Raw genomic sequence first — 461373 nt, 5'->3', positions numbered from 1 at the left:
CGGTGACTTCGATCTATCGGTGGTCCCGGAGAGCGTCCTGCTGGGCGACGGACTGGTCCGGCATTTTTCGCTGCGTCTGCAGACTATGGCGGCCGCACGCAGCAGGCTGGCCTGGTCCGGACACTTCGATGCGCCGTTCCACGAGCCCGGCCTGTTCGATGCCACCCTGTCGCTCGATCGAGACGGCGGGCACGGTGAGGGCGTGGTGAACGTTCTCGACGCGACCGAAAAGTTCAAAACCGACCCCGTCGCCACCCGAATTCGTCCGCTGGACGATGGCGCCTGGCCCGACAAGCAGACGGAGCAGATCGAGGCGCCCGATATGCGCCTTGTCGCTGGCGAGGTCTCGCTGGCCCTGGCGCCGGGCGAGCGCAAGCTGTGCTCGCTGTTTGGCATGCGTCCCCTCGGCTGGATCGCCAACAGGCCCGAGCAGATCTTTGGACCGGGAATTTCGATCGGCATCTCTTCGAGACTTCGTGCAGAGGCGAAACTGGTGCCCGACGGCATCGTCTTCGACTTGAAGATACTCGATCCATTCCGTGGGATCGTCAGCGCCGCGGCCAAGCCGGACGACCCGCCGCATGAGCTTACCGTGCTGCTCTATCCCGCAGCGGATGAGACCAGGAACCCTCAGGGAACCGTGTTCCGTCTGCGTTTGCTGGAGGATCGATACGGAAGGTTTACCCGCTCGTTCGCGGCCTATCTGACGGCGCTTTCCGCCGCCAACGCGCCGCTGGCCATCGACATTGCATCCGGAGTTCCTCCGATCGAATGGCCAGTGACGCGGGCGAGCGATGGAAAGCTGAAGGCCGATTCGAGCGTCATGCTCATCAGGCGTGATGATGTCGGAGCGACACTGCTGACCGGCATTCCGCCACGCAGCCTGCAGCGAGGCGCGGCCGTCGTGATGCCGTATCGCACGAGACTCACCCGTCATCCCGACGGCAATTCCGTGAAGCTCGTGATCGACAGCGGATCTGTGCCGGGCGCGAACGTCACCCGTTGCGATATCGACTGGCAGAACGGGGCTCAGTACACGACCTTGAAGGGGCTCGGCATCGCGCCTCAGCCGACATCGACCCCCTCGGAGCTTCGGCCATTCGCAGCGGTCGCCGACACCGATGCCGTTCGCGAGCGACTGGTCGAGCGCTACATCGCCGGCAGACTGCGCGAGCCGGCTTCGCTCGATCCGGTCTATGCCTTCATTCCGCTCCAGCGCGGTCTGCTGCAGGCTCCGCTGCCGTGGCCATCCGAGCCGGCGCAGCCATCCGAGCCGGCGCAGCCCTTGGTGCCGGCGCCGCGCCGCGAAGCGATATCCGGCTTCATTCACGTGCGCAATGCGAACGGCTCCGCGCTGGTCGACATCACCTCAGCCGCTCACGTGAGCGTGACGGCGACGCTCAACCGGGCCGCACTCGCCTTTTCGATTGCCGTTTCCGATTTCCAGGGGACAGTGACCGGGCCGCTGCGGGTGGCCGAGACAATTCCCGTCGATGGTGAGGTTCTGCCCTCGCTCGCCAACGGACCGGCGGCGAGCAGCGCGATGGCGATCAAGGTCGGCCAGTCATCGGCCAACGGCTGGACCGTCGTGGTCGATCCGCTCGGAATGGCCGAGCCCGGTCTGCGGATCGCGGGGCTCACCGGCGACGCCAACGGCACATCGTTCGACGACGAGGGCAGGCCAATCGCCAAAGGCGCGGCGGCGATCTTCGTGGCATGGCTGGCGCATCGCGAACTCGCATTGGTCTCGGCAATGTCGATGACGCAGCTCGGTAGCGCTGCGCACAGGGTCTCCAGAACGCGCGACCTCGTTCCCCTGCAAATCGGTTTGGATCGCTCCAACAAGCCGCAGTACGACATCCACCTCGACCGGCTGGCGGAATCCTATTTGCCGCGTCTTGCCACCACGGGTCTCGGTTCGAACATGTATGGCTGGCCGCGTCCCGCACCAGACGAGCCGCTTGATGGCGAACTTGCGACCGATGAGCCAAGGAAATGGGCCCCCGGGGTACCACTGGTGCTGCTCACCCTGCCCGGGATTGAACTCGCTCCAAACCGGACCGGCAACGACGTCTTTGGATCTGTGTCCACCTCGCTGCGTTTCGATCTGCCCGTGCTTGGCGAACTGTTCGCCGATGCGGCGCTGAAACGTCCTGCCGTCTCGGATACGTCCGCCCTCGTCGCAGAGGCGGCGGCAGCTTCGACGCTCGAGCCTCAGCACGCCGACGAGAGGGCGGATCAAGCGCCCGCGCGCCCTGTGACCGCGATCGATCCGCAGGCGCTCGAAGCCGCCTGGAAAGAACAGGCCGACAAGCTGGCGCGGACGCGCACCGTGCTGGACCGCGCCACACCCTGGTCCGGCGCGACGGGGAGCGTCACGATCACCGGCCTTGTCGAACCCTACGGCTGGACGACCACATTCGGCTTCGACGTACGCGGGCACGCCACCCGCGATCTTCCCCTCGGTCTCTATACTCTCGGTGGCACGGCGTATTCCGGTAGCGCCGCATTGGCCGGATTGACCCAGAACTTCGCGATACGGGCCGGCCGGATAGCGCCCGATGATGCCTCGCATGACGTCGAGGTGGTCGGAATGGTGGCGAAAATGCGCGATGTCGGCGCTGCGCTGGTCGACATGCGCGGCCTCGGCCTCGCCAAGGCTGCGACCCGTAAAGGCGATCTAATGTGGCGCGAGGTGACGCTCGAGGGAACTGGCGGGGCCGCGCGGGCGCTGGCGAGCTTCCGCGCGCAATGTCCAGGAAATTTTGGATTGTCGTTCGAGGCGCGCGATCTGCCGATGCTCATGGCGCCTCCAGAGGCAAGCTTCAGCGCGGACCTGTCGCAGGCCGGCCATGATCCGGAGGGGCGCATTGGTGCCGACGGGCGGATGTTCATCCGGGCCAATCTTGCGGGCGCACCCGCCGAATGGCGGCTGTTTGAGACAGGCGCGGCGAGGCCGCGCTTCACGGTACCGCTTGGTCCTTTCCGCCTGCGCCCGCTTCGGCTGCTCGAGGTGACCATCTCTGCGTCCAACGGGCCGGTCTCGCTCAAGACCCTCAAGATTCTTGGCAGCGTCGAACTCGACACGATCGGTGGCGACGGCGATATGCCGTTCGACGACGATGCGCCCTATGCCAGCGGCAATCTCGTGGCGCTCAGGTTCGACGACCATGGCCTTGCCGGGATCGAACGCGTGACGATCGATCTGGATGGTCCGCGAATCCTGGTGGAGCAGACACCGGTCCGGATCGTCCTCACGGGCCGCGCGCTCGTCGCGCAAGGTGGCACGGCCCGGCAGCCGGTAGCGCTCGATTTCGTGCTTGGCGTGGCGGCCGGGGCGGTCACCTGCTCGGATGTCAATCTGAGAGTACGGTTGTTTGGACAGAACTACGAATTGCGCGATGGCCGGTTCGCGGTCGGCGCCTCGCCCGCGTTCCCGGTGACCTGGGCATTCCGGAACGAGCCGCAGCCGAACGCGCTCACCATCGACCGGATCATCTTGGGATTTGCCGCAGGTGAAGCTGTCATCGACATTGCAGCCGATATCCGGCTTGCGGCCGTCGAGGCTCGTGCCAAGGCAGGACCGGTGCTGTTGGCGCTCGCAATCTCTCTTTCGACGACGCCGCGGCCGCACCGGTGGTTCGACACCGATCTGACGGCCGATCAGCGCGTGGCGATCAACCATGACCTGGGCATGGTTTCGCTGAACGAGGCCACATGGCAATGCCCGGCGATCAACGTGCTGCGGGGGCTGACATTGCGCAGCAGCGCGGGCGCGAACGTGCCCGTCACTGGAACGGTGGCGCTTGCCGTCGCGGTTCGCGACGAAGATCGCCTCTCGGTGACGTCCAACCAGGGCTTTGCATGTCCGATCGCCGCGGGTGTGACCGTGTTCGAGACCGGTGATGCATCCGCAGGATCGCTGCGCCAGACGATGCTCCTCAAATGGGATGCCGCCATCAAGAAGCTGGTTTGCGAGGCGCGTACGCGCATAAGCCTGCCGCGGATGGATCGCCAGAGCACGATCGGCTGGCCCGTCGGCCTGCAGCGCGAGGAGCCGGCGACGGCACGTCCCCTGATCTGGACCTTCAAGATCGCTCCGGAGATCAAGTCCTGGACGCACAAGCTCGATGTCACTCTCACCGACGCAGAACTGCCGGCCTCCATCCTTGGACGCGACAGAAGCGATCCCAAATCTCCGCTGTTCCTTCGCCACGCCTGGCGGGTGCGCGCGGCAAGCGTGCATTCGTTCGTCGAGGGCGGCGCGACGAAGTGGCAGTTTCAAAGCCTCGATGAGGTAGCGTTCTTCGACCTGCGCCAGTTGGTCGTTCAGGCGCGGCGCGACGCCGACCGACCTTTGCCCGATTACGAGGTCGACGAGCCCTCCTATGCGTTCGCGCCGCGGTACCGGAACGAGGCAAAACTGCGGAACAACATCGCGGCCGCCGGTATCGTACGGCGGGGAATGGCGCGCGCGGGATTTCCGACCCGGGCCATTCAGGCAACGCTCGCGGACCTCGATCCCACCGCCGCTTCGGAACTGGTCATGACCGGGGCAACATTGGTGGACGTCTCGTTACAGGCCGGACAGGGCGTCGCACTGCCGCTGCCGTGGATCGTCGTCGAAGGATCGGTTCCCGCGCTGAACATTGCCCAGCGCCCGCAGGCTGGAGCTTCGATCTCCTGTCGGGTCTCGGCGCAGGACGCCGATCCCGCCAGAACCTATATCGCGGGCGCGGGCGAAATCTTCCCCGCCGCCGGCCGCTCGGTGATCGAAATCGCTGCGATGCTCGCGGAAAGGGCCGGAGCCGCTCCCTTGCCCTTCATCGTGGCCGACCAAGCGTTTTCGACGGATGGGGAAGACATGCCGGCCAGCATAGCGGGCCATCCGCATGCTCCCGCCGATCGCTACGATCGTCCGGTGTTCTGGCGCGCCGCTACCGCCATCGATTGGATCGCCAAGCGCCTGGTGGAGAATCGCAACCAGGAGCTTCAGGCGACCACAGTTCTGGGCAGCCCCGGCCATGTCAGTCTCGGCATGCGCCTGCGTGTCGGGCAGGGACCTGCGCTGCAGCGGCCTGCCTCATCCGATCGGCAACTCGTCGTGATCGGACGGGGCCCGCTGTTCCAGATGTCCGTGCCGGCAGCGGATATCAACCTATCGGCGGCACACACCGGCGACGTCGACCGTGTGATGGTTCACGCCTATTCAAGGACGCCGGCGCCGCTTGCCGTGGTCGCGGCCGACTATGCCGGCGTTGACGAAAAAAGCCCGCCATTGGCCAATGCGAGGATGCGCGTCGTTCCGATCAGCGCGTCCACGTCCGCGGCGGCCGCGTTGCGCAATCGCACGCAGTGGCTTTCCGCGTCTCCTTCACTCGGCTGGCCGCAAGCGCGCGACGCGATCGTTCTCGATCCATCGATCAAGCTTGGAGCCGAGCAGCCGATCCAGGACAAGGAGAAGGCCTGGAGCGGCCGGGCACGCGCTTTTGCAGTCGCGCGTCAGGCTACGAAAAGCAAAGAGGATCCGGTCTATCTCGCATTTGGCCGCAAGACGCTGTTCCGCCGACGCGACCAACGCAAGGACCCGACCCTGGCGCCACCCGATCTCGCCTTGTCATTGCTTCCGCCCCGCGCGCGTGCGCCGCGCCAGCAGGCGATCAACGGTGCGATCGTTCCGGGCGGCGATAGCACCTTGCACCTCTCGGCATATCTCCCGGGTGGCATCGAGATGATCACGACGGGTGCTCGGGCCGGTGTCGTCGGAATCGATCATCTCGGCCTGATCGTTCCGGGCGCCGATACTGCGTTCGACGAGGGCTTCGCGCGTTTTGGCCGCCCAGCGCATCGTGGCCCGTCCATCGTGCAGAATACCCGCAATCCCAGATCGTCGTTGCTGCCGCTGACGGGCACAGCCATCGAGTGGCGGCGCCGAACCTTCGTTGCGCAGAACTTCGTCGAGAATGGAGAACTGACGACGTTTCTCGCGACACCCGGCGCGATGGCGATGTTGCGCTATGCCAAAGACGACGCGTTGTACGGCGTGGCCCTGGTCATCGCGCAGAGCGAGGCCGAAATCGGCCCCGGCTGGGACGGGACGCTCGGATTGTTGGCAAGCGCGCCGAACGAGCCCAACATCGCCGACGTACTGGCGCAGCGTGGGTTCAGAGAAAAGATCCAGGCGGGCGATATCGGCACACGGATCGATGTCGTGGTCGGAACTCGCAGTTTCCCGTTTGCGCGGATCGTTCCCGACCAGCACATTATGGGCGAGTTCGTCCTCAAGCTCGCAGACGATCAGATCATTGCCGCGCAGACAGCATTGCGCGAGGCCGCACCGGATACGGCGGTACGATTATCCTTCAGGCTCTCGCCAGAAGATCCGTCTGCAACCTGGCCGGTGCAAGGTCATCAGCTGCAGGAGCAGATGCTCGTTGCAGGTAGCGGCGATGAGGACCGTCTAAGGCCCGTGGAAGCCCGCATAGTGACGTTGCCACTGTTGCTCGCCAACGGCGACGCCCCGCAGCTCAGTCTGCCGCTGCGCACGATCGCGTTCGGCGATCCCGCCTACGATCGCGAGCTCGCCTCGCCCACCAAATCCGATTCGATCCGGTCGAGCGCGAAGACGTGGATGCTGGCGACGGACCGGATGGAATACGACCTGGACTCCACCATCCATCTGGCCGCCGGCGTGATCATCGAAAAGCTCGGAGAGAGGACCAAGTTCGACGACAAGCATGCCGATCTAAAGATCTTCATTGCGGTCCAGCCGAAACTGACCCCGGGCCCTGCTGAACAGCCGCAGCGAGCGCTGCGGATCGAGGGGATCAAGGACCCGGCGAAGCTCGCCTCGAGCACGGCTGTCGCTTTCACCATTGCTTCGCTGCGTGAGGCCGGGGATAGTGAGGGGCGCAAGGCCGGTGACCCGGCCGCCCTGTCGCCAGGCGACCGGCTTGTCATCACCGTTGTGCCCGACGACGAGAACGTCGTTCCGTTGCGGGTCGAAGTGCTCCTGGTCGACACTCCGATATTCGCCGCTCCATCGAGCGTCTACGGTCTTGTATCCCTGGTTAGGCCGGATTTTCGCAACAGCTCGACCCCACCCGGCGAGTGGCTCGCGGAAACGTCGCTGTTTGCGACGGCGCCGATGCCTGACGTGATTGAATTTCCAAACCTGCTCAACGACCTTGCCCAGGGGCACGTGCGGCGCCGCGCCGTGTTCAATTGGAACTTGCTATCGGCCTCGCCCCTGGGTTGCGCGAGCCTGGCCAAGTTCGATCGAACGGGAGGGGCGCAGCTCCCCGACGATCTTGGCGGGTTCAAGCCAATCTGATTCCGATATTGCCCGTAAGCCGCTCAGCACATGGAGAGTCGAGATGAACCTGCAACTGACATTCGATGACGGTCCGCTTCCCGCGCAGACTGCATTGGTTCCGATCCTGGCCGAACTTGCGAAGCGCAAGGTCAAGGGCGGGTTTTTCGTGCTCGGAGAGGAAGTTGCGCAGAAACCGGACGCAGCCAAGAGCATCTTGGATGCCAAGCACGTCCTTGGAAATCATTCGTGGGATCACCTCAAGAACGGCACCGGCTCCTACAGCGACCAGCAGATCCTCAAGCAGTTCAAAGACACGCATCAACTTGTCCTCGACAAGGCCAATGTTGCCATGCAGCACTGGCGCGCGCCACGGAACGACGCCTTGGCGCGGCTTACAGGTATTCTGAGCGGTCCCGGCAAGCTCTATAGTTTGAGCCACTGCGACTTCAACGCGGACAGCAAGGACAGTCAGGGCGTAACGACGGCGGCGGGCATGCTGGCTGCCATCAAGGAAGACCTCAAGCACACGCCCTCAAGTCAGCCGCGGCTCCTATTTCATGTCGTCGAGACGACCGCCAGGGCGCTGCCTGACGTATTGGATGGGCTCGTTCAGGCAGGACATGGCTTCGTCGACTTTACGCAGAGCGTATGAAGTTGGACAGCCAGAACAAGCGCTTCATGTCTCCGAAAATCAAGCTGGTGCCCAAGGACGCGTAGCGGTTACCGTCTCTCACCGTGCGTTGCGGCGGGATGCGGCCGCATCGGAGCGGCCATCGTCCACGGAGCAGCCGTCGTCCGCGATGTGGAAGCGACTCGCCAAGTGCTGCAGTAATGACCAGCGTAGTCGACCTGCTGGCTCGGTCGCTGAACGTTTGGTAAACAAACTTTCTGCCCGCGTCTCTTTGCCACAACTCCGCATCCAATTCATCATCAAGGATTTGGCTTGAGACGGCAGACAGCGGCAGCCGAGTTTGTTGGAAGACGGAATTCACGAAGATCCCGCATCGATGGCTCAATTCATGCCATGGCTTACTCTCCAGCCGGGACAAGGGAGATTTCCAGCGGGTTGCAAACGACAAAGCACGCAGTTTGCGGCCGCCACCCTTCTTCACGGCGCCACGCGCCAGGCCGCCAACACGAGCCCCTTGATGCCGCATTGGGAAAGCCGAAAAAGCAAGTCAGTGATCAAAAAGAGGAACGAGAGTCAGAATCTTTAGTCATGACGTTATCGAAAAAGCAATCTCGTCAGGCTCTCCCAAGGCAAAACACGTCGGGCAAACATGGCTTCAGTCTGCGGCGTTTCACGATCATCCATTGTGATGATCGCAGCCGATATGATTCGGGGGTCCTCACCAGCAGCCTCATTGAGCCAAACAATCATTCTGCCGTTGTTTAGATGTTGATAGACAAAGCGGGCATCGTCGTTGGCGATGTTTCGATCGTAATAGCCCGGCGTCAGATATTCCTCGAGCCAGCTCAGCCATTGGGCCTTGAATCCCGCATGGGCCTCCGGCATTGGGAGTCGGTTGGACTGGGGCGTGGGGTTGCAGAGTCGATCGATGGCCGCGCGAAACTGCTGGATATTTAAGCTTTGACCGTTCGGCATCAGAGGTGCCTCACTCCACGTTGAGCTTTGAATAGCAGTTCACACGCCGCCGTGTCGTACCTAGATCATTGTATTGCCTCAATCATCATCTTCTCGCTTGCCAAGTGGGTGCTAACCCTCGTCAACGATTCACGCCAAGCACAGTCGAGCCCGACCTCAGTCGTGTGGTAGATCACCGTTTGTCAGTTCTTCCAAAGGGGATAGAAAGTCCCGAGCACGGATATGACGAAGGCGATACAAAGCAATACCTGGATCGTGGTAATCGTAGAGACATGAAATCTTCCGCCCTTGGTCGTCACCTTCAATTCGCCATCGAGCTTGTTCAAGTTGCTGATGTAGCCGTTGAAAGCTTTCCGGAAGCGAGACATCACGTTTACAAAGCAGATTGCCGCGATCACGGTGAACGCGAAGACCGCACTCGCTATAAGCGGCTTTTCGGCGATGTTCTGAACGGCGAAGTACCAAAGGCCGCCGATGACACCCGTGAAAAGAGGAGGAATCTTGTAGAGCGTATCATTCATGCCTCGAAAATGGCGTACTGCTCCTTGTAAATTTCGTTGGGCGTGATTCCGTAGCTTTGCGAAACGGGTTTGTTCTCGATCGATGTCGTCCCGGACATGGTACCCCTCACTGCAATTTTGGATTGCTTGGATTGTTGACTAGTTTCCTTGATAGATGACCTGCCGTCATTCAATCTTGAAACTGGCGCAGGCTGGAGGCGACATCGCCGTAGCGCGCCGTTAGCGATGAGTTGTTTAGCGATCCGATCACAGTTCTTATTCGGTTCTCGAGCGACAATCGCTGCTGCCGTTTTAGCGTGTCGCTTTCGTAAAGCGATCGGTGCAGAAAGAGGAGCCGGCTTTCGTCCGAAAGGATTTGATCCCGTACCTGCTGATCGCGAAGATAGACAGTCGTGACGCGGTCGAAGAGCGAAAGGGGAGCCGAGAAATCGGGACCATAGTGAAAAGCTATGGATCGCTTTGCGAGGTTCAGCGTCACAATATCGGCATCCTCGACGTCGCCGACAAGAACGCTCGCACAGCCGATCAAACCTCGCAGGACTGCCGGCAGTTCGCCTATCTGTTTGGCACTAAAGTGATAGCGTCCGTCGCCATATCCATTGAGTAAGCCCGACTCGAGCGCGGAGCGGCATGCGGCCTCCACGACCCCATTGTCCCCAAGCGAAAACAAGAAGCGGTGCGCCTCCGATTTGGCTGTCGCGAAGCTGCCAAAGAGTAACTTCACATCCCTGCGCAGTGGGAGCGGAAGGGTCTTGAAGGCTCGTGAGCCGGAGAAAGCCCCGAGCGCGAAGTGGACAAGCAATTCGTCCCGTCTCCGACCTGCGCCGACTTCCAGAAGGCTTTGATCGAATATCGAGCGGCACCAGCCAAACGCACGCTCGATTGAGACGTTCGACTTAGCCAGGTCCGAGTAGAGTTCCGGTATCTCGTCGCGTTCCGGGATCCGCCCGATATGGACCGACCTGGCCCAAAGTTGCTCCAGGATTGGTCGTAGACGTTCGGATAGGGGCTCGATTGGCCGAGTGACGCGGCCTCGCGCGGCCGGCGCCAACCGGAGAGTAATCGGAGATGGCGTGCGGCTTCGCCGACTAAATAAGAACTCCTGTTCCGCGTCAGGTTCGCGGAAGACAAACACGATTCCAGGAGCAACGGCCACAGGCTCGACGCCGAGCGAATCTCGGACGAACGCGCGGAGTTCATAAGGACTGAAATACTTCTGGAATGTGCCGCGCGACGTGAGGAACCCATCGCCGAACGGCGTCAGCCCCTGCACCGAATAGTGGCCCTCGATCATGACCGCAACGGAGAGCACTTTCCTCGTGAGTTCCCAAGCTTTCTTCAACGTCAGGACGCGCTCTTCGATATCCTCTATGACGTTGAGCACGAAGCCTAAGTTGACGAGAGCCGCGGGTCGAATCTCTGCGTCTGGGCGGAAATGCGGATCCCAGCCACCGGCCTCGATGCCGCCATGCGCAAGCACCCGGAGATCATCTCCTTGGCCGCATCCAAAATCGAATACGTCAGGGAATGTCTCAAGAAAGCCGTGCCGAGCGAACATTTGCATCGGAGATGAAAGGCCATTGCGGGGTATTGCCGTCTTGTGACGGCTGACGTGGATCGCGCACGAGGGCGGCTTGTCCGTGACGGACGGAACGATCGCGTGATTTCGAATGACGATACCCGCCTCATCCAGGCGACGCTGCCAGGCAGTACGAAATCCGATCTTGTGATTATCGAAAAACAAGTTTCGTCGATCCAACTCGGCGGTCAGAGCAGCGTAAGTGGGGCGTCGGGGATGATTCGATGGAAGCAGAAGCTCTTTCCGATGCAGGATCGGCGGATTGGCTGATGAGGAATAATCTCGGATCTTGCTCGTGCGGGAAGCACGTTCTACGAGCGCTGAACGCAGCAGTGCCGGAAAATGCTCTTTTTCGAAATCCTCGTATTCGAGTAGGGCAATGCGACCTGGTTCGATCCGAGCCACATTCCAACGGAAATTGTCTACGGTCGCAGCCGCCTCTTCGACTGCGCCCCGCGTCGATGGATCGATCTCGATAAGCGCGTCACGGTGAACGTAGAGTGCGTCCCGGACGCGCTTGCCGACCTGGAAACCGCGCTCCGGCATGGTCCACTACTCGGCGGCGAAGGTCCTCATCTGCGCAACAAAACCCCTGTTGCGCCACGCCTCCTTGATCGTCGCGGCGAATGCTTCCGTGTCGATCTGCGAGAGGAAGGGTACCTGAACATACATGTTTTCGTTCAAACCTTGAAGCTTCGCGATCATATGACCTTGACCGAGGAGCCGCTCAGCACCTTTCTCGTTCATGGCGATTTCGGATGTCTTCTGATCGTCTAAGCGCAGGATCAATCGATTTCCGAGAGCGTTGCGTAGCTGCATGCTCATAACGGTTACATCCGGGCGCTGCGCCATCAGGACCAGGTGGATGCCTGCGGCTCGCCCCATGTTGCCGAGGCGGGCGGCGGTTGTCGTCACGTTGTCCCGATAGTGATCGTCCATCATCCAATCGGAGATCTCGTCGTGGAACACGAAGATGCGAGGCATCTGCTCGGACGGTCCGGCTACGCGATTGAACTCGACGATGTTTCTGCACTTCTTCGAGGTGATGCGCCGATAACGTTCTTCCATCTCAGTGACGAGAGATCCGAAAATGCGGGAAGCCTCGTCCATTTCAACGACGATGCGCTCTTGCAGATGCGGCAAATCCTCGGCCCACATGTAGTCGGCGCCCTGCTTGGGATCGATCAAGTAGAACCTGCATGATGCAGGCGAGTCGAAAGCGCAGAGGTCGAGGATCAGATTGGCGGCAAGAATGCCTTTTCCGCTGCCGGTGGATCCGGCGATAAGCGTGTGTGGTGCGACTTGCGGCTGGCCATTGAAGGGCGCCGTCACGGGCATGTAGAGCATCTCACCGTCGTCCTCCTTCTCACCTAGCAGGAACGCCAGGTTGCTATCCGGAGCTGTGGGCGAGACCGTTCGGCGGAGCCAGGCATCCGCGAGGTGCAGCACTCTTCTGGAGGGGCGACGGAAGGCGATGAGGATCGATCCAAGCTCGGCAGTGATCCGGATAATGTCGAGACCGTGAATGGTTTTGAGGTTGGTGCGTTGCTTCTCGAGCTTGTCGATCGTCAGCGACTTGCTTCCTTTGATCCGCAGCAGGCCAGCGTTGGGGGTTAACCATTGCTTTTGAATTTCTACTGCTGCTCCCTCAGCCTGGAGCGATTGACGGAAGTCACTTACCTGCTGATCGAGCCATTCTCTGGCTTGGGCATCTTGGCTAGATGTGTTTGTCGCAACCTTTAGCGCCAGGGCTTCGACCTCAGGCAGCCATCCAGGCCTGCCCGTTCGCTTCTCGTCCACCATCGGTTGGTCGGAGGATCGTTCCTCGCTCAAACTCGCCGCTGGCGGGGAGACGATCGTTGTGGGCGGCCTCTCCTCCTCTTGCAGGACGGGCAATGCAGGCGGGTTCTGCGCATCGCTGTCGGCGCGAGAAGCTATCTGTGCCGGGGAGGTATCATCGGCACGGCAAACCGGTGTATCCGCCACTGCTGCTGGTTTGGTGATCGGGGAGGCCGGATGATCGATTGCCGGAGGGGCAGATGCACTCGCGAGATCGAGCAGCATGCTCGTGATCTGAGGTTTTCCAAAAAGCCATTGCAGTAGCGGCCGGCGCTCGGCTGGTGGCCTCTCATCGTCAATTTCAAGCCGTTGGTCCGGAGTGATCAGACCGTCGTCGTGCTGGAAGATCATCGAGTGGCCCGACAGTTCGATTCGTAACCCCGCCGGGTTGCGAACCTCCTCGATCCAGCGCTCGAAGGGGAAGCCAGCGACATGCTCGAAGGGTGTGAAGTGCTCGACGAGCATGTCAGCGAGCCGATGTCGCCAGATCTCCGGGCTCATTACCTCGTCAATATCGACGAATTTGGTCCTCAAACTGTCATAGGTGCTGATCAATTGGCGCTTCGATTTCGTCATCGCTGGAGCGAACGCGGCGGTACCTACGTACTTTGACTCGATGACGAGCATCCTCACAAAGCGCTGACCGGCTTGCGACACGAAACTGACCGCCAAGATGTCGGAGCGTTCGTTATTGAGATCGAGCCAGCGCGCTATTTCATCGACGAAGAACCAGCAAGTTTTGCACTCGTCTTGGTCAAGCAGGAGTTCCACTTGTCGGCGCGCGAGCACCAAGCCGATCAATTCGAGGGCAGAATTGGGAAGCTGGACGGCCCGCATAACGATTTCGCCAGACAGATCGGCGGACTCGCGCTGAATTAAGCGGCCAATCGCCGTCCGTCCAGCTTGGTCCGTGCCAGGCAGGACAGGCTGAAGATGATCCTGAAGGAGCTTGGCAATCTCATCGACGCCGACGGTCGTCGACACGATTACGTTGTGATCCGAGCCAGGGGCCGTGAAGTAGCGGATTATGCGCCGCTCTTGCGTCTCGCTTTGTTGCAATAGACGCCGATCGGCGATGCGGTCGAACGTGACCACCCAATTCGCCACCTGGTGCGCCTTATTGAGAAGTCCCTTCACCTCCGGTGAGGCGATGTTGATTTCCTGAAGCGGCAGCCAATGGCCGTTTGATTCGTCGCTCTTGAGAAAATCGTGTATCCGGTCGATGTAGGTCTGGGCTGCGGGAGGGCTGGACGGGGCCGTCAGATAGACCGATGACGAATCATCACCCAGCAGGAAGGGCTTGCGTCGACCGATATCCGTGGGAATGTGCTCCATCCACGTTGGCGGGTTTGCGGCATCATTCTCCGGATGACGGCGCCATGCGATGCGAGCCAGTCTTGAGATGGTGTCCTGCAGAAGTACCAGGTCGTGCGGCTTGACGTCGATCGCGCGTCCGCCTGCCGACGAGGGATTTGACGACAAAAATCCGACACGAAGCCTGGAAAGGTAGGTCCTGGTGGCTTCGGTCGTCAGTGCTCCAGCCAGTTCTCTGCCGATACGTTCGTTTTGCTCGCGATAGATCCTCCGCAGTCGGTCGGGATCATCGTGCATGATGGTTAGTTCACATCGGAAGTCGTTCTCTCCTGCGACCTTTTGTCCCAGAGCGTCAGCTAGAAGAGAAGGAAGTTCGGTCGAGTCGGCGTTGTAAATGGCGGTGCTGAAATGATCTCTCTCGTGAGGGCGTAGTTCCAGATAGCGTTCGCTTACTTCTTCGAATGCTCTAACGGCGTCTTCCGCCGAATCGTCGAGTAGTGCCGCGGCACCGCCTACTGGCGATTGTAGCAGGCCGTAGTCGCCAACCCGCTCGACTTCGATGCCTAGCGTCGGCTCACCTCCACTGTCATCGTCAATGAAGCAGATGTCGCCGTAGTAAGACTGTCCGAATCCTGAGACGCGCCTCTCCACAAAATCGGACATGCCGCTTCGGATCCGGTCGGCGACGATCGTCTGGATCGCGTTGCCGCACTGTCTTGCCTTCGCGGCCATTTCGGCCAATCGCAGCGGATGCCATGGCGTGACTATCACTGAGGCTGCATCGGCGGTGACCCGGACAGTTCCGATACTTAGGATAGCTTTCCAAAGTTCTGCTCGGCATCTTGGCGCCCGTGCTTTCGTCGCGAGTACCTGCAGTAACTCACCGTAGAGGTCAGCCTGCTTGAACAGCAAAGTAGATGATAGACCCGCGCCGTATGCAAAGTCTGTCAGAGCCGACGTGTATGCTTCTGCAAACTTGTTCCAAGCGTTCGCGACATCCTCGGCGTCCGTCGGAGTGAGAATCGTTAGATCCTTTAATCTCGAGACGGTAGCTTCCACGCACTTGTCGATCCGGGCTCCATCGCGATCCGGGTCGAAAAGAGCTCCGTCGCTTGTGTGGAATGAGCCGACAATTGTGCTCCGATTACGGAGGTCGACGACCTTCCTGCCAGTTTTGCCGCGCGCGGCTACGGCGCGCGTCTCCATGATGAATACATTACCCTTGCGCGAAGGGACATGCACGTCCAGGTCAGCGGAGAAAGCCGTAACGATCGAATGTACCGGAGGTTGCCAGACAAGCTTTCCGGCCGATGCTCGGCTGAGAGTCGACTTGGCGACTCCGCCGTCGCCGCCGATCTGGTCTCGTTCGACGAGAAAGCCCTCGAACTGAAATTCAGTGTGAGTCTTCGACGTCGACGTCACGACGTCGAGATCTTTGTCGTCCCACGGGAGAGTGAAATCCCAGCACTTGCCAAAATCGAGGTTAACACCTGAACCAAGTGCATCCTTGAGGCCTCGATATCGGTCCCGCAGATAGCGACACAAGCCTGTGTTCTGTGTTTCTGTCCAAAAACTTCTCTTTTCGCTGTTGGCCAATTTGACATGGAGGACTGGATCCTTGAGGTCATCGTCGGCCCCTTCGATCGCCACACGTTCGGCGAGCCTGAGAAGGCCCCCGAGGAGGTCTTCATCTTCGATCTCCTTGCGGAAGATGAGACGTTGCCAGCGCTTCATCAGCGACGGGTTGTCCTTGATTTGATCGCGGCGGCGGGCAAAGAAATCACGAACCTCGTCCGTGATGGCAGCTTTCGACGTCTCCGACTTAAGTGGAGTAATAAGTTCTCTTTCAGCTTCCGTAAGTTCACCCGGAAATTCGTCGTCGAAGAAGGCGAGCGTCTCGGCACCCAGCCTAGAAGGTGTTGGCTTTGTCCGACGCTCGGCGAAATACGGCTCCAGTTGCTCCCAAGGGAACTGTGCGACCGTCTCCTTCGCCGCGGACCAAACGTCCGCGCGTATGCTCCGGTCCTGCACGAGGGTTCGAACGGCGTCTCTAACCATATCTGCGTCGAGATCGGTAGGTCTTGCTGCTGCGTCCTCCTCGATGCGCTTCAACACGTTGTCACGGCCGACGTTCTTTCCGTCCGGCGTCTGGAGATCGAGGTAAGGACGGAATTCTGTCCGAGCTCGAACGAAATATCGCTTTGCTTCGTTTGCGCTGGCAACGATGCTCTTGGACTTGCCGTCCAATGGAGGCGCAACGAGCTGCAACAAGTACATGCTCTGACGTACGGCATCCGCAATAGGCAGTCCGCTTCGGCCTGCGTGAAGGTTTACTACCTCACTAACGAATGAGCCTACCATTGTCGCGGAATTGGCGACCTCCGATTTAAGCAGACCTTCGATCACATTCCGAAGTTGAGAGAGTATTTCTTCGCTGGGATTAACGGTGTGAGAGTGCAGGGCAATCGAAGCCCATGCAGCCGCTTCCGATGGCGCGAGAAGAGCCGGCTCGCCAACTACGGTGACGTGACCGAGGCTCTGCTCGACGCTCGCGAGCTCGTCCAGGGGAATTGAGATGATTGTAGCCTCGGAACCCGGACGGCGCTTGTTGCGATAGGCAACGGCATTGCTTCCAACCTCGTTCACAACGATCTCATAGGTCGAGTGCCGGCCTTTCAACAGGGTTCCGATAGCGTCAGTTTGCTCGTTCGGAAATCCGACTAGTGCCAGAAGAGATCGGACTCCATTTCCGTTGTCGGAGACCATCTCTTCAACGCGTTGAGCGGCAACCTGTGCGACGAGCGAGCAGGCATCAAGCTGCGACATGCGTGCGCTCCGTAACGTAAGGGTTGATCACGAAGGCAATGGCGTCCGACTTCCGTTCGAGCAATCCGAGCATGCGGAGTCGTTCTTCAAGCCGAGTTTGATTCCTCTCCAGATCCTGAACTGGAGCTGGCACCGTGCCATATGCAAGCGGATCCAGCGCTTCATGGCGTCCAACAACGATACGATACCGGTTAAACAGGCGGCGAAGGAATTTTTGAAATTCCATCGGCCTCGAGACGTTGGCGAGAACGAGCGCTTCGAGGAACTGATCGTTCGGGCCGTACCAAGTGCCAAAACCGCGCCGCGATGTAAGCAGACCTATGCGGCTCCCGTAAGCAGGCAGGATGGCTCCGATTGAGGACAAGGCGGAATCGACGGCGCTTTGCCGCGCCGAAGACAATTGCGTATGAATCTCGTCGATTGAGGTCTTGTAGCCGAACCGTTCCAAGATAAGGCTTTGCGCTGCGCTAATCGCAAGGTTCTTGGTGCCGACCGTCTTCCATTCATCCGAGGTTTCAAAATCGGCAAAGAACCGCTCGATGGCTCGTTCCGGCAGTTGCCTGTGCGCCATGAAGTGTTCTTTCGAGCGACGTACGATGTGTGGGCTATTTGTTCCAATCATATCGAGAAGGAAGGGGGAGTGCGCCGCTTCGCCAGCGACGTCGACCGCACGCTGCAACATGTATCTGATGAGGTGGAAACCAATCAGCCGCATCGCCGCATCGAGGCAGATTGACAAATGAAGGTCCTTCATCCCGAGCACCCTGGCCAGGTCGTGGGCCAGGTCCTCGTACACTTGCATTTTTGCGATGGGTAGATAGCCGACGCAGCGACAGTTTCCTGGCGTTCCGTCTTGCACCGAGTCTTCGTCTGCAGCCAATATGGTTGCCGCGCGGTTCAGGACGTCGTTGCTGTGGAAGAACCGGCTCTCAATCGTGTCGCCTAGCTGCTCTCGCATTGAGGAGCGGTTGACCATCAGCCAGACCAACTCGCCGGTACGACGCATGAATCGACGGTCGTACTCCAGCTGACCGTCTTTCTTCACGTCCCCATCGGCGAAGAGCATTGCTGAACCGAGAGGCAGGAGATGTCGCGAGGTAATGCGCCGGCGACTACCTGCTTCGACTTCCGCGCCTCGCAGAAGCTCGACCGCTGTCGCGAATTTCTCAAATTCGGGACCGAGAGCTCTGCGTACTTTGTTGACATAACCATCTGGAACGTGTTGCGCGACGTCCTCATTGGTCTTTCCCAACCACGCCGACCACATCGCGTCGTCGTCGGCCATCGGGCCTCGATCCTTCCTGAGCCGATCAATCTCCTCGTCTCTGAACACAAGATGACGCAACAGCATGTTCGCGCGGATTGTGTATCCAAATTCCTCATGGATCGGATCGACTGCGCGGGTGGCGGTTGAAATGTCAAAGATCGGATTCTCGGAGGCCGCAACCGGTCGCTTCCTGTGCTTGTCGGCACAAATCTGTATAAATTCGACCAACGTAAACCAAGGAAGTTGCTCTTGATGCAGTGCAAGCCCCCAAATCGCATATTCAGGCCAGTTCTTGACGTTGCGAAGGTCGAGCTGACGCGGGAGCTTAAGCGCTCTGGCGCTTAGCAAAACCTTATCCTTGTCTTGAATCGGCATATTTTAAGTTCCGATCTCGAGAATGTTTTCGTGAAGACGGCCCACGGCATCCAGATCGACCATTCGAATTACCGTTGTCTCTTGGTCCGCGTGACCGTACAGCGCGGATGCCAGCCGCACAGCGAAATGGCGAATTTCTTGATGACATTGTCTGGAGAAGCTCGACGGCAGAGATCCGCCGGCCACTCGCTTGAGATACTCGAAGAGTAGGGGTGTAATCGTTAGGCGGGGCAGCTCTCTTGAAATGCCCTTTTCGGCGGCGACAAGCGCAGGGCAAGAACGGTCCGCATCAAACTGTAGCTGGACACGAGCCCAGCTACTGGCGACGGCTCCCAAAGGTTCCCCCATCGCTAGGCGTCCACCGGTACCGTCCGCACGGCCGACGACGCCGGTCAACCAGAGCTTCTCGCCGTCGCTGGCCATCAGTCCGGTCAGTGTTCTATTGATACCGAGCACGATCTGACGCAGCGCTTCGCCTGAAGCATTTCCGGACTTCAAGGCTGTGCAGATCTGCTCGTACTCTCCAGCATGGCGGAATACCGTCAATCTCCAAGGGGATATGCCGGTTCCCGAAGAGCCCTCGTCGCCGAGTTTGAAGAATAGCCGACGGCGCTGCGTTTGTAGTGCCTCACGGAGATCCTTGGCTTCCTGTGCATCCTGACGCTCGGAGCCGCGTTTTGCATAGTGGTCGAGCGGGCCATCAAAGATGCGATCTCCATAGATCGTGTCCTTCTCGAACAACGACTTTCTTGCCGGATTGTCCGTATGTCTTGCCAACAGAAGCGCATCGATCTCGTTGTCGGTCTCCATGCCGATGCCGAGAGATGCCACCATCGCGAAGAATGGATTCTTGCGCCGCTTCTCAGGATCTCGAATGTTCACGCCGCAGGCGTTGTTGTACGGATTCGTGAATCGATAGAGTGGAGTCTTCGCCTTGATAATCGTAGCGCAGTTCAGAAGAGGCCGTCCCGGCTTCTGAGAAGATCCGAGTAGAACATTGACAATGAGCATTAGCAAATAGCGGATAGGGATGTGCTGATCGTTGGCCGCGGCGAGACGGACCAGCGTCTTTATTCGTGTGCGGAAAGACTCGCTACCATCGGAGCCGATGAGCAAAGAACGGTTGTACCTGATTGGGCAGGGGTTCACGACTTCTGCGGCGCGCGGACAACTGGAACATCCGCTTTCCCAGTCCGGATGCCCAAGTATGGTATCGAGCAATGCATCTAACGAAGCGTCATCGAGCGTGTGGCTCAAGTTGAACATGGAAAATGCGAAGTCGGGTTTGGGGGTCTCCTGACCCGTCCGCATCATCCGGATCATTTCTTGATAGATCTTGCGGCAAAGGCTTCCAGCCTCATCGTCCGATCCAGCAGCGAAGAAGGAGTCAAGGAGCTGGCCGTCGTTTGCTGCTACGAGGAAGATGGTCTCCGGCTGAGCGGATCGGATGGAATTCGCTGCGGCCCGAACCTGGGCGATTTTCTCGCCTGCCGGTAGAGCGCTCACGTCCCGAATGATCCGCAGCTTTCGGCCTGACGGCAGGTCGCGCTCTATGATTCCCCCACTGTTGGAGGCGTTCGTCCAGATCGTGGACGTTTCCGCGTCGCTGCCCACAAGTTCGAGAAGGAACTTGCGGAGGTGGAATGTTTTGCCGTCGCCGGCAGTGCCAGTAAGAAAGACGCTTCGAGGCTCGGCGCCGAGAAGCGCAGCCGAGATTTCCTTCATGCGCGGAGGAGGAATTTCGATGGGACAGCTGATGCCGAACTCTTCGACGAGGACTGGGGCGTGCTCATCGACGAGTGCGTCGGTCGCTGCGCTCGGACCGTACTGAGAAAGAAAATCGATAAATCTGGACGACATGACGGCCTCAGAGATGACAGATTGCACAGCCAGCGTGGTCAGCCTTCGGCTTCATTGGTCGACGAGGCAGCGTCTCGAGTTCGGCTAACGAGCGGCCGTCCACCCAGGTGTAATTGCGGCTGCTACTAGTCTGTTCGTATTCCTTAGCCTTCTCAAACAGGTCGGGGTGTCGTTCCTTCAAGCCCTGCCATTCACCGATTTGCTGATAGAAGCAGAAATAACAACCGGAACGGCTTCGCCATTCGTAATATTGGGGGGCGCCCAGGCCGCTGTCGTCCAGCAGCCGCTGGACATCGGCCAGCCGAAGGCCGCAATCCTTGAAGGGATAGACCGGAACGATATTGGGCTGCTCCGACAGCAGGACGGGCTTACCATTGCCCGTGTAACCAGCTCGATTTTCATCCGATCGTATCGCTATGTAAGAATAAGCCGGTTCAGAGCCGATATATTGCTCGTAGGGATGGATCTTGAGCATCCGGGTGCACCAGCGCGTCCGCGCACTCGGTAAGAAGCCGGCAAAGTGCTCGTACAAGATTACGTCGAATGCAGTTCGACCCGGCTTCTCCTTCAGTTGCAACAACGCGAGAGCCGAGATGCGTCGGATCGGTCGACCGAGCACGTGTTCCAGGCGGTCCAGATATTCGTAGGTCTCCGGAAGCTCCGCACCTGTATCGCAGAATGCGAACTCGAAATCGACCAGCGGAAAGTTCTGAGCAAGATAGATCGCCAGGGCGGTCGAGTCTTTTCCGCCAGATAGGGGAACGATGTGACGTCGGGACGTATCGAGGATGGCATCGTGAAAGCGTGTCGGTGTTATGTTCACGATCGTGCTCCAAACTTTGCGATCTGACGTGGCTCTCGATGTCCTATTCGCGCGAGCACACCTTCGAGTTCGACGATCCTGTTCCTGACAATGGGGGCGAGCCGCTCGTCAGGAATTTCCGACGCCAATGCGGTGTCTTCGATCCTTGCGCGACATTCGCGGACCAGCAGCGCGAACTGCCCGGCCGTCGAATCCTGCCATTGTTCGAAGCCACGCTGCAGGAGAATAGAGCTAACGCTGCGTGCGAGGCTCTGCGGCGTGTAGCGCCCATTCGTTGTGTCATATGCGGTGCGAAGGATGGCTCGATCCGTCATGCGGAGATCGTCCCGCTTCATAAGCATGCCCACGTCGAGACAGGAGAGCCAGGCTTGCAACGACGATAACGCATCATCGGCGGCGTTGATTCGGAAGGTCGAGCCGATGATGCGCACCGCCTCTTCTAGATATCCGTCCAATATCGAGTCGATTTCGTTGCGGACGCGCTCTATTGACTCGACCACGCCGTCAAGTCCATGATCCTTACCGAACATCCCCGGCATGATTTCAAGGAAGAGGCGGGCGGGATCCTCCTCTTGATTGATCTCGCGCAAAAACCGTTGCGTCATCGGGGACAGTCGCACCGAGTGTCGCGCACCCTCCGGTAGCGCTGCCCGCCAGCGTACGAAAGCGTCGTAAGCGAAGCGCAGCCTTTCGTCGGTCTCGGCCGGCCTCTCGTGCGTAAGCACATAGGCCAGCTCGGACAAGTATGACAGAGTCCGCTCTTGCCCGTCATGCACCTCAATCGTGTGCCGCTCAGGTTCGATGAACATCTTGCTGGCTTCGAAGCCCAGGATGTCCTGTACGTAGGATCCTTCGGACCGGAGAGAGACGACCTTCGCAAAGGCGCGGTATCCTGCCATGACGAGGATCGGGATAACGCCGAGCGGTAGGCCGATTGGTGGAGAGGAAAGTTCAGAGACAAGCTCCGATAGCGGCCGGGGGCCACCTACCGTGCTGAAATATCGCTGGACGATGGACCAGGCGCGTTGGAGACCCGGGTCACCGAGCTGACTTGGGCTGGCGAAGCCCCAGCGATCATCGAGCGGGCGATGAAGGCCAGTGCGCTCGAGGACCGTACGGTAGACCGATGCTTCGACTGACGCATCCTGCTCGGCGTAACCAAGACGCGGTTCATGTGTCCGTTCCATGGACCGCATGAGAATCCGGACCCGCGCGGTGCTCATTTGACGAGAGACGCGCTGCCTCATCAATTGGTCATTGATCATGCGCGGAGTGTCGGGATACCAGGCGTCGAGAAGATCGGACGCCGCTACCGACGCCGGCCGATCCATCGTGATCTGGATTTGGCGTCCGCCGAGATGCCAGTCGGCACCTCCTGCGCGATCGCTGGTGAGTTTATGGAGTGTCGATGCCAACTGCCGCCGCGCTAGCGCGAGCAGTTCGTCGAGCTCCGGCCTTACAAGCGGATCACGAGAGAGGAATTCCTCATCTTCCCTCAGCGCCTCTAGCGCCGCAAGCTCGAGGGCCGCCTCGGTAATTGCGAGAGGCTTACGGGGAATCACGATTAGACGGCGATATTGAGGATCCGAACTTGCCGCTGCCGATTTCGCTTCCTCGATACCGTCTGCCGCGTCGGCGAGGACGAAATCGACGGATCCCCACGCGCTGCCCCCGTTAGTCTCCATTGGCTGGCGAACCTGGGAGGGCATAACATAACGACCAGCCAGGTAACGGGAGGTCCCAAACCGTGCGTTATGCCGAGGAGCGCGCAATATCGGTGCCGGATGCCGTGCATTGAGGAAAGAGACGAGATCAAACTGATCCTCGCGGCGGGCGCATTCCTCAGCTACGCGAGCGGGGATGTCGACATCGATACCGTGCCAGAGTGATACGTCGTCATTCCTCTCCCGATAGATCAGGAGTCGCCGTTCGAGAAGCTTTTCGAGACCTGAGCTGACCTGGCTGATCGAGATGCCGCGCGATACCACGGCCGTGATCAGTGCGGCTTTCGTCAAACGGCGACGCTCCCCGCTGGCGCCAAGCTGGAAAAGACACGCGGCCGCCAGCAGCTCGCGTTCAATATCGCTTTCAGCCTTGGCCCGAGCGCTCTCGGTCTCCAACCAGCGTCGCTGCGAGCCACCAGGCCCAGTATCCGTACGCATGAATTGCGAGAAGAAGCGATAAACTTCTTCCACTCCGACGGGCTTCGACAGGTCCATCGCTTGCAGGAAAGAAAAGATGCTGCGTTCGTTCTGACCGATCCGAGCGACAACCTGCGGCAGGACCTGCAATGCACCGGCCGAGATGGGATAGGCGACCCTCAATAATTCGACGATCTCATTTGTCAGACGCGGTCCATCGAACCAATTATGCTGGACGGCGGCCCTGGACACCGATGCAAGGGTCGAGGCCGGCAGCGATGCGACGTTGCGGGCACGTCTTTGCGCGGCCGCCGCAGCCACAAGCGAATAGAGCTCCTTGCTATCCTCGACGAACCTGAGCTGCCGGAAGCGGCCCTCGATCTTTTTCCACTCGTTCCGAGAAGTCTGGTTCAGCCGGCCAGCATACGCCGACAAATTCTGATGCAGGAGAAGCGTTAGACTTGAGGTCGGCTTCTTGGCTCGAGACGTCCATTCGGCAAGGCGCTGGACCTGATCGAGGTCGCGGGCACGTCCCTCGGCCGCGAGGCCTTCCAAGTGTCTACCGAATTCGTCCCATATGATGGCGACGTGATCGGTGCGGACCTCCTCAGTTATCCAGGTCAGAAGGCGGTCGAGCTCTTTGATGCGCTTTGGGGCACCGACGGCGGTTGCCATCGCATCGACCACATCCGATGCAAAGCCGGCAAGGTTGACGATCAGTCCCTTTGATCGGGACGCAACCCGATCCTTTGCCTTCGCGTACAATTTCGGAGCTACCGGCTTCATCCGGCGGATGACCGGCTGTAAGGCATCCTTGGCGCCCGCATCGTTGCGGACCAGCAAGGCGCCTATACCGGCCGCTAAAGACTTGCCGCTGCCGTAGGCGGCGATCACAATAGAAGCATCGTTGCGAAGAACAGCATCGACGACGGCGACTGAGCGCGTTGTTGGGTGATAATGGCTCAGCCGGTCGGGGTGATCGAGGTCGGCCCGCAGATTGACCGCGCGAAAGAAACTTGGCGCCTTCATGCCGAAGCTCCGATCCGGTCGTAATGATGGGCAAGCCAGAATTCCGGTGGCTTGTGAGCGGCTCGCAGACGGCGCTCCCCACCGAGGCGGTCGAAGGTCACGCCCGATCGCGCGTATGCGCGAGCGGCTTCGGCAGCAGCTTCGTCGATCAATTCGGATGCCATTTGGAAGATGCGTCCGGGACCGTGCCGCCAAGTCGCAAGTTCGCTGATGCTGACCGCTTCCAGACCTGATGCCAGTCCTAGTTTCGAAGCGCATGCCAGCAGAATCTCGGGCGAAACGCCATCGTGAGGGGCAATCCGCTCGAAGCGACGTGTGTCGCTGTGATACGCAAGTAGTCCGAGATCAGTGAGGGGACAGATGGTGCCGTCCTCTGGATCTTGGAGCTTGCCAGGCTCGTCCGCATAGCTGGCCAGGAGACACGAGACGTCTCGCTGAACCATCTCGACGCTGGGCGGCTTCGTTGCCCGCTCGCGTAGATAGCGTTGATACGCATCCACGCAATCGAGGCGATCAAAGGTGCGCTGCGGATAGTCGTTGAAAAACCAGCCAAAGATGGAGTTGTCTCGGTTGGCCAAGGCAAGGTGTACAAACCACCACGATACCGGAAACTCGAAGAATGGATCGCGTTCGGCGATGACGCCGCCTACTCTGGAGATGGACAGTTGGCGCGGGCGCGTATGCGGGGCGACCGATGCGACGCCGGACGCTTCGAGCCAATACGAAAGCGATTTGACCATTTTGCTGCCGAGACCTAGCTCGTCGGCAGTCTCGATATCCGCCTGAAAGCCACCTGCGCTGTCCCGGACCCGGACAAGACCCTTGCTGAGCCAACCATGACGGATCGCGAAAGTTTCGTGGCGCCCAAACTCGAAGCGTTGCAAGGCAGAAGCCTTTGTTGATCTCATTGGGTGAGCCTCTTGACGACGGAGGCGATGATGTCGGCCGCTACGACGGCATCCTCTTCGGTATTGAGAACTGAGAAGGAAAAACGCAGGCTCGAAAACGCCTGGCCTTCACTGAGACCCATAGCTCGGAGTACACGAGATGGCTCGGGGCGGCCGCTCGAACACGCAGAACCTTGAGAGGCCATGACACCGGCCGCATCCAGGTGGGCAAGCAGCTGCATTCCGTCGATAGAACAGAATTGGAGGTTTGAGGTGTTCGAAACTCGCAATGCTTCTGCACCGTTGATCCGCACGCTTTGCCCCAGAGCGCAAGTGACGGCTTCTTCGAATTTCGTCCGCAACTTGAGCATATGGCCGTTGGCTTCTTCGAACGACTTGATGCGTTCGCGCGCCGCAATTCCCAAACCGACAATGCCCGAGACATTTGGTGTTCCCGAGCGAAAGCCGTGCTCTTGACCACCACCTAGGATGAAGGGGCGGAGAGATGTGTGTTCGTTGACTACTAGCGCTCCGGTGCCGTGGGGACCGTGAATTTTGTGACCTGAAAAGCTGATCGAATCCACTGACGACGACCATCCATCGGTTCGGATGCGCCCTACGGCCTGGGCGGCGTCGAGATGGATGAACGCGTCTTGCCGAACCGATCGGATGGCTTCGGCAATTTCTGCGACAGGCTGAATAACGCCAGTTTCACTGTTCGCACCCTGGAGCAGCGCGACAACCGGCCCGCCAGCTTGCGGCGCCTTTTGCTGTGCACTGTGGGGATCAATTCGCCCGCAAGAATCCACCGCGAGCCAGGAAATCCGGTCCGGACACCAGTTGAGCAAGGGTTCGATGATCGACGAATGCTCTACGGGCGCGACAAGGAACGTCACCGATGGATACTGTCGGACGAAGGAGCTTATAACTGTGTTGTTTGCTTCGGTTCCACCGGAAACGAAGAACACAGATTCGGGCATTGGGACGCCGACCAACTCAGCAACGTCGTCGCGAACTTGTTCAATCGCTCTTCGGGCCGAGGCCCCGCTCGCATGGGCGCTTGCCGGATTCCCGACAATTGATCGCATGGCGTGCGAAACTGCATCGACTACGGTTGGCAACGGGGGCGTGGTCGCATTCGCATCCAGATAGATTACGCCTGCATCCCGACGATAAGCGGATGCGTAACGGTCGGGGGTGGAGGAGGCAGTCGAACTTGTCGACCGCTCCTCCGACAGCTGGAGAACGCGGAGCATGTCAGTTCAAGCTTAGAGCGGAAGCGAACATGATCGCGAGGGGCAGTCTCGCGACGCGAAGGCGGCCATTCGCTAGGCACCGCAGAAAACGCCTTCCCTCTACGTTCATCGTTCCCGTATCAGCACGCTCTTCGCGCGCTCCCCCACTTACTGCGTGGTGCACCACCGGCTTTCTGTCGGTTGGTGTCCGCGGCGCTCTACATCTCGGGATTGTATCAAAAAAATGCTAAGCGATGTCAATAATCCTATCGGACAAGCTCACAGTTATAGGGGTACGGCACCGGGGTTCTACGGGGCTCTCAGATGATACGCGGCCCATGATCTGGGGCGCCTGCGAGCGTGGTCCTGGTGGTTCAGGCCGTCGCGGGCGGCCTAGGCGGACGTCGAGTAACGTGATCCTGTCAATCGCCCGAGACGTTCAACATGACGTTTTCGACGGCAAGTCCGTGAAGAGCTTCGCGGAAAGCGTGAGCTTGCAGAGTCGAAGGCCACACCGGTATCCTCGCCGCTGCCTGGTTTTGCAGCTCGGCGTCAGTCGCAAATGCGCGACTTCGTCGAGATTGTAGGTGAGTGACACATCTAGCCAGCGTCCGTTCCGTACAGAAATAATTTCGAGCTGGAGCAATATCGGACCTGCAATGCCGCTCCAAAATTCGCTTAGGTGTGCTACAACTTAAAGGTATATTTTGAAGGATTGCTGCCGGCTCCAAGTGTTGTCGATAGCTCGTCGCGCCGCGCGCGCACACTCAAGCGGTCGCGTGCGACAATGTCCTGCGCCGAATTTTCTGGCCTTGCTTAGCCTTTGAGACCAGGTCCGCGCAGAACCTGAGCAACGCTGCGGCTGAGCTTGAAGGAATTCGCTTGGATAAGAAGGGGTCTCATTGACGCGCTAGCAGAACTTCAAAATCAACAGAGCGGCCTGCCGAGCGGAGGGTGCGGACTTGAGCGTTTCAACTCGTCTGCGTGAATTCTCGCAGCTGTTCGTTCTTCCAGCGATCCTGATCCCCGCTTGGCTTGCGTTTGTTGCGGGTTTTTCTTTCGTTGGATTATTGCCGTTGGGGGTGTTGATCGTCTCAGCGATCTCCGTGTTTGCGGTCCGCTCGGTCTGCCGAAGGCACAGCGGCAACGCGGTTCTCGCCGAGGTCGGTTCGAAACTCACCACTTACTGCATGGTCACCGGCGCCGTTTCGACATGTTTCCTGTTGCTGCAGATCGGCTTCTTTCTTTTCCTGACGGAGTTCTCACCGCGGCTGAGCACCGTGCTTGCTTGGTACAATGGCCTCGAGGCTGGACACATCATTGAATGCGTTGAATCCTTCGCTCTGAAGGCGCGCCTTGCGATCATATTCGTTCTTGGTTTCAACCTGCTCTTCTTCCCACTTCTCTCCTCAAGGGTGGCTCGACTTTCGAAGATGGCATCGAAGGGCATAGACGTCGTCGGCGCCTTCTTCGTCGCGGTCCTGCTGTTCTCCTTCTACGGTTCTGCGCCTAGCGGCTTGAACGCCCTGCGGGTCGAACTTCGGTCGGCTCACGATGCTATCGACAATTCATACAAACGAGCCGTTGTCCGCGTGTCCATACAGTTCGCGAAGGTCATGCTGGATAGGGCGACCCAGCAGGACGACCATCTTTTCCGGACTTCGCCGCCGCCCGGGGATTGGGGTGGGCCGCGACCCGCAGGCGCTCCCGCGGGACCACGCCCGCCGGCCCCGCCTGCCGGTTCGGGTATCTGGGACGCCGAACTCAAGGCCAGGGTCCTGAATTCCGATGAGCGGCTGAACGAGCGCATAGCGGTAAGAACGGCCGCGAACGCAGCCAAGTTCGAGGGACACGTTCAGTCGGGCGACATGCTGAACGTGCCGCCGGCGGCAAGTTCGTCCAAGTTGGCCGAGCTCGGATCCGCTCTTGAGGCACCTCGGGGGGCGGCAACGCGCGGAATGGCCCCTCCAGAGGACGACCTCAAACGACCACGCGACGGCTCATCGCGGCAGCGTGCGATCCGAGAGTTGCTCTCGACTGCACTCGACGCCGCGAAGGTCCCCGAGGTCATCGAACCAGCAATATCGGAGCTAGTGAAAGAAACTGTCTCCGGCAAGGTGATCGACGAAATATTGAAGGCGATGAGCGACGATTTCCTGACTGACGGCATAAGAGCGGCCGCGGTCGAATTCGTCGACGACTTCCTCAAGGGGGTGGTGTCGTCGTCGGACGCGAGGTCCGAGCTCGGAAGAAGATCGTCGGCTTTGCTCGATACGAAATTGGGTGCGTCTTTGAAAAGTTCCCTGAGTCGGATCCAAGGATACGGATCGATGCTGTTTGACCGTTTCCAAAGTCTACGCGGAGGAAGGAGCGATCCGGTGATTTCCCCGCTGGAGGATGGCATGATCGCGGAGGCCAAGTCGAAGGCGTCCAGCCTTTCCGATGCCGGCGGAAGGAGCAGGATTGGCTCCGATCTCATCGAAAGGTCGAGGTTCGAAACCTCGAAGATCATCGATATTCTTTCGGTGCAAGCGAGGACCGACGATTTAGCCGCGAGGTCGCTGCTAAATGTCGGATCGAACATTTCGGATGTGGAATCCAAAGCCAGGCAGTTGGGCGAACTCGTAAGACTGGCGCAACACCATGGCTACAGGACGGAGGTCGGAGTTTGCATCGTGACAATCAGGGGCGTCGTCGTAGCAACGTTCATCTCAACTCGACAGGAGTGCGAGGGTGCGAGACGATAAACTCGCGCGAGACGTTCGCTCCCCTGGCGGCGTAGCTTCGACCGCACTGCCGGCGGCGTCGCCAAGGCCCCTTCCGCTTTCGCCTTGGCGGGCGGCTGGCCGATAGAACGGCGGTCAGACCGCAGAGTAGGTTGATTGTGGCTTGTGTCGCAACCAAGGGTGCCTTAACTGCAGAAGGGCTGCCTGCCCACGCGACGAAAGGCCCTCTCTATTCAGTGTTCCATTCGTAAGGGTTGAAGTCCCATCGTTAATCAATTCGCTTTCCATGCAGGATTGCCTTCGAGAGACTTTGACCTCTCAGCTCGTAAAATAGAAAATAAGAGAAGTTTCAGGGGCTTCGCATATCTATTCAAGCGCTGCTTTAGCGCTCGTCCGCCCTTCGAAAATGGCCCTTAGGCCCAACTCCAATCAATTCAGCATTGTATTCAGGCCATGACCCTAAACGAGACAGATAAGGCCATCCTTGATGCCATCGAAACCGGAGCAAACACTGCCTCCGGAATTCTCGCTGCCCTGGAGCGGAACGGAATATCGATAAGCCAGCCAACCCTCTCCAGGCGCCTATCTGCCCTTCAGGCAGATCGATATGTGCTGGTCGAGGGGAAGGGGCGAAATACCCGATACAAGGCGGACAACTACAATCAATATTTCAGCATTCCGCCGGAGCGCCGAAAGGCCGTCAGCTACGACCGGTCCATCCTTGAGAACTATGTCCCAAATCAAACGCGCTGGTTGGACCCTGAAGTCTCGCAGCAACTCTTGGCCGCTGGCGGGGGAGTGAGAGCTGATGCGAGTACCTATTCGCGCGCTATCGTGCAAAAACTCCTTGTCGATCTGTCCTACGCTTCGTCCAGCCTGGAAGGAAACACCTACTCATACTTGGATACGCAGGTGCTCATCGAGTACGGCCAAGCCGCTGAAGGAAAGGCCGCCGATGAAACTCAGATGATCCTTAATCACAAGGAGGCGATTACCTATCTCGTCGACAACATCGGTGACATTGAATTGGATGTTCGTGAAATAAGAAACGTCCATTCTTTGCTTTCTCGTGGCCTTATCGATCCGGCGGCGCGCGGAACGGTGAGAAGGCGAATCGTTGGACTGGGCAACTCCGCTTACACGCCCTTGGCGATTCCGCAAATCCTCGAGGATCAACTCACCCTCATCGTGCAGAAGCAGACTCTCATTGACGATCCCTTTGAGCGAAGCCTCTTTCTGATGGTGATGATTAGCTACCTCAAGTACTTCGAGGATGTGAACAAGCGCACCGGACGTGTCATCTGCAACGTACCGCTGCTCAAAGCAGGCTTGGCGCCCTTGTCATTTATGAATGTCGACAAAACCAAATACATTAAAGGCCTGCTCGCATTTTATGAACTGGGCCGCCACGACCTGATCGCTGAAGCGTATGCGGAGGGCTATGCCGCATCCGCGAGCCGTTACGATGCTTATGTCGGAAGAGACCGTGAAGAAGCGGAGTTGGAATTCAAGCGACGTGCCGAAATCTACGAAGCCGTCAAACAGTACGTCCTGAAATCGATCGAGCAAGGAGCCAGGCTAGACGCTCAAGAGTTTCTTTCCGCCCAGTTCGAAAAGGACGTAGGCAAGACAAAGCAGACCCTAATGCGCCGGACAAAAGACATCGTCGAAAGTCTAAACGAGGGAAATCACGTCGCCTACGGCATCGGACGGAAGACATTCGACACCTACGATAAATTAGGTGCAGCCCGGAAATCCACGCCTTAAACCCCAGGGTGACCTCTTGCAGGGCGCAAGCCGGATGTCTGAACTCCTCGATATCTGGGAATGTCATGGAGCGCGCGTTTATCCTCACGCCGGCGGTCGCTGAAATCCGCAAGACCACCCCGCGATGTCCGAAGAGACCAATCACGCGCCGGCACCACGTCTCGTTCGGCGAGCATCGAAACCTCGTCCGCGGCAATGGAATCGGCGTCCGGGCCATGCCAATGGAACGCTGCAAATATCTATATGAATTTCCGGGACTGACGCGCGGCGTTCCCGGAACGCTCTGCTATTGATGAATTACGAGGTCTCCCCTCGCATACGCGCTGTCGTAACTGCGGCGTAAGAGCGAAAGTCTGATCAAGGATCGTGCGCGCCACGTTGCTGCCTGAATACCTGGCGTGATTGGAAGGGAGACCTCGTGCCTGGCCCCGCGTCGTTCTTCGTCACTCTGATCCAGGTCACGGTTCCGAACGAGCTTACCAGCGAAGCCGAACTATTGAAGTTCCTTGCCGTATCGGCAGCCGAACTCAGGAAGATCTGGTGGTTTCGTAGCCGGATGTATCAGAAATTCGAGATTTCGAAAGGCAAAGGAAAGAAGCGCCTCATAAGCGCGCCGGACCATCGGCTGAAGATGCTGCAGACCAAGATCGCGTCCTCGCTCGCGCCGATATACAGACCGAGGAATCCCGTTCACGGCTTTGTGGACAATCGTTCGGTCAAGACGAACGCTACGGCGCATCTCCGGAGCAAGTTCATAATGAACTTGGATATCGAAGGCTTCTTTTCGGCCATTACGGAAGGACGTGTTTCCGGATTGATGAGCGCGCTCGGCATCGACGGTCGAGTCGCTGAGATATTGGCGCGGATCTGCTGCAACGAGGGTGTTCTGCCGCAAGGCGCACCTAGCAGTCCCATAATCTCCAACATGATCTGTTTCCGGATGGACAAGCAATTGCAGAGGATCGCCAAGGAGAGCCGCTGCATCTACACCCGGTATGCCGACGACGTCACGTTTTCCAGCTACCAGCCGTTGACCTTGTTGTTCGAAGGGCCTCCGCCGCCGGCCGGAAATTTCTCGCCCGATCTGCTCAAGGATGGGCTTCGCGGAGCATTCCGGTCCAACGGTTTCGCGATCAATCCACAGAAGGTCCACTACGCCGACAAGCATTCGCGGCGAACGGTGACCGGCTTGAAGATCAATGAAATCGTCAATGTCGACCGAAAATTCGTTCGAAACATCCGGGCAGCATTATTCGTGGTCGAAAAGCAGGGCGCTGCGGTCGCTCAGAAGACCCTCAAGGACAAGTATGGTCGCGAAGCGGCCCTCGCGTCGCATCTTCGCGGCCGGATATCCTGGGTAGGGCACATCAAGGGACCTTCGGATCCGATTTTCCGCAGTCTGGCCTCGCGCTACAACAAGCTCTTCCCATCCGAGAAACTCGAAATTCTGCCCACGATTTTCGAGATCAGGGAGCGTGCGGTGTGGGTGGTCGAGCATTGGGGCGATGACGCAACGGAAGGCAGCGTGCAGGGCACGGCCTTCTTCCTGAAGTCGGTGGGTCTCGTTACGGCATGGCACTGCGTTGACGGCGCGACCGATATCGCGGTCTATCACCCCAGCAAGCCTTCGAATAAATTCAAGGTAACGGTTGCCAAAAATGACGCGCATCGCGATCTTGCCGTTCTCGCGCACGAAATACCTGCCACCGAGTACTACGAGTTCGATATATCGAAGCGCACATTCAAAGCTGGCGACAACACGACGGCGCTCGGATTTCCCGGCTTTGGCCCCGGCGACAAGATCAACGTGCGATCCGGATTGATAACGTCGTTGCCCATCAAGAGCGCCGTTCCGATGATCGAGGTCGCGCAAAAGCTCTCGCAGGGCATGTCCGGCGGTCCGCTGCTCGATGAGGACGGCGCGGTCGCCGGAATCAACTACAAAGGCGGACCGAGCGAGGCCAGAGATTTTGCCGTGCACGTCAAAGCGCTGACCGACTGGCTGAGCGTAGCGTAGCTAAGCCCCTGTGGTCTGTTGCGGACCTCTGCAGCCGGTCGAAGGCGTTACGTATCGCGAACGATAGGTTGACATCGACGAGTATCACCGCGTGTCGACGGCCGCTCATGTATTCGTCTTCCGGCAAGCACATCCTTTGCCGCGCGCGCGGGGCGATGCCGAAAACCGTCGCGTCGCCTTCCATAGGGATGGGGACGATCTGTGCCGCCGCCCAACGTCGGACTATGCGATAAAGGCATATGCGGGGAGGCCTTGTCCGAAGCCGGTGAGTTCCTCTTGATCGCCATGCCGTGAAGCTGTCGTTAAACGTTACGTGCAGGCCGCCGAATGGAGCATGAGGCGCTTCCTTTGCGGAGCCATCGCTTTGCGAAATCGGTGGAGGAGCCGGCCGTGCAGATATCGGACGTGGTCGCAGATTTGCTCGGAAAGTTCTTCGCGACAATTGTTGCGGATGACGCGGACGAGCTGCGTGACATCCGGAAATCTCTTTATGAGCCGTAATTACGCGGCCTTGATTGCCTGAAGGGGTTACTCGATCGCTCGAGGGCGACGCGGCCTTTGTTCATTGCGTACTGAGATTGGATGATCAGCGGAAGTTCTGACTGGTGTCTTGAGCGCTAGATCCGGGCCGGCGGTGTACGTCGACGTGCCCGGTGATACGGGCTTGCGATGTCCCGCTTTCAGGGCCTGAATCCGCTATTCGGAAGCGCTGGGCGGTTTGGAACGATTTGAGCCACCTGGCGACGAGGGGTAATCTGGCGTGGGTATTGACTGGTGGCGCGCAACGTCTCGACTTGGGTTATTTGCTGTGGTCAGAAATGCCATCCAAGATCAGCTAGCGCAAGGAATGGCTCGAGCCGCTGACGATCCCTGCCGTCTTAAATTCTCCGGTTCGGGCACCCGAGGGGGCGCGATCATGTCGGAGCCGAAGGAGTTGCCGGCCCCCGACGGCGGCAAGCTCGGCGAACTCTGTAAGCACAGGAATTGGCGGTGAGGCGCGGGACGCATTAATTCCACGTATACGAGCCATCGATTGTGCGTATCGTACCAACCTTGTTTTTAGCCGTAGTCCAACAAATCGCTTTACGCAACTATCAGTTGTTACTATTTTGTCTTGGGCCGATTGAACGGGGGTGGGTCGCGTGTCTTCGGGGGGGACGAAGAAGGCCATCATTGTTTTTGCGGACCCGGCATACTCGCATGTGGTGGCACATACTTCCTGACTTTTGAAAACTCCTTTTCACGAGCCGTCGCGTCCTGAGCGATGGCGGAGCTATACGAACGTAAAAGACGCATGCCGATCGATGCAGAACGCAGCGCGCACGTTTATGAGGCGTGCAAGCTCACAGACAACCTTTTCGTACTCAATCCGTTTCTTCCGCAGCAGAACTTCTATTCCCAACAGCTACGAGCGCTTGCTCTGGCAGCGGAGATTTCCGATCGGCATCTCGCGCCGGGGCATCGAAGCGTGTGCATAGTCGGGGCTGGTGTGGCCGGGAGGACCATCGCTGCTGCCTTTCGCAGCCTGGGGGCCGGCGTCACTATCGTGGACAAGGAAAAGGTGGATTTCACCTCTTACCGTAATGCGATCCATCGGGAGCTCCATCCGAACATCATCTTCTGGCCGTTCCAGGAGCCGACACCCGCGACCGAACTGCCTTTCCTGAATTGGGCTCAAGCGCCGGTCACCGAAGTCGTCGACGCGATGATGAAGGAATGGGAGGAGAGCTTCGCAAAGTACGTCGCGTTCATCCACGCCGAAGTGGATGAGATCGAGCGCGCCGCGACGCCACTTACGATCAAGCTTGCCGACGCCCAGAAAACCGAGCTGAAGGCCGATGTCTGCGTGATCGCCACGGGCTTTGGGGCCGAAAGGCAGTTCGGCAATCTGCAGACCCCTGCCTACTGGTCTCCGTCATCGATCATCGAATCCGGCGACGAGGTCATGGTCAGCGGATCGGGCGACGGCGGCCTGATCGACGCGCTTTCTCCGATCCTCGGGAAGGACGTGACGAAAGCGGCGCACATTTTGGCGGCGCGATTGTCGAAGAAGCCGATGAAGACGGATGTAAAGGCGATCGAGGAAGAAAGGCGCGCACGGGTCACGGCCGGGAAAAAAGACAGCGAGGATCCTTGCCCATTCTATTCCACCGTACATCTTGAAGACGAAGATACGGAGGAGATCGAGCCTTTCATCAAAAGAGATCCGGTGCCGTCCGTCACGCTGCTGCACGAGAGCAAGAGTGCCTATTCCTTTTCGGCCGCGCCCATCAACAAGCTCCTCCTTTCCCATTTCAGCAATGGTCCGGCGCGGTGCGTGACGCATGTGAAAGGTAGCCTTAAGACCGTGGACAATCAGGCGACGATGGTCCCGGAGAACGGCGCGCCCGAATGTATCGAGCCTCCGACGACGCGGTTCGCGAAAGTTATGGTGCGTCATGGCGCCCCACCGGCCGCGAAGGAGATCCTTGATGAGCCGGACCTGGTTCGTCTTGGGGAACTTTCCTTCGAGCATCTCGATGCGGCCATACTGCCCGGATACGACTCCTCGAAATATGCGTGGACCCGTAAGGGAGTAGGGAATGCCGCCATCAGCATGAAAGTGCTGGCGGATTCCCTCGAGCGTTCACTCGATCTGTTATCCAGGGCCTACGATCTGGACTTCTCGAATATCCGCATGCTCCGAACCAACATCGAGGGCGAGCCGATCAAAGTAAATTTACCTACGGCTGATACCAGACGAGCCGAAAGGTTCGATCTATTCCCGTTGATGGTCGGACCTGTTCTGGTGGAGCTGGGCGAGCCCGACACTACGAGAGACATCGACTATGAAGACTGAGCTGAAAGGTCTCCGCGAACCGTCGAGTGTCAGCTCCAATGCCTTGCGGATAGGCACCCTGGTCAGGGTCAAGATCGACGGCAAGAAGGGCGCGAAGATGATGCTGTCGGCCCTGGTCCGAAAGGGGCCTGCCGTCTTTGCGCTGATGACGCCGCATTCCCGGGTGGGCAAGGTGGATTCTGGCCTTTGCGAACTGGTTCGCGGTCCCGGGCGGTCGAATGTCCGGGTCGGCCACTTCGTTCCGGTTGCCGACGTCCTGGGCGCCAAGTCGCCCCACGTCGGCTTCCAGGCGGTCCAGCTCGAGGCATCCCCGCTTTTCAACGATCCGGTCCAGTCGTCCGAAAAGATGGTTACCGTACGGGACTTCCGAAGCAACCTCTGGGATCGACCGAACTTCCGGGTTCGACGCGTCAACGCGGAAGAGGTTTCTCCAGCGTCCTCAGGCTCGCGTCGCAATCAGCAGTCCAGGGCCAAGAACAACAAGCTTGGTCGCTTGACCGGCGAACTGTTCAAGGTGCGGATCAAGGACGGCAAGGAAGCGGACCTTTGCCTGCCGTATTGCGGCCTAGCCACGTCGCGTGGTCGTCCATTCGCGAACAAGCAAAGCGTCGCGCTCCGGTCATATCGAAATCTGGAGCTTTGTCCGGATTCATAGTCGGACGAAACAGCCGCGAGAATCTAATCCTTCCCGTCGAGGAATTGACGAAAGAGCAGTCGCTTTCGTTCGTCACCTTCGGAGAAGACTGGCCCATGGTGCGCATCGCGGCCGAGAAGAACCGCACGAAGTGATGCGGCCGCCGGGCGCCGCGCCTTAGTAGTCGAACAGCTCCGTCCGGCTGGCCTTCGGGTCTTTGGCCGCACGTCCGGGACCAAGCTATCGCCGGCCAGGCGCCCGAGGCACCAAAGATAAACTCCCGAGTCCGGCTTCCGGCCCGAGTCACGTTTGCGGGTGCACCACGAGACTGAGCCTTTGCCGTTGCGATGGAGCGGAACGGAGTTCTAGTCTTGACGCGTTGTTTAAGCGAACCAGTAGGTGCCCGGTGCCCGTAAGCCTTGAGGCATACATCGATTGATGATGATCCACGGTTAGAATCGAATATGGAGGAGAGTGGCGACGCTGCCGATTTCTTGCGTTCTGAACGAGTGAGTGAAGAAAAAGCGCGCAAGTTGGTAAATCCCAGGTGCGAAACATCGACACCATTGATTTAGTCATCTGTGTCGAAAATCTCTTGACCGTCCAGCAGATTGAATCGATAAATCGCTCCACTACTGCAGGTTACGTTATCAATTCTCGACGCGCGTTACGATAATTTGTCAGTCGTCATTATTGCAGGCCGCCCCTAATCTCCGGCGTCATGTTTTCGATGAGAACCGGTACGAGTGTTTTTGGAATTTAGGTCGATTTTGCTCGCTCGGGCTATCCCGTTAGGCAGTGTTCGGAGGTGGCGCGATGACTGTGCGCGAGCAGCTTTTTACATTGTTGCGCAATCTTCGGTGGATTGTTGTTCTGTCGGTGGCCATTTCAGTTTTGCTTTACCTGCCGGATCAGATTCAGGAGCTCTACCGGATCGCCGCTGACGACATTGGGTGGGTTACGGTCGGGGAGTTTATCGCCCTTGGCGTGATCGCGATAACGGTTTGGGCGTCCGCGTTTCAGCTTACCACCGCGACCCTTCCTCTGATCCCGCGCGCTACGGGCCGGCTGGCTCTCTATATAAAACTTGGGCCTGTTGTGCTTGGAGCGTTGCCGATCGTCGCTGCGGCCGCAGGTCAACTCGCCTCGCGCCCGGCTGAAAAGATCGGTGAGGTCGAGGAGGTCGGGAGTATCTTCCGCATTCAGGACCAGGCGCTCGCCTTCGAGCGGAACATGCTGCTTATCCTCGCCTTCGCCATGTTGGTCCTGCTCGCCTGCTTTGTCATGTTCGCCTGGCGGATGGGATCAAGAGATCGCTCGACTGAACTCGCCAGCCGGGCCAACAACGCCTATTTCATCCGCTACAGATTTCTCGCGCTCACGATCGGCGCCATCGCCCTGTTGACGGCGGGGTTCGTATTGCTTCCCGATCGCCTTGCGCAATTCGTCGGATCATTCGGCGTGATCGCTCTCTTTACGATGTGCGTGGTGGCTCTCACCACGCACTTTGCGCTACTGACGATCAGGTTCAATTTCCCGTTCATACCGGTTGTCTTTGGCGGCTTGTTCCTGGTTGCCTCCTTGTTTGGAAGTGACGACCATGGGCTGCGCACCGTAGCCCAAGCAGCTGGCAGGTCGGAAGAGAAGGCGCGCATTTCTGCAGTCGAGGCATTTCGCGGGTGGCTTCTGCAAAAGTCGCGGGTGGCCGAGGCCAACAGGCTTGGGGAATATCCCGTATTCATTGTGGCTGCCCAGGGTGGCGGCATCTACGCAGCCAACAATGCGGCGCGCTTTCTTGCCAGAATGCAGGATCTCTGTCCGGCATTTCGGCAGCATCTGTTTGCGATAAGCGGCGTCTCCGGCGGAAGCGTCGGTTCGGCAATTTTCGCGGCTGCGCTTCATGCCGACAATGCGCCACTTGATGCGATCACTCCCGACGCAAAGACCTGCCCGAAAATCGCGGACTTTCTCGCAGGCGTCGGCCGCGCCGAGGATATCGATGCATCTGGACCGGTGGAACAACGCGTTGCCAGCGTCCTGGATACGGACTTTCTCTCGCCATTGGTTGCGGGCTTTCTATTCACCGATTTCACCCAGTTGTTTTCGCCGGTCGCGATTCCAAGTTTCGATCGCGCACGGTTTCTGGAATACGCGCTGGAGAATGCGACAGACAGAATGCTCAAGACCCTCGGGGGCATCGGCGATCAATCCAATCTGCTAAAAGCCGAGTTTCAGTCGCATTGGACGCCAGGCAACAATATGCCGGCGCTATTGTTGAATACGACAGATGCCGGTAGCGGCAAGCGGGTTGTGATCTCACCCTTCGATATCGATCCGCTACACTCCAAAGACAGAGACCTCTGTATTCTTGCGACGCTTGATCGGGCCGGAAGCGGGGTCGGTCAAACCGTCGCGAGCCATTCCCTGCGGATTCCGCTGAGCACAGCGGCGTTTACGAGCGCGCGATTTCCGTGGGTGACACCGGCAGCGACGGTTCCCTTGAGGAATGACTGCATTACCGCCAATCCGCAGGCACGCTTAGTGGACGGCGGATATGTCGAGAATTCCGGAATCGAGACCGCGCTTGATTTGATTGAGCGGCTTAACAGTATCAAGGGGACTTCTGACGCGCCAAAGTTCCGGATTTATCTGTTGTCGCTGGTGAGCGGTCAGTTCGGAGATCACGGTTCCTTCATGTTCGGTGAACTGATGGAGCCAGTGCGCGCGCTTCTGAGCACGCGCACCTCTCGAACCTATGTGGCGCTCAATCACGCGAGCAATATCGATCGCCGGCCGGAGAACGATGTAACGACCAGCGTGCAACGCTTTCCAACGTTTGGCCGCACGGACATAACAGGCTTGTTCTACAGCCTGCCGCTTGGCTGGACGCTATCTCAGAAAACTGCAGACATCATCTCGCTGAGCAGCGGCCGGTTCTGGGACTGCGTGCCGAAGGATGATTTCGATCAATCCCGCGAGAGACAAAGCAATGCCGATTGCTTGCAAGTGAAATTGTTTCATCTCTTGAACGGGTCTGTCGCGTCCGCATTTGAAACGCTCAAGGATGCAAAACTTGCCCAGGCGGCCTACGCCGACGAACTGGACAAGGAATATCGACCGACGCCAAAGATCAAACCGCAGCCGCTGCTTGCTTGTTATGAGAGCAAGTGGTTGCAGGAGCATGGCTATCAAAGATACCAGGACACAGTTGCTGCGTACGAGCACCAGCTGGCGGTGTCGATCAAGAACCATTCGCCGGCTCCGCCATCCATGCCGCCATATCGAAAGAGCTATATGGCGTATTTTCAGGCCGAGCAGGTCAAAGCCTTGTTGCAGGAATGGGACCGCGTAGAGGAGACCGACCCGCGCATCCTGGCCTACATCCTCGGGTCAATCTCGTACGACAGTGCCGATTTTACGCGCAGCAGTGAAAACTTCTCTTATAGCGCGGTCTCGCAACTCCCACGCAAATGGCGCGAGCGAATAGCCAAGAACAACGCTGATCTGGCGGCCGCGAGCAAGCCGCCGGTCGCCATGGACGCATTGCTTAACCATCCCAAGGAGCTCGCGAATTTTGTTCTCGGCTACGAGGGTAACCCGTTCGCAAACCAGCCCGGAACGGATGACGGTTGGCTGTTTCGTCCGCGAGGAATGTACCAACTGGTCGGACGCGAGCAATATCAGGAAGCCCAGAACCACATGCTCCAGGTTGGAGACTTGGCGGGACTTGATCTCCTCACACTTCCCGACGCACTGCGAGATGCCAAGATCTCAGCCAAAGTTGCCTTCGCTCATTTCCGTCTCCATCCCTACCAAGACCGAACATTGTTCGAGTTGCTTAAGGATCCTTCGAAGGACTGGATCGCCGTGCGCTCGCTGCAAACGGACATGGATCATGGCCCGGCTGACGGCGAGCGTGTCAAAGCTCGAAGCGAGATGTTCCTTGGCTGCATTGAAGAGGCGTTACATCCGACTCAGCTCAAGACCTTGCAAGGCAAACTTTACGGTAGCGATTGAGAAGGCTGATCCACTGATAGGGGGCCCTATGCGACGGAGCGAAGCTAGAAAGCTGCGCTTTCTTCATCTGACATTGGAAACGTTGAGTTTTAGAGGAGAATTGCCGAAGATGGCAAAAGGTGAAGGATGCCGGTCGAAGCTTCGTCGACTGTTTGAAGGGCTGTCTGTCGCCGGGCTGATGTTTGCCGTTGCTTCGGGAGCCGCAGCAGGCCAGGCTCAGACGGCATCGAAGCCGCTTTCAGCCAACGACGTATCTATCCTGTTTCCTGCACCCAGATCGCCGGCTGACCTTGTCAATCTGATTGCGGTATCCGATCTCACTGGTCCAACGACGCCTCCGCAGCGGCTTTTTTCCGACGAGGATTTCGCGCGCTTTGTCGCAAACGCTGAAAATCCCGAACGCCCCGGCGTGCCGGACTCCGGCACGCGCCGCATTGCGCTGCCAGCTGTCGTGAAGAAGATCGATGCCTGGTTTGTCGCCGGCATCCGGATCGATCCGGGAGCACCGGGATTATCGGCTGATGTGATCGCCCAGTTTGGCCGGCAGCCGCAAATTCGCCTGATCATTCAGCCGGTGACCAATGGACCCGACGGATTCAAGGTCCATGACACTGCCGGCCACCTGATCTTCAGCTTCAACCTTGATCCCGATCCGCCTCTCGATGGTTGTGCGCCATTCCCGCGATTTAAGCCCGACGACGAAGCCTTCAAGGCAATCGTCCGCGACGTTGCGTCCTTGCGTGACCAACTTGCGGCGGGAAAATTCGGCAATGTCAAAGTCTCGACTGCGGGTAGCATGAACGTGCATCCGGGCCTTGTCGGGGCGTCCGCGAAGCCGTTTCGAGATGCGGTTAAAACCCTGCTGGAAAAGCATCTATCCCCGCAGCGCCTCAACACCATGGCTATCATGGGCATTTCACCGCCCGAACCCTGGGTGTTCGTCTCGATGCTCAGGGTCCCGCAGGCCGGGTTGATAGCGGTGCCCGGTCCGACGCTCGATGGCCTGCATGCCGCACAGATGTTCAGCATCCTCAGTGGCACACACGTCGTCCCGCGGCCTGTCACGAACAACCAAAATCCAATGACATGTCGCCACGCGGCGCTGCAGACACCGCCCCTGCCGACCGCCGATCGTAAGGGCGTTTCGACGGCCGATTTTATCGATGCCAATGTCCCCAATAGCCGCGTACTCGAGATCGTCAATATCATCGCGGATCCGAAGAAGAGCCATTTCTTCAATACCGACTGCGTGAGCTGTCACACCGAGACGGCGCAGCCACTCGCCAGGAAAGTACAGAATTTTGCTGTGCCGGGCGTGAACCCAGCGGTGCTGCCGAAGGAAAACTGGAATGTTCGCAATTTCGGATGGTTTCCGTCGTTTTTGCATGGTGGCCCGGCGGCCGCGACCATAACCCGGCGTGCCGCAGCAGAGACGGCTGACGTGGTCGCCTTCATCAATAGCCAGTTGCTGAACAAGTAGTCAGCGCCATTTCGGCCCGCGCACTCGCGCGGCAGAAGGCGCTACTTGAGATAGAGAGATGGAGGGTACTATGGGGGCGCGTTCGTTCCGCTCTTGGGGCGCTGGGCTGGTGAGGCGGTGGCCTCATGTCATCGCTCTACTAGTTGTGATCGTGTTCGTCGCGGTGGCGGCAGTAGGCATGGCGTATTTCGTGCCGGAGAAGCTCCGCGATGCGGCTCTCAAGATCAAGAACGACGCAAATCTGGTTGCTCAGTTGCTGCCTGCTACACTGCCCGCGCCGTCGAAGATCGAAAGCGCGTATTGGCTGCCGCAGAATTGGACTTCACGGCAGCGCTACTGGTTTCACCATACATCGCAGGGCACGGCGACGATTCCGGTCCCGTATCGATGGTTCCTGGCCCTGGAACGTCCCGAGTTGTCGATCCATTACACGAGCCTAACGGACGACGACTATCTGCGACGTCTTGGTTTCATCCCAAGTCCGAGCTCAAAGGACTTTGCCCGGAAGGCACCCGCATACGGCTATCAAGATGATGCGTCGAAGGACGTGGGCTCAACTTGGACGCCAGGCACGCCCGACAATCCAGAGGGTCTGCCTGTCGGCTTTGCAATCCTGAAGGGGGGCATCGACCCGACGACGGGAGCAATCTATGAAGATCAGATCGGACTGACCTGCGCCGCTTGTCATACCGGTCATCTTGAGTACAAAAATGTCAGTATCCGCTACGATGGTGGCCCGGCGATGGTCAATCTCGGCGAGGTTGAACGGGTCATCGGGCTATCGATCGGCTACACGCTGATCTTGCCGTGGCGATTCGAACGCTTCGCCAGCCGGCTGGAAGGTATTGAAGGTCGAAGCGTCGACCGCGAGAAGCTTCGACATGATTTGGAGCTCGCACTTCAAAAGATCAAGAAGCAAAAGGCCGCAAGCGATAGCCTTTTGACCGGCCAGGGTGTTGCGAATCTCGATGAGGGCTTCGGACGACTGGACGCGTTGAACCGGATCGGTAACCAGGTTTTCTACGCCAATTTTCTGGATCCTGCGACCGGCGAACTCCCCGATCCCCTCCTCAAGGGCAATTTCGCGCGCAACGATGCCCCTGTGAGCTTTCCGCCGATCTGGGATACACCGTACTTCCTTTGGGCACAGTATGACGCCTCTGTTCTCAACGAACTTGTCCGCAATTCCGGGGAGGCGCTCGGCGTCAGCGCGAAGATCAATATGAGAGCGTCGGCTCCCGGACGGCCGCTTTTTACATCATCCGTCCATCTTTCGGATATCGCGCGTTTCGAGGAGCTTTTGCGTGGCACCGATCCCTTTTCGTCGGCCGAGGCAGGGAACAGAAAGTTCAACGGGCTTGTCGCGCCACGATGGAAGGACGCCCAGGACAGGTTCCGAGGCGACCCGGCCTGGGCCATCGACGAAAAGCTCGTTGAGAAAGGCCGTGATCTTTATCGCTCGCATTGCTTTGAGTGCCACAGGGGACCAGTCAATGATCCCGCATTCGACGCGAAGTGGCCGGAAGATTCGTTTTGGAAGGTGGAGAACCCAGACCGCTCCGCGAAGGGCGAGAAGAATTGGGTCGAGATCGGTGGACGTCACTATTTCAATGTCGTTCAGCTGCCAGTGAACGCAATCGGCACCGATCGTCAGCAATCCCATGTCCTGACGACGCGGCGCGTTCACTTACCCCAGTCGCTCGCTCTCAATCCCGTCGACGATCTGAACAATGCCTGGGGCTGCGGTCTTCCAGCCGACCGGTCGGCAGATCCGCTATTTGTGCTCGCGCTGATGGACGTGGTGGGCAAGACGATCGATCAATGGAACCTGGCGAACGACTCTTCCGAAAAAGCCAAGCAGCAGATGTGGGGGCCGCGCAAGAACTGCCAAAACCAACGGGTATATGTCGGAGCGCGGGCGAGCCGTAACGGCAAGGAGGAAGATGTCCTTGCTCTTGAACCACAATACCGGGCGCGCCCGCTTGACGGTGTCTGGGCAACGGCCCCGTATCTGCACAACGGATCCGTGCCGACGCTGAAGGACATGTTATTGCCTCAAGGCCAGCGGCCCAGCTCATTCTGCATCGGTGGCCGCAAGTTCGATCCTGTTAACGTCGGGCTTGTTACGAAACTTCGAGCCAATGACGCCTGCGCCGCCGGCCTGACGGACATCAACGTGTCGCTGCTTGGGAACAGCAACCGCGGGCATTCGTTTGAGGGCCAGGAAGCCGATATAACGAAGCTGCCGCCCGGGACCATCGGTCCGGAATTGACCGACGCCGAACGGCGGGCGCTGCTTGAGTATTTGAAGACGCTGTAGGGAATCTTTGGTCTGGAAATCAAGGCTGGTAATCAAGATGCAGAGCAGGCCGAAGTTTGGGAGGAATACTCTCGACGTAGACTCATGCATGTATGAGGATTTCACTCAGTGTCCCGCAGGGGAACTGCTGAACTTCATTCTGCGGATCAGATAACGGCGCCGGCTCCGATTGGATTGCCAGGAGAGTCGAGACCGCGCCTGGCTTGACCCTTCAATCAAAGAAGGCTGGGCTGTGGCCGCCGGGCGTAGAGCCTTGGTGCTTCTTCCGTGCTGCTAATGCGGCAAGTGCCTCAGCGGAACGCAGAATGCGCTGACATTCTGAGCCGGTCGCGCACGCCGAGCATTTGCGCATGGAGAAAGCTTTAGGGGCTCACGACGTAGAATGACTCGACGATAACGTGCCGCGAGCGGACATCTTAAATCGCGAAGACCTGCTTGGTACCAGGAAGACCTGTTAGCCTGTCGAACAACTTCTCCGAAATGCCGGAAATCCTGCTAGAGACATCAGCGGGTGATGACACGCGGAGTTATCTGCTGTATGATAGCGCAACCTTAAGTGAGTTGGAAAGCCATCTCTTTCGCGGTTCACATCGCCGGTTGACAATGTTCGTGCCGTGAAAGTCGCGCTTGCAGCGTAGTCATTGCGCCGCTCCAGTGAAGGAGGCCGTGTATGCTCGACTCCGAAACAACTGCCCGTCTCCGTCGAGTTCTGGATGAGGTTTGCAAAGGGCTGTCTCCTCACGAGACCGGCACTCGAACGCAAGTCGCTTCCAAAATTCTGGAAGCCGCCGCTCGAGGCGAGACGTCCGTCGAAGTTCTCCGGCAAGTCGGACAGAACGCGTTGATCAGCGCCCCGTCAATGTGGGTTCAGCAAGGTTCTTCCCGGTATTCGGCCGAAAGTGGGCGGCGCCGCTGAACCTGCCGGCTCCACCAAACAGGATTAAGCACGTCGATCCGGATCCATCGGCAACGTGCCTGGAAACTGGAAGCATTCAGCGAGCGCGCCGTTATGGACGCGAATCCGAAACAGCTGAGCTTGCGGCGAAATGGCGTGGCATCGCCGTAAGGGGAGTTATAACGCATGCAACATGCCGGCCTCCTGAAACGGCACCGCGTGCATCGGCAATTGGCCACGTAAACCCGCGAAAAGCGTGGACGGCTTGCGAGCAGATAGACGACCAGCTCCAATGCGAGCGAGGTGGTTTCATTATGCTCCCCATGACAAGGGCTCATCGCCTGGCGCGGTTACGAGATCAGGGGTCTGTGCGACGAAGAAGGTCGGGACAAGCACTGCGCGGTGCTTACAAGCGCCTTCGTCCGCACTTGTAAGTAGTACTTGAGAGCTTGCGTTCCGCTTTGTGACGATCCTCGTCTGTTAGAGGACTCTATTGTGCGTTACGCTTCTTGCGCCATAGTTCAGCCGCGTGGGCCGCGTTGTTGCGTTGCGGGTGCATTCTTTCCTCATCTTCTTGCAAAACATGCATCTATTTCACATGTGTGACATGCTCACGCGCGCTGCCGTTGTGGATCGAGAGAAGGCGACAGGTCGATTAAGAATAGCGGGTCCTAGCTTGTGATCCTATCTGGCTTTCTTGAGCGTCCGAACCTGCCAGCGGGGAGGACAAAAAGAGCGAAGCCAATTCGCCGTTTTCAATCCTGAGCTACTGACCTAGCGCTGCGTTGTTTTGGTCCCACTCGATATAGTCGGCGAGCTCCGGCCGCACATTCGCTCCGCATGGCGCACCCGGCGACGTCATAGCGGCAAGTGCATATGTGCGCTCGAGATCAAGTGACTACGTCTCGGTTGCACGAATTGGACGACGCTGAGTCTCGTCAGGTGCAGGACCAGTTCCGTCCCAGCTTAGCCGTGATCCGAAGCGAATACCGCGGCGCGAGCCCGGTTTGAGGCTCCAGTCCTTTGCTCTGGCACACGGTGTCCCTGCGTAGCCTTATCATTCTGGCCCCAGCGGCAATCCGCGGCTCTATTCGGATAGAGCTAAGGCGTAAGTCACAGCCGGTCCGCCCAAGTCTCGGTCGAGCAACGCAGATTGGAAATGGTGGGATTGAGCCCGTTGTTAAACCGCAATGGCAGTTGCACCATTCGAGTTTCGCATCGCGCACCTTGGGCAGAGAGCTTGACCTGACAAGCTGGTGAAAAGCGCGTGTTTTGAACCAATTCAAAGCGGCGAACAATGGCTTGTATACTCGCAAAAGATGTCCTATAGATAGAAGCAACGTTAGGTCGTAGATGTTTGGCGGGTGCAGAGCCAAATAGTTGCGGTTCGTTCATTCGTCATGCGGCGGCATGAGGATCGCTTGAGTGGGCGTATCACACCATCATCAAAGATCTTCCATGGCCACGTTTGGCGGCGAGCAAGCGTTGCTCAAGATCGATAAAGAAAGCTGGTTTCGTTTCATGGACTGGACATGGATTGGTTCTATGATCTGCGGTGTCAAGCCAGGTCGATGATTCAATCGGAAAATCGATCCGATGGCGTTTATACGTAAATGTTCTTCGATCGAAACCGCACTGGATGCCTCCGCGCGCACAGGAGTCAGACGATAAGATGATGGTGCATATCCGAAATCCTGCTTGGCTCGTTGGGCGGCGCGGATCAGGCAATTCGGATGCCCGCCATCAACAAGATGGCTCGTCACTTTGCTCGCCCGGCATCATCATCAATCGGGGGCTATGTTTACGACATCCACAGAGAGAGGCGCCGTCATGAGTAGCACAATGATTGTTGATAACGTCATTCCGCGAGCAGACATCGTCAGGCATGCGGACCGGCTTGGCGCCGAAATCAAGAACATTGCGCTATCGGACGGTTTGTCAGACGAGGTCATCACCGCCATTAAGCAGCTGCTGCTCGAGCATAAGGTCATCTTCTTCCGTAATCAGGGGCATCTCGATGACGCCGAGCAACAGCGTTTTGCTCTCCGGCTCGGCTCGCTGATACCTCATCCCAAAATGGTGGACACAAGGGGAGGCTTGACGATCCGGGAAACGCCCGCTGAACGCGCCTGCCGCCACTTCGACCAGGCGAACGATGACGATGTCTTCAATGCCGGCCACCCGAAAATCTCAGTGCTGCGAGGTGCGGCGATCCCGCCTTTTGGCGGTGACATCGCCTGGTCGAGCACTGCGGCGGCTTATCTTGACCTTCCCGAGTCCCTGCGGATGCTTGCCGATAGTCTCTGGGCTGTGCGCTGCGCAGCATTCGACTACACTATGGCGGAAGGCCGCACGCAAACCGACAACAGGACACTGGACGACGTATTCACCGGAACGATTTGCGAAACGACACATCCGATCGTTCGCGTTCATCCCGAGACCGGCGAACGCATGCTCACGCTTGGTCGTTCCGTGCAGAACTTTGTCGGCCTGCAGCGCTATTCCAGTCAAAGATTGTTCGAACTGCTGCAATCCTACCTCACTGCGCCGGAGAACACTCTGTGCTGGAACTGGAAATCAGGCGACGTTGCAATCTGGGACAATCGCGCGACTGAGCGGTATCCCATCAATGAAATCGGCAGTCCTCATTGGGCCATGGACCGGCTTACGATTGACCTGGGCTTACCGCACCTAAGAAGGCTGAAATCACGGGCCGCTGAGGCTGCCTAGCAAAGGCGGTAGGTCGGATTTCGTAAAGACCCTGGCAGTTCAAGGCCAAGTGGGGCCATCTGCTGTCGGTCAGGAGGGAACCTTTCAGGTTTGTTGCAATCCCGCCAGAATTGCGCGGCCGGCGCGGGCGATCTGGTTGCTTAGATTGCCGAGAAGGCGCGAGCAGCTCCGCCATTCTCGTGTGAGAGAACGCGGCACAGTGCGAGCCGACTGTTCCGACGCTATCTGTGCTGGGCAGTGAAAAGATGAGCGGTCGAGCATGGCTGCGGCGCGAGGTGCTTCCCAAAAGCGCCCTGAAGAACCTCATGAATGTGGGGTCCGCAAGAACAGAGCTTGGATCATCGATGAGCGCGTTTCAAAAAGTGCCCTTCGCGATCAGGGATGGCGTTCACCTCGCTTCAGCTGGCGGCGATCGTGTTTGTACGCGCGGCAACGCTTGCGCGCGCTTGTCGCATACCTTCGGCGTGCTGCGCGGTCAACTAATGGCAACCATTTAGGTCCGCCACCGCGCCGCGATCCTCGGCGCGCCGCTATCTGATCGCGCTGGAGGCGGTCAGACACCTGGACGCATTGTTCGAGATCGAGCGCGCCATCAACGGCCGCGGCGCCGAGGAGCGACCTGCCGTGCACCAGGAACAGAGCAAGCCGCTTCTCGAGGACATGCACGCCTGGTTGCTGCGTGAGCGCGAAACTCTCTCGCGCTCCTCCCAGGCGCTGGAACGACTTCGACCGCTTCCTCGACGATGGCAGGATCTGCTTGACCCAATTGTGCCGAGCGCGCATTGAGAGGCTTCGCCTTGGGACGGCGGAACGGACCTTCGCCGGCAGCCAGCGTGGCGCCGACCGTACCGCCATCATGCTGACGATGATCGCGACCTGTCGCCTCAACGACGTCGATCCGAAAGCTTGACTCGCCAACGTCCTCGCCCGTATCGCCGATCTTCCCACGTCACGTCTGCACGAACTGCTGCCCTGGGAATGGAAGCTCCTGGGCCACGCCGGCAAGCCCGCCGGTCAGCAGGCCGCCTGACCTTCACGCAACGTCATCATAGAGCTCGACGGGCCCGCGCGCACGCGTCAATCGGGCGGTCTTCATCGTATGCCTACAGGATGCTCCCGGGCTGCTCGTTCTCAACGGGGTCGACATCGGCCTGCTTCTATCATGTCGGCCTCTGGTTCGGACGCTATCCCCGTCCGTTAGAGGCGCTTCTCCGCGCGTCGCCTAAGGCGGCAAGGCGCCCGCCCCACGCTCGATGCGTTGAATCCGCCAGAAAGGACGATTTGAAGCGGGATTTGGGCGTCGCCACGAAGCTCATTGCGCAAATCAAGATAGCAGAATCGCTAGAGTTAGCCACTCGGCTAGATCAATTGGCAAGAGACAGACCATCCTATGAGCGACCGCGTGCCCGATGTCTCGGAAGGGCCTGACCGCCCCGCGGATGCCATCCTGAAACGGGCGTCCGATTCACAGCAAATGCTTCGCGGCCTTGGAACGGCAGGTCGTGGCTCTCGGTCGTTTGTCAGAAACGCAATTCTAGCGAAATGTTCTCCTCAAGACCTGGCGGCCATAGGACAGTTCCTTGAGCCGATTGTCCTGAAAGAACGGACGGTGCTGCAGGAGCCGAAAAGGCCCCTTGATCACGTCTATTTTGTCGAGTCGGGGCTCGTCTCTCTCAGAATTGTCGCGACAGGTAGCCTCCTGGAGGTGGCGGTAATAGGGTATCGTGGCGCGATCGGTGCTTCGCTTTTGATAGGCAGACAAATCTCGACGCATCAGGCTGTTGTGCTCTTTCCCGGAAGCGCGCACAGGATTCGTGTGGAGGATTTGCGCCGCGTGATGAACGATCGTCCTGAAATCCGGGAACATCTTTCCAGGTACGATCAAGCGCTCGCCCTGCATTGCGCTCAGACAGGATTATGCGGGGTTCGGCACGGCCGCGAAAGGAGGCTCGCGAGTTGGCTCTGTCTGGCTAGCGACGCCGCGGACGCTCGTGTGCTTCCAGTTACCCATGACTATCTTTCGTCGGTCCTGGGATTGCGCCGCGCCGGGGTTACTGAGACCCTAAGTCTATTCGAAGGACAAGGTTTGATTCGCAAGCGGCGCGGCGTCTTAGAGATTGATGCACGCAAGAGCCTCGAGCAAAAGACATGTGGCTGTTACAAGCTTGTTTCAGATGCTTATGCTTCCTGCGAGTCCGCGACTTCAGCGCAAGGGGCGGCCGGCTAGAAAAGTGCTCTAGACATTTTGCTTTGGCTCTTCTGTTCACTTTGGGCTTCGGCGTTCCGCTGCTGGCGAGAGTTGTTTTCGCTTCAAGCAATCGCCAAGGCCCACTCCGCTTGCGCGAGTTCTTCTTCCTTCAGATCGTCAGATGACGTGGTTCTAAGCGGACTCTTCTACTTCTTTCCACCTCGCTGGCAATCACCGGCGACCAAGTGTTTTCCAGCTCGATCCGTATCTTCCTTCCGTATCCCTCCGGCGTCGGCCGCCTTGTGTAGTTTGAGAGGCGGACCGAGGATTTGACCTTAAGTCTAGTTTTAAGGTCACGTGGCGAATGCAGCTCAATGTGTTGGGCGCAGAGCGTCGGCGGCGATGGGGTTACGACGAGAAGGTTCGCCTTGTCGAAGAGACCTTGCAGGCTGGCGAGACGGTCTACGGCGTCGCGCGCCGGCATGGGGTGGCTCACAGCCTGCTGTTCACCTGGCGTCGACAAGCGCGCCAAGGTCGACTGGGCGAAGATTCGTGAGCGTCACGAGAGGATCACTGGCGCCTGGGCTTGACTTGCGCGGAATGCTCTGGATAGCGCGGTCTGGATGATTGACGCTGCCGGCGCGCGGTGATGGGGTGATCCCGGTTCGGAGCGGGCAACGGGGATCAGAATGACCAGCGAATCGCAGCTGCGCGAGAAGCTTCGGAAGATCGAGGCGTTGTTCGCGGGTGCCGGAACTGCCGGTGAGCGCCTTGCGGCGGAAGCTGCGCTACAGCGGGTGCGTGCCCGGGTCGCGGAGCTCGCTCGCCACGATCCGCCGATCGAGCAGCAATTCTCACTTCCTGACCAATGGTCGCGGCACCTGTTTTTGGCGCTTTGCCGCCGGTACGGGCTGCGGCCGTTTCGTTATCACCGCCAACGACGCAACACGGTGGTGATCCGTGCGTCCCGAGGCTTCGTCGACAAAGTTCTGTTGCCGGAGTTCACCGAGCTGGAGAGGGCGTTGCAAGTTTATCTGCACGAGACGACGCTGCGCGTGATCCGCGAGGAGATCTATGACGACACCAGCGATGCGCAGGAAGTTCCAGAGTCCCTGCCGTCGAACTGATCAGGCGGCGAGCTTTGCCAGCGAACTGTCGCGCTCGGCCTTCCAATTCCACGGCAACAGCATGTGCAGCTGATTGATCTTTGTACGTCCGGAGACGATGCGCTCGAGAACATCGGTCAGATAGTGCCGCGGGTCGATGTCTTGCAGCTTTGCCGTGTTGATGAGCGAGGCGAGAATGGCCCATGTCTCGGCGCCGTCTTCACTGCCGGCGAACAAGTAGTTCTTCTTTCCCAGGCCTATCGGCTTGATGCTGCGCTCGACCGTATTGCTGTCTATTTCAATGCGTCCGTCGTCGATGAAGCGCGTCAGGCCGTCCCAATGGTTGAGGGTGTAGCGGATGGCTTTGCCCAGACCGGACTTCTTCGAGACTTCCAGCAGTCGCGCCTCAAGCCAGGGTTTGAAGTCCTCGATCAACGGCCTGGTGTCGCTTTGCCGCATAGCAGCCCGATGCGCCGCCGGCAGACCGCGGATGCGATCCTCAATGGCGTAGAACATCGCGATCCGTTGCAGCGCTTCCGCGGCAATCGGCGACTTCGTCGCGACGTGAACGTCCCAGAACTTCCGCCGCGCATGCGCGAAGCAGAACGCCAGCAACACCAGACGGCCGCCGTTCTTGATCAGGCCCTTATAGGCGGCATAGCCGTCGACCTGCAGGATGCCGTGGTAATCCCCGAACAGCTGCTTGGCGCGGATCGCCTTGCGATCCTCGGCAAACATGTGGACCACCGCCGGCGGCGCGGGGCCGCCCCACGGACGGTCATCGGTGGCGATCGCCCAGAACTGGCAGACTTTGGTCCTGCCACGGCCGGGATCGAGAACCGGCAGTGGCGTCTCGTCGGCAAACAGCCGCGGGTAGGACATCACTGTGTCGCGCAACAGCGTGTGAAGCGGCTTCAGCCACCAGGCGGCGCGGCCCATCCATGAGGCCAGCGTCTGCCGGTCAAGCGTGATGCCTTGCGCGGCGAACATCTGTTCCTGCCGATACAGCGGCAGCTGGTAGCCGTATTTCATCACCGCGATGTGGGCCAGCAAGGCTTCCGTCACCATCCCCCCGTCGATCGCCTGGGCCGGCGCCGGTGCCTGCAGCACACCCTGGCGGCATCCCCGGCAGCCGTAGCGCGGACGCACAATGCGCTTGACCTGGTACTGCATCGGAATGACGTCGAAGGCTTCCTTGACGGTCTCCCCGATCTTGTGCAGCCGCTCGCCGCAGCAGGGGCAGATGTGGCTCTCGATATCGATCACGACGTCGATGCGCGGCAAATGCTCCGGAAGCCTCCCCCGGTTGCGTCGCGCCGGTCGCTTGCTACGGCCTTCCGCTCCATCAGGCAGCCTGCCTCCGGTCCCGTCGTCGTTGGCGGCGGCACCTGCCGCCTGCGCCGTGATGGTGAAGAGAGACAGCTGTCCGGGATCCAGTGTCTCGGAGCGGGGACCGAAGATCGTGCGCTTGTACTGGGACAGGATCATCAGGAGCTTGTCGTTCTCCTGGACTGCAGCATCGCGTTGGGCGATCGCCACATCACGCTCGGCCGCCAGCGTGCTGCATTCCGCCGACAACACGGCAAGCCGTGACGAATCCCCTTCGCAAAACTCGCGACAAAGCTTGATCGGGCTAGGCAAGGGCTCGTCAAGATTGATGACTACCTCGGCTCGCTCAAGGGCCCCGTCAACCAGTGGGCGCGAGGTTGGGCTTTAGCGTTGGGGGTTCACAACATCTATAACGGCATCGAAGACTTGATGCTGAGCCTCGCAAACGACGTTGACGGCTATGTGCCGACTGGCGAGTCGGCTCACCAGGACCTACTGGATCAGGTGTCAGCCGGGATCGACGGCAAACGTCCTGCCTTGATTGGCTCCGAACTCTACGGCCTCCTTGTCGAGTTGAAGGGCTTCCGTCACGTCATCCGGCATCGGTATGGGTTTGATCTTGATCCGCGCAAAGTCGACGAGAACCTCGCAAGAGTGCGTACAGCCTTTCCGGCGTTCGTCAAAGCCGTGACCTGCCTTTGAGCGAATGATGACGGCTGAGAAGAAGGCGATGATGAGCCTTCTGGGTCGTCTTGCACTGTCTGAAGTTGGCTGCTGCGCAATGCAGCAGCGCTGCAGCGGCGGCCCTGCCGCAGCCGCGCTGCCAGCCAGATCCTCGGCAACTCACTGCAGCGCCGGTCGAAGTGCGTCCCCCAATCCCCCTGCAAGTCGTTGGAATCGCATGCGCTGAATTTCTCGCGTTGAGGCGAATGTTGACGGCGCCGAGCAAAGTGCGCCCTTAACGAAAGTCATGGTCCCGATTGATCTAAGCCGCAACACTTCCACTCGCGGAAATCAGCAAATCCGCCGGAATATGGAAACGTTCGCGCAGACGCTTCACCATCGTCATGCTCAATTCGCGCTTGCCGGACATGACCTCACTGACGCGACTCGCAGTGCCCAGAAGCGGCACAAGATCAGCGCGCGTCAAACCATGTTGCTCCATCAGATAGGTCAGCAAATCCGGCAACGGCGGCGCTTTGCGCGGCCAGCGCGCGCGTTCATACGCTTCGATAAGGCGAGCTTGCGCTACCATGCGCGCTCGATCGGCAGCCTCGTTCGATTGCATCAGCTTGCCGACAAGCACCTTGGCCGCCTCATGATCGGCCTGGTTCTGGATAATTATCAATGTTGCCTTCATCACACCGTCTCCGCGTCCACCTTGTCATAGTCTTCATGACTGCCGAAAAAGCGGATCATCAATACACCATCACGATACTGAACCACGGCGATCAGGCGGTAGTCATTGGCCTTGATGTTGAACACCGCACGTCCGCCTTTCAGGATGCTCGCCTTGGGATGCGATCGCTTCACCTGCTGCGGCGTCCGCCAGTCCGAAGCCTCCGCAATCGCCAGCCATGCCCTGTATTGAGCGCGCGCCGCGTCGATGCCCCGATGACCAGAGCGCTCGGAAAAATAGCGCTCAACCATGTCCGTGCCGATTACCAGCATGGAAGGATCCTACCATGATTTTCCCAAAAATGGAAGAGAGGATTTCCATTTTTGGGAAAATCACGTCACCCGCCGATAACAGGATCGTCTTGCACTCGGGCTAATTCATCTCCAGGCTCGATACTGATGACTGAACGAGGGTCTTAACGCAGTTCGAGGAACTGATCGAAGCCGTCAAGAATACCAGACCATCGGGGTACAAGGTCGTCGACAAGCATATCATCTTGGACCACTATCGTGCCGCAGCTCGTCGCGGCCTGAGCTCCCCGACTTTATTCCGGCGTAGCTACGGGTCCTTCGTGTTCCCGCACTGACCACAGCGACCCGGCGGCACATTGCCGAAGCGGGCGCTGCCGCTCGATCGCCTCCTGATCGGCAGCGCCCGTTCGACAAGTACCCGCCTAGAAGAAGATGTTCGTTGACACGGAGAAATTCAGGGCATGTCCGATCTGTGGGGTGTACGTGATGCTGGTTGGATTGTTGATGTAGGTCAGTCCTACACTTGTATAGACTCCCGGTGCGAGATGGGCGGTGTAAGTGGCCGCGATTGCCTGACTGTCCCGATGAACGAGCTTTCCTTTCGCCAGCGCGGCGTCGACCGCCAGCTTGCTCCACACCGTGTCAGTCGCGACGATGGAAATCTGGTCGGTCGGCCGCCAGTCGAAAGGTCCGTTCACATAAAAGCGTAGCTCATAGTACTGGCTGACCGTATTCAGATCAGGAGGAGCTCCCATGACCGAGAATCCGCCGTAGATGCCACGAGATGCCGAGTCCTGAACATTCGTCTGCAGGAACTGCCTGTCCGCGGCGATGTAATAGAAGGTGTTCGGATCGGTTCTCTGTTGATTTGGAAGCGCCAGACTTTTGTAGCTGCTGGTGTTGTAACCTGCCCCCGCCCTCAGCCAGGTCTGCGGCGAGCCTGGAGCGGCCTTGTTCAGATAGCCGGTTTCATCAAGGTAGAGAACGCCGGCATGCGTCGTGCTCCAGTTCAGGCCCGTGGGGTTCTCGGTGATCTGGGTAAAGAGCCCGTCCGGACTGTCGGCACGCTGGAAGGACACCTTGGTGTAAAGGTGATCATCGAAATTGTACTTCAGGTTGAGAGCCGGCGTCGGTGCCGGGGCGGCGCTCAGGCCTCCCTGGAAAAGTATGCTCGACGAGGGACCGAAAACATTTGATCCCGCATTTCCGCCAACCACCGTGCCGGCGAATTCATGTGAATTCCTGAGATAGCCGACCTTGAGTTCGAGCTTCCTGTCCCAGAAAGTCTGATAGTACGAAATCGTGTTGATGCCTAGTCGATCCGGCCCGCCAGGTTGCCATGTCCAGGATTGCTCCTCGGCCCCCACGACGATCTGGCCGTCTGGAATACCATATCGACTGAGATCATAGGTCACCCACATGTAGTTTACGGTGTTGAACGTCGGATTTTGCCCGTTGTAGAGCTGGTTCGCGATGGTGCTTCTGGCCGAATTCGGCAGAAGATTGTTTGTGTAGGTGACCTGTGACCACAACAGATAACCGATGCCGACTTCGGCCAGCGCAGATCTCACGCCACCGGCATCCTGAACCACTGTATCGGCTGGCCCGGGTATGCTGACGACCAGTCCCTTTTCGCGGAGGTTCTGGAATTTTGCGAACGGATCGGGCTTCTTTTCAATCGTGTAACTGTCCGCAACTTCATTTGCCTTGCGCCGTTGAACGCCGGTCTGCAATCGCGAGGTCGACGCGGCGCCTGCTTTCTTCCGGTGATGATCGGCTTTCGGGACCGACCCTGTTTTCGTGGGCGCTTGCTTCCCGGCCTCACCCTGAGGATCGCTTTTCTGGTCCTGAACGCTGGCTGCCTGTGCCGGCAGCGGGTTGCAGACGAGCCACGCTGCTGTCGACAGCGCGATGGCGAGGCCGCCCTGTTTCGTGACTGGTCGAAACCGGACTTTGTCTGCAGCCACGTACAGCGGCTCACTGTGATACATGTGCCGAACGTTTGCGTCCGTAGCACGGTCTTTGATGTTGACTCGCATAATAACCCCGAACAGATAGGACCCTTGGCGCGTGATCCATCGCATCCGGAGCGCTACAAATGGATGACTATAATCAACTAATTCGATGCGAACTCAGGAAGATGCGATGGTTCGGAAAGCCTGCAACAAGCGACATCAACCGGAGGGGGGAAGACCCTGTCCCGACGCAGGCAGATCTATTCCTGCGCTTTCTCCATGCAAGCCGAACTATGCAGATCGTGGCCATGAGCTTCGGTCACGCCCGGTCTGACAGGTGAAGTTGAGTCCGACGTGCAGAACAGGCGTGAGACGCGCCACTTGATCTTCGTTGAGTCTGCCTGTGTACGTTTGGTGTCTCACGGAGCCGGCGTTAGTTCATCAGCGCTTGCCCGGATCGGCACTCTTGGTCTCTCTGCAACCGGCCGGATGGAAGTGCAGCTCACAGCTGCATGTGGGCCCAGCGGCGGGCGCGAGCGACAGAAAGCCTTGCGCCTGAGAGGAGCCGGCGAGGAGCGGAACGAGCAACGCGTCACAGGTCCTGTTTGCCAGCTACGCACGCCGTAGCTCATACAATGATGCGGTACCCAAACTATTTTGCCGACACAAAGTTTTTCATCGAGGTATTACGGTCTTGACCTGCCCCTGAGTATTTCCTCCAGATGGAGTTAGAGTCCGGCCTGACAAGGACGGACGGATGAAGCGAGCAAGGTTCACGGAAGAACAGATTATCGCGGTGTTGAAGGAGCATGAGGCTGGGGCGAAGACAGCCGACCTGGCTCGCAAACACGGGGTCTGCGAGGCGACGATTTACAATTGGAAGGCCAAGTTCGGCGGCATGGACGTGTCCGAAACCAAGCGGCTGAAGGCGCTCGAGGAAGAGAACGTGAAGCTGAAAAAGCTCCTGGCCGAGCAGATGCTCGATGCGGCCGCGCTTCGCGAGCTTTTGTCAAAAAAATGGTAGGGCCGGTCGCCAAGCGCGCCGCGGTGGCACATCTGAAGGCCGTGATGGGTCTGTCGGAGCGGCAGGCCTGCGCAATCGTCGGCGCGGATCGCAGGATGATCCGCTACCGGTCTCGTCGGCCGCCAGACACGGAGCTTCGTGCCCGGCTGCGCGACCTTGCCCATGAGCGCCGACGGTTTGGCTACCGCCGGCTGTTCGTCTTGCTGAGGCGGGAGAGCGAGCGGTCAGGGATCAACCTATTCGCCGGCTCTATCGGGAAGAAGGACTTGCGGCCCGCAAGCGGCGGGCTCGCCGCAAGGCGGCAGGGTGCCGGTCGCCGATCCTGGTGGAAGCCAGGCCGAATGCGCGCTGGTCGCTGGACTTCGTCCACGACCAGTTCGCAAACGGACAACGGACGGCGCTTTCGCATCCTCAATATCGTCGACGACGTCACCAAGGAATGCCTGGGCGCCATTCCGGACACATCGATCTCGGGCCGGCGTGTGGCACGGGAACTGACGACGGTTATCGCACGGCGCGGCAAACCCGGACTGATCGTCTCCGACAACGGCACCGAGTTCACCTGCAACGCCATGCTGGCCTGGTGCGAGGAGACCGGCATCGGCTGGCACTTCATCACACCGGGCAAGCCGATGCAGAGATGCAGAACGGCTTCGTCGAGAGCTTCAACGCTCGGATGCGCGACGAGTTCTTGAACGAGACGCTGTTCTTCGATCTCGACGACGCCAGGACCAAAATCGCGGCATGGGTCACCGACCATAACGGCGAGCGCCCGCATTCGTCGCTGCAGTATCTCACCCCGGCGGCCTACGCCGCCAACCTCACCGCAACGGACGCTCGGCTGCGCAACCCCGACCAGCTTCGCCGATCGCCCGTTGCTTCGACCGCGCCGCAAGGCGTACAAAACCCCGAGGCTCTAACTGCCGCTGGATGAAAGTTCAGGCGCAGGTCAGTCTCTGGTTCGATGAAATTGGAACTGTCATTTTGGTTTTGTACTAGCAGCAATTTGCACCAGCTTTTCATCAAGCCGCGTCAGAGAAGTCTTCAATTGAAACGTTCTCCACCTTTCATCTAGCCGATCGTCGGTAAGATACTTTTCAAGTATCCACCTTGGATCTATGCCGAACTGCAAATGAGCGGCCGTTCCGTAGCATTTGGCCAGCGTCACATATCGCAGCGTCTTTAGCGTGTCCTGCGCCTCCTTTGTCCAGCCACGACTCAAGAAGTCATTCATGAGCGCGTCGAGAACGAGAACTGACGCCTTCGCGGTACTGATGGAGTGCACATCCTTGCGATGAAGGTCGTTTATGTTCGAGAGGCGGCTGCGAAAGCAGTCAATTGGGTGCATCAATTTGATTTTCAGAGACTTGTCACCATCGGACGTAGTGCCTGTCAACGTAAGGACATTTTTCTTCAACGAGGCATGATCGACGCCCTTGATCGAATGCAGGAAGTCTACATTGATTTCGCGATCACCGACTCGACCGACTACCTTCGCAGAGTTCGGTCCGTAGTCATCGGGGCCCGGAAGGTACAGCTTTGCGTCGCCGAGCTTTTCGGCGAACTCCTCTGCGGCCTTTCTAGTGGCATAAAAATCGACGTCCTCACTGGACATCGTATAGATTTTCGAAATGTCTGGGTTGTAGGCGGCGTAAAATCTTGCCCAGATGGCCATACATTGGCCGCCGACTATGACAGCGTCAGCCTCATTAACGAGGTCTAGAACCTTCGCTACTTCTTCTTCTGTAAGGTGATCTGAATGCTTACTCACACTCAGTCGTGTGACGGCCGCCAATTGCGCTAATGCTGAATCGGCTTAGATTGAGAGAGCGAAAGAAATCGTTCTTGACCGCGATGCTATGTTCCGAAGCAAGACCTTGCTCGATATAGAACTGGTCAAATTCTCGGGAAAGATTCTTTTCGATGCTACGCCCGAGAGCGTCCATAGACTCGACGCTTTGCTTCTTGGACGTCATGGATGCACCCTCGCCAGTTAGATCAAATGACCGTACTTAACCAACATATGGTGGGTCAATATGATCCCAAGGTGTACAACAAAAGATGAACAAAAATTAATCTTTGTATTTCAATGGCTTACGAGATTTGCTTTGAGTTATTTTTACCATTGTCGCCTGGAATCGCATCCATAGCCTTCTCGAAGCTCTCCCCACTTTCGTCTGTCCCGAGTTCCCGCGCGGTCCCCGTGAACCGCTCGGATTGCTCTTTGTCAGTCAGCATAGGCTGCTGCGATGGGGGCGCAGGCTCCAATGCCGCCTAAATTCTGCCGCCAGGTGGGCGGCCGCTCGCCGGGCCAGCATGATCCACGTTGTTCGTGAACGCGCGCAATCGGCGAAGACCACTTCGGCCGCCAGTACTGATTTGTGATGCCTGAACGGAATAGCAGTTCGAAAACGGGCTTTGGCCGACCTCGCCCACCGCTGTTCGTAATCGACCTTCCCGATGTGCGCAATCCGCCACGCGGTTTTGCAGCAGCGGCATCGGCCTCCTGCGTCAAGCGATTCTGACAGCCCGCACCTGGCCTGCATACTGCATCGCTCCAGATCCGGAATGCGACAACGCAAACGCAACGAGCGTCAGTAGCGGCCGGCGTAACGCGTATGTCGATTGGGGGGCAGTCCAGTGATCAGTAGCAGTCGCGACGGCTTCGATCGTTGAACCCGGGGCGGGGCGCAACAACAAGACGGAGGCACGATGCGCATCTGCGGTATCAAATTGACACATGATGGAGCAATCGCCCTCGTCGAGGACGGGCGTCTTGTCTTCTGTATTGAGCAGGAAAAGCGCGGTAACAATCCGCGCTACCTGCACATTGGCAATCTGGATGACATTGTCGTCGCCCTGGCCGCGCAGGGTCTGGGTCCGAAGGACATCGATGAGTACGTCATCGACGGTTGGCCCGGTGACCCACGGACGCGGTTCGATGTCGTCAGCAGTAACAAGCCTGTCACTCTCAAGGCGGCGCCCTATCTTGAGCCGTACGCCAGCGGTCTGCTGGCTGCGTGCGAAAGTTCGGGCCTCATGCTCGGTCGCGAAGTCCTGTCTTACAGGAGCTACCCGCATGTGACAGGGCATCTTGCGTCGGCCTACTGCACCAGCCCGTTTGCGCAGACAGGAAAACCCGCTGTCTGTCTTGTGTGGGACGGCGGTATACCTCCGCGTCTTTATCATGTAGAGCGCCACGAGGCCCGTTTTGTTGAATCGCTGTTTCCGGTGATCGGGCATGCCTATGTACTGGCTGGCCACAAGTTCGGGCCCTACAAAAGATCGAACCGCGCCGGAGGCGGAGACCGCAGCATTGCCGGCAAGGTGATGGCCTATATCGCGCTCGGGTCTTTTGATGAAGCGGTCGTGGCGGTATTTCAGGAGCTTTACGAGGAGCGTGTTGCGGCGGACGACAGGCTCGGTCGCAATTACCGCGGAGAGGTCGCAAGCATAGATTACGCGCTTGCAGCGTGGCACGACCTCCTCGAGGTCAGCATCGCAAGACTGGGGAATCACGCGCCTGAAAATGTGCTTGCGTCTTTTCATTGTTTTCTCGAGCGTATGCTCGTCCGGGAAATGACGGCTGCCTTGCAGCGCCATTCGCACCTGCCAGGGATCCGAAATCTTTGTATTGCCGGCGGTTGCGGTCTCAACATCAAATGGAATACGACGCTGCGTGCGTCAGGCCTGTTCGATGCTGTCTGGGTGCCGCCGTTTCCCAACGACAGCGGCTCGGCAATCGGTGCTGCCTGCTCCGCCCTGGCAACAGACAGGGGTTTCGTGCCGCTCGAGTGGTCCGTCTATAGCGGTCCGGCCCTGCAGCGCGCCGATGTACCAAGCGAATGGGAGGCGTCGCCCTGCAGCATGCAGGAACTTGCCACTATCCTGGCCGACAACCACCCTGTGGTCTTCCTTGACGGTCGAGCCGAGCTCGGACCGAGAGCTCTGGGGGGCAGGAGCATTCTTGCTGCCGCGACCTCAGCAGGGATGAAGAACCATCTCAACGGGATCAAATGCCGGGAGCATTTCCGACCCGTGGCGCCGATTTGCCTCGAGGATCGGGCACCGGAATTTTTCAGCCCCGGAACGCCGGACCGCTACATGCTTTTCGAGCACCAGACGCTGGCTGAACTGCGAAACAGGATTCCTGCCGTGGTGCACCTCGACGGGTCCGCGCGATTGCAGACAGTGCCCCGTGACTCCCGGCACGCGATCGCCCGGCTTCTCGTCGAGTATGAAAGGCTTACGGGACTTCCGCTGCTCTGCAATACGAGCGCCAATCACCATGGATGCGGCTTCTTTCCCGACGTTGCAGCTGCCTGCCGGTGGGGACGTGTCGGACACATATGGAGCGAGGGCCTGCTCTGGACCAGAGCTCGGGCGAGCGAAACGCGCCATTCCGGGTAGGGCGATCGCGTATTCCTCGCCCGGCGGGCTCAATCAGAACGCGTCATCAATGTTTGTGATCTCGATCGATCGCCCTGATGCTATCTGGCCAGCGCAACAATCGCGGTTTTCGAACCTGTATGGAAAGTTGCCGACGGAGCTCCGTCGGCACGTCTGCAGGACGTACACCGGAAATCAGCCAGCGCTCGCTCAAAGGCTTTTGCTTCGGGATCGGTATCCGATCAAGGTCGTGATGTGACCGCGGTCCATAAAAGAGCCCGACGGCGAGTGCGACAGCAAAAGCTGACGGACGCGCGTCAAAAACCCTTCGCGACGGGGGCCCAAAGTGCCTGGTGCACCCATTGCGGTCGAGGACAGCCAGCCAAGAAGGTCATCAATGATCCAGTGATACTGGTAGTCGTGACGAAGTTCCGTGATTTCGTTGAAATCGGAAGCGCCAAGGACTTCCCGATGCGATCCTGTCAGCCTTGGCCGTACGCCTCCGGGACCGGCGGGCAGGCTGCCGCCCCAGAAGTCGGTAATGTCGTTCACCATTGCATTGTACCATTCTCCAGGTTCGGAATGCTCCCGCACGCGATCGATGATCGCGACGCATCCATCAGGTTTCACGATTTGTGACAGCTTTGCCAGTGTCGCGGCCCGATCCATCCAGTGGAAGGAGAGGGCAATGGTTGCGAGGTCAAATGATGAGGCGGGCAATTGCAGGTTCTCGGACGTCGACACGAGGAAGTCCAGATTGTTGACTCCACGGGTGCTTGCCATTCGCCTCCCTTCCTCGACCATTTCGCTGCTTGGATCGACGGAAAACACGTTCCCTACGGATTGCGCCAGGGGAAGGCCGATCTGTCCCGTGCCGGCACCAAGATCGAGTACACGAGTACTCGTGGTGAGGCGGCAAAGCCGGATCAACGATCTGAAGACATCCTCCGGATAAGGTACGGCGTGCCGCGCGTAGTAGGGCGCAGCACCACTGAATATCTCACTCGCTGCAAACATGACTGCCTCCGGACATCTGCTCAGGTCCCCGTATACTCCGCTGCCCTCTGGGCAATCGGGCAGCAACCCGCCGGCCGTGGACCGAAATGTTAAGTGTTGCAATTTGCCATTATCGCTATCAGTCGCCGGAAGCGCGGCTTTCCGGGAAGAAGGCTCCTGTTGGTCCGGAGCCCCGACCGGACTGGCACGCGCAGGATCGCTTCTTCCGGGAGCCCCCTGCGACCTTGACGCTGCGCGCTGAAGTGGCTCCGGGCGCCAGCTAACTTCTGCAGGTTACATCCGGCGGATCGCGTGTGTGAACCGACGGTGGTCAAGGCGGTGCGGAGGTCGTGTCCTGGCTTCCTTTCGACCGATGCCATGCTTCGCCGGCTGCATCAATTGCCCAACGCGGTAGTTGACTGCAGCGTAATCCTCGTCGCTTCGGCAGACGCTACATTCGTTCGCAATCGCTACCCGGTTTCGTCAACTGCCTGCAATGGTGCAATCTTTAGCTGCGCTTTCCGCTGGGCGACACGCGATCAGGTTGTCAGGTGAACAAGTCTTCGCCTGCTCCGGTGAGCGGTGTGGCCGAAACGGATCTGCGGGCCTACCAGTGTTCAGCGGTGACGATTTCACAGTTTGTCTTTCAACTGGAGTAATCAGACCGGCAGTGGTTCGACATTTCGATGCACTTGATCGAGGACATATCCCTCCAGCATTTCTGCTCGCCTTGTCAGGGGAGCGGCTCTCGCCGACCAAAATGAATCCGGACGACCTGAGCCTGCCGGCCGGCGCGAGCCCCTGGCTCGAATGAACAGCTGACGGGCACCGCGCCGGCGGATTTTCTTCGAACTGGAGACAGGCATGCCAAACAGGGGCGACATGAAGCTGGGGCTGTTTCTCAACCAGGCGGGATATCACGAAGGCGCCTGGCGGGATCCGGACGTACCCGCAAATGGCGGAATCAATATCGATCATTATGCATCTCTGGCACGGCTCGCCGAAGATGCCGCATTTCACTTCATCTTCCTGGCCGATACGCCAAGCGTAATGGAACCAGATCCGGCGGCAATAGCTCGTGCGGGCCGGAACGACGGCTTCGAGCCAATCACACTTCTGTCGTCGCTCTCGTCAAGAACCACAAGCATCGGCCTTGTTGCGACCGCGACAACGACTTACCAGCAGCCTTATCATCTCGCACGCATGCTCGCCTCGCTCGACCACATGTCAGGCGGCCGCGCGGCATGGAACGTTGTTACCTCGGGTCATAAGTTCGAGGCCGGCAATTTCGGCCAGGAGGAGCTGCCGGATCACGACGCCCGCTATGCGCGCGCGAGAGAGTTCGTCCAGGTCGTCAGAGGACTTTGGGATACATGGGAAGATGATGCTTTCATTCGCAACAAGAAGACGGGCATTTTCGTTGATACGACCAAGCTGCACCCGTTGAATTACCGCGGGCAATTTCTGTCAGTCAGAGGTCCATTGAACGTCGCAAGGCCGCCGCAGGGGCATCCCGTGCTGGTCCAGGCCGGCGCATCGGACGCCGGTATGTCGTTCGCTGCAGAATTCGCCGAGGTCGTATTTACCGCCCAGCCGTTTCTGGAGGGTGGCAAGAGGTTCTACGCAACGATCAGAAAGAAAGCGCACGCCCTCGGGCGGGAAGAGGACGAGGTGCTGATCATGCCGGGCCTTGTCCCGATCGTCGGGAGAACGAGGCAGGAGGCCTCCGGGATCCTCCGAAGACTGCAAGATTATACGCACATCGATGCCCGGATTGGATTGGCAGATCGCGTGCTGGGCTCCGTTGCGGATCTGCGCGCGATCGATCTTGACGCCAGGGTCCCCGCGGCCCTGCCGCAGACAAATCTCGTCCAGAGTCGACAGAAACTGCTCCTCGAGGTGGCGGCAAGGCAGAACATGACCTGGCGACAGCTGATCGACTTCATATCGGACAGCAAAGGCCACCTGATGATCGTGGGGACACCGGACGAAATCGCAGATGTCATGATAGAGTTCCTTGATCAGGGTGCAGCCGATGGCTTCAACGTAATGCCGGCGACCGTTCCCGGCGGACTCAAGGACTTTATCGGGCTTGTGGTCCCCGAATTGCGCAGACGGGGACGATTCAGATCCGCGTACTGCGGACAAACCCTGAGAGAGAACATCGGTTTGAAGCGGCCGCCCAACGGGTTCTTGCGCGCAGGCGGAAGCGGACGCCCATGAAGAGGCGACTGCTATTCCAGGGCGTGGGAAGCGCGAAGGCATAAGCGCGACAGGCGGGCGTACGGGCCTGCGACGATCAGGGTCTGTATCCGAGCAATGTCGTGATGTAGCCCTGTTCTACAAAGGAGCCGGAGGGTGAACAGGACAGCAGCAGGCGGCGCATGCGCCTCGCAAACTCGTCACGACGAGGACCCAGAGTACCCGGAGCACCTGCAGACGTGGAATAAAGGTAACCCAGAAGATCATCGATGTTCCATTTGTGCTCGTAGTAGTGACGTAGTTCTGTTACTTCATTGAAGGCGGAAGCCTGGAGCATCTCAAGGTGCGACACGGTCATTTGCCGGACGGTCCCAGGACCCGCCGGAAAGCTCCCTCCCCAGAAATCTCTCATTTCGTTCCACATCGCTGTGGTCCATCCGTCGGGCTGCGAACCGCGCCGCTCGCGATCGATGATCGCAACGCACCCGTCCGGCTCCAGCATCCGGCACAGCTTTGAAAGTACCCTGTCTCGCTCCATCCAGTGAAATGAGCTCGCAATCGTCGCAATGTGAAACAAGGGCGCAGGTTCGGGAAGATCTTCAGATCGCGATACCACAAACCGGATGTTCGCAAGTCCTTTTTCCCTCGCCCTTCGCCTGCCTTCCTCGATCATTTCATCATTGGGATCGACGGACAGCACATCCGCAATCGAATGGGCAAGGGGAATGCTGATCTGTCCGGTCCCCGCACCGAGGTCGATCGCGCGGCTCCTGTCTGCGAGCCGGCAGACGCGAAGTAATGATCGGAACAGATCTTCGGGATAGCCGAGCCTGTGTCGTGTGTAGTAGCGCGCCGCTCCGCGAAACAGTTCGCTTGCTTCCGTCATGCGGCCTTCTCCTCGTCCTCATCCTGCAACAGCTGCCGTGAAGTGAGCCTGCCGGGGTGGTAATCTCCGCCCGACGGGCGCCTGTCAGTCGCGATCTCGCAAACTGTTATGGCCGGACCGCCGCACAGCGATCAATGACCGCAGGTAGCCGCAGTATCCGGCCAGGCGTCCCGGGCCGAAATGATCTTTGCCAAGATCGCCAGACCGCGTCGCAGATCGTCCTCGTTACGTGTTTCGCAGTATGACACCCGAAGTCCTTGCATCGCTCCGGTCGGTACCGGTTCAGCTGCAAACTGAAAACCTGGACGCACAAGTACACCTGCCGCCAGAGCCTCGCTCGCCAGGCTCCTGGCGTCCGGTCGGGTCGGGACCCAGACGTGAAGTCCCAGCGGCCCGCCGGCAAGATCAGGCCTTTGCAGGACGTCTGCGGCAATCCGGCGCCGTGAGGCGGCGATCTTCCGGATGCTTGTTGTTGCCTCATGTGCGGTCCTGTTCGCAACGAAGGCCTGGGCAAGTTCGGCGTGCAGTGCAGCCACAAACCACATCGACATCTTGCCGAATTTTTCCATCAATGCGGTGGCATCCCCTGCTCGCGGAGCCATCAGGAACGCCACGCGCATTCCCATCACGACCGTCTTGGCCAGCCCCATCACATACCAGGTAAGCTCCGGAGCGAGCGTTGCAATCGGAGCTCCCGCGTCCTCGACCATCAGTGCCTGTGCATCATCCTCGATGATCAGAACGTTGTATCTTCGCGCTATCGTGGCTATCTCGACGCGTCTTCCGGATGACATCACGGCCGCCGTGGGGTTCTGCACAGTAGGAATCGTGTAAAGAACCTTGGACGTGTCGATCTTGCGGCAAACATCCTCGAACGCGTCAGGTTTCAACCCTTCACGATCCATCGGTATTCCCCTGATATTGAAGCCAAGGATGCCGGACAGCGCCTGCATGTTGGGATACGTCATCTCTTCGGTGAGCAATGTGCCGCTTCTGCCCACGAGGTGGTTCAGCAGCAGGAACAGGACATTCAGGGTGCCATTGGTGACAATCATGCGGTCGATGTCCGGCGTGAATCCGAGGCGCTGGGAGATCCATTCCGCCCCGGTTCTTCGATCCTCCTCTGTTCCGCGCGGCCGGTTTGTTCTCAGAAGCCCTCCGGCGTCAGGACGGTAAACTCGTGCCTCGATGCTCTTTGCGAGCGCGGCCTCCAGGGCCGGAACGACCGGCGGTACCGCTCGTGACAAGTCGATAACGTCCTTGCGCATTGGTGCCTCCTGGCGCATGAGGGGATCCGGCTAGGCAAAAAACAGCGCACGGATCGACAGAGCGGCTGAAGCCGCGACGCTGAACAGAACAATTGCGATGTACATCGATCGGGTCGGGGCCGGAACCCGAATGGATGAAACGTGCAACGCGGCGAGTGTGGCAAAGGTGCCGGGAAGCAGCCATGAGAACAATGGCTGTTGCACAAAGGGCTCTGCCAGCACGAGGAGTGCAAGGATCGGAACGTCATAGGATAACGGCAGACCCGTAAAGCAACGATCCGTCGACAGGCCAGTGATTCCAAAGTAGCTCAGACGGAGGGCACCTGCGACGAGCAGCGTGGTGCCCACAGCGGCAGACAGCAGGGTGACGCCGTGCAACTGCAGCAACGCGATCGAGGGAAATACCGCGCCGTAAATGAGATCAGAGAAGCCGTCGAGACTCTTGCCCATCGTTGCGGCTGCTTCTGAACGGTTCCGGATCCGGCGTGCGACAATCCCGTCGAGATGGTCTGCAAGCATTGCCCAGAGTGCGACTGCAACGGCAAGTTCGATGCGGCCGTCCGTCACGAGAGACAAGGCGACCCCGGACAATATCATGCCCGATGCTGTGATCGCGTTAGCCGGATCGAGCAGATACCGGAGCATGGCACTCACTTGTCGCAATCAATCATTTCGGGGGCCGGCCTGCCGCCGTGTTATGCTCTCGTCGGCGAACAGGCTGCTTGCGATGCGAAGATCGTCGGCCGTGTCGATCTCCCACCAGCGCAGATGATCGCATCGCGCTGCCGCGAGCCGCAGGCCGCGCCGTTCGATCAGAAATGCCAGCAGTTCTTCGGTGTAAGCCTGAGTAGCTCCTGAACCGATAATGTCCTTAAGTGCAGGCACAATCGTCGTCTCCAGGGTCGATTCCGAGAGTCGAAACAGATTGAGTGTCTTGAAAAGCATCGGCCCGCCGGCCGGCAGGTCGGCGCCGGACTGTTTCATGCGAAAGCTCGAGATGAACCCGCACTCGGAGAGCAGGACTGCAGATCCTTGCATTGTTGCCAGAAATGGCGCAACGGCTGCTGCGTCAGGAGATGTGCCGCGGGCAAGACAGTGCAGCGCGTCCTCCTCGAAAAATACGTCACCCTCGAGGAGGTAGATGTCGCCGCGCAGGAGCGCGTCGCGCGCCAGCCAAAGCGAGTATGCGCTGCCCGTGCGATCGAAAACCGAAGACTCGACGTAGTCGATTTTCAGCTTGCCGAAGCGCTTGCCGCACGCATATTGAATTGCGTCCTTTCGGTAACCGATGACGATCGTCACTTCCTGCACGCCGACCGCCTCCAGACGTCGCAGGGCGTTGTGGAGTATCGGCGTTCCATTGACCTCGACCAATGGCTTTGGCCGCAGATCGGTCAGGGGTCGCAAGCGGGAACCGGCGCCGGCGGCAAGAACGACGGCATGTCTGGGAGCGGTGCTTGCCATTCGGTTCTCTTTCGTTGTCCCGGGCCACGGATCAATTCGAGTCGCAGACTTCGATGAGAGAGCCGGGCGTTGCGCCAGGCGTCTGACGCCTCGTTCAGCGCGTTGGCTGTGTTTGTTGCTGTGGCGCGAAGCGCAGCTAATCACCATTCCACTCGGGAAGGCCGTTCATCCTGGAGAGCAGCCGCTCCGGATGGACGGCGAGCCCTTCAAACGGTGAAGCGATTGAGAGAATTAGGGATGCCGGTAAGGCACGGCGGTACGACGAGACAGGCTGTCTGTCGTTCGACGTCATGCCGGTTGAAAAGAACCTTGAGTCGCTTGCTCCGGACCGGATGCCAGACGACTTCATGACAGCAATCCTTCAAAATCATTGCTGCTTTGTTCATGGCGCTCCGGGCGTCGTCGCTGAGGCAGATATCGCGCTTCCGCATCAGCGAGTTCATCGTATCTGAACAGTTCGAAGATTTCATCGAGCGTCGCAATTGCAGGCTCAATGCCGGCAGTACTCTCCTCGGCGACAATGCGACTGCAGACCTGCCGCATTGCCGCTGTTGCAGCGCGCATGGAGTGATTGGCCCAGATCACCGTGGAAATACCGGCCTTGCGATATGCCGAAACCGGCGTTCGATAGTACTTCGTTGGAACGATCACGACCGGTAACTTGTTCTGCCAGGCCTTGGTGAATGCGAAGATCTCGTCCGCGGCGGTTCTTCGCGAGTGAATAAGGATCGCGTCAGCTCCTGCCTCGGCATAGGCGTGGGCGCGGGAGATTGCATCGTCGATTTCGTGGCCGGCGATCAGCGATTCGATACGAGCCACGAGAATCAGATCGTCCGCGACCGTGTCCTTTACGGCGCGCAGGCGGCCTGAGAACTCATCGACGTCGGCAAGGGGATGCCGGTCGCCAAGGAGCGAGTTCGTCTTCGGAAAGCAGCTGTCTTCCAGTGCGACGCCGGCAGCACCACACTGGCGGAGTTTGCGGGCCAGCAAACGGGCGTTGTTGAAGTTCCCGAAGCCGCCGTCCCCGTCGACCAGAACCGGTAGCTGGCCCGAGTCCACGATTCGCTCGACGACCCCGGCGAGCTGGCTCCAGGATGCTTCACTGGCGTCGCGATATCCGAGCGAGGAGGCAATCGACAGGCCCGATGCCCAGAGGCCCTTGAAACCTGCGCGTCCGGCGATTGCGGCGGAGAGCCCATCATGCGCTTCCATGAGGAACGAAATTTCGCTGCTGCAGCAGACCTGCGCGCGCAGCATCTCGGCAAATGACCGGGTGGTGGACCGGATACGGCCGTTGGCGAGGACAGTAGGTGATAGAGCCCGCATGCCAATCCTTGTGCGCTTAGCCGGCCGATGTTCGTCAGTGAAGGTGACATGTGGCTGTCATCTGGATCAATGATCAGCGTTGGTAGTTGACCGCCTGCCCAATTCCGGCCACCGCTCGAGATCCAGGAGTTCTGGCGTGTGGTCTTCAGCTGCACGCGCGAGCCGTCAGTTCACTCGCAGCCCGCGCCCGTCGGGCTGTCGCGCAGGCGGGGCTAACTGGGCTTGTGGAGGCGCATAGCGCCGGAGCCGGGCGGGAGGGCTCCCGTTGATCGGCCTCGCGTCCAGGCAGCGACAGCGTGGTCGTCAGCGGCCGGCTTCCGCTGCCCGCTCCGCAAGTCTTCAGCCGCAATCCCTGTAGATGCGCGGGCAGGGGCGGTCGACTGGCTCCTTCACCTCGTCCCGGCGCTGGCCGGGAACGAGCCGCCCGAAGCCGATGCTTCAGCCGTGATTGCCGCATATGATGCGCTCGATGGTTTCGCTGGCGAACTCGGCGCCAAGCTGGTCAACCGGCAGGTCACTCTGGATGTCTTGTTCCGGTCGCTGCAATCGTACTACGAACGGGCAACCAGCGCTGTAGGCGCGGCGGCTGAACATGCGGCCGGGGCGATGCAAGCCGGGCCGGGCCAAGACCGCATCGGGGGAACGCGCGTCTCGGGCTGAAGCTGCTCAACCAGCAGCATGAAATATAGCGCTACACGAGCCGGTACTGGTATTTCGCTGCCTGCATGGACCGCCCGATATATGTCGCGGCAAGCTGCGGTCTTCCCGCACCCTCGAAGCCCGTGCGGCTTCGGACAGTCCGGATACGTTGCACGTATGGAGGCCGCAGTAACCGGCTGCGCCCAAAGCGCCCGTCACTTCCGGATCCGGCATGGTATAAAGCGTTGCTGGCCAACTCTGCTGCCGGAAGGGCATCCCTGTGCGGAAGAATCCAGACGATCTGTCGCGCCAAACCCGCCGGCTTGCGATCTCTGGTCGAACAACGCATCCAGCTCGCGCGCCATGCCGGCCAGGCACGGCATCGCGGTGCGTTTCCGGCCGAAGCGCCGGCGCGCTGCGCGCCTGCTGCGCCAATGCCGTTTCCTGGAGCGTTGCTTCCCCGGGCGCGCCGGTGCGTGGTCGGGTCCGGTTTTTGCTCTTTGCCGTGCCGGGCTTCGTCGTTACGGGGTTCGTCGTGCAAGTCGTGGCCGGCGCCGGATCTGCCCGGTGGCGGGTCCATCACATGTTCGGCACTTCGTCCTGGAACTACAGGATCCTCGAACACCATCTCGGCATCGAGCGGGCAGGATCCGCAACGCGGGTTGGTGGTGCTCAAAATGATCGAAGACCGTGCTGTTCCGGTCTGCGCTCTCATGCGCTCCGGTGTTTCGCTGCCCGTCTCGCCCTATGCCTGACAGGCAACATGGCGCGACAAAAAAACTTACCGACGTTTGTCATTCCGGGTATCCAGCCGACGGTGCGGGAGCAGTCCCTGGAAACGTGATCAGCGATCATGTGCGCAATCAGATTGAATATCCTCGCCGACCCGTCAGGAAAAAGACCGCATGCGGTCGGCGACATCGCCTGATCTGCGCTGCACGGACGACGTAGTGACCCACAATCGTAATAAAATCCGGAGAAGCCGGCTGCGTCGGGCGCCGATTGCCGCCCGCCGCCACGAGGCGCGAAAGCCGCACATGGTCCTTTCGGTGTGTCAGGCCGGGGATGGTGTGCCGGATCCGTCCTGACTTCCCGCGCCGGCCTGCAACAAAAGTGAGGTGTGACGGTATCTGAAGCGGAAGCCGGAGCCTTCAGATCGCAAAAGTTGATCATTCCATCGCAAAAGTGCGTGGAACGTTGAATGATTATACGACTGCAACCATAAATCGTCACAGGCCTGCAGTTTCCTTGCGCGTGCATTCACAAGATGCGGGGAAATAGTGCAAATGTCAGGTGCGGACTGGAGATCAGAGCGCGCATATCACGATATCAGGAAAGCCGAGGCGGACGACATAGCCTGGGAGTGGCTACGCCGCGATCGTGAGTATCAAGCAGACTTCAAGGCCCTCGGGAGCAAACAATCCAGCGCGACGGATCGCTTCCGACGGAAGTGGGGGCTGACGTTTCGCGGCTGATCCGGAACAGGCGTTCGACCAACAAGCTGTTTTCTGGTCGCCCGAGGCATTGTCGACCGTGCTGACGATCCGCACGGCGATCTGCCCGACTGCGTCCAGGCCGTACGAACTCGATTTCGCCGACCTGGCGGGCTGCGAGCTTCGTGAGGCGCCGGATGGATGGCACGCCATCGTGCCCCTCGGAGGCGCGAGGCATCGGCTTTGGCTGAAAGAACTTCCCGGGCGCGGATCAATGGTTGCCGTTGACTTGCCGCTCGACCGCGACTTCGATCTCCGCTTGCTGGCCGCGCACCGGTTCTGGCTGGCGCTCGAACAGCGTCCTCTTGGGCGGGCCCCTCTCGCTCAATCGACCGGGACCCGGCATCGGCATATCCTCGCTTTGCGTGCAATGGACGGGTGGCTGGAAGGCAACAGCTATCGCAAGATCGCGCAAGGCCTGTTTGGTCATCCCCGCATTCCCGATCGAGGCTGGAAAACGCACGATCTGCGCAGCCGGACCATTCGCCTTGTCCAGACTGGATTGCGTCTCATGCGAGGCGGCTATCGTGACTTGCTCCGTCGCAAGCGCCGGGACAGGGACGATACCTCCTGAGCACGCTGACAGGCTGGCTGCTCTGCGCGGCGGCGATGGCGTGGTCGGTCTTCGACCAGCGTCTGCATGGCGTGATCAATTGGCGAGCGATTATGGACGCCGATTTGACACGGTATCGTGGTTACTGGTGCAAAGTCGTCCCTTCTTTCGGGCAAAGCGGTTTTCGTAGGGCGTCTAGGATGCTGACCACAGCTCAATGAACGGGGGGCGAAGCCAGAATGAGACAGCATCGGCCGCCCGCAATGTCACGGGGCAACCAGCCAGGTTTGTCGGACAGTCGAACAACTCCGCGTGCCTGCTGTGCGAAAAGCTATGTCAAGCGAAGATCAAGGCACGTTTCGAGACCTTGCAGCCATGCTATGCTCTCGTCCCATTGAACGGTTCGCGTGTATCCGAATTCTTGCCAACTCCTTGCGCGCTGGCTCCAGTTCAATCAGCTTCAGACCGGAATGCGGCAGGCCGTGTGGGGCAATCAACCTGGAGCGCGCGCTCGGGATCGATGGATCAATCGGCCGTCTGGCGAGGTGAAATTCGGGCTGATCATTCTGAGCCGACAGGTGCGCGGAAGCAGGACTGTTCATCCGTCGCGCAGACCACCTTGTCGTTTGAAGCAGGATACAATCTGAGAGGAAGGGTCGTAGGCCGTGGCAGTTGATCGTCGAACCTTCGCTCTGGGCGGGTTTTCTGCGCTTGTGGGCGGATATGCGCTGGTTCAACAGGGCCGGACCGCGCCGGCCCGGAGCGCCGTCATCGCAGGCTATGTCGCCCCGTGGAAGGCCCGGGCAGGCGGTCCAGGCATCAGGACGATTCCGGTTCGCGAGCTGACCCACTTGATGTATGCGTTCGGTACCGTTTCGACGGAGGGACTGGCCGAACTTGCGGATCGTTGCCTTGACGCGGGAGCCTGCGATGGAATCTCGCTCTCGAGTCCGCTCGGCGGTAACTTCGCCCAACTCGCCGAATTGAAGCGGGACAATCCGCAGCTTCGGATTCTGATCTCGCTGGGCGGTTGGAATGGATCGAAGTATTTCTCGGCCGCCGCTGCCATGCCGCTCTCTCGCGAGCGGTTCGCACGATCCGTGATCGATGCGTTCTTTCGGCCCTATCCTGGAATGTTCGATGGTGTGGACATTGATTGGGAGTTTCCCGTCTCGGGAGGACGTGCGGAAAACCTGGTGCACCCTGAGGATCGTCCGAATTTCACACTCTTGATAGCGGAATTGCGCCGACAGCTTGACGAGTTTTCTGCATCGGAGCACAGGGAGTTGGAGCTTACCATCGCTGTGTCGGCCGTTCCCGACAAGATTGTCAATCTGGAGGCGGCCGCCCTGGCCCGGCTGGTCGACCGGCTTCATCTGATGGCCTATGACTATCGCGCCGGCTCGGCCTTTGCCGGCTTCAACGCTCCGCTGTTCGCCTGCGCCGGCGATCCAGATCCTGATCTCAATGTCGATGCAAGTGTGAATGCCTTGATCCGGGCCGGCGTACCGCCTGCCAAGGTAGCGCTCGGGGTAGCTTTCTATGGCCGGGCTGTTGCGGACGTTCCGCAGGAGAACGGGGGGCTGTTCCAGAAGGGCGCGGCGGCGAGCGAGGAGTGGGGAGGGAGCGACGGCATCGATTATCGGGATATCGTTGCCAGGCGACCGGAAGAGTTGGGCTTTCGCAGGTATTGGAGCGATGAGGCCCAGGTGCCTTGGCTCTATGACGCCGAACGGCGCATATGGATCAGCTACGACGATCCGCTCTCCATCGCACGAAAGACGATGTACGCGGCGGGCCGTGGACTCGCCGGGATCATGATCTGGGACCTGTTCGCTGATGACGGTTCGCTGCTCGCGGCACTCCGCGTCCTTCCCGGAGGAACGCCCGAATAGCATTGTGGTCATCGCGTCACGCTGGAGCACGTTATCGAACGAAGTCAGCCGCGGAATAAAGGGCTGTGAGATCAGGGCCACGCCGGTTGAAACCAGCAATGTCGGAATCCGGCAACAGGCGGCATCGTTTCGAGAGGCACGCTGGCGGCAATGCGCGTCGTCTTCTGCCGGGATGCGACATAGGCACAGAATTGCGGACCGGTGTGGCCCTGGGCGGCGAAGTTGTAGATCCCGGCGGGCTGCGTCAGGCGGATCAGATGACGGTACCAGTGCATTTGGCAGCTTGCTTCTCTCCCCCGAAAATCAGGAGTGCGCGGAGGCGCACTTCGCCGGCGACAGATTGGAATGAGGACTGCGAGACCGGAAAAAGACAGCTTGAATCTCACGTGGCGTGAGCCTGTAGGCTTTGAGGCTATGAGAGAAAACGACACGCGGCGCAATGAATCATCTGAAAATAACGAGCTTCACGCTTCTCTTTTTCGACGCACCACGCGTGAGGACATCGTCGCGGTGCGTCGCTCGAGTTCTCTTTGAGAGGCTGCGCCCGTCGCTCAAGCGCGTCGGAAGTCCGAGGCGTTTGTGTTTGCGGGCAACACGTTTCTGTCTTCCACTTGCTGAACTGCTCGCATGCGGCGTCCCAGGCCGGCGCACGCGCGAGTTCGAGTTGTGCCTGCATGACGAGGGGCGGAGAGTTTTCGAATGCGCGACTGCGAAGGGGGATCGGTGACTTCTTACAATTTTCTCTTCGCCTCGTGGGGCACGTTGGGAAATCTCAGTCCGCTGCTTACGGCGGCTCGCCGATTGCGCCGTCATGGTCATCATGTCCGGGTGATCGCCGATCCGGCGATGCGGACAGAAGTCGAGGCCGCTGATTTCGAATTCGTGACATGGCGTCGCGCCCCGAAGGGGCGGGCCGCGGATCCAACGGATGTCTCGGACCTGCGAGATCGCATGCGCAGGGTCGTCTTCGAGCCTTGCTCTGCATACGCGGCCGATATTCGCGACGAGGTTGGCCGCGTGCCAACAGATGCGGTCCTCGGTCTCGACCTCCTATTTGGCGCGGCGGTCGGGGCGCAGGCATGTGGCGTGCCTTTCGCGTTTCTTTCGCCTCACGTCAGCATCCGGATTCTTCCGGGAATGCCGCCTGCGACTTCCGGATTGGGGCAACCGAAAACGCCCGCAGAGCGCGCCAAAGTCCGAGCAGCCTCCGCCGCGCTCGCTGCGGCGATGAATGCGTCCCTTCCTATCCTCAATAGAGCTCGCGTCGATTTCGGCCTTCCTGTTCTTTCGGACGCTATGGACTTGTTCGACCAGGCTGATCGAGTTCTGCTGGCAATCAGCCAGGCCTTCGACTTCGAGGCAGACGCCCTTCCGGGCAGTTTCCGTTATATCGGTCCCTTGCTCGATGTACCGAGCTGGTCAAGGTCGTGGCAGGCTCCCTGGTCTACGCGACCCGATTGTCCCCGCGCGGTGATCACCGCGGACGTGGAACCGGTAGATTAAATGCTTTCAAGTGTTTCGTTGCAATTCTGTACAAAAGTACATATTTTTCATCAACTTACGGCAATTCAAGATTCATGACTCAGGGTAGATAATGTAATCAAGACAACCTTCCATTGACGCGGGGCGGCCAATTATGGTGTACTGTCCTCAGTCCCAGGACAGAGGACGGCTGGATGGACGGGATGAAGAGTCAGGATTTGGTCGTTCTTTTGAAGCTCGTCAGCCTTCAGGAAGGGGAAAACGAGCCCACGCCGGGACAGCCTCAGCCGCGCTTTCAGGGCGATGATCCGTATTCAGTTCGCAACTTGGAAGCGCTTCTGGGAATCAGCAAGACGGAAATAAACGCCTCAATCAAACGAAGCCTCTCATCGGGACTTGCGATCAAGGACCGGAATACGGGGCGGGCAAATCCCAATCGCCGCGATCTGAATAATTTTATCATCCATGGCATGAAATTCGTTTTTCCGGCAAAGCCCGGCGCCATGACGCGCGGCATACCGACGGCCTTTGCAGCACCTATGCTTAAAAGCCTCTTGGTCAGCGGAGGAGAATACATCTACGTGTGGCCGTTCGCGGACGGACACAACATCGGGCAATCGGTTACGCCATTGTTTAAGAGCGTGCCGGAAGCTGTTCAAAAAGATGATCGGCTGTACGAATATCTGTCACTCATCGATGCGATCCGGCTCGGCAATCAGAGAGAGGCAGGCCTGGCCGGGGAACGTCTTTCCGAACGCCTTCTGAAAAAATGACTACCGTCAAAGGTCAATTGCTTCAAATGCTCCAAACGGTCGCTACGGCGCTGGGCAGCGCACTTCGCGAACGGTTGGTGTTTGTGGGGGGATCCACGACTGCTCTCTTTATCACCGACGACATCACCCTTGAGGGTGTCAGAGCGACGGACGATGTCGACCTCATCGTCGATCTCGTAGGGTTTGCAGAATGGACGAAATTGCAGGACGAGTTGCGACAGAAGGGATTTGCGGAGTCGCAGGACGATACGGTCATCTGCCGGATGCGCCTTGGGGATCTCAAAGTCGATTTCATGCCCGACGACGAGGATATTCTCGGATTCAGCAACCGCTGGTATGCGAAAGGGATAGAGACGGCGGTTACGGTGCCCCTTACCGATGAGCTGAATATCAAGCGTCTCAGCCCGGAATTGTTTGTAGCCACAAAGCTGGAAGCCTATCTCGGGCGTGGTCAGAGTGATTTGCTCGCGAGCCGCGACCTCGAAGACATCCTTCTCGTCATCGACGGCCGGAAGGAGGTGGTGGCGGAAATCCAGCAAGCCGATGCCGACATACGCCAGTTCATTGCCGAAATTCGCGCCGCTACTCGAGCATCCCGACTTTGATCATTTTCTTGCCGGCAACATCCGCGGCCCGGAAGGGCGTATCGACATCGTCCGTGAGCGCTTCGTAATCGTAAGCCAATGCGCTGGTGACTGAGATGGGAATCGACGTCAGTTGGCTCAGCCAAGCCGGTACCAGGACCAAGTACAATCGAGATTGTGGAGGGGTCGGCATACGTGCCGAGGGGGCTTTATGCGTGGTTATGGATGGTTCAACAAGCGGTCACAATAGCGGAGAGTTCGCCCAGCAGATTACGCAGGAGCTGATAAATTGGTATATCGCCGCCGATGGGAAGTTGACGGCGGAAACGCTTACTGCGCGCTTGCGACAGATTCATGAGATCGTGGCCGAAGCATACCCTCAAGCTTCTGCCAGCTATATGATCGTGAATATCCGGCCCGACGCGACGCTTGCTCTGTACGCCGGCGACTGTTTGCTGGGACGGCGTAACGCGAAAAGGGGCATTGAGTGGCTGAGCCGGCCACACACGCTTGCCAGCGTAACCGGCGAAACATCCATTGCGTCAATAGCCGACCGTCCCGCGCGTCATCTCCTGACACGTAGTTTTCGCGCCAGGGAATTTTGCTTCCCGAGGCCATGATGCCCAAAGGCGAAGGCGAGTTGCTGATAGCTACCGACGGATTCTGGGCAGACCTAGGTCCCGGCGAACAAATCCGCTTCATGGATGAGCAAGACGTTCCCGTGGCAGCCGAAGGTGACGACCGAAGTCTCCTCCAATTCCGCCTCACAGGCAGCCCGCGAGATAGTGATATTCGCGGTCACCATGACAATTTTTACGTGAGAAGTACCTAAGCAGAGCATCTGACTTGCTGATTCGTGCGGAAGTTCAGGCATGACAAACAAAATAGTGCGCCGAAATCTAAAGAGCGGGCTGTTTGCTTTTATTGACCTCCTTGGCTTTTCGGCTCGCGTGGAAGCAATAATCAACGAGGAGCAGCTGCGCGCCCTCGATGACGAAGTTGTACACGTTCAAAACGAGTTCGAGCATAAATCTACTGACAGATTCATCCGGGAAGAACACAAGATCGTCGGCAAGACGGTTCTCGCGTTTTCCGATTGCCTTGTTATTTCTGTCCCTCTGCACTCCAAGGTCGCCGATTCTGAAGGGACTTTCGACCTACTAATGAGCGAGCTGACTAGCTACGCCTGGGCCCAAGGCACTTGCGTGCTTCGCGGCATCTTCCTTCGTGGAGGCGTTGACCTGGGGTTTTGGTACCGGCGAAAGGACACCCTCATTAGCCCGGCGCTGGTTCGTGCCTACCGGCTTGAGCATGCCGCGTGCGTTCCCATGATTGCCATCACGCCCGATCTCCAGACTTATCTCTCCGATCACCCGCATCGCAAATACTACAGCGATGATGTCGATCCGACCCCGAAAACGCTGATGCAGTACAGCAACCTTCCGAATGGCCAGACCCAATGGTTCATCAACTACCTTCGAATCTGCTTGGACACGATTGAGCCTACGATCAGCGGTGAGGACCGAGATCGATATCAGGCGGAAGACCAAGACGGTCGGGATCGTATGCGCACCGAAGCTTGGCAGAACGCGTGTCGAGACTGGGCGAGGCAGCACCGCAATGCAATTTTGACCGCCTATGCGTCTGCAGGGAATGACGAATCCGTGCGCGCCAAATATGCTTGGCTTTTTCGCTACCATAATGAAGAAATTGGACGCTTCTTTGGAGAAGAGGCGCAGGCGCTCTCAATAAGCCAAGATGAGTAAGCTAGATTGTGAGCCTGCCCCTGAATTAAAGTCATCGAAGGCTAACATGACATAAGCATAGCAATGCTCGGCATTCTGGCCGGTCCACGCTACCAGCTCTGCTGGTTTAGGATGTGACGATTCAAGCGGAATGGCAGCCCGTTCTGACACCTTAGAGGATATTCGATTTTCGCTCGAGATAGTCGCCGAGCGCGAACTTCTGCATCTTGGCGCTAATCAAACACCAGTCGATCTTCGTTTTCTTTCGCGAAGCCCATTTCGTAGCGACGTCGGGAATATCGTTGGCGATATTCTTGATTGCTCCGAGCACATGCTCCTAGAAGACCGTGGCGCTTGCCCTGTCGTTCACAATGGGGGAAGGCCCTAACGAGGCACTAAGGCGTTGCTCGCCAGCTTCTGTGTTGGTGATGATGCCGAAGTTGATGCCGGCCCAGTCGAGCGCCAATAGTGCATCGGCAACCACAATTGTATGGGGAAGCTTGACGATGCCGCGACGCGCGCCATCGGGGGCAATCGCATCTCGAAGGCGTCCGGCCGCATTATGATCGACGATAAGCCGGTCTGCTTCTGGCCGTGTAAGTGAGTCGTACGAGACCTGATGGACGTAGACAATGTGCCGATGTCCAGCCGCCTCGGGCACGCCAAGGAGCTCGATGAAACCTTGTAGGATCTGCGTGAAAATGGTGCCAGCGTCTATTCGGCGACGCGCGATCGCAAGTTTCGCTACGATAGTAGGGAAGATGCGCCGCCGGTTCTCCTATCTAGGACTACGACGTGATCGCGGCGGATGAGGCGTCCGCACCTCGGATTGGCCTTCACCGCCTTGACGAGTGCACGCAAGTCGTTGAACGACAGCCACTTGGCTCGGCGTTGGTCAGCTTCCCGAAAGCTAGCTCTGCCACCCTGGCGTCGTGGGGATATCACTCGGAGCTGATCTGCGACTGAATCAAACGCAAACATCGTCAAACGGAGTTTTGAGATGGTTCGAATTCATGATGCGCTCGACACGGCAACCTTGGCTTACGGCAGTACATCAGGCGCTGCGAAGCAAGATGAAACCATAAACCAGCACGCCTTTAACCAGCAGCTGCACGAGATACCGCCGGAGCTGGATGAACGAGCCGGTGCAGGTCCCGCCCATTCTATTGCCTCGGACGAGGTGGCGGATGTTGTCAACCAGCGACCCGACATGAAGCTTGTCATTATTTCGAACCGCGGCGCCGAGTTCAAGCCCGATAAACCCCACGCCGCCGGTGTCTGCTTGGCAACCAATGTCGGCAACCGGACATGGTCCTGCAGCCTTGAGCGGCTGAAACTTGCGGCTCTTTAGCCGGCACGCAGCTTGCAGTGAATCGGTCCGCAAGATAGCGCAAGCTGCGCTGTGTCATGCGTGCTTTCCGCTGCTTCTGCTCGAGGGGCGCTAGGTGTGCGAGCGTGGCCCATCGGCCTCATCGGGAGAAAGTTTATGAACACGTCACTCCTCTCCGCCGCGCTGCCTTCGATTGCCCGCGCCACGTCCACGGCGATTTCACAGGAGCGAACGACTATGACGACGAATGATCCATCGCTTTGGCTCGAGGACATCGAAGGACAAGACGCGTTGGCATGGGCTCGCGCCGAGAACGAGAAGACACTTGGGGTGCTCCAGTCAGATCCGCGGTATCAGCGATTCTACGAACAGGCGCTCTCTATCCTGCAGGCCAAGGATCGGATTGCATACGTTTCGTTGGGACGGCGCGGCTTAGAGAATTTTTGGCAAGACGAGAATCATGTGCGTGGCATATGGCGGCGCACCACTATGGAGAGCTATTGTAGCGAGGATCCACAGTGGGAGACCATCCTGGACGTGGACGCGTTGGCCGTCGCCGAGAACAGGAACTGGGTCTTTCAAGGTGGCAGCTCTCTTCGGCCTGAAGAGCGCCTCTGCCTGATTCATCTTTCCGACGGCGGCAAGGATGCCGCGTCCATACGCGAGTTCGACCGCGAGGCCAACTCCTTCGTTGCGGGCGGCTTTTATCTTCTAGAGGGCAAGCAGAACGTCAGCTGGGTCGATGGTGACACACTCCTTGTTGCACGGGACTGGGGCGAGGGGTCATTGACGCAGGCCGGCTATCCCTTTGTAGTGAAGGAGCTCAAACGCGCTCAGCCGCTCAGTAGGGCTCGCGAGATCTTTCGCGGCGAGCCTACCGACGTTCAGACGGTGCCCCTGGTACTTCGAGACAGCGAAGGTCAAGTCCATGCGACCGGCGCCATCCGTTTCATCAGCTCTGTCGAGCGTGATTATGTGGTGTTCCGCCCCGATGGGCCCATCAGGCTCAATCTCCCGAAGAAGGCCGCAATAGTCGGGCTCGCGAGCGGCCGCCTGCTTGTGGAACTTGACGAAGAATGGGAGCCCGGTGACGTCAGGTTTGGGACAGGCTCGCTGATTTCGTATGATCTGGCCGAATGGAAACAGGATCCGCTACGCGCCAAAGCCTCGCTTGTCTTCCAGCCTGGGCCCCGCCAGGCCCTGAGCGGGGTCAGTCGCACAAAGAATTTGTTGATCCTGACCATCCTTGAAAACGTTCAGAGCAAAGCGCTCGTTTACAAGTACGATCAGGGAGCCTGGTCGGTGACGCCGATCCAGCTGCCGCAACATGCAAATGTCAGCGTGTCAGCCACGTCCGACCAAGCGGACCAGGCGATGTTCGCCATCTCGAACTATCTCAGGCCAACGTCAATCTGGTATTTTGATGCCGAAACAGAAAAACTTGAGGAATTGAAGACGACACCTACTGCCTTTGATGCGTCCAATCACGTCGTAGACCAGTTCGAAGCGACTTCGCGTGATGGCACGTCAATTCCCTATTTTCTGGTGCGGCCGAAGAACGCGAGGTTTGACGGCGCGATCCCGACACTTCTTTATGGCTATGGCGGATTCCAGGCTTCGCTTCTGCCATCCTATCTCGGAGCCGTGGGGCGGCTCTGGCTCGAGCAGGGCAATGCCTATGTCGTTGCGAATCTGCGCGGTGGCGGCGAGTTTGGTCCACAATGGCATCAAGCAGCCCAGGGAGCAACGAAGCAGACGACATGGGATGATTTCATTGCCGTTGCCGAGGACCTGATTCGTCGCAAGATCACGAGCCCGCGACGGCTGGGCGTAATCGGCGGCAGCCAGGGCGGCCTACTCGTTGGCGCCGCAATCACCCAACGTCCCGAGCTCTTCAACGCGGCGATCATCCAAGTGCCGCTGTTTGACATGCTTCGATACACCAGCCTCGGCGCAGGCGCCTCCTGGATTGCCGAGTACGGTGATCCTGCCATCGCCGAGCAGCGTGCGTGGATCGAAGCCTACTCGCCCTATCAGAAGCTGGTACCGGGCAAGACCTACCCCGCTCCTTTCATTCTCACCTCCACCAAGGACGACCGCGTCCATCCGGCGCACGGCCGGAAGGCTGCTGCGAGACTAGCTGCGCTCGGTCAGCCCTACTTCTACTACGAGAACATCGACGGAGGACACAGCGCCGCGGCCAATCTGGTCGAACATGCGCGTCGACTAGCGCTTGAATATACCTATGCATCGAAGCGGCTTTGTTCTGATTAAATTCGGCGCAAGCTTCGAATCGAAGCAGGTAAATCCAGGTCATTGCATATCTCGATGTCACCACGTTCCTTGGCTGAATTGATCGAGGCGGACGGGAGGCGATAGCAGAGAGCCATCCAATCAGCGGCTAAGGTACAATGCCGGATTTTGAGAGTGATTGGAGCAGTTCCATGGGCGCGAGAGGCGTGCGAGCGCAATCCCAACTAGCAGCTCGTTTGCCAGTGTGGCGAGCCCGGCGGTATCTCCGACGGGCAAAGTATTGCATAGCCTGATTGACCCAGGACTTGTTGTTCCAAGTCGAAAGCTCGTTCCATCTTTTCGGGGAGAAAGCGCAGCAATGTCACGCCGCCAAACAGGATTTCTCATATTAGCGCACCAGGAGCCACTACATCCGAAGCGTCCGTATGCCTCGATCAAGACCAGATCGAAACTGGGGCAGGGAGCTTGGGCGGTGAACTCGCGTTGATCGGCCATGTCGAAGAGGTGTCAGTGGCCAAGCGCGTCCGGCCAGTCATCAATAGCGTCGTTGGTGCCTAAGATAAATCGGGCGCATCATAGGCCACTAACAACGACTCATCGCAGTCTGCGACGCCATGAAGTAAGTCAGATGCGCAAGCTTCCTATTCTGAAAAGCCTGCATCTGTTTGAGGCGGTCAGCGAGTTTCCAAGCTTCTCAAGGGCCGCCGAGCGGTTAAACATGACGACCGGCGCGGTAAGCTACCAGATGCGGCTTCTTGAGGATTGGTTCGGCAGAAGGCTATTCGTTCGCCATAGCTCGGGCGTGCGGCTGACATCCGACGGCGAGCAGCTCAAGCGCAGCTGTGCGAGCGCGTTCACAATGCTGGAGAAAGGATGCTACGAGCTACGAAGGAGCGATGGAGGACGTTCAGTGGTGGTGGGCTGTTCAACCACATTTTTGTCGCACGGCCTGTTGCCCCGGATCGGTCGGTTCCGCCAACTGTATCAGGATATCGATTTTGTCTTTGAAACTGACGCCGATCTGGACGCGCTGGCTGTTGGGGCCGTGGACGTATTGTTCGTTTCCGGCCTGTTGAAGCGACCGCTTCCCGTCCGTGAAGTGCACGTATCGAACGAGATGATCGGTCCTGTTTGCGCGCCTGCTATGCTCGAGACGATCAAAAGCCCGGCAGACATTCTATCGATTCCTCTCCTTCACGAGGCCGCCAGGATGGACGGCTGGAACGAATGGGCAAGCGCAGCTGCAATATGCTTGCAGGGGTCGCGCCTCGTCGTGTTCGATACATTTTCCTTGGCTGTCGAGGCAGCAAAAAGTGGGCTTGGCGCCGCAATATCTTCGCAAATTCTGGTTCGAAGCAACCTTGAGAAGGGAGAACTTGTGGCTCCGTTTGGCTTTGCGCCGGTCAATCGCTCAATCTACATGTTTGTCAATGGGCACGCGCGAAATATGGCGGCTGTTAAAGAGTTTGAACGATGGGTCCTGTCAGAAATATTCAGTCAGGATCCGCTATCGTCTTTGCAGGTTGCAACTCGAGAGATCGAGCGGGCCACTCTCAATTAGACTTAGGCCAATGCGGGCGTCAAAGCGTTGATGACCATCATGGGCAAAGCGTCACTCTTCCCGGATAAGGGGCCGGGAACCCGTGGCGCAGAGCTAAAAGATGAAGAATTGCAAATGAATCGTCGACATAGGCGAGCCCGTTCGCGTACTTCGCATTCTCCGGTGCGATGCTACTCTTCTCGAAGATGAGAACGGGGGCGGACTGATGATCCTGGCCAAGCCTCTCGATGAGTGCGGTTCGTGGCTTGGCCCAGGCAATCCGACGAACGTCCAACCTCGCAGCGCGGCTTGGAAATGCGGACAATATCCCGTCCAACAGCAAGCATTGCCAGCAATAGAATTCTCGTCCCGGCAAGGCCGGATCTGAAAAGGGGCGCTCTAAAAGAAATAGCTGATCCCATGGCATCGTATGCATCCCTGATCTAGCGAGCGACAGGACCTCAAGCGTGAGAATGTCTTGATCTGATTATGGCAAGGCTCGCGACGGCGAAAGCAACAAATGCACTCGCCGCGCATAGCAACACGATCATGCCGAAGGGGAGCCGATCACTCAAAAGCGACAGAGCAATGCCATTTCCCGCGACGCCGCCATAGGTACAACATTGAAATAACCCGGAAAGGCGGCCGGCTCGATCCGGAGCCACTGAAGAGACCATGTGGCTGTGAGCGGCAGCGGCAAATATTTGGCCAAAGCCGAGCATTGCGCTGCTTGATGCGATGACTACGGGCAGGCCAGCATCGAGCGACATGATGGCAAGGCATGCCGCAAGCAGCACTGCGGCCCCGGCGATGGTTGGCAAGGCGCCGAGCAGGTTGTAAATCGGCTTGACGGCGAGCGCTCCCAGCAAGGCCAAAACTCCATTGGTCATGACGATCGTCAATAGAACGCTTTTATCGAGAACCCCGTCAGCCGTTGCACGTATAGCAGGATAGACATTGATGATGCCGGCGCCGAGGTTGAGCAAAAATACAGCCAAGAATGCGGGATAAAGAGGTGCTAGGTCTAGGATGGTTCCGGAGGGCTGTGCCTCAAGGACTGTTGGTGTCCTTTTGAACTGCTGCTTAATACCAAGGAGCACGATCAAGGACAGGATGATCGCCGATAAGTTGAACGCCAAAACGCCAGGCAAATGCAATCGGTCGGAGAGCATGGCACCCGCAAACATTCCGAGCAGATAGGTGAGCCAGTCAATGTTGGCAATGTTGCGCAACACCGAGATCATGTCGTCTTCCGATGTGATACGACGGAAGAAAGAAACTTCTGCAGACAAGTAGACGGGCTGCACCAGGCTCAGGACGCCGATTGAGGCATAGCTCAGAAAGGAATCGGCGCCGTCGGTGCCGAAGATGGCGAGCAGCGCGAAGATGCGAATAGCATTGACGATCATCATGACGGAGATCGGATTACGTCTGTCGACCAATGGCGACAAGAAGAGGCTCCCAAGCATGATAGGCGCAAAACTGACGGCAACGCCGAGACCCGCGGCGCTCATGCCGGATTGAAGAAGGCCGATCAGGATGCCAATTCGAAACGCCCAGCCGCCGATCTGAATGATCAAATGCGACAGATAAACGAACTGCCGTGTGCTTGCACCAGTCATCTATAACCTAGCTCATCGAACACGCCATCGTGTGGATATCGCTTGATGCAGAAGCGAAGATGACGCTGGTCTCGTGCCGTGACATCGATGGGATGACAAAGAAGGGGCATAACCAACGCTCTCGCCAACCGCGCGACTGGTCAAAAGGCACCATATCTGCCTCCCTGTCTGTGGCAGGCGGTGTTTCGGGACCAAATGCTGGCCAACGCGGTTCCCCCTGCTTGGTCAGATCCTATGAATTTGCATCACTTGTCGCGCAACAGGATCCGCCAGACTCTGCCCTAAGCTTTCAGGTGCCTGCTACCATTAACCTGGAGATCCTGCCGCACGTCGTCGGCTTCGACGGCAATCAATGCTATGAGCCGCAAGCTCATGACTGTTCGGCGGAAGGCGCAGAAGCTCGGTTGCGCCGCGAAGCCAGGTCAGCTTGCAGACTTGCCTGGATGTGCTCACGAGTGAGGAGGTAGTCTGGATCTCCCCCAATCTCGACTGCGACCGTGGCGTGGTTCAGTGACATATCTGGCCGACCCTCGTTGAAGTACTCGATGGCGAGATTGTTGTGCGTGAGCGCATGCCGAGGATTGAGTTCAAGGGCTCGAAGATAGTGCGCGATGCTCTCGCTCGCCTTGCCAAGCTCGGAATAGGCAAGGCCGAGGTTGCTCTGTAAATCGGGATTCTTGGGATCGATATCGGCTGCCGCTAGATAAGACTTCAGAGCAGCTTCCGGCCTATCTTGCCGCATCAAAATATTGCCCTTCTGGAAGTGAGCTCGCCATTCGTTTGGCTTGATGACAAGCGTTCTGTCGAGATCGGCCAGGGCGCCTGCGGCATATCCCATTCTGTTGCGAAGTGCGGCCCTGTTCAGATGGGCTTCGTAATAGGGGGGACACAGCTCAATGGCGCGCGCATATGCCTGTAGAGCCTCAGCTTCCCTTCCGGGCACTTTCGAGAGCAAGTTCCCCAGGTCATTGTGATACTCGCCGTAATAGGGATCGTAGGCGATGGCCTCACGCAGCTGCTTTTCAGCTCGAGGAAGATCGTCGACGAGTTCATAGACCTGACTGGTGTTGTAGATCAGAATCGACTGGTGAAGCTTGAAACGCTCCCCGCCATAGGCCTTAAGCATCTTGCCATGGCCTTCCGCACAAAGGGTGAGGGCTTCGTCATACTTCTCCTGCTTGGCCTTGATGTAGGCATAAGCGTTCTCTGCAAACACCTTGATATAATCGTACTTGTCGTGATCCTTGAAATCCCGCTCGATGGTCTCCAGGTTTCGCAACGCGTACTCTTCGGCGACCGTCAGATTGACCGGTTGCTGATAGCGTCCATACGTCATCGATTGGGCATAGAGAACCGTTGGCGTGTATCGGCTCTTCGGGAATGCCTTGTAGAATTCATCCAGATAGGGAACCGACACCCGGCCGCAGCCGAGCGAATACAGCACAAAAGCCGCGTTGATGAAGGCAGCGTTTGCCGGAGCGTCTCCCGGGCCGAAGGTGCGGAGCGCAGGATCGGCGAAAATTTCACCGAAATAGCCAAACCAGAGATCGTACAAACCGATGCTTTGGAGGATCTGACTCGGTTCTGCAAGCAGTTCCAGACGCTTGTATTTGTCCCGTATCGATAGTGCATGAAGCATGACGAGCGGCGCCTCGCCCGCCAGATAGCGGTCCAGGCAAGCGCGGTGCAACTGCTCATGCAGATGATCTGCGGTCGTCTGCTCGAAAATTGCATAGTTTCGTTGCGCGATGAGATCAGGCGTCGTGCAGTCGGATTCAATGTACGATTTGAGAAGGCTGTGCCGTTCCCCGGAGTTGAGGCTGGCGAGATAAAGGTCCACTATCGCGACGGGGTCGAGGTAGCCGATGACCGGCAATCCGGCCGCTACGCATGTGCTTAAAGCCTCCGCAATCAGTGGATTTCCGCCACTTGCCTCATGAATCTGCCGCTGTTTCTCCGCAGCGACTTCCCGATCCAGGATCGGCCCCAGTTCCTGCAAGCTATATCTGCCGAAATGAACTTCGCTGGCGTCCTGGAAATAGAGGCGTTGTTCGTAATCGATCAGGACAAAGCGAAACAGGCGCGCATCGTGGTCCAGCCTGACGAGCAGCTTGATCAGGTTCTTGGCCGGGGCGGACAGGGCGGCCGCCCGGTCGATGACGATGATGTGACGCTCGTTGCGCTCTTGGGCGCACCGGATCAGGAATTCGGCTAACCCGACCAGGAGCTTGTTTTGATATTCATGATGATAGAAGCGTGTACGCTCCTCTTTACTTGAGGTATTGGTGAGATCCTTCGGCACGGTAAAGGCATCGCTGACCAAGAGAGGAAACAGCCGCTTCAAGGATTGCTGGGCCGTCTCAACCAGTTTTGGCCTATTCTCATCGGCCCACCGCAGTTCGGCGTCGATCAGCTCTTGCAGGCCGGCAAGATAGCCGCCGATCCGCCAGTCGCCGTCAACGACGGAAAGGTCGGAACTAGAGCTCGCGAGTGCCGATTTGATCGTCGGCACCGGTGCCATGCCAGGCTCCGTCTTCAAGATCGTGATCGGATTGATCTCGACGGATGACAATATGGACGGAGCGATGCGCTGCTGGATCAAATCAACCATCTTACTCTCCCGAAACGTCTCACAAAGGAGGGTGGTCGCAAGGACCACCCTCCGATGCCGCTATGCTCTCATCAGGTGGATGCATTCAAGGCACCCGTCGAACCAACCCTAAAGCGTACCCGTGTACGGAGTGGTGGTGCGGATGGTGGTCTTGATCTCAGCGATCTTCTTTGTCATCACGTTTCCTTTCCTTCTCTGGCACGCCAGGCCAAGCGAAGGCGCGGCCAGTCGTGCAGGAAAAGAATAATGAGTTGCTGCACCAATCCGCAGCGAGATTCCTTGACCGTTGCTGTCAAAGAAATTGAAAGCGCAGCTCAGACTGGCGCTACCATACCAAAGGACCCGATCTGGCGTTTGGATCCGCTGTAACTGGAGCTGGGCTTTGTCGCGCGTCGCCAATGCAGTTCCTTGCTCTGCGCTGACCTGGACTTGCATCGGGCACTTTCGGCGCCCAACGCAGCGAGCAAATTGGCTGGCAACGGCTCGTCATTTTAGGAAAGCGCTCCGGGAGCAAGCACGGGTTCAGCAAGTATGGCGGCGACCGGTCAAGGGACGTCCCTTGCGCCGGAGCCGGTCGAGCGCGGAATATTCGAATCCGATCCCCCTACCAGAAGGCAGAGTTTCAGCGTTAGCGGGCTTGCCAATAAGGTGCTGCGGTCGCTCTGATTTTGATTTGAGCTACCGAAGGAACCTGGCTGGTCGCATGGCAGGCTCGCGCAATGCGATCGGTCCTCATGGCCGCTATCGCGTTCCTTCTCCAGCAGACTGCCCTTGCGCCATCGATCGCCAGGATTTGTACCCAACGCGCAAATGACGAGCGACACCGATGGTTAAGCAGATACCCGCGCTGACCGGAATCCGGTTTGTCGCGGCAGCAGCAGTGGCATTGTCTCACGGTGGAAGCCTGTTCCTGGAGGGTACCAGTCTTGCACTCGATATCAGCATCGGGACGCTGGGCCTGTTCGGAATGTCCGTCTTCTTCACGTTGAGTGGCTTTGTCATTCAATATAACTATGGCAGCTCGATTGCCGGCAGCCCGCGCAAAGCGATCCCTGAATTTCTCGTGGCGCGCATAGCCCGAATCTATCCTCTGTTTGTTGTTCTCTTTCTCGTTGAGCTCTTGACCGGACCGATGGTCTGGCCATGGCTTCTCGGAACTAAGGCGGCAACCGAGGGATTTTCGTGGCACATTGTCCCGTTTCAACTCGGGATGATTCAAACCTGGTTCTTCGCAAATGTAGCCGGTGTTGCCCCCGTCTGGCAGTACGAAGAGATCGGCATCGTCTCCTGGTCAGTCAGCACCGAATGGTTTTTCTATCTCTTTTTTCCGCTCGTTTGCCCGGTACTTGCGCGGATCAGAACTGCTCCGGCGGCGATCTTATGCGCGATTGGCGCAGGCACAATCGAGCTTGGCATCGACCTTGCGGTGTACATGCTTCAGGGCCGCATCAATCTGTTTGCGCTTCATGCCTATGGGACGGGTGCGGCTCTGCCGAACTGGAAGAACACGCTCATCCTCTGGATCGTCTACTTTTCGCCCTTTTGCAGGGTATGGGAATTCGTCCTCGGCTGTTGCTTGGCGAAGCTCCATGAAGCGTGGCTGGCCCAGGATTTCAGACCATCTCGAGCTTTGCTCGATATCGCCGCAATCGTTGGTGTCGGCGCGATAGGCTGGGTGTTCTGGTTTACCGCCCACAAGCCGCCATTTGGGGCGGCCATGAGCCTGTTCGATATTGGGCGCAACAATATCGCTCTGGCGGCACCGATTGCGCTCATCCTTGTCGCGGCGGCTCAGCCCGTCAGCAGTGCAGGACGGCTGTTGTCGGCAAGGTGGCTCGTCTTCCTCGGAGAGGCCAGCTTTGCGCTTTATCTTGTACACATCATTATCTACCAGCGTTTTCCGGTGGTACGTTGGGAAACCGCAAGCCAACTGCTGGGCCATCTCGGCGCGCTCGCGCTTGCTTTCACTCTGGCCACCTGCGTCGCGATCCTGCTGCATTTTGGCTTGGAGGTACCGGCCCGAAGACGAATTCGCAGCTGCTATCAGGCGGCCTCGCCAGAACAGCGCAGGCGCCTGGTACGATTGGGAAGCATTGGCCTTGCCGCTCTCGTCGGCGCGGCCGCAACGTATGCGCTGCGTGATGCGGCCGGGGATGCCGTCACCCAATCAGGTATTTCGGTCGTTTCTGCCACGTATGGCGGCAATTGCCGCTGGATCTCGGCGCGTGGCAACGCCACGGGTGCGGTTGCAGCAGCCTGTAACGGCAAGGACGCATGCACTTTCAGTGCAGGCACGGCGCGGATCGGTGATCCTGCTCCGGGCTGTGCGAAGGAGTTTACGGCCGCCTGGTTCTGCAAGGGCGACCGCACCATTCGCTCCAGCTCGGCTGCGGATGAGCGTGCCATGATCTCCGCTCTGCAACTCTCCTGTAACGCGGTCACGCGCGATGAATGAGTCGAAGGTTCAGACGTCATTCGGATTCCGAGGCCCTGAGGCGAACTGGCTTCAGCATTAGGTCTTGCTGCCGGCTGCGCAGAGCGTTCGGGCCGCGTAGGTTATACGACAAAGAGGTCGCGGACGTGACGGGTGCAGCGAACCGGCGTCTCTTTGTCCACCTTGATGGCTGCGAGACTCTTCGCTAGATCACAACGGTTCACTTATGGAGATGCCGCCGTGGCAATGGGTATTGTGAAGTGGTTCAATTCGACCAAAGGTTATGGCTTTATTCGGCCGGAGGACGGAAGTGCCGATGTCTTCGTGCACATCAGCGCCGTCGAAAAGGCCGGTTACACCACCCTCGAAGAGGGTGCCCGGGTAAGTTACCAGCTCAAGGCAGGCCGTTCGGGCAAAATGTCAGCCGAGGATCTAAGGGTTGGCTGATCCAGTTCGCCTCCGGAAAGCGTCTGCCTGCTAGGCGGATTCTCGTACCAGCGTCTGGCGATGTCTCGTCACCGGTGCACCGGACGCTTGCCGTACGACTGTCGTTTCCAACCAAGGCTATGCCGCAATACTGCTTAAAGGCTTGATTCAAGCCGTCGATCTCCAATGCCGGGGCAGTTCCAGCTTTTTTCTTTCCTCGTGCAGATTGGGCGTGGCGGGAAATCGTCGGTAGCAATGAACGGTCCGAACCGTACGCTCGTGCCCGACAGGTCGAGAGGTGCATGTATCGCCTGAAGTCACGATGCGCCGACCGGCGCTCACGATCTAAGAGCGATGCTGTAGCGTGTGGAGGAGCTCCCATAGTGGAGTTCGTCCGTTATGGACAATGGGCGCGCGGCGCTCCGGCTGCGGGTCTGTCCTGCTACGCTGACGTACCGGCCCTCGATGAAGAGTCGTGCATTAGCTTGAGCGAGGGCGAGGTCAAATCCCAGGAGCTGGCCCCGCGGGATTAGCCAATATAGTTGAGGTTAACGGCGTCGTGCTGTTGACGATCCGCCCCTGACATTGATCCATTGCAGGGGAACTGCACACACACAGCCATCGGAGACACGGCAAGTGTCCTTCCAGCTGACCGTCCTGAAAGTATTGGCCGGCCAGCCTGGCGGGCGGGCTTCCGTTGCCGAAGTCCGACGCGCCGTGGAGATCCTGATGAACAGCGGCCGTGACTGGACCGATCGCATGAAGCGGTTGGCCGAACATGCGCCGGACCTGAATATCTTTTCGGCGAAGTATGTCTTTCGCGATGCGTTCGGCTGGGAAATTACGGAAGACGGCCGGCAATTCCTCTCTGCGCTCGAAAGGGCCGTCGCCGATCAAAGAGAGTCACCTCGATCAACGATCGACTCCTCGCGCAGCGAAGTCGCTGCGCAAGCGGTCACAGATGCGGCAAAATCACTTACTCCCCGCAGTCTTCGTCAGAGGCCGCGGCGACGCCGCAGGAAAGGTGGATTCAATCGACGTACAGCATGAAGCGGGAGCCCGACCAGGTGCGAGGCGCGCACAGCAGCTGACCTTGGCAAAAGTGCTATCGATCTCGCGCGGCATCGATCAAAACTGCGGAAAATATCTTGCAGTGTAACCTGGGTCATATGCAGCCCCACTTCTTCACGGGCATTATCCGGAAGGCAGTTTCGGTGGGGTACTATGGACGACGAGTTTTGTAGAGAGAGGGCGCGAACCGTCCGGGAACTTGCTGAGCAAGCTGACCCGTTCATCAAAAAGCGCTTGTTGCAGTTGGCCGCCAATTACGAACGGCGCGTTGGTCAGCCAGAAAGAGCAGACCGAGATCGCGCTGACCTGCTGGTATGTAGGGCGCCCATCCACCCGTCGTGATTTCAGAGATGGCGCTTACCATTACAATCATCGGGCGGCGATGCGGGGCGTCATCGCTGCCAGCCTTTGCCGTTACGCCACTGGTGAAGGGGAATGCATCGGACCTTCACATCACGTTGCCGGATATACTTAGCCCGGAAGAGAGCGTCGAAGTGGGGTATTTCGGGATCGGGCTGAAATCGGGTCGTAAGCAAGCCTACGCGCAAATCGCGATCGAGGATTATGTCGAGGAACTCAAGGCCGGACAAATCCTCGAGATAACCGATATGGACGAGCTCCGCGCGAGCCACGAAATCCGCGTCATTGCTGATGGCGGAGGGGAAGAAGCAGAAGCGCAAGCTGTATGACTGCTTCGTCTACGAACTGACGTATACGCTGCCAGCAATGGCGCCTTCGAATTCGTCGTTGCCGACGCCGGGCGAGCGGTGCTTGCAAGCCTGCGGGAAAATTCGGAGTTTGCCGGCCTTGAAGACTCCGGCGCATTGCGGGTCGCTGCATCCCACGGCGCGTCGCGGCTCGACCGCCGCACGGGCCGCGGCTACGGGATCGGTAAGTTGTTTCGCGCCCTGGCTCACGATGCCGCCGAGCTAGTTTCGCAGCGTCCCACGAACCATCACGTCGCTTCCCACATCCCGAGCGGCTTAACGCACAACTGCTGAAACGCCTTCGAGCCTAACGAATGAAGTTCGTACGTGGCCGGAGCAGCAAAAGCGGTCGGTGCACTGGGGTGAGTCATAGGGTCAGGTGCTGGCCAGCTCAGGCATTTCGAACTGCTTCGCCATGGCGGACGTCTCAGCCCAGGCGTGGCCGGGGATACGTTTTACAAGCTTCGTAAAGACCGTAACGAACGCGGCGCGCTCGGCTTCGGCATCAAAATCCTCGGCGTCGTCCGCGGCAAGTAGCGGGCGCACGTCGGCCAAAAACGATGGATCTTCCAGCTTCGCCCACATGCGCTCCTCGGCCTCGGCGCGGGAAATGGCTTGGCCGGAAGCACCTAGATATTTGCCCAACAGCTCCACGATGCGTGCGGCGTCTAGTCCGTCGAGCAACGCAACAGCTTTGGCAAGGTCGACGAGGCCCCGGCCCTTGTCACGTTGGAGAAGCGCGCGGAGCTTCGTTGCCAGGATTTCCTCCCGGCTGAATGATGCAATGTCCGCCTTGTCATTGAACCAGGGATTCTTGACCTGGAACGGAAACGACTTTGCCCCGTCATAAGCAATGCGCTCTCGTGTGGCGATCTCGACTTTGACGCGGATCGGCTGAGAGGCGTTTTCATCTTCGGGCTTGATAGTGAAAGTAAGCCGAGGCCCTATCTCTCCGAGGTCGTAATGCGCCCGCCCCATCCATGGCTCCAGGACAGCCCGGAGATGGTCCAGAATTGGGCCCACGGGGCCTTCCGTCGTGCGCGTGAGATCTATGTCTTCCGAGTACCGATAGGCGCTTGGGAAGTGCAGCTTGTTTAGAGCGGTGCCTCCGCGGAACCGCAGCTCTTTCTTCAGATAATCATCCTTGAAGATTTCAACGAGTGCCCTGGATATGATGAGGTCTTGCTCGACCTGTCGATCTTCGGGCCATGGAGCTTTTTGACTCCATGCAACGATGTTCATGGCTGGAATCATTGATCGAGCTCCGGACGGCGATGGACCAGCACGTTCCAGCGTGTGTCACGTTCCGGCGGCTTGCGGGTCTTGCTACTACGCTTGGAAGGATCGAGTTCGACCCAGGGCAGCAGTTTTTCGTTTTGCAGGTAGGCGTGAAGTGACTCGGCTGCCTGGCTGTGTTTGACGTAGTCGAGCAGGTATCCGAGGCGCTGGATAACGGACCGCTCAAAGGCGGGTGCCAATTTCTGGAGTTCGTGCGCCTTCATTTTAGCCCCGAGATCAGAAAGGACAGTGGCAATGCTGTCTATCGTTCCGGTCACATGCATATAGCGCAGCAGGTCGAGCCCAGTGAGTTCGGGCGACGATAGCTTGAAGCGGCCAGTATCGGTCTTGTGGTCAACGATCGCTCCCGAAAGAGCGCCTATTTCCTTTCGATAGAAGAAGGAAAGGATCGAGCGGCCGGCGCGGATTTTGGGCATCCGTTTGTCGGTTACGATTTGGAATTGCATGACCGCCTGGTGGGACGCGCCGTGTATCTCAGCCGCCTTGAGCAATCCGACATAATATGGGTGCCCCTCGTGTTCCATGAGATCGTCGATATACCACTGCGGCGGTGGAGCACCGCGCACCAGGTACTGTGGAGGGACGACGACGTAAAAGCCGTGCCGCGGATTAAGAAGCTGCCCTTTCTTCCGCAGGCGTTTGGCGGCGGCCAGGAAGCCCCGCGAAGTTACCTCCAGTTCGGCGATCGCTTCGTCCCGCGTAAACGAGATCCGTCCACCGGCGAGCAGATCCGTTAGATAGGAAGCGAGAGTTCGGCGGCTACGAAGCATCATGTATAAATATACCCCAGAAGGTATTTTTCAACACAAAGCTATGTTATAAAATCCATAGAAAGTGGTGTTTTTCATACATGGGACTGTACCGATTCCGGTGCCTTACAGTCGTTCCTTCGCAGGACCAAGCCTGTCCCGGCCCAACAAAAATCTCCCGTAAGGCCTGTTATCCGCGTGCCCCGAGTTGGCGGCCACCGGGAGACCGCAATGAGCATTATAACTGGTGACTTCGTTACAGTGCGCGCTTAGATTGAGCAGGAAAATATTCGTAGTTTCGGAAACGATTTGGAATGCCGCTTTCGCTAAAACCGTCCAGTGCTACCGAATGCAATTTTTCTGAATGGTCGATTAACAAGAAAAGCCGTGCCAAGCTGTTGAAGTTATCGCCTACCCGTATTTGCGACAGGAAGAAAACGCTCAGCGCGTGATCAATGCCTTGTAGCCGCGCCGACGGGCTTCAAAAGGCAAGCGCGGACGTTCTTGAGAGAGCCTCAGAAATCTGCTTCTCGAAGTTCCGACATGGTCCGGCATCGGCATGTTGAACTCCAGCGCGGGCAATCAAGCGCTAAGCGTCCCGCAGGACAGTTACGCTCATTCTGATTTCTCGTCAGCTTCTCGAAAGCCAAGCCTTGTAGCGAGAACGTGTTTATCCAGCTCCGGCATTAGCTAATCGTATCTGTCAAAGGAGATGGGATGATCGTTCAACAAGCTCAACCCATTCGAGGCCCCAGATGTCGATCGGGCGTACTATCATGGGCTGGAAGAGCAGCAGGCGGACGAAGCGGGTGCCGCGCGGCAATCAGGGTGACAGTGGAGCGTCAATCAGGATGAGAGAGCTTCGCCGGGCTCGTGACGCAGGGAGGGCGTAGCCCGACCGGAGTTACGAGCCCGGCGTCGGCGCGATCCACAGGGGACCGCGCCGACTGGTGATCGCGGCCGGCTGGTTGTGCAAGTGGTTCTTCCGCCAAGAGGAATCACTCGCTTGCCAGGCCGACACGTTACCGATCACCAGATGAGGCTCTACATGAAGTACCGTCAGACCGATACCCCGCCAGTGGCCGCCGCCAAGGCGTCGTTCAGTACCTCGACCGCGTATCGCTTTGAGAAGGATCGAAGGCTCCCATTGCAGAAGAAGGGAGCCCGCGGCCGGCGCCGACCGGACCCGTTGGCCAGTGTTTTTGAGACCGAGGTCGTGCCGATGTTGAAGGCGGCCCCCGGCGTGCGGGCTGTCGCGATCTTCGAGGAGATGTTACGCCGCCACCCTGAGCTCGGGGCTGGAATCCGCCGCACGCTGGAGCGCCGGATCCGCGCCTGGCGGGCAATCCACGGCGAGGAGCAGGAAGTCATCTTCCGTCAGACCCACGAAGTGGGTCAGGTCGGCCTGTCCGACTTCACCGACATGGGCGAGCTCGGGGTCACCATCGCGGGCGTGCCGCTCGATCATCGCCTCTATCACTTCCGGCTGGCCTATTCCGGCTTTGAGCACGCCCATGTCGTGCTCGGTGGCGAGAGCTTCGTCGCCTTGGCGGAAGGACTGCAGAATGCTCTGTGGTCGCTCGGCGGCGCGCCGCGGGAGCATCGGACCGACAGTCTGTCGGCCGCCTTCTGCAATCTGGACCGGAATGCTCAGGACGATCTGACCCGGCGGTACGAGGACCTCTGCGCCCATTACGGCATGCGGCCTTCCCGCAACAATCGCGGCATCGCCCATGAGAATGGGGCGATCGAGAGCTCGCATGGCCATCTCAAGCGGACGATCGCCGATGCGCTGCTATTGCGCGGCACTGCCGACTTCGATGATCTCGCGGCCTACCGCGGCTTCATCGACGAGATCGTCAGCCGCCGCAATGCCCGCAACGCCAAGCGCATCGACCACGAGCGCGCCACCCTGCAGGCATTGCCAGATCGCCGCACCTCGGACTACGAGGAGGTGATTGTCCGCGTGACGTCAAGCGGCGGCTTCACCTTGCGCAAGGTGTTCTACACCGTGCCGTCACGCCTGATCGGCCACCAGCTGCGGGTGCGCCTTTACGATGATCGTCTCGACACGTTCGTCGGCGGCACCCATCTCGTCACCCTGCCGCGTGGGCGGCCGCATCCCAACGGCAAGCACGACCAGGTCGTCGATTATCGGCACGTGATCCATTCCTTGCGGCGCAAGCCAATGGCGCTGCTCAATCTCGTCTACCGTGATCGGCTGTTCCCGCGCGATGCCTATCGGAAGACCTTCGATCGTTTGCGCGAACGGCTGCCGGACAAGAAAGCCTGCCGGCTCATGGTCGATCTGCTTGCGCTGGCGCACGAGCGCGGCTGCGAGGCCGAACTCGCCGGTCAGCTCGCCGCCGACCTGGACGCCGGCCAACTGCCCGATCTCGGACAGCTGCGCACGCACTTCGCGCCCGATCCTGCCCGTGTGCCGCAGGTCGTGGTGCATCTCGCGCCACTGGCCGCCTATGAGTGCCTTATCGGCACCGCCGAGATCGGAGGTGCCGCATGAACACGGCCAACACCGTCGACACCGCGCGCCTCAATCTGTTGCTCAACGAGCTGCGGCTGCCCGCCATCAAGGTGCTGTGGCCGCAATTTGCTGAGCAGTCCGACAAGGAAGGCTGGCCGGCGGCCCGCTTCCTCGCCACCATTGCCGAGCACGAGATCGCCGAACGCGGCCGCCGTCGCATCGAGCGGCACCTCGTCGACGCACGGCTGCCAGCCGGAAAGACCTTCGACAACTTCGACTTCGAGGCCGTGCCGATGATCTCCAAGGCGCAGGTCACCGCGCTCGCCGCCGGCGACGGCTGGCTGGGCAAGGGCGCCAATTTGCTGCTGTTTGGCCCGCCCGGTGGCGGAAAGAGCCATCTCGCAAGTGCTCTCGGCCTCGCTCTGATCGAGAACGGATGGCGCGTTCTCTTCACCAGAACCACCGATCTCGTGCAAAAGCTCCAGGTGGCGCGGCGCGAGCTCAACCTCGAGGCCGCCATCAACCGCCTTGATCGCTTCGATCTCCTGATCCTCGATGACCTGGCCTACGTCACCAAGGACCAGGCCGAGACCAGCGTGCTGTTCGAACTCATCAGCGCACGCTACGAGCGACGCTCGATGCTGATCACAGCCAATCAGCCATTCGGCGAATGGAACAGGGTCTTCCCGGACCCCGCTATGACCCTCGCCGCCATCGATCGGCTTGTCCACCACGCTACCATCGTCGAGATGAACGTCGAAAGCTATCGCAGGCGGACCGCGCTCGAACGAAAACGCGGACCTGGACGCCCGCCGTCACACGCGACACCCAAAACCGTCTCTGATTGACGCTCCGCGACAATCAGAGTTCAAAAAACTCTTGCGCGCGACAATCAACGCGGCAATCATCACCTCGCCGCGACACCGACTCGCCATCCTGATTGTCGTGCGCTTCCCACCCAGATTGTCGCGCTATAGAAGCGGGGTTTCCGCAGCACCTGAACGAGTTGCATCCGCACGAGCGCCCGCCCTCCAGTTCAAATAGGCTCGGCGACGCGGACGTTGTGTCGAACAGAGATGCGGATCCTTTGGGAATGCCGCATGAGGGTCGCGTCGGACAGGGCACCTCGCGGTTGCCATCGGATCCGCCAGCCTTCTCTGGACAAGGGATCAATCAACATGTGCTTTTTACGGCCACGGATCGCGGTGGCCAGCTGCCAGCCGGCAGTTTCAGTCTGCCGGATTATTGGCACGGCATGGATGCGGCTGCCGATTGGCCGACGCATAGTGTCGGTCAGGAGGAGCATTCGTGGGCGGAGGCCAGTGACGTGGCGCCGGAGTGGGCAACGACCCCAGCAAATCCTTGGCAGCAAAATCTCGGGGCAGCAATTCTCGGCCGACGGCCCCTGCGAGGTGATGGCAATACCTCAACAGGAGGCGGCCGGCTCACCCCGGCCGCAGCGCAGTGGACCGAAGCATTGCATGACACACGGGCCTCTGGCCCTGCAGGCGGTGCGGCGGACTTCGAAGGCTCCGTCCTCAGGGAATCGCGGCTCGACCAGATCTTGGACAAATGGGCCTGCGATGAGCGGCAGGCGGAAGGCGAGGATCGGCAAGAGGCGGTAAGACGAATAATAGCCTGGGGCGAAACTGGCGACGTCTATGCAGGGCTGGAGCTGCAATACTTGGGCCTGACGACATTGCCCGACACCCTTCCGCCCGGGCTCCGATCGCTCAACGTGAGCGACAACGAGCTGGTGCACTTGCCTGACATCCTCCCGTCTGGACTTCGGACGCTCGGCGCCAGCAACAACCGATTGACTCGCCTGCCCGACGCCCTCCCGACGGGACTCCAGTCACTCGTCATCGGCAGCAACCAGCTGACCAGGCTGCCCGACACCCTCCCGGAGGGTCTTTCGACACTCGCCGTCAGCAGCAACCGGCTGACCAGCCTGCCCGACACCCTGCCGGTCGGGCTCCAGGACCTCGATGTCCGCGGCAACCTGCTGACCAGCCTGCCCGACGCCTTCCCGAGCGGACTTCAGTTGCTTGCCGTCGGCGGCAACCGGCTGACCAGCCTGCCTGATACCCTCCCGCCCGACCTCCAAGAGCTCGAAGCCGATGGCAACAGGCTGGCGAGCCTGCCCGACACTCTCCCGGCCGAGCTCCAGTTGCTCTTCGCCCGCGATAACCACCTGAATAGTCTGCCCGAGACACTCCCGCCCGAGCTCCAGAGACTCCACGTCAGCGGCAACAGGCTGACGAGCCTGCCCGAGACCCTCCCGGCCGAGCTCCAGGTGCTCGAGGCACGCGACAACCGGTTGATCGGCTTGCCGGAGACCCTGCTAACCCAGCTAGGTTCTGGGTGCATGGTTTATGTGGATGACAATCCGCTGCCCGAGCAGGTGCGGACGAATTTGGCGGGAGCTCTGAATGCCCCGAACTATGCTGGCCCGCGGGTCTTCTTCTCGATGGGCGGGGGAACGGCGGTGGATCAGGAACGGCCACTAGCCGAGGCGGTAGCGGACTGGTTGAAGGGCGAGCCGGAGGCGATCGCCGCCTGGCAGAACTTCGCCGACGAGGCGGGTGCCCCGGCATACGCGCTCTTCCTCGACAAGCTGCAGAAGACTGTGAATTATGATAATCCCGAGTTCAGACAGGCGGTGGCCGAGGACCTGCGGCAGGCAGCGACCAGGCCGCCATTGCGCCAGCAGTTTTTTCAGCTGGCTTTCGGGGCGAGCGAGACCTGCCAGGATCGCATCACCCTGACCTGGAACGGCATGCAGACCGCACGTCTGAAGGCTGATGTCGAGGATGGGGCCTATGACGATCGGCTCGGTGAACTCATCCAGCAGGCGCGGGTCCTGTTCCGCCTGAACGCGCTCGATCCGATCGCCCGTCAGAAGGTCAACTCGCTCCGGTTCGTCGACGAGATCGAGGTCTATCTCGCCTATCAGGTCAAGCTACGTGATCGGCTGGACCTGCAGCTCATCGCGCCGGACATGCGGTTCTATGAAGTCTCCTACGTCACTGAGCACGATCTCACCGCAGCCGAGACGCAGGTGCGCAATCAAGAGGAGGCGGGGTTCGCCGACTATCTGGCAACTCACTGGCAACCTTGGGAGACGGTGGTGAGCCGGATCGCCCCCGAAGCCCATGCACAGATGCAGGTCCGGCTCAGGGAGGCGATGGACGAGGAGTTTCCGAGCCGCCTTGAGCAACGGCTCGCAGATCATCACCTAACCGGAGACAGCGAGGCCGAGGTGCAGTTCGGAGCCCAGATCCGCGAGGAGATCGCCCGCGAAATTAAGGGCGCGCTGATGCGCCAGGTGCTTGGGGACCGCGGGCTTGAACTGTGAGCGGCCATCCGATTGCGAGGGGCGTCGATCTTGTTTCCACCCGCCTCTCGCTACGTCATGTTGTTTTCGGATGCCGTCGCACCGACGGCGCGGCTCCCGAGAGAGACCAGTGTGGTTTCACACACCTTAAGGACGAGTGGAAGAAGATCACGGGGCCATTGGAGCGCAACAAGGAAAAGCCGCTGCGCTTCCTGCGCTATTTCATCATGGCGAATTACAAGGTGAAGAACGAGCGCCGGGACGGTGTGGTGCGCAAAGACGAGATTTACGACTGGCTGATCGACAAAAACAATGCCGAGCTGTGCGGCTACCGCAGCGATTCGTTCGGCTTCGTCCGTAAGATCATTCGCAGCGTCGAGCGCTACATTGGCTTCACCGAAGGCCGTGGTAATGACGGCGCGTCCAGCACCGCCATGGACACGCTTCAGCAGCTTTGCGGCGCGGCATTCAGCTTGCACTATGTGCTGCTGGCAGCCGCGAACTTTCCCAAAGCGCTGTTCGATCACTTCGTGCGGCAGCTTGAAAGTTTCCTATTCTATTACATCTTCACCAAGACTCCGACAAGGGATCTGGAGCGCAATTTCTCGATATGGGCGGACGAACTGCGCGAGATCGCGGAAATTGCCGATGCGAAGGCGCAAAAAGCCAAGCTCAACGAGTTCGTGGCAGAACGGCTACAAAAGAACATGGTCGGCAAGGATCCCGAGCTGGGCGATACGCTCAAACGATACACACTTGGTTCGATGCAGCAGTACCGCACGCGCTATTTGCTGGCCAAGCTGGCGCAGCATGTTGAAATTGCCTTCAAGGGCATGAGGGGGCCCGGCGGCCTTGGCGAATTCACCGCGCTCGAGATCGAGCACATTCTGCCCGACACGCCGGAGGCCGATCTCCGCCAGTCCTTCACCGCCGCCAATCCCGGCAAGCGCTACACAAAGTAAAGCTTGGGAACGTGACGCTCTTGGAAAAGCCGATCAACATCGTGGCGAGCAACGGATTCTTCGAGAAGAAGAAGCCCGAATACGCGAAGTCGGGTCATTATCTCACGCGCAGCATCGTGGCCTTGAGCCCGGTCGGGAGGAATTCGTCGATCACGCGCATCAACGAAAAGTTGCAAGCCTTTGAGAACTGTTCGGCGACCGATATCGAACAACGGCGGGACATGCTGATCGCGCTTGGCAAAGACGTATGGCGCACGTCGCCGATCGACGTCAGCTAAAAAGCGTCAGGGGCGGCTGCGAGCCGCCTAGACGCCGAGCGCTTTCTTCAGTGCGGCCGTCAGCACCGCGCGTTTTTCTTTGGGCAGCTTGTCGAGATTGAGCTGGCGCCATTTGACGGCCGGAAGATCGGGCACCCCGGGCAGCCCCAGCAGATCCCACTCCGGCGCGCCTTGTTCGAAGCTGACCAGAAATTTCCGGTGCGCGTCCGGCATGTCGGCCACGATCGCCTTGATCATCTCCTCACGCGTTGCTTCCAGTTCGGTAAGCGGGACGGGCTCTTCTGTCATCCCGACGAAACCGTGTTCATAATCCTCCTTCATAGCTCGGCGCGGCGGATCGAGGACTTCCGCCATCGGCCTGTGGTGGCTGAGCATGTACACGACGAAGGCCTTTCGCAGATCGTCGGTGATGCCCTCGTTGGCGAGCAAATCACGCACGTCGAAAAAGTCGCGCGGATGCTGGCGGTCCAGCGCGGCGACCAGCTTTCCAGCATAGAGGTCCGCGTGCGAGACAACCTGGATCTCGGCGAAGCCGAATTCGTCCTCGACGGTATCGGTCACGGATTGCTTTTTGGCGGGATAGACGCAGCCGCGAAGGACCGGCGTCACCTCGATTTTGACGGTTGCGGCGCCGAGCTGGACGAATAGCTTGTTGACGCGCCCTTCGGTCAAGCCCTCTGTGACTTGGCACCCGCCGATTTGTGCCTTGATGCGGCCGGCGATGCGCGTGAGCGCGGTCTCGATCTCCTTGAGCGATTGGTCGCGCGGCTGCACCGGCAGATAGGTGAGGTCGATATCGACCGACAGGCGGGGCAGGTCGCGAACGAAGAGATTGATCGCGGTCCCGCCCTTGAGCGCAAAGCAGTCTTCCTGCGCGACCAGGGGGACGACGCGGATCAGCAGGGTAACCTGTCTGCGGTATTGGTCGCTAAACGGCATCGAGCCCTTTCGGCACGGTGATTTGATAGGTACGGTCGAGCACGCCGCCTTTGACCAGCATGCGCTTGCCGCTTCCGAGATCGACGTGATCCTTATTTATCTTGTTTTTCCAGGCATGCGAATGGCGATCGGCAAAGAAGAAAAGCAGCCGCTTGGCTTTCACGCTTTGGCAGGCTTGTAGCAATGTCTGCATGCGCCTGGGGCTTAGGGTCGAAAGGCTCTCGACCAGTTTGTCCACGGTCTCGAAGCTCTCGTGATCGGGAAGCTCGTCGAGTACTTCGAGCAGCGCCCGCTCCGGCGATGAAACCACCAGCGGCCAGCGCCATTGCCCCCATGACTGGATGACGAAGCCCTTTTCGGCCGCTTCCTTCTCGGCCGCGGCGTTGGCGCGGTCGAGATCGCCTTTGGGCGGCAGGCCCGCTTCCGGCGAGAAGAGCGCAGCGCTGTTGTGGAAGACGAAACGGATGGAGAGGGGAAGCTTCGAGAGCCAACCGGGCGGCGCGGAAGGTCCGTAGAGATGAACCTGCTGCGTGGCGCGAGGCAGGTAATGCTCGTAGCCTTGAAGCGCGAGCGCTGTTCGGCCGCCGACGGCCAGCGGCGTGCGGTAAAGAAGCGTCTGAAGGGATATGACGGCCTGCTCCCAGCTTAGGGCGCCGCGCGGCTTTCGGTACACGCGGCCGGCCGGTCGTTCGAGGTAGCCGGCCGCGACATACTTGCTGACGAGGCTGGTGGCGTAGCCGTGCTTGCTCAGCCAGGCAGCGTCAACGAGCAGCCCCTCCGGAAGATCCCGGCGCAGCTGGTTTAATTTTCCTGGCAATTGCGTCGTCATGCTACGCAAAATAGCATACCTTCAAACCAAGCGCTAGTTTAAGTTTCGCTCGATTTAAGTAGCGGTAGTACGTAAAATTGACATCTTGTAAACCGATCGTCGGCCCGCCCGCTGGAGACAGAAAATTAGGCTACGGTCTAAGGCCGCGGGCCTTCGCCACACAGGGCGGCGACCTTCGAGCGCACACAGCGCTTCGCCGCAGAACTTCAGGCCCGCCTGGGACCGCAAGCGCGGCATCGCGGACACGAGACCGAGCTGCACGTTGTAGCGGTTCCATTGCTGGCCGCCGGGATGCAAGATGCCGCCTAGAATACGCGCGTCATCGATGCGTCCGGCCGCCGCGAGATATTCGAGCGCGCGCACCGCATTCGGCCCGAACGGCACAAGCCAAGCCTTGGGCAGCACGGCGAGTTCATCCGCTAGGGTCTCCTCGATCACGCGGCTGGCTCCGGCATAGTTACCGAACCTCTTCAGGACCGGATAGCGCAGGACGGACGTGTAATGCGCGCGGTGCGCGGCGGATCCGAAGAGATCAAGCGTGAACGTAAGTCCGAAAAGCCGATGCAAGCCGAAGTGGTCCATCAACCACGCGTCGAGGCGCATGCCCCCCTTGAACGAGGCCGCATTCTTGGCGCGCTGCGCCGCCTCATCGAGCGAGGCGCGCCGGTAAGCGCCATGCGGAAGCTGAGTAGGGCTTCCAGAGCCTGCTGCTTGCCAGGCGTGACGCCGATGATGACGATGTCGGCCTTGTCGTTGAGCCATGGAGTCCATGCGCACGCGGTAGTTCGCCCCGCGCTGGTCGAGATTGCCTTAGGCATTGGGGAACCGCCCCTGGCCAGTAAGATACGTTCGCGGATCATTTTATTAGCCAATGATACGTAAACGGATCTATGGGCCTTGGCAGAAGCGATAAGCAATGATATGTTCACGCATCATTTAGAAGAAAAAGATACGTAAACGGATCATGGAGCGGAACTCAGAAGCAACCCAACAGCTAGGACGCCTCCTCCGGGATGCAAGAAAGCAAGCGGGCCTGACTCAAGAGCAGGTGGCCGAACGCGCGGGCATTTCCCGGCCGCGTTACCGCGATATCGAGCAGGGCAACGCCGCCGCGCGGGCGACAACGCTGATTAACGTCGCGCGCGCTCTCGGCATGGAGCTAATGCTGATCCCACAGGCCATGGTAGCCGGCGTCAACGCACTCCTTCGGCCCTCCGAAGGCGAGGATCGACCAGCGTTCACCACCGATATGGATGATGATGAGCACCCGGGTCCGCGCCCCTAATACCGTTCAGTCGCTGGAGGTGTTCCTTCAAGACCTCAGGGTCGGAACGCTCGTGCGTACGCCAGGCGATTTCAACGCCTTCAGCCTTGATCCGGCCTATCGCGCCATGTCGCGGCCCCCGATATTGAGCCTCTCGTTCCGCTCCGCCGATGGTGGGCTTCGCAAGGATCCGAAGCCCGCAGCACACGTGCTGCCCGCGTTCTTCGCGAACCTGTTGCCCGAGGACAAGCTTCGCGAGGCGATGGAAAAGCACCACGCCGGAGCAGTGAGGCAAGGAAACGATTTCGACCTCCTGGCGGCGCTTGGCGAAGATCTACCAGGTGCAGTGCGCGTGGTGCCGAGCGGCGGCAGCACCACGATAGCCATTCAAGATAATCCTCGTGACATCAAAGCGCGGTTTTCCTTGGCGGGAGTTCAGATGAAGCTCTCCGTGATGAAAAATACGGGAAAGGGTGTCGGACTGACTTTGCCCATCGGCGACGAGCAAGGTCAGTACATCGCAAAATTCCCCTCGGCCAATCTTGTCGGATTGTCGGAAAACGAGTTCGCCGTTCTGGCGCTGTCCGAAATCCTCGGAATGGATGTGCCGGAACGCGAGCTTGTCGAAAAATCCGATTTCGAAGGAATTCCCGAAGAATTCAACACATTGTCGACCGGCAAGGTTTTGCTGGTGAAGCGTTTCGACCGTGGACCCAAAGGTACCCGAATTCACATCGAAGATTTCGCCCAGATTTTTGGCCGGCAGCCATCCAAAAAATACGATGACGCATCATACCACGACATAGCCTCCGCGCTGAACGTAGCGGTTTCGACCGACGCCGCGCTCGAATTCGTTCGTCGACTGGCACTTGCCGCGCTCGTCGGCAACGGCGACATGCACTTGAAGAATTGGTCGACAATATACCCAGGTGAGGGGGGCACTCCGGCCATCGCCCCCGTGTACGACGTCCTATCGACCACCGCTTATTTTCCGAAGGACGATATGGCCCTCTCTTTGGGAGGAGAGAAATCCTTCAAAGCGCTTACTCCGGACCGCTGGCGAAAGTTCGCCAATCGCGCGCGGCTACCCGAGCCTGCAGTCATCTCTGCCGTCGAGCAGGTCGTATCGTCGGTGAACGACCATTGGTGGAAACTCCCCGAACGGGATGTCGTGCCGGCCGCTGTTCTCAGTAAGATCGATGCCAAGATCGAGGAGATGAGCCCGGTTCTGGATCCCGGGCACGTTCCGAAGTCGTCCCTGGCTACCCCCTGAGCTTTTGCCGCGGTGATCGGAGGTCCACTCCTGCCAGAACTTCATGAGCTGGAGATTACGATGTGGATGTCATCGAGGTGGTCGGTCACACCGACGAGCAGCCGCTCGGTCCGCGCCAGTCCAATCTCGATTGGAATCTGGCTTCCGTCCTAAGGAGTTCAACAAATGTGGCTAGCCTCGTTCCAGCAGTAATGCCGGGTTGGGATTGGCTCGTGCGGTGTCAGTTGTGAGCGTGCTGAGGCAAAGTCCGCTTGTACAAGCTAATTCTTCACGGCCTGCCTAAATCGGTCATGATCCTCCTGTGTTTGGACGTTTCCCGTTCGGGACCCGGGCGAACCCGCACCGCTTATCCGATTGGCCTACCACAGCGTCTCCTATCTGTTTTGAGAACAAAGTCTCCTGCATACCCGCCGCGAAGTAGCCTAGCTTCTGGCCGATTCAGTCGCAGGCGGCATCGAGACCAGGAGGCTAGGCTCGAATGCTAGGGCGGTTGGCTTTCGAGAAGCTGACGAGCTCGAGGGGAAAAGTGCCCCGTCGGGGCAGTTGCGCCGGCACGCGAACAACGGTTGCGGGACAAGCATGTTCCACGAATGTTGAAGCGATTGCGATTTCGTCACCGATTGCCAACGCGCAAAAGGCCTTCTTGACCGCTAGCCCAGCTCATTCCATTTCAAACGCATTTAATCGTTGCGGTCTCCGGCCATAATCGGCATCAGGAGCCGCATCTTCAGACAATCGCCAAAAAGCTTTTCGATCCGCTTGAATCGTTCGTCGGCCAATTTCTTTGTCTCTTCCAAACTCGCTTCGGCTTTGCTCGGATAAATTACGTCTACTGGGCCGGGGCATCCGAAATGCTCGCATGAGGATCGGCACAGAGGTTAGCTATCGCGGGCGTATTTGGTCGTCCGTGAAGAATGCGGATCGGCCTGATGGGTAAGCAGAAGTTGTCTCATTAAAGTATTCGATTTTGCAGGAAAGCCGGTTGTTGGGCCGCGGTTTCTTGCGTTTTGGGATTTTACTTTCGAGCGATTCGTGATTCCCTAACGGCGGGTCATCGGCATTGGGGACGGCGATGAGCAAACCGCGGGATGATCGCCAGAAAGACCTGTTGCTTCCGGCGCTTGATCAAATCATCGACATGGGCCACCCGCTGGTGCGGTTGGCGGCGCTGATCGACTGGAAGTTTCTGGATGACCGCTTTGGTTCGGTGTGCCAAACCGGTCCGGGGCAACCAGGCCTGCCGACGCGGCTTGTCGCCGGCCTGTTCATCCTGAAGCACATGCACAATCTCTCGGATGAGGTGCTGTGCGCCCGCTGGATTGAGAACCCCTATTATCAATACTTCTGCGGCGAGTTGAGCTTCTGCCACCGGCTGCCGTTCGATCGATCGTCGATGACGCGCTGGCGCCAGCGGCTCGGCGAGGAGCAGCTCGTCGCGCTGATCCAGGAAAGTCTGTCGGTGGCACACAAGACTGGCGCCATTGGTCCTAACGACCTGGAGCGGGTAGTGGTCGATACCACGGTGCAGCCAAAGGCCGTTGCGCATCCGACCGACGCACGGCTGATGCATCGGGCCATCACCAAGCTCGTCGGGTTCGCCAAGCGCAACCGTGTGCCGCTGCGCCAGAGCTATCTGCGCCTGGCGAAGCGCGCCGCCATCATGGTCGGCCGCTATACCCACGCTCATCAGTTCAAGCGCGCCCGGCGCCAACTCAAGTTCCTGCGGACGCGGCTTGGCCGGATCATCCGCGACATCCGCCGCAAGATTGATGGCGATGCGGTGCTGGAAGCGCGCTTCGGCCCGCTGCTCGATCTGGCGCAGCGGGTGCGCAGCCAGGATCAGCATCAGCGCGGCCCCAAGGTCTATGCGTTACATGCGCCGGAGGTCGAGTGCATCGGCAAGGGAAAAGCCCGCGCGCCTTACGAGTTCGGCTGCAAGGTCAGTATCGCCACCCCCGTGACGTCCCCGAAGGGCGGACAGTTCGTGCTCCATGCCAAGGCGCTGCACGGCAATCCCTTCGACGGGCACACGCTCGGCCCCGTGGTCGCCGACATGGAGAAGCTCACCGGCGTGGAGGCTCGCCGCATCCATGTCGACAAAGGGTACCGCGGCCACAACCACCCGCACCGGCTCAGGGTCTGGATCTCAGGTCAAGTTCGCCGCGTCACGGCTTCCATCCGGCGCGAGATGAAGCGTCGTGCGGCTGTCGAGCCCGTCATCGGTCACGTCAAGGCCGAGCACCGCATGGACCGCAACTATCTCAAAGGCCGCGTCGGCGACCGTATCAACGCCGTCCTCGCAGCGGCCGGCTACAACTTCGGCCTGCTCCTGCGATGGCTCGCAGAACTCTTGCGTGCCATCATCCGGGCGCTCGCCGAAACTGTCCCGGCTCAAAACATCGCTTAAATCAGCGCTCGTCCGCGTTCTTCACGGCGGACTATTTGTTGTGGAACAGAATGTATTTTTTTCGGAGCTCTTGAAGATTGCTGATTTTTCTTTTGCAACGCGACTGAAATCAGCTTTGATCGCGCCGCTACCCCGCTCCTGGTCGGTCAATTTCTCCGCGACAATCAAATGAACTTCTCGGAGATGGCCGCAAATGTAAACGTCTGCATTCTCCGCGCTTAGCTGAAAATCCAGTGCATGATGTATCGCTGTCATCTTTGCGTCGAAAGTTCTGAAAGCCATTCGGTTGACCAAACCGGGGCTTTAAAGCGCGGAATGCGAGGGTTTCGCGTATACGTTCATTGGAACCTCTTGCTAGCGGACAGAGCTCGGCCATCTCAGCTCGGGTGCTGGCGCGCCACGTTTCCGCTTTTCAGGCCGCCATGAACATCCTCTTAGGTCGCTGATGTGTTCAGACTTCGTCAATCAATGAATAGCTCGTGCTACGCCCGCCGGGCGCGTCTTTCACCAAAACGCCCCTGGCAACGAGATCATCGATGTCCCGCAGGGCTGTATCCTGCGATGATTTGGTAAGCTGTGCCCATTTCGAAGATGTGAGCTTGCCTTCAAAGCCCTCGAACAAACGCTCAATCATCGCCCGCTGTCGGTCGTTAAATTTCTGGTTCGCTTGCTTCTTCCAGAAGTGGGCTTTCCGTAGAACCGAGGCGAGGATGGTGTCGGCGCGATCAAAAGCCCGGTCAAGACAGTCCAGAAACCACTCCAGCCATACCGTGATGTCGAGATCGCCTTTCTGCGTGGCTTCGAGGAGATCGTAATAGGCGTTCCGCTCCTGCCGGATCTGCGCTGACATGCTGTAGAAGCGCTGTGAACTGTTCTCTGATCGCGCCAGCGCCATGTCGGAAATCGCGCGGGCGATACGACCATTGCCATCTTCGAGCGGATGGATGGTAACGAACCACAGATGCGCCACGGCAGCCTTGATAACTGGATCGATGTCCTGCGTACCGTTGAACCAGCCGATGAAGGCTTTCATCTCGTCAGGAAGCAAACCAGCTTTGGGAGCTTCATAGTGAACGCGCTCGCGTCCGATTGGCCCCGAGACAACCTGCATCGGCCCCGTATCGTCCGTGCGCCAGTTCCCGACGGCGATCTTCGTCATGCCGCTGCGGCCCGTCGGAAACAAGGCGGCATGCCAGCCAAAGAGACGGTCAGAGGTGAGGGGAGCCTCATATCTGCCGGTGGCGTCCAGCATCATCTCAACGATGCCCTCGACATTGCGCTCGACGAGCGTAAAGGCGCCGATATCGACACCCAGGCGGCGCGCAAGCGATGATCGCACCTGATCGCGGCTCAGAACCTCGCCCTCGATCTCGCTCGACTTGGTGACTTCCTCGGTAAGGGCCTCAAGATTGGCTTCGGTTCGCAGCCGAAAACCGAGCTCTTCCATGCGACCGGTGATGCGACCCTGCCGGTTACGGACAGCTCCCAGCTTCTGGGCCAGCTTTGAGTTGTTCCAGGTAAATTTCGGCCAGTCTTTCAGTTCGTGGATATAAGGCGCCATCACCGCACTCATGGGGAGAATATGCATCTTATCTGCAAACGCAACAATATTCTACGCACGGGGTGCGGAGAATAAGGGTAATATTCTCCGCAATATCAATAAAATCAACGGCTTGCGCGTGAGCCTATAAGATGATCCTTGGCCAGTCATCGCTCCACAAACACTGAAATGGAACGATTTTATTCCACATTAGTGGATGGAGGTCTTATCAGGCAGTCTTAGGTTGAGTTGGGTCATTCCCGTCGTCGACGAGGCGCCGCACTAAATCCACGGGATTTTCATGAACGATGATACCTCGCGAGCGCGCTCGGGCTGTCCTGGACAAGCGTAATGCCACCAAGCTTCGGCGTGGTCCAAGAGACTTTCCCTTCTCAGGGCTTATGAATTGCGGACACTGCGGCTGTGTCTTCGTCGGTGAGCCCCACAAGGGGCGCTACATCTATTATCACTGCACCGGCTACAAGGGTAAATGCAGCGAGTCCTATGTTCGCACGGAGGTCATCGCCGCGAAATTCCCCGAACTGATGGGCCGGCTGCATTTTTCGGAGAAGGTCCATCAGTGGATCGTTGCGGGGCTTCATCAAAACCATGCTGTCGAAAGAAGAGGACGACGAGGCAGTGGCGCGACTTCAGGCCGAATACGACCGTCTGACGCAGCGCCTACGCGCCTCGTATGCCGACAAGCTCGACGGGCGGATTGACAACGCGATAACTCCGCGAGGAGTTTCTCACCCAGTACGAAATCCCCCAGGGCGAACTCGCAAAGGCGATGGGCGTGCCGCGGTTTCGCATCAACGAGATCATCAACGGCAAGCGGGGCGATCACGGTCGAGACAGCCGTTCTGTTGAGCAAGGCGCTTGGCACCTCGGCGAAGTTTTGGATCAATTTGCAGACCGCAGTCGGCCTCTTCGACGCTGAAAAGAAGCTCGCCGGCGAAGCCAATATGGTTCGTTGTCTTTTGCAGGACTCCGAGTTCATCACGGATATGTAGGCATGGCCAGATACCGCGGCACTTGGCGAGGGTGGTCGTGGAAGATGAGACCGCAGTCAACTGCCGGATGCGAAGGCTCGTATGCGCCGTGGAGATCGACGGGAGTGGTTCGGCGTTGGATCCTTGAGGCGTAACGAGACAAGAGGCGTAACGAGACAAGGGACCGCTGGAAATCCCTCAGCGGTCCGGCCTTGTCTTGAAGGGCAGGGGTGGGCCAAGCGCAAGCGCTTTCTTAACCAAGCTCTCGCTCAATTGACGTTGCCTGAGGGTTGAGCGGGTATCGGAGAGTCTTGGGCATCAAAGTATTCTTCGATCTCACCAACCGCTCTCTGCTCCCATTCGTCGGCCTGCGTCAGCAATGAGACTCGCTGGAGTGGGCGGAATGCTGCGGCTTGACGGCACAGCGAAGCTATTGCGCGGTAGCGACGCACGTTTTCCAGAATTGCCGATCCTGTCATGTTTGATTTCCCATTCAGCTTACAAACGCGAACATGAGGCGGATCGATTTTCGATTGGTTAGCGGCCGGCCCTGAAAGCATCCATGGTTGGCAAATCCTTGCGATTTCTGACTCCTCAACGCAGGACGTCTGACTTCCTAGCCGTTCAAGACGATCCACGTGAGATAAACGCGCGGTTTTCCTCGGCGGGAGTTCAGATGAAGCTCTCCGTGATGAAAAATACGGGCAGGGGTGGCGGACTCAGTTTGCCCATCGGCGACGAGCAAGGTCAGTACATCGCAAAATTCCCTTCGCCCAATCTTGTCGGATTGTCGGAAAACGAGTTCGCCGTTCTGGCGCTGTCCGAAATCCTCGGAATGGACGTGCCGGAACGCGAGCTTGCCGAAAAATCCGATTTCGAAGGAATTCCCGAGGAATTCAACACATTGTCGACCGGCAAGGTCTTGCAGGTGAAGCGTTTCGACCGTGGACCCAAAGGTACCCGAAATCACATCGAAGATTTCGCTCAGGATCTTTGGCCGGCAGCCACTCGCCGCGACAATTAGGACCCTGAGTTTAGCTCAGGTGTTTCCGCCTGACTGACGCGGAAGCCGAGACGGCCTTCAAGGCTATCCGTGGGCCGATATCGTGGGCGGCGAAGGTAAGGTTGCTGAGGTGGACGGCGGCGGCTGAAATACTCCCCAGCCTGATTGTGCAAGCGCCGTCGAGGCTGTACGCCTCCTGATGATTGATCCGGCGCATGTCGGAGCGTTCATGCGGGCCATCCCAGTAGGCGGCTCGCTATTTCGGCTACGTGAAGCCCGCCAACCTCAAGAGGATCGCATTGACCGTTGCTTTACCCGTAACCAGAACGGCAAGGGCAAGGTCGCCATCCGCGGGCGCGGCGGCAATTCGGTCCCGCCCGTGTTCGGTTCCGAGAGGCAGGCCGTCGCTTTCATCAAGGCCGGGATCGCCAAAGGCACGGTCGTCAACGCCGACGAAGGGCGCCAGGCTGAGATCGATAGGCCTCGCGATGGTCCTCGATGAAGCGGAAGATCACGTCCGGCTTCCGGCAAAAATCGCAATCAGCTTCTTAAAATGTCTCGCTCCATGCGCAGCCGTTCGTTCTCCTGGCGCAGCAGAGCGCCATTTCTGCCGTCACTTTCGGAATGAAAGCAGGTGGTCGGGATGTTGGTCGTGGAGACGATTGCGCCGAGAAGGACTGCCGCGAGCAGCCGGCTGCCTGCCGAGGGCAGTCGCAGACCTCATCGTGACTGCGTGACCAGCTCGAGCTGGAGCGCGGCCAGAGCGCTGATGTCGTGGCGGTGTTCGATGGCCTCGCCCGCAGCCTGCGCGGCCTGTACCAGGGCGGCCTCTTTGCGTTCGGTCATCAGTTTGTCGGCTTCGATTTGGGCCAGCTGCTTTTCACGCTCATCCGCTGGGAGCGCGGCGGCATCGTCGCTGTTCGTGTCGATCAGCTCGATCACCTTTTCGGTCAGAGTGTCACGAAGGGCCCAACAAAGCAGCCCAATCACATCGGGAACCTGCCCAGATGCGGTGCCCACAACCCGCGTGTTCTTATCGGGGACGACAGCAATCAGATTGTGTTCCTGGAGGGTGTAAGGCCATCCGATCTCGCTGGTGTTGTCATCAATCATGGCCGAGATAGACGGCGCCCCACGTTCCGCCAGGCGCGCGATCAGCGCCGCGGCGTCTCGCTTCTTCGCCTCACTGGGAAATGGCGCACTGCGGATCTGGTGGGCGTCGGCTTCGAGCTCGCGAATGTGCAGGCGCAGACGCTCGAGCGCGTCAATGATCCGTTCGCCTCGCTCTAGAATCTCCGACAGCGCGATTGGAGAGACGGAGGCAAGGCGCGCGCGCGACGGCAGGCCACCGTGAGCCAAAAAGGCCCGGCAGCGAGATGCCAGGATCTCGCAGTTCCGCATGCGGGCAGCAGCGGTCGCCTCTCGAGCGATGAGGCGACGCAACTTTTCAGTCAGTTCGCTGGCTTGCTTGTCGAGGTCACGGATTTGCTTGTCCTCCTTTTCTGCGCCGGGACGGTCGCCGCCGCGGGCCAATATCAGCCGTTGGCGGTGGGTCTCGACGCGATGAAGTTCGGCACGAGTTGCGCGCATCTGCTCCTCAACCGGCAACCACGTTGAGCGCGCATTCGCTGCACGATCCACGATCGCCTCAAAACGATGCCGCGCGCCCTCATCGGGCAGCAGGTCGGCGGGGTCACTATGCAAGTAACTCGGGAAGCTTATGTGGTCATTCACTTGTCGTCTCTCGCCGTTCCGTATCAGATGTCCCATTTTCGGGGCAATGACTCGCCGTGCGTGTTTCTATACCGCTTTCCCCCTCCCGATTGTCATCGGTGTGACGTCGATTTACAGATCGAACCAGCGTCAAGAAATTTGCCTCCGTTGAACACGATGATGTAGTTGCGGTCGACGCTCGGGAGGAGGGCACTCTCGCTATTGTCAAGCTCTGTCAATCAAACGATGCCAATTGACCGGCGCCGACGACGAAACGTGCTGCTGCTTGGGCCGCCCGGCTTGGCAAGAAACACCTTGCGGTCGCGCTGGGGCACTGAAGCGAGTTGATCTCCGATGGATGTACAATCGGCTTGATCTCGACGAGGGCCCGATCTGGCGGCGGGCTCGGCGACTATGGGTCCATATTGCTATGGCCCAGGTGAAGGAGGCGGCCCCGGTTAGGAATCGGTTGGTCGTCACCTCCCGATGGCATCATTCCACGCCAGTCGTCCAGCAAGCTCTTTGACCGACGAGGATAAGCATAGCCTCGGGCTTGGCTGTCCTGCGGGAGGCAACGGGATTAAGTCCAGGGGCAAGTTCATCGCGAATTTCTCACCGATGTAGTTTGAATAATGCAAGGCAAGTCAGCCACGCTCGGTGACCAAGTTCTTGCCACTGCTCGATGTGATGCATCGGCAATGACAGCCCACGCCTAGTGCGGAAGTGGTCGGCTTCACCAGCGGGCACCATATACCTTCGTATCGTTCCATGCCCCCATTAGATGCCCGACCTTTCCCTACGTTCAATGGAGCCGCCGATACGATGGTCTTATTTTCAGGATGCGCGGTAGCGCCCCGCTATCGCTGCCCTCCTTGGGCGTTCCTCCCTAGACTTGGGTCGCTTGCGGCAACGCAAGCGGCTCTTCTTTTGTAAGTGCCGTCAAGCGGTGCGGTCTCTGGTCGCTGTGTCACTGGAGTCGGACCTTTCAACAGTAAGCGGCAAGCTGAGACCGTCAGTCGGCGCGCCCAATGGCATGACTGCAGGCAAGCTCACCCTGTGGATATTCACTTCGAGGTCACTGCCCAGTTGTTGAAATTGAAGTTCATTCCTCCTGGTGAAGAAGTAATCTCGACACCGTATTGGACGCTACCAACCTTGATGTCGCCAAAGTAGCCCTTCGACTTGATCCACTCCAGGGCACTCTTGATGTCCACCGTGCCGTTGTTGGTCTTCGAGGTGGGTAGCAGTGAGATGACCTTGTGACCATTGAAGCCTTCAAACACGTTCCAAGTCGCTCCACCTATGTTGACATTTCTGTAGACTGGAATCGCGGCCCCGGAAGGGGCGTAATGATACGAAATTGGCTTAACGTTGCCGCCACCGTCGGGATTTCCGGTGTAGTTTGTCCAGAGCATTATCTCATGCTCGTTTGAGCTGTCCCAAATATCATAGGCGGTGTCCCAAGCGCCGCCGCCAGGCACTTGCTGGCTGAAGCTCGAGGTCAAACTCTTGATGGAGCTGAGCGGCTTTCCGACGTTGAAAGTCTCGTGCGGATAGCTTTTGATGCCAGGAGTGTTAGGCTGGTTCGACCACACGTCCCACTGGTTGACGGCTCTCACTGAAATCGTCTGAGGCCCAGCGCCTGTCCCCCATACGTCGTTGTTCCAAGAGTAGTCACCGCGTGAAAAGCTCCCGTATGGAGCGCTCGACCTCCAAATCGGAGCTTTCGCCGACCCTGGTGCGACAGCTGATGACGACTTGGCTTCATTCACGACCTGCCTAAATCGGTCATGATCCGCCTGCGTTTGGACGTTTCCCGTTGTGGACCCTGGCGAGCCCGCACCACTTATCCGATTGATCTCCAAAGCGTCTCCTATCTGTTTTGAGAACAAAGTTTCCTGCATACCCCGCCGAGCACGTATCCGCAGGATTCGTGGCCAGTTCAGTCGCAGGCGGCGTCGATAGCTAGGCTCGAATGCTAGGAAGGTTGGCTTTCGAGAAGCTGACGAGCTTGAGACGAAAAAGTGAACTCCGTCCCGGTTTTCCGTCTCGGATACCAGCCGCCAGGCTGAGAAAGAACGCTCCATTGGATGACCAGCCTTGTTCGAACAACGTCCAATAAGGAGTGGGAGCTCGCTTGCCGGAGTTTACAAATTTGGCGGCTGCCTCCAATTTCAATAGCGGCGACACCTCTATCGTTCGTCGGTCTTCATTCGACTGAAAGGGATTAATCGAAGTGGGGTGGCCACCATGTCTCTGCTCATCGGGAAATGCTTGACCGTCTGCCGAGGGTGACGGCGGTCGTCGCCGGCAGGATGGTGTGCCAACGCGATCGCCGTGCCCGTGCGGCATGTTCGGCCGACAAGAACAGCCGCGAGGATCAGATGGGCTGATCAGTGATATGCATGATTGAGAAATAATTGTCCGGGTGATGCTGAACATCGTCGGCATTCACATGTGAGAGCGTGATTGAATTGCCCTCTCCGAGATCAACGACCGTGGTATCAGGGCCAGCCGCCTTGATGTGACTGGCAAGATCGGCAAGCGTATGAATACCGGTGTGATTGATCCCGTCCTCGATATTCAGTCTATCCCCCACCGTGAAGTCGATCACGGAATCCTTGCCATTCCCACTCGTGAACATGAAGTTGTCGTTGCCCTGATTGCCGAACAGAACATCGTTGCCCTGACCGCCGTACAGAAAATCGTCGCCTGCACCACCATGGATTGTGTCGGCTCCCTGATTGCCTTCCAGTTCATCATCGCCCCCACCACCGGAGATCAAATCGTTCCCGCCCAGACCTTGAATAAAGTCCCCATCTGCAGTCCCAACTATGTGATCGTTGGTGTTCGCGCCGCGGAGTACAGCCATGTCATTTCCTGTGTCGTGTTGCCAGGCGAGCCGTCGCGGAAGTGATCAGGCTCGCGTTGATGGTCATACACATCGGATCTGACGGAAACCTGACTTGGCTAGGCCATTGCAACGCGTCGTCCAATGGCGAGCCGTTGTGCAAGTGGTTTCGAAAGCCCAACGGCTCACACTTTTGATCCCGCATGGACAAAATTGGTACGCGAAGTCGCGAGGTCGGTCCAGGCAAGTGTATAGGACAACACCGGTCGTAGCTGGGCAAGCGGCGAAGGCTTGATCGCGCAGGCCGGCACTATTGGCAAGCAGGCAATGACAGGAGCGCAAACTTGACCAAGTTCATGCTTGGGCGCTGTTCCCTCCACGTGGCAGACTGGACTATTGCTTGTTGCAAATTCGCGGTTCCAGTAGGCGGGGGCTTCCGCGCGGCCGATGCTTGCGCGGCGATGTCATGCGCGCCGTCGTCGAGACCGGCGGCGCTGTGGGGCAGCACCAGGTCGAGATCGGGGACGTCGACATGCGATCTCATCCCGGTCAGCGCGACCAGATCTGCGGTGATGCCGATGTTGCACGGGTCGGACCGCCGCTAAAGACGCAGGTCTGACGTCTGACGAGCCGCGCCCATGCGGCCCGGTATATCTGGCCCACGCCGCCGAATCTTCGCACATAAGCGGGGTATCGCCGTCGTCACCACCCTTGAGCACCAGTTGATCCGGCTCGCAAGGCGGCCGATCCTCTCAATGGCCAGCGGCAAGTAATGCTCGAGCCATGTGCGAAGCCGGCTTTCAATAGCGGCGACTGCAAATCGCCTTTCCACCCGTCGAGGATTGGTCGGCTCGTGTCACCCATCCCATGCGGCGCGGGCAATCGGCGCCCATGCAAGATCCCGATCGGGCCTTGAATGGCTCCGGTACCCTAACGGCCCATCACACCAAAAATCAGGGCAAGCACGTCAGTCTGCGCCTCATATCGCGCAGCGGCTGAAACAAAATATTCGTTCGACTAGGCGTCGCCTGGATCAGTGATGTCAGTTGTAACCTCGGCGTCGATACGGCGTACCAATTTGAGTGCGCTTCCCACCATCAGCGCACCGAATCCATGTAGCGGCAGCACTGGAAGCGCTGCAATTCTAGATCATCGAAGAGCGAGATGCCGTTGCTTTTATTGTTCGATTGCTTTGATGTCGTTCGTCATGCTGCGCACGTTTCAATGAGTCGCACCTAGCAGTAGGGCGCGCGTCAACTTCTCGACAGCTAAATCGGCTAGACTGAAGGGGGGAGGTACCTTGAACTGCAAAGCGACCGCAAACTGATGGCTTTGGATGGAGTGACAAATCCGTTGGATGGTCCACAGGTTTCACGGACGTGCTACGCTATGCACCCGGAGCAATCGAGCTTCGAGCAGTGCCCTGAGGGATTGCAACCGCACGTGGCGAAATGCCGCGCCGCCAGACGGCGGACGCGCTTTGCTCGATCGCCCGCGGCCATGATTATGAAAGTAGCCTCTGAGAACGAATCCAGGGGCGCCCGGTCGGTAAACTATCACAGGAGCACTACATCCTGGCGGCCGCATTCACGACGGCGCGCACCGGACATCCCTCCCAGAAAAAGCAGGTTCGCTGCTACCCTAACTTCGCCCCATCAACTTCATAGAAGATGGACGTCCGGTACCGCTCCGACCGCAACGAAGCCTGGCTGAAGGAGAAGACTGTCCGGCGGGACGATTTTCCGGTTATCGGATTTATCAAACGCCGGGTGTTGCCGCGTTGTACCTCGGAAAACAGGAGGACCAAAGAACTGAGGTCGGGACCGGTTGGTATCGGACGACGTGGAGCAGGATTCGCAAGGCGCTGGACAGTGTCATTAGCCCAAAAAGTAAATTGAGTAAGCCGCTCAAGAAACCCAAAAAACGTAGGTCGAGCCTGTTTTTACAGGTGGAAATCGAATGCCGCGGACATGACCTCCGAAGTCTTCGCGCGAGTTCGCTCAAAGGATTATCGCAGTCGTAACCTAGTGTGCTGAATGCGAAGTTCGTGCGATTTCGCGGCAGCCACTTTCACGAACTTCGCATTCATAAAGCACACTAGAATCATAAGTTTGCTAGTGTCCTTATCGAATCCGAAGTTCGCTCCGAAGGTGCGGCAAATGATGCGAACTTCGGATTCGGGACACTAGGTTGTGGAAACGATCATTGTAACTTCATACGCTCATCGCAAAGGTGAGCCTCAACGCTCCCGAGAAAATACGGAGCGCGTTATGAAGAAAACCAGAAATAGAGCAAAGCAAACCACATCGCTTCAGGACCGGCTCAATGCGTTTGCCGACGATATCTTCCACAAGGCAGCGCGGCTTCCGCCCGGCATTGAGCGCGACCAGCTGCTGAAGCGTGCGCGGACGGCGGAGATCGCAGCTGACATTGATCAATGGGTATCGTCTTCAGGCTTACAGTCGCCGACATAGGCCTTGGAGACGTCTCCTCCTCCAAGTTCTGTAAGGGCCCTTGTATCCGGCGGGGGCCCTTCGTTTTGGGAACGATCTGCGGTGTTTAGGACCATGAGTGCAACGCCCTCGTAGAAAATGCTGGGCGGCTGGGCACTTTGCACCGGTCGCCGTCGACATCTGTCTGCCTCCCCTGTGAGCTGACAAATCCACTTTCATGGTCAGTTCTCATGGTCAGTTCACGTCAGCTTTCCGTCAGCGGAACTTGGTATCGACCTCACCCCGCCGTTCGTGGCGAATGTCCGCGTCGGAGAGCCAGTTTGTGGCGGATGGGTCATGCTGTCCCACCTAGATCGGAGATGAAAGTTTATGCGCGGCATTGATGAGGGCAGCAAATCGTTCAATTCAGAGGCTGGCCGCACCGCGGGCGACAATGCCGATAGTGCTCGCGTTGAAACGGCTGCTGGCCAGGGTGAAGAGCGTCAATCATTCAACTCGGTCGTAAATCAAATTCGCTCCGAGCCTGACGATCGGCCCGCGTCCTTCTCTGGTGACGAGCGCCGTACCTGCGCTGGTCTGCCGGAGCGGCCCCTCCGTCCAACTTCAGCTGCCCATCGGATGTTGGCGCAGGCGCTGCACAGCGCGACCGGAGGCAATCAGAATCTCCGCTCTTCCTCCGGCGCCGGCGCGCTGCGTACCGGTGCAAGATCCTCGTTCGATGATCCGCAGGCGTCAACCTCGTCAGGGCGCGCGCTCCGAGAGGAAGGGCGCTGGTCCGGCAGGGGAAATGTTGCAGGAAGGTCGCGCCTTGACGATGGGCCCGCGCCGAGCGCGCGTGCTCCGGATTCCTGGAGGCCGGATCAATTCCGCGAGACCGCACAGAATGCGGGCGCAGCGTCCGCGCGTTCGGCAGACGAACCATGGCGTGCCAATCGATCAGACGAAAGCTCGCAAATCGTCTTGCGCGGGCCGTATGGGGTCGGCGATTCGGATCGAGGTGGCAGGGCGCCCGGTTGGAGCTTCAACAACAGGCCCTTTCTGGCACCTGATGGCTCGCTCGGTGAGCGATTTGATTCCCGCCATGGCACGGCAGAAGGCAACGCAGACGGCGCACGTCCGGCAGGCGAACGCTGGCGTGCTGATCGCGCGCGGGAAGGCGCGCGAGAAGGTGCCCGTGCCCCGACTGTCGAAGGCCGCTTCGCTCGCCCTGGCGAAATGCCGGCCTGGCGCATCGATGATATGCCATCACACAATATTGGTGCGGGCCCTGACCGATTTCACAGAGGCGATGGCGCAGCTCCTGATGGCGATGCTGGCCCTTCGCGTTTCTCAGGCAGGTCCTGGCACGGCGATCAAGCCGCAGGCGGCTTCCCGAGAGAGCCGCGGCATTCGCATATCGAAGCCGGTTTCGGCCAGGGCAGCGGCGCGCAAGGATGGCGCCTCGAGGAGCTGCCCGCGACGTCCGCCGATCGTCGAGGACCTGAGCGAAATCGGAAAGGTCACCGTGGCGCACCGCATCCGGATGCAAGCTCGTCGCGTTCGGACCGCGGGCCGTGGCGTGCCGATCGAGCCGCCGGAACGCCGCAAGGTGAGGGGCTTGCCTTGCAATCGCAATTTGCCTCCAATTGGCGCGGTGAAGCGCCAGGCTGGCGTCGCTTCGAGGGCACGCCCGCGGCGCCCCTTCATGCCGCACCCCCCGATCAACCTTATCGAGGCAATGTCGCACCAGGCATGAACGACGGTCTTCCGGGTCGCGGTGGAGAGCCTTGGCGGAGCGATCGAGTAGCCGGAAACTCGCGGCAAAGCGCACTCCCGCGACATGCCCGGCCGCTTCCCGGTCGGCAGGACCAGAGGGGCGGATGGCATCCTGACGCGGCGCCTGCGCATCAGAATTCGCCGCAGCCTTATGGAGCTTCCGGTGGCGCAGCTTGTCGTGAGGCTGGTGACTTGCGACCGCAAGAGCAGCCCTGGCGACAAGGCCGCGCCGATCTTGAGCAAAGAGGCCAGCTTGCACCGCATCCTCAATCGGTCGCGGGACGAGGTCGCGGACCTGGATGGCGCGGTGACAATGCCACAGGCCGGAACGTTGAGCATGTAACATCCCAAGCTCATTTTAGGAATTCGGACGACCTCAATGCCGCGCTGGCAGACATTGCGGGCGCTCGCAACATCGATGTCTTCTCGCGTGTGTTGATGCGTTATGCCAAACAGTTCCGTGGGCACGAACTCGCCGAATTCGACCAAAAGGCGGCTGCACATTTCGAGGCGCGTTTTGTCCCGCAGCTCGAAGACAACATCGGCTGCTCCTGGGCGTACGCAACGGCATGCAACGTGATCAGCCGCACAGGTGAAGCCGGGGCAAGTGCTTGCAGAGCTCTGGCGGCTCGACTCTCGCGCCTTGACAATGCCGATATGAAGCGGGTCGATCCCAGAGGCTTCTCCCTCTTTGCTTCCTCCTTTGGCCGCCACTCCCGGGCCATGGAATGCCGCGATGCGACGATCCGGATCGCCGAATTCTGCTGCGATGAGCCAGGCGTGCTTTACAAGTCAAGCAGTCAAGACCTCTCCCTGCTGATGAACGGCTTCAGCAAGTGGCCCGAACAGCGGGCCTGCCGTGAAGCGGGCCTCAAGGTGGCAAACGATGTAGAGGCCGATCTGTTGACCGATTTTGCCTTACAACATCTCTCCACCCTGGTGAACAGTTTCAGCAAGTGGCCGCAAGAGCCGGCTTGCGAGCGAGCCACAATTGCGGTTGCGAGCGAACTCGTCCGTCGCGGCGCAGCTGAGCTCTTTCGTGCCGATGAGCAGCAACTGGCGAACCTCGTCAACGGCTTTGGCAAATGGCCCCAAGACGCAAATCTTGGCGGCGCCGAAGCCTTGATTGCCGCTGAAATTGATCAACGTGCAAACGGCAGGTCGGGTCTGTCCGGTTTTAAGCCAAAGGACCTGGCAATGCTGCTGAACGGCTTCGCCAACAGGGCGGAAGACGAGGCATGTGTTCGCGCCAGCTCCGAGATCGCCCGGGCGATCGTTCGCCGCGCCGAGCGTCCAGCTCAGCTCTTTGATTTTTCGTCCCAGGATCTGTCGAACCTCGTCAGCGGGTTCGGCAAGTTGAACGGAAAACTGCCAACCGAGGACGTTGCGCGCGCGCTAGCCAGTGAGATTCTTCGCCGCGCCGACCGGCCTTCCCGTTTGTCTGAATTCAACCCACAGGACATGGCCAGCCTGGCGAACGGATTCGCGAAATGGCCGCAGATTGCGCAAGCGTTCCACGCAATAAGCGCGATCGCAGGCGAAGTCGTGGGCCGTCGCGTCCGGCTCTCGCGTTTTCAGGAACGGGAGCTCGCCCGCCTGGTGCACGCGTTCAGCAAGACCATGTCGATGGACGACGATATCAATCGGGCCGCGACGGTCGAGATCGCAAGACAGATCGTGGTCCGTGCCACGCGGGGAGAACGGCTCGCCCGCTTTAGTGAGCAGGATCTTGCAAATCTGGTGAACGGCTTCAGCAAATGGCCAACAGAAGAGGACTGCGGCCAGGCGATAGCTTCGATCGCAGCCGAAATCCGTCGCCGCGCCACAAGCATCGAGGGGCTCGCAGATTTTAGGTTCCAGCACCTGGCAAACCTGGTCAATGGCTTCAGCAAATGGCCGGAGCGGGCGGGTCAAGCCGCGTTGTCGATTGCAACGGAACTCAGCCGCCGCGCCGAGCACCGCAATGGCCTTGCAAATGCAACCCCGCAGGACTTGGCGAATATTGTGAACGGATTGAGCAAGTGGCCCGGCGAACTGAGCTCCCATCCCGTGATTGCAGCGCTTGCCAGCGAGCTCCGCGATCGCGCCGGCCGGGACAGCGGACTGTCCGATTTCACTGAGCAGCACCTGGCAAATCTGGCGAACGGCTTTTCCAAATGGCCAGAACAGGCCGCTCGTCCAGCCCTGATTTCGATCGCCACTGAACTGCTCAACTATCGCGCCAATTCGCTCGCTAGCTTCGATGGCCAGCATTTGTCAATGCTGGCGAACGGTTTGAGCAAGCTCGCAGAAGATGACGACTGCGCGCAGGCAATGGCCTTGATAGGCGGCGAAATCGCACGCCACGCTGGCCAGCGTGGGCTCGCCGAGTTTTCCCCGCAAGGACTTGCAAACCTCGTGAATGGGTTCAGCAAGTTGCCGCGCGAGAGGAATTGCAGCGAGGCCATGTTGGCAATCGCGGCCGAAATCTGCGGCCGCGCCGACCGACGAGATGGGCTGTCCGGCTTTACGCAGCAGAATTTGCGGAATCTTGCGAACGGATTCGGCAAGTTCGAGCATGAACGCTGCGGCGAGGCGACAGCTGCTATTGCGCGCGAGATGATGCATCGCGAGGCCGGACTGTCCGATTTTGAGCCGCTGGCGGTCGCGACCCTGTTGCACGATTTTGCCAAATGGCCGGAAGAGGAGGCATGCAGGCAGGCGGTGATGGAGATCGCGCGCAGTGTCGGCGCCGGAGCGCGACGATTTAATGCCTTCACCACCCCTGAGCTCGGCATGCTTGCCAATGCTCTGGCGCGCTGCACGATGGAGGCCGAAGACCGTGGAGAGAGCGATCAAGCCGCCCTTCTGAAGAACCGCCTGCACAAGCTCGCGCACCATCTGTACTATGCCAACGATCGACTGCAACAGGCTGGCGTTCTTAGCATCGCCAACATTTTCAAAGCCTTTGGCAAGGCGCGGCTGTTTGACGATTTGTCCTTGCTGGCGCCATTGGGGCTGACCAGGCTTGCGGAATTGAGCGCCGGTGACGATTTTGCCGCTGAGCATGACCTTGAGACCATGGGACACCTCAGCGTCGCTGTGCTGCCCCTGGCGCGCAGCTCGCAGAAGCAGCTGCGCTGGCACCGCAGGCAAGCGCTGACCTTGTTGAACGACATTCAGCGCATCGCGCACGACAAGATCACGGCGCATTTGGCCGCGACCGATGCGGAACGGATCCGTGGCCCATACGCGAGCCGTACCCCCGCTTTGTCGATCTACCAGGTCCTTAAGGCCCGGGTGATCCTCGAGAAACTTTATCGACGCCCCTATGTCGAAGGCGATCAATCCCAATTGCGAATCAGGCAGCAGGACATCGCGCGCGGGACCAGAGAGATCCTGCACTCTACACGCGATCTGATTGAACGCGATCTGTCCAACATGAGCTGGAACCTGATCGCGGACATCGAGGCCGACGACCCCATCGATGCGCTGGATTCGTTCTTGGAGCAAAATGTCGCGACAGTCCATGCGCAGCGTCCTGCCGCGAAATTCAACACCCACCAAGTGTTGCGCGACATGGACCACGAGCCGCGTCCCCCGGAGGGGAATGCCGGATTGATGCAGCTGCCGGTCGTGGATATGCGAGGTCAGCGGCTGACCACGGAGCCGGAAATACGATATTCGGTTTTGCATCGCCTGACTGAGGGGAAAGTACCGGTGGTTGCGGTCCAACTGCCTGGAAAGCCCAGCAGCTTCATGCTGACCCGCACGCTCAGTGTCGATGGCATCCCGTATCGTATGGATTTGTTCGGCGGCAGCAAGCTGAAGCCGCCGCGATTGACCCTGGCGCAGGTCGGTGCGCGCGCGCCTGGCGGGCGGCGGATCGAGCAGGAGGGGGGGAAGCTGCTCGCAATTCCGTATGCCGACACCGCAGCGGGTACGGACTTCGAGCAGCTATCGCGTGCCTGGGCGCCATTCAAGGAAGCTTACTTTTATACCCAGCGCAGGGGATTTGCAGGCTCACCATCCATCAAAGGCCTCGCGCCCCAGGACAGCGTGCTCGAAGGCGCTTTCAAAATCTCGCTGCTCCCGGACCGGCCTGCGGAGCGGGCTCACCCATTCGCGCTCGTTGGACCAAACGGTCCGATCGCGTTGCGACCACATGACGGCACCGGCTTCATCAAGGCCTCACTGGCTGGGAAAATGCGCGCTGTTCGCCTCGCTGGCGAACAGAATGGCCCCGATCGGGTCCCCGCCTATGCTGAAGGCAAGAGAGCATCTGTGCCTGCCTCGGCGCTGCATCATTATCCGCGCAGCGAAAAGGTGGCGGACGAGGCAAGAGATAAAGCCAGGAACTGGCTCAATAGCAGACAGAACAAGGAGCTCACGTCCGAGGAGCTCTATCGCACCGTAACGGCTGCACACATCGATGCCCCTGCCGCTATTGCCGTGCCCTCAAGCGATGGGCGTCTGCATGTGTCGACCATCAAGAGCGACACCTTGGCGGGTACGACGGGGGTGCTGATCGGGCGATCACCGTATGACAAGCCTAACCTGCGTCCATTTGCAGCTGAGCAAGTCACATCGGCTGCCGATGGAGATCCGACGGCGGCGTTCCTTGATCGGTGCATTGCCGTTCAATATAGCTTGAATGTCGCCCAGAAATCGCATGGCGAACTGGCCGCGGACGATCCGACCTTCTTTGCCAAGGGCTTGCTGATCGTGGTGCCTGACGAGATCTGGCCAGCTGACTTTGCCGACCGCGACCTCGTCATGTCTGCTGAAGACGTCAAGATCCATTCGAGCTGGACGAGCGCGAAGGACCGCACGAAGCAGGACACAGCGCTCGAAACTGTCGGCGTCCTCCAGGCAGCCGAAGTGTTCGCTCCGGGCTCGCTGGTTGCCGTTCCGCCTGTGGAGCAAAAGCGGCTCGATGGCGATTTCGACGGAGACGCCGTCATTATCGTCGGTGACCGTCCCGCGCTTTATCAGCATGTGCGGCAATTCGATCAGCAGGAGCAGGCGCAGGGCGTGCGTTCGCTCAAACCGCCGAAATCGCACACCCCCGCGATCGAGGACGATCGTTATCAATTCAGCCGCACAAGCCAGATCCTCGCCGCCACACAAGGGGTCTTGGAAACTTATACTGGCCTATTGCGAAGCTTTCTGGCGCAATCGCCTGAGGCGCGCCACTGGTTTGCCGAGCGTGCCCTGTTCGGCAGCTACGAGGGCATTCACCACCAGCTCAAGCGCGAGCTTCGTGATCTGCTGGACCAGGAGCCGGCGAGCCGGACCGATATTGAGGGCAAGCTCGACCAAGCGAGAGCGGAAATGGGGGCGGCACGACACCCGGTCGCCCGCGAAATGGCCGATCTACTCATCGCCGACCTTGAGGCGTGGACAGCGCAAGGGCAATCCGTGGGCGTTGCCACCGACGGTTCGAATGACGCAAGGCTGACGCTGAGTGCGCAGCTGTGCGAATTGTTCCCGGACCTGGCCGAGGCATATCCGGCAGCTGCTCAGCCGCGAGAGCGCATCCAGCTGCTTGTCGACAACTATCCGACGCGTATCCATCCTTTGCCGGACGGTTACGTTGCCGATGACCCTGTCAAAAGCGCGAACAACTTCCTGAGTCTTGGCGTCAAGGTTGGCACCGACGCCTATAAATCCGACACCGGCGCCCGGCTGTTCGCAGCGAAAAGCAAACGTCTGCAGGAATTGCTGCAGGCAACCCCGGCTCTGAAATCGGTGCCTTATACCAAGAGCATGGCGGCCCATCTCAACTGCGGCAGATTGGACGTCGAGGCGACTTTGGCCGATCTGAAGGACAATCCGACGCTGGCAGCCTCCGTCATGGAAGCCGCGATCAAGCTTAGTGTGGAAAGTGGTATTCTGCCCGAACCTTCCGCCCCGCGGCCGACCAACGACGACGGTGCGATGATCACGCTAAGTCGCGAGGAGGCCACCGTGCGCGCCAGGCGTGAGGCTGATCGGGCGAGAGGCGAAGATGAGACGATCAGGAAGGTGGTCGGCGATGTCGTCGCGAACTTGCAGCAACAACACGGCATTCAGGTGAATCTGCCGCACGATCAGCATCGCCTGCGGACAGAACAATCATTGAGCGACCAACTCACAGGCAAAAGCCTTCCCTCCGGGACTGCCTCACAGCTGATCAGCAACGCCGTCCGGCACGTTTTTCAAATCCCTGACGGCGCTTTTACAATGGGGTTCAGGAAGGCCGTGCTCGCCTTTGAGGAGCAGGGTTATACCGAGCTCAGCACAACCAATTGGTTCAGGACGCGAAATCCGACCTATGTCGGAATCAAAACCGTCTTTACAACACCCGAAGGTTACCGTTTCGAGGTCGAGTTCCATACACCGGCCAGCTACCAGGCCAAGCTTGCCAATCACGATACATACAAGATGCTGCAGCGAGGCAGCAGAGGGACAATGAACCAATCGAGGGCCGAGCAGCTCGTGCAGCGCGCAAGACAGATCGTCAACGAGGTGCCAGTTCCCGATCAGGCGACGAGCATCCCCAACTGGGAGGCGGAAGCGGTCGGCACGGCCGACGCCAGCGCGGTCCTCGCCTTGCGAAGTGCCAAGCCCCAGATGCCCAAGCGCTCTCCCATCGCGGGGCAAATCGTTGCAGCCTTGGGCGAGAGGCCGATCGTGCTCGTCGGCATGATGGGCGCTGGGAAATCATCAATCGGGAGCCGGCTCTCCAAGCTGCTGGGCCTCGATTTCGTCGATACCGACAAATCGATCGAGACCAGGATGGGCAAACAGATCAACGAAATCTTCAAAGACCACGGCGAGCAGTATTTCAGGGATCTGGAGGAGAGCGAGATTTTGCAATTGCTCGAGCGAGGTGCCGTGTTGCTCGCAACGGGCGGCGGCGCGTTTATGAGCGAGAGGATCCGCGATCGTATCCGCGAGAGAGGGATCTCGATCTGGATCAATACCGATCCGGAGACCATAACGAAGCGCTTGGTCAAAAACACGACGCGTCCGCTCCTGCAAACCGACAATCCGGAAGAGACGATCAAAGAGATGATGCGCGAGCGCGCACCTGTCTATCAGATGGCAGATCTGAAAATTGACCCGATTGATCGGAGGATCAACAAAAGCGCAGATGCGTTGCTGGATAAGCTCCATGCGAAGCTGAGCGGTGGCGTTGTCAGCGAACCTGGTTGAGCGGGTGGCTTATCGCGCGTGAGCCACTCACGTATAAATCGAAGGCGCACGGGAATGATGAAGGCCCGCCTAGGCGGACCTTCAGAATTTAGGCGTATACCCACCGGTTCGTATTGAGCCATCAGGGCGTCAATTGGAATGTTCCACTGCTTGCTAATGGTGCGGATCATTTCCAGCGTCAGAGGTCGAATTCGGTTCAGTATATCAGACGCGCGATTGCGCCCGACAGGATTGCCGAGTGCGGATTGAGATTTGCCCAAGACACAATCGCAAGATGGAGGACACGACCGGATCGCCGTGTGCGGTGGAAAAATGCCCGCCCTCCTATTGCTCAATGAGCGAGGAAAGAACTTTGAAATGATCGCCATCGGGCGTGCCAGAAGTGGGCTCTGCTTCGAAAGAACGGGTTACTCTGCCTGAAGATGCTGGGGTATCTGCGGCATCCTCCGGCAGAGCGAACCGGGAGAAAGCATGCTCCCTGACGCAACACGAGGCCTTGGTCGCATGTCCCCCGAAGTGAAGCCGAGATCTGACGGCCCACTCGTCGCAACGACGCCGATTCAAACGGCGTCGATGACGCCGGCACGAAGCCTAGCCTTCATCCGGTCTGAACTTGCTGAAAAACGCTTGCGCAATCGATGACCTCTCGGCGGCCCTGAAGTTGCCACGGATGGTCCATGAGTGGAAAGAAACAAGACGGGCCCAAGTCGCAAAGCAAACAAAACATACCCAACAAATACGAATCGCGGACTTTTACTGTGGCACGAAGAATGCAGACCCTCGGAATGCACAGGGCGCCCTCACGTGGCACGGCCACGATCGCAAGTTAAGGCCATGGCTGGCCACTGAAGTTGGTGATCCCCGGAACTTAGGCGGAAGACGGCGCCTGCTGGTGTAGATCCCGGCGGGCCCGTATCACGCCGCCGAAGAGCCAAGAGCGGGGCGCGCTAGGAAGGACATGAAGGGCCTCGGCAAATGAACGCAGAGACCAACTTCGCGGCGCGGCTCATTGACGCCGGACGCCGCGCAGCAATAGCACGTACATGTGGCCTGAAAGCTGACGTCTCATATTACGTCAATGAGGCGCTCAAGGAGCTTTGGCGAACCAGGTCTCCTGAAGAGGCAGAAAAGATTGCTGCGCGGTGGGTCTTGTGGGACGCAGATGGAAGGCCATGGCCGCGCATGCCCCCGCTGGAAAACGTGGTCTCGTTCCACCGCACCGCTGCGGCACCGGTCGTGAAGCCGCCGGCGACGCCATTACAGGTAATCCGGGATTGGTTCGAAAAGCAGGATGAAGAGATTCGACGCGAAATCGCTGGCATGGCGATGCTTTTGGTCTTGGAATTTCGCGGTCCTCCCGAAAATGGCAGCCAAGACCGGTGTGGGTATCTCCGGCGGTGGCTAAGCCAAGCGGGACTACCAAACCATACGGTCATTGGCCGCGCTTTGACGTTCCGCACGTGTTTTGAGTATTTCGCGGAGAGCAGGTTCACCGAGTCGGGTTGGACGCGGTCCGAGCGGGCCGCTTTTAAAATTCTTGAAGATGCCAAGCGGGACCCGAACTCCGAAACTGCGCACCTGGCTCCGATTGCCAAAAAAATGCTCGATGCCTTGCCCGCTCGAAAAAGCCGCTGGATCGAGGTGCGGAAGTCCTGGAAACAACTTGCCGGTGCCAGCCTCACACCACGAGCCCTCAGGGTTTGGAGTGCCTTGCACATGGAGAGGGTGAGGCGGGACTCCAGTCGGGAAGTGTAGCGGTACAGCCGAACGATTTTAGCGAGGCACCAAGGGCGGCCCGTGGGTAGGCGGAAGTTTATCAATCGAGAAGTACGATGTCGGTATTACTCCTGCGGTCAATCTCGGGCATGGCGCGTTCCGGTCGGATTTACCCAAGATGAATCGGGCGTATCTCATGGGTTGGACGCGACGCGGCTACGCGCTAGACACGTGGAGACGTCGCACAATCAATGCTTCACGACTTGATAAACGTAAGGCAATAGAGTGCAGAAACCTCCTGTGAAGGTTCGCGCGGCGGTAAGACACCTAACCGAAACAGTCAGCAGTGGTGCGCCGCGGGCGACCAATGGACGTAAATTCGCCGCGCAGGCCGCCAGCTGCATCCCGCAGGCGAAGTTTGCTGATCACTGAAAGATCGACCTGGTCGGGAAGCGCTCGGGAAACGAAAAGGCGTCATGCCAAGTTGCCCGGGAATCGAGATTTTGTCCTGTCGGAACGGCAGTCGTAACTATATCTTGAATCTCAATCACTCCGCGCAAGGCGGCATTCGCCGGAGCGATACTCGTATTCGCTCATCTCTAGAGGGAAAATCGGGCACGCAAATAGGCGCTCGCAGGTCTTGGCGGCCGGTTTTAGACGTGGCGCGAGATCCCTCCACTCGCAGCGAAGGTGATCTAGGACTTCCTGGCCGCCCGCGCTTAGCCTCTCGAGTTCCGCGATCAGACGCAAGCGGACTGTCGCCGCAAAAGGATTCTCCGTCTGAATCTCAGCAAACGTCTCGGGGTTGCCGCACAACATGCGCCCGACTCCCGCCAGGAGAAGGTGATAGGTAGGCGGACCGACCTCTAACGGAAATTCAGTGTTCTCGTCGCGAAGGATGCTTGCAAGCGACAGGAGCAGCGCATGCGCAGCCAGCTGACGCTGCGCAAGAAGTCGGTCGTGAGCTTCAGCATCGAGCGCGACAAGGCTTGCATTCGTGCGTCGTAAAAGCTGCAGAAAGACTTCGAGCCGCGGCCCTGATCGATACGCGATCACCGCAACCGGACGATTTGCCCAACCGAGCTCCGGGCTAAACAGGGGATTGAGGCCAAGATATTCCACCTCGCGAGGTAAGTTGGCCGCCCAGGAGGCCGGTCTCGTCTTGACCGAAAGCGTCTCGATCAACAATGCGCCGCCTTTGAGCCGCCGACAGGCGGATCCGAACGCGGCTCCTGCTACCGTGAACGGCAAAGAAAGAACGACAATATCGGACTCCGCAATAGCGGATTCGGCCTCCAGCGTCAGGTGGATCGCATCGCTCACGATCAGGTTCTGATCTATTCCAGCCACCGGCCTGTGATCCACGAAGCGTACTCGTCCGCCAGACGCTGTGAGAAGTTCGGCTAGCTTTAACCCGACGCGTCCGGCGCCAATGATCGTCGCTTGTGAACCTTGTGTCATCTGTCCCCGCCTAATCGTTATTAGAGTGGTTGCGTTGCGTCACCGGTCTCGCGCGCTCAGCCATCAATTTTGGACCACGCGCTCACTCGCAAGATCAATCACAATGCATGCCACATCTGAATTGCAGCCCAGGCGGACAGCCACCGCCTTGAGGGAACAGAAAGCAATAAATCCGGAATTGGCGTGGATTAAGATAATCAGAGCCGCTCACCATCTCTACGCCGTTGGTGTGCAGGCCGTGTAAAGGTGGTGGGCCGCCTCACCGAGTGTCGCACGCCAATTGAAGACGCGCCCTCGCACCTGCCGCTCAAGTGCATGTGGTCACAAGGTGTGATCTCTTGCGGAACGCTCATTCTTCATCGCGTGAACTCGCAAGGCCTAGGCCTTTTTTGCGTCTTATAAATGTCATCTTGCGTTGGCCTGTGAGGTGAGCTGCGGCTGGTTGGTCAGCGCTCAGCTCAGGACAACGAAGCGGCGATGATGCTCGCGGCAAAGAGACGAGGCTAATGACAAAGCATTTTCGCGAATGGACGCTGATGTCCATCGTTGCCACCATGGTTGTCTGCCCCGGCGCAAAAGCGCAAGATCGCCGCATTGTCGCAGAGCCCGTTGCACCTCATACGGTCTGCGACCGCCCGGTGCCGTCTGGCAGCAACGATACGGCTCGGCTACAGGATGCCATCGACCATTGCCCCGCCGGTGCTGCGGTCTATCTCGGACGTGGCGAGTTCCGGTCGCATCCACTCGAGATGAAATCAGGTGTCACCTTATGGATTGGACGCGGTGCAACGCTTTTGGCTATCCCGGAACCAGTTGCGTACGACAAGGGCCGCGGACAATGCGGCCGCATCGCAGGTAAGGGCGACGGTTGCCGGCCGTTCATCAGCTTCTCCAAAACGCGCGGCGGCGGCATTTATGGCGACGGCATCATCGATGGCCAGGGCGGTGCGCCGATGGTCGGCAGCGCCGAGACCTGGTGGCAGCTGGCCCGCCGCGCGCAAGCCGAGGGCGGTAGTCAGAACGCTCCGCGTTTGATTCAGATCGATCATGCGCAGGACATCACGCTTTCTGGTGTCACCTTGCGCAATGCACCCAATTTCCATGTCGCGATGAACCGGGTCGAAGGTGCCACTGTCTGGGGTCTGACGATCGATACACCGGCCGATGCCCGCAATACCGACGGCATCGACCCAGGCGCCAGCCAGGATGTGACCATCATCCACAGCTTCATCCGCACTGGAGATGATAACGTAGCGATCAAAGCCGGCGATAATGGTTCAACTCGCCATATCTCCATCACCGATAATTATTTCGGGTGGGGACATGGGATGTCGATCGGCAGCGAGGTGAACTCCGGCGCCAGCGACATACTCGTGAGCAACCTGACCTTGGACGGCACGACGTCTGGCCTGCGCATCAAGAGCGATGTCAGCCGAGGCGGCCTGGTCGAACGCGTGACTTATGAGAATGTTTGTCTGCGTGGCAACCGATGGCCGGTCGCGTTCGATACAAAGTACGATCCCCATGCCCAAGGCAGTAGGATTCCAGTCTATCGCCAGATCGTTCTGCGCCATGTGCGCGGCGACAATGGTGCGCTGCTGATGCGCGGGGTTGACGAGGGCCATGCGCTTGACGTGACGCTAGAGGATGTTCGATTTGCCGATTCCGCGACTTGGCAGCTCGAACATGCGAATGTGACAGCCGATCATTCTGACGTGTCTCCGCCGCTACCCGGGCAAGTGAGGAAACCGGTGCCGCGCGATTGGGAGGGGTGCGCCAGGGCATTCCGCGACGGTAACCAGTAAGCACAACAACTCGGTGCCGAACCTTCAGACCGGTCGCGTCTGCCTGATACGGTTTTGATTCGCTGGCCTTGCGAATGGGGACAGGCGTTACCGCGATCGGACGTTCGCCTATGGGCGCGTAAGTTCCGGTTCGGTAGGAAACGTTGTTTGACACTAGGCTGCCAGGTCGCGGGGGCACATTCCACCGATTGCATCAAGCGTGCAGCGAACCCGATAACAGGTGAGATCACATGCGGATTTTCGCGCTATTCGCTGCGGTTCTGGCCGGATGTTTCGGCATCTCGGCAGCCCGTGCTCAACCCCTTTTGGTCTCGCATGCCGAGAGGGCAGCTTATCACTCCCTGCAGGCCGCCATCGACGCATTACCGGCCCAAGGTGGGGATATTCAGATCGCGCCGGGCATCTATCGCGAGAAGGTCAAAGTCTTCAAATCCGGTGTTCATATCAAAGGCTCCGGCAGGATGCCGGGTGATACGGTCATTGTGTACGGCGACGGCGCGATCAACGTCGGAGGAACCATCCGTTCTGCTACGCTGGACGCCTCAGGCGATGACTTCCGGCTCGACAACCTGACGATCCAAAACGATTACGCGCTCAATTCGGCAAATCCAGCTTCGCAGGCCGTCGCACTGTCCGTTACCGGAGACAGAGACATTATCAGCCGCGTCCGCCTGCTCGGCGCCCAGGACACATTGTTCGCCGGTAAGGGGCAGAACGGCCGAATGTCGCGACAATACTTCTCGGATTGCTATATCGAGGGACACGTCGATTTCATATTCGGCAATGCCAAGGCCTATTTCCGACACTGTGAGTTGCACGGTATCGCCAATCAGGCGGTCGTCTATACCGCGCAGAGCAAGGCAGCGCCGGACGAGGACAGTGCCTATGTGTTCGAGCATTGCATACTGACTGCCGACTCCGCCGCGCGGGATGTTGCGCTTGGCCGGCCTTGGCGCCCCTATGCAACGGTGGTGTTCCTATCGACGAAGTTGGATGCACCGGTGGTCGCGGAGGGCTGGCGCGAATGGGCTCCGGGCAAGACCAATTCGCTGAGGACGGCCTACTATGCTGAATACAAATCCACCGGTGTCGGGGCCAATCCCGCAGGTCGCGAGCCTTATTCGCACCAATTGACCGACGGCGAAGCCGCGAAATGGTCGCTGAAAGCGTTCTTCGCAGGTGCCACAGATTGGCTATCCGCCGGACCTTCCAGATCGGAATAGAGGAACGCTTACGGGCTGTCTTCTCATTTTTAAGCGGCTCTCGGGCCAATAGTGCGCACGAGAGCGTGCTTGCGCTGGGGCGTCCCGTCGGCAGCAACTGAAATTGGGGCAGGGCACGGCCGTCGCACCTCGCCGGCTCCTTGCTGCCCCTTCAGAAGAGATCAACGCCAACGGCATTGCCCGTTGTGAATTCTTGTTCTCGTCAGCTTTTCGAAAGCTAGGTCCCATAAAAATCCAGAACCTGCCTTCGCTTCACGGCTGCCACTTAGCGGCCGTGCAAGCGTGCGGATTGCGCAGGGCCTACACCATCACGAGGAGAGCAGGATGGATCCAGTCGACCCATTCTTCGATTCAGGAGCTTGGATGGAGGCGTACGCCGCCCGACAGGGGCGAGCGGGGCAGCCAGGGGGCAACGCAAGCCAGCAAGGCGATTTTGAGCGGCGGATGGAGGATTTGCAGCTCGATTCGTCTGATGAGAGTTCCGCAAAGTCGAGTTCGCCGGACCAGGCTCCCACAGGGGCCGGGCGAGCAGTTCGACGGGACGAGCTCGGCGGTTCGATGCGGGTGCCGCCACGCTCGGATTTTAGGGACAGCGCACGGGGCGATGCGCGGCGGAGCTTAGACATTCCCCGCTTTCAGCTTGATGCTCCGGCCCAAGTGCCGCAGTCCAGTTTGCGCGATGATCTATTCAGCAGCGCGCGCTACAGCTTGCCGGACGCGGAGCCTGGGGTTCAGGCCAGGAGCGGTAAAAGCCGCGGACTGTGGTCGCGCTTCAAGTCGGGGGTCGGCAAGGCCTTTGGAGGGAGTAGCAAGTCCTCGCGGGAGACCGCGCAGTCGGATGCTTCCTCGACGAGTTTTCGCGTCGATTACGCCAGACAGCCGGGCCGGACGCGCGGGGTCGATCCGGAAGACGAGGCGCTCATCAAAGAGTTTAGACAAAGAGCAGTCCGCAACCGCACCGACGGCACCGCAGCCGGCAACCTCACCGACGGCACCATCAGAAATGCGGCAGCCGACCTGCGCATTTTGAGCGCGCGCCTGAATGACAACGATAGGCCCTCAATTGCGGATCGCATTCGCCTCGAGATGGAAAATGCGCAACTGGAAGATCCGGAGGTGGAAAACCACCAGCTCGAAGCTGAGCTCGACCAAGATGTCGACACCTATGCAGCGGACCGCGCAAGGCGTATCAAAGCTGCCTTGAAAAAGCTCCGTGAGGTCGGCGCCGGAAACACCTTGTCAGCCGATCTCCGTCGCCTGGCTCCCCATTCCGCGGACGCGACCCTCATCGGCATGTGGGCCGCGGCGGAAAAGGCGACACGCAGGGTTGAGCCGAAGACGATCGACAGGCAGGCTCGCCGAATGTCGAGGCTGAGTGAATGGCTGCAAAAGCACGATAAGCAGGCCATCGCCGGCCGGCTCTTCACCTCCGGGCTCGACCAGGATGTCGCGGAGTATAGGCAAGAAACCGAAGACGGCAAAATCAAAGCTGATTTGCTCAGGCTTGGCCGCTACCAGCAAATCCTTGAGGCGAACAGGGCCCTCGGCTTGCACCCTGCCGAGGATGCGGGGCAGCCCGTCGCCGAAGGCGCCCGACAGGCGCACTCGCCGCAGGAGGTCCCGGCAACGCCAGCCACGCCGAGTGCGGGAGCGTGGGATTGGCTTGGTGAGCAGATCCACGGACCCACCTCATCACTGGCAGTGCCGCACCACGGTTGGCAGGCCAGCTCGTCGCAGCAGCTTCCCGCAACATCGGCCAGCCCGAGCGCCGGGGCTTGGGATCGGTCCAGCGAGCAGATTCTCCAACCCGCCGCACCTGTGCAAGCGCCCTATTGGCTCCCGCAACCCAATCTGCCGCACGGGCTTCCTGCGACTCCAGCCAGCCTAAGCCAAGGGGCCTGGGATTGGCTCGGGCAACAGATGCAGGAACCCGCCTCACCATCGTCGGTGAGGCCTCGGTCATCAAACATCTACAGCGGTCTGGATCCCTTGGTTGATTTGGATCCGTCCACACCGCACGACTTGCACGACGATGCACGCTCTGCGCCCGCACCTGAATTTCGCAGAGCGCCGTCATTCGCTGGACCGTCCGGGGGCGCCCAGGAACTGCGGGATATTGGGGCCGTCGTTGGCTCGGATTGGCGTCACGGCTCCCAAGCGGCCTCGGACGTGTTGGTTGACGTCCTCGGCAACATCAATCTGCTGCCAAACCAGTTCGGGCCAAGTCAGTTTATGATCAACGGTGAGCGCTACTCGGCCACATTCGGACCAGGAGGGCGCACGGATGTCCGCCTGATCCATCATCCGCGCCCGAGCTACCTTGATGAAGCTGGGCCATCCCAGCCGCTTCATCATCCACCGCAGATCGTCCAAGCCGAGCAACCCCGTGAGGGCCTACGGGACCTTGGGTATCTGATCCGCGGCGGATGGGAGCACCGCGAGCGGTTCCTTCCGCCTTACCTTGTCCGCGTCCTGCAGGGGGAACGCATCATGCCGCAGGCTGGGCGTCCAACCTATTTCCAGATCCGCGGTGTGCCCTACAGGGGCGAGTTGGATGAAAGCGAGGGGCGCCAGCGCGTTCGCATCTATCCTGAACGTGGCTGAAGAGCGCAGGCGGACGGCAATCTCAGGCGCTCGGCGGGGCAGCTCGCGCGAGGCGTTCTACAGCCCGGCCCTTGACAGCCGATGTATCCATTCGAAGTACTGAGATGGGCACCGCCTGAGCGGTCTAGCCTCCTGTTTGTTGGCGCAGCTTGAACGCGGCCTTCTCTATCCCTCAGGCTTTCACAAATCTTCCGCCGATCATCTTGCCTTAGAAGCCGTTGCTCAGTAAGCGCAACTGTTCGAACCATTTCGACCGCCCACAGCCCGGAGTGCGGACGACGCGAGCGTCTGGTGGATGTAGGAACGCTCGCCAACAAACGTCGGTTTGCTGACGCTGGCTAATCGTGATGGCAAGGTCGAATACTTTCGGAAGGAGGCCCTGCTGCGCAACCTACATATATTTAGGCCTTCATGCTCGAGTTGGGTATTGCCGCTGTTCAAAATTCTCGTAGTGCGTTGCAAACACTTTTTCCGGACGGGACACCCAGCAAGGTGACTGCTCGGTCTGGCAGCCGATCGAAGTGAGGTAGCACCACTTTAAATCGGTAAACCGTCGTATAGCTCGTTCCCGCTTTCTTTATAACGATCGCCCACATCCATATAATTGAACATTGGCGCGCAGCCAGCTATCGGAGCGTAGAGTTGCGATGGCAATTGCCTCCACGATCATCGGTCGGATCGATTTCCATGGAGCAAAAGCTGCAGCAGTTGCTTTTCATACTAAGTGGTTGGCCGCCGGATCCCGATGTTCGGCTGCTCAGCCTATCTCTTTCTTGGACCAGGCATCCCGTGCTCCGGTATAACGCGGCATCTCATGAAACTTGGCTTTAAGAACAGTCGTCATGATGTGGTGTCTTCTCGGGCGCCGCCAGGCCACGGCCGACCTTCGCACGCCTGGTTCACCAGCACCCGATATTCCAGCTGACCTGAACGGCTAGCTTCAAAGCAGCGTTCCGGAGAGTGGCCCTGTGACATCCGGCAGGGATGTCTTTGATGTCGGCTCGGAACTCCAAATTGATGCGCATGATGGACCGACGTATAGCGCGACAATCTGGCTGGGAAGCACTTCCATCCTGATTGCCGCGCGGCACCGACGACCTGATGATGCAGCTTCCGGCCAGTACTTGGTCGCGGCAGCTACCCAACGTCAGACGGATCTCCAGCTCGTTGGATTAAGGGATGTCGAGATGATGCGAAATGTAACTGGGTCGACTTTGCCTGGTACGCCAGAGGAAAACGATCGCGATCTAGCTTTGGATTTCGACAAAGCAGTGCTCATCATTTTGGTGATCGTCGGTCACTTGATCCAATATCTCCTCTACCGAGATGAAGGATTCTGGGATTCGCCATTCTTCAAATGGATCTACATGTTCGACATGCCTCTCTTCATGGCGATAAGCGGATATCTTTCTTGCCGAGCGCTGTTGCGAAAGTCGTTGATGCAAGCCGTCGGTGATCGGGCGATGCAGCTCTTGGTGTCCATGCTGTTTTGGTGCGCTCTCCTGGAGACAGCAAAGTTAGCCGTGCTTCCCCGCGCCCCTGACGCATCAGGCAACATTTTACAGCTTCTAAACGATGTCGCCGGCACATACTGGTTCATCTGGGCCGCGCTCGTTTGTTTTCTTTTCGTCAAAATTCTTTCGATCTTCAATCGTTGGTCGCCCTGGATCCTATTCTTATCGGTCATCCAGGTCGCACTTGCACCTCTGACATTCTCCATATTTCCTCTCATAAAGTACACTTACCCGTTCTTCTGCTTGGGATTCTCATTTGCGCAGTCAAGAGACTGGTGGACGAGCATAACGGGCGCTTACAAGCCGCTCTTGATCATGTCTGCCTCAATAGCCGCACTGGTGTGCTTTCTGGCCTGGCGCAAAGACTCCTACGTCTACAACAATCTCGCCCTGGTCAAAGATATGCAGTCGGCAAAAGACGTGCTTCTGATGCTTTTTGGCTCAGCAGCGGCCTCAGCGATCATGAGTGAGCTCTTCCGGCAATGCTGGAGAGTTGGCCGCTCCAATCGAGTGGTCCGCTTTATCGCCGTGGAAATAGGACAGAGCACGCTGGTGCTGTACCTGATTCAGGGCATGGCATTTCGTCTCATGGATTCGATACCGTACGCAGAGCCGTTGGATCTCACATCCAAGTTGGCTGTGGCGGGAATTCTAGGGGCTGCGATTGTCCTCGTCGCGCTAATGGTGCGCCGAACCGTGCATGACATTCCCTATCTGTCTCAGCTCATTCTTGGAACTTCACCCCCGCGCCCTATGTCGAGCGGGGCAGCCTGCGGATAAGTAGCTGTAGCCGAAATCCGGCCAGGAGGCTCTTAGATCATGAGATAGCAGGCCCCCTGGTTCGTCTCCTCTCACAGCGTCTCGCCGGCGCGCTGGCAGAACTTTGCGCGCAATTGTTTCGAACCGAGAGTTTGGTAGCAGAATTGGTGGCATCCTCACTGATCTAGAAAAATATCAGCGTAGACACCAACAGATTGAGGGCGTGCTCTGTTTGAGGCGTGTGGATGACGCTTATCGGGTTGTGAATGTAGGACAGTCCGAGGCTTGCATATATCCCCGGAGCGAGATGCGCGGTATAGGTCCCCGTGATGGCTGTGGTATCGTGATGCGCAAGCTGCCCTTTGGCCAAGGCAGCATCCACTGCAAACCTGCTCCAGGTCGTGTTGTTGGCAACCAGAGCAATCAAATCACTGGGCCGGCTGTCAAACAGTCCCTTTGCATAAAGACGAAGCTCGTAATACTGGCCGATCCTGTTTAGGTCAGGTGAAGCTCCCATGATGGAGAATCCGCCATAGATGCCGCGAGATGGCGTCCCCTCAACGTCACTCTGCCAGAGCTGCCTGTCAGCAGCTATGTAATGAAAGTTATTCCCGCTCTCCCTTTGTTGATCCGGATCTGCCAAATTCCTGTAGCGGCTGCTGTTCAAAGCAATGCCGGCCCGCAGCCACGTGTCGGGAACGCCAGGAGCGGCCTTGCTCTTGTAGCCAAGTTCATCAATGAACAGAATGCCGGCATTGGCTGTGCTCCAGTTTAAACCCGAAGGATTTTCGGTTATCTGCGCATAGGGACCATCTGGACTGATTGACCGCTGCACGGAAACTTTGTTGTACAAGTGATCATCAAAATTGTACTTCAGGTTGGCGGCGGGCGTTGGCGCGGCGTTGGTGCTCATCCCTGCTTGGAAAAGGGCAAACATGTTTGATCCTGAAATTCCTCCGAATAATGTGCCGGTGAACTCATTCGCATTTCTGAGATAGCCAAGCTTGAGTTCGAATTTTCTGTCGAAGAACGTTTGATAGTAGGCGAATGTATTCAATCCTACTCGATCCGGTCCCGGTCGTTTCCATGTCCAGTATTGCTGCTCGGCTCCAACGACAATCTGTCCATCGGGAATACCAAACCGGCTGAGATCATAAGTGACGATCACGAAGTTCGTCGTAGCAAACGTCGGATTCTGCCCCATATAGAGTTGGTTGGCGATGCTGCTTCTGGTCGCATTCGGCAGCTGGTTGTTTGCAAAGGTGTTGTGCGTCCAGCCGATATAGCCAATGCCGACGTCTGCCAGTACGGATCTAACGCCATGCTTGTCCTGATCAATTGTATCAGCAGGGCCGGGTATGTTGAGCCAAATCCCTTTTTCTCGGAAAGCATCAAAGCGTGCGAAGGGGGCGATCGTCTTTCGCGTTTGCGTCTGAGCAACCCGACCGGCGCTGCCGGGCTTTATGAGAGGTAGGTTGGGGGCTGACGCCGACGCCGAGGCATGAAGTCGAATCGGCTGATTGACCACGCCGATCCGGAGCTTTGTAGCCATATCCGGGGGCGTTAACGTTCTTCTCTTGGTGGCTTGGTCCGCAGCGTTGCTCCTGGGGACAGGCTCGTCGGCAGTTTGTGCCGAAACGGGGGCGCCGACCAAACAAGCCGCGAGCGAAAGCGCAACGGCAAGTCGCCGTTGCGGCTCGCTTGATCGCAAACTGCAGGCAAATGCTGCGATAGCCGAAGATGTCCGAGGCGTCGTCGCCGCAACAAAGCAATCACGCACAGTCTACTTCGCATCCTTGTTTTGCGAGCCATGAATGGATTGAAAGTCGGCCTCTCTAGTCCAGAACGGACCTCCCGAGCCGTGGCGTCTGGGGACAAGAGGACGACGCCTCATGGGCAGGACGTCTATCCCAGCGAGATTCACTAGACCTGGCGACTTGGTCACCCGTAAGCGCGAGCATGATCTGGTCTGCACCTTGCGTGTGCGTCAGGCCGGATTTGCCGAGAGTGAGCAACGCTTGCTGGCTGAGCGAGAACCGTTGGCCGCGAGCGCGCGGAGCCGCAGCTGTCCAAGCCGCCAAGACATTTCGAACCTCGACCTTGCTCCACTATGAGGTAGAGGATTGCGGCCGTGCCGAGCATCTTGCTCGAAGTGCCTTTCTCGACGAAGTGGCAGCCACGGGGATGCAATGCCTGCCAAAGCGGAGCCGTGGCTTCGTGAAGCTGTCCTGGTATCGTGGTCCGCCAAGGACGAAGCGATCGTCGACGACCGCGATTTCCACAGAGCCTTGGAATTTGTTCGCGCAGCGATCGCGTCACAACGTCCACGATGGTGGCCCAGAACAGCGGGGGAAGCAGGTTTCGAGCTGCTTTAAGGGCTGTGGGCGAGAAGTTGCTAATTCCGTCCGCTGCATTGGCACGGACAAATCTGCGGTGCATTTCGAGTGCCTAGCTATGATCCCGTAACGTTCGTGGGCCACGCTTGCCATGCGTCCGTCGTCTCGATCAACCTGCCAGGATTGGTAGTTGGCCATGCTCAACACTTGCCGCTCCAATGGCATGGTGGCTCGAGCGCCAGCTGTGGCGCCTTTTTCGTAGCGCCTGGCCGCGAAGTTGCCAGCCTCGGCAGCACGGAAACCGAGAGTCCGACTTTGAAGGAAATAGCGGCCGGCTCGCATCAGGCGTCGGCAGGGTGCAGAATCTGCAACGTTATCCTGAATGATGCGAAAATGCTGCACCATGGCCGAGGAAGATGAGAACTAGTGCTACCGCCAGCCCTATAATGCAGGAGTTCCCCGTAGGGTGTTCGCTTTGCCTTGGTCAAGACGGGCCGCTTCATTGGAGCCAAGGGAGCAAATGGTCGGCGAGTTGAAGAATGTTTTTGGGGCGGCCGCGGCTCGCTGGGATGCGTGAGCATCGCGAGCTCTCGCGTCAACCAAGAAGTCTATCGAAACGGGGAAGTCGGGCAAGGAACGATGGAGATGGTTGACCAGGCGGCCGCCTCAGACTTGCGGCCGCTCTTATACTATAGCGCGACGATCTGGGTCGGAAGAGCGCGGCGATCAGGATGGCGAGTCAGTGTCGCGGCGCGATGATGATCGCCGCGATGATTGTCGCGCGCAAGAGTTTTGTTTGCTTTGATTGTCGCGGAGCGTCAATCAAGCGAGCGTTTTTTGTGTCGCGTGCTCCGGTGGCCGCCCTGGACCACGCTTTCGCTCGAGGGCAGTCCGCCTGCGATAGCTCTCGACGTTCATCTCGACGATGGTGGCGTGGTGAACAAGGCGATCGATCGCCGCGAGGGTCATAGCTGGGTCCGGAAAGACCTTGTTCCATTCTCCAAAGGGCTGATTGGCGGTGATCAGCAAAGAGCGTCGCTCGTAGCGTGCGCTGATGAGCTCGAACAGCACACTGGTCTCGGCCTGGTCCTTGGTGACATAGGCAAGATCGTCCAAGATGACGAGATCGAAGCGATCGAGGCGGTTGATGGCGCCCTCGAGGTTGAGCTCGCGGCGAGCCACCTGGAGCTTCTGCACGAGATCGGTGGTGCGGGTGAACAGGACGCGCCATCCGTTCTCGATGAGGGCCAAGCCGATTGCTGCCGCCAAGTGGCTCTTGCCTCCACCGGGCGGACCAAACAGCAGCAGATTGGCGCCCTTGCCGAGCCAGCCGTCGCCGGCGGCGAGTGCGGTCATTTGCGCCTTGGAGATCATCGGCACGGCCTCGAAGTCGAAGCTGTCAAAGGTCTTTCCGGTAGGCAGCCGCGCCTCGACGAGATGGCGCTCGATGCGGCGGCGGCCGCGCTCAGCGATCTCGTGCTCGGCAATGGTGGCGAGGAAGCGCGCCGCCGGCCAGCCTTCTTTATCGGATTGCTCGGCAAATTGCGGCCACAGCGCCTTGATGGCGGGCAGCCGCAGCTCGTTGAGCAACAGATTGAGGCGCGCGGTGTCGACTACGTTGGTTGTGCTCATGCGGCGCCTCCGATCTCGGCGGTACCGATGAGGCATTCATAGGTGGCGAGCGGTGCGAGGCGTACCACGACGTTCGGCACCTGGGCGGGATCCGGGGCGAAGTGAGTACGTAGCCGGTTGAGGTCGGGCAGCCGGCCGTCGTTCAGGTCAGCCGTGAGCTGATTGGCGAGTTCGGCCTCGCAACCGCGCTCATGGGCGAGTGCGAGGAGATCGACCATGATCCGGCAGGCCTTCTTGTCCGGTAAGCGTTTGCGCAAGACGTCGAAGGCTCGGCGGTAAGCTTCCCGGGGGAACAGCTGGTCGCGGTAGACCAGGTTGAGGAGCGCCATCGGCTTGCGCCGCAAGGAATGGATCACGTGCCGATAATCGACGACCTGATCGTGCTTGCCATTGGGATGCGGCCGCCCGCGCGGCAAGGTGAGGAGATGCGTGCCGCCGACAAACACGTCGAGGTGATCGTCATACAGGCGCACCCGCAGCCGATGGCCGATCAAGCGCGACGGCACCGTGTAGAACACCTTGCGCAAGGTGAAGCCGCCGGACGACGTCACGTGGACGATCACCTCTTCATAGTCCGACGTGCGGCGGTCCGGCAGATCCTGAAGTGCGCTACGTTCACTGTCGATCCGCTTGGCGTTGCGGGCATTGCGGCGGCTGGCGATCTCATCGATGAAGCCACGATAGGCAGCTAGATCGTCGAAGTCGGCGGTGCCACGCAGCAACAGCGCGTCGCCGATCGCTCGCTTGAGATGACCATGCGAACTCTCGATCGCCCCGTTCTCGTGGGCGATGCCACGATTGTTGCGGGAAGGCCGCATGCCGTAATGGGCACAGAGGTCTTCGTATCGCCGCGTCAGATCGTCTTTGGCGTCGCGGTCGAGATTGCAAAAGGCGGCCGACAGGCTGTCGGTGCGATGCTCCCGTGGCGCCCCACCGAGTGACCACAAGGCATTCTGCAGGCCTTCGGCCAGAGCGACGAAGCTCTCACCGCCGAGCACGACATGGGCGTGCTCAAACCCGGAATAGGCCAGCCGGAAGTGATAGAGACGATGGTCGAGCGGTACGCCCGCGATCGTGACACCCAATTCGCCCATGTCGGTGAAGTCGGACAGGCCGCGCTGACCGGGTTCGTGGGTCTGGCGGAAGATGACCTCCTGCTCCTCGCCGTGGATCGCCCGCCAGGCCCGGATCCGGCGCTCCAGCGTGCGACGGATGCCGGCGCCGAGCTCGGGATGGCGTCGGAGCAACTCCTCGAAGATCGTGACCGGCCGCACACCGGGGGCGGCCTTCAGCATCGGCGCGATCTCTGTCTCAAATACGCGGGCCAAGGGATCTGGCCGGCGACGGCCGCGGGGAGCCTTCTTCTGCGACGGAAGGCGTCGATCCTTCTCGATCCGGTAAGCGGTCGAGGTGCTGAACGAAGCCTTGGCGGCGGCCACGGGTGGGCTATCGGTCTGACGGTACTTCATGTAGAGCCTCATTTGGTGATCGGTAATGTGTCGGCCTGGCACGCGAGTGATTCCTCTTGGCGGAAGAACCACTTGCATAACCAGCCGGCCGCGATCACCAGTCGGCGCGGTCCGCTGTGGATCGCGCCGACGCCGGGCTCGTAACTCCGGTCGGGCTACGCCCTCCCTGCGTCACGAGCCCGGCGTAGCCCTCTCATCATGGTCGACGCTCCACTTCCATCCTGTTCGCCGCGCGGCACTTATACGGCTCGTCAGGGCGAATTCGCTGCGGTTTGGTGTTTCTCGTCCTCGTCGGCTTGTGTGCGGCAGCAGCCCATTTTGGCGGCAGCCTCGCGGGGTTTGTCGAGACGTCGGCAGCCGGGCACGCAGATGCGGCGGTGGGCCTGTCGGCGCAGGACAGAATATCCCTAACCGAGATACGTTGGGCGCAGGAGAAGGTGAGCGAGGATATCGCAGAGCTTAACCGGTACATCGATGCGCAGCGGAAGGACCTCAAGGGGATCTTAGATCAGATCACGGTGCTGGCTTCGCGGATTGATTCCTTGCAGAATCCAGCAGCTGTCACTTCTGCTCCCTCCGCCATTTCTTCGTCGCCCCCACAAGCTGCTTCGAGCCCGACCAAGAAGCGCGCCGAGAAGCGCGTAGAGCGGTCCAACCCACAAGGCCCCGTTTCCGTCGGAGGTGCGCCAGTGATCACAGGACAGAAGAGGGGCAGGCCTTGATATGTTAAGGCTGTTACAGGCGTGGCCGAGGCCTTTAGCCGCACTCACTGAGGTCAGCCGTACGTTTCGCAAAGTGGCTTGTTGCGATAGATAGCCGAAGCCTACGAACGCAACGTCGTCACCAAGGTCACGCTCGCCGAGGTGATCCGAATCAAGGCAGCCGACAGCATTCCGGCCGCTTGTTTGTCGTCCGTGAAGAATGCAGATCGGCCTGAGAGATAGGCAGAAGTTGTCTCGATAAAGTATTCGATTTGCAGGAAAGCGGGGTGTTGGGCCGCGGTTTCTTGCATTTTTGGATTTTGCTTTCGAGCGATTCGTGATTCCCTGACGGCTGGTCATCGGCATTGGGGACGGCGATGAGCAAACCGCGAGATGATCGCCAAAAAGACCTGTTGCTTCCGGCGCTCGATCAAATCATCGACATGGGCCACCCGCTGGTGCGGTTGGCCCGGCGCTGATCGACTGGAAGTTTCTGGATGACCGCTTTGGTTCGGTGTGCCAAACCGGCCCAGGGCAGCCTGGCCTGCCGACGCGGCTTGTCGCCGGCCTGTTCATCCTGAAGCACATGCACAATCTCTCGGATGAGGTGCTGTGCGGCCGCTGGATCGAGAACCCCTATTATCAATACTTCTGCGGCGAGTTGAGCTTCTGCCACCGGCTGCCGTTCGATCGATCGTCGATGACGCGCTGGCGCCAGCGGCTCGGCGAGGAGCAGCTCGTCGCGCTGATCCAGGAAAGTCTGTCGGTGGCACACAAGACTGGCGCCATCGGTCCCCAGGATCTGGAGCGGGTGGTGGTCGGTACCACGGTGCAGCCCAAGGCCGTTGCGCATCCGACCGACGCGCGGCTGATGCATCGGGCCATCACCAAGCTCGTCGGGCTTGCCAAGCGCAACCGTGTGCCGCTGCGCCAGAGCTATCTGCGCCTGGCGAAGCGCGCCGCCATCATGGTCGGCCGCTATACCCACGCGCATCAGTTCAAGCGCGCCCGGCGCCAACTCAGGTTCCTGCGGACGCGGCTTGGCCGGATCATCCGCGATATCCGCCGCAAGATTGATGGCGATGCGGCGCTGGAAGCGCGCTTCGGCCCGCTGCTCGATCTGGCGCAGCGGGTGCGCAGCCAGGATCAGCATCAGCGCGGCCCCAAGGTCTATGCGTTGCATGCGCCGGAGGTCGAGTGCATCGGCAAGGGCAAAGCCCGCGCGCCTTACGAGTTCGGCTGCAAGGTCAGTATCGCCACCCCCGTGACGTCCCCGAAGGGTGGACAGTTCGTGCTCCATGCCAAGGCGCTGCACGGCAATCCCTTCGACGGCCACACGCTCGGCCCCGTGGTCGCCGACATGGAGAAGTTCACCGGCGTGGAGGCTCGCCGCATCCATGTCGACAAAGGGTACCGCGGCCACAACCACCCGCACCGGCTCAGGGTCTGGATCTCAGGTCAGGTTCGCCGCGTCACGGCTTCCATCCGGCGCGAGATGAAGCGTCGTGCGGCTGTCGAGCCCGTCATCGGTCACGTCAAGGCCGAGCACCGCATGGACCGCAACTATCTCAAAGGCCGCGTCGGCGACCGTATCAACGCCGTCCTCGCAGCGGCCGGCTACAACTTCGGCCTGCTCCTGCGATGGCTCGCAGAACTCTTGCGGGCCATCATCCGGGCCTTCGCCGAAACTGTCCCGGCTCAAAACATCGCTTAAATCAGCGCTCGTCGGCGTTCTTCACGGCGGACTTGTTTCGATCATTCGTCCGCAAGCAGCGTTGATGCATCGAAACCGTGCTCGGATCCGTGGCTTAGTAGGGTGTGCGGTCGAGATGAGCGTCGAATGCCGCAGCGACAGCGCGCACGACAAAACGGTGCTCGTGCTTGACGCGGATGAAGCCGTCCTGGATCTCCACTATGCCGTCCTCGGAGAGCATTTCCAAGCGGTCGGCTGAATCGAGAAACCCAATCGGATCAACTCCATGGGCAGCACAGAGTGCCGGCACGTCGGCCTCCAGATCGCACATCAGGCGCTCGATAATCGCAGCCCGCAGCCGATCTTCCTCAGTGAGACAGCAGCCCTTCGATGTTGCCAGACGGCCAGCTCTGATATGCCGGCTATAAGTAGCGGTTTCGGCCGCGTTCTGGACGTACCCGTCACCGAGACGGCCGATGGCTGACGGACCAAGGCCGATCACGGTCTTGCAGGTATCTGCCGAATAACCCAGCGAGTTGCGGCGTAGCCGTCCAGCTTCTTGTGCCAGCGTGAGTTCGTCGTCCGGCAAGGCGAAATGGTCGAGCCCGATTTGGCGGTAGCCGGCAGACACCAGCGTGTTCGCCATGGCCGCAGCTTGCTCGACGCGGGCAACATTGTCCGGCAGTGCCGTCTCATCGATCTGGCGCTGACGTTTCATATAGGAGGGCACATGGGCATAACCGAAGACCGCAAGCCGGTCGGGTCGCATGGCCGCGGCCGTCCTTGCCGAGTTCACACAGGACTGCACCGTCTGGTGCGGCAGTCCAAAAAGCAGGTCAAAGTTGATGCGGCTTATTCCCTGCTGGCGAAGACTTTCGACAGCAGAAGCCGTCTGCGTTTCGCTCTGAATGCGGTTGACCGCCCTTTGAACCTTGGTGTCGAAGCTTTGCACACCAATGCTCGCGCGGCTGACCCCGGCTGCCCCTAAGCTTTGCGCCATCTCGGTCGTGAGCGCGCGCGGGTCGATCTCGATGGCGACGCTAGCGGACGTGCTGAAGGCAAAATAGCGGCGTAATAGCTCCATCAGAGCTAGGAAATCGACCGCCGCAATGCTGGTTGGCGTTCCGCCGCCGAAATGCACGTCGTTGACGGGCAAGGCGCGCGGCAGTCGCTCCGCAACCAAACGAATCTCTTCCCGCAGCGACGTCAAGTAATTGCGAATCGGCCGTTCGCTGCGCGTGAGGCTTGTAGGAAACCCGCAGTACCAGCAGATCGACCGGCAGAACGGAACGTGGATATAGAGCGATACGGGTTCGTCGGGCGGCAGCCGGTTCAACCAAGTCTGACAGGTCCTGGCGCCGATTGTCGTGGAGAAATCCGGTACAGTTGGGTAGATGGTGTACCAAGGCAGGCGAGCATCGCAATATTTGTTCAGGAGTGCGGTCTGCAAGGCTTGGCTTCCCATGCTTATACAGCCGCGAAGCTGGCCGATGCGCCCTCCTGTGTCTTTGAGTTATGTCAACTGGTCCGAACTAAGTCGAAATCGGAATTCCGTTCTCGATATCACGGCCTAGGGACTGACGTGGCGAGAGGTATCCAGGGCCGAAGGCTGCGCTGCGAGCGTGGATGTGATCCACCATCTCGACCCATCACCGCGAGGCAAGCGACATCCCGCGCAGGTCCGGGTGGAGCGGCTTCTCATCGCTCACCTTCCTTCGCTATAGGCGGCAGCTCTCGGATAGATGCCATGAGCAGGACGTGTCCGTTGGAGATACCATGGATAAGAAGTTGCTCATTAGATGAGGCGCGACAAGCGCGAGATCATACAACCTGACGCTACGTGAGATTCAAGGCTCTTGGAGCCACGCAGAAAGCATTTTAGACGCCACGCCCAAAAAAATGGACAGGCCTCATTTCCGCCACGCTGCTTGTCTCATTGCCGCAAGCATCGTCACGGATGTACTGATGATGTTGGGGCGGACCCGGCGCACTTCCAACCCCGGCAAAGTGCGTCGGGGCGCCTTGGCTCGGCGACGTCCCATCGCCAATACAGGCAGCTCACCAATTCACAACCAAGTGTCAGGTTTTGCTAATCCCGGATCCGAGTCCGACCAACTTCTCACGCGATCGCTATCTGACGATGCGTTTCTGTCCGCCTAGCGCTTTATGTCGCTTGCTTTTGCGCTTGCTTTTACAGTTATCAATCTTCGTAAGATTATCCAGTTCAGGTCTTCATTGGTCGCGCTTCAGCTGCGCGATCATGCGCAAACCAATTGGATACCGGCAACGAATAGAACCGCCACGAGAATGAACCTGGCAGTTGTCTGGCTCATCCATTTCAGGCCGATCATCGTGCCTGCGACGGCACCCCCCAGCGCGGCGACTGCGTAAAGCCAGAAATACGAAGACGGAAATTGACCAGCGAGAAGAGCTCCAACGAAGCCGATTGTGGAATTAGCCAGAATAAATGGGGGCGACAGCGCGGCGCTCTGCTTCGGCGACGCCCAATTCAGGGCGATGAGCGTCGGGGCGAGGAACACCCCGCCGCCGACGCCGGTCAGGCCGGAAACCAGGCCAATCGCCGCTCCAATGCCCACCGTTCCCCAGATCGGATTTTCGCAAATGCGATCGGCGGCGCCTCCACGCCGCACGATCATCACGGCTCCTGCCAGTAGAATGACGACCCCGGTCAGCGTCTTATAAATGTCTTCTCCGAGCACCATAAGGCCACCGGCAAACGCCGCCGGCATCGATGAGAGCAGAAGCGGACGCAGCATTATCCAGTCGACGACTTTGTTGCGGTTGAAGACCCATGTAGCGTAAGTCGCGACAACAATGTTGAGACCAAGCGCCGTCGGGCGCATCTCTGTCGATGGCAGAGCAGCAAAAGCCATTAGCGCCAGAAATGCAGTACCACCCGCCTGGCCAACGGTCGTATAGAGCAGTGAGATGATCGCCAGGACCAGAGAAAACATACTTCACCGGTTTTGGCGACGCGCTTCGCCTTGGTTGCGAACCGCATCAAGGATGCCCTCCCGAGGCGAGGTGCAATTGTCTTTCCCGCGGGGTTGTTGCTTTGAATTCCGAGTTTAGTCAGAATGCGCTGCCGGACCGATCCTCAACCCAAATTGCATGACGATTGCCATGTGTCGATCGTCTCCATCAATTGTCAAGTTGGGTAGTTGACTGGACTGCCCAAGACTCTTGCAGGTGGATGGACAACGCATGTCGGGTAGGCAGTACTCCCGACCTCGCCTGACGTCCACGGGCATTCCGAGCCGTTACACATGCAAGGTCGGTTGCCGGTGATCGGACCCGTGTTTGTCGTCGATCTCTGATCGGCCAGCCTCCGTGCTTTCAGGCCAGAAGTTCGCTGCGCTTGGGATATCGACGCGTTGGAGGGGCTGCCGTCGCGAAAACGGCATTCTTTTTTTGATCTGGATCAATTGGTGCCGCGGCTCGCGCAAATGGTGCTGTCGCGTTTCCTTCCGATGTCACGATTGCTTCAATACGCCATGTACTGGAACCGCCCGTTTGCCAAGCCCTTGCTTCCACGAATGATTGTGCAAACACAAAAACTGGTATGACACTTGCTGGTCCGATCCCAAGTCCTCTCCCTTCTGGAGATGCACATGCAACGTGTCCTCTGCGTCAAGGAGCTCTCGCGACATCGCGTGTCTCTCGTTGCATCGTTGGCGCCACTTCTATTCGCCCCTTCGATTTATTCGCGCCGGACCTGCACGCCCCTCAGAGACCACGCATTAATGCTAGGTCGTTACCTCTTGGGGTTTCTGCTGCATGTTGCTTATCGATCGCGTCCTCGACGCGGCGGAGGGGCCCAGGATCGGCCAAGGGCTGGCGATGCGAATTCGCAAGAGGGGGAGGAAAAATGACGCCACTATCACCTTCGCCGGCAAGCAGAGCATCGACGGTGACACCACGCAGTGGGGAGCCGGCGCCCGCCAGCGGGTCGGCGTACCCTAGCTCACCTCGTTCGGGAAGCTCAGTGCCTATAGTCTGCTCGTGCTCGACCTTGACATGCAGCGAAGCTTCATTCGCACCGGACCTGGGTTTCGCACGAGCCAATCTGACCTATGCTGACGCCGCAACCGGTCGTGCTGTTTGGTTCGTATCGCCGGCTGAACCGTTAGGACAGTCGGATTTCCTCAAATCCGCGCGCTCCGCATGTGCGTCAGAGATCGAGAGCGCGGACCAATCAAGGTGGCCGGCCCAGCGGCGATTCCTAGATTACCAGCGCGTCACAGGGGAGCCGGTTAGATCACATTGGATGGGCATCGGCGCTACGGTTGCGTCGCGTTGTTCGGCTTAAGACACAGGATAGCAGCGGCGCCTCGGTTGTTTGACGAAGACGATCACGCCGCCGCAGTGGCCGGCAGAGCCCCGAATTCGGAAATGGCGTCTGGCAGCATGCGGGCGCTCCAGACTTCTCGTAGAGCAAACCCGGGAGGTTCAGGCCGTGGAATCCAACTTGGCTCCGCCTGAAACAAGCGCAATCGAACGCAGCGACACCGACCATGATCGGCGTCCTCAGCCGCCGATCATGGATCGTTTTAGCTTCACTGAATGCGCAAAACAGACGCATTCGCTCAGAGCGCTGTTCGAGCTCCTCGTAAACTGCGCCACCGAAGAGGGGTTCGGTGAGGTTGCTTATGGCGCCCTCAACTTCGTTGAGCCACTTCGCCTGGCGGAATATCCACCCCCAACCGTGGCCGTGAAGTGGCCACCAGATTGGTGCGAGCGATACTTCAAACACAAGTATCACACCATCGATCCGGTGGTTCGGCGGACGCCGATGCTGTTGCGGCCGTTTTTGTGGGATCAACTCGCGAACCACTATGAACTTCAGCCAGACGAGAGACGCGTACTGGACGAGGCCAGGGAGGCCGGCTTGAAGCATGGTATGAGCGTGCCGTTGTTTGGGCCGCTGGGCCGTGTATCGGTGGTGTCGTTTGCATCTCCATCCGACGATGTTGATCCTCAGGACCGCATCGGCCATCTCAACGCATTGGCTTCGCTCTTTCATACCGCCCATGGCGAGATCGCACGTCCTTGCAATAATGGCGGAGAGAAGAAAGTGACCCTGTCGCAGCGGGAGATCACTTGCATGCGGTGGGTGGCGGAGGGAAAATCGTCATGGGAAATTGGGGTGATCTTGGAAATCAGCTTGAATACCGTCAATTTTCATATCAAAAACGCGATGCGAAAGTTGGGTGCGACCACCCGGATCCAGGCAGTCGCTATTGCGATTCGCCTCAATGTTTTTTGAATTGCTCACTCGAATTGGAGCTGGCGCCAACGGTTAATTGTTGCTCGCGCTTCCGTTGAGGCAAGCGATTGCAACCCCTCGTCGCGTCGGATCGGAGCTCCTCAACGAGTGTTGGAGCACGGCGATGCGTTTTATCCAGCCTATGAGCCAGCTGGGACGACTGGTGTTTGGAAAAGGCCGGCAGGGGGTGCTTGTTGGTCAAAGGAACTTGAAGAAAGAACCCCGACCGACGGTCGGGGATCTCGATTCGACGCCGCTGGCGTGGATATCACTATCTGCCAAACGCCGGGCTGAACTTGTAATTGAGCCGTGCCGAGATGAGATCGACGTCCTGGTGGACGCGATCGCCGCCGGATGTTGGGAAGAGCACGCTGCTGCCCTGCATGAACAAATGGTCATACTCAACGCCAGCCGACCAACTCGGCGTGAGGCTGACTTCGACCCCTGCGCCCAGCGCACCACCCCAACGCACATCGTCGTTCCTGGAAATCCCGGCTCCGGTAGTCACTGAATTGATGTGATAGGTGTTGCTGGTCACCGCAGCACCGCCCTTAGCGTACAACAGAACGGCATTGAACGCGTAACCGATGTGACCGGTTAGCAAGCCGAACGCATCCGTCTTGGTGCCAATGACGTCTGCCGGGAAGGCGGTGCTGACATTGGAGCCGTTGAAATCGGCCCAGTTGCCCTGACCTTCGATGCCATAGACTGTATTGAAGATCTGCCAACGATAGCCAATCTGACCACCGACGGTGGCTCCAGCCGAATTATGGCAGCCCTCGGGAGTGACGCCATTGAAATCCCAGCAATTATGGCTCGATCCCCAGCCCCCATTGATACCGATATAGTAGCCGGTCCAGTCGGTAACTGGGGGGGCAACCGGCAGCGGAGGCGCTTTGACGTTGAGGGGCTGCCCGGCGAAGTCCGCGCCAAATGCGGGAGCGGCCGCACCGAGTGCGCCGATGCATGCAGTCAGAATCAGCAAATTCTTCATTCGAGTGTTGTTCCTTTCGATGCCCCCCGGCGCTGTGCGTCTTAACAACATCGCCGCGAATTGCTGTAACTGCAGCACAACATTGTTTTGCAAGAAACGGGTCGAATCGAACGCTGCGTCAGATTGTTGGGCGCGCATTCATCGCCATGCACAGCCCGACCAAGATGCTCTTAGCCGATAGGCACGCACCATGAGCGAAGGTCAATACCGCCGATAGTAACTCTTGCACGCTTCTCAACGGTCTCTGTGCGCCCGCGGAGGAGCCAAAAAGGTCGATGCGGCTTGCCTGCTTCTAGTAGCTAATTTGCTTCGCGCTTGCGGATGCGGCAGCGCCTAACGAGGCATTACGCTGAAGTTGTCCAAGCGCGTCCCGAGTTTAGGGCATGAGTAGAATCTTCGTATGCACAGTGTCACGTTAAGGGGTAACGAGCTTATCCTGCCTCGTCGTCGCTTACTCTGACCCTTAGCTGACTTGCCCAGCGCTTGGCGCTTTGTACCCGCTGCATTAGTTCAGAAGCGGTTCGGGCAAAATAGTGGTGGAAAAATAATGCGACAACCATGTATCGAGAATGCTAATCTGCGACTTAAGATTGCGGAGAGCAGTGACATAGCTGATCGTTATTGCCGCGGAAGTGTGAGTAATCTTGCTGCCTTGGTCGAGGCTGTCAATTCTGCGCGTAATTTTCGTATCGCCTCGTTCGCCAGATGCAAGGTATTCCGTTCGCCGTTCCTTATCGAAGATTCCAGGGAAGCTCGCAATCGGCTATGAAGTACTGTCTTGTGATTATGTGCCAGCAGCGGATCCTTCTCGACAAAGCGCCACGCCTTGTCAAACGCGGCGCTCACGAGAATTTCGGGCGCCTGCATCTGCTCGGATGAGATCTGATCCATCTCAAACTCCAATCGATATCTTGAATACGAAGAGGTCGCGTTGTCGAAGCATCGAGTGCCGGTGGCCTATCAAGCAAGCAAGAGATCGGGTCCGTAGGCGCGCTCACGCATCGAGCCACTGTCGACGCTACGATCAGATTTATACAGACGCTTATTGAAGCGCGGATGACCGAACGTCGTAGTATCAAATTCAGTTCAATGATTCTGTATCACTCGAAGGCGGGCGTGCGTTATCGCGCGCTTTCATGCCGAATTGCCCAAATTGCTTGCGGTCGGTGGTGGTGGCTAATCCAAGAAACTAGAAGAGCGGGCCAGATTGGGTCGGCGCGACGGTGCTAGCGGACGAGCTGACCTTTCACCACATTCGTAACCTCGAAATACGAAGCGTTTGAACCCCAGTATTGACCGTTTTGTACGATTCACCGCCTAAGCGCGTGACGCAGTCTGGACAGTGTTTGTCGGCGTTCTAACATGATCGACGGCGCGCCCGTCTTTCTGTTGTTTGACCCGTTCGCATGGCCGCGTGGTGTGACGTTTTGCGTCAAGTGGGAGTGCAGTAGAGAAGGCGGTGACGAGATGCGGGGTAATTGCGATGATCTGGTTGGTGTTGTCCTGCAAGGAGCCGTGGAATGTAGTGCGTTGCGGGATGTAAGAGGTGCTGCCGCAACACAAGCGCCGAACCATTGAGGAAAACGTACCGAACGAGACAACCATGCCTCTGCGTCGCCACATACGTTGCTTCGCATTCATTCGCTTAGCTGCGGAATATAAGTCATTATAGATACGATGTACTTGATACAAGAAAGTCCAGCTGAGATGAGAGTCGATGATGACCTCCCCGGCGCGATGGCGTCCTTTCAAACCCCGCTGTGATGCCGGAGGTTGCAATATGACAGGGCAACGGAAGCGGCTCGCTCGCGAGACATAAGCCCATTGAATCTTGAGCCTTGCTGCGGTGCTGGGCGCGCAAAACCGCAGCGCGGCGTAAGCCCAGCTATGAATGGCGTTTCATCGCGTCCTCAACGGCCGGAGTACACCGAATCGAACGTCACTCCGCTGCACGCGACAGAATCAGTTTGGCGATCTTAATTCGGTTGGCAGGCGTACGCAGAGCCTCAGGTAAAGCTGCCACTGTTTGATCGAAAAGCCGGCCCAAGGCCTGAAGGTCTTCTGGATGATAGATGCCGCGGTCCGCCGACATTCGCGCTGTTTGCCCGTCGCTAGTGTAGCCGTTGGTCCTCGCATCGCCGAGCTGACCGAGCGCAAGCTCCGCATTTATCATTTCGTTTGTGAGTGCGTTAAGCAGCCGGACCGCTTCGAGTTCGTTGCCTTCTTCACCGATGAGGGCGGCAACGATGCCCAGTTGCAGGTCGATGCGGTGCTTCAGGTCCTGTATACGCGAATTGGAAGGATCGAGTTCCACGGTGTTTCTCCAGAGTAATTAAGAGCAGGCCTAGGCTAAGTAAAGAGGTGCGTCGTTTGTCGCGTTCGCGGGGCTGCAGGCGCGTGACGAGAACGAATTGCCGCTGCAGAAGGCTGTGCACACGCGCAGTCAGTCGCGAACAGCGCATAGAATGAGATGACCGCGGTGCAAGTTTGCAGAAAGCAGGTGAAGGCGGCCAGCGCCGAGTAGCGCTGAGGGTGTGAGCGAGTGAGAATCGCCGACCACGATGATGTGGGGGTCCGGTTCGCCTTGGCCGAGGGCCCAGTTCGCTTGTCAGAGGCCTAGCCGGCGCACGCATGGACCCCAGCCGATAAGAGTGCGTGAGAGCCAATCTCCTGGAACGCCTTTAGCATGACGACAATTAGGTCGGCGACTACGCGGTAGATGGCGCGTGGGACGTTGCGATGCGCCATCCGACTATGGGTGCGCAGCACGTGCCGCGATTTGCAGGATGGGGTAGTCTCATTGGTGATGCAGGCACGCGCGGCTGGAGATGCCCGGCGACGACGCTCAAAGCAAACTGGGTTCATTGTCACACGTGGTTCGTGAAGGGCTGCTTTCCGAAAATCGGCGATTGACTATGGGGTATTTGGTTAAGAACGGTAAAATCGAAAGTTTTGATGGGATGCATCCAGCTCGCGGATAGCGCGCGCGATCGGGGGATCCGCTCTGGAAGACGCATGAGGCCAGCAGCATATGAACAACGTTGGCTTGACATGCCGCCGCTCTCCAAATCAGTTCACGTCACCGCCGACGACGTCGGCCGAGAGGCCTGCACGATGGTCATCGGGGCGAGTCAGTCCTCATCGGTCTTTGGACCTCCTGCTGAATAAGGCAGGAGGTCCTAGATAAGCGACTTCGGGACATCCAATCATAGATGGAGGTCGCGACGCGCTGCCTCTCTGAGGTGCCAAAATCGGATAGTCATTGTCTGGCGATGATCTCGGATCTGATTGTGGTTGCGGTGTATAGAGAAGTTTCCAGCGGGAGGTTCCCGAATGCAAGCTGGCAAAGTAGGTAGTTGGCGCCCGCTTCCTCCATCTGGTTAAGAAGGAGCTGTCGGGCGGAAGCTGGTGTTCCGACGACGCACAATTCGTTCTCGAGCGCTGCATCGAAGGTCAGCGGCAGGGTAGGTGGTGTCGGAATGGCGTTCAGCTCGTATACGAATCTAAAGCTCTCGAGCCATCGCTGATAAGCGGTTTCCGCTGCTGCATGGGCGTCTCGGTCAGACTGCGCAATCACGACCATGCGGAGCAGACCAAGAAACGGCTCCCGATCGTCCGCGTCCGTCATGCCCGCCCGATGCGAGCGGAACGCATTCGTAATGTTTCGGACAGCTGAGGAGCGGCCTTGGCACGCCAGATTGGCGCCATTTTCAGCGGCCCATTCCGCCGACTCGGTCCGGCTGCTCGTGATCCAGGTCGGCGGACATGGATGCTGATGAGGCTTCATGGTCAAAGGTATCTCGCTCAGCTCAAAAAATCGTCCGTGATAGGATAGCGTATGCCCCTTAAGCGCGGCATTTAGGATTTCGCTGGCTTCCTCATAACGCTCTGGCGCCGCGTCCGCGCTGACGCCGAAATAGCCCCATTCGGTCGGCAGGGAGCCACGTCCGATACCGAGCTCGAGCCTGCCGCCGCTCAATTGGTCAAGCATGCAGATCTCTTCGAACGCGCGCAAAGGATGATAGAGGTTGAGCAACAGGACCAGCGGACCAACGCGCAGTCTCTGGGTACGCTGCGCGACGCTCGATAAAAACAGATTCGGCGACGGCCCTCTGCCATGTGGTGTGCAGTGATGCTCGGCTAGGTGATAAGCGTAAAATCCCAGAGAATCACACACTTCCGCCAACTTGAGGCGATCTTCGTATTGTCGCGCGACATCGCGACCGTCGTCGTCCAAATGGTCGAAAATGCCGCACGTTAGTCTTGGAGGAGGGCTGTTTTTCACTTGATCATCTCCGTTTGTGGAACAGAAGTCCCGGTTGCCTGATGTCGTCTGTCTCAAAGACGGCTCGTTCGCTATTTGACCGCTTTTGACTTCTCTCGTTGGGTGCAGGCACCGAGCTTGCACGATGCGATTGGGTCATGAGAATCTGCAAATGGCGGTCTGATCACTACTTTGACAGGAGCTCGCGAAGGGCCGTCACACCGAGCATGTGCTCCACCAGAAGCATCTTTAGCTTCACGTTCTCCTCTTCCAGGGCCCTCAATCGCTTGGCCGCAGGAACGTCCATGCCGCCAAACTTGGCTTTCCAATTGTAGATTGCCGCCTCAGAGATCCTGTGCCTACGAGCTAGATCGGCCGCTTTCGCGCCGGCCTCATGCTCCCTCAATATCGCGATAATGTGCTCTTCCGTGAATCTCGGTCGCTTCATCTGTCCGCCCTTCTTGGGGGAGGACTTGCACTCCGGCCAGAGCAAATTGCCAATAGGAGGTCAGCTGCCGCGCGCCAGCACGACGCTTGGGTCGGAGGGTACTCCAGAAGGGTCAAGTTCAGCGAAGTCGGCTGCAACTTCCTGCCTTTCAGGCCCGACAGGCCGAAGGTTGTTCGCGAAGGCATAACGGCGCCCAAAGATGCGCACGCCGATGGCATGGCCGATCACATTGATGTCGAGAATGTTCTGGCTCGTGTGTAGCCAGCCCATTGGCATGTCGCGGCGGCCGGCCTGACGGCGGTTCGCTCCAAGGTGGAGCTTTTCCTCGCATGTCGGCATTGCCGTGCCAGGACGGTAACGAGCCTTCCAGTAAGGCGGCGGACAGCGGGAATGGGGGCCCATTGATGGCAACGCAAGTCACGAGGAGAGCTGTTCGGTCGGAACGCCAATTGGCCGTCTTGCCGTGTGCTGTTCGCAGGACCTCGCACGGGGCGCGCCTGCTCATAGAGTGCAGCGCGCATGTGCATCTGTCGGTATGCCGGCTCGATGACGCAAATTGCTGATGCAAATTGAGTTCCATGGCTACGTTGTGGGAAGAAACCACCGGCACTTCGTGATGTCGCCGAGCCGTTGCAGACGGCATAGAGGCCTACTTGAGGAGGAGCCGGTGAACCAAAAAGAGCGACCATCGGTCTGATCAAGACATGCCTGCCAAGGTGGTCGTGCGATACTGAGGGTTTGCACAAGCACTACTTGTTTATCATCGGACGCAACTCATCCCCCAGTGGATCGACGTCAGGCAGCTCTGCCAGCGCTGCAGCGAACGCCAAAAATGCTCCGAAAACCGCGAGTATAAGAGTGCACGCCAGTAGGGCCGCACCAAGGTCGTGAGGGCGTTTCATTCTCTGTATCACTGGCTGAATTGTGGGAGGTTGCTCGTCGTCCCCGATCAGTTCTGCTTGACGGCTTCAACATGCCCGTCACGCCAGCGGTAAACGAGAAATCCAGGAGCCGCGTTGTCTCCTTTAAAATCAAACAGTATTGGGCCTATCACGGTATCGATCGGCCACGAACGAAGTGCGCTGGCCACTCGTCGAGCATCGAAAGAGCTGGCCCGCTTTACCGCCTCTGCCCATGCTTGGACTGCTGCATAGGCGTAAAGCGTGTATCCTTCGGCAGACAGATTGGCAGCGCTGAGTCTGGCCACGATGCCGGCCGCTTTGGCATTCTTGACGGGGTCGGCCATGAAGGTGAACAATGTGCCATTTCCTGCACTGCTGGTAATGGCCCAGAATTCAGAGGTCATCAGTGGATCGTTTGCCATGACGATGAGGCCGGCACCTGCTTCTGACGCCTGGCGTACGATCAGTCCAATTTCGGTATGATAGCCGCCGATATAGGCGACCCGCACGCCGTCCTTCTTCATTCTTGAGACCAGTGCTGCGTAATCCTTTTCACCGGCTATGTAGCTTTTTCGAATGACGTGCTCGCCGGATTTCTGCAGCTGTGCCGCAACCACGTCGGCAATGCCCTTACCCGCCGTGCTCTTGTCGTCGAGCACTGCGATCGTCTCGTTATGGTGATTTGCGTGAATGTACTCAGCTGCAACGAGACCCTGTTGGTCGTCACGGCCGCAAATCCGAAACACCGTCTTAAGGCCACGTTCTGTCAGTTGAGGACTTGTCGAGCCAGGTGACATTTGAATGATGCCTGCTTCATCGTAGACGTCAGAGGCCGGAATCGACGAAGAAGAACAAAAGTGACCAACGACTAGCCGGACGCGCTCGGTTGTGAGTTTATTCGCAACTGCGACGGCTTGCTTGGGGTCGCAAGCGTCATCGACGACGGTCAATATCAGCTTGGTATCGGGAAGTATGCCCGACGCGTTCAAAGCCTCGACGGCGGCCGCCGCTCCATTGCGCATTTGTGCGCCAAACGCCGCGCTGCTTCCGCTCATAGGACCAGCTACGGCAATATTGACGTCGGAGGCGCGCGTAGTCGAGCCGACGGCGCAGAAGAGCAGTGCTGCACTGGCAGCTAAAACGTAACGCCGACCCAACATTGTAGGGCTCCAATGCTCACCTGAAGTGAACCGCCAGCGCCGGCGGCTCGATTTGCTTCCAAGCCTGATGTGGTCGCTTCTGCCAAGCGAAGTCGTGCGCGTCAGCTTGGCTACGCCGCGACCATGATAGAGCCTACAATTTGACGTTACGTGCGGTTCAAGTCCCTTTGTGAGAAACTAATAAACCGTGGTCTCGGCGGAATGATCAGCGAGATCCTGCGCATCCCTGCGCCCAGGCCGTCAGTACGGCTGATCCTCCAGCCCCGCAAGGGCGAGGTCGAGATACTGCATAAGAGTAGGATCCCAACCGGCCAGACTGCGAGGGGCACTCAACCGCGCAAGGACCTTCAGGATCGTTGAAACGCGCGAATCGGCTCCGGCGATTTCGCTGATCAGCAGCCGCGCTGCAACCGCCACAGCTTTCGCTCGCTCACCGCAAGGGTGTTCGCCCCGATCCATGCAATCACGCAGTTCGTCGCGGATTCGCCTCCACCGCTCCTCGCGCTCTATAGCCAATTTGCACGTACATCGGGACGTCTGACTACGCGTCTGGACCTTAGACATCGCGTCCAAGGTTGCAGGCAGCTCATCTACACTTACCTGGATCTCACTGCCTGTCGTCATGTCGCGTAAACGATCTCGCAACAGGGTCGCTCGAGCGACTTGAAGTTCGATCCGCTCCAAATGTTTGCGCAGCAGGTCAATGAGTGAGGTAGTGCCCTCCATTGCCTTACGTATCTCGTGAAGGGAGAAGCCAAGCTCACGTAACGCGCGAATCTGATGAACTCGTTGGACGCTTTCACGATCGTACATCCGGTGACCGCCGTCTGTGCGCTCCGATGCGGCCAAGAGCCCGGTATGTTCATAATGATGCAGCGTGCGTACCGTCACTCCGGTCGCCTCTGCAAGTTCGCCAATGCGCCATCGACGCCTTCGTGGTGTAGCTTTGCTCATGTTGTTCAATTTCAAAGCCTACAACCTGACGTCACGTATGATTCAAGCTATTTCAAAGCTCTAGCTGGATCGTCTTCCATTCCAGCGTAAGAGATGGTGACTATCCTCAGAATGGTTGGCGATCAACCCTTAGGTGAAATGATGATCAACAAGTTCATCAGGCATGCCAGCCTGGACGCGCCGCTCTCTGTACTATCCAAGATGAGTTTGGCGACTGCGGTCCGATTTTCAGGCGTTCGCATCGACGGCGGTAACGCATTGATTGCGCCATCAAACAGGCTTCCTAAGACAGATAGTTCTTCCGGATCGAATACGCCGCTGTACTGTTCCAACGGTCGGCTCCTTGTTTGTCATTGCGCCAAGGCGGCGCACGTCGTCAAGACGTTTGGCCGCGATAGGGCCAAAAGAAGTCAGATCAGCGGCGCGGAGCGAGGAAGATGCATGGCGCCTTAAGGTGATGCGACAAGGCAACACAGGCGCGCGGTGTCTTGCAAAATAGCACGAGCGATTCCCGTCATCTGTACAATCGCTCGGCGGGCTGGCCGCGCGTCATGTGCGGCTCGGCGGAGGAATCGACTCCGCGCATTCGGAGCACGACTGGTTCTGAGCGCGGATGGCGCGAGCCCCGAGTTGATCTTGCTCATGCCGCTACGTGAGGCCGCGCTCAAGGGCGGGGCCTGGCCCGCGCGATGTATCGAGCGCTTGGTGCGGCGCTTCTGACGTGTGGCCCCTCTGAAACAACTCAATAGGTGACTTGAACTGCCACCTGACGTCGGGCGGCATGCCAATTTGCAAATCCCGCGGCAACGTCATGATAGCCGTCGGCAGCGAAGACGCTGGACGTGAGTTAGAGCAGGAGAAGTCTAAAGTGTGGCTGTAGAGACATGCAGCGGGATATAGGAGGCGTGCACGTCCTTGAGAGGAGTCACGATAGTCGCGAGGCAACGCTCGTCAGGCGTCCTTCAGTGTCCGCTTGCTCCGAAGCGTAGCTCATGGAGCAATCATCACTCGTAGAGGTCATGCGAGCCGCCTCCTGCAACAATATCTCTCGCATCCAGATGCTTTCCGGATCGCTGTTCTGAAGGACAGGCCATTGGACCGCTTCGGTAAATGTTGGGAACGGCCGCGGAAGCTCGGCGATCCGAAGGGGCATCGTTGTTTCGAAATGCTTAACGAGCCTTAAAGGCATGGTTCCTATCCGGCTCGTGCCCATCAGCATGGGCGGGATCATGCCGTAGCTGTGCACGAGGATGTCGATGCGTCGGTTCAGGCCGCGATCAAGTAGAAACGACTCCTCGATGGGAGGCATGCGCGCAACTCCGAGCTTAACCGCAACATGGCCCATCGTCATGTATCGATCAAATGTAAGCCGTCGCCGTAGCTCGCCGTTCGTGCCGCAGCCTACACACACGAGCCTTTCCTCGAACAGGGCTATCCGCGGGTGCGCGCTGGACATGAATGGTTCCGGGAGGATAATGAAATCAAGCTCGCCGCGCCGGAGAAGTTCATCGTGCTCATCGGCGAGCGCTACCAGTTCGAAGCTGACGGCAGGAGCTTCGCGCGCGACACGCTCGGCGACATGTCGGAAGAATACGATCGTTATAAAATCGCAAAGGCCGATCCTGAACCGCCGATTCGATTGCGCCGGGTCGAATGCGTCGCGCGCGATAATGGAGAGCTCGATGTGCATCAGAGCCTCACGAACGGGTGCCGCCAGCCCCTCCGCGCGTGACGTCGGGACAAGTTTCCGGCCTCTCATCGCAAACAGCTCATCACGGAAATAGGAACGCAGCCGGGCAACGGCTGCGCTCATGGCCGGCTGACTGAGGTTAATCTTGCGTGCAGCTGCGGTAAGGCTGCGCTCAGTCATTAGGGCGTCAAGGGCGACGAGAAGATTCAGATCAAGGCCGTTGAAACGCATATCTCATTATCCGACGCGCTCGTCTTTTACAGTGCATACCATGAGCGACAACGGCTGCATCTGAAGCGGTGTCATTGGCTCGCGCGAATCAACTCAGTTCCTCTCGTGCGATTGCGAAGAAGCTCGCGGAGCATCGCAGAATGGCACGCAGTGCGCTCGGGGACGACGACCTGCGGCTCGAGCCGTCGGGAGCGCCAACCTGATCGATCTCGTCGATTCCCGGCACTCTCGCAACTCGACTTAGTCGAGCCGCCATTGGCAAACCAGCCTTAGTGCCTATCCTGCCATAGCCAGGAGTTCACGCGATGTGACCCGTTGACGTCCGCCTGCGCAGCATTGGTCAGGAGGCAAATTACAACCTGACGCAGTGTCAGGTTCAAGCGATTTAATTCGCTTCGCCAAATACCATCGTACTCGAAAGCTCGCGTCCTTCCGCGATGGCGTCGGACCTCGCGTGCAGTACAGGCGCACTACACGGTTTGCGGGATCGTTAGGCGCACGGGCCGGCAATCGTTCACAATCCCGGGCCGGCTCGCGCGTGCGTTTTGCAGCATGGCCGTCCGGGAAGCTAAAATGACAAGGCAGACACGTCGAATGATGAGTGGGATATTTGCATCTGCCGGAGCAGCTTGTGGTGGACCTAGCAGCGCCTGCGCGTTGGTAGTTTCCGATCTGCAGATCCCATGTTGGACGCCTCCTCCAACAATATCCGCCGCATCCAAATGCTCGCCGGATCGGTATTGTGGAACGCAGGCCACTGCACGGCCTCGGTAAAAGTGGGCAGTGGGAGTGGTGGCTCGACGATCCGCAGGGGCATCCACTTTTCGAAGTGTCTGGCTAGACGTAAGGGCATTGTTCCTATGCGGCCCGTGTCGAACAATATGGGCGGAATCAGGCTAAAGCCCTGCACAACGACCTCGATGCGCCTTTTCAAGCCGTGCTCGAGCAAGAACCACTCCTCGAGGTTGGGCCTCAGCGCCCGTCCGAACTTGGCGGTGACGTGCCCCATTGAATTGTATTTCTCGAATGTAAGTGGTCGCAATAGCTGCTTGTTCGTGCGGCATCCCACGCATACGAGGGTCTCATCGAATAGCGTCGCCTTAGGATGCGCGCTCGACATGAACAATTCCGGCAAAATGAGAAAATCCACTTCGCCGCGGCGAAGCAGCTCACCGGGTTCATCGGAAAATGGCAGCAATTCGAAGCGCACCGCAGGCGCCTCCTGTGCGATACGATCAACAATTCTCCGAAAAAACACGATTGTCATGAAATCGGAGAGAATGACCCTGAAGCGTCGGCTCGACAGGGTCGGGTCGAACGCATCCCGAGAAATGATCGAGAGTTGGATGTGCAGCAGGGCCTCGCGAACCGGACCCGCAAGCGCCTCCGCGCCGGGTGTCGGGACGAGCTCGCGACCTCTCATCGTAAACAATTCATCGCGAAAGTAGCTGCGCAGCCGCGCGATCGCAGCGCTCATGGCGGGCTGGCTCAGGTTAATTTGGCGCGCCGCCGCTGTGAGGTTGCGCTCCGTCATTAGAGCATCGAGCGCAACGAGAAGGTTTAGATCAAGTCCCTTGAACCGCATGTCGTGAGTCTATCCATCGTGTGGATGTGTTCTATCGAAACAATCGATTTTACCAAACTGCGGATTGTTGGATAGCAAACATCAGTTTGGAAAATGAATTAGGTATGCCACGATGGCTATTGGTCGTACGCGGGCTCCGAGAAGAAATCCTGGACGTGCGAGGATCTGCCGAATCCGTGTGCGAAGTGGCTATCTCTGCCGCACGCGCGTTGCGCCTGTTATAGGTGCGACTCTCACGCGATGCGACGCTAGGCAGGCCTCGATAAACCTTCGTATGCGCGTTCCATCCCTTTCCATATCGGCGGTTTACCCGCGTACACTTGAGGGCGTGCTCAGCCTCACCTTAGTGTCGCGACCAAGCAGCGTGCGCAGATCGCAGATGCCGAATACTTCCGGCGACTGGCCAAATGGCGCGCCTGTCCATCGCAATACAAGGCGAGTCGAAGATGCATAAGACCGAAGTTGATCTAGTGCCCGCCGCGTGTGTCCTCGATGAGCTTTCACACACCGATGGGCAGCCCTCAGAGAGGGTAATGCCGATCGCGATCTTGGGCGCGACGGAGCTCTCCCAGGATGCAGATGGAGTCTGCACAACCCGATCGCCTCATTGGGATGTCCGGGCATATGTCGACCATGGCATTGCTGGAACGACACGTGCGAGCTGCGCCATCGTCTCGCCGCCAACGATGGCGCCACTCCGATTCAGTCAACTCTCGGGCGACCTGGCGAGAATAGTCGAGCGCGGATGCCGCATGCCAACACATTCCAGATTGATCAGCGGTTCGGCGAATAGCGAGTGTCTTACGTGACTATATCCGCTCTCATCCCTACTGGCGCAGGGAAGTCCGCCATGAATATTGCCGTGTCGCCGTCTGCGGAAGAGCCTTCCGCGCGCACTCAGGTCCAGTGGAGCCTTCGCTGGGAAAGCGAGCTGCAGCTCGCCGATCATGCCGAGCTCGCCGATTTCTTTCGTAAGAGCTATGGGCCGACTGGTGCATTCAATGCACAGCCATTCGAGGGTATTCGAAGTTGGGCCGGCGCAAGACCTGAAATGCGCGTAATCGGTTACGACGCGCACGGCGTCGCTGCTCATATTGGCTTACTGCGCCGCTTCATCAAGATTGGCGGCGTTGATCTTCTCGTGGCCGAACTGGGATTGTATGCCGTCCGTCCAGATCTTGAGGGGCTTGGAATTAGCCACTCAATGCGCGTGATGTATCCTGCGCTGCAGGAGCTTGGGGTGCCGTTCGGCTTTGGTACGGTCCGGCCCGCACTTGAGAAGCATCTGACCAGACTGGTCGGAAGGCGAGGGTTGGCAACCCTCATGCCAGGCATTCGCGTCCGCTCCACCCAGGCAGATGTCTACCCCAATTTGTCGCCGATCCGCATCGAAGACGTGCTCGTGGTGGTGTTCCCAGTTGGACGCTCAATGGGCGAGTGGCCGGCGGGAACAATTATCGATCGGAACGGGCCCGAGCTGTGAATGAACTCATCCCCCTATCTGCGGTGCGGTGCAACTACGGCGACGTTAGCGGAAGTCGTTCGGTCTACTTGACCTTCGATGATGGGCCCAATCCATTTTGCACGCCGCTCGTCCTCGATGTCCTGACGCAACATCGGGTCCCCGCGACTTTCTTCGTTATCGGCACGTACGCGGCCGACCAACCTGAACTCATTCGACGAATGATCGCCGAGGGGCACGAGGTTGCGAACCACACGATGACGCATCCCGATCTGTCCAGATGCGAAGCAGCGGAGATACATGATGAGGTGCTAACGGCGAGCAGGGCAATCCGATTGGCATGCCCACAAGCGTTGCCCCGGCACATGCGGGCACCCTACGGCATATGGACCGAAGACGTGCTTGCTACGTCGGCCAAGGCTGGCCTCGCTGCTGTGCACTGGTCGGTCGATCCGAGAGATTGGTCGCGTCCTGGGGTTGATAGCATCGTGAAGTCAGTGCTGGCGGCTGTTCGCCCGGGAGCAATTGTGCTCCTGCACGACGGATATCCGCCCGGCGAGGAGGCGTCGTGCATCGACAGTACCTCGCGTGAACAGACGGTGAGGGCGCTGGCATATCTGATTCCGGCACTGCAACTGCGCGGGTTCGAAATCCATCCGCTTCCTCAACTTCACTGAACAAAACTGGCACCCCATGGATCTGCTCGCTACAACCAGCGCTGTCGCCGTTTCGTCTTATGCGCTGCTCTCGACCATCTACAAGAGCGCGCAGGCGCTTTACGCTCAGCCGACCAATCCCTCATCGCTGCAGAACGATCTCGAGCAAGCCGGGGTGGTTCTGCCCAGCGTGGATGTAATCGTGCCCTGTTTCAATGAGGACCCAAACACACTCTCCGAATGCCTCGCGTCGATTGCAAGTCAAGACTACGCCGGAAAACTGAGAGTCATTGTGGTCGACGATGGATCCGCAAATCGCGATCTGTTGGGACCCGTACACAAAATCTATGCGAGCGATCCGAGGTTTCGCATCATCTTGATGGCCAAGAACGTCGGAAAGCGCAAGGCGCAGATTGCTGCGATACGCAGCTCTTCCGGCGATCTGGTCCTGAACGTCGACTCGGATACGATCCTTGCCGTCGACGTGGTCACGAAGCTTGTATCGAAGATGCAGGACCCCGACGTCGGCGCGGCCATGGGGCAGTTGGTAGCGAGCAATCGCAACGAGACCTGGCTGACCAAGCTGATCGATATGGAATACTGGTTGGCTTGCAACGAAGAGCGCGCGGCGCAGGCACGCTTCGGCGCCGTGATGTGCTGCTGCGGGCCGTGTGCCATGTATCGTCGCTCTGCGCTCGCCTTGCTGCTTGATCAATACGAAACGCAATTTTTTCGTGGAAAGCCAAGTGATTTCGGCGAAGATCGTCATCTAACGATCCTTATGCTCAAGGCGGGGTTTCGAACCGAGTATGTCCCCGACGCGATCGCAGCAACAGTGGTGCCGGACAGCCTTGGACCATATCTGCGACAGCAACTACGCTGGGCGCGCAGTACCTTTCGAGACACATTTCTTGCGTTGCGCTTGCTGCCCGAGTTGGATCGCTATCTGACGCTCGACGTTGTCGGACAAAATCTCGGCCCCTTGCTTCTCGCCCTCTCATCACTGGCTGCGCTCGCGCAGTTCGTCATCGGCGGGTCAGTGGCCTGGTGGACGGTGCTGACGATTGCGGCCATGACGATGGTCCGGTGCAGTGTGGCAGCGTTCCGTGCTCGCGATATGCGGTTTCTCGGCTTCTCGCTTCACACACCCATCAATATCTTTCTCTTGCTGCCGATGAAAGCCTACGCGCTTTGTACATTGAGCAATAGCGATTGGCTGTCGCGTAAAGTCATGGTGGCAAGCGACGGAGAGAATAAAGCTGTCATTCCGCATGCGGCCACCGGAATAAGCTCCGCGAGAAGTGGTGTGAGCTCTGCCGCAATTTGTAAGCCCGGGCTTTCGCACCGTGCATCGAGCGTGGCGGCGACCGAGAGTGTTTGCGGTCCCGAGCGATCGAGCGCCTACAAATAGGTTGGATGCCCCCGTGACATCGGACAAGAACTATCAGCTATTGGAGCGCGAATTGGCTGTCGATGATCCATGGCGGCTCGACAGCAATTCGTTCGAGCAGGAGCGATACGCGCAGATGCTGCGGATGTCGCGTTGCAACGGTGACGTTGTGCATGCCCTCGAGGTCGGATGTGCAGCCGGTGCGTTCACCGAAATGCTGGCGCCGCACTGCCAAAGGCTCACCGTGGTCGATGTCATGCCTCAGGCGATCGAGCGTGCGCGCCAGCGGACCAAGAGGTGGTCACATATCACATGGATAACATGCGACATTCAGCAGTTCTCGACGGCTGAGCAGTTCGATCTGATCGTCGTGGCCGAGGTTCTTTACTACCTCAAGGACATCGCCGAGATGCACACAGCCATCCTCAATCTGGTCGGTATGCTTGCACCAAATGGCGCTCTGGTGTTCGGGTCCGCGCGTGATGCTCCGTGTCGACGCTGTGGGCACGCTGCCGGTGCGGAAACAGTGATTTCTCTCTTCAATGAGAACCTATCCGAGATCGAGCGTCTTCATTGCCATACTGAGTCGGTCAATGAAGACTGTTTGCTCGTGCTGTTCCGGAAGCCGATTAACTCGTCAGAACAACCAAATTACGGTCATTAGGGCCAGGGGGTCGTATGCGCATCTGTGGCATCAAGTTAACACATGATGGGGCAATCGCTGTCGTCGAGGACGGACAGCTTGTCTTTTGCACCGAACAAGAGAAGCGCGGCAACAATCCACGGTATCAATCTGTCGATAACCTCGATGCAGTCGTGCTCGCGTTGGCTGAGCATGGCCTGGATCCACGAGATATTGATCAGTTCGTCATCGACGGCTGGGATGGAGAGATCGAGTCGCAGTTCCAGGTTCTCAGTGGGGCGGTTCCAATCGCGTTGAAGGGGGCGCCATATGTCGAGCGCCATGCCGAGGGCCTTCTAGATTCAGTCGATGGCTATGGCCTGATCCTTGGCGGCAAGGTGTTTCCCTATAAGAGTTACCCGCACGTCACCGGCCACGTCGCCTCGGCATACAGCACCAGCCCGTTTGCCAGCGCCGGAAAGCCCGCGTTCTGTCTGGTATGGGATGGCTGCATCTTTCCACGTCTCTACTATGTCGAACCTCGAGGCGCCCGACTCATTGCCAGTCTGTTTCCAATGATCGGTCATTCCTATGCTGCCGCGGGCCTTCATTTTGGCCCTTACAGGCAGCCGAATCGCACCAATTGGGACTTGGGCATCGCCGGCAAGCTGATGGCTTATATTGCGCTTGGCTCTTTCGACGAAACCATCGTGGCTGTGTTTCAGGAGCTTTACGAAAAGCGCTTCGCTGCGGATACGGAGCAGGCCCGTCGCTACCGCGCCGACATCAACAATGCTGAGGCATCGCTTGCCGCTGTACACGACTTTTTTGAGGCGAGCGCGCTGCGCTTGACGGCCAAGCGAGCCGAAGACGTCCTTGCGTCGTTTCATGTGTTCCTGGAACGTCTTCTTGTCCGGGAAATTGCGATGGTTTTGCTGCGACACTCGTCGCTTCCGGGCGCGAGAAACCTATGTGTAGCCGGGGGGTGCGGGCTCAATATCAAGTGGAACAGTGCGCTTCGGGCGACGGGACTGTTCGATGAGGTCTGGGTGCCGCCGTTTCCAAATGACAGCGGCTCGGCAATTGGCGCCGCTTGCAGCGCGATGGCGGCACAAAAGGGGTTCGGGCCACTAGAATGGTCAGTCTATAGCGGTCCGGCGCTGCAGGCCAGCGAAAGTCCGTCAGAATGGGAGCCTGCACCATGCACTCTCCGCGAGCTTGCGGCCATTCTTGCTGACAACAAACCCGTAATCTTCCTATCGGGACGCGCCGAGCTTGGGCCACGGGCGTTGGGTGGCAGAAGCATTCTTGCAGCAGCGACCTTGCCGGCAATGAAAGATCACCTCAACGACATCAAGCGCCGCGAGCATTTCCGGCCAGTAGCGCCGATTTGCCTGGAGGATCGGGCGCCGGAGATCTTCAGTCCCGGGACGCCAGATCCTTATATGCTGTTCGATCACCAGACCCGGGAGGAGTGGCGCGATAAGGTCCCCGCTATCGTCCATCTGGATGGCTCCGCGCGGTTGCAGACAGTCGCCCGCAACTCTCCACACAAAATCGCCGAGCTGCTCGTCGAGTTCGAACAGCTCACCGGCATTCCGCTGCTCTGCAATACGAGTGCCAACCTCCATGGACGAGGATTCTTCCCGGACGTGGCCGCCGCCTGCCAGTGGGGGCGCGTAGAGCATGTGTGGTGCGACGGCCTGCTCTGGACCAAAACCGTCGTAAGCAAGCCAACTTCGGCTGAACGCCTTTTGTCAGCCTAAGATGAACATGTCCACCGCAGCAATCGACCTTGCCGGCGTCAGAAAATCATTTGGCGACAAAATCATCGTCGATGAGCTGTCGTTCTCGGTTGCGCGCGGAGAATGCTTTGGTCTGCTCGGGCCAAATGGAGCCGGCAAGAGCACGATTGCGCGTATGCTGCTCGGGATGATCTCGCCGGATGCGGGCAAGATTACAATCCTCAACGAGCCTGTGCCTGCGCGCGCGCGTGTAGCACGTATGCGCGTTGGCGTTGTGCCGCAGTTCGATAACCTCGAGCTCGAATTCACCGTACGCGAAAACCTGCTGGTATTTGGCCGTTATTTCGGCTTGAGTGCTCGCAAGGTTGAGACGATCGTACCCTCGTTGCTCGAGTTTGCACGGCTGGAAAGCAAGGCGAACGTCCGCGTCGCGCATCTGTCGGGCGGCATGAAGCGTCGGCTGACACTGGCGCGGGCCCTGATCAATGATCCGCATCTGCTGGTGATGGACGAGCCCACGACCGGCCTCGATCCGCACGCGCGGCACCTGATATGGGAGCGTCTGCGCGTTCTGCTTGCGCGTGGCAAGACAATCCTGCTCACCACCCACTTCATGGAAGAAGCCGAACGCCTATGCGATCGGCTTTGCGTGCTCAAGAGTGGACGCAAGATAGCCGAAGGAAAGCCGAACGCCTTGATCGACGAGCATATCGGATGCGACGTGATCGAGATCTATGGCGGTGATCCACATGAGCTCGGTGAATGGCTCAAGCCTTATACTCGGAATATCGAAGTGAGTGGAGAGACGCTGTTTTGCTATGCGCCGTATCCGGAGCAAGTACGTGTTCAACTGCGCGGCCGAGCGGGCCTTCGCATTCTGCAGCGGCCGCCGAATCTCGAAGACGTGTTCTTGCGGCTGACCGGACGCGAGATGGAGAAGTGAGGGATGGGTGAAAGCTATGCGGCGCTAATGCCCGCTAATGCGTACAACTGGATTGCAGTATGGCGTCGAAACTTCCTGGCATGGAGGAAAGTCGCGCTTGCATCGGTTCTCGGCAACCTCGCAGATCCCATAACCAACCTGTTTGGCCTTGGCTTTGGGCTCGGGCTAATCGTGGGTCGTGTTGAAGGGACCTCCTACATCTCGTTCCTGGCAGCAGGCATGGTCGCGACCAGCGCCATGACGTCCGCGACCTTTGAAACCATGTATGCAACCTTTGCTCGGATGGATGCCAAGCGTACCTGGGAAGCAATCCTGTCCACACAACTCACGCTTGGCGACGTCGTTCTGGGCGAATTGGTGTGGGCAGCCAGTAAGTCCGTTCTGGCCGGAACCGCAATCGGAATTGTCGCTGCGACGCTGGGTTATGCGTCCTGGGCGTCCATTTTGTATGCGATGCCGACGGTGGCCTTGACCGGCCTTGTCTTTGCAAGTTTGGCGATGGTCGTCATATCTCTTGCGCCGAGCTACGACTACTTCGTGTTTTACCAGACGCTAATCCTGACACCCATGGTGTTTCTGTGTGGCGCAGTCTTTCCGATGAGCCAACTGCCGAGCTCCTTTCAGCACATCGCCGGCTTGTTGCCGCTGGCGCATTCGGTCGATCTCATCCGCCCGGCGATGCTGGACCGTGCGGCCAGCGGCGGGGCTGCCTTCCATGTCGGTGCGCTCTGCATGTACGCGGTATTACCTTTCTTTGTGTCGACGGTATTGTTTCGGCGCCGTCTGCTGCGTTGACGGAATTCGCGATGCGCTGTCTTGGTTGAGGTAGCGTGAGCTGCGACAGGGGCAGTCGCAATGGCTTTATAACAAGCCGGGCGCACGGCGCCGGATCGGTCGGACGGTGCGGGAACGCCCAGCACCCAAATAGGCTGAGCCGGCTCGGCGCCGGGCCGGACTTCGCAAAGCATTGGTTGTGCTTCCTGGCCCGCGTGGCCGAGGGAGCGTGACAGTACAGACGAACTAGTTGGGGAGGGCGGTTCGCCTTCCTGTCATGACCAAATGGAGAGCGAGATGTTGTGTCTCGGAGTGAGTGGCGGTCTGGACAGAATCTATCAAAACTCGGCCGAGCTGCCCAATACATTTCTGCACGATGGCGCTGCAGTGCTCGTGCGGGATGGCCGCGTGCTTGCTGCTGTCGAAGAAGAGCGCCTCAATCGAGTCAAGCACTCCAACAAGTTGCCAAGCAACTCGATCCGATACTGCCTTTCAGCTGCAGGAGTGGAGCTTGGCGAGATCGACCGCATCGCGTTCTACGCGACTGAATCCTACTGCAATACCATGCTGGAGCGGCTATTTCTTTCTCAGGCCGTGCCGTTAGACGCCAAACTGTTGCTACGTCAGCTGCTGGCGCGGGAGTTCCGCACCGAAGTCGATGCGTCGCGCGTGTTCTTCGTAAATCACCATGAAGCGCATGCCGCGAGCGCATTTGCCATGTCTGGATTCGAGCAAAGCCTGATCTTTACGGTCGACGGTGGCGGAGACTTTCTCTCAGGTCTGCTGGCAGTAGGGTCTGGCACCGAAATTTCGCAACTCGCAAGCTTTCCAGAACATAACTCTCTGGGGCTGTTCTATCTCGAGGCGATCCGTTATCTCGGCTACGGGTTGTTCGACGAGTACAAAGTGATGGGGCTTGCCCCCTATGGGGACCCTGCGCCCTATCGCGAGCTCTTCGCGCAGTTCTATGAATTGTTGGACAATGGCGGTTATCGGGTCCATCTGGATCGAATCGGCCCGGCCTTGATCCGCAGCATCCAGGTCCGGCGAAAGGGAATGGCATTCACACAGCAGCATCGAGACGTCAGCGCTTCGCTGCAGGAAGCGCTGGAGCGGATCATCTTTCATATCCTGCGGCATCATCGCGAAGCGACGGGCATGAAGCGCTTGTGCCTGGCGGGAGGCGTAGCCCACAATTGCACGATGAACGGTAAGCTGCTCTATTCCGGCCTTTTCGACGACATCTTCGTCCAGCCCGCGGCGCATGACGCCGGTTGCGCACTCGGCGCCGCATTGATGATGTCAAACGAGCTGGGCCGGCCCGCGCCGCGCGAGCGATTGTCGGACGTCTATTGGGGACCCGATCTCGGGACCGAGCAAGCCATAGAACACGAGCTCAATGCATGGTCCAGCCACCTCGATTTTCAACGTAGTGATGACATCGCAGCGAGTGCAGCGGACTGGATGGCAAATGGCGCTGTCATCGGCTGGGTTCAGGGCCGTTCTGAGTTCGGGCCACGTGCGCTTGGCAACCGCAGCATTCTCGCCGACCCGCGGCCAGCGGAAAACAAGAACCGGATAAACGCGATGGTCAAAAAGCGCGAGGGCTATCGTCCGTTTGCGCCGTCAGTGCTGGAGGAGGATGCAAGCGAGTTCTTTGAGCTCCCAGGCGGCAAGCGGGAGTTTCCCTTCATGAACTTCGTGGTTCGTGTGCGGGCGGCCCACCATAGCGTGCTTGGTGCGGTCACGCACGTTGATGGAACTGCTCGGCTGCAAACGGTCTCGCGCAACACAAATCCTGCCTATTGGGATGTCATTAATGCATTCAAGAAGCGAACCGGCATCCCGGTTCTTCTAAACACGTCCTTTAACAACAATGCCGAGCCGATCGTCGATTCCGTTTCAGACGCCATCGTCACCTTCTTGACGACCGACCTGGACGGACTTGTAGTTAAGCCATTCCTCGTCGAGAAGCGGCCGGCAACACTGCCGGATTGGTGTACACTGGGCGTTTCATTGCCTCCGTATGCATCCCTTCATCGTATTCGCTCTTACACAGCGGAAGATCGTCAGGAAACGGTTTCCGAGATCCGTATGGGACATTCGGGGCGCGAGAGCATGCGTATCTCGCATGAGCTCTTCGACCTGCTGATGCGGATCGAGGGGGAGGCCTCGCTCGGCTGGCTTCTCGACACAACTATGTTGGACCAGCCCCGGCGCGAAGATCTCGTCAAGGAACTTCGGCTCTTGTGGGAACAGCGGGGCGTTCGGCTGCATCCGCCACGCGCCGCTTGCGTCCGCATTAAAGCGCTGGGCGAAGCATAACCGGCGATCATATGTAAGACCAAGACTGCGCCTCCATGTACAGGAGGCTAGGCCGAGGTGGAATAGGGCACCAATAGGCATCCAGTTGAAATCGGGTATATCGGCGCAACAACTCTAGTGGAAGAAAAGAGGGAGGCGTTGAGAGAACCCACTACGAGGATAGCGCTGCTATGAAGTTCTACCGACGCAACGCGCGAGCAGCACAAGCGCCGACCATAACATCGGCCAAGACCATATGTGAGGTGTCTCCAATGACGTCTCTTGTTCAACCAGGAGTCCGGAAGGAGGCAATGCAGATGCCTGGCGGTTCGAAAAATGATCAGTTCGTTGTTTCCCGACGACGTACGGGCTTGGGCGACTGCCTGTGGTCGCTGGCTGCAGCGTGGCGTTTTGCCGAGCGGACCGGACGGAAGCTGGTCATCGATTGGCGGGGGTCCTGTTATCTCGATCAACCATTCACCAACGCCTTTCCCGTCTTCTTCGAACCGGTTCAAGATATTGCCGGCGTACAGGTGATCTGCGACGACCGGATCAACCAGCACTCATTTCCTGGACCATTTTTCCCGGCATGGTGGAATAGGCCAGCTATTGATTGCGCCTATCGCCCGGATGAGCAGATTTTCCGGGAACGCGATGAACTCGATCAGCTGTTCCAAAGCGGGCAAGATAGCGATGCAAATACAGTTGTGTGTGACGCCTGCCTGATGTGGCGCTGCGATGAGGAGGCTGAACGAGAGATCTTTCGGAGCATCAAGCCGCGATCCGAAGTGCAGGCACGGATTGATGCCATCTTCCGTGAGCACCTTGCGTCGTTCAGCGTGATCGGCATTCATGTTCGGCACGGCAACGGAGAGGATGTTATGGGGCATGCGCCCTACTGGGCTGATCCCGAGCGGGCTTTGCAACAGGTCTGTAACGCCATCGACAAGGCCAAGGCGTTACCGCATGCAAAACCGGTCAGGGCGTTCCTGTGCACAGACAGCGCGCACGTCCTTGAGAGGGTGTCAGCTATGTTTCCTGACGTTTTCACCATCCCAAAGCGCTTCCAGGCAGCTCAGGCCGGGCCGTTGCACAGCGCGGCGCTCGGAGCTGAGGGCGGCTTTTCCGCTCTCATCGAGATGTATCTTCTTGCGCGATGCGATACCGTGATCCGTTTCCCCCCGACGAGCGCTTTCACGCGCTATGCGCGCCTCTTTGCGCCGCGCGTTATAGAATTCGATTTGAACGATCCGAGCCGATTGATCTTGATTGAAGAAGCATCAAAAGAACTCGTGGCTTCATGAAAGTCGTAACCCGTCTCATCGATCTGATCGCCGCTTTTTGCATCGAGCAGCACTGCCACTACGTTTCCGGACGACAATTGATCGCCCAAACCGACGTTCCAACGGACCCTTGCCCTGGAGAACAGCAAGATGCGGCGGCCGAATGCCGTCCGCTGAAGCTCGATCTTGACAAGAGCGGCGTTACCGTACCGCCACCACGCTGACCAGATGGACATCGTCCTCGGCCTTGCCTCGCGACGACCCGCAAGTGAAAGCTTCTCGGCGGTTCGTCGCGGATCAAGTTTTCGAAGGAGGTTACGTTGGGCCGGTGAGTTCCGTTGCCGCGGCCGCCACTCGCTCGCGCGGACGGACCCTTCGGGTTCGAGCATTGAGTTGGACATTCAGTGCGCCCGCTCGTGATCGCGCAACCAATCAGCGCGGCGATGTGCTGCGATGAGCTCGGTATCAGTTGCGAGAAAACCTAACGTATGGAGTTGGTGCGTCAGGTTCTGTTTCGTACCGACACGGTTACTGGGTGTCTCCACCATCGTGACCGATCGTTGCCTCGACGAGGAGCGTTCCTTATCCGCTCGCTGCTTCGGATCTCGATCACGAGAGCGCAGTGTGGTGTCTGGTCCTAGCAGTGACCGAGTGTGCTCCAGGCATTGTGTGGGTGATGCACCATCGATGTTGCAAAGCACACGCACCATGTCGCGAATCCGCCAAGCTTTTGGCGTGCGCGACATTAGGACGCAAAACCGGAGCGTCTTTGCGTGCATCGGAGTGGCCCAAATCCTGCTACGTGTTCGCCAGCGGCGCTACAGGAGAGGAGGCGGGCGTGGGTCTCGATCTGCCAAATGACGATCTGATCGCAGGTCCGCTGCCCGAGACACATTTGGGCTGTCCCTTTCGCGCCGATGAAGCCCGCCTCCATCAGGGAGAGCAGAAGGCGATGTTGCTGACTGGGGCATCGCGCGGAATTGGGCATGCCACTGCCAAGCTGTTTTCGGAGGCAGGTTGGCGCATCATTTCTTGCGCGCGCCAGCCATTCGATGGCGCGCGGTGCCCGTGGGACTCCGGGCGCGAGGATCATGTCCAGGTCGACCTTAGCGATTATCAAATGCTGCCGCGCTTGATCGCGCAGGTCAAGGAACGCTTGGCGGGCGCACCCTTGCACGCATTAGTGAACAACGCCGGCATCTCGCCGAAGACGTCTGATGGTGACCGGCTGACCTCGTTGACGACGTCAACTGAAACCTGGATGAGAGTGTTCCATCTGAATCTCGTGGCCCCGATCCTGCTGGCGAGGGGTTTATTTGACGAGCTAAGGGCCGCGTCAGGATCGATTGTCAACGTGACGTCGATCGCTGGTTCGCGGGTGCACCCGTTTGCCGGCAGCGCCTACGCGACGTCGAAGGCCGCGCTTGCGAGTCTCACACGCGAAATGGCCCACGATTATGCGCCCTATGGCGTTCGTGTGAACGCGATCGCGCCAGGCGAGATCAGAACGGACATGTTGTCGCCCGACACGGAAGCGCGTCTCGTGCCAAACATCCCGTTGCGCAGAGTGGGAACACCCGACGAAGTGGCCAAGGTCATCTTCTTCCTATGCTCGGATGCCGCAAGCTATGTTACGGGGGCCGAGGTGCCGATCAATGGTGGGCAACATCTGTGAATCGACCAAGCCTGGCAACGCGGCTGACTTAAGCCTCAGCGTTGAAGTTCGTGTTCTACGCTGACGTCGCGCACCTATTCCGAAAAAAGATGAAATCAAACCACTGTAAGGTTACCGTCGTGCCATGAAAAGGTGTTACGCTTCTATGTCATCTCGTTAATTCGTAACGCTAGATCGAGCATGACATGCAAAACGAAGCTCGCAAATCCGAACAAGGTGCTAGGGAGGATGATCAAAATAACGGAGACCGCCTCATGCTGCATATCGCTTCCGCACGCGAGATACCTGCCTCTCATCCAGAGACGGAGCGCGAGCTCTCGGGCGAGCCGCTGCGCGAGAGCGCGCTGACCGGTATCTTCGAAATATCGAAAATACTCACCGCTCCCTGCCGGCTCGAGGTCACGCTGGCCAACGTCGTAGGCCTTCTGCAATCGTTTGTGCAGATGCGACACGGTATCGTCTCACTGTTCGACGATGACGGGATGCCGGACATTACCGTGGGTGCTGGCTGGAGCGAAGGCAGCGACGACCGCTTCCGGATGCGCCTGCCACGGAAGGCAATCGACCAGATCGTTGCGACCGACAGGCCTCTTGTCGCCGAGAACGTGGCAGCGGAGCCGGCGTTCAGCGCAGCTGACCTTGAGGTGCTCGGTGCCTCGGATAACATGCCGGTGTCGTTCATCGGAGTTCCGATCCGCATCGATCCGAAAGTCGTGGGTACACTGACGCTCGACCGTGTCTGTGACGAAAGGTCGAGTCTCCGGCTCGATTATGATGCGCGGCTGCTCACCATGATCGCCAACCTGGTGGGACAGACAGTAAGGCTTCATCGCTTGTTCGCCTGCGATCGCGAGCGGCTGATGGTGGAGAAGGACCGTCTGCAAAAGCAATTATTCGAGTTTAGGCAGCCTGTACGGGAGCGTAAGAAGGTACCTGTTCATGGGATCATCGGCGACAGTCCGGCGCTGCGCGGCTTGCTCGAAAAGATCGCGGTCGTGGCCAAATCGAACAGCACGGTTCTGCTGCGCGGCGAATCCGGTACCGGAAAGGAACTTGTAGCCAAGGCTATTCACGAATCATCGTCCCGCGCCAAGCGGCCCTTCATTAAGCTGAATTGCGCGGCACTACCTGAGACAGTGCTGGAATCCGAATTGTTCGGTCATGAGAAAGGTGCCTTTACTGGCGCCTTCAGCTCGCGCAAGGGGCGCTTCGAGCTTGCTGACAAAGGCACACTGTTCCTTGACGAGATCGGCGAGATTTCGGCCCCGTTCCAGGCGAAGTTGCTGCGTGTCCTGCAGGAGCAGGAGTTCGAGCGGGTCGGCAGCAACCAGACCATAAAGGTCGATGTTCGAGTCATAGCCGCAACCAACAAGAACCTTGAAGAGGCTGTGGCAAGGAGCGAGTTTCGCGCAGACCTCTACTATCGCATCAGCGTTGTTCCCTTGCTGCTGCCGCCGCTGCGCGAAAGACGCAGCGATATTCCGCTGCTTGCCGGTGAGTTCCTGAGGAATTTCAATAGCGTGAACGGCCGTACGCTGACCTTGGAAGCGAGCGCGATCGATGTGCTGATGAACTGCGGCTTTCCGGGAAATGTCCGCGAGCTCGAAAACTGCATCGAGCGCACAGCGACCCTGTCGGCCGGGCCATCGATCGTGAGAAATGATTTTGCATGTTGCCACGGCCAGTGCCTTTCCGCGATGCTGTGGAAAAGTACGTCCGAGGAGGCGACAGTCCAAACGGCACCGGTCGTCCCAGTGCCCGCCAAGCCGATCAGTTTGCCGTCTGAAGCGACCGCGCCGGCCCCACTTGTCGGCAGCGAACTGGCCTCACTGGCACCCCCTGGCACAGTCCTCGTAAGTGGCGCGAAGATGGCCGATCGCGAGCGGGTCATTGCAGCCATGGAAAAATCTGGTTGGGTACAGGCAAAAGCTGCACGCTTGCTCGGACTAACGCCGCGCCAGATTGGCTACGCGCTGAGGAAGTACGGAATCGAGATCAAGCGGTTCTGAACGTGCGCGGACCATGAGAGGACTGGGTTTTTGCGGGCGCATCCAATGCCACCAAAATCTGAAAAAGGGCGGCCCGCCTCGGCGGCAGGTTGACCACGCATGCGAGGAACCGCCCGTCTGCCGCCCTGGCAAGGCGACTTCGCTTGGAGCGCAGCGAGAACTGGGCTGAGCGGCGCGGTGGTGAACCCGCCGGCATGTTACGGGTTGAAACCATTTTGCCGCCCCTGACGGACGCCGTGCGTCGCCGACCAGCGGTAGACAACAGCTCCGACCTCGAACAAGTTCACCGCTCTTCCCGTCAGTTTGTCGCTGGATCATGGCGCCTAAGCCACCTTCTCTTTCCCAGAAGACTAATTGAATGGACAAACTAGCCTAGGGTGGATGAATGGAGGAGCGAACATAAGGTGGGCGGCGCAAAAGGCGGTGCGTCTGGGACGGCCGCCGACGGACTTGGCCGCCGAAGTGGACCTGCGGATCTCGACCGCGGCATGCGAGTTGTTCCTGGCTCGTGAACTCGCCGGCGTCAGCGTCGAGGAGATCGCATGCCGTACTAGCAAGGCAACGGTCTATACCCGTTTCCCGACCAAAGAGGCGCTGTTTGCCGCGATCTTCCATAGCAAGCCGCGCGGCTTCGCCTTTCGCACGTAGGACGGCGCTCCTCACCATGAGGGAGATGTCAATGGCGGAGTTGGCGAGCTCGAAGATCAGATTGTCGCTCGATCCGTCAACCAGAATCGTGTCGACATCGGGGATGCGGTGCCGTGATCGAGGAGAGTAGCCCTGAGATTACCGGCTGAAAGTGAGGCGTGTACAAGTCAATCGACCGCTCTCGCCGCGGGAGTGGGTCCTGAGACGAGGTCGCGTCCATGTGCCGCGATCTGACGTCGAGTACCGGTCAATCCTCGTCGGCGGCGATCGACTCCATCAGCGACACCAGCTGACGCTGGACGGTCTGATCCTTGATCTTACTGTAGGCGCGCAGCAACCGTAGACTGAAGGCGCTGTCCAGGAACAGGAGGCTCTCAACCTCGCGCGCCTTGTTGTCACCGCCGTAAAAGAAGGTGACGGGGACGTCGAGCGTAGTGGCGATCTGCTGAAGACGGGCAGCGCCGACACGGTTGACGCCCTTCTCGTACTTCTGGACCTGCTGGAAGCTGACGCCGAGCTTATCGCCGAGTTCGGCCTGCGAAATCTTCTGCTCCACACGCCGCAGGCGGATCCGCTTGCCCAACTCAATGTCAGGCTTGCCGGCACTGCGCTGCTGCATCTTCTTTGCTGCTGATCTATTCATTCTGGCGACCCGTCCTTACGATCGAGAGGTCCCCTGCCTTCTAGGTCAGGGATCCGTCACTCCGACAGTTACGCTTGGCAGAATATCGACCGAACCACAACTAGCGCGAGTTCAATTGTCATGGATTTTGTGAGCATGCTTACCGCCGGCGCAGCTTCATTCCCGTATTTCTACCGGAGCTCCAACATGATTGCGTACCGTGTTCATCGCGCAAGGGCGCCCAAATTCTCGATAAATTTGCAGCTCACAAGGTTGTTCTTGCGAAAGGCAACGACGATTGCCTCTTCCTCAATCGAGCGGACGGTCTTGCAACCCGTCGGTGCATCGTGCACGACGCCGCCTTACGCTGCTTGGTGATGGTCTTCTGATTAGGACCGTGCTGGCTAATTCTTTAATTCTTTGAGCGAGCTTTCGATCGCTGTATCGCCGCTCGTGGCGCGCGTGGCCGTGCGCTGTCATAGAGTGTTTGGCCACAGGTCCTCCCGCATGATGGATCAGACGTCGTTCGCCCTGTTTTCCCTCGCTTCGAGGCATCTGAGAGCCCGTTGGTATTCGAACTCGCACCACGCAAGCTCGAATGGTTCCATCAGTATCTCTATCCACGTCTCGGCAAATGCTGTCATTCCGACGAAAAATAGAATTCGCGACCTCCCGATTCGCTATCAGTTGACGAAGCCGGCGAAGACGAATGAGATGTCGCTGTGGCCAGCCGCGCATGCAGCTAAGAGGATCGTGATCAGCGGCTCAATTGAACCTTGGTAAAAATTGGGCACCTCAAGGGGGTCACTTAACGATACGAAAGTTTATGGCGGTCGTTCGCCTGGCTCGCACACTTCATCCAACGGCTGCCCGAGCAGCAAAATAATCCCCTGCGCCATCTTCCGCAGCTAGTAGCACGCATCCATTGCAAAAAACCGCGTCCGCGACGCTACGCCAGTACACCAGCGCACGTCGTCGAGTTAGCGGTGGCAGAAAGCTGACCGAGTTGCCGTGGGCGATGCAGTCAATGAGGATGTCGGCTAGACGCTCCAAACGCTTATCCACTTCGTCGGGCGCCGATGCGCCGTACCTGAATATCGTCCGTCATCTGATTTCGGACAGAGCGAGCCGATTGCCCCGGGCTGGCTCGGACGGTGGGTTAATTGCCAACACCACGGAAATAGCGAGTTTCCATCGGAGCGACATGCTCTTGAATTGCCATAAGGTGGTCACGTGCCGTGTCGCCTAACCCAACCGAAGCTGGCAAATCACCATAGAAGATTGCTCCGCCAAGGCTGCAATGCTTAGCTGCCCGCTCGAAGCGCCCGGACAAGGCACGCTCCGTATTACGAACCGAATTTTGCGCATAGCTCCGCAGCACGAAACAAATTTAACGCGGAGATGAGATTCTTGTCGCGTGGGAACAGCCTCCGAGCGGACTTGATCCGCGAGTCGTGGTCCAGTCCAGATATCGTCTGGCTCTCAAGAATAAGTGCCTCGGAGAATCTGCGAAGAGCAGGGTGATACTGGTCAAGGGCGGCCTCGCTGCGTCTATCGGCACGAGTCATCATTTTAAAGAAACTTTCGTCGTCCTCTGAGGGGGGCTGGGCGGAATCGCACTGCGAGTAGCTGGCTCGCAGCAAACGCGAAGATTGCTCAACGGCGCCTCATCGTTCGATTAGTAGAATTCGTTGACGTGAGCGATAGGATTGCTGATTTGCTTAGATCAAACGCTTGACGCCGAAAGCGGAGAACATGCCCGTAATCGGCGAAGTTCGGTGGTACTGCTTTAATGTGCACCTTTGATTCCGAGCCATAGCATTACCAGTCGCGTCATCAATGCGGCGCTGGTCTTCTTCAGACTGATGAGGACAGGTACCGGTACTGGCTGGGAGCGCCGTCGCCAAGGACGGCTCAAACGTCTATTGCCTCGCCGGCCCCTCTTGCTGCTCTTCCGAAGTGGCATGCTGCAGCTGCGACCAAACTGTTACATTGGATGGGGTCACGATTGTGCGGGTCCACCCAGCCTCACGTCCAAGATCACCTGAGCAGACATCCTACCAGAGCAAGCTTTCGAGAAGCTGACGAAGCCGCAGCGTAGCTGCTCGCGCTCGGGCGGGGCGAAGTTGGCTCCGATCTCTTCCGTCACGCTTACGTCATCGGCTTCCCTCGGGCATGGTGTCGGGCCGAGAGCGCCGAAGTGACTTTGGATCGTCGACATTCAGAAGGTGAGCCGCGCGCCGCCCTATCGGATGGTCAGCAGTGGCAGCCTTCCGGCCCGGTAGCTCTGCGGCGAGCGCCCTGGTTTATCGTCGCCATTACTTCCTACCGGAAATGATCGGATATAGCGTTTGGTTGTATTTCCGGTTTCCCTTGAGCTTGCGCATTGTCGACGAATGCAGGGGGCGCTGGGCGTCGAGTGAGCTATGAAATCTTGCGCCGATGGGAACGGAGATTCGGCAAGGCGTTCTGCGCTGCCACCAGCGCGCTCCGCTCGCGGTCACAAACGGGATCCGGATGGAGTCTGATCCGGTGGCGGAGAGCGACATCGGCTACGACGCGAGCGAATCATGAAGCGGCATTGGCCGCGCTGTCGAAGTATCCTGCGCGTGATCAAGTTCAACCCAGGCTATGCCAGTCGTGACCTGACACAGCCTTGCACGGACGAACGTGGTCTGTTCGTCGTAATCCAGGCGAGCAATGACCTTGAACTCTGGCATCGCTTGCTAGTTTAGAATCGCGGGTTTCCCAGGTACGGCCGGCGAGCGAACAACACGCCGAGGTGGTCGGAGGTGGTCATCAGACGGCAACTGCATCATCCATGCGACCTGAACAATCGCTCGTCCCGTAACGACCAAACGAGACTGCAGGATCGGAGCGGCTATCGCATCGATCAGAGCTCGAGGCCCTGCTCCCGGAGAACCTTATGCATCAGCTCGCCCTTGATCTCGCAGGCGATTTCGCTGAGGATCTGGGCTCCGACCACCCGCCGGGCATCGACATCATCCGTCAGGCCAGGCTCCGCGAGTCGTTCGTTCAAGCGCGTCGGAAACTCATCTTCCATTGCATCGGCAAGCCGGTCCCGCATCGCGGCATGATCATCGGGGGCGATCCGCTTCACCACCGTATCCCAAGGCTCCCAGCGCGTTGCCAGAAAATCCGCGAAACCCGCCGCTTCCTGTTCCCGCACCGACGTCTCAGCCCGGGCAACGTCGTCCGCCGTGACGTCAGAGAGATTCAAGAAGCGCATATCAGGGGCGATGTGGCGCAATTCCAGCCGATCCCGTAGCTGGGTCTGATAGGCAAGATAGACCTCGATCTCGTCGATATTGGCGTCCGGGTCGGCACGACGGAGCGAGCGGACCGTCTCGCGTGCGATATCGTCAAGCGCCTCCAAACGAAACATGACACGGCCGTGTTGGAGCAGTTGGTCGAGCTGACTGTCATAAAGCCCATCCTTGACATCAGCGTTCAGGCGTGCGGTCTGCATACCGTTCCAAGTCAAAGTGACGCGGTCCTCGCAGGACGCAGTCGCTCCACTGGCCAGCTCGAAATACTGCTCGCGCAGCCGCGGCCTCATCGCGGCCTGTAGCAGATTCTCGGCCACCTGGTCGCGGAACGCCTGATGACCATAGTTCACGGTGCCCGCGAGCCTTTCGAGAAAGAGTGCGAAGTCCTGCGCACCCGGCTCTTCGGCGAAGCCCTGCCAGGCGGCCACTGCGCCGGGCTCGTCCGCGAGCCAATCCGCAACAACCTCGTGCAGGAGTGGCGGCTGATGTTCCACCGGTTGTAGGGGCATCGACAGCAAGACCTGCGGGCCGGCATAATCCGGGCCGCGCGTGGCTGACGCCAAATCGGCCAGCACTGGGCCCGGTATCGGATTAGATCGCACATCGATGCTGGACGCGCTGCCGAGCTGCGTCAGCACGGTCGCGGGCAGGCCGGTGAGCTGATTGTTGCTGGCGCCGAGCATTTCAAGGCCGACCGGGAGTGTCTCTGGCAGATTGGTCAGCTGATTTTCGCTGACGTCCAGGTATCGAAGTCTGGCCGGAACGCCAGGCAAGCTTGTCAGCTGGTTGTCGCCTGCGTCCAGGTACCGCAGCCTTGCTGGAAGATCGGGCAGACTGGTCAGCTGATTTTCGCTGACGTCCAGGCGGCGGAGCCTGGCTGGAAGATCGGGCAGGCTGGTCAGCTGGTTATTGCTGGCAGACAACTCCTCGATCGTTGCCGGAAGGGCGGGCAGATCGGTCAGCTGGTTGCTATCGACAGTCAAGCTGCGGAGCCTAAATGGCAGCTCTGCCGGCAGGCTGGAAAGCTCGTTGGCCATGAGGTGGAGGTGCCGGAGCCTGCTCGGAAGGGCGGGCAGACTGGTCAGCCGGTTGTCAGAGGCGTAGAGGTCCCGGAGTCCGCCCGGAAGCCGGGCCGGCAGGCTGCTCAACTGGTTGCCGATGACATTGAGGGTCCGGAGCCTGGGCAAGAGTGAGGCTGGCAAGGCGGTCAGGGACAATGACGACAAATTCAGCTCGTCTCCGACATCACCTTCGTCCCGCCATGCCCTCGTCCGGTTGACCCCCTCTTGCCGATTCTCGTCTTCGCCCTGCCCCTCTTCCGCTGCCCAGGTCGCCAGGACGCGGTCCTGCGACGAGACGAGGTCGGCGGCGGCCGCTCCTGTCGCCCACCGCGTCAGGGCTGACGCCCACTGGGTCAGGCACGAAGGGGACTGCCCGGCGGCCCTAGACGTTGGCTCGGTGCTTTCGGATTCGAAAGGTATGCCGGCGCGAGGCTGGGCCCGTTCTGTATTCATCGAACTCCATGGCATGTCTTGTCTCAGCCGACTAGGCGGCTCAAGCTTTTTGCGCCACCTGAACAGCTAGCTCACATGAAGGCCGGCCATGCGAGCCACCTCGGAAACAGTCGCTCCCGGCTCGAGCGATGCTGCAACTAGCTTTCCTTCTCATCTCGCGACCACCGAGGCTCGACCGATGTGATCACCTCTGCCCGCGAAATCGTCATAGCCCTTCTCCCAGGATGCCCCCTAGGACCTGCAGCGCTTGCCTCCGTCAAACAAGGCGGCCGTCAACGGAGGCGTACGCTAGGAAGCTCAGCTGTCGATAAGCTGACGAGCGTCAGGTTATCCGCCATGTTCAAAGACTAGCGCGCGCCAATCGGGAGCAACTTCAAATACGGTCTGAGCAGTGGGCAAGGGGCAGGTTGCGGCGGATCGACCCGGGCCCCCAACACAATTTGTCGACCCAGAGTCGTGGGACTCAAAGCTGGGTGCGAGATTTGCCGACGCCGTTTTGGCATGAAGGGGATCAAGCAGGTCTGCCTCCCCCCGATAGCTGGAATATGGCGAATTCTCCCCGCGACCAACCTATCCGCCAGTGGAAAGCCATCCACTATCATTTGTGGAAAGCCTCGGGGATATCGATCTTCGGTGCATCACAGTATATAGCGCGACGATCTGGGTCGGAAGAGCGCGGCGATCAGGATGGCGAGTCAGTGTCGCGGCGCGATGATGATCGCCGCGATGATTGTCGCGCGCAAGAGTTTTGTTTGCTTTGATTGTCGCGGAGCGTCAATCAAGCGAGCGTTTTTTGTGTCGCGTGCTCCGGTGGCCGCCCTGGACCACGCTTTCGCTCGAGGGCAGTCCGCCTGCGATAGCTCTCGACGTTCATCTCGACGATGGTGGCGTGGTGAACAAGGCGATCGATCGCCGCGAGGGTCATAGCTGGGTCCGGAAAGACCTTGTTCCATTCTCCAAAGGGCTGATTGGCGGTGATCAGCAAAGAGCGTCGCTCGTAGCGTGCGCTGATGAGCTCGAACAGCACACTGGTCTCGGCCTGGTCCTTGGTGACATAGGCAAGATCGTCAAGGATAACGAGATCGAAGCGATCGAGGCGGTTGATGGCACCCTCGAGGTTGAGTTCGCGGCGCGCCACCTGGAGCTTCTGCACGAGATCGGTGGTGCGGGTGAAGAGGACGCGCCATCCGTTCTCGATGAGAGCCAAGCCGATTGCTGCTGCCAAGTGACTCTTGCCGCCACCGGGCGGACCAAACAGCAGCAGATTGGCGCCCTTGTTCAACCAGCCGTCGCCGGCGGCGAGCGCGGTCATTTGCGCCTTGGAGATCATCGGTACGGCTTCGAAGTCGAAGCTGTCAAAGGTCTTTCCGGTGGGCAGCCGCGCCTCGACGAGATGGCGCTCGATGCGGCGACGGCTGCGTTCAGCGATCTCGTGCTCTGCAATGGTGGCGAGGAAGCGCGCCGCCGGCCAGCCTTCCTTATCGGACTGCTCGGCAAATTGCGGCCACAGCACCTTGATGGCGGGCAGCCGCAGCTCGTTGAGCAACAGATTGAGGCGCGCGGTGTCGACTACGTTGGTTGTGCTCATGCGGCACCTCCGATCTCGGCAGTACCGATGAGGCATTCATAGGTGGCGAGCGGTGCGAGGCGCACCACGACGTTCGGCATCTGGGCGGGATCCGGGGCGAAGTGAGTACGTAGCCGGTTGAGGTCGGGCAGCCGGCCGTCGTTCAGGTCGGCCGTGAGCTGATCGGCGAGTTCGGCCTCGCAACCGCGCTCATGGGCGAGTGCGAGGAGATCGACCATGATCCGGCAGGCCTTCTTGTCCGGTAAGCGTTTGCGCAAGACGTCGAAGGCTCGGCGGTAAGCTTCCCGGGGGAACAGCTGGTCGCGGTAGACCAGGTTGAGGAGCGCCATCGGCTTGCGCCGCAAGGAATGGATCACGTGCCGATAATCGACGACCTGATCGTGCTTGCCATTGGGATGCGGCCGCCCGCGCGGCAAGGTGAGGAGATGCGTGCCGCCGACAAACACGTCGAGGTGATCGTCATACAGGCGCACCCGCAGCCGATGGCCGATCAAGCGCGACGGCACCGTGTAGAACACCTTGCGCAAGGTGAAGCCGCCGGACGATGTCACGTGGACGATCACCTCTTCATAGTCCGACGTGCGGCGGTCCGGCAGATCCTGAAGTGCGGTACGTTCGCTGTCGATCCGCTTGGCGTTGCGGGCATTGCGGCGGCTGACGATCTCATCGATGAAGCCACGATAGGCAGCGAGATCGTCGAAGTCGGCGGTGCCACGCAGCAACAGCGCGTCGCCGACCGCCCGCTTGAGATGGCCATGCGAACTCTCGATCGCCCCGTTCTCGTGGGCGATGCCACGATTGTTGCGGGAGGGGCGCATGCCGTAATGGGCACAGAGGTCTTCGTATCGCCGCGTCAGATCGTCTTTGGCGTCGCGGTCGAGATTGCAAAAGGCGGCCGACAGGCTGTCGGTGCGATGCTCCCGTGGCGCTCCACCGAGTGACCACAAGGCATTCTGCAGGCCTTCGGCCAGAGCGATGAAGCTCTCACCGCCGAGCACGACATGGGCGTGCTCAAACCCGGAATAGGCCAGCCGGAAGTGATAGAGACGATGGTCGAGCGGCACGCCCGCGATCGTGACACCCAATTCGCCCATGTCGGTGAAGTCGGACAGGCCGCGCTGACCGGGTTCGTGGGTCTGCCGGAAGATGACCTCCTGCTCCTCGCCGTGGATCGCCCGCCAGGCCCGGATCCGGCGCTCCAGCGTGCGACGGATGCCGGCGCCGAGCTCAGGATGGCGTCGGAGCAACTCCTCGAAGATCGTGACCGGCCGCACACCGGGGGCGGCCTTCAGCATCGGCACGATCTCTGTCTCAAATACGCGGGCCAAGGGATCTGGCCGGCGACGGCCGCGAGGAGCCTTCTTCTGCGACGGAAGGCGTCGATCCTGCTCGATCCGGTAAGCGGTCGAGGTGCTGAACGACGCCTTGGCGGCGGCCACGGGCGGGCTATCGGTCTGACGGTACTTCATGTAGAGCCTCATTTGGTGATCGGTAATGTGTCGGCCTGGCACGCGAGTGATTCCTCTTGGCGGAAGAACCACTTGCATAACCAGCCGGCCGCGATCACCAGTCGGCGCGGTCCGCTGTGGATCGCGCCGACGCCGGGCTCGTAACTCCGGTCGGGCTACGCCCTCCCTGCGTCACGAGCCCGGCGTAGCCCTCTCATCATGGTCGACGCTCCACTTCCATCCTGTTCGCCGCGCGGCAACAGTACATGCGCAAGTGGTCACCGCGTCGGCGTTGTCTGCCGTATCCATCGCCTTACTCCTTTCTTGCGCGGCCTTCCGTTGGTCCGCAGTCGCCGTCCATATGCATTCACTATGCTTCCATCTGCGATTCCACTCGATCGTGCCGCGGACTAGAACCGCTCAAACAGTTAATCGTGGGCGACGGCATGCTGGAAAGCAGAGCTTCATCCGAATGCTTATGACGGGCTCAGCGGTATCTGGCCGTGGCAAACGAGTGACCCCAAGGTTCTGCAGCGACACCCGTCAGCTGATCGGCCTGTAGGCCTGCTAACGGCAGAACGCTTCCCCGGGAACGGTCCTGGGTGCTCCCGCTCGAACAGGCTTTTGGCGCTGGAGAACACGGACGGGCGTCACCCTTGCCCAAACATCTCGAGCCGAACTGATCGAGCAAGGACGCAGCTTCGTGGAAATATCGTGCCTCCTCGATGCCGCCAGCGAGGAGACTCTCCGGCTTTACCAGATCGGTGTTGACGATACCGCGGCCGAAGAAGCCTTTGAGGACGCCATGAATCAGCTGCGAATGGTTACAATCGCGCCACGACCATCGAGGGGATGCGGGCGACGGCCTCAGCGGTCCTCCATTTCGAATGGGACGCAAACGTCGAGTTCACTGAAGAGGCCATCGAAGGAGCGGCCTTCGGCGTGCTTGTCGCCGGCCTGCTCGACAGCCCGCTTCCGGATCGTCTGCCCGACTGGGCCGCGGCCAGGATCTGAATCAACGAAAATTGGCCCGCCGGCCCTGAACTGGCATCGGCGGTCCGACCTCGGCATCAACTGCCCGTGAAATGTGAGGCGGTTCACACTCGATCATCGCGAGTTGGCCTAATGCACGAGCGGGTGGCAGCTCGGTGTCGGAGAATCGTGATGCCGTTTTTCAGCAGCCAAAGCTTGGCGTCGGCAGCCGCCGCTTCAGTACTCAGTATTCTCATCGTGGGAGCGGTTGCCTTTTCGGCTGTTGGTTATGTGGAGTGGTCATCGGGCGTTAATCTGACCCATTTCATGGGCCGGACTGCCGCGGATGCCTCAACGCCAGTTCTACTGCTCAAGGGGCGAACAGGTTGCGAGCAGGGCAATAGGCCGCTGCCGGCGCTTTCTCTACCGCTCGAATGACGCCGACCTAAAGCGACCGCGCCCAATCCTCCCAAGCCCCGTAGGGCCTCATCGCCTGGTGGCGACGTGCAACGGCGAATTTGTGCCCGGCTCGGGCGCTCCCGTGGTTGCCCATACCGCAATGCCGATGGCCAGCGCGAGCAGCACGGTCTTTACAGCAATCTTGTCGTCAGACATCTCGAGACGCCTCTCGCGCGTCAGCGCGGTAAATCTCAAAAATTACGCCGCCGGGCCCGAAATGGTTTGTCCCGGCGGCGCCCTGTCATTCCCAGCGCTAGGGCCCTGAAATTCCCAACGTCATTTCTTTAGCAGGTACGCCGAGGGACGACTGTTGCCTAACTCACACAAGGTCCAAAAGAGGAGCCGACGCTCAGGGTCGGCGCGCCAGCTCCTCCGAAACGTGACCGTGCTGTCTCCCCAACGGTCCCGTCCCTTAGGCCTCGAAAGGCTGCTTGGCAGGCTTGGCACCGACGACCTCGGGCGGGCGGCTGATTCCATGGCGCTGCAGGCGACGGTGCAAGGATGACCGCGTCAGATGGGGGATAACCGTAGCCACCAGTGCTCACCGAACGACCGCTGAATGCTGGTCAAACCCAGGGCATCCAGATCGAAAGCGGCTTTCTCGACGTCCTTTGGATCGACTTGCGGTAGGAGCTTGCACAGATCGTTAATGGTAAGGCTTCGCCCTGCCATGCCATCGCCACTCGCGCGTGCGAGAGCCACGGCCAAATCGAAGCGAGGACCGACCAGCGTTGTAGTTGGCGCCAGCATTTGCGCATGTCGGTCCGGCCGTTCGGAATGCTCGTTGGTGCGTTCTGAGATTGCACCTTCCCAATGAGGGCGGGCTTTCTGAGCCTGGCTAGGGATCAATTCGCCAGCCAGTTTGACCACCACGTCGCCAAGTGGGACTTCGCCGGCCACGGCCTAAAGCTTCGCACATTGTCGTCCTGATGGTTTTTCTCCTGATCGGCTTGCGATCCTCTTGATCGTAGTTCATGGCTCAATCACATGAAGTTGGTCGACGCTAGCAAAACCGCCTCAGATAGACTGAGCCAAGAGATTTCGTCACCTACCCACCGTTTGCCTCCGTCCCTCCACAACCTCACGTTGCTGGCGGATCAAAGCGCGGTATTTAGAGCATAAAGTAATATATTATGAGGCGAGGAGGCGTGCCTATGGCCACGAGTTATACCGTCGGCAAACACTACGAGAGCTTTATCAAGGATCTCGTCGATAGCGGACGCTATGCAGCCGCTAGCGAGGTAATGCGGGAGGGACTGCGCCTTGTTGAAGAACGCGAGGAGCGTCGCAAGGCGAAGCTTGAGGCATTGCGTACCGCTATCCAGGAAGGCTTGGAAAGCGGTCCGGCAGAACCGTTTGAGCCCGGCGAACTGGTTGAACAAATTAAGGCCCGCGGACGCGAACGGCTGAAAGCCGGGAAGCATGGCGGGTAATCTCACCAGGCGGCCCCAGGCCGAGACCGACCTGGAGGAGATCTGGCTCTTGATCGCATCGGACAACACTGCGGCTGCGGATCGCTTGCTCGATCGTATCGGCAATGCCTTTCAGATGCTTGCCAAGAATCCACGGCGGGCCGCCAGCGGCCCGAGCTGGGGATGAAAATTCGGAGCTTTACTGTCGGCAACTGCGTACTGTTCTACGAAGCATTTTCCAACGGTGTCGAGATCGGGTGCTGCATGGTGCTCGCGATATCACGCCGGAGGATTTCGACCGAGGACTTTGCTTTGTCAGCCATCCACAATCGCATTTACGATTTTACGATGGAATCTCGGCAGGCACTCAAGAGCGACTGAGGGCTGATCCAAGCTTGGGCTGATGGTCTTTCCCGGGAGCGGCTCCCGCCAACATCAAAGGCTGTGGGGGCGCCTGAATCAGCAGATCGAGGCTCATGGGGAGCAGTTAGGCAGGTGGCTCCCGTTGGCGCGATCGGGATCTGCATAAGCAACCTCATCGTTCGTTTGGCTGTGCTCGGTCCTTAGGATCTCCTGTGCTGCCTTGAACCCCTCAAGAGCTGCAGGAATGCCGCAATATGCCGTCGCGCGAAGCAGGCCGCCTTGATCTCGTCGATACTGGCGCCGTTCCGGAGCGCGACCGGACCTGCAGCTTGAATTGCGCAGGAGTCGCGATGTGGGCCTTGCAAGCTCACGGCTCCGCGCCGTGGTCGGACGGAACGGAATGGCGCTGTCGCAGTTGCGACGGGTGTCGATATTCGTTCGTCCAGAACACCGGGCCGGAGGGGCGATCTACCCATCTAAACCTCTGTGGCAGCTAACAGATTCCAAAATCGGGCGCTGTGGTACAACACTTGCTGTTCTCTTCGCAGCTACCGCAACCTTTGGAGCAACTCAGTGCACATTGTCGTCTGCATTAAACAGGTTCCGGACTCTGCGCAGATCCGCGTGCACCCCGTGACCAATACGATCATGCGTCAGGGTGTGCCGACGATCATTAACCCATATGACCTCTTCGCGCTCGAGGCCGCTCTCGAGCTGCGCGAGCGGTTCGGCGGCGAAATAACCGTGCTGACGATGGGGCCGCAATCGGCGGAAGATTCCTTGCGGAAAGCGCTGACCTTCGGCGCCGATCGCGCCGTACTGCTCACCGATCGCTGCTTTGCCGGCTCCGACACCTTGGCCACAACGTATGCACTGGCAACCGCCATCCGAAAAATTGGCAAGGAATATGGTCCGCCAGACCTCATCTTTACCGGCAAGCAGACCATCGACGGCGATACCGCGCAGGTTGGTCCCGGCGTCGCAAAACGGCTGGGTGTGCTGCAGCTGACCTACGTCGCCAAGGTCAAAACCCTCGACCTCGCTGCCCGTACAATTGAAGCGGAGCGACGCTCCGAAGGTGGTGTCCAGGTGCTGCACACGAGGCTGCCTTGTCTCATCACCATGCTGGAGGGGACCTGCCAGATTCGGCGCGGCGCGATGGCCGATGCCTTGCGTGCTGCGCGTGCACCAATCGTGAAATGGAGCGCGCACGATGCCGGCGTCGAGGACGTCTCCAAATGCGGCCTTAAGGGCTCGCCGACCGTCGTCAAGCGAGTCTTCGCTCCCTCTGCACGGGCTGAGAAAGCGGCGCTGGTTGAGGCTGCCGAGCAACCAGCGCAGGCGCTGATTGATGCTATTTTTAAGCATCAACCGAAGCTCGAAACTGATCTTGCGGCGCTAGCCCGCGATGCTTGACCTGGGAGTCTTGGCGACGATAAGCGTTACGGTCCTGAACGCGTCAAGGTTTGCCTCTCATCCGGTCACATCGACATTGCACGGAGACGTGTAGAGCCTGGCGCCGACCGATCAGCGGAGCTGAAGCACAATCCTCCCGTCGGCGATCACCTCTATCTGGGCCGCCGACGACTTGGTGAAAACTGTTGCCACGTGGGTCGGGCATGTCTGCCGTCAAGCTCTGTTGTCAATCAGCTAAATGATGCTTACCTGTCCGTTACGGACGGCCCGTCGCGATGCTTGAGGTGTCGCTTTCGTGCATTGTAACTAACCAGCCAGATCACCCCGACTGCGACCGGCACGCACGCCGCGGTTAGATAAGAGGGTTCTACATGGAGACCAACATCGTGCGCTCCCTTGGCAAGGTAGCCAAACAAACTGACCACGTAATATCCTATCGCCGCGACCGACAATCCCTCCACCGTGCACTGCAGCCGAAGCTGTTGTCCGGTGCGTTCATTGATAGCGTGCAATAGGTCGCGGTTCTGCTGTTCGATTTCAACGTCGACACGGGTTCGCAACAGATCGGCGGCGCGCGCCAACTTGACCGACAGAGTTACCTCACGATCCTTGGTCGTCTCGCAAGTTCGCATCGCAGGCGCCATCCGGCGCGCCAGGAACGACGACCATGTGGGATAGTCCGTGATCTCACTGCCTTCGATGATGGACAGTCGGGATTGAACTAGCTCGTAATAAGCTCTGCTGGCGCCGAAGCGAAACAGGCTTCCGGTCGCGCCTCGCTCGAAAGAGGCGGCCAACGCGGTCAGTTCGGCAAGGAGATGGTTGTTGAGCTTCAATCCCTCCGCGCCTTGCATTTCTTCGAGCACCTCGCCGAGACGTCTGTCAATGCGATCGACAAATGGACCAAGCTCAAGAGCGGCCGACAGACCAAGCAGCGCCAACGGACGATAGGTCTCAACTTCAAGCAGCCGCTGCACCAGTGCACCAAGATTGTGCGGCGTCAGCCCGAGGTCGCAGACAAGAATTTTGGTGAAACCGTTTTCGTCGACTCGAAAATCCGAGGCCATAACACTTGCTCCGCCCTTTATGCGGGCCATGGCGAGGCTGCTCTTGTCAAAAAGTTGTTCGGCGCGCCTCAATGGGGCGGCGTGCTGCTCGACATCCAGCTTGATTGCGACCAGCAATTGCCCTTCCTGCCGCAAGTTGCGCATCAAGGAGTGAACCGCACTTTGGGAGTCGCCGCTCTGTCGAGCGAACGGGCCATTCGCTATCCAGGTAAAGATTGCGAATTCGGCATGCTGCTCCCAGCGAAGCACAACGGGCCCGATGTCGATTTGGTGATGTTTCGCTGAGAGCTGCGGAGCTGGAAGGTCACGCTCTCGACAAAACGTGACGAAGGCGCGGCGATCGCTTGCGGCCGCATCGCCCTGCGAAAGAAATGCGAAGTGTGTCACCTTAAATGGAGGAATAAGCTGCATAAACGGGCGCGCATGCACTTCATTGAGCACGGCATCGCGTTGCGAATGTAGCTTGAAACTTCGAAGATCCAGTTTGTCGGGCACGTCTAAGCACCTCGTGTCAGAATTGGCGCGCATTCATCTGTCAGCACGCGAGTGGCATTGGTTTCGACTCTAAGGGTCTGTTCGCGCGATAGAGTGGTGGCGCGGGTTGATCCGAAGCCGCTCAAAGCTGCGAAACCAGCGCCAAACGTGTTGGTTGCCACCGGACGCGCACGAACATCGCTCGACATCGATGTGCTGGCGCACATAAACGCGTGATGCGCAGGCCAGAACGAAATCAAGAGCGGCGGGGCCAACGCACGCAAGAGCTACACGCTTTCGTCTCCACGAGGTTGCTAATCGTCGTCGCCGGCTCTACACCGGCTGCTGTATCGTCGATTGACGGCAAAGGCGCAAACGTAACTCTCATCTTCGGTGCTCTCTTGTCTCACATTTGCACGCGATGCAGGATATGGGCCAGCACGGAAGTAGCGGAAAGGTTGTGTTTCTCGCGTAATGTGATTGTCGAAACTGCCAGCGGAGGATCTCCGGCAAGGAAAGCGCTTGCATTCGGACAGCCATCCTCACAAGGGACTTTGGAACTGTATGGCCATCAGATGGAATCCCGGTCTCATTGCGACCGGGTAGCTTGCGCTCTTTGAGCCCGGCCTTCGTAACAACCGCGACATCAGAAGATGCTGATTTCGGAATGCTGACATGGCTGTCGTACTTGATTGAGCAGCGTCATCGAAGACTGCCGATTAGCGGTTGCGGCCTTCGGTACAGAGATATTCCCCTGCGGTGACGACTATCGCATATGGCGGAGCAGAAGCGGGATCCGACACAGGGCGGTCCTGCAGGCCGGTCAACTCCAGCCTAGAGAATTGATGGCGGTGAACGTCGCGCGTTCCATGCGTCCGATTACAAGACGCATTGCCTTGTTCAGCGGCAGCAAAGGCGGTCGAGAACTGAGCGGCCCGACGTCGCTCCTGGACATGGCAAAATCCGTGAGTCGACCTGCAGTCCGCTGACCGATGTGCGGGAGCGCATCGTGTCCGAGCAAACCACGAGGCTGCGGCGGCGCAAACTGCCCCGCCTGAATAGTGCAAGATGGTGCACCATCGGACCGCACAGGTCGCCGGATAGTACGGCGTCATAAGGCTGCATCTCGATGACGTCAGCGGCGATGCCGCTTGAAGACCATCAAGCGATCGCGTCAGGCTCGCGTCAATCGGCATCCCGCCGCCATAAGCGCTCCCATGCTCACCGGCTATTCTGCCGCGTTACCAGCGCGCGCGTGCGCCGCAACGACATCAGTAACACCCTCGAGGGGGCGCCCGATCGGTCCGGGCCGACGACGGCGCGACGTCGAGGACGATATCGATCCGAGCACACGGTGCCGGGGTTCTATACCACGATACAGCTCGGACTGTCGCGCGGGCACGGATTCCGGACGGCGACAACGTCCATCACGGCCTGCTGCTGCTACCCAACCTGCTGCACATCCGCGATGATGGAACCGTCCGCTGTCCACAAGGCGGTCTCCAGACCTGGACTTTCCAACGTTCACAGCCGACATCCAGCGCCCGCCGAGGCCTGGTGTCAATGTTGGATGGTGATTTGCCGTGTACGCGGATCACCGAGGACGTGGCACTCTAACAGCTTACTTTTAAAGTGTCAGATATGCAGTCATCGCTCGTGTCTGGCTTCCGACAATGTCGGACATGCGATACGGCTCCTAGCCCCGCGTCGATACGCTGAGCGAACTCTGGCTCTGCGCATCGATCGAGGCCGTATGACACGTCAGTGGTTAGGATCACGTGCTAGCGAGATGCTGTTTGCACGCCCAAAGCGCTCTCGGGCGATTTCCGAAGCGAAGGCTTCTCAGCTCTCGATGGCTTGGGGGTTCCCCTATAGATGGTGAGTACCGCGATGATACCGAGAGCAGCTGCAAACATCAGCCAGAATCCGGGTGAAGCCTTGTCATTAGTTCGCTCAATGAGCCAAGTAGAGGCGAGTGGCGTAAACGTACCAAACAGGGCCGCCGCGAAAGCGAAGGCCAGGGAGAAGCAGGTTGTGCGCACATGCGCAGGCACGATCTCGACGAGAGCACCCAGCATAGTCCCGCTGTAGGTGCCAAAGTAGAACGAGAACATCATCGCCACCGCAAGCAGCTTGCCGAAACTGGGGGCGCTTACCAACCAACTCAAAGCCGGATAGGCGGTCATCAACGCAAGGCCGGCAATGGCCAGCAGGACTGGCTTGCGGCCGATACGGTCGGAAACGGTACCGCCAATTGGATTCCAGATGAAGTTGGTCACCGCGACCAGGAGGGTCACCAAGAGCGCATCCTGGGTGGACAGCTTCAAGACGGTCTTGCCGAACGTCGGTGCGTAGACGGTGACGAAATAGAAAGTCGTCGTGGTCAGGATCGCCATCATCATCCCGAGAACGACCGTGTGCCAATGGACGAGCGCCGAGGCAAAGACCTCGCGCGCCGTGGGATGCTTCTTCATCGCCAAAAATTCTGGGGTCTCCTCCAGCGTCCGACGAAGGAAAAAGATAAGAGGAATGATAAGGCAACCGAGAAAAAACGGAATGCGCCAACCCCAGGAGGCGACGGCTTCGAGCGGCATCGATTCATTCAGTAGGTAGCCCACGATCGCTGCGACAAAAATCGCGACCTGCTGGCTGGACGATTGAAAAGAGGTATAGAAACCGCGATTGCCTGGGGTCGCGATCTCCGCCAAATAGACCGAAACGCCGCCAACCTCGACGCCGGCGGAGAATCCCTGCAACAGTCGTCCTGCTAGAACAATGATGGGGGCGGCAATGCCGATTGTCGCATAACTGGGACAGAAGGCGATAATCACGGTGCCGACCGCCATGATCGATAACGTGATGATCAGGCCTTGGCGACGGCCGATCCTGTCGATATAGGCTCCCAGTACGATCGCCCCCACGGGACGCATTAAGGCACCCAACCAGAACACGCCAAAGGTGTTGAGCAATGAGGCGGTTTCGTTGTCCGAGGGGAAGAAAGCTTTCCCAATGGCGCTGGCGTAAAAGCCAAATAAGAAAAAGTCGAACTGCTCGAGAAAATTGCCGCTGGTTGCACGAAGAATGGCGTTGATCCGCGATTTGACTGTCGCTTGCTGAACGAGCGTTTGTGACACAGCGAGTTTCCTTCCCGTCTGAAATGGCCGGTTGCGGAAAACCTCACGCCAGCCCAATTGCAATCAGGCCGTGATTTTCTCTTAGAGAGATTACCGACCAACCGGAAGGCGCCTGATCTTTTCGGCTTATTTTCGGCGACGCTCCATTGGTGCACAAATTTTGAATTCGTTCCTGGAGACGCAAGCGCTCCCGACATCAATCGCCAGAAGTCCCGCCTGCTCGAGACGAAATCAAGGCATGAGGTTCCGCTCGGTCACCTACGAGGTAGCTGTGCGCGCAATCTTTGGCGTTTCACTAGCTCTGTGTCCACCGCGGATGGTATCGGCTGATTCGGTAACGCGCCTTCACTGTTCGGCTTCTAACTGCGCGTAAATTCCCGCCAGATTCAAAACACTACCATTGAGTTACCGGTTCGTACTCAGACATTGACCCGCGTAGTGCAAGGTTGGCATAGCAATTGCTACAAGCGTGCAGGAACACAGGATATTGGACGAGTGCACGCAGAACGGGCGAATGGCAGCGGCGGTCCCTTTGCCTTGAGACAATCGTTCTCGGCCGGCAGCCGCAATGTCACGTAGATTGTAGCTGCAGGCCTCGAAGAGCCCGCTGGATGTGGTTCGTCTCGGCAATGCCAAATCAAGTCCGCAGGGGATGCGATGAGCAGGCAGTGAATAGCAACCGTGGATGCTTGATCCGTCCACGACAGGTCGCAGGTGAAAGCGTCGAGCTGGCCGGATGTGCCGCCTGCGCATGTCAGGCGAGGCTTCCTTGGCCTGGCGGACGCCGATATTCAGCATGAGTCAGCAAATGATGGATGGCGCGTTTGGTCATTCGCGGGATTGGATTGCTCGTGGAGGGAAATCCAACGCGAGAGGGTGGTGGCTTCAATCTACCGACATGTTCCTATCGACGCGCTCATGTACAGGACTGATCCCTGATGGCCCTGCCTGGGACCGCAAAGATGGTTGGGAGCAGTTCGCCTGTATGACGAACGCGACCGCAAACCCGTCGGACCAAGTTGGTGGCCTTCGAAAGTGCTCCTCAAACATCATTCTCTCCACGGTTAGGATTCAAATGAGGCCTTCTCAAGCGTCGCAAGTTCAACTGGATCGACCTTCGCAGATAGTCTGCGAGTACTTGACTGAGCAAGCGCGAAATCTGTTTGGCCTGCATCCGTTCGCTGCGGAGATGTCTAAACGCCAAGTTGCGAGCTTGCTGCCGGAATACTTGGCGATGTCACAGGCGTTCCCTTACCTGCAGGCAGGCTCGCAAAAGGATCTCATATTTGATGCGATGCGTCGCAACCGAGACCTTCCTAGGGATGTTGAACTAACCAGCGTGGTCGCAAATTTCATCTGTTGGGATGAGACGGGCGGTTATGGCCGGGTTCTGCGAGGCGGCAAGACGGCGCTACCCGATATTCTGGCGACTGAAGATTTCCACTCAAACCTGCTGAGAAAGGATGCATCGCGACTACTCGGTAGAACGATACAGCCGAATTATAGCGCCACAACGAAGCGGTACCTGCATTCCCTCTATGCCGGATTGTCAGCGAAAGATCCGGTCGTGCGCTGCGCCTACATGGTCGCTTTTGAGCTGCATGCTGCGGAAATGATCCAGTCACTGTGGACCACTCTGGTCAAAACCTTTGATGCGCAGTCTGACGATCTGGAGTACTTCCGCACTCATGTCGGCGGCGTGGATCCCGCCGAGAAGTATCACGGAGAAATGACAACCCGGCTCATTCGCGAAGTTGTGCCTGCTGACGGCAATCGTCGTTTTTTGGATGAATTCGATCGAGCCTATCGGCTCAGCTTACAGTGGTGCCGCGATCTGCTGCAAACTGTCTCAATTGAGGAAGATGGTCTTGCGGAGATCGAACATCACGGCGGTTGTCATTGTGGTGCCGTCAAGTTCTACGTCCGAGCGCCGCGAGAGCTCTCCGCAGTTCGATGCAACTGCTCCATCTGCCAAATGTCCGGGTTTCTGCACCTGCTTGTATCCGGCGATAAGCTCAGAATTGAGTGTGGCGAAGAGTTTCTCAATACATATCAATTTAACAAGAATATCGCTCGTCACACGTTTTGCCGGATTTGCGGCGTAAAGCCATTCTATCGACCGCGATCGAACCCCACGGGTTTCAGCGTAAACATTCGGTGCTTGGATAAGAGAACGATCGAAAACATAACAATAGAAGAGTTCGATGGCGAGCATTGGGAGGAAGCGTTCCGCCCGACGCGCGAGGATTGGGAAGCCACCAGTTAAGATCAAACTTGGAGTGAAGTCGCATGGCGCGCGCAATGAACGATAGATCTCGTCTGCTTTCAGAAGAGGCTCTCACCAAATACCGTATAGAGCTATTGGTGAAGGGTACGGTCGTAATCGCCCCTCAGACATTGTTCACCCAAGATGATTTGGCGAGGATCGATCAGCTCCAGATGGAGATTCCCGAAGAAGAGGTGCGGGTGGGAGATGCCGGCGACTCGCACAATGTCTTCGTGAAGCGGGTGAGGGTAGATCCGCCGGGCCGCCCTCCGACCAATGTGCATGGCAAAGCTCCGGGGCAGATCATCGAATTGCTTGAGAGGAAAGACCGCAGCTTTGCGCTGAAGAAGATCTTGGGGGCATCGTCAGATTACGTGATTCGCCGATGCCAAATGCATCGATTGCCTCCCGGTTCGTTCGTTGGCATCCACTTAGACGCTGAGAGCGACCCTGACTTCGAGTACTCCGTGATTGTGCAACTCGCGAGGGATTTTGAGGGGGGTGAGTTCGTGGTCTATCCGAACGCGTACGAACAGCAGGTATTTCGACCGCCGTTTGGGGCCGTGGTTGTCACCACATGTAGGATCCGACATGAGGTGAAGCCTGTGCACGCTGGCGAGCGCCGATCGCTGGTGTACTTCTGTTCAAAACGCGGCGGCGCGAATCGCCGGATCATCGAAAACACTGCTGACGGCCTGTGAGGACCGTTAGCGGAAACGGCTTTCGAACGGGTTGAGGACGCGGGCCAGCTTCTGGCAGACGCTGCCTAATTCGGAAGTTCACGGTTGGTCTACTTCGAGCGAAAAAGGCAACCACTCCCCTGACGTTCCCAGCAGCGGGTGTCAAGCACAGGTTTCGGATACGGGGGGGCTTCGAACGAATGGAGGAGTTTAAGAGGTCTGTGATTTCAGTTGGCCATTGCCAATAACCGGTGCTGCAGATCGCGGGCAGTTGACCTATCGCGCGCGATCACCAGGCACTCCACGGTGCCTGCCTCTTGATCGACGGCAAGCGGGATCACGCCCTCCTTGCGTGTGCCATCGAATAGAAATCCATACCTGACGAAGCGATCAAGCGCGGCCTGGAGAGAACATAATGGAACGTTTCTTACGGAAGAAATGACGTGGCGACTGGAATAATCGATGCCCAGCAGCCGGACGGCAATACTATGTAACACTGACCCTCCGCCCCACCGGCCGTTCGCTTCGTTAAAGAAAAGCCGGCCGTCGCTCGCGAAAATGCCATCAATGTTGATCATTCCGCGATACCCCAAGGTTCGCGCCAGCTCGACAAATCGGTAGGCGTGCGCCTGTGCAGCCAACCATTGCTCATTCGTCAGGTCGCTTGGAAGCTCGAGCCCTGTCCAGATGAGCGCTCGTTCGGATCGGTCTTCGCTGCGACGTAGACGGATGCTTCCACTGTTGATGAAAACGATGGAACCATCCTCCTCTATCTCATACTCAAGATAGAACGGAGCGCGAGCCAAGTGGTACGATTCAATGACCAATGTCTTGCAGGATGCTGTGATCATCTCAGACCAAAGTGCTTGAGGATCAAACGATGGCCAAGCAACCGTTCGGGTATCTCTCGCCCCAGGAAGTGCTCCACTTTCGTTGCCGGTCAGGATAACATTGCCGACTCCGCCCGCTCCATTATCCAACTTGACGATCACGTTGCCGGTCTCTGACCTTAAGGAGGTGACCGCCCTGAATAGTTCGTTTGGGTTTGTGGTCGCGCATCCACTGGGCAGTGGGAGCGCGACACTTGTCGCCAATTGACGGAAGTGGCTCTTGCGGTTCAAGAGATCCGGCCCTCGCTGCAAAGCGAATTCGTCCCCGCTCTGCGGGATGCCAAGCAGCTCCGCCAAGCGCGCTACGCCTTCACTAGAGTAGCAGGCAGATATTCTCCAAGTTGATTTCTGGCGAATATGGCTGTTGAGTCGCTCGACGAAAGCATTGGATAGCAGGGTGCAATCGTTGAGAATCAGCGATTCACGGGCGTCGTCAGGCACAAGCGTCGAGAGACTCGAGGCATCGAAATTGAGCGTCGCGCCGATGAAGGATAGCAGGTCTGCCGGGATTGCTACCGGAGAGACTATTAGGTCACCCTCCTGTGCAAACCAGGCAGACCGGCATGCGGAGTTGGCGGAAAGGGACAGTTGAGTTGCTGTTAGATCGCCACCGGACATTTGAGCTGTCCCGGCATTCATGATTAAGATCCGAGGCAACGACAATCTCCCAGACGCCTGGCGTGATTAAGCATAGACCACCATGCCAGCGACGATGAGTTCGCCGCGACGCATCGTATGGAGGTACCGACCGGAAGGCGGTGTTGCGCTGCCTCGATATCTCCTGTGGTGTAGTCGGGAACTACGGCCAACCAATCCGCGGTTCTCAATCGCTGTCTCCTTCCGGGCTTGACTGCGTATCGAGCTCCTTCAGCATGAAATGCTGGACCTTGCCCAACGCCGTTTTTGGCAGTTCGTGCGTAAATATGATTTCGCGCGGTACCTTAAAACGGGCGAGCTGCGATTGAACATGCGTCAGCAGCGCTTCGGCTGCGATCCGGGACCCGGGTCGCCTGACCACATAGGCGATCGGGACTTCATCCCAGCGTGGGTCCCGTCGACCGACGACGGCGCATTCGGCGACATCCGGATGGCCCATGAGCACACGTTCCACTTCCGCCGGATAGATATTCTCTCCGCCGGAGATAATCAGGTTCTTCTTGCGGTCACGGACCCAAAAATATCCGTCGGCATCGCAGCGGCCGATGTCACCAGTGCGATACCAACCATCACTAAAGGCCTCACGCGTTGCCTGTTGATCGCCCCAATATCCGCAGAAGACGTTGGGTCCACGTATTACGATCTCGCCTGGGGTCCCGGGCGGCAACTTGGTGCCCACATCATCGATGATGGCTGCTTCGCAGCAAAGGCCAGGCAGGCCGCTTGCGCCGTCAGGTGCGAGATCTGCGCCGAGCTTGGTATAGACCGCGATGGGAGAGGTCTCGGTCGCACCATAAACCTGTAAGACTGGCACTCCGCGCCTCGCAAAGCGCTCGACAAGGCGCTGAGGTACCATCGTCGATCCGGTACAGATTGCTTTGAGCGCGGATAAATCCGCGCTTGCCCATCGCGGATGGTCCGTGAGCGCTTGCATCATGGCAGGGACCAGGGCTGCAAGTGTGGGTCGGTCATGCTCGAATGCATCAAACGTTGCCTCTGGCGAAAAGCGGCTTTGGATAGTTACCGTCGCGCCATGATGCAAACCGGGCGTCGTTTGGATATTGAGGCCGCCGACGTGGAAGAGCGGCAAAACAGTCAGGGCGTGATCAGTCGAGGTTAGGTCATGCATGTGCTGACTCATAACCCCGTTCCACAGCAACGCGTCCTGACGCAGCACAGCGCCTTTAGGTCGCCCTGTCGTGCCAGAAGTATAGACGATCAGAACCGGGCAGGACAGATCCGCATCTGGAGTGGGTTCGTCACCACAGCATTCGTCCAGAACGTCGTCCAACTTGCTTCCGCCGGGCGGCGCGAAGTCCAGGCCGACGAGGCAGGTATCGGGAAGTTGCCGCGTCAGAGCCGGCAAGACGGCGTTAAATGCCTGTTCAAGCACGAGCACTTTTGCTCCGGAGTCGGAAAGAATGAAAAGCTGCTCTGCGGCCGCAAGGCGCCAATTCAATGGAACGAGGATTGCGCCGAGCCGCGCGCAGGCATAGAGCAATGTCAGATAATCAGGCCGGTTGAGGCTGAGGATCGCGATCCGGTCACCCCTCTTGATGCCGAGTTGGCGCTTGAGGGCGTAAGAGACACGCCCGATCCGTCGATTGAAGCCCGAGTAGCTCAGAGCGTGTCCCTCGAAACGGAGCGCGGCTTTGTCGGGGGCATACGCAGCGTTGCGCTCAATCAATGTGCAGAGATCCAAACTCATCCTCCGTGAGCTTCGCAAGAGACGCTGGTTCCGATGTAGTTCAGCCGGAGTTCGGATCTACTTCGCCAGACCTCGATTGAGTGCTTCGGGTACCCATTACCCAGGTTACGATCCCGCGGCCCGAGCAGGACGGAGCGGTTCTTGATGGCTGTCATGGGGAGCGAACGATCGACACTGTTCGAGGTATCAGGCACTTGATCCACTTGCTCTGTTTTGCTCGGAAGCAGTCGTGTGCATCTGCCCGTAGTGATAGGTGCACCATGACGACTGTTTCTTGCCTGGTCTTTGACATACAGGCTCGCCGCACATATATGCCGACCTTGGATCTCCATCTTTGAAGCCGACAATGGCTCGGCATTGGCCTTCAATGTGGTCGATCAGCAGGACCTTCCTGACGCCGTCCGGCTCTTTCAACTTGCTGCTCCGCGATATCGCGCCATCTCTTCCGATGCCGCGCCAGTCACGCCGAGCGACACTTGCAGCTCAAGTTTCTTGAAAAGATACGCAGTCGCATGGGCCGTCGCACACTTGCGCGAGGATAAGCTTCCACCAGCATCGGGAAAGTGGTGTGAATCGAACCAAATGCTGGCTCTCCGAGGTGAGTTCGGTGCGGTCGTCTTGCCGTTCGGTTGCAAATGCGGGAAGCGGCGGCGCCCTGCGAGGGCTCGGGATCGAGGTGTACGCCGATCCCTTCCGGCATCACCGTCTCGCTGGCGCCTCGCTTTGGGGCAGCCGCACAGTATTGGTTCTGGAATGCCGGGGCGTTCACAACTACCTGCGAGCCGCGGTACTGCGATCAAGACTCGCTGCATAGCATCTCGACCGATTTGCTGGCGGGAATGAGGATCATGACCAACACTCAGCGTATGTTCTGACGAGGTGAGACATTCGTAATCCTTCACGATTCTGACGGCAGACGAGACACGCGGCGATTTAGGGATCGTACAACTTAACGTTACGTGCGATTCAAGCTCTTTTGGGCAACCCGCGGAGCATGCCAAAGCTCTCAGGTTTGCCGGTAAGGCGCTGCCAAGCGGTGTCGTGTCGACCGCAATTCTGCGCCAGGGTCTGCGTCAGAAAGTCGCTTGAGACGAGGTTCGCAAGCGACGAGGCTGTTGTCGAAAAGCCCGCGCGTTCGCGATCGGGCATCCGTCGTCTTCGCAGCCATAGCGGATGTAACGTCCGCTGTGCCTTATTGAATGCTTCACTGCGCATCTGTCGGGCGCTGACGCGGCAAGCCCAGGGCGAGATCCGACGATTGTGTTCGACAAGCCGGCCTGATGGTAGCTGACCCCTTTGCGCCGTTCGAGCGAGCCGCGCGATTGTGCGAGCGTGCCGTCATCTGGTGCACGTCGCGGTCGTCGGCTCCACTGGAGCGAAGATCATTGCAGCGTCTGATAGAGGCGATAGAGGAGCCGGGCGCGCGGCTCGATCGACGAAATGTAGAGTTGCTCATAATGCGTATGGGCGCCCTTGCCGTCGACGCCGAGACCGTCGAGGGTTGCGGTATGCGGCGCGGTGAAATTGCCGTCAGAGCCGCCACCGCTGAATACATCGAGCAGCTTGAAGCCGAGCTCGGCAGCAAGGCTTCTGGCGTGTTCGTAAAGTGCGGCGCCGGCGTTGCGCTTTTCGTACGGTGGCCGGTTCAATCCGCCGATAACCTTCACGGTGACACCATGGGTACGTGAGGTGACGCCGAGGATCTTCGGAACCAACTCGTCGGCGTCAGCCATGGTCGGCACCCGCATATCGACTTCCGCATAGGCTTCCTCGGCGATCACGTTGGACTTGCTGCCGCCACGGACGACGCCGACATTGACGGTGACGCCACGCTTAAAATCGTTCATCGCCTCCAGTGTCTGGATCACATTGCCAAGTTCCCGGATCGCGCTGCAGCCATCTTCGGGGCGCGCACCGGCGTGGGCCGGCGTGCCCTTGACGAAGACCTCAAAGCGCGCAACGCCTTTGCGTCCGGTGACGATCTTGCCGCCCTCGCGCGCGGGTTCGGTCACCAGCACATACTTGGCCTTGCGGCCCTCGGCCTCGATCAATGCCCGCGAGGTCGGGCTACCGATTTCTTCGTCCGATACGTAAAGTTGGGTGACGCCGAGCGGAGGGCGGACATCATCGGCGCAAACCTGCCGGAACGCGTGATACGCGAGATAGGCACCACCCTTCATGTCATAAATGCCGGGGCCGAATGCCCTGTTGCCCTCGACTTTGAACGGCAGGCGCTCGATGAACCCCATCGGATGAACGTAAGCGCTCCTTTCTACGCACCTATGCAGTTGAGCGCGGGGATGGGATGAGGTGTCCACCATGAACGAGGTGGACACCATCGATGATCACTCCAGAAGAACTTTTGAGACTTGAGACGGTCGGCGTGTTGCGCAATGGGCGGCGTCGCTATGATCCGGCCAGCAAACAGCGGCTGGTCGAGGCCTGTCTGCAGCCTGGCGTGTCGCTGGCGGGGCTGGCGTTGCAACACGGCGTGAACGCGAACCTGCTGCGCAAATGGGTGGCCAAGCGACAACGTCAGAACGGGGATGGCCAGCCGGAGGCGCCGATTGCGCCAGCCTTTGTTCCGGTTCGCGCGCCGTCGCCGTCGCCAACTCGATCTGCTGGCGCGATCGCGGTTTGCGCGACGGAGCGATCCTGTGCAGGGCGGCTGACGGCATCGATGCCCAACGGCGTGACGCTTTCGCTGGAAGGCGGCGACGCGCAGTTGCTGTCGGCGGTGATTGAAGCGCTGGGGCGTTGCGATGTTCCGGCTGGCGTCTGATCTTCGGGTCTACCTTCACCGCGAACCGATTGACTTCCGGGCGGGCATCAACAGCCTGGCGATCGTGGTCGAGCAGTCGATGGGGCTGGATCCGTTCCAGCGCGCGGTGTTCGCGTTCTGCAATCGTCGCCGCGACCGGATCAAGCTGCTGATTTATGACCGGTCAGGATTTTGGATGCTGCTGAAGCGGCTGGAGGCCGACAGATTCCACTGGCCCCGAAGTCAGGAGGCGGTGCTGACGCTGACGACGGAGGAGCTGCACTGGCTGCTTGACGGCATCAACATCGCGGCGGTGCGTCGTCATCCGGTGCGGCAATATCACAGCGTGGGCTGAGCGTGTTCGATGCGGGCGGCGTCATCAGCGCTATCGGATGACGCCGGCCACCGCATGGAACTCGGTTGACGCGGCGGCATGACTTCGATTCAAGACTACGATGAGTCGCAGGCCCACGACGCACGAGCTGGAAGCCTTGATCGCGGCGCACGCGGCCGAGCTCGCGGCGCTGAAGGCGGAGAACGAGAAACTCGCGCAACGCGTCCTGCATCTTGAGGAGCAGTTGCGCCTGGAGCGCTTGCGCCGCTACGCGCCGAAGAGCGAAAAGCTCAAGGAGCGCATCTTCAACGAAGCCGAGCAGGCCGCCGCTGAAAGCCGGGACGACGACGATGTCGAGGCGGTCGCCGTGCCGGACACGGGATTGCCGGAGGCTCCAAAGCCGGCACCGAAGACACGCGGCCGCAAGCCGCTGCCTGACGATCTGCCGCGCCAACGCGTCGAACATGATCTGGGTGAGGATCAAAAGGACTGTCCGTGCTGCCGCAATCGGATGCATCGGATGGGCGAGACCGTCACCGAGCAGTTGCACGTCGAGGTGAAGGCGTCAGTGCTGCAACATGTGCGGTTCAAATATGCCTGCCGTCACTGCGAGCGCACCGCGCTGAACACCCCGATCGTGACCGCGCCGATGCCGGCGCAGCCGCTGCCGGGTAGCGTCGCCACGCCATCGACGCTGGCGCTGGTGCTCGCCAACAAATACGTCGACGGCACGCCGCTGTACCGTGTGGCGGACGCGCTGGGGCGCGCCGACGTCAGCATCAGCCGCGGGACGCTGGGCAACTGGGTGATCCGGGCGAGCGAGTTGCATCTGCATCGGGTCTATGACGCGCTACAGCAAAAGCTCAGGTCGCAGCCCCTGGTCCACGGCGACGAAACCTGGGTCCAGGTTCTGAAAGAGGACGGCCGGGATGCGCAGGCCAAATCCTTCATGTGGGCCTATCGCAGCGGCCAGGACTGCGCGCAGCCGGTCGTGCTGTTCGATTACCAGCCCGGTCGCGGCCAGGAACATCCTCAGGCCTTCCTGGCCGGCTATCGTGGCTTGTTGATGAGCGACGGCTATGACGCCTGGGGCACGCTGACAGGCGCGACCCATCTTGGCTGTATGGCGCATGCGCGCAGGAAATTTACCGATGCGCTCAAGGCCAGGAAGACGCCCGGCGGTCCGCCATTGCAGGCGCTCAAGTTCTTCGAGGCGTTGTATGAGGTCGAGAGGGTGGCGCGCCAGACGCCGCCCGACGACGAAACGCGCGCCGCATACACCTTGCGGCTGCGCCAGCAGCATAGCCTGCCGGTATTGGCCGCCTTCCGGACCTGGCTCGACGACCAGGCGCCGAAGGTCCTCCCCGAAAGCTTGACCGGCAAGGCGATCGCCTATGCGCGCAACCAATGGGATTATCTGACCCGTTACACCAGTGACGGTCTCGCCCCGATCGATAACAATGTTCTGGAGCGCGACATCAGGCCGTTTTGCACCGGACGAAAAAGTTGGCTGTTCAGCGACACCGTTGCCGGCGCCAAGGCAAGCGCCGTGATCTACAGTTTGGTGCTGACATGCCGGGCATGCGGCGTCGATCCCTATGCATGGCTACGTCACGCGCTCACCGAATTGCCCCAGCGCGCGCCAGACGCCGATATCGAAGATCTGTTGCCGTTCAACTGCACCGCTCAAAAAAACCTGCCAGCTGAGAATAGCGGCTGACGTTCGAACGCTCAGGTCAACCAAGCCGTTCCGATGACACTGCTGGGGCCCGGCGTCACGCGACGCCGCGGCCAGCCGCGCGCGTAGCCTGTGCGGTAAAATACGCGCTTACGGATGAACTGTGTCGAGATGGCTCAGCACGAGAATGCCCGGTACGCCTTGGCCCCAGGACGAGCGTGTGACCAAATGATCGCCGCAGCCGTCGCGTCCCGCAACGCGGTCGACGCTGACTGACAAGTCACGATAGCCCGACGCGACGAGATCAGCCAGTTTATTGACCTGGTCCGGCCGTTCCGTTGGTGACTCGATCTCGACCCAGCGGCGGATGCCGTCGAGAATCACCGCGGCTTCGAATGGGTTGCTGGACATAGATCTGACGCCCTTTGAGTTCGACCTTCATCGTTCGCAGAAAATCGTGATAGGATCCATTTGATCGCATCATGATCTAACGCGAAGACCTTCAGAGTCGCCAACGTTGTGGGTCAGCTGGGCCTCTGAAGTCTAAGTCTTGCCGCAGGCAATGATGCTACGCGGGTTGAAATAAACAGCTACCAAACTTGGTAGGCTCCAACATGCAAGCTCGAGAGCCGTTGCTGTCTCGTGAACTGTAGCTGTTCTGATCAATTCCTCCGATAGCTGCGCAGCTTGCATTCCCAATACTCTTCCGCGAGGATGTCTGCGCGCACTGGCCTTGAACACGTCGATGCCAAGGCCGGCGACAAGATCAGTGGCGTCTTCCGGCGCGCATGCCGACGCAAAATAGCGGCTCGGTTCGCCATCGAGCAATCTCGTGAGTTCGTGCTCGAGGTGGAACCCGGCGTCGAGCGTTTTTATACTCACTTCGCAAGATGAGTATAATCCCGGTTAACCTCGGCTTGGGGGGCGAATCAGCGCGCCCGATTCCGACCTCTTGTGCCAAGCCTGCCTCGGGCGCGTTGTTCGCATCAATAGGTCGTCCAGCTTGAGCGGGTAGCTCACCTTTTGTGCTGGCGCGGGGATCGCGGCTCGCGGGAAAATACGATAGGTGCCTTCGTGACGCAGATCATGAAAATGCAGGTCATCGATTTTTAACACGTGCAGGCGCGCGTGAACGCCGCAAAGGGAAATCGCACTCAATCAAGCAGCAGGGTTCGAAGCGCGCCCCGGAAGTTGATCAATGGATTGCCGTGGCCGACCCGGGTCGCGACAATTCGTCCGATAAAGATGGTATGTGTGCCAATCACCTTGTGGTCGTACAGGACGCATTCGAGCGCACAAAACGCGTTTGGCAATAGCGGTACATCGAAGATGCCCTGTTTCCAGGGCGCGGTATCGAAGCGATGAACACCTTTCGCACCCTCCTGACCGCCAAAACGTAGCGCAAGGTCCTCCTGGTTGCTGCGCAGAAGACTGACTCCAAATCTGCGACTGGCGAGTATCCCGTCATGCGTCTCGGAGCCGACTTTTATGCCAACGAGTAGGCACGGGGGCTCCATGCAAATGGAGGTCACCGAACTAACCGTCAGTCCACGTCGTTCGGCGGCCTTTCCGGTCGCCACGATGGCGACACCGCTCGCCAGATTTCGCATGGCCTGACGGAACTCGGTCGCTTGGACAGATGGAATATCACGAATCCTAGGAGGGGACGGGTAGCTCATGACCTGCCTCTGGAGTTTTACTCCAATTCTGGTGTCTCCGTTACGCGCGGATGACCTTGATTCCTTTGCGCCTGCTATCGGGCGCACGGTGTCGCATTGCGCAACCAATGGCTGCCCCTCTCACCGAGCATCTCAGCGCGAGGAAGTTTCCTGCTTGGGAGTGCCCTGTTGATGGACGTGTCAGCGGCGATCCTGCCCGCTGCGTCGATCGCGACGGGGAACAGTCCGGCCGGAGTTTTTTTCGCATGTAGCAGCATAGGCACGCTAATTTACTCTCAACAGAGCACGCTTTTTCGCATCGAGAAGATGCCCATCGAGCGTCGCGTGCAGCGCACCTCGTAGCTCCGGCGGAATCGAGCCGTCTGTGTCGATCAATTCCCGAAACTTTCGAATGATGTGTTCTATCGTTGCAATAGATCCGAGTGTTTCCATATCCTGTGAGGACATTTCCCGATGATCTCCTTTTGCGCAGCGCACGAGCGCTTCGTCGCGGTCCCCGACTTCAACTGTGTGCCGCAACAGGCTCTTGCCGATAAAGAAGGGGACTCTCGCGCCGTGTGGTTAAGGCGAATTGTTTGATCAGTACGCGGATAGATGGCAACAACGTCTTCGAAAGCTCGCAGAAGCAGCGCGCGTTTGCGCCTGCTGTCCCTTCGCACTTGTGAGCATTGGTCTTGATCAGAATGTTGGAACATCGACCAACTCGGCTGTCACGCATTGGAAACCGTGATCAGTCGCTTCAGTCGGGCGGCCGCGGCGCCGCGATGAAGCGAATCTCTCCCAAGTGCAACGCCTTCCTGCAGCGTCGAGGCCCGGCCGGCTACAATAAAAGCCGCCGCCGCATTCAAAAGCGCGGCGTCGCGAAATCGACTTGGTGCACCATCGAGCATGCCCTGGAGCGCGTCGGCATCGCCGCCGTCCAGCGCCTCTTTGCGGCAGCGGCGGAGACCGGCTTCTTCCGGCGTCACTTCGAAGGTGCGGATTGTACCCGCCTCTAGGGCTGCAACAAAGGTTTGGCCGGTAAGGGTAATTTCGTCGAGTCCGTCCGAGCCATGAACCACCCATACCGATTCCGCACCAAGATTCTTCAATACATACGCCAAAGGCTGGACCCATTCGCGAGAGAATACTCCGATCATCTGCCGCTTGACTCTGGCCGGATTGGACAGAGGTCCGATTAGATTGAAAATCGTGTGGGTCCCAAGTGCGGTCCGAATCTGGCCAACGCGCTGCATCGCCGGATAATGGGGCGCCGCAAACATGAAGCCGATGCCAGCTTCGTGCACGCAACGCGCAACCGCCTCAGGCTCAAGGTCGATCTTCACGCCGAGGCGCGCCAACACGTCTGCGGCACACGAACCTGAGGACACATCGCGGTTGGCGGTCTTGACAACAGGAACGCCGGCCCCGGCAACAATAAAGGAGGCGCATGTCGACACGTTAACCGACCACATGGGGCCTTCGCTCGTGCCAGTGATATCGATGGGATCGCATGCCGCCTCGACCCGCGGCATTCTATCCCGAATCGCCGAGGCTGCACCGGTAACTTCTTCGACCGTTTCGCCGCGAACCCGCATTCCCATCAACAAGCCGCCGATCTGCGATGGGGTCGCGTGTCCCGACATCATGCTGTCGAAGGCTAACGCGGTTTCCTCACGCGTCAGAGTGGCGCCGCTGGCAACTTTGCCAATGATCGATTTGAGCGCTTCCATCGAACTTTCCACGATCCCTGTCCAAAGCTGAGGCTCGTCCGTTCAACGGGGGGGGCGTTGAAGAGACGTGACATTGGTGCATCGAAGCAGCTGCCTGCCTCCTGGGCGGCTGATACTTCATTGGCCCGTGCGTATCGGTTGGTTGGGCGCGGGCCCCTGGGTGAGGCTACAACCTGACGCTACGTGAGGGTCAAGCTCTCCATCTTATGGTGCTGTCAGGACAGCTCATCGGCCGATCAGAATAGTGCAGGCGCGTGGACGCCAGCGCCAACGTAAATGTCTCGCGCCGGTGGTTGCCGCGGCTGTCTCTTGATCACGGTGTTCCGATCCGGTCCACGGAAGCGTTCGGCCTGCGCGCGCCGCGTCGTCGAGCGTTGAAGCCGGCTTCCATTACCTGTTTGGGGTCGAAGCCCGATCTTATGGCTACCAGAAGGTAGCCGGCCAGATTGCAGGTGAAGGTGCACAGAACGTCACGTACACCATGCTCTACTGCTTTCACGGATTGGCTGTCATCGAACTCTACCTGCTGACGGTTGCGCAAGGTGGTTTATCTCAAGCTGCATCTCGTGTTCGGTCCTGCGTTACAGCCGGAACACGCCATACTGCGGCGCATCGATCGGCGCATTGAGCGAAGCGCTCAATGCAATTGCGAGGGCGGTTCTGGTGTCGACAGGATCCAGGATGCCGTCGTCCCAGATTTCGGAGGTCGCATAATAGGCGCTCGATCGTTCGTGATATTCTTCAAGAATTGGCTCTCGAATGGCTGCCAGTTCCTGCTCGGAGAGGCGTCCGCCCGCGCGAGCCAACTGTCGTGCCTTGACGTGGGTGAGAACGCCTGCGGCCTGCTCAGCGCCCATCGCGGATATCTGAGAATTAGGCCAGCTGAACACAAATCGAGGATCAAACGCGCGTCCCGACATAGCGTAAGTGCCCGCGCCGTGCGAGCTATTGCAAACAATCGTAAACTTTGGAACGGACGCTCCGGACACAGCCATGATCAGCTTAGCGCCGTCCTTGGTGATCCCACGCCGCTCATATTCGCGGCCAACCATGAAGCCCGTGACATTCTGCAGGAAGAGCAGGGGCGTCCGATTCTTGTCGCATAATTGGATGAAATGAGCACCCTTCAGCGAGCTATCGCTGAACAGCACGCCATTGTTGGCAAGGATCCCGACTTGATATCCATGAAGCCGCGCAAAGCCACACACAAGTGACGTGCCATAACGCGGCTGATACTCATGAAATCGGCTGCCATCGACCAGACGAGCGATGATCTCTCGCATGTCGAACTGCGCTCGGGCATCCTTTGGAATGATACCGTAGAGTTCGCAAGCACTGTAAGCGGGCGGCTCAGGAGCCACTCGATCGATCCAAGTTTTCGCCGGTTGGCGGAACCGAGCGACGACGTCGCGGGCAATCGCAATTGCATGCATCTCAGAGCTTGCGACGTAATCACTGGTGCCCGACACGTTGGTATGCATGAGGGCGCCGCCCAAATCTTCGGCCGACACGTGTTCCCCGGTGGCAGCCTTTACGACCGGGGGGCCGCCGAGAAAAATCGCCCCCGTACCTTCGACCATAATGTTGTATTCACTAAGCGCGGGGACGTAGGCCCCTGCCGCGGTGCAGTGGCCCATGACGATGGCGACCTGCGGCACTCCCATCTTCGAGAGAATGGATTGATTCCGGAGTATTCGACCAGCGTGGTAGCGATCCGCAAAGAATTCTGCCTGCAAAGGCAGGAACCCGCCCGCGCAGTCGCACAGATGAACCACCGGCAGACGGTTTTCGATGGCGATATCCAGGGCCCGCACAATCTTCTTGACTGAGAGCGGATACCATGCACCGCTTTTCACGCTGGCATCGTCGGCATGAACAATCACCTCCCGACCCGCTACAATGCCGATGCCGACGACCTGCGCGGCGCTGGGCACCTCGCCATCATACGCCTTGTTGGCGGCCAGCGTGGAAAGCTCTAGGAACGGAGTTTCCGGGTCGAGCAAGGCTGCGAGCCGTTCGCGAACAAACAGTTTGTTCTGTCGACGCAGTCGCTCGAAATCCCGTTCTGGCCGATGGAAGCGGGCAGCGCGTTGCCGTTCCTTCAATTCGGCCGCAAGCTGTCTGTTGTGGCAATCGTTGCGGCGAAACGCTTGCGAGTTAACGTCCGCTACGGAACCGATCCGCTGCATTTCAGCGCCCTTCTTCGGAGAGCGTGACCAGCTCAGCGTCATGCTCGAAGCTTTCGCCTTCCTTGACGTGAATTCGATCGACGATGCCGTCCTGCGGTGAGCGTATGATCGTCTGCAGCTTCATGCTCTCAATCATCATCAGTGCCATTCCCGCCGAGACTGATTGGCCAGGCGAAACGGTAGTCGCAACAACTACGCCAGGCATCGGCGCACGGGCGATTAGCAGGCGTGTTTCGTCATTCGCGGAAGTGAGCGCTCGCAATGGGTCATTGTAGCGCACAATGCGGCTTCTGCCGCGTATATGCAGATGAATCAGGTCGCCATCGATAGCAAACCTGACCGGTTCGCTTTCCCCGGCAATGGTCAGGATGCCACTACTCTCACCGTGATGCGTGAACGCGACGGGGGCAATCACTTGGTCGCGCAAATGAAGCCGGTAACCCTGCTGGCTGGTTGAAAGCCATAGCCTATGGTCTACGCGGTCGACCTCGAATGAGTGATACACGTCAATTTCTCCAGCTGCCAAATGCTGCGTGAAGCTCGGGCACGGCGTCAGCGGAAGCACGCACCGGTCTCGTCAGGAGAGCGGCGGATGCCAGGAACGCAGACAATCCGGTAGCAAAATTGTCGGTTGCAAGATGCGGGTTTTCTTCAAGGTATCCCGTATGGAACTGACCGCCGAGAAATGCCTCGTCAGCTAGGATCCGGGCGAGCAAGCTGGCATTGGTCTCACACCCAAGTAGAACAAGTTCTCGAACCGCACGATGGGCTTTCATAGCAGCCTCTATGCGGCTTGGGGCATGCACGATAATCTTTGCAAGCATCGGATCGAACGCCGCCGTGATGTGCTGACCTCGCATGATGCCGCTGTCGATCCGTACGCCGTCCGGATACTCGAGAAGAAGTACTTTGCCAGTGGTTGGAACGTATCCGCGTTCGGGGGCCTCCGCGTACAGCCTGAGCTCGATCGCATGCCCGTTCGAAGCAATATCGGATTGCGCAAGCGCAAGTTCGCGGCCGGCTGCGGCATAAACCTGTTCGGCGATCAGGTCGACACCAGTGACCATCTCGGTCACTGGATGCTCGACTTGAAGGCGGGTATTCATTTCGAGAAAGTAGAAGTCGCCTTCGCTGAGGATGAACTCGACCGTTCCAGCATTTTGATATTGCGCCGCACGGGCGATGCCGACCGCGGCTTCGCAAATCCGTGTCCGCAATTGTGGTGATAACGCGGGCGAGGGCGTCTCTTCTATGATCTTCTGGAAGCGGCGCTGCACTGAACACTCGCGCTCGAAGAGATGGACTAGGTTACCGAAGGCGTCACCCAACACCTGTACTTCGATGTGCCGCGGGATTTCGAGATATCGTTCGACATAAAGTCGGCCATTTCCAAAGTAGCAACGCGCTTCACTGCGCGCCTGCTCGATGGCTGCTTCCAATGCATTTGGGTCGCGGACAATTCGCATGCCCTTGCCCCCACCGCCCCCCGTCGGCTTAACCAGCAAAGGAAATCCAACAGCTTGCGCTCTCGAAACGAATGTCGTCGGATCATCTTCTTCGATGGCGCAGGGAAGGACTGGAAAGCCGTTGCGCTGAACGAAGTTGCGGGCCCGGATCTTGTCCCCCATGAGTTCGATGGCTTCCGGAGCAGGCCCGATGAAGGTAATGCCTGCCTTGATCACCTCCCTGGCGAACTCCGCACTCTCGGAAAGCAATCCATATCCTGGATGCAGCGCCCCGGCGTTCGCCTTGCGAGCGGCAGCTATGATCTGCGCAATGTCCAAATAGCTCGCCACCGGCGTGCGGCCACTGATCGGAATTGCCAAGTCGGCCATGGAGACGGCCGGGGTCAGGGCGTCTACCTCGTGGTAGGCAATTGCAGAACGGAGTCCAAGCTTCCGCAGCGTTTTGATGATTCGTGCAGCTATCTCGCCCCTATTGGCGATTAGAACCGTATCGAAGTGTAATTTGTGCATTCGCCTATCCGGACAAGCACTGTGGGCCAGAGCTTCTGTCAGTTGTGACCGATTGGTACCACTCTCGACGGCCCGCGCTTGATCGCTTGCCTTGGTGGAAGAACAGGCTTGATCCATTTTTGAATGTGAACTGGCACGCTCACGGCCGGCGATCCCTCACTTTGAGTCACTGTTCTTCTTGCCAGTATCTCGAACGGAGATCACGTAGCGACACTGCTGGCTGAGGCTCGCTTGCTTTGATCGGAGACAAGACATAATGGCGGCACGATCAGGTATGTGGCTGCTGCACAGGCGGAACACGTCCTCCATGCAAGCCTCCTTCTCCTCCGCGGTCGGCGCTTGGTCGCGCGCATTCACCTGTCCGGGGATTGCGGCTGTCATTGCGACAGCAAGAGCGATAGCGCGGTAGTTGGCATTGAGAAGCGAAGCCAAACGGAGTCGTTGGTTTTGACTCATGATATCCTTTCAAGCCGGTGGTGCAGTGGTTGTTATTTGGCGCCAAACGCAAGATGACCTGACGACCGGAAAATGGGCCCGGGCGCGCAGTTCGCATTATCTGTCAGGAAGCGTCGAGATTGTCGAAGGTGGCCCTCACTTGTCTAGGATCGTACAATCTGACGCAACGAGCGATTCAAGCCCCTTTGTGGGCCCAATCGCCTGTAGATGTTTGGAATGTGCATATTCCGTCTTAGCGACGCCTGCGCGAGGGAGTTCGGATGGACCAGTGCACACAGTATTGCTGTGCGGCGGCTGCGAATGGTACCGTGGCGTAGCTAACGAGATGAGCCTCGCTGTTACGTAATTGTACGTAGCGCGGTTGTCGCATTTCTTTGATCTGAGAATTGCATGCTCACCGCCATGAATCCAAAAAGTAAACTCTACGAGCCCAATCACTGGCGAGGCCGTGCGGAAGCAACGCGAAAGAAGGCGGAAGCACTCGCTTACGGCAAATTAAGAGATAGGCTTCTTAAGATTGCCATCGAATACGACAAGCTGGCTCTGCGTGCCCAAGATTGGCAGGCGAGCCAAAACGAGAACGATGCGTTGTCCGACTATGAGTTGTGAGGGCTGGCCGCGCTTCGGCAAAGCGCGCGCGCACATTCCGGCTCGCAGTTTCTTTTGTGGAGCAAAGGTCGCTCAGTGCGCTCGGCGCGGCCAAGTCTATTGCAAGTCTGTATACGGGGTGAGCCGCGCCGTTCGGCGGGGCGATGGATCTCGGGGGAGAGGGACGAGGTGGCCGCGCGCAATATGGTGGTATGACGGCCTGCTCCTGTTGCGATGGGGTCGGGGCGCTGGCGAGGCTGGCGACGCGATCCCTGTCGCCATCCTTGCGCAAGCGTCACAAAGCACGTTTCCGGCCTTAGTTGCGCATCTGGGCGCGGGTAGTAGTCGATGTCAGTCGGCATGTTGGCGGGTCATGTCAGTCCGCCGATTCGCGGCGTTGTCCTGTTATCCCCGCCTGTTTCGTTTGCGTCGCGAGAGAGCCGCATGTCGTGTCTAGGTAGTCCGCCAGTTGTTGACTTGAACCAAGTCAAAGAAAGAGATCGCCACTGCCAGACTGGCGGTGGTGCGCCTGCTTCATCCTCAGCACGATTCGATCGGAACAGTCGCGGCATACGAGTGGTCGAGAAGCGCTCGTGTGCCGCACTATTTGTCAAGACATCGCCGTCGATTCTGTATCGCTCATAGGAGCGATGCGACGATCCAGCAAATGCCGGCCCAGAGCAGCGCGTTTAGGAACAACCCAAGCAGTGGCCACAGGTTCCATTTCGTTTGCGTCGGCCAAGATCCGCAATCAGCGCCGTAATGCTTGATCATGGGGTGCTTTGGTGTGCGCCAGTGCATCATTCATCCCACGATGCGCTGGCCCACGGAAGCGGGCGCGCGTTTGGGTGTCTCGTATCACTCATGAGTTTCGCGGTCTTCCTTCAAGGCTTGAGTGTCAGAATTCCGTTCGTATCGTCGCTCAGCCGAAAGCCCTGCGAATTGCCGGCCTGCTTAGCGCTGCAGCGTTCCGGGCAGCCGAAACGGCCATCGTGGATTATGGCGCGTCCTGTTCGCTTCGTTTTCTTGACCGCTGCAATCAGCATGCCACGAACGGAGATGTACCGGCGCCGCTTTGACAAAGGAAAAATGCGATTTGTCGAGTTCAGCGCCGTGGTCTAGCTGCCCTTAGTCGAATTCGCGACACCGATGTCTGAAAGCCAACGCCAGTAGGTGCGTCGTCAGCGACACAGGCGACAAGCGGTCCGAAAGATCGCCGTTGATCGCGATTGAGTCTGAGGCAGTAAGCCAAGCTAGCCTCCTTCCCTGACCGCTAGCTGACGAAGAGCTGCTGAGATGGAAGAAGAATGATGAGATGTTGGCAGCTCACTCAATGACATGTTGGCTCAGCTGCGGCTCCGATGCGAGCTAGTTCGAGTTTACGCTCTTACAGCCTGATCATGGTCACATAGATGACGCATTGGCACTGTTTCAAACCACGAGAAGCGAGTGCTGCGAGCTATCGAAGACCCACATGACGGCGCGGACCGAGGCGCCGTCCCTTTCGAATCATAGTGGCGGCAGCGCTCGCGGTTTTCGCGCCATAATGGAATCTACAAGCAGGTATCACATGCGATCAAATGGAGCCGCCGGGATGACGATCGGTCCATCGTCGATGAGTTGATGGGCCATGATCGGGCTCGACCCATTTCATATGGTCAAGCACATCACCAGCTGATCTGCACGGGCAGGGCAATGAATACTTGTTTGGACGTGCTAAGGCTCAAGAGCTGATCTGCCTGCAGGTCGGCGCTGTTCGGCGATGAGAGTCCAAGCCTGCCAGCATAGATGAGCAAGATGGCCCACGCGAGGATCGACGTGGTGACGAAGTCGTCCACCGGGTCCGCCCGTCGGGTCAACCATGGGTGTGTAACTGGCCGATTCGTATCGAGCGGATCGTGCGCGCCTTGCGATCAAGGGGGCGATGAGCGTGTCCGTCGTGTCCTCAAACACGATGTGAGCGTTCGAAAACCAAGAATTAGGAGAGCAAGTGATGATGGACATCAGCGTATTTCTCAGCAGATGGTTCGCTGAAGAGTGGTTTTGGAATGCCGGGGTGAGGACCGAGCTGGCGCCGATTGATCAGTTGCCCGACAACGTCATCTACGTCGACTTCAAAGCGATCCGCGAGGCAAAGGAGGGGACGTGCGAGCGCAGATCATAGAGAAGCTTGAGGCTGGCCGGGTAAAATACGGCCAGTTCGCCAGCGTTCCTGGATCAGGCCCTTGCGGCCTGTTTCTTGTGCAGGGTCCCTGCGGGTGTGAACTCAAGATCAGTGGATTAGTTCGTCCTAGCTGGGAGCACGTCGCTGTCTCGACGGCGCGGCGTTGTCCAAACTGGGAAGAGATGTGCTTCGTAAAAGACCTGTTTTGGGATGAAGAGGAATGCGTGATGCAATTGCATCCGCCTCTTTCGCAATATGTGAATAACAGCCGGTATTGCCTGCATCTATGGAGACCCACTGATCGAGACATCCCGACGCCACCGCCGAGCTTCGTGGGCATTGTTGGGCTAAGACCGTCCGACGCGGCAATGTTGTTTGCACGGATGAGTGCGACAGCATGACGAGTTGCATCAACAATGTCCGCGCAGAAGCGGGCGCTTGGTTAGCGCAGAAACGTCGTTCTGCGCCGCCGGAAGGCAGCGCGATTGCCGAACATGTCGGGCTTTTCTGCCAGTTGCAACGTGCCGGGGGGCAGCCGGAAATCCTGCTGCCGCACAGGTGGTCATTAAAGTGTACTGAATCGGCAAGATTTGCCTCATATGCATCACCGCAGCTACTTTCATCGTGGGCGTGTTGGGATTCGAATTAGTTTTTGGGGGTGTTCAAGCCAGTGCTTGTGGAAAGGCGCGTTGAACCTAGGGGTACGAGCAACAGCGGAAGTCGTATCGAGGGCGGGCACCACTTCAAGCGGAACCACGTGCTCTGCAGTCCCAGCCACCCGCCCGGAACAGAGCTGGCGATCAAAACGGTGTGCCTCCAATAGGGGACATGAACGATAACGATTCCAAGCTTGTCGGCTCGACAGCTCGCCGTCAGCTTGCGGCAATATCCTTCAGAGGCAGAGCATGAGCATCCCGCACTCGCTCTGAGGAAACGTGCGCTTAAGAGGCAGGTGAGCCATCATGTATAATCGAGTGAGCGGACAATCCATAGCTTCCAATCGGGCTGATCAATCGGGGCAGTCGATGGACAGTGGCAGCTTTGCGCAAGCACTTACGGAATGCGCGCAACAGGAGAGCCTGTCAGATGGTGAGTCGTTCGACCAAATGGGGGGCTGCTGCAGCAGGCCAGACGCAAACGGTTACAGTCCAGAGCCCTCCGACTCCAGCACATCCTCTCTGTCCTCCGATTCCAATCCATCCTCTCCAGCAAGGCCGATCCGTGCCCTGTTCGATTACAGGACTGCTGAATTGCCTGAGGCCAATGTTAACGGTATCTGCCTTGGGTTGGCCGCGGAGTGGCTGCTCGATCTCAATAGTAGCCCCTCATCCCGAATGAGTGCGCTGCAGCCGGGTGCTCAAAACCATGCCTCGGCGGCCGTGCGGCAGAAGCAGTATGAAGATGCCAAGACTGAGTTACGAAACGCTGGGGCAGGAGGTTCTCATGACTTTCAGGCAAGAGGCAAAATGTTGAGTGATGCGGGTTTGCATCCATCCAACGAACAGACACGATATAGGTTTGGCTCATCTTCGCGCATTAACAAGATAGTGAACGAAATCACGGCCGATCCATCGGTGTACGTGCTCAGCTTGCGTTTCGCAGCAGGTGGCAGACACTCAATCGCGACGTCGACATCGAATGGAATGACGACCCTCTTTGATCCTAATTATGGGGAGTTTACTGTTCGCTCAGATCAGATGGGTGAGGTGTTCAAAAGTCTTGCCGAGCGCTACAGGAACCCGAACCAACGTGATATATCGACCGTTGTCACGCAAAGGGTCGCCTGAGCGTTCGGGGCTTTCACCAACTCTGCCGAGATCTCCGTCTTTCCCGGCGCGGAAACGATGGAGACCTGAGAATCAGGACGTCGCGATTAGGGGTAACCGGATGTGGGCTCCGAGTCTGCCGCTTCAGCATACGGCAACGTGCTGAGATGAAGCCACGCTGACGGTGTGGAGATGTTAGAGGTTCGCTTGATGAGGGGCCGATCTCGTCGAGCGAGAACTTGTGCATTCTTTGCGTGCGGGCGTTGATAGCGGCAATGCGGGCGGAATGTGAGGAGCTTTGCGACAGCGTCATATGCTGGCGCGGGTGCGGTTGACCCGCGATCTGGATTGTCCATCAGCGCTGCATGCCAGCATTTGTCTGAGCGTGTTGAGCACCAGATTGCGAACGAACCCCGCCCTAGATCATCTGCAGTTTCATTACGTCCATGTGAAGGGGCTGGCGAGCGTCATCATCGAGAATTCGTGCTCCGGCACGCCGTGAAGCATTCGGATAGTTTTACGACCTGGAGCCGCGGACGTCTTCGGCAGCAACCGTCAGGTCGCCGTGGCCTCTGGTGTGAAGGCGCATTCCGTTTTGAGAAACCATAGATGGCCTGGCACTCCGCCTCGTGTGTCAGGTGCCGATCGACGAAAGTCAGAGACTTCTCTAACCCGTGCCGGATGCAGCTGGCACTGTCTTGCTTGCTTATCCATAGCGGCCATTTGCCAAGCGTGACCAATCTGCCTCTGTTCGCAGGCGCAGCAACCAGTGGCTGTCCCAGCCCCTTGGCGGGGCGCATCGAGGTCGGACTCTATCGTCCATCACTCGGTTTAGCGCTCGGCGGTCGACCGGCAGGAGGCTTCCCTAAACGGCTAAGTGCTGCCGGGAGAAGGCGCGCGACCTGCAGCGGCCGGCCGAAAAGGCTGACGCGCGGAACATTCAGAAGAGTCGATTTGCCAGAACGATGTCGCGGAGGATAGCGGCAAATCGAGCGGCGGTCGCTTTGCCCCGCAGTCCAATAGACAGACTGAGCGTCAGATCGGCGTCCCAGCCTCGTCAGAAGCCAAGTGTACCGTCGAGGGAAAATCGATCTGCTTCAAGCTCGGCTGATTGGTCCAGATATATCGTCGCCAAAGCTCCGTTCCGAGCATTCTCGGCGACGGGGTGGACAACATCTCAGGGTCAGTAGCGGCTAGCGGCGCTGCGCTTGTTCGGAAAGGGAGGCCTCGCGAGATGCCGCTCAGAACCGGCTTGCTGCGCCCTGGGCGTTTCGCGATGATGGCAACCCAGGCACGCATCAACATCTTTCGACGGGCCTTCTCAATCGTACAACGCCGGCTAAGCGGTGTATCCAGTGATCCTTTACAGACCAGCGCCTGGCACTCGTTCCGTTCGGAAGGTGTGGGCTGTGGCTCGTTTGCACTAGGCGCGGATCTGTAGGAACGTTAGAGATCTTCGTCAGCGAGGCGCGATGGGTGGCGTTGGATATCAGGTTTATTCGAAAAGCGGCAACGGTGCTATCCGGGTCGTCGTTTCCTCCGCAAAGCAAGCTCTCGCCAAGGCAAATGAACTCGCCGAATCTGGAAACGAGATCTTGATCAAGGACCTTGCCGGCAGGGTCCTCGACACGGCGACGATCGTTGAACTCGCCGCGTGCGAATAGATTGCTTGTCCCGGCATCGGTGGTTCGGCGGCTATGAGACAAAGCTGTTCGTTCCACCAATTCGTGGGAACGCCTGTGGACCGGAAGGATCGGAACCTCTTCGCCAACGCTTCAATCTCGGGCCGATTGGTCAATGACGGCAGCTCGGTCTGGAAATCGAGAACCGCTCAATCCGCCAGCCGGGTGGAACCAGACTGTTGACAACAGAAGCTTGCTCCGCCGTATCTCGCGAGCCGTCCGAAATTGGCGACGCCCGGGCGCACGGATTGAAGAGGTTCTTGAGCGATCGGCCTTGAGCCATCGTTCACGACGACGAGACGACCGTTTGACGGGCCCCAGCCTTCCTGTCGTCGTGCGGCGACTCAGAACGTCCAATCACGACATGGCTTTCCTGTGCAGCGGCAGAGTGAATTGAAGCGTCGCAGCCGGCTCCGACTTGCGGGCAAATGACAGACGCCCTCCGTGAGCCTCCATGATTGAACGGCAGATCCAAAGTCCCATTCCAGACCGCTTGATTTAGTGGTGAAGAAGGGATCCAAGACACGGTCCGTATCATCCTCAGCGATTCCGACGCCACAATCAGCCACACTAAGCTGCACGTATTCTGTACTGTGGCTGAATGAGCGAATGACGGGATAGATCAGATCGCGAAACGGAAGATGTGCAGCTAACGTTGCTCGATGCTGCTGCCATTTCTGGGGTTCTGCCTCGACATCGCACGCAACGTCCCAACGAGCCAGGCCAATGAGCTCGGCCGCCCAGAGGCCTGCAGCGCTCGCGTGTTCCGAAAGACGGGTGCACAGGTGATCCGGCCCGGTATCCCGAGCCAGTCCGAGGCCGTTTCGGCGTAGTAGCGAACTCGCTGCTCGCTTTCCTGCAGTGCTGCAAGAGTGTTTTCCAACCGCTGCCTGGCCGCGTATTGTTCGGTGACATCCACATCCGTTCCAATGATCTCGCTGACCTCTCGGTCGCTACCAACCACGGCATATGCAACAGAATGTATGCGCCTCAGCGCTATCGATCCCGGATCAAGGCCCCCGCCTAAACCAGGGATTGCGCGGAATGTTTAGGATGGCACCTCGGCCCGTTGTGCAGGCGTACCCCAGGTTAATTTAATGGTGAGCGATTAGCTGTGACGCGTTGATCCGCGGAAACAAGCTATGTCCGGACTGGTCGCCACCCCAAGTCGTCGGCATCACCAGCTGGCTGCAATGGTCGCAAAAAATGAAACTTATCTGCCTACGACCGCTCTCATCCGGCTTTACCGGCCCACTTGTGAGATTCGTGACCAATGTCGGAAAGTTGACGAACGGGAGGCTCTGACAAGCCCAAGAAGCACGCATTTTCAGTTGGCGCGCCGTTTGCTTCGTTCACGGCGTCAGAACTGATCGCATCCAAGCAGCGGTTGGTCAGGAGGTTACCTATGTTGCGAGCTGAGGTAGAGCGATACGTCGAGTATCCCGCGAAACAGCGTCGTCTGCTCTAAAATCTCAAACAGTACGCTGCAGGTCTTCGACGTATGGAGCCCAGTTTGAAATACGCAGCCGGACTGCGTCCATAACCCCTAAGCCGCATGCGTTTTCGCGCCCTAGCGGCGATGTCTGGCACCTGTTTGGATGTTTCCAGAAATGTGTTCATAGAAGTCACTGTGCAGCTATGAAAAAAAGTCCAACGATCTCGCGGATAAATGTAGCGAATACGCATCCCGTTGATGTGTATATATCTCCCGTCAACTTGACCGCCAATGGCAGAGCACATCTGGGGCATGCCGCTGGGCCATATCTCAGAATGGATGTTGTACAGAAGCACCTGAAGAGGGCGGGGCATCATGTCCGTTCTGGACTGACGACTGACGGTTTCGAGAACCATGTCCTGGTCCGAGCGGCTCTTGAGAACATTGACCCGTCAGCCTTGGCACATGGCTTCCATATCAGAATTGTTGAAGATCTCGCCTCCGTCGGTGTCGTTTTCGATCATTTCGATGACCCAGCGTATGGCGGCAATCTGCAGCGCTTTTCGAAGGTCGGCAACGCGCTGATGGGCGCCTTATCTGCAGCGGGCTCGCTTCGTTTCCTCGCAGGTCGCTTACCAGTGGACGATGCAGGTTCTACTGCCACGCCAGAAGAGCGTTTCTGCATTGGAGGCTGGTTTGGTGCAACCTGTCCGGTTTGCCTGGCATCTGCGGGGAGCTTCTTCTGCGAACAGTGTGGACATCATTTTGAGCCCGAGGAAGCGCTGAATCCAGTATCCAGGCGCGGGCGGATTGTCGAATGGTTGGAAAACGTTTCAGCATTCCTTTCAATTTCGGGAAAGGACCGACTTCTACGGGAGTGGGACGATACGGCCATCGAATCCAGCTTTCTGGAGATAGGGAAACGGTACGTCGCACGTAAAGGGCAGCAAATGAGGCTGACCGTACCGGGACTACACGGGCTGGCTTGGAATTCACGACATTTCAACAGCCAGCAGATATTGTTTAGCTACTCCTCCTTACTCTACGCTCATTCTCTCTATTGCGGTTACAAGGACACGGAGGGCACCCACAAGCCCAATCCTTTTGCGCGCGAGTCCAATGCGTTCCTCATTGGCGGTACCGGTATCGATAACACAATCCCGATGCTTGTCGGAGTTACGGGATGCGCTTTGGGTCAGAACTCGTTCCGCCCATTTGATCGAATTTTTTTCAATCACTTCATTCGGCTGAGCGGTTCGAAGTTCTCTACGAGTCGCGGCCACGTGATCTGGGCAGGCGAAATCGCTCGAATTCCAAATATATCGGTCGACGTCCTCAGAGTGTACCTGTCGGAAATCTGCCCGGAAGAAACCGAGACCGACTTGGTACCAGAGCGCTTGGTCGATCGCTATAACGCGGTTCTCGACAAGATATCTGCGGCAATCGATCGCTGCACGGAGTCCCTAAACTCGATGCCTTCTCTCGCTGGATGTCACGTTGATGGTGCGATGATGGTTACGTTGGATCGACTCTACGAAAAGCAGTGCGCCGCGCTTTCGCTCGACCGTCTACGGGTATCGCAATCGTCGCGGCCGCTTATCGAATGGGTTGATCATCTTGATGGCTCGCCGAACCATAAGACCGCCTACGCCTGGCTTATGGGGCTCTGCATACTGGCTTGGCCGCTGATGCCCAAGATAACAGAAGCTTTATGGCGTTGGCTCGGTCATAGCGGCCATCCCGTTGCCGCACGCGCTTCGACGCCTTCACCTCACCGAAATGGAGCGGCACCGAAGATCGATGGGCGCAGGTTGGCGGTTTCAGATATTGAACGATGCCTTCCCGGAAGGATTGCAGCGTGACAGTCGCGAACATCGTTCCTGCCGAGAAGCTGCCCAGTGCAATGCCGTTAGAAGTCTCCATTCCTTTCATGCTTGGTAGTATTAGCTTGGCCGCATCCTATGGCTCGAGCTTCTTTCTCGTGGACGCCCTGCGGTCCATTCAGCAAAGCGCCACGACCGCCGGAGCCGTTATCTCGACCGGTACGATCGCAACGATACTGTGTTCGCTAATGGTCGGCCGGATCGCAGATTCACTTGGCTTAATGCGAACTATCACCGTGGCCGCAGTGATGATGGCGGCCGCGATGATATCTTTCGCATTAGCGTCAACTTTAACGCTCTTCGCGTACGTCGGAGGACTTCTTCTCGGCATTGGGTGGTCTGGCTTCTATATGCTGGCGCCGCTTCAAGTCCTGGGTCACGTGCGGGCTGAAGCCCGTATCAAGTATTTGACCTTGCTTTCCGGGTCTCAAATGCTGGGTATCGGGCTTGCTTCTCCTCTCGCGCGCACCGTCGCGGTGACTGCGGGATCCTACATTGCGGTGTACGCCCTATTTGCGGCTGCATGTCTCGTTGGCGCGACGTTCTTGGAGTTCGCCGGTAGGGGGCTGGCGCACGCTCCTCAGACCAAACTGCCAACTGTACGTCTCAACGTGGAAGGCGTGCTAAAAGCCCTCAAATCGAACACGCGATATCCGATCATCATGATCGGCCTTGGGGCATGCGTCTTCGCCGGTCTTTTCACATTCCAAACGCTCTATGCTGCATCGCGATCGCAGTCTGCCGACACATTCTTTCTTGTTTTCACGCTGACAGCCGTCTTCATGCGGTTCGCTGTGGCGCCGATAATTGGAAAGTTTCGCCTTGAGCGCGTAGCCGCGGTTCTCAGCATATGCACTATCGGAGGGCTATTCATCCTCTTCGTGAATGTAGGCAGTACGGCGAACTACATCATCGGAACAATGATGTTCGCGCTGGGATACGGTCTCAGCTATTCGACCCTGAACAGTATGGTCGTGTACATTGCTGACACGGAAGGCACGTCGTTGGCTATTGCCTCTCAAGTCTTCACGCTCTCCTACTTCATTGGCCTATTCGGATTTCCATGCATCGCAGGGCAAATCGTGAAGGCCGGCGGCTTCGATAATCTGCTTATAACCATGATGGTGCTTATCGTCGCGAATGCAGTCCTTCTTGCAACTCAAGTTTTCTCGGGCAGCCGAGAACATTGACTGGCTCCTTGTAGGGATCATGGGATGCTGAAGCACGCCGACAGCTATAACGTCATCGCGATCGGTGCGGGGCCGGCTAATCTGAGTCTGGCAGCGCTTGCGGCTCCGATTCTGGACATTTCGTTGAACGTCCTTGAGAGCTCAGAGAAGGTAAAGTGGCATCCCGGTCTGCTTTTGGCAGGTGCCGTCATGCAAACCAGCCCGCTAAAGGACTTGGTCACACCGGCTGATCCGACGAGTGCATACAGTTTCCTCGCCTACTTGCATGATAAGAAGCGACTTTATCAAGCTATTGTTCGGGGGCTGGCGTCTGTTACTCGTAGTGAATTTGAGGACTATTTGCGCTGGGCAGCGGCGAAGCTGGCGAACATCCAATTCGGCGAGCACGTGAGCGCAGTCGAACTGCGCGGCGAGGCCTTTAATATCATAACGAATTGCCGCAAGTACCAAACCGGTACGATTGTGCTTGGCGTGGGCAGGGTACCGTCTGTTCCTGAGTGGGGCAGGAATGCGCCGCCAAACGAGGTGTTTCACGGGAGTACCCTTCTCCTGCGGCGACGTGAGCTTTCCGGCAAGCGTGTCGTGGTCGTAGGCGGCGGCCAAAGCGGGGCTGAGATATTCCTTCATCTCCTCAGTGGTGCATGCGGTCCATTGGGAACCCTGACCTGGGTGACGCGCCGCGCAAGCATATTTGCGCTCGAAGACAGTCCTTTCGTCAATGAATGGTTCTTTCCGCAACATGGTGACTGGTTCTTTGACCAGAGTGAAGCCGCCCGGAAGCAAACTCTTGAGCGACAATCGTTGGCGAGCGATGGCGTGAACTGCTCGACGCTGCGCGCTATCTACAATACGCTGTACGACCGCGAGGTTCATAGACAGTCCTACCCCGCGCACGTAAAGGTATACGTGGACACCACGGCCGAAGACTTGCGGGGCATGTCTCCCTTTCGCTTGGATTTGCGTCAGCGGAAGACAGGCACTTCTTCACAACATGTCGCAGACATTGTCGTCTTAGCCACAGGCTACCGCACCGAAATCCCATCGTTTCTTGAGCCGATCGCAGGTCGGCTCAAGGTCTTGAATGCTCCGGGTGGCTCTCAAGAAATCGTAGTCGACAAGGAGTTCTCGGCTCGTTTTGACGGTCCCGAAAAGTGCCGTTTGTACGTCCAGAATGGCGCACGCCTTCAACGTGGCATTGCCGATACAAATCTAAGCCTGGTTCCTTGGCGCGCTTCGCAAATCCTCAATTCAATCATCGGCCGCGTCGCCTACGATTGCGCGCCGGGAACCGGCGTCATCGAGTGGAGTAGCGTTGGCTTCGAGAGGGCCTGCTGACCGGCGAACAAGTCTGCCACGACAACTGGATCTTTCGGAGTTTGCCATGAAGAATGCACGGTTGATGGCCCTGGGCGACATGACGATCTATAGCCCCGGTGTCGTCTTGCAGCACGTTGAAGAAATCGGCGAATCCCGGACCCCTTGTCCCGTCGAGCTCATCGAATTTCGGCTAGATCCGTTCGCTGTGTCGACGCCTCATTCCCATTCTTCCTGCGAGATCTGGCGCATCACGAGCGGCCAAGGTCGTGTGATAACTGACGATGGAGAATTGGCCATCAAGGCCGGCGATCTGGTGTTTCTGCAGCCCCATCGAACCCATTATTTGGAGAATCGCGGCAGCGAAATTCTGGGCGCTTTGTCTATCGCCTGGGAGGGAGCTCGATGACCGACAGCATTTACGACCTGGCGGTCATGGGCGCGGGCGTCATGGGCCTGAGTGCCGCCTTCATTGCAGCGAATAGCCGGCCCCGGGATAGAATCGTGATCTTCGATCGAGAGACCGTTGGGTCTGGTGCCAGTGGGTTTGCCCCGGGAATCCAAATCAACATCGGTCGTAATGAAAAGGAAAGAAGCCTCCTCAATCGTGGTTCAAAGATTTGGCGAGAGATCTATCCCCATGGGTGGCCCAGCGGTCGAGACTGCGACGTATTGTGGTTGACGCGCGATCCGGAAGAACTCACGCGAATGAGCTGTGTGGTCGGCACCGCCCCATCGACTTCTTTTGCGCTGAGGGAGAGGCTTTTATCGCTGCCGCAATTTTTGATTCCCGGCGATATGGTCGTGGCGCTGGATCGGGGGTCTTACTGCCCAGTCAATTCCATTGTTCGGGATCTGGCCCAACGGCTCAAGGCTGTCGGAACTTCGATACGGGAGCGCACATCGATTGCACGGATACGGCAAAGACCGAGCCATATTAGTCTTCAGACATCTGATGATAGCGAACTCTCGGCGAGGCGGGCCGTTCTGGCAATCGGTCCATGGCTGCCAGAGTCACCGTTGCGCGCGCATTTAGCGGAGGGGCCGCGATTGCGAGTTAAAAAGGTCGTCGCGCTTCACTTGGCGGCGCGCCCTACAACGAACTGTCCAATGGTCGGCTTGTTCGATGACTATGCGTTCCTGATCCCTATGATCGAAGAGGGGTATTGGTTGTTCAGTTTCACCTCGCACGAATGGGATGTGAGACCTGACACCGGCGGGCTGCACGTCAGTTCGGATGATCTCGCACGCGCCAACGCAATCCTGACAAAATGGTTTTCTCCTGACATTCCCGCGATCGCATCAGCGCGTGTGTTTTGCGACTGCTATTCTGACGATGGTGTCCCGTTCTCTCGCCCAGCTCAAGATGTCGCCGGCCTGTATGTCGTTGGCGGCGGTGGAGGTAACGGGTTTCGTTTTGGGCCCGCGTGCGCGGAAGAGGCAATTCGATCACTGTATTCTCACCATTGATTGTCGTCGGCGTGGCGTGATGAGATGACATATGCCGATTGGTCTCGAAGCCTATCCCTATCATAAACCTGTAGAGTCCGTTCGCGAGACGTCGAGATCGACCATGATTGTTGATCTCAGCGCCATTGAAGCCAACTATCGGAAGTGCCAGGGGCTTGCGCCTCGCAGCGCTTGCGGCGCCGTCCTCAAGGCTGATGCCTACGGTCTTGGCGCGACACGTATAGCGCCCTTCCTGGCTTCCCTCGGCTGCGCGCATTTTTTCGTCGCTGATGTGGAGGAGGGCGTCGCCCTGCGCGATGTGCTGCCATCATCGGCAAGGATCTATATGCTCTACGGCGCTTTGCCGGGCATGGAGCTGGCGGCCGAGCAGCACAATTTGCTGCCGATCCTCAACAGCAGGGAACAATTGGAGGCCTGGCTTCGGCATTGCCGACTTCGCAATCGCGCGCTGCCCGCAGGAATTCATGTCGACACTGGCCTGTCTCGATTGGGGTTTTCCATTGATGAGTTGCGCGCAATCGCCGAAAATAGAAGCGGATTATCTGAATTGCCTGTCGTGCTGTTCATGAGTCAGCTCGCCTGTGCAGAGTGGCGAGACGAGATTTGTCTCCAACAACTGAATCGGTTTCGCAGACTTTCCCACTTATTCCCGAATGCGCATCTTTCCCTATCGAATTCGGCCGGATTGTTCGCCGGACGTGAGTTTCATTTTGACCTCGTAAGATCGGGTGGAGGAATTTTCGGCTTCTCGACGTCCGAGGATCCCGATTTCAAGCCAATGCAAGTTGTTCATCTGCGAACGCAAATTATTCAATGCCGTAAAGTCGAGCATGGGGAAGCGATCGGATACTTCAGGTCCTACACAGTAAAGAAGCGGATGCGGGTCGCGACCGCCGCGATTGGTTATGCAGATGGATTTCCGCGTACTCTGGGTAATCGAGGGCATGTCTTCATATATGGTCGTCGTGCGCCTATCGTCGGCTTCGTTTCGATGGACCTTATTACCATTGACGTAACCGACCTGCCCGAGAGTTGGACGCCGCCCGGTACAGTGGTGGACCTCATCTGCCCCGAGCAGACGGTCGGGGATATGGCATCAGCCGCGAAAATGCTGAGCGACGAATTGACTACGGCGATGGGACGACGATGCCGTAGGCTTTACGTCTCATCCGCAAGAGATGATATGAGGCACCGGTGAACTCCTCCGCGCTCCGATCCCAGCAAGTCAATCGAGCGATCTACCTAGGCGATGAAGGCGTACGTCTCATGCGTCCGAGCTACTTCACTGCCGAGGTGCGGCAATTTCATCGTCGTGAGAGACTATTTTACCTCGATCTCCTGTGCAAGACCCACTACAAGCTGATCATAGAAGTAGGTTGTAGTGGCTACCGCCTTATCGGCATTAAGAACGATGACAATGATTATCTTGGCATTGAAATAAATCCACCTCGTATGCGTCGGTTAAAAAATCGGAGAGGAGCGGTTATCCGCTGCGAAGCCAGAAAATTCTTCGAAAGAACGCGGTTAATCGACGAGATAATGCGCCGATATGATGGAAAGGTGCTCTGCATACTGCCATTTAATTTCATTGGCACGATGGATGCGCCGATGGAATTTCTGTCGCTGGTCTGTAAAGCGCCTTTTGATCTAGCTTTGTCGCTCTTTTCGACGAGCGAGACGGCAACGGTGGCTCGCCATGAATACTATGACCTTTGTGGCATCACCGTTAAGGGGGTGGCGCGCACGGATGACTATGTTCGATTAGATTGTTCCAACGGGTTCAAGGCGTTCGCTTTCGATCCGGTCTTTCTGGTGAACCACATATCGTCGTATGGCTTCCGCTTGAATGACGTAGAATGTTATGATGTCTGTAACTTCCTTCATTTCAAAAAGGGGTCTCCCGAAATGAGGGGCAGGATAATGCCAACTGAGCCCAGAAACAGATATTAGGTTATAGACGCCAGCCGGATCACTAGAAAGCAAGCAGCACGGAAAGCCACGGCTAGTTGCATAGGTCGGCACCATTAGGAACGACGAGCTTAAAACAACCCAAGCCGAGGCCTCCGACTCCCGCCGATCGAGACGGTGCCTAGTCTGAAGTGTTTTTCAGCTTCGTCCCTGTTGCCTAGATGAAGCAGAATTCGTCCCTGCCAGCCTAGGCGTTCCGAGAGCAAAGCACCCTGTTCGGCTTTCTTGAGACTGTGTCGTCCAAGTCACCAAAGGTCTGGGGCTTCGGCTTATGTTGACCTGGAGCGAGGACTTCAATGTACGATGTCTACTTGAACGAACGGAACGATCTTCTTGTCGTTCCTCGAGGCAATTCCATTCCGATCGATCTCAACAGGAACTGGCGGAAGAAACGTATCGTGCGCTCGGTCAGCGAGCAGATCCGCGAAGATGTTCGGATCTACGGCTACCATCGGCGAAAGTTGCCGTTAAGTCGTTCGATGAACAAGTTAGCTTGATCTACAAACAACGAGCGATCGGCAAGTAAAATGCGAACGGTCGTAAATTCTAGGCGTTTGATTTTCGGACCGATTGGCGCGCCGAGAGCACTGAACCTCTTTATGGGCCGGAACGCGACCGCCTACCACACGCGGGACTTGACTTCATTCCGAGCGGCTTCTGCGCCCAGTGGTTCGCACGGTATCTCCGTGTTTGGAACGTAAGCGGCAAGCTGAGGCCGTCAGGCGGCGTGGTTCCATGGCATAAGCGCGTCGAGTTCGCTGCTCGGCCAACCGTTGGCGATACGCTGAAGCGTTACGGCGAGCCAGGCGAACGGATCGATGTTGTTCATCTTCGCCGTCTGCAGCAGTGTTGCGATAGTCGCCCAGGTTTGTCCGCCGCCGTCGCTGCCAGCGAAGAGACTATTCTTTCTCGTAATTGTTTGTGGCCTGATGGCGCGTTCGACGATGTTGGAGTCGAGCTCGATGCGGCCGTCGGCCAGGAAGCGCTCGAAGATGGCGCGGCGCGAGACGGCATAGCGGATCGCCTCAGCCAGTTTTGATTTGCCGGAGATCCGCCGCAAGGTCTGCTGCCAGAGGTCGAAGAGATCTGCGACGATCGCCGCGGAGGCTTGCTGGCGCGCGGCGACGCGTGCGTCGGGGCTTTGACCGCGCACGGTCTTCTCGACCTGCCAAAGCTTCGCCATCCGCTCGACCGTCGCCGTTGCCACTTCTGAGCTCCCTGCAACATGTAACTCGTAGAACTTGCGCCGGCAGTGTGACCAGCAGCCAGCCAATGTGATGCCATCATTGCCGCGATCGGATCGCGCGAGCTTGTTATAGGCGGCATAGCCATCCACCTGCAGGATGCCGCGATAACCATTGAGGTGCCGGACCGCGCATTCGCCGGAGCGGCTGTCTTCGAAGCGATAAGCCACCATCGGGGGACCGTCGCGGCCAAACGTTCGGTCATCCCTGGCATAGGCCCACAAATAGGCCGTTTTCGTCGATCCGGAGCCCGGAGCGAGCGTCGGCAAAGTGGTTTCGTCGGCAAAGACCCGTTCGGCCTTCTTGACCTCGCTGAAGATGTAGTCGGCCAGGATCTCCAGCTCGAAGCCGAGCTTGCCCATCCATTGCGCCATCAACTGGCGGTCTAGCTCGACCTTGTCGCGGGCGTAGATCGCCTCCTGCCGGTAGAGCGGCAGGCCGTCGGCATATTTGGCGACGGCGATCTGGGCCAAAAGCGCTTCCGTCGGAATGCTGTCAACGGGCGGCGAACTTTCCGTGAGAATGGGCTTCCAAATTTCCCTAGGTGACGGCGACGACTTTGGTTTCGGGGATCAGCCGGCATCGGGATCGTCATTGGCCTTTCCAGGCGGGCGGCCGCGGCGCTTGGGCTGCGGCGGGTTTGCGAGTGGGCGCGAGCGGACGTTTTCCGGCACCAGAGCGGCGTGCTGCCGGAGCCGATAACTCGATCCCTCGATTTGGATGACAACGGCGTGGTGAAGCAGGCGATCAAGCAATGCCGTGGCAACGACAGGATCGCCAAAAACTTCGCCCCATTCGGCGAATCCGCGGTTCGAAGTCAAGATCATCGCGCCTTTCTCATAGCGCGCATTGACCAACTGGAAGAACAGGTTGCCGCCGCCGGGCACGACTGGAAGGTAACCAATTTCGTCGACGACAAGGAGGGAGGCGCGGGCAAGGAACCGTAGGCGCTCACGCAAAGAGCCTTCGCGCTCGGCTTTTGCAAGGGTGGTGACGATATCGGCGAGCGTGGCGAACGCGACGCTCTTTCCAGCCTTCACGGCCTCGACCGCGAGCGCGGTCGCGAGATGGCTCTTGCCGGTGCCGGGTGGCCCAAGCAGATGGACCACCTCTGCGCGGTCGATGAACTTCAATTCGGCAAGAGCCAGGATACGATTGCGATCGAGGGACGGCTGGAATGCGAAGTCGAAGCCGGCGAGCGTTTTGACGGTGGTCAGGCGCGACATTCTCAGCGCGGTGCTGACACGGCGATTGTCGCGCAGCGTTAGCTCCTCGATCAGCAGCTGATCAAGCGCTTCGATCCATGTGACCTCACCCTGCTCGACGCGGCGGAGCGTCGTGTCCAGTATTTCCAGGGCGCGCGGCATCTTGAGTGCGACCAGGCTTTTCTTGACGCTGTCGATCGCTGCCGGCTGCGTGTGGATGGTCATGGCCGGCCTCCCGATTGGGCGAGCCGTTTGCCGACAGTTTGGTAAAACTCCAACGACCGTCGTGGGATGTGATCGCCGGTCCGACCGACGAGGGCTTCGGAGGCGCCAGGTCGCGACCTGGACCGATTGACCACCTGGCGATGCTCGGGTGCGACACGGGTTCGTCGGCGGCCTTCCAAAACAGGATGGACGGCGACGATTTGGCCTTGATCGAGAATGCGGATTACATCGGGCAATTGCTGCACCTCGACAATGCGGCGGGTACGGTCGGGGACGCTGTAATAGTTGCCGCCGATCGACACGAGCCCGTCGTGGCTGACACGCCGTTCGAGCTTGAGCAACGCGTCGAACGGCCCTGCCGGCAACATCTGCAGCTCGGGCCTCTCGGCGGCAAACGCCTCAGCGACGACTTTCTGCGTGGTGCCGTGCACGCGCGCGTTGGCGACAGTCGCGAGCCAGTCGTCGAGTTGAGCGTTGAGATCGTCGAGATTGCGGAAGCTGCGCGCAAGGAAGAAGTCCTGCCGGATGTAGCTGAACGGACGCTCGACCTTGCCCTTGGTCTTCGCGCGATACGGTCGGCAGGCCCTCGGATGGAAGCCGTAATGTTGTGCAAGCGCCAGGAGCGACCGATTATAGACGATGTGACCATCGCGATCCTCGCCTGTGACGGCCGTCTTCATACGATCGTAAAGGATCTCGATCGGGACGCCGCCGATCGCCGCAAAAGCCTGCATGTGGCAGCGCAGCAGCGTTTGTAGGTCCTGATGCATGACGAAGCGGGCGAAGATAAAGCGCGAATGGCCGAGCACCATCGAGAACAGCCAAATGATCCGCGTCACGCCGGGCTCGTCGGTAAAGATGCTCACGAAGCGAGCAAAATCCACCTGCGCCTGCTTCCCGGCAGGCGTCTCAAATCGCACTTCAAAGGGTTTAGGTACGTGGTCAGGACGGATCGCAGCCGCGAAGCGTTTCACGGCCGTATAGGCGCCAGTGTAGCCGTGCTCCCGAAGCTCGCGTGTTAAGCGGACGGCACTCAAGTCCGGGAACGCGGCGATACGTTCACGCAGATAATCGAGATAGGGCGCCAGCTTGCTCGGCCGGCCAGCCTGCCGCGGGCCATAGGCGGGTGGCTCGAGGCCACGCGCAATGTATTTGCGGATCGTTTTCGGGTCGCGTCCCGTGCGCCGGGCGATCGCGCTGATCGACAAGCCCTGACGATGAAGGTCCAAAATCACAATGAGATCTCCAAGCTGGATCATCCGTTCCGCCCCCGAATCGCTTCGGCGACAGGATCGGATGCGGAAAGCCTGAAAGGGCCGCAGCGCTCCGGTATGTGGGGCCTGCGCGCCGCGGCCCCTTCAGGCTGGGATGCCAGCTAGGGAATTTTCGATGCCCACATTTGGGGAGTATTCACCGCCCAGTGACAAATGCCTCCTTCGATGATATGGGCCGGGGCCGGCGCCTGGATCACGCCGTCCGCGTTCTTGAACGCATACTTGGGACGGCGCGTGACGATCACACGGAACTTTACCGGCACCACATCCAGACGCTCCGACACGTCCTCGCCGATCAGCACTTTCTGCTTGCCGGCATGCTCAGCCAGCTCTTCCGGCTCAATGACAGTTTCGATCCGTTCCAGATGGGGCGCAAAGCCCTTGCGCCGACGCGGTGCACGCTTGCTATCCGCTTGCGCACGGCCCTTGCTGACCTGGGCCTTGATCGCAGCGATGCCGGTCTCGATCTCCTCGAAGACAAAGGCTTGCTGTTCGACGTCGCCATTCGCAGAGCCGAGCTTTTCCGATCGTCGGCCGAACCGGGCGCGGTCGAAGGCCTTCAGGATCTGTGTCAGTCGCTCGATGCGCGCATCGGCATCGGCGTTGCAGGCCTTGAGATCGGCGACCTCACTCTCCAGAGCATCGGCGCGGGCCGCTTTCTCGGCCATGGCAAGCACCATGGCCTTTAGCATCTCCACGTCATTTGGGAGGTTGAGATCGGGCGGCATCATTGGGCCTACCAGAGCACATTTTGCCCCTGTTCTCTTGCCCTTTCAGCTCACTGATTCACTTCGCCGCAGTGCTTTTACCCAACAATCTCCGGCGGCTTGACCGCCGCGGTCCGGACCCGCTTCCAGTCCATCCCATCGACCAGGGCCATCAACTGCGCAGCATTCAGCTGCACCCGATGATGTCCGATCCGCGGCCAGCAGAACCTCGCCTTCTCAAGCCGTTTTAAATAAAGGCACACGCCAGAGCCATCCCACCATACGATCTTTATTCGGTCGGCTCTTTTGGCGCGGAACACATAAAGCGAACCATCGAACGGATCTGAGCCGGCATCGCGTACCAGCGCAACAAGGCCATCGATACCCTTGCGGAAGTCGACTGGATGGCTAGCCAGGAACACCTTCACGCCGGAGGGGATCATGCCGAACGCACCGCCCGGATCACCCGCTGCAACTGCGCCTCGTCGACGTCCACGCCGGCGCGCACGATCACCTCGCCAATGGCAATTTCGATCACTGCGCCTGCCGCAGACACCACCACACCCTCGCAACTCGAGTGCCGCGCGGGACAATGTCGCTCTGCCCGAGCATCACGGCGCCAGGCGAACAGCTGCGACGGGTGAATGCCAATCCGGCGGGCGATCGCCGAGACACTCGCGCCAGGCTCCAGCGCCTCTGTCACAACTTGCGCCTTAAACTCGTCCGACCAGCGTCGGCGAAGCTGCCGCGGCGCTCCCTCAAGACGCTCGGCAACCGCTTCGATCATATGGAAGGTTCTAGTTCCAGAACTAGGCGCAGACATAGAAGCTCACATCGGCTCACAAACTCAGCAGCCGATAGCCGATCGCTTACCCACTCCGCCAGACGGGGTCTCTTTGCCGCTTACTTTGGAACCATGCCGCGAAGGGAGCCAATTTGGGAACAGCGGTTGCGGATTCCGGTTCAGCAGCCCCGGAAATCCATGTGGGAGCCCGATTCATTTTCAAGCCGAGCGGCGCCGGGAGAAAAGTCAGACTAGCCATCTTGGGCTGGGTCGGAGCGTCGCTGATATAAACGGCTGGATGGCTTCGGCCGTTGTGCTTCTCGGGGCCAACTGCCGATCCAACTCAGCCTGACAATGGCGGTGTGGTTGCAAGTTTGCCCGAAGTTGAAAACCCTGGCATTGCTGCCAGGGTTCTGCCTGTCGATCCTTTTGAGAGGAGGGATCAGAAGTCCATGCCGCCCATGCCTCCGCCCGGAGGCATCGCGGGACCGGGCGCGATCTTCTTCGGCAGCTCGGCAACCATCGCTTCCGTCGTGATCAGCAACGCCGCCACCGAGGAGGCGTTCTGGACCGCGATGCGCACGACCTTGGTCGGGTCAATGATGCCCTTGGAGACAAGGTTGCTGTACTCGCCAGTCTGCGCGTCGAAGCCGTAAGGGTATTGATCCTTCTCCAGGACTTTACCGACCACGACCGAGCCATCTTCACCGGCGTTGATCGCGATCTGCCGGGCCGGCCAGGACAGCGCCTTGCGCACGATCTCGACGCCGGTCTTCTGGTCGTCGTTCGTGGTGCGCAGGCCCTTGAGCTGCTCGGAGGCCCGGAGCAGGGCGACGCCGCCGCCCGGGAGAATGCCTTCCTCGACAGCCGCGCGGGTCGCGTGCATCGCGTCATCAACGCGATCCTTGCGCTCCTTCACCTCGACCTCGGTCGCGCCGCCGACGCGGATCACCGCGACGCCGCCTGCGAGCTTGGCGAGGCGCTCCTGCAGCTTCTCACGGTCGTAGTCCGAGGTGGTCTCCTCGATCTGCGCCTTGATCTGGGCTATGCGGGCGTCGATGTCGGCCTTCTTGCCACTTCCGTTGACGATCGTGGTGTTCTCCTTGTCGATCATCACCTTCTTGGCGCGACCGAGCATCTGCAGCGTGACGTTCTCGAGCTTGATGCCGAGGTCTTCCGAGATGGCCTGGCCGCCGGTCAGGATCGCGATGTCCTGCAGCATGGCCTTGCGGCGATCGCCGAAGCCCGGAGCCTTGACGGCCGCGACCTTCAGGCCGCCACGCAGGCGGTTCACGACGAGCGTGGCCAAGGCCTCGCCTTCGACGTCCTCGGCGACGATGACCAGCGGCTTGCCGGTCTGCACCACGGCCTCGAGCAGCGGCAGCAGCTCGTTCAGCGAGGAGAGCTTCTTCTCGTTGATCAGGATGTAGGCGTCCTCCATCTCAACGCGCATCTTGTCGGCGTTGGTGACGAAGTAGGGCGAGATGTAGCCGCGGTCGAACTGCATGCCCTCGACGACGTCGAGCTCGGTCTCGAGCGACTTGGCTTCCTCGACCGTGATGACGCCCTCGTTGCCGACCTTCTTCATGGCGTCGGCGAGGAACTTGCCGATCTCGGCGTCGCCGTTGGCGGAGATGGTGCCGACCTGGGCGATCTCCTCGTTCGAGGTGACCTTCTTCGAGTTCTTCTGGAGGTCCGCAACGACGGCTTCGACCGCGAGGTCGATACCGCGCTTCAGATCCATCGGGTTCATGCCGGCGGCGACCGACTTGGCGCCCTCGCGCACGATGGCAGCCGCAAGCACGGTCGCGGTGGTGGTGCCGTCACCGGCGGCGTCCGCTGCCTTGGCCGCGACCTCGCGCACCATCTGGGCACCCATGTTCTCGAACTTCTCCTCGAGCTCCACCTCCTTGGCGACGGCGACGCCGTCCTTGGTGATGCGGGGAGCGCCAAACGACTTCTCGAGCACCACGTTGCGGCCCTTCGGACCGAGGGTGACCTGCACGGCGTTGGCGAGAATGTCGACACCGCGCAACATGCGGTCTCGCGCTTCTACGCCGAACTTGACTTCCTTGGCTGACATAATCGAATTTCCTCAGTTCAGTTTCTCATCCTTCGACGCGCCCGGGCAAGGCGTTTGTCAAGGGCGGAGTGGATGTGGAGGGCTGGGACTAGGCGGCTTTTTTCTTGGAAAACACATCGGTGAGAACGCCCATAATGTCGCTCTCCTTCATGATCAACAGCTCCTGACCGTCGACCTTCACCTCGGTCCCTGACCACTTTCCGAACAGCACGCGATCGCCGACCTCTACGTCGATCGGAATCAACTTGCCGGTCTCGTCACGGCCGCCTGGGCCAACCGCGACGACTTCGCCCTGCGAGGGCTTTTCCTTGGCTGTGTCGGGAATGATGATGCCGCCAGCTGTCTTCTCTTCAGCGTCGATGCGCTTGACCACGACGCGGTCGTGAAGCGGACGGAAATTCATGTAGGCCTCCTGAGCATTTGAACGAGTTGACAATGGGCGCCTTTTGAGCAGCCTCATTGTTGCAAGAGCCAGGCCAAAGATGAGCCGAGCGATCTGCCTGCAATCGTGCTGAATCTCTCGCTTGGCCCGCTCGTGCATTCGTCGGGAAGCAAACGTTTTTGTGTACACAGCTCGCCAAGCTGTTGCCAACCTGACATTGCTTCTCGTCAAAATATGAGTTTACCGTCACGCGCATGGATCAAGGTCGTGCACGCTCGGCGCAACAAGATCAGGCCGATCACGGCCCACGAATGGGATAGCAATCAAGCGCCGACAGTCTCCTTCCCTATCTTTTTCACGGCTCTTCCTTGTCGGCCCTGCGAGCAAAGCTGCTCGTACGAACTGGCTAAAGGAAAACTATACGGCCGGGCTGTTTTGCGTCGACGGCGCTGCATAGCGCTGATGGATCAAGGCGATTGGGACCGGCATATGGATTATATACGTTGATATACGTTGTGCCGAAGCGTCTGGCGTGTGATTGCGAAGTTGATGGCGAATCCAACCGATCTCCGCGCCAATAGGAAAACAACCTGTGTCGTCTGTAGAAGTACATCAGCATATCGTTTCACTTCTTCAGAAGCCCGATCCGGTCATCTTGGATATCGGCTGCAATGACGGAACCGATACGCAACAGTTTCTTACCCTGTGCCCACAAGCTCAGCTTTACTGCTTCGAGCCGGACCCTCGGGCGATCGCGCGCTTCAAGAAGAAGTTGGGCCTTTCCCTCGATAAGGTGCAGCTGCTTGAAATCGCGATCAGTGATAGAAACGGGACGATCGATTTCCATCCAAGCAATGCAGATGGAGAAGCAAAAGAATGGGATCTCTCCGGCTCGATACGCCGACCGAAAAACCATCTTACCGAGTATGATTGGGTTCGGTTCGATCGCCCGTTCTCGGTTGAAACCCGGCGGCTGGACGATTGGTGCAGCGAGGCTAAGCTGAACACGGTTGACTTCATTTGGATGGATGTCCAAGGCGCGGAGGCCGACGTCATTGCAGGCGGCATGCAGACCTTGAGCAATACGCGCTTCGTGTACACGGAGTATAGCGACCGAGAGCTCTACGAAGGTCAGCTGTCGCTGCAGGCTATTCTTGATCTATTGCCGTCATTCGAAGTGGCGGCTCATTATCCCCGCGCTGTGGAAGGTGATGTATTGCTTAAGAATACACGCTTCTAGCGCCTATCACATCCGGCCCTGGTCGTCATTCCCCGGAAGACCTGCCTCGGATTCTCTGCGGCGCAGCGCCGCAGGACGGCCGATCACCGCGCGAATGGATGCTGCAAGCCTCACGTTCCCGTCTCGGTCGCTATGCAGGCCTTGGCGATAGCGCACTTAGGTACCTTCGATAAATACTATTATCGTTTGACGATCATTTGTTTGGCGGGGCGGCACGGCTCGCGACTCCGGGGCGAGCAGCTCGAGCTTTCTCAGATGCCTGAACCAATACTGCCAGCCGACGCTCAAAGCGCTTAATCGTCCGAACTGCTGCTGTATGCTCTGGCCCCCTCGGAAGGCGGTTCACTGCTTCGAACAAATGCCAAAGCAGCTGCATCAGTTCTCGTAGATCCTTAAGATGCGCCACTTCAATTACGCGCTTTCCACCGCTATTGTTCCGTCATGCCGAAACATTCGTCTCCAGCCCAAGTCAATCGCCAGTGGGGCGTTGGATAGCGAGTTCGTCGCCGCTCATCGGCTGCAGCTTGTATTCCGTGATACGTCGCTGGCACAAAGCATCGTCGATGAGCCTCTGCGCCTTCATGCACGAATATGCCTGCATCAGCGCATGATCCCGTAAAATCAACGCCTGCCGTGTGGGGGCGAATCCATTCATTGAACGAAGACTTGCAATGACCGTGCCATCGCTAGCTCAATGCAAGAAAGGCATGGATGTGAGGATGCTAACTCGCAATTGATCGCAATATCTGGCTGGTGGTAGACCCGAAATCCTGGTCGGCACTACGCACGTTGCTGTCCGGAGCAAGAATTGTGTCGACTTGGCCTCTGGCGAGGATCATCTTGATCGCTCGCAAAGCCACGCGCGAGAAAGTCGCCCGAACCAAAAGATAGAGCAGATAGGGCCTATGCTTGCGCCCGCCTCGGAGCAGATGGCGCTCTCGGCTCCTTAATTTAGCTCCCTTCCGGTCACCCGAATGATCGTGATCGTAACGCGAGCGGTTCTTGGTCAAGAACGCTAACCTCTCGGCCATCCTGTCAGTCGATTGAGAGCCGCGGTAGCGGACGGGCGCCGCTGATCAGATGGGCCTGCGCGGCCACCTCAGCAAGATAGTTGTCCATCGCACTTCGCGCGGTGGCTGTACCAGGGTGGCGGAAGTTCACGGAAATTCCGTCCTGCCAGCGACTGATCCATAGGTATGTCTCGCACGCATCGGAGCTACGGCTAATCAGAAATCGCGTCCGCCAATGGGGCCAGCGGTCCGATCCGGGCACCGTCCGATTGTCCATATAGGATACCATGAAACGGTCGCGCAGTGTGGTGCCGAGCAGCTCCATGGCCTTTGAAAATGGCACCTGAGCCGTTTTCTTGGCGCGTTTGAGTTCGAACCGGGCGGCGTTCAGGATTTCCGGCAACGTATCGGCCACCCGGAAGCTCACCGGGCTCATCCCGACATACCATCCAACCGAACGCATCGATCGCAGATCGTACCTGGTGTGAAAGGGTGCAACGGCGTGGAATTGTCGTTGGTTCGCCAGTGTCTTTCCTGCCAGCGCCAGACAGGCGAAAATTCCCGTCGCCGCGTTTCCGCCCTGGGACCTGCAGCCGCGATCGAATTCGCATGCGCCAGCCGCATCGAGCAGCCACATTTTTCCGCTCCGCTGCAAGGATTTCTCCGGCGTATCGAATGATAGCGGAAAGTCCGGCAATTGACCGCCGTTCGCCGCGATCAGCTCGCGCCAATGGCAGATAGCAGGATGGTCATCGGTTAGATCGGTCAATCGCTCTCGTTCGGCCTCGGCGTGATCCAGATAGCTGTGCACCGCCGCCAGCTGGGGTTCCACTCGACGGATCGCGGCTGTGTACAGTTCGTGGATCTCATACGGTACCAAGGCCATCGAGTAGGCATCGCTAACAGAGTGGTCGGAGGCGAGCAGGAGGCTCGTGGATGTCGGCCGGCTGATCGTCACGAAGACGTACGCCGGCCAGCGCAGCGGGTTGGTCTCCGCGTCAAACAGTTTTTCGAGCAGCTGAGCAGTTTCGCCGCTATCGGCGCAGTCACTCACCACGGTTTGCTCAAGCGCTGCAGCGCCTGGATCAATCGTGGCGCGACGCATTGCCGATCCATCCTTGGCCAATCGGCTGCGTAATACCTCGTGCCGATCGACCCAGCCAAGGATCGCTTTGGTCAGCGCAGCGGCATTGAGCTCGCCTGGCAACTCGAATGCTGCGCCGAGCCAGCCCGGTCGGCCATCGTCCGCAGAGCGAAGATGTTCCTCTTGCACATAGGACGGGCGGCGCGGGTCAGCCCGCCAGCTGATCGGCTCGGTGACGTTGATCCGCCAAACCATTAGCCGCCCAGGCTGCCGATCAAGATCGCCAAATTCTTTGATGTCCATGAGCCAGTCCGTCGCGGTCATAGACGCAAGCTGCGCGCCTGGCGCAGCGGCCAAATCCACACTATGGAGGCCATGCCAAGCACGCTGCTCGCGAGCAACGTGGTGCGCAGGCTCGTCGCAGCAGCGACCGCGCCGCCGGCGAGCGCCCCCAATGAGGCCAGTCCCCACACCACGCTGCGGATACTCGCATTGATCCGGCCCTGTAAGTGCGGCGGGGCCAACGCATATCGAATGGGAACCTGCTGCACGTTGTAGATCCCTTGGCCGATCCACAGCATGAATTGAGAGAGGGTCACGCATGCCACTGCGGCCCACCAGGGCTGGGTGAGCAGGGCCGCCAAGCTCATTCCGCCGGCGCTCACCGCCAAACCGATCATTAAAGTTGGGCCGAGGCCGATCGCCCGGCCCACCCGCGGTGAGCTAGCCGCACCGACCACACCGCCAAGCGCACCGATGCCGAGCGCCATGCCGACGAGCCGGCTGTCAAACCCGAGATCCTTGGTCAAATGCAGCAGAAACGCCGCAGAATACGCGTTGTGCCAAAAGATGAATGTGCCGCTCGCCAACGTGACTGCCCGCAAAACCGGATTGCCGAACAGGCTTACCAAACCCTCGGCGACTTGGCCGAGCACTGCTCTCGGCGCGGCCTCCGAGCACCCAGCGTTACGCAGGGGCACCAGAGACAGCAACGCGGCGGCAAGCAAAAATGAAATCGAGTCCGCCAGTATTGCGGTCGGGGCAGAGAATTCGTTGACGAGCCAACCGGCCAGGAACGGACCTGCTGCCATCGCGCCCGCTTGGCTGAGCTCCAATGAACTCTGTGCCCGAACCAGCTGTGAGCGATCTAGCAGGGTGGGTATGCACGCCAGATAAGCCACGTCAGCGATCACTGCGGCAACCCCAACCAGCATGCTCGTCGTGTACAACTGAACCAGTCCAAGATGTCCAAGGTTGGCGAACAAGGGAATTGTGGCCAGCGTCGCCGCCATCACCAGATTGGCGGTCAAAAGGATCCGCCGATGCGGGAGGCGGTCCACGACGACCCCGGCGAACAGACTCACCACCAGGTACGGCGCTCGACCGCAGGCCAACAGCAGCCCCGTTTGCGCCGGTCCCGCGTCCAGCAACGTGATTGCGGTTAGCGGCAGCGCCAGCAAGGTTACATTAGAGCCCAGCAGCGAAATGGTCTGGCCGACGAGCAGCGCAAGATAGCTTCGTGGCAGTCCACGAGGCGCGGCGGAACAGCGCGGGCGGCTCACGCGTCGCCAGACAGGCGGGGAGCCGACAGATACCCAAGTCGGCTCAGCTCACTTTCGGCGATCTGCTCGAATTCCTCGATCTGGGCTCGCGTCAGATCTTGGACGTAACGACCGATCCTGCCTCGGTGCAGCGGCTTCCCCGCAGCCTCGGCGGCCGGATGGCCGTGCGGTTGTTCGAACAATACGTGCTCGTATTCAGCGTAACCGGCATGAGGCCCCCACCTAGCCCACCCTGGGCTTACGCGCGATAGAGCCTGGCATGAGTTGCTCGGAGGAGGTGGATCGATGGTAAATGCCATGCTTGATGCCAGGCAGGAAGGTGACTCCTATCGTCGTGTCGAGGTGATCACCGGGGAGCGCCGGCGGCGACGATGGACGGGCGAGGAGAAGGCCCGGATCGTGGCGGAGAGTTTTGAGGAAGGCACGAACATCTCCGAGGTAGCGCGGCGCAACGGCGTTTCCCGCGGGCTGCTCACGGTGTGGCGACGCCAGATTACGGCAATGGCCGGCAAGGCGCCGAGCTTCGTGCCGATCCAGATTGGCGCCGAGAGCGGCCAGCTCGCAGCGTCGGCGCAAGCGAGGCCCTTGAAGGTGACCGCGCCGCCGACCATGGCCTGTGGGGTGGTCGAGATCGAGGTGAGTGGGGCGCGCATTCGCGTCGAGGGAGAAGTGGACACTGCGACGCTTTGCACGGTGCTGTCGGTGCTCAGAGGCGATCGATGATAGCGCTGCGGCCCGACCTCAAGGTGATGCTGGCATCCCAGCCGGTCGACTTTCGCAAGTCGGTGCACACGCTGTCGGCGCTGGTGAGCGAAGCGTTACACACGAGTCCTTATGACGGCACCGTCTTCGTTTTCCGTTCCAAACGTTCCGACAGAGTGAAGCTGCTGGCGTGGGACGGCAACGGCATGGTGCTTGTAACGAAGTGGTTGCACGAAGGGCATTTCACCTGGCCGCCGATCCGCGACGGCGCGGTGCGTTTGAGTGCGACGCAGCTCGCGATGCTGGTCGACGGGCTCGAGTGGACGCGTGTCTCACCCAAGCCTGTGAAGCAGCCGGCCGTTGTCGGCTGAGAGGCGAGGATTTCGCTGGAGCGTGTCGCGCGCGGATGTATCGTCTGGTCATGGCGATTCGCCCCGACGCTCTCCCGACCGATCCGTCAGCTCTGACCGAGATGGTGCTCGCGCTTGACGCCGAGAACGAGAAGCTGCGCGTGGCGATGCAGACGCTCAAGGAGATGATCTTCGGGAAGCGCTCGGAGCGACTTGCGGTGCTCGTGGACGAGCAACTCGCGCTTGAGCTGGGCGATCTCGAGACCGACGCCACGCCACCTGCCGCTGCCAACGACGATGCGGCAGCGGCGAAGCCGCTTGGCAAGCCGCCGCGGAAGAAGGCGCGCCGCAACATCGGCGCACTCCCAAAGCACCTGCCGCGCTGCGAGCAGGTGCTGGAGCCGGAGGCGACGGCTTGCCCGTGCTGCCAGGGTCAGCTCCACAAGATCGGCGAGGACGTCAGCGAGGTGCTGGACATCATCCCGGCGATCCTGCGGGTGCTGCGCACGATCCGTCCCAAATTTGGCTGCCGCAGCTGCACCGATGGTGTGGTCCAAGCGAAGGTGCTGCCGCGCCTGATCGAGAGCGGCATGGCCTCGACCGCACTCGTGAGCCACGTGGTGGTCTCGAAGTTCGCCTGGTATCTGCCGCTGTACCGGCAGGTGCAGATCTTGGCCGGCCAGGGCATCCAGCTCGACCGCGCGACGCTCGCCGGCTGGGTGAGGCGTGCCGCCTGGTGGCTCAAAAGCCTCTATGAGCTTCAGCTGAGGACGATCCAGAGCGCGGCGCGCGTGTTCTGCGACGAGACGCCGATGCCGGTGCTCGACCCCGGACGACATCGCACCCGCATCTGCCAGTTCTGGGCGCATGCCATGGATGACCGACCATGGGGCGGGCCCTCGCCGCCGGCGGTTGCCTACGTGTTCGCTGCCGGCCGCGGCACGGAGCAGATCGCCGGACAATTGACGGACTTTTCCGGCATTCTGCAGGTGGACGGCTATGCCGCCTACAAGGCGCTCGCCCGCGATCATGGCGGCGAGATCCAGCTCGCCTTTTGTCTCGCCCATGCCCGCCGTAAGTTCGTCGAGGTGTTCAAGACGACGCAGTCGCCGTTCGCGCGCGAGGTGATCGAACGCCTGCAGGCGGTCTATGCGATCGAAGCCGAGATCCGCGGCTCGAGCGCCGAGCAGCGGCTCGCCGTCCGTCGCGCCAGGACCGCTCCGTTGATGGAGGCGATCAAGGCACGATTGACCACAATGGTTGGCCAGCTCTTCTCGCAGTCGAAGCTGGCGGAGGCGATCAACTATGTACTCAATCACTGGGACGGGTTGACGCTGTTTCTTCGCGACGGCCGCGTCGAGGTCGATTCGAACACGGTAGAGCGTTCCATGCGCCCGATTGCCATGGGAAGACGCAACTCATTGTTCAGCGGCAGCGAAGGCGGCGCCGAGAGCTGGGCGATCCTGTCGTCGATCGTGAACACGGCAAAACTCCATGAACTCGATCCTCAGATCTATCTGACGGACGTGCTGGAGCGGATTGTCTCCGGGCGAACCAAGAGCCACCAGCTCCACGAGCTGCTCGTCTGGAACTGGAAGGCGGCCCGTGAGCGCATCGCACAGGCTGCAGCATGAGCCCACGTCGCCCTAAAGCTTCATCGTCGATGGCGGCCGCCGCCATGCCGCTTGCGGAGCTCGAGCAATGGCTCCAGGCCCGCGTCGATCAGCATCCCGCCGCCACCGGTCTCCCCATGCTCGACGGCTACGTCGCCGCGATCGTGGCCGGACCGGTGTCGATGAGCCCGCTCGATTGGATATGCCCACTGCTTGCCATCGATGCCGATGCCTTCAACCACGGCGGCACCCCGGAGTTCGCTGCGATCTCCGCCGTCGCGCTGCGTCATAACGAGATCAGCCAGATCCTTTCCACCACGCCTAACCAGTTCGCCCCGATGCACCGGCGTCAACCCAACGGCGTCGTCGATCCGCGACCATGGTGCCAGGGATTCTACGCCGCGATGCGGCTCAGGCTGTCGGCGTGGGCGCCATTGCTGGACGCCAGCAACGTCAATCACCGCCTGCTTCTGCCCATCCTGCTTCACTGTCGCGACGATCAGGCCGGTCCGCTGCTCGGACCGCCACGGACCGGCCGCGAGACCCGAGACTCTCTGCGCAACGCCCACCTCGATATTCCCGCAGCCGTCGAGGCCATGCGCCAATACTGGATGCCGATCCGCTACGCACGCGCACGCTGATCACCGCCGACGTGGGAGCTCATACCGGTTACGGTTAAGCGTCACAAAGGCCATGCGGGCAGCATTTCGAAGGCCACCAGGACTGTTGTCTCCTAAACTTCTAGCAATCATCAGACGGGGGTTAGCTGGAACAGCAAAGCTGCGCATTTATCGGAAAAAAGCCCGGCCTCATTCGAGGGCCGGGCGGAAGTCAGTCTGGGCGAACGAGGCTGCTAAGCGTCGCGCCAGCTCGCGTCGACAGAGGGAGGGCTGCCGACGGTTATTTGCGGTGATGCATTCACCGCAAATTTCTAATCACAAAAGGATTGATGTCGGTCTGGCGTTGTTTCCTTTTTTACCAAGGCGATACTCACCAATGCGCCGACAGCCCGGGATCATCTATCCTCGACGCCACTCATCTTATCGATATGTTCTTGACGATCCTCGTAAAGCAAAGTCGACCGCTTAGGTGTCGTTGTCGCGCCTCTGGCGGAGGAGCCCCGCTGGCTTGTCCGAGGCCCCTCGCGTCCTGCTTTGAGATGCTACAACGTGACGCTAGGTACGAATCAAGTTGTTTGAGCTGCGGCGCGCGCCATTAAAATCTGAACTCCGATTTCTAACAGGCAGCTAATCAATCCGCGAGCTGCCGCAACAGTGCATGCCATATTCTGCTTATGTGCCTGTGCTTGTACCACGTGAGCGCTTGGAGATTTTACCAGCGCGGTTTGTGGAGTCTCCGCACAGATCACTGCAGCGACGAAGCTTTGCGACCGCAGGTTAGGTCGCGCACGCTGTAATCACGCTCAAGTGGTTCCAGAAAGCACAGCCGAGCGAACGCGGCTGCAGGTCGAATAGCGTCGGTACGGATCGGAACTGGCGTGCGCTTGTTGATTTGCTTGTACGAAGAATACGAAGCGGCGGCCAAAGAAATTCAGCGCAGGAAGCATGAGCGCGGAATTCCCCCAGTAATTCGAACTGATCTCGCAGAAAATCAACAGCATGACCGTTCCATTCAATGAGCTCCCTACGCCTAAGCTCCGGGATCGTCCGATTCGCTTGCGCAGTCGAGAGGCCGCATGCATCGGCGACGTCTTGCTGCATGACGGGGACATGAAGACGACCATTGTCCAGCAGCCCACGAGCTCAAGCCGCGCAGATAAGAAAGGGAGGCGGCGCTTCTGCTCGATCGTGTTGGCCGTCATGCCCGCCAAGATTCTGTACGGAATGCTCGGATCTGTGACCGCAATGGCACACTGAGCCGAGGTAGCGAGATCGTCCGACCGCAGCGTACCGTGTTTAACGGCGTAAAAATACGGGACTCCAGTACAATCCAAGCGAAGGATGTGCTTGAGCCGTCGCTCGTGATCACCTACTCGAAATGAGGTCCAGCATGAGCCATGCGGCCGGGGACCGCTCCGAAGTGTCGATAGTGACAGAAAAAGAACGAGAGTTGGCGCGGTGCAGGCAGGAAATAGCGCGTCTCAAGAATCTGGTAGTGCAGCTTTCTCAGCTCGTCTTGCGGCACGTCGCGGAAAGTAGCGAGGACCGGAAGCCGCAATCCAGGTGAATCGCTTGGGCGTGTGATCATATGTGACAGAGGACGGCAACTAGACGATTTCCGCTGTGATCCGCAGCGCGGCGGCCCCAGGGGGAGGGGGAGCGGCCCCGCCTTGTTTCCCCGAGGCGGGGCCGCTCAATTTCCGGTCGAACTTTTTCGTGGAACGAAGCGCCCGAGCTAATGCGCGTCGCGTGGCCTGATAGCCGAAACTCTCCATAAGCCGAAACCGGTGACTACAGTCCGGCGAAGGGACGCCTTATTCGTGCCGCCGCTAAACGTCTGCGTTGGGCCAAGTCATCAGCTTCAATTGAGTCCGGCCCGTGAGGCGTCGAACCGGTGCAGGTTGTGCATCGATCGGAAACTAGATCCAAACTGCGCATATGCGCGGCGCTCGCTTTAGACCGATGGCGGTTTGCGGACACCGAGCTGCTCGATGACGCGCTTTGATATGTCTGCTGGATCGCCAACCCCGCTTGTGCCAATCTCGATGACCTTCTTTGCGACGATTTCGGCGATAGGGTCGTCTCGATCAACCAAGCGGAGCGAGCGCATTGTCCGAGCATACGCTGACCGCAGACATTCAATTTGTTCCGGCGGCAGCTTGCTGCCTTGGAGCAATCGATCGATCGAGATTGATCCCCGTCCTACCTCCATGGGGACGCTAACTTTGATATCTTGCACTAAGATACGTCAGAACGCGGTCGGGTTAGTCTCGCTATAGCCACCTTTGTCGTCCCACCTATAAACGACGTAGTCGAGCTGCTTGATGTCGCCCTTGGCGTCGTATTGCAGTGTGCCGATCACAGTGTCCCAAGAGCCCGCTTTAATCGTGTCCATCACCTGTTTCGGATCTACGGTGCCAACTTTCGTTGCGGCTTGCGTCCAGACCTGCACCGCAGCGTAGGTATATAGCGTGTAGCCCTCGGGGTCGATATTCTTGGCTCTGAACTTATCGACGATCGCAGCCGCCGTCGTCTTCTTGCGTGGGTCGGGCCCGAAAGTGAAGAGCGTACCTGCTCCAGCTGCGCCGGTAATCGAAGCATATTCCTTATCAGCCAACGCGTCACCCGACATCAGGACGGTCTTGAGGCCCTGATCGCGCATCTGGCGCAAGATAAGGCCCGCTTCTTGGTGATAGCCGCCGACATAGACGAGGTCGATATTGTCACGCTTCAGTCGCGAGACAATCGCATTGAAATCCTTGTCGCCCTTATTGTAGGACTCGTACATCTTTTCAATGACACCGGCCTTATTGAGTGCCTTCTTCGTCTCGTCGGCAAGTCCCTTTCCATACGTTGTCTTGTCATTCAGAATCGCGATGTTCTTGCCGTTGAATTGCTTCGCGATATACTGGGCGGCAACCTGGCCCTGCTGGTCGTCACGGCCGCAGACGCGCGCCACGTTCCATAGCTTGCGTTCGGTGAATAGCGGGTTGGTCGAAGCCGGCGTGATCTGCAGCACACCGCCATCCGCATAGGCTTCCGAGGCCGGGATCGATGACGAAGAGCAAAAGTGCCCAGCAACGAACGGGATCCTGGCGGCAGCGACCTTTTCCGCTACCGATCGCGCCTGCTTGGGATCGCAGGCATCGTCCTCGATGTCGAGGGCTAGCTTCTTGCCGAGTACGCCGCCGGAAGCGTTGATCTGCTCCACCGCCATCTCGGCGCCGTTCTTCATTTGCCGACCGAAGGCGGACTCGCCCCCGGTTATCGGTCCAGCGACGGCGATGGTGATTTCCTCAGCCAATGCCGCGGTGAATAGCACAATCGATGCTCCAAGTGCAAAGCCGATTAGCTTAAGTGATTTCATGGGGAGTCCTCACAGGGGTGAACGCGGCGGCGAGCAAGCTTGAGCAGAGCAAGGCGACCGCGCGGCGGTCAGTGGCAGGAAGCAGCCCGAGATAAAGTGACGGTCGCGCATCGAACCGTTCGATTGCGCCGCTATGTGAGAGCAGGAGTCTACCTTGACTTGATGAGACAACGGTTCGTACTGCAGGAATATACAACGGTTCGGGAGCTATCGGCAGACAGCCCATCGCTGCGCGTCCAATCTCATACCGCCCGCTAGCTCAACGAACAGGGCTATCTTAGTTGGAGACTAGCTGAATCGGGTGTTTATGAAAGAGATAGATCGGTCCGTAACGTACAGGCTCGTCGCGTCAGAAGCGTCGTCGCTTGAGCCACGCGGTCGATCGAGCCGAAACGAGAGACGGTCGTTCAGCTCGTGCGCGATCATCGTCTTTCGAGACGCAGAAACACTTGATGCTCGACGGCGTGATCGCCTTGATAACACGCGCAAGGCAACCAGCGCGGTTTCAAATGAAGGCAAAGACGAGCAGGCTCGAGCAGAGTAGTGCGAAGCTGGTCGCGGTCAGCACAAGGAGGCTACCGGAGACAAGATCATGATTGCCCATGAAGCGCACCCTCGATTGCAGCTAAGGAGAGACGCGCAGCAGCAGCTCGTCTCTTTGAGCTTCGACAGCAAATTATGCGATTCTGGTTGCGCTATTTCCGCGTCGTCCGGGTGAATGCTGCATTTTTGCGGCATTATTCAGCGGTATTCTGTTGAAGTTCGGCGTAAGAAGTGGGGCGGATGGAGGCTCGAAACGTCAGAAATAGACAGCTCTTATGCGGCGAGCGTCGAATGGTGATTTGGCGCCCGGGGCGAAGCTGAGGGCCCACCATCCAAGGAAGCGCCGCCGACGGCAGGCGAGCACAACGTATTGCTAGACTAGCTTGGTGACGCGACCATCGGGAGATGTACGGCTGGCCAACAGCAAAGCCACCGTACGCGAGTAGGCGCGTCGAACAAGAGCTTACAAAGCCCGAGCGTTTCATTGCGCTTGACGGAAATCGTCGCGCGATTATCGCTTAGTCGGCCTGACGCCTTCGTCGATTTTCGCGAGGGCAAGGCAAGGAGCGTCCAGCTAGGCGCCTTTCGTGTGATGAAGTGTTGATTGCTGCGTTCCGGCCCCTGCCAGCAGGCTGGGTCACTTGATTGGGCGGAGTGGCCGGCTACGTAATGCCTTCGTCGGGGTTGCGATCTCCCCTCGCATTTCGCCAGCTGCGTACTCGGTCGCATCGTCGTTCGAGTGTACCGAGCCGAACGGCCTTTCCAGCATACGACGGACCCGTATCGGCGCGGGGCCGACGTGGAAATGAATTGCCCGCTGCTCTAGTATACGTTCCGACCGCGTCGAGCGGTTCCGCCAACGCAAGTAGTCGAGCCAGGTCGGGCAATGATAGCGCTCGGTCCACATTTCCGGATCGGCAATGTCGCGCGCGATCGACCAGCCGTAGGCGCCGTTGCGCTGGCGAGACAATTGCACATCTTGCATAACACTATGAAACGCTCTGGCATTCTCCTGTGCAACGCGGTATTCGATCTCCACGACGAGCGGGCCGCTGCGTCCGGTCAAGGCGAGCCGTACCTCGGGGTCGGCGAGCGGCTCAGGCTCCTCACCCCGCGCTCCGATGCGGGGCATGGGCAGCCAGCGGCCGATGAGTGGTGAGGCAAGCATTAGGGCGGCCGATACCAGCAGCGCCGTTTCGACGCCGGCCGCGTCGGTCAGACGGCCCCAACCCCAGCTGCCGACGGCAATCCCGCCTGAGCTCGCCGCCTGATAGGCTGCAAGCGAGCGTCCGGCCACCCAGCGCGGCGCCGACAGCTGCACCCCAATGTTGAATACCGCCCACACCATCATCCATACGGCTCCCGCCAGGACGAGCGCCGCCGCGGTCAATACGGGCTCGTGACTGAGCGCAACCGCGGCCATCGCCGCGCCCATGGACAGCGCACAGGCGCGGATCGCGGCCTCGCCGCTCAATCGCTTGCGCAGCTCGGTGATATTCAGTGCACCGACCACCGCACCCAGGCCAAAAGCGCCAAGCATGATGCCGTAGGTCTGCGCGTCGCCATGCAAGAGATCGCGCGCCACCAGCGGCATCAGAGCGGTGATCGCACCGCCAATGATGCCGGTTACCAGGCTACGGATCAGCACAATCTTGATCGACGGCGAATTGCTGATATAGCGTACGCCAGAAACCATCGCGCGGCTCAATCTTTCAGGCGGCAGGCGTGAGGGTGCGCTGATGCGTTTCCAAAGCAACAAAGCGATAATCAGCGGCACATACAGCAACGTGTTGAGCGCGAAAGCGGCCACTGCACCCGCGGTTGCCACCACGACTCCGCCGATTGCCGGACCTATGCTCCGCGCGATATTGTAGCTGATGCCGTTCAGAGCGATCGCCGCAGGCAGCTGTGCTTCCAGGGGAACTTGTTCGCTAACCGACGATTGCCAGGCCGGTCCCATCAACGCCATGCCACTGCCGACAACGAGGCATAGCATGAGCAAGAGGTTTGGGGTGGCCAAGCCAAGCCAGGCAATCACCGTCAACCCGGTCGCTCCGGCGAGCGCCAATCCAATGGAGACCAGCGCCACGATGCGGCGGTCATACATATCCGCGATCGCCCCGGCTGGCATCGAAATCAGCATCACTGGCAGTAACAGCGCGGTCTGCACCAACGCGACTTTGTCGGCCGACGACGTCATCTGCGTCATGGCCCAGGCTGCGCCAACACCTTGAATCAGGATACCGACATTGGACAGGAGGCTCGCGAGCCAGATGCGCCTGAAGGTCGCGTGCCGCAGCGGCGCCGTGATGCCGTCGGCGCTACGTGTCTGGGCTTGAGGTGAATCGGTCATATCAGCTCGTGATAATCTACCATGATTTGATCTTGCTAGGGATCACAAGGGTGTTCCTGGCGCGATATCGCGTCAGATCCTGGCATGGTCGTGAAATGAGATGCTTCGATCGCGTTTGGTTGACAGTGATCTACTGCTTCTGTCGCCTTGCGCCTGATAGCAAAGGCAGCGGCGCAGAAAACAGGAACAGTCACCATCGCCGGTGCTGCAATCTCCTATCGCAGTAGGATCGCTTTCTAATCGTGATCGGATGACTTAAAGCCTGCCTCATACCTATTCGCTCCAGCACGCTGGTTGTATGCTCTTGTTGAGAGGTTGTGCTCGCTGGCAGATGCCCAGTTTTGTACGAGGCGGACAATGCGCGAGACCTCTAAGCGGGACACGGTCTGCATTGCGAGAAGCTGAACTAGCTCCCAGGAACCGCATCTCCATCTCGCGGGATTCTTTTGGGGCGGCGCATCAGTCAGCCTCTAAGAGAGGTCCGCCCGGATGATTTAGACGCGAAATGCCGAGTTCATTGCTGCAGCTGCATCCGCTTTTCGCGAGGGGCTGATGACCGCATTGCTGCGCTAGTGTGCCACGGCGGCATTTAGACCAGGCGCGGGATCTTAGGCTGGGTCATGATGTCAAAACCTGCTCGGGATGGTCAATTCTCGGGTGAAGGTGCACGTGAGACGCTCGGGGGATAGGAAACGAGCTGGTTCGTCCCTTGCGTACTGAGTTCGTTCGAGCGCAGCCGAAGGGAATCGAGGTATTCATTGCCGGCATGGCAGACGGACATGGCAGAGCCGCTCTAGATCATCGGGGACGACAGATGAGCAGTGGAAGAGCGATGCGCAAGCAGGAGACTGTGCGCCTCAAAGCGCATGTCGTGAAGATTTAAGATAACGTCACGTGACATAGCAATAAGGGCTGGGAGTGACCGGAATTGCTACAGCAGAATTCCAGGCCCGGAGGGCGCCAGAAATGACATTGTCATGAGATCATTCGCTTTTCAGCGGTTTTGGCCGAACAAGACTGGGGCGACCTCCATCGAGTACGGTCTGATCGCGGTGGCGGTCTCCGTTGCACTTATCCTTGCGCTCAACGGTCTTCGTGCAAACTATAACGCTGATTGCAGTGCTGTGCCTGCGCGCAGCGTTTCGACCGGCGAGTTCGACAAGATGGATCTCGCACGCGAACCCGGCACAGGCAAGCAACAGAACTTCGAAAAGGCCTCCGCTGGATCCTTGGGCCGATGATGTGAAGTCGATGGAATAAGAAACGCGACCGGTGTTATGAGCTCGATAGAAATCTCGTCCCATGCCATTGGAAGAGGCCCCTTCGCCGCCGACCCTCCAGCTCCTCGTAAGTGGCTAGTTCACAGCCTGCGCGGCCCCGCGCAACCATTCTGCAAGCCGGAGCAGTGATGTCCCGATTCGAAAAGCTTGCCATCTTTATCGACGGTCCCAACCTCCACGCTACCTGCAAGGCGCTTGGTTTCGAGATCGACTACAAGCGCCTGCTTGAGGAGTATCGGAGGGCGGGCCGGTTGCTGCGGGCATTCTACTACACGGCGACTGCCGAGGATCAGGAGTATTCGTCGATCCGTCCGCTCATCGATTGGCTCGACTATAATGGCTACACCGTCGTCACGAAGGCAACCAAGGAATTCCTTGACGCCAGCGGTCGGCGTAAAGTGAAGGGTAACATGAACATCGAGCTTGCGGTCGATGCCATGGAACTCGCGGGGCATATCGACCAGATGATCCTGTTCTCTGGTGACGGCGACCTCCGTTCCTTGGTCGAGGCCGTGCAGCGCCGCGGCGTCAGTGTCACCGTCATCTCCACCAATACGATCCAGCCGCCGATGATCGAAGACGAGCTTCGGCGGCAGGCAGACGACTTTATTGAACTAGCACAGTTGAAGCCGAAATTGGGCCGCGATCCGACCGAACGGCTCGGGCCCGCGACGGGGGCTGGCAAGCGAGAGTCAGCCAGCGCGGAATAGCGCATATGGTGATGCGGGGACGACAAGTGGCCATGATACCCGGCAGTCCCGCCGGCGCCATCCGACAGCACGACCATCACATGATGGCTTGCTCCTGCCAGGGGCGTCTCGCGCCTGTTATGGTGTTCTAGACGCCGATGCCATCCTCTCTCGCAACGGTCGGCTCCAACAGCGCTTGTTGCTTGTAACGCGGTGCGCTCTCGGCAGCGCGACGTCCGGCGTCCTCAGGTGGGTCTGACGATAGCTTCGGCCGCATCTCGCACCGGCTGACACGGTGCGCTGGACCGGTGGTTGGATTGTCGTAGTTCGCTCCCAAGCCGCATCAGGCTGCACCGCAGCCACAGCCCTTCCTGCTTCTCGTGCGTGCTACGCCGAAACAATGTTTCAGCATATGCCCGCATGCGGAATCGGTAAAGCAGTCGGTAGAAATGACTGGCCATATCCTGCTCTTGGTCCATTTCGCCAACGAGAAGCTTTTCATGCCATCATTGTCTTCAGTTAGCGCGATGTTTGAATGCAATTTTGGCCCAGCTCACGCATGAAACCGGCCTTGAAGTGCCTCTCTTGATGAATTTTCATCGCCCGGATCGTGGTTCACGAGATAAAGCCGCAGTGAGCAAATTTGATCTCCGCCATTCAAACTTGGCTATGAGTGAGTCTTGACGACGAAGATCAAGTCGATGTCGTGCAGCACTTAGCGTCATCTACGATCAAATCGCCGTGCTAGGATGCCGCGAGAATTCGTGCAAGCCGCCATAAAAGCATCTAGCAGGATGTGAAGACTTTCAACGTCTGCTAACAACCTATCCGATTCTTCGCGCTCTGTTGTGCCGAGCGCATAAGATGCGCAAAGTCGCCTGGCGTGGTTGACCCTTTCGCGGCCGTTTGCGGCTCGCTTTTCGGCAAACTCAAGCTGCGTGGGATCATGACGGAGCTTGTCCAACTCGCCGAGCAGCAACTTCGTGACCGTTTGTCGCTCATAGTTGGTGATATCCGCGCTGTAGAGCACGCTGAGATAGCGATCGATGTTGGCGCGTGCGACGTACCGGTACATGTCGCCGGTCCCCTGTGTCCGGGGCGGTCCCTAGGTAAGAGCCCATTGTACCGTCCAACGGCATCGAGCACTAGTACCCGGAATCAGAGCTGAGTGATACGGCGGCCTTTGAAACGGCGTTGCCGGACCTTTTTCTTGGTCCAGACGAAGGGCTCGGCTCTGTCGTTGTATGCGTTGACGTAGGCATCGATGTGTTCCTGAAGCTGCTTGAGGCTCGTGAAGGAGGTGCCGCTGAGCGACTGCCCCTGCAAGATGGAAAACCATACTTCGACCTGATTGAGCCATGACGCACTTGTCGGCGTGAAATGAAATTGCACGTTGGGGTGGGCCTTGAGCCAGTCCTCGTTCTTTTTATGGGTGTTGAGGTTGTCGAGGATGACGTGAAGCTTGCGGTTCGGAAAAGTCGCGGTGACGCTGTTCATGAAATCGAGAAACTCGACGCGGCGCCGGCGTTTTGAATGGGTCGCGATGATCTTTCCGGTGGCGACTTCGAGCGCCGCAAACAATGTTGTGGTGCCATGCCGCTTGTAATCGTGGCTTTGGCCGGTTAAGGCGCGGCCATTGGGCAACTTCAGATAACCCTGCGCTCGCTCCAAAGCCTGGATCGAGGGCTTCTCGTCCACGCACAGCACAATGGCCTTCGCCGGCGGCGCGACATAGAGGCCGACAACATCGGCGGCTTTGGCCGTAAAGTTCGGGTCGTTGCTCTCGCACCAGGACTTGCGAGCCACCAGGTCAATCTTGTGGCTGCGCAGGAACCGCCAGACATATTGGACATCGACATCGCCCAGCGCCTCGGCCAGCAGGGGGCCGGTCCAGCGCGCAAACCCTTGCGGTGGCGGCTTATCCAGCAGCTTCAGAATCCGCTTGTCGGTCGTCTTCGTATAAATCGGCTGCTTGCCAGGCCGCGGCTTGTCTTGCAGCCCTTCAAGGCCATGGTCGGCATAGCGATGCCGCCAAAGGCTGACAATCCGCGGCTGGACCCCAACTTCCTTGGCGATCGACCGGGTGCTGCGCCCATCCGCCGCCAACAGAACTATCCGCGCCCGCTTCAAATCGCGCTGCAACGTCACCGGTGAGCGACAGCACGCCTCAAGCACCTTGCGATCTTTCCTCGAAAGGTGGACTTCTCTTGCTTCGGGTATCATCCCGACCTTGAATCACGACTCACGTTCCAAGAAAAGTGGGTACTAGCAATTGTCACTGCTTGCGCCCGCCATTGCGGCACGGCTCGACCGTTGCGTTCGATTATCATGGCGCGGATGGTTCAGAACGTGCCCTTGTGGTGCGCGTCGACGATGATAGCGCGCACGCCCGTTTCGCACGAAACCCGTGCCGGTTTTGAGGTCGATGCACTCCCGGCACCGGCGCGCTTTCTAGCCGTGATCGGCAACCGGGAAGCGGGGCAAAAACAAACACCGCCAGACATCAGGTATCGAATTGCGCCGCTCCGTTGGGTGGCGCAGACTCTTGGCGTCGACCGTCGGGTTAACATCCGCACGTAGGCCATGCGCGGCGGCCAAGCTGGCTCATTCCTTCTTCCGCGGCTAAGCGCGTATCTGTGCGCACATCGTAGTCGGCCGCAAATCGTTTCTCCCGGAGTGGTCGTACCAGCCTGATCGCCTCCTAGCATAGGCCATGCGCTTTACGAGCTCCGACTTCCGTCTCGTTGTCGAATTCGGCATAGACCACGACGTCGATATCGTTGTCGAACTGGTCGATCTTGCGATTGCGAGCGATCTCGAGCCGACGTGCATGTGGGATTGTTGTGAAAACCGGCAGGAGCATGATGGTCCGAAGCTTGTTTGCAAGTCGGTTAGACAATTATCGTTAGGTTGTCACGCCGCAGCGCGTCATGAAGGTCCATGGTTTGAAGCGCTGGAATTGACAATGGTGTCGCGAGTGCTCCGGTACGGAACGTGCGCTCCTGATACGATCAGATCATGCTCCCTGAGCAAACGCGCTCCGATTGTCCGTTTTGTACAAAGTTTGCGCGCGCATGAGGAAGCACAATCTGCCACATAGCTAGATGAGGGCGGAATGGCCCGCACCGCCACTGGTTCACTCTCTCGGCGGACGTTGGGTGAGGGAGCCTGCTTGCAAGTCAAAGATGTACGATTAGTCGCGCCGCTGAGCGATCTTGGTGCGTTTGGTCGCGACGGCCAAAAGCGGGATTCGGCCGAGCAGGAGGCTTGTTCGCCGGAGGGCAGTCCATTACCGATGGACTTTAGGTGCCGTGCTTCTCGGCCAGCGGCGCTTCGATTTGCTTGCAAATTGTCGTGCGTCGATGACATGACTCAAGCTGAGATCCGTGCCACGAAGACTCGGTCGGTAGCGCGCTGCCGCGGGCGGTAGGAAATTCGATCAATGAATACGCCGCTTGATGGCTATGTCTCGGCCCTAAAAGCCTTGAATGAAGACGATCGGCTCCGTGGCCTGAAGCCGCGCAAAGGGACCGATTTTGCTTCAAACGACTATCTGGCGCTGGCGAGTGCGCCCCGTATGAAGAAGGCGTTGTTCACCGCGCTCGATGCCGGAACGCCGATCGGAGCCGGTGGGTCACGGCTCCTGCGCGGAAATTGTGAGGAGCACGAAGCTCTCGAAGCGGATGCGGCGCGGTTCTTCCGAACGGAGACAGCACTGTTCTTCGGCGGCGGTTACATCGCAAATTTTGCCGTTCTGACAACGCTGCCGCAGGAAGGCGATTTGCTTGTTCTCGACGCGCTCGTGCATGCTAGCATTCATGAAGGCGCACGAGCGAGCCGAGCCGAGTTCCGGATAAGCGCCCATAATGACCCCCAGTCGATCGAAGACACGATTGGCGACTGGCGCGCCAGGGGCGGAAAGGGACGCGTCTGGATCGTGGTAGAAAGCCTCTACAGTATGGACGGAGACTTCGCACCGCTTACAGATCTGGTCGCAATCGCCGAGCGCCATGAAGCGTTTCTGGTCGTGGATGAGGCACATGCCACAGGTGTTTACGGCGAGCAGGGACGGGGCCTTACTGCGCCCTATGAAGGGCGCGAAAATCTCTTAGTGATCCACACCTGCGGCAAGGCGCTGGGCGCGGCGGGTGCCCTTGTCACGGCTTCCGGCGTATTGCGCGACTTCATGGTCAATCGGTGCCGTCCATTCATTTTCGCTACCGCTCCGTCACCCCTAATGGCCGTCGCGGTGCGAGAGGCAATCTTAATCCTGCAGGAGGAACCCGACCGGCAACGGCATCTGATCGATTTGATCGACTTTGCACATCGGCAGTTCGCTGTGTGCGGTCGCGCGAGCTCTTCGAATTCACAAATCGTTCCTTATGTTGTGGGCGACAACGCCCGTGCGATGCGGCTCGCTTCTGCGCTACAGGCGCGCGGCTTTGATATCCGCGGGATACGGCCGCCAACGGTGCCTGTGGGAACGGCACGGTTGCGGATCTCGCTGACACTTAACGTCGGGCAAGATGATGTATCCGACATGATCGATGCGTTGGTCGAGGAGACCTGGGGCGACGTGCAGTGAGGCCGCGCAGGATGACCAGGCTGATGTCGGGATCGGCAAAACGGTCTTCACAGGTGCTTGCCGACGCACCCGCTTCGGAATTCAAATTGGCAAGGCGCACCCGCGCAGAGCTACTACAGCTCGTTGGACAAGTTCTCAGGACGTCCATCAATCCTTGAGTGCCAGGCTCGACGGATGTAGGCGACGCGCAGAAGAATATTCTGCGTTCCAGCCCGTGATCGCAACTGTCGCGCGCGCGAAAATTGCCGGTTTATTGCGGATCCAAAGTATGGTCTTACAGTTTCAGCGATGCTGCGTTTCCGAGATTGGCGGTCGCTTCGTTGGCTGATGCAGGAGAGACCGTCAGATGCCGTCGCGAGCAACAGTGTTCCTCACATCAGCAGGCTGGACCGCCGTCGTGATCCTAATTCTGCTGTATGTGATCTTCAGCCCGATCTGAGTCGGGGGGCTTAACGGAACGATCTCTATCGGTTCCAAAACGGATGATCGGGCGAGGATATGAAATTTGTCCGGTGTCGCCGAGCCCCGCTTCGATCCCGACATCCATCGCAGCGTATTTCTGCGGCTTCAGCCAACTGTGTTGACCAGTGCATTGACGGAAGGCATTGACCCTGTTCGGTCGCGGCATGAATTGTGTGGGTGCTGGCCGCGCGTTGCCAACACAAGTACGTAGAGTAAGAGGAGGATAAAGAGCCCGCGCATACAAAGTGGTGTCCTGTCCCGAAGCTGTATGTCAATTGTGCAGCGGATCACATCCGGTGCATCTACCGATGGACGGGTGAGTTTTGCGGAACGCAACCGAAGCCGTGCTGGGCGGTTCAAACGACTGCGAAAGTGCAGGTCAGTTCAGTAGATCGACCCTGCCGGTGTCGAGCCGGTACAGACCCCCGACGACCTCTAGTCTGTTCTGCTCAACTGCCGCGTTCAGAACCGGGCCCGCCGATTTAAGTTTCTCGACGTTATCGATTACGTTTTGCCGGGTGGCATTGGCGAACGCATCACCGGGTTGCTGGCGCGATTTCCGAACGGCAGGCGCAAGCGCAGTGACGAGGGATGGAATATGCCCCGGCGCCGGCTTGTCGTCGTTGAGCGACTTGATCGTGGCGTCTATCGCGCCACAATGATCGTGACCGAGTACTAAAATCAACGGTGTATTTAGCACAGCGACCGCGTATTCCATGCTCGCGATCGTGACATCGTTGGCAAAATTGCCGGCGAGGCGGCAGACAAACAGGTCACCAAGTCCGCTGTCAAAAGCAAGTTCAGGCGCTATGCGAGAATCGGCGCAGCTCAGAACCGCCGCATATGGATTTTGTCCATCGACTAAAACCTGACGCGCGCGCTTGAAATCGTCGCCTCGTGATGCGCCCTGGACAAATCGGTCATTACCTTCGATCAGCCGCCTGAGCGCAGCATCCGGCGAGAGCAGATTGTCCGGCTTGGGCAGCTGTTTTGCTTCCTTCGCATTAACGATGTTGTCGCCGAGCCGCATGCCAACCGCCGAAAACGCGAACAGCGACAGCAATAGCGACCGGCGCGACGGCTTGATCATCGGCGAGCAAGACATATTAGGGGAACGGTCTGCGTGCATGTGTCGCCTCATCGCGCCGCTTTACGCCATCCATTGGCTTCAGCCTCCGCTTCGCTGCAGAACCATCGATCACCCAGCTTCTTCGTCATATCGATTTGTCCGTAACCAAGTTGCCCGGGCATGTGATAAATGCGCTCGCCCCCGCGGCCCAGCGTGCCCTTTATCAGACATTCGGGTGAGGGCGGGTCGGATAGCAAAGCGGATCCGAGCAGGAGTTCCTGAGTGTCGATCGGTATCGAGCTCGCGCCGACAACGATCGTCCCCTTGTTGCGGCGACGCCAGTCCCAAGGAGCGATGAACGCCCCCGACCATAGGCCCGCATAGGCATTGCTCGCTACAACCTCATAGATAATGTAGGTGTGAGGATCGGATGATAGTGCCCAGCCCGAGCTTATCATCCATGCGTTCACGTCCTCGCCCGCGATAAAGCAGCTGCCGAGTGACCGGCCGTACTTATCCACCCCTGTGGTATGACAATCCCACGTTCGTCCATTCGAATGCCTGATAAGCTCATCGCGAGCAGCTATGCCGCAAGCCCATTTCTGGCCGTGGGCGTCGAGGCAGATCTGATCCGTCTCTGGCGCCTCGATACCCGAAAGCCGAATTTTGGTTTGCTCGATCTCAATGGTATTGCCATCGACGATGCGCGGAGGGCCGCTGAGTTTCGCTGCGCAAGCCGGAGACGTGATGATGGCGAGCAATGCGGTTATCATCGCGCGACGTTTCATCCCGACAGCCTTTCGCTCTTGGTCCGTGCGCTCAGAAACACGTGCAATCCGGCGTCGCCGCATTCGACTGCTTGATCGCACCATGTCGGTTACTTGGCCTGTGCTGCATCATTCGATGTTTGGTTGGTGGAAGCTCGATTGTGATTGCCAACCTACGGCCTGACGTAACGTGAGATTCAAGCGATTTCTTGTGTGAGTTGCGATGGGCTTCCGGCCTCGATCGTCTCTCTCAGTTGGCGCACACCGCACCGTGCTTAAGATCATCGGGCACAGCGTCGAACTCGGTGCATAAAAAAGCAACTGAGTGCTCCCGGAAAGAGAAAGCAATCAAAGTAAATGAACATGGCTTGCAACGCGTTCGCGAGCGCCATCGTACGGCGCACGATCGTTCGATGTAGATTCGTCGATGTGCCAGACATCGGGCGCGACCGTTAGAGCATGCTGTCTTTACACAGAGCGTAGCCCGAAGTTTTGAGGTAGTTGGTGCACTCTTCCTCGGAAGAGATTGAGGAGTTCACCAACCTTTCGCCAGGCGGCCTCGACATCACGAGGCGCAGCTCGCATGAGGTGTTTGAGTTTGGTGAAGACCTGCTCGATCGGATTGAGGTCAGGGCTATAGGGCGGCAGGAAGATGCGGTGGGCGCCTCTGGCGCCGATAGCTTGGCAAGTCGCTTTTCCTTTGTGGCTGCCATAGTTGTCGAGAACAAAGATCTAGCCAGGTGCGAGGGTAGGGGCCAACACGTTCTCGACGTACAGCGTGAAGAGCTCACCATTGATGGGGCCAGCGCGCTGATCCGATCGTGACGCAGCGTCGCGATGAAGGTCATGGTCTTCCAATGGCCGAAACGTGCAGATGCTTGGAGGCGCTGCCCACAAGGCCTCCAGCCGCGTAGCGGCGCCATATTGGTCTTGATCCACGTCTTGTCGATGAAAACCAGCCGCGCGACATTGATCCTGCCTTGGTGCGCTTTCCAGCAGGTCCGCTTACGGGCGACGTCTGGGCGATCCTGCTCGGCTGGCAGAAGCGTTTTTTTGAAGCTGAGCTCCTCGGCGAGAACAACAGTCCACACCGCCCGCACGCCTGTTTTGATCCCCGTGCAGTCAGCTCCCAGCTTGCGCAAGGTGAATGGCCCCGAGCGAATGCGTTCGCGCAGCCAGTAGGCGTTGGTATCCGACAGAACCCGCTTCTTATGACGGCCGATCTAACCGGGGCCAGGCCCCCGATATCCCGTCTCAGATTCTTCCAATTCGTCACGCAGGGACGGGCTGATCTGTAGCGCCTCCGCAATCGAACGAACCGTCTCGCCCGCGTCAGCCCGCGCCATGGCTCATTCGCGGATGTCTTCCGAATGGGGGCGCGTCATCCATGCTGGCCTCCGCCTCCAGCATGGAGGTCGAATCAGAAATCCCACCCGAGGGGAATCCCGATTCCAGAAAACAACAAGCTCCTAGTCAGCTTACGGTCAGTTTCGCCTGGCTACTTTGGCGCGGCCCAAAGCGCCTCAAATCAATAAGAAACCCTCTTGCCTTAGGAGTACGGATCCTCATGTACGGTCGAATTGGTGGGTATTATGAAGCAGTTACGTGGGCATCCCACGACGAACACGCGGATGACAGAGATTTCGAGGGCAGGTTCGCTAACATGCACCTGTCCGCAGCGGAGCCGACCTCCTCTTCTGCAGCGCCAACGTATTCCCTCGTGACCAAGCCTCCGATAGAGCCGATCGACAAGGATACGTTTCGCAGAGAAGCAAAGATCTTCCAAAATGATCATGAAATAATGCGCATCGCCGAGAATCCGCGGGAGTACTCGCGTTTCGTATCGACACGAGCCAAGAACGTCAGAGAGGCTGCGGAGGACTACGGCTCGACCAGAGATTCGGAGGAAGCGCGATACTACAGCTATAATCTTGGAAACAAAACTGTCGCACTGCTGCGGACGGAAGGCGGATACAGCATGAACGAATTCCACGACGACAGGTGGCGAGAACTGTTTCCCGGGCGAGAACACATCACCTCCGTCGTCGATCTTCAGCTTGCCCATCCCTTGGTGGAGAACGCAGGCGATATTCTACTCGAATATCAGCTTCGGCGAGATGCGCGAGAAGGCGAGCAACCGTTGCTTAAATGGTATCCACTTAACGAAGAATCGAAAGCTCGCGCGGCGAAGTTAGGTTTCGTAGAGGTCGACGATTGCAATATGGTACTTGATCCTACTCAGCATCCTGACAAATGGACAACGAATAGCGCAGGTGAATGGCAGCGCGCCAACAAACCTGAACGATATCTCGCTAAAGTAGACGACGGCGAGCGTCGTAATACCCATGTAGCAAGCTCCGGATACGCGTACGAGGATGACTTTATGTGACTTTAACCGTGAGCGTCACGAGAGGAGCACTGGTGCCCGGGCTTGACTTGCGCGGAATGCTCTGGATAGCCCGGTCGGGATGATTGACGCTGCCGGCGCGCGGTGATGGGGTGATCCCGGTTTGGAGCGGGTAACGGGGATCAGAATGACCAGCGAGTCGCAGCTGCGCGAGAAGCTTCGGAAGATCGAGGCGTTGTTCGCGGGTGCAGGAACTGCTGGTGAGCGCTTGGCAGCGGAAGCCGCGCTGCAGCGGGTGCGTGCCCGGGTCGAGGAGCTCGCTCGCCACGATCCACCGATCGAGCAACAATTATCACTTCCTGACCAATGGTCGCGGCAGCTGTTTCTGGCACTTTGCCGCCGATACGGGCTGCGGCCGTTTCGTTACCGCCGCCAGCGACGCAACACGGTGATGATCCGCGCGTCACGGGGCTTCGTTGACAAGGTTCTGCTGCCGGAGTTCACCGAGCTGGAGAGGGCGCTGCAAGTCTATCTGCACGAGGTGACGCTGCGCGTGATCCGCGAAGAGATTTATGACGACACCAGCGACGCGCAGGAAGTTCCCGACGCCCTCCCGTCAAATTGATCAGGCAGCGAGCTTTGTCTCCAGAGCATCGCGCTCGGCCTTCCATGTCCACGGCAGCAATGTGTGCAGCTGATTGATCTTGGTGCGTCCGGAGACGATGCGCTCGAGAACGTCGGTCAGATAATGCCGTGGGTCGATATCTTGCAGCTTTGCCGAGTTGATGAGCGACGCGAGAATGGCCCATGTCTCGGCGCCGCCTTCGCTGCCCGCGAACAAATGGTTCTTCTTTCCAAGCCCTATCGGCTTGATGGTGCGCTCGACCGTATTGTTGTCTATTTCAATGCGTCCGTCATCGATGAAGCGCGTCAGGCCTTCCCAATGGTTTAGGGTGTAGCGGATGGCCTTGCCAAGGCCAGACTTCTTCGAGACTTCCAGCAGCCGCGCCTCGAGCCAGGGCTTGAAGTCCTCGATCAGCGGTCTGGTGTCAGTTTGCCGAACCGCAGCCCGCTGCGCCGCCGGCAGACCACGGATGCGGTCTTCGACGGCATAGAACATCGCAATCCGTTGCAGCGCTTCCGCGGCAATCGGCGACTTCGTCGCGACGTGAACGTCCCAGAACTTCCGCCGCGCATGCGCAAAGCAGAATGCCAGTTGCACCAGATGGCCGCCGTTCTTGATCAGACCCTTGTAGGCGGCATAGCCGTCAACCTGCAGAATGCCCCGGTAGTCTCCGAACAGCTGTTTGGCGCGGATCGCCTTGCGATCCTCGGCGAACACGTAGACCACCGCCGGCGGTGCCGGGCCGCCCCACGGCCGGTCATCGGTGGCGATCGCCCAGAACTGGCAGATCCTGGTCCTGCCACGGCCGGGATCAAGAACCGGCAGCGGTGTCTCATCGGCAAACAGCCGCGGGAAGGAGATCACCGTGTCGCGCAACAGCGCGTGAAGCGGCCTCAGCCACCAGGCGACGCGGCCCATCCACGAAGCCAGCGTCTGACGGTCGAGCGCGATGCCCTGCGCGGCAAACATCTGTTCCTGGCGATATAACGGCAGCTGGTAACCGTATTTCATCACCGCGATGTGAGCCAGCAAGGCTTCCGTCACCATCCCGCCCTCGACCGCCTGGGCCGGCGCGGCCGCCTGCAGCACACCCTGGCGGCACCCCCGGCAGCCATAGCGTGGGCGCATGATGCGCTTGACCCGGTACTGCATCGGAACGACATCGAAGGCTTCCTTGACGGTCTCCCCGATCCTGTGCAGCCGTTCGCCACAACAAGGACAGATGTCAGTCTCGACGTCGATCACGACATCAATGCGCGGCAGATGCTCCGGAAGCCTCCCCCGGTTGCGTCGCGCCGGTTGCTTTCCACGAGCCTCGGATCTGTCGGGCAGCTTGGCCCCGGGCGCATCATCATTGCCGGCCGCAGAAGCCGCCTGCGCCGCAATGGTGAAGAGAGACTGCTGTCCGGAATCCAGTGTCTCGGAGCGGGGACCGAAGATCGTGCGCTTGTACTGCGACAGGATCACCAGGAGCTTGTCGTTCTCCTGGATCGCAGCATCGCGCTGGGCGATCGCCGCATCACGTTCGGTCGCCAGCGTGCTACATTCCGCCGACAACACCGCAAGCCGTGACGACAACGCCATCACGGTTTGCTGGAGCAATGCTGGATCAGAAGGCAAATCAATCATGCAGCGTGTTTCTACTACAGCTCTGCATGAATGACGAACTACTCTTGACGATGATCAACCAGCTCGTGTTGGTTGATCCACAACCCGCATCGGCACACGCTTCCAATCCGAACCGTCAAGCAGTACCGAGAGCTGAGCATGAGATAGCGGCATGACGCCTTCCTTGATCGGCGGCCAGGTGAACTGCCCCTCGATTCTCTTGTAGTAAAGGACAAGGCCGCTTCCGTCCCAGGTCAGAATCTTCACGCGATCTCGGCGCTTGGAGCGAAACACCCACAGCCCGCCGTCGAACGGATCGGCTCCAAACGCCTCGCTCACCAGCAGCGCCAGCGAGTCCATGCCGCGACGGAAATCGACCGGCTGCGTCGCGATCCAGATCGACAACCCAGGTCGGAGCCCGATCATCGGCCAACCGTCCCGACTGCCGCCAGCACCTCGCAGAGTGCCCGCCGGTCGACCGTTCCCACGACACGGATGCGAACCGCGCCGACCTCGATCTCAATCGCCCCCTGCTCCTCGCATACCGGCAATTTGCCGCCGCAGCCAGTAATCGTGACCGGCACAAAGCCTGGTGCCACGCCTCCATCCCTGCGCGCCGCGACCTTTGCCCGCGTTGCCTGACGACGCCAAAGAAATAACAGGCCCGGGCTGATGTCGTACCGCCGCGCCACCCCGGAAGCGCTTGCACCCGGCGCGAAACTCTCCGCAACAATCGCCGCTTTCGCATCCGTCGACCAGCGCCGTCGGCGGCCAGTCCCCGTGATGATCTCGATGCGCTGCAACGTGTTAGAGCCGTCCTCAAGGATAGCCGTATGCCTATCCTTAGCGCCATCCTTACAACTATCCTTTGACATGGTGACCTCGTGAAAAACCAATCCACGAGGTCTTCCTAGCCGACCAGATCAGCCCTCAGGGCGTGGTCACCGGATGACGCTCACCTTTAACCGGTGAGGACACGTTGACACACTTCGTCTATCTTCCCTGATTCTCGCGAACGATGGTCGTAGACTGCAGTGCGCGCCTGGGGTGCGCCTGCCTCATTTGCCGCATCCCGTGGGCTCAATCCAGCTTGAAGTGCGCTCTGGCCACACGACGAGGGCCAGAGCATGAAGCGCAATTGTTTTACGGAAGAGAAGGGGTATTCGGTGCCTACGGATTGCGCCACCGGAATTCCGCCTTCGGACTTGAGACAAGCCAGTGAAGTGCATTTCCGTGCGGCCCGCCGCGCTCATTCCGACTGAACACGAGCCAGGTTTCAACTTGCCCGGTTCCGGGGGGGGGCCATTTCCGCATCAAAGGTTTGATGCGAGATCGGTATTTGTGCGCCCTCCAATGCGCTATCTTTCAGAATACGACATGGTCGATGCGCCGGAATTGGTACGTGGTGAATCGGTGAACTTGTAGAACGCTGCCCATCCCGCCAGTTGACGGTTGGCCGGCGATCATGTCGACCGTGCTGACACTTTGATTGCCGGAAAGGCTACTGTGAGCCCGCGAACAAACACCTTCGCCTTTTCCTGGGTATCGTTGTGACGACGGACAAGCGCCCGTGCGCCCCTCGCTTGCGAATGAGGTTCCCGCGTGGCGTCAGCATGAACGTGTCCGTCGGACCGCAATGAACACATCACTCAACGCAGCGAAGCCAGGCGTCCCGCGCACCTCCACGCGGGCGCCCTGGAACTCAACCGTCACGACGGCTGCATCCCCTGATCTGGAAGGCCACGCGGCGGCCGGTAGCGCCGACTCCGACACTACCGGCACGAACGATCTGCGTGCGATCCAGCCGTCGCGGATCGGAGTTTTCCGAAAGCCGCTCGTCGGCCGCTGGCATCAGCGCCGCGAATTTGGGGCAGGGCAGGGACCTCGGGGTAATCGTGCAGACGTTGCCAGCGGTCTATCGTAAGCGACGTTCGCGTCCCATTCGCAAAGGTTTGGCGTGGGGATTGCAGTCTGTTGATCAACGTGTTTGCAAATCGTTGGCGGGGGGTATGGAGGCGGCAACGACGGAGAATTACGAGGTGCGGCCGAACGACCAGGGCAGGAGCTCGTCGATCCGGGACTGCGGGTGACCGGTTGCGATCGCTTTGAGCGTCGCTTTCATCCAGACGTAGGGCTCCACGCTGTTGATTTTGCAGGTGGCGATGAGCGAAGCTATGCGCGCCCATGAACGACCACCTTCGTCGTGACCAGCAAATAAACTATTTTTACGCGTCAGAGTCAGCGGCCTGATTTGATTTTCGACGGGATTGGTGTCCATCTCAACGCAACCATCGTCGAGAAACAAGGTGAGGCCATCCCAATGGTTCAGGAGATAGGCGATCGCCTTGCCCATCTCGCTGCCCGGCGACAGGCGAGCGGCTTGCTCGCGCAGAAACCTCTCGAGTTCAGCGACGAGCGGCCGTGATCGCTCGTTACGGGTCGTTTGCCGAGCCGGGGCGTCGGCGCCACGGATCTCCTTCTCGATCGCATAGAGTGCGGCGATGCGCGCGAGGACGGCTTCGGCGATGGGTGAGCCGGCTTTCGGAGTCGCTGCGATGATCTTGCGCCTTGAGTGGGACCAACATGCGGCCAGCCGCAGCGGCACGCCGCCTTTGCGCTTGGGCCGTGCGAGCCGATGATAGCCCTGGTATCCGTCGACCTGAAGGATGCCGTCGAAGCCCTCGAGGATGCGCTCAGCATGGTCACCACCGCGTCCTGGCGCGTAGTGGTAGACCACGATTGGTGGATCAGCGCCGCCGTGGCCGCGATCGTCGCGCAGGACAGCCCACAGATAGCCGGTCTTCGTTCGGCCCCGGCCCGGATCGAGCACAGGCGCCCTGGTCTCGTCTATGAACAAGCGGCCCGATTGCTTCATCACGACGCTCATGCGCTCGACCAGCGGCGCGAGGTGGAAGGCGACCGTTCCCATCCAGTCTGCCAGAACGGCGCGATCGATGAAGATGCCATGCCGAGCCAGAACCTGCGACTGACGATAGAGTGGCATGTGCTCGCTGAACTTGGCGACCGCCACCTGCGCCAGCAGCGCCTCGGTGGGGATGCCACCCTCCACGAGATGGGCGGGCGCCGGCGCCTGAGCAACACCGGTGCAGCCCTTTGCGCAGGCGTAGCGCGGTCGCACCGTCTCGATCACACGATACTGGGCGGCCATGACATCGAGACGGCGGGAGCGATCCTCGCCGATCTGGACCATCCGGCCGCAGCCGCAGGGACACTCGAGGTTCTCGGGTTCGATCACCTGCTCGATGCGCGGCAGGTGCGCGGGAAAGGCACGGGCAGCGCGCCTGGTCCGGCGGCTGGACGGCGCCGTGCCGGCGCGGCGCGCACGATCGTCCTGGCGTTCCTGGACTTCGGCGATGGCAATCTCGATGTCCTCGAGAACCAGTTGCATCTGATCGGGATTGAACTTCTCCGAGCGTTTACCGAAACGTGCGCGCTCGTACTCCTTCACGAGCAGTTCGAGGCGTTCGACGCTCTCTTTGGACGCAGCCAGTTCACTCTCGACATGAAGGCGCGCCGAGCATTCATCGTCTGCGCGACGACGCTCGGCTTCAATCATCGCTTCCTGCGCGCGGAAGAGCGCGCGCAAATCGGCGGGCAGCGCTGCAAGACGGGCGGGATCAATGGGGGACGGCGGCACATCCGCAAGCTATCATCCCAAAGCCCCGCGCGAAACAGGTTGTCGGGTCTGAGTCAGTTCGCCGCAGCTGGCGTCGCGACAATCCGTTCGCCCACTCGCTTCCAGTTCAGCCCTTCAAACAGCGCTTCGAACTGCACGCGCGTCAGATGCATGACGCCGTCGCTGATCTGCGGCCACTCGAAACGACCATCGCGGCCAAGGCGCTTGTAGACCAAAACGAGGCCCGTGCCGTCCCATAGCAAAATCTTCAGCCGGTCGGCGCGCTTCGAACGACAAACCACGATCAGGCCCGAATGCGGATCGAGCCCAAGCGTGTTTTGCACAAGACCGGCCAGCGCGTCGTGCCCGCACCGGAAGTCAACAGGACGCACAGCAAGCACAATCCGCAGTCCCTGCGCCGGAATGATCATGCGCCGCGCTCGATCGCAGTCACGATCTCCGCGATCCGCACCGCCGACACGTCCGCATCCAGGCGGACCGAAACCTTGCCAATCGTAATCTCGACGGGCCCCTCGCTCTTGCCTGACGCCACTGGATCGCTCAGCTCGATCGACACGAAATCCGCCGCGTCGTCCGTGACCAATGCGAGCCGGCCAGCACGCGCCAATCTGCGCCACGTCGTCAACTGCTGGGCCTTCACACCATAACGCCGTGCGACATCACATACCCGGGCGTCGGGCTTCATGCTCTCGAAAACAGCGCGCCCCTTGATCTCCGCAGACCATAACCGGCCTCCAGAACGCGTCCGGCGCGTAAGCTTCCCCACAAAGCCATCAGCTTCGGCTTCCTCCCCCGATTGTTCCATCGCCTTCAGTCTCCTCTCGGCTCTCTGACAAGCCAAGGATCGCAGAGCGAAAGCCGAAGCGAAACCAGTCAATCAAATGGGAGAAAAGCTCCGCTTACGGTCTATCCTTTATAGACCAGCTCGAGATCGGTTCGCGGAAAGTCGTCACCCTTGTGCAGCAGTGGCGCGCGATAGGTCTTGGCGCAGGCAGAGGCGAAACAGTCGCCAAGATTGAGCTGAGCCGGATGTCGCGCGTTTCCGAACCGATCGAATGCCATGGCGGCGGTCGATATCATGCCGTCGGCAATCGCGCACACGCGGATGGATCCGGCGTCGAGAACTTTCGCACTGCCGCCTCCGCTTCCGGCGCACCCCATGCGTTGACGCGCATGAGAGCACAGATCGTTCGTATACCGCGATGGTGAGGTAAACGGCGCTTTGGCGTCCGCAATTGCCATGACGACCTCAGCCGCGTCTGGCTCGCGTAGCAAGATTACGACCAGGGCTGAGGCATCGATCATCATCAGGCATCACCGGACAGATCGTCGAAAAAATGCCTTATCGGCGGTCAGGCCGGTTTTGGGAGCGCGGGTGCGATGCGGTCGAGCAGCGGTTGCACCTCCCAGAGCGGCGTCTTTAGGCGTTCACGCTGAATTTCATGTTCGCAAGCCTCGCGAATGCAATCGAGGATCGGCTTGCCTTTGAGGGTGGCAAGTTCACGAATGATCCGGTCAGTGTCGCGGTCTTTAATGTTGTAGGCCATGGGTACCTCTGCTCAGGTATATAGGTGTCCATACTTAGGTACCTTAGCAAGGGCGCGTTTCCACGCTCTAATTGATATTACAATTATATTTGTCGCAAAATGGGTCGCGAGAGAGACGAGCCACCAATTTGCAGGTCCGGTTTCATGCAGCAACGACGAGCTCTGCGGTCGGGCCTAAATCGGGATCTGGCACCGAAGGACTGCAGGCCGTGTTCGGTCCGATCTATGCGGTCAGCCCGGTCTTCAAAAGTCTTGATGCATAGGGACCAGGCGGCGCCTCCGCACGATAGCGAGTGGCTCAGCTGCGCGAACTTTGTGGTCAGACGATCGGGTACGCCGGCGAAAGGCAGAGCGATCCAGGCTTAGCGAATTTGACAACATCGAGCGCTCCGTCGGCGCGGAGAAGGCGTCCGACCTTCGGAAGGCCATCGCGATCCAGGGGCGCAGTGGGCAGCCGTGAACTGCCGAGCTCTTGTTACAGGCTTGAAGCGGACGGCCGACTCAAAGCCGAATTTGTAACGAGAGACGGCGCCCGGCGGGTGGGGAAGAGCGAAAGAAGCATGCTTCAGATCAGGATTTACGACGCGCAAACGATCCGCGTGAGGAAATCTAGATCTTCCGTCCCAATTCTGCAGTCGATCCGACGCAGCATGGCTGCAGAACTCCTCGCCGGGGGTACTCGGGAAAGGGCCCGCCGCCATGAGGTATGCCGGCGTCGCTATCACTGCCCCGTTCCCGGGTACCCTTTTAACCGGTCTCGTCGCTGCACTCGCTCCCGCGTGCCGCCTTCGGCGTCACGCTCCTGCGGGTGCCATTGTCCGTTGAAGCGATGCGCTGCGCGCACGCCTGGTCAGAGCAGGGGCCGCAAGCATCGCTAGGCCAACTCCCCCGAAGAATGGATCTAGAGCTGGCCGCGTCGCAGATTGGCGTCCGCTCGCTGCATGTGAGCGGGGAGGGCTAACCGGCTCTCGTAAGCTGGCACGTGCGCGCCTGGTCAAGGCATCGCTTGCTTCGCGGAATGGGCCGAGAGCAACGGTACTGCCCTATGACGAGCTGCGAGAGGCTGGCGGTTTGTCGCAAAAACGTTACAGGACAAGTCAGCGCTTCCGAACGCGTGTGCTTTGCTGCTACTCCGAGGCGCTCAGCGTCAAGGAGCTGCGCCGCGATCTTGCTTTGTGTGACCATTGGCCGAGGCCTTTCGCGCCCTCTCTATTGCTTCCCGTTCACTTGGCTCTATCCGATCGAACCAGGAGCCTGGAGGATAGGCCGCGATACGCTTAGCGAAGGAAGATTGCGGCTCCCAATCTTGTCCCTCGCTCTTCTCGAAAGTGATGACGCCGTTGTGGGTAAAATAATGGGGGCCTGGGATGTTACAGTTCACCAAAAGCAGAACGCGCCACAGATCGCCCTTCTCGGTCGGCTTGGCATTGGGTTTCGACACGTAATCCACTACAACGGGTTCAATGATATGGCAGCGGCCGTGCCGCAGAAGATTGCCGAGCTTGCCTTGCGCAGTCGTCACGAAGTTGAAGTTGGCCGGATCATGCAGAAAGTGAAGATTCGCGTCCCTTTCGCCATCTGTAACCTCACTGGCGATCAACGAGAGCGCCAAGGCGCGCCAGCCCAATTCAATCGGCTTTGCATATGTCGATGCAAGTTTAATCGTCCCGTCAGTCGCGATCTTCCAAGTGATAGCGTACTGTTCGTCTGATCTGTTGTCCGGGTGCCTGGTCCATGAAAAATAAACGTACTCTGTTCGGTCAATTCCTTCAGCGACTCCCCACGATCGAGGCACAAAGTGAGCCACCTTCGAGACCTTGGAAATGATTTGTTCTATAGTCTCACCATCTTGCGCTCGCCACGTTGACTTGACCCTTTCGACAAGCGTGTGGTCGTTGGCGCGAACATTGTTGCTCGTCGCCGCCAGCCCGGCCAGGCAGATCAGCGACCGAGCGATACAGAACCAAAGCACGCGCTTTCCAGACTTTTTCTTCATTGCTTCCGGCTCATCTGGTTATCATCCACACGTCAATCCAAAGCGGCACGTCTTCCTCAGCGTGCTTTGCGCAGATCGCAAGAAGTTAGCGGCAACGTGACGCAGGCGCCTGCCGATGTCCCGCGCGAGCAGGCGCCGTCCCTCGATGTCACGCGCCGCTAACTTCAGTGGTCAGCCAAAGCCTCAATTTGCAATGCTGGACCTGCCCAGGAGGAGAAGCCTGGACATGATGAGGACTTGCATTGTTCGTGCCAGGCAATAACCGGCAGTTCGCGGCAGATTTGTGCTGTCTTTGTCGACTTACCGACCTACGCACGTTCTAATGTTACCATTCAGCCTATTCGCCACGACTTCCGTGAATGATTCTTGTCACGCACTGAATCTTCGACAGCGGGCGAATGCCTCGCTGCCAGAGTCTTGACGACAATTGGGAGCAGGTATGCCGCCATCGATCCGTGTGATCCGGGGGCGTTGCCGCTACTACGAATGTCGAGGGCGCCCCAGCCTGTTGTGCTTGGCACTTTGCGGCCTACACCAACGCGGAGCCGCCCTTCAGCGGCGGGCGATTTGGAATCGATGTTAAGGAACTTCACGGATCAAGCAGGGGACGAGACGTGGCATTCTCCGCTCGCGCAACGTTAGGGGCCGTCGTCTACCTGCTCGTCATTGCAGTCAACATTCAAGGAGCTGCGCTTCCACGCAGCCGTGTCGACCGGCAAGAGGGAAGCCTCAGGTCTTGCTAGCTTCGGCTCGAACTACTCAACACTTCCGAGAGCATCTGTCTGACGGGGCGGCTCATAAAAGGCCTTGCCATCCAGCCGAACAGACCGACAGTAAAGACGGCAGCAGCAAAGACGCCGAGGGCGCTCCAAACAGCCATTTTCATTGCGAGGGTCTCTTTTGGTTGTGGTGATTCAATATGCTTGCTTTGGCCAGTATCACCAAAACGTCGGCGTGACGCCTACCAGGATTGGCTGGTCGCACATCGACACGTCCGCTGAGCACGCTGCTGGATTAAGCGAATACCTCTTGCGCGTATTCGCCACTGATCCATGGTTATTAATGGAGAAGGGAGGGCGCATCGAAGCGTGCTCGATGAATCGTTCAAAAGCCGGGCCGCATGACAAGCGTCTTGCGCGGCGCCGTGAGCTTCTTCGTGCTGGGCGCATTCGTCTCGTGCACAGATCTGACCCGCCGCCCGACGCCAATGCGTCTCCGAGATGGTCATTCCGATATCCTATGACTGGAGATGGCTTCTACGTCGCGATCAAGCGTGGCCTCGGAGGAGCATTCGCGTAAGAGAGGTCGCAGCACCAATTTGAGAGGTTGACGGCCGAGTTCTCTTGCCGATAATCCAAGTCGTCGAGGTTCTCCGGTTTCCGTTTGATCCGGAGCTAAGAGGGAAGCCGGTGCCAATGCCGGCGCTGCCCCCGCAACTGTGAGCGGTGAGCCACTGTCCAACAAAGTCACTGAAGCCCGCGCGGCTTCGGGAAGGCCGGACGGCGGCAATGACCCGCGAGCCAGGAGACCTGCCCCGACAAAATATTCATCCACGGGCGGGGTGTCCCGGTGGTGCGCCAAGCAGCCGTCGCTCGGGCGACTTCTCCTGCCTGCGTCCGCCATGGCCTTTGCCCCCAACATGGGGTTAGCGCTATGTCTCTTCTCTCCCTTCCGGTTGCCACGCTCGGAACGCCGCGCATCGGTCCAAGACGCGAGCTCAAAGTCGCACTCGAAGGCTATTGGGCCGGAAGAATTAGTGAACAGCAGTTGCTTGAGGACGCAGCCGGCCTACGTGCCGCGAACTGGGCGCGCCAGAAGTCCCTCGGTGTCACCGTGATTCCGTCGAACGACTTCTCGTTGTACGATCAGGTGCTCGACACCAGTGTCATGGTCGGCGCCATCCCGGAAGTCTACGCCTCGAAAGCCGAGCCCGTTTCCCTCAAGACGTATTTCGCCATGGCACGCGGTTCACAATACGACGGCCGGGGTGCGAGTTGCGGCCACGGATCTCGCGGCGATGGCGCACCCGCGCAGGAGATGACCAAGTGGTTCGACACCAACTACCATTACATGGTCCCGGAATTTCATCGCGGACAGACTTTCAGGCTGTCCTCTCGCAAGCCTATCGACGAGTATGAGGAAGCCAAGGCCCTTGGCTTTCAGACTCGCCCTGTCCTGATCGGCCCGGTCACATTCCTAAAGCTAGGCAAGAGTGCTGATCCTGCGTTCCAGCCACTGTCACTCCTGGATGACCTGATACAGGTCTATATCGAGGTTCTGCAGGAATTGGCCAAACGCGGGGCAAATTGGGTTCAGTTCGACGAGCCCTGCTTGGTTCTTGATCTGGATGAGGAATCAAGACAATCCTTGCTACATGCCTATGACCGGCTCGCCAAGGAAGGGCCGGCCATCAAGATCATGGTCGCCAGCTATTTCGGTGGCCTCGGCGACAATCTTCCCACCGCCTTGCGCCTACCTGTCGCCGGGCTGCACGTCGACCTGGTTCGGGCGCCAGCGTTATTGGACCAGATCATTACCGCCAAGCGAAGTGATCTCGTCGTGTCACTCGGCGCGATAGACGGCCGCAATGTGTGGCGGACGAATTTGTCGGCACTGCGCCAACGGCTCGATCCCGCTATCGCGAAGCTGGGCAAAGATCGCATACAAATCGCTCCATCCTGTTCGCTGCTTCACGTGCCGGTCGATGTTGAACTCGAGACGGAGCTCGCTTCAGACATCAAGGGTTGGCTAGCATTCTCCGTTCAGAAGATTCGCGAGCTTGCGACCTTGGCGCGCGCTCTTGCAGGCGATCAGGATGTTGCTGGCGCTCTTGCGCAGTCGGAGCGCGTCACCACCGATCGTGGGACTTCGCCAAAGATCCGAGATGCCGATGTCGCCATCCGGATGAGAGCGATCAACCAGGCCACGCGCCGGCGCGCCAGTCCATTTGCCAGCCGTGCCGAGATCCAGCGCAAGCGCTTCAAACTACCGGCGTTTCCGACAACGACGATCGGATCGTTTCCGCAGACTGCAGAGGTTCGTAATGCCCGCGCAGCGCACGCGCGAGGCACGATGAACGACGGACAATACGACGAGTTCCTCAAGGAAGAGACTGCGCGTGCCGTACGTTGGCAGGAGGACATTGGCCTCGACGTGCTTGTGCACGGCGAGTTTGAGCGCAATGACATGGTGCAGTACTTCGGCGAACAACTCGCCGGCTTCGCATTTACCAAAAATGGCTGGGTACAATCCTATGGCTCGCGCTGTGTCCGGCCGCCGATCTTGTTTGGCGATGTCTCACGGCCGAAGCCGATCACCGTGGGGTGGTGGCGGTACGCGCAATCGCTAACCAAGAAGCCGATGAAGGCGATGTTGACCGGACCAGTGACGATCTTGAACTGGTCGTTTGTTCGCGATGATATTCCCCGAGCCGAGGTCTGTCGTCAAATTGCGCTCGCGATCCGAGACGAAGTCGGCGATCTCGAAAATGCTGGTGCAGCCATGATCCAGATCGACGAGGCTGCGCTGCGCGAAGGATTGCCGCCGCGCCGATCGGAGTGGACGGCTTATCTCGAGTGGGCCGGGGATTGCTTCCGCATCTGCTCATCGGGCGTCGCCGATCAAACCCAGATCCATACCCACATGTGCTACTCGGAATTCAACGACATCATCGATGCGATTGCTGCAATGGACGCGGATGTCATCTCGATCGAGACTTCGCGGTCGAAAATGGAGCTGCTCGACGCGTTTCGGAACTACAAATATCCAAATCAAATCGGGCCGGGTGTGTACGATATCCATTCTCCGCGCGTGCCCGAGTCGAGCGAGATGAAAGAGCTCGTGGCTTTGGCTCGAAAGCGGCTGCAGGATTCGCAACTTTGGATCAATCCGGATTGCGGTCTGAAGACGCGCAAATGGGAGGAGGTTCGCCCGGCGCTGGTGAACATGGTCTCCGCCGCCCGCGAACTACGCGCTGCATCCACTCCAGCCGACCGTTGACCTGGTCTGGTCTTTCGTCGAGAAGGCCGGTCGCCTGTCAACGATTTGCGGGCTCGATAATTGTGGGAGGCATTGGTGAGCAGAAAAAGGCCCGGCCGCCTTTAGCGGCCGGGCGGAAGTGTGTCCGGGAGGAGCGACGCTGCTAGGCAACGTGCTGACTTCCATCGGCGGAAGGAGGGCGCCGATGGTTCGATTACGGCGGGGACATCCGCCGAAATCTGACCCCAGTTAAGGCGCAAGCTCAGCGTAGCTCAATCATGCCCTGGTATGCGGCCGATATAGCCTAGATTTGAAATCTACACCAAGGTTTGTCACTTATGAGTAGTTTCGCAACGCTCTGCAGGGCCGAGAAATGTGGGGCGGTCGTGCCGGGCGATCATGGACGGGCACCAAGCGCACGTTGGTACGCTTTTCTGCCGGAAACGATGGGCTCGATCAACGGGACCATACGATAACGCGCACAGCAAGGATCTTATCGTGGTGACCAATGCAATCTGCGGCTTGCTATTGATCCCGCTTCAGCTAGTCATTGGTCTAGTCAAGTTTTTATACCAACCTCTGTTGGAAATCTTGTGCGGCTCGACGAAGAGCCGGCGAACGGGATGCCGATCAGCGTGCTCTTGATCGCCGCGACTGCTCGCGATCCAGAGCATAAACCGGTTTGGTGATGTCGAACTCGGATCTGAAACGGCTCGGTTCGGCTTCGTCTGGTTTAGACCGCCAGACTATGTGTAGCCCCGCTCCGAGTAAGGTGAGCGTCGAAGATCGATGCGACGCTCCGGGCCAGGAACTCTGCGCCACCGGCTATCGAAAGCCGGCTATCATCCATCACCACGACGCCATCGGCGATAAGGCCGTCGAGGCGAGAACGATCAACGACGGCCAAGCTTGGATCCCGGCCGTAACGACGGGATGTCTCGGAAAGATCGACTGTCAAATCGCACATGATTCGTTCGATAATCTCGGCGTGGAAGCGATCGTCGTCAGTCAGTAAATAGCCCTTTGCGATGGCCAGCCGATCCTCGCTGATGCGAGCGAGGTAGTCCTTCGTCGGGACGGCGTTCGCGACAAAGCCCTGTTGCATACGGCCGATGGCGCTGGCGCCCAGACCAATCAAGGTGTCCGCGCTATCGTCAGTGTAGCCCTGGAAATTGCGCCTCAACCTGCCTTCCTGGCTCGCCAGGGCGAGATTGTCGTCCGGTAGGGCGAAGTGATCGATTCCGACGCGGACATATCCCGCATCAACCAAAGCTTCCGTGATCGTTTCGGATTGGACGTGGCGCGCAATGCTGTCGGGCAGGGTGGACGCATCGATCAGACGTTGATGCTTCTTGAAGGAAGGAATATGCGCGTAGCCAAAGGCCGAAAACCGGTCCGGATGAAGCTCGAGGCATCTGGCGACGGTATCCAGGCACGAAGCGACCGTCTGCCGGGGCAGGCCATAGAGCAGGTCGAAATTGATACGTTCGACGCCGGCACGGCGCAACCGATCGACCGAGGTCGCGGTCTGTCCGAAGCTCTGCAGACGGTTGATGCCCTGCTGAACAACTGGATCGAAGCTCTGGACACCAAGGCTCGCCCGGTTGACCCCGCAATAGCCAAGAGCCTCGGCCATCGGCTCGCTCAACATGCGTGGATCGATCTCTACGGCGATCTCGGCATCAGGCAGGACCGCGAATGAATGGCGCAACGAACCGACCAGATCAGCGAACGTTTCAGGTGTCATGATCGTCGGGGTGCCGCCCCCGAAGTGGATATGAGTGATCGGTTGCCGTCGGCCAAGGGTTTCTGCAACGAGGTAAGCTTCGGTCCGCAGTCCCGCTGCATAGAACGAGATCGGCTCCTGGCGCTTCGTGACAGAAGTGTGGCAGCCACAATACCAGCACGTGCGTCGACAAAACGGCACGTGCACGTAGATCGATGCGGATTGCTGCGCGCCCAACGACTTGAGCCACATTTGATAGTCGGATTCGCAAATCGAAGCTGAGAAATGGGGGGCCGTCGGATAGCTGGTGTAGCGCGGCAGCCGTTGCTGCCCGTAGGCTTGTGCCAAGTCCGGTCGCATTCAGAGTGCCTTTCTTCCCTGGCCAACCGATTACCGGACACGCGGCGGATAGGCTTTGCGCTGGCTCAAAATATCCGCGTTGTTGATGGCGATAGCGGCCCTAAAGCCAAGATTGGTAGGGCATGCCGGCAACGTACGCATCGCACTTTGGATCGCGATGAAGGTCCTGCCCTCTTCCGGGCAAGAAGAGGTCCAGCAGTGCCGCAACGATCGATCGCGGTCGGTCGGTGGACGTAAGGGGCACTCATATTACGTAATATCACTGGGGCGCTGGTCGAGCGGTATTGCCAATTGCCCGCGCGACGTTCACGTCACGGGACCAGCCGGACCCCGGCCGTGCTGTTTGCGAAGGGACCGGCTGCAAGTGATCATCGGGCGCGGATGTCGCGCTGGCCGCGCGCGGCGTACGCGCCAGAAGGACTGTCACCTTCATTTCAATGAGATGAGCATGACCTGCACGGCCCGGCGTGCAGAGTCAGTGATCAATTACGGTCCATCGGCTTTGGCGCCATCTGGCGGCTTGCCGGCCATTGCGGACGAAAACGCCACCGAACTCCGTTCGGCTTCAGCTTCTTGCTCTAATTGTAGAATATGCGCTCTTAGTGCATCGGAAGTCGCTTCCGCCGTCTCGCTGAACAGCAGATCCCCATGATCAGTGCGGGCGGAAGCGATTTCCGTCCAATCCTCAGCCGATAGAGCCTTGACGGCGGCGGGGAAGAAATCTCGCTCTTCCCACATCATGTGGTGCCGCTCCCGCAATATAAAGTCGCGTACGATGTTACCGACGTCTTGTCGAAGGATTTCACGATCCGCGAGGATAGCATCGATAGCTTGAGCAAAATGGTGCAGGCGGTCGATGACTTCCTGGTGTTCATGCGCGAGATCGCCGACGATTGCAGCCGCATCCGGATCGCGAGTTCTAAGCTTGGAGAAAATCAAATCTTCCTGAGGATGATGGTACACCTCCGGGTAAACCTCGAAGTAGCTGATAATCGCGCGAATGACCTCATAGTCAGGACGGGCCCCATGCTCAAAGATCTCCAATTCACGTTGGAGGGCGACCAGAAGTAGGTCAATATTGCGATGCTCTCGAAGCAAAAAATCGATGATCATTGCGGTGCTCCAGGGCGGAACAATGTAAGCGAGCGATCCTGCCATCTGTGCGCGATCGCCCAAGCCGATGTTCGGGTGTCGTTCACGTGCTGCGATCCGTCGGCGCTGATCGGTGCAAGGAAGTCCGCGCATTTCACAGCGCTTCTTGAGCTTAGCCCAAGTTCTGTGCAACGTGGCTCGGCAGTTTGTCGTTACGTAACTCGATTCGGCGCAAGGTCGGCAAGGCAATCACGCCATTCTGCTCGAGTTGAGTGAGGGTGCGCGAGACCGTTTCGATCGTCAAGCCAAGATAGTCGGCAACATCCTGCCGTGACATCGGCAGCTCGATCGCAGCGTTCTTCGTAGTACGACGAGACATATCGAGCAGAAATGCCACGACCCGCTGTTCAGCGCTGCTGATCAAAAGCATCAGATGCTCCTGAAAGCGGCGGAGCTCAAGCGCCATCGCGTCCCAGAGCTGCCTTGTGAGCTCGCAATCTTGGCTGGCGCGAACGATGAGGGCGCTGCGCTTCACCATCAAAAGGTGCGTCTCACAGACCGTCTCCGCCGAAGCGATATGGCTGTCTCCGGCCTCAAAGCCGAAGATGTCACCGGGCAGATAAAACGCACCAATCTGACGACGCCCATCTTCCATAATCTTGTAGGTTCGTACAGCACCCGATACCACCTGGTATAGGTGTTCGGCTGCTTCGTCCTCGCCGTAGATCTCGCTATTGCGAGCGAACCGCATCGGGGTCGCAACCATACCAAACGGTCCATAGGTACGAGATTGCCTGCACAAGACGCTGCTCGGATGATGGCTGATCTCGTGAATACTTGTGGCCTGAGCGTACATGGCGGACTCGATCTTCGAAACGTCAATGGAGCGGAGATTGGCCGCTTCTGATGAACTGGAAAATTTCGATGTTTCCCCTAAGTAGAACCCACTAAGTATTTATACGTATGCCGTGAGAAGAATTCTCGATGGGGGCGACGCAGCCTTTCGGTATCTCGAATGCGGCTCAAAGCCGACCAGCCGCGTTTGAATGAGGAAGCTGCATTCTGACTTGGCCGTTCGGCTTGAAGTTGAGCTCGGGCATCCTCGGGTGGGCGGTGACCAGATTGTCCCGCTCCTCTAGACCGGCAGCCTACGTGCAACGTTCGAAAACCGCGGCGCATGTTCAGCGGTTTCGCCCCGCCTCGTCGATGGAGCGACGGCGGGCCCGCGAAAGCCGGGACAAACGGCGCTCCTGTTCTCCAGATCGGCGGGCGGCTGGTGCCTTGCCCCGCGCCCATCGACTGGGTCCGGGGCGCATCTGGCGGCATATCGCATCTATATTTCTTGCCTTCAGTGCGACATCAAAACCGGAATGACGTTTGCACGAAGCAGATTTCCCGAAATGCCACCGAGCAGCCTTTCCTGCAGCCGAGAGCGGACGTATCCGCCCATCACCAGCAGGTCGAGGCTTTCGTCCGCCACAAGCGACAGGAGGGCGCGGTGTACCGACTGGGGTGCTGGGAGCGACACGATCTTTGCAGGAAGGCCCGACCTTTCAAGATACCGTCCCAAATGGTCGGCGGAGCTCTCCGCCGGGACCTTGTGCGCATCAGTCATCGCGATGATGGTCAGCGCGTCCGCTTCGCGCAGCAGCGGCATCGCGTCGTGCAACGCGCGGGCCGCAAGGCGGCTGCCGTCCCAGCAAATCCCAATTCGTCTGGCCGAAAAAGAGCCGTGGATGACGCTTGGCAGATACAGAACTGGCTTGCCGGCCTGGAGCAGGACGTCCTTGGGAATAACGTTGTCATAGCTCTCGTAGCCGCTCTGGGGCTGCGTGACGATAGTCATGTCGTGCACTCGCGCGCTGGCGCAGATGCTTCGACGCGCCTCCGCTGGAACCGCACTGAGCGCGCGGCTCGCATAGGATATGCCGGAGCTCCTTGCCCGCAGATCAAAGACACGGAGTGCCGCTTCGGCTCTCTCCAACGCACGCGCCTGCTCGATTTCAAAGACCGAAGTGACGGCCACCCCGCTGAGTGCGGCGAGCGGAATAATGGTCCTCTCATAACCGATGGCCACAACGTCAAGATGCGCGCCCGTGCTCAGTGCGAAGGAAATCGAACCGTTCACCGCGGCCCGCACCGGGAGCTCCGTGGGAAGATGGACCAATATGTTCCCGAACATTGCCGTTCTCCGGGCGTGAAAGGATTGCTGCCGATCGGAGCACAAATCTGGGCCGGACAATTGATCTGCTTCATACGCTCGCCGATTTAGTTAGGCAGGATCAAACCGGCCACGGACAGTTCGCGCAGAGTCCGATGCCAAGTAGAAGCAGCATGGCATGTGTTGCATCGCTCATGTCAACTGCGAATCCTGCACGATTCGTGCACAGCGATTTTTGCTGCACAGATTAGGGGGCGGCCCGAGATCGCGGATGCCGTCGATTCTCCCCGTTGCCTGCTCGACATTCACCCTCATCGACAACAGGTACACTGAGAGGATCGCCAGTACGGAAGATGATGTGCGGCTGGTTAGTCCGCGGTCAAGCCGAATACGCCAATGCTCAAGCCTCTCCAACGGCTGCCGGGGGATCAATCAGCAACATGAGAGGACATTGTCGCAGACGGAGAGCGGGCGCAGCGCGACGTGCGGGTGCATCGTTCGCTGGGCTCGTCTTGATTTTCTCCATTGCCGGTCTGTGGCCTATGCTCAAGGCTCCGCTGGACAATGCGTTTTTAAGGCGCGCCATGCTCGCGATTGAGGATCATTCCTGGACGAATTCTCCAAGATCTTTCGAGCCCTTGTTCGTCGCCTGGACCGTGCCGCTCGCGCCCCTGCTAGAATCCTGCGGCGATGGCAATCCGCATCAACTCAGACATGCTGCGTACATTGGTCTTGGCCATCAGGTTGGCGCGATAAACCTCGACCGTCCGGGGGCTGATGCCAAGATCATGGGCGATTACCTTGTTGATCTTGCCGGCTAATAGTCCCTGCAGGACGTCACGTTCGCGCGACGAGAGGTCGGCAAGGCGCCCTTCTGCCTGCAGTTTCGCTGCGTCATCGTCTGGCTTCGTTGGCCGCGCTTCCAAAGCAGCGTTGATGGCACGCAACAGCACCTCATCCTCGAACGGCTTCTCGATGAAATCGACCGCACCCGCTTTCATCGCTTCAACTGCGAGTGATACATCACCATGACCGGTTATCAGGACGACCGGACAGTCGAGGCGATCGGCCTTCAGCTTGCGGACCAGTTCGAGGCCGCTCATTCCTGGCATGCGGATGTCTGATACAACGCAGTCGATCGGACCGCTTGCAATGTCATTGAGAAACTCGGTCGCGGTCTCGTAGGTTGCTACCCAGAAACCACTAATATCAAGCAGAAACGCCAGCGAATCCCGCATCGCGGCTTCATCGTCGATCACAAGAATGCGCCGCCCGGTCATGCTTCTTCACCGACGTCCGCAAATGGCAGCGTGAACTGAAAGATCGTGCCGCCACCCGGATTTGCTTCCGCCACGATGTGGCCGCCATGGGATTCCACGATTGTCCGGCAGATTGATAGTCCAACACCCATGCCGTGTTCCTTCGTCGTGACAAAGGGTTGGAACAGGCGGTCGGCGACATCAGGGCTGATACCGGAACCCGTATCAGCAACGGTAAACCTGGCGAGACCATCGACCTTGCTGACTCCGACGGTCAATTCGCGGCGCGGACAGGAAGCCATCGCCTCGATCGCGTTGCGTATCAGGTTCAGAGCGACTTGCTGGATCTGGATCTTATCTACGATCATTGACGGCAGATCGCGGTCGCTGCGCATTGTCACCCGCACGCCTTGCTCCTTGGCGCCGAGCAGGGCCAGCGCTACAGCCTCTTCAAGTAGCGTGAGCGGATTTTCCACAGAATGCTGCGTCTCGCCTTTGGCAACGAACTCCCGCAAGCGCTTGATGATATCGCCGGCGCGCAGAGCCTGTTGGACGGCGTGTTCGAGTGCATCACCAATGCGATTGGCGTTCGGCTTGTCTGACGCCAGCAGAGCCTTTGCGCCGCGCATATAGTTTGTGATGGCGGAGAGCGGCTGGTTGATTTCATGGGCAATAGACGATGCCATCTCACCCATGGCTGTTAGCCGCGACACATGGACGAGTTCGGACTGCAGCTCCTGCAGCCGCCGTTCCTGCGCCCGCCGTTCGGTTAAGTCTCGGATAAAGCCGGTGAAGAAGCGTTCGCCGCGCACTTTGGCCTCGCCGACGGCAAGCTCCATCGGAAAGGTCGAGCCGTCGCTCCGCTCGCCCACCACGATGCGACCGATGCCAATGATGCGCCGCTCGCCGGTGGTCAGATAACGTTCAATGTAGCGGTCATGCTCGGCCCGGTAGGGCTGCGGCATCAACTTGGATACAGTCTTTCCAACCACTTCGTCCGGCAACCAGCCAAATAAACGCACTGCCGCGGCGCTGAACGAGCGAATGATACCCTTCTCGTCAATGACGATCATGGCTTCCGGTACGGTGTCCAGGATCGACTGCAGATGAGCTTGCCGATACCGCGCCTGCTCCGATTCCTGCCGCAGCCGGTCGCCCATGAAGCCAAGCATGGGACCTAGTACCGCAAATGCGGCAATATCGATCATGTTTGCGGAAACGGTGATGAGGCTTTTCCCAAGAAATGCCGCGCTGATGACGAGGCAGAGCAGGGTCGCGAAGCTCGCTGGTCCGCGGCCGCCGGCGAAAGCGGCAAAAACGATCGCCGGAAGGTAGATGATCGTAAATGAGCGGTCATCGAGATACGGATTGAGCGCCGCGCGGAGCACGAGGGCGAGCGCGGCGGCTGCCGCGGCAGTACCATAGCGATACCAGATGTGGTCGGACATATTTGCCGGCAGACCCTCTTATGAGATCGATCCTACATCGTTTGGCCGCGGGAGGGCCACCGGAGGCAGATGCGCGTCAATTCGCGCCGTTATATTGTTGCAGGATAGCCATCGCTATTTGAACCAAATGCGCCAGTGCGTGGGCTGCACAGCGACGTGTTCTCCGGTCTTCGCCTTGATCCAGCCGCCAAAGATGCGGCGGCAAGGGAAGACCAGCCGATGAATGGTATTACCCTCGATCACGCCAATCTCAAGGTCGCGATCGAAGGGCGCCGTCTCGATCCGCTCCCACGTCACGTTGCCATTAGATCCTGGACGGTGTTCATCGCCGCCGACTGACAAATTCAAGTAACCTTTCAGACAGTACGAACCACATCGCTTGTCCGCCCCGCGACCTGGTTCAGCCCAATATTGCGCAGGCGGCGCGCGGTTCGATCGCAGCAGTCGCCGCCTCGGGTCTGTCGGCGGAGGCATCGTCGAACCCATCGTGCTGGGTCATGGCCCTCTTGCCGATCCAAATATCGGGATTGATGCTACGAAGCACCTTGCCACCTTCGGTCGAACTGATTCGAACCTGCTCAAGCCTTCCCCGGTTGGTCATGATCGGGTGTTTGCAGAAACTGGACTGGACCGCGGCCCACAATTGAGCCCCTCGCCGAGCGAGTTTCGCCGTGGCCTGTCATATCGAACATCCTTTGTTGGTGGGACATCTCCTTGCTACGGCGTCGGTCGTGGGACGGATCGGCTAGCTGCGCTCGGCCCCGCGCGTCGGGCCGGTCCGCGGGTCGATGACGTGGACACCATCGCAGGCGATGCAGGTTACCGGGTGCAGGTCGTTGGCGCTTGGCTCGACTGCGTCGTTCGGCAGCAGTGCTTGAACACGGTCGCCCGTATTTGAGCACGAAAAGATGATGGGGCGCCAAGTCTTTCTGTGAGCCATATGTCTGACCTTGACTGGAGATCGTTTCTATCGCTCGGCCGCCGCTGAAGTATTGATCCAGGTCAAAAAAAGCGATGCGCGTCTAGAACGACCGACGGCGTATGGCTGCCGCGAGCAGGACAGGGGCCAAACATGTTCCCGTTCAGATGATTTGCTCGCCTCGCGCCTTGATCCCGACAAGCCCTGGAACGGCCGGATTGATGGAAATCAAAATAGAGGCGATGCAATCATGCGAATGTTGAAGCGCACTGGACGCGCATCGGACCATGACACACGTGTCATCAATGATGCGAGAGGCGCAAAGGAGACCCTTAGTGATTGCTCGCCTCGCATTGTCGGTGGTCTTGCCGGCGCTGATCGCAGCCATAGGCTTTGGCGCGGAAGCCCTGAACCTTGGCCTTATCGAAACCTTGGCTGCGGCGAGCTTGGTCATCGGCTTTGCCATTGCGGCGGCAGGGTGGGTCGTCAGGCGCGAGATAGGGGCGGTTCGCCCCATTTGCTCACGATCACGGGGACGCAGGTCTGGCTAACGACATGCCGGGCCGCCAGCACGCGTCAGAACAGTCTCTGTCACGGTAAGTGACCGATTACTTTGGATGCTGCTTGAGACAAATCAAATACTCTCCGCGCGCTAATGGCAGAATAGGCACGGATAAGCAAACCCACCGCAAGAGGGTAGTCATGCCTTCATTTAACGTTCGCTTCATTAAGACCGTCTGTGACGATACCGGCCACGAGCATCGTGCCTGTCAGGCAGCGTTCAAGGTCGATGCCGCATCGCTGAGTGCTGCTGCACAGCAAGCGGAGAGCGACTTTTGCAAGCAAAAAGGTGTCCGCGATTGGACCATTTTCGCGGATGCGATGGAGCTTCGAACCCCGCCTGCGTTGCCCCCGGCATGGGGCGGCTAGCCTGAGTTCGGCTAGCGCAGGTCCTTGCGAATTTCATGGCGATGGTCAATCCGCGAGTTCAAGCGCGATCTTTTAAAACATCGCGCCGAGTCGATTCGAAGGAGCTCGCGATGCTGTCGCTAATGCGGCAGGCGGGCTGTTGCCCGCAACACGAAATGGGCCTCGGCGCAGTCTCGCAGGCGCCCCGGGGTAGAGCGATCCGGATCGAACGATTTGCTCTTACATTTGATGCAGGTCAAAAACAAACCTGCCTCCAGCAGCTATGGCTGCTTCGAGGGACATGACACATGGTCAGCCAACCTGCACATATCGGTAGTCCTTGGCGGTTTAGGAATTTGCTCAGCCGATTGCGAGCGAGCCTGTCTCGGACGTCCGAGCTGGCTTGCTTGAGCCCGCAGGACATCGATGCGATCGCGCGCGAGCTTAATCTGTCTACATCCGCTTTTCGAACCCTGGCACAAAGTCCGGGCTCTCCCGAACTCTTGAGCAAGCGCCTCGCACTTGCCGGTTTTTCCGAGCATGCGCTTGCCGCCCGCCATGGCGACGTACTGCGCGATCTGCAGCGAGTATGCGGCCTATGTCAGGCCAAAGCCCGTTGCGTCGCCAACCTCCAAACAGGGAACTATCGAAATCCGCTGAAAGACTGCCCCAACGAACAAACCCTGCGCGCGCTCGGTCGTGAGGTCGACGACGGCCTCCCGCAGCGCTTTTGCGATTGATGAACCCAATCGCTTAGCTCGCCGGAAATAATTCCCCAAGCATCCCGCTTTCAAAGAAGGCCAAGCCATGACAAGCCCATCCTTTGCCTCGAAATCCACGACGATGGGTGAAGCAGGCCTGATGTCGGTATTTGCAGTTTCTGCCTACGTCTTCTTTTTCGCCGGAGCGATGGGGCACGATTCTGCGTTTACCTTCCACGCATTGCTGGCTTCCGCCGCCAGTCTGACCGCAACGGGCGTCATCCTCAATCGCTACTACGAACGGCCGGCGCAATTACCGCCGGCGCAGATCAATGGCCGACCGAACTACAATCTCGGTCCGATCAAATTCGCCTCGGTGCTGGCGATGTTCTGGGGCATTGCAGGCTTTTCCATCGGTCTGCTGATCGCCTCGCAACTTGCCTGGCCTGCACTGAATTTTGATTTGCCCTGGGCGAGCTTCGGTCGGCTCCGGCCCTTGCACACATCGGCTGTGATCTTTGCGTTCGGCGGAAACGTGCTCATCGCGACCTCGTTCTACGTCGTGCAAAAGACCTGCCGCACCCGCTTGGCTGGCGATCTGGCGCCATGGTTTGTGGTCGTTGGCTATAATTTCTTCATTCTGATCGCAGGCACTGGCTATCTGTTCGGTGTCACCCAGTCGAAGGAATATGCCGAGCCGGAGTGGTACGCCGATCTCTGGCTCACCATTGTCTGGATCACTTATCTCATTGTGTTCGTGGCGACACTGTTGAAGCGGAAGGAGCCGCATATCTTCGTCGCCAACTGGTTCTATCTCGCCTTTATCGTCACCATTGCGGTGCTCCACCTTGGCAACAATCCCGCATTGCCGGTATCGGTGTTCGGTTCGAAATCCTACATTGCCTGGGGCGGCGTGCAGGATGCCATGTTTCAGTGGTGGTACGGCCATAACGCGGTCGGCTTCTTCCTGACCGCCGGCTTCCTGGCGATCATGTACTACTTCATTCCGAAAAGAGCCGAACGGCCGGTCTATTCTTACCGTCTCTCAATCATCCATTTCTGGGCGCTAATCTTCCTCTACATCTGGGCCGGACCGCACCATCTGCACTACACCGCCCTGCCGGACTGGACGCAGACGCTGGGCATGACGTTCTCGATCATGCTGTGGATGCCCTCATGGGGCGGCATGATCAACGGCATGATGACGCTCTCGGGCGCCTGGGACAAGCTCCGCACCGACCCGGTACTTCGTATGCTCGTGGTCTCGGTTGCCTTTTACGGCATGGCGACATTTGAAGGTCCCACCATGGCAATCAAGGTCGTCAACTCGCTTAGCCATTACACGGACTGGACGGTCGGCCATGTGCATTCGGGCGCACTGGGCTGGGTTGGCTTCGTATCATTCGGCGCGCTGTATTGTCTGATTCCCTGGCTTTGGAATCGACAGCTGTATAGCCTCAAGCTCGTCAACTGGCACTTCTGGATCGCCACGATCGGGATCGTGCTCTACATCTCCGCGATGTGGGTGTCCGGCATCCTGCAGGGGCTGATGTGGCGCGCCTATACTTCGCTCGGTTTCCTCGAGTACTCGTTCATCGAGTCGGTCGAGGCCATGCATCCCTTCTACATCATCCGTGCCGCGGGTGGCGCACTGTTCCTGATCGGCGCGCTGATCATGGCCGCCAATCTCTGGATGACGGTGAATGCGCGGGAAGCTGATCAAATCCAGGACGCTCGAGCGCTCCAGGTCGCGGAATAGGTCATCGCATGTCGCTCTGGAACCGACACAAGATCTTTGAGAAGAACTCGATCATCTTAATCGCTGGCATCCTTGCCGTGATAGCGATCGGTGGCCTGGTCGAGATCACGCCGTTGTTCTACCTCAAGAGCACGATCGAGGCGGTGGACGGCGTGCGGCCGTATACGCCGCTCGAGCTTGCCGGCCGCAACATCTACGTACGCGAGGGATGCTATGTCTGTCACTCGCAGATGATCAGGCCGTTACGCGACGAGGTCGAGCGCTACGGGCATTACTCGCTGGCCGCTGAGAGCATGTATGACCATCCGTTTCAATGGGGCTCGAAGCGGACTGGCCCGGACCTCGCACGTATTGGCGGGAAATATTCCGATGAATGGCACGTCACGCATTTGACCAATCCGCGCGCGATCGTGCCGCAATCGGTGATGCCGGGCTATCCGTCGCTGGCGAACACCGAGGTCGACCTGACCGACATGGTCGCACATCTGCGCACCAATCGGGCGATCGGCGTCCCCTATAGCGAGGACCAGATCAAGAACGCTGTCGCCGACATGAAGACGCAACTCGATCCTGACAGCGCGAACGTCGAATCGTTCCAGAAGCGTTACCCGAAGGCCGCTGTGCGCAATTTCGACGGCAGGGCCGGCAATCCGACTGAACTCGATGCGCTCGTCGCCTACCTGCAGATGCTCGGCACGTTGATCGATTTCAAGCTCTACGACGAAAAAGCCAATCTGCGCTGAAGGATCCTCTGATGAAAGCGGTTATTTCCATCGAGAATCTGGCATCGAGCTTCGTTGTGACGCTCTGGACGCCGCTGTTCGTCGGCATCTTCATAGCCATCGTCGTTTACGCGCTGTGGCCTCGCAACAAGAGGCGTTTTGATTCTGCGGCGCGCATGCCGCTGCGCCGGGACTGACAGATCATGACCGAGCACAACGACATCGATCACATCTCCGGCCGCTCCACGACGGGGCACGAATGGGATGGTATAAAGGAACTCAACACGCCGCTGCCACGCTGGTGGATTCTGAGCTTCTACGCCACAATCCTTTGGGCGATAGGCTACTGGGTCGTTTATCCGGCATGGCCGCTCCTCTCAAGCTACACGACAGGCGTGTTTGATTATTCGACCCGCGCCAGCGTCGTCAACGACCTCGCAAGTCTTGAGGAGCTGCGCGGCGAGAAGATGGCCGTGCTGGGCAAAGCGTCTCTTACCGAGATCGAGAAGGATCCGGCCCTGCTGGGATTGGCTCGCGCGCGCGGCAAGACGGTGTTCGCGGACAATTGCGCGCCATGCCACGGGAGCGGTGGCGCGGGTGCCAAGGGGTATCCGAATCTCAATGACGATGACTGGTTGTGGGGCGGATCGCTCGACCAGATCCTGCAGACCATCCAGTTCGGCGCACGTTCCGGGCATGCCCAGGCGCATGAGGGACAAATGCTGGCCTTTGGCCGCGACGGCATTCTCACGAAAACCGAGATTGTCACCGTAGCAAACTACGTGCGATCGCTGTCAGGCCTGACCACGGCAGCCAAGTTCGATGCTGCGGCCGGCACCAAGATCTTTGCCGAGAATTGCGCGGTCTGTCATGGCGAGAACGCCAAAGGCAATCAGGCGCTCGGCGCACCGAATCTGACTGACCGGATTTGGCTGTACGGCTCGGACGAGGACACGCTGGTCGAGACCATCAGCTATGGCCGCGCCGGCATCATGCCGGCTTGGAGCGGGCGGCTCGATCCCATCACAGTCAGGGCACTTGCCGTCTATGTCCATTCGCTCGGCGGCGGACAATAGGCGAGATGCGCCGCAAAACCTGCGCGCCGGTGACCCAGGATCAACGCGAGCCATCCGCGCCCGATGTCAGGTCGGTCATGAAGCCCACCGTAAACAAGACCGTTTCGCTCGATGAGCCAGTGAGTGACGAGGATGGACCCCTCTATACAGCCCATAGGAAGGTCTATCCGCAGAGCGTCCGCGGTACTTTCCGCACGATCAAATGGCGGCTGATGGTCGTGTGTCTGGGGATCTACTATCTGCTGCCCTTCGTGCGTTGGCATCGCGGCCTCGGCGCTCCCGACCAGGCGGTGTTGCTCGATTTTCCAAACCGGCGGTTCTACTTCTTCTTCATCGAACTGTGGCCCCAAGAGCTCTATTACTTCACCGGTTTGCTCGTGCTTGCTGCCATCGTGCTGTTCCTGATGAACGCACTGGGCGGGCGGATTTGGTGCGGTTATCTGTGCCCGCAGACGGTCTGGACCGACCTGTTCTATGCGGTCGAGCGCTGGGTCGAGGGCGACCGTCGCGAGCGGCTGAAGGCCGCCGCGCGCCCGATGACAGCAGGGCGCGCGGCAAAGCGCGTGCTGAAGCACGCAATCTGGTTGATGATTGCCTGGTGGACCGGCGGCGCCTGGGTGCTCTACTTCGCCGACGCGCCGACCTTGGTGCACGATCTGGCAACGTTCCAAGCGCCCGCAACCGCCTATATCTGGATTGGGATCCTGACCGCTTTGACATATCTGCTGGCTGGCTACATGCGCGAGCAGGTTTGCGTTTATATGTGCCCGTGGCCGCGCATCCAGGCCGCGCTCACCGACGAATGGGCCCTCAATGTCGCCTACAAATACGACCGCGGCGAGCAGCGCTGCTCATTGAAGAAATCATTCGATCTGCGCGCACGCGGCGAAAGGGTCGGAGACTGCATCGATTGTAATCAATGCGCGGCGGTCTGTCCGACCGGGATCGATATACGAAATGGCGCCCAGCTGGGCTGCATCCAGTGCGGGCTGTGCATCGATGCCTGCGATGCCGTCATGAAGAAGATCGGGCGCAAAAGCGGCCTGATCGGTTACGACAACGACATCAATATCCGCCGGCGGATGGACGGCAAGCCGGAGCTGTTCAAGCCGGTGCGCCCGCGCACGCTCGTTTATGCCTTTTTGATCACGATCATCTGCGCGGTGATGGTTTATGAGTTGTTGTCGAGAACGATGCTCGATCTCAGCGTTCTGCATGATCGTAATCCCATGGCTGTCAGACTCAGCGATGGATCGGTTCGCAACGCCTATACCGTGCGTTTGCTCAACAGGCGCGACTTCGATCGGGTAATCGCGATCGACATCGATGGGCCGCCCAAGACGTCCGTCCACGTCGTCGGCGCCGATTCGGTGACCGTGGATCGGCCGATGATCGTCCTGGCTCGCGATACGACGACAGAACTGCGTGTGCTGTTGACGGCGCCGGTTGACGGCATGGCGGAACGCTCGATGCCGGTGAGGTTTCGGGTCACCGACCTTGGCCTCGGCGAGGTCGCCTCCGCATCGGATCATTTTGTTCTCCCCTGACGATCACTGACGGGATGTGACCATGACCGCATCAAATCAAGTCACGTGGCCCATTACCGGGCGCTTCGTCCTGATCGCGATCCTTGCGTTCTTTTCGGTCGTGATCGGCGCCAATCTGGTCATGATGCGCTTTGCCATCGTTACGCTGCCGGGGACGGAGGTTGACAGCGCCTATCGTGCGAGCCTCGCCTATCAGCGCGAGATCATCGCGGCACGGCAGCAGAACGAGCGAAACTGGCAGGTGCAGGTATACATCCACCGGCAGTCGGATGGTGAAGCTGAGCTTGCGATCGAGGCGCGCGACCGCCTAGGTGCGCCTCTCGCCGGAATGAATTTCGTGGCCCGCCTCGAGCGCCCGGTCGACCGCCGGGCCGATCGGGCGATTGATGTCTCGCAGGCCAATGCTGGGATCTACCGCGGCAGCGCCTCGGGCGTCGCTGTCGGACAGTGGGATCTCGTGATCGAGGGCGACGATGACGACCGCCGCATGTTTCTGTCGAAGAACCGCATCGTCCTGAATTGAGAGCGTGTGCACATGCAGTCCGACATCGACTTTTCTCACTTTCTGAAGAGGACAGGCGCGGGCCGTCTCCAGCTTGACCTTGCGGTGGAGGGGATCAGTTGCGTGGGCTGCATGGGCAAGATCGAGCGCAATCTGTCGAGCATTCCGGATGTGACCTCGGCACGCGTGAACCTCACCGATAATCGGCTGGCGCTCGAATGGAAGGCCGGAGCCCTCGATCCAGCTCTATTTGTCAAGCGGCTCGCCGAATTAGGCTATAGGGCATATCCGTTCCAGCGGGACAATGCGGAGACGCTGGAGGCGGAGAGAGCGCAGGAATTGCTGCGGCGGCTGGGCGTCGCCGCCTTTGCCGCGATGAACGTGATGATGCTGTCGATCCCGGTATGGTCCGGAAATGTCTCGGATATGCTGCCGGAACAGCGCGACTTCTTTCATTGGCTCTCCGCGCTGATCGTCCTGCCGGCCGCGGCTTATTGTGCGCAACCATTCTTCTCTTCCGCTTTTGCCGTGCTGCGGGCGCGCGGAACCAATATGGACGTTCCGATCAGCATCGGCATTCTGCTCGCCCTGGCGACATCGCTGATCGAGACCATCGCTCATGCCGAGCACGCCTATTTCGATGCGGCGATCATGTTGATCGCCTTTCTGCTCGCAGGTCGCTATCTTGACCAGAACATGAGGCGACGCACCCGCGCCTTCGCCAGCAACCTTGCAGCACTCAAGGCGGAGACTGCGGCGAAGTTCATTAGCCCGACCGAGATCAGAACCGTTCCGGTGGCGGCGATCAAGCCGGGGGACATCGTGCTGGTGCGCCCCGGCGAATGCTGTACAGTCGACGGCAACGTGATCGAGGGAAGCTCCGAGATCGATCAAAGCCTTATTACCGGCGAGACTTTGCCGGCGATCGCGACGCCCGGCAGCGCGGTGTTCGCCGGCACATTGGTACGGTCCGGCACCCTGCGCGTCCGTGCAGCGGCGACCTCGGACGGCACACTGCTTGCTGAGATTTCCAGGCTGCTCGATCATGCCCTGCAAGCGCGCTCGCGCTATCTGCGCCTCGCCGAACGCGCGTCGCGACTCTATGCGCCGATCGTTCACATCACGGCCTTCCTGACCATGCTGGGTTGGCTTGCCTCTGGCGCCACCTTTCATAATTCGGTGGTCACGGCGATCGCAGTCTTGATCATCACCTGCCCCTGCGCGCTGGGTCTGGCTATCCCCGCGGTGCAGACGGTGGCCGCCGGCGCACTGTTCCGTTCCGGCGTGCTGCTCAATGCCGGGGATGCAATCGAGCGTATCGCCGAGGTGGATCGGGTGATCTTCGACAAAACCGGGACGCTGACGCTGCCTGAACTCGATGTCGCCAATCTCGCTGGCATTCCCGAGGATGTCGTCAAATTGGCGGGCCGGCTGGCGCTGTCGAGCCGCCATCCGGTCGCCGCCGCCCTGGCGCGTGCTGCCGGCGCAAACGAGCCGTTGGCCGATATCGAAGAGGAGCCGGGACGGGGCGTCCGCGGTTACTATGAGGGCGCGCCGATCCGGCTGGGCCGCCCCTTGTTCTGCGGCGCTGACAGCCTCGCTGACGAGATCCTGTGCCATGATCCCGAGGCCTCCGTCGTCGCGTTCAGCCACGGCGAGGCGAGGCATGTCTTTGCCATCAGGCAAAGGATGCGGCCGGACGCGGTCGAGGTCGTCACAAGCCTCGCACGCCTTGGCATCATGGTGGAGATCGTTTCCGGGGATCGCGAGCCGGCTGTTCGGCGGGCGGCCGAGACGCTTGGCATTCACAAGTGGCGGGCCAACGTCTCGCCGACGGACAAGGTCGCCCGGGTCGAAGATCTGACGAGCAGGGGATACAAGGTGTTGATGGTCGGCGATGGCTTGAACGACGCGCCCGCGCTCGCAGCAGCCCATGCCTCGATGTCGCCTGTCACCGCTACCCATATGAGCCAGGCGGTCGCTGATGCGATCTTCCTCGGTGCGCATCTTGGGCCCGTGATAAAGGCGGTCATTGCCTCGCGCGGGGCGCTGCGGCTGATGCGGCAGAATCTCTGTCTTGCTGTCGTCTACAACGTCCTGGCTGTGCCCGTTGCGATCGCCGGCTTGGTGACGCCGCTGATTGCCGCCGCGGCAATGTCATGCTCGTCGGTGCTGGTCATGCTTAACGCGCTGCGGGCGCGAAGAGGCGAGGCCCTCTGATGGAAGTGCTGATCTATCTGGTTCCGCTCGCCCTTTCACTCGGCTTCCTCGGTCTGCTTGGCTTTCTGTGGTCGCTGAAGAGCGGCCAATATGACGATCTCGACGGCGCGGCCTGGCGCGCCATCGCCGATGAGGAGCCCGATCAGCCTCCAGTGCCGGTCCAAATAGTGCCAACGGACCAGCGCATTTGTGGAAGCGGGCGTCGACGCGAGTACTAACTCGCCCGTCCAGGCGGTCCACCGCCGCAACTGTGGGACAGGCGAAGGTCGGACGGTTAGCAGCCTGTTGATGGCGGCAGGGCGCCGTGATCAGCAGCGGCTGCTCAGTGGCCCACTCGCTATCGATGACCATAGTATGAGAGCGCGATGGTGTCTGCCGGATTCAATGCCTGATCCCCTCTGAGCTGGATACAAATCTCGACCCTACCTGAAGTTCTCTGGCTAATCGCAATTCCCTTTCTCATGGTGTTTCAAAGACTTGTAACAACCTGCTAGGTTCCAACAACGATGTGTCAATTAGGAGACTGGATACGCCAATTCATGGCCAAATTTCTCGATACGAAAACCTCCACGAAACTAACAACTGGGAAGGCGCTGTAGCTATTGCTTCTGAACACATGACAGAGCCTTGCACCTTTGCGCGAGGTCTATGCTTGCCTCCTTTTTACGGTCGTCGCTGTGAAAAAACTATGTTAGAAGCCGCTCCTCTCAAAAGGAGCATTCATTGTGAAAAAAGCAACCAAGAAACGCGTTAAGCGGCGCGAGTGGACTAAGGCAGATATCAAAGAACTCAAGGTCCATTCAAAGGCTCGGACCCCGGTCACGAAAATATCAAAAATGACCAAACGCTCTGTCGGTGCGCTACGCCAGAAGGCCTTACATCTCGGAATCGGACTGGGACATCAGCGGTAGCTAATTGGGCTGCGCTGTTGATTGCTACAGTAGGGCGGCTCCCGGGCCGCCCTTATTGGCTGTTGGATTGTGTCGCAACAGCTGGTTCCGCCCAACCGTTGATCAACCAGCTTCGAGCCCGGGTAATTTCCTATCGATTTCAGCGCCGCGATTGTTGCTGCTGTCCGAGAACGTAGCATTGTCGGAGCTTTATAAAGTGAGGTGATCGAATCCAGCGAACTCAGTGAGTACAGTCTGCATTCCTGCTACGACGAACGTCTGGTCTGCTTCTCGGCGTGTACCTGCCAGAGGACTGGCCGCTTGGTTCTGCAGCCGATCAGCTTTGACGAGGTCCCGGAGTCCTCAGCTGGCTGATGAGAGGAGAGCTTCTCACCTACGACGTTAGGGGCGGTTACCTCAACAAGGAGCTTCTCCAACACAGGGCAGGGCGTGTGTGTCCACGATCGGCGGCGCGTCAAAGATCTTCGTGGCTTCGACCGACGATCGATTTGCAGATGAAGATGGGCTTTTCACACCACGTGCTGGGCGGAGCCTGGCGATGGCGGAGCGGCCTCGAGCGTCCGGCATCTTCGATGAGATTTTTGGAAAGCGCTTTGTGGCAATATCTCGGCAAAAAGCTGGTGACACGCTAAGTCACATGAGCCCGCAGATCTAAGCCAGCTCTGCGCGATTTGCTTAAGCGCGAGATTCAGCTCCCGCCACATCGAGGTCTGTACAGACGACGCGCCCGAAACCGCTCAAGAATGTTCAGCTTTCATCAGGGGTCGGCTCGTAGCTACCTCGTTGTTACTGCGACGGTCCCCTTTGGCTGACCACAGTTGAGAAGGTCGTCGTTATGGCCTAAGAGTGGATTCTGCAAAAATTGGGACGCGGCGCAGTCATGGGCCCACGGGTTAGCCGATAGAAACAACCTTGCGAGTGGGGCGTTCCTCGAAGATCATTTGGGCGCAAGAGTGCCCCGCCCAGCCTGCTGGTGAGCTCGAGCTTCGGAACGATACGGCGCGCTCAGCAGCAATAAAAACAGCGCTCGGTTGGCTTGATATCTGGCGGCCGAGCGGCTGCGCCCTGAGCCCGTCATCATCTGCTTGCCCTCGTCGGTATGCACGGACCACAACCACCTTCGTCGGCGCTGCTTCAAGGAAAACTCGAAGACTGGAAGCGTTGACATGGCTACGTGGCATCATTTCTGACGGACGTGCGTTTGGTCTTCGGAAGGCCAGAACCGCTCTCGCGGTAGACCTTCTCCAGACGACGCCTGACTGCAGCCAGCTTGGCAATGAACTCGCTTGATCCGTTAACCCCGAATTCATCAGAAGCGAGCTCATCCAGTGCTTCCTGCCCTGCCAAAGATGCCAGACGTTTACGAGTTTTGGCTGTCAGCGTCATCTGCACGACCCGAGCGTCGCTTGCGCAGTGCTTGCGCCGCAGGAATCCATTTTTCTCGAGCAGCTTTGAATGGGTCGTGACGAAGGAAGGATCGACGTGCATCAACTTTGAAACCATGTTGACGGGGACACCATTCTCTTTCCCCAAATAGGCCACGGCCATCAGGATCATCCACTGTGGCCCGGTGATGCCAAGGACATCGGCTCGGGATCTCGCAAGCTCTTCGAGCCACGCACTGATCGATCTGATCTCCCACATGAACGGCCGGATCGTCTCCAGTTCGTCAGTAGAGGTACTGCCAAGCGCGTTTGCTGGGCCAGGCAAATCCGGCGGCATCGAAGCTCTGGTTCCATCTTTTACCAGCTTGCCTTAGCGCGAATGAGAAGTGGCGACAACGCCGTAAGAGCAGGCAAATCAAATGCTTGGTACGGTACGGACGAAAGGGGAGTGTGCCAATCATGAACTGGCCGGAGCAGTTGCGGCAACAGAGCGCTCATTGTCTTGACGAACCGGCGGCATCCACTTGTCGGGTCGATCCCACACGCCGGTAAGATTGATGCCCCTACCAACGAGACGTCCATGGTCTGCTTCATTGGTTACTCGCCGGCTTGCTCACTCCTTTGCCGGATCATCGAGCGGTCAAAGTCTCGAGCGAGGAACGTTAGAACATCTGCGCCGCGTGTCGCGAAATCTCGACGCGCCATCTTTCCCTCTGATTAAAGGATACGACTTGCTCTTCCCACGCGGTCGGACTGCAATGTCCAGCACCGCGAGCCGTTGGGCGCAGACCATCAGCCTCGATGAGATCGGGCCGATTATGCAGAAAGCGATCGATAAGCGACAAGGCAAGTTCAACGACGAGGTCCGCCGGTGGGCTATCATCGAAGCCAATGCAAATTGCTTCCGAAGCCGAGACGATACGTCTTGACGCTCGGTTGCCTGGGGCTAGTGTCGTCGCTTCACGCCTTCGCCAACAGTGTTGTGTGGTGGTTGCCCGATAAACCGCAGTATAGTCTTCTCATCCGATTCCATATCGGCGGCTTGCCTTCGTATAGTTGAGCGGGCTTTTGGTCACAACTAGCCTTGCGAGTAGGCGGCAGGCTGCCGATTGCAATTGCCAAAAACGCTTGCGCGATTCATCAATTCGACGGATTCAGACCATGAATTGCAGGCGCCTCCCTCCTCGTATGGCAAAGTGTCGCGAGCGATCGGCCGATGGGAAATTGCGCGGCCGCCGTCGTCCTCGAGCGAACAAGTGTGTGGTCCGGGGGGCGCTTTCCTCGAGCGCATCAGGAGCGGTATTTTGAGCCAGGATGCAAACCGCGGGGCCACGGTCTGCTTTCTGCTCGGCCTTCCACGGTCCGGAACGACGCTGTTGGCGCATTTGCTCCAACAGCATCCGGAAATTACAGCTCCACCAGAGCCTTGGCTCATGCTGGCTCTTGAGGCGTTTGGCAGGGTGGACCATCGTCACCCGGCCGGAACATCTCTGATCGAAACGGCAACTTCCGAGTTCTTGGGCAGGATCGATCGCGCTGCCGTCAGCCGTGCCTTTGCGGATGCGGCGTACGGTGCGTATCTGTCCTCGGCGGGCAAGCGCATCATCGTGGACAAGACACCACGCTACTGGATGGTGCTCGACTATTTGGATCTTCTTTATCCTGAGGCGCCGCATATTCTTCTGATGCGCAATCCCTACGCCATTGCCGCATCCCTGAAGTCGACTTGGGGAGTCCCCCTTCAGGCGAAAAGCTCCCGTTCGGTCAGCTTGTCCTCGCTTGCTGATCTCATGCTCCGCCTGCCTGACGTTATTGCCTCTTCGCTTGCTGATCTGGTTCTCGGCCTGCCCAAACTCGCTGCGCACCGCGATCGCCGGCAGACGATGGTGGTGCAGTACGAACGCCTGGCGGCGTGTCCGGAGGAGGAAATCCAGCGTCTCATCGCTGGCCTTGGCTGTGATCCAAAAGACACCGCAGCTACGTCGACGGCTCGGGCCGATTATCTTCACTCCAGCAGCTTTGGAGATCGGAAAATCCTTGAAAGAAGGACCGTCGATGAGAAGTCTGTCGACGCGTGGCAGGTCCAATTGAGCGTCGAAGAGATGCAAACGATAACCGATCTGATCGGCGTCGAGCTGATGATACAGCTCGGATATGAAGCGGAATTGCGGTGGTTGATAAAGGGCGCGAGGTCACCGAGCTATATCGTCAGATATTTCGAATGTGGTGGGATCTGCGCCTCAGCAAGGAACGGGCATGGTCGAGCATTTCAGCCAACCCCGGTAAGCTGACCCCTGGCATTCGGCGGCCAATCGAGAACTCATGCTCCACACCAAATGCGTCCACAGGGCACGATGCGCAGCATCTATCCGGAACCGACTTCGACCAAAATCAGGAGCTGACGAGTTCGATGGAGGCGCAGTTGCGCATGGCACTCTTGGCTTCGGAATCGGATCGAGGTGCACTGCAAGAGGCCGTTCGGCATCGCGACGCCGTTATCGAGGCGCTGCGGGGCGAGATTGTGCGGCTCAAGGAGGGGAGCAACAATCACGAGCGATGATCCTCCCAGGACTATGGTCAAAATGTGCTGCCTGCCTTATCGAGCTCGTTGTCTAGCTGGCAAGCGGAAGTAAGTCCGCCGGCTCGCGTGTCCAGCCGCGCTTCGATTGGTTGCTGGCAGACGCCGAACGAAGGATGGACGCTATCCGCTGTTTGACCCGGTGGACGCCGATGCGCTATGGCAGGCAGCCGATCGCTGCAACGCCTATCGGGCCTATCGCAAGGCAAACGCGGTACTGAACGAACTAAAGATCCCGCATCGTAGAAGACACATGCTGCCGAAACATCTGCGCCGTCTCGAAGCTGAATCGATCGAAATCATGCGTGACGTGGTCGCCGAGTTCAAAAAGCCGGTCATGCTCTACTCGATCGGAAAAGACTCGAGCGTGATGCTGCATATTGCGATCAAGGCCTTCTATCCCGCAAAGCTCCCGTTTCCCCTGCTTCACGTCGACACGACCTGGAAGTTTCGTGAGATGATCAGCTTCCGGGACGCGACAGCCAAGCGCCTCGGCCTCGACCTGATCGTCCATGTAAACGAGGAGGGCATCGCGCGCGGGATCAATCCGATCGACTCCGGCTCCGCGCTTCATACCCGGGTGATGAAGACCGACGCCCTGAAGCAGGCGCTCGACCTCCACGAATTCGATGCCGCCTTTGGCGGCGCCCGGCGTGATGAGGAGAAGAGCCGCGCAAAAGAACGGATACTCTCCTTCCGTTCGTCCGGGCACGTCTGGGACCCCCGCAATCAGCGGCCGGAGCTCTGGAACCTGTTCAATACGCGGATTCGCCAGGGCGAAACCATGCGCGTTTTTGCGATGTCAAACTGGACTGAGCTCGACGTGTGGGAATACATTATGTGCGAGAAGATCCCGGTCGTCCCGCTCTACTTCGCCAAGCAAAGACCGATCGTGCGTCGAAATGGCGCGACGATCATGATCGACGACAAGCGATTGCCGCTTCGGTCTGGCGAGACGCCACAAATGCGGATGATCCGTTTCCGCACGCTGGGCTGCTATCCGTTGAGCGGGGCTATTGAATCCGACGCGACGAACGATCGAAGACATCGTCGCAGAGATGCAGACGCCCGGCCACGAGCAGTATACTCGCAACATGGCAACGGGCGCCTCAAACGCCCAGCTCGCTATCATCCTCATCGATGCCCGCAAGGGCGTGCTGGTTCAAACCAAGCGCCACTCGTTCATCTGTTCGCTCCTTGGTATCCGCCATCTCGTCCTGGCAGTGAACAAGATCGACCTCGTCCACTACAGCAAAGAGAGCTTTGATCGGATCGTCGCCGACTATGTGGCCTTTGCCAGCGATCTTGGCTTCGAATCGATCGTTCCGATCCCGATCTCTGCCAGGTACGGCGACAATGTCGTCGACCGCTCCGGCAACACTCACTGGTACGATGGTCCCTGCCTGCTCGGCCAGTTGGAGAGTATTGATATCCGGTGCGACAGCTCCGGGCAGGCCTTCCGCTTTCCAGTACAGTGGGTGAACCGGCCGGACCTGGATTTCCGCGGCTACGCCGGGTCCGTGGCTTCGGGAAGCATCTCGGTGGGCGACGACATCGTCGTCGCAGCGTACCTGCGCCGAGGCCGGCGATGCAATCACGATCACCATTGAAGACGAAATCGATATCGGCCGTGGCGATCTCCTGGCACGTCCGACCGAGCGGCCGGAGCTCGCCGACCAATTCGCCGCTCATCTGATCTGGATGGATGAGGACCAGCTCGTTGTCGGGCGCAATTACATTCTGCGCATTGGATCGCAGACCATAGCCGGCAGCATTACCGCGATCAATCATCGGATCGACGTCAATACACGGGAGCACCTGTCAGCCGGGACGCTTGGCCTTAACGAGATCGGCTTTTGCAATATATCAACCACCCGGCCTGCGGCGTTCGATCCTTACGAGGCCAATCGCAAGACCGGATCATTTATCGTCATCGACCGGTATACAAACCGTACGGTCGCGGCCGGGATGATCGCATGTCCACTGCGGCGGGCGACCAACGTCGCTTGGCAACCCGTTGCAGTGGGACGGAAGGAGCGGGCCGACCTCAAGAACCAGAAGCCCTGCATCATTTGGTTCACCGGCCTGTCCGGCGCAGGAAAATCGACGATTGCCAACATCGTCGATCAAAAGCTGTTCGCAATGTCCCGGCATGCCATGCTGCTGGATGGGGACAACCTGCGGCACGGATTAAATGCGGACCTCGGCTTCTCCGAGGTCGACCGCATGGAAAACATTCGGCGCGCCGGGGAGGCTGCCAAGCTGATGGCGGACAGTGGCTTGATCGTAATTTGTTCGTTCATCTCGCCCCACAGGAGCGAACGAGACATGGTGCGCAGTCTGGTCAGCAAGGAGGAGTTTGTCGAAGTCTTTGTCGATACGCCGATCGAAGAATGCGCGCGTCGCGATCCCAAAGGTCTTTATTCAAAGGCGAAGTCCGGTAAGATCAAGAACTTCACCGGCATCGATGCGTCCTATGAAGCGCCGATAAGACCCGAAATTCATCTCAGGACCATGGAGCAGACACCTGAGCAAATGGCCCAGGCCGTGATCGATGTGTTGATGGCTCGCGCAATTCTTGGCCGTTAGTGTTCGTCAAACCTGTCACCTCGCATCGCACCATCGATAGCAGGAGATGCCCCCCACTAACCTGCTGGCCCGGCCACGGCGACTCAGGTTAAGCAAAGGCATCAATCAGACTCAGGCTCCAAAGGAACAAAATGGTTGCGTCCACACGTCGATTGCCCGCTTCTGGTTATGTGCTCGAAATCGACGGTCAATTGAAAACCGAATTCGCAACCAGGGATGGGGCCTTCGCAGGAGCCCAGGAGCTCAAGAAGCGCCGTCCCATGCTCCAGGTCAGAATCTATGACGCCAGGACAAAGGCCAGAGAGGAAGTCCGACTTCCAGTAGCTTGAAGTTTCGCTTGATGCCGTTTCCCGCGCGTCCGACTAGCGTCATGCCTAGGCTCTCGTAACCGAGCTGCCGGCGTCTCGGACATCCAGCTTCGATCTCTCGCGCACGATGAAGAAGGGCAACTCGTTCCTCCGGGTCTAGCCGCATCCGGCGCAATTGTTTGCCAGTACATTGACTTGGGAAGCAGGAGCAGCCTGTCCCGACGCTCGGGCGCTAGGCCTACCCTCCGGCGCGCTGTCTTCAGTTTGGGCCGTATCCCTCACCTGCGCGCGAGCTTCAAAGGGCCGTCTGCGGGGCTGGCTGTGAACATGTCTGCACGAGGCGGGCCGGCAGGGGACAATGCGAAAGCCGCGGGACAGGCTCGCGACGCGGGTCGCCCCCCACACTCAATTCATGCCGGACCGCTCACCTCCTCAATGAGCCTGCAGCTTGCTGGCGTCAGTTCTCGTGGGGAAAAACTCGACCCAAGGCCGCTAACGGCCCCAGCGAGGGGGTAGACGCTAAGGGCGAGGCTATCGCTGGCTCGATTTCCGGCATTTTCGACGCTCTGTCTTGAGCTTGAGCGACACCGGCCTCGAGCCGGACGCCGGATCGAGAGTGCGCTCGACATTTGGCAGATCTAGCAGAGGAGCCAACCGAGCAGAACGGCTCGAAGGAGCTAGCCGTCGAGGTCAAACGCCTCATGACTGCGGGCAGGCTCATCGGTCCGCAAGCCGTTGAGCTGCTCCGCGATCGAGTTGAGCATTCGAGCTCCACGACGGCGCACTCCCCGCGGCGACACTCTGGATCAGCCGTCAACCACGACACGCCCACCGCCGTGATGATGGACTGCGGGACGATCCTGACGTCGAACTATGAAAACTCCGAGCTCGCTTGCCGCAAATCACATCGTTCAGCCGCTCGAGTTGGCTTATCGCTCCTTTTGGAGGTGCACGTCAGAAAAAATTCACACGAGAAGAGTTCGGGAGAGGGTTGAAACGCACCTAACGTCAAGTTGTACGATCTGAAAATGGACGGCAAAGGTCGTCAACGTCCCGAATTCTCCAACGAGTGACAGTATGCGAATGTCCCAAGTCTCAGGCTCACGCAGGATCAGGCTCATCAGCAACGGAACGCATCATGTCCGTCAGGCGCGGATCGATATCCGCACGCGATGGACCCGATGTGCACGTTCGTCCGAACCTCAACGTTCGCCTGAATGCACGGTTTGGCGTAAACCGATCGACGCCTAGCTAGCAATGCGATGGCGCTCAAATCCTTGCATGCATGATGTGGTGGGCTGCTGGCGATGCTTGCCCGCGCCTATGGTGTTTCTCCCAGCAGCAGATGAATCGAGAAAGCCTGCGCCCAAGGGGGTGAGGTCGCATCATCGCGCTTCAGATCCATCGACGAATACGGTTTAAGGGGAATTGGTGTGACTAGACAACGCTCTCTGCTGACGCCTGGTCCATTGTCGCTGTCGCTGGCGGTCAGGAGCCAGATGCTGCTCGACCTCGCATCGCGCGATGGTGAGTTCAAGGAAGTGACCGCCCGCATGAGGCGGCTGATGCTCAATCTGCTGGGAGGTGCCAAGGACTATTCGGTGGTCCCCATTCAGGGGGGCGGGTCCTTTGCAATGGAAGCCGCGCTCTCTTCATTCGTGTCCAGGAACGACAAGCCGCTCGTTTGCATAAACGGCATCTATGGCGAGCGCATTTTCAAGATTCTGCGGCTGTGGGGCGTCGAAGCGCTGAAGCTTGTCAAGCGAGCGACCGAGCCCCTGGACCCCCAGGAAGTTGCCGAGCAGCTGAGCCGAAATCCCGGCGTTACTCACCTATGTCTTGTGCATTGCGAGACAACAACCGGAATCGTCAATCCGCTTGACGCGATCATAGAGGAGGCGAGGCGGCGTGGTGTGAAGACGATCGTCGACGGCATGAGCTCTTTTGGCGCGATTGACATCGACCTAAGCCGTGGTGGACCGGATGTCCTGGTCACATCGAGCAATAAGTGCATCGAAGGGCCGCCAGGAGTAGCTTTTGTCATCGCGTCTCGCGAGCTGCTGGAAAAAGCGGTTCAAGAACCAAGGTCATTTGTGCTCGACGTGAGAGACCAATGGCTCTCGCTCGAGCGTACCGGAGAGTGGCGATCGACCCCACCCACCCACATCGTTCAGGCAACAACGAAGGCTTTGGAGATTCTGGAGGGGGAGGGCATTGATGCCAGGCGCCGCAGGTATGAGAAGGTCAGAGACGATCTCGTCCAAGAACTCGAAGGGGTAGTGTCTCCGCTGCTATCCGCCGAATTGCAGTCTCCGGTCTGCGTCGCGTTCAGCGCGCCGTCCGGAATCGCGGATCAGGCAGGCTTCGATGGGCTATATCGTCACTTGGCGGCCCACAATCTTTATATCTACTCGAAGCTGCATCTTGCGACGCGGAGTTTTCGGGTCGGCTGCATTGGCGAGATCCAGCCCAGTTGGATCGAGCAGTTGGGGTGCGCCTTTCGTACATATTTTCGGTCCGGCCCGGCTTCATCCATGGGGACGCCGTCAACCCGCCAGGCCTGCGAGCGTGGGGTCGAGATGTCATCGTCCTTCGCAAAGGACTCGCAGCTGCCGTTCTCTGCCGAAACTGCTGTTCTGCACGCCGGCTACCGACGCGATCCGGTGACGAAAGCTGTCGCAGTGCCGATCTATCAGAACACGGCTTACGAACTTGATGGCGATCTGAATCACATTGCGGACGTCTATAACGTCAAGGCTGATGGATTCACCTATACGAGGATCATCAACCCGACGACCCGCGCGCTGGAAAAAAGGTATGCCGCGGTCGACATGGGAAGCGACTCGCTCGCCGTCGCATCAGGTCAAGCGGCAACCTTCCTTGCCATCGTCAACCTGTCAAGCGGCGAGGTGGGGGACAATATCGTCGCCTCACCGTATCTCTATGGCAACACGTGGAATCTGCTCCATAACACGCTGAAGCGTCTTGGTATCAGCGTCAGAACGGCAGACCCCCGAAGGCCCGAGACCTTCGAACGTGCCATCGATGATCGCACGATCTGCCTGTTCGGAGAGGTGATTTCAAATCCTTGCCTGATTCCGCTTCCGGTCAAACAGCTGGCTGAGATCGGCCGAAAGCACGGCGTTCCGTTGGTGGTGGATAATACGACGACCCCGCTGGTATGTCGGCCGTCAGATCTCGGTGCTGCGATTACGACCTACTCCGCTACGAAATACATATGCGGCCATGGCACAACGCTGGGCGGTCTGATCGTTGACAACGGCAAGTTCAGCTACCGCGGCGCCTCTCGCTTTCCCTTGTTCAACAGTCCTGACGAGGCGCATGGCGGGATCATCTGGCGCAACGCGCTGCAAGATGTCGACGATCTCGGAAAAAGCGAGGTTCTCTTGAAGGCTCGCATGACCTGGTTGCGCGATACTGGCGCGGCCATTGCCCCCTTTGCGAGCTTTCAGCTGATCCAAGGCCTTGAAACGCTGCCCCTTCGCATGAAGCAGCACTGCGCAAACGCCAGGATCGTGGCCGACGTTCTTAAGGAGCATCCAAAAGTGCGCCGCGTCTTCTACCCGGGGCTGTTCGAGGGAGCCGATCGGGAAACTGTCGACCAGACACTCAATCCCGCATACGGACACGGCGCGATGGTCATGTTCGAAGTTGAGGACGAGCAGGCCGGGCGGAAATTCATCCAGAATGTCGACCTGATGTATCACGTCTCGAATGTCGGGGACGCCCGTACGCTCGTAACGCATCCTGTTTCGACCACCCACACCACTGTTCCGCGGGAGAAGCGCGAAGCCGCCGGCATATTTGGCGGCTCGATCCGACTTTGCGTGGGCATCGAAGATGTCGACGACATCGTGCGCGATCTGGACAGGGCGCTTTCCGCAATCTGACAACTTGTAAGGCGATCAGGAGGAGGTTCTCATGAATCAGGCAGACGCTTGGAAACTGAGGTCGTCTCGTTATGAGGCTGTTCAGTTCAGCCGGGAGATCAATAAGCAATTGTCCGAGCTGAGGCCGGACAATGTGATGGGAGCGATCTACATCGCCAAGGATTACGCTGTAATTGCCGCTTGCACGCTCGCGACGCTCTGCGTCTCCTGGTGGCTGTACCCGCTCGCCGTTCTTCTGATCGGTGCCTACCAGCGCGGCCTGACGACGATCGCTCATGATGCGGCTCACCGTACGCTCGCGAAGAACACGACCTGGAACTACGTCCTCGGCATTCTGTTCGCGGCCTATCCCCTGTTCCAGCGCCACTGGGCCTACCGGATCTCGCACGTCTATCTGCATCATCCGTATCTCGGCGACCCGGAGAAGGATCCCGACCTGAAGTTCTTCATGGCCAATGGTGTTTACGACGTCCAGCCTCCCAAGCGGTACGCCTTCAATATCATCTGGAAGCCGATATTTGGTGGCGCGACACTGGCCTACCTGAAGTATCTCTGGACCAACCGGTTTTCGATCACAGATTCCGAGGACCAGAGCCGGTCAAGCATACTTGTCGACAAGTATGGCTTTTACCTCTTCTGGATCGGCATCCTGGCCGGATCATACGCTCTTGGGCTGCTCCACATCGTGATCCTGTTTTGGATCGTCCCCTATCTCACAACGTTTCAGGTTCTTGGCTGGTTTGTCGAGCTCGCCGAGCACTCGCCGATGTGCGAGAGCGAAACGAAGAACGTCTATCTAACCAGGAATCGGAAAGGCAATTTCCTGGAGCGGGCGATCCTTGGACAAAACCTGGACGAGTATCACCTCGAGCATCACCTCTCGCCGGGTATCCCATTCTGGCTGTTGCACAAGGCCCAGAAGATCCGGATGCAGGATCCGGGTTACGCAAAGGTTGCCGCGAGCTGGGGAGGGCTCTTCGTCAAGGGGCCGCAAGGTCAACCCAGTGTCATAACTCAGTTGAAGGAGCGAAATCGACGCTTGTATGAGCAATCGCTTGCTGATGCCCATGCGAAGGGGCACGTGGCGTGACATTGCAACGCTCAGACAACGCTCGCGCCGTGGTCGGCGTCACCTCGAACCGTCTTTTGGTCGATGGTGTGCATCGCGACTGGCTACGGCAAAAATACCTCAAGGCCCTCCTTCATCATGCGGGCGTGGCATGCGTCATATTGCCGACGATCGACGCGGAAGATGTGAGGCTAGAGGTCGGCCTGGCGATCATGGGCGCGCTCGACGGTCTGGTTTTGACAGGGGATGAATCGAATATTGACCCTGCCGTCTTGAAGGCACCTGCATCACTTCCGCCGGCTGACCAACAGGACGTTGATGGTGGAATTCGTGACCGCCCGCGGGATAGGCTCTCTGCGGTAGCCATTGGGAGCGCCATCGCGCTCGGAATGCCGATCTTGGGCATCTGCCGCGGGCTTCAGGAGCTCAACGTCTATTTTGGCGGCACTCTCCATCCATCGCTTGCTGAGTGGAGACTGGGAAGTGGCCTGATGCATGCCGAGAAACCAGATCGTCCAAGAGACCGTCAGTACGATGCCGCGCACAGCGTGAGGATATCTCCTGATGGTGCGCTCTTTCCGATCGTGCGCGCCATCGAAGCGCAAGTGAACTCCCTGCATAATCAAGGCATCGAGCTGCTTGCCGCCGCACTGAGGCGCGAGGCATGGGCGCCTGACGGACTGGTCGAAGCGGCTTCGGTCATCGGCGCGCCGACGTTGCAAATCGGTGTGCAATGGCACCCCGAATGGCACGCCTCAACTGATCTCCTGAGCCAGCGACTGTTCACGGCTTTTGGAGAGGCGTGTGTTGCGTACTACCAAACAAAGAAACATTAGAGGCGGATTGTGACGTTTCAAACCAAGCGCGGTCCGCCCAGGTCGAAAGGTGAGTCTTCCGGAACTGGTGGACAAGCGTGGTCCGGGGGGCGGGCCGCGCCGCCCCGCCCGCAGAGGACGGGTGGGCGATTGACAAGACGCTTCGCTCTGGGAGTTCTCTTTGTAGCGCTCTATGTCGTCCTGAGCGCGGCAGGCGAAGTTTATGCGGCATCGTATTTTCAGCGGGCGGATGCGTTCGTCGCTCTCCTCGTGTCCTTTGCCGCGGTCTGTCTGACATTTAATCTGCTGGCAGGTCACGAGAGAGAAACGGCACGGGTTGCGAAGTCGGCGCTCCTGGTGTTCGTGTCGCTCAATGTCGTGACCGCGATCAGTTGGATCGGGTTGTTTATCGGCCTGAAATACACCGAACCGGCGATCGTCGTCGCGTTCATGGTGGCGCTAGGACCCGCTGCGACGGTGTGGTTAAACGCGCTGATCAGGCGCCAGGGCGTTCCTCCAGCATCCGATATCGTCGTGAGCGTGACGATCGCGGCAGTTGGAAGTTACATGATATGGATCTCGGCAACCGGCAACGCTGGCGTGGAGTGGGGAGCTCGATCGTCCTTCGGCATCGTCTTGGCAATCGTGGCCGGCCTATCGCTCGCTCTTACAAATATACTCGTCAAGCTGCTATTCGACCGCGGATTTTCGGGTCGACAGGTGTTGGCGCATCGTTTTTACGGAACGATCCTTTTGCTGCTGGGACTGGTCGACCATTCCTCCATCGTGCTCGAGATCTCGCAACATTGGCTTGCGATCGCAACGATTGGGCTATCCACGATCATCGTTCCATTGCTCTTGTTCCAGGAGGGTATTCGCCGCGTCGAGCCCTTCACGGTCAACATGGTCCTGTCCACCGCTCCTGTCATCACGTTTCTGTTCCAGTACTTCGATTCTCGTATCGTGCCTTCGCCGCATACGTTCGTTGGAAATGTTCTCATCACGGCTGTTGCCGTCGGCAACGTCTGTTTGCAGTACCGGAGGTCCGCATGAACGAGCGAAACTGTGTAATCGTCGACGCATATTCGACCGGCCGCTTCTTGCCGGAAGAGTTCAAGCGGTATGGAATTTCAACAGTGCATGTGATGTCGGCTGCACAGATTCCGTCGATCTTTCAATCGCATTTCAATGCTAATCTGTATGATGAAGTCATTCGCCCGCCCGAGCGCATGGGGTACGACGAGATCGTTGAATATCATCTTCGGGCTCTCCAGGGCAGGGAGCTGGAGTTCGTCATAGCGGGGTGCGAGACAGGAGTTGAGCTGGCCGATTCGATCTCGGAGCGGCTGGGCTTGCCTTCAAATGGCACCGCCCTTTCGGCCGCCCGACGGGACAAATCGCGCCTGTCTGAAGCGTTGGCCTCAGCAGGCGTGCGATCGATCAGACAAGTGGTGTCCGACAATGCTGAAGTGATCGCAAGATGGAAGCGTCAAGAGACCTTCGATGAGCTTGTGATCAAGCCGCTGAACAGCACAGGCACGGAGGACGTGTTCTTTTGCTCGACGGATGCCGATATTCAGCGCGCTGTAACCGCGATCGTCGGTAAGACGAACCGTGTCGGAACGCTCAATCAATTGGCGCTTGGACAGGAGAAAATCAACGGCCAGCAATATACCGTAAATGCCGTCTCGATCGACGGCGAGACCTTCGTCACGGAGGCCTGGACCTATGACACTGTTCCTATTGAGGGCGCGTCTTCGGTCTGCTCACTCGAGCGGTTATTGGGAGGTAAGGAGCCAATCGTTCTTGAACTATCCGACTACCTTGAACGTGCGCTGCGGGCGCTTCGGATCACCGACGGACCTGCTCATGCCGAGATCATCGTCGATGATCGGGGACCGGTTCTGGTCGACTTCGGAGCGAGGCTGCAAGGAACCATGTCGGCAAAAGCCAGGACGATGGCGTTGGGCCATAACCATTTGACGCTCACCGCGTGGCGTTACGCAGATCCCAAAGGCTTTGCTGGGTATATGAGGCGACGCGGGGTTTACAAGCGGCAGGCTCATGCACTGTGCGTCTCGCTGATCTCCGACATGGGCGGTGTTGTTGCCGGCTATCCCGGACTCGATGCGATCGGCAAGCTGCCGAGCTTCGCGGATGCCATTGCGTTCGTTCCGATAGGGCAAAACCTGGTTCCGACGATCGACTTGGCGTCGACGCCAGGCATTGTGTATCTCGTGAACAACGACCTGATACAGCTTGAGGAAGATTATCGCCAACTGCGTGCGATGCGGATGGACCAGGTGTTCGATTTGGTGCCGCAGGAAGCGAACCAATGACCGGCATCTGCGACAGTTGCACGAATTCAGCCGCTGCGGCGATGATCGGTGTGAGCGACTTCGATGGCATCCTTCGAGGCAAACACGTCCTGGGTGAAGATCTTTCCGTCGGGAATAAGGTCATCAAGTTCTCTGAAGCGGTGCTCGCGTGGGATTGTTCGGACCGCGTCATTCCGGCGGGCTTCACGCAAGAGCCGCAGTCAGTATTTGGGGACGCCGATCTGCGCGTTCTGTCCGGCACCGGCCGTTCGGTGTCTTATGCCGGCGATCAATATCTCTATCTGGCTGAGTTTGCGGGCGCACATGAGAGCGTCTGCCCGCGCGGTATTCTGCGTAAAGTCCTGCAAAGGGTTGCCGACCGCGGATACAGCTGCAGCGCCGGGTTCGAGTTTGAGTTTATGCTGTTCAAGGAGAACGCCGACATAATTGAAGACAAGCCGTTCGGCCAATGGGCTCCTTTGACGCGGGGCCCATTCGGCTACTCGATTGCGCGGTCTGTCGCGCACAGGGAGCTGTTCGGTGAGATCCTGGCGCTTTGTGAGAAGTCCAGAATCCCTCTCAGCGGGCTGCACTTTGAAACGGGACCAGGCGTGATTGAAGCGTCACTTCGTCATTGTGATGCCCTGGAAGCCGCCGATCGAGCAATCATATTCAAGTCGATGATAAAGGCCTGGGCGCAGACGCGCGGCATGATGGCTACATTCATGGCCAAGGTTTCAGAGAATTGGCCGGGCCAGTCCGGCCATATTCACGTCTCGATGTCCGCAGATGGTCAGAATGTGTTTTACGATAGTGAGGCGTTTCGCAACGTCTCGAAGCTCATGAGGCAATTCATCGGCGGACAATTGAAATACATGAATGATTTCTGTGTGCTCGCTGTGCCGAATTTCAATAGCTACAAGAGATTGGTACCTGGTTGTTGGGCACCAATCTATCCGAGCTGGGGAATCGACAACCGATCCTGCGCGGTACGCGTCATTCCGGGAGACCCGTCTGCACATCGTCTCGAATACAGGCTGCCCGGTGCAGACCTGAACCCATATCTTGCCCTCGCATGTGCCATCGGTTCCGGCATATTGGGTATCGAGACAAACGCGGCGCTCCCGGCTTCGATCGTCGGTGATGCAAGCGCGGAGGCCTGCCTTCCGTCTGGGAGGCTGCCTCAAAGCTTGGCAGAGGCAACATATCGGTTTGCACAGTCTCCGGCAGCCAATGATGTCTTCGGTGAAAGGTTTGTTGAAGCGTTTTCTTGCTCCCGCCGTTGGGAATGGGAGGCCGTTCAACATCGGGTCACAGACTTTGAACGCCGGCGGTATTTCGAGATCATTTAGCCAGCTTGAGCTGTACAGACCGGCGCCTTCCAAGCATCAACTGATCGGCCGGTTTCAATAAGTCATCCATGCTCTCATTTAGCAGCAGGCGGACGAGCGCTCCAATTGGTGAGTTGCTCCTCCTCCTTGGAGGGAAGGCTCCCGCGTCTTGCGGCCGATGAAGGCGTCCGGCCTGGCACTCTAAGTAATTCCGCAGCCCGCGAGATCAGCTCACAAACGCGCCCTACGTAATCTTGGAAAGCCTCATGGTGCACGCGCGAAGCGCGATCGGTGTCGGCCATGGCCGCGCTTATTGCTTCGGCAGCGGGCGCGCGCTCGGTCTCCCAGCCGACAGCGTGACGCAGACAATGCGCCGATGCATCCTATGTTGTTAAGGGAACTAAGGCTTTGTTGCTCTTATCGTCCGCTCGACCTCATCGGTCAGTGTCCGATGATGAGCTGCCAGCTTGGCGAATAGCTCTTTCTTAGTCGGACTGGTCGCCAGCTTGCTGATTAGCTCACACTCTTCCGCCTCGATCCGAAGTTTTTCCAAGCGCGCCTGCATGTTCTTCATGGAAGGCCTCCCCGCAAGAGGCGGGGATCATCTCATGGGGAACCTGACGGGAACAAGCTATGACAACAGACGGCGACCGATGGAAAAGATGGGCTGAGCACATCCCGTTCGTCTAATCCGAACTAGGACACGCCAAGAATCAAATCAGGACACGGGGCCTGGATACGGATAGCGCTCTACTCGTGCTCGTTGTGGCAAGGACACGCCCTGCGACAGATTAGAGCCCGGTGAAAAACCGGACAGACAGGCTAGCCAATATCTGCGATCCTCTCCGACATTTCAGGACGGAACAATTTTGGGGAGTTTCCAATGCCCGCGTGGTCCGCAGCGGACGAACAGCGACTACTGCAATTGGTTCGAGAAACAGGCCTCACGCAGCGCGAGATCGCTCAGAAGCTCGGGCGGACTGAGGCAGCGGTGAGCGGGCGATTGATCCTTATTAGGAAGCGCGCCGCGGAGAGGGCGGATTAACCCCAAGTGCGGAGCCAATTTTTGTAAGGATTCAACGCAACGCCGCCCGCTTAAAATACATGCGAGCGGCGCTTGCTCTAGCCCCAGGAAGGTTGTTGGCAAAATCCTGATACGTACACTTTGGCACAAAATGCAAATCGCGCGCATACCTAAGAATGGTTAACGCGTCCGTAAGAATACGGGAAAAAGTGGCAAAGCTCGGTTCCCTTGCTCGGCCCGCCTCTTGTGCGCCAATTAGCATACGCTCACAGAGAGCCAGCTCATCCTGCGAACACGGTCAGGCTCGACCATATCGACCAGGTGGCGTGAGGCTTTCTCAGCTTCGCTGCAAATCGTTCGTCGTTCCCCGTCGTCGGCCTTCTTCTCATCCAATAAGGCGATCCTTTGGCTTAACGTCGACTCGGCCTCGGCGGGTAATCCCCTTGCTGGGTACGCCGCAGGCTCGTGGATCATTTGCCGCGCGGCGAACAGGATGGAAGTGGAGCGTCGACCATGATGAGAGGGCTACGCCGGGCTCGTGACGCAGGGAGGGCGTAGCCCGACCGGAGTTACGAGCCCGGCGTCGGCGCGATCCACAGCGGACCGCGCCGACTGGTGATCGCGGCCGGCTGGTTATGCAAGTGGTTCTTCCGCCAAGAGGAATCACTCGCGTGCCAGGCCGACACATTACCGATCACCAAATGAGGCTCTACATGAAGTACCGTCAGACCGATAGCCCGCCCGTGGCCGCCGCCAAGGCGTCGTTCAGCACCTCGACCGCTTACCGGATCGAGCAGGATCGACGCCTTCCGTCGCAGAAGAAGGCTCCCCGCGGCCGTCGCCGGCCAGATCCCTTGGCCCGCGTGTTCGAGACAGAGATCGTGCCGATGCTGAAGGCCGCCCCCGGTGTGCGGCCGGTCACGATCTTCGAGGAGTTGCTCCGACGCCATCCTGAGCTCGGCGCCGGCATCCGTCGCACGCTGGAGCGCCGGATCCGGGCCTGGCGGGCGATCCACGGCGAGGAGCAGGAGGTCATCTTCCGGCAGACCCACGAACCCGGTCAGCGCGGCCTGTCCGACTTCACCGACATGGGCGAATTGGGTGTCACGATCGCGGGCGTGCCGCTCGACCATCGTCTCTATCACTTCCGGCTGGCCTATTCCGGGTTTGAGCACGCCCACGTCGTGCTCGGCGGTGAGAGCTTCATCGCTCTGGCCGAAGGCCTGCAGAATGCCTTGTGGTCACTCGGTGGAGCGCCACGGGAGCATCGCACCGACAGCCTGTCGGCCGCCTTTTGCAATCTCGACCGCGACGCCAAAGACGATCTGACGCGGCGATACGAAGACCTCTGTGCCCATTACGGCATGCGCCCCTCCCGCAACAATCGTGGCATCGCCCACGAGAACGGGGCGATCGAGAGTTCGCATGGCCATCTCAAGCGGGCGGTCGGCGACGCGCTGTTGCTGCGTGGCACCGCCGACTTCGACGATCTCGCTGCCTATCGTGGCTTCATCGATGAGATCGTCAGCCGCCGCAATGCCCGCAACGCCAAGCGGATCGACAGCGAACGTACCGCACTTCAGGATCTGCCGGACCGCCGCACGTCGGACTATGAAGAGGTGATCGTCCACGTGACATCGTCCGGCGGCTTCACCTTGCGCAAGGTGTTCTACACGGTGCCGTCGCGCTTGATCGGCCATCGGCTGCGGGTGCGCCTGTATGACGATCACCTCGACGTGTTTGTCGGCGGCACGCATCTCCTCACCTTGCCGCGCGGGCGGCCGCATCCCAATGGCAAGCACGATCAGGTCGTCGATTATCGGCACGTGATCCATTCCTTGCGGCGCAAGCCGATGGCGCTCCTCAACCTGGTCTACCGCGACCAGCTGTTCCCCCGGGAAGCTTACCGCCGAGCCTTCGACGTCTTGCGCAAACGCTTACCGGACAAGAAGGCCTGCCGGATCATGGTCGATCTCCTCGCACTCGCCCATGAGCGCGGTTGCGAGGCCGAACTCGCCGATCAGCTCACGGCCGACCTGAACGACGGCCGGCTGCCCGACCTCAACCGGCTACGTACTCACTTCGCCCCGGATCCCGCCCAGATGCCGAACGTCGTGGTGCGCCTCGCACCGCTCGCCACCTATGAATGCCTCATCGGTACTGCCGAGATCGGAGGTGCCGCATGAGCACAACCAACGTAGTCGACACCGCGCGCCTCAATCTGTTGCTCAACGAGCTGCGGCTGCCCGCCATCAAGGTGCTGTGGCCGCAATTTGCCGAGCAGTCCGATAAGGAAGGCTGGCCGGCGGCGCGCTTCCTCGCCACCATTGCAGAGCACGAGATCGCTGAACGCAGCCGTCGCCGCATCGAGCGCCATCTCGTCGAGGCGCGGCTGCCCACCGGAAAGACCTTTGACAGCTTCGACTTCGAAGCCGTACCGATGATCTCCAAGGCGCAAATGACCGCGCTCGCCGCCGGCGACGGCTGGTTGAACAAGGGCGCCAATCTGCTGCTGTTTGGCCCGCCCGGTGGCGGCAAGAGTCACCTGGCAGCAGCAATCGGCTTGGCCCTCATCGAGAACGGATGGCGCGTCCTCTTCACCCGCACCACCGATCTCGTGCAGAAGCTCCAGGTGGCGCGCCGCGAACTCAACCTCGAGGGTGCCATCAACCGCCTCGATCGCTTCGATCTCGTTATCCTTGACGATCTTGCCTATGTCACCAAGGACCAGGCCGAGACCAGTGTGCTGTTCGAGCTCATCAGCGCACGCTACGAGCGACGCTCCTTGCTGATCACCGCCAATCAGCCCTTTGGAGAATGGAACAAGGTCTTTCCGGACCCAGCTATGACCCTCGCGGCGATCGATCGCCTTGTTCACCACGCCACCATCGTCGAGATGAACGTCGAGAGCTATCGCAGGCGGACTGCCCTCGAGCGAAAGCGTGGTCCAGGGCGGCCACCGGAGCACGCGACACAAAAAACGCTCGCTTGATTGACGCTCCGCGACAATCAAAGCAAACAAAACTCTTGCGCGCGACAATCATCGCGGCGATCATCATCGCGCCGCGACACTGACTCGCCATCCTGATCGCCGCGCTCTTCCGACCCAGATCGTCGCGCTATAATCATTCCCGTTGCGAGCGCGTGAGCAGCTTGGGGTTTTCCTTGTAACCCGACGAACTCCAGGTTTTCGATGCCAAAGTCGGTGAACGCCTGAACGCCATCTTCGCCGACGCCATAGACCCAGATCAAGCCGTCCTCGATCTGCATTTCGATGGCAATGTCGCTAACCCAGTCTTCGTCTTCACCAAGAGGCCTTCGCCGGTGAGATATACTTCGTCAAACGATAGGCAGCTTCACCGGCACCCACAATACAGTTTCACACCCATTCGTGAGGACCGGCACACGGCTCATCAAGCTGCTTGAGGCCAAAAGAAGAGGCCGTCAAGCGGCCTGCGTTGGTTCTACATGAATAGGGCAATAGCCATGATTGCGATGGGGCTCAGCCCGAGCGCCACGATGAGCGCACTAAAAGGTATATCACTGCCCATGACACAACCCTCGCGATTAAGGTTGAAATCCTATGCCCGGATGCTGGGTGGCCGCTAGTGCAATTTGTGCCACGGCAATTTCAAGACACGAAGCTTCTCCGGAGCGATAAGTGCTCGATGCAGCCGTGAGGCGCCGGAACTAAGTCGAAGTCTCGACTTGCGTCAGCGCCGAACCCCCTGGAGAGCGGCCAGCCTTTACCTTCGATATCGGGATTGAGCGAAATCCCTCGCCGGGATCAAAACGCCCGTCAGTGCCCCAAGGATCGCTCGGCGGATAGCAGTTGCCGATCCGCCTTGGCTAGATCCCTTGCTCCGATTGGCGAAAACGAACGCAAAAGGGCGGTACCGGTCGGAAGCAGATTGAGCGTCGGCTCGGAGCAGCAATGAAGAGGTCGCTAGGAATGATGCTCGCGCGTTGAGCGTTGGTCGTCGCTCATAAGAAGAGCGGCATCGGCGGATGAACGTGCCCCGGCTCTTGCTCCCAAAAGGGCTGGGGCGCATTCTGGCTCGTTGACAAGCGCTTTTCCATTACGTGGGCTAGAGCGCCCTGTTGATCTATCGAAAGATGGGTTAAAGGGTTTGTGAAGCTTTCGTCCTCGATGCTGCGGGCGTTTTTCGGGCTACTATGGGTTCACTAGCCAAGGTGATGACGAGGCAAAAAGGCGGGCTAATATCTGAATGTCCACGAGTTCATCGAGCGTTGGACTGACCATCGGCCAGTCGTTCGTATGAAACGCGGGTCCGAGTGAGCTAGCCAGCCGGAGGCCTGATTGGACTGGCCTTCCGTCCTTGGCGACGGCAATCCCATTTCCTGAGTTCACTTTCATGCGTAGCCGTTCGCTCGAACTCGTGCGCGCGCTGGATACTCGGCAACCATTTTCATCGGATGGCTCCGCAAACACCAAGTCCAGCGGGTGCTGTCTCTTACCTGTCGCCCTGGCTCTGCAAGATTTGCTTCATGAACTCAGCGCGCTCCTTTGTAAGTTTCTCAGCTCGATCATCATTCTGTAGCAGTGCTGGACCCTTGCGTTCTCGATCGTAGACCATCCAGCCCGTCCTTCCCATTCGAACAAGGAATCTGGATTGCGTAGGGTGTTCGGCGTAATTCACTGGCGCCCCCAATAGGCAGGTGCAATCCCACAATTGGGCTTTCCGCCAGCTAAGCGGTCATTGAACTATGTGAATTTTGGCAATCGACTTTAGACGAATAGGTTTACCAGGCACATTTCCATTAGGACCGTTGCTGTGGACGGGAAGAGCAGCAATTTTTCCGCCAAGGTTAGACTGAGAAACTTGGCTCCGAGCCGTACCGCGGCTTCGCTGCGGTTCATCTCAGCGGCACGGTCGACAGCGTAGCGGCCGATGATCTTTTGCAGAGCGCCGTAGCCCTCGACAAGAATGGCCCACGCAAAGCCAGCCCAAAGTACAAATGCCGTTTGCGCTAGCCCTAAACCGACACGGAATCTAGGCGGCTTCGAACGCTGGCGCGAGGGTATCTCGCTCAACCTATCACCCTACAACGGCTGCAACAACACCGCGAGCTGCTGGTTCGTGGCGAGCGGCTCTCCTCGAACGGCCCGCTCACATTGGGCTTCTCCACGCCTTGGTCAATATCGTCGGAACGGTTGCACACCTCGTTGCTGCACTACACTGCAAGTCGCGCGGGTCTCGTCAGATGCGAATGGTTTTCACGGAGCCAGCCCAGCCGCCGCAGAACGGACAATTGGAGTTGATCATGCCGCAAGCAGACGCTTGTAGCGGCGATAAGCGTCGATCGCATTGTTCGCAAGCATGAGCTGCCGATGCTCTCCAGCCCGCACCATGTCATCGATATTTCTGAGAAGAAAGCGGCTCACATCGCCAGGATCTGTGATCTCGCCGGAGCGTTCGAGCAAGTCCCAGGCGATCTGGATCGACCTCTCCACGAGGACTGGCAACGATTCACTCATACGAGACAAAACAGACGTCGATATCGATGGTTCCTGTTGTAAATGCCGGCGGATCGCGGCTCCAGCCGGACAACATAGCTTACCGTCGGGCAAGACGCCGCGAGGGGCGCCTCAGGACTATTGGCCCGCCGATGTCTGGACTGCCTATTCCCGCCTCTGCTGAACGTGCAATATTGGATCATGAAAGCACGAAATCGAAGTCTGCTCATCTTTCTTGTTGCCGTCGTGGGTATTGGTTGGCTAATTGGCGCAACCAACTTGCCTGGTGCATGGTATGCCGCACTGCAGAAGCCGACATTCAATCCTCCGAATTGGGTGTTCGCGCCAACTTGGACAATTCTGTATGTGATGATCGCAATCGCGGGCTGGCGCACCTACCTGCAGGAGGTCAATGGCCTGGCCTTGCAGGTTTGGCTCGGACAGATGGCGCTTAATTTTCTTTGGTCTCCTATTGTTTTCCGCTTGCACAACTTGGCCATGGGGCTCTCGGTCATCATTCTGCTGCTGGGCCTGATTCTGTTATTTATAGGCCTGCAATGGCGGGCCAATCGGCTTGCTGCGCTCTTATTTATCCCGTATGCGGGCTGGGTAGCGTTTGCATCGCTTTTAAACTTTGCTTTGTACCGCCTTAATTGAATTCCTGATGGACCTGCTAAACGCGAGTTAAGAGCCGCCGGCGGGCGGGCTCGGCGCTTTGAGCGATCCAGCCCGGCACCCGGCACGCCCGGTTGGGGGCGACGGCTTCGAAATTTTTCGGGTCCCTCTTGAAACCAAAATCCGCTTTGCTTTTTTGTCGCCTTCAAAGGATGGCGTCGAGGCTTGGTCAGGTGAGACGGGCACCGGTCCTGCCCGCTGCCGCTCGTAACCATCGTGCTCTTTGGAGGATTTGGCTTGCGCAGTCACAACTTTTCGTCTCTCCGGCGCTCGACCATCGGTTTCGATCTTGACCTCGCGGAAATGGCCAGCGGGCGGGCGAGGACAATTACCCGCCTTACAATATCGAGCGGATGACGTCCGTTACCAGATTTCGCTGACCGTGGCGGGCTTCGCGCCTGAGAACATCTCGATCACGCCGATCAGTCACCATCGAGGGCAGTATGCCTGAAAAAGGCGAGCGCCAGTTCCTCCATCGCAGCATTTCAACCCGCAATTTCAAGCGCCAATTCAGCCTTGCGGACTATGTGCAGAAGCTCGAAGCCAAGGCGGCTTCTCGCATGTTGAGAGTCGGATGCATCAGCGATTGAATTCTCCAACTTCGGGTAGGCGTTCGTGATCAGCTTTCGATGACGACCACGACTTTCACCTCGCAGCCTTGCGCCATCGGCGCCCTGGTCATGCCTCCCTGCATCTGGGCCACCATCAGATTGATCAGGCGGGTTCCCAAACCGCTCTTCGCCTCGGTGGGGCATCCGATTCCATCGTCCCTCACCGTGATCACGACCTTTTCGTTTCTCTTCCGGACTTCGACTTCCACGACGCCCGGGCGCCCCTCCGGAAACGCGTACTTGAACGCGTTTGTCACCAGCTCGTTGACGATCAAGCCGACGGATGCGGCCTGCGAGCTCTTGACGGCGATTTCGTCGCAGGACACCCGTATCGCGATCGGGCGCACTCCCCGGTGCAGATCCGAAAGGCTCCCGCACAACGCCTCAAGATAAGCGGGGAGGTCGACCGAGCTGTTGACCGGCGTGTCGCGCAGGCGGTCATGAACCTTCGCGACAACCTCAATCCGCGCCAGCGCGGATCGCCGCCTGCACGGCGGGATTAGGGTCCGATCGCGCCTGCAGACGGAGGATCGACATGATCGTCGCGAGGTCGTTCCTGGTCCGGTGCGCCAACTCCATCATGAGAACGTCCGCGTAGGCCTTTGCCTCCGAGTGCTTCTGCCGTGCGCAGGGCTTCCGTTACCCCTGCAAGACATAGCCCGCTAGCGAGAAAGATCAGGAGCGGCGCGATAGCGGCGCTCGGAGGCGGGGGGATAAAGTATCGCGCCGCGAGCGCCGCGCTCGCGCCGGTGGCGAGAACGCCTGAGCCGCGATCGAAGATGACTGAGGCCAGGAAAATGGCCGGGATGAACAGCATCAGCGGATCGGGTCTCAACTGATCGTCCAGCAGGAGCTTGGCGACAAATGCCAACCCGACAAGCCCGAGGCTCAAGAGGTACCGCACCCACAGGGGATATCTGGGCGTGACGGACATGAAGCGAAGCAGGAGCCGGTCCATGGAAAAGCAACGAACCGGCTTGTCGGCGCGTTCCTGTCGCTTGCTTCAAGCGCTTCGGCCGGGCGCGCGGACTGCTGAGCCTAAACCAAAGTGGGGTGCTCTGGGCCTGCCTCTCTTCTGCTCCTGAGGAACGATTCAACAAAGCGTGAGTTCGTCCCGAAAGAACCGACCAAAAATCCAAGAGGGTAATTCCATGACGCGATCAGTGGAGGAGCTGAGGGGGGAGTGCGAGCGAAGCCGTGCCGAGTTCGCGGCGACGGTCGATAGGTTGAGGGAACGGATATCGGATACCGCTGACGACCTCCGTCACAAGGTCTCGCCCCAACACATCAAGTCGGAAGTCTCCGATTACATCAGCAACAAGACCCAGAGCTGGGTCGAGGCGCTGAAGCAACAAGCCATGGACAATCCGATGCAGGCGGTCGCTGCGGGCACCGCGGTCGCAATCCCGCTGCTGCGCCTGGCGCGCGGTTTTCCACTACCACTTCTGATGATCGGGGCTGGCCTTGCCCTGACCTCGAAGACGGTGCGCGAGCGGGCCGCGGAAGCGGCCGCACCGGTGATGGAGAAGGCGGGAGAGATGCTGGATCAGCCCGCCGACCGAGTGGACGCGCCGAGCAGCGACATGAGAGATCGGCTGAATTCGGCTCAAAGTCAGGCCAGCGACATGGCCAGCGATGCGCAAGATGCCGCTGCCGCCCTGGCCGACGATCTTGGCAAGCGGGCGGCGCAGGCCGCCGGCACTGTCGGCGATACGCTCAAGAGCGGCATGGATGCCGTCAAGGGGAGAGCGGGCGCGGTCAAGGACGCGGCGGCCACGGCGCCTGCAAAGGCCCGGCAGGTCATCGGCGACAATGCCGCCTTGATCGCCGGTCTTGGGATCGCGATCGGCGCCATCCTTGCCGCGGCTCTTCCCGAAACAACCGCCGAAGCCAAGGCGATGGGCCCGGCGAGCGACAGCGTGAAACGGGCGGCGGGCGGGGCTGCACAATCCGGTTTCGAAGCAGCCAAGGATGCGACGATGTCGGCGGCCGACGCGGCGGCAAGAAGCGTCGGCGAGGCCGATCTCGGCGGGCACGCCAGCCGCATGACAGAAGACGTGGCCGCCAGACTCAAAGAGGCTGCCGATGACGTCGTCAGGGCGGCCTTCAGTCCTTCCCCAAACCCGAACACTTGAAAGAACGATCATGAGCGATGTGGACCTGACTAAAGAGACGAATTTCACGCAGAACCAGAATACCGGCCCTTCGCAGACCCTGAAGGACCAGATGGCCGATGCCGGCGCGGAGGTGAAGCAGCGCGCCGGCGACGCCCTCCGAGCGTCGACCGATGTCGCCAGCGACAAGTTCAAGGAAGCGGCTGACGCCGCCAAAGACGTGGCTTCCGGGACAGTGGACCAGATCGAGGACCAGGCGCGCGACAAGCAGCGGTCGGGTGCGGACTTCATGGCGCGCCTTGCCGATAACATTCGTGAAGCGGCGCGCGCCTTCGAGAGCGATGCGCCGTTTGCTGCTCGTGGCATGACTTCCGCCGCCGAATATGTCGATGACGCGGCCGATAAAGTCCGCGACGGAAGTTTTCGCGACCTGGTCGACGGCGCCACCGATTTTGCGAAGCGGCAGCCGGCCGCGTTTCTAGGGATTTCGGTCCTTGCCGGTTTCGCGGCAGTCCGTTTTCTGAGGGCGTCGGGCGGGCGTTCCTCATCTTCGAAACACCGCGAACAATCGTCATCCTCGCAGCAAAGCAACGTGTCATGAGCATCCAAAACGATATCAGGACAAGTCAGAACGATCTTAGAACCATCTCGACGCTGCTCGGCGACGCGTTGTCGCAGTTCGCCAAACTGTTCCAGAACGAGGTGGATCTCGCCAAAGCCGAGTTAGGCGAAAAGGTTCAGAAGGTCGGCAGCGCGCTGGTCTTCATCGCCGGCGGTGTCCTCCTGGTGATCCCAGCCTTGGTGATGGCGCTGTTCGCCCTATCGGCGGCGATGATCGGCGCAGGATGGTCACAGCCGCTCTCCTATTTGACGTCGGCGATCGTGGCCGCGGTGATCGCGGGTATACTGTTCGCGATCGGCATCAACCGGCTAGATGCCCGCGGTCTGGTGCCGCGGGAAACCATGCGGCAGCTCGATAAGGACAAGGATACCGTGAAAGGGATGGTGCGATGAGCAGCACGCAGACGAGTTTTTTCGATAGTCTCGTAACGGCGGTGCGGGAAAACCCGCTCGCCGCAGCACTGATCGGAGGCGGTGCGGTCTGGCTGTTGGCAGGCGACGAGAAGCTCAAGAGCGCGACGCGATCGGCGACAGCGGGGGCTTCGCCGATCGTTGATCTCGGCGCGCGCAATGTTCGCGCGGCCGCGTCCGGGCTCCAAAGGACCGCTGCGCCGCCGACCGCGCCAGAAATGGATCATGATGACGCCACGGGCTTCGGTGAAACCACACGCGAGGCCGCTAGCGCGGCTTCAGATGCCATGTCGGAAGCGGCGGACAAGATCAAGGATCGATTCGACGATGGCGTCGCCTATGCGCGCGAGAACCTCAGCATGCCCGGAAAAGAGGCTTTCACGAAAGCGCAGTCATCGTTGGCAGGCATGCTTGACCGGCAGCCGCTCGTCCTCGGTGCCGTGGGCTTGACAATCGGTGCGGCAATTGCGGGTGCGTTCCAGACTTCCGACATCGAGAACGAATGGGTGGGCGAGCTCAGCGACGATATCAAAACCGACTTGAACACGCGCGCCAGCGCCGTATCGCAAAGCCTGCGCGAAGCCTCCGATACGCTGAGCGCCGAAGTCGGCGCCGAAGCCATCGATCGGGTGAAGCAAGCTGGCATCGATGCTGCGAATGCGGCACGGGAAAAGGTGAAGTCGCCATAAGCCTGAACCGAACCGGAGAAGCTGCAATGTGGTGGACGGTCGCGAAAGAGGCGGCGACCGGTTGGTCGAGCCACAAGGATGCGCGGCAGGGCGCCGCCCTTGCATACTACTCGGTGTTTTCCTTGGGTCCTATTATCGTGATCGCGATTGCGATCGCGGGGCTGTTCTTCGGCTACGACGCCGTCACCTCACAAGTCACCTCCTCCTTGAAGGACATGCTCGGGGACACCGGAGCCAAAGCAATCGAAGCGATGCTGGCGGGAGCCAGCCGCCCCGCCGAGGGCATTCTGGCGACGGTTCTCGGCCTCGGCGCCCTTTTGTTCGCCGCGATTGGCGTCGTCGTACAGTTGAAGGACGCGCTCAACGTCGTGTGGGAGGTCGAAGAATCGGAAGAGAGCGGGATTTGGCATTTCGCCCGCAACTACGTGCTATCGTTCGCCGCCGTTTTGGCCCTCGGCTTTTTGCTGCTCGTTTCGCTCCTGGTGACCGCATGCCTGGCCGCGGCCGGCAAATTCGTAGCTCCCTACCTGCCGGAGGGCTTGCTACATGTCGTCAGTACGTTGGTGTCGTTTGCCGTCGTCACGATAATGTTCGCAATGATGTTCAAATGGCTACCGGATGTTTTGGTCGCTTGGCGCGATGTCTGGCTCGGTGCGCTCCTGACGGCTTTGTTTTTCGAAGTAGGGAAGGCTGCGATCGGCCTCTACATCGGCAAGCAAGGTCTGGAGTCGACCTACGGCGCGGCTGCCTCGATCGTCGTCGTGCTGATCTGGGTCTACTACACCTCGCAGATCATCCTGATGGGCGCGGAGATCACCCACGCCTACGCCAAGCAGCGCGGTTCGGTCAAGCCACGAGAGCGAAGCAATCGCACGAACGTGCGACCACTCTCGCAGCCGGCGCGTCAGAGAGGCGAGCAAGCACGGCGTTCCAAGAGCGCGCCCTGAGCGAAGGCAACCACACCGGGCACTTATCCGGCCGGTCGCGAGCCGAGGCCGTCGAACGTGTCAATCCGACGAGAACTTCCTGTCTGCCGGCCTCCGTGTCGAAGGGCCTGACCATAGACGCAATTGCGTGCGATATGTCTCCGGGACGGCGAAGACGCCCTGTACGTCGGGATTTGATAGCATTCCCGCGACGGGTTCGACGTCCGCCGCTCCGTTGTCGAGACGCGGCGCAGGAGATATGGCCGGATCGCTCGCAGGCCAGCGTCGGGAAGTCCGAGGCGTCACCCCGACCGAGTCAAGTCGGGAGGATCAAACAGCGGTTCCGCGGGGTAGCCTGTTGTCTTGGCCGCCTGCTGACGCCAGTGGAACTTTGCAGGTTCCGTGCCGTTGCTGTCCGGCGAGATGATCATGAGGACTAAAAAGCAATTGCAGGAACAGCAGAGCGGTCCCGCAAAGTTCTTCGGCGCCTTCGCGAGCCGGACGGCGCAAGCCGCGGGGCATGCCTCGACGTTTGCGCTCGCCGCGGCGGTCGTCATCATTTGGGCTGTGACCGGACCAGTGTTCGGCTATTCGGATACGTGGCAGCTCGTCATAAATACCGGCACGACGATCGTCACCTTCCTTATGGTTTTCCTTATCCAGAATTCGCAGAACCGCGACAGCGCTGCCATGCAGGTAAAACTCGATGAGTTGATCCGCGTCGGCGCCGCCCGAAATTCTCTGGTCGGCATTGAGCACCTGACCGATGAGGAGCTCGAACAGCTGCGCAAGACCTGCGAATCTCGCGCGAAAGCGGAGAAAGCCGGCGAGGACAGCGTCAAGGCGACGGGGCGAAGGGCCCGGCGCGCCGCCGAACGGGCGGCTGACTAGTGGAGGACGCTGCGCCATCCGATCACGCCTCGGGCGCTTCGGCACGAAATATTGAGGCGATCCTGCGAATTGAAAAGGAGGACGAGGAGCAACTCCTCCTCCATCATCGCGCGCTTCACGCCGTCGGCCGTTTCGTCGGCACGCCCTATTTCTTTGCGATCCAGTCTTGCGGCGTAGGCCTGTGGCTGTGGATTAACACGCTCGCACCGAAAGCCAGCTGGCACTTTGATGAATATCCCTTTCCGCTTCTTTCCCTCGTGCTTGCGCTTGAGGCTGTCCTTTTGACGTCCTGCGTCCTGATCCGGCAAAACATCTCGGATCGGGCTTTCGAGCGGCGCAATCACCTGGAGCTGCAGATCAACCTGCTGGCCGAGCGGGGGTCGACGCTATCAGCCCCCGCAGCGCCGCGATCAATTTAGGCGGAGCAGAAGGCTTCCTGAGAAACCGAGCCTCTTGCGGCAGCACTGGGTGCTGATCCAGCTCATCGGAAACGACCGACCACCAGCCTGATCGGCCAGCTGTCGCGGATTGCGGCCGTAATCCCTACCGTGTAAAGGCCTATCTGCGTGCGGCCACCAGCCTGTCAGCGTTGTCGCAGCAGCGGGGAGGCTCATCGAAGCAGGCGCGCTCTCCAACATTACGGGCATAGGCGATGCCATCGCCGATATGGTTGCCAAACTTTACGAGACCGGCTCGCATCCGAGCCTTGAGAAACTCCGCAAGAATGTGCCTCGATTGAAGTCCTGCTTGGGCATCGTGGGAGGCCGTCTGGACGAACAAGGATGAGGGCGCGTGGACTATTCCCAAAGGTCCGATTTTTGAAGTGAAGCTCCGCCGCAGTTAAACGCGAGTTCGCGGAAGAAACAGGTCATGTGCCGCCTAGCATTTTCATAGCACTGAGGGAGGCAAAGCAGCTCGGCGGCAAATTCGTGCATGGCTGGGCGTCGGCGAGCCGTTGGAGTGCGGTCGAGTTTCAAAGCAGCTGCTTTGAAATGGTGTGGCGCCACGGACGGCTGCAGCGCTTTGCAGAGTTCGACCGTGTCGCATGGTTGGGCGTCGAAGAGGCGTGGGTGAAAATCCTGAGGGGGCAGGCGATCTTTCTGGATCGCCTGCTAGAAACCTGTCAAAAGTGGCGTCGTTCAAGCTGGAGTCGCGCTTGGCATCAGTCAGGCGTCTTCCTCTTCGTTCTCGGCTTCAACGTTGACAACTGACTTGGCGATGCCCGTCAGGGTCTTGTCAGTCTTCTTTTCTTCGGTCAGGGTCTCTTCAAGTAGCTGGACCGCTTCATCGTAGCCCAGCTCTTCAGCCCATGTGGACAGTGTGCCATACCGCGAAATCTCATAGTGCTCGACGGCCTGGGCGGCTGCGACAAGACCGGCATCGAGCGCGGGCATTCCCTTAAAGTCCTTCATGATCTCGGAGCCTTCTTCGGCGATGCCGTTGATGGCGGCGCAGGTTTTGCCGCGCGCGGGCTTGCCGATGATCTTGAATACGCGGTCGAGCCGCTTAACCTGGGCTCTCGTCTCGCGCTCATGCTGCGTGAACGCCGCCTTGAGGTCGGGCGACTGCGCCGCCTTGGCCATCTTCGGAAGGGTTTTGAGGATTTTGTTTTCAGCGAAATAAATGTCCTTTAGCGTCTCGTGGAAAAGGTCTTCCAGCTTCTTCGGCTTCCTAGCCATGCGGTGCTCCTCATAAGTGGCGCACAACAACAATTGGCAGGGAACCCGGTTCCAATTAGGACCATAGCGGACCCTCGGCCGAGCGCGCGTCATGCGTTACGGAGTCGGAAGCAAGAAGGCCACTGGGAGGGGCTTCTGGCGGTACTGACTGCTTGGCCGATTTGGTTGCCAGCTGCAGGAACAACGATTTCGAGGTTGGGTTGGTCTGACGTCATTCACAAACCTGAGGAGGAAATTATGGGTTTCGGCAAAGGAGCGCTTCTCTGGCTGATTGGCATACCGCTTCCGATCATCATTCTTCTTGCAATCTTCATGCATCACTGAGGTGCGAATGTCTGGTTTGCCTCAGAAGCTCTGCTCGGGCTGCAGTAAGATGAACATGCTGGGTCCGATAAACGGCATTTTCCGATCAAGCATTTTCAGCTAGGTGCAGAACATTCGCGGAAAGCGATAGAAAAGATCAGCCGAAGGCGCGCGGTATGCTCGCGATCTCAGGAGCGGGGCCCGCGCGCTTTCTTTTGGGTGCGATGCTTCTGAGTTCAAGAACTGCACCTTCCGCGCGCTCATCTTCTCGCATGCCAAGACAAACGAATGGCGCATTTCGCCGGAGCCGTCCATTCGGGAACGTCGTCATGCTAACCCGGGTCGGTCGCCTTGCTAGCGCCGTCAGGTTTGGCCGGGACCGCTCCGATAGCCCGCGTCGATATTCTTGCTAAAATCTATCACGCCACGTCCACCTGCTGCCGGGCTCGGCGAGTTTCTGGCGACAACCCTCGAGCACGCAGGAACTAATGGGTCTCGCTCTGTTGGAGCTGGCTTTCCGGGATTTAAGACAATGGCGAAGGACGATGAACTTCGGTACGGGCCGCCCGGTGAGAGCGAGGTTCATATCTGCGTCGATATGCAGCGAATGCTCGCTGAAGCCACCGACTGGAAGATGCCGTGGCTCCCGCGAGTTCTCCCGAATATCCTCGCCGTCACAGCTGCCCATCCCGAGAGAAGCTTGTTCACTCCTTTCATTCCGGCCGGCAAGCCGGGCCAATGAGCGGGTATGTGGCGGCACGACTCCGAACGGTGGGGCGATGACAATCGACAGCATCGGGCCAGAGGTGGTGGGATTAGTCCCCGACCTCGCGAAGTTTGCTCCCCCGGCCTGCACTTTCGACAAACACGTTTATTCGCCGTGGAAAGGCAGCGATCTTCATCAGCAGCTATGCAGCGATGGCATCGATACGGTCATCATTGCCGGCGGAGAGACGGATATCAGCGCCAATTAAGCTGAGGTGCATGCCCCGTCGCGGCCGGGCGCAACGATGGAGCGCATGATCGCAGCCATGGCCCGGAGCGGACCGCGGTGTTCTGCTGAATGACCCTCTTAAGGCCGGTCGCCTCAAGGTCGGCCTAAGGCCATGCCGGGCCGACCTTCCCGAAGTCGTCAGCGCGCGACCGGGAAGACGGTCTGACCAGGCAAAGAGACCATCGAGGGTGTCCAACGGGACCAGGGCATAACGCAACTCCACGCAAAACCAAGAGCCAAGTTTGGCTTGGGTACGTCAAGTCGAGTTGCTACAGCTTGCCGGCCCACCGTCGCATACCAATCCGCAGCGAGGCCCCGTTGTGGGGTCCTACGGGGCCTCGCCTTGCACGGTAGGGGTTCTCAGCCTGGAGAGAGCTGAGACCCCAAGTGAAACTGTCTTCGGCAATCCCGTCAAGGGGCAGGAAAAAACGGCACTTTTGCTTTCCAAAGTTCACACGGGTTATTTCCGGAACCGGCGTCGTTTGCATTATCCGAGCAATAGGGCAGGCAATTTTTATTCCGTATTCCTTCAGCCCTAAAACGACGACCGCTGCCTCTCGGTGGACAGCGGTTCGGGCGATCCGGCCTGGCGCCAGCATGATCCGGATGCTGGGGCCTTTTTGTGAATAGGAACGAAGCGCATGCCGCGGCATCGGCCGCCTGTTCGGTGCCGCACCGCTACTGGCACTGAGACGCCCAGCCTCACACTGGCTCCAGCTTCGCAGTTGGGGCTCTTTCTTTTCGGCCAACAGGTCTTTGCCGACTTGGATTCGCTTGGCGTCGGATCGGCCTCAGCTACCTTCTCGCTGGGGCCGTTTCCTTCCGGGAACAAGCAGTAGCCCGCGAAGTTATCTCTCCACGATGGAGTGGGACTACTTAACGGCTTCGGTGCTCCCCAGTGCGCCGGGGCCGTTCGTTTCTAAGGTGGGACCATGTCGGAAGAAGGCCGCGATTGGACCTCATTATCGTTTTTCTCAGCATTGCCGGCGCAGTGCTGTTGTTTGACCTTATCTTCTAGCCCCTCTGTTGTCCATTCGAGGACTAGCCAATACGTCTTTGCCGGCTTCGTGGACTTATAGTAGGTGCCGCTTACGCGCTTCTGAGCCGGTCACGATCGACGGCGCATTCAATCCCGGCCTTCCATTCAGCGGGTGCGCCGCTCGATAAAGGGGCGACCCGCTCGCCAGGTCGCGAACCAGGCGGGGCCCGCTTTAGTTGGAAGCAGTGCGCCTGTGAAGCCGGGCTTCATTAAACCCGCTCGCGCGCCTGCGGAGCAAGGCTCACTTGGGGAACCACCTGCACGAGATCAATACGATGGCTAGCGTATCCAGCTCCATATTAACGGCGGGCGCCGGAAAGCTTTTCCCGACTGGAGGAAGCGCAGAAGTCAAGCCGCTCGTTTCATTGCTCACAAGACGCCGAAACTGCAGCCGATGCTGATGGGCCAAAGGTTTGATCACCATTGTGGATTGCAAGAGTTTAGAGGGCTTCGTCATACAGCTGCTATAAAATCATCATGCGTGAGTACGAGCGGCTTTTGGTCACTTGAGCTTGAGAACATGGCCGCGGGCCTGACCCGGGCCACAAGCGCGGCTACGCGGAGAAGACCGCCGCAATTTTCGACCGTTAGGTAAAGGATATTGTTGGATCAGGTGTTCCGCCGCAAGCTCCCTGAAGGAGACGCTGGGAAAGAGCGATGTTGATCTGCCGATCAAGGAGCTGCCGAAGGAAAGCCTCCGGTGGTCTGACGTCGCTCTCCCTCCCGAATAGGCGCCGCCGTTCTAGGCTTGCGAGATCGTCTGCGCGTCATGTCACCATGGCTCTCACCCTCTTTGGTCAACGAGTTACTTGAACTCGGCCCGGACGGTTCTAATTCAATGTATAGCCGAACCGAGCTTCGGCCAATTGGAGCATGATAAGAGGCAAGCGCGTAAGCGCTTAAGAAGTTGAGGAAAGGGACATGAGAAAGCTTGCTTTTGCAGTCGTCGCGGCGGCAACGCTCCTCATTGGAACGGTTGCGCCGGCTTCGGCCCATTGGCGTCACCATGGTTGGGGCGGTCCGGGTATTGGCCCCGGGCTTGCTCTCGGGCTGTTCGCTGGAACATTAGCGGCCGCCACCGCACCCCCGGTCTATTATGGACCGGTCTACGGCCCGCCACCCTACTACTACGGCCGCCCGTATCGGGTCGTCCGCTACTATCGGCCGGTTTATCCCTACTGGTACGGCTGGTGACGAGGAGAAGGCGCGGTTCCGGCCGGGCCTTCTGTCAATTCCCGCGATACGTCGCTCGCTGCGCGAGAGGAAACTCTCGCGCGCGAATTCATTTGCTCCCGCAAAAAGCGTGCTTCGCGCGTTCGGGGAGTATGTCGAGGGCGACGGCATGTGCTGGGTCGGTATCCCGTCGCCGGCGGCGGATTGCGACCTATCGCAGGATTCGGTCCGCCGGCGGCTTGCCTGGCTCGAGGAGATCGGCGCGATTGACCGCACTTGACGAGAACGGCCGCCGCAATGGCGATGGCCGCGGCAAGCGCACCACGGATCCGATCCAGCTGCCGGTCGATGCCGGTATCGCGGCGATCGAGGCGCGTGCTGCCGGTCGTGACGTCGACGAAAGCCAAGTAAACTCAACGGCGATTAGCCCTAGCTGCTAGCAAGGGCTAAAATCCAGTCCCGAAACGATTGGGACTGCGCTAGCCCTCGGCCAACGCTGGCAGCTGTGCGACCACCTAATCTCTGAACCTGAACCGGAAGATCCCCATAAATCCCCTCGGGGCGATTTCCGGAGATCACAAAACGATCGAAGAAGGCGAGACGGTCGAGTTCGCAGCGGCATTCCAGAGCTATGTCGACCATCCGGTCATGCGGCGACTTTTGCAGCGAAGTAGAAAATGTTTCTGGCCTGGTTCAGCGCTGGATATAAACGCGACTGTCGGGACGACGTTGCGGACCTTTGCGCTCGCCAGTGTCCGACGGCGTTAAACACCGTTTGATGAACGCACGAAACCGGCCTTACCGACAGCGCACCTAGCTATTCTGTCGGCGGGAACGGTTTGGAAGCATCAACCACCACTTCCGGCAACGCAAATGATCCGCGCATTTGGATTGATACATCAGCGCAGGTTACCGCGCGATCATCCAATACGAGCACGTCTTACCGCTGCTTTACGCGCGGATGGTTGGAGGGATAAAGCTGATGGGATTCGTAGAACGAAACAGCGTTGGTTGGATGGTTTGTCTGTGAGCAACCGGCGCCGATGGTGACCGAGCAGATCGTCGACGACCCGGCGGTGATTGGTTTTCTTAATCCGCCGGCTCCGGTGCCGTCCTCCTGCTACCGAACTCGGCTTGAAACGGGCCTTTTGACGAGCTCGGCACATGGGCCGCGGCTCAAGGTAGTGATCGCGGCGAATGCGAACGTCCAGGACGATTCGGATCTCGCGAACCGAAATCCGCCGCGTAGATTCTCTGGTCCAGCACATGATCGCGGTCGTCGGCCTCTCCGACGCACAAGTGGACCAGCTGCTAGTTCGGGCAAACGCCCCGTCTGACTGGGTCGCGGAACGAAAGCTAAATTGACTAATTTGAAGGTAGAAGCTCGATTTACTCTCCGCGTCGATGTGATTGACTACCTAGTTCAGAAGCGCGAAGCTCGCTGTCAGGGCGCTCGCGGGATTGTTTTCAATCATGAAGATGCTTACGGAATACTTGGAACGCGCCGTTGAGTTCGAGAAGTTAGCGGTCACTGAGCAGAATGGAGCGTTCAAGGCAGAGCTGTTAAAGCAAGCCTCGGCATACCGACATCTGGCAGAGATGCGTGCGGCGAAATATGGTTTGCCGAAACCAAGCCCTCCAGAAATCAAGTGAGACTACCTACGCTGGAGCCCATTAAAAAGGCCGGAAACGACGAAGCCGCCGACCATGCTGCGCTCGCCATAAAGGCGCTTCGCAAGGCAGCGACCGGACAGCCCGCCGTGCAGCTTGCGCGCCAGCTTTTTCGCGGCCTGCCTCGTAACGCCGCAAGACTTCGCCAGCGCCTTCAGGACCCCGGCTCTTGCTCCCGAAGACCCGGGGCATATTCTCGATCAGTTTGGAGCGGTCCCGGCCGGCACCTCGCTGGGGCCGTTTCGCTTCGGGGAACAAGCAGCAGTCCAACGACGTTGAGTAGCCACGTGGGACTACTTGCCGGCCTCAGCAGTCTAAGCTGGGGCCTTTTTTGTCAGGGGACGGTTTTCGCGAGTTGTAAACAGCTTCGCCAAAATCTCAGCCTGCTCTTTTGTCAGCTTCTCGGCGAACGCCCCGTTCTTTTCTATCTGAGCCGGCCCTTTGAGTTCGCTATCGTAGACCATCCAGCCGTTGCCACCCTGCCGAACGAGGAAACGTCCCCGCATCGGGCGTCCAATAAATTCCATCTGCAACCACCATCTGCGAAATACGAGCTTCGTCGATTAGCTCGAAGGATGGAGCGTCGGCATTGAACTATGTGAATCGTGACGATCAACTTTGGACAAGCACCACCTGGCTTCCGCGGCGAACTGAAAACGGCCCCAACCAGGGGGCCGCCAACCCGAGCGATACGGGTTTTCCTCCAGCAGTCGGGGGGCGCCTGAACAAGCTGGGGGCGGTGAGCCGACTCGTCGCCAAGCCGATCGTTCCTATCAACGAGGACCAGGATCATCGGAGATACGAGTATGAAATTGGACAGACGGCCAAAATCGAATCTGCAATCATCTTTGGCATCTGATGAGGAAATGATTCGGAGAAGCCATGCCGGTATGGTCGCACGAGGACGAACTGAGGTTATTGCAGTTGGCGCGAGAAACCGATCTGACGCAGCGCGAGATTGGTCAGAAGCTCGGGCGTTCGGAGTCGGCCGTAAACCTACGTCTAGCCATGCTAAGGAAGCGTGCCGCCGGGAATAAATAGGGCAACGTGAAACGGGAACCAGGCGGCCAACTGTGGGTTTTGGCGTGCAGGTAATCATGGCAACTCGCATCGGCGCGCGCCTCACTGCGCTGCTGCAAATGATTCGATGACGGACGTCACGCATTTGACTCCAGGTGGCTTCTATTGGGTCCTTGTGCGCTCAAGCACGAAGCATCCCGAGTGGCAGCCGGCGCGTTGCGCTACTTGCCAAGGCGACGGCGTGAAGTGGGACTTCATCGGCTTCAATAGCGACGTCGGTCATCATTTCGTCGAGGTCGTCGACATCGGCCCAGAACTATCATCCTAAACGCTCGTGTTAAAATGCCCAGGAAGACTAGCGACAGCCCTGCTATCGATCCGCTGCGCGGATTCCCCATTTCTGTACAACCGCTGCGGCCCTGTCCCTTCTGCGGCGGTTCGGAAGTTTGGATCCACAGCGACATTGACCCAAAATTTGTAGTCTGCAAGGAATGTTCAGCTTTCGGTCCCAATGCGCCGACCGTTAGGCAGGCGGCCGAGCGTTGGAACAAACGAACCACCCCCTAAAGCCGAAGAACGGCGGAAGCGATTACTCGCTGGGACCGTTCGGGAACAAAGTTGCAACCGCGGCGTTTCGCGACCGCTTGGTTTGAGTGGTTTCCTTGGCCCCAGCTTGTATCCCTCGCTGGGGCCTCTTTGCGCGCATCAGACAGGCCGTCCGAAATAGGAGTGGCCCCGACAACCTTGGGGGCCTGCGGAGGCCGATGTCGGGGCCACTTGCCAGTCCCGCGTCGGGATTTGGCCTCAGAATGATTCTACAAGTTTCTAGACCTCGCAAGTAGGATCCCCGCTGTCTCTGCGAAGAGGTCTTTGCTTGGCTGCAGCATCGTCACGAAAGTTCAGCTTTCGCGGTACCCAAGGTGCTGGGGCCTTTTCTATACGGCGTAGGAACGAACGTGGCCGAGTCTTGTTTATCGGACGCTCAGATGCCGCCACTGCCCCCCGACTGCATCTGGGCATCAGTAGTGGCCCCAGCCAGTCCCCTCGCTGGGGCCGTCTCTTTAGAGGAGCAAGGTCGACAACTGAAGCGGCCTTACTCCCCATTTTCTCGATGTGCCTTGATTTCTGCGCGCGCGCTGGCGCTGTCCTGGATGGATTTCCGCAGATCTGCCAGCTGCGCGTCCCGCTGATCGGCGAGCGTTTTTCGTTGTATGCGCAACGCTTGACTTTCGGCGATAGCAAGCTGGGAGCGCGCGAACAGTGGATCGATCATCGGCAAGCTGTACTACAGCGCCTAAGTTCCGGCCCTGTCTTAGGATACGTCCGATTTTCTATCGTTGATCCCGTATCTGCTTTCCTCTTTGGGAAAGGGCTCATGGGATTTTCGGCCCGCAAACGTATCCGGCACTGGATCATTGAGGAGTTTGAGCGAGTGCTCGATTAGCTCGCGTGCCTGACCGGCGAGCTTTTCAAACCACATTTGGTCAGGACGATAGTTGCGCTGTTCGGCCATAGCCGCGCTCCCTGTTGTGCAGGCGGGAGCGCTATCGGTCTCTCAGCCACCGACGCCTACGGGCAGAGCCTCGGCCGGTGATGAGGGTAAACTACCTCAGGACGTAACGGTTCAATATTGAACTTAATGCTTGGGTCGAAACGACAAATGCCGCGCGTTTGTAGGCGGCCTTACCTCAGTTGGTCCGCCTACTTAAGCGCACAGCGCGGCCAAGCGGTATAAGACTAGGCCGCGCACGTACATTTGAGGCGCGGCCCTAGTGCGCAATGAGAGCGGTCAGCAACAGCACTGCAATAAGCAAGGAACCGCCGAAAATCGCGATAGCGAGACAGACACGCGCCGGGATCGAATAGGGATCGAAATGGGGCTGTTCAAGCATGGCGCTCTCTTAAGCCTGCAGGCGGGGAGCGCGATCGGTCTCTCAGCCACCGGCGCCTACGGGCAGAGCCTTGGCCGGGATGTTTAGACAATGCTCCGGATAGCTAGAGGTTGCAAGGAACCTCTCAGCCTACTTGCGCAGCAGCACAACCGACAACTCAGGCGAACAGGTCTTTGCCCGGCTGCAGCATCCTCACGAACGTCCCGCCCCTTGGTGTACTGTAAGCCGGCCCAGTACTCGGCCGGCGTCGCCTTTGTCCTGGTAGATCATCGGATAGTTGATCGTCTCAATGTAGATCCGGTCGTCCTGGATCGGTTCAAAGGCGCGGGCGTGCTCCATGATCCGGCGGGCAGCCTTTCTCCGGGTCCGCCCAGCGCCGGTCTTCCTTCATCTTCATCGTCGAATTCCATCCCGCCTTTGTGCAGCATAGATGTGAGGGGTGTGAATCTGGCTTTCGGCGGGACGGGGGCTATCAAACGTCGCGCCGCAGGGACAGCGCATCAGCGACGACGGCAGTTGAGAAGGCAGCTTTTCGCCGCGGTCCCACATGGCCTGCTTGCGCGCGATCCAATCGCGATGATCGCGCCAGGCCTGGAAATTCGCTTTGGTTAGGGGCGGCAGCAACTCGCCCCATGCCACTTCGAACGCCGCGCGCGCTTCAGAAAGGTCGCGGCCGGGCCTCCGCTCGACCGGTCGCAGCCCGGATGAAAGCCGCATTCCATTCCCACTGATCGGCATGGTTCGGTGCGCCGGTGCGCAGCCCGATTGAGCCAACGACGACGTCGCTATAGAGGATGTTCCATTTCTGCCCGGCTGCGGCTCTGTCGCGCCGACGCATGAGCTCGGTCACGTCGCATCTCCGGTCGGGAAGCGCCGCCACAGCTGCAGCAGCTCCGCGGCCGGCCGCTTGCCCGCCGTACTGCACTTCACGTAGCGCAGGCGACCGGCGAGATCGCGCACATTGGTTGTCGGAACGTGGCGCAGCGCGGCTAGGCGCGACCGCGCGCGGTGTCTTGCACCGCGAGCAATTGATTTCGAGCCACGGATAGCCGGCTTGATGGCCTGGTCGATCGACGGCGATGCGTCGACCGGGCCCGCCGTCGGCGCAGATCTTTTTGTTCCAGCTCTGGCAGAGCAGATCGTCGGCCTCGCGGATGAGCGCCTCGCCGGCGGCGCAATCCATTTAAACTTAGCCGTGCCGCACCGCTACCCGACTTCGATAGGTATACGTCTCGCCCAAGGTTCGGAATGTCCCAAGTCTACGAGATGTTTGAAACCCTTGACGGATTGGGCACTCGGAAGCCGCCTGAGGCGTCGGGCTCCTCCTCCGCCTCATCGGGCAGCGGCAGTTTGGCTTCCGACGAATTGGCTAGCTGATACGGGGAACAACCCGCTGGTTTCGCAGTTCTTTTGGCGCCGCCGGCCTGAGTGTCGCTGGGCGCCTCATGGCCCAGCTAAGTCAGGCGACACGGCGGCTCGTACCATTTTGCTCCATGGAGGATTTGGATATGAAAACGACCCGTATTGTCGCTTGGCAGCCGATCAGCCTTACTCGCCTCGGTGGGGTCTCGCAGCTGCATCTTCCGTCTGGCCGCTCGTTAGAACTCAAGAGCGGCGATGGCTTCTGAGGGAGGGCAAGTCATGTCAATCAAGTCAGCACTCCCTGCCATCCATTCGGAAGCCGGGTTGTCTCGGTATCTGCAAGAGATCCGAAGCTTCCCGCTGCTCGATGCATCCGAAGAAGTGATGTATGCAAGGCGGCTTCGGGATTCTGGGGATCGCGAAGCTGCCTACCGTCTGGTGACGAGCCATCTGCGATTGGCCGCCAAGATCGCGCTGAAATATCGGCGCTATGGATTGCCCATCGCCGACCTCATCTCGGAAGCCAACGTCGGATTGATGCTGGCCGTCAGGCGGTTCGACCCTGAGAAGGGATTTCGCCTGGCGACTTATGCCGCTTGGTGGATCAAGGCGTCCGTACAGGAATTCGTCCTGCGATCATGGTCGCTCGTCAAGCTCGGCACAACCGCGGCGCAAAAAAAGCTGTTCTTTAACCTTCAAAAGTTGAAGAGACGCCTTGGTACGCCGGACGATGGCGAGCTTTCGCCGGAGCACGTGAAGCAGATCTCTGACCATCTTCAGGTCAAGCAAACCGACGTCGTCGAGATGAACGGGCGGATTCGTGGCGACATGACGCTGAATGTTCAACTCAGTGACGAGGAAGGCGAACAGTGGCAGGACAGGGTCGCAGATTCATCTCCTGATCCTGAAACCCTGCTCGTGGAGGCCGGAGACCGAGAACGGCAGAAGGCCGCACTCTCGGAGGCGCTGTGTGCGCTTTCTCCGCGAGAACGCACCATTGTCGAAGCCCGTTACATGGCAGATGAGCAAAGAACGCTTGACGATCTTGCCAATACCTTCGGTATTTCGCGTGAGCGTATCCGCCAGATCGAGCAGCGTGCGTTGCAGCGTATCAAGTCGACGCTGTGCGCACGCCTTCCGGAGCTTGCGGCTGCTTCAGCGAGCGCATAGTAGAAGCAGAACATAGAAACTGCTGGCCGGCTGCTGATCGATGAATCAGCAGCCGGTGCAGATATCAAGCACGATGGCTCCCGCCGAGAAAACACGGTCCTTGCGGCCGCCGGACTTTGTTCTTGCCCGGGGGCTGGCCGCTTTGATCACTGACAAGCTGCTTAACGGTGGCCTCGGAGCTTCGCACTGCTCGCGACGAATCCGCTTCTTTCGCCTGCAGCGAGATCACCATCCCGATTGGAGCAGCAAGTACCATTAAGCTCCGCATCTCTGGTTACCCTCCTTTCGACGATGCTCCAATTTGCCGCGCAGAGTTGTTCTGAAGCCGAGACAACGTCTCGGTTTGACGGTTTTCAATTCTCAAGGTGCGCTGAGCGTTTCCGGACGCAGGAGAATGCTCTCCGGTTACGAGCCGCGAGCAATATCGACGATCCGGCGTTCGCCGCAAAAATTTTCTTCCAACCTCTTGAAAGTGGAACCCTCGCTCCTAGGTGGATTTTTGCCCGGGGGCTGTTATGGACCCGGTTTTGGACATCGCTGAACCTACCTAAGGAGGATGTGCATGCATTTCCGTCCCTTGCACGATCGCGTGCTCGTGCGACGTCTCGACGCCGAAGAGAAAACCGCCGGCGGCATCATCATTCCAGACACAGCAAAGGAGAAGCCGCAGCAAGGCGAGATCGTTGCCACTGGCCCCGGTGCACGCAACGAACAAGGCCAGCTCGTTCAACTCGACGTCAAGCCCGGTGACCGTGTCCTGTTTGGCAAGTGGTCTGGTACCGAGGTCAAGATCGACGGCGAGGAATTCCTGATCATGAAGGAGAGCGACCTTTTGGGTGTCATCGACAAGGCTGGCGCCGTCAAGAAGGCAGCGTAGCGCTCACAGTCATAAGAGGAAAGCTGACAGTCATAAGAGGAAAGGAGAGATCAAAATGGCTGCCAAGGACGTAAAGTTCGCAACCGAGGCCCGAGAGCGCATGCTGCGGGGCGTCGACACTCTGGCAAACGCGGTGAAGGTCACACTCGGTCCGAAGGGGCGTAACGTCGTGATCGAGAAATCGTTCGGTGCGCCGCGCATCACCAAAGATGGCGTAACCGTCGCCAAAGAGATCGAACTGGAAGACAAGTTCGAGAACATGGGCGCGCAGATGGTGCGCGAGGTCGCCTCAAAGACGAGCGATGCAGCCGGCGACGGGACCACGACGGCGACCGTGCTCGCTCAGGCCATCTTCAAGGAGGGCAGCAAATCCGTCGCCGCCGGCATGAACCCGATGGACCTGAAGCGGGGGATTGACCTCGCTGTCGAGGCCATCGTGACCGATCTGAAATCCCACGCCAAGAAAATCACCGCCAATGACGAGATCGCCCAGGTCGGCACAATCTCCGCCAATGGTGATACCGAGATTGGCCGCTTCCTGGCCGACGCCATGAACAAGGTCGGTAATGAAGGCGTGATCACCGTCGAGGAGGCCAAGAGCCTGCACACCGAGCTCGAAGTGGTCGAGGGCATGCAGTTCGACCGCGGCTACATCTCGCCCTACTTCGTCACGAACCCCGAGAAGATGCGCGTCGAACTCGAGGATCCCTATGTTCTGATTCACGAGAAGAAGCTGTCCGGCTTGCAGACCATGCTGCCGCTGTTGGAGCAGATCGTCCAGTCCGGTAAGCCGCTCCTGATCATCGCGGAGGACATCGAAGGTGAAGCGCTTGCGACATTGGTCGTCAACAGACTGCGCGGCGGACTGAAGGTCGCGGCCGTCAAGGCGCCGGGCTTCGGCGACCGTCGCAAGGCCATGCTGGAGGACATCGCGATCCTGACCGGCGGCAATGTCATCAGCGAGGACCTCGGCATCAAGCTGGAAAACGTCACAGTGAAGATGCTCGGGCGCGCCAAGAAGGTCGTCATTGACAAGGACAACACCACCATTGTCGAGGGCGCGGGCGCCAAGAAGGATATCGAGGCGCGCGCCCAGCAAATCAGGCTCCAGATCGAGGAGACGACCTCCGACTATGATCGCGAAAAGCTGCAAGAGCGCCTCGCCAAGCTCGCCGGAGGCGTCGCAGTGATCCGTGTGGGTGGTGCGACGGAGGTCGAAGTCAAGGAACGCAAAGACCGTGTCGACGACGCGATGCATGCTACTCGAGCGGCGGTGGAGGAGGGGATTCTCCCCGGAGGCGGGGTTGCCCTCCTGCGTGCCCTCGAAGCGCTCAACGGCATCAAGACCGCGAACGCCGACCAGAAGGCCGGCATCGACATCGTTCGTCGCGCCATCCGGATGCCGGCTCGGCAGATCGTGCAGAACGCCGGCGAAGACGGCTCACTGGTTGTTGGCAAGCTTCTGGAGCACCAGAGTTACAATTGGGGCTTCAACGCGGCAACTGGCGAGTACGAGGATCTGGTGAAAGCCGGTGTGATCGATCCCGCAAAGGTCGTGCGCACCGCCTTGCAGGACGCTGCGTCGGTGGCCTCGCTGCTGATCACGACCGAGGCACTCGTGGCCGAGAAGCCGAAGAAGGCTGAACCAACTCCGGCCGCTCCCGCCATGGACTTCTGAACGAGAGAGCCCGGCCGATCAAGGCCGGGCTCCACCGATGAGAGGAGAGAAGACCGCTTCCAAAGATGGAGTGTCCCATGAACAAGTCTAATCGTCGTCGGCTCAGGATGAGGCAGGACACGATCCATTGGTTCATGTTCTCCCTGAGTTTTGTCACCATTGCCTGGATCTGTTTTCGAACGATGGGAGGAGTATAGATGCTGAGCTATCACCATACGTTCTCCGCCCGGACGGAGACCAACCGCAATCTGCGGCGAGGCCTGCTTGCTTTAGTAGGGGCCGGCGCAATGTCCCTGGCGGCCTTCGGTGCTTACGGCGTGGAAAGCCCGCGGGGAGCCGAGGCCACACAGGGTACCTTCACTGGATTGCCATTGCCGCCAATCCCGTATCTCGACACGATGCCGTGGCTGAAGTGGCAGCCTGCGGCGGCAACGATGAAGATCGACATCTTGCTGCCGCCGACCTCCGCGCCGCCCGGCATCTGGCCGCAGCCGTCGCCCCATCCCGCGGGACCGTTGGCAGCAAGCTGAACGTCAGTGAGCGGCCCGCGAAGGCCGCTCCCTACCTTACGCAATCTGGTCAAGAGCGGCACTCATGTCCGGGCTGAGTTCGGCGAGGCATTCCGTGCGCGGGAACTCCGATGCAACCTCAAGCAACAGTTGAGCTTACCGTCCGCGACTTCCTCATCCGAGGTTGTCTGAAGGTGATCGGTCACTACGAGCGCCTGCTCTCAACCGCGAGGAGCGAGCAAGAGCGCCAGCTCTATCAAGCCCGGATTGAGCGAGAGCAGCAAGTAGCAAGTAATGGATGATCTACGCCAGAGTGCTCTTGCGGATCGCGTGGCCGCCTAGTCACTGAGCCGCCAAGGGAGCCTCTTGAAGAAAAATGCGCATGCTCCTCTTGAACTCACGGACGTTAGTTCTAATTCGTTTCTCGACCGCGACTGCGGGTGTCGAGCGCCAGGCCGGGCTCGGCACGAGGCTGGACCGGGGTGTTCGACGATTATCGAAACTCCGATCCTGCCTTGCTTCGTATCCATATTGCTCTTTGGAGGACTTGGCTATGAGGACACTTGATTTTACGCCACTGTGGCGCACCAGCGTCGGCTTCAATCACTTGGCTGGCCTCATCGACGGCATGTCGCGCCGGCCGAATGAGGACAGCTATCCGCCATACAATATCGAGCGGTCCGGTGAGGATCACTATCGAATCACGCTGGCGGTGGCAGGCTTCGGTGCCAACGATATCTCCGTGACGGCCGAACAGAACGCTCTCACGATCGAAGGCAAGAAGTCCGACGGGGCTGCGCGCCGGTATCTCTACCAAGGTATTCCGGCGCGACCGTTCCGGAAAGTCTTTAGTCTGGCCGAGTACGTCCAGGTCAAGCAGGCATCCTTCCGGGACGGTCTCTTGACCATTGATCTCGTTCGAGAGATTCCGGAGGCGATGAAGCCGCGCAAGATCCAGATCGGTGCAACGGCTGCTTCGTCGCAAATTGAGCGGAAGAAGGCAGCTTAGGTAGCTTCGATCCGTGGACCGGCGATGTCATCGGACGTTCCTGACCGATCTCATCTCAACGTGGATGGCGCATCGACTACGCCGCCACCCAAATCACGAGCACCATCCCCTGGAAAGGAGTGAATAGGGAGGCGAGCCATGACTAACGTAAAAATCGACGGCGGCGATCTGCACCCATTCTTCCACCCCGCCGCTCACTACATTTCTCCGGCGGAAGTCCTGAATGACATGGAGCTCTCGACGCCTGAGAAGCGAATCATCCTGTCCTCGTGGGCGTCGGATATGTACGCCGTTGAATCCTGTCCCGGCATGCGGGAGGTCCCCGGAATGGGCCACGCTGTGAAGTTGGCCGACATAATGGCAGCGTTGCGGCTACTCGACAGAGACGGCGATGACGATCCGCCCGGTGGCGGTGGCGTCCCCATGCGGCTGCGGCGGCCCTGGGCCGCCGCACAGCGGAGGTCTCTGCGATGATCACGGGCGCTGTCCTAGGCATCGTGCTGCTCGGCCACGCCGCGGCGTTGTGGGCAATTCCGATCGTAGCATTGCAACGGGCGCGTCTGCCGCTGACTGGCGATTCCAAGGACAATTGAAATGTTAGGACGTCGAACAATATTGGCATGGCTCCTGCTTGTTGTGCTCTGCGTGTCTCATCCGGCAGTAGCTCAAGTGCCAGACCTGAAGACAGGTGGTTCTGTGCCAACATTGGCGCCGGTAGTTCGACAGGTGACACCCGCGGTCGTTAATATTTCCGTGCACGGCCGTATTCGTGAGGACAATCCGCTTTACCGCGACCCGTTCTTTCGTGAGTTTTTCGACATTCCCAAGCAGGTCGAGAAGGAAATCAATTCGACCGGTTCGGGAGTCATCGTCGATGCCAGGCGCGGCTATGTGTTGACCAACAATCATGTTGTCGAAGGCGCCTCGGTCGTTCGGATTACGACCAAGGACGGCCGGCAGTTAACTGCGAAGGTAATCGGGCGCGATGCGCCAACTGACGTTGCAGTGCTGCAGATCCAAGACCCTGCCGGCCTTCAGGCGCTTCCTTTCGGCGACAGTGATGCGCTTGAGGTCGGGGATTTCGTGCTCGCGATCGGCAATCCCTTTGGACTCGGCCAGACCGTCACGTCCGGGCTCGTCAGTGCGCTGGGTCGCACTGGCTTGAGCAAGGAAGGCTTTGAGGACTTCATCCAGACCGACGCTGCGATCAATCCGGGAAATTCCGGCGGCGCATTGGTGAATCTCCGCGGCGAATTGGTCGGCATCAACTCCGCAATCATTTCGCCGGGCGGAGGGAATGTCGGGATCGGTTTTGCAATTCCCGCGAATATGGCCCGGATCGTTATGGAGCAGATTGTAGATAAGGGACACGTTGAGCGAGGCCGCATTGGCGTTTCACTGCGCGAACTCCAACCGTCGACCAAACAAGGGCGCAACGAGGGCGCGGTGATCGCAGAGGTCGCGGCAGACTCTCCGGCTGCAAGGGCCGGCTTGCGGAAGGACGATATTGTTGTCATGGCAGACGACCGTCGGATCCGCAGCGCGTCGCAACTTCGTAACAAGATCGGCCTGGCGCGTGTCGGTCAAGATGTGAAGCTCACCATCGTGCGGGGCGGTCAAACCAGTTCCGCCGTCGTGAAAGTTGCTCCGCCTGTCCAGGCAAGCAGCACATCCACTCGCCTGCTGCATTGATGCAAAAGGTTCAAGACAATCTGGCCGGTCGACTGCCAAATTCATGCTCTGGCAGACGTATTGGCTCAAAAGCCCAGCCCCTCTGCTTTTAGGGCAGCCATCTTACTTGCTCAACTTTGTAACTCTTGTCACCGCCTGGCGTCTGGACGGCTACGACTGACCCTTTGGACCTGCCTATCAACGCCCGTGCGAGCGGGGAACTGAACGAGATCTTGCCTTTTGCCGGGTCGGCTTCCGCCTCGCCAACGATTTGGCAAATTCGCTCCTCGCCCGTATCCTGGTCCGTCAGTGTGACCGTCGCGCCGAATTTGATGGTCTCGCCGGAGAGCTTTGACACATCGATGATTTCTGCACGTGCAAGCTTGCTTTCTAACTCGGCGATGCGAGCTTCGTTGATCCTTTGCTCGCCCAACGCAGCCTGATATTCCGAATTCTCAATAAGGTTGGGCTCGTCGGCAATCGCTTGCTGAATGCGCTCGGCAAGCTGAGGCCGCTTGATTCTAGTGCGGTCGGCCAGTTCGTCGTTAAGGGCGGCATGACCGGCCGCAGTCATGGGGAGGGTTGGCATCAATTCGGACCGCCTTGTGAGAGCACCGCCCAGAGCCGAGAGCGGCCGCGGTCGCCTGCCGGGCCTACCTATCTCGGTACTATGGGCTGGCAACTATGCTGGCCTTTACCTGTTCCAAGGAGCGCCCGGTCCAAGGAGCCCGACAAGAGAACGGAACTTGGGTTGTCGCAGGTCTACGGGTTTGCCGTGCGAATATCGACCAGTGCAGTTGTATGAGGCGAAGATCGCCAATTGGGCACTCCTTGCATGGGCGCACGGGAGTGCATCCTTGCTGTGGACGACGACGCGAGCGTGCTCGAAACGACACGGAACATGCTTGACGATCTCGGATACCAGGCGATGGCGGCTGATAATCTGGATGCCGCGCTGTCGACCCTTTCTCATCAAGCAATCGATGTGGCGATTATTGATCTCGCGATGCCCGGCGGTTCTGGACTCAACGTCGGACTTGAGCTTCAACGGCAGCAGCCGGGCTTGCCGATCGTGTACTGCAGTGGCTATCCAAGTCTCATCGAAAAGCCTAGCAAACACATGAACGGCAGTCTGCTTCTCAGCAAGCCGTTTTTCTCCAAGGAACTCTCAGCCAAGCTGGAAGCGATGCTACGCACCAGCCGTCTGCTTGACTCGGACGCAGCGCCAAATCCGCGCGGACTCAATCAATACCGGTCCTCACCATAGCGCGCGCCAGCTCGAGCTCGCTGATAGCCTGGCGCAGCGAACGGCGGGCCGCGCTCTTATCTCCATTCGCACAGGCGACCTTCAGTTCCTCGATGTGTTGAGCCGCGATCTTTGCATGCGCAACAACATCCGCAGCGCCTGCAAAACTGGATTTCCGCTTTGTGTCCATGGTCGGGCACACCCCCGCCCGCTCTTATTGGAAATAGGACGGGAGCGGAGACCGCTCCCATCGATTTGTGTCATTTCGAGTTGATCGCAATACGCTTCACCTTGGATTCTGCTTGCGGCAGCTTTGGCATGGTGACAGTCAGAACTCCGTTCTTGAACGCAGCAGAGATCTTGTCCTGGTCCACGTCTTCGATCGGGATGCGCCGTTCAAATCTGCCGTAGTACCGCTCGCTGAACCGGCGATCCTTCTCCTCCGTCTCAGTCTTCTTCTCTCCCTTGATCGAGAGAACGCCATTGGCGAGCTCGATCTGGACGTCTTTCTCGTCGAGACCTGGCAACTCCGCCGTGACTTTCACGTCCTGGTCACTCTCGTTGACCTCGATGCTCGGCCAATTCATCGACTGCTCGAGAAAGCTGCCGCCAAATGGCGCGACATCGAAGCCGCGGAAGGCGTCATCGAATAGCCGGTTCATCTCCCGGTGCAGGGTTAGAACCGGATTGTAGTTTTCGGAGCGACGGGTGGTCAGATCACGACCGCGGCCCCAGGGGGTCAGATCGGTGATAGGCATGGATTTTCTCCTTTCTTTGTTCCAAAATTCGCGACGCGATAAAGCCTCGCCGCAAAATTCAATTGTGAGCAGGCGGTGTTACGCCGCATGCTTGTTCTCATCTTTCTGGTGATCAGCACCTGTGTTGATCGCAATCTGGCGCGGCTTCATCGCCTCGGGAACCTCCCGAACCAGATCGATCTTGAGCATGCCATTCTCGAACGAGGCGCTCTTCACTTGCACGTACTCGGCCAGATTGAAGATCTGTCGGAACGGGCGCGCAGAGATGCCTTGATAGAGATATTGATGGCCGCTTTTGTCGGCCTTGCGACCCTCAACGGTCAGTGTGTTCTGCCCGGCCGTGATGGAGACCGTGTCAGGCGGGAAGCCGGCAAGAGCCAGCGTGATTTGGTAGTGGTCCTCACCGACACGTTCGATGTCGTAGGGCGGGTAATTGTCCGCGCCGGTCCATCGGCCGGAGTCCGCGAGAAGGTCGAACAGACGATCGAATCCAACCGTCGATCGCCACAGGGGAGCGAGATCAAGCGTGGTCATAGCCATATGCTCCTTTGAGCAACATGGATAAGAGCACCCCGGACACTTGCCGGGTGCCTGCACGCGCCCCGTAGCAGGCGCCCGATTGTGCCGTGCAATTACTGCGTGGCTACCCATAAAATTAGAAGGGGGACGTATCGTTTCAAGGCCTTCCAGGCACTTGCGAAAGCGGCAGTGCCGCACCCATGTTTTTGTCGGATCCGGCTGAGGCGAATGTGGAAGAACTTCCTGCCGTCCTGCTGCGTCTCAGCCGGTTCCTCCAAAGGTACTCGCCAACGAAAGTGACCATGGCAGCAGTCCAAAACGACGTGATCGACACGGCGCTTGTGGAATCATTTTTCGGGAGTGACCCGCCGTGCTTCGCCGCGCTCGGCGTCACCATCGGATCTCCTGGCCGGTTTGGTATGTCGCGCGCGCAGCTCCTGGAGATGAAACTCCCACCTTCGGTCGCGGCTGAGCGGAAGACCGGGACAAATGGTCCTGGTGTCGGACAGTCACGAGAGCCGCGCATCGTGAGATCTCGGAACGAAAACTCCTGCCGGGGGGCATAGCGCTGCGCCGGCGGAGCCATGTCGGTCGAGCCGGCAGAAATCTAAGAGTAATAGGCGATCATCAACCGGTTCTGTCATCGCGCCGTTCGGTTTGACAGCAACTTAAAAGGCTAGCGATAACCGATGCGGAAAGGCGACAATCAATAATGCGCCAAGCATGATGCCGACGTTCGGCGCAACATCGAGAGCATCGTGCGCGCCGATCGCTAATGCTGCTGCTGCGCCCACGGTATTGAATACTCAAGATGCATCGGGCGTCCACTCCGTTCTCCATCACAACGCGTTTCCGTGAGCAACTGTGAGTGGCTGGTCTATGAGCGCTTGCTTTAGCGATTCTAAAGCTCTCCACGGATCATGCCGATAATCTCCACAGCGTTTCGCCGGGGCCGATCTCGGCAGACCCGCGACGAATGGAAAGTCGCGCGGGCGGCTTGGGGGACCACCCGCGCTAGTCTGGGTGGAAGCTTGGCCATCTCTGGGGGGCGCGATACATGAGGGCCAAGCCGTATTCCTCCGAGCAACTCGCGTGCCAGACGGGCCCGCGCAGCGTCCTCACGGGGTAAACATAAGCTCATGAAGCGCGGCGCCAGGTCGAAGCCATGAAAAACGTGCGGGCGGCGGGAGATCCGCCCGCACGAGTTGCGCTACGAAGCGGCTTGGGCCTCAGGAGGTCGTGATTAAGCAACCAAGCCGTGCATCACTCAGCAACCGGCGTGCCAGACTGTGAAGAACCGACGAGAGACCAAAAAGTTGTGCTTTTTCACGCCGCGCCAGCCAACTCCTCGGGCGGCTTCCGAACATGAATGTCGGTAACCTGACGCGGTCGTACGGGATCGGAGGGCAGTACCCAATGCTATCGTGCACAACGATCGCATCGGGTCACCGTTCAGCCTTTGCAACTGCTCCTCTTCGATCGGGCAGTTGAGCATTGCGGCCGTTGCGCTGCTATTGATCAGGGTTAGTTTCATGGCTTCCGTCGGGCGGCCACGGCAAACGCGCGAGTTAAATGGCTGAACCTTCGTCCTTGTCGTATTCCTTGAAGATCGACGACCGTCACAGTTCATCTTGGTGCGGCTGAACCTCCGGCCAGAGGGTGCGAGTGGAGGGTTACCCGGACACGGCCTCGCGTCAGTCGCTTCCCACCCACCGGTGTGCTGTTGGTTGCGGATCAATCAGTCTCCTTGTCCGGTGCGTTGCCGCCGGCTGCACTCTTCGCGCTCTTGGTCGATTTCCTGCCCACTTTCCCGCCCGCGGTCCTGAGTTTGGGCGAAGAATCGTCATCATCACTCATGCCGCTCTGTACGCTCCTGTCTTGCATGCCTTTGCGAGCCCTGGCGTCGGTGGCGAGGCTTTGCGCAATGACGGAGTATGCGAGGAAAGCCGAAATGCCGCATGCGATTACAGAGGTCTTCGCTAATTTCATCCATGTCTCCTGGATCGAATTGCTTGCGAGGTAGCGATTTTGGCTTAATGCGGCTGCGCCGTTCGCTTCGCGTTGAGGGGTACAACGGCGCAATACTCACGATGACGCCGAACCAGCTCTGTCATTTGGTTGTGTGACGTCCCGATCCGATGCTTCGCGTCTTCAGGATCTGCTGACGGTTTCCAGGCTACGCCCTGACGTGGCGTGAGGTTCAAGCGATTTCTGCAGTTTGACTATCAGTCCGCCGTTCCCGGGGCCGTTTTTTATGTGGTATCAGGCTGCTCTTCCGGGATCGTGCAGGTCTGGGCCTGTCGCTCAAGGGGCTTGACGAAAGCGTCTTTTAGCGCGCTGGCTAATAGGCCTAATTTCTCTGGCAACGTGGATTTTCGTTGGTCTGGGCAATGGCGAGCTGCTCATGCTCGGAATTCGAAACCGTCCAACGGAAGATGGCCATCGAGAGGCAGATGTTTTGCCTGCCCCAGATCGCATTGCTTGCCGGGCTGCCTTCGCTTGCCTCGGCGCGTTTCGTGTTGGCGGCAGGACGCGGAGGCGCTTGACTGTGCTTGCTTGCGGTGAGCCGCCCGTTCGAGCCGGCTAGACTTGGCGGAGCCGCCTCAACCATTCTCACGGCCGCCACACGCGAGGGATGATCCTTCGTCTCCTTCCTCGTCGAGCAAGTTCGGGTAGATCGGTTCGTTGAATGCGGGGGCAAGATGACGAGAACGAGAAGCAAATCCGCCTCTTCGGTGCGCTTCGACCAGGCTGCAGCAATCTCGGCCTAGCCCACTCGTCGCGGTGGCGGATTGCGCGCTCTCGATGTTCGTTCACGGACGATACCGTCCTTTGCAGCAGATCGTTTCTCTTTCTTCGCTGAATCGTTCCAACATCTTGTACAGCTGAACCGAGATTGGCCAATCTTCTCCTTGAAATTGCGCTTCAGCACGCGGACGCACGTGGCCTCTTTGATGGCTTGATCTGGCCGAAGACCGGCTTTGCCTCGATCGTCTGAGCCGCAACGCCGTTGATGCGACTTTCTTCCCCTGGGCTTCGCCCATTCCTCGCGAGACAAGAAAGTCGCCACAACGACGTCCTCCGCTGCGCTCCGGCCCGAACGGGTGCGTCGCCGATCGTCCTCGGCCTTTAGATCGCCATCGAGGCCGCGGTGGTCGCGGGCTCGAAACACAACAGGAGAAGTGACATGGCTAACATCGGTTCTTTCAAGAAGCTGGGCAACGATTTCCAGGGCGAGATTGTCACCCTGAGCCTGCAAGCCAAGGGCGTCCGCATCGTCGCCGAGACCAACCGCTCCAACGACAACGCTCCGAGCCACCGCATCTATGTAGGCCGGGCCGAGATCGGCGCAGCCTGGTCGAAGCGCTCCGAAGAGGGCCGCGATTACCTCTCGCTCAAGCTCGACGACCCCTCGTTCAACGCACCGATCTACGCGAACCTGTTCGACGACGAAGGCGGCGAGGGCTACACGCTGCTGTGGTCGCGCCCGCGCAAGAACGGCGAGTGAGCCTCGATCCTTCAGAGCCCCGCCCAGACTATTGGGCGGGGTTCTTTTTTCTGCGCGAGCCAGCGAGAATATCTCGCTGTTGGATAGGTTGCACGGATCGATCTGGGCCGGCTCCTCCGGCGCCGGCCCCCCGCCCAGGTTTTGCGCGCGTCTTAGCGGCTTCAAACACGGGGGCGTTCGTCGCCGCCTGTGCGCGCATAAGCGCGGCCTTCTGCGAGGCGGAGCGAGTCGGCGAAGGCGGGCCTGGCTTTGGGCAAGAACCTTCTCGTCCTCGAATTGCAAAAGCGCAAACAGCCGGCCGCTCGCGCTCGACTGTGAGAAGATGGCGCATCTACACGCCGCGTCATGCGCCTGCCGCGACCCTTGAGAGAAATCTGACTTTTGCGCTCAAGAACGAAGCAATAGAGCTCGCCATCCTGAAGCGGCTTTTCCTCGCCGTGCGGCAAGGAGGAGATTGCGGAGCTTGTGAAGCAGACGCCGACCGGGCTCTACACGCGTCGCATCCGGTTTCTCTATGAATGGCTGTTGGGACGCGAACTCAATCTGCCCACGGCGGACAAAATCTCCTATGTCGATACCGAACTCCAGTTCGCGAACTCCGGGCAGAATTCGATACGGCATCGCGTCCGCAACAATCTGCCAGGGACGTCGGACTTCTGCCCGCTCATGTTCAAAATGTCTTGTCAAGCGTTGGCTGAGTTTATTGCCGTCTCCCTGCGGGACCGGGCTGTCGGCTGGCGCTGAAACCCGGCTTGCGCCGGGTTTTCACCCTTCGGGCTTCCATCCCTGACGGAAGCTGCGGCGCGGCGGATGTCGCCGTCGCGGGTCTTGGTCGAGGGCCTTGGTAGAAGGCCTTGGTCGCACGTCTTGGACGTTGCCGTTGGCGACCGACGATACAGGAGAGGCAGAGGGGATTGGCCTTGGCCATGACGGGTTAAGGGTCGGAGGAGAGTCTTCCGGCGCCCGTCATGGAGGTTGCTCCCATGAATACGCAAATTGTTGATGCCAGCCGCAACGCCAGTTTCGGTTACAGAGTGGATGTGAGCCGCGGCGAGCGCATTGGTCGGGTGTCCTCGGAGTGGTTCTGTCGTCCGGCGGATGAGCGCTATCTGTCGCTCAACGAACTGGCCTGCACGGTGCGCGAGCGCGCGGACCGCAGCCGGACGCGCGTGGTCGAAAGCGCGCTCATCCATGTCGAGGCAAACCGTGCCGATCCTGAGCGCCTGGCCTTGATGCTGCCCGGCTCGGACACGCCGCTCGCCCCGACCCACTGGAGCTTCGGCCAGCTTGCAAGCCAGGTTGGCGCTCCGGCCACCTACCTGCGGCAGCTCCCCGCGGCGCTCGCAGCAATCAACCTGCAATATGGCCTGACCGCCACTCGCGTCGAGCAGATCAAAACGCTCGAGACCGAGGATAGCCGCATCGAGCTTCGCGCTGTCACCGGTCCCGACTATGGCCGGATCTACGACCACGAGCTGGTTGAGGCCGTACAACGCATCGCTGGCAATGGCACAGGCGATACACGGTGGAAGGTGCCTGGTGCGCTCGACTGGTCAAGTGGCATCTACAATCCCCGCGTCGACATTTCCAAGGACACGACGACCCTCTACGCGTCGGACAGGGACGTTTTCCTGTTTCTGGTCGATGATCTGAATCCGATCGAGGCCGGTCGTCTCCGGGACGGCTCGCCCGACCTTTATTTCCGAGGCTTCTATTGCTGGAACTCGGAAGTTGGCGCGAAGACGCTCGGCATGGCGAGCTTCTATCTTCGTGCGGTTTGTCAGAACCGCAATCTGTGGGGCGTGGAAGATTTCGAGGAGATGACCATCCGCCATTCCAAATACGCAGCCTCCCGCTTTGCTCACGAGGCAGCCCCGGCACTGTTGAACTTCGCCGACTCCTCACCCATGCCCTTTGTCAACGGCATCAAGGCCGCCCGCGAGCGGATCGTGGCACGCAGCGACGAGGATCGCACCGAGTTTCTGCGCCGCCGCGGCTTCTCCAAGGCCGAGACAGGCAAGGTGATTGAGGCGGTGCTGGCGGAGGAAGGCCGCCCGCCTGAAAGCATCTTCGATTTCATGCAGGGCATCACCGCCGTCGCGCGCGACAGGCCGCATCAGGATGTCCGCCTGGACATGGAGGCCAAGGCCAAGAAGTTGCTCGACCGCGTGGCGTAATTGCGGCCAAGCCGGGGATTCCGTTCTCCGGCTTGGCTCGTCTGCGCTCTTCCGGCTCACCAGTTCGGGGATGGCGCTGCCTCTCGGGGAGACGTTGATGTCCGTCGCGGGCCGGCAATTCCGCGGCGGCTCGGAGACCGTAGCGCCGTCGCCAAAACCGGCGCGGCACCGAAAGATGCACGCCAAGTGTCGCGATACTCGCTTGCAGCTTCGACCCACGTGACCTCGACTTCTGAAACGAGAGGTGAACTGGATCGCATCCGAGCTCGGGCAACTCAGTTTTCCGATAGCGCGGCAGCCGCCGACCACCGCCATTGCGCCAGCAAGAACGCGAGAGCGAGAGAGGGGCAGGCATGTTCGTGAACGGGTTGGAGGCCGAGAGAGAGGCTCCCGGCCGCCCGTTTCGGAGAAACTGACATGGCAAAGGCCGTTCAGAAGATCAAGCTGTCGTCGTCGCGCGACATTCCCTTCAGCAAACTCATCTTGAGCCAGAACAATGTGCGGCGCCTCAAAGCCGGCATCTCGATCGAGGATCTCGCCGAGGACATCGCCCGGCGCTCCCTGCTGCAAAGTCTCAACGTCCGGCCTGTCCTCGACGACGAAGGCCGGGAAACCGGCATGTTCGAGGTGCCGGCCGGAGGTCGCCGCTATCGCGCACTTGAGCTCCTGGTCAAGCAGAAGCGTCTGGCGAAGGCCGAGCCGGTCCCATGCATCGTCAGTGACATGGGTGACGTGATCACCGCGGAAGAAGACTCGCTCGCCGAGAACGTGCACCGCGTCGCGCTTCATCCCCTGGACCAGTTTCGCGCATTCCAGACCCTGCGCGAGCAAGGGCGGTCCGAGGAAGATGTCGCGGCCATCTTCTTTGTATCCGTCAACGTCGTGAAGCAGCGGCTGCGGCTTGCGGCGGTGTCCCCGAAGCTGCTCGAGGTTTACGCCGACGACGGCATGTCGCTCGAACAGTTGATGGCGTTCTCGGTTACCGCCGATCACGGCCGGCAGGAACAGGTCTGGGAGACCGTCAGCAAGTCGGGTTATGACGAGCCGTATCAGATCAGGCGCCTCCTGACCGAGCGTGCGGTGCGGGTGTCCGACAGGCGCGCCCGATTTGTCGGCCTCGCCGCCTATGAAGCGGCCGGCGGCGGCGTGCTGCGCGATCTCTTCGAAGAAGATGGCGGCGGCTGGCTCGAGGACGTTGCGCTGCTGGAGCGTCTCGTGGCTGAGAAGTTGCGGGCAGAAGCTGAGGCGATCGCCGCCGAAGGCTGGAAGTGGATAGAGGTGACCGCCGCCAGCTTTCCCTACGGCCATGACCACGGGCTCCGCCGGCTCGAGGCAGATCCGGCGGCTCTCACCGCCGAGGAGCAGGCGCGCTTCGATACTCTCCAGGCGGAATACGACGCGCTTGAGGCAAGATTTGAAGGCGCTGACGAACTGCCCGGTGAGGTGGACGCGCGGCTCGGCGAACTCGAGCAGGCGCTCGAAGCGTTCAACAACCGGCCGGACATCTTCGAGCCGGACCAGATGGCCAGAGCCGGCGTCTTCGTCAGCATCGATTGCGAAGGGCGGCTTTCTGTCAATCGGGGTTATGTCCGACCGGAGGACGAGGAGCCTGCGACCGGTGTCGAAGGCGAGCGAGGCACCGATGTAGCGGTGACTGAAGGGCAGGAGCCCGGTGCTTCGGTCCAGGGCACGGCGATTTCGCTCGCCGGTGCATCGACCGAGCCGGAGGAGCATGATGAGGATGCGGCAAGGCCGTTGCCGGATCGACTCATCACCGAACTGACGGCGCATCGTACGTTGGCATTGCGGGACGCGCTGGCACAACATCCGGCAATCGCGTTCCAGGCGGTGCTGCACAATTTCGTGCTGACGGCCTTTTACCGGTACGGATCGTCCAACACATGTCTGGAGATCGGACTTCGTACGCCGACCTTTCCCGCTCAAGCTGCCGGGCTCAGGGAAAGCGCATCTGCCAAGGCAGTTGAGGCCCGGCACGAGTCCTGGAAGGCCCGGCTGCCCAAGAGCGAGAACGATCTCTGGGATGCGCTCACGGCCCTTGACGGTGCCGCACAGGCATCCCTGTTCGCTCACTGTGCGTCATTTGCGGTCAACGCCGTCCATGAGCCGGCCAACCGTTACAATCAGGGCCGTGTCTATGCTCACGGCGTCTGCTCTCGGTTCGATCAGGCCGATGTGCTGGCGCGTGCTGTCGGCCTCGACATGGTTCAGTCCGGCTGGCGACCGACTGTTGACAACTATCTCGGCCGCGTCACCAAGCCGCGTATCCTGGAGGCGGTGCGGGAGGCGCGAGGTGAATCGTCCGCGCAATTGATCGATCACCTGAAGAAGTCCGAGATGGCCAGCGAGGCCGAGCGTCTTCTCGAGGGTTCGGGCTGGTTGCCGGAGCTGCTGCGCCTGGTCGACGCCACCGCCTCGCCAGTCGAACAGGAAGGGGAGGCTGGCTCGCTCCCCGAATTCCTCGCCAACGAAGGGCAGGAGGAGGGTGGCGACGAGGCTGAACCACAGCTCGATGCCGCCGAATGACGCCTCATCGCGGGACGGCTCCGGCCGTCCCGTACGCCTTCCTTCGCACGTCTCATCCCGCGCCCGTCCACGCCGTGTCCGGCAGTGATTTCGTCTTGTCGCCCGGCCGAATGTGGTGGCGCGGCGTGAGGGCGCGCGGCCGCCTCCTGAGAGGCAGAGAGCGGCCGAGACGGGTTTGAGCCGGCACGGTCCAGAGAGAGCGCCAGCCGGCTCGACCCGTTCCCGCTCTCCGAAAGACATCCTGCCATGACCGAATCTCTCACCGGCGGCGCTGCCGCCGCGCCGCTCTCGATGCGTGCCGCTGCAAGTCTAACCTCTGCGGCTCTCCGCGCCGCACGGCAGCTCTTGATTGAGCTCGAACGCGGTCGTCGCATCGATGCCGCTGTCCTGCGCAGCGCCATGGAGGCTGCCTTCGCCGGCTCGGACGCGGCCGGTGCCTGGAATTGGAAGACCGCCTATGACGCCTGCGAGGCGGCGACCGTTCTATTCCTTCGCAAGTTCGGCCCGACCATGCGCGCCAAGGCGGGTTCGACGGCTGCCATGCTGCCGATGCTCGCAAGGATCGCAAGCTGTCTGCCGACCCATACGCGGCGTTCCGAGGATGGCCAGGCACTTCAACAATTCTCGACGCCGATTCCGCTCGGCCTTGTTGCATCTGTGGCGGCGGGCGTTACGCCTGCCGATCGCGTTCTCGAGCCCTCGGCAGGGACAGGCTTGCTTGCGATCTTTGCCGAGCTTTCGGGCGGCGCCCTGGTGTTGAACGAGTTGGCCGAGCCGCGCGCGACATTGCTCGATCAGCTGTTCACCAACGTTAAGGTCACCCGCTTTGACGCCGCCCAGATCGATGATCACCTTGAGGCGAGGGTTGCCCCGAGCGTCGTCTTGATGAACCCGCCGTTCTCGGCTGTGGCGAATGTCGAACGATCGATGCCGGACGCAGCTCTCCGGCACATCACCTCAGCCTTGGCGCGCCTTTGCGACGGCGGCCGTCTTGTCGCCATCGTCGGCAAGAGCCTTGCGCCCGATAATCCGGCATGGACGGAAGCCTTTGTTCGTCTCCAGGAACGCGGGCGGGTTGCGTTTTCTGCCGCCATTGACGGCGCCGTCTACGCCAAGCACGGGACACAAACGGACACAAGGCTGCTTGTGATCGACAAGCTGCCTGCGCCTGATCCGAAAATCTTTCCCGCTTCACCGGGCATGGCGAGCGATGTCGCCACCTTATTTGGCTGGGTGGCCCGGCATGTGCCGTCGAGGCTACCCGTCGTCACTACGCCGGTTGGGCGCGACCTTATTCGTTGTGGTCCAGCGAAGGCGAGATCGACCGCCGCCGCTGTACCGTGTCTACCGTCCACGTCGGGACGTGTGGCGCCAAGAGGCGTAGAGCTCAACTACGAGACAGTCGATTGGTCTCCGCCGGAAAGCGCCCGACTGACCGATGCGCTTTATGAGGAGTACGAATTGCAGTCGATCCGGATTTCCGGATCGCATCCACATCCGACCAAACTCGTGCAGTCCGCGGCAATGGCATCCGTCGCGCCACCGAAGCCGACCTACCGTCCGCATCTGCCGCCACGTGTGGTGACAGATGGACTTCTGTCGGACGCTCAGCTCGAGAGCGTCATTTATGCCGGCGGAGCACATTCCGAATTCCTGGCAGGCTCCTGGACGGTCGATCCGACCTTTGATGTTGTGGCCGCCGCGTGCGAGGACGCTCAGAATGCCATCCGCTTTCGCCGTGGCTGGTTCTTGGGCGATGGCACCGGCGCGGGCAAGGGACGTCAGGTCGGTGGAATCCTGCTCGACAATTGGCTCAAGGGCCGCCGCCGTGCGGTCTGGATCAGCAAATCCGACAAGCTGATCGAAGATGCCCAGCGCGACTGGTCGGCGCTCGGCATGGAGCGCCTGCTGGTGACGCCGCTGTCCCGGTTTCGCCAGGGGACGGCGATCCGGCTTTCGGAAGGCATCCTATTTACAACCTATGCCACGCTACGCACCGACGAGCGCGGCGAGAAGCTTTCGCGTGTCAGCCAGATCGTTGAATGGTTGGGCTCCGACTTCGACGGAGTGATCATCTTCGACGAGAGCCATGCCATGCAGAATGCGGTCGGGGGCAAGGGCGAGCGCGGCGACCAGGCGGCCTCTCAGCAGGGGCGCGCGGGCCTGAGGCTCCAGCACGCCTTGCCGAATGCTCGGGTGGTCTATGTGTCGGCGACGGGCGCCACCACGGTGCACAACCTCGCTTATGCGCAACGCCTCGGGCTCTGGGGCGGCGCGGACTTCCCGTTCGCCACGCGCGCCGAGTTCGTCGAGGCGATCGAGGAGGGTGGGGTGGCGGCCATGGAGGTCCTGGCTCGTGACCTAAAGGCGCTCGGTCTCTATGCCGCCCGCTCGCTGTCTTATGAGGGCGTCGAGTACGAGCTCGTCGAGCACCAGCTTACGTCCGAGCAGGTTCGCATCTACGACGCCTATGCTGACGCGTTCAGCATCATCCATAACAATCTCGACGCCGCGATGCGGGCCGCCAACGTCACCGGCGAAACCGGAACGCTGAACGGACAGGCCAGATCGGCGGCGCGATCCGCCTTCGAAAGCGCCAAGCAGCGCTTCTTCGGGCATCTGTTGACCTCGATGAAGACGCCTTCGCTGATCCAATCGATCGAGCGTGATCTCGACGCCGGCCATGCCGCGGTGATTCAGATCGTCTCAACGGGCGAGGCGCTGATGGAGCGTCGCCTGGCCGAGATCCCGACCGAAGATTGGGGCGACGTCCAGGTCGACATTACGCCTCGCGAGTATGTCCTCGACTATCTCGCTTATTCCTTCCCGGTGCAGCTCTACGAGCCCTTCACTGATTCAGAGGGTAATCTTTGCTCGCGGCCTGTCTATCGCGACGGCCAACCGGTCGAGAGCCGGGAGGCTGTCTTGCGCCGCGATCGCTTGATCGAAAAGCTCGCCTCGCTGCCGCCTGTTCCTGGGGCGTTGGACCAGGTCATCCAGCGTTTCGGCACCGACATGGTCGCCGAAGTGACCGGCCGTTCGCGCCGCATCGTTCGCAAGCATGGCCGATTGGTGGTCGAGGGCCGAGCGGGCTCGGCGAATCTCGCGGAAACCTCGGCCTTCATGGATGACGTCAAGCGCGTCCTCGTGTTCTCCGACGCGGGCGGCACGGGACGGAGCTACCATGCCGAACTGTCGGCCCGAAATCGCCGGTTGCGGGTCCATTACCTGCTCGAGCCCGGCTGGAAGGCCGATGCCGCGATCCAGGGGCTTGGCCGGACCAACCGGACCAATCAGGCGCAGCCGCCGCTGTTTCGTCCCATCGCGACGGATGTCAAGGCCGAAAAACGCTTTCTCAGCACCATTGCGCGCCGGCTCGACACGCTGGGTGCGATCACACGCGGTCAGCGCCAGACCGGAGGGCAGGGCCTGTTCCGGCCGGAGGACAATCTCGAAAGCCGGTACGGGCGTGATGCCTTGCGTCAACTCTACACGTTGCTCGTTCGCGGCAGGATCGACGGCTGCTCGCTCGAGAGGTTTGAGGATGCGACAGGCCTGCAACTGACCGATGCCAATGGGCTGAGGGATGAGCTGCCGCCGATCACGACCTTCCTCAATCGTTTGCTGGCGCTCACCATCGACTTACAGAACGTCCTGTTCACCGCCTTCGAACAGCTCTTGATGGCTCGGATCGAGGGCGCGGTTGCTTCCGGCAGCTATGACATTGGGCTGGAAACGCTCCGCGCCGAGAGCTTTGTCGTCTGCGACCGGCGGACGGTCTACACCCATCCGGGCACGGGGGCGCAGACCCGCCTGCTTACGCTGACCCAGCGCTGGCGCAATCATCCCTTAAGTCTCGATGAGGCTCTGGCTCGGCTTTCCGATCATCGCGCGATTCCGTTGTTCAATGAACGCTCGGCCCGTGCGGCCGTGCAGCTCCCGGCGCCAAGTTTCATGCTCGACGACGGCGAGATCGAGCGGCGCATCCGCTTGATACGGCCGATGGAGCAGCACAGCGTCTCCCTCAACATGATGGCGGAAAGCCATTGGGCCGAATCGGATCGCGAACGCTTTGCCGCCGCCTGGGTGGCGGAACTCGCAGAGCTACCCGAGTTCTCGGAGAGTACGATCCACGTCGTGGCCGGCTTGCTGTTACCCATCTGGAAGCGGCTGCCGAACGAATCAAGCCGAGTTTATCGCCTCCAGACCGACGCGGGCGAACGCATCATCGGCCGCAAGGTCTCCGCCGCCTGGGTCGCGAACGTCCTTGCCGCGGATGCGCCCACGTTGACGCCGGACGCTGCCTTTGCCGCGCTGATGGAGGGACAGATCGTCCTCGATCTTGCCGAAGACCTCCAGCTTCGCCGTGTCCGATTGATGGGCGCAACCCGCATCGAACTGTCGGGACTCAACGACACGATGCGCGATCGCCTGCGGGCTTATGGTCTGTTCGGGGAGATCATCTCCTGGAAGCTCCGCATGTTCGTGCCCACGGACGCAAGCGGTGTGGAGGTCCTGGCGAAGGTGCTCGACAGCTATCCGGTCGCGCGCGTCGGTGGACGGGAGGCCGCGTGATGCCCCGCGACGCCTCCGAATTGGCACGCCGCCTCGCGCGCGAGGCCGAGGCGGTATGCAGGCACTATCTCTCCAATGGTAAGCGGGCCGGACGGTACTGGGTGGTCGGCGACGTCCGCAACACGCCGGGCCGTTCGTTGTTCGTACGGCTCCAGGAATCGCCGAAGGGACCCGCCGGCAAGTGGACCGATGCCGCGACCGGAGAACATGGTGACCTCCTGGACGTCATCCGCGAAAGTCTGGCCTTGCGAGACTTTCGCGAGGTGGCCGAGGAGGCGAGACGCTTTCTGAAGCTACCTCGTTCCGAGCGGCAACCTACCCCGGAAGGGGTGGGTCCAGCCGTGCTGGCCGGATCGCAGCAAGCCGCCCGTCGCCTCTTTGCCATGTCCAGCCCAATCGACGGGACTGTGGTCGAAGCTTATTTGCAACGTCGCGGAATAGCCCGCATCCACCATGGTGGCAGCTTGCGCTTCCACCCACGTTGCTACTATCGACCGGACGAGCATTTGCCGACCGAAACATGGCCAGCGATGATCGCCTGCGTCACGAACCTCGCCGGGCGGATCTCCGGCGTGCATCGCACCTGGCTCGATCCTGACGGATTTGATCGCGTCCGGCTCGGCAAGGCCCCTGTCGACACGCCACGACGCGCCATGGGTGACCTGCTCGGCAATGCCGTTCGTTTCGGCCTGGCGGACGACGTGATCGCTGCCGGCGAGGGTATCGAGACCATGCTGTCGCTGCGTTGTGTACTGCCGAGCCTGCCGATGACAGCGGCGCTGTCGGCCAATCACCTCTCGGCCATGTTGCTGCCGGCTGGGCTACGTCGGCTCTATATCGCCCGCGACGCCGATGCCGCCGGAGATGCCGTACAGGCTAACCTTACCCAGCGCGCGGAAGATGCCGGCGTTGAAGCGATCGCGCTGTCCCCTCGGTTGGGCGACTTCAATGAAGATCTGCACATCTTCGGCCCTGAGGCACTCCGAGCAGCGTTGCGGCTTCAACTCGTACCAGAAGATGTCGTTCGCTTCTTGCATTCGCTCCCGCCGGCCGCGGAAAAAGCCGCCATCGTTCGATCGAGCGCGATGCATCGGTGGTAGATTGGGCCAATGCCGGAAGGGCACGCGACCACGGCCTTCTAGAGGGCGATCGGACGGCAAGCGGTTCGGGCCGGCAATGGCTGCGTCCGGCTATTTTCCGCCGCGCGCAGGCGATGAGAAGGCACGCCAGCGATCCGAGCGGCGCGCTTTGCATCGCGAAGCAAAATAGCCGGCCTCCGCCATCCTCCGCTGCCGCTTCGGCCCTCCGCTTCCGCCTGCGCCCTAGCGGGCTTCGGCGGACAAGCCGCTCCGGGTTCTGGCCCGTTCCGCCCGCCGTCTGAGTGATCGCCACGAAGGCCGCGATGGGCGCGGCCAATCCGGCAAAGGACCTCTTCCCATGACCGACCACGACGACATCGAACCGGCGCAGGCGGCGTCTCCAACCGACTACGTCCTGAGTGAATTGCAGCTCTTCGGCTATCGTCCCTTCGACGACCAGCCAGATCCAAGACCCCTTCCCGAGGCGAAAACGATCGCCGGTGCCATCGTCGATATGTTCGACGCCCTGGTCGCCACGCTGAGCGATACGCGGCTAGAGCCGGACCTCGACGAACTCCTTTGGTCGACGGTCAACCTGTTCCATCGTGCCGTCGACCGCATTGAACGTCAGCTCGACGACAATGAACAAGCTCAGCACAAGAGCCAACGGGAGCAGAACGGGTCGGAGGTGCGATCGGTCGAGCTTGAGCGCCTGACGGCCGAGGGCATCACGCTGATCGAGCGCCGAAATTGCTTGGAAATCTTTCGCGATCAGGCGATCGAACGATTTGAGGTCCACACCGGCTCGTCGTGGCGTCCTCGGTCGGGCTCGCTGGTCAACCACCGCACGCTCACCGCAGCGATGATCGACTCCCGCGACTTTATCGCCGCCAAGCGTCGTACCGAGAGCGAGGACATGTTGCCGCCGGGAGTGAAGATCGCACTCACCGGCGGGCTGGACTTCAACGACCACCGCCTCATCTGGGATCGCCTCGACAAGGTTCGCGCCAAGCATCCCGACATGGTCCTGCTCCATGGCGGCTCGCCCAAAGGCGCCGAATTGATCGCCTCCAAATGGGCGACCACCCGCAAGGTACCCCAGATCGTCTTCAAGCCCGACTGGACAAAGCATGCCAAGGCGGCTCCCTTCAAGCGCAATGACGCCATGCTCGAACTGCTGCCGATCGGCGTCATGCACTTTCCGGGTACAGGGATCCAGGACAACCTCGCCGACAAGGCGAGGCGTTTCGGCATCCCCGTTTGGAGATTCGGCGGCGCGTGAGCGCCGTCGTCTCGCCTCCAAACCATCAAAGCGGAGTTGTACGCGCCGCAACTCCGCCTCGTTCAGACCTTATATCCGAAGTCGCGCCGTGGTGGTGGTGGAAGGCGCGACTTGCAAATCCATGCAATTGGAGCCGCCACCATGCCCGCCCTTGGGCTTGTTCTCAACGCACTCGGCATCGGTTTGTTCTGCTGGGCGGTTTTCGCGCTGGCAGTGTATGCCTTGCCGTTTTTCGTCGCACTTAATTTCGGGATGATAGCGTTCCATGGTGGCGCCAGCGTCATCGGCGCGCTGCTCGTCGCAATTGCCGCTGGCGTGCTGACATTTGCCGTCGGTGAGATCACCTTCGCTGGTAGCCGATCCGTGGCCCGGCGCGTCATGATCGCGACCATATTCGCTGTCCCAGCTGCCATCGCCGGCTACAATGTGGTGCTCGCGCTGTCGCAGATCGCAGTGCCGTCGCTGGCCTGGCGTGAGGCCTTCGCTTACCTCGGCGCGCTTTGCGTAGGCGGCACGACGTGGACGCGCTTGACTGTGCTTGCTCGCGGTGACCCTTCACTTCGAGCCGGCTAGAGCATGATGTATTTACACGGAAGCATAGCCTGGGTTTTTGAAGTAGTTGGTGCACTCCTCCTGGGAGAAGATCGAGGAGTTCACCAACCTTCCGCCAGGTTGCCTCCACGTCACGAGGCTCTGCGGCTCGCACGAGATGTTTGAGTTTGGCGAAGACGTGCTCGATCGGGTTGCGGTCAGGGCTGTAGGGCGGCAAGAAGATACGGTGGTCTGGCGCGTACGAGGGGCTCTGTAGCGCCTCTGCGATCGACCGAACCATCTCGCCCGCGTCACCGCGAGCCAAGGCGCGTTCACGGATGCCTTTCGAATAGGGGCGCATCATCCACGCTGGCCTCCGCACTCCAGCATGGAGCTTGAATCAGAAATCGCCCGCTCCGGGAACCCCGATTCCAGTCAAAAACAACATGCTCTCTAAGTCCAAACGGCACTCCAGAGACGATCACAGCCAAGTCGGAATTCTAAGCGCGTCAGCTTGTCGACAGCTGATCCCAATAAAGGGAGAACCAGAGAGTGAACCTGCTCAGGATTGCGAACCGAATCAAGGAGGGGACATGGACCCATTTAACAGCATCAACCCGTTCGACCGGGATTTCGCTGCTTACAACGCTGCGGTGACACAACCGCAACAGCAGCGAGCGGAGTTTGAGCCGTACCTGGATGAAGTGCCGCAGCTTGATACCACTGCCGTCGCAGGGGTTCCTGTTTCTCCAGATCGCTACTATCCTCATCTGCCTGGCGAAGACCGTAGACTCACCGAGTCGTTGGAACTTGGGGCCAGCGGTCCTCATCCCGAAGACGCAGTCACCAGAGGCGTCGGGCACGTCGCTGCGCAGCACAGCGCGCGGGGAGCTTCGACTTGGCCGAGCGGGCTGACTGCGGAAGGTCACGATCAGGATTCGCCGCGAGGGATCATCGGCGAAGCCGTCCTAGCATCGTCTCTCAAGCCAACCGCGCACGATCACCAAACACCGGATCCCGGACAGGCCGTTCGTCACTTCAACTGGAGCGACGGATCCCAGCCGGCTCTGAACGAGCTGACCGGGAGCGCCCCCCCTTCAAGTCACGCGGCCCTCATGGGTGAGGATTACAGCGGGCACCTGAGGCCTGCGAAGAGGCAGAGGTCGCTAAGCCATGCGGAACTGGATGCCATTGAGCGCCAGCTGAGCGAGCCGGGCACTTCAATGGCTCGTGTGCTGATGGAAAGCGCCGGAGCACCGTCGCCTCTCGGGCCAGCGGTCGGCTCGCCATTGGTCCTTCCTGAGGAAGGTTACGATCAGGATCAGCTGTGGGCGATGGTGGAAGACGCCGGCCCATCATCGTCTCTCGAGCCAACCGCGCGCCATCAGCAGACCCTGAATTCAGGAACGGTCGTTCATCCCTTCAACTTCCGGCACGGCGACCAGCACGCGTCGGCGGCGCTTGACGGTAGCAGCATCCCGCCGAGCCAGGACAGCCGGCCCAACAGCTTTATCGTTCACAATGACCGCTACACGGCGCTATTCGTGCCCGCGGCGGCGATGAGGCGAAGCACCCCACTCAATGCGCCAGGCGCTGCCATTCCTCTCGGATCTCGACCGGAACACGTTCCGCAGCCCAGCGCTCAGCCTGCGAATCGAGCCTCACTAGCGCTGCTTGGACGTTCGATGGAGTATGCCGCTCCGGCGTCCTCCAGGGCTGAGAGGACGCCCCCCGCGGCCCGCGAGATTTATGCTGCATCATTCGCCGTTCCCGAGAATTTTTCGCACGGCACCCAACCCGCCCCGGACACGATGCTCTCGAGGCTCGGCCGCTGGGGCCTGTTGCCGGACGAGACGCAGCCGGTAAAAGACTACGACATTCGAGGCGAGCGTTACACCGCCCTCTTGGGGCCAGGAGGCCCCAATGACGTTCGGCTCATTCATCACCCGAGAATGTAGATGCCGAGAGACAATCGCACGCTAGGAGCCCGTCCACACAGCTCCGGTATTGGACTTGTTAATGGACCATAGCTTGCTCCAGCGACTCTTGCGAGCTTGGCGCGGCTCCGGGCGGTGCAGGTGAGCGCTACCGGCCCGATTAACTTGCGCGCGTCGTCGCTGTGCGGCTCCTCGTTGAGCCGCACAGCCATCGCCCTTTGATCGTTCCGAAGAGCCGGCGGCGAAAGCTGCTACACCTACGGTGTTATTGCCGCTGTGTTTTACAGCACTGCCATTAATCGGGGCCTCCTGAAGCCCCGAGACAGGGGAAGCATCCTGGGAGTAAGAGGCTGCTATCCGGCGCCCCATTGAACACGCGTCGGCTGAGCTTAGAGAGCATGTTGTTTTTGACTGGAATCGGCGGCGGGGCGCGTCGCGGCTGGCGAGAGGCGGCGTACGAAGTCGCGGCGCCTTTCGAGCCGATCTCCCGGTTCGATCCCAATGCTCAGCAAATTGTCCGAGCATGGCGACGCTTGCTGAGACATCGCCGCGGTTTGATGGCGCCGTCGTAACGGGCGCATAAACTCGCTCGCTCGGCCAGATCCTCCTGTCATTTGTAATCGTGGCGTTTCCGACGCAGATTTAAAGTCACATATTGCCCTTACCCCGAAATCGCCATCAAGCGTCAAATTCGGCGTTGCATATGACCAGCCGTTAAGCAAACGGCCATCATCGCAAGGCTTCGATCACCAGCGGTGACAACGGTTGAGCGAACGGGTCGCCCCTACGGCAATACTCGTCAGGTGATCGACAGGTAGGCCTGCCAAGGACGGAACGCTCCCACGTTAGGGATCCTGCACTCGATCTATTGGCCGCTGTGGGATTCGCGTGAAGCTGTACCACTTCGACCAGGAGTGGGCGCTGCAGCGCACGTGGCACTCGCCCGAATAATTATTGCGTTGGCGCGCAGCGACCTGCTTCGGAGCCTTACGAAGTGGCAGGCGTACTCTTTAGTTTCTAAAGGCGGAGAAAGTTGATGGATACAGGACAGACGCAGCGGAGCACACGTTCAAATCCGGACACTTTTGAAGAAGGGGAGCAGGAAAGCTACCTCGCCGGCTTCAACCGTGCCGTGGCAAATTTGTTCGAAGTCTTGACGGGGTATCGGACCCCCGCCTCCGTGCGCGCGGGGATCCTGGACAACTGGGTTGCCGAAGAGGGGCAGGGCGATGCCGAGAACCGACGACAGGGGCGCATGCGAATTAGGGCTTCGGACAACACGAGCTCGCATTCGCTAGATTTGTCCTCCCTGTCCCTGACCGCTTTGCCCACTGCCCTGCCGCCAAGGTTGCAGGAACTGTACGCCAGGCACAACGAGCTAAGCAGCCTGCCCGCTATGCTCCCACCCGGTCTCCAGCATCTTCTCATTAGCCATAACCGGTTGACAGGTTTGCCCGACGCTCTTCCGGCAACCCTCTCCTGGCTAGAGGTGGCCGATAACAGCTTGACCAGTCTGCCCGCCAACCTTCCGGCTGGGCTCGAGATGCTGAATGCAAACGACAACCGACTCAGTAGCCTGCCCGACGCTCTCCCGAGCCGTCTCACCTCGCTCGCGGTTAGTGGAAATCAGCTGACCGAGCTCTCCGAATCTCTCCCATGGGGTCTCATTGAACTCGATGTCAGCCGCAATCAATTGGCGAACCTGCCAGCGACCCTTCCGAGCACGCTTGAATCGCTTAATCTTAGCGGTAACCAGCTGACCAGCCTGCCTGAGGGTCTCGTCGAGAGTCGTGTACCGCATCTTAGTCTCAATTACCCGCATTTGGAGACCCTCGAGTTGGAGGATAACCCACTGCCGGACGATGTCCTCGCCAATCTGGCGGCGGTCAGAACGCCACCGCAGCTTGCTCAGCAGTCTTTGTATGAGGCTGCCGCGCACTGGCTCGCCGACGACCCGGCGACGCTGGCCGAATGGCAGCACTTTGCGGATGAAGCAGGCGCCCAGGACTACGCACGGTTCCTGGGGAGGCTGCGAGGGAACGTGAACTACCGCAATGACGACTTTCGGCAGGCAGTGGCTGATGATCTGCGGCAGGCGGCGGCCAATCCGAGATTGCGCGAGCAGTTTTTTGCACAGGCTTCCGAGGCCAACGAGACTTGCGACGATCGTGTTACCTTGCACTGGAACGGCATGCAGACTGCGCGCCTCAACGCTGACGTCGAGGAGGGAGTATATGACGATCGGCTTGGCGAACTGATTCAGCGCGGCCGTATTGCGTTCCGCTTGGAGGCGCTGGACCAGATCGCGCGCGATAGGGTCAACCTGCTCGCCGGCGACCATCCGAATGTGGACGACGTCGAAGTCTACCTGGCCTACCAACATCTGCTGCGCGAGCCGCTGGAGCTCAGTCACGTCGCGCCCGACATGAGCTTCCTGGCGGTCTCTGACGTAAGCCAGGACGATGCGGCGCGGGCGCTAGACCTGGTCCGGGAGCAGGAAGCGAACCAGCTCACCGACTACATGGCAGCCCGCTGGCAACCCTGGGAGACGGTGCTGAAACGCATCGCTCCGGACCAATATGAAGCGATGCAAGACCGGTTGATCGAAGCCATGGGCGAGGAGTTTGAGAGCCGGCTCGATCAGCGATTGGCCGAGCATGGTCTGCTAGGCGATGCGGATGCCGAGCGCGTGCTCGGCGCCCAGGTCCGAAACGAGATCGCCGGCGAGATCAAACGCGAGGTCATGCACAATGTGCTCGCAGAACGTGGCCTTGAACTGTGAGACTTGCGAAACCGCCGCAACATCTTGCGTTCCCTCAGCCAGCGATCGCGCTGCTCACGGCCTTTCGCATTGTCTTCCGATGCCGGCTCCGGCTCGTTGTCGCGGAGCCTAGATCTTGGGGATCGCCAGGCCGATGACGAAAATCGCTGTTCTCGACGGCCGCCGCCGGAGATATCGCCGCTGCCAAATTTCCAGCTGGGAGGCAACACGGTCCTGTCTGTCTCAACGCCGCGCTGGCCTTCACGAGTGAGCTGCGCAAGCTGCCAGACGACACCGTCAAGCTCCTTGGCGAGATCCTTCCTGTAGGCCGACGCATATTAGACGGTTCGGCCAACGTTCCAATGCTCCCGTTCCGGCTCGACTAGCTTGAAGTGGTCCGATGCAAAACTGCGCCTCGCCTCCCGGAACTCGTTGCCGATTTGCTTGATCGTCATCCGGCTGCGGTCTTGGACGCAGACCTTGATCGACTCAAGCTGGTCCTTCGCCCGCCGCATGGCCGGAATTCTTTCTGGTTAATTCGACGCTGATCTGCTTCTTGGTCGAGACGCCGGATAGCTATGCGATGTCGCGATATGCGATCTGCTCGCGGACATTTCGAGGCGGATTGTGCATCTCGTCGCAAGCTTCTGCGGTCCGAGCGCGAGAACCAATACGTCTTCCGTGAGGGTATCGAAAATGACCCCGTCATCTTCGGCATCCCCTTAATCACTGCTGCTCCGCGATTGTGGCCGTCGATGCGCGGCGAACCTAGCTCGCGCTCCAGACGATCACGGAGCTTTTCAGATGTCCGATCTGAACACGGATAAACCGCCGCGGTACCTTCGCACGTCCGAAGCCGCGCGCTTTCTGAGTTTGTCCGGCCGCACGTTGGAAAAACATCGAACGTACGGAACCGGTCCCGAATACCACAAGATCGGCGGGCGTGTGGTCTACTCAGTAGCCGACCTGACAGCCTGGGCCAAACTGGGCAGAAAGAAATCGACCTCCGATCCCGGTGCCGGCACCGTACTGCCCGCAAAGCGGCACGCGCCAATTCCCTATGCGGGTAAAGAGCGGCGCTAAGCCATGCCCGTCAGCAAATCCCCAGCGCACTACGGCCGCTCCGAGCGTGAGCCGCGCGACCTGTTTCGCACGCTTCCTGGCGATCTTGCGCCGCGCCGGATGGCCAGTTCTGCTCTCCTTCGGACGCGCTTCAACCAGCCGAAAGCATACGATTCCCGGTTCGAGATTCAAGGAGCGGCGGCATGAGCGATCTCACCGAAGTGGAAGTGCTGTGGCTCGAAAAGCGTATTGAAAACCGCGTTCGTTTCGGTCGCATTGTCAAGGAACGGAAGCTTGATCGCCACCGGCGTATCCTGTCATTCGCAGCCGGCGGCATCTTTGCCTTCGTCCGTTGGACTTCCAACGACTTTGGCACGGTCATTTCGCGGATCGACATCTTGCGCGCGGTCGCAGCAGGACAGCGCTGCTCGACCGTGCCCTATGTAAAGCCCGGCGGTGAGATTTTGCTGCGGCTCTCCGGCTGGCCTAAAGTCGAACGGGCGCTGCAGATGATCGACGCGATCGATGCGCTGGGCATCGATCCGGCTGATGTAGCGCCCGATCATTGGCATCACGTTCACAATCGCCTGTCCGTCAACGAAAACCCACGTCCCTACACGAAGAGCCGCCACCAGGCTTGGCTACATCGTCAAAGGCTGATGCGATGACGGACCGTCTATGGACGCTGACCACGACGTTTGCCGTAGCTTCCGCTGTCGTCGCGACGATCGCCCTGGAGCCGCTGCCGATCTACATTTGGAATGCATCGGCAAGCGTGCCGATCGGTCTCTATGGCTTGCGACCAGCGAAGCGCTTCTTTGTCACGGAGCTGGTCGCCGTTCAGCCGCCGGAACCGCTTGCGACCTTTCTCGACTTCAACGGCTATCTGCCGCTCGGCGTCCCTATGCTTAAGCGAGTCTTGGCTCTGCCCGGGCAGACAGTCTGCAGAAGCGGATCCGCAATTTCGGTCGACGACATTGCAGTGGGCGAGGCGCGGGATCGCGACGGACGCGGCCGGCCGCTGCCGAAATGGCAGGGTTGCCGCGTCGTCAGAGACGGCGAGCTGTTTGTCATGAATTGGCAGTCGGTCGACTCCCTCGACGGTCGATATTTTGGGCTTCTTCCGGCCTCGGCCGTGATCGGCCGTGCCATCCCGGTGTGGACATGGGAGGACTGATCTTGCGGGGTTCACGGCGCCACGCCATTCCTCTGATCGATCGATTGGCGGACCATTCCTCCCTCCCGGTCAATCTCCGCAAAGCCGATGGGTGCGGGAGTCCAGGGCGGTCCAACGGCCGCCGCGAAGCAGCTTTACACTGGACGGAAGCGAACATGGCATCTTTGGTTCGACCGGGGATCCGCGTTTGGGCTGTCGTGCCACTGCTGCTCATTTTGACTGCGTCGCATAGTGTTGGTCAGACCGAGAATGGATCGACTGCGGTTCGAGCGGTCTCTCAGACGAGCAACCCGTTTGCGGCTTTCGTCTACGAAGCGTCAAAACGCTTTGCGGTTCCGGAGAACTTGATCAGTACAGTCATTAGCATCGAAAGCGCTGGTGACGTACACGCGAAGTCCCCAAAGGGCGCAGTCGGCCTGATGCAGATTATGCCGGCGACCTGGGCGGAACTTCGCGAACGCTATCATCTCGGAAGCGATCCCTACGATCCGCGCAACAACATTCTGGCCGGCACGGCGTATCTCGCCGAACTGCTTGACCGCTATGGTTCGCCCGGGGCGTTCGCCGCGTACAACGCGGGCCCAACTTGCTACGACGGGCATCTCGCGGGCGGTCCTTTGTCAGACGAAACGCGAGTATACGTGGCCAAGCTTGCAAATCTGCTCGGCATCGAACTGCCCGCGACTTGGGCCGCGAGCCAGCAGCCGTCAGCAGCTGCGACGCTGTTCGTCAGGCGAATTGACCCAGTCAAGGCGGGCGATCGGAAGCCGGCGTTCCTGTCCTCGACCGGCGCAACGACTGCAATCTCGTCGCGAGATGTTTTGCAGATGGTCCCCACGGCCACTGACGTGTTTGTCGCCCGGTCGAACTCGGGAACAGCGCGATGATCAGCTGTGCAGCATGGCAGGCGATCGCGTGGTTCAGCGAGGAAAACAGTCCGAGAGCAGGGACTGGTTGCAACACGACGGTATGCGTCCAGGGGCCGCACATGACGTCGGGTCTTGACGTGCCTAACGGCCTTACGTGGCAACGCTCCGAGCCAGAGAACTCCTACTCTGTGCGGCACGCAGCCATGGCAGCTTCCGCCTTCGCGATCACTGCTTCAGCCCGATCTATTGCGGCACAGAGTTCCTCGCTCTTCCAAATATCAACCGAATGGCCGTCGTCAAACGACTCGTCCGTCGCGTCTTGCGTGCGTGAAAGCAACTCACGAAGAGCCGCAATGGACTCGCAGAGCAGCTTGATATCTTCCCCGTTTCGGGAAGACTGGGTCATCTCTATAACGCCATCATACCCCAGCGCCATCGCTCTCGCCGAAGAGATTGTTCTTGCCTCCGAACGCCACCGGTCAAATCGCGCGGTCGACGGGATTCGTGTCAAGTTCGATGCAGTACTCATGGAGGAAGCGGGTCAATCCATCCCAGCGCGACAGTGCATAACCGATCGCTTCTCCGAGATTGCCGCGGCCGGGCAGTTGAGGAAGCTGCACCTCCAGCTAGAAGCGAAGGCTGTCAATGACCGGCTTGGCGAATGCGCGCCGCATCGCCAGCCGACGCGCCGGCGATTGACCACGCAGCTGCGCTTCGAGGGCATAGAGGCTAGCGATGCGCCGCAGGGCCTCGTGCGAGACGGGCATGTCCTCGGACTGCGCAACTTCGTAGAACTTGTGCCCGGTGTGCGCCCAACACGCGGCGAGGATGACGTTTCCGGCGTCAGTCAGCCGACCGAATCCCGCGCATCCGTCGATGTGCAGAAGGCCCTTGAAGTGCGCCAGATGCGTAGCCGGGCGCTCCGCCTTGCGGTCGGACGCGAACACATAAACTGCAGCCGGCGGCTCAGGTCCAGCCAAGCTCCGTTGATCGTGGGCATACATCCACAGCCGTCCAGGCTTGGTGCGCCCTCCGCTCGGGGACGAGAGCGTCGGACTGCTTGGATAGCCCTGTTTACCAACCTGATGGAGAGCATGCGACGGTCCAAGTGCTGAACGCGAAGGAACCCATGGACCTCGCCCGGTGAATGGGATCGCAAGCGCGGTGTAGTGACGTCTGTCCGTTGTCGATGCAGGGAGCCCTGTCATGGCTGAAGTGCGAAGAGTCGGAGAAAAGCGTAGGAATGAGTTGACTTTGAACGCCCGATTAGGAAGGCGAGATAAAAGGGGCTCGCCGGTCGAACCGCAAGCCATTGACATGGCTTGGGTTCTGGCGTGCCGGTCGGTCGCGGCGCGTGCCGCGCCTTGCATCTTTAACAATGCAATCAAGGACAATCTCGGCACTGTAGGCGCTTTCGCCCAGCTGGAGGGCCGCCTGTGACCGCAGCCGATAGCGACCTGCGTATTCGGCCTGGGCGCATTCGCAGCACGCGCGCGCCGAAGCCGAAGAGTTTCATCAACCAGGTGCTGCGGGCGGCGAAGAAAGCAGGGCACACCCCAGCGCAGGCTATGGCCGGCAGGCGTTCGGCGGCCTATGGGCGCTCGACGTTTGGCCGCGGGCGCCTCGCCTTCAGCCGCGCCAGATTGTTCAGCCCGACGCGGCGCGCTGTGGTGAAGGCGCGCGTGGTTCGGCATAAAGGGCGCGCCTTCCGTTCAGCACCACTGACCGCCCACCTCTCATATCTGAAGCGCGACGGCGTGACTCGGGGTGGTGAGCGCGCCGAGATGTTCGATGCGGGCACCGACCGCGCCGATAGCGCGGCTTTCGCAGAGCGGTGCAAGGACGACCGGCATCATTTCAGATTCATCGTCTCACCGGAGGATGCCGGCGACATGAAGGACCTGCGCGCCTTTACCCGCGATCTCGCCACGCAGATGGAGACCGATCTAGGCACGCGGCTCGATTGGGTGGCTGTCGATCATTGGAATACCGATAACCCTCACGTTCATATTCTCGTTCGGGGAGTAGATGAGGAAGGGGCGGATCTGGTGATCTCCCGCGACTACATCAGCAGGGGACTGCGTTCACGCGCCGAGGAACTGGTCGCCATCGAACTGGGGCCAAAACCGGAGCATGAGATCCGCAATTCGCTGGAGAGGGAAGTCACGGCGGAACGATGGACGCGGCTCGATCGGGAGATCCGGCTGACTGCAGACGAGACGGGCACTATCGATCTTCGCCCAGAGAAGCCCGGCAAGTCCGACCCCGAGATCCGGCGCCTGATGGTCGCTCGCCTTCAACACCTGGAGAAGATGGGCCTGGCTGCATCCGCCGCACCTGGGGAATGGATGGTAGGGCTCGAGGCCGAGCGTAGCTTGCGCGACCTCGGCCTGCGCGGCGATATCATCAAGACCATGCACCGTGCCTTTACCGAGCGCGGGGAAGCGCGCGGCGTTGCCGACTTCGTCATCGACGGCGGACAGCCGACATCCCAGATTATCGGACGATTGGTCGATCGTGGATTGCACGACCAACTGACCGGCGAGGCCTACGCCACGATCGATGGAACAGACGGACGCGCTCACCACGTGCGCTTTCGAGGGCTCGAGGCCTTCGAACATGCGCCACCGGTCGGCGGCATCGTCGAAGTCCGACGCTTCGGTCAAGCCGGCGATCCGCGTCCCACCCTGGTGCTCGCGCCCCGTTCCGATATCGATCTTGGGGCGCAGGTCACCGCCAAGGGCGCGACCTGGCTCGACCACCGGCTCGTCGAACGCGAGCCCATGCCGCTCGCCATGGGCGGATTCGGCCGCGAGACCCGTGACGCCATGGAAGCCCGAACCGAGCATCTGATCCAGGAGGGCCTGGCGCGGCGGCAGGGCCAACGCATCATTCTGCAGCGCGATCTCCTTAATACGTTGCGCCGGCGCGAGTTGGAGGACGTGGCCGCAAGGGTCTCGGCCGACACCGGCTTGCCTCATGTGAACGCCGCTTCCGGGGAGCATGTGGCCGGCACGTATCGCCAGCGGCTGACACTTACCTCGGGACGATTCGCCATGATCGATAATGGGCTCGGCTTCGCGCTCGTGCCCTGGTCACGTGAACTCGAAAAGCGGCTCGGCCAGCACGTCACCGGCGTCGTGAAGGACGGCGGCGGCATCGAATGGGGCCTTGGCCGCAAGCGCGACCTCGGCCTCTAGCAATCTCTCCAATTCAGTTGCGGAAGGGCGTTCGGGATGTCCGGAACCAAAATCCTCTGGGGACAGGTAATCGTTGTCGGTCTGATCGTTTTGTTGGCCATCTGGGGAGCCACCGAGTGGACGGCCTGGCGGCTCGCTTGGCAACCGGAGCTTGGGCGACCCTGGTTCGAACTATTAGGCTTCAAGATCTATTACCCGCCGGTCTTCTTCTGGTGGTGGTTCGTCTACGACGCCTACGCGCCTCAAATCTTTGTCGAGGGCGCCTTCATCGCAGCATCCGGGACCGTCGTTTCGATCGCGGTGGCGATCGGCATGTCGGTGTGGCGCGCGCGTGAAGCCAAGAACGTCGAAACCTATGGTTCGGCGCGCTGGGCTAATGCCGACGAGGTTCGAGCGGCCGGTCTTCTCGGCCCGGATGGCGTTGTGCTTGGCAAACTCGACCGCGACTACCTCCGCCATGACGGACCGGAGCACGTACTGTGTTTTGCACCGACCCGGTCGGGCAAAGGTGTCGGCCTCGTCGTTCCCTCATTGCTGGCATGGGCGGGCTCGGCTATCGTCCACGACATCAAGGGCGAGAACTGGCAACTGACCGCGGGCTTTCGCTCGCGGCATGGCCGCGTCCTGTTGTTCGACCCCACCAATCCAAGGTCCTCGACCTACAACCCGCTCCTCGAAGTCCGGCGCGGGGAATGGGAGGTTCGCGACGTCCAGAACGTCGCCGACGTCCTGGTCGACCCCGAAGGCTCGCTCGACAAGCGGAACCATTGGGAGAAGACCAGTCATTCGCTTCTGGTCGGCGCCATACTCCATGTCCTCTATGCCGAGGCAGACAAGACCTTGGCCGGCGTCGCAGCTTTTCTTTCCGACCCGAAGCGGCCGATCGAAGCCACTCTAAAGGCGATGATGACTGCTCGGCACCTCGGCGAGCAGGGCGCTCATCCCGTGGTCGCATCGACCGCGCGCGAACTCCTCAATAAGTCGGAAAATGAACGTTCTGGTGTCCTATCCACGGCGATGTCGTTCCTCGGGCTGTACCGTGATCCAGTGGTGGCCCAGGTGACCTGCCGTTGCGATTGGCGGATCGCCGATCTGATCGCGGATAGCCACCCTACAACGTTGTATCTCGTAGTGCCGCCATCCGATATCTCACGGACCAAGCCGTTGATTCGTCTGGTGCTGAACCAGATTGGTCGTCGCCTAACCGAGGACCTGCACGCCTGCGACCGCCGGCATCGAGTCCTGATGATGCTCGACGAGTTCCCAGCGCTGGGGCGGCTCGATTTTTTCGAGTCCGCGCTCGCCTTCATGGCGGGGTACGGCATCAAGAGCTTCTTGATCGCGCAGTCGCTCAATCAGATCGAGAAGGCCTATGGGCCTAACAACGCCATCCTAGACAACTGCCACGTCCGCGTCAGCTTCGCGACCAACGACGAGCGGACGGCCAAACGTGTGTCCGACGCCTTGGGTACGGCGACCGAGATGCGGGCCATGAAGAACTACGCCGGGCACAGGTTGAATCCTTGGCTCGGTCACCTCATGGTCTCGCGCCAGGAAACGGCAAGGCCGCTTTTGACCCCGGGCGAAGTCATGCAGCTTCCGTCGATGGACGAGATCGTCATGGTGGCGGGCACGCCGCCGATCCGGGCCAAGAAGGTCCGCTACTACGAGGATCGGCGATTCGCCGAGAGGGTTCTACTGCCGCCTGATCCGGCGAGGGCCAGCCGATCATCGCGAACGGACGGGTGGTCAGCGCTCCGAACGCTAAAGCCGGCGGGAGGTCCAACTGACAAGGCCGCGGAGACCGAGAAAGACACGGCGAACAGCGGGCTCCGTCGTGAGCCGGAACTCCCCGATCACGTCGCGATCGTCAAGGAAACGACCGAACTGACGCCGGCAGAGGAATTTGCTGCCGTTCTTGACGACGACGAGGATGCAGTCCGCCAGTCTCGACTTATGCAGATGCTTGGCGTCGCGCGTCAAGTCGCTATGGACCCGAATGACGGTATGGAGCTCTGAGGCGATATGCGCGACCGGATGAACGTCTATTTCCCGCCCGAGCTTCTGAAACAGATTTCTGATCTTGCCGATCGCAAAAAGCTTTCGCGGTCTGCAATCGTGGAAGCGGCCGTCGCTTCGTTTCTGTCACCGGATGGAGCGGACAGGCGGGAAGCAGCATTTACCCGCCGTTTGGATCGGCTTTCCCGTCAGATGCAGAGGCTGGAACGTGACGTTGGTCTGACGGCCGAGACCTTGGCCCTCTTCATTCGTTTTTGGCTGACGATCACGCCACCGTTGCCCAACGATGCGCAAGCGGCCGCTCAAGCAAAGGGAAGGGAGCGCTTTGAAGGATTTGTCGAGGCGCTCGGGCGTCGTATGCAAAAGGGGCAAAGCTTTCTGCGCGAGATTCCAGAAGATATCCGCCGTCAGGAATCGGCCTAAGAGCCTGATTGAACCTATGTCGATAGACCATTTCGCCGCTCCTTCTTTTTCTACGCCAGCCTACTACCACCGCGAGTTAGCCGAACTGACAAAAGCTGGACGCGCTATCGGCTCGGGTGAGCTGAGAGCAAAGGGGCCAGCATGCAAATTTCAACAGCATGGCGTCGAATCGCGCGCGTTTTTCTCCCTTTTGCAGCTGGGTACTACCTCTCGTATCTGTTTCGAACGATCAACGCCGTGATCGCCAGCCATCTCAGCTCGGACACCGGGCTTGGGACTGCCGACCTCGGGTTGCTTACGTCAATCTATTTTCTTGTTCTGGCGGCGGCCCAGATCCCCGTCGGTATATTGTTGGACCACTTTGGTCCGCGTCGCGTCCAGAGCGTTCTGCTCTTGCTCGCAGCCGTCGGCGGCGGACTGTTTGCGGTATCGACCGGCTTCCTGTCGCTTTTGATCGCGCGCGCAATGATCGGGCTTGGCGTGGCGGCGGCACTGACCGCAGGACTGAAGTCGATCATCCTTTGGTTCCCTAGGGAACAAGTTGCCTTACTGAACGGCTATATGATCATGCTGGGCTCGCTAGGAGCGGTGACCGCGACGGCTCCCGTCGAACACCTGCTGACGTCGATGGGCTGGCGGCAGCTCTTTGAGATTCTGGCAGTCGCGACCGGTACGACGGCCATTCTCATCTATCTTGTGGTGCCTGAACGAAGCGTAGCCCCATCAACAGCTTCCGCCACCCTGAGCTCCGTTTTCAGCGATCGGCGCTTTTGGCGAATGGCCCCGTTGTCGGCGACTTGCATTGGATCGGCTTGGTCTCTGCAGGGATTGTGGGCATCGCCATGGCTGACCGACGTAGAGGGGTTTGATCGCGCAAGTCTCATCAGACAGCTCTTCATTATGTCGATCGTACTTAGCGCTGGTGCCTGGTTGTTCGGTATGACAGTCCATTGCGTCAAACGAAGGGGAATCGGGGCGGAGACAATATTGGCGATAGCTGCGGTACTATTTATCGCAGCCGAGTGTGCCTTGATCCTGCGAGCGTCTCTGCCATCTATCTTGCTCTGGTCTGTTGTCGCAATTGTAGGAACGGCAACTGTGGTCAGCTTCGCCGTGGTGGCGGATTACTTTCCGCCAGAGCTTGCCGGTCGTGCCAACGGTGCCTTGAACGTCTTGCACTTTGGTTGGGCGTTTCTAGCACAATACGCAACAGGTCTTATCCTGGAGCAATGGTCTGCGAATGATGGCCATAGGCCCGTCCAAGCCTATCAAGCAGCGTTCGGTTTCAACGTAGCGCTGCAGATCGCGACGTTTCTCTGGTTCGCGCTGCCTTGGTTTCGGTCCTTTGCGTCATGGGTGGGTTCAATCTGTCTCGAGATGTCGGCTAGCACCTTCGAACCTGCCGAGTCAGTTGGCTTGTACCAGAATTCGGCCATCCTCCTGCCCCCGGATGACGATGCGGAGTGGTGAGCACAAACTCGCAGCGAACCGATACGATTGAGTAGGTGTCAAAAAAATCGCCTCTCAATCTTTCTTTTTCTACGCCAGTCTTCGATCACCGAAAGCGCTTGTTGCGCTAAGTCCGTTGGTGCCTTTTCTAATCGTCCCCATCTGGGCGCCCCTCTGTGGACGCCCTCATTCGGGGAGGGCAACGGTGGCAATCCATTCCTTTCAATCGGAGGCGAATTCGCGCGGTGCGCGAATGCTGCGTAGTGCTCTTGGCCCAGCGATCGCCGGATACCTCGAGGATCAATCGATCATCGAGGTAATGCTCAACCCAGATGGGCGGCTGTGGATCGACCGTTTGTCGCATGGCCTGACCGATACAGGCGAAACTCTGTCCGCAGCGGATGGCGAGCGCATTGTTCGTCTGGTTGCGCACCATGTAGGCGCCGAAGTGCATGCCGGCGCGCCACGGGTCTCGGCCGAATTGCCTGAGACCGGCGAACGCTTCGAAGGGCTCGTGCCCCCAGTCGTTGCAGCACCGGCCTTTGCTATCCGCAAGCCCGCCGTCGCCGTGTTTACGCTGGATGACTACGTCGTCAAAGAGATCATGACATCGGAACAGGCCAACATCCTGAAAAGCGCAGTCGCCTCACGCAAGAACATCCTCGTCGCCGGCGGGACATCGACCGGCAAGACAACATTGACGAATGCGCTCTTAGCCGAGGTGGCAAAGACTTCTGATCGGGTCGTGCTGATCGAAGATACCCGCGAACTTCAGTGCAAAGCGCCCAATCTCGTCGCTTTGCGTACCAAAGATGGCGTGGCCACGTTATCGGACCTCGTTCGCTCCTCGCTGCGACTGCGTCCTGACCGGATTCCAGTCGGCGAAGTTCGCGGTGCTGAAGCACTCGATCTGCTCAAGGCCTGGGGCACCGGCCACCCCGGCGGCATCGGCACTATTCATGCGGGCACTGCGCTCGGTGCCCTGCGGCGGCTCGAGCAACTCATCCAGGAAGCCGTCATCACGGTTCCGCGCGCCCTGATCGCTGAGACCATCAACCTCGTTGCTGTGCTTGCGGGGCGCGGCGCTGACCGTCGCCTCGCTGAGCTTGCTCTCGTCACCGGGCTAGGGCCCGCCGGCGACTACGACCTTTCATCAACAGGAGACTGACATGCGTCCGCAATTTCGCTTTCCTCGAGATGCCGCTTCACTGGCCATGTCCGGGATGCTTCTTTTGGCGTCGGCACCGGCCTGGGCTGCCGGATCGAACATGCCGTGGGAGCAGCCACTCAATCAGATCCTGCAGTCGGTCGAGGGGCCAGTCGCCAAGATCATTGCCGTCATCATCATCGTCGTAACCGGGCTCACGCTCGCGTTCGGAGACTCGTCGGGTGGTTTCCGCAGGCTGATCCAGATCGTGTTCGGTCTGTCGATCGCGTTTGCCGCCTCGAGTTTCTTCCTTTCGTTCTTCTCCTTCGGCGGCGGCGTGGTGATCTGATGGATGAACCAGTCACAGGCTTTGTCGTGCTCGTTCATCGCGCGCTCACTGAGCCAATCCTGATGGGCGGCGCGCCACGGTCGGTCGCGATCGTCAACGGTACGCTTGCTGCAGCCTTGGGGCTCGGGCTTCGGCTCTGGATCGCGGGCCTTGTCCTGTGGTTCATCGGCCACATGGCCGCCGTCTGGGCAGCCAAGCGCGATCCTGCGTTTGTCGACGTCGTGCGCCGACATCTTCGCATTCCCGGCCACCTCAACGCCTGAGCTCTCTACCATGATGAACCTTGCCGAATACCGCCATTCCAACGCGCGTCTTGCGGACTTCTTGCCGTGGGCCGCCATAGTCGACGAGGGAATCATCCTGAACAAGGACGGTTCGTTTCAACGGACGGCGAAATTCCGTGGCCCCGACCTCGACAGCGCGGTCCCGGCTGAGCTTGTCGCCGTCGCCGGTCGTCTGAACAACGCCCTGCGCCGCCTCGGATCAGGTTGGGCCGTATTCGTCGAGGCACAGCGCCATTTTGCCGGGGCCTATCCTCCGAGTACATTTCCGGATGTCGCATCCGCACTGGTCGACGCCGAGCGCAGAGCTCAGTTCGAAGAGGCGGGCGCCCACTATGAGTCCAGTTATTTCCTCACCTTTCTCTATCTGCCCCCCGAGGAAGGAGCCGCCAAGGCAGAACGACTGCTTTACGAGGGGCGTGATCGCACTGTTGGAGCCGACGCGCGCGAGGTGCTGCGCGGGTTTGTCGATCAAACCAACCGCGTGCTGCAACTCGTCGAAGGGTTCATGCCGGAGTGCACCTGGCTCGATGACCAGGATACTCTGACCTATCTGCACTCGACGATCTCGACCAAACGTCATCGGGTTCGAGTGCCCGAAATTCCCATGTACATCGATGCGCTCTTGGCCGACCAGCCGTTGACCGGCGGGCTAGAGCCGATGTTGGGCTCAGCCAATCTTCGGGTCCTAACAATTGTCGGCTTTCCGGGCGCCACGACGCCGGGAATCCTAGACGACCTGAATCGCCTGCCATTCTCTTATCGTTGGTCGACCCGGGCGATCATGCTCGACAAGACAGACGCCACCAAGCTGCTGACCAAGATTCGGCGGCAGTGGTTCGCCAAGCGAAAGTCGATTGGCGCCATTCTCAAGGAGGTCATGACCAACGAGGCGTCGACGCTGCTCGATACCGACGCCCACAACAAGGCGCTCGATGCTGACGCAGCGTTGCAGGAACTGGGGTCCGATCAGATCGGACAAGCCTTTGTCACCGCGACCATCACTGTCTGGGACCGCGATCCCAATGCCGCCGATGAAAAGCTGCGGCTGGTCGAGAAGGTAATCCAGGGGCGTGATTTCACCTGCATGATCGAGACGGTGAACGCCGTCGAAGCCTGGCTCGGCAGTCTGCCGGGGCATGTCTATGCGAACGTGCGTCAGCCGCCGGTTTCGACCCTCAACCTCGCCCATATGATTCCGATTTCCGCCATATGGGCCGGCGAGGCGAGGGATCTGCACTTCAAGGGGCCGCCCCTCCTGTTCGGCAAGACCGAGGGATCGACCCCGTTCCGATTTTCCCTCCACGTCGGCGACGTCGGCCATACCCTTGTGGTCGGACCGACGGGGGCCGGCAAGTCGGTACTGCTCGCTCTGATGGCACTGCAATTCCGCCGCTACCCGAACTCCCAGATCTTTGCGTTCGATTTCGGTGGTTCGATCAGGGCGGCCGCGCTCGGCATGGGCGGCGACTGGCATGATTTGGGCGGTGCTTTGTCTGACGGAAGTGATCGGCCCGTCGCGCTGCAGCCGCTGGCTTGGATCGATGATCCCTCAGAGCGCGGATGGGCCACCGAATGGATCTGCGCGATCCTGGCACGGGAAAAAATCGAGATCACCCCGGAGGTCAAGGATCATCTGTGGTCGGCGCTGACGTCTCTCGCCTCGGCGCCGATGCAGGAACGCACCCTGACCGGCCTGTCAGTCCTCCTCCAATCCAACTCCCTGAAACGTGCGCTGCAACCCTATTGCGTGGGTGGTCCCTCGGGGCGCCTGCTCGATGCCGAATTCGAGCGCCTTGGCGAAGCGTCGGTCCAGGCATTTGAGACCGAAGGCTTGATCGGAACGAGTGCTGCGCCGGCCGTGCTGGCTTACCTCTTCCATCGTATTGGGGACCGTCTCGATGGTCGGCCGACGCTCCTTATGGTCGATGAGGGTTGGCTTGCCCTCGATGATGAGGATTTCGCGGGGCAGCTCCGGGAGTGGCTGAAAACGCTTCGGAAAAAGAATGCCTCCGTCATCTTCGCTACCCAGTCGCTCTCGGATGTCGACGGCTCAGCGATCGCGCCGGCGATCATCGAAAGCTGCCCAACTCGCTTATTGCTGCCGAACGAACGGGCGATCGAACCGCAAATCACCGCCATCTACCGCCGCTTCGGCCTCAATGACCGCCAGATCGAGTTATTGAGTCGGGCAACGCCAAAACGCGACTATTACTGCCAGTCCCGTCGCGGCAACCGGATGTTCGAACTCGGGCTTGGTGAGGTTGCGCTCGCATTCACCGCGGCCTCTTCCAAGACAGACCAAGCTGCCATCGCGCAGCTCTTTATAGCGCGACGATCTGGGTCGGAAGAGCGCGGCGATCAGGATGGCGAGTCAGTGTCGCGGCGCGATGATGATCGCCGCGATGATTGTCGCGCGCAAGAGTTTTGTTTGCTTTGATTGTCGCGGAGCGTCAATCAAGCGAGCGTTTTTTGTGTCGCGTGCTCCGGTGGCCGCCCTGGACCACGCTTTCGCTCGAGGGCAGTCCGCCTGCGATAGCTCTCGACGTTCATCTCGACGATGGTGGCGTGGTGAACAAGGCGATCGATCGCCGCGAGGGTCATAGCTGGGTCCGGAAAGACCTTGTTCCATTCTCCAAAGGGCTGATTGGCGGTGATCAGCAAAGAGCGTCGCTCGTAGCGTGCGCTGATGAGCTCGAACAGCACACTGGTCTCGGCCTGGTCCTTGGTGACATAGGCAAGATCGTCAAGGATAACGAGATCGAAGCGATCGAGGCGGTTGATGGCACCCTCGAGGTTGAGTTCGCGGCGCGCCACCTGGAGCTTCTGCACGAGATCGGTGGTGCGGGTGAAGAGGACGCGCCATCCGTTCTCGATGAGAGCCAAGCCGATTGCTGCTGCCAAGTGACTCTTGCCGCCACCGGGCGGACCAAACAGCAGCAGATTGGCGCCCTTGTTCAACCAGCCGTCGCCGGCGGCGAGCGCGGTCATTTGCGCCTTGGAGATCATCGGTACGGCTTCGAAGTCGAAGCTGTCAAAGGTCTTTCCGGTGGGCAGCCGCGCCTCGACGAGATGGCGCTCGATGCGGCGACGGCTGCGTTCAGCGATCTCGTGCTCTGCAATGGTGGCGAGGAAGCGCGCCGCCGGCCAGCCTTCCTTATCGGACTGCTCGGCAAATTGCGGCCACAGCACCTTGATGGCGGGCAGCCGCAGCTCGTTGAGCAACAGATTGAGGCGCGCGGTGTCGACTACGTTGGTTGTGCTCATGCGGCACCTCCGATCTCGGCAGTACCGATGAGGCATTCATAGGTGGCGAGCGGTGCGAGGCGCACCACGACGTTCGGCATCTGGGCGGGATCCGGGGCGAAGTGAGTACGTAGCCGGTTGAGGTCGGGCAGCCGGCCGTCGTTCAGGTCGGCCGTGAGCTGATCGGCGAGTTCGGCCTCGCAACCGCGCTCATGGGCGAGTGCGAGGAGATCGACCATGATCCGGCAGGCCTTCTTGTCCGGTAAGCGTTTGCGCAAGACGTCGAAGGCTCGGCGGTAAGCTTCCCGGGGGAACAGCTGGTCGCGGTAGACCAGGTTGAGGAGCGCCATCGGCTTGCGCCGCAAGGAATGGATCACGTGCCGATAATCGACGACCTGATCGTGCTTGCCATTGGGATGCGGCCGCCCGCGCGGCAAGGTGAGGAGATGCGTGCCGCCGACAAACACGTCGAGGTGATCGTCATACAGGCGCACCCGCAGCCGATGGCCGATCAAGCGCGACGGCACCGTGTAGAACACCTTGCGCAAGGTGAAGCCGCCGGACGATGTCACGTGGACGATCACCTCTTCATAGTCCGACGTGCGGCGGTCCGGCAGATCCTGAAGTGCGGTACGTTCGCTGTCGATCCGCTTGGCGTTGCGGGCATTGCGGCGGCTGACGATCTCATCGATGAAGCCACGATAGGCAGCGAGATCGTCGAAGTCGGCGGTGCCACGCAGCAACAGCGCGTCGCCGACCGCCCGCTTGAGATGGCCATGCGAACTCTCGATCGCCCCGTTCTCGTGGGCGATGCCACGATTGTTGCGGGAGGGGCGCATGCCGTAATGGGCACAGAGGTCTTCGTATCGCCGCGTCAGATCGTCTTTGGCGTCGCGGTCGAGATTGCAAAAGGCGGCCGACAGGCTGTCGGTGCGATGCTCCCGTGGCGCTCCACCGAGTGACCACAAGGCATTCTGCAGGCCTTCGGCCAGAGCGATGAAGCTCTCACCGCCGAGCACGACATGGGCGTGCTCAAACCCGGAATAGGCCAGCCGGAAGTGATAGAGACGATGGTCGAGCGGCACGCCCGCGATCGTGACACCCAATTCGCCCATGTCGGTGAAGTCGGACAGGCCGCGCTGACCGGGTTCGTGGGTCTGCCGGAAGATGACCTCCTGCTCCTCGCCGTGGATCGCCCGCCAGGCCCGGATCCGGCGCTCCAGCGTGCGACGGATGCCGGCGCCGAGCTCAGGATGGCGTCGGAGCAACTCCTCGAAGATCGTGACCGGCCGCACACCGGGGGCGGCCTTCAGCATCGGCACGATCTCTGTCTCAAATACGCGGGCCAAGGGATCTGGCCGGCGACGGCCGCGAGGAGCCTTCTTCTGCGACGGAAGGCGTCGATCCTGCTCGATCCGGTAAGCGGTCGAGGTGCTGAACGACGCCTTGGCGGCGGCCACGGGCGGGCTATCGGTCTGACGGTACTTCATGTAGAGCCTCATTTGGTGATCGGTAATGTGTCGGCCTGGCACGCGAGTGATTCCTCTTGGCGGAAGAACCACTTGCATAACCAGCCGGCCGCGATCACCAGTCGGCGCGGTCCGCTGTGGATCGCGCCGACGCCGGGCTCGTAACTCCGGTCGGGCTACGCCCTCCCTGCGTCACGAGCCCGGCGTAGCCCTCTCATCATGGTCGACGCTCCACTTCCATCCTGTTCGCCGCGCGGCAGCTCTTCGCCGAACATGGACCTGACGGCTTCGTGCCGGCCTGGCTCCAGCACCGTGGCGTCGCCTGGGCCATAGATCTAATTCCCAATCTCGTCAATCTGGAGAAATCGCCATGAGGCGTCTTGCCCTATTGGCCGCAGCCGGCGTCACTGCGCTGGCGCTTGGCGTTGCGATCCCCGCACGGGCGCTGATCGTTTTCGATCCCAACAACTACGTTCAGAATGTCCTGACCGCTGCGCGCGAGCTTCAGCAGATCAACAACCAGATCACCTCGTTGCAGAACGAGGCGCAGATGCTGATCAATCAGGCGAAGAATCTGGCGAACCTTCCGTATTCGTCGCTGCAGCAATTTCTATCCTCGATTCAGCGGACCCAACAGTTGCTGGCGCAGGCTCAGCGCATCGCCTACGACGTCCAGGAAATCGATCGCGCCTTCTCGACCAGCTACGCGCCAGCCACCAGCAACCAGTCGAACCAGCTGCTGGTCGCCAACGCTCAAGCGCGATGGCAAAATTCCTATGCCGCGACGCAAGACGCGCTTCGCGTCCAAGCCGGCATCGTTGGTAACCTCGACACCAATCGCATCCAGACATCCGCGCTCGTGACGTCAAGCCAGGGGGCCGCCGGCGCGCTGCAGGCAACGCAGGCTGGCAATCAGATCCTCGCGCTTCAAGCGCAACAACTTGCCGATCTCACGGCGGCCACGGCGGCGCAGGGCAGGGCGCAGAGCCTCGAAGCGGCGCAGCGCGCCGCGGCCCAGGATCAGGGTCGAGAGCAGCTCAAGCGCTTCCTAACACCAGGACAGGGCTATCAATCCTCCAATGTACAGATGTTCCACTGATGACCGACGTAAAGGCATTCAAGGCGCTTTCGCTGCTTACGACAATCGGCCTAGTGGCCGTCGCCGCCTGCACGATTCAGCTGCGCGGACTGGACGCGTCTCGGTCGGCACCGAAGGCGGAGCAAGGGACCGATGCAGCCAGCTCCGAGCTCGCACGCTGCCGCGGTGTCACTCCAGAGGACACAGTGGGTTATCGGCATTGCAAGCAGATTTGGGACGAAAACCGGCGTCGCTTCTTTGGCAAAAGAATCGGCCCAGCAGACCCTGGCCAGAATGATTCCTTCGCAGGGCTGGCGCCCGCCCCAAAGGATCAGAGCCGGATCCCGCAAGCATATCCGCAACCGGCGACACCCGAGGCGAGCAAGCCATGACGGGTACCGGGATCATCGACCAGTTCTTGGAAACGTTTACGCGTTATATCGATAACGGATTCGGGTTGCTGGGCAGTGACGTTGGATATCTCGCGACGACACTCGCCGCGATCGACATCACTCTCGCTGCGTTGTTCTGGAGTTGGGGAACTGACGAGGACATCATCGCGCGGCTCGTCAAGAAGACCCTCTTCGTGGGCGTCTTTGCCTACCGCGCAGGTCACCGAGAATGTTTTTGACACGCCGACCGGCCGCTTTCTGCTTGTGCCTCAGGGAGCGCGTCTGATCGGCACATACGATAGTCAGGTTACTTTCGGCCAGTCCCGTGTCCTACTGGTCTGGACGCGGCTGATTATGCCGAATGGACATTCTATCGTTCTCGAGCGGCAGCCTGGCGCTGATAGCGCTGGGTATGCGGGTCTGGAAGACCAAGTCGACAATCACTGGGCAGAGCTATTCAAGGCTGCGGCACTATCGACGTTTCTGGCGGTCGGGACCGAACTAGGGGCTGGTTCGGACACCAATAGCAACGACAGCGCCATCATCCAGGCGTTGCGACACGGCGCCTCCGACTCACTAAACCAAACCGGACAGCAGGTGGTTCGACGCAGTCTCAATATCCAGCCCACTTTGACCGTGCGGCCTGGTTTCCCGGTTCGTGTTCTTGTCAATCGTGACCTCATAGTTACGCCGTATAGAGGGTGACAACATGCCAAAACTCAAAATAGGAGAGCTTCCAGACGACAAGCCGGTCAAAGTGAGTACGGAGCTGCCGGCGGCCGTGCATCGTGATCTCATTGCATATGCAGAGGCCCTTTCGCTTCAAGGTGGTCAAGTCGTCGAACCGACTAAGCTTATCGCCCCCATGTTAGCGCGCTTTATGGCCACCGATCGAGGGTTTTCTAAACTGAAACGTCGAGGCGACGCACCGGTCGCCGGCGCAGGACAGTGATGCCTAAGGTTTCTCAAAGCTGTCGCGCGACGCTTAATGCGATGCATAAACCTAGGCGCCGCCGAGTTTGGGCCGCTATTCCGTTACCTTCAGGCGCGTTACACTGCTCCGGCCATCTACGCTGATGGGCACGTCACCATCGATCGTGGCCCGACGTACGACGCGATGCTGGTCACCGTAATCGTTGACTGCGTAATGCTGTGTTGCGCGATTGTCCCATATCGCGATATCGCCCTCTAGCCAGTTCCAGCGCACAGTGTTTTCGGGCGCGGTGACGTGAGACTGGAACAGATCGAACAGCTTTTGTCCGTCGTACTTAGGGACCCCAATAAAGTGCTTCACCAAGGCGCCGAGCACCAGCGCCCGCTCGCCTGTTTCGGGGTGGACGCGCACGACGGGATGCTCGGTCTCAAAAACCGTTCTGGTGAACACCTCGTCAAAGTGTCTCTTGTCGACCTCGCGGACGCGCGCGATTCCGGCGTAATCGAAAACGTTGCTGTGAACGGCCCATAGTTCCTCTGCAAGCCGCTGTAGCGGTGCCGGTAGATCAAGATAAGCAGCCGCTGTGTTCGACCACACGGTGTCGCCTCCGAACGTTGGCATTACAACGGCTCGTAGGACCAAAGTTTTGGGATAGGCTTCGGCGAAGGTCCCATCCGCATGCCAAACATCGGCGCGACCGCCGCCGCGACTGGAGTCCAGTTCGAGGAGCGACGCCATCCCCTTGGTAGGACCGAGCATCGGATGGGGAACTAGCTTTCCAAGGCGAGCGGCAAAGCGCTCATGCTCGGCGTCATTGAGATGTCCTTGATTGCGGAAGAAGATCACCTTGTGCTCGAGCAACAAGCTGTTAATAGCGTCGATCGTGTGGTCCGGTAGATCGCCCGATAGCTTGATATTTTTGACTTCGGCACCGATGCGCGCTGCACGCTTCACAACATCGGTGCCTGAAATGACGTCACCGATCACAGCCGTTCTGCTCATGTTGTTTTTCCAAGCCCCTCGCAGTGTCTTCCTCGCCTCTCGGTAGCGAATGATTCCAGCAAGCATCGTGCCATGTGACGGACTCAGACCGACCGCGTAGACTCACATGGGCGCCGAACGGATCGCGATATTTGGCGCAAGCTTTCGGACTGAACTGACTGATAGTTCGCCCGTGTGACGAAAGAACTTGATCGCCGACCACTCTCGTCGAATGGTGTGAAGACCAAGCGGACAGCAATAGCGCGCCAACCGGCAGCTTCTTCTGTTATGCTCTTGTGGTGACTCATCCGATCGGAAGAATGCAATGCTTCTGCAAAATGGGTAATAATTCGTGATGGTCATGAATCATGTAATCAGGCCCCGCGGCGCGCAAGCGTGCTTCGGAAACGAATCCCCCCATTATTGATACGTTGATAAGACCGAGATTGCGGGCAATCTCCGTCTCAACTGGCATGTCACCCACGATGACGGTTCTTTGTGGAGGTATATCATTGGCCTGCATATACAAGCGCAGACGTTCTTCCTTGTTCACGCTCTTAAACTGGGTTGCGCGGTTCTCAAATGCCAAAATGTCCGTGACGTGAGTCTTGATTCCAAGTCTTCGCACTTGTGCGCGAATTGGTTCAACAATGTGATTGCTGACAATAATGGTGTGAACGGCTCTGTGATCAGCGGCGAGCAAAACATTTCGTGCCCCTTTGCGTAAGGCAGCGTTGCGCGCCAAGAATTCGTAAGTGTCATGAAAAATGGCGCTGTCATTTCTCTCCACGACGTCGATTTCATCTTTCGACATGTCTAGGTTGCGGAAGAGAACCGAAAGAGGGAGTTCGAATTCCTCTCGAAGCCTGCGCATATCTACGGTTGCGCGACCGAATCGGCTCAAAATTGCATTGATGGTTTGAAGCACCGCATTGGCATCATCGAGCAGCGTGCCATTCCAGTCGAACACAATCGCGGATTTCATGGGCGAATGAACCTAAGGCAAGTACCGCGGCGGTAAATGCATTTGCGATCGGACAATTGCGGGTCCGTATGTCTAGTATTGCGCCCGGTCAAGTAAACGCGCGGATCGCTGTTCTGTGTAGGACGCGCGAACTAGGGAAGAAGAGCATGACCGTTTTCCTCTGTATCTTTGAAGCTGATCTTTGCTGGAGCAATGGTCGTGCCAACGCCGCAAGCGCGCAGTAAGCGGCAAACTGTGCTTTGAAAAATCTGAACCCGACGCGCAGTGTGGCGATCCTGACATGACCTTACGTCGCTGTCAGAAACGGACCAAGATTTTTACGGTGGACCAGCCACAGCATAGAGCTGGCGACGCCGACGTATCTTGTTTTCGTCATTCGGCGGTCGGATCCCTCCCGCGCCAGCAATGAAATGCATGAGTAGTGAAAAGACTTGGCTTACTGTTTTAGCTGGCTACCCAGACAAGCCCGAGGGTGGCGCTTTGGAGCAGTCGTGGAGTAACTCGTCACCGACGCAGTCAAGGAAGTTGGCGAGCGGCAGGTCCGGTCGATGGCCGGGTGCAATCGGTGCCGATCGTGGGCGCCGCCAGATCACTTTTTCCGAAGACGTCATCAGAGTCGGTCTTCTGAAAGAACTGAGCTTGTTACGTAAAAACCAGTGTTCATGCGGCAGAGTTTAGGGGCGCTCGGAAATCGCTAGGATTGCTTCTCCTTGCGATCAGATGCTGATTTTGAACTTAGTCAGGTCACATTGCAGCTCGCCGGCTCGACATCTCAGCGAGCGCCGTTCTCGTCAGGAAATGCCGCAACGAAATCGCAATGAATTGGGTGAAACGACCGTGAACAAAACGGGACGGGAGTGGCCACCACACAAGAAAAATCAATAAGTTAGAAGATGCTCACTGCGTTCGGGACGCAGGGGTCGCAGGTTCGAATCCTGCCACTCCGACCATTCTTTCAAGCACTTATAGTTTCTGTGTTTTTCGTGCGCAACGACATGCGCGTCGATTTGAAGCGCGGCTGCCATGTCGGTCGATTTCGGGGCGCCGGTCCCTGATATCGGTGAGTCGGGACCATTGGAGCGCGCGAGGGGAACAGCCCCTGACGTGATGTTGCGTAGCACGTCACCAAGCACCACACGGTCTCCCTTCGGACCTTTCGGCTGGTCCTGTCCGCATCAAAGCACGAATAGCCCGCCGCGAGTAGTGCTCAGCTTGAGGTGCAAATACCCGTCAGGGGTTGCCGATTTCAAAGGCCAGCAGAACGTTGCCGGGCAGGCCGCTCCATTGCGCGTAGCCGGAATTGACGTACAGCATGCCGTCGACGACGACCGGGCCGGGTCCGTCCATGGCGCCGCCATGGGCCGCAACGCCGTTGACCGTGGTGTAGTCGCGGGCAGTGTCGATTTCCCAAAGCAGCCGTGCGTCATCGGTCGCGTAGGCGCGCAGGAAGCCGCTCACGCCGCCGGAGAAGACGACGCCGGGAATGACGGTGACCGCCGCGGAGAGCGCGGGACTGCATTGCGGGCGGTCGCCACAGGCCACCGGCGCCACCTGCATCGCGATCTTCCCGGTCGCAAGATCGAGTCCGAACAGGCCGCCGCCTTCGCTTGAATTCAGACGTCGCGTGCCGTCCCTTAGAAATCGTACGTCCGAATTGGCGACATAGATTCGGTCCTGGTCGGCGGCGGAACCCCACTCGGTCCCGCCCAACGGGCCTCCCTTGCCGATCCGCGTCTGCCACAGGATGTTGCCCTCATGGTCGGGATCGAGCGCGTGGACCACGCCGGATTTTTGGCCGATCACCAGCACGCGCTGTCCGTTGCGCAGGCTCACCAGGATCGGCGATTGGCCGAAGTCATGGTCGGGGCCGCGGTCTTCCGGACAATTGCTCTGATCGGTGCCGAAACACGCAACGACGAAGCTGTCTTTCGGCGTGGCCTGCCGATGCCACAGCATTCGGCCGGTCGCGAGATCGAGCGCGAGGATGGCATCGCTGGTGTCGGTTGCCGGGTCGGCATAGCTGTTCGAGGTCGCGACAAAGAGCGCCTGGCGCTGCATATCGATCGTCGGCGCGGACCACACCGACGCGCCGGCCGGACCGAACAGCTGGGTCCCGAGGGCGTTCGCCCGTGTCGGATGCGGCGCCTCGGGGATCGTGTAGGTCTTCCAGATCTGTGCGCCGGTCTCGGCCTTCAGCGCAACGACGCTGCCGCGAAACGTGCAGCACTGGTAGGTGGGGCGAGACCCGATCGCCTCCTCGATCGATGAAACGCCGACATAGACGACGCCGGAATAGAACACCGGCGCACCGGTAATCCGCGCGGCGACATGATCGTCGACCTTGCTCTTCCAGATCAGCTTGCCGGTCGCGGCATTGAGGGCGTAGACGTTGGCACGCACGTCACCAAAGAAGATGCCAGGCTGGCCGTTGCCCAGCGGGGCAAAGCTGATGGCCGTCCGCACCGGCGCCTCGGTCGGAAACTCCCAGCGGGTGCAGCCACTCTTGGCGTCGAGGGCGTGGACCTTGCGGTCGCCGCCACCAACGAACAACAAGCCGCCAACCACGCTCGGCTGCGCGTTGGCATTCGACGTGTCAGGGAATCCGAACGCCCATTTCAGGCGCAGCCGGGAGACTTGGTCTTGCGCGAGGCCGGCCATTGCCGCCGGCTGAAACCGGCTGTTGTTGATGTCGGTGCCCCAGCCGTTCCACCGAGGTCCGTCGATCGGCTGCGGAAAGCCGGTCTCGTTCTGCGCGCATTGGCCTGCATTCTCGGCCGCCGCATGCGAAGCGACCTTTCCGGTGATGAGTGAGGCGATCGCGGCGCGCTCGTCATTGCTCAGTCCCTGCGCGAAGGACGCCATCGGGCCCGTGGTGATCGCACCAAGCACCTCGTCGAACGATCTGGATTGCAGCGCGGTGCGGCTCGGCGCGCGAACATCCGCATTGCCGCTGTCGTGACATTGCGCGCAGCGTTGCGCGTAGAGGTCGGCACCGCCTTGCTGCGCAGTTGCAGGCAGGCAAGAGGAGATCAGGGCGACGGCAATCGCAGCACTCAGTTTCATCGTGATTCACCGGCGTTGGCTTTGATGAAGAGAGCGATTGCAGTGTAGCACAACCTTCCGGCTGCATCGTGCCTGGCGAGGCCGGCGGCACGTAGGGCGGTGCAAGATCCGATCGCCGCCGCCCCCAATTCGAGCGTCTGGGACGGCTATTTGCTGATCCGCCGCAGCCTGGCTCGAGAAACCGCCTGCCTAGCTGCAGAATCCTCGCGCGCGCCGGACCGTATCGGACGGATACAGGCCGAAGGCCGTGCGGTACACCGCAGCGAAACGGCCCATATGCGTAAAGCCCCACTTCAGGGCAACTTCGCTGACCGGAAGCATGTTCTCCGGTCGCGACAATTCGTCGTGGATGGCCTCCAGCCGAACTTGTCGCAAATAGGCGATCGGCGTCGTGCCGTGAATTTTGCGGAAGCCCAATTGCAGCAACCGGCTGCTGACCCCAACTGTTGCGGCAATATCCGATATCGTCAGCGGCAGATGCGGATTGGCCCGCATATACTCGACCGCACGCCGAATGTAGCGCGGCGGCGCATCCAGCGGGTGGCGGCTCAACCGGTCCGTCAACCGATGAGGAACGTTCTCAAGGATGAGCTGTATCGCTGCTTCCGATAGCAGCGCGCTGGCTTTCGGAGAGCGTACCAGGATCCCGTCATACAAACCGGTGGTGCTCGTGCGGACAAGCTGAAGAAGTGTCTGTCCAATGCCGGTCGACAAGTCGACGATCGGCGTCAGATTGAGATCTTCCAGCGCCGTGCTCCCGAACGTCGCAGACAGCACCTTGGTAACCACGCCCGTATGCAAGGTGAGCGTGACGCTTGAGTATCGTCCATCGACCGCTTCAACCCGCTGCGCTTGCATCGTCGGAAGGGGCACGATGGCGATCTCGGAAGGAGTCCGCTGGATGCTCTTTCCTGCAATGAGCATTTCGGCCTGGCCGGCATTCAGCAGGCTTATTGCAAGCTCCCCGGCGGAATTCTCGTATGAATAGCGCCAATCCCAACCGGCCGACAGATCGGCCCGTACGACGTCAATTTCCGCGCCGATGGCGATATCCGCATGCCAGCGAAACGATTCGTCAGGCCGCGGCGAGGAATGCGCCTTGATCCCGTGGGGGTGGAGCATTTCAAGAAGTTCTTGAAACGAAGATCCCGATCGCGTGGGAGGTGCAGCGAGTACGTCTTCGACCATCAAATCCAACCATCGGATGTTTGCTGTTCGCGGATTGCCGGATCCATCGGACCGGTTTTCCACTGTTGCGCCACACGCATAGACCGCATCACCACACTAGCACAGCTTGGTGATTTCGGGTCGCGTGCCCTTTCTCACAATTCCTTCAATATCCGAATACCGAACAGAATATCCGGATCGCGCAATCGAGCCGTGAAAGCTGACATTCGATCTAATCCGCTCGCCTGCATCGCGCGAACGTTCCGATTCAATCCGTCGCGGCGACGCTCGAGAGCACCAGCGGATGCACAGCATCCGCGATCGCTTGTCCTAGCCACAATCCGAACGCCTCCATCCGGAATGCGACGTCGTCCATGGACTCGTAGCCCATTTGGCCTAAATCGTCACAACCAACTCAAACGGGTTATGAAAGCATGCTTACAAGGATTACTTGCGTACTCGCGCTTACGGTTCTTTCGTCCATGTCTGCGCTGGCCGATGGTTGCGCAGATCACGTCCAGAGCACCGGCGTTCCCATGGTGACGGGCACGACGCACAAGACCTGGATGACCTTCCCGTCGGTCAATCCCGGTGCTGCCCTCGACAAGGTGTCCCGCGCCGTTCTGGCGGAGGGTTTTGTCGGTGTGAACGTCGACAAGAAACTCGGCACGCTGACCACCCAGCAGGAGACCACCGGATCCGGCCGGCCACAGACGCTGCAGGTCGTCGTCCGCAAGGACGGCAAAGGCAGCCGCGTCGATGCGACCTTCATCTTGCCGCCGGGACAGTTGGCTCCAGGTGTCGGCGACAACCTCTGCCGCGTCGTGAACGCAGCCGGCCAATGAACGCCGCCCATCCGTGAAGCAGGCTGACGCGCGAATGGTAACCGGCCGCGCGTGTCCGGGTGTCGTCCGGTCCGGGACCGGGCGAGCCCATCCACGTCGAGGGAATCTGGACGCAGGTGCCGGCCTGCGCCCGCAGCAATGAAGCAGGAGATATGATGCGTAGGGCTCGCGTTGTGAAAGTTGTTTTGATGGCCGCCACCGGTGCGATGGTGTTTTCGGCCCCCGCCATTTCGGCTCCGCTGCAGCACGGTGCCGGCGTCGCCGCTGCCGCGCCGTCGTTGACCGAGAAGGTCTGGTGCCGCTACGGGCAGTGCTATGACAATGGTGGCGGCGCTGCGGTCGGCGGATTGGTCGGTGGCCTCATCGGCGGCGTCATCGCGGCCGGCGCGGCCAACGCCGCCGCGCAGCAGGAAGCTGCCGCCGCCCAGCAGCACGCGGCGTCCTGCGCCCAGCGCTATCGCTCGTACGACGCGGCGTCGAATACGTTCCAGGCAAAGGACGGCCGGCGGTATCCCTGCCAGTGAAACTGCAGCAGGCTTGCGGCACAGGAACGGGGAAGCGAAACCGCCGCTCCAGACAATAACCCTCGGCGCCGCGCTGAGCACGAATTTGGCTCCGGCCAGTGAGCCGGAGCAGGTTTTCGAGCGTCCCGGGAGCCGCAACGTGGCTTCTGCCGGCGAATTGGCCAGGACATTTGACTGAACAGGTTCCCGGTCTGCGCCTGGATGCGCGGATCGAGGGGCTTCATCGGGAATCGCAGAGCGGGCGGCCCAGGGCGGCTTCTGACCCGATCGTTTTCTATGCTATCACGCGATCCGTCGAAACTGCGCTCGTGGCAGGATCTGCCCGAACCTTACGAATCCGGATCTCGATGATGTTGTCGCTTCCCAAGACCAAAATACGCGTGCTGCTGCTGGAGGGCGTGAACGAATCCGCGGCGCGGATGTTCGAGGCGAACGGCTATACCGAGCTGCAACGTCTGCCCAAGGCGCTGGGGCCCAAAGAGCTCAGGCAGGCGCTGTCGGGCATCCATATGCTGGGAATTCGTTCGCGGACCCAGTTGACCGCGGACATCATGGAGGCCGCCGACCGATTGCTCGTTGTTGGCTGCTTTTCGGTCGGCACCAACCAGGTGGATCTCGACGCCGCGCGGAAGCTGGGAATCCCCGTCTTCAACGCGCCATACTCCAACACCCGCAGCGTGGCGGAGCTGACCATCGCCGAGATCGTGATGCTGTTCCGCCGGATCTTTCCGCGTTCGGTCTCCGCACATGCCGGCGGCTGGGACAAGTCCGCCGAAGGCAGCCGCGAGGTGCGCGGCAAGACGCTCGGCATCGTCGGCTACGGCAACATCGGCTCGCAGCTGTCGAACCTCGCCGAAGCCATGGGCATGCGCGTGATCTATTTTGATCAGACCGACAAGCTCCGCCATGGCAATACCGAGCCCGCCGAATCGCTCGACGCGTTGCTCGCGGCCAGCGACGTCGTATCGCTGCATGTGCCGGAGACGCCGGCCACCGCCAACATGATCGGCGCGGCCCAGCTCCAGCTGATGAAGCCTGAGGCCTATCTGATCAACAACTCGCGCGGCACCGTAGTCGATCTCGATGCGCTGGCAGGCGCACTGCGTGAGGGCCGGCTGGCAGGTGCCGCGGTCGACGTGTTTCCGGTCGAGCCGGTGTCGAACGAGGCGCGCTTTGTCTCGCCGCTGCAAGGTCTCCCCAACGTCATCCTCACGCCGCATGTCGGCGGTTCGACGGAAGAAGCGCAGGATCGCATCGGCGGCGAAGTTGCGCGCAAGTTGATCGACTATTCCGATGTCGGGTCGACCTTCGGCGCAGTCAATTTTCCGCAGGTGCAGTTGCCGGCGCGACCGACCGGCACGCGTTTCATCCATGTTCATCGCAACGTTCCCGGCGTCATGCGCCAGGTCAACGACGCGGTCTCCCGGCACGGGATCAACATCCTGGCGCAATATCTGCAGACCGATCCGGAAGTCGGCTATGTCGTGCTCGAGACCGACGTGGTCGGCGGCGAGGGCGAGGGACTGCTGGCCGATCTGAAAGGCATTGACGGCACGATCCGCGTGCGGGTGCTGTACGACCAGAACCGGCCGCAGGGGTGATCGACTTCGTCAATCAGCCGAGAACCCGAACGGAACGCTCGAGGTCCTGAAATCGTCGGGAAGGATCTCGCGCCCGATCGGCGGCGCCGACCGTGCCGCGCATCTTGGGCGATGGCAGACCCGGCATGCGACGCCGATCGGCGTCGGCTCGTCGGCGTTCGGCCCCTGTCCGTCGCGCGTGTAGATCAACTGGCCGGCATGTTCGGCGGCGCAGCCGATCGCGATCGCCCGCTCGACGCGGATGGCGCCGAACGCGCCGCCGCCGGCGGTCACGGTGCGGGCGATCGAAAAGAACCGCTGCCCGTCGGGCAATTCCAGCCATTGCGTGACGATCTGGCGCGGCGTCTTGAAGATATCGTGCACCGACCACAGCGGACATGCGCCGCCGTGCTTTGCAAACGGGAAGCCGGCGCCGTCAAGCAGCTTGGAAATGTTGCCGGCCGGATCGACCCGGATCAGGAAAAACGGGACCTTCTCGAGACCCGGCCGTTGCAAGGTCGTGACGCGGTGCGCGATCTGCTCGAAGCTGGTGCCGAATTGACGCGCCAGCGCCTCCAGATCGTAGCGGCGTGCCTCGACCGCTTTCGCGAACACGGAATACGGCATGATGAGCGCGGCGGCGGCGTAGGCCGCAAGCGCACGGCGGGCCAGCAGCTCGGCGCTCTTGGTCGTGAACTTGCCGGCTTCGACGGCGGCGCCGATCTCGTTTTCCAGTTCCAGATAGGCAAGCTGCTTGGCCAGCTGAAAATTGAGGCCCGCGGTATCGAGCGAGTCCTCCAGCAGCAATTGTCTGCGATGAAGGTCCAGTCGCCTGATCGAGCCCAGCATGACGTTCGGCGGCAGATAGCGGACCTGGAGTTTGTGCCGCTCCCGAAGCCGCTCGATAAATCCGGCCGGCCCGGCCGGTTCGTGGACGAGCCGCTCGGCGGCATCGTCGAGGCTGGCAAAATTGTTGCGGCGCGCGGCGAGAAATCGCCGGACTTCCGCGACGGGATCGTTGGCGTCAAAGTTCTCCTGGCCCGGTGACGCGATCGCCAGGTCCGGAGCTCGTCGCTCCGCAAGCGCCAGCTGCTCCTCGCGGTAGGCGGTGTAGAGGCGCAGGAACGCCTCGGTCATCCCGGGATAACTGACCGCGAGGTCGCTGACCTCGAGCGCGGGGATGTCGATGTCGGCAAACATCGGTTCCTTCAAGATCGATTGCATGCGGGCGGTGTGATCGGCGCCGCCATCGCCGGCGAGGTCGGCCAGATCGATCTTGTAGGTGCGGGCGAGCCGCAGCAGCATGTCGGCCGTCACCGGACGCTGATTGCGTTCCAGCAGCGCCACATAGGGGGCCGAGATTTCGAGATCGGCTGCCATGTCGGCCTGGGTCAGCCCGAGGTCGCGCCGCAGCCGGCGGAGGCGCGGGCCCATAAAAACGGAACGGGCGCTTGAGGTTACCATCGCCTTATCCAATTATTGTAAGATTCTTACAACAATACATCGGTTTCTTGTAAGTTATGACAAGTTTTCCGCGCCAGGTCTAGCTCCCGATGACGCCGCGCGTCACAAACGGTGCAGTTATTTCGTCACCGAAGGGATCACGGACATGAACTTCCAACCGCGCGGGATCAGCGACCGGGCCATCCAGGGACCGGCTTCGTATCAGAGCGAGATCGAGGCGGCCGAAGCGCTGCTCAAGACCAAGGACACCTGGAACGGCGTCACCGCCGAAGCCGTGGCGCGGATGCGCCTGCAGAACCGCTTCAAGACCGGTCTGGATGTCGCCCGCTACACGGCTGCGCTGATGCGCGCCGACATGGCGGCCTATGACGCCGACAGCACCAAGTACACCCAGTCGCTCGGCTGCTGGCACGGCTTCATCGCCCAGCAGAAGCTGATCTCGGTCAAGAAGCACTTCGGCAATACCGACCGCCGCTATCTGTATCTGTCCGGCTGGATGATCGCGGCGCTGCGCTCCGAGTTCGGCCCGCTGCCCGACCAGTCGATGCATGAGAAGACCTCGGTGCCGGCCCTGATCGAGGAGCTCTACACCTTCCTGCGTCAGGCGGATTCGCGTGAGCTGAACGACATCTTCCGCGCGCTCGATGCGGCTCGCAAGGAAGGCGACAAGGCCAGGGAAAAGACGCTGATCGAGAAGATCGACAACTTCCAGACCCACGTCGTGCCCGTCATCGCCGACATCGACGCCGGCTTCGGCAATGCCGAGGCGACCTATCTGCTCGCCAAGAAGATGATCGAGGCGGGCGCCTGCGCCCTGCAGATCGAGAACCAGGTCTCCGACGAGAAGCAGTGCGGCCACCAGGACGGCAAGGTCACCGTGCCGCACGAGGTCTTCATCGCGAAGATCCGCGCCTGCCGCCATGCGTTCCTCGAACTCGGCGTCGAGGACGGCATCATCGTGACCCGCACCGACTCGCTCGGCGCCGGCCTGACCCAGCAGATCGCCGTGAGCCACAAGCCCGGCGACATCGGCGACCAGTACAACAGCTTCCTTGATTGCGAGGAAGTGACGGCCGCCAACGCGCGCAACGGCGACGTCATCATCAACCAGAACGGCAAGATGATGCGTCCGAAGCGTCTGCCCAGCAACCTCTACCAGTTCCGTCCCGGCACCGGTGCGGATCGCTGCGTGCTCGACTGCATCACCTCGCTGCAGAACGGCGCCGACCTCTTGTGGATCGAGACCGAGAAGCCGCATATCGAGCAGATCGCCAGCATGGTCGATCGCATCCGCAAGGTCATTCCGAACGCGAAGCTGGCCTACAACAACTCGCCGTCGTTCAACTGGACCCTCAACTTCCGTTGGCAGGTCTATGACGCGATGAAGGAAGCCGGCCAGGATGTCAGCAAGTACAACCGCGCCGAACTGATGAAGGCGGAGTACGACGACACGCCGCTGGCGAAGGAAGCCGACGAGCGCATCCGTACCTTCCAGGCGGATTCGGCCAAGCGCGCCGGCATCTTCCACCATCTGATCACGCTGCCGACCTATCACACGGCTGCGCTGTCGACCGACAATCTCGCGAGGGAGTATTTCGGCGAGCAGGGCATGCTTGGATACGTCAAGAACGTGCAGCGCGCGGAGATTCGGCAGGGCATCGCCTGCGTCAAACATCAGAACATGGCGGGCTCCGACATCGGCGACGATCACAAGGAGTACTTCGCCGGTGAGGCTGCCCTCAAGGCGGGCGGCACCCACAACACGATGAACCAGTTCGGCTAATCGATCGAACGGATCATTTCGACTATCGGCTGGACGGTCCGGCGCGCGAGCAGCCTGGCCTGTCCGCCGGCGGCGGGGCGATTTTCGACCACGGTGACGCGGTCGAGATCGCCCCGTGACGTTTTTGGGCCGCTTCCCCTCAAGCCCGCCCATCTGCAGAGGTTCGCGCGTTCCACGCGCGTGTGGTAATGCGTCGCTGCGATCTCGAGGGCATGCCACCTGATGAGTGTCGGGCACTACGCATCCGCCGTCACCGGCTCCGCCGTGATGGAACTGCTGAAGCCGTTCGATCCCCGCATCGTCGGAACGCTGCCGCTCGGCCTTGCCGTGCCGGGCAGCGACATCGATATCGTCTGCCATGCGTCCGACCCGAACGCATTCGCGGACATCGTTTGGGCTCACTATCAAGCGTGCGATGATTTCGTCCTCTTCCGATGGACCTCGGGGACGCGGCCGGTGATTGCCCGCTTTATGTGCGACGGCTGGCCGTTCGAACTGTTCGGTGATCAACGTCCGGTGGAGCAGCAACGAGGCTGGATCCACTTCGAGGTCGAACGGCGGCTGCTTGCGCTTGATCATGGACGGCTGCGGCGAGCCGTCAGCGAGTTGAGGGCAGGCGGCCTCAAGACCGAGCCTGCGTTCGCTACCGTGCTCGGGGTATCGGGCGATCCCTATCGCGGATTGCTTGAGCTCGCGGCCGAAACGGACGCCGAGTTACGCGCCCGGATCGCTGCGTGCGATTTCTGATCGCAAGATTCATTCGCCCGGAACGAGGTGGCCGACCGGCTGCCGCGCCAGCCGCCGGTGCCTGCGACGGGACAGATAAAGTAGCAGGCCGGTCACGGCGAACAGCGGCATTATGGCGGCGGCCAGCATGAAGGCGAGCTTGCCGGGCCATCCCAGGATGGCGCCGCGGTGGATGTCGAGCACGCTGGCGAGGACGCGTTCGCCAAACGTCTTGTCGGCGTAGCGATCCGATGAGATGACGCGGCCGGTGAGGGCATCGATGCGGAATTCGTCACGCACGCTCTCGAGCGTCGAATCCCGCGGCCATGACCGCACGCGCACGGCCGTGCCCGCGCCGGCCGGCAGCGTCATGAGGGCCCTTCCGTAACTGTTGTTCTCCTGCTGCAGGAACGCCGACCAGACGTGATCGAACGCAAGCGGCTTTGCCTCGGCCTTCGTTTCAGTCTTGGTTTCACCCTTGCTCTCGGCAGTCGCGCCGCCGCGCGGCGGCTTGGACTGCATCGCCGCGGCCGCGGCCTGAGGCCGCGCGAACAGCCAGTTGGCGCCGGCCTTGTACCATTCGAACGAATACCACAGGCCGGTCAGCGTCATCACCAGATAGACCGGCAGCACCCAGGTGCCGATCACGGCGTGCAGCGAGCGATGCAGGCCGCGGCCGCGCAGTCCCAGATTCGGCTTCAGCCATGTCTTCACGCTGCGCGCGCGACGCGGCCAGCGCAGCACGAGGCCGGTGATCAGCATCGCGATCAGGCAGATCGCGGCGGAGCCGGTGATCTTGCGCCCGATGCCATTGCCGTCGCCCGGCAACAGCAGCCAGCGATGCAGCTTGCGGACGGTTGCGAAAAAGTCCTCGCCGCGCGGCGAGCCGAGCACGTGTCCATCATAGGGGTCGACATAGACCGAGGACGGCCGCGTGCCGCTTTCGCTGCGAGCGAAACGGATGCGGGTCGCGGCCGATGGATCGCCGACCATCGTCACGGCCGAGATCTTGCCGAAATCGCCCGCCGCCGCCAGCCGCGCGATCAACTCGTCCGGCGTGAGCCGCCGGGCCGCACTGGCCTCGACGCGCATCATCTGACTGTTCAGGCTGGCCTCGATCTCGTCCTCAAAGGCCATCGTCGCGCCGGTGAGGCCGACCACGGCCCACAGCAGCGCCAGCACAAGACCGACCAGGGAATGGACCTGCAGCAGTGCAGCCTTGATCGGGCGCCAAACGTCACTCATCAGAATTTCACCGTCGCCGAGAGCGAGAAGCGCCGCGCGTCGCCCATCGCGACCGTCAGGATGCTGTTGGCTGAAGGGTAGTAGACCGTGTCGAACAGGTTCTTGACGTTGAACTGGTAGATGACCGGGAACGACTGGACCTTGGTCTCGTAGGTCGCAAACAGGTCCGCGACCGTGTAGGCCGGCAGCACGAAGCTGTTCGCGGCATCGCCCGGCCGGTCGCCGACATAGCGCGCGCCGCCGCCGAGGCGAAGCCGGCCGGGCAGGGTGGTGCCGAAATCATAGACGAGGTAGAGCGAGGCGGTGTTCAGCGCGACGTTCTGCAATTGCTTGCCGGCGAGCGTCGGATCCTCGGTGACCCGCGCATCGGTATAGCCATAGCTGCCGATCATGCTCCAGTTGTCAGTCAGACTGCCGGTAACGTCGAGTTCGACGCCGCGCGAGCGAACCTTGCCTGCGGTACGGTACTCGACGATGCCAGTCGTGGGGTTGAGCTGTGAAACCAGCACGTTCTTCTTGTCGATGTCGTAGAGCGCAAGCGTGCCGGAGATCCGCTTGTTGAAGTCGAACTTGACGCCGGTCTCCCACTGGGTGCCCTCTTCGGGCGCGATGTTGGAGCCGATCACGACGCCGCCGGTAAGCGGCGCGATGCTCGAGGTCGGTTTCAGCGATTGCGTGTAGCTCGCATAGAGCGAGACCTGGTTGGTAAGCTTGAAGATGGCGCCGCCGAGCGGCAGCACCTTGTCGGCCGAGACATTGGTATTGGTGATGAACGGGCGGCCCTTGCCGGCGAGCTGGTCGTAATCCATGTAGCGCACGCCGCCGACCAGCGCGAAGCGCCCGGTCAGATGCAGCGTGTCCTGGAAGAACAGCGACCACTGGCCGAGCTTGTCGGTCTGGGCGCTGTCGGCGGCGGACACCGTCGTCCCCGGCGTGATCAGCCCATAGACCGGATTGTAGAAGTTGAAGCTCGGGGTCGCCTGCCGGATCAGGTCGTCGCGATAGATCGTGCGGTACTGGCCGTCGCCGCCGAACAGCACTTCGTTGCGCATATCGCCGAGCCAGACATTGCCCTGCAAATAGGAGGTGCCGTAGCTGGCATTGCTGAGCGAGCCCCACGTACCGTCATTGCTGCGGGTCTCGACGCCGGTCTTGGCGTTGACGCCGGTGATGCGGAGCTGGTTGGCGCTGAAGGTTTCGGTGTTGTAGCTGTAGGCCGCGAACAGCTTCCAGTCCTGGTTCAACCGGTGCTCGACCGACGCCTGCATCAGGTCGGAGGTGCCCCACATGTTGTTGAAGGGCTCGTCGAGCCGCCGCGTCGCCGGGATCGCCAGCGGCGCCTTGGTTGCGGGATCGAACGCAGTGCCGCGGTCGAACGGCGTGATGAATTCGCGGTGCTCATAGTTGAGCTGGATTGTGGTGTTCTCGCCGTACCAGGCCAGCGACGGTGCGACCAGCATTTCGCGATGGCGCCCGAAATTGCGCCAGTAGTCCTCGCTCACGCCATAACCGATGAAGCGATAGGCAAGGCCGCGATCGCCGATCGGGCCGGTGATGTCGATGGTGCCGTCGGCTCCGGTCCTGGAGTTGGCGTAGGTCGAGCCGAGCAGGGTCACCGAGCCGTGCTGATAGAGTTCGGGGCGCTTGCTGATCGTGTTGACGATGCCGCCGGGATCCATGATGCCATAGAGCAGCGACGCCGGGCCCTTCAGCACCTCGACGCTTTCGACCGCTGCATCGAGGCTGCGGCCCTGCACCAGCGGCATGCCGTTGCGCATGATCGAGCCGTCGCGGTTGTCGCCGAAGCCACGGCGCATCACCGCATCCTGGGTGCCGGCCAGCGTATTGGCCTGGGTGACGCCGCTGACATTGGCCAGCGCGTCGTCGAGGTTGCGCGGCAGCTGATCCTTCAGCACCTGCTCGGGCACGACGTTGACCGTCTGCGAGGTGTCGAGCGGCGAGGCGCCGCTGCGCAGCGTGGTCGAGCTTGGCATCGCGCGATAGTGCAGCTTGGCTTCGTTCAGCACCGCGGCGCTGGCTGCCGCGCGCTCCGACGGTGTCGGCGGCGCCGGTTGGGCGTTCCGGCTGCGCTGCCGTGCCGCGGCGGCTGCCTGCGTTCGCTGCGCCGGCTTTGCCGCGGCGGCCGCCGGCTTGCGCTTCTGCGTCGGCTGGTCGACCGAAACAGGCGGCAACGGGACGCTCGATTGGGCGTTTGCCGGCGTTGCCGCGGAGGCGACATCGGCGAGCAGGAATGCTGCGCCGATCAGCAGATGGGAGCGGCCCTTGTCGGCGGCATTTCGACGGTCGCCGACAAGGCGGCCATCAGCATTCACAGGCACTCTTGGACTTCCGATTCACGCGCACTTGGTCACGCCGCGCCTCTAGCAGTCGGCGCGCGCGAAAAGAACCGGAGCAAACTTGAATCTCTCTAACCGGGGGGGATTTGAATCATTCTAAGACGCGACAGGGCCCGCGCGTGTGCGCGAGCCCTGAACCCCGTAACTTGCTTGTCGCGTCCGCGCGTCAAACGGCCGTAGGACCGTTGCCTGAGGCTGCAGCCGTCGTCCTGTCACATCTCAGGTGTATGGTTCGGCGCGTGATGCGCCTCACGACATCGCCAGGCTGACCGGTGCCGAGCCGACCATTCCCGTGCTGACGCCGTCGCGGGCCATCGATTCGATCGTGCCCCAGTTCTCGCGAAAGATCCGCGCCGCCTCGTTGGCGCTTTCCGCGTGGATCGTCAGACTGCACGCGCGTCTCGTGCCGTTGCTGGCGAGCTGGAAGTAGAGAACATATCCAGACGATTCCGCACTCCGTGCGGCCAGCGGTGCCTGCTGCATGTAGGTTTTCCCCAAAGTGTTTTTGTTGCGCCACCCGCAGGCAGGATTTGACAGGGATGCGGCACCTTCGTGGTTCACAACGCCGCAATCTGCACGATTGCGCATTTTGTTCGGCGGTGTTGCCGGGACTCAACAGGCGATGGAACCGATGACGCGGAATGGCTGCAACTCAGCCGCGATCACGATATGGCTTCAACCGTTGTTTGATGACGGGTTGCCCTTCCTTGAGGGGGAAGCCGCGGCGCGAACCCTCGCGGCGGTCACAATCGCGATGCCGCGCTGAGATCGAACGGCCCCTGCGGCGCATGATCTGCGCTCCGCTCAAGGTAGCGTTCGCGACGACGCGGAAATCGATGCAGCGTCAGATCGCAGATCGCGGGCGCAACGAAGCCGTCGCGCAAGGCTAACCCGTGGCGCCGCCGACCACCGGGAATTGCATCTGTCCGCGCCGGGCCGGGGGCGGTGATCGTAAAGCCGCTTGCTGGCCTGTCCCGGGCGTGCTATTAGTCGAACGACCGTTCGGATTATTATTGACCGTCAACGAAAACGTCGGCGGCAGGCGATCGGTGAGGGAGACGGAACGATGAACATGATGACCGGCGCCTCGCCATGGGAACGGTTGATCCGGCCCGACCGGGTGCACGGATCGCTCTATACCGATCCCGAGATATTCGAGGCCGAGCTCAAGAACATCTGGTACCGGACCTGGGTCTATGTCGGGCACGAGAGCGAGGTGCCGAACGCCAACGACTACGTCGTCAAGTCGATCGGCCCGCAATCCGTGATCATGACGCGCGACGAGCAGGGCAAGGTCAATCTGCTGCTCAACCGCTGCTCGCATCGCGGCAACCAGGTCTGCTCCTATGAGCGCGGCAATGCCCGCTCGTTCACCTGTCCGTTCCACTCCTGGACTTTTGCCAATGACGGCCGCCTGGTCGGTTATGCCTTCCCCGACGGCTATGAGGGGCAGGATAAGTCGCAGCTCGCGCTCGGGCGGGTGACGCGCGTCGCCTCCTATCGCGGCTTCGTGTTCGGCTCGTTCGCGGCCGATGGCCCGACGCTGAAGGAGCATCTCGGCGGCGCCGCCGAGACCATCGATCGGCTGGTGCGCACCTCGCCGGAGGGCGAGGTCGAGATCACGGCGGGCTTCCTCAAGCATCGCGTCAAGGCGAACTGGAAGTTCATCCTGGAGAACGAGTGCGACGGCTATCACCCGGCCTTCGTGCACACCTCGATCTTCGGTGTCGCCGACAGCATGATCGGCAAGCTCTATGGCGGCGCCTCGACCGCGCTGACGCGCGACTACGGCAACGGCCATACCGAGATCGACCTGCGGCCCGAGTTCCGCAAGCGCGACGCGCCGATGAGTTGGTTCGGCACCAGCGAGGACCGGTTGCCGGACTATACTGCCCGCATGAAGGCCGCCCATGGCGACACCGCCGCGCGGGAGATCATGATCGACGGCACGCCGCATGTGATGATCTTCCCGAACCTGTTCATCGCCGAGATCCAGATGTTCGTGATCCAGCCGCTCGGCGTCGATGACAGCGTGCAGCACGTCACCGCGTTGCAGTTCAAGGGCGCGCCCGATCTGAACCGAAGGCTGCGCCAGCAGACCATGGGCTCGGTCGGCCCAGCCGGCTTCCTGCTCGCGGACGATTCCGAAATGTATGAGCGCTGCCATCGCGGCGTGCTGGCGCGCAACCCGGAATGGATCTTCCTCGGCCGCGGCGAGAAGCGCGAGCGGCAGGACGAGCTCGGCTTCACGGTCGGCCACGTCACCGACGAGGTGCCGTCGCGCGGCATCTGGACCCATTATCGCAAGCTGATGGAGCCAAACTGATGCTGTCGCGCGAGAGCAGCGCCACGTTGATGAGCGCCATCACCGCCTTCCTTTATCGCGAGGCGCGGCTGCAGGACGAGCATCAATACGAGGCCTGGGAAAAGCTCTGGACCGACGATGGCGTCTATTGGGTGCCGGCCAACGGCGCCGACATCGACCCGGAACGGCAGATGTCGATCATCTACGACAACCGCTCGCGGATCGCGCTGCGGGTCCGGCAGCTGATGACCGGCAAGCACTTCACCCAGACGCCGCAGTCGAACCTGCGCCGGCTGATCTCCAACATCGAATTGATGGACGAGCAGCCTGACGACGGCGACATCGCGGTCGCCAGCAACAGCCTCATTTTCGAGTCGAGCCTGCGCGACGACACGCTGTGGGCGGCGCGCAATGAATACCGGCTGCGCCATGTCGATGGCGAATTGCGGATGGCCGCCAAGAAGGTCATCCTCGTCAACAACGCCAAGGCGATCTACACGTTGTCATTCCTGGTCTAGGAAAGGTCTCGCCATGATCGACAAGGGCCCCGTTCTGCTCGACATCACCGACGGCATCGCGCGGCTGCGGCTCAACCGCCCCGATGCGGCCAACGGCATGAGCGCCGAGCTGCTCCGCGCCCTGTGCGACGCCATCATGGTCTGTCATGGTCATCCGGATCTGCGCGTCGTGCTGCTGAGCGGCGAGGGCACCAATTTCTGCGCCGGTGGCGATGTCCGCGCCTTTGCCGCCAAGGGCGAGAAGCTGCCGGACTATATCCGGCAGGCCACCGCCTATCTGCAGAATGCGGTGATCGGATTGCTGCGGCTGGAGGCGCCGGTCATATCATCGGTGCAGGGCTTTGCGGCGGGCGGCGGCGGCTTCGGTCTGGTCTGCGCCTCCGACATTGTGATCGCGGCGGAATCGGCAAAATTCCTCGCCGGTGCGACGCGGGTGGCGATGGCGCCGGATGCCGGCGTCTCGGTCACGCTGTCGCGGCTGGTCGGCCTGCGGCGGGCGATGTCGATCCTGCTGACCAATCCGGTGATCCCGGCAGCCGAAGCGTTGCAGATGGGCATCGTCACCAAGGTCGTCCCCGATGCCGAGCTTGCCGAGGCATCGCTCGCGCTGGCGCGCGAGCTTGCGGCCGGCGCGCCGAAGGCGCTGGCGGCGACCAAGCGGCTGGTCTGGGCCGGCACCGGGACCAGCATCGAGCAGTGCCTGTCGGAAGAGGCGCGCACCGTCGCCGAACTCTCGGGGATGGCCGATGCACGCGAAGGCCTCGCCGCGGTGATCGAGCGGCGCCAGCCTGTATTCACGGGGCGCTGAGGTGGCGACCTTGCCATTCGGACGTCTCGATGGCCGCCGTGCCTTCGTCTCCGGCGGCGCGCGGGGCATTGGTGCTGCGATCGCGCGCAGCTTTGCCGGCGCGGGCGCCAGGGTCGTGATCGCCGATCTCGATGTCGCCGCGGCCTCGGAGCTGGCGCGCGAGACTGGCGCTGACGTTGCAGGATTAGACGTCAGCGATGCCATGGCCGTGCAGGCCGTGATGGCGCAGGACGGCCCATTCGACATTGTCGTCAACAATGCCGGCGTCGATCAGCACGCTTTCTTCACCGATACCACGGCGGAGGATTGGGCGCGGCTGATCGCGGTCAATCTCACCTCGGTGCTGGCCTGCACCCACGCCGCGCTGCCGGCGATGCAGGCGGCGCGCTTTGGCCGCATCATCAACGTCACCTCGGAAGCGGCGCGGCTCGGCTCAAAAGGCGGTGCGGTCTACTCCGCGGCCAAGGGCGGCGTGATCTCGTTCACCCGGAGCATCGCGCGGGAAAATGCACGCTATGGCATTACCGCGAACGCGATCGCGCCGGGACCGATCCGCACGCCGATGCTGGAGCAGGCCGTGGCAAAGGGCGGCGACAGGATCCTGCAGGCGATGACCGGCGCAACGCTGCTCGGCCGCCTCGGCGAGCCGGAGGAGGTCGCGGCTGCCGCGCTGTTCCTGGCTTCCGACCAGGCCGCCTATATCACCGGCGAGACGCTCGGCGTTTCCGGCGGCATGGGCATCGGCGGCTAAAATGGGCAGCGCGGACGACGATATCGCAATCACGCCGGTCGATCGCGCGATCGAGCGTTTGCGCGCGATCTATCGCGGCTGGACCCGCGATACATCGGTGGCGCAGATGCGCAGCGATTGGGACTTGGCTTTTGCCGGCTGCTCGGTGCCGGTGAGGCGCGAGCCGGTTTCCGCCGGCGGGGTCGACGGCGAATGGCTCGTGCCGTCGGATGCTCCGCGCGACAAAGCGGTCCTCTATTTTCACGGCGGCGGCTTCCGCATCGGCTCGATCGCCTCGCATCGCGACCTGGCCGCGCGGATCGCGAATGCATCCGGCTGCCAAGTGCTTTCGATCAACTATCGCCTGGCGCCGGAGCACCGGTTTCCGGCGGCGCTCGAGGATGCGCTGATTGCCTATCAATATCTGCGCGATCAGGGGCTGCATCCGGCGGATATCGCCTTCGCCGGGGATTCGGCCGGCGGCAATCTCGTGCTGTGCACGATGCTGGCGGCGCGCGATCGCGGCCTGCCGCTGCCCGCTGCCGGCGCGCTGATGTCACCCTGGACCGATCTCACCGCGAGCGGCGCGAGCTATCAGAGCAGGGCCGAGGTCGATCCGATCCACCAGCGCGCGATGATCCTGGCGCTCGCGAAGAACTACCTTGGCAAGGACGGCGATGTCAGCAATCCGCTGGCCTCGCCGCTATATGCCGATCTCTCCGCGCTGCCGCCGCTGCTGGTGCAGGTCGGCGACCGCGAGACCGTGCGCGACGATGCGACGGAACTGGCCGCACGGGCGAAGGCTGCCGGTGTCGACGTCGCGCTGCAGGTGTGGGACGGCATGATCCACGTCTTCCAGATGTTCCCGGAGATTCCGCAGGCGCGAGAGGCGGTCGCATCGCTGGCAGCTTTTTTGCGCAACCATCTTCACATCGGCCATCAGAGGGCGCCACAATGAACGTCATGACGTCGGATCCGCGCCAGCTCACTGAGACCGAATTCCACTTTTCGGAGCAGCCCAATCTGCCCGAGGAGCTGCGCATGCTGCGCGAGCAGGTGCGCCGCTTCGTCGAGAAGGAAGTGGTGCCGCATGCCGAGGCTTGGGAGCGCGACGGCAAGATCCCGCGCGAGATCTATCGCCGCATGGGCGCGCTCGGCTTCCTCGGCATGCGCCATGCGGCCGAATATGGCGGCACCGACATGGGGCCGCTGGCCTCGATGGTGTTCGCCGAGGAGTTGGGGCGCTCCAGCTTCGGCGGCTTCACCTCGTCGATCCTCGTGCATACCGACATGTCGGCGGTGCACATCTCCTTGCGCGGCACGCCGGAACAGAAGCAGAAGTACTTGCCGGCGATCATCCGCGGCGAGACGGTCTGCTCGATCGCGGTGACCGAGCCCGACGCCGGCTCCGACGTCGCAGGCCTCAAGACGCGGGCGCGGCGCGACGGCGACTTCTGGGTGATCAACGGCGCAAAGATGTTCATCACCAACGCGGTCTATGGCGACCTCCTGATCGTCGCCGCGCGGACCGATCCGCATGCCAAGGGCAGCCGCGGCATTTCGCTGTTCATCGTCGAGCGCAACACGCCGGGCATCACGGCGACCAAGCTCGACAAGCATGGCTGGCTCTGCTCGGACACCGCCGAACTCGCGTTCCAGGACGTGCGCGTGCCGGCGGAGAATCTGCTCGGCGAGGAGAACAAGGGCTTCTACGGCATCATGGAGACCTTCCAGAACGAGCGCATCTGCATCGGCGGCATCTGCGCGGGCGAATCCGCCAAGGCGATCGAGCTGACGGCGAATTACGTGAAGACGCGACAGGCGTTCGGCGGCCCGCTCTGGAAGCAGCAGGGCGTGCGGCTGAAGCTCGCCCAGCTTGCCGCGAAGGCGGCGGCGGCGCGGGCGCTGGCCTATCAGGCCGCCGAGCTCGCGGCGGCCGGGCAGGATTGCCTGCGTGAGGTCTCGATGGTGAAGGCGCTGTCGCCCGAAGTGCTGCATGAGGTCGTGCACGGCTGCCTGCAACTGCATGGCGGCTCAGGCTTCATGCGCGGCACGCCGATCGAGCGCATGGTGCGCGACGCCCGCGTGCTGACGATCGGCGGCGGTGCCACCGAAGTGATGCTGGAAGAGGTCGCCAAGCGGATGTGAGGGGGCGGCTCTTCCCTCGCTCCGTTTGCGGCAGGGCGATCGCATATGCGTCTTCGCCGGCCGCGCAGGAGCTTGGCCTCGTGGTTCGAGTCGCGCCGCAAGCGGCGCTCCTCACCATGAGGGTCTACCCCGACGGGAGAGGTCGGATTGCGCCTGGCGACGCGACGCATCGTCCAGTGCAATCCGGGTGAGGGCTCTTGCTCTCTCGATGGACCGTAACCCCTCACCCGAGGAGCCGCAGACTCACATCGCTATTTCGGGATAATAGAATAATACCGCTGATTTGCCCGACGTGTCAAGTTGCCCTGCCGAACGTTGCCCTGCCGGACGCCGAAACCTCCTTTGCATGGGGTTGTTTTCGATATTTTGGCCGCGCGCACCCGTGTTGATCGCAAGCGGGAGAGGTGAAGTGGGTTTGCGGAAGCAGTCACTCCACCGGCTTGAAGCTGAGCGTCGCGGCATCGGCCTGCATGATCTGCAGCTTCTGGTTGGAGAAGCGCACGCCGGGACCGAAGCTGATCGGCGCCATCACGCCGGTCTCGACATTCTTGGTCTTCTCCAGCTCCGAGATGGTGCAGGCCCAGGTCGGTTGCTTGCCGCAGCGCTCGATTGCCGCGATCAAGACCCTCGCGGCGGCATAGCCGGTCATGGTGTAGCGGTTGATGCCCTTGAACTCGGCCTCCGACACCAGCGGCTTGGCCTTCTCGAGGAACGCCTTGCCGGCGGTGCCCGCGAACGGCTCGACATAGTCGACCGCGTAGATGCGGTCGCCGGCCGGACCCATCAGCTTCAGCACCGGCTCGATACGGCCGGGCCAGAAGATGCCGGTCACCGGCTTGATGTTCAATTTCTCGAGCTCCTTTGTCATCGCGATGTTCTCGGCGATGATGCCGCCGGCCAGGAACACTTCGGCGCCGGAATCCTTCAGCTGCAGCATGTCGGACGAGAAGTCCTGCTGGCCCTTTTTGTAGTTGCCGCTGTAGACGACGTTCAGCTTCTTGGCCTTGACCACGGAATCGAAGCCGTCGCGCACCGTGATGCCGTAATCGTCGTCCTGGGTGATCAGGCCCCATTTCTTGCCGGGGTTCTTGTCGGCGAGGAAGTTGACGAGGTGGATGATGCCTTCCTCGTAGGATTGGCCGACCACGAACACGTTCTTGCGCGGCGGCTCCCACAGGAATTTGACCGGCGCGACGTCGATCACGGTCGGGATGCCGGACTTCTCCAGCACCGGCATCACCGCGATCGACTGGCCCGAGCCGGAGATGCCGAGCATCGCGAAGACCTTGTCGACGTCGATCACCTTCTTGACGCCCTGGATGGTGCGCGCGGTGACGTAGCCGTCGTCCTCCAGCACATATTTGATCTTGCGGCCGTTGATGCCGCCGGCGGCGTTGGCTTCGGCGATCGCGATCTTGTGGCCGATCGAGGCGGCGACGCCGAGCAGCGCCGGCGGGCCGGTCAGCGGCTCCACGTCGCCGATCAGGATCTCGCTGTCGGTGATCCCGGGGTCGGCGGCAGCAGCGGGACTGATCGCAAGACAGGCCGCGGAAAGCAGCAGCGAGGCCGCTGCCAGGTGTTTGATCATTGTCTCCTCCTCATGGTGTTGCGTTTTTTTGTTAGTAGCGCAGCGGCCAGTGCACCCAGGTCCGCCTGATGTCGTGCCAGGCGCCGACCAGCCCCCTCGGCTGGAAGCGCAGGAACAGGATGATGACGAGGCCGTAGAGCATGCTCTTCAGCTCCTGCGCGCCGGTCGTGAAGGTCGCGTCCATCTGTGCGCTGAACAGGCTGAACACGATCCGTGTCGCCTCCGGCAACAGCACGATCAGGATGGTGCCGAGCACCGCGCCGAGCGCCGAGCCGAGCCCGCCGACGATCAGGATCGCCAGCGCCTCGATCGAGAGCAGGAACGGAAAGCCCTCGACGCTGACGAAGGACAGATAGATGCCGTAGAGCGCGCCGGCGATGCCGGTGATGAACGCCGAGGTGATGAAGGCGAACAGCTTGTAGGCATGCAGGTTGATGCCCATGACGCGGGCCGCGGTGTCGTTGTCCCTGATCGCGACAAAGGCGCGGCCGATCCGGCTGCGGCGGATGTTGAGGGTGGCGAACAGCGTCAGCCCCGCGATGCCGAGGCAGAGATAGGTGAAGGCGGCATCGCCGTCGAAGCTGATGCCGAAGATCTCCGGCCTTTGCACCTGGATGCCGCGCGCGCCGTTGGTGAGCCAGCGCATCTCCAGGATCACGGTGTTGATGATGAAGGAGAAGGCGAGCGTAGTGATGGCGAGGTAAAGTCCCTTGAGCCGCAGCGACGGCGCGCCGACGATCAGGCTCGCCAGCGCCGGCACTACGCCGGCGCCGAGGAAACCGACCGACGGCGGCATGTGATATTTCGACACCAGCACCGCATAGGCATAGGCGCCGGTGACGAGGAAGCCGACATGGCCGAGCGAGATCAGGCCGGTGTAGCCGGTCAGGATGTTGAGTCCGAGCGCGCCGGTCACCGTGATCAGGATGATCATCAGGAACGACAGCGCGTAGGAGTTCAACAGGTGAGGTGCCGCGATCAGCGCCAGCAGCAGCACCGCCGACCATAGCCACACCGGCGGGGAATCGATCAGCGCGACCAGTTCGCCATAGCTCTGCTTGTAATCGCCGGTCCGCATCACACCCTCTCGATGTCGCGTTCGCCGAAGATGCCGAACGGGCGGATCATCAGCACGATGATGATCATGGCAAAGCCCGCGACCTCCTTCATGCCGGAGCCGATATAGCCGCCGGCCAGGTTTTCGGTGATGCCGATCAGGAGGCCGCCGACGCCGGAGCCGAGCACGGCGTCGAGGCCGCCCAGGATGGTGGCCGGAAACGCCTTCAGCCCGAGCTGGAACATCGCCGGCGATAGATCATAGGACAGCGCGAAGAACACCCCGCCGATGCCGGCGATCACCGAAGACGCGGCCCAGGCCAGCGCATGAACTCTTGTTGCGCTGATGCCCATCAACAGCGCGGTGCGATCATCGGCCGCGACCGCGCGCATCGCAACGCCGACCTTGCTGTAGCGGAAGAACGCCCAGATCGCGGCGAGCAGCAGAAGCAGCGTCGCGATCACGGCAATCTGCCCGGCGCGCACGCCGATGCCGCCGAGATGCACGATGCCGCGGCCCATGCCGATATCGAGGCCGTGCGGATAGGCGTCCCAGATGAAGTTGATGGCGGAGCGCAGGATCACGGCGAGCCCGATCGTGACCATCACGGTCGCGAATACCGGCTCGCCCAGCATCGGCCGCATCACGAGCCGCTCGATGATGAGCCCGAGCAGAACAGCGGCGAGAATCGCGCCCACCGCGACGACGAACACATTGCCGCTGACCGTGGTCGAGATCGTCCAGGCGATATAGGCGGTGATCATGGTCATCTCGCCCTGGGCGAAATTCACCAGCCCGGTCGACTTGTAGATCACCGCGAAGCCCATCGCGATCAGGCCGTAGATCGCGCCGATCGCGAGCCCCGAGATCAGCAGCTGGATCAGATACTGCATTCAGCCCTCCGCCCGGTAGATGATCGCGAGCTCGCGGGCGAACTTCTTCTCGATCATGGCGCGACGTACCTTCTGCGTGGCGGTCAGCTCGCCGTCGTCATGGTCGAGCTCCTTTTCCAAGATGGCGAACCGCCTGATGTTCTCGACCCGCGCGAACCGCTTGTTGGTCTCGTTGACGACGCGCTCGACCAGCTCATTCACTTCGGGAAGCTGCGACAGCGATTTGTAGTTGGTGTAAGCGAGCGCCCGGTCGCGTGCCCAACGGCCGACATTGTCGTAATCGACCTGGATGATGGCGCCGAGATACTTCTTGGCCTCGCCGACCACGATCGCTTCCTTGATGAACTCGGAATCCTTCAGCGCGTTCTCGATCTCGGACGGCGCGATGTTCTTGCCGCCGGCGGTGATGATGATCGCCTTCTTGCGGTCGACCACGGCGATCTCGCCATTGTCCAATATCTCGATGATGTCGCCGGTGCGCAGCCAGCCGCCTTGTTCCAGCGAGGCGGTCGAGGCGTTCTCGTCGAGGAAGTAGCCCTTGAAGACGCCCGGGTTGCGCAGCAGGATCTCGCCGTCGGTGTCACACTTCCATTCGGTCTGCGGCAGCGGTACGCCGCAGCCGCCGATCCGATGATGGCTTTCAGTCTGGATGAAGGCGACGCCGCCGCTCTCGGTGAGCCCATAGCCTTGCGACACCGGGCGGCCGATGATGTCGAAGAAGCGCAGCGTCTCCGGCGAGATCGAGGCGCCGGCGCAGAGCCGGTGCCGGCTGTGGGCGAAGCCGAGATGGCGCTGCAAATTGCGGAACATCAGGAGATAAAGCAGCCCGTAGGCGGCACGATCGAGCCAATTGTCGTTGCCGGTCTGTCGACGGTCGGACAGCGTGCGGCCCCAGGCGAGACAGGCCCTGGTGAAGCTCTGGCGCAGCCGGCCGCTCTCGCCGAGGCGGAACAGAAAGCCCTGCTGCAGCTTCTCATAGATGCGGGGCACGCCGACGAAGAAGGTCGGCGCGATCTCGCGGATGTTGATTGCGACCGTGTCGATCGATTCGGCGAACGAGACGGTGCCGCCGAGTACGAGATGCGTCACGGTGCCGTAGCAGCGCTCCGCGACGTGGCACAGCGGCAGATAGCTCACCGCCTCGAACGGCTTGTCGGCAATGCCGACGGTCCTGGCGTAGGCATGGGCGGCGTAGACGAGATTGCGATGGGTCAGCATCGCGCCCTTGGGCGGACCCGTCGTGCCCGAGGTGTAGACGAGGATGCAGACGTCGTCGGGCGCGCCCTGGCTGATCAGGCGGTCGAGCGTGGCGTCGGCCTCCGGGTTCTGCTGCGCGTAGGCCCTGCCGCGCTCGCACAATGCGGCGAACGACATCAGCTCCGATTGCCGGTAATGCCGTAGGCCCTTCATGTCGATGCAGACGATGGCCTCCAGATCCGGCAGGCCGCCGTTGCCCGCCATCGCATCCAGCACCTTGTCGGTCTGCTCCTGGTCGCCGGTGACGACGATGCGGGCGCCCGAATGCTTGACGATATATTGCAGCTCGACCCAGGGATTGGTCGGATAGATGCCGACCGCGACCGCGCCGATCATCTGCGCACCAAGATCGGCGTAAAACCATTCCGGCGTGTTCTCGCCGGCGATGGCGATCCGGTCGCCCGGCTTGATGCCGAGCGAGAGCAGGCCGAGCGCCACCGCGCGCGCGGTGTCGTAATAGTGCCGCCAGGAATAGGGATTCCAGATGCCGTAGTCCTTCTCGCGCAGCGCCATCGCCTCGCCGTGCATGGTGGCGCGCTGTCGCAGCAGTTGCGGGATGGTGATGGCGGCATCCGCAAGCGCAGCCTGCAACGCGTCGGCGCCGGTCGCCGGCGGGTTGCGCGGCGCGCTCGCTTGCAGCGGCGGATGAGCGGTGCGCAGGCTGTCCAGCGTCGACATCAAGCGCCCGCCTTCGCCATCGCGTCAGCGCGCTGGCTGCCGAGATAGGCCTCCGCGACCGCCGGATCGCGCCTGATCTCGCCGGGCGTGCCTTCGGCGATCTTGCGGCCGAAGTTCAGCACATGGATGCGGTCGGAGATGTCCATCACGATGCGCATCTCGTGCTCGATCATCACGACGGTGATGCCGAGCTCGTCGCGGATGTCGAGCACGAAGCGCGCGATGTCCTCGGTCTCCTCCTGGTTCATGCCGGAGACCATCTCGTCCAGCAGCAATAGCTTCGGCTCGCAGGCGAGCGCGCGGGCGAGCTCGACGCGCTTTTGCTGGCCGTAGGACAGCGTGCCGACCACGGCGTCCCTGATATGCTCGATCTCGAGGAATTCGATGATGTGTTCGACACGCTGCCGTGCCGCGATCTCTTCCTTGCGGGTACGCCCGTAAAACCACACCGCATCGAGCACGGTCGAGCGCAGATGGGTGTGGCGGCCGGTCAGGATGTTCTCGACCACGGTGCCGTGCTTGAACAGCGCGAGATTCTGGAAGGTGCGGCCGATGCCGACCGCGGCGAATTTCCACGGCGAGATCGTCGAGAGGTCGATGCCGTCGAAGCTGATGCGGCCGCCGCTTGGCCGCAGCACGCCCGAGATCATGTTGAACAGCGTGGTCTTGCCGGCGCCGTTCGGACCGATCACGCTGCAGATCTCGCCGGGCGCGACGCGCAGGCTGACATCGGCGACCGCCTGCAGGCCGCCGAAGCGCTTTGACAGATTTTCGACCGTGAGCAGCGCGGTCACGACAACCACCGCTTGCGGCGCTTGTAGTGCTTGACGTCGCGCAGGCTCTTGCGACCCGTGGAGGAGACGCCGAGATAGAATTCCTGGACGTCCTCGTTGGCGGTGAGCCTCGCTGCTGTGCCGTCGAGCACGACGCGGCCGGTCTCCAGGATGTAGCCGTAGTCGGCGATATCGAGTGCGCGCTGCGCGTTCTGCTCGACCAGCAGCACCGTCATCTTCAGTTCGTCGCGCAGCCGGGCGATCACCTCATAGATGCGGTCGATGATCAGCGGCGCGAGGCCGAGCGACGGCTCGTCGAGCGCCAGCAGCACGGGATCGGTCATCAACGCGCGGCCGATCGCGAGCATCTGCTGTTCGCCGCCGGACATGTAGCCGGCGATCTGGTCGCGCCGCTCATATAGCCGCGGAAACAGCGCAAACACCTTGTCGCGGCGCTCGCGCGCCTCGGCGCTGGTCCTCGTGTAGCCGCCCATTTGCAGGTTCTCGTCGATGGTGAGTGCCGCGAACACGCGGCGGCCCTCCGGCACCTGCACGATGCCGCGGCGGACCAGTTCGTCCGGCGCAAGGCGATGCACCTCGTCATTGCGGAAGCGGATGCTGCCGTTCTCGATCACGCCTTCCTCGGTATAGAGGATGCCGGACATCGCCTTCAGCAGCGTCGATTTGCCGGCGCCGTTGGAGCCGAGCAGGGCGACGATGCGACCCTCGGGCACCGCGATCGAGACGTCGCGGATCGCCTCGATCGCATTGTCGTAGACGATCCGGATGTTGCGGAATTCGAGCAGGCCCTGCCGCTGTGGCACGGCGACTGGCGCTCGTTGCGGTGTCGGATGCGGGATGGTCGTCGGCATCGTGCTCAGATCCGGCTGGCCGATAAGCGCGGACGCGCGGCGAGGATCGCATCGGTGACGAGCTTCGCGGTCTCGGCGCAGGCCTGGGTGCCGCCATTGCCATATTGCTTCACCGCGTCGCCGACGCACCACAGGCCCTCGATGCCGGTCTCGCGCGGCAGATCGTAGCCGGCGCAGCTGCGTTGCGCCGGCCAGTCGTCGCGCATCACCCGGATCGACAGGATCCTGGCCTGGTCGAAATTCGCGAACTGCTCGCGAAGATCCTCGAGCGCGAGCGCGACCTCCGCATTGGAGTCGAAATCGCCGAGCGCCGGCACCGGAACCGCGTAGGCGACATAGAGATGCCAGCCTGATGGAGCGAGCTCCGGACAGGTGGCGCTGAGGTTAGCCATGTTGCAGAGCCGGCGCGTCTTGCCGAAGGTGACGATGCCGGGATGATTGATCAGCGGCTCGCGGCTCGCGACATTGATGACGATGTTGGCGGCCGGGCGAAGGTCGTTCTTCACCTTGGCGATGTAGTCCGCCGGGAACGCCTCGCCGCCGGCAAGCGCGACCGTGGCCTTTGGTCCGGCATTGCTGATGACGAGATCGGTGTCGATCCGCACCCGCTCGCCGTTCCTGAGCACGGTGACGCCTTCAACCTTGCCGTTGGCAGTGTGGATCGTCGTCGCCGGCGTTCCGAGCCAGATGTCGCCATTGCGCCTGACAGCGTTGCCGAGACTGTTCCAGACGCCGATCGTGCCCTGCGGGCAGAAGCCGAACTTCTTGAAGGCGCCCTTGCTGGTGAAATAAGTGAGGAAGGCGCGGGCTGGCAGCTCGGCGGCGTTGCAGGCGAAGATCGCCGCGCAGAGATTGCGGAACAGCGCGTGCACCGTGGCATTGCTGGTGTAGCCCTTCAGCCAGTCTTCGGTCGATTGCCGCCCGTCAGGCAGATTGCCGGAGCGGGCGTCGGCGAATTTCTCCAGGATGCGCGAGGCCTGCTTGGTCAGCTGGCCGAGCAGCAGCGACCAGCCGCCGCGGCCGACATCGATCACCTTGCCGTCGATGAAGAACGAACTCGCGGGCTCCGGCGCGCGGATGTCGAGCGGGGCGCCGACGGTGTGGAAGGTTTCCTCGAACACGCCACCGAACTCGATCGCGATCGCCCCGATATTGACCTTGAAGCCGTCGATCTCCTCGGTCGAGGCGCGCCCACCGAGCCGGTCCTTGTCGTCGACGACGAGCGTATGCAGCCCGCCATGGGCAAGGCGCGCCGCGGCGCACAGCCCGCCGGCACCGGCTCCGATCACGACAGCATCGATCCTCTGAGAATCCACGCGCAACCTCCCGCGATGCCCCGGGTTGGTCCCGGCGTGCGCAATCCGCTTGCTTGATGGACGGCAGTCTAATATAATCCGACCGGTCGTTCAAATTATTTTTTGACGCAGGTCGCGTCATCGTGGGCGATCGAAGAGTTCTGGTGGATGGTGCCCGCAAAGGGGAGGAGAGCGTGGGCGGCGGTAGTATAGAGAGACGGCAGTCGCCCGATTCCGGCGGCGCCGATGGTGCACGAGAGAGACGGCAATGGCGCGGACGCGCTCAGAGAATTACGACGAGATTCAGCAGGGCATTCTCACCACCGCCTGCGGCCTGTTCGCGCGGCAGGGCTATATGCGTGCCTCGATCGCCGACCTTGCGGATGCCTGCAAGCTGTCGCGCGGCGCGCTGTACCACTATTTCGATTCCAAGGAAGCGATCCTGTTCGCGATCCTCGACGCCCATATCCGCGAGATGATCGCCGACGTCGAGGCCGCGATGGTTGAAAAGGCGACGACGCTGGAACAGTTCCGCGCCGCGATCCAGGCCATCGTCGCGCTGAATGCGCGCTCGAGCGACGAGCAGCGCGTGATCCTCAACGACCTCTCGTTCCTCGGCGAGACCGAGCAGGATGCGATCAAGGCGCTGGAGCGCCAGCTCGTCGACACGGTCTCGGATCTTCTGGTCAAGCTCGACAAGGAAGGCAAGATCGTCAAGCGGACCAAGAAGATCTACAGCATGATGCTGTTCGGCATCCTGAACTTCAGCCACACCTGGTACGACCCGAAGGGCGGGATCGATCCAGGGGAGTTCGCCGACATGGTGGTGGACCTGTTCCTGTACGGCTTCACCATGCCAGTGCCGGCAAAGGACGCCGCGCGGCCGCTGCGCCAGCGCGCCTGAGGCCGGCGCGGCGCGCTCTGCGGCTTCGCCGAAGACATCTCTCGCAGCGACTATTCCTCATCTCATCCGCACATCATCGTGAAGGCGAGACGTTGTCCCGCGCGTAACGCGCGCGGCGTGCGCTGCGTAGTCCTGCCACGAACGCCGTAACGACGGCCGATGGTGGCATCGCAGCGAGGGAAGAAACATCAGCATGAATCTGTCGTTCAACATCGCCGAACAGGGCGAGGGGCCTTATCGTCCGCTCGCGATCCTGCGCTGGGTCATGGTCGTGATCTTCGTGTCGTTCGGCATGCAGAAATTCACACTGCAATCGGCGCAAGGCATCGCGCAGTTCATCAGCAACAGTCCTTTCGTCTCGTGGCTGTCGATGTTCGGCCTCCGGGGCGAGGCCTATGTGCTCGGGGTCACCGAGTTCGGCATTGCGGTGCTGCTCGCCGCCGGCGCGTTCAGCCCGCTTCTCTCAGCGATCGGCTCGCTGATGGGTGTCATCACCTTCGCGGTGACGTGGTCGTTCTTCTTCACGACTCCCGGGGTGGTCAAATGGAGCCTGTCGACCGATCCGATGGCCTGGAACCTGGCCGGCGAGTTCCTGTTCAAGGACATCGTGCTGCTCTGCGTCTATCTCGTGCTGCTATTGGCGTCGTTGCCGCGGTCGATCGTCCGCTCGCGCGCCACATAGGTCTCGCGCCGCGCATCGATGGTTAACCGATGCTTAAGCAGCCATCGCGCGTATCCGGCATCTGGAACGGGACAAAACGTCGCGGACGACCGTGTCTTGAAAATCGAATCCAATCGGCTTATGCAACCTTCGATTGACGAATTGTTGCTAGAAAGAAACGTCCCCGGTTGGGAGCGGAATGTGACGAAGTCAGAAATATCCTTGGCCCGATCGGCAAGCGCCGATCTCGCCGTTTCGTCGAAGCCCACTCCCGTCATTTTCAAACGTCCCGCATTTGTTTGTTCGATTGCAGTTCCCGCACCGTGGCTGGAGTGGGAGGGCGGTCGCGATCGCGGCTTCCGGAAGTGACCACCGGAACAGCGATCGGGCCGCCCCTTCCCGGCCGGGATGGTAACGGCGCAAGACGCGTAATCGTGAATTCGGACGCATTGGTTCCACCGCTAGGATCGTGATGTTGCCATCTCGCGATGGTGAACAGACCCGCCCGCGGGTCACATCGCAACACCGATTTCATTCTCCATGAGACAATGGCTCACCGTCCGGATCGCGGCCGTCCTGCTCGTCGTCGCTGTTGGCGCGCTTGGCATCGCGCGTGCGGATTCCGACATGGATGCGCAGATCGGGGATATCGTCACGACGGAACTCGCGCCGACCGCGACTGCGGCCGACCCGGGCGGTCTCGCCGCGGCGGTCTATGCCGGCGGCCGGGTCGCCTTCTTCAACTACGGTTTCGCTGACGCAGCGGCGAAGCGACCGGTTACCCCGGACACGCTGTTCAACCTCGCCTCGTTGCGTAAGCTGTTCGAGGCGACGCTGGTCGCGCTCGGCACGGAGCGTGGTGAATTGCGGCTGGACGATCCCGTCACGAAATATCTGCCCGAGTTGCATGGCGACTACGTCAGCCGCATCACCATCGGCGAGCTCGTCAATCATACGTCAGGCCTGCTGCTGCCGACCGACCATCCGCCATGGCCGGTCGGCACCTTCAGCCGCGATCAGTTCATCGCGATGCTCAATGTATGGACTCCACCGGCGGGCGAACAGCCGGGCAAGCAGCGCATCTACAGCCATGCGGGCTATGTGCTGCTGCAACTGGTGCTGGAGCGGCGCTATGACATGCCGATCGCGACGTTGATCGGGAGCCGAATCCTCAAGCCGCTCGGCATGACGTCGACCTTCGTTCCGGACCGCAGCGAGGACGACCGTGCGACGATGGCGCCCGAGATGATGCGGCGTGTGGTTCAGGGCTACTCCCACGACGGCACGGCGATCGGTCAGCCCGGCAATCAGCAGCGCTATTATGATTTTCCGGGCACCGGCCAGATGTTCTCATCGGCGCGCGATCTCGGCATATTGCTGGGCGCCTGCCTCGACGGCGCGGTGATCGATCCCGAATTGCGCGCGGCCTTGCAGATGACCGAACATGAGAGCTTTCGCGTCGACGAAAAGTTCGGCCAGGCGATGGCGTGGGAGCATGTGCGGCTGGACGGCGTCACCGTGATCGACAAGCCGGGCGGTCTCAATAACGCCTCAGCCTATGTCGGGCTGGTGCCGGCGCGCAGGCTCGGCATCGTGCTGCTCGCCAATCGCGGCGACTATCCGCACGAGATCGCGCGCTACAGAATTTTGCCGGCGCTCGCGCGACTTTAGTCGGCGGACATGCCGGTCCAATGACATGGCCTGCGCGGCAGGGCAGGGGATGCATGCAAAAATCGCGATGGCGCGGAACCATGATCGGCTGTATAAGCCGGTAGCTTCTTCTCCATTTTGAAGAGGCTGATATGACCGATCTGTATCCTGATTTGCACAATTGGCTTTCGCAACAGCCCCACGGGTTGCGAACCTTCAGGACTTTCCAGCAAAAACTCGAGATCCTCAGCAGGGACGACCCGGAGCAGCGCGGCGTTTGCCGGTTGCTGAGCGGTCTCGTCGGCAATTACGTCGAAACTTTCGACGAGGAGCCGCTGCCCGTCGCAGTCGCCGACCGCGCCTATGGCCGGCTGCTCGATCTCGTCGCAAGCCTTGATCTCAAGGGAAATCCCGACCGGCGCCTGGCGGACATCAACCGCGTCGCGTCCTGCGATCTGCTGAATTGATCGCGGCGGCTTAGCGCCGCGTCGTCGCGAGCTCGCGATAGAGCGCGGCGTAGCGGCCGGCGCGATTGTGCCAGGAGACATCGGTGGCCATGCCGGCCTGTTGCAGCCGGCGCCAGGTCACCTTGTCGTTGAACAGCAGGTTCGCCTTGCGCAAGCCGTGGGCGAGCGCATCGGAAGTCACGGGTGCGAACTTGACGCCGGTCGGCGCATCGCCGGTGATCGCGACTTCGTCGAAGTCGAGCACGGTGTCGGCAAGGCCACCGACATTGGCGACAACAGGAACCGCGCCGTAGCGCAGCGCGCACAGCTGGGTGAGGCCGCACGGCTCGAAGCGCGACGGCACCGCGAGCGCGTCGGCGCCGGCCTGGATCAGATGCGCCAGCGCCTCGTCGTAGCCGATCACGACCGCGATCCGTCCGGGATTGTCGTGCGCCAGCGCGGCGTAGCGATCCTGCAGGTCGCGGTCGCCGCTGCCGAGCAGCGCAAGCTGAATGCCTTCGCCGAGCAGCGTCGGGATGTTCTCCAGCAGCAGGTCGAGGCCCTTCTGCCATGACAGCCGGCTGATGACGCCGAGCAGCATCGCATCCGGCGCGGGATCAAGCCTGAAGCGCCGCTGCAGCGCCGCCTTGTTCACCGCGCGCTCCGCCGGCTGCGCGGCGCTGAAGCGCGCCGCGATGTCGGGATCGGTGGCCGGATTCCACACTGATATGTCGATGCCGTTGAGGATGCCGCTCAGCACGTCGGCGCGTTCGCGCAACAGGCCGCCGAGCCCCATGCCGCCCTCGTCGCTTTGAATCTCCCGCGCATAGGTCGGCGACACCGTGGTGATGCGGTCGGCGAATTGCAGGCCGGCCTTCAACAGGCTGATGGTGCCGTAATATTCGACGCCTTGCAGCGCGTAGGATTCGCCCGGCAGGCCGAACGCGGCAAGCATGTCCGGCGAGAACTGTCCTTGATAGGCGAGGTTGTGCACGGTCATCACCGTGCCCGGCCGCGGTTGCCCGGCGTAATGCAGGAGGGCCGGTGCGAGGCCCGCCTGCCAGTCATGCGCATGTACGATGTCGGGGACGAAGGAAGTGATCGCGCCCTGGCCGATCTCCGCCGCCATCCGCGACAGCGCGGCAAAGCGGATGCCGTTGTCCGGCCAGTCGCGTCCGTCGGGACCGACATAGGGATTGCCGGGGCGCGCATAGAGATGCGGCGCGTCGAGCGCGAACAGATCGAGGCCGTCACGCGCGCCGCCGAGCACGCGGATCGGCCCGCCGTAGAATTCCGGCCAGTGCAGCAGCGTCTCCGCCGAAGCCAGCGCCTTGAGCACGTCGGGATAGCCGGGCACCAGCGTTCGCGTCGTGACGCCATGCCGCTGCAGCGCCGCCGGCAGCGCGCCGACCACGTCGGCGAGGCCGCCGGTCTTGACGATCGGGTAGACTTCCGAAGCGACCGCGAGGACGCGCAGTTGCGTCATGTCTCGAGCCTGTCGATCATCGCCTGCGTGATCAGCGTAATCCCGTTCTCGGTGGTGCGGAAGCGCTTGCCGTCGAATGCGGGATCCTCGCCGACGACGAGCCCTTCCGGAATCCGCACGCCGCGATCGATCACGACGTTTCTGAGCCGCGCGCCGCGGCCGACATTCACATAGGGCATGATCACCGCATTCTCGACATTGGCGTAGGAATTGACGTGGACGCCGGTGAACAGCAGCGAGCGTCGCAGCGACGCGCCCGAGATGATGCAGGCGCCCGAGACCAGCGAGGTGACCGCCTGGCCGCGGCGGCCTTCCTCATCGTGGACGAACTTGGCTGGCGGTGTGATCTCGGCATAGGTCCAGATCGGCCACGAGCGATCGTAGAGGTCGAGCTCGGGCACCACGTCGGTGAGATCGATGTTGGCGCCCCAATAGGCGTCGACGGTGCCGGCATCGCGCCAGTAGGCGCGCGGATCGTCGCCGGAGCGGACGCAGGAATCGTTGAACTGATGCGCGATCGCGCGGCCGTGCTTGACGATATAGGGGATGATGTCCTTGCCGAAATCGTGCGCCGAGTTCGGGTCGGCGGCATCGCGGCGCAATTCGTCGAACAGGAATTCCGAATTGAAGACATAGATACCCATGCTGGCCAGCGACTTGTCGGGCTTGCCGGGCATCGGCGGCGGATCGGCCGGCTTCTCCAGGAACGACTGGATCAGGCCGGTCTCGTCGATATGCATGATGCCGAAGCCAGAGGATTCCGCGCGCGGCATCTCGAGGCAGCCGACCGTGACGTCGGCGCCGCTTTCGACATGCTGCTTCAGCATGATCTCGTAGTCCATCTTGTAGACATGGTCGCCGGCCAGCACCAGAATGTACTTGGTGCCGTGCGCCTCGATGATGTCGATGTTCTGATACACCGCATCCGCCGTGCCGACATACCACATCGTCTCGGAGACGCGCTGGCTTGCGGGCAGGATATCGAAACTCTCGTTCCGCTCAGGGCGGAAGAAGTTCCAGCCGCCCTGCAGATGCCGGATCAGGCTGTGCGCCTTGTACTGGGTCGCCACCGCGATGCGACGGATGCCGGAGTTCACCGCATTGGAGAGCGCGAAATCGATGATGCGGGACTTGCCGCCGAAATACACCGCCGGCTTGGCGCGCCTGTCGGTGAGCTCCTGAAGTCTGCTGCCGCGTCCGCCGGCCAGCACGAAAGCGAGGGCGTGACGCGACAATGGTTCATTTCCGACTGATCTCATGGTCATCCTCCCAGAACTTCAGGCTGGCCCCGCTGCCTTCTCTTGTCCGGAAGGCCTGATCGGGCGCCAACGGAGCCGATGGAACGTAGCAAGCGCGCCCCGGTTGGGCAAAGCGGGATGACAGACTTTCGTTCCCGCAACCCCTTCCCGTGAAGATCGGGGTTGCGGGCGAGTTAAGGCTATGACGGCGCGCGATTTCGGCCTAGAGCAGGCTGCGCATGTCCCGCCCAAGGCCAGCATAAAGGCCAGCATCTCATGACAGTTTCTTCCATCACGCCCCAGAACATCCGTGCAACGCTTCTACTGCGCCAGGAGATCGCGCTGCTTGACGTCAGGCACGAGGCGGAATTCGCCACCGGCCATCCGCTGTTTGCCGCCAACATGGCGGCGGACCGGATCGCGTTCGAAGCCGAACTGCGCTTGCCGCGCAAGGACGTGCCGATCGTGCTCTATGACAATGGCGAGGGCCTGGTCGCTGCCGCGGCTGCCGAGTTGCGCACCCTGGGCTACAGCAACGTCGCGGCGCTTGCCGGCGGCTTGCAGGGCTGGAAGGCGGCCGGCTACGAGGCGTTCGAGGACGTCAATTCCTACGCCAAGGCCTTTGGCGAGCTGGTCGAGTCGCGCAGGCACACGCCGTCACTCAGCGCCGATGAGGTCGCCGCGCTGATCTCGGACAAGGCCAACATTGCGATCCTCGACGTCCGCCGCTTCGACGAATATGCCACCATGAACATCCCGGGCTCGGTCAGCGTGCCCGGCGCCGAGCTGGTGCTGCGCGCCGGCGGCGCGGCGCCGGATCCCGACACCACCATCATCGTCAACTGCGCCGGCCGCACCCGCTCGATCATCGGCACGCAGTCGCTGATCAATGCCGGACTGCCCAACAAGGTGCGGGCGCTGCGCAACGGCACGATCGGCTGGACGCTGGCGAAGCACGATCTCGAGCACGGCGCCGGCAAGCGCGGCGGCATCGGGCCGTTCGAAGGCGCGGCCGACAATGCCCGCGACGTCGCCTATCGCGCCGGCGTCCGTCACATCGGCGCCGCTGAACTCGCCGCGCTGGAAAAGGACACGCATCGTACGCTGTATCGCTTCGACGTCCGCGACGTCGAGGAATATGCCGCCGGTCATCTCGCCGGCTTCCGCCATTATGCCGGCGGCCAGCTGGTGCAGGAAATCGACATGGCCGCGCCCGTGCGCGGCGCGCGCATCGTGCTGACCGACGACAAGAACATCCGCGCCGACATGACGGCGTCCTGGCTCGCGCAGATGGGCTGGGAGGTCTACGTGCTCGACGGCGGCTACGGCGGCCCGCTCGAAGTCGGGCCGCCGCGCGTCGTGCCGCGGCCCGATCCCGCGCACCGCTACCGGCGGCCCTATGAAGGCACCGGTGTCGCGGAAAAGGCCATGCAGGCCTATCTCGATTGGGAGTACGGCCTCGTCGACCAGCTTCGCCGCGACGGCACGCACGGGTTTTACGTGATCTAGCGCATGAAGGGGCGTGGCGCAGGAGGTTTCCGCATCCGTCATGCCCGGGCTTGGCCCGGGCATCCACGTCTTGTCTTCTGCAAGAGAAGCATGGATGGCCGGGGCGAGCCCGGCCATGACGAGTCACGCGTTTACTTCGGCAACGTGATCGGCGTCAGCTTGAACGGGCCGGGATCCTTGCCCTTGTTGTCGCCGATCACGTAGGACAGCTTGCCTTCGGCGACCCAGCCGACATCGCCGACCTGCGTCACCGAGACCGGTTCGGCGAGGCCATCCTTGATGGTGTCGATGGTGGCCTCGCTGCCCTTCACCGTGATCTTGTCGAGCTTGCCGTTGCCCTCAATCAGCAGGAAGCCGCCGCCATGGGCCCGCAGCGCGTCGGCGTGGTCGAGCGGCTGCGACGGCTTCAGCTCGGTCACGGCGCCGGCCTTGCCGTCCTTCATCTCGATCCTGAACAGCTTGGCCGGGATGAAGGTCGTGACGTAAAGATTGCCATCGGCGCCGATCGCGATGCCGTCGAGCCCGACGCCGTCCTTGGCGGGCGCCAGCTGCGGATCGGTTGCGAACGTCGCCAGCGCCGTGCCGCCCGGCTTCAGGCTGTAGACGAACGGCGCGAAGGAATCGCTCACATAGGCGGTGCCGTCGGCACCGACCACGATGTCGTTGCAGAACGATTTCGGATCGCTCAAGGCAAAGCTGCCCTTCGGCGCGCCGCTCTTGAGATCGAAGGTTTTCAGCCAGGCGCCCTTGGTGTCGCTCGGCCCGGCGACGCCCATCGCGCTGATGTCGTTGGAACAGACATAGAGCGTGCCGCTCTTCTCGTCGGCGAGCACGCCGAGCGTCGAGCGGCTGTCGGCGGCGCCCGGCTTGACCAGTTGCTCGGCCTTGCCGCCCGAGATCTTGGTCACGCCGCCATGGTTGAAGCTGCCGACATAAAGCGTCCCGTCGGAGGTCGAGGTCACGCTCTCCGGAAAACTCTTGTCGGGAACGCCGACCGGAGCCGTTTCGGCGCGCGCCGCGCCGGCTATGCCAAGCGCAAGGACGATGGCCGAGGCGCTGGGTAGCGATGCGCGGCGGATCTTGAGCAGTTCTCCCGTTGCGCGCGGACGTCCCGCGTCGCCATTGTTCTTTATCATGATCGCGTTTCCTCAATGAACCTGGTTGGACCAGGCAGGATTTTCTTGGCGATCGTCTCCGGTCGATGGTTGTTGTCTGCAGGGTTCCCGACCGGATTGTTCACCCGCCTGCCTTGTCGTCTCGATATATACGATAGTATATAGCGTGAGGGAAGCAGCAGAGAGCAAGCTGCGACGGCTGGAGAGCGCGTCATGGAACGGAAATTGGCGTCGCGCCACCAATGCGTGTGCTGCGGTGGCATGATCGAGGAGATCGTCGACGATGAGGCGATCGGCCTCGATGTACGGATCGGCCTGTTACGGATGAGTGCGGGTTCGTCTGCAACGAATGCACCGCAAGCCTGATCGCGGCTGCAGCACGGCGCAGGCAGGAAACGGGTCGCGGCAATAGACGAGGGTGACGGAACTCAGTCCGGGCTGAAGGCGTCGTAGACCAGCTTGCGGAACGCGGGCGTGATGCGCTGGCGCTCGTTCTGGGTCTGCTCGAGCATGATGTAGATCATGTCGAGCTTCGGATCGACGCCGAAATAGGTGCCGCTGCCGCTGTCCCACTTCAACTCGCCGATCGAGCCCGGCGGCGGCGGTTTGACGATGCCGGGATCGGTGCGCACGGCAATGCCATAGCCATAACCAAAGCCGTCGCCGGGGAAGTACCAGTAGTCGCGGCCGACGCCGGAGCCCGGCCCGATATGATCCGTCGTCATGGTCTTGAACGCGGCCGGGCTCAGATAGCGCTTGCCGTCGAGCTCGCCGCCATTGAGCAGCATCTGCGCGAAGCGTGCATAGTCGAGGATGGTCGAGACCAGGCCGCCGCCGCCGGATTCCCACTCCGGATGCGCGCGCCGGTCGTTCTCTCCTTCGATCAGGATCGTGTCCGAGGGCAGCGGCTCCGCCAGCCGTGTCCGTTCGGTCTCGGCGCCGAGCACGTATCCGGTGTCGTTCATCCCCAGGGGATCGAAGATGCGTTGCTTCTCGAACTGATAGAGCGTCTTGCCCGAGACGATCTCGATCACCCGGCCGAGCACGTCGGTGGAATGACCGTAACGCCACAGCGTGCCGGGCTGCCGCGACAGCGGCAGCTTGGCCAGCCGCGCCACGAATTCCTTGTTGTCGAACTTCCCGTCGAACAGGTGGCCTGCGCGGTAGATCTTCTGGATCCAGTCGGCGCCGATATATTCGTAGGTGATGCCCGAGGTGTGCCGCATGATATCTTCAATGGTCACTGGCCGGATCGGCGGCACCAGCTCCACCTTGGCCGGATCGTTTCCACCATCCGGTTCGATGGCGACCTTCACGTCGGCGAAGGCCGGGATGTATTTCGACAGCGGATCCTGCGGCGACAATTTGCCCTCGTCGACCAGCATCATCGCGGCGGTGTTGGTGATCGGCTTGGTCATCGAATGCAGCGCGAACATCGTGTCCGGCCGCATCGGCGATTTGGTCGTGACGTCGCGATATCCGAAGGTCTTCAGATAGACCGGCTTGCCGTGCTGCTGGATCAGGATGACCGCGCCCGGAATTTTTCCTGTCGCAACCTCGTTGTCAAAAAATGAGGTGATGCGTTCGAGTTTTTCCGGCACCGGGGCAGGGGCATCGGAGGCGCGCGCCGCGCCTGATATGACAACTGCAAGACAACCGATCGCGGTCACTGCCCCGCGAAGCGTCAGCACAGCACGATGGACTGCCCGATCATATCCGCATGACATTGAAAAGCCTGCCCCTGCCTGATGCTCTGAGCGCAGAGTTTTAACGGCGTGCGCCCCCGCGCACCATAATCATTTTGGAGCGAGTTTATTCCCGGCGATCGCCGGAATTATACGATTTGGGTGGCGCCGACCGGCGTGCGCACCGCATTCGACAGCACCTGCAGCGCCTGGCTCAGTTCGGCGCGGTTGCGCGCGGCGCCCAGCGACACGCGCAGGCCGCGCGGCGCGGCTTCGCCCGCCGCAAAGGCGTCTTCGCCGACCACGGCGAGGCCGTTGCGCATCAGATGCGACAACAGGTCGGTGCCGTCGAAATGCTTCGGCAACGGCATCCAGAGATGGTGGCTCGCCGGCCGCGCCGCATAAGTGACGCCCTTGAGGAAGCGGGCCGCAAGCTGCTGGCGCGCCGCCGCCTCGTTGCGGATGGCGCGGATGATATCGGCGGCGACGCCGGAGCGCATCCATTGTGTGACCAGCGCGACCATCAGCGATGGCGGCATCTGCATGGTGGCCTGCAGGCCGGCGCGCATGCGCTGCTCGGCGCTCGCATCGGGCGCCAGGAGATAGGCGACGCGAAGGGCCGGCGCGATGCATTTTGCGATGCTCGCGGCGTAGTAGGTGCGCTCCGGAATCAGGGTTGCGATCGGCGCCATTTGCGGTTCGAGCGGCCCGTAGACGTCGTCCTCGATCAGGACGCAGCCGCGCTTGCTGATGATACCGGCGATCGCCTTGCGTCTGATCGCGCTCATCGTCGCCGTGGTCGGGTTTTGCTGTGTCGGCACCAGATAGACCGCCTTCGGCTTGTGCTTGCGGCAGGCCTCGTCGAGCGCGTCGGGCCGCGCGCCCTCGGCGTCCATCGCAACCCCGACCAGGCGGACGTCGAGCCGCGCCGCCGCGGCCTTGATGCCGGGAAACGTCAACGCCTCCGTCACCACGACATCGCCGGGCGATGTCAGCGCCAGCAGCGCGTTGAAGATGATCGCCTGCGAACCCGGATAGATCACGATGCGGTCGGCCGAGGCCTGCGGCACGCGCGGCGCGAGCCACGCAGCGCCGGCCTCGCGCTCCTCAGTGGTACCGCCGGGACGCGCATAGCCGAGATAGGCGGAGAACCCGGCCTCGGAGCGGATGGTCGCAAGTCCCTGCGCGATGCGCAGGTCGAGATTGGCCTCGACCGGCTGCGGCGGCAGGTTCATCGACAGGTCGATGTTGACGGGCGCAGCCAGGTCGGAGGCGGCGCGCGCGGTGGTCTCCGAGACGAATGTACCCTGGCCGACACGGGCGTCGAGCAGTCCGCGCCGCCGCGCCTCGCCATAGGCCCGCGTCACCGTGGTCAGGTCGATGTCGAGCGCCGAGGCCAGCGCGCGGTGGGTCGGCAGCCGCTGGCCGCGCACCAGCCGGCCGCTCGCGATGTCGGCGGCCAGCGCATCGACGATGCGCAGGAACATCGGGCCGTGCCATTCCGAAACTGTCGGGATCCAATCCATGCAATTTGGCGATTTGTCTTTGATTGTAGGTGTTCAATTGCATATTGTATGGATCATCAGATCAGGTCAAGGACAACGGCCGAAGGAAAGCGACGATGACCGAGACGGTTTCCCTGTCAAAGGCGATGTGGCGCGGCTTCACCATGAAGTGCCCGAACTGCGGGCGCGGCCATCTGTTCGGCCGCTTCCTCAAGGTCGCCGATCACTGTGAAGCGTGCGGTGAGGACTTCACCCCGCAGCGCGCCGACGATTTCCCGGCCTATCTCGTGATCGTCGTGGTCGGTCACGTCGTGGTGCCGGCGCTGCTCTGGCTCGAAATGAACTACGCGCCGCCGGCCTGGCTGCAACTCGCGATCTGGCTGCCGGTGACGTTGTTCAGTGCGCTCGCGCTGCTGCAGCCGACCAAGGGCGCGATCGTCGGCCTGCAGTGGCAGCTCGGGATGGAGGGATTTGCGGCGACGCGGCGTGCAGTGGCGCAGGCGCGGGTCGGACGGACACGCGAAGCCTGACGCGATCTCAGAATCGTAGCCCGGATCGAGCGAAGCGTAATCCGGGACCCTGTCGCCCGCATAACGAACCCCGGATTACGCTTCGCTTCATCCGGGCTACGAAGATCAAATCGGATGGTGATGGGGCCGGAACATCCGGCCTTTCTCGGTCACCAGCACCACGGCGAGCGCGGCCAGCGTGCAGAGGAAGAAGCCGGTCGCGAACGGCAGCAGGGTGCCGTCGTAATCCTGGCCGATCGTGGTGCCGACGCCGATCCCGAGCAACGTGGTGATCGTGCCATACAGCGATGAGGCGGTGCCAGCGATCTTGCCCTGCGGCTCCATCGCGAGCGCGGTGAAATTCGCCATCATCAGCCCGAACGCGAACATCATCAGGCCCGACAGCACCATGAACAGCGGCAGCGACAGCGTGTCGGTCTTCACCGCTATGAACAGCGCGCCGGCGACGACGGCAAAGCCGGTCAGCGCGGCGTGCGAGATCACCCGCATGCCGATGCGGCCGACGATGCGCGAATTGAGGAAGCCGGCGATCGCGACGCCGACCGCGCAGGCCGCGAAGGCGACCGGGAAGTAATGCCCGAGCTTGAAGATCTCGGTGAAGATCTGCTGCGAGGAGAACACGAAGGCAAACAGCGAGCCCTGCACGCCGCCGGCGGCGAGCGCATAGCCGAGCGTCTGGCGATTGGTGACGGTCTGGCGGAACGCGGACAAGACCTCCGGGATCGCCAGCGACTTGCGCAGCTCCCTGGGCAGCGTCTCCGGCATCCGCATCGCACTCCAGGCCAGCGCGATCACGCCATAAATCATCAGCAGCACGAAGATGCCGCGCCAATGCGTCAGCAGCATCACCGCCTGGCCGAATGACGGCGCGATCACCGGCACCGCGATGAACACCATCATCGCAAGCGACATCACGCTCGCCATCCGGCGTCCGGCGTAGCAGTCGCGCACGATCGAGGTCGCGATCACGCGGGTCGCCGCGGTGCCGAGGCCCTGCAGCGCGCGCGCCAGCAGCAGCGTCTCGAACGAGGGCGCCATGATCGCGAGCAGGCCGGCGATGGTGTAGACGGTCATGCCGCCGAGCAGCACCGGGCGGCGGCCGAAGCGGTCCGACAGCGGGCCCATCACGAACTGGCCGACGCCGAAGCCGACCAGGAAGATCGACAGCACCATCTGCGGGCGGTTGGCGTCGGCGATCTGGAACGCGGAGCGGATGTTCGGCAGCGCCGGCAGCATCATGTCCATCGCCAGCGGGTTCAGCGCCATGATCGAGGCGATGACGACGACGAATTCGGGAAAGCCCATCGGGCGGTGGCCTGAGGAAACCCAGGCATCAGCATTAATATCAGACACTTAGCAACCTCTTGGGAATCCTTGCATCGTAGCGAGCTTGCTGCGATGCACAATCGGCGTTTCGGGATAGCTGCCCGCCGATCGCGGTCGAGGTAGCGGGGTCGGGAACCGGGCCAAAAGTCACAATTCGGTCGAATATCGTTGCGGTTGCAACTATTTTTCTCGTGCGGCGCGGAAACCTCTGCTAATCCCGGGCTCAGCATCCGAGCGGGGCGGGCGCATCGCCGCCGACCACGTCCGCGCGGCCAAGAACAGATTCAAGAACGGGTTTTGGGGAGGCGACATGTCCATCGAACTGTCCGCGCGCTCGCGCGGCGCTGAACTGTCGGATGAGGAGCGCAAGGTCCTCACCGCAACGCTCGTCGGCACCACCATCGAGTGGTACGACTTCTTCGTCTACGCCCAGGCGGCGGGCCTGGTGTTCGGCGCGCTGTTCTTCGCACCGATGAACGCGAACAATCCGCTGCTGGCGCAGATCGTGTCGTTCGCGACGCTCGGCCTGTCATTCCTGTTCCGCCCGTTAGGAGCCATCGTCTGCGGCCATCTCGGCGACCGCTTCGGGCGCAAGAACATGCTCGTCGTCACGCTGCTGTTGATGGGGGCGGCGACCGCGCTGGTCGGCCTGCTGCCGACCTACGCGCAGATCGGCGCCTGGGCGCCGGCGCTCCTCATTCTCCTGCGCATCCTGCAAGGCTTCTCGGCCGGCGGCGAGTGGGGCGGTGCGGCGCTGATGTCGGTGGAATCGGCGCCCGTCGACAAGCGCAGCTTCTTCGGCTCGTTCCCGCAGATCGGCACGCCGCTCGGCATGATCCTGGCGACCGGCGTGCTGTGGGTGCTGACCGCGACGTTCGGCAAGCAGGCGATGATCGAGTGGGGCTGGCGGATTCCGTTCCTGCTGTCGATCGTGCTGATCGTCGTCGGCATCGTGATCCGACGCACCGTCGAGGAATCGCCGGTGTTCCAGGCGATGCAGCGTCGGCACAAGGAGTCTTCAGCGCCGCTCCGGGACCTGATGCGCAATCACAGCAAGGAGATTTTGCGCACCGCGCTGATCTTCATGGCCAACAATGCGGCCGGCTACATCCTGATCGCGTTCATCATCAGCTACGGCGCCAACACGCTGAAGATGCCGTCCGAGCAGCTGCTGCTGATCGGCACGCTCGCGGCCGTGAGCTGGTTCATCTTCACGCTGCTCGGCGGCATCCTCGGCGACAAAATAGGCCGCGTGCGCTGCTTCCAGATCGGCTACTCCCTGATGGTGCTGTGGGCGGTGCCGATGTGGTTCTTGATCGACAGCAAGAACCCCTTGCTGTTCTTAGCCAGCGCCGTCGGGCTCACTATTGCGCTCGGCCTGTCCTACGGCCCGCAGGCGGCGCTCTATGCCGAGCTGTTTCCGGCCAAGGTGCGCTATTCCGGCGTCTCGATCGGCTATGCGCTCGGCGCCATTTTCGGCGGCGCCTTCGCGCCGATGATCGCGCAGTGGATCATCGGCACCTACGGTCAGTCCTGGCGCGTCGGCGTCTACATCGCGGTGTTGTCGCTGATCTCGCTGATCACGGTGTCGACGATCAGGGATCCGCAAGGCGTCGATCTGAACGTGCACGACGCAGGAGCGTAGGCGCGGCACGGCGGATGAGCCGCAAGGCGTCATCCGCCGCGGTTCCTGTGTCGCGGTGGATTACGCTTCCGCTGGCAGCACCGCACTGTCGGGCCCGGTCATTCAGATGCGGGCGCCGCGGTTGTAGCTGTCGACGAGTTGATTGTAGTCGCGCATCAACCGTGCCGGCGATCCTTCCACCATCCAGCCGGCTCCGGCGTTGCTCAGCATCATCTTCTCGCCGGAGCTGTAAGGCACCTTGTCGCGAACGCGGCGCATGAGCTGCTTTGCCGTGGTGAGGAATGATTTGGCGCTGCCGATGAACATTGAGCCGAGCTTGGCGTCGCCGTCCTTGCCCGAGGCCTCGTCCATTGCCTTCACCGCGGCCTCATACTCGTTGAGCGCCTGGGTTATCTCGTTGAGGTCGGGCTTGTCGGCCTGCTGCGCGCGAAGCACGCGTTTGGCCTGGATCATCAGGGCCTCGACATAGTAGTGCGACTTGCGGCCTTCGCTGGCCTCGATCGCGGCCAGGTGCTCGGCGGCGCGCTTGTCATTGATGGCCTCGACGCCGGCGCGCAGCGCCTTGTCGGCGCCGGCAAACGCATCCCAGGCCGCGACCAGGCGCGGATGCAGCGCCTTGCCCTTGGCCATCTTGTCGTCCTTGTAATTTTCCTGGGTGTAGTAGTCGTCCGCCTCCTTCAACAGCGGCTCAAGCGTGGTGACGGCCGCAACATACGCGTTCGCGGCGGCTTCAAGCTCGGCGTCGTGCGGGTCCGCTGCATTGGCAGCCGCGACGCTCGTCTTGCAGTCGGACGTGTCGTAGATCGTGTAGGTTCCGTAGATGATCCGCTCCTTGCCGGTGGGACCATTCTTGGCGGCCCAGGAAAAGTAGCGTTCGCGGGATTCATACAAGCGCGCCGAGAGGCGGTTGATGCACCCGACATAGGCGTTCAGCTTGTGCGTCAGTTGCGCGGAGGAGGCGCTCGCCGACGACGCAGGCGGGGCCTGTTGGGCGGCGGCAGGTGCGAGGAAAGCAACGATGGCGGCCATCGCAAGGAAAGGGGTATTTCGCATCGGGAGTTGCCCTCGTCTCGGCCGGAAGTCGGCCGCCTCAGCCTGGAAAGCTTATGTGACGGCAGAAGGTGACGTCACACGAGCCTCCGCCGAGGCCGCGCGGCACACTATCGATAGACGTGTTTGTCGGCTACGGGCCAAAAGCCACTACCGCCGAACCCGGCGATCATGGACGCGCCTAGCTGATCCCCAGCATCGCCTTCAGCTTCTTGACCGCGCTGTCGGGTGTCGTCAGCACCTCGCGGCCAGTGACTTCGGCGACGCGCTCGGCGGCCGGGGCCATGCTGTACTGCGCGAGCGCGATCAGGTCGCAGTCGCGCAAGTCCCTGGCTGCCTCGACCACGATGCGGTCATGCTCGGCGCGGTCGCCGCGATCGAGCGCGGCCAGCGCCCCCTCGGCAAGTTTCGGCACCAACGTGACCTGCGACGGGAATTCCGGCGGCATCGACACCAGCGTCGGCGGAAAGGTCGAGAGCAGGCCGATCCGCTGGCCCTTCGCCACCGCCTGTTCGATCATCGCCTCGTTCGGCTTCAGCACCGGCATCGGCGCGTGCTCGCGCGCCACCGCCTCGATGCACGGCCCGAACGCCGAGCAGGTGAACAGAATGCCATTGGCGCCGGTGCCGACAGCATAGCGGCCCATGGTGAGGAAGCGCTCGGTCATGCGGTCGGTCAGCTTGCCGTCGTGCGCGAGATCGGCCGACAGGCTGTCGTCGAGCAGGTTCATCAGCCGTGCGTCCGGCCAATGTCGTGCGAACGATGCTTCAATCGGCACGATCGAGTGCTTCAAGGCGTGAATGAGGGTGATGCGCATGGATGTTTCGTGCTCTCCCTCTCCCCGCTTTTCGCGGGGAGAGGGTCGGGGTGAGGGGCTCTATTGTCGTAACAGGTGAGAGGAGGGTATGCGGAGACTCCCCCTACCCGGATTGCTTCGCAATCCGACCGCTCCCCGCAGGCGGGGCGAGGTGACTTCGGTTACTTGAACGGAATCGCGTACATCAACCCACCCTTGCTCCAGGTGGCGTTGAGGCCGCGCTCGAGCTTCAGCGGACTTGCCTTGCCGACATTGCGCTCGAAGATCTCGCCGTAATTGCCGCCGGCCTTGATCGCGGCGACCAGCCATTTGTTGTCGAGGCCGAGGCGCGAACCGAGATCGCCCGACGCGCCGAGCAGGCGCTGGATCGCCGGGACCTGCGACTTCGCCATCTCGTCGGTATTGGCCTGGGTGACGCCGAGCTCTTCGGCCTCGATCAGGCCGTAATGCAGCCAGGTGATGATGTCGCTCCACACTTCATCGCCGTTGCGGGTGAACGGGCCGAGCGGCTCCTTGCTGATGGTCTGCGGCAGCACGACATAATCATCCGCCTTTGGGGCTGCGGTCGCGACCGCGCCGGCGAGCGCGGAAGCATCCTGGGTCATGGCATCGCAGCGGCCGCCGAAGAAGGTCTGGTACATGGTGTCGACGCGGTCGAACACCAGCGGCTTCCAGTCGATGCCGTTGGCGCGGCCGTAGTCGCCGAGCGTCACTTCATGCGTGGTGCCCTGGGCGACGCACACCGTGGCGCCCTTGAGGTCCTTCAGCTCCTTGACGCCGAGGTCCTTCTTCACGACAAAGCCCTGACCGTCGTAGAAATTGACCGGTCCCTGCCGCAGCCCAAGCGTGGTGCCGCGCAGAAAGGTCTGCGTCGAGTTGCGGTAGAGCACGTCGATCTCGCCCGACTGCAGCGCGGTGAAGCGGTTCTGCGCGGTCAGCGCGACGTAGCGCACCTTGGCGGGATCGCCGAGCACGCCGGCGGCAAGCGCGCGGCAATAGTCGACGTCGAGGCCCTTGAAGTTGCCTTGCGAGTCCGGCGCCGAGAAACCGGCAAAGCCGGTCGAGACGCCGCACACCAGCGTGCCGCGCTGCTTGACGGTGTCGAGCGTCGCCGCGCTTGCGCCCGCAATGCCTGCGGCGAGAACGGTTAGAGTAATGATACCCCTCAGCATGTTTTCCTCCTCCTCCTCATGTTTGAACATGATCCCTGCGCAAAACGCTTCGCGTCTGTCGCGGGAAACCGGTGCCTACTTTTCCGGATCATGCTCCGTGACCAACATCCTTCAGCGCGCTGTCGACCGCAGCGCCTAGTCTTTCGACGATCATGTCGATGTCGCCCGATGTCGCGATATAGGGCGGGGCGAGCAGCACGTGATCGCCGCGCTGGCCGTCGGCGGTGCCGCCCGACGGATAGCAGCCGAGCCCGCCGGCGAAGGCCGCGGACTTGATCCGCTGATGCAGCTTCAGCCTGGGATCGAATGGCTGCCGCGTGGCACGGTCGGCGACCAGCTCGATACCCCAAAACAGGCCGCGGCCCCTGATGTCGCCGACATGGCGGTGATTGCCGAACCGTTCGGTCAGCCGCTGCTCGAGCTGACGGCCGCGCTCCTTGACCTGGTCGAGCAGCTTCTCCTCGCTGATCACCTTCTGCACCTCGAGCGCGGCAGCGCAGGCGAGCGGATGCGCGAGATAAGTGTGGCCGTGCTGGAACGCGCCGGAGCCATTGCGCACCGTGTCGACGATCGTGCCGCTGGCCAGCATCGCGCCGATCGGCTGATAGCCGCCGCCGAGGCCCTTGGCGACCGCCTGGATGTCGGGCGAGATGCCTTCCTGCTCCCAGGCGTGCAGCGTGCCGGTGCGGCCCATGCCGCACATCACCTCGTCGAGGATCAGGAGCGCGCCGTGGCGGTTGCAGATCTCGCGCACCGCCTTGAAGTAACCCTCCGGCGCAGGCACGCAGCCGGCGGTGGCGCCGACCACGGGCTCGGCGATGAACGCCGCGACCGTATCGGGGCCGAGCCGCTGGAATTCGGCCTCGAGCTCGGCGGCAAGGCGCGCCACGAACGCCGCCTCCGATTCATCGTCGCGCTTCTCGTGATAGGCGAAGGCTGGCGTGACATGGCTGAACGAGGGCGACAGCAACGGCGCGTAGGGCGCGCGGCGCCAGGCATTGCCGCCGGCCGACAGCGCGCCGAGCGTGTTGCCGTGATAGCTCTGGCGGCGTGCGATGAAGCGCGCGCGCTTCGGCTCGCCGCGCTCGATGAAATATTGTCGCGCCAGCTTGATCGACGCCTCGATCGCCTCCGACCCGCCGCTGACGAAATAGACATAGCCGAGGCCGCCGGGCTCGTGGCCGACCAGCCGCTCGGCGAGCTCTTCCGCAGGCTCGGAGGAGAAGAAGCCGGTATGCGCATAGGCGATCTTCGAGGCCTGCTTGCCGATCGCGGCAAGGATCCGCGGATGCTGATGGCCGAGGCACGACACCGCGGCGCCACCGGAGGAGTCCAGAATGCGGTGGCCATCCTCCGCGATCAGCCAGACGCCGTCGCCGCCAACCGCCTTCGGCGGGGTCTCGCGCAGGCTGCGATGCATCACGCGGCTCTTGTTGGCGGCCATGACACTCATCCTTTCTCGACAAAATATTGCGACATCTCGGCAAGCCGGCCCTCGGTCTCCTCCAGCTTGCGCTTTGCCCCGGCGCCGCCCAGCGTGAAGGCGACGGCGGCAAGCGACTGCGCCACCGCGATCGCGCCGGTGAGGCTCGGGAAGAAGCCGGGGGAAGAGGCGGCCTCGAACAGCAGCAGATGATCGGCGCCCTCGGCCATCGGCGCGCTGATGGTGTCGGCGATCGCGATCAGCGCAGCACGCGCCTGATGCGCGGCGCGCGCCGTCTCGACGCTGACCAGAGTGTAGGGCGCAAAGCCGATCACGACCACGGCGTCGCCCGAGCGGAAGGCGCCGTGGTCGAGATCGAACGGGCCGGAGCCGCCGACCAATTGCACGGCATCGGGGCGGAACAGGCGAAGCTGATAGGTCAAGAGTTCCGCGACGCTGCGGCAGCTGCGAAACCCCGATATCCAGATCCGGTCAGCCGAGTGCAGCGCACGCGCGGCTTCCGCGATCGCGCTCGCTGAAATCCGCGCAAGGCCCGCGGCCTCGGCCTCCAATTTGTCGTGCACCAGTTTGACATCGGCATTCGGCCCGGCGCGGCGGCTCCTGGCGCGGCCGGAGAACGGCGAGCCCTGTGCCGGCCGGCGCGCCTCGGTGAGCGCGGCGCGCAATTCGTCCCAGCCGGAATAGCCGAGTGCCTTGGCAAGACGGGTGAATGAGGCAGGATCGGCGCCGGCGACGGAGGCGAGCTCGCGCATCGAGCGGGTGGTGGCGTCATAGTCATTGGCGGCGACGAACCGGCCGACCTCCTGCAAGCGCATCGGCAGCGACGGCAGTGCGCTGCACAATTCGTTGAGGGGCGATGGTTTCGGCTGGGCCTGGGCCATGAAACATATGTTGCACAAATATTGATTTGGTGCAACATATGACGCGCGCAGGATTTGAGGCTGACGCGTTTTCTTCACGCCAACCGGTGTCGGCTTCGCTCGAAAACGCTCTTGCGCATGGCAGAAGATCGCTTCTCACTGGGGTCCTTGTGCTGTGACGACATCGACGCCGAAACGCCCTCCCGCCCGGCCCTGGCGGCTTTCGCTCAGCGATCCCCGCGTCGCGGGCCTGTTCTGGCAGATACTGGTGGTCGCCATCGCGGTCGCCGTCGTCGCCTGGCTGTGGTCGAACGCGGTCCATAACCTCTCGGTGCGGCGCATCTCGACCGGCTTTGCCTTCCTCGGCCGTGAAGCCGGCATGCCGATCGCCGACAGCTGGATCGACTACACGCCGAAGAACACTTATCTGCGCGCCTTCATCGTCGGCGTCGTCAACACGCTGCGCGTCGCGGTCATCGGCATCGTGCTGGCGACCGTGATCGGCACGCTGGTCGGCATCGCGCGGCTGTCGTCGAACTGGCTGCTGGCACGGCTCGCCGCCGTCTATGTCGAGGTGCTGCGCGACCTGCCGCTGCTGCTGCAGCTGTTGTTCTGGTACGTGCTGATGCAGGGTCTGCCGGCCGCGCGCCAGGCCTGGAAGCCGGTCGACGGAGTCTATCTGTCCAACCGCGGCCTGGTGCTGCCGTCGGTGCCGCTGCATGAGGCCAATGGCTGGACGCTCGTTGCGCTGGTCGTCGGCGTGATCGTCTTCATCATCGTCAGGCGCCGCCTGATCGCGCAGCAGATGCTCGATGGCAAGGCGCGGCCGGCCTGGCCCTACGCGCTCGGCCTCATCATCGCGCTGCCGGCGCTGGTGTCGTGGCTTCTGGGTGCGAGCTGGAGTGTCATGCTGCCCGAACTGCGCGGATTCAATTTCGTCGGCGGGCTGACCCTGGCGCCGGAATACTTCGCGCTGCTGATCGCGCTCGTCACGTATACGTCGGCGTTCATCGCCGAGATCGTGCGCAGCGGCATCCAGGCGGTGCCGCGCGGCCAGTCGGACGCTGCCAAGGCGCTCGGACTGAAGCGCAGCTTCGTGCTGCAGCACATCGTGCTGCCGCAGGCGCTGCGCGTCATCATCCCGCCGATGACCAGCCAGTATCTGAACCTGACCAAGAATTCCTCGCTCGCGGTCGCGGTCGGCTACCAGGACATCGTCTCGATCGCCAACACCACGCTGAACCAGACCGGGCAGGCGATCGAGTCGATCGCGCTGATCATGATGGTGTTCCTCACCATCAGCCTCGGCATCAGCCTGTTCATGAACTGGTACAATGCGCGGATCGCGCTGGTGGAGCGCTGACATGAGCTCGGTCGCACATCTCCCGCAGGATCCGCTGCCGATCGGCCGGCGCCGCGCGCAGCGCACGCTCGGCGGCCAGATCGTGGCCTGGCTGCGCGCCAACCTGTTCGCGTCCGTGACGTCGAGCATCATGACGCTGCTGCTGCTGTTCGTGCTCGCCAAGGCCTGCATCGGCCTCTGGCAATGGGGCATCGCCAACGCGATTTGGATCGTCTCAGGCAACGACACCAGCGCCTGCCGCGCGCTGCGCGGCGTCGGCGCCTGCTGGGCGGTGATCCCCGAGAAGTACCGCTTCATCCTGTTCGGCACCTATCCGTTCAGCGAACAGTGGCGGCCGGCGCTCGCGGTCGTGATCTTTATCGCGCTGTTCGTGGTGTCGAGCCGCCGCAGCTTCTGGCGCAAGGAGCTGTTCCTGCTGTGGGCCGCTTCCTTGATCGCGATCGGATGCCTGATGTGGGGCGGCTTTCTCGGCATGTCCTTTGTCACGCAGGACCGCTGGGGCGGGCTGCCGGTGACGCTGATCCTCGCGACCTTCGGATTGGCGTTTGGCTTCCCGCTCGGAATTTTGGTGGCGCTCGGCCGCCGCTCGAAATTGCCGGCGATCCGCTCGCTCTGCGTGCTCTATGTCGAACTGATCCGCGGCGTGCCGCTGATCAGCCTGTTGTTCATGGCGAGCGTCATGTTCCCGCTGTTCATGCCGGACGGCGTCAACATCGACAAATTGCTGCGCGCCCAGATCGCCTTCATCCTCTATGCCGGCGCCTATCTTGCGGAAGTGGTGCGCGGCGGTCTGCAGGCGGTGCCGCGCGGACAATATGAGGCCGCCGACGCGCTCGGGCTGTCCTACTGGGAGAAGAACGCGCTGATCGTGCTGCCGCAGGCGATCCGCCACGTCATCCCGCCGCTGGTCAACACCTTCATCGCCTTCTTCAAGGACACCAGCCTGGTGCTGATCATCGGCATCTTCGATCTCTTGACCACCGCCAAGACCGCGATCGTCGATCCGGCCTGGCAGGCCTTCAGCGTCGAGGTCTATGTGTTCGTCGGCGTGATCTACTTCGTGTTCTGCTTTGCGATGTCGCGCTACAGCCGCGGCCTCGAGGCGCAGCGCGCGCACGGCTGAGCGATCCGGATTCTCCGTCGCTTGCCGTCACATGCCGCACCTCAGTGCCGGCCTGTTCGCATCCGTCGCCGTCTGCTTTGATTTTTGGAGCGGCCTGCTCTGGCCTTAACGATGCGGCAACCAAGACTTCGCCGATGGTTGGCGCAAAGGCGCGGCTGGCACAGAGTGCACTAGGCGATGTTCCACCCGTAACTTATCTTGAACGCCATTGGATTCGCGAGCGCGCGCGATGACAGAATCATTGTTCGCGTGGGCATCGTTCGAGCTGCCGTTGATTTGTTGATTTGGTGTGTGCCTGACAGGGCTTTACTTTTTGATTTTTGCCGTACGCCAATGGCCGAAGACAACGCCGTCGATCCGGAAAGCACCCGAAGCCAGGTCCACGATGCCCTGCAAGGGTTTTCGACCGATGAGCTTCGCCAACTCCTGGCTGAGATCGAGCAGCTCCTGAGTGTTGAAGCCAAGCCTCGCCGACCGAGACTGCGACTGGCCGGAGGCACATACGTGAACGAGTATACCGCGCGCGCAAACATCGACCACTACCTGGATCTGCTGAAGCGCCCGGACGTTCCAACCAACACGAGATCGATGCTCAACAAGCGGCTGCTCGAGGAAGAAGACAAGCTTGGCCGGCGACGCGAGCAACTGGAGTTTGCCGAGAGCAGGGCCGCGACGTGCCGGGATCGTGCAGATCGTCAACGGCGTTTGTCGGATTCGTTTGCACCCGGTTCGGCTGACCGGGAGCAGGCCGAAAGGCTGCTGGTCAATTTCGAGGCGCTTGCTCAGTTCGTCGAAGGGTTTTGTCGCCAGATGCGCCACACCGTGAACCATAGTCCGCTTTAAGCGAGACGCCGCCTCGGCTCCGCAGACTCCTCTCATCACCATCTCCCCGCATCCGGTCGGTCCTTTGACCGCGTAGGCGCTTCGCCCCCGGTCGCATGGCGGGTTCGGCATCGTGAGGTCCGGAGAAGGGCCGCTTCAACCGGCTTGCAAAGTGATCGCGATCCTATTTATGATCATAAAATGGATAAATCGGCTCTCCCGTCCCTCGACCCTTCGCGCCGCGCCTCGATCAAGCGCAAGCGCTCGGACGCCGTCGCCGACCTGATCCGCAGCCACATCTTCCAGGCCGGCTTGCAGCCGAGCGACCGGCTGCCGCAGGAGGGGGAGCTGATCGAGATGTTCGGCTGCAGCCGCTCCACCATCCGCGAGGCGCTCAAATCGCTGGAAGTGCAGGGGCTGGTGCAGAACACCACCGGCCCCGGCGGCGGCGCGCGGGTGGCGCCGGTGTCGATCAACCGGATCGTCGGCCTGCTCAGCAACTATTTCTATTTCCAGTCGACCAGCACCGCGCAGATCTACCAGATCCGCCGGCTGATCGAGCCGGAGCTCGCCTTCAGCGTGGTCGGCCACCTCACGGCAGCGCATTTCGCCGCACTGGAAAAGGCGATCGCGGTCCAGGAGCATCATCCCGACGGCGATGCCGATTGGGAACATCATCGCCACGCCGAGATCGATTTCCACGACATCCTGATCGAGGCCTGTCCCAACCCGCTGCTCGGCCTGATGTGCCGGTTCGTCAACGAGGCGATCCGTCATCTGATCGGCAAGCTCGGCGTCCAGGAATTCGCATCCAGCTTCACCTGCGAGAACATCGAGTTTCACAAGCGTCTGCTGGCTGCGTTCCGCTCCGGCAATGCCGCGCGCGCCCGGCGCGTGATGCTCGATCATGTGCTGAGCGCCGAAGCGGTGGTCGTTCCCGCGGAAGACCGGCGCATCGATCTGCCCGTGTTTCACCAGCCGTTGCGGCTCGATTGAACCGCATCGGCCGACTGCTGCATCACGCCCTGGAGAAAACGACAATGGACACGCGGCGCGAGAATGAGTTGTGGAGCTGGTCGGCCGTCGATCTGGCGCGTGCGATCGCGACGCGCGCGATTTCCAGCCGGGAAGCCGTGCAATCCAGTCTCGATCGCATCGCCGAGGTCAATCCGGCATTGAACGCCATTGTCGCTGTGCTCGCCGACGAAGCGCTGGCCGCCGCGGACGCGGCGGACGTCGCGGTGAAATCAGGCGCGGAACTCGGCGTGCTGCATGGCGTCCCCGTCACCATCAAGGTCAATGTCGACCAGCGCGGCTGCGCCACCACCAACGGCGTCGTCGCGTTCCGCGACGTGATCGCCACCGAGGACAGCCCGGTGGTCGCGAATCTTCGCAAGGCGGGCGCCGTCATTGTCGGCCGCACCAACACGCCGGCCTTCTCGCACCGCTGGTTCACCAACAACGATCTGCACGGCGCGACCTACAATCCGTGGAGCCGTCGGCTGACGCCGGGCGGCTCCAGCGGTGGCGCCGCATCGGCCGTTGCCTCCGGCATGGGCGCGATCGCGCACGGCAATGATTTCGGCGGCTCGATCCGCTATCCGGCTTACGCCTGCGGCGTCGCCGGCCTGCGTCCGACGCCGGGGCGGATCCCCGCGTTCAATCCGTCGGCAACCAGCGACCGTCCGATCACCGCGCAGATGATGTCGGTGCAGGGGCCGCTTGCCCGCTCGGTCGCCGACTTGCGCATCGGCCTTGCCGCCATGGCCCAGGCGGACGCGCGCGACGGCACATGGCTGCCGGTGCCCCTGCAAGGCGCGCCGCTCAAGCGTCCGATCGGCGTCGCGATCGCGCCCGCGCCGTTCGGCGACGAGGCGGGCGAGGTGAGCGCGGCGGTGCGCGCCGCCGGGCGCTGGCTCGCGGAGGCCGGCTTTGCCGTGGAGGAGACCGTGCCGCCGCGGCTCGCGGAGGCCGCCGATCTCTGGCATCGCCTCGTCATCAATGAGGAGCGGCGCGTGCTGGCGCCGATGATCCGCAAGTTCGGCGACGATCGGAGCCGCTACAACCTCGAGTGCCATATCGCCTACGCGCCCGAGCTCGACGGCGATCAGGTGCTCGCCTGTTTCGAGCAGCGGCTGGCGATGGTGCGGGCCTGGCAGCTGTTCCAGGAGCGCTGTCCCGTCATCATCCTGCCGGTCTCGGCGCAACTGCCGTTCCGTTTCGATCAGGATCAGGAAGACGCGAACGTCGTGCGCGCGCTGCTCGATGCGCAGCGGCCGCTGCTGGCGGTGCCCGCGCTCGGCTTTCCGTCGGTCGTCGTGCCGACCGGGACCGCCGGCGGCGCGCCGGTCGGCGTGCAGGTGATCGCCGGCCGCTTCCGGGAAGACGTCTGTCTCGCAGCGGCCGAGCTGATCGAGGCGCGTGCATCAAGGCTGACGCCGATCGACCCGCGAGATTGAACCAACAACAAGGCACTGAACATCATGGGAGAACATCACGTGACGAACGCACCGATCTGGCAATGGTCCGCCGTCGACACGGCCGCGGCGATCCGAAACAACCAAGTGACGTCGGAGGAGGTGGTCCGCGCCCATCTCGACCGCATGCAGGAAGCCAATCCGGCGCTCAACGCCGTCGTGGTCGATCTCGGCGCGTCAGCGATGCAGGCCGCCAAGGCTGCGGACGAGGCGTTGGCCGCGAGCAAGCGCGGAGGCGGCGCCGTCGGACCGCTGCACGGCGTGCCGGTCACGATCAAGATCAACATCGACGTCGAGGGCCAGGCCAATTCGAACGGCGTGGTGGCATTCAAGGACAACATCGCGCCGGGCGACTCGCCGGTGACGGCCAATCTCAAGAAGGCCGGCGCAATCATCATCGGCCTCACCAACACGCCGGAGTTCTCGCTGCGCGGCTTCACCGACAACCCGCTGCACGGCCTGACGCGCAATCCCTGGAATGCCGACGTGACCTGCGGCGGATCCTCGGGCGGCGCCGGCGCGTCGATCGCCGCCGGCATCGGCACCATCGCACACGGCAACGACATCGGCGGCTCGCTGCGTTGGCCGGCGCATTGCAACGGCATTGCCACCATCAAGCCGACCCAGGGCCGCATTCCCGCGTTCAATCCCAGCGCCACGGCGGAGCGGCCGCTGATGGCGCAGTTCATGTCGTCGCAAGGGCCGCTGGCGCGACACGTCGCCGACGTGCGCCTCGGCCTCGAGGTGATGGCGCAGCGCGATCCGCGCGATCCCTGGTATGTGCCGGCGCCGCTGACGAGGCCGAAGCCGGCCGGGCCGATCAAGGTCGCGCTCGCAAAGATCCCCGAGGACATGGCGACCGATCGCGGCGTCATCGCGCTCCAGCGCAAGGCGGCGGATCATCTGGCGGATGCGGGTTACGCGGTCAGCGAGGTGGAGGTGCCCGATCTCAACAAGGTCTGGCAGCTCTGGTGCGACCTGATCATGACCGAGGTTCGCGTGCTGCAGCAGGACCAGATGCTGGCGACCACCAGCGCCGACTTCCAGAAGACGTTCCGCGGCTTCATCGCGCTGGCCAATCAGCTCGATCAGGCCGGCTACATGAAGGCGATCGCCGAGCGCTCGCGCCACATCAGGAACTGGATGACCTTCCTCGAGCAGTATCCACTGGTCGTGATGCCGACCACGGTGCGCAAGACGCCGGAGGTCAATGCCGATCTCGGCGGCGATCAGCGCGTCAAGGATTTGTTCTGGAACGACCTGCGCTTCATTTCGTCGATGAACGTGCTGGGGCTGCCGGCGGCCGTGGTGCCGGTCGGCCTCGATGAGGGATTGCCGGTCGGCGTCCAGATCGTCGGCTCGCGCTATCGCGAGGACATGTGTCTTGACGCCGCCGAGGCGATCGAGCGCAAGGCCGGCATTCTGGTGCGGCAATTGTGGCAGCGGCGCTGAGTCGATCTCCACGCCACAGCGCATGATCCATTGGTATGATTCAGTGCACGCCGCGGCGAAATTTCGTCGCGGCGTTCGCATGATCGGCCTCGCGTGTGTCGACGCAATGGCTGTGTTCCTCCTCCCGGAATTTCTCAACGGAATCGCAGGGCGCCATGCCGGCGACGGGGTTGTCGGCGATCCCTGATTGCTTCAGGAGATCGTCCGAAACGTCGAAACACCCGGGAACGAAATGTCCATCACGAAACGCTCGTATCTCCTGATCGCAATGGCCGCCATGTGTCTCTCATTTGCGGCCGGCGCTGCCCGAGCGGAGGATGGCGTGCTGCGGGTCGGCATCATCACCGACATGAGCGGGCAATATTCCGACGGCAATGGCCCGGGATCGGTGATCGCGGCACAAATGGCGGCGGAGGAAATCGGCGGCACGGTCGCCGGACGCAAGATCGAGATCATTTCGGCCGATCACCAGAACAAGCCTGACGTGGCGACCGGCATCGTGCGCAACTGGATCGACAACAAGGGTGTCGACGTGGTCGCCGAAGGCGTCAATTCCGCGGTGGCGCTCGCGATCCAGACGGTGACGCGCGAACGCAAGAAGCTGTTCCTGATCTCGGGCTCCGGCTCGTCCGACCTCACCGGCAAGCAATGCTCGCCGACCAGCGTGCAGTGGACCTATGACACCTATGCCTCCTCGAACGCGACGGCGAAGGCCGTGGTGGCCCGCGGCGGCACGCCCTGGTTTTTCCTCACGGCGGATTATGCGTTCGGCCAGGCGCTGGAGCGCGATGCGAGCAAGGCCGTGACATCGGCCGGCGGCAAGGTGCTCGGCGCGGTTCGCCACCCCTTCGACACCGCCGATTTCTCGTCCTTCCTGCTGCAGGCCCAGTCCTCCGGCGCCAAGATCCTGGCGCTCGCCAATGCCGGTTCCGACTTCCGCAACGCGGTGTCGCAGGCCGACGAGTTCAACATCCGCGCCAGCATGCAACTCGTCGCGCTGCAGGTGACGCTCACCGACGTGCCTGCGCTTGGCCTCGCGCATGCGCACGATCTGCTGTTCACCGATTCCTTCTATTGGGATCGCACGCCGGAGACACGCGTCTTCGCCCAGGAGTTCTTCAAGCGTCATGGCGCGATGCCGACCGCCTACCAGGCCGGCGTCAACTCGGCGCTCCGGCACTATTTCAAGGCGGTCGCCGCCACCAACTCGGTCGATTCGGAAACCGTGATCGGGCAGATGCGCAAGACCCCGGTCAATGATTTCTTTGCCCAGAATGGCCTCGTGCGCGAGGACGGCCGGATGGTGCATGACATGTATCTGATGCGCATCAAGAAGCCGGAGGAGTCCAAGAGCAAATGGGACCTCTACGAGTATCTCGCGACGGTGCCGGGCGATCAGGCCTTCCGCCCGCTTGATGAAGGCGGCTGCCCTTATGTCGCCAAATCGCACTAGCCTCGTCAAAATTTGCATCGAGCCTTCGCGTGAGTTTTTCTCCTATCATGCGCGAGTTTTGATCGATTGTCCGGCGCTGATCCTGACGATACGTTCGGATTGAGATCGGTCTCAGTCGGCAGATCATGCTCCTGCGCGGTTCCGAGCGCACTGCGTGCGGCGCGTTGACCTCGCTGGGCGATCTGGACAGGAGACGCAGCAACATGACGGGCGACACGGGTGTTCGGGCTGGCCAGTGCCATTGCGGCGCAGTGCGTTTCGAGGTGACGCTCAGCGACGACTTCAATTCAATCCGCCGCTGCACCTGCTCTTACTGCCGGATGCGGGGCGCCGTCGTTGCCATGGCTGAAATGGGCGGGATCAAGGTCCTGCATGGCGAGGATACGTTGACAAGCTACCGCTTCCATACCGGATCGGTGCAGCACTTCTTCTGTTCGCGCTGCGGAATCTACACCCATCATCAACGGCGATCGAACCAGAACCTGTATGCCGTCAACGTGGCTTGCCTCGACGGCGTAAGCCCGTTCGATTTCCCCGAGGTGCCTGTGATGGACGGCGTCAATCATACGAACGACACCGGCAAGCCGACGCGCCGGGCAGGCACACTCCGCTTCATCCCGGCCGACTGACGATCGCTGTCGGCCGACGACCGCCCGGCTAGTCGCGGGACGACCGTGAGAGGTGAGAGGGAGGTGAACCCTTCCGCCGGTGATCGTGCAACAAGTTCGGTGTCGTCCCTGCGAAAGCGGGGACCCATATGTGGACGGCCCCCGTGGCACAAGAGCTTTTTGGTGAGATCGGATCGCTTGCATCCATATGTCCGGCCTGTTGAGTGCGATCGGTCGATCGCTGGCCAAGATGGGTTGCGCGATGCGAGTTCCAAACAACCAGGCGACCTGTTGACGGCCGATGGGTCTCACGGATTGTCTCGCATCGTTGCTCGATCGATCGCTCCATCTGCTCCTGCAGCTCCGGGTCGACCGGCGAGCGAGCCCGCCGGCCGGCCAATCGATTAGGCGGCGGCTGTCATGGGCTTGATCCGTGCCGCCTCGTAACTCTCGCCCGTCGCCATCAACTTCCAGGCGATACGGGCTACTTTGTTGGCAAGCGCCACGGCCGCAAGCTTCGGCGGCTTGCGCTGGATCAGGGCCAGCAGCCAGCGCGAGTGATGACCGCGTCCGCGCCTGGCCTGCTGGATCACCGCCGTGGCCCCGATGACCAGCAGACGGCGCAGGTCCTCATCGCCCGCCCGCGTGATCTTGCCAAGCCTGGTCCTGCCGGCGGTAGAGTGGTCCTTGGGTGTCAATCCCAGCCAGGCCGCAAAATGACGACCAGAACGGAACGCGTGCGGATCAGGTGTCTTCATCACCAGCGCGGTTGCAACGATCGGACCGACCGAGGGGATCTCAGCCAGGCGCCGGCCCGTGGCATCGCCGCGGTGCCAGGCCATCAGCTTGGCCTCAACCGCCTTCAACTCACCCTCGAGCCTGGCGCGCTCCCGGCCCAGCACCACAAACAGCTCGCGTGCCAGGGCGGGAAGCGTCTCGTCCTGCGCAATCCGCGCCAGCAGTGGCTCGATCGCGTCCAGTCCTTTGGGTGCGATCAGGCCATACTCCGCCGCATGGCCGCGGATCGTATTGGTCAGCTGGGTGCGCCGGACGATCAATCCGTCGCGGACGCCCATCAGCATCAGCGCAGCCTGCTGCTCGGCCGTCTTCACCGGCACGAAGCGCATGCTCCGCCGGCTCATCGCTTCACACAGACCTTCTGCATCCCGCCCGTCATTCTTGTTCCGCATCACGTAGGGTTTAACCAATTGCGGTGCCATCAGCTTCACTTCGTGACCGAGCTTGGAAAGCTCCCGCGCCCAATGTTGCGAAGCCCCGCAGGCCTCCATCCCGATCACGGTCGGCGGCAATTTGGCGAAGAACTCCAGCACCTGTTTGCGCGACAGCTTCTTGCGCAGCACCACCTGCTCCGCCGCATCAACCCCATGCAGCACAAAAATATACTTCGACGTATCAATCCCAATGCGGATAATCTGGTTCACGGACGGCTCCCATGTATGAGATCTAGACAACCTCATTCTGGCACACTGATGCCGTAGGGGGCCGTCCACACCATCAACCACCGATGGCCATTGTTGAGCAGTGCTGCAACCGCAAGTCCCCTCCACAACAACCGCCGCGGAGTATGGGTCCCTGCTTTCGCAGGGACGACAGCTGTGGTGAAATCAAGCAGGACGTCATCGCGACGGCCACATCACCGTGTTCACGAGGCACCATGACCAACACCATCGAGGCTTCCGACGGCGGCTACCGCTTCATGCCCGGCGTCAGTCAGTATTCCTGCGGCATCGGTACGCTGCCCGGCTTTGCCATCGAGCGCGTCAGCTTCTCTGAACCGGTGCCCTTGCGCGCCGGTTTTGCAAGGATTGCCGACATCATCAAAGCGGTGGGTCGTCCGCTGACGGCGTTCGGCGCCTGCGAGCTGCGTTCCCCGGCGCCGTTCACCGAGGACGGCTTCAGGGCCTTCAACGAAATCTACATCAAGACGCTGGTGGCCTGGGGCGTGATGCGGGACGGCGTCAATCCGGTGGCGCGCAGCAATGTCTGTCCGAAGCTCGATCCACCCGGCGAGCCGAGCTTCCACGCCTTCTGCTACACGGTGCCGGCCGCCAAGGACGCACCAACCAGCTTTGTCGTCGCCGGCAGCGGCGAGTCGGTCGAGGGCAAGGCCAATTATCGGGATCACACCGTCGCCCTCGGCGACACCAGCCCGGCCGGCCTCCTGGCGAAGGCGAAATTCGTGGCTGACGAGATGGAACGCCGGATGAGCGCGTTCGGCGGCCGTTGGCAGGACACCACCGCGGTGCAGCTCTACACGGTGCACGACGCCTATCCGGTGCTGGAAAGCGAGCTCGGCCGCCGCGGCGTGCTTCGCAACGGCTTGACCTGGCATTTCGACCGGCCGCCGGTGGTTGGGCTCGACTTCGAAATGGATTGCCGGCGCGTGCATCGCGAACGCGTGGTGTGATGTGTCGGTCGCGTGATGCATCAAAAGCGCGTGTGGGTGCATGTGGAAGCGTGCGCCCTTTCTTGACACGGATCGCGTCAACCGTTTCCCTTCGCCATCGACGTCAGCGGCTGGGTGAGCGCGGGTGCAGAACGAATCTGTAATCAGGCGGCGGGATCTGCTGGCGCTGATCGGCACCATTGCCGGCAGTTCGGCGATGTATCACGCGATGACGAGCCTCGGCTTCGCGTCGGAATCCGCCTACAAGGGGCCGCTGAAGCTCGCAGGCGACGTGAAGGGCGCCTCGGTGCTGATTCTCGGCGCAGGGCTTGCCGGAATGACCGCAGCGCTGGAGCTGCGCAAGGCCGGCTACAAGGTCCAGATCCTCGAATTCAACAGCCGCGCGGGCGGCCGCAACTGGTCGATCCGCGGCGGCGACAGTTTTGTCGAGCTCGGCGGCTTCAGGCAGACCAGCCAGTTCGAGCAGGGGCTCTATCTCAATCCCGGCCCGTGGCGGATTCCCTATCATCACCGTGCGCTGCTCGATTACTGCCGCCGGCTCAATGTGACGCTGGAACCCTTCATCCAGCTCAACCACAACGCCTATCTGCACGCGACGCGTGCATTCGGCGGCAAGCCGCAGCGCTTTCGCAGCATCAAGGCGGATTTCCAGGGCGGGGTTTCGGAGCTGCTCGCAAAGATCACCCAGCAGGGCCGGCTCGACGAGACCGTCGGCAAGGAAGATCAGGAGATCCTGCTGCAGTCGCTGCGCGACTGGGGCGCGCTGGATCGCGACTACAAGTACAACGCCAACCTCGTGTCGGCCGAGTTCCGCGGTTATGCGCGCGATCCCGGCGGCGGCTTGATGGGCGATCCGCTGCCCAGCGACCCGATCCCGCTGCAGGAGCTGCTGCGGTCGCGGATGTGGCGCTATCTGCAGACCTTCGCGCGCTACGATTTCCAGACCACCATGTTCCAGCCGGTCGGCGGCATGGACATGATCGGCAAGGCGTTCGCGCGCGAGGTCGGCGATCTCATCCGCTATGGCGCCAAGGTGACGCAGATCCAGCAGAACGGCTCCGGCGTCACCGTCAGCTATGTCGACACCGCCAGTCCATCCACGGTGCAGCAGGCGACCGCCGACTGGTGCATCTGCACCATCCCGTTGCCGATCCTGAGCCAGTTGCCGGTCGATGTCAGCGCGCCGATGAAGAGTGCGATCGACTCCGTGCCGTATGCCGCCTCGGTGAAGATCGGCCTGCAGTTCAAGCGGCGGTTCTGGGAGGAGGATGACGCGATCTATGGCGGCATCAGCTACACCGACCTGCCGATCCGGCAGATCGCCTATCCGAACTATGGCTTCAACCGCGGCGGCCGCGGCATCCTGCTCGGCGCCTACATGTATGGCGGTGCCAATTCCTTCGAGTTCACCGCGATGACGCCGGCCGAGCGGGTCGCCAGCGCGGTCGAGTTCGGCGCCGCAATCCATCCGCAGTACAGAAGCGAATTCGAGAACGGCGTCGCGGTGGCCTGGCATCGCGTGCCGTTCACGCTCGGCTGCGCCGGCGAATGGACCGAAGCAGCCCGCGCGCAGCATTACCGCAATCTCTGCCAGATCGACGGCCGTATCGTGCTGGCGGGCGAGCACGCCTCGCAGCTGCCGGCCTGGCAGGAGGGCGCGATCCTGTCCGCGCTCGACGTCATCTCCCGGCTGCACGAACGCGTGGTGAAAACGTGATGATGCGGACCGCAACATCCGTCGCCGCTGCACTGGCGCTGCTGTCGGCGACGGCAGCCCTTGGACAGGACAGCGGCGTGGGCAAGCGCACCTTCTCTTCGGGGTATCGCTTCGTCGAGATGACCGGCGAGGAGCTGTTCGCCAATGTGCCAAGGCTGCCACATGCCGGATGCGACGGGCGCGACCGGGGCGGGCACGTACCCGTCGCTGGCCGGCAACAAGAATCTCGAGGCCGGCAGCTATCCGGTCTTCCTGGTCATCAATGGCCGCCGCGGCATGCCGGCGTTCGGCGACATGATGACCGATGGTCAGATCGCCGCCGTTGTGAATTATCTGCGGACGCACTTCAGCAATAACTATGAGGACGCGGTGACGACCAAGGATGTCCAGGACGCCCGCCGCTGACAAAAACACTCGGGGAGAGTTTGATGAAATTCATCGGTATCGCACTGGGTGCCGCGTTGTCGGCGATGGCGACCGCTGCCTCGGCTGACGTGGTCAGGCATCCGATTCCCAACTCGACATTCCCGATCGCACAGGCCGTGACCGTCACCGGCAACACCACGACCGTCTATGTCAGCGGCCAGGTGCCGCCGGTGATCAACAAGGACGCCGATCCGTCGAGCCCGCCGGCCTATGGCGATACCAAGACGCAGACCGTCGGCGTGCTCAACCGCATCAAGACCATTCTGGAAGGCCAGGGCCTTGGCATGGGCGACGTCGTCAAGATGCAGGTATTCCTGGTGCACAACGCATCCGCGCCGATGGACTTCAAGGCCTTCATGGAGGGCTACACCCAGTTCTTCGGCGGCAGCCAGCCGAACCTGCCGGCGCGCTCGGTGGTCGGCGTCGCAGCGCTCGCCAATCCCGGATTCCTGGTCGAGATCGAGGTGATCGCGGCCAAGGATACCAACAAGGATTCGAAATAAGGACTGCAAATAGCGTGCGCGAAACTGCGGAGCATGCGCGCGGAAATTGAAGGGCTTGCCGTCTTGCCAAAGCGCGTGTCGCCTGTCTGAATTCGCTCCAATCAGGTGGCGGAATTCCGGGAGAGCATGATGTCGCACAAGGCTAGAGACACCGTTCGATCGCTGCGGTTCGCGGCAGCGCTCGGTCCGGCGCTGCTCGCAACCGGCGCCGCGGCGCAGGGGCTGACCGAGCAGCAGCAATTCGCCCGCGGCATCTACCAGGAACTGGTCGAGATCAACACGACCACCGCGACCGGCGATACCCAGAAGGCGGCGGAGGCGATGGGCGCGCGGCTCCGCGCGGCGGGCTTCCCCGAGGCCGACGTGCACGTGTTCTCGCCGGCGCCGCACAAGGGCAATCTGGTGGCGCGGCTGCACGGCTCCGGCGCGCGCAAGCCGATCCTCCTGGTCGCCCATATCGACGTCGTCCCTGCGCTTCGCGAGGACTGGACGGTCGATCCGTTCAAGCTCACCGAGCAGGACGGCTATTTCTATGGCCGCGGCTCCGGCGACGACAAATACATGGCGTCCGCCTTCATCACCAATCTGATCCGCTACAGGAAGGAGGGCTACAAGCCCGACCGCGACATCATCGTGGCGCTCGAGACCGACGAGGAGATCCTCGATGCCAACGGTCTCGGCATGCAGTGGCTGATCAAGAACCACCGCGACCTGATCGACGCCGAGTTCGCGCTCAATGAAGGCGGCGGCGTCGGTCTCAAGAGCGGCAAGGCGATCCGCAACAGCGTGCAGACCAGCGAGAAGGTCTCGATCGGCTACCAGCTCACGGTGAAGGATCGCGGCGGCCATTCCTCGCTGCCACGCAAGGACAATGCGATCTATCACCTCGCTGGAGGCCTGGTGCGGCTCTCCAATTACAGCTTCCCGATGAACCTCAACGAGACCACCCGGATCTATTTCAGCAAGACCGCCGAGGTCGATACGTCGCATGCCGACGACATCAAAGCGATCCTGGCGCCGCAGCCCGATCCGGCGGCGCTGGCGCGATTGTCGGAGAATCCGGGCTACAATGCGCAGCTCCGCACCACCTGCGTCGCGACCATGCTGGAGGGCGGCCACGCCATCAACGCGCTGCCGCAGCTGGCGACCGCCAAGGTGAACTGCCGGATCCTGCCCGGCGAGCCGGTCGAGGGCGTGCAGGCGACGATCGAGCGCGTGCTCGCCGACAAGGAGATCGCGGTGGCTCCGACCGGCAAGGCCGTGCTGAGCCCGCCGTCGCCCCTCAACGAGGAGATCATGGGTTCGATCGAGAGGCTGTCGAAGGAGTTCTGGCCGGATGCGTCGATCGTTCCGGTCATGAGCACCGGCGCGACCGACGGCAGCTATCTGCGTAACGCGGGGATTCCGACCTATGGTCATTCCGGGCTGGCCGCCGATGTCGACGACAACCGTATCCATGGCAAGGACGAGCGCGTGCTCGTCAAGTCATTCTACGAGGGCGAGGAGTATCTCTATCGCCTGGTCAAGATGCTCGCCGGCGGGAAATGATGGCTGACAGCAAGGCAAAGACACGGGTTGCGGTCGCCGGCCTCGGCGCGATCGGCACCGACGTCGCCAAGGCGCTCGATCAGGGCATCGAGGGCCTGACGCTGGTCGCGGTGTCGGCGAACAGCCCGGACAAGCACCGCGGATGGGTGGCGGAGCTCAAGTCGGCGCCGAAGCTGGTGCCGATCGAGCAACTGGCGGAGGTCGCCGACATCGTGGTCGAGTGCGCGCCGAGCAAGCTGGTCCGTTCGATCGTGGCGCCGGTGGTCGAGCGCGGCAAGACCGCGGTCGTGCTCAGCGTCGGTGCGCTGCTGCAGAACGAGGACCTCGTCGATCTCGCGAGAGCCCATGGCGGCCAGATCATCGTGCCGACCGGCGCGCTGATCGGGCTCGATGCCGTGACCGCGGCGGCCGTCGGGACCATTCATTCGGCCAAGCTCGTGACGCGCAAGCCGGTCGCGGGCCTGGTCGGTGCGCCGCATCTGGCCGAGAACAACATCCAGATCGAAGGCATCACCGAGCCGCTGCGCATCTTCGAGGGCAGTGCGCGCGACGCCGCCAAGGGCTTTCCGGCCAACCTCAACGTCGCGGTGGCGCTGTCGCTGGCCGGCATCGGCCCCGACCGCACAAGGGTCGAGATCTGGGCGGATCCGACCGTGACCCGCAACACCCACCGGATCGAGGTCGATTCCGATTCCGCGCGGTTCTCGATGATGATCGAGAACATTCCTTCGGAGAACCCGAAGACCGGCCGCATCACCGCGCTGTCGGTGATCGCCTGCCTGCGCAAGCTGCGCGCGTCATTGCGGATCGGCACATGATGAAGATTGCGCCCGACGATCTGTTGCTGGTCATCGACGTGCAGAACGATTTCTGCCCCGGCGGTGCGCTGGCGGTCGCGGACGGCGATGCCGTCGTGCCGGTCGTCAACCGGCTCGCCGCGCGGTTCGACCATGTCGTGCTGACCCAGGACTGGCACCCGGCCGGCCACAGCTCGTTTGCGACCTCGCATCCGGGCGCGGCGCCGTTCTCCGAGATCGCCATGCCGTATGGGCGGCAGACGCTGTGGCCGGATCATTGCATCCAGGGCAGCGCGGGCGCGGCGTTTCATCCCGACCTTGCGATCGACCGGGCCGAGCTCGTGATCCGCAAGGGCTTCCGCGTCGCGATCGATTCCTACTCGGCATTCTTCGAGAACGACCGCAAGACGCCGACCGGGCTCGCCGGCTATCTGCGCGAGCGCGGCCTCAGGCGCGTCGTGATGGCCGGGCTGGCGACGGATTTCTGCGTGCAGTATTCGGCGCTCGATGCGCGGCGGCTCGGTTTCGAGACCACGGTGGTGCTGGCAGGCTGCCGCGCCATCGATCTCGGCGGTTCGCTTGCCGTCGCGACCGCGGCGATGCGCGCGGCCGGGGTGCAGCTTGTCGAGGAGCTCGTCTGAGCGTGGCCAAAGAGGGGCAAAAACCGTTGTTTTGACTGGCTTTTTGTTCTAATCCCCAGCCGTTGATGATCACGCGCAGCGGAGCTTTCGTGTCGGGACAGGTTTTGCGGATTGGGACGCGCAAGAGCGCGATGGCGCTCGCGCAGACGGATGAGGTCGCGCGGCTGCTGCGCGCTTCGGCGCCGGACCTTGCCGTCGACATCGTCAAGTTCGAGACCCGCGGCGACCAGGACCAGACCAGCAAGCTGTTGCGCCATGGCGGCAAGGGCGGCGCCTTCGTCGCCGAGATCCGCGAAGCCATGCGTGCCGGCACCTTGCAGGCGGCGATGCATTCGCTGAAGGACGTGCCGGGCAATGAGGAGACGCCGGGTCTCGTCCTCGCGGCGATGCTGGCGCGCGATGCCGCCAATGACAGCCTCGTGCTGCGTCCCGGCCTGTCGCTCGACACCCTCCGCGCCGCGCGCGGCAAGGGCTTCATGATCGGCACCAACGCCGTGCGCCGCGCCGCCTATCTGCGCCGGCTGTTTCCGGAAGCGACCGTGATCCATTATCGCGGCGCCGCCGACACGCGAGTTGCAAAACTCGATCGGGGCGACAAGCAGCGGCTGCCCGATGGCGGCGAGGTCGGGCCGGCGGATGCGCTGGTGATGGCGCGCTCGGGCCTCGAGCGCATCGGCATGACCGCGCGCATCGCGCACGATTTCTCGGTCGGCGAGATGCTGCCGGCGGTCGGCCAGGGCATTGTCGCGGTGGAATGCGTGGAGACCGACTGGACGACGCGGGGCCGGCTGGCCGGGATCGACAACGCGCCGTCGCGGCTTACCGCCGAGGCCGAGCGCGAGGTGCTGTGGGTGCTCAACGGCCATTGCAATTCGCCGATCGCCGGCCACGCCACGCTCGCGGGCAGCGAGATGACGCTGCGCGCCTCGGTGCTCGACGAGGCCGGCGCCGGCTTCATTGAGGTGACGCGGCGCGGGCCCGCGGATCGTCCGCGCGAACTCGGCCGCGCCGTCGGCATGGAACTGCTCGCGAAGGGCGCCGCCGAGATCATCGACCGAACCCGGGTGGACGAGTAGCGCCGCCGCTGCAATCGGTTTCTCAGGCGATGTCGGCGAAATCGCCGTGCCGGCCTTTGCCCGCCGCGAAGCGGCGTGCGCCGGCCTCGGTCTCGCCGCTCGCAACCGTCGCAAGCCCGAGGCGAAACTCGTTCAGCGTAGCCTGCTCCCAGCCGAGCCCCCATTGCTCGATCGCGGAGAGCCGGTCGCTGCGCAACGCCGCCTGCGGCAGGCGGCACAGATCGTGGGCGAGGCTCCGCGCTTCGGTGAGCGCCGTTCCGGGTGCGACGACGCGGTTGGCGAGCCCGATTCGTCCGGCCTCCTCGCCGGAGACGCCGCGTCCGGTGAGGATCATGTCCATCGCGCGGCTGTGTCCGATCAGCCGCGGCAGGCGCACGGTGCCGAGATCCATCAACGGTACGCCGAAGCGCCGGCAATAAATGCCGAAGGTGGCGTCACGCGCGACGACCCTAAGATCGCACCAGATCGCAAGCTCGAGGCCGCCCGCCACGGCGGGGCCCTCGACGGCGGCGATCACCGGCTTCGACAGCTTCATCCGCGTCGGGCCCATCGGGCCGTCGCCGTTCTCGACGCGGTGGCCGCGATGGCCGGCCGCGGTGCGCTTGAGGTCGAAGCCGGCGCAGAACGCGCCGCCCGCGCCGGTCAGGATCGCGACCGACAGCGACGGATCGCGATCGAAGGCGCGGAACGCCTGCGCCAGCCCCTGCGCGGTCTCCGGATTGACCGCATTGCGCGCCTCGTCATAGCGATCGATGGTCACGATCGCGACGGCCTGCTCGGTTCGGTATTTGACGGTCGGGTGGTCCAGCATGTTCGGTCCTCAGCAGTGTGGTCGGATCAACGTGCGCCAGTACGGCTCTCGATGATCGCGGCCAGGTTCTGGTGAAAATGCCTGATCGCGCCTTCGAACAGGCCGAAGGTGAATTGGGCATTTGCCCGGGTTGCGAGCCCGCGCTGCGCGGCGCAGGCCATCTCACGGTCCTCGGCCGCGCCCGCGGTGACGAAATCGCGTCCTTGGGCGACCGCGGTGCGGCCATCTTCCGCGGCGATCTGGTTCGACAGCGTGTAGGTGACGAGCCGGGTGCGGTCCACCGCCAGCGGCTCGAGCACGGTCATCAGCCGATTGGTCGGGAAGGTCGAGAGCATCACGTTCGGAAACAAATGATAGACATGCGTCAGCATGCCGGCCGTCCTGCGCTCGCCCGGCGGTACGTTGCGCAGCTTCTCGATGCGCCGATAGGGGAAGCTGATCCGGCTGTTGCGGCCGAACGGCTCGATCACATTGAGATTGTCGTACTGCAGCGGATAGAACGTGTCCTGATGCGTCGATCGGATATGATAGCCTTCGAGGAACCCTTCAGCGACGATCTTCCAGTTGGCCTCGACCTCCTGCGCGGTGGTCGCGTACAGCTTCCAGTCGTCACCGAACAGCGTCGGCATGCCGCCGGCCTCTGATGTCGCGGCGGGATCGTCCTGCGAGACGAACACCAGGCCGTCGCGCTCGATGCAGGTGACCGGCACGAGCCCATGCGTGTCCTTGTCGAGGCCGGGAAAGCCGTAATCGTCGGGGATGCGGCGCAGCCGGCCGTCGAGACCGTAGGTCCAGCCGTGATAGCGGCAGGTGAGCGCCTTCTTGCAGCCGGCCCCGTCGACGAGTTGCACGCCGCGGTGCCGGCACGCATTGCGGAAGGCGCGCGCGACGCCGTCCGCGCCACGGATCGCGACAACAGGCGTCAGCGCCGCGTCC

372 protein-coding genes, 1 tRNA gene, 18 pseudogenes and 1 riboswitch (1 of these 392 running past the window's edge) are annotated in these 461373 nt (G+C 60.1%); of the genes and pseudogenes, 221 read left to right on the top strand and 170 right to left on the bottom strand.

Annotated elements, in window-relative coordinates; all coding sequences use genetic code 11:
* Positions 1-13: 13 nt before the first annotated feature.
* Entirely contained in the window at positions 14-1330 is a 1317-nt protein-coding gene (locus JEY66_RS34680; protein ID WP_157183423.1) for a hypothetical protein, read from the bottom strand.
* A 57-nt stretch (positions 1331-1387) separates the two neighbouring features.
* On the opposite strand from JEY66_RS34680, the gene JEY66_RS34675 reads away from it, so the two are divergent.
* Together JEY66_RS34675 and JEY66_RS34670 are read left to right on the top strand one after the other, a co-directional pair.
* Positions 1388-7333, top strand: coding sequence for a hypothetical protein (locus JEY66_RS34675; protein ID WP_157183424.1), 5946 nt, complete (start codon positions 1388-1390; stop codon positions 7331-7333).
* Between the two features lie 43 nt (positions 7334-7376).
* The gene (locus tag JEY66_RS34670) at positions 7377-7967 is read left to right on the top strand and encodes a polysaccharide deacetylase family protein (RefSeq protein ID WP_018270081.1); all 591 of its coding nucleotides are present in this window, start codon (positions 7377-7379) and stop codon (positions 7965-7967) included.
* Between the two features lie 573 nt (positions 7968-8540).
* On the opposite strand, the gene JEY66_RS34665 is transcribed toward JEY66_RS34670, so the two are convergent.
* From JEY66_RS34665 to JEY66_RS34620, 10 genes are all read right to left on the bottom strand, one after another.
* Complete coding sequence (locus JEY66_RS34665) at positions 8541-8921, bottom strand: hypothetical protein (RefSeq protein WP_018270082.1); 381 nt, start codon at positions 8919-8921, stop codon at positions 8541-8543.
* A gap of 182 nt (positions 8922-9103) precedes the next feature.
* The gene (locus tag JEY66_RS34660; RefSeq protein WP_018270083.1) at positions 9104-9442 is read right to left on the bottom strand and encodes a hypothetical protein; all 339 of its coding nucleotides are present in this window, start codon (positions 9440-9442) and stop codon (positions 9104-9106) included.
* A 169-nt stretch (positions 9443-9611) separates the two neighbouring features.
* A complete protein-coding gene (locus JEY66_RS34655; RefSeq protein WP_080650315.1) occupies positions 9612-11567 on the bottom strand; it encodes a DNA phosphorothioation-associated putative methyltransferase in 1956 nt (651 codons plus the stop codon).
* Positions 11568-11573: 6 nt separating this feature from the next.
* Positions 11574-17000, bottom strand: coding sequence for an FtsK/SpoIIIE domain-containing protein (locus tag JEY66_RS34650; protein WP_018270087.1), 5427 nt, complete (start codon positions 16998-17000; stop codon positions 11574-11576).
* Positions 16987-18642: a hypothetical protein gene (locus JEY66_RS34645; RefSeq protein WP_018270088.1), complete on the bottom strand. Its 1656-nt coding sequence runs from the start codon at positions 18640-18642 to the stop codon at positions 16987-16989. Before JEY66_RS34645 ends, JEY66_RS34650 begins: the two co-directional genes overlap by 14 nt.
* A 3-nt stretch (positions 18643-18645) precedes the next feature.
* Positions 18646-20502 carry a hypothetical protein gene (locus JEY66_RS34640; RefSeq protein ID WP_018270089.1) on the bottom strand — a complete coding sequence of 619 codons (1857 nt, stop codon included), beginning with the start codon at positions 20500-20502 and terminating at the stop codon, positions 18646-18648.
* 7 nt (positions 20503-20509) lie between these two features.
* A complete protein-coding gene (locus tag JEY66_RS34635) occupies positions 20510-21325 on the bottom strand; it encodes a phosphoadenosine phosphosulfate reductase family protein (protein WP_018270090.1) in 816 nt (271 codons plus the stop codon).
* Complete coding sequence (locus JEY66_RS34630; RefSeq protein ID WP_018270091.1) at positions 21322-24495, bottom strand: hypothetical protein; 3174 nt, start codon at positions 24493-24495, stop codon at positions 21322-21324. The genes JEY66_RS34635 and JEY66_RS34630 overlap by 4 nt, the downstream gene beginning before the upstream one ends.
* The gene (locus JEY66_RS34625) at positions 24492-25403 is read right to left on the bottom strand and encodes a DUF4007 family protein (RefSeq protein WP_018270092.1); all 912 of its coding nucleotides are present in this window, start codon (positions 25401-25403) and stop codon (positions 24492-24494) included. Before JEY66_RS34625 ends, JEY66_RS34630 begins: the two co-directional genes overlap by 4 nt.
* A complete protein-coding gene (locus tag JEY66_RS34620) occupies positions 25400-26638 on the bottom strand; it encodes a cysteine desulfurase family protein (RefSeq protein ID WP_080650316.1) in 1239 nt (412 codons plus the stop codon). The genes JEY66_RS34625 and JEY66_RS34620 overlap by 4 nt, the downstream gene beginning before the upstream one ends.
* A 1055-nt stretch (positions 26639-27693) precedes the next feature.
* Here JEY66_RS34620 and JEY66_RS34615 point away from each other — a divergent pair.
* The 9 genes from JEY66_RS34615 to JEY66_RS34575 all read left to right on the top strand — a co-directional run bounded on the left by JEY66_RS34615 (position 27694) and on the right by JEY66_RS34575 (position 44417).
* Entirely contained in the window at positions 27694-29364 is a 1671-nt protein-coding gene (locus JEY66_RS34615; RefSeq protein WP_018270094.1) for a hypothetical protein, read from the top strand.
* Positions 29365-29796: 432 nt separating this feature from the next.
* On the top strand, positions 29797-31110 hold the full coding sequence (locus JEY66_RS34610; RefSeq protein ID WP_018270095.1) for a Fic family protein: 1314 nt from the start codon (positions 29797-29799) through the stop codon (positions 31108-31110).
* 418 nt (positions 31111-31528) lie between these two features.
* A complete protein-coding gene (locus tag JEY66_RS34605) occupies positions 31529-33127 on the top strand; it encodes a trypsin-like peptidase domain-containing protein (RefSeq protein ID WP_026192357.1) in 1599 nt (532 codons plus the stop codon).
* A gap of 327 nt (positions 33128-33454) precedes the next feature.
* Entirely contained in the window at positions 33455-33628 is a 174-nt protein-coding gene (locus JEY66_RS34600; RefSeq protein WP_018270098.1) for a hypothetical protein, read from the top strand.
* A 793-nt stretch (positions 33629-34421) separates the two neighbouring features.
* Complete coding sequence (locus JEY66_RS34595) at positions 34422-35966, top strand: FAD-dependent oxidoreductase (RefSeq protein WP_157183425.1); 1545 nt, start codon at positions 34422-34424, stop codon at positions 35964-35966.
* Positions 35956-36621 (top strand): hypothetical protein, encoded by a 666-nt coding sequence (locus JEY66_RS34590; protein WP_018270100.1) that lies wholly within the window; start codon positions 35956-35958, stop codon positions 36619-36621. Before JEY66_RS34595 ends, JEY66_RS34590 begins: the two co-directional genes overlap by 11 nt.
* Positions 36622-37416: 795 nt before the next feature.
* Positions 37417-40617 carry a hypothetical protein gene (locus JEY66_RS34585; protein WP_244620897.1) on the top strand — a complete coding sequence of 1067 codons (3201 nt, stop codon included), beginning with the start codon at positions 37417-37419 and terminating at the stop codon, positions 40615-40617.
* A gap of 109 nt (positions 40618-40726) precedes the next feature.
* On the top strand, positions 40727-42097 hold the full coding sequence (locus JEY66_RS34580) for a hypothetical protein (protein WP_244620896.1): 1371 nt from the start codon (positions 40727-40729) through the stop codon (positions 42095-42097).
* A gap of 178 nt (positions 42098-42275) precedes the next feature.
* Positions 42276-44417 carry a di-heme-cytochrome C peroxidase gene (locus tag JEY66_RS34575; protein ID WP_244620895.1) on the top strand — a complete coding sequence of 714 codons (2142 nt, stop codon included), beginning with the start codon at positions 42276-42278 and terminating at the stop codon, positions 44415-44417.
* 2340 nt (positions 44418-46757) lie between these two features.
* Here JEY66_RS34575 and JEY66_RS34565 read toward each other — a convergent pair.
* Positions 46758-47075, bottom strand: a complete 318-nt coding sequence (locus JEY66_RS34565) for a hypothetical protein (RefSeq protein WP_141382041.1) — start codon at positions 47073-47075, stop codon at positions 46758-46760.
* A gap of 67 nt (positions 47076-47142) precedes the next feature.
* On the opposite strand from JEY66_RS34565, the gene JEY66_RS34560 reads away from it, so the two are divergent.
* The 6 genes and pseudogenes from JEY66_RS34560 to JEY66_RS34535 all read left to right on the top strand — a co-directional run bounded on the left by JEY66_RS34560 (position 47143) and on the right by JEY66_RS34535 (position 51357).
* A complete protein-coding gene (locus tag JEY66_RS34560; RefSeq protein ID WP_026192358.1) occupies positions 47143-48042 on the top strand; it encodes a TauD/TfdA dioxygenase family protein in 900 nt (299 codons plus the stop codon).
* Positions 48043-48269: 227 nt separating this feature from the next.
* The gene (locus JEY66_RS34555) at positions 48270-48539 is read left to right on the top strand and encodes a hypothetical protein (protein ID WP_141382039.1); all 270 of its coding nucleotides are present in this window, start codon (positions 48270-48272) and stop codon (positions 48537-48539) included.
* Positions 48540-48579: 40 nt separating this feature from the next.
* Positions 48580-49072: pseudogene (locus JEY66_RS34550) on the top strand (IS66 family transposase); the annotation flags it as partial.
* 360 nt (positions 49073-49432) lie between these two features.
* Positions 49433-50269 carry a Crp/Fnr family transcriptional regulator gene (locus JEY66_RS34545; protein ID WP_080650318.1) on the top strand — a complete coding sequence of 279 codons (837 nt, stop codon included), beginning with the start codon at positions 49433-49435 and terminating at the stop codon, positions 50267-50269.
* A gap of 325 nt (positions 50270-50594) precedes the next feature.
* On the top strand, positions 50595-50786 hold the full coding sequence (locus JEY66_RS34540; RefSeq protein ID WP_018270107.1) for a transposase: 192 nt from the start codon (positions 50595-50597) through the stop codon (positions 50784-50786).
* A gap of 133 nt (positions 50787-50919) precedes the next feature.
* Positions 50920-51357 (top strand): hypothetical protein, encoded by a 438-nt coding sequence (locus tag JEY66_RS34535; RefSeq protein ID WP_018270108.1) that lies wholly within the window; start codon positions 50920-50922, stop codon positions 51355-51357.
* Here JEY66_RS34535 and tnpC (JEY66_RS34530) read toward each other — a convergent pair whose 3' ends face one another.
* Positions 51358-52914, bottom strand: coding sequence for an IS66 family transposase (gene tnpC, locus JEY66_RS34530; protein WP_018270109.1), 1557 nt, complete (start codon positions 52912-52914; stop codon positions 51358-51360).
* A 141-nt stretch (positions 52915-53055) separates the two neighbouring features.
* Between tnpC (JEY66_RS34530) and JEY66_RS34525 the strand changes: the two genes are divergently transcribed.
* A complete protein-coding gene (locus JEY66_RS34525) occupies positions 53056-53367 on the top strand; it encodes a ribonuclease toxin HepT-like protein (protein ID WP_018270110.1) in 312 nt (103 codons plus the stop codon).
* A gap of 283 nt (positions 53368-53650) precedes the next feature.
* On the opposite strand, the gene JEY66_RS34520 is transcribed toward JEY66_RS34525, so the two are convergent.
* From JEY66_RS34520 to JEY66_RS34510, 3 genes are all read right to left on the bottom strand, one after another.
* A complete protein-coding gene (locus tag JEY66_RS34520) occupies positions 53651-54025 on the bottom strand; it encodes a helix-turn-helix domain-containing protein (RefSeq protein WP_018270111.1) in 375 nt (124 codons plus the stop codon).
* A complete protein-coding gene (locus tag JEY66_RS34515) occupies positions 54025-54336 on the bottom strand; it encodes a type II toxin-antitoxin system HigB family toxin (RefSeq protein WP_018270112.1) in 312 nt (103 codons plus the stop codon). The genes JEY66_RS34520 and JEY66_RS34515 overlap by 1 nt, the downstream gene beginning before the upstream one ends.
* A gap of 401 nt (positions 54337-54737) precedes the next feature.
* A complete protein-coding gene (locus JEY66_RS34510) occupies positions 54738-56282 on the bottom strand; it encodes a carbohydrate porin (protein WP_244620912.1) in 1545 nt (514 codons plus the stop codon).
* A 745-nt stretch (positions 56283-57027) separates the two neighbouring features.
* On the opposite strand from JEY66_RS34510, the pseudogene JEY66_RS34505 reads away from it, so the two are divergent.
* A pseudogene (locus JEY66_RS34505) lies at positions 57028-58228 on the top strand (IS3 family transposase).
* A 45-nt stretch (positions 58229-58273) separates the two neighbouring features.
* Here JEY66_RS34505 and JEY66_RS34500 read toward each other — a convergent pair.
* The gene (locus JEY66_RS34500; RefSeq protein WP_018270116.1) at positions 58274-59065 is read right to left on the bottom strand and encodes a hypothetical protein; all 792 of its coding nucleotides are present in this window, start codon (positions 59063-59065) and stop codon (positions 58274-58276) included.
* 941 nt (positions 59066-60006) lie between these two features.
* On the opposite strand from JEY66_RS34500, the gene nodU (JEY66_RS34495) reads away from it, so the two are divergent.
* On the top strand, positions 60007-61704 hold the full coding sequence (nodU, locus tag JEY66_RS34495; RefSeq protein ID WP_026192362.1) for a nodulation protein NodU: 1698 nt from the start codon (positions 60007-60009) through the stop codon (positions 61702-61704).
* A 189-nt stretch (positions 61705-61893) separates the two neighbouring features.
* Here nodU (JEY66_RS34495) and JEY66_RS34490 read toward each other — a convergent pair whose 3' ends face one another.
* Positions 61894-62700: a class I SAM-dependent methyltransferase gene (locus JEY66_RS34490; protein ID WP_018270121.1), complete on the bottom strand. Its 807-nt coding sequence runs from the start codon at positions 62698-62700 to the stop codon at positions 61894-61896.
* An 843-nt stretch (positions 62701-63543) separates the two neighbouring features.
* Here JEY66_RS34490 and JEY66_RS34485 point away from each other — a divergent pair.
* A complete protein-coding gene (locus tag JEY66_RS34485) occupies positions 63544-64902 on the top strand; it encodes an LLM class flavin-dependent oxidoreductase (protein WP_018270122.1) in 1359 nt (452 codons plus the stop codon).
* Between the two features lie 76 nt (positions 64903-64978).
* Here the strand turns inward: JEY66_RS34485 and JEY66_RS34480 are convergent, their stop codons facing one another.
* The 5 genes from JEY66_RS34480 to aepX all read right to left on the bottom strand — a co-directional run bounded on the left by JEY66_RS34480 (position 64979) and on the right by aepX (position 69756).
* Positions 64979-65767, bottom strand: a complete 789-nt coding sequence (locus JEY66_RS34480) for a class I SAM-dependent methyltransferase (protein WP_018270123.1) — start codon at positions 65765-65767, stop codon at positions 64979-64981.
* A gap of 131 nt (positions 65768-65898) precedes the next feature.
* Complete coding sequence (locus JEY66_RS34475) at positions 65899-67035, bottom strand: aminotransferase-like domain-containing protein (RefSeq protein ID WP_157183426.1); 1137 nt, start codon at positions 67033-67035, stop codon at positions 65899-65901.
* A gap of 30 nt (positions 67036-67065) precedes the next feature.
* On the bottom strand, positions 67066-67680 hold the full coding sequence (locus JEY66_RS34470) for a CDP-alcohol phosphatidyltransferase family protein (RefSeq protein WP_018270125.1): 615 nt from the start codon (positions 67678-67680) through the stop codon (positions 67066-67068).
* Between the two features lie 18 nt (positions 67681-67698).
* Positions 67699-68499, bottom strand: coding sequence for a phosphocholine cytidylyltransferase family protein (locus tag JEY66_RS34465; RefSeq protein WP_018270126.1), 801 nt, complete (start codon positions 68497-68499; stop codon positions 67699-67701).
* Between the two features lie 345 nt (positions 68500-68844).
* Positions 68845-69756 (bottom strand): phosphoenolpyruvate mutase, encoded by a 912-nt coding sequence (gene aepX / locus JEY66_RS34460; RefSeq protein WP_018270127.1) that lies wholly within the window; start codon positions 69754-69756, stop codon positions 68845-68847.
* A gap of 513 nt (positions 69757-70269) precedes the next feature.
* Between aepX and JEY66_RS34455 the strand changes: the two genes are divergently transcribed.
* From JEY66_RS34455 to JEY66_RS34420, 9 genes are all read left to right on the top strand, one after another.
* Entirely contained in the window at positions 70270-70485 is a 216-nt protein-coding gene (locus JEY66_RS34455) for a hypothetical protein (RefSeq protein WP_018270128.1), read from the top strand.
* Positions 70486-71750: 1265 nt separating this feature from the next.
* Positions 71751-71939 (top strand): transcriptional regulator domain-containing protein, encoded by a 189-nt coding sequence (locus JEY66_RS45555; protein WP_018270129.1) that lies wholly within the window; start codon positions 71751-71753, stop codon positions 71937-71939.
* A 58-nt stretch (positions 71940-71997) separates the two neighbouring features.
* Positions 71998-72531, top strand: coding sequence for a DUF2285 domain-containing protein (locus JEY66_RS34450; protein ID WP_240536959.1), 534 nt, complete (start codon positions 71998-72000; stop codon positions 72529-72531).
* A 644-nt stretch (positions 72532-73175) separates the two neighbouring features.
* Positions 73176-74405 carry a glycoside hydrolase family 18 protein gene (locus JEY66_RS34445; protein ID WP_080650319.1) on the top strand — a complete coding sequence of 410 codons (1230 nt, stop codon included), beginning with the start codon at positions 73176-73178 and terminating at the stop codon, positions 74403-74405.
* Positions 74406-75104: 699 nt separating this feature from the next.
* Complete coding sequence (locus JEY66_RS34440) at positions 75105-75908, top strand: glycosyltransferase (RefSeq protein WP_041482739.1); 804 nt, start codon at positions 75105-75107, stop codon at positions 75906-75908.
* Positions 75909-76090: 182 nt separating this feature from the next.
* Complete coding sequence (locus tag JEY66_RS34435; RefSeq protein ID WP_026192363.1) at positions 76091-76660, top strand: hypothetical protein; 570 nt, start codon at positions 76091-76093, stop codon at positions 76658-76660.
* Positions 76657-77265, top strand: coding sequence for a hypothetical protein (locus tag JEY66_RS34430; protein ID WP_307724584.1), 609 nt, complete (start codon positions 76657-76659; stop codon positions 77263-77265). Before JEY66_RS34435 ends, JEY66_RS34430 begins: the two co-directional genes overlap by 4 nt.
* 95 nt (positions 77266-77360) lie before the next feature.
* A complete protein-coding gene (locus JEY66_RS34425) occupies positions 77361-77864 on the top strand; it encodes a hypothetical protein (RefSeq protein ID WP_018270137.1) in 504 nt (167 codons plus the stop codon).
* A 252-nt stretch (positions 77865-78116) separates the two neighbouring features.
* A complete protein-coding gene (locus JEY66_RS34420) occupies positions 78117-79010 on the top strand; it encodes a hypothetical protein (protein WP_018270139.1) in 894 nt (297 codons plus the stop codon).
* Between the two features lie 316 nt (positions 79011-79326).
* Here the strand turns inward: JEY66_RS34420 and JEY66_RS34415 are convergent, their stop codons facing one another.
* Positions 79327-79650, bottom strand: coding sequence for a hypothetical protein (locus JEY66_RS34415; RefSeq protein ID WP_141382083.1), 324 nt, complete (start codon positions 79648-79650; stop codon positions 79327-79329).
* 339 nt (positions 79651-79989) lie between these two features.
* Here JEY66_RS34415 and JEY66_RS34410 point away from each other — a divergent pair, with 339 nt between their 5' ends.
* The 3 genes from JEY66_RS34410 (at position 79990) to JEY66_RS34400 (ending at position 84133) form a co-directional block, all read left to right on the top strand.
* The gene (locus JEY66_RS34410) at positions 79990-80340 is read left to right on the top strand and encodes a hypothetical protein (protein ID WP_018270143.1); all 351 of its coding nucleotides are present in this window, start codon (positions 79990-79992) and stop codon (positions 80338-80340) included.
* 135 nt (positions 80341-80475) lie between these two features.
* A complete protein-coding gene (locus JEY66_RS34405; protein WP_018270144.1) occupies positions 80476-82593 on the top strand; it encodes a prolyl oligopeptidase family serine peptidase in 2118 nt (705 codons plus the stop codon).
* A 607-nt stretch (positions 82594-83200) separates the two neighbouring features.
* Positions 83201-84133 (top strand): LysR substrate-binding domain-containing protein, encoded by a 933-nt coding sequence (locus JEY66_RS34400; protein WP_018270145.1) that lies wholly within the window; start codon positions 83201-83203, stop codon positions 84131-84133.
* Positions 84134-84170: 37 nt separating this feature from the next.
* On the opposite strand, the gene JEY66_RS34395 is transcribed toward JEY66_RS34400, so the two are convergent.
* The 4 genes from JEY66_RS34395 to JEY66_RS34380 all read right to left on the bottom strand — a co-directional run bounded on the left by JEY66_RS34395 (position 84171) and on the right by JEY66_RS34380 (position 88780).
* A complete protein-coding gene (locus JEY66_RS34395; protein WP_041482740.1) occupies positions 84171-84539 on the bottom strand; it encodes a DUF3088 domain-containing protein in 369 nt (122 codons plus the stop codon).
* A gap of 34 nt (positions 84540-84573) precedes the next feature.
* Complete coding sequence (locus tag JEY66_RS34390) at positions 84574-85734, bottom strand: MFS transporter (RefSeq protein WP_018270146.1); 1161 nt, start codon at positions 85732-85734, stop codon at positions 84574-84576.
* A gap of 370 nt (positions 85735-86104) precedes the next feature.
* The gene (locus tag JEY66_RS34385; RefSeq protein WP_018270147.1) at positions 86105-88345 is read right to left on the bottom strand and encodes a tetratricopeptide repeat protein; all 2241 of its coding nucleotides are present in this window, start codon (positions 88343-88345) and stop codon (positions 86105-86107) included.
* A 108-nt stretch (positions 88346-88453) separates the two neighbouring features.
* Positions 88454-88780, bottom strand: coding sequence for a hypothetical protein (locus JEY66_RS34380; protein ID WP_016840799.1), 327 nt, complete (start codon positions 88778-88780; stop codon positions 88454-88456).
* 391 nt (positions 88781-89171) lie between these two features.
* Between JEY66_RS34380 and JEY66_RS34375 the strand changes: the two genes are divergently transcribed.
* From JEY66_RS34375 to JEY66_RS34360, 4 genes are all read left to right on the top strand, one after another.
* Complete coding sequence (locus JEY66_RS34375) at positions 89172-90800, top strand: acyltransferase family protein (protein WP_018270148.1); 1629 nt, start codon at positions 89172-89174, stop codon at positions 90798-90800.
* Positions 90801-91019: 219 nt separating this feature from the next.
* Positions 91020-91226, top strand: a complete 207-nt coding sequence (locus JEY66_RS34370) for a cold-shock protein (RefSeq protein WP_018270149.1) — start codon at positions 91020-91022, stop codon at positions 91224-91226.
* A gap of 615 nt (positions 91227-91841) precedes the next feature.
* Positions 91842-92255: a hypothetical protein gene (locus JEY66_RS34365; protein WP_129964879.1), complete on the top strand. Its 414-nt coding sequence runs from the start codon at positions 91842-91844 to the stop codon at positions 92253-92255.
* Between the two features lie 371 nt (positions 92256-92626).
* Positions 92627-92965, top strand: a complete 339-nt coding sequence (locus JEY66_RS34360) for a hypothetical protein (RefSeq protein ID WP_018270150.1) — start codon at positions 92627-92629, stop codon at positions 92963-92965.
* A gap of 393 nt (positions 92966-93358) precedes the next feature.
* Here JEY66_RS34360 and JEY66_RS34355 read toward each other — a convergent pair whose 3' ends face one another.
* Both JEY66_RS34355 and JEY66_RS34350 read right to left on the bottom strand, forming a co-directional pair.
* Entirely contained in the window at positions 93359-94225 is an 867-nt protein-coding gene (locus tag JEY66_RS34355) for a nucleotidyl transferase AbiEii/AbiGii toxin family protein (RefSeq protein WP_244620913.1), read from the bottom strand.
* A gap of 8 nt (positions 94226-94233) precedes the next feature.
* Positions 94234-95055 carry a type IV toxin-antitoxin system AbiEi family antitoxin domain-containing protein gene (locus tag JEY66_RS34350; protein ID WP_018270153.1) on the bottom strand — a complete coding sequence of 274 codons (822 nt, stop codon included), beginning with the start codon at positions 95053-95055 and terminating at the stop codon, positions 94234-94236.
* Positions 95056-96037: 982 nt separating this feature from the next.
* Between JEY66_RS34350 and istA (JEY66_RS34345) the strand changes: the two genes are divergently transcribed.
* From istA (JEY66_RS34345) to JEY66_RS34325, 5 genes are all read left to right on the top strand, one after another.
* A complete protein-coding gene (gene istA, locus JEY66_RS34345) occupies positions 96038-97552 on the top strand; it encodes an IS21 family transposase (RefSeq protein WP_026192312.1) in 1515 nt (504 codons plus the stop codon).
* Positions 97549-98361: an IS21-like element helper ATPase IstB gene (istB, locus tag JEY66_RS34340; RefSeq protein WP_018269937.1), complete on the top strand. Its 813-nt coding sequence runs from the start codon at positions 97549-97551 to the stop codon at positions 98359-98361. The genes istA (JEY66_RS34345) and istB (JEY66_RS34340) overlap by 4 nt, the downstream gene beginning before the upstream one ends.
* Before the next feature lie 245 nt (positions 98362-98606).
* A complete protein-coding gene (locus JEY66_RS34335) occupies positions 98607-100871 on the top strand; it encodes an NEL-type E3 ubiquitin ligase domain-containing protein (RefSeq protein ID WP_245287103.1) in 2265 nt (754 codons plus the stop codon).
* Complete coding sequence (locus tag JEY66_RS34330; protein ID WP_198390624.1) at positions 100868-101812, top strand: hypothetical protein; 945 nt, start codon at positions 100868-100870, stop codon at positions 101810-101812. Before JEY66_RS34335 ends, JEY66_RS34330 begins: the two co-directional genes overlap by 4 nt.
* Positions 101813-101823: 11 nt before the next feature.
* The gene (locus JEY66_RS34325) at positions 101824-102090 is read left to right on the top strand and encodes a GmrSD restriction endonuclease domain-containing protein (RefSeq protein ID WP_018270157.1); all 267 of its coding nucleotides are present in this window, start codon (positions 101824-101826) and stop codon (positions 102088-102090) included.
* Positions 102091-102117: 27 nt separating this feature from the next.
* Here JEY66_RS34325 and JEY66_RS34320 read toward each other — a convergent pair whose 3' ends face one another.
* From JEY66_RS34320 to JEY66_RS34310, 3 genes are read right to left on the bottom strand one after another with little or no spacing between them, the layout of a single operon-like run.
* Complete coding sequence (locus JEY66_RS34320) at positions 102118-103029, bottom strand: nucleotidyl transferase AbiEii/AbiGii toxin family protein (RefSeq protein WP_016840792.1); 912 nt, start codon at positions 103027-103029, stop codon at positions 102118-102120.
* The gene (locus tag JEY66_RS34315) at positions 103019-103858 is read right to left on the bottom strand and encodes a type IV toxin-antitoxin system AbiEi family antitoxin domain-containing protein (RefSeq protein ID WP_018270158.1); all 840 of its coding nucleotides are present in this window, start codon (positions 103856-103858) and stop codon (positions 103019-103021) included. Before JEY66_RS34315 ends, JEY66_RS34320 begins: the two co-directional genes overlap by 11 nt.
* Positions 103859-103912: 54 nt before the next feature.
* Entirely contained in the window at positions 103913-104461 is a 549-nt protein-coding gene (locus JEY66_RS34310; protein WP_018270159.1) for a hypothetical protein, read from the bottom strand.
* Positions 104462-104822: 361 nt separating this feature from the next.
* On the opposite strand from JEY66_RS34310, the gene JEY66_RS34305 reads away from it, so the two are divergent.
* The 3 genes from JEY66_RS34305 to JEY66_RS34295 all read left to right on the top strand — a co-directional run bounded on the left by JEY66_RS34305 (position 104823) and on the right by JEY66_RS34295 (position 108802).
* The gene (locus tag JEY66_RS34305) at positions 104823-105143 is read left to right on the top strand and encodes a helix-turn-helix domain-containing protein (protein ID WP_016840789.1); all 321 of its coding nucleotides are present in this window, start codon (positions 104823-104825) and stop codon (positions 105141-105143) included.
* The gene (locus tag JEY66_RS34300; RefSeq protein ID WP_051110141.1) at positions 105118-106395 is read left to right on the top strand and encodes a type II toxin-antitoxin system HipA family toxin; all 1278 of its coding nucleotides are present in this window, start codon (positions 105118-105120) and stop codon (positions 106393-106395) included. Before JEY66_RS34305 ends, JEY66_RS34300 begins: the two co-directional genes overlap by 26 nt.
* A 1072-nt stretch (positions 106396-107467) precedes the next feature.
* Positions 107468-108802 (top strand): IS5 family transposase, encoded by a 1335-nt coding sequence (locus JEY66_RS34295; RefSeq protein WP_248887575.1) that lies wholly within the window; start codon positions 107468-107470, stop codon positions 108800-108802.
* Positions 108803-109253: 451 nt separating this feature from the next.
* Here the strand turns inward: JEY66_RS34295 and JEY66_RS34290 are convergent, their stop codons facing one another.
* On the bottom strand, positions 109254-110363 hold the full coding sequence (locus tag JEY66_RS34290) for a Fic family protein (RefSeq protein ID WP_041482745.1): 1110 nt from the start codon (positions 110361-110363) through the stop codon (positions 109254-109256).
* A gap of 287 nt (positions 110364-110650) precedes the next feature.
* On the opposite strand from JEY66_RS34290, the gene JEY66_RS45550 reads away from it, so the two are divergent.
* Positions 110651-111064, top strand: a complete 414-nt coding sequence (locus JEY66_RS45550) for a recombinase zinc ribbon domain-containing protein (RefSeq protein WP_080650320.1) — start codon at positions 110651-110653, stop codon at positions 111062-111064.
* A 144-nt stretch (positions 111065-111208) separates the two neighbouring features.
* Positions 111209-111355 (top strand): helix-turn-helix domain-containing protein, encoded by a 147-nt coding sequence (locus tag JEY66_RS34285; RefSeq protein ID WP_018270164.1) that lies wholly within the window; start codon positions 111209-111211, stop codon positions 111353-111355.
* 248 nt (positions 111356-111603) lie between these two features.
* Here the strand turns inward: JEY66_RS34285 and JEY66_RS34280 are convergent, their stop codons facing one another.
* The gene (locus tag JEY66_RS34280) at positions 111604-111813 is read right to left on the bottom strand and encodes a hypothetical protein (protein WP_240536968.1); all 210 of its coding nucleotides are present in this window, start codon (positions 111811-111813) and stop codon (positions 111604-111606) included.
* A gap of 170 nt (positions 111814-111983) precedes the next feature.
* On the opposite strand from JEY66_RS34280, the pseudogene JEY66_RS34275 reads away from it, so the two are divergent.
* Both JEY66_RS34275 and JEY66_RS34270 read left to right on the top strand, forming a co-directional pair.
* Positions 111984-112322 (top strand): annotated as a pseudogene (locus tag JEY66_RS34275) (HipA domain-containing protein); the annotation flags it as partial.
* A 214-nt stretch (positions 112323-112536) separates the two neighbouring features.
* Positions 112537-112839, top strand: coding sequence for a hypothetical protein (locus tag JEY66_RS34270; protein ID WP_018270166.1), 303 nt, complete (start codon positions 112537-112539; stop codon positions 112837-112839).
* Between the two features lie 218 nt (positions 112840-113057).
* Here JEY66_RS34270 and JEY66_RS34265 read toward each other — a convergent pair whose 3' ends face one another.
* The 4 genes and pseudogenes from JEY66_RS34265 to JEY66_RS45320 all read right to left on the bottom strand — a co-directional run.
* The gene (locus JEY66_RS34265; protein WP_141382107.1) at positions 113058-114071 is read right to left on the bottom strand and encodes a hypothetical protein; all 1014 of its coding nucleotides are present in this window, start codon (positions 114069-114071) and stop codon (positions 113058-113060) included.
* A 1043-nt stretch (positions 114072-115114) separates the two neighbouring features.
* Complete coding sequence (locus JEY66_RS34260) at positions 115115-115954, bottom strand: glycoside hydrolase family 12 protein (protein WP_240536970.1); 840 nt, start codon at positions 115952-115954, stop codon at positions 115115-115117.
* A gap of 476 nt (positions 115955-116430) precedes the next feature.
* Entirely contained in the window at positions 116431-116922 is a 492-nt protein-coding gene (locus JEY66_RS34255) for a calcium-binding protein (RefSeq protein ID WP_026192367.1), read from the bottom strand.
* A gap of 383 nt (positions 116923-117305) precedes the next feature.
* Positions 117306-117549 (bottom strand): annotated as a pseudogene (locus tag JEY66_RS45320) (aminoglycoside phosphotransferase); the annotation flags it as partial.
* 1622 nt (positions 117550-119171) lie between these two features.
* Here JEY66_RS45320 and JEY66_RS34245 point away from each other — a divergent pair.
* The 5 genes from JEY66_RS34245 to JEY66_RS34225 all read left to right on the top strand — a co-directional run bounded on the left by JEY66_RS34245 (position 119172) and on the right by JEY66_RS34225 (position 130043).
* Positions 119172-119375, top strand: a complete 204-nt coding sequence (locus JEY66_RS34245) for a hypothetical protein (protein ID WP_080586182.1) — start codon at positions 119172-119174, stop codon at positions 119373-119375.
* A gap of 1060 nt (positions 119376-120435) precedes the next feature.
* Positions 120436-121089, top strand: coding sequence for a hypothetical protein (locus tag JEY66_RS34240; protein ID WP_018270172.1), 654 nt, complete (start codon positions 120436-120438; stop codon positions 121087-121089).
* Between the two features lie 183 nt (positions 121090-121272).
* The gene (locus tag JEY66_RS34235; protein WP_157183429.1) at positions 121273-121452 is read left to right on the top strand and encodes a hypothetical protein; all 180 of its coding nucleotides are present in this window, start codon (positions 121273-121275) and stop codon (positions 121450-121452) included.
* A 95-nt stretch (positions 121453-121547) separates the two neighbouring features.
* Positions 121548-128288, top strand: a complete 6741-nt coding sequence (locus tag JEY66_RS34230) for a shikimate kinase (RefSeq protein ID WP_157183430.1) — start codon at positions 121548-121550, stop codon at positions 128286-128288.
* A 975-nt stretch (positions 128289-129263) separates the two neighbouring features.
* The gene (locus tag JEY66_RS34225; RefSeq protein ID WP_080650322.1) at positions 129264-130043 is read left to right on the top strand and encodes a hypothetical protein; all 780 of its coding nucleotides are present in this window, start codon (positions 129264-129266) and stop codon (positions 130041-130043) included.
* A gap of 504 nt (positions 130044-130547) precedes the next feature.
* Here JEY66_RS34225 and JEY66_RS34220 read toward each other — a convergent pair.
* Positions 130548-131465: an NAD(P)-binding domain-containing protein gene (locus tag JEY66_RS34220; RefSeq protein ID WP_018270176.1), complete on the bottom strand. Its 918-nt coding sequence runs from the start codon at positions 131463-131465 to the stop codon at positions 130548-130550.
* 506 nt (positions 131466-131971) lie between these two features.
* On the opposite strand from JEY66_RS34220, the gene JEY66_RS34215 reads away from it, so the two are divergent.
* The 4 genes from JEY66_RS34215 to nolL all read left to right on the top strand — a co-directional run bounded on the left by JEY66_RS34215 (position 131972) and on the right by nolL (position 139391).
* The gene (locus JEY66_RS34215; protein ID WP_026192368.1) at positions 131972-133270 is read left to right on the top strand and encodes a glycoside hydrolase family 28 protein; all 1299 of its coding nucleotides are present in this window, start codon (positions 131972-131974) and stop codon (positions 133268-133270) included.
* Positions 133271-133500: 230 nt separating this feature from the next.
* Positions 133501-134493 carry a pectinesterase family protein gene (locus JEY66_RS34210; RefSeq protein ID WP_050994063.1) on the top strand — a complete coding sequence of 331 codons (993 nt, stop codon included), beginning with the start codon at positions 133501-133503 and terminating at the stop codon, positions 134491-134493.
* Between the two features lie 444 nt (positions 134494-134937).
* Entirely contained in the window at positions 134938-137097 is a 2160-nt protein-coding gene (locus tag JEY66_RS34205; protein WP_233475512.1) for a hypothetical protein, read from the top strand.
* A 1187-nt stretch (positions 137098-138284) separates the two neighbouring features.
* The gene (gene nolL, locus JEY66_RS34200; RefSeq protein WP_050994061.1) at positions 138285-139391 is read left to right on the top strand and encodes a nodulation factor fucose acetyltransferase NolL; all 1107 of its coding nucleotides are present in this window, start codon (positions 138285-138287) and stop codon (positions 139389-139391) included.
* A gap of 163 nt (positions 139392-139554) precedes the next feature.
* Here nolL and JEY66_RS34195 read toward each other — a convergent pair whose 3' ends face one another.
* The 3 genes from JEY66_RS34195 to istA (JEY66_RS34185) form a co-directional block, all read right to left on the bottom strand.
* Positions 139555-140922, bottom strand: a complete 1368-nt coding sequence (locus JEY66_RS34195) for a carbohydrate porin (RefSeq protein ID WP_018270180.1) — start codon at positions 140920-140922, stop codon at positions 139555-139557.
* 1606 nt (positions 140923-142528) lie between these two features.
* The gene (gene istB, locus JEY66_RS34190; protein WP_018270204.1) at positions 142529-143338 is read right to left on the bottom strand and encodes an IS21-like element ISBj11 family helper ATPase IstB; all 810 of its coding nucleotides are present in this window, start codon (positions 143336-143338) and stop codon (positions 142529-142531) included.
* Positions 143335-144849 (bottom strand): IS21-like element ISBj11 family transposase, encoded by a 1515-nt coding sequence (gene istA / locus JEY66_RS34185; protein WP_038973741.1) that lies wholly within the window; start codon positions 144847-144849, stop codon positions 143335-143337. Before istA (JEY66_RS34185) ends, istB (JEY66_RS34190) begins: the two co-directional genes overlap by 4 nt.
* Before the next feature lie 233 nt (positions 144850-145082).
* Between istA (JEY66_RS34185) and JEY66_RS34180 the strand changes: the two genes are divergently transcribed.
* On the top strand, positions 145083-145529 hold the full coding sequence (locus JEY66_RS34180) for a hypothetical protein (protein ID WP_245287115.1): 447 nt from the start codon (positions 145083-145085) through the stop codon (positions 145527-145529).
* 101 nt (positions 145530-145630) lie between these two features.
* Here the strand turns inward: JEY66_RS34180 and JEY66_RS34175 are convergent, their stop codons facing one another.
* Positions 145631-145819 (bottom strand): hypothetical protein, encoded by a 189-nt coding sequence (locus JEY66_RS34175; protein WP_018270183.1) that lies wholly within the window; start codon positions 145817-145819, stop codon positions 145631-145633.
* A gap of 66 nt (positions 145820-145885) precedes the next feature.
* Here JEY66_RS34175 and JEY66_RS34170 point away from each other — a divergent pair.
* Positions 145886-147222 (top strand): annotated as a pseudogene (locus JEY66_RS34170) (IS5 family transposase).
* Positions 147223-147316: 94 nt separating this feature from the next.
* On the opposite strand, the gene hemN (JEY66_RS34165) reads toward JEY66_RS34170, so the two are convergent.
* Positions 147317-148651, bottom strand: coding sequence for an oxygen-independent coproporphyrinogen III oxidase (gene hemN / locus JEY66_RS34165; protein WP_026192370.1), 1335 nt, complete (start codon positions 148649-148651; stop codon positions 147317-147319).
* Between the two features lie 808 nt (positions 148652-149459).
* Positions 149460-150176 carry a sulfite exporter TauE/SafE family protein gene (locus JEY66_RS34160; protein WP_016840024.1) on the bottom strand — a complete coding sequence of 239 codons (717 nt, stop codon included), beginning with the start codon at positions 150174-150176 and terminating at the stop codon, positions 149460-149462.
* 823 nt (positions 150177-150999) lie between these two features.
* On the opposite strand from JEY66_RS34160, the gene JEY66_RS34155 reads away from it, so the two are divergent.
* Positions 151000-151185: a hypothetical protein gene (locus JEY66_RS34155; protein ID WP_016840023.1), complete on the top strand. Its 186-nt coding sequence runs from the start codon at positions 151000-151002 to the stop codon at positions 151183-151185.
* 577 nt (positions 151186-151762) lie between these two features.
* Entirely contained in the window at positions 151763-152488 is a 726-nt protein-coding gene (locus tag JEY66_RS34150; RefSeq protein ID WP_016840022.1) for a LuxR family transcriptional regulator, read from the top strand.
* Between the two features lie 271 nt (positions 152489-152759).
* Here the strand turns inward: JEY66_RS34150 and JEY66_RS34145 are convergent, their stop codons facing one another.
* The 11 genes and pseudogenes from JEY66_RS34145 to nodD1 all read right to left on the bottom strand — a co-directional run bounded on the left by JEY66_RS34145 (position 152760) and on the right by nodD1 (position 164716).
* Positions 152760-153482, bottom strand: a complete 723-nt coding sequence (locus JEY66_RS34145; RefSeq protein WP_016840021.1) for an outer membrane protein — start codon at positions 153480-153482, stop codon at positions 152760-152762.
* 618 nt (positions 153483-154100) lie between these two features.
* Positions 154101-154373 carry a hypothetical protein gene (locus tag JEY66_RS34140; protein WP_075968984.1) on the bottom strand — a complete coding sequence of 91 codons (273 nt, stop codon included), beginning with the start codon at positions 154371-154373 and terminating at the stop codon, positions 154101-154103.
* 1048 nt (positions 154374-155421) lie between these two features.
* Positions 155422-155796 (bottom strand): hypothetical protein, encoded by a 375-nt coding sequence (locus tag JEY66_RS34135; protein WP_016840019.1) that lies wholly within the window; start codon positions 155794-155796, stop codon positions 155422-155424.
* A 945-nt stretch (positions 155797-156741) separates the two neighbouring features.
* Positions 156742-157767, bottom strand: a complete 1026-nt coding sequence (locus JEY66_RS34130) for an LLM class flavin-dependent oxidoreductase (protein ID WP_026192371.1) — start codon at positions 157765-157767, stop codon at positions 156742-156744.
* A 169-nt stretch (positions 157768-157936) separates the two neighbouring features.
* A pseudogene (locus JEY66_RS34125) lies at positions 157937-158194 on the bottom strand (transposase); the annotation flags it as partial.
* A 60-nt stretch (positions 158195-158254) separates the two neighbouring features.
* On the bottom strand, positions 158255-158464 hold the full coding sequence (locus tag JEY66_RS34120) for a hypothetical protein (protein ID WP_225164195.1): 210 nt from the start codon (positions 158462-158464) through the stop codon (positions 158255-158257).
* A gap of 679 nt (positions 158465-159143) precedes the next feature.
* On the bottom strand, positions 159144-160256 hold the full coding sequence (locus JEY66_RS34115; protein WP_018270189.1) for a branched-chain amino acid ABC transporter substrate-binding protein: 1113 nt from the start codon (positions 160254-160256) through the stop codon (positions 159144-159146).
* Positions 160257-160496: 240 nt separating this feature from the next.
* Positions 160497-161210: a MerR family transcriptional regulator gene (locus JEY66_RS34110; protein WP_026192373.1), complete on the bottom strand. Its 714-nt coding sequence runs from the start codon at positions 161208-161210 to the stop codon at positions 160497-160499.
* Between the two features lie 122 nt (positions 161211-161332).
* The gene (locus JEY66_RS34105; protein ID WP_075968983.1) at positions 161333-161542 is read right to left on the bottom strand and encodes a hypothetical protein; all 210 of its coding nucleotides are present in this window, start codon (positions 161540-161542) and stop codon (positions 161333-161335) included.
* Between the two features lie 593 nt (positions 161543-162135).
* Positions 162136-163131 carry a transcriptional regulator NodD2 gene (gene nodD2 / locus JEY66_RS34100; RefSeq protein ID WP_016848463.1) on the bottom strand — a complete coding sequence of 332 codons (996 nt, stop codon included), beginning with the start codon at positions 163129-163131 and terminating at the stop codon, positions 162136-162138.
* A 640-nt stretch (positions 163132-163771) separates the two neighbouring features.
* Positions 163772-164716, bottom strand: coding sequence for a transcriptional regulator NodD1 (gene nodD1, locus JEY66_RS34095; RefSeq protein WP_016848464.1), 945 nt, complete (start codon positions 164714-164716; stop codon positions 163772-163774).
* Between the two features lie 850 nt (positions 164717-165566).
* On the opposite strand from nodD1, the gene JEY66_RS34090 reads away from it, so the two are divergent.
* The 13 genes from JEY66_RS34090 (at position 165567) to JEY66_RS34030 (ending at position 180227) form a co-directional block, all read left to right on the top strand.
* On the top strand, positions 165567-166199 hold the full coding sequence (locus JEY66_RS34090) for a NodA family N-acyltransferase (protein ID WP_026192374.1): 633 nt from the start codon (positions 165567-165569) through the stop codon (positions 166197-166199).
* Entirely contained in the window at positions 166196-166855 is a 660-nt protein-coding gene (nodB, locus tag JEY66_RS34085) for a chitooligosaccharide deacetylase NodB (protein WP_016848466.1), read from the top strand. Before JEY66_RS34090 ends, nodB begins: the two co-directional genes overlap by 4 nt.
* Positions 166856-166871: 16 nt before the next feature.
* The gene (nodC, locus tag JEY66_RS34080; protein WP_018270192.1) at positions 166872-168245 is read left to right on the top strand and encodes a chitooligosaccharide synthase NodC; all 1374 of its coding nucleotides are present in this window, start codon (positions 166872-166874) and stop codon (positions 168243-168245) included.
* Entirely contained in the window at positions 168208-168888 is a 681-nt protein-coding gene (gene nodS / locus JEY66_RS34075) for a nodulation methyltransferase NodS (RefSeq protein ID WP_240536973.1), read from the top strand. The genes nodC and nodS overlap by 38 nt, the downstream gene beginning before the upstream one ends.
* A 14-nt stretch (positions 168889-168902) precedes the next feature.
* Positions 168903-170612, top strand: coding sequence for a nodulation protein NodU (gene nodU / locus JEY66_RS34070; protein ID WP_018270194.1), 1710 nt, complete (start codon positions 168903-168905; stop codon positions 170610-170612).
* 1 nt (position 170613) lies between these two features.
* The gene (gene nodI, locus JEY66_RS34065) at positions 170614-171534 is read left to right on the top strand and encodes a nodulation factor ABC transporter ATP-binding protein NodI (RefSeq protein WP_018270195.1); all 921 of its coding nucleotides are present in this window, start codon (positions 170614-170616) and stop codon (positions 171532-171534) included.
* A 3-nt stretch (positions 171535-171537) separates the two neighbouring features.
* A complete protein-coding gene (locus JEY66_RS34060; RefSeq protein ID WP_016842047.1) occupies positions 171538-172329 on the top strand; it encodes an ABC transporter permease in 792 nt (263 codons plus the stop codon).
* Between the two features lie 276 nt (positions 172330-172605).
* On the top strand, positions 172606-174633 hold the full coding sequence (locus JEY66_RS34055; protein WP_026192376.1) for a carbamoyltransferase family protein: 2028 nt from the start codon (positions 172606-172608) through the stop codon (positions 174631-174633).
* Positions 174634-174803: 170 nt separating this feature from the next.
* Positions 174804-175916: a nodulation protein NodZ gene (locus tag JEY66_RS34050; RefSeq protein WP_077231073.1), complete on the top strand. Its 1113-nt coding sequence runs from the start codon at positions 174804-174806 to the stop codon at positions 175914-175916.
* Complete coding sequence (locus JEY66_RS34045) at positions 175913-176119, top strand: hypothetical protein (RefSeq protein ID WP_125459275.1); 207 nt, start codon at positions 175913-175915, stop codon at positions 176117-176119. The genes JEY66_RS34050 and JEY66_RS34045 overlap by 4 nt, the downstream gene beginning before the upstream one ends.
* A gap of 614 nt (positions 176120-176733) precedes the next feature.
* Entirely contained in the window at positions 176734-177570 is an 837-nt protein-coding gene (locus JEY66_RS34040; RefSeq protein ID WP_026192378.1) for an SDR family NAD(P)-dependent oxidoreductase, read from the top strand.
* A 254-nt stretch (positions 177571-177824) separates the two neighbouring features.
* Positions 177825-179579, top strand: coding sequence for a nif-specific transcriptional activator NifA (gene nifA / locus JEY66_RS34035; protein WP_016842042.1), 1755 nt, complete (start codon positions 177825-177827; stop codon positions 179577-179579).
* Positions 179580-180029: 450 nt separating this feature from the next.
* Positions 180030-180227 (top strand): helix-turn-helix domain-containing protein, encoded by a 198-nt coding sequence (locus JEY66_RS34030; RefSeq protein ID WP_157183431.1) that lies wholly within the window; start codon positions 180030-180032, stop codon positions 180225-180227.
* Positions 180228-180474: 247 nt separating this feature from the next.
* Here the strand turns inward: JEY66_RS34030 and JEY66_RS34025 are convergent, their stop codons facing one another.
* The 4 genes from JEY66_RS34025 to istA (JEY66_RS34005) form a co-directional block, all read right to left on the bottom strand.
* Complete coding sequence (locus JEY66_RS34025) at positions 180475-180846, bottom strand: helix-turn-helix domain-containing protein (RefSeq protein ID WP_016842040.1); 372 nt, start codon at positions 180844-180846, stop codon at positions 180475-180477.
* Between the two features lie 2896 nt (positions 180847-183742).
* Entirely contained in the window at positions 183743-185176 is a 1434-nt protein-coding gene (locus tag JEY66_RS34015; protein WP_244620915.1) for an NEL-type E3 ubiquitin ligase domain-containing protein, read from the bottom strand.
* 1255 nt (positions 185177-186431) lie between these two features.
* Entirely contained in the window at positions 186432-187241 is an 810-nt protein-coding gene (gene istB / locus JEY66_RS34010) for an IS21-like element ISBj11 family helper ATPase IstB (protein WP_016842034.1), read from the bottom strand.
* The gene (gene istA, locus JEY66_RS34005) at positions 187238-188752 is read right to left on the bottom strand and encodes an IS21-like element ISBj11 family transposase (protein WP_026191872.1); all 1515 of its coding nucleotides are present in this window, start codon (positions 188750-188752) and stop codon (positions 187238-187240) included. Before istA (JEY66_RS34005) ends, istB (JEY66_RS34010) begins: the two co-directional genes overlap by 4 nt.
* A 789-nt stretch (positions 188753-189541) precedes the next feature.
* Here istA (JEY66_RS34005) and JEY66_RS34000 point away from each other — a divergent pair.
* Positions 189542-189703: a hypothetical protein gene (locus tag JEY66_RS34000; protein WP_016842032.1), complete on the top strand. Its 162-nt coding sequence runs from the start codon at positions 189542-189544 to the stop codon at positions 189701-189703.
* 150 nt (positions 189704-189853) lie between these two features.
* Positions 189854-190099: a hypothetical protein gene (locus JEY66_RS33995; protein ID WP_129964890.1), complete on the top strand. Its 246-nt coding sequence runs from the start codon at positions 189854-189856 to the stop codon at positions 190097-190099.
* 48 nt (positions 190100-190147) lie between these two features.
* Here the strand turns inward: JEY66_RS33995 and JEY66_RS45220 are convergent, their stop codons facing one another.
* The 3 genes and pseudogenes from JEY66_RS45220 to JEY66_RS33985 form a co-directional block, all read right to left on the bottom strand.
* Positions 190148-190276, bottom strand: coding sequence for a hypothetical protein (locus JEY66_RS45220; protein WP_256438835.1), 129 nt, complete (start codon positions 190274-190276; stop codon positions 190148-190150).
* Positions 190277-190538: 262 nt separating this feature from the next.
* Positions 190539-190643 (bottom strand): annotated as a pseudogene (locus JEY66_RS33990) (IS481 family transposase); the annotation flags it as partial.
* Positions 190631-191020 carry a hypothetical protein gene (locus JEY66_RS33985; RefSeq protein WP_225163822.1) on the bottom strand — a complete coding sequence of 130 codons (390 nt, stop codon included), beginning with the start codon at positions 191018-191020 and terminating at the stop codon, positions 190631-190633. The pseudogene JEY66_RS33990 and the gene JEY66_RS33985, both read right to left, overlap by 13 nt.
* 254 nt (positions 191021-191274) lie before the next feature.
* Between JEY66_RS33985 and JEY66_RS33980 the strand changes: the two genes are divergently transcribed.
* From JEY66_RS33980 to JEY66_RS33970, 3 genes are all read left to right on the top strand, one after another.
* The gene (locus JEY66_RS33980) at positions 191275-191553 is read left to right on the top strand and encodes a type II toxin-antitoxin system ParD family antitoxin (RefSeq protein ID WP_075968511.1); all 279 of its coding nucleotides are present in this window, start codon (positions 191275-191277) and stop codon (positions 191551-191553) included.
* Positions 191543-191719, top strand: coding sequence for a type II toxin-antitoxin system RelE/ParE family toxin (locus tag JEY66_RS33975; RefSeq protein ID WP_016842027.1), 177 nt, complete (start codon positions 191543-191545; stop codon positions 191717-191719). Before JEY66_RS33980 ends, JEY66_RS33975 begins: the two co-directional genes overlap by 11 nt.
* A gap of 749 nt (positions 191720-192468) precedes the next feature.
* Positions 192469-193311: an electron transfer flavoprotein subunit beta/FixA family protein gene (locus JEY66_RS33970; RefSeq protein ID WP_026192380.1), complete on the top strand. Its 843-nt coding sequence runs from the start codon at positions 192469-192471 to the stop codon at positions 193309-193311.
* Between the two features lie 245 nt (positions 193312-193556).
* Here the strand turns inward: JEY66_RS33970 and JEY66_RS33965 are convergent, their stop codons facing one another.
* Both JEY66_RS33965 and tcuC read right to left on the bottom strand, forming a co-directional pair.
* Positions 193557-194873, bottom strand: a complete 1317-nt coding sequence (locus tag JEY66_RS33965) for a DUF3422 domain-containing protein (protein ID WP_026192381.1) — start codon at positions 194871-194873, stop codon at positions 193557-193559.
* 1760 nt (positions 194874-196633) lie between these two features.
* Entirely contained in the window at positions 196634-197986 is a 1353-nt protein-coding gene (gene tcuC, locus JEY66_RS33960) for an MFS transporter (protein WP_016842022.1), read from the bottom strand.
* Between the two features lie 796 nt (positions 197987-198782).
* Between tcuC and JEY66_RS33955 the strand changes: the two genes are divergently transcribed.
* Together JEY66_RS33955 and JEY66_RS33950 are read left to right on the top strand one after the other, a co-directional pair.
* Entirely contained in the window at positions 198783-200252 is a 1470-nt protein-coding gene (locus JEY66_RS33955; RefSeq protein ID WP_233475859.1) for a GFA family protein, read from the top strand.
* Between the two features lie 23 nt (positions 200253-200275).
* Positions 200276-200953 (top strand): 2OG-Fe(II) oxygenase, encoded by a 678-nt coding sequence (locus JEY66_RS33950; protein ID WP_016842020.1) that lies wholly within the window; start codon positions 200276-200278, stop codon positions 200951-200953.
* A 206-nt stretch (positions 200954-201159) separates the two neighbouring features.
* On the opposite strand, the gene JEY66_RS33945 is transcribed toward JEY66_RS33950, so the two are convergent.
* From JEY66_RS33945 to JEY66_RS33935, 3 genes and pseudogenes are all read right to left on the bottom strand, one after another.
* Positions 201160-202461, bottom strand: coding sequence for a preATP grasp domain-containing protein (locus JEY66_RS33945; RefSeq protein ID WP_240536980.1), 1302 nt, complete (start codon positions 202459-202461; stop codon positions 201160-201162).
* A gap of 184 nt (positions 202462-202645) precedes the next feature.
* On the bottom strand, positions 202646-204181 hold the full coding sequence (locus JEY66_RS33940; protein ID WP_026192383.1) for a class I adenylate-forming enzyme family protein: 1536 nt from the start codon (positions 204179-204181) through the stop codon (positions 202646-202648).
* Positions 204182-205569: 1388 nt separating this feature from the next.
* A pseudogene (locus JEY66_RS33935) lies at positions 205570-206445 on the bottom strand (M20 family metallopeptidase); the annotation flags it as partial.
* An 83-nt stretch (positions 206446-206528) separates the two neighbouring features.
* On the opposite strand from JEY66_RS33935, the gene tnpA (JEY66_RS33930) reads away from it, so the two are divergent.
* From tnpA (JEY66_RS33930) to tnpC (JEY66_RS33920), 3 genes are all read left to right on the top strand, one after another.
* On the top strand, positions 206529-206969 hold the full coding sequence (tnpA, locus tag JEY66_RS33930) for an IS66-like element accessory protein TnpA (RefSeq protein ID WP_035693717.1): 441 nt from the start codon (positions 206529-206531) through the stop codon (positions 206967-206969).
* Positions 206950-207303, top strand: a complete 354-nt coding sequence (tnpB, locus tag JEY66_RS33925) for an IS66 family insertion sequence element accessory protein TnpB (protein ID WP_018270214.1) — start codon at positions 206950-206952, stop codon at positions 207301-207303. The genes tnpA (JEY66_RS33930) and tnpB (JEY66_RS33925) overlap by 20 nt, the downstream gene beginning before the upstream one ends.
* Positions 207304-207403: 100 nt before the next feature.
* The gene (tnpC, locus tag JEY66_RS33920) at positions 207404-209002 is read left to right on the top strand and encodes an IS66 family transposase (RefSeq protein WP_018270215.1); all 1599 of its coding nucleotides are present in this window, start codon (positions 207404-207406) and stop codon (positions 209000-209002) included.
* Positions 209003-209113: 111 nt separating this feature from the next.
* Here the strand turns inward: tnpC (JEY66_RS33920) and JEY66_RS33915 are convergent.
* The 8 genes and pseudogenes from JEY66_RS33915 to JEY66_RS33880 form a co-directional block, all read right to left on the bottom strand.
* Positions 209114-209371: pseudogene (locus JEY66_RS33915) on the bottom strand (M20 family peptidase); the annotation flags it as partial.
* 743 nt (positions 209372-210114) lie between these two features.
* Positions 210115-210639: a flavin reductase family protein gene (locus tag JEY66_RS33910; RefSeq protein ID WP_085964790.1), complete on the bottom strand. Its 525-nt coding sequence runs from the start codon at positions 210637-210639 to the stop codon at positions 210115-210117.
* Between the two features lie 264 nt (positions 210640-210903).
* Positions 210904-211086 (bottom strand): hypothetical protein, encoded by a 183-nt coding sequence (locus tag JEY66_RS33905; protein ID WP_075968510.1) that lies wholly within the window; start codon positions 211084-211086, stop codon positions 210904-210906.
* 263 nt (positions 211087-211349) lie between these two features.
* A complete protein-coding gene (gene trpD, locus JEY66_RS33900; RefSeq protein ID WP_016842012.1) occupies positions 211350-212351 on the bottom strand; it encodes an anthranilate phosphoribosyltransferase in 1002 nt (333 codons plus the stop codon).
* 313 nt (positions 212352-212664) lie between these two features.
* Complete coding sequence (locus JEY66_RS33895; RefSeq protein ID WP_125459188.1) at positions 212665-212892, bottom strand: hypothetical protein; 228 nt, start codon at positions 212890-212892, stop codon at positions 212665-212667.
* A gap of 40 nt (positions 212893-212932) precedes the next feature.
* Positions 212933-214540 (bottom strand): acyl-CoA carboxylase subunit beta, encoded by a 1608-nt coding sequence (locus tag JEY66_RS33890; protein ID WP_026192385.1) that lies wholly within the window; start codon positions 214538-214540, stop codon positions 212933-212935.
* Between the two features lies 1 nt (position 214541).
* Positions 214542-215045 carry an acyl-CoA carboxylase biotin carboxyl carrier protein subunit gene (locus JEY66_RS33885; RefSeq protein WP_162136695.1) on the bottom strand — a complete coding sequence of 168 codons (504 nt, stop codon included), beginning with the start codon at positions 215043-215045 and terminating at the stop codon, positions 214542-214544.
* A gap of 1 nt (position 215046) precedes the next feature.
* Positions 215047-216516 carry an acetyl-CoA carboxylase biotin carboxylase subunit gene (locus JEY66_RS33880; protein ID WP_016842008.1) on the bottom strand — a complete coding sequence of 490 codons (1470 nt, stop codon included), beginning with the start codon at positions 216514-216516 and terminating at the stop codon, positions 215047-215049.
* 846 nt (positions 216517-217362) lie between these two features.
* Between JEY66_RS33880 and JEY66_RS33875 the strand changes: the two genes are divergently transcribed.
* Positions 217363-217581: a hypothetical protein gene (locus tag JEY66_RS33875; protein ID WP_016842006.1), complete on the top strand. Its 219-nt coding sequence runs from the start codon at positions 217363-217365 to the stop codon at positions 217579-217581.
* A gap of 1646 nt (positions 217582-219227) precedes the next feature.
* Here the strand turns inward: JEY66_RS33875 and JEY66_RS33870 are convergent.
* Positions 219228-219398 (bottom strand): hypothetical protein, encoded by a 171-nt coding sequence (locus JEY66_RS33870; protein ID WP_233475768.1) that lies wholly within the window; start codon positions 219396-219398, stop codon positions 219228-219230.
* A 155-nt stretch (positions 219399-219553) separates the two neighbouring features.
* Between JEY66_RS33870 and JEY66_RS33865 the strand changes: the two genes are divergently transcribed.
* The 12 genes from JEY66_RS33865 (at position 219554) to JEY66_RS33810 (ending at position 232929) form a co-directional block, all read left to right on the top strand.
* Positions 219554-219724, top strand: coding sequence for a hypothetical protein (locus JEY66_RS33865; protein ID WP_016842003.1), 171 nt, complete (start codon positions 219554-219556; stop codon positions 219722-219724).
* The gene (locus tag JEY66_RS45545) at positions 219706-220125 is read left to right on the top strand and encodes a DUF7694 domain-containing protein (RefSeq protein WP_085964791.1); all 420 of its coding nucleotides are present in this window, start codon (positions 219706-219708) and stop codon (positions 220123-220125) included. Before JEY66_RS33865 ends, JEY66_RS45545 begins: the two co-directional genes overlap by 19 nt.
* A gap of 561 nt (positions 220126-220686) precedes the next feature.
* Positions 220687-221511, top strand: a complete 825-nt coding sequence (locus JEY66_RS33860) for a YopT-type cysteine protease domain-containing protein (RefSeq protein WP_075968507.1) — start codon at positions 220687-220689, stop codon at positions 221509-221511.
* 1451 nt (positions 221512-222962) lie between these two features.
* Complete coding sequence (locus tag JEY66_RS33855) at positions 222963-223154, top strand: hypothetical protein (RefSeq protein WP_016841051.1); 192 nt, start codon at positions 222963-222965, stop codon at positions 223152-223154.
* Between the two features lie 1656 nt (positions 223155-224810).
* On the top strand, positions 224811-226469 hold the full coding sequence (locus tag JEY66_RS33845) for a class I tRNA ligase family protein (protein WP_077231022.1): 1659 nt from the start codon (positions 224811-224813) through the stop codon (positions 226467-226469).
* Entirely contained in the window at positions 226466-227680 is a 1215-nt protein-coding gene (locus JEY66_RS33840; protein ID WP_240536982.1) for an MFS transporter, read from the top strand. Before JEY66_RS33845 ends, JEY66_RS33840 begins: the two co-directional genes overlap by 4 nt.
* Positions 227681-227704: 24 nt before the next feature.
* On the top strand, positions 227705-229015 hold the full coding sequence (locus JEY66_RS33835) for a lysine N(6)-hydroxylase/L-ornithine N(5)-oxygenase family protein (protein WP_016841049.1): 1311 nt from the start codon (positions 227705-227707) through the stop codon (positions 229013-229015).
* Positions 229016-229061: 46 nt separating this feature from the next.
* On the top strand, positions 229062-229403 hold the full coding sequence (locus JEY66_RS33830) for a cupin domain-containing protein (protein WP_016841048.1): 342 nt from the start codon (positions 229062-229064) through the stop codon (positions 229401-229403).
* Positions 229400-230464: an NAD(P)/FAD-dependent oxidoreductase gene (locus JEY66_RS33825; RefSeq protein WP_016841047.1), complete on the top strand. Its 1065-nt coding sequence runs from the start codon at positions 229400-229402 to the stop codon at positions 230462-230464. Before JEY66_RS33830 ends, JEY66_RS33825 begins: the two co-directional genes overlap by 4 nt.
* Positions 230465-230567: 103 nt before the next feature.
* A complete protein-coding gene (gene alr, locus JEY66_RS33820; protein WP_016841046.1) occupies positions 230568-231662 on the top strand; it encodes an alanine racemase in 1095 nt (364 codons plus the stop codon).
* A complete protein-coding gene (locus JEY66_RS33815; RefSeq protein WP_244620922.1) occupies positions 231659-232414 on the top strand; it encodes a hypothetical protein in 756 nt (251 codons plus the stop codon). The genes alr and JEY66_RS33815 overlap by 4 nt, the downstream gene beginning before the upstream one ends.
* A gap of 314 nt (positions 232415-232728) precedes the next feature.
* Entirely contained in the window at positions 232729-232929 is a 201-nt protein-coding gene (locus JEY66_RS33810; protein WP_075968505.1) for a hypothetical protein, read from the top strand.
* A 221-nt stretch (positions 232930-233150) separates the two neighbouring features.
* Here JEY66_RS33810 and tnpC (JEY66_RS33805) read toward each other — a convergent pair.
* The 8 genes and pseudogenes from tnpC (JEY66_RS33805) to groES (JEY66_RS33770) form a co-directional block, all read right to left on the bottom strand.
* Positions 233151-234170: pseudogene (gene tnpC, locus JEY66_RS33805) on the bottom strand (IS66 family transposase); the annotation flags it as partial.
* Between the two features lie 78 nt (positions 234171-234248).
* On the bottom strand, positions 234249-235106 hold the full coding sequence (istB, locus tag JEY66_RS33800; RefSeq protein WP_016844265.1) for an IS21-like element helper ATPase IstB: 858 nt from the start codon (positions 235104-235106) through the stop codon (positions 234249-234251).
* A complete protein-coding gene (gene istA / locus JEY66_RS33795) occupies positions 235103-236365 on the bottom strand; it encodes an IS21 family transposase (protein WP_016844266.1) in 1263 nt (420 codons plus the stop codon). Before istA (JEY66_RS33795) ends, istB (JEY66_RS33800) begins: the two co-directional genes overlap by 4 nt.
* Before the next feature lie 167 nt (positions 236366-236532).
* Positions 236533-237111, bottom strand: a pseudogene (locus JEY66_RS33790) (transposase domain-containing protein); the annotation flags it as partial.
* 74 nt (positions 237112-237185) lie between these two features.
* Positions 237186-237530, bottom strand: a complete 345-nt coding sequence (gene tnpB, locus JEY66_RS33785) for an IS66 family insertion sequence element accessory protein TnpB (protein WP_016844268.1) — start codon at positions 237528-237530, stop codon at positions 237186-237188.
* Entirely contained in the window at positions 237527-237874 is a 348-nt protein-coding gene (locus JEY66_RS45215; RefSeq protein WP_018270221.1) for a transposase, read from the bottom strand. The genes tnpB (JEY66_RS33785) and JEY66_RS45215 overlap by 4 nt, the downstream gene beginning before the upstream one ends.
* 439 nt (positions 237875-238313) lie before the next feature.
* A complete protein-coding gene (groL, locus tag JEY66_RS33775; protein ID WP_168858704.1) occupies positions 238314-239954 on the bottom strand; it encodes a chaperonin GroEL in 1641 nt (546 codons plus the stop codon).
* Positions 239955-240042: 88 nt separating this feature from the next.
* Positions 240043-240357 carry a co-chaperone GroES gene (groES, locus tag JEY66_RS33770; protein WP_016845959.1) on the bottom strand — a complete coding sequence of 105 codons (315 nt, stop codon included), beginning with the start codon at positions 240355-240357 and terminating at the stop codon, positions 240043-240045.
* 571 nt (positions 240358-240928) lie between these two features.
* On the opposite strand from groES (JEY66_RS33770), the gene JEY66_RS33765 reads away from it, so the two are divergent.
* The gene (locus JEY66_RS33765) at positions 240929-241576 is read left to right on the top strand and encodes an FkbM family methyltransferase (RefSeq protein WP_016845960.1); all 648 of its coding nucleotides are present in this window, start codon (positions 240929-240931) and stop codon (positions 241574-241576) included.
* Between the two features lie 469 nt (positions 241577-242045).
* Here JEY66_RS33765 and JEY66_RS33760 read toward each other — a convergent pair whose 3' ends face one another.
* From JEY66_RS33760 to JEY66_RS33745, 4 genes are all read right to left on the bottom strand, one after another.
* A complete protein-coding gene (locus JEY66_RS33760; RefSeq protein WP_016845961.1) occupies positions 242046-242231 on the bottom strand; it encodes a hypothetical protein in 186 nt (61 codons plus the stop codon).
* A 380-nt stretch (positions 242232-242611) separates the two neighbouring features.
* Positions 242612-243973, bottom strand: coding sequence for a condensation domain-containing protein (locus JEY66_RS33755; protein WP_233475763.1), 1362 nt, complete (start codon positions 243971-243973; stop codon positions 242612-242614).
* 17 nt (positions 243974-243990) lie between these two features.
* Complete coding sequence (locus JEY66_RS33750) at positions 243991-245232, bottom strand: MFS transporter (RefSeq protein WP_240536984.1); 1242 nt, start codon at positions 245230-245232, stop codon at positions 243991-243993.
* Positions 245229-245414, bottom strand: a complete 186-nt coding sequence (locus JEY66_RS33745; protein ID WP_038376181.1) for a hypothetical protein — start codon at positions 245412-245414, stop codon at positions 245229-245231. Before JEY66_RS33745 ends, JEY66_RS33750 begins: the two co-directional genes overlap by 4 nt.
* Before the next feature lie 103 nt (positions 245415-245517).
* On the opposite strand from JEY66_RS33745, the gene tnpA (JEY66_RS45210) reads away from it, so the two are divergent.
* The 4 genes from tnpA (JEY66_RS45210) to JEY66_RS33725 are packed head-to-tail and all read left to right on the top strand — an operon-like array spanning position 245518 to position 248538.
* Positions 245518-245955, top strand: a complete 438-nt coding sequence (tnpA, locus tag JEY66_RS45210) for an IS66-like element accessory protein TnpA (protein ID WP_038381409.1) — start codon at positions 245518-245520, stop codon at positions 245953-245955.
* A complete protein-coding gene (gene tnpB, locus JEY66_RS33735) occupies positions 245952-246305 on the top strand; it encodes an IS66 family insertion sequence element accessory protein TnpB (protein WP_018268845.1) in 354 nt (117 codons plus the stop codon). Before tnpA (JEY66_RS45210) ends, tnpB (JEY66_RS33735) begins: the two co-directional genes overlap by 4 nt.
* A 50-nt stretch (positions 246306-246355) precedes the next feature.
* On the top strand, positions 246356-247918 hold the full coding sequence (tnpC, locus tag JEY66_RS33730; RefSeq protein WP_129964824.1) for an IS66 family transposase: 1563 nt from the start codon (positions 246356-246358) through the stop codon (positions 247916-247918).
* The gene (locus tag JEY66_RS33725; RefSeq protein WP_245287104.1) at positions 247915-248538 is read left to right on the top strand and encodes a UPF0149 family protein; all 624 of its coding nucleotides are present in this window, start codon (positions 247915-247917) and stop codon (positions 248536-248538) included. Before tnpC (JEY66_RS33730) ends, JEY66_RS33725 begins: the two co-directional genes overlap by 4 nt.
* A gap of 782 nt (positions 248539-249320) precedes the next feature.
* Here the strand turns inward: JEY66_RS33725 and JEY66_RS33720 are convergent.
* The 3 genes from JEY66_RS33720 to JEY66_RS33710 all read right to left on the bottom strand — a co-directional run bounded on the left by JEY66_RS33720 (position 249321) and on the right by JEY66_RS33710 (position 254780).
* Entirely contained in the window at positions 249321-249518 is a 198-nt protein-coding gene (locus JEY66_RS33720; RefSeq protein ID WP_016842082.1) for a hypothetical protein, read from the bottom strand.
* Between the two features lie 1247 nt (positions 249519-250765).
* Positions 250766-251884 carry a branched-chain amino acid ABC transporter substrate-binding protein gene (locus JEY66_RS33715; protein ID WP_026192388.1) on the bottom strand — a complete coding sequence of 373 codons (1119 nt, stop codon included), beginning with the start codon at positions 251882-251884 and terminating at the stop codon, positions 250766-250768.
* A gap of 1180 nt (positions 251885-253064) precedes the next feature.
* A complete protein-coding gene (locus tag JEY66_RS33710; protein ID WP_018270225.1) occupies positions 253065-254780 on the bottom strand; it encodes an MFS transporter in 1716 nt (571 codons plus the stop codon).
* Between the two features lie 977 nt (positions 254781-255757).
* Here JEY66_RS33710 and JEY66_RS45315 point away from each other — a divergent pair.
* Complete coding sequence (locus JEY66_RS45315) at positions 255758-256021, top strand: Flp family type IVb pilin (RefSeq protein WP_016842074.1); 264 nt, start codon at positions 255758-255760, stop codon at positions 256019-256021.
* Positions 256022-256188: 167 nt separating this feature from the next.
* Positions 256189-256770, top strand: coding sequence for a LabA-like NYN domain-containing protein (locus JEY66_RS33700; protein ID WP_016842073.1), 582 nt, complete (start codon positions 256189-256191; stop codon positions 256768-256770).
* 700 nt (positions 256771-257470) lie between these two features.
* Here the strand turns inward: JEY66_RS33700 and JEY66_RS33695 are convergent.
* The 3 genes from JEY66_RS33695 to JEY66_RS45540 form a co-directional block, all read right to left on the bottom strand.
* Positions 257471-257824, bottom strand: a complete 354-nt coding sequence (locus JEY66_RS33695) for a hypothetical protein (protein WP_016842072.1) — start codon at positions 257822-257824, stop codon at positions 257471-257473.
* Positions 257825-257907: 83 nt separating this feature from the next.
* Positions 257908-258972, bottom strand: coding sequence for an IS630-like element ISRj1 family transposase (locus tag JEY66_RS33690; protein ID WP_011084514.1), 1065 nt, complete (start codon positions 258970-258972; stop codon positions 257908-257910).
* A gap of 478 nt (positions 258973-259450) precedes the next feature.
* The gene (locus JEY66_RS45540) at positions 259451-259612 is read right to left on the bottom strand and encodes a Dabb family protein (RefSeq protein WP_016842070.1); all 162 of its coding nucleotides are present in this window, start codon (positions 259610-259612) and stop codon (positions 259451-259453) included.
* 579 nt (positions 259613-260191) lie between these two features.
* On the opposite strand from JEY66_RS45540, the gene JEY66_RS33680 reads away from it, so the two are divergent.
* Positions 260192-261334 carry an 8-amino-7-oxononanoate synthase gene (locus JEY66_RS33680; RefSeq protein WP_016842069.1) on the top strand — a complete coding sequence of 381 codons (1143 nt, stop codon included), beginning with the start codon at positions 260192-260194 and terminating at the stop codon, positions 261332-261334.
* 841 nt (positions 261335-262175) lie between these two features.
* Here JEY66_RS33680 and JEY66_RS33675 read toward each other — a convergent pair.
* The 3 genes and pseudogenes from JEY66_RS33675 to JEY66_RS33665 all read right to left on the bottom strand — a co-directional run bounded on the left by JEY66_RS33675 (position 262176) and on the right by JEY66_RS33665 (position 264978).
* Positions 262176-262925 (bottom strand): carbonic anhydrase, encoded by a 750-nt coding sequence (locus tag JEY66_RS33675; protein ID WP_233475711.1) that lies wholly within the window; start codon positions 262923-262925, stop codon positions 262176-262178.
* Positions 262926-262933: 8 nt separating this feature from the next.
* Positions 262934-263653: a thermonuclease family protein gene (locus JEY66_RS33670; protein WP_018270226.1), complete on the bottom strand. Its 720-nt coding sequence runs from the start codon at positions 263651-263653 to the stop codon at positions 262934-262936.
* 431 nt (positions 263654-264084) lie between these two features.
* Positions 264085-264978: pseudogene (locus tag JEY66_RS33665) on the bottom strand (IS630 family transposase).
* A gap of 41 nt (positions 264979-265019) precedes the next feature.
* Between JEY66_RS33665 and JEY66_RS33660 the strand changes: the two are divergent.
* Together JEY66_RS33660 and JEY66_RS33655 are read left to right on the top strand one after the other, a co-directional pair.
* Entirely contained in the window at positions 265020-266021 is a 1002-nt protein-coding gene (locus tag JEY66_RS33660; RefSeq protein WP_276325455.1) for an effector protein NopP, read from the top strand.
* Positions 266022-266166: 145 nt separating this feature from the next.
* On the top strand, positions 266167-266604 hold the full coding sequence (locus tag JEY66_RS33655; RefSeq protein WP_018270227.1) for a hypothetical protein: 438 nt from the start codon (positions 266167-266169) through the stop codon (positions 266602-266604).
* Here the strand turns inward: JEY66_RS33655 and tnpC (JEY66_RS33650) are convergent, their stop codons facing one another.
* From tnpC (JEY66_RS33650) to JEY66_RS33610, 9 genes are all read right to left on the bottom strand, one after another.
* Positions 266605-268188 (bottom strand): IS66 family transposase, encoded by a 1584-nt coding sequence (gene tnpC, locus JEY66_RS33650; protein ID WP_018270228.1) that lies wholly within the window; start codon positions 268186-268188, stop codon positions 266605-266607.
* A gap of 99 nt (positions 268189-268287) precedes the next feature.
* A complete protein-coding gene (tnpB, locus tag JEY66_RS33645) occupies positions 268288-268638 on the bottom strand; it encodes an IS66 family insertion sequence element accessory protein TnpB (RefSeq protein WP_026192390.1) in 351 nt (116 codons plus the stop codon).
* Positions 268635-269015, bottom strand: a complete 381-nt coding sequence (gene tnpA, locus JEY66_RS45205) for an IS66-like element accessory protein TnpA (RefSeq protein ID WP_157183433.1) — start codon at positions 269013-269015, stop codon at positions 268635-268637. Before tnpA (JEY66_RS45205) ends, tnpB (JEY66_RS33645) begins: the two co-directional genes overlap by 4 nt.
* A 1229-nt stretch (positions 269016-270244) precedes the next feature.
* Positions 270245-271789: an IS66 family transposase gene (tnpC, locus tag JEY66_RS33635; protein WP_224517700.1), complete on the bottom strand. Its 1545-nt coding sequence runs from the start codon at positions 271787-271789 to the stop codon at positions 270245-270247.
* 134 nt (positions 271790-271923) lie between these two features.
* Complete coding sequence (tnpB, locus tag JEY66_RS33630; RefSeq protein WP_018273887.1) at positions 271924-272280, bottom strand: IS66 family insertion sequence element accessory protein TnpB; 357 nt, start codon at positions 272278-272280, stop codon at positions 271924-271926.
* Positions 272277-272675 (bottom strand): transposase, encoded by a 399-nt coding sequence (locus JEY66_RS33625; protein ID WP_026192391.1) that lies wholly within the window; start codon positions 272673-272675, stop codon positions 272277-272279. The genes tnpB (JEY66_RS33630) and JEY66_RS33625 overlap by 4 nt, the downstream gene beginning before the upstream one ends.
* A gap of 101 nt (positions 272676-272776) precedes the next feature.
* Complete coding sequence (locus tag JEY66_RS33620; protein WP_016841992.1) at positions 272777-273178, bottom strand: type II toxin-antitoxin system VapC family toxin; 402 nt, start codon at positions 273176-273178, stop codon at positions 272777-272779.
* 44 nt (positions 273179-273222) lie between these two features.
* Positions 273223-273417, bottom strand: a complete 195-nt coding sequence (locus JEY66_RS33615; RefSeq protein WP_016841991.1) for a type II toxin-antitoxin system VapB family antitoxin — start codon at positions 273415-273417, stop codon at positions 273223-273225.
* Positions 273418-274564: 1147 nt separating this feature from the next.
* The gene (locus JEY66_RS33610) at positions 274565-275413 is read right to left on the bottom strand and encodes a hypothetical protein (protein WP_016841977.1); all 849 of its coding nucleotides are present in this window, start codon (positions 275411-275413) and stop codon (positions 274565-274567) included.
* 1348 nt (positions 275414-276761) lie between these two features.
* A riboswitch (cobalamin riboswitch) is annotated at positions 276762-276964 on the top strand.
* A gap of 102 nt (positions 276965-277066) precedes the next feature.
* Here JEY66_RS33610 and metE point away from each other — a divergent pair.
* Positions 277067-279412, top strand: coding sequence for a 5-methyltetrahydropteroyltriglutamate--homocysteine S-methyltransferase (metE, locus tag JEY66_RS33605; protein ID WP_018270234.1), 2346 nt, complete (start codon positions 277067-277069; stop codon positions 279410-279412).
* Between the two features lie 712 nt (positions 279413-280124).
* Here the strand turns inward: metE and hemN (JEY66_RS33600) are convergent.
* From hemN (JEY66_RS33600) to JEY66_RS33560, 9 genes are all read right to left on the bottom strand, one after another.
* Positions 280125-281477, bottom strand: a complete 1353-nt coding sequence (gene hemN / locus JEY66_RS33600) for an oxygen-independent coproporphyrinogen III oxidase (RefSeq protein WP_026192392.1) — start codon at positions 281475-281477, stop codon at positions 280125-280127.
* 486 nt (positions 281478-281963) lie between these two features.
* On the bottom strand, positions 281964-282590 hold the full coding sequence (locus JEY66_RS33595) for a hemerythrin domain-containing protein (RefSeq protein ID WP_035632897.1): 627 nt from the start codon (positions 282588-282590) through the stop codon (positions 281964-281966).
* A gap of 151 nt (positions 282591-282741) precedes the next feature.
* The gene (locus JEY66_RS33590; protein WP_233475709.1) at positions 282742-283425 is read right to left on the bottom strand and encodes a helix-turn-helix domain-containing protein; all 684 of its coding nucleotides are present in this window, start codon (positions 283423-283425) and stop codon (positions 282742-282744) included.
* A 492-nt stretch (positions 283426-283917) separates the two neighbouring features.
* Entirely contained in the window at positions 283918-284751 is an 834-nt protein-coding gene (locus JEY66_RS33585) for a universal stress protein (RefSeq protein ID WP_016841970.1), read from the bottom strand.
* Between the two features lie 653 nt (positions 284752-285404).
* Complete coding sequence (gene fixJ, locus JEY66_RS33580; RefSeq protein WP_016841969.1) at positions 285405-286010, bottom strand: response regulator FixJ; 606 nt, start codon at positions 286008-286010, stop codon at positions 285405-285407.
* Positions 286007-287437 (bottom strand): PAS domain S-box protein, encoded by a 1431-nt coding sequence (locus JEY66_RS33575; RefSeq protein ID WP_016841968.1) that lies wholly within the window; start codon positions 287435-287437, stop codon positions 286007-286009. Before JEY66_RS33575 ends, fixJ begins: the two co-directional genes overlap by 4 nt.
* A 114-nt stretch (positions 287438-287551) precedes the next feature.
* Positions 287552-287785, bottom strand: coding sequence for a hypothetical protein (locus JEY66_RS33570; protein ID WP_311990172.1), 234 nt, complete (start codon positions 287783-287785; stop codon positions 287552-287554).
* Positions 287786-287837: 52 nt separating this feature from the next.
* Complete coding sequence (locus JEY66_RS33565) at positions 287838-288038, bottom strand: hypothetical protein (RefSeq protein ID WP_018270235.1); 201 nt, start codon at positions 288036-288038, stop codon at positions 287838-287840.
* A 481-nt stretch (positions 288039-288519) separates the two neighbouring features.
* Positions 288520-288810 carry a hypothetical protein gene (locus JEY66_RS33560; protein WP_125459131.1) on the bottom strand — a complete coding sequence of 97 codons (291 nt, stop codon included), beginning with the start codon at positions 288808-288810 and terminating at the stop codon, positions 288520-288522.
* Positions 288811-289058: 248 nt separating this feature from the next.
* On the opposite strand from JEY66_RS33560, the gene JEY66_RS33555 reads away from it, so the two are divergent.
* From JEY66_RS33555 to ccoS, 10 genes are all read left to right on the top strand, one after another.
* The gene (locus tag JEY66_RS33555) at positions 289059-289286 is read left to right on the top strand and encodes a hypothetical protein (RefSeq protein ID WP_075968369.1); all 228 of its coding nucleotides are present in this window, start codon (positions 289059-289061) and stop codon (positions 289284-289286) included.
* Positions 289287-289672: 386 nt separating this feature from the next.
* Positions 289673-290005, top strand: coding sequence for a hypothetical protein (locus JEY66_RS33550; RefSeq protein ID WP_125459132.1), 333 nt, complete (start codon positions 289673-289675; stop codon positions 290003-290005).
* A gap of 67 nt (positions 290006-290072) precedes the next feature.
* Positions 290073-291725 carry a cytochrome-c oxidase, cbb3-type subunit I gene (gene ccoN / locus JEY66_RS33545; protein ID WP_026192393.1) on the top strand — a complete coding sequence of 551 codons (1653 nt, stop codon included), beginning with the start codon at positions 290073-290075 and terminating at the stop codon, positions 291723-291725.
* A gap of 8 nt (positions 291726-291733) precedes the next feature.
* The gene (gene ccoO, locus JEY66_RS33540) at positions 291734-292468 is read left to right on the top strand and encodes a cytochrome-c oxidase, cbb3-type subunit II (RefSeq protein WP_018270237.1); all 735 of its coding nucleotides are present in this window, start codon (positions 291734-291736) and stop codon (positions 292466-292468) included.
* Between the two features lie 11 nt (positions 292469-292479).
* Entirely contained in the window at positions 292480-292644 is a 165-nt protein-coding gene (locus JEY66_RS33535; RefSeq protein WP_016841961.1) for a cbb3-type cytochrome c oxidase subunit 3, read from the top strand.
* A 6-nt stretch (positions 292645-292650) separates the two neighbouring features.
* Entirely contained in the window at positions 292651-293523 is an 873-nt protein-coding gene (ccoP, locus tag JEY66_RS33530; protein WP_018270238.1) for a cytochrome-c oxidase, cbb3-type subunit III, read from the top strand.
* 77 nt (positions 293524-293600) lie between these two features.
* Positions 293601-295070, top strand: coding sequence for a cytochrome c oxidase accessory protein CcoG (gene ccoG, locus JEY66_RS33525; RefSeq protein ID WP_026192394.1), 1470 nt, complete (start codon positions 293601-293603; stop codon positions 295068-295070).
* A gap of 22 nt (positions 295071-295092) precedes the next feature.
* The gene (locus JEY66_RS33520) at positions 295093-295593 is read left to right on the top strand and encodes a FixH family protein (protein WP_016841957.1); all 501 of its coding nucleotides are present in this window, start codon (positions 295093-295095) and stop codon (positions 295591-295593) included.
* Positions 295594-295605: 12 nt separating this feature from the next.
* Positions 295606-297792: a heavy metal translocating P-type ATPase gene (locus tag JEY66_RS33515; RefSeq protein WP_016841956.1), complete on the top strand. Its 2187-nt coding sequence runs from the start codon at positions 295606-295608 to the stop codon at positions 297790-297792.
* Positions 297792-298010: a cbb3-type cytochrome oxidase assembly protein CcoS gene (gene ccoS / locus JEY66_RS33510; protein ID WP_018270241.1), complete on the top strand. Its 219-nt coding sequence runs from the start codon at positions 297792-297794 to the stop codon at positions 298008-298010. Before JEY66_RS33515 ends, ccoS begins: the two co-directional genes overlap by 1 nt.
* A 1863-nt stretch (positions 298011-299873) precedes the next feature.
* Here the strand turns inward: ccoS and JEY66_RS33505 are convergent.
* Positions 299874-300425: a MarR family winged helix-turn-helix transcriptional regulator gene (locus tag JEY66_RS33505; RefSeq protein ID WP_018270242.1), complete on the bottom strand. Its 552-nt coding sequence runs from the start codon at positions 300423-300425 to the stop codon at positions 299874-299876.
* An 859-nt stretch (positions 300426-301284) separates the two neighbouring features.
* Between JEY66_RS33505 and noeE the strand changes: the two genes are divergently transcribed.
* From noeE to JEY66_RS33450, 10 genes and pseudogenes are all read left to right on the top strand, one after another.
* A complete protein-coding gene (noeE, locus tag JEY66_RS33500) occupies positions 301285-302379 on the top strand; it encodes a nodulation protein NoeE (protein ID WP_334453155.1) in 1095 nt (364 codons plus the stop codon).
* Between the two features lie 119 nt (positions 302380-302498).
* Positions 302499-302648 carry a hypothetical protein gene (locus tag JEY66_RS33495; RefSeq protein ID WP_016841951.1) on the top strand — a complete coding sequence of 50 codons (150 nt, stop codon included), beginning with the start codon at positions 302499-302501 and terminating at the stop codon, positions 302646-302648.
* Positions 302649-302919: 271 nt separating this feature from the next.
* Positions 302920-304276, top strand: a pseudogene (cysD, locus tag JEY66_RS45535) (sulfate adenylyltransferase subunit CysD).
* Between the two features lie 91 nt (positions 304277-304367).
* Positions 304368-305255, top strand: a complete 888-nt coding sequence (gene cysC / locus JEY66_RS33480; protein ID WP_016841948.1) for an adenylyl-sulfate kinase — start codon at positions 304368-304370, stop codon at positions 305253-305255.
* A gap of 1807 nt (positions 305256-307062) precedes the next feature.
* Entirely contained in the window at positions 307063-309474 is a 2412-nt protein-coding gene (locus JEY66_RS33475; RefSeq protein WP_016841945.1) for a 2-aminoethylphosphonate--pyruvate transaminase, read from the top strand.
* 31 nt (positions 309475-309505) lie between these two features.
* Entirely contained in the window at positions 309506-310564 is a 1059-nt protein-coding gene (rtxC, locus tag JEY66_RS33470) for a dhydrorhizobitoxine desaturase (RefSeq protein ID WP_016841944.1), read from the top strand.
* Positions 310561-311379 (top strand): gamma-glutamyl-gamma-aminobutyrate hydrolase family protein, encoded by an 819-nt coding sequence (locus tag JEY66_RS33465; RefSeq protein WP_016841943.1) that lies wholly within the window; start codon positions 310561-310563, stop codon positions 311377-311379. Before rtxC ends, JEY66_RS33465 begins: the two co-directional genes overlap by 4 nt.
* Positions 311380-311508: 129 nt before the next feature.
* Positions 311509-312411: a DMT family transporter gene (locus JEY66_RS33460; RefSeq protein ID WP_172648453.1), complete on the top strand. Its 903-nt coding sequence runs from the start codon at positions 311509-311511 to the stop codon at positions 312409-312411.
* On the top strand, positions 312408-313697 hold the full coding sequence (locus JEY66_RS33455; protein ID WP_016841941.1) for a hypothetical protein: 1290 nt from the start codon (positions 312408-312410) through the stop codon (positions 313695-313697). The genes JEY66_RS33460 and JEY66_RS33455 overlap by 4 nt, the downstream gene beginning before the upstream one ends.
* Positions 313694-315028 (top strand): glutamine synthetase family protein, encoded by a 1335-nt coding sequence (locus JEY66_RS33450; protein ID WP_016841940.1) that lies wholly within the window; start codon positions 313694-313696, stop codon positions 315026-315028. The genes JEY66_RS33455 and JEY66_RS33450 overlap by 4 nt, the downstream gene beginning before the upstream one ends.
* Positions 315029-315407: 379 nt before the next feature.
* Here the strand turns inward: JEY66_RS33450 and JEY66_RS33445 are convergent, their stop codons facing one another.
* Entirely contained in the window at positions 315408-315581 is a 174-nt protein-coding gene (locus tag JEY66_RS33445) for a hypothetical protein (RefSeq protein WP_018270245.1), read from the bottom strand.
* A gap of 309 nt (positions 315582-315890) precedes the next feature.
* On the opposite strand from JEY66_RS33445, the gene JEY66_RS45530 reads away from it, so the two are divergent.
* From JEY66_RS45530 to istB (JEY66_RS33435), 3 genes are all read left to right on the top strand, one after another.
* Positions 315891-316052 (top strand): sigma factor-like helix-turn-helix DNA-binding protein, encoded by a 162-nt coding sequence (locus JEY66_RS45530; protein ID WP_018270246.1) that lies wholly within the window; start codon positions 315891-315893, stop codon positions 316050-316052.
* Positions 316053-316702: 650 nt separating this feature from the next.
* Positions 316703-318217, top strand: a complete 1515-nt coding sequence (gene istA, locus JEY66_RS33440; protein WP_026191872.1) for an IS21-like element ISBj11 family transposase — start codon at positions 316703-316705, stop codon at positions 318215-318217.
* A complete protein-coding gene (istB, locus tag JEY66_RS33435) occupies positions 318214-319023 on the top strand; it encodes an IS21-like element ISBj11 family helper ATPase IstB (RefSeq protein WP_016842034.1) in 810 nt (269 codons plus the stop codon). The genes istA (JEY66_RS33440) and istB (JEY66_RS33435) overlap by 4 nt, the downstream gene beginning before the upstream one ends.
* 17 nt (positions 319024-319040) lie before the next feature.
* On the opposite strand, the gene JEY66_RS45525 is transcribed toward istB (JEY66_RS33435), so the two are convergent.
* Together JEY66_RS45525 and JEY66_RS33425 are read right to left on the bottom strand one after the other, a co-directional pair.
* Positions 319041-319301, bottom strand: a complete 261-nt coding sequence (locus tag JEY66_RS45525) for a hypothetical protein (protein ID WP_035633761.1) — start codon at positions 319299-319301, stop codon at positions 319041-319043.
* A gap of 2014 nt (positions 319302-321315) precedes the next feature.
* Positions 321316-321519 carry a hypothetical protein gene (locus JEY66_RS33425; RefSeq protein ID WP_307724583.1) on the bottom strand — a complete coding sequence of 68 codons (204 nt, stop codon included), beginning with the start codon at positions 321517-321519 and terminating at the stop codon, positions 321316-321318.
* 192 nt (positions 321520-321711) lie between these two features.
* Here JEY66_RS33425 and JEY66_RS33420 point away from each other — a divergent pair, with 192 nt between their 5' ends.
* Both JEY66_RS33420 and JEY66_RS45520 read left to right on the top strand, forming a co-directional pair.
* Entirely contained in the window at positions 321712-322167 is a 456-nt protein-coding gene (locus JEY66_RS33420; RefSeq protein WP_050999403.1) for a TspO/MBR family protein, read from the top strand.
* Positions 322168-322628: 461 nt separating this feature from the next.
* The gene (locus JEY66_RS45520) at positions 322629-322775 is read left to right on the top strand and encodes an alpha-crystallin domain-containing protein (protein ID WP_018270253.1); all 147 of its coding nucleotides are present in this window, start codon (positions 322629-322631) and stop codon (positions 322773-322775) included.
* 29 nt (positions 322776-322804) lie between these two features.
* On the opposite strand, the gene JEY66_RS33410 is transcribed toward JEY66_RS45520, so the two are convergent.
* The 3 genes and pseudogenes from JEY66_RS33410 to JEY66_RS45510 all read right to left on the bottom strand — a co-directional run.
* Positions 322805-323143 (bottom strand): sensor histidine kinase, encoded by a 339-nt coding sequence (locus JEY66_RS33410; RefSeq protein WP_157183434.1) that lies wholly within the window; start codon positions 323141-323143, stop codon positions 322805-322807.
* A 112-nt stretch (positions 323144-323255) separates the two neighbouring features.
* The gene (locus tag JEY66_RS45515) at positions 323256-323333 is read right to left on the bottom strand and encodes a hypothetical protein (RefSeq protein WP_373865577.1); all 78 of its coding nucleotides are present in this window, start codon (positions 323331-323333) and stop codon (positions 323256-323258) included.
* Positions 323334-323475: 142 nt separating this feature from the next.
* A pseudogene (locus tag JEY66_RS45510) lies at positions 323476-323730 on the bottom strand (DUF4118 domain-containing protein); the annotation flags it as partial.
* 217 nt (positions 323731-323947) lie between these two features.
* Here JEY66_RS45510 and JEY66_RS33400 point away from each other — a divergent pair.
* From JEY66_RS33400 to JEY66_RS33370, 7 genes are all read left to right on the top strand, one after another.
* On the top strand, positions 323948-324931 hold the full coding sequence (locus tag JEY66_RS33400) for a hypothetical protein (RefSeq protein WP_018270254.1): 984 nt from the start codon (positions 323948-323950) through the stop codon (positions 324929-324931).
* A 10-nt stretch (positions 324932-324941) separates the two neighbouring features.
* Positions 324942-325511, top strand: a complete 570-nt coding sequence (locus JEY66_RS33395; RefSeq protein ID WP_018270255.1) for a hypothetical protein — start codon at positions 324942-324944, stop codon at positions 325509-325511.
* Entirely contained in the window at positions 325508-325924 is a 417-nt protein-coding gene (locus JEY66_RS33390) for a phage holin family protein (protein ID WP_018270256.1), read from the top strand. The genes JEY66_RS33395 and JEY66_RS33390 overlap by 4 nt, the downstream gene beginning before the upstream one ends.
* Positions 325921-326631, top strand: a complete 711-nt coding sequence (locus JEY66_RS33385) for a hypothetical protein (protein WP_018270257.1) — start codon at positions 325921-325923, stop codon at positions 326629-326631. The genes JEY66_RS33390 and JEY66_RS33385 overlap by 4 nt, the downstream gene beginning before the upstream one ends.
* Before the next feature lie 26 nt (positions 326632-326657).
* A complete protein-coding gene (locus JEY66_RS33380; RefSeq protein WP_018270258.1) occupies positions 326658-327578 on the top strand; it encodes a YihY/virulence factor BrkB family protein in 921 nt (306 codons plus the stop codon).
* 408 nt (positions 327579-327986) lie between these two features.
* Positions 327987-328448, top strand: coding sequence for a low affinity iron permease family protein (locus JEY66_RS33375; RefSeq protein ID WP_026192403.1), 462 nt, complete (start codon positions 327987-327989; stop codon positions 328446-328448).
* Entirely contained in the window at positions 328448-328867 is a 420-nt protein-coding gene (locus tag JEY66_RS33370) for a DUF1003 domain-containing protein (RefSeq protein WP_018270260.1), read from the top strand. Before JEY66_RS33375 ends, JEY66_RS33370 begins: the two co-directional genes overlap by 1 nt.
* 747 nt (positions 328868-329614) lie before the next feature.
* On the opposite strand, the gene JEY66_RS33365 is transcribed toward JEY66_RS33370, so the two are convergent.
* The gene (locus tag JEY66_RS33365; RefSeq protein ID WP_026192404.1) at positions 329615-330127 is read right to left on the bottom strand and encodes a YciE/YciF ferroxidase family protein; all 513 of its coding nucleotides are present in this window, start codon (positions 330125-330127) and stop codon (positions 329615-329617) included.
* 835 nt (positions 330128-330962) lie between these two features.
* Here JEY66_RS33365 and JEY66_RS33360 point away from each other — a divergent pair.
* The 5 genes from JEY66_RS33360 to JEY66_RS33340 all read left to right on the top strand — a co-directional run bounded on the left by JEY66_RS33360 (position 330963) and on the right by JEY66_RS33340 (position 335289).
* Positions 330963-331172 (top strand): hypothetical protein, encoded by a 210-nt coding sequence (locus JEY66_RS33360; protein WP_026192405.1) that lies wholly within the window; start codon positions 330963-330965, stop codon positions 331170-331172.
* Positions 331173-331209: 37 nt separating this feature from the next.
* The gene (locus JEY66_RS33355) at positions 331210-331404 is read left to right on the top strand and encodes an isochorismatase family protein (protein WP_026192406.1); all 195 of its coding nucleotides are present in this window, start codon (positions 331210-331212) and stop codon (positions 331402-331404) included.
* A gap of 1980 nt (positions 331405-333384) precedes the next feature.
* The gene (locus tag JEY66_RS33350) at positions 333385-333657 is read left to right on the top strand and encodes a hypothetical protein (protein ID WP_075969288.1); all 273 of its coding nucleotides are present in this window, start codon (positions 333385-333387) and stop codon (positions 333655-333657) included.
* 245 nt (positions 333658-333902) lie between these two features.
* The gene (locus tag JEY66_RS33345) at positions 333903-334076 is read left to right on the top strand and encodes a hypothetical protein (protein ID WP_018270264.1); all 174 of its coding nucleotides are present in this window, start codon (positions 333903-333905) and stop codon (positions 334074-334076) included.
* Between the two features lie 1033 nt (positions 334077-335109).
* Entirely contained in the window at positions 335110-335289 is a 180-nt protein-coding gene (locus JEY66_RS33340) for a hypothetical protein (RefSeq protein ID WP_016843164.1), read from the top strand.
* A gap of 332 nt (positions 335290-335621) precedes the next feature.
* Here the strand turns inward: JEY66_RS33340 and JEY66_RS33335 are convergent, their stop codons facing one another.
* On the bottom strand, positions 335622-335834 hold the full coding sequence (locus JEY66_RS33335; protein ID WP_018270266.1) for a hypothetical protein: 213 nt from the start codon (positions 335832-335834) through the stop codon (positions 335622-335624).
* Between the two features lie 62 nt (positions 335835-335896).
* Between JEY66_RS33335 and JEY66_RS33330 the strand changes: the two genes are divergently transcribed.
* The 3 genes from JEY66_RS33330 (at position 335897) to JEY66_RS45505 (ending at position 336894) form a co-directional block, all read left to right on the top strand.
* Positions 335897-336166, top strand: coding sequence for a hypothetical protein (locus tag JEY66_RS33330; protein WP_141382062.1), 270 nt, complete (start codon positions 335897-335899; stop codon positions 336164-336166).
* A 23-nt stretch (positions 336167-336189) separates the two neighbouring features.
* Positions 336190-336348 (top strand): sigma factor-like helix-turn-helix DNA-binding protein, encoded by a 159-nt coding sequence (locus JEY66_RS33325; RefSeq protein WP_018270267.1) that lies wholly within the window; start codon positions 336190-336192, stop codon positions 336346-336348.
* 321 nt (positions 336349-336669) lie between these two features.
* Positions 336670-336894, top strand: coding sequence for a Lar family restriction alleviation protein (locus JEY66_RS45505; protein ID WP_080650327.1), 225 nt, complete (start codon positions 336670-336672; stop codon positions 336892-336894).
* Positions 336895-337420: 526 nt separating this feature from the next.
* Here JEY66_RS45505 and JEY66_RS33320 read toward each other — a convergent pair.
* The 4 genes from JEY66_RS33320 to JEY66_RS33310 all read right to left on the bottom strand — a co-directional run bounded on the left by JEY66_RS33320 (position 337421) and on the right by JEY66_RS33310 (position 338936).
* Positions 337421-337600, bottom strand: a complete 180-nt coding sequence (locus JEY66_RS33320; protein WP_080650328.1) for a hypothetical protein — start codon at positions 337598-337600, stop codon at positions 337421-337423.
* Positions 337601-337639: 39 nt separating this feature from the next.
* Positions 337640-337840, bottom strand: a complete 201-nt coding sequence (locus JEY66_RS33315) for a hypothetical protein (protein WP_141382060.1) — start codon at positions 337838-337840, stop codon at positions 337640-337642.
* 256 nt (positions 337841-338096) lie between these two features.
* Positions 338097-338219, bottom strand: a complete 123-nt coding sequence (locus tag JEY66_RS45200) for a hypothetical protein (RefSeq protein WP_018270270.1) — start codon at positions 338217-338219, stop codon at positions 338097-338099.
* A gap of 393 nt (positions 338220-338612) precedes the next feature.
* On the bottom strand, positions 338613-338936 hold the full coding sequence (locus JEY66_RS33310) for a hypothetical protein (RefSeq protein WP_141382058.1): 324 nt from the start codon (positions 338934-338936) through the stop codon (positions 338613-338615).
* Positions 338937-339860: 924 nt separating this feature from the next.
* Between JEY66_RS33310 and rpoH the strand changes: the two genes are divergently transcribed.
* The 8 genes from rpoH to JEY66_RS33270 all read left to right on the top strand — a co-directional run bounded on the left by rpoH (position 339861) and on the right by JEY66_RS33270 (position 346516).
* The gene (rpoH, locus tag JEY66_RS33300) at positions 339861-340751 is read left to right on the top strand and encodes an RNA polymerase sigma factor RpoH (RefSeq protein ID WP_041482753.1); all 891 of its coding nucleotides are present in this window, start codon (positions 339861-339863) and stop codon (positions 340749-340751) included.
* Between the two features lie 562 nt (positions 340752-341313).
* Complete coding sequence (groES, locus tag JEY66_RS33295; RefSeq protein WP_018270273.1) at positions 341314-341628, top strand: co-chaperone GroES; 315 nt, start codon at positions 341314-341316, stop codon at positions 341626-341628.
* Positions 341629-341683: 55 nt separating this feature from the next.
* Positions 341684-343306 (top strand): chaperonin GroEL, encoded by a 1623-nt coding sequence (groL, locus tag JEY66_RS33290; RefSeq protein WP_018270274.1) that lies wholly within the window; start codon positions 341684-341686, stop codon positions 343304-343306.
* Positions 343307-343503: 197 nt separating this feature from the next.
* Entirely contained in the window at positions 343504-343836 is a 333-nt protein-coding gene (locus JEY66_RS33285) for a hypothetical protein (protein ID WP_141382056.1), read from the top strand.
* Between the two features lie 532 nt (positions 343837-344368).
* The gene (locus tag JEY66_RS33280) at positions 344369-344824 is read left to right on the top strand and encodes an Hsp20 family protein (RefSeq protein ID WP_026192409.1); all 456 of its coding nucleotides are present in this window, start codon (positions 344369-344371) and stop codon (positions 344822-344824) included.
* Positions 344825-344962: 138 nt separating this feature from the next.
* Complete coding sequence (locus tag JEY66_RS33275; protein ID WP_018270278.1) at positions 344963-345298, top strand: hypothetical protein; 336 nt, start codon at positions 344963-344965, stop codon at positions 345296-345298.
* Positions 345295-345417: a hypothetical protein gene (locus tag JEY66_RS45195; protein ID WP_259171304.1), complete on the top strand. Its 123-nt coding sequence runs from the start codon at positions 345295-345297 to the stop codon at positions 345415-345417. The genes JEY66_RS33275 and JEY66_RS45195 overlap by 4 nt, the downstream gene beginning before the upstream one ends.
* Position 345418: 1 nt before the next feature.
* Positions 345419-346516 (top strand): trypsin-like peptidase domain-containing protein, encoded by a 1098-nt coding sequence (locus JEY66_RS33270; protein ID WP_041482621.1) that lies wholly within the window; start codon positions 345419-345421, stop codon positions 346514-346516.
* Between the two features lie 88 nt (positions 346517-346604).
* On the opposite strand, the gene greA is transcribed toward JEY66_RS33270, so the two are convergent.
* Entirely contained in the window at positions 346605-347084 is a 480-nt protein-coding gene (gene greA / locus JEY66_RS33265) for a transcription elongation factor GreA (RefSeq protein ID WP_026192411.1), read from the bottom strand.
* Between the two features lie 246 nt (positions 347085-347330).
* On the opposite strand from greA, the gene JEY66_RS33260 reads away from it, so the two are divergent.
* Positions 347331-347762, top strand: a complete 432-nt coding sequence (locus JEY66_RS33260) for a response regulator (RefSeq protein WP_018270281.1) — start codon at positions 347331-347333, stop codon at positions 347760-347762.
* On the opposite strand, the gene JEY66_RS33255 is transcribed toward JEY66_RS33260, so the two are convergent.
* From JEY66_RS33255 to JEY66_RS33240, 4 genes are all read right to left on the bottom strand, one after another.
* Entirely contained in the window at positions 347737-347931 is a 195-nt protein-coding gene (locus JEY66_RS33255) for a hypothetical protein (RefSeq protein WP_035633041.1), read from the bottom strand. The two genes, JEY66_RS33260 and JEY66_RS33255, sit on opposite strands and share 26 nt — an antisense overlap.
* 70 nt (positions 347932-348001) lie before the next feature.
* On the bottom strand, positions 348002-348499 hold the full coding sequence (locus JEY66_RS33250; RefSeq protein ID WP_018270282.1) for an Hsp20/alpha crystallin family protein: 498 nt from the start codon (positions 348497-348499) through the stop codon (positions 348002-348004).
* Positions 348500-348577: 78 nt separating this feature from the next.
* The gene (locus JEY66_RS33245; protein WP_018270283.1) at positions 348578-349033 is read right to left on the bottom strand and encodes an Hsp20 family protein; all 456 of its coding nucleotides are present in this window, start codon (positions 349031-349033) and stop codon (positions 348578-348580) included.
* A 1719-nt stretch (positions 349034-350752) separates the two neighbouring features.
* On the bottom strand, positions 350753-351007 hold the full coding sequence (locus JEY66_RS33240; protein ID WP_018270284.1) for a hypothetical protein: 255 nt from the start codon (positions 351005-351007) through the stop codon (positions 350753-350755).
* Positions 351008-352205: 1198 nt separating this feature from the next.
* Between JEY66_RS33240 and JEY66_RS33235 the strand changes: the two genes are divergently transcribed.
* The 8 genes from JEY66_RS33235 to JEY66_RS33200 all read left to right on the top strand — a co-directional run bounded on the left by JEY66_RS33235 (position 352206) and on the right by JEY66_RS33200 (position 364756).
* Positions 352206-352526 (top strand): DUF736 domain-containing protein, encoded by a 321-nt coding sequence (locus tag JEY66_RS33235; protein WP_018270286.1) that lies wholly within the window; start codon positions 352206-352208, stop codon positions 352524-352526.
* A gap of 465 nt (positions 352527-352991) precedes the next feature.
* Positions 352992-353270: a hypothetical protein gene (locus JEY66_RS33230; RefSeq protein WP_018270287.1), complete on the top strand. Its 279-nt coding sequence runs from the start codon at positions 352992-352994 to the stop codon at positions 353268-353270.
* A 239-nt stretch (positions 353271-353509) separates the two neighbouring features.
* On the top strand, positions 353510-354703 hold the full coding sequence (locus JEY66_RS33225; RefSeq protein ID WP_026192412.1) for a hypothetical protein: 1194 nt from the start codon (positions 353510-353512) through the stop codon (positions 354701-354703).
* Positions 354704-355120: 417 nt separating this feature from the next.
* Positions 355121-357247 (top strand): ParB/RepB/Spo0J family partition protein, encoded by a 2127-nt coding sequence (locus JEY66_RS33220; protein ID WP_018270289.1) that lies wholly within the window; start codon positions 355121-355123, stop codon positions 357245-357247.
* A gap of 246 nt (positions 357248-357493) precedes the next feature.
* Positions 357494-361822: a bifunctional class I SAM-dependent methyltransferase/DEAD/DEAH box helicase gene (locus JEY66_RS33215; protein WP_018270290.1), complete on the top strand. Its 4329-nt coding sequence runs from the start codon at positions 357494-357496 to the stop codon at positions 361820-361822.
* Positions 361822-362922, top strand: a complete 1101-nt coding sequence (locus JEY66_RS33210; protein WP_018270291.1) for a DUF7146 domain-containing protein — start codon at positions 361822-361824, stop codon at positions 362920-362922. Before JEY66_RS33215 ends, JEY66_RS33210 begins: the two co-directional genes overlap by 1 nt.
* Positions 362923-363259: 337 nt before the next feature.
* Positions 363260-364183 carry a DUF2493 domain-containing protein gene (locus JEY66_RS33205; RefSeq protein WP_018270292.1) on the top strand — a complete coding sequence of 308 codons (924 nt, stop codon included), beginning with the start codon at positions 363260-363262 and terminating at the stop codon, positions 364181-364183.
* A 141-nt stretch (positions 364184-364324) separates the two neighbouring features.
* Complete coding sequence (locus JEY66_RS33200) at positions 364325-364756, top strand: hypothetical protein (RefSeq protein WP_018270293.1); 432 nt, start codon at positions 364325-364327, stop codon at positions 364754-364756.
* A 12-nt stretch (positions 364757-364768) separates the two neighbouring features.
* Here JEY66_RS33200 and JEY66_RS33195 read toward each other — a convergent pair.
* A pseudogene (locus JEY66_RS33195) lies at positions 364769-364955 on the bottom strand (IS630 family transposase); the annotation flags it as partial.
* A gap of 352 nt (positions 364956-365307) precedes the next feature.
* Here JEY66_RS33195 and JEY66_RS33190 point away from each other — a divergent pair.
* From JEY66_RS33190 to JEY66_RS33165, 6 genes are all read left to right on the top strand, one after another.
* Complete coding sequence (locus JEY66_RS33190) at positions 365308-366672, top strand: hypothetical protein (RefSeq protein WP_026192413.1); 1365 nt, start codon at positions 365308-365310, stop codon at positions 366670-366672.
* A 1015-nt stretch (positions 366673-367687) separates the two neighbouring features.
* On the top strand, positions 367688-369433 hold the full coding sequence (nopM, locus tag JEY66_RS33185) for a T3SS effector NEL-type E3 ubiquitin ligase NopM (RefSeq protein ID WP_018270296.1): 1746 nt from the start codon (positions 367688-367690) through the stop codon (positions 369431-369433).
* Between the two features lie 783 nt (positions 369434-370216).
* A complete protein-coding gene (locus tag JEY66_RS33180; RefSeq protein ID WP_075968518.1) occupies positions 370217-370495 on the top strand; it encodes a helix-turn-helix transcriptional regulator in 279 nt (92 codons plus the stop codon).
* A 182-nt stretch (positions 370496-370677) separates the two neighbouring features.
* A complete protein-coding gene (locus JEY66_RS33175) occupies positions 370678-371142 on the top strand; it encodes a DUF2840 domain-containing protein (protein ID WP_018270298.1) in 465 nt (154 codons plus the stop codon).
* Positions 371139-371651, top strand: a complete 513-nt coding sequence (locus JEY66_RS33170) for a S26 family signal peptidase (RefSeq protein ID WP_018270299.1) — start codon at positions 371139-371141, stop codon at positions 371649-371651. Before JEY66_RS33175 ends, JEY66_RS33170 begins: the two co-directional genes overlap by 4 nt.
* A 155-nt stretch (positions 371652-371806) precedes the next feature.
* Positions 371807-372538: a lytic transglycosylase domain-containing protein gene (locus tag JEY66_RS33165; RefSeq protein ID WP_041482623.1), complete on the top strand. Its 732-nt coding sequence runs from the start codon at positions 371807-371809 to the stop codon at positions 372536-372538.
* Positions 372539-372701: 163 nt separating this feature from the next.
* On the opposite strand, the gene JEY66_RS33160 is transcribed toward JEY66_RS33165, so the two are convergent.
* Together JEY66_RS33160 and JEY66_RS33155 are read right to left on the bottom strand one after the other, a co-directional pair.
* On the bottom strand, positions 372702-372956 hold the full coding sequence (locus tag JEY66_RS33160) for a hypothetical protein (protein ID WP_018270301.1): 255 nt from the start codon (positions 372954-372956) through the stop codon (positions 372702-372704).
* Between the two features lie 43 nt (positions 372957-372999).
* Positions 373000-373728 (bottom strand): annotated as a pseudogene (locus tag JEY66_RS33155) (IS66 family transposase).
* A gap of 228 nt (positions 373729-373956) precedes the next feature.
* On the opposite strand from JEY66_RS33155, the gene JEY66_RS33150 reads away from it, so the two are divergent.
* From JEY66_RS33150 to trbE, 8 genes are all read left to right on the top strand, one after another.
* A complete protein-coding gene (locus JEY66_RS33150) occupies positions 373957-375720 on the top strand; it encodes a relaxase/mobilization nuclease domain-containing protein (RefSeq protein ID WP_018270305.1) in 1764 nt (587 codons plus the stop codon).
* Between the two features lie 36 nt (positions 375721-375756).
* Entirely contained in the window at positions 375757-377739 is a 1983-nt protein-coding gene (locus tag JEY66_RS33145) for a conjugal transfer protein TraG (RefSeq protein ID WP_018270306.1), read from the top strand.
* Between the two features lie 6 nt (positions 377740-377745).
* The gene (locus JEY66_RS33140) at positions 377746-378162 is read left to right on the top strand and encodes a CopG family transcriptional regulator (protein ID WP_018270307.1); all 417 of its coding nucleotides are present in this window, start codon (positions 377746-377748) and stop codon (positions 378160-378162) included.
* 141 nt (positions 378163-378303) lie between these two features.
* Positions 378304-379632 carry an MFS transporter gene (locus JEY66_RS33135; protein WP_026192414.1) on the top strand — a complete coding sequence of 443 codons (1329 nt, stop codon included), beginning with the start codon at positions 378304-378306 and terminating at the stop codon, positions 379630-379632.
* 232 nt (positions 379633-379864) lie between these two features.
* Positions 379865-380779, top strand: coding sequence for a P-type conjugative transfer ATPase TrbB (gene trbB / locus JEY66_RS33130; RefSeq protein ID WP_016845878.1), 915 nt, complete (start codon positions 379865-379867; stop codon positions 380777-380779).
* A 55-nt stretch (positions 380780-380834) separates the two neighbouring features.
* Complete coding sequence (locus JEY66_RS33125; RefSeq protein WP_240537001.1) at positions 380835-381107, top strand: TrbC/VirB2 family type IV secretion system protein; 273 nt, start codon at positions 380835-380837, stop codon at positions 381105-381107.
* A complete protein-coding gene (locus JEY66_RS33120; protein ID WP_018270310.1) occupies positions 381107-381370 on the top strand; it encodes a VirB3 family type IV secretion system protein in 264 nt (87 codons plus the stop codon). Before JEY66_RS33125 ends, JEY66_RS33120 begins: the two co-directional genes overlap by 1 nt.
* A 10-nt stretch (positions 381371-381380) precedes the next feature.
* Positions 381381-383828 carry a conjugal transfer protein TrbE gene (gene trbE, locus JEY66_RS33115; protein WP_248887571.1) on the top strand — a complete coding sequence of 816 codons (2448 nt, stop codon included), beginning with the start codon at positions 381381-381383 and terminating at the stop codon, positions 383826-383828.
* A 17-nt stretch (positions 383829-383845) separates the two neighbouring features.
* On the opposite strand, the gene istB (JEY66_RS33110) is transcribed toward trbE, so the two are convergent.
* Both istB (JEY66_RS33110) and istA (JEY66_RS33105) read right to left on the bottom strand, forming a co-directional pair.
* Positions 383846-384655 carry an IS21-like element ISBj11 family helper ATPase IstB gene (gene istB / locus JEY66_RS33110; RefSeq protein ID WP_016842034.1) on the bottom strand — a complete coding sequence of 270 codons (810 nt, stop codon included), beginning with the start codon at positions 384653-384655 and terminating at the stop codon, positions 383846-383848.
* On the bottom strand, positions 384652-386166 hold the full coding sequence (gene istA, locus JEY66_RS33105; RefSeq protein ID WP_026191872.1) for an IS21-like element ISBj11 family transposase: 1515 nt from the start codon (positions 386164-386166) through the stop codon (positions 384652-384654). Before istA (JEY66_RS33105) ends, istB (JEY66_RS33110) begins: the two co-directional genes overlap by 4 nt.
* Before the next feature lie 307 nt (positions 386167-386473).
* Between istA (JEY66_RS33105) and trbJ the strand changes: the two genes are divergently transcribed.
* From trbJ to JEY66_RS33080, 5 genes and pseudogenes are all read left to right on the top strand, one after another.
* Positions 386474-387202, top strand: a complete 729-nt coding sequence (gene trbJ / locus JEY66_RS33100) for a P-type conjugative transfer protein TrbJ (protein WP_026192416.1) — start codon at positions 386474-386476, stop codon at positions 387200-387202.
* Positions 387202-387573 carry a putative entry exclusion protein TrbK-alt gene (trbK-alt, locus tag JEY66_RS33095; protein WP_016845887.1) on the top strand — a complete coding sequence of 124 codons (372 nt, stop codon included), beginning with the start codon at positions 387202-387204 and terminating at the stop codon, positions 387571-387573. Before trbJ ends, trbK-alt begins: the two co-directional genes overlap by 1 nt.
* A pseudogene (locus tag JEY66_RS33090) lies at positions 387570-387797 on the top strand (type IV secretion system protein); the annotation flags it as partial. The gene trbK-alt and the pseudogene JEY66_RS33090, both read left to right, overlap by 4 nt.
* Positions 387784-388278: pseudogene (locus JEY66_RS33085) on the top strand (TraB/TrbI/VirB10 family type IV secretion system protein); the annotation flags it as partial. The pseudogenes JEY66_RS33090 and JEY66_RS33085, both read left to right, overlap by 14 nt.
* 4 nt (positions 388279-388282) lie before the next feature.
* Positions 388283-388525, top strand: a complete 243-nt coding sequence (locus JEY66_RS33080) for a DUF2274 domain-containing protein (protein ID WP_075968962.1) — start codon at positions 388283-388285, stop codon at positions 388523-388525.
* Positions 388526-388600: 75 nt separating this feature from the next.
* Here the strand turns inward: JEY66_RS33080 and JEY66_RS33075 are convergent, their stop codons facing one another.
* Together JEY66_RS33075 and JEY66_RS33070 are read right to left on the bottom strand one after the other, a co-directional pair.
* The gene (locus JEY66_RS33075) at positions 388601-389509 is read right to left on the bottom strand and encodes a TauD/TfdA dioxygenase family protein (protein ID WP_026192417.1); all 909 of its coding nucleotides are present in this window, start codon (positions 389507-389509) and stop codon (positions 388601-388603) included.
* A gap of 283 nt (positions 389510-389792) precedes the next feature.
* Positions 389793-390473 (bottom strand): HAD family hydrolase, encoded by a 681-nt coding sequence (locus JEY66_RS33070; protein ID WP_016848237.1) that lies wholly within the window; start codon positions 390471-390473, stop codon positions 389793-389795.
* Positions 390474-391320: 847 nt separating this feature from the next.
* Here JEY66_RS33070 and JEY66_RS33065 point away from each other — a divergent pair.
* Positions 391321-391423: transfer RNA gene (locus JEY66_RS33065), tRNA-Ser, on the top strand.
* Between the two features lie 280 nt (positions 391424-391703).
* Here the strand turns inward: JEY66_RS33065 and JEY66_RS33060 are convergent.
* The 3 genes from JEY66_RS33060 to JEY66_RS45190 all read right to left on the bottom strand — a co-directional run bounded on the left by JEY66_RS33060 (position 391704) and on the right by JEY66_RS45190 (position 395094).
* Positions 391704-393536, bottom strand: a complete 1833-nt coding sequence (locus JEY66_RS33060; RefSeq protein ID WP_018270316.1) for an outer membrane protein assembly factor BamB family protein — start codon at positions 393534-393536, stop codon at positions 391704-391706.
* A gap of 189 nt (positions 393537-393725) precedes the next feature.
* Complete coding sequence (locus JEY66_RS33055; protein ID WP_240536995.1) at positions 393726-394724, bottom strand: helix-turn-helix transcriptional regulator; 999 nt, start codon at positions 394722-394724, stop codon at positions 393726-393728.
* A gap of 247 nt (positions 394725-394971) precedes the next feature.
* Complete coding sequence (locus JEY66_RS45190) at positions 394972-395094, bottom strand: hypothetical protein (RefSeq protein ID WP_016848234.1); 123 nt, start codon at positions 395092-395094, stop codon at positions 394972-394974.
* A 91-nt stretch (positions 395095-395185) separates the two neighbouring features.
* Between JEY66_RS45190 and JEY66_RS33050 the strand changes: the two genes are divergently transcribed.
* The 3 genes from JEY66_RS33050 (at position 395186) to serA (ending at position 397673) form a co-directional block, all read left to right on the top strand.
* Complete coding sequence (locus JEY66_RS33050; protein WP_016848233.1) at positions 395186-395548, top strand: hypothetical protein; 363 nt, start codon at positions 395186-395188, stop codon at positions 395546-395548.
* A gap of 188 nt (positions 395549-395736) precedes the next feature.
* Positions 395737-396072 carry a BA14K family protein gene (locus JEY66_RS33045; RefSeq protein ID WP_016848232.1) on the top strand — a complete coding sequence of 112 codons (336 nt, stop codon included), beginning with the start codon at positions 395737-395739 and terminating at the stop codon, positions 396070-396072.
* 347 nt (positions 396073-396419) lie between these two features.
* Positions 396420-397673 carry a phosphoglycerate dehydrogenase gene (serA, locus tag JEY66_RS33040; RefSeq protein WP_016848230.1) on the top strand — a complete coding sequence of 418 codons (1254 nt, stop codon included), beginning with the start codon at positions 396420-396422 and terminating at the stop codon, positions 397671-397673.
* A gap of 9 nt (positions 397674-397682) precedes the next feature.
* Here the strand turns inward: serA and JEY66_RS33035 are convergent, their stop codons facing one another.
* On the bottom strand, positions 397683-399116 hold the full coding sequence (locus tag JEY66_RS33035) for a helix-turn-helix domain-containing protein (RefSeq protein WP_026192420.1): 1434 nt from the start codon (positions 399114-399116) through the stop codon (positions 397683-397685).
* Positions 399117-399261: 145 nt separating this feature from the next.
* On the opposite strand from JEY66_RS33035, the gene JEY66_RS33030 reads away from it, so the two are divergent.
* On the top strand, positions 399262-400899 hold the full coding sequence (locus JEY66_RS33030) for an isocitrate lyase (protein WP_016848220.1): 1638 nt from the start codon (positions 399262-399264) through the stop codon (positions 400897-400899).
* 222 nt (positions 400900-401121) lie between these two features.
* A complete protein-coding gene (locus JEY66_RS33025; protein WP_018270318.1) occupies positions 401122-401646 on the top strand; it encodes a DUF4269 domain-containing protein in 525 nt (174 codons plus the stop codon).
* A gap of 9 nt (positions 401647-401655) precedes the next feature.
* Here JEY66_RS33025 and JEY66_RS33020 read toward each other — a convergent pair whose 3' ends face one another.
* From JEY66_RS33020 to JEY66_RS33010, 3 genes are all read right to left on the bottom strand, one after another.
* Complete coding sequence (locus JEY66_RS33020) at positions 401656-402870, bottom strand: PepSY-associated TM helix domain-containing protein (RefSeq protein WP_018270319.1); 1215 nt, start codon at positions 402868-402870, stop codon at positions 401656-401658.
* Positions 402870-405203 (bottom strand): TonB-dependent siderophore receptor, encoded by a 2334-nt coding sequence (locus JEY66_RS33015; protein ID WP_018270320.1) that lies wholly within the window; start codon positions 405201-405203, stop codon positions 402870-402872. The genes JEY66_RS33020 and JEY66_RS33015 overlap by 1 nt, the downstream gene beginning before the upstream one ends.
* Positions 405204-405476: 273 nt before the next feature.
* A complete protein-coding gene (locus JEY66_RS33010) occupies positions 405477-405710 on the bottom strand; it encodes a hypothetical protein (protein ID WP_157183436.1) in 234 nt (77 codons plus the stop codon).
* A 583-nt stretch (positions 405711-406293) separates the two neighbouring features.
* On the opposite strand from JEY66_RS33010, the gene JEY66_RS33005 reads away from it, so the two are divergent.
* Genes JEY66_RS33005 through JEY66_RS32980 form a run of 6 tightly spaced genes read left to right on the top strand, consistent with a single transcriptional unit; the run spans position 406294 to position 411736 of the window.
* Entirely contained in the window at positions 406294-407553 is a 1260-nt protein-coding gene (locus JEY66_RS33005) for an aromatic ring-hydroxylating oxygenase subunit alpha (protein ID WP_016845342.1), read from the top strand.
* On the top strand, positions 407553-408050 hold the full coding sequence (locus tag JEY66_RS33000; RefSeq protein ID WP_016845343.1) for an aromatic-ring-hydroxylating dioxygenase subunit beta: 498 nt from the start codon (positions 407553-407555) through the stop codon (positions 408048-408050). The genes JEY66_RS33005 and JEY66_RS33000 overlap by 1 nt, the downstream gene beginning before the upstream one ends.
* A gap of 13 nt (positions 408051-408063) precedes the next feature.
* Complete coding sequence (locus JEY66_RS32995; protein ID WP_016845344.1) at positions 408064-408858, top strand: enoyl-CoA hydratase/isomerase family protein; 795 nt, start codon at positions 408064-408066, stop codon at positions 408856-408858.
* A 1-nt stretch (position 408859) separates the two neighbouring features.
* Complete coding sequence (locus JEY66_RS32990; RefSeq protein ID WP_016845345.1) at positions 408860-409609, top strand: SDR family NAD(P)-dependent oxidoreductase; 750 nt, start codon at positions 408860-408862, stop codon at positions 409607-409609.
* Position 409610: 1 nt separating this feature from the next.
* On the top strand, positions 409611-410546 hold the full coding sequence (locus tag JEY66_RS32985; RefSeq protein ID WP_016845346.1) for an alpha/beta hydrolase: 936 nt from the start codon (positions 409611-409613) through the stop codon (positions 410544-410546).
* Positions 410543-411736 carry an acyl-CoA dehydrogenase family protein gene (locus JEY66_RS32980; protein ID WP_016845347.1) on the top strand — a complete coding sequence of 398 codons (1194 nt, stop codon included), beginning with the start codon at positions 410543-410545 and terminating at the stop codon, positions 411734-411736. The genes JEY66_RS32985 and JEY66_RS32980 overlap by 4 nt, the downstream gene beginning before the upstream one ends.
* A gap of 427 nt (positions 411737-412163) precedes the next feature.
* Here the strand turns inward: JEY66_RS32980 and JEY66_RS32975 are convergent, their stop codons facing one another.
* Genes JEY66_RS32975 through JEY66_RS32945 form a run of 7 tightly spaced genes read right to left on the bottom strand, consistent with a single transcriptional unit; the run spans position 412164 to position 420170 of the window.
* The gene (locus JEY66_RS32975; RefSeq protein ID WP_018270321.1) at positions 412164-413324 is read right to left on the bottom strand and encodes an ABC transporter substrate-binding protein; all 1161 of its coding nucleotides are present in this window, start codon (positions 413322-413324) and stop codon (positions 412164-412166) included.
* Positions 413325-413355: 31 nt separating this feature from the next.
* Positions 413356-414402: a branched-chain amino acid ABC transporter permease gene (locus JEY66_RS32970; protein WP_016840405.1), complete on the bottom strand. Its 1047-nt coding sequence runs from the start codon at positions 414400-414402 to the stop codon at positions 413356-413358.
* Positions 414402-415274 carry a branched-chain amino acid ABC transporter permease gene (locus JEY66_RS32965; protein WP_018270322.1) on the bottom strand — a complete coding sequence of 291 codons (873 nt, stop codon included), beginning with the start codon at positions 415272-415274 and terminating at the stop codon, positions 414402-414404. Before JEY66_RS32965 ends, JEY66_RS32970 begins: the two co-directional genes overlap by 1 nt.
* A complete protein-coding gene (locus tag JEY66_RS32960; RefSeq protein ID WP_018270323.1) occupies positions 415275-417209 on the bottom strand; it encodes an AMP-dependent synthetase/ligase in 1935 nt (644 codons plus the stop codon).
* The gene (locus JEY66_RS32955) at positions 417209-418003 is read right to left on the bottom strand and encodes an ABC transporter ATP-binding protein (protein ID WP_016846279.1); all 795 of its coding nucleotides are present in this window, start codon (positions 418001-418003) and stop codon (positions 417209-417211) included. Before JEY66_RS32955 ends, JEY66_RS32960 begins: the two co-directional genes overlap by 1 nt.
* Complete coding sequence (locus JEY66_RS32950) at positions 418000-418854, bottom strand: ABC transporter ATP-binding protein (protein WP_016846278.1); 855 nt, start codon at positions 418852-418854, stop codon at positions 418000-418002. The genes JEY66_RS32955 and JEY66_RS32950 overlap by 4 nt, the downstream gene beginning before the upstream one ends.
* Positions 418855-418859: 5 nt before the next feature.
* Positions 418860-420170: a phytoene desaturase family protein gene (locus tag JEY66_RS32945; protein ID WP_100213839.1), complete on the bottom strand. Its 1311-nt coding sequence runs from the start codon at positions 420168-420170 to the stop codon at positions 418860-418862.
* A 247-nt stretch (positions 420171-420417) separates the two neighbouring features.
* On the opposite strand from JEY66_RS32945, the gene JEY66_RS32940 reads away from it, so the two are divergent.
* The 4 genes from JEY66_RS32940 (at position 420418) to JEY66_RS32925 (ending at position 423831) form a co-directional block, all read left to right on the top strand.
* On the top strand, positions 420418-421053 hold the full coding sequence (locus JEY66_RS32940) for a TetR/AcrR family transcriptional regulator (protein WP_016846276.1): 636 nt from the start codon (positions 420418-420420) through the stop codon (positions 421051-421053).
* Positions 421054-421246: 193 nt separating this feature from the next.
* Positions 421247-421735, top strand: a complete 489-nt coding sequence (locus JEY66_RS32935; protein ID WP_016846275.1) for a DUF417 family protein — start codon at positions 421247-421249, stop codon at positions 421733-421735.
* A 519-nt stretch (positions 421736-422254) separates the two neighbouring features.
* A complete protein-coding gene (locus JEY66_RS32930) occupies positions 422255-423385 on the top strand; it encodes a serine hydrolase (RefSeq protein ID WP_016846274.1) in 1131 nt (376 codons plus the stop codon).
* 131 nt (positions 423386-423516) lie between these two features.
* Positions 423517-423831, top strand: a complete 315-nt coding sequence (locus JEY66_RS32925; RefSeq protein ID WP_016846273.1) for a hypothetical protein — start codon at positions 423517-423519, stop codon at positions 423829-423831.
* Positions 423832-423841: 10 nt separating this feature from the next.
* On the opposite strand, the gene glgA is transcribed toward JEY66_RS32925, so the two are convergent.
* Both glgA and glgC read right to left on the bottom strand, forming a co-directional pair.
* Positions 423842-425296, bottom strand: a complete 1455-nt coding sequence (gene glgA / locus JEY66_RS32920) for a glycogen synthase GlgA (RefSeq protein WP_016846272.1) — start codon at positions 425294-425296, stop codon at positions 423842-423844.
* Entirely contained in the window at positions 425293-426555 is a 1263-nt protein-coding gene (gene glgC, locus JEY66_RS32915) for a glucose-1-phosphate adenylyltransferase (protein ID WP_026192423.1), read from the bottom strand. The genes glgA and glgC overlap by 4 nt, the downstream gene beginning before the upstream one ends.
* 255 nt (positions 426556-426810) lie before the next feature.
* On the opposite strand from glgC, the gene JEY66_RS32910 reads away from it, so the two are divergent.
* Positions 426811-428043, top strand: coding sequence for a rhodanese-like domain-containing protein (locus tag JEY66_RS32910; protein ID WP_016846270.1), 1233 nt, complete (start codon positions 426811-426813; stop codon positions 428041-428043).
* Positions 428044-428174: 131 nt separating this feature from the next.
* Here JEY66_RS32910 and JEY66_RS32905 read toward each other — a convergent pair whose 3' ends face one another.
* Positions 428175-429179 carry an NHL repeat-containing protein gene (locus tag JEY66_RS32905; RefSeq protein WP_016846269.1) on the bottom strand — a complete coding sequence of 335 codons (1005 nt, stop codon included), beginning with the start codon at positions 429177-429179 and terminating at the stop codon, positions 428175-428177.
* 192 nt (positions 429180-429371) lie between these two features.
* On the opposite strand from JEY66_RS32905, the gene JEY66_RS32900 reads away from it, so the two are divergent.
* Complete coding sequence (locus JEY66_RS32900) at positions 429372-429524, top strand: hypothetical protein (protein ID WP_157183437.1); 153 nt, start codon at positions 429372-429374, stop codon at positions 429522-429524.
* A gap of 62 nt (positions 429525-429586) precedes the next feature.
* Here the strand turns inward: JEY66_RS32900 and JEY66_RS32895 are convergent, their stop codons facing one another.
* Entirely contained in the window at positions 429587-430885 is a 1299-nt protein-coding gene (locus JEY66_RS32895; RefSeq protein WP_080586190.1) for a serine hydrolase domain-containing protein, read from the bottom strand.
* 107 nt (positions 430886-430992) lie between these two features.
* Positions 430993-432369, bottom strand: a complete 1377-nt coding sequence (locus JEY66_RS32890) for an aminotransferase-like domain-containing protein (protein WP_016846265.1) — start codon at positions 432367-432369, stop codon at positions 430993-430995.
* A gap of 95 nt (positions 432370-432464) precedes the next feature.
* Between JEY66_RS32890 and JEY66_RS32885 the strand changes: the two genes are divergently transcribed.
* On the top strand, positions 432465-432878 hold the full coding sequence (locus tag JEY66_RS32885; RefSeq protein WP_038376264.1) for a DUF983 domain-containing protein: 414 nt from the start codon (positions 432465-432467) through the stop codon (positions 432876-432878).
* A gap of 105 nt (positions 432879-432983) precedes the next feature.
* Here JEY66_RS32885 and JEY66_RS32880 read toward each other — a convergent pair whose 3' ends face one another.
* A complete protein-coding gene (locus tag JEY66_RS32880) occupies positions 432984-434183 on the bottom strand; it encodes a multidrug effflux MFS transporter (protein ID WP_016846263.1) in 1200 nt (399 codons plus the stop codon).
* A 331-nt stretch (positions 434184-434514) separates the two neighbouring features.
* Here JEY66_RS32880 and JEY66_RS32875 point away from each other — a divergent pair, with 331 nt between their 5' ends.
* On the top strand, positions 434515-435849 hold the full coding sequence (locus JEY66_RS32875) for an MFS transporter (RefSeq protein ID WP_016846262.1): 1335 nt from the start codon (positions 434515-434517) through the stop codon (positions 435847-435849).
* Between the two features lie 102 nt (positions 435850-435951).
* On the opposite strand, the gene JEY66_RS32870 is transcribed toward JEY66_RS32875, so the two are convergent.
* From JEY66_RS32870 to JEY66_RS32850, 5 genes are all read right to left on the bottom strand, one after another.
* Complete coding sequence (locus tag JEY66_RS32870) at positions 435952-436902, bottom strand: YiiG family protein (protein ID WP_038376262.1); 951 nt, start codon at positions 436900-436902, stop codon at positions 435952-435954.
* A gap of 178 nt (positions 436903-437080) precedes the next feature.
* On the bottom strand, positions 437081-437716 hold the full coding sequence (locus JEY66_RS32865) for an aspartate/glutamate racemase family protein (protein WP_018270326.1): 636 nt from the start codon (positions 437714-437716) through the stop codon (positions 437081-437083).
* 161 nt (positions 437717-437877) lie between these two features.
* Positions 437878-438888 carry an amino acid ABC transporter substrate-binding protein gene (locus JEY66_RS32860; protein WP_026192426.1) on the bottom strand — a complete coding sequence of 337 codons (1011 nt, stop codon included), beginning with the start codon at positions 438886-438888 and terminating at the stop codon, positions 437878-437880.
* 88 nt (positions 438889-438976) lie between these two features.
* On the bottom strand, positions 438977-440332 hold the full coding sequence (locus JEY66_RS32855) for an aspartate aminotransferase family protein (RefSeq protein ID WP_018270328.1): 1356 nt from the start codon (positions 440330-440332) through the stop codon (positions 438977-438979).
* Positions 440333-440337: 5 nt separating this feature from the next.
* Entirely contained in the window at positions 440338-441213 is an 876-nt protein-coding gene (locus JEY66_RS32850) for a MurR/RpiR family transcriptional regulator (protein WP_018270329.1), read from the bottom strand.
* Positions 441214-441367: 154 nt separating this feature from the next.
* Here JEY66_RS32850 and JEY66_RS32845 point away from each other — a divergent pair, with 154 nt between their 5' ends.
* The 8 genes from JEY66_RS32845 to JEY66_RS32810 all read left to right on the top strand — a co-directional run bounded on the left by JEY66_RS32845 (position 441368) and on the right by JEY66_RS32810 (position 450511).
* A complete protein-coding gene (locus tag JEY66_RS32845) occupies positions 441368-442555 on the top strand; it encodes an amino acid ABC transporter permease (RefSeq protein WP_018270330.1) in 1188 nt (395 codons plus the stop codon).
* 1 nt (position 442556) lies between these two features.
* The gene (locus JEY66_RS32840; protein ID WP_016843332.1) at positions 442557-443678 is read left to right on the top strand and encodes an amino acid ABC transporter permease; all 1122 of its coding nucleotides are present in this window, start codon (positions 442557-442559) and stop codon (positions 443676-443678) included.
* A gap of 198 nt (positions 443679-443876) precedes the next feature.
* Entirely contained in the window at positions 443877-444521 is a 645-nt protein-coding gene (locus tag JEY66_RS32835) for a hypothetical protein (protein WP_240537004.1), read from the top strand.
* Positions 444522-444701: 180 nt separating this feature from the next.
* Entirely contained in the window at positions 444702-445496 is a 795-nt protein-coding gene (locus JEY66_RS32830; RefSeq protein ID WP_018270331.1) for a FadR/GntR family transcriptional regulator, read from the top strand.
* Positions 445497-445540: 44 nt separating this feature from the next.
* Positions 445541-446959: an amidase family protein gene (locus JEY66_RS32825; protein ID WP_026192427.1), complete on the top strand. Its 1419-nt coding sequence runs from the start codon at positions 445541-445543 to the stop codon at positions 446957-446959.
* A 24-nt stretch (positions 446960-446983) separates the two neighbouring features.
* On the top strand, positions 446984-448429 hold the full coding sequence (locus JEY66_RS32820; protein ID WP_018270333.1) for an amidase family protein: 1446 nt from the start codon (positions 446984-446986) through the stop codon (positions 448427-448429).
* 232 nt (positions 448430-448661) lie between these two features.
* Positions 448662-449882, top strand: coding sequence for an ABC transporter substrate-binding protein (locus JEY66_RS32815; RefSeq protein WP_018270335.1), 1221 nt, complete (start codon positions 448662-448664; stop codon positions 449880-449882).
* A 203-nt stretch (positions 449883-450085) separates the two neighbouring features.
* A complete protein-coding gene (locus JEY66_RS32810) occupies positions 450086-450511 on the top strand; it encodes a GFA family protein (protein ID WP_026192428.1) in 426 nt (141 codons plus the stop codon).
* 383 nt (positions 450512-450894) lie between these two features.
* Here JEY66_RS32810 and JEY66_RS32805 read toward each other — a convergent pair whose 3' ends face one another.
* Positions 450895-451932 (bottom strand): IS110 family RNA-guided transposase, encoded by a 1038-nt coding sequence (locus JEY66_RS32805; protein WP_018269073.1) that lies wholly within the window; start codon positions 451930-451932, stop codon positions 450895-450897.
* Positions 451933-452165: 233 nt separating this feature from the next.
* On the opposite strand from JEY66_RS32805, the gene cnbZ reads away from it, so the two are divergent.
* The 8 genes from cnbZ to hemC all read left to right on the top strand — a co-directional run bounded on the left by cnbZ (position 452166) and on the right by hemC (position 459626).
* On the top strand, positions 452166-452918 hold the full coding sequence (cnbZ, locus tag JEY66_RS32800) for a 2-amino-5-chloromuconate deaminase CnbZ (RefSeq protein WP_016846402.1): 753 nt from the start codon (positions 452166-452168) through the stop codon (positions 452916-452918).
* 124 nt (positions 452919-453042) lie between these two features.
* Positions 453043-454635 (top strand): NAD(P)/FAD-dependent oxidoreductase, encoded by a 1593-nt coding sequence (locus JEY66_RS32795; protein WP_016846403.1) that lies wholly within the window; start codon positions 453043-453045, stop codon positions 454633-454635.
* A 162-nt stretch (positions 454636-454797) separates the two neighbouring features.
* Positions 454798-455040: a c-type cytochrome gene (locus JEY66_RS32790; RefSeq protein WP_018270337.1), complete on the top strand. Its 243-nt coding sequence runs from the start codon at positions 454798-454800 to the stop codon at positions 455038-455040.
* A gap of 23 nt (positions 455041-455063) precedes the next feature.
* Positions 455064-455564 carry a RidA family protein gene (locus JEY66_RS32785; RefSeq protein ID WP_016846405.1) on the top strand — a complete coding sequence of 167 codons (501 nt, stop codon included), beginning with the start codon at positions 455064-455066 and terminating at the stop codon, positions 455562-455564.
* A 129-nt stretch (positions 455565-455693) separates the two neighbouring features.
* Entirely contained in the window at positions 455694-457112 is a 1419-nt protein-coding gene (locus tag JEY66_RS32780; RefSeq protein ID WP_100213841.1) for a M20/M25/M40 family metallo-hydrolase, read from the top strand.
* Positions 457112-457930, top strand: a complete 819-nt coding sequence (locus JEY66_RS32775; protein ID WP_016846407.1) for an aspartate dehydrogenase — start codon at positions 457112-457114, stop codon at positions 457928-457930. Before JEY66_RS32780 ends, JEY66_RS32775 begins: the two co-directional genes overlap by 1 nt.
* On the top strand, positions 457930-458550 hold the full coding sequence (gene pncA, locus JEY66_RS32770; protein WP_018270339.1) for a bifunctional nicotinamidase/pyrazinamidase: 621 nt from the start codon (positions 457930-457932) through the stop codon (positions 458548-458550). Before JEY66_RS32775 ends, pncA begins: the two co-directional genes overlap by 1 nt.
* Positions 458551-458615: 65 nt before the next feature.
* On the top strand, positions 458616-459626 hold the full coding sequence (hemC, locus tag JEY66_RS32765; RefSeq protein WP_016846409.1) for a hydroxymethylbilane synthase: 1011 nt from the start codon (positions 458616-458618) through the stop codon (positions 459624-459626).
* 22 nt (positions 459627-459648) lie between these two features.
* Here the strand turns inward: hemC and JEY66_RS32760 are convergent, their stop codons facing one another.
* Positions 459649-460437 (bottom strand): crotonase/enoyl-CoA hydratase family protein, encoded by a 789-nt coding sequence (locus JEY66_RS32760; protein WP_016846410.1) that lies wholly within the window; start codon positions 460435-460437, stop codon positions 459649-459651.
* A 26-nt stretch (positions 460438-460463) separates the two neighbouring features.
* A protein-coding gene (locus JEY66_RS32755) for an aromatic ring-hydroxylating oxygenase subunit alpha (protein ID WP_038376297.1) crosses the window boundary here: on the bottom strand, positions 460464-461373 show its 3' portion. 221 nt of this gene lie beyond the right edge of the window; 910 of the gene's 1131 nt are visible here — the last part of the coding sequence; its start codon lies off the right edge, out of view — the gene reads right to left on this strand; its stop codon occupies positions 460464-460466.

Source organism: Bradyrhizobium elkanii USDA 76 (assembly GCF_023278185.1).
GTDB classification, from domain to species: domain Bacteria; phylum Pseudomonadota; class Alphaproteobacteria; order Rhizobiales; family Xanthobacteraceae; genus Bradyrhizobium; species Bradyrhizobium elkanii.
The sequence above is the reverse complement of the archived record's forward strand: the minus strand, read 5'-3'. Positions and strand labels throughout refer to the sequence as shown.

Coding starts and splice junctions, on each gene's coding strand:
- JEY66_RS33610 (WP_016841977.1), bottom strand. CDS start 275,413: ATGAAGAAAAAGTCTGGAAAGCGCGTGCTTTGGTTCTGTATCGCTCGG.
- JEY66_RS32900 (WP_157183437.1), top strand. CDS start 429,372: ATGGAACGGAAATTGGCGTCGCGCCACCAATGCGTGTGCTGCGGTGGC.
- JEY66_RS34255 (WP_026192367.1), bottom strand. CDS start 116,922: ATGGCTGTACTCCGCGGCGCGAACACCAACGATCACATAGTTGGGACT.
- JEY66_RS33385 (WP_018270257.1), top strand. CDS start 325,921: ATGAGCAGCACGCAGACGAGTTTTTTCGATAGTCTCGTAACGGCGGTG.
- JEY66_RS34150 (WP_016840022.1), top strand. CDS start 151,763: ATGGATCGTTTTAGCTTCACTGAATGCGCAAAACAGACGCATTCGCTC.
- JEY66_RS34590 (WP_018270100.1), top strand. CDS start 35,956: ATGAAGACTGAGCTGAAAGGTCTCCGCGAACCGTCGAGTGTCAGCTCC.
- JEY66_RS32855 (WP_018270328.1), bottom strand. CDS start 440,332: ATGGCCGCCAACAAGAGCCGCGTGATGCATCGCAGCCTGCGCGAGACC.
- JEY66_RS34230 (WP_157183430.1), top strand. CDS start 121,548: ATGCGTTATGCCAAACAGTTCCGTGGGCACGAACTCGCCGAATTCGAC.
- JEY66_RS34060 (WP_016842047.1), top strand. CDS start 171,538: ATGGGTGAAAGCTATGCGGCGCTAATGCCCGCTAATGCGTACAACTGG.
- JEY66_RS32785 (WP_016846405.1), top strand. CDS start 455,064: ATGAAATTCATCGGTATCGCACTGGGTGCCGCGTTGTCGGCGATGGCG.
- JEY66_RS45530 (WP_018270246.1), top strand. CDS start 315,891: ATGCCCGCGTGGTCCGCAGCGGACGAACAGCGACTACTGCAATTGGTT.
- JEY66_RS34050 (WP_077231073.1), top strand. CDS start 174,804: ATGAAGTTCTACCGACGCAACGCGCGAGCAGCACAAGCGCCGACCATA.
- JEY66_RS45550 (WP_080650320.1), top strand. CDS start 110,651: ATGATACCTCGCGAGCGCGCTCGGGCTGTCCTGGACAAGCGTAATGCC.
- JEY66_RS34430 (WP_307724584.1), top strand. CDS start 76,657: ATGACTACCGTCAAAGGTCAATTGCTTCAAATGCTCCAAACGGTCGCT.
- tnpB (WP_016844268.1), bottom strand. CDS start 237,530: ATGATCCCCTCCGGCGTGAAGGTGTTCCTGGCTAGCCATCCAGTCGAC.
- JEY66_RS34110 (WP_026192373.1), bottom strand. CDS start 161,210: ATGAGCAAAGCTACACCACGAAGGCGTCGATGGCGCATTGGCGAACTT.
- JEY66_RS34665 (WP_018270082.1), bottom strand. CDS start 8,921: ATGCCGAACGGTCAAAGCTTAAATATCCAGCAGTTTCGCGCGGCCATC.
- JEY66_RS33675 (WP_233475711.1), bottom strand. CDS start 262,925: ATGCACGCAGACCGTTCCCCTAATATGTCTTGCTCGCCGATGATCAAG.
- JEY66_RS33325 (WP_018270267.1), top strand. CDS start 336,190: ATGCCGGTATGGTCGCACGAGGACGAACTGAGGTTATTGCAGTTGGCG.
- JEY66_RS33020 (WP_018270319.1), bottom strand. CDS start 402,870: ATGAGTGACGTTTGGCGCCCGATCAAGGCTGCACTGCTGCAGGTCCAT.
- JEY66_RS32880 (WP_016846263.1), bottom strand. CDS start 434,183: ATGGGCTTTCCCGAATTCGTCGTCGTCATCGCCTCGATCATGGCGCTG.
- tnpC (WP_018270228.1), bottom strand. CDS start 268,188: ATGGCGTTGTCGTCACGGCTTGCGGTGTTGTCGGCGGAATGTAGCACG.
- JEY66_RS33240 (WP_018270284.1), bottom strand. CDS start 351,007: ATGAAATTAGCGAAGACCTCTGTAATCGCATGCGGCATTTCGGCTTTC.
- JEY66_RS45195 (WP_259171304.1), top strand. CDS start 345,295: ATGATCACGGGCGCTGTCCTAGGCATCGTGCTGCTCGGCCACGCCGCG.
- JEY66_RS34300 (WP_051110141.1), top strand. CDS start 105,118: ATGAGCACCCGGGTCCGCGCCCCTAATACCGTTCAGTCGCTGGAGGTG.
- JEY66_RS34140 (WP_075968984.1), bottom strand. CDS start 154,373: ATGGATCAGATCTCATCCGAGCAGATGCAGGCGCCCGAAATTCTCGTG.
- JEY66_RS34515 (WP_018270112.1), bottom strand. CDS start 54,336: ATGCTGGTAATCGGCACGGACATGGTTGAGCGCTATTTTTCCGAGCGC.
- cysC (WP_016841948.1), top strand. CDS start 304,368: ATGGATGAGGACCAGCTCGTTGTCGGGCGCAATTACATTCTGCGCATT.
- JEY66_RS33280 (WP_026192409.1), top strand. CDS start 344,369: ATGAGGACACTTGATTTTACGCCACTGTGGCGCACCAGCGTCGGCTTC.
- JEY66_RS34360 (WP_018270150.1), top strand. CDS start 92,627: ATGGCGCTTACCATTACAATCATCGGGCGGCGATGCGGGGCGTCATCG.
- JEY66_RS32780 (WP_100213841.1), top strand. CDS start 455,694: ATGTCGCACAAGGCTAGAGACACCGTTCGATCGCTGCGGTTCGCGGCA.
- JEY66_RS34000 (WP_016842032.1), top strand. CDS start 189,542: ATGCGGGCGACGGCCTCAGCGGTCCTCCATTTCGAATGGGACGCAAAC.
- JEY66_RS34575 (WP_244620895.1), top strand. CDS start 42,276: ATGGCGTATTTCGTGCCGGAGAAGCTCCGCGATGCGGCTCTCAAGATC.
- tnpC (WP_129964824.1), top strand. CDS start 246,356: ATGGCGATTCGCCCCGACGCTCTCCCGACCGATCCGTCAGCTCTGACC.
- alr (WP_016841046.1), top strand. CDS start 230,568: ATGATTGTTGATCTCAGCGCCATTGAAGCCAACTATCGGAAGTGCCAG.
- JEY66_RS33010 (WP_157183436.1), bottom strand. CDS start 405,710: ATGCAGCAGGCACCGCTGGCCGCACGGAGTGCGGAATCGTCTGGATAT.
- JEY66_RS33495 (WP_016841951.1), top strand. CDS start 302,499: ATGGAGGCGCAGTTGCGCATGGCACTCTTGGCTTCGGAATCGGATCGA.
- JEY66_RS32980 (WP_016845347.1), top strand. CDS start 410,543: ATGAACGTCATGACGTCGGATCCGCGCCAGCTCACTGAGACCGAATTC.
- JEY66_RS34355 (WP_244620913.1), bottom strand. CDS start 94,225: ATGAACATCGTTGCATGGAGTCAAAAAGCTCCATGGCCCGAAGATCGA.
- aepX (WP_018270127.1), bottom strand. CDS start 69,756: ATGCTGCGCGCGCAGGTCTGCTGCAGCAGCGAAATTTCGTTCCTCATG.
- JEY66_RS34560 (WP_026192358.1), top strand. CDS start 47,143: ATGAGTAGCACAATGATTGTTGATAACGTCATTCCGCGAGCAGACATC.
- JEY66_RS32950 (WP_016846278.1), bottom strand. CDS start 418,854: ATGCCGACGACCATCCCGCATCCGACACCGCAACGAGCGCCAGTCGCC.
- JEY66_RS33135 (WP_026192414.1), top strand. CDS start 378,304: ATGCAAATTTCAACAGCATGGCGTCGAATCGCGCGCGTTTTTCTCCCT.
- nodD1 (WP_016848464.1), bottom strand. CDS start 164,716: ATGCGGTTCAAGGGACTTGATCTAAACCTTCTCGTTGCGCTCGATGCT.
- JEY66_RS34145 (WP_016840021.1), bottom strand. CDS start 153,482: ATGAAGAATTTGCTGATTCTGACTGCATGCATCGGCGCACTCGGTGCG.
- JEY66_RS33980 (WP_075968511.1), top strand. CDS start 191,275: ATGGCCACGAGTTATACCGTCGGCAAACACTACGAGAGCTTTATCAAG.
- JEY66_RS32840 (WP_016843332.1), top strand. CDS start 442,557: ATGAGCTCGGTCGCACATCTCCCGCAGGATCCGCTGCCGATCGGCCGG.
- JEY66_RS33595 (WP_035632897.1), bottom strand. CDS start 282,590: ATGATCATCGATTTTTTGCTTCGAGAGCATCGCAATATTGACCTACTT.
- JEY66_RS33560 (WP_125459131.1), bottom strand. CDS start 288,810: ATGACCAAGCTCGCCGCAGCCAAGGTTTCGATAAGGCCAAGGTTCAGG.
- JEY66_RS33715 (WP_026192388.1), bottom strand. CDS start 251,884: ATGAAATCACTTAAGCTAATCGGCTTTGCACTTGGAGCATCGATTGTG.
- JEY66_RS33380 (WP_018270258.1), top strand. CDS start 326,658: ATGTGGTGGACGGTCGCGAAAGAGGCGGCGACCGGTTGGTCGAGCCAC.
- JEY66_RS33125 (WP_240537001.1), top strand. CDS start 380,835: ATGCTTCTTTTGGCGTCGGCACCGGCCTGGGCTGCCGGATCGAACATG.
- JEY66_RS34350 (WP_018270153.1), bottom strand. CDS start 95,055: ATGATGCTTCGTAGCCGCCGAACTCTCGCTTCCTATCTAACGGATCTG.
- groL (WP_168858704.1), bottom strand. CDS start 239,954: ATGTCAGCCAAGGAAGTCAAGTTCGGCGTAGAAGCGCGAGACCGCATG.
- JEY66_RS32970 (WP_016840405.1), bottom strand. CDS start 414,402: ATGCGGACCGGCGATTACAAGCAGAGCTATGGCGAACTGGTCGCGCTG.
- JEY66_RS33755 (WP_233475763.1), bottom strand. CDS start 243,973: ATGGACATCAAAGAATTTGGCGATCTTGATCGGCAGCCTGGGCGGCTA.
- JEY66_RS34475 (WP_157183426.1), bottom strand. CDS start 67,035: ATGCGCAAGGACGTTATCGACTTGTCACGAGCGGTACCGCCGGTCGTT.
- JEY66_RS34310 (WP_018270159.1), bottom strand. CDS start 104,461: ATGCGCCTCGACGCGTGGTTGATGGACCACTTCGGCTTGCATCGGCTT.
- JEY66_RS32935 (WP_016846275.1), top strand. CDS start 421,247: ATGAATCTGTCGTTCAACATCGCCGAACAGGGCGAGGGGCCTTATCGT.
- JEY66_RS34400 (WP_018270145.1), top strand. CDS start 83,201: ATGCGCAAGCTTCCTATTCTGAAAAGCCTGCATCTGTTTGAGGCGGTC.
- tnpB (WP_026192390.1), bottom strand. CDS start 268,638: ATGATCGGGCTCCGACCTGGGTTGTCGATCTGGATCGCGACGCAGCCG.
- nodU (WP_026192362.1), top strand. CDS start 60,007: ATGCGCATCTGCGGTATCAAATTGACACATGATGGAGCAATCGCCCTC.
- JEY66_RS33585 (WP_016841970.1), bottom strand. CDS start 284,751: ATGTTCGGGAACATATTGGTCCATCTTCCCACGGAGCTCCCGGTGCGG.
- ccoS (WP_018270241.1), top strand. CDS start 297,792: ATGGAAGTGCTGATCTATCTGGTTCCGCTCGCCCTTTCACTCGGCTTC.
- trbK-alt (WP_016845887.1), top strand. CDS start 387,202: ATGACCGACGTAAAGGCATTCAAGGCGCTTTCGCTGCTTACGACAATC.
- hemC (WP_016846409.1), top strand. CDS start 458,616: ATGATCACGCGCAGCGGAGCTTTCGTGTCGGGACAGGTTTTGCGGATT.
- JEY66_RS33215 (WP_018270290.1), top strand. CDS start 357,494: ATGACCGAATCTCTCACCGGCGGCGCTGCCGCCGCGCCGCTCTCGATG.
- JEY66_RS33315 (WP_141382060.1), bottom strand. CDS start 337,840: ATGGCCGAACAGCGCAACTATCGTCCTGACCAAATGTGGTTTGAAAAG.
- JEY66_RS45525 (WP_035633761.1), bottom strand. CDS start 319,301: ATGCAGATCGAGGACGGCTTGATCTGGGTCTATGGCGTCGGCGAAGAT.
- JEY66_RS33235 (WP_018270286.1), top strand. CDS start 352,206: ATGGCTAACATCGGTTCTTTCAAGAAGCTGGGCAACGATTTCCAGGGC.
- JEY66_RS33655 (WP_018270227.1), top strand. CDS start 266,167: ATGACCAGCGAGTCGCAGCTGCGCGAGAAGCTTCGGAAGATCGAGGCG.
- JEY66_RS34210 (WP_050994063.1), top strand. CDS start 133,501: ATGCGGATTTTCGCGCTATTCGCTGCGGTTCTGGCCGGATGTTTCGGC.
- JEY66_RS32830 (WP_018270331.1), top strand. CDS start 444,702: ATGGATAAATCGGCTCTCCCGTCCCTCGACCCTTCGCGCCGCGCCTCG.
- JEY66_RS45505 (WP_080650327.1), top strand. CDS start 336,670: ATGCCCAGGAAGACTAGCGACAGCCCTGCTATCGATCCGCTGCGCGGA.
- istB (WP_018270204.1), bottom strand. CDS start 143,338: ATGAGCACAACCAACGTAGTCGACACCGCGCGCCTCAATCTGTTGCTC.
- JEY66_RS33725 (WP_245287104.1), top strand. CDS start 247,915: ATGAGCCCACGTCGCCCTAAAGCTTCATCGTCGATGGCGGCCGCCGCC.
- JEY66_RS33070 (WP_016848237.1), bottom strand. CDS start 390,473: ATGAAATCCGCGATTGTGTTCGACTGGAATGGCACGCTGCTCGATGAT.
- JEY66_RS34625 (WP_018270092.1), bottom strand. CDS start 25,403: ATGAGATCAACAAAGGCTTCTGCCTTGCAACGCTTCGAGTTTGGGCGC.
- istA (WP_016844266.1), bottom strand. CDS start 236,365: ATGATCCAGCTTGGAGATCTCATTGTGATTTTGGACCTTCATCGTCAG.
- JEY66_RS32850 (WP_018270329.1), bottom strand. CDS start 441,213: ATGGCCCAGGCCCAGCCGAAACCATCGCCCCTCAACGAATTGTGCAGC.
- JEY66_RS33060 (WP_018270316.1), bottom strand. CDS start 393,536: ATGAAACTGAGTGCTGCGATTGCCGTCGCCCTGATCTCCTCTTGCCTG.
- groES (WP_016845959.1), bottom strand. CDS start 240,357: ATGAATTTCCGTCCGCTTCACGACCGCGTCGTGGTCAAGCGCATCGAC.
- JEY66_RS34650 (WP_018270087.1), bottom strand. CDS start 17,000: ATGTCGCAGCTTGATGCCTGCTCGCTCGTCGCACAGGTTGCCGCTCAA.
- JEY66_RS34540 (WP_018270107.1), top strand. CDS start 50,595: ATGCAGCTCAATGTGTTGGGCGCAGAGCGTCGGCGGCGATGGGGTTAC.
- JEY66_RS33165 (WP_041482623.1), top strand. CDS start 371,807: ATGGCATCTTTGGTTCGACCGGGGATCCGCGTTTGGGCTGTCGTGCCA.
- JEY66_RS33825 (WP_016841047.1), top strand. CDS start 229,400: ATGACCGACAGCATTTACGACCTGGCGGTCATGGGCGCGGGCGTCATG.
- glgC (WP_026192423.1), bottom strand. CDS start 426,555: ATGAGATCAGTCGGAAATGAACCATTGTCGCGTCACGCCCTCGCTTTC.
- istB (WP_016842034.1), top strand. CDS start 318,214: ATGAGCACAACCAACGTAGTCGACACCGCGCGCCTCAATCTGTTGCTC.
- JEY66_RS33710 (WP_018270225.1), bottom strand. CDS start 254,780: ATGACCGATTCACCTCAAGCCCAGACACGTAGCGCCGACGGCATCACG.
- JEY66_RS32940 (WP_016846276.1), top strand. CDS start 420,418: ATGGCGCGGACGCGCTCAGAGAATTACGACGAGATTCAGCAGGGCATT.
- JEY66_RS33340 (WP_016843164.1), top strand. CDS start 335,110: ATGAAGATGCTTACGGAATACTTGGAACGCGCCGTTGAGTTCGAGAAG.
- cnbZ (WP_016846402.1), top strand. CDS start 452,166: ATGACCAACACCATCGAGGCTTCCGACGGCGGCTACCGCTTCATGCCC.
- JEY66_RS33030 (WP_016848220.1), top strand. CDS start 399,262: ATGAACTTCCAACCGCGCGGGATCAGCGACCGGGCCATCCAGGGACCG.
- JEY66_RS33285 (WP_141382056.1), top strand. CDS start 343,504: ATGCTGAGCTATCACCATACGTTCTCCGCCCGGACGGAGACCAACCGC.
- JEY66_RS33450 (WP_016841940.1), top strand. CDS start 313,694: ATGACCGGCATCTGCGACAGTTGCACGAATTCAGCCGCTGCGGCGATG.
- JEY66_RS32860 (WP_026192426.1), bottom strand. CDS start 438,888: ATGCTGAGGGGTATCATTACTCTAACCGTTCTCGCCGCAGGCATTGCG.
- JEY66_RS33835 (WP_016841049.1), top strand. CDS start 227,705: ATGCTGAAGCACGCCGACAGCTATAACGTCATCGCGATCGGTGCGGGG.
- tnpA (WP_035693717.1), top strand. CDS start 206,529: ATGATCACTCCAGAAGAACTTTTGAGACTTGAGACGGTCGGCGTGTTG.
- JEY66_RS33760 (WP_016845961.1), bottom strand. CDS start 242,231: ATGAATGGATTCGCCCCCACACGGCAGGCGTTGATTTTACGGGATCAT.
- JEY66_RS33695 (WP_016842072.1), bottom strand. CDS start 257,824: ATGTACCGGTACGTCGCACGCGCCAACATCGATCGCTATCTCAGCGTG.
- nolL (WP_050994061.1), top strand. CDS start 138,285: ATGATGCGAAATGTAACTGGGTCGACTTTGCCTGGTACGCCAGAGGAA.
- JEY66_RS33505 (WP_018270242.1), bottom strand. CDS start 300,425: ATGCCGCCGGATTTGCCTGGCCCAGCAAACGCGCTTGGCAGTACCTCT.
- JEY66_RS33245 (WP_018270283.1), bottom strand. CDS start 349,033: ATGACCACGCTTGATCTCGCTCCCCTGTGGCGATCGACGGTTGGATTC.
- JEY66_RS33210 (WP_018270291.1), top strand. CDS start 361,822: ATGCCCCGCGACGCCTCCGAATTGGCACGCCGCCTCGCGCGCGAGGCC.
- JEY66_RS32975 (WP_018270321.1), bottom strand. CDS start 413,324: ATGATCAAACACCTGGCAGCGGCCTCGCTGCTGCTTTCCGCGGCCTGT.
- JEY66_RS34485 (WP_018270122.1), top strand. CDS start 63,544: ATGCCAAACAGGGGCGACATGAAGCTGGGGCTGTTTCTCAACCAGGCG.
- JEY66_RS33830 (WP_016841048.1), top strand. CDS start 229,062: ATGAAGAATGCACGGTTGATGGCCCTGGGCGACATGACGATCTATAGC.
- JEY66_RS33445 (WP_018270245.1), bottom strand. CDS start 315,581: ATGAAGAACATGCAGGCGCGCTTGGAAAAACTTCGGATCGAGGCGGAA.
- JEY66_RS34280 (WP_240536968.1), bottom strand. CDS start 111,813: ATGACAGGATCGGCAATTCTGGAAAACGTGCGTCGCTACCGCGCAATA.
- JEY66_RS33025 (WP_018270318.1), top strand. CDS start 401,122: ATGAGTGTCGGGCACTACGCATCCGCCGTCACCGGCTCCGCCGTGATG.
- JEY66_RS33905 (WP_075968510.1), bottom strand. CDS start 211,086: ATGTCCTCACAGGATATGGAAACACTCGGATCTATTGCAACGATAGAA.
- JEY66_RS32910 (WP_016846270.1), top strand. CDS start 426,811: ATGACAGTTTCTTCCATCACGCCCCAGAACATCCGTGCAACGCTTCTA.
- JEY66_RS33565 (WP_018270235.1), bottom strand. CDS start 288,038: ATGACCAACCGGGGAAGGCTTGAGCAGGTTCGAATCAGTTCGACCGAA.
- JEY66_RS34465 (WP_018270126.1), bottom strand. CDS start 68,499: ATGGCAAGCACCGCTCCCAGACATGCCGTCGTTCTTGCCGCCGGCGCC.
- JEY66_RS34215 (WP_026192368.1), top strand. CDS start 131,972: ATGACAAAGCATTTTCGCGAATGGACGCTGATGTCCATCGTTGCCACC.
- JEY66_RS33395 (WP_018270255.1), top strand. CDS start 324,942: ATGAGCGATGTGGACCTGACTAAAGAGACGAATTTCACGCAGAACCAG.
- JEY66_RS33910 (WP_085964790.1), bottom strand. CDS start 210,639: ATGAGCTACCCGTCCCCTCCTAGGATTCGTGATATTCCATCTGTCCAA.
- JEY66_RS33455 (WP_016841941.1), top strand. CDS start 312,408: ATGAACGAGCGAAACTGTGTAATCGTCGACGCATATTCGACCGGCCGC.
- JEY66_RS34290 (WP_041482745.1), bottom strand. CDS start 110,363: ATGGCGCCTTATATCCACGAACTGAAAGACTGGCCGAAATTTACCTGG.
- JEY66_RS34580 (WP_244620896.1), top strand. CDS start 40,727: ATGGCAAAAGGTGAAGGATGCCGGTCGAAGCTTCGTCGACTGTTTGAA.
- JEY66_RS33535 (WP_016841961.1), top strand. CDS start 292,480: ATGAAAGCGGTTATTTCCATCGAGAATCTGGCATCGAGCTTCGTTGTG.
- JEY66_RS34025 (WP_016842040.1), bottom strand. CDS start 180,846: ATGCAGCAGCGCAGTGCCGGCAAGCCTGACATTGAGTTGGGCAAGCGG.
- JEY66_RS33190 (WP_026192413.1), top strand. CDS start 365,308: ATGGACCCATTTAACAGCATCAACCCGTTCGACCGGGATTTCGCTGCT.
- JEY66_RS32905 (WP_016846269.1), bottom strand. CDS start 429,179: ATGATAAAGAACAATGGCGACGCGGGACGTCCGCGCGCAACGGGAGAA.
- JEY66_RS45540 (WP_016842070.1), bottom strand. CDS start 259,612: ATGCTCCTGCCGGTTTTCACAACAATCCCACATGCACGTCGGCTCGAG.
- istB (WP_016844265.1), bottom strand. CDS start 235,106: ATGACCATCCACACGCAGCCGGCAGCGATCGACAGCGTCAAGAAAAGC.
- JEY66_RS34585 (WP_244620897.1), top strand. CDS start 37,417: ATGACTGTGCGCGAGCAGCTTTTTACATTGTTGCGCAATCTTCGGTGG.
- JEY66_RS32775 (WP_016846407.1), top strand. CDS start 457,112: ATGGCTGACAGCAAGGCAAAGACACGGGTTGCGGTCGCCGGCCTCGGC.
- JEY66_RS34195 (WP_018270180.1), bottom strand. CDS start 140,922: ATGGCTACAAAGCTCCGGATCGGCGTGGTCAATCAGCCGATTCGACTT.
- JEY66_RS32985 (WP_016845346.1), top strand. CDS start 409,611: ATGGGCAGCGCGGACGACGATATCGCAATCACGCCGGTCGATCGCGCG.
- JEY66_RS34175 (WP_018270183.1), bottom strand. CDS start 145,819: ATGCAAGAAACCGCGGCCCAACACCCCGCTTTCCTGCAAATCGAATAC.
- JEY66_RS34335 (WP_245287103.1), top strand. CDS start 98,607: ATGCCGCATGAGGGTCGCGTCGGACAGGGCACCTCGCGGTTGCCATCG.
- rpoH (WP_041482753.1), top strand. CDS start 339,861: ATGTCAATCAAGTCAGCACTCCCTGCCATCCATTCGGAAGCCGGGTTG.
- JEY66_RS34380 (WP_016840799.1), bottom strand. CDS start 88,780: ATGCAAGTCCAGGTCAGCGCAGAGCAAGGAACTGCATTGGCGACGCGC.
- JEY66_RS33365 (WP_026192404.1), bottom strand. CDS start 330,127: ATGGCTAGGAAGCCGAAGAAGCTGGAAGACCTTTTCCACGAGACGCTA.
- JEY66_RS34470 (WP_018270125.1), bottom strand. CDS start 67,680: ATGCTCCGGTATCTGCTCGATCCGGCTAACGCGATCACAGCATCGGGC.
- trbE (WP_248887571.1), top strand. CDS start 381,381: ATGATGAACCTTGCCGAATACCGCCATTCCAACGCGCGTCTTGCGGAC.
- JEY66_RS34120 (WP_225164195.1), bottom strand. CDS start 158,464: ATGGGCTGGCTACACACGAGCCAGAACATTCTCGACATCAATGTGATC.
- JEY66_RS34610 (WP_018270095.1), top strand. CDS start 29,797: ATGACCCTAAACGAGACAGATAAGGCCATCCTTGATGCCATCGAAACC.
- JEY66_RS33700 (WP_016842073.1), top strand. CDS start 256,189: ATGTCCCGATTCGAAAAGCTTGCCATCTTTATCGACGGTCCCAACCTC.
- JEY66_RS34620 (WP_080650316.1), bottom strand. CDS start 26,638: ATGCTCCGCGTTCTCCAGCTGTCGGAGGAGCGGTCGACAAGTTCGACT.
- JEY66_RS33260 (WP_018270281.1), top strand. CDS start 347,331: ATGGGCGCACGGGAGTGCATCCTTGCTGTGGACGACGACGCGAGCGTG.
- groES (WP_018270273.1), top strand. CDS start 341,314: ATGCATTTCCGTCCCTTGCACGATCGCGTGCTCGTGCGACGTCTCGAC.
- JEY66_RS34160 (WP_016840024.1), bottom strand. CDS start 150,176: ATGTTTTCTCTGGTCCTGGCGATCATCTCACTGCTCTATACGACCGTT.
- JEY66_RS33160 (WP_018270301.1), bottom strand. CDS start 372,956: ATGGCGCTGGGGTATGATGGCGTTATAGAGATGACCCAGTCTTCCCGA.
- JEY66_RS33335 (WP_018270266.1), bottom strand. CDS start 335,834: ATGGAATTTATTGGACGCCCGATGCGGGGACGTTTCCTCGTTCGGCAG.
- JEY66_RS33170 (WP_018270299.1), top strand. CDS start 371,139: ATGACGGACCGTCTATGGACGCTGACCACGACGTTTGCCGTAGCTTCC.
- JEY66_RS33475 (WP_016841945.1), top strand. CDS start 307,063: ATGCTGCTCGACCTCGCATCGCGCGATGGTGAGTTCAAGGAAGTGACC.
- fixJ (WP_016841969.1), bottom strand. CDS start 286,010: ATGACCGGGCGGCGCATTCTTGTGATCGACGATGAAGCCGCGATGCGG.
- JEY66_RS34390 (WP_018270146.1), bottom strand. CDS start 85,734: ATGACTGGTGCAAGCACACGGCAGTTCGTTTATCTGTCGCATTTGATC.
- rtxC (WP_016841944.1), top strand. CDS start 309,506: ATGAATCAGGCAGACGCTTGGAAACTGAGGTCGTCTCGTTATGAGGCT.
- JEY66_RS34440 (WP_041482739.1), top strand. CDS start 75,105: ATGCGCGACTGCGAAGGGGGATCGGTGACTTCTTACAATTTTCTCTTC.
- JEY66_RS32995 (WP_016845344.1), top strand. CDS start 408,064: ATGATCGACAAGGGCCCCGTTCTGCTCGACATCACCGACGGCATCGCG.
- JEY66_RS45220 (WP_256438835.1), bottom strand. CDS start 190,276: ATGTCTGACGACAAGATTGCTGTAAAGACCGTGCTGCTCGCGCTGGCC.
- JEY66_RS34240 (WP_018270172.1), top strand. CDS start 120,436: ATGGCACGGCAGAAGGCAACGCAGACGGCGCACGTCCGGCAGGCGAAC.
- istB (WP_016842034.1), bottom strand. CDS start 384,655: ATGAGCACAACCAACGTAGTCGACACCGCGCGCCTCAATCTGTTGCTC.
- JEY66_RS33950 (WP_016842020.1), top strand. CDS start 200,276: ATGGCGCGCGCAATGAACGATAGATCTCGTCTGCTTTCAGAAGAGGCT.
- JEY66_RS45315 (WP_016842074.1), top strand. CDS start 255,758: ATGAGATCATTCGCTTTTCAGCGGTTTTGGCCGAACAAGACTGGGGCG.
- JEY66_RS34090 (WP_026192374.1), top strand. CDS start 165,567: ATGAATATTGCCGTGTCGCCGTCTGCGGAAGAGCCTTCCGCGCGCACT.
- JEY66_RS33000 (WP_016845343.1), top strand. CDS start 407,553: ATGCTGTCGCGCGAGAGCAGCGCCACGTTGATGAGCGCCATCACCGCC.
- JEY66_RS33875 (WP_016842006.1), top strand. CDS start 217,363: ATGCTCACCGCCATGAATCCAAAAAGTAAACTCTACGAGCCCAATCAC.
- ccoG (WP_026192394.1), top strand. CDS start 293,601: ATGAAGCCCACCGTAAACAAGACCGTTTCGCTCGATGAGCCAGTGAGT.
- JEY66_RS32960 (WP_018270323.1), bottom strand. CDS start 417,209: ATGTCGACGCTGGACAGCCTGCGCACCGCTCATCCGCCGCTGCAAGCG.
- ccoO (WP_018270237.1), top strand. CDS start 291,734: ATGTCGCTCTGGAACCGACACAAGATCTTTGAGAAGAACTCGATCATC.
- JEY66_RS34645 (WP_018270088.1), bottom strand. CDS start 18,642: ATGCCGATTCAAGACAAGGATAAGGTTTTGCTAAGCGCCAGAGCGCTT.
- JEY66_RS33355 (WP_026192406.1), top strand. CDS start 331,210: ATGACAATCGACAGCATCGGGCCAGAGGTGGTGGGATTAGTCCCCGAC.
- JEY66_RS33310 (WP_141382058.1), bottom strand. CDS start 338,936: ATGCGGCTTTCATCCGGGCTGCGACCGGTCGAGCGGAGGCCCGGCCGC.
- JEY66_RS32930 (WP_016846274.1), top strand. CDS start 422,255: ATGAGACAATGGCTCACCGTCCGGATCGCGGCCGTCCTGCTCGTCGTC.
- JEY66_RS33140 (WP_018270307.1), top strand. CDS start 377,746: ATGCGCGACCGGATGAACGTCTATTTCCCGCCCGAGCTTCTGAAACAG.
- JEY66_RS33845 (WP_077231022.1), top strand. CDS start 224,811: ATGAAAAAAAGTCCAACGATCTCGCGGATAAATGTAGCGAATACGCAT.
- JEY66_RS33615 (WP_016841991.1), bottom strand. CDS start 273,417: ATGGCCTACAACATTAAAGACCGCGACACTGACCGGATCATTCGTGAA.
- trbJ (WP_026192416.1), top strand. CDS start 386,474: ATGAGGCGTCTTGCCCTATTGGCCGCAGCCGGCGTCACTGCGCTGGCG.
- JEY66_RS34630 (WP_018270091.1), bottom strand. CDS start 24,495: ATGAAGGCGCCAAGTTTCTTTCGCGCGGTCAATCTGCGGGCCGACCTC.
- pncA (WP_018270339.1), top strand. CDS start 457,930: ATGAAGATTGCGCCCGACGATCTGTTGCTGGTCATCGACGTGCAGAAC.
- glgA (WP_016846272.1), bottom strand. CDS start 425,296: ATGACGCAACTGCGCGTCCTCGCGGTCGCTTCGGAAGTCTACCCGATC.
- metE (WP_018270234.1), top strand. CDS start 277,067: ATGTCTCTTCTCTCCCTTCCGGTTGCCACGCTCGGAACGCCGCGCATC.
- JEY66_RS33180 (WP_075968518.1), top strand. CDS start 370,217: ATGTCCGATCTGAACACGGATAAACCGCCGCGGTACCTTCGCACGTCC.
- JEY66_RS33200 (WP_018270293.1), top strand. CDS start 364,325: ATGCCCGCCCTTGGGCTTGTTCTCAACGCACTCGGCATCGGTTTGTTC.
- JEY66_RS33050 (WP_016848233.1), top strand. CDS start 395,186: ATGTCTGCGCTGGCCGATGGTTGCGCAGATCACGTCCAGAGCACCGGC.
- JEY66_RS45520 (WP_018270253.1), top strand. CDS start 322,629: ATGCCTGAAAAAGGCGAGCGCCAGTTCCTCCATCGCAGCATTTCAACC.
- JEY66_RS32820 (WP_018270333.1), top strand. CDS start 446,984: ATGGGAGAACATCACGTGACGAACGCACCGATCTGGCAATGGTCCGCC.
- ccoN (WP_026192393.1), top strand. CDS start 290,073: ATGACAAGCCCATCCTTTGCCTCGAAATCCACGACGATGGGTGAAGCA.
- JEY66_RS33120 (WP_018270310.1), top strand. CDS start 381,107: ATGGATGAACCAGTCACAGGCTTTGTCGTGCTCGTTCATCGCGCGCTC.
- JEY66_RS32895 (WP_080586190.1), bottom strand. CDS start 430,885: ATGTCATGCGGATATGATCGGGCAGTCCATCGTGCTGTGCTGACGCTT.
- JEY66_RS33520 (WP_016841957.1), top strand. CDS start 295,093: ATGACCGCATCAAATCAAGTCACGTGGCCCATTACCGGGCGCTTCGTC.
- JEY66_RS33590 (WP_233475709.1), bottom strand. CDS start 283,425: ATGTACGCTCAGGCCACAAGTATTCACGAGATCAGCCATCATCCGAGC.
- nodI (WP_018270195.1), top strand. CDS start 170,614: ATGAACATGTCCACCGCAGCAATCGACCTTGCCGGCGTCAGAAAATCA.
- JEY66_RS32815 (WP_018270335.1), top strand. CDS start 448,662: ATGTCCATCACGAAACGCTCGTATCTCCTGATCGCAATGGCCGCCATG.
- JEY66_RS33515 (WP_016841956.1), top strand. CDS start 295,606: ATGCAGTCCGACATCGACTTTTCTCACTTTCTGAAGAGGACAGGCGCG.
- JEY66_RS45555 (WP_018270129.1), top strand. CDS start 71,751: ATGTCAGGTGCGGACTGGAGATCAGAGCGCGCATATCACGATATCAGG.
- JEY66_RS34315 (WP_018270158.1), bottom strand. CDS start 103,858: ATGACGACGCAATTGCCAGGAAAATTAAACCAGCTGCGCCGGGATCTT.
- JEY66_RS32925 (WP_016846273.1), top strand. CDS start 423,517: ATGACCGATCTGTATCCTGATTTGCACAATTGGCTTTCGCAACAGCCC.
- hemN (WP_026192392.1), bottom strand. CDS start 281,477: ATGCGACCGGACTTGGCACAAGCCTACGGGCAGCAACGGCTGCCGCGC.
- tnpC (WP_224517700.1), bottom strand. CDS start 271,789: ATGATTGAAGCCGAGCGTCGTCGCGCAGACGATGAATGCTCGGCGCGC.
- nodU (WP_018270194.1), top strand. CDS start 168,903: ATGCGCATCTGTGGCATCAAGTTAACACATGATGGGGCAATCGCTGTC.
- tnpB (WP_018270214.1), top strand. CDS start 206,950: ATGTTCCGGCTGGCGTCTGATCTTCGGGTCTACCTTCACCGCGAACCG.
- greA (WP_026192411.1), bottom strand. CDS start 347,084: ATGCCAACCCTCCCCATGACTGCGGCCGGTCATGCCGCCCTTAACGAC.
- JEY66_RS34270 (WP_018270166.1), top strand. CDS start 112,537: ATGATTGATCCGGCGCATGTCGGAGCGTTCATGCGGGCCATCCCAGTA.
- JEY66_RS32875 (WP_016846262.1), top strand. CDS start 434,515: ATGTCCATCGAACTGTCCGCGCGCTCGCGCGGCGCTGAACTGTCGGAT.
- JEY66_RS33225 (WP_026192412.1), top strand. CDS start 353,510: ATGAATACGCAAATTGTTGATGCCAGCCGCAACGCCAGTTTCGGTTAC.
- JEY66_RS33255 (WP_035633041.1), bottom strand. CDS start 347,931: ATGGACACAAAGCGGAAATCCAGTTTTGCAGGCGCTGCGGATGTTGTT.
- JEY66_RS34480 (WP_018270123.1), bottom strand. CDS start 65,767: ATGACGGAAGCAAGCGAACTGTTTCGCGGAGCGGCGCGCTACTACACA.
- JEY66_RS34375 (WP_018270148.1), top strand. CDS start 89,172: ATGGTTAAGCAGATACCCGCGCTGACCGGAATCCGGTTTGTCGCGGCA.
- JEY66_RS34260 (WP_240536970.1), bottom strand. CDS start 115,954: ATGCAGGAAACTTTGTTCTCAAAACAGATAGGAGACGCTTTGGAGATC.
- JEY66_RS34425 (WP_018270137.1), top strand. CDS start 77,361: ATGGGAATCGACGTCAGTTGGCTCAGCCAAGCCGGTACCAGGACCAAG.
- JEY66_RS33670 (WP_018270226.1), bottom strand. CDS start 263,653: ATGAAACGTCGCGCGATGATAACCGCATTGCTCGCCATCATCACGTCT.
- JEY66_RS33890 (WP_026192385.1), bottom strand. CDS start 214,540: ATGCAGCGGATCGGTTCCGTAGCGGACGTTAACTCGCAAGCGTTTCGC.
- JEY66_RS33275 (WP_018270278.1), top strand. CDS start 344,963: ATGACTAACGTAAAAATCGACGGCGGCGATCTGCACCCATTCTTCCAC.
- JEY66_RS33270 (WP_041482621.1), top strand. CDS start 345,419: ATGTTAGGACGTCGAACAATATTGGCATGGCTCCTGCTTGTTGTGCTC.
- JEY66_RS33080 (WP_075968962.1), top strand. CDS start 388,283: ATGCCAAAACTCAAAATAGGAGAGCTTCCAGACGACAAGCCGGTCAAA.
- ccoP (WP_018270238.1), top strand. CDS start 292,651: ATGACCGAGCACAACGACATCGATCACATCTCCGGCCGCTCCACGACG.
- JEY66_RS45190 (WP_016848234.1), bottom strand. CDS start 395,094: ATGGGCTACGAGTCCATGGACGACGTCGCATTCCGGATGGAGGCGTTC.
- JEY66_RS32965 (WP_018270322.1), bottom strand. CDS start 415,274: ATGCAGTATCTGATCCAGCTGCTGATCTCGGGGCTCGCGATCGGCGCG.
- JEY66_RS33660 (WP_276325455.1), top strand. CDS start 265,020: ATGCTGGCCTCCGCCTCCAGCATGGAGGTCGAATCAGAAATCCCACCC.
- JEY66_RS33420 (WP_050999403.1), top strand. CDS start 321,712: ATGAAAGCACGAAATCGAAGTCTGCTCATCTTTCTTGTTGCCGTCGTG.
- JEY66_RS32870 (WP_038376262.1), bottom strand. CDS start 436,902: ATGCGAAATACCCCTTTCCTTGCGATGGCCGCCATCGTTGCTTTCCTC.
- JEY66_RS34155 (WP_016840023.1), top strand. CDS start 151,000: ATGTTGCTTATCGATCGCGTCCTCGACGCGGCGGAGGGGCCCAGGATC.
- JEY66_RS33945 (WP_240536980.1), bottom strand. CDS start 202,461: ATGAATGCCGGGACAGCTCAAATGTCCGGTGGCGATCTAACAGCAACT.
- JEY66_RS34435 (WP_026192363.1), top strand. CDS start 76,091: ATGAAGAGTCAGGATTTGGTCGTTCTTTTGAAGCTCGTCAGCCTTCAG.
- JEY66_RS34385 (WP_018270147.1), bottom strand. CDS start 88,345: ATGGTTGATTTGATCCAGCAGCGCATCGCTCCGTCCATATTGTCATCC.
- JEY66_RS34520 (WP_018270111.1), bottom strand. CDS start 54,025: ATGAAGGCAACATTGATAATTATCCAGAACCAGGCCGATCATGAGGCG.
- trbB (WP_016845878.1), top strand. CDS start 379,865: ATGCTGCGTAGTGCTCTTGGCCCAGCGATCGCCGGATACCTCGAGGAT.
- JEY66_RS34595 (WP_157183425.1), top strand. CDS start 34,422: ATGCCGATCGATGCAGAACGCAGCGCGCACGTTTATGAGGCGTGCAAG.
- serA (WP_016848230.1), top strand. CDS start 396,420: ATGATGTTGTCGCTTCCCAAGACCAAAATACGCGTGCTGCTGCTGGAG.
- JEY66_RS34055 (WP_026192376.1), top strand. CDS start 172,606: ATGTTGTGTCTCGGAGTGAGTGGCGGTCTGGACAGAATCTATCAAAAC.
- tnpA (WP_038381409.1), top strand. CDS start 245,518: ATGGTAAATGCCATGCTTGATGCCAGGCAGGAAGGTGACTCCTATCGT.
- JEY66_RS34220 (WP_018270176.1), bottom strand. CDS start 131,465: ATGACACAAGGTTCACAAGCGACGATCATTGGCGCCGGACGCGTCGGG.
- JEY66_RS34490 (WP_018270121.1), bottom strand. CDS start 62,700: ATGTTTGCAGCGAGTGAGATATTCAGTGGTGCTGCGCCCTACTACGCG.
- JEY66_RS34295 (WP_248887575.1), top strand. CDS start 107,468: ATGAGCAAACCGCGGGATGATCGCCAGAAAGACCTGTTGCTTCCGGCG.
- JEY66_RS32865 (WP_018270326.1), bottom strand. CDS start 437,716: ATGCGCATCACCCTCATTCACGCCTTGAAGCACTCGATCGTGCCGATT.
- JEY66_RS33075 (WP_026192417.1), bottom strand. CDS start 389,509: ATGAGCAGAACGGCTGTGATCGGTGACGTCATTTCAGGCACCGATGTT.
- JEY66_RS34405 (WP_018270144.1), top strand. CDS start 80,476: ATGAACACGTCACTCCTCTCCGCCGCGCTGCCTTCGATTGCCCGCGCC.
- JEY66_RS33205 (WP_018270292.1), top strand. CDS start 363,260: ATGACCGACCACGACGACATCGAACCGGCGCAGGCGGCGTCTCCAACC.
- nopM (WP_018270296.1), top strand. CDS start 367,688: ATGGATACAGGACAGACGCAGCGGAGCACACGTTCAAATCCGGACACT.
- JEY66_RS32760 (WP_016846410.1), bottom strand. CDS start 460,437: ATGCTGGACCACCCGACCGTCAAATACCGAACCGAGCAGGCCGTCGCG.
- JEY66_RS33575 (WP_016841968.1), bottom strand. CDS start 287,437: ATGTCCGACCACATCTGGTATCGCTATGGTACTGCCGCGGCAGCCGCC.
- JEY66_RS33680 (WP_016842069.1), top strand. CDS start 260,192: ATGAATACGCCGCTTGATGGCTATGTCTCGGCCCTAAAAGCCTTGAAT.
- JEY66_RS33625 (WP_026192391.1), bottom strand. CDS start 272,675: ATGGAACAATCGGGGGAGGAAGCCGAAGCTGATGGCTTTGTGGGGAAG.
- JEY66_RS34640 (WP_018270089.1), bottom strand. CDS start 20,502: ATGTCGTCCAGATTTATCGATTTTCTTTCTCAGTACGGTCCGAGCGCA.
- trpD (WP_016842012.1), bottom strand. CDS start 212,351: ATGGAAGCGCTCAAATCGATCATTGGCAAAGTTGCCAGCGGCGCCACT.
- JEY66_RS32885 (WP_038376264.1), top strand. CDS start 432,465: ATGACCGAGACGGTTTCCCTGTCAAAGGCGATGTGGCGCGGCTTCACC.
- JEY66_RS34410 (WP_018270143.1), top strand. CDS start 79,990: ATGGTTCGAATTCATGATGCGCTCGACACGGCAACCTTGGCTTACGGC.
- JEY66_RS33555 (WP_075968369.1), top strand. CDS start 289,059: ATGCCTTCATTTAACGTTCGCTTCATTAAGACCGTCTGTGACGATACC.
- tnpB (WP_018268845.1), top strand. CDS start 245,952: ATGATAGCGCTGCGGCCCGACCTCAAGGTGATGCTGGCATCCCAGCCG.
- JEY66_RS32890 (WP_016846265.1), bottom strand. CDS start 432,369: ATGGATTGGATCCCGACAGTTTCGGAATGGCACGGCCCGATGTTCCTG.
- JEY66_RS34320 (WP_016840792.1), bottom strand. CDS start 103,029: ATGCCGTTTAGCGACCAATACCGCAGACAGGTTACCCTGCTGATCCGC.
- nodC (WP_018270192.1), top strand. CDS start 166,872: ATGGATCTGCTCGCTACAACCAGCGCTGTCGCCGTTTCGTCTTATGCG.
- JEY66_RS33955 (WP_233475859.1), top strand. CDS start 198,783: ATGAGTCAGCAAATGATGGATGGCGCGTTTGGTCATTCGCGGGATTGG.
- JEY66_RS34115 (WP_018270189.1), bottom strand. CDS start 160,256: ATGTTGGGTCGGCGTTACGTTTTAGCTGCCAGTGCAGCACTGCTCTTC.
- JEY66_RS33880 (WP_016842008.1), bottom strand. CDS start 216,516: ATGCACAAATTACACTTCGATACGGTTCTAATCGCCAATAGGGGCGAG.
- JEY66_RS33220 (WP_018270289.1), top strand. CDS start 355,121: ATGGCAAAGGCCGTTCAGAAGATCAAGCTGTCGTCGTCGCGCGACATT.
- JEY66_RS45215 (WP_018270221.1), bottom strand. CDS start 237,874: ATGATCGAAGCGGTTGCCGAGCGTCTTGAGGGAGCGCCGCGGCAGCTT.
- JEY66_RS33350 (WP_075969288.1), top strand. CDS start 333,385: ATGAGAAAGCTTGCTTTTGCAGTCGTCGCGGCGGCAACGCTCCTCATT.
- JEY66_RS34305 (WP_016840789.1), top strand. CDS start 104,823: ATGGAGCGGAACTCAGAAGCAACCCAACAGCTAGGACGCCTCCTCCGG.
- JEY66_RS33250 (WP_018270282.1), bottom strand. CDS start 348,499: ATGCCTATCACCGATCTGACCCCCTGGGGCCGCGGTCGTGATCTGACC.
- JEY66_RS33005 (WP_016845342.1), top strand. CDS start 406,294: ATGAACATGATGACCGGCGCCTCGCCATGGGAACGGTTGATCCGGCCC.
- JEY66_RS33390 (WP_018270256.1), top strand. CDS start 325,508: ATGAGCATCCAAAACGATATCAGGACAAGTCAGAACGATCTTAGAACC.
- JEY66_RS34535 (WP_018270108.1), top strand. CDS start 50,920: ATGACCAGCGAATCGCAGCTGCGCGAGAAGCTTCGGAAGATCGAGGCG.
- groL (WP_018270274.1), top strand. CDS start 341,684: ATGGCTGCCAAGGACGTAAAGTTCGCAACCGAGGCCCGAGAGCGCATG.
- JEY66_RS33320 (WP_080650328.1), bottom strand. CDS start 337,600: ATGATCGATCCACTGTTCGCGCGCTCCCAGCTTGCTATCGCCGAAAGT.
- JEY66_RS33055 (WP_240536995.1), bottom strand. CDS start 394,724: ATGGTCGAAGACGTACTCGCTGCACCTCCCACGCGATCGGGATCTTCG.
- JEY66_RS33855 (WP_016841051.1), top strand. CDS start 222,963: ATGGGTGGCGTTGGATATCAGGTTTATTCGAAAAGCGGCAACGGTGCT.
- JEY66_RS33375 (WP_026192403.1), top strand. CDS start 327,987: ATGAGGACTAAAAAGCAATTGCAGGAACAGCAGAGCGGTCCCGCAAAG.
- JEY66_RS33865 (WP_016842003.1), top strand. CDS start 219,554: ATGATGGACATCAGCGTATTTCTCAGCAGATGGTTCGCTGAAGAGTGG.
- JEY66_RS34225 (WP_080650322.1), top strand. CDS start 129,264: ATGAACGCAGAGACCAACTTCGCGGCGCGGCTCATTGACGCCGGACGC.
- JEY66_RS33035 (WP_026192420.1), bottom strand. CDS start 399,116: ATGGTAACCTCAAGCGCCCGTTCCGTTTTTATGGGCCCGCGCCTCCGC.
- JEY66_RS33360 (WP_026192405.1), top strand. CDS start 330,963: ATGGCGAAGGACGATGAACTTCGGTACGGGCCGCCCGGTGAGAGCGAG.
- JEY66_RS33975 (WP_016842027.1), top strand. CDS start 191,543: ATGGCGGGTAATCTCACCAGGCGGCCCCAGGCCGAGACCGACCTGGAG.
- JEY66_RS32810 (WP_026192428.1), top strand. CDS start 450,086: ATGACGGGCGACACGGGTGTTCGGGCTGGCCAGTGCCATTGCGGCGCA.
- nifA (WP_016842042.1), top strand. CDS start 177,825: ATGCTGCATATCGCTTCCGCACGCGAGATACCTGCCTCTCATCCAGAG.
- JEY66_RS34545 (WP_080650318.1), top strand. CDS start 49,433: ATGAGCGACCGCGTGCCCGATGTCTCGGAAGGGCCTGACCGCCCCGCG.
- JEY66_RS34655 (WP_080650315.1), bottom strand. CDS start 11,567: ATGCCGGAGCGCGGTTTCCAGGTCGGCAAGCGCGTCCGGGACGCACTC.
- JEY66_RS32790 (WP_018270337.1), top strand. CDS start 454,798: ATGCCGGATGCGACGGGCGCGACCGGGGCGGGCACGTACCCGTCGCTG.
- JEY66_RS33810 (WP_075968505.1), top strand. CDS start 232,729: ATGTACGATGTCTACTTGAACGAACGGAACGATCTTCTTGTCGTTCCT.
- JEY66_RS34600 (WP_018270098.1), top strand. CDS start 33,455: ATGGAGCATGAGGCGCTTCCTTTGCGGAGCCATCGCTTTGCGAAATCG.
- JEY66_RS33620 (WP_016841992.1), bottom strand. CDS start 273,178: ATGATGATCGATGCCTCAGCCCTGGTCGTAATCTTGCTACGCGAGCCA.
- istB (WP_018269937.1), top strand. CDS start 97,549: ATGAACACGGCCAACACCGTCGACACCGCGCGCCTCAATCTGTTGCTC.
- JEY66_RS33995 (WP_129964890.1), top strand. CDS start 189,854: ATGCCGTTTTTCAGCAGCCAAAGCTTGGCGTCGGCAGCCGCCGCTTCA.
- JEY66_RS33690 (WP_011084514.1), bottom strand. CDS start 258,972: ATGATACCCGAAGCAAGAGAAGTCCACCTTTCGAGGAAAGATCGCAAG.
- JEY66_RS45515 (WP_373865577.1), bottom strand. CDS start 323,333: ATGTCGATCCTCCGTCTGCAGGCGCGATCGGACCCTAATCCCGCCGTG.
- JEY66_RS34420 (WP_018270139.1), top strand. CDS start 78,117: ATGACAAACAAAATAGTGCGCCGAAATCTAAAGAGCGGGCTGTTTGCT.
- JEY66_RS33720 (WP_016842082.1), bottom strand. CDS start 249,518: ATGCTGTTGATTTTCTGCGAGATCAGTTCGAATTACTGGGGGAATTCC.
- JEY66_RS34205 (WP_233475512.1), top strand. CDS start 134,938: ATGGAGGATTTGCAGCTCGATTCGTCTGATGAGAGTTCCGCAAAGTCG.
- JEY66_RS34660 (WP_018270083.1), bottom strand. CDS start 9,442: ATGAATGATACGCTCTACAAGATTCCTCCTCTTTTCACGGGTGTCATC.
- JEY66_RS45200 (WP_018270270.1), bottom strand. CDS start 338,219: ATGCTTGAACAGCCCCATTTCGATCCCTATTCGATCCCGGCGCGTGTC.
- JEY66_RS32825 (WP_026192427.1), top strand. CDS start 445,541: ATGGACACGCGGCGCGAGAATGAGTTGTGGAGCTGGTCGGCCGTCGAT.
- tnpB (WP_018273887.1), bottom strand. CDS start 272,280: ATGATCATTCCGGCGCAGGGACTGCGGATTGTGCTTGCTGTGCGTCCT.
- JEY66_RS33145 (WP_018270306.1), top strand. CDS start 375,757: ATGTCCGGAACCAAAATCCTCTGGGGACAGGTAATCGTTGTCGGTCTG.
- JEY66_RS33045 (WP_016848232.1), top strand. CDS start 395,737: ATGGCCGCCACCGGTGCGATGGTGTTTTCGGCCCCCGCCATTTCGGCT.
- tnpC (WP_018270215.1), top strand. CDS start 207,404: ATGAGTCGCAGGCCCACGACGCACGAGCTGGAAGCCTTGATCGCGGCG.
- JEY66_RS33860 (WP_075968507.1), top strand. CDS start 220,687: ATGTATAATCGAGTGAGCGGACAATCCATAGCTTCCAATCGGGCTGAT.
- JEY66_RS34045 (WP_125459275.1), top strand. CDS start 175,913: ATGAAAGTCGTAACCCGTCTCATCGATCTGATCGCCGCTTTTTGCATC.
- istB (WP_016842034.1), bottom strand. CDS start 187,241: ATGAGCACAACCAACGTAGTCGACACCGCGCGCCTCAATCTGTTGCTC.
- JEY66_RS34670 (WP_018270081.1), top strand. CDS start 7,377: ATGAACCTGCAACTGACATTCGATGACGGTCCGCTTCCCGCGCAGACT.
- JEY66_RS33400 (WP_018270254.1), top strand. CDS start 323,948: ATGACGCGATCAGTGGAGGAGCTGAGGGGGGAGTGCGAGCGAAGCCGT.
- JEY66_RS34015 (WP_244620915.1), bottom strand. CDS start 185,176: ATGGCCAACGAGCTTTCCAGCCTGCCGGCAGAGCTGCCATTTAGGCTC.
- JEY66_RS33175 (WP_018270298.1), top strand. CDS start 370,678: ATGAGCGATCTCACCGAAGTGGAAGTGCTGTGGCTCGAAAAGCGTATT.
- nodD2 (WP_016848463.1), bottom strand. CDS start 163,131: ATGCGTTTCAACGGCCTTGATCTGAATCTTCTCGTCGCCCTTGACGCC.
- JEY66_RS34245 (WP_080586182.1), top strand. CDS start 119,172: ATGAAGAAAACCAGAAATAGAGCAAAGCAAACCACATCGCTTCAGGAC.
- JEY66_RS34395 (WP_041482740.1), bottom strand. CDS start 84,539: ATGCCATGGGATCAGCTATTTCTTTTAGAGCGCCCCTTTTCAGATCCG.